General features: G+C 70.4%; 407 protein-coding genes, 7 tRNA genes, 3 rRNA genes, 9 pseudogenes and 3 riboswitches (2 of these 429 running past the window's edge). Of the genes and pseudogenes, 279 read left to right on the top strand and 147 right to left on the bottom strand.

The window, feature by feature from the left end; translation table 11 throughout:
• Positions 1-373: the 5' portion of a pyridoxamine 5'-phosphate oxidase family protein gene (locus PBV52_RS08355; RefSeq protein ID WP_274237648.1), read on the bottom strand. The gene continues 215 nt to the left of window position 1, outside the view; 373 of the gene's 588 nt are visible here — the first part of the coding sequence; its start codon is at positions 371-373; its stop codon lies beyond the left edge, outside the window.
• Positions 374-499: 126 nt separating this feature from the next.
• Positions 500-1360: a hypothetical protein gene (locus tag PBV52_RS08350; RefSeq protein ID WP_274237647.1), complete on the bottom strand. Its 861-nt coding sequence runs from the start codon at positions 1358-1360 to the stop codon at positions 500-502.
• A 264-nt stretch (positions 1361-1624) separates the two neighbouring features.
• Between PBV52_RS08350 and argH the strand changes: the two genes are divergently transcribed.
• The 4 genes from argH (at position 1625) to PBV52_RS08330 (ending at position 6377) form a co-directional block, all read left to right on the top strand.
• A complete protein-coding gene (argH, locus tag PBV52_RS08345; RefSeq protein WP_274237646.1) occupies positions 1625-3055 on the top strand; it encodes an argininosuccinate lyase in 1431 nt (476 codons plus the stop codon).
• 186 nt (positions 3056-3241) lie between these two features.
• Positions 3242-4213: an aldo/keto reductase gene (locus PBV52_RS08340; protein WP_274237645.1), complete on the top strand. Its 972-nt coding sequence runs from the start codon at positions 3242-3244 to the stop codon at positions 4211-4213.
• A 92-nt stretch (positions 4214-4305) separates the two neighbouring features.
• Complete coding sequence (locus PBV52_RS08335; RefSeq protein WP_274237644.1) at positions 4306-4857, top strand: TetR/AcrR family transcriptional regulator; 552 nt, start codon at positions 4306-4308, stop codon at positions 4855-4857.
• Positions 4854-6377, top strand: a complete 1524-nt coding sequence (locus tag PBV52_RS08330) for an MFS transporter (RefSeq protein ID WP_274237643.1) — start codon at positions 4854-4856, stop codon at positions 6375-6377. The genes PBV52_RS08335 and PBV52_RS08330 overlap by 4 nt, the downstream gene beginning before the upstream one ends.
• 104 nt (positions 6378-6481) lie before the next feature.
• On the opposite strand, the gene PBV52_RS08325 is transcribed toward PBV52_RS08330, so the two are convergent.
• Positions 6482-7156 carry a 1-acyl-sn-glycerol-3-phosphate acyltransferase gene (locus PBV52_RS08325; RefSeq protein ID WP_274237642.1) on the bottom strand — a complete coding sequence of 225 codons (675 nt, stop codon included), beginning with the start codon at positions 7154-7156 and terminating at the stop codon, positions 6482-6484.
• 370 nt (positions 7157-7526) lie between these two features.
• On the opposite strand from PBV52_RS08325, the gene PBV52_RS08320 reads away from it, so the two are divergent.
• The 3 genes from PBV52_RS08320 (at position 7527) to PBV52_RS08310 (ending at position 9826) form a co-directional block, all read left to right on the top strand.
• Positions 7527-8699 (top strand): glycerophosphodiester phosphodiesterase, encoded by a 1173-nt coding sequence (locus tag PBV52_RS08320; RefSeq protein WP_274237641.1) that lies wholly within the window; start codon positions 7527-7529, stop codon positions 8697-8699.
• Between the two features lie 74 nt (positions 8700-8773).
• Positions 8774-9283 carry a sigma-70 family RNA polymerase sigma factor gene (locus tag PBV52_RS08315; RefSeq protein WP_274237640.1) on the top strand — a complete coding sequence of 170 codons (510 nt, stop codon included), beginning with the start codon at positions 8774-8776 and terminating at the stop codon, positions 9281-9283.
• 45 nt (positions 9284-9328) lie between these two features.
• Entirely contained in the window at positions 9329-9826 is a 498-nt protein-coding gene (locus PBV52_RS08310) for a GNAT family N-acetyltransferase (RefSeq protein ID WP_274237639.1), read from the top strand.
• Here PBV52_RS08310 and PBV52_RS08305 read toward each other — a convergent pair.
• Together PBV52_RS08305 and PBV52_RS08300 are read right to left on the bottom strand one after the other, a co-directional pair.
• Positions 9816-10259 carry a hypothetical protein gene (locus PBV52_RS08305; RefSeq protein ID WP_373921839.1) on the bottom strand — a complete coding sequence of 148 codons (444 nt, stop codon included), beginning with the start codon at positions 10257-10259 and terminating at the stop codon, positions 9816-9818. The two genes, PBV52_RS08310 and PBV52_RS08305, sit on opposite strands and share 11 nt — an antisense overlap.
• Complete coding sequence (locus PBV52_RS08300) at positions 10240-10599, bottom strand: hypothetical protein (RefSeq protein WP_274237637.1); 360 nt, start codon at positions 10597-10599, stop codon at positions 10240-10242. Before PBV52_RS08300 ends, PBV52_RS08305 begins: the two co-directional genes overlap by 20 nt.
• Before the next feature lie 168 nt (positions 10600-10767).
• Here PBV52_RS08300 and PBV52_RS08295 point away from each other — a divergent pair, with 168 nt between their 5' ends.
• The 10 genes from PBV52_RS08295 (at position 10768) to PBV52_RS08250 (ending at position 24098) form a co-directional block, all read left to right on the top strand.
• Entirely contained in the window at positions 10768-11415 is a 648-nt protein-coding gene (locus PBV52_RS08295; protein WP_274237636.1) for an HAD-IA family hydrolase, read from the top strand.
• Between the two features lie 383 nt (positions 11416-11798).
• Entirely contained in the window at positions 11799-12857 is a 1059-nt protein-coding gene (locus PBV52_RS08290) for a methionine ABC transporter ATP-binding protein (protein WP_274237635.1), read from the top strand.
• A complete protein-coding gene (locus PBV52_RS08285) occupies positions 12854-13579 on the top strand; it encodes a methionine ABC transporter permease (protein ID WP_274237634.1) in 726 nt (241 codons plus the stop codon). Before PBV52_RS08290 ends, PBV52_RS08285 begins: the two co-directional genes overlap by 4 nt.
• Positions 13580-13654: 75 nt before the next feature.
• On the top strand, positions 13655-14488 hold the full coding sequence (locus PBV52_RS08280; protein WP_274237633.1) for a MetQ/NlpA family ABC transporter substrate-binding protein: 834 nt from the start codon (positions 13655-13657) through the stop codon (positions 14486-14488).
• Positions 14489-14630: 142 nt separating this feature from the next.
• Complete coding sequence (locus tag PBV52_RS08275) at positions 14631-15269, top strand: GNAT family N-acetyltransferase (RefSeq protein WP_274237632.1); 639 nt, start codon at positions 14631-14633, stop codon at positions 15267-15269.
• A 115-nt stretch (positions 15270-15384) separates the two neighbouring features.
• Positions 15385-16596: a precorrin-6y C5,15-methyltransferase (decarboxylating) subunit CbiE gene (gene cbiE / locus PBV52_RS08270; protein WP_274237631.1), complete on the top strand. Its 1212-nt coding sequence runs from the start codon at positions 15385-15387 to the stop codon at positions 16594-16596.
• A gap of 367 nt (positions 16597-16963) precedes the next feature.
• The gene (gene cobT / locus PBV52_RS08265) at positions 16964-21337 is read left to right on the top strand and encodes a nicotinate-nucleotide--dimethylbenzimidazole phosphoribosyltransferase (RefSeq protein ID WP_274237630.1); all 4374 of its coding nucleotides are present in this window, start codon (positions 16964-16966) and stop codon (positions 21335-21337) included.
• Positions 21338-21556: 219 nt separating this feature from the next.
• Positions 21557-22792: a uroporphyrinogen-III C-methyltransferase gene (cobA, locus tag PBV52_RS08260; protein WP_274237629.1), complete on the top strand. Its 1236-nt coding sequence runs from the start codon at positions 21557-21559 to the stop codon at positions 22790-22792.
• Positions 22793-22875: 83 nt separating this feature from the next.
• Positions 22876-23694 (top strand): RNA methyltransferase, encoded by an 819-nt coding sequence (locus PBV52_RS08255; protein ID WP_274237628.1) that lies wholly within the window; start codon positions 22876-22878, stop codon positions 23692-23694.
• A gap of 11 nt (positions 23695-23705) precedes the next feature.
• Positions 23706-24098 carry an NUDIX domain-containing protein gene (locus tag PBV52_RS08250; RefSeq protein ID WP_274237627.1) on the top strand — a complete coding sequence of 131 codons (393 nt, stop codon included), beginning with the start codon at positions 23706-23708 and terminating at the stop codon, positions 24096-24098.
• A gap of 53 nt (positions 24099-24151) precedes the next feature.
• Here PBV52_RS08250 and PBV52_RS08245 read toward each other — a convergent pair whose 3' ends face one another.
• On the bottom strand, positions 24152-25555 hold the full coding sequence (locus PBV52_RS08245) for a serine/threonine-protein kinase (RefSeq protein WP_274249330.1): 1404 nt from the start codon (positions 25553-25555) through the stop codon (positions 24152-24154).
• Between the two features lie 196 nt (positions 25556-25751).
• Between PBV52_RS08245 and PBV52_RS08240 the strand changes: the two genes are divergently transcribed.
• The 4 genes from PBV52_RS08240 (at position 25752) to PBV52_RS08225 (ending at position 28116) form a co-directional block, all read left to right on the top strand.
• Positions 25752-25991, top strand: a complete 240-nt coding sequence (locus tag PBV52_RS08240) for a hypothetical protein (RefSeq protein WP_274237626.1) — start codon at positions 25752-25754, stop codon at positions 25989-25991.
• A gap of 234 nt (positions 25992-26225) precedes the next feature.
• Positions 26226-26423, top strand: a complete 198-nt coding sequence (locus tag PBV52_RS08235; protein ID WP_274237625.1) for a hypothetical protein — start codon at positions 26226-26228, stop codon at positions 26421-26423.
• Between the two features lie 356 nt (positions 26424-26779).
• On the top strand, positions 26780-27745 hold the full coding sequence (locus PBV52_RS08230; protein WP_274237624.1) for a phosphotransferase family protein: 966 nt from the start codon (positions 26780-26782) through the stop codon (positions 27743-27745).
• Positions 27746-27825: 80 nt separating this feature from the next.
• Positions 27826-28116, top strand: coding sequence for a zf-TFIIB domain-containing protein (locus PBV52_RS08225; RefSeq protein WP_274237623.1), 291 nt, complete (start codon positions 27826-27828; stop codon positions 28114-28116).
• 53 nt (positions 28117-28169) lie between these two features.
• On the opposite strand, the gene PBV52_RS08220 is transcribed toward PBV52_RS08225, so the two are convergent.
• The 5 genes from PBV52_RS08220 to PBV52_RS08200 form a co-directional block, all read right to left on the bottom strand.
• A tRNA-Val gene (locus PBV52_RS08220) sits at positions 28170-28241 on the bottom strand.
• Between the two features lie 47 nt (positions 28242-28288).
• Positions 28289-28360 (bottom strand) — tRNA-Val (locus PBV52_RS08215).
• A gap of 19 nt (positions 28361-28379) precedes the next feature.
• Positions 28380-28451, bottom strand: a tRNA-Val gene (locus PBV52_RS08210).
• A 1-nt stretch (position 28452) separates the two neighbouring features.
• Positions 28453-28526: transfer RNA gene (locus tag PBV52_RS08205), tRNA-Cys, on the bottom strand.
• 39 nt (positions 28527-28565) lie between these two features.
• Positions 28566-28638, bottom strand: a tRNA-Gly gene (locus PBV52_RS08200).
• 178 nt (positions 28639-28816) lie between these two features.
• Here PBV52_RS08200 and PBV52_RS08195 point away from each other — a divergent pair.
• From PBV52_RS08195 to PBV52_RS08185, 3 genes are all read left to right on the top strand, one after another.
• On the top strand, positions 28817-29863 hold the full coding sequence (locus PBV52_RS08195) for a chorismate-binding protein (RefSeq protein ID WP_274237622.1): 1047 nt from the start codon (positions 28817-28819) through the stop codon (positions 29861-29863).
• On the top strand, positions 29860-30681 hold the full coding sequence (locus PBV52_RS08190) for an aminotransferase class IV (protein WP_274237621.1): 822 nt from the start codon (positions 29860-29862) through the stop codon (positions 30679-30681). Before PBV52_RS08195 ends, PBV52_RS08190 begins: the two co-directional genes overlap by 4 nt.
• Before the next feature lie 94 nt (positions 30682-30775).
• The gene (locus tag PBV52_RS08185) at positions 30776-31600 is read left to right on the top strand and encodes a GNAT family N-acetyltransferase (protein ID WP_274237620.1); all 825 of its coding nucleotides are present in this window, start codon (positions 30776-30778) and stop codon (positions 31598-31600) included.
• Positions 31601-31655: 55 nt separating this feature from the next.
• On the opposite strand, the gene PBV52_RS08180 is transcribed toward PBV52_RS08185, so the two are convergent.
• A complete protein-coding gene (locus PBV52_RS08180) occupies positions 31656-32180 on the bottom strand; it encodes a DsbA family protein (protein ID WP_274237619.1) in 525 nt (174 codons plus the stop codon).
• A 216-nt stretch (positions 32181-32396) separates the two neighbouring features.
• On the opposite strand from PBV52_RS08180, the gene PBV52_RS08175 reads away from it, so the two are divergent.
• Entirely contained in the window at positions 32397-32843 is a 447-nt protein-coding gene (locus PBV52_RS08175; protein WP_274237617.1) for a hypothetical protein, read from the top strand.
• Positions 32844-32997: 154 nt separating this feature from the next.
• Positions 32998-33150, top strand: a complete 153-nt coding sequence (locus PBV52_RS08170; RefSeq protein WP_004002639.1) for a hypothetical protein — start codon at positions 32998-33000, stop codon at positions 33148-33150.
• Positions 33151-33250: 100 nt separating this feature from the next.
• Here PBV52_RS08170 and PBV52_RS08165 read toward each other — a convergent pair whose 3' ends face one another.
• Both PBV52_RS08165 and PBV52_RS08160 read right to left on the bottom strand, forming a co-directional pair.
• A complete protein-coding gene (locus tag PBV52_RS08165; RefSeq protein ID WP_274237616.1) occupies positions 33251-33811 on the bottom strand; it encodes a CGNR zinc finger domain-containing protein in 561 nt (186 codons plus the stop codon).
• A gap of 338 nt (positions 33812-34149) precedes the next feature.
• Positions 34150-34563: an SsgA family sporulation/cell division regulator gene (locus PBV52_RS08160; RefSeq protein WP_004002642.1), complete on the bottom strand. Its 414-nt coding sequence runs from the start codon at positions 34561-34563 to the stop codon at positions 34150-34152.
• Positions 34564-34754: 191 nt separating this feature from the next.
• Here PBV52_RS08160 and PBV52_RS08155 point away from each other — a divergent pair, with 191 nt between their 5' ends.
• From PBV52_RS08155 to PBV52_RS08115, 9 genes and pseudogenes are all read left to right on the top strand, one after another.
• Positions 34755-35213: a TIGR02611 family protein gene (locus PBV52_RS08155; protein ID WP_274249328.1), complete on the top strand. Its 459-nt coding sequence runs from the start codon at positions 34755-34757 to the stop codon at positions 35211-35213.
• Between the two features lie 88 nt (positions 35214-35301).
• A tRNA-Val gene (locus tag PBV52_RS08150) sits at positions 35302-35373 on the top strand.
• 378 nt (positions 35374-35751) lie between these two features.
• Positions 35752-37038: an ABC transporter substrate-binding protein gene (locus PBV52_RS08145; protein ID WP_274237615.1), complete on the top strand. Its 1287-nt coding sequence runs from the start codon at positions 35752-35754 to the stop codon at positions 37036-37038.
• Between the two features lie 14 nt (positions 37039-37052).
• Positions 37053-38009, top strand: coding sequence for a carbohydrate ABC transporter permease (locus PBV52_RS08140; protein WP_274237614.1), 957 nt, complete (start codon positions 37053-37055; stop codon positions 38007-38009).
• A complete protein-coding gene (locus tag PBV52_RS08135) occupies positions 38006-38878 on the top strand; it encodes a carbohydrate ABC transporter permease (protein ID WP_274237613.1) in 873 nt (290 codons plus the stop codon). The genes PBV52_RS08140 and PBV52_RS08135 overlap by 4 nt, the downstream gene beginning before the upstream one ends.
• Positions 38879-38898: 20 nt before the next feature.
• The gene (locus PBV52_RS08130; RefSeq protein ID WP_274237612.1) at positions 38899-39489 is read left to right on the top strand and encodes a hypothetical protein; all 591 of its coding nucleotides are present in this window, start codon (positions 38899-38901) and stop codon (positions 39487-39489) included.
• 132 nt (positions 39490-39621) lie between these two features.
• The gene (locus PBV52_RS08125; RefSeq protein ID WP_274237611.1) at positions 39622-42360 is read left to right on the top strand and encodes a Tat pathway signal sequence domain protein; all 2739 of its coding nucleotides are present in this window, start codon (positions 39622-39624) and stop codon (positions 42358-42360) included.
• 153 nt (positions 42361-42513) lie between these two features.
• Positions 42514-42948, top strand: a pseudogene (locus tag PBV52_RS08120) (SRPBCC family protein); the annotation flags it as partial.
• 135 nt (positions 42949-43083) lie between these two features.
• Positions 43084-43155: transfer RNA gene (locus PBV52_RS08115), tRNA-Val, on the top strand.
• A 54-nt stretch (positions 43156-43209) separates the two neighbouring features.
• Here the strand turns inward: PBV52_RS08115 and PBV52_RS08110 are convergent.
• Entirely contained in the window at positions 43210-43938 is a 729-nt protein-coding gene (locus PBV52_RS08110) for a 3'-5' exonuclease (RefSeq protein WP_274237610.1), read from the bottom strand.
• A gap of 168 nt (positions 43939-44106) precedes the next feature.
• Between PBV52_RS08110 and PBV52_RS08105 the strand changes: the two genes are divergently transcribed.
• From PBV52_RS08105 to thrS, 3 genes are all read left to right on the top strand, one after another.
• The gene (locus PBV52_RS08105) at positions 44107-44673 is read left to right on the top strand and encodes a DUF4365 domain-containing protein (protein ID WP_274237609.1); all 567 of its coding nucleotides are present in this window, start codon (positions 44107-44109) and stop codon (positions 44671-44673) included.
• Complete coding sequence (locus tag PBV52_RS08100) at positions 44670-45899, top strand: hypothetical protein (protein ID WP_274237608.1); 1230 nt, start codon at positions 44670-44672, stop codon at positions 45897-45899. Before PBV52_RS08105 ends, PBV52_RS08100 begins: the two co-directional genes overlap by 4 nt.
• A gap of 199 nt (positions 45900-46098) precedes the next feature.
• Positions 46099-48075: a threonine--tRNA ligase gene (gene thrS, locus PBV52_RS08095; protein ID WP_274237607.1), complete on the top strand. Its 1977-nt coding sequence runs from the start codon at positions 46099-46101 to the stop codon at positions 48073-48075.
• Between the two features lie 31 nt (positions 48076-48106).
• Here thrS and PBV52_RS08090 read toward each other — a convergent pair whose 3' ends face one another.
• Entirely contained in the window at positions 48107-48766 is a 660-nt protein-coding gene (locus PBV52_RS08090; RefSeq protein WP_274237606.1) for a potassium channel family protein, read from the bottom strand.
• Positions 48767-48844: 78 nt separating this feature from the next.
• Here PBV52_RS08090 and PBV52_RS08085 point away from each other — a divergent pair, with 78 nt between their 5' ends.
• Positions 48845-49393 (top strand): HIT domain-containing protein, encoded by a 549-nt coding sequence (locus PBV52_RS08085; RefSeq protein WP_274237605.1) that lies wholly within the window; start codon positions 48845-48847, stop codon positions 49391-49393.
• Between the two features lie 140 nt (positions 49394-49533).
• Here the strand turns inward: PBV52_RS08085 and PBV52_RS08080 are convergent, their stop codons facing one another.
• Positions 49534-51195 (bottom strand): hypothetical protein, encoded by a 1662-nt coding sequence (locus PBV52_RS08080; RefSeq protein ID WP_274237604.1) that lies wholly within the window; start codon positions 51193-51195, stop codon positions 49534-49536.
• A gap of 179 nt (positions 51196-51374) precedes the next feature.
• On the bottom strand, positions 51375-53573 hold the full coding sequence (locus tag PBV52_RS08075; RefSeq protein WP_274237603.1) for an elongation factor G-like protein EF-G2: 2199 nt from the start codon (positions 53571-53573) through the stop codon (positions 51375-51377).
• 275 nt (positions 53574-53848) lie between these two features.
• Here PBV52_RS08075 and pgsA point away from each other — a divergent pair, with 275 nt between their 5' ends.
• The 7 genes from pgsA to PBV52_RS08040 all read left to right on the top strand — a co-directional run bounded on the left by pgsA (position 53849) and on the right by PBV52_RS08040 (position 59802).
• A complete protein-coding gene (pgsA, locus tag PBV52_RS08070; RefSeq protein WP_274237602.1) occupies positions 53849-54565 on the top strand; it encodes a phosphatidylinositol phosphate synthase in 717 nt (238 codons plus the stop codon).
• Positions 54562-55488: a phosphatidylinositol mannoside acyltransferase gene (locus PBV52_RS08065; protein ID WP_274237601.1), complete on the top strand. Its 927-nt coding sequence runs from the start codon at positions 54562-54564 to the stop codon at positions 55486-55488. Before pgsA ends, PBV52_RS08065 begins: the two co-directional genes overlap by 4 nt.
• Positions 55485-56660 carry a glycosyltransferase family 4 protein gene (locus PBV52_RS08060; protein WP_274237600.1) on the top strand — a complete coding sequence of 392 codons (1176 nt, stop codon included), beginning with the start codon at positions 55485-55487 and terminating at the stop codon, positions 56658-56660. Before PBV52_RS08065 ends, PBV52_RS08060 begins: the two co-directional genes overlap by 4 nt.
• A 132-nt stretch (positions 56661-56792) precedes the next feature.
• A complete protein-coding gene (locus PBV52_RS08055; RefSeq protein WP_274237599.1) occupies positions 56793-57335 on the top strand; it encodes a hypothetical protein in 543 nt (180 codons plus the stop codon).
• 127 nt (positions 57336-57462) lie between these two features.
• A complete protein-coding gene (gene pdxS / locus PBV52_RS08050) occupies positions 57463-58368 on the top strand; it encodes a pyridoxal 5'-phosphate synthase lyase subunit PdxS (RefSeq protein ID WP_128427834.1) in 906 nt (301 codons plus the stop codon).
• A 24-nt stretch (positions 58369-58392) separates the two neighbouring features.
• Positions 58393-59001 (top strand): pyridoxal 5'-phosphate synthase glutaminase subunit PdxT, encoded by a 609-nt coding sequence (gene pdxT / locus PBV52_RS08045; protein WP_274237598.1) that lies wholly within the window; start codon positions 58393-58395, stop codon positions 58999-59001.
• Positions 59002-59049: 48 nt separating this feature from the next.
• Positions 59050-59802 carry a YebC/PmpR family DNA-binding transcriptional regulator gene (locus PBV52_RS08040; RefSeq protein WP_048581096.1) on the top strand — a complete coding sequence of 251 codons (753 nt, stop codon included), beginning with the start codon at positions 59050-59052 and terminating at the stop codon, positions 59800-59802.
• Between the two features lie 104 nt (positions 59803-59906).
• Here the strand turns inward: PBV52_RS08040 and PBV52_RS08035 are convergent, their stop codons facing one another.
• Positions 59907-60212 carry a hypothetical protein gene (locus tag PBV52_RS08035; RefSeq protein ID WP_274237597.1) on the bottom strand — a complete coding sequence of 102 codons (306 nt, stop codon included), beginning with the start codon at positions 60210-60212 and terminating at the stop codon, positions 59907-59909.
• A gap of 317 nt (positions 60213-60529) precedes the next feature.
• Between PBV52_RS08035 and ruvC the strand changes: the two genes are divergently transcribed.
• The 8 genes from ruvC to relA all read left to right on the top strand — a co-directional run bounded on the left by ruvC (position 60530) and on the right by relA (position 70157).
• Positions 60530-61159 carry a crossover junction endodeoxyribonuclease RuvC gene (gene ruvC, locus PBV52_RS08030; RefSeq protein WP_274237596.1) on the top strand — a complete coding sequence of 210 codons (630 nt, stop codon included), beginning with the start codon at positions 60530-60532 and terminating at the stop codon, positions 61157-61159.
• Positions 61156-61761, top strand: coding sequence for a Holliday junction branch migration protein RuvA (gene ruvA / locus PBV52_RS08025; RefSeq protein ID WP_274237595.1), 606 nt, complete (start codon positions 61156-61158; stop codon positions 61759-61761). The genes ruvC and ruvA overlap by 4 nt, the downstream gene beginning before the upstream one ends.
• 122 nt (positions 61762-61883) lie before the next feature.
• Complete coding sequence (ruvB, locus tag PBV52_RS08020; protein ID WP_274237594.1) at positions 61884-62954, top strand: Holliday junction branch migration DNA helicase RuvB; 1071 nt, start codon at positions 61884-61886, stop codon at positions 62952-62954.
• A 175-nt stretch (positions 62955-63129) separates the two neighbouring features.
• Positions 63130-63627: a preprotein translocase subunit YajC gene (yajC, locus tag PBV52_RS08015; protein WP_274237593.1), complete on the top strand. Its 498-nt coding sequence runs from the start codon at positions 63130-63132 to the stop codon at positions 63625-63627.
• A 132-nt stretch (positions 63628-63759) separates the two neighbouring features.
• The gene (gene secD, locus PBV52_RS08010) at positions 63760-65487 is read left to right on the top strand and encodes a protein translocase subunit SecD (protein ID WP_274237592.1); all 1728 of its coding nucleotides are present in this window, start codon (positions 63760-63762) and stop codon (positions 65485-65487) included.
• Position 65488: 1 nt separating this feature from the next.
• Complete coding sequence (gene secF / locus PBV52_RS08005; RefSeq protein ID WP_274237591.1) at positions 65489-66607, top strand: protein translocase subunit SecF; 1119 nt, start codon at positions 65489-65491, stop codon at positions 66605-66607.
• Positions 66604-67143: an adenine phosphoribosyltransferase gene (locus PBV52_RS08000; protein ID WP_274237590.1), complete on the top strand. Its 540-nt coding sequence runs from the start codon at positions 66604-66606 to the stop codon at positions 67141-67143. Before secF ends, PBV52_RS08000 begins: the two co-directional genes overlap by 4 nt.
• A gap of 479 nt (positions 67144-67622) precedes the next feature.
• On the top strand, positions 67623-70157 hold the full coding sequence (relA, locus tag PBV52_RS07995) for a GTP pyrophosphokinase (RefSeq protein ID WP_274237589.1): 2535 nt from the start codon (positions 67623-67625) through the stop codon (positions 70155-70157).
• Positions 70158-70252: 95 nt separating this feature from the next.
• On the opposite strand, the gene PBV52_RS07990 is transcribed toward relA, so the two are convergent.
• Positions 70253-71482 carry a DUF349 domain-containing protein gene (locus PBV52_RS07990; RefSeq protein ID WP_274237588.1) on the bottom strand — a complete coding sequence of 410 codons (1230 nt, stop codon included), beginning with the start codon at positions 71480-71482 and terminating at the stop codon, positions 70253-70255.
• Between the two features lie 135 nt (positions 71483-71617).
• A complete protein-coding gene (locus tag PBV52_RS07985) occupies positions 71618-72433 on the bottom strand; it encodes a peptidylprolyl isomerase (protein ID WP_274237587.1) in 816 nt (271 codons plus the stop codon).
• A gap of 181 nt (positions 72434-72614) precedes the next feature.
• Between PBV52_RS07985 and PBV52_RS07980 the strand changes: the two genes are divergently transcribed.
• From PBV52_RS07980 to nusB, 19 genes are all read left to right on the top strand, one after another.
• Positions 72615-73325, top strand: a complete 711-nt coding sequence (locus tag PBV52_RS07980) for an MBL fold metallo-hydrolase (protein ID WP_274237586.1) — start codon at positions 72615-72617, stop codon at positions 73323-73325.
• A gap of 11 nt (positions 73326-73336) precedes the next feature.
• A complete protein-coding gene (gene hisS, locus PBV52_RS07975; protein WP_274237585.1) occupies positions 73337-74599 on the top strand; it encodes a histidine--tRNA ligase in 1263 nt (420 codons plus the stop codon).
• A 186-nt stretch (positions 74600-74785) separates the two neighbouring features.
• Positions 74786-75442, top strand: coding sequence for a vitamin K epoxide reductase family protein (locus PBV52_RS07970; protein WP_274249325.1), 657 nt, complete (start codon positions 74786-74788; stop codon positions 75440-75442).
• Positions 75443-75487: 45 nt separating this feature from the next.
• The gene (locus PBV52_RS07965) at positions 75488-76843 is read left to right on the top strand and encodes a replication-associated recombination protein A (protein WP_274237584.1); all 1356 of its coding nucleotides are present in this window, start codon (positions 75488-75490) and stop codon (positions 76841-76843) included.
• Positions 76844-77147: 304 nt separating this feature from the next.
• Entirely contained in the window at positions 77148-77762 is a 615-nt protein-coding gene (rpsD, locus tag PBV52_RS07960) for a 30S ribosomal protein S4 (protein WP_030053239.1), read from the top strand.
• A gap of 226 nt (positions 77763-77988) precedes the next feature.
• Complete coding sequence (locus PBV52_RS07955) at positions 77989-78435, top strand: DUF948 domain-containing protein (protein ID WP_128428907.1); 447 nt, start codon at positions 77989-77991, stop codon at positions 78433-78435.
• 8 nt (positions 78436-78443) lie between these two features.
• Positions 78444-78788 carry a hypothetical protein gene (locus tag PBV52_RS07950; RefSeq protein WP_274237583.1) on the top strand — a complete coding sequence of 115 codons (345 nt, stop codon included), beginning with the start codon at positions 78444-78446 and terminating at the stop codon, positions 78786-78788.
• Complete coding sequence (gene alaS, locus PBV52_RS07945; protein ID WP_274237582.1) at positions 78788-81460, top strand: alanine--tRNA ligase; 2673 nt, start codon at positions 78788-78790, stop codon at positions 81458-81460. Before PBV52_RS07950 ends, alaS begins: the two co-directional genes overlap by 1 nt.
• 35 nt (positions 81461-81495) lie before the next feature.
• The gene (gene ruvX / locus PBV52_RS07940) at positions 81496-81960 is read left to right on the top strand and encodes a Holliday junction resolvase RuvX (RefSeq protein ID WP_062707800.1); all 465 of its coding nucleotides are present in this window, start codon (positions 81496-81498) and stop codon (positions 81958-81960) included.
• A 124-nt stretch (positions 81961-82084) separates the two neighbouring features.
• Complete coding sequence (gene mltG / locus PBV52_RS07935) at positions 82085-83782, top strand: endolytic transglycosylase MltG (RefSeq protein ID WP_274237581.1); 1698 nt, start codon at positions 82085-82087, stop codon at positions 83780-83782.
• 41 nt (positions 83783-83823) lie between these two features.
• A complete protein-coding gene (locus PBV52_RS07930; protein ID WP_274237580.1) occupies positions 83824-84663 on the top strand; it encodes a shikimate dehydrogenase in 840 nt (279 codons plus the stop codon).
• Positions 84664-84714: 51 nt separating this feature from the next.
• Positions 84715-85056 (top strand): hypothetical protein, encoded by a 342-nt coding sequence (locus PBV52_RS07925; protein ID WP_274237579.1) that lies wholly within the window; start codon positions 84715-84717, stop codon positions 85054-85056.
• A 182-nt stretch (positions 85057-85238) separates the two neighbouring features.
• On the top strand, positions 85239-86423 hold the full coding sequence (aroC, locus tag PBV52_RS07920) for a chorismate synthase (RefSeq protein ID WP_274237578.1): 1185 nt from the start codon (positions 85239-85241) through the stop codon (positions 86421-86423).
• Positions 86420-86935 (top strand): shikimate kinase, encoded by a 516-nt coding sequence (locus tag PBV52_RS07915; protein WP_274237577.1) that lies wholly within the window; start codon positions 86420-86422, stop codon positions 86933-86935. Before aroC ends, PBV52_RS07915 begins: the two co-directional genes overlap by 4 nt.
• Entirely contained in the window at positions 86932-88023 is a 1092-nt protein-coding gene (gene aroB / locus PBV52_RS07910; protein WP_274237576.1) for a 3-dehydroquinate synthase, read from the top strand. Before PBV52_RS07915 ends, aroB begins: the two co-directional genes overlap by 4 nt.
• Before the next feature lie 199 nt (positions 88024-88222).
• The gene (locus PBV52_RS07905; RefSeq protein ID WP_274237575.1) at positions 88223-89143 is read left to right on the top strand and encodes a Pro-rich N-terminal domain-containing protein; all 921 of its coding nucleotides are present in this window, start codon (positions 88223-88225) and stop codon (positions 89141-89143) included.
• A 219-nt stretch (positions 89144-89362) separates the two neighbouring features.
• Complete coding sequence (locus tag PBV52_RS07900; protein ID WP_274237574.1) at positions 89363-90469, top strand: aminopeptidase P family protein; 1107 nt, start codon at positions 89363-89365, stop codon at positions 90467-90469.
• 51 nt (positions 90470-90520) lie between these two features.
• Positions 90521-91087: an elongation factor P gene (gene efp, locus PBV52_RS07895; protein WP_031486831.1), complete on the top strand. Its 567-nt coding sequence runs from the start codon at positions 90521-90523 to the stop codon at positions 91085-91087.
• A 2-nt stretch (positions 91088-91089) separates the two neighbouring features.
• Positions 91090-91524: a transcription antitermination factor NusB gene (nusB, locus tag PBV52_RS07890; protein ID WP_274237573.1), complete on the top strand. Its 435-nt coding sequence runs from the start codon at positions 91090-91092 to the stop codon at positions 91522-91524.
• 169 nt (positions 91525-91693) lie between these two features.
• Here the strand turns inward: nusB and bldD are convergent, their stop codons facing one another.
• Positions 91694-92197: a transcriptional regulator BldD gene (gene bldD / locus PBV52_RS07885; protein WP_004002691.1), complete on the bottom strand. Its 504-nt coding sequence runs from the start codon at positions 92195-92197 to the stop codon at positions 91694-91696.
• Positions 92198-92451: 254 nt separating this feature from the next.
• On the opposite strand from bldD, the gene pyrR reads away from it, so the two are divergent.
• The 13 genes from pyrR (at position 92452) to metK (ending at position 106833) form a co-directional block, all read left to right on the top strand.
• Complete coding sequence (gene pyrR, locus PBV52_RS07880) at positions 92452-93024, top strand: bifunctional pyr operon transcriptional regulator/uracil phosphoribosyltransferase PyrR (protein WP_274237572.1); 573 nt, start codon at positions 92452-92454, stop codon at positions 93022-93024.
• A 103-nt stretch (positions 93025-93127) separates the two neighbouring features.
• Positions 93128-94108, top strand: coding sequence for an aspartate carbamoyltransferase catalytic subunit (locus PBV52_RS07875; RefSeq protein ID WP_274237571.1), 981 nt, complete (start codon positions 93128-93130; stop codon positions 94106-94108).
• A gap of 5 nt (positions 94109-94113) precedes the next feature.
• Positions 94114-95400 carry a dihydroorotase gene (locus tag PBV52_RS07870; RefSeq protein ID WP_274237570.1) on the top strand — a complete coding sequence of 429 codons (1287 nt, stop codon included), beginning with the start codon at positions 94114-94116 and terminating at the stop codon, positions 95398-95400.
• Complete coding sequence (locus PBV52_RS07865; protein WP_274237569.1) at positions 95397-95984, top strand: hypothetical protein; 588 nt, start codon at positions 95397-95399, stop codon at positions 95982-95984. Before PBV52_RS07870 ends, PBV52_RS07865 begins: the two co-directional genes overlap by 4 nt.
• Positions 95981-97138, top strand: coding sequence for a glutamine-hydrolyzing carbamoyl-phosphate synthase small subunit (carA, locus tag PBV52_RS07860; protein WP_274237568.1), 1158 nt, complete (start codon positions 95981-95983; stop codon positions 97136-97138). The genes PBV52_RS07865 and carA overlap by 4 nt, the downstream gene beginning before the upstream one ends.
• Complete coding sequence (gene carB / locus PBV52_RS07855) at positions 97131-100439, top strand: carbamoyl-phosphate synthase large subunit (RefSeq protein WP_274237567.1); 3309 nt, start codon at positions 97131-97133, stop codon at positions 100437-100439. Before carA ends, carB begins: the two co-directional genes overlap by 8 nt.
• Before the next feature lie 81 nt (positions 100440-100520).
• Positions 100521-101636 (top strand): quinone-dependent dihydroorotate dehydrogenase, encoded by a 1116-nt coding sequence (locus PBV52_RS07850; protein ID WP_274237566.1) that lies wholly within the window; start codon positions 100521-100523, stop codon positions 101634-101636.
• Positions 101633-102478 carry an orotidine-5'-phosphate decarboxylase gene (gene pyrF / locus PBV52_RS07845; RefSeq protein ID WP_274237565.1) on the top strand — a complete coding sequence of 282 codons (846 nt, stop codon included), beginning with the start codon at positions 101633-101635 and terminating at the stop codon, positions 102476-102478. The genes PBV52_RS07850 and pyrF overlap by 4 nt, the downstream gene beginning before the upstream one ends.
• A gap of 288 nt (positions 102479-102766) precedes the next feature.
• Positions 102767-103090: an integration host factor gene (locus tag PBV52_RS07840; RefSeq protein ID WP_003977346.1), complete on the top strand. Its 324-nt coding sequence runs from the start codon at positions 102767-102769 to the stop codon at positions 103088-103090.
• A gap of 59 nt (positions 103091-103149) precedes the next feature.
• Positions 103150-103707 carry a guanylate kinase gene (gene gmk / locus PBV52_RS07835; RefSeq protein WP_062722557.1) on the top strand — a complete coding sequence of 186 codons (558 nt, stop codon included), beginning with the start codon at positions 103150-103152 and terminating at the stop codon, positions 103705-103707.
• Positions 103708-103791: 84 nt separating this feature from the next.
• Positions 103792-104064 (top strand): DNA-directed RNA polymerase subunit omega, encoded by a 273-nt coding sequence (rpoZ, locus tag PBV52_RS07830; protein ID WP_030247008.1) that lies wholly within the window; start codon positions 103792-103794, stop codon positions 104062-104064.
• Between the two features lie 118 nt (positions 104065-104182).
• The gene (gene coaBC / locus PBV52_RS07825) at positions 104183-105385 is read left to right on the top strand and encodes a bifunctional phosphopantothenoylcysteine decarboxylase/phosphopantothenate--cysteine ligase CoaBC (RefSeq protein WP_274237564.1); all 1203 of its coding nucleotides are present in this window, start codon (positions 104183-104185) and stop codon (positions 105383-105385) included.
• A 239-nt stretch (positions 105386-105624) separates the two neighbouring features.
• Complete coding sequence (metK, locus tag PBV52_RS07820; RefSeq protein WP_274237563.1) at positions 105625-106833, top strand: methionine adenosyltransferase; 1209 nt, start codon at positions 105625-105627, stop codon at positions 106831-106833.
• Positions 106834-106906: 73 nt separating this feature from the next.
• Here the strand turns inward: metK and PBV52_RS07815 are convergent, their stop codons facing one another.
• From PBV52_RS07815 to PBV52_RS07800, 4 genes are read right to left on the bottom strand one after another with little or no spacing between them, the layout of a single operon-like run.
• Positions 106907-107983 (bottom strand): hypothetical protein, encoded by a 1077-nt coding sequence (locus PBV52_RS07815; protein WP_274237562.1) that lies wholly within the window; start codon positions 107981-107983, stop codon positions 106907-106909.
• Positions 107980-109941: a hypothetical protein gene (locus tag PBV52_RS07810; protein ID WP_274237561.1), complete on the bottom strand. Its 1962-nt coding sequence runs from the start codon at positions 109939-109941 to the stop codon at positions 107980-107982. The genes PBV52_RS07815 and PBV52_RS07810 overlap by 4 nt, the downstream gene beginning before the upstream one ends.
• Positions 109938-110645: a toll/interleukin-1 receptor domain-containing protein gene (locus tag PBV52_RS07805; protein ID WP_274237560.1), complete on the bottom strand. Its 708-nt coding sequence runs from the start codon at positions 110643-110645 to the stop codon at positions 109938-109940. The genes PBV52_RS07810 and PBV52_RS07805 overlap by 4 nt, the downstream gene beginning before the upstream one ends.
• A 41-nt stretch (positions 110646-110686) precedes the next feature.
• A complete protein-coding gene (locus PBV52_RS07800) occupies positions 110687-111985 on the bottom strand; it encodes a helix-turn-helix domain-containing protein (protein ID WP_274237559.1) in 1299 nt (432 codons plus the stop codon).
• A 329-nt stretch (positions 111986-112314) separates the two neighbouring features.
• On the opposite strand from PBV52_RS07800, the gene PBV52_RS07795 reads away from it, so the two are divergent.
• Positions 112315-114474 carry a primosomal protein N' gene (locus PBV52_RS07795; protein ID WP_274237558.1) on the top strand — a complete coding sequence of 720 codons (2160 nt, stop codon included), beginning with the start codon at positions 112315-112317 and terminating at the stop codon, positions 114472-114474.
• A gap of 197 nt (positions 114475-114671) precedes the next feature.
• Here PBV52_RS07795 and PBV52_RS07790 read toward each other — a convergent pair whose 3' ends face one another.
• Entirely contained in the window at positions 114672-115214 is a 543-nt protein-coding gene (locus PBV52_RS07790) for a hypothetical protein (protein WP_274237557.1), read from the bottom strand.
• A 354-nt stretch (positions 115215-115568) separates the two neighbouring features.
• Here PBV52_RS07790 and fmt point away from each other — a divergent pair, with 354 nt between their 5' ends.
• Positions 115569-116501: a methionyl-tRNA formyltransferase gene (gene fmt, locus PBV52_RS07785; RefSeq protein ID WP_274237556.1), complete on the top strand. Its 933-nt coding sequence runs from the start codon at positions 115569-115571 to the stop codon at positions 116499-116501.
• Between the two features lie 140 nt (positions 116502-116641).
• A complete protein-coding gene (locus tag PBV52_RS07780) occupies positions 116642-118069 on the top strand; it encodes an RsmB/NOP family class I SAM-dependent RNA methyltransferase (RefSeq protein ID WP_274237555.1) in 1428 nt (475 codons plus the stop codon).
• Positions 118070-118282: 213 nt separating this feature from the next.
• Here the strand turns inward: PBV52_RS07780 and PBV52_RS07775 are convergent, their stop codons facing one another.
• Positions 118283-120469 carry an MMPL family transporter gene (locus tag PBV52_RS07775; RefSeq protein ID WP_274237554.1) on the bottom strand — a complete coding sequence of 729 codons (2187 nt, stop codon included), beginning with the start codon at positions 120467-120469 and terminating at the stop codon, positions 118283-118285.
• Positions 120470-120603: 134 nt separating this feature from the next.
• Here PBV52_RS07775 and rpe point away from each other — a divergent pair, with 134 nt between their 5' ends.
• From rpe to PBV52_RS07740, 7 genes are all read left to right on the top strand, one after another.
• Complete coding sequence (gene rpe / locus PBV52_RS07770; protein WP_274237553.1) at positions 120604-121290, top strand: ribulose-phosphate 3-epimerase; 687 nt, start codon at positions 120604-120606, stop codon at positions 121288-121290.
• Between the two features lie 78 nt (positions 121291-121368).
• A complete protein-coding gene (locus PBV52_RS07765; RefSeq protein ID WP_062713987.1) occupies positions 121369-122412 on the top strand; it encodes a sugar-binding transcriptional regulator in 1044 nt (347 codons plus the stop codon).
• 80 nt (positions 122413-122492) lie between these two features.
• The gene (locus tag PBV52_RS07760) at positions 122493-122807 is read left to right on the top strand and encodes a barstar family protein (protein WP_274237552.1); all 315 of its coding nucleotides are present in this window, start codon (positions 122493-122495) and stop codon (positions 122805-122807) included.
• 130 nt (positions 122808-122937) lie between these two features.
• On the top strand, positions 122938-124380 hold the full coding sequence (locus PBV52_RS07755; RefSeq protein ID WP_274237551.1) for a GuaB1 family IMP dehydrogenase-related protein: 1443 nt from the start codon (positions 122938-122940) through the stop codon (positions 124378-124380).
• A gap of 94 nt (positions 124381-124474) precedes the next feature.
• A complete protein-coding gene (locus PBV52_RS07750; RefSeq protein WP_274237550.1) occupies positions 124475-124969 on the top strand; it encodes a GNAT family N-acetyltransferase in 495 nt (164 codons plus the stop codon).
• A gap of 234 nt (positions 124970-125203) precedes the next feature.
• Entirely contained in the window at positions 125204-126673 is a 1470-nt protein-coding gene (locus tag PBV52_RS07745) for an amino acid permease (protein WP_274237549.1), read from the top strand.
• 10 nt (positions 126674-126683) lie between these two features.
• Positions 126684-127136: an Lrp/AsnC family transcriptional regulator gene (locus PBV52_RS07740; RefSeq protein WP_015661832.1), complete on the top strand. Its 453-nt coding sequence runs from the start codon at positions 126684-126686 to the stop codon at positions 127134-127136.
• A gap of 85 nt (positions 127137-127221) precedes the next feature.
• Here PBV52_RS07740 and PBV52_RS07735 read toward each other — a convergent pair whose 3' ends face one another.
• The gene (locus tag PBV52_RS07735; protein WP_274249323.1) at positions 127222-127665 is read right to left on the bottom strand and encodes a hypothetical protein; all 444 of its coding nucleotides are present in this window, start codon (positions 127663-127665) and stop codon (positions 127222-127224) included.
• A gap of 256 nt (positions 127666-127921) precedes the next feature.
• On the opposite strand from PBV52_RS07735, the gene PBV52_RS07730 reads away from it, so the two are divergent.
• Positions 127922-129118, top strand: a complete 1197-nt coding sequence (locus PBV52_RS07730) for an MFS transporter (protein ID WP_274237548.1) — start codon at positions 127922-127924, stop codon at positions 129116-129118.
• Here the strand turns inward: PBV52_RS07730 and PBV52_RS07725 are convergent.
• Positions 129087-129635 carry a Repetin gene (locus tag PBV52_RS07725; RefSeq protein WP_274237547.1) on the bottom strand — a complete coding sequence of 183 codons (549 nt, stop codon included), beginning with the start codon at positions 129633-129635 and terminating at the stop codon, positions 129087-129089. The two genes, PBV52_RS07730 and PBV52_RS07725, sit on opposite strands and share 32 nt — an antisense overlap.
• Before the next feature lie 310 nt (positions 129636-129945).
• Here PBV52_RS07725 and PBV52_RS07720 point away from each other — a divergent pair, with 310 nt between their 5' ends.
• Complete coding sequence (locus PBV52_RS07720) at positions 129946-130734, top strand: carbon-nitrogen hydrolase family protein (protein ID WP_274237545.1); 789 nt, start codon at positions 129946-129948, stop codon at positions 130732-130734.
• Between the two features lie 46 nt (positions 130735-130780).
• Positions 130781-132481 carry an NAD(P)/FAD-dependent oxidoreductase gene (locus PBV52_RS07715; RefSeq protein WP_274237544.1) on the top strand — a complete coding sequence of 567 codons (1701 nt, stop codon included), beginning with the start codon at positions 130781-130783 and terminating at the stop codon, positions 132479-132481.
• A 23-nt stretch (positions 132482-132504) separates the two neighbouring features.
• On the opposite strand, the gene PBV52_RS07710 is transcribed toward PBV52_RS07715, so the two are convergent.
• Both PBV52_RS07710 and PBV52_RS07705 read right to left on the bottom strand, forming a co-directional pair.
• The gene (locus tag PBV52_RS07710) at positions 132505-133434 is read right to left on the bottom strand and encodes an LLM class F420-dependent oxidoreductase (protein ID WP_274237542.1); all 930 of its coding nucleotides are present in this window, start codon (positions 133432-133434) and stop codon (positions 132505-132507) included.
• Positions 133435-133522: 88 nt separating this feature from the next.
• Positions 133523-134209 (bottom strand): DUF5995 family protein, encoded by a 687-nt coding sequence (locus PBV52_RS07705; RefSeq protein WP_274237541.1) that lies wholly within the window; start codon positions 134207-134209, stop codon positions 133523-133525.
• A gap of 173 nt (positions 134210-134382) precedes the next feature.
• On the opposite strand from PBV52_RS07705, the gene PBV52_RS07700 reads away from it, so the two are divergent.
• Positions 134383-135522, top strand: coding sequence for a glycoside hydrolase family 6 protein (locus PBV52_RS07700; protein WP_274249321.1), 1140 nt, complete (start codon positions 134383-134385; stop codon positions 135520-135522).
• Here the strand turns inward: PBV52_RS07700 and PBV52_RS07695 are convergent.
• Positions 135504-136541: a GlxA family transcriptional regulator gene (locus tag PBV52_RS07695; RefSeq protein ID WP_274237540.1), complete on the bottom strand. Its 1038-nt coding sequence runs from the start codon at positions 136539-136541 to the stop codon at positions 135504-135506. The two genes, PBV52_RS07700 and PBV52_RS07695, sit on opposite strands and share 19 nt — an antisense overlap.
• Before the next feature lie 168 nt (positions 136542-136709).
• Here PBV52_RS07695 and PBV52_RS07690 point away from each other — a divergent pair, with 168 nt between their 5' ends.
• From PBV52_RS07690 to PBV52_RS07675, 4 genes are all read left to right on the top strand, one after another.
• Positions 136710-137288, top strand: coding sequence for a cysteine hydrolase family protein (locus tag PBV52_RS07690; RefSeq protein ID WP_274237539.1), 579 nt, complete (start codon positions 136710-136712; stop codon positions 137286-137288).
• Positions 137289-137442: 154 nt separating this feature from the next.
• Positions 137443-138072, top strand: a complete 630-nt coding sequence (locus PBV52_RS07685; protein ID WP_274249319.1) for an isochorismatase family protein — start codon at positions 137443-137445, stop codon at positions 138070-138072.
• Between the two features lie 206 nt (positions 138073-138278).
• A complete protein-coding gene (locus tag PBV52_RS07680; protein ID WP_274237538.1) occupies positions 138279-139454 on the top strand; it encodes a hypothetical protein in 1176 nt (391 codons plus the stop codon).
• A 100-nt stretch (positions 139455-139554) separates the two neighbouring features.
• Positions 139555-140802, top strand: a complete 1248-nt coding sequence (locus tag PBV52_RS07675; protein WP_274237537.1) for an MFS transporter — start codon at positions 139555-139557, stop codon at positions 140800-140802.
• 23 nt (positions 140803-140825) lie between these two features.
• Here PBV52_RS07675 and PBV52_RS07670 read toward each other — a convergent pair whose 3' ends face one another.
• Together PBV52_RS07670 and PBV52_RS07665 are read right to left on the bottom strand one after the other, a co-directional pair.
• Complete coding sequence (locus PBV52_RS07670; protein ID WP_274237536.1) at positions 140826-141416, bottom strand: dihydrofolate reductase family protein; 591 nt, start codon at positions 141414-141416, stop codon at positions 140826-140828.
• Between the two features lie 125 nt (positions 141417-141541).
• Positions 141542-142753 (bottom strand): MFS transporter, encoded by a 1212-nt coding sequence (locus PBV52_RS07665; protein WP_274237535.1) that lies wholly within the window; start codon positions 142751-142753, stop codon positions 141542-141544.
• A gap of 120 nt (positions 142754-142873) precedes the next feature.
• On the opposite strand from PBV52_RS07665, the gene PBV52_RS07660 reads away from it, so the two are divergent.
• Positions 142874-144082, top strand: coding sequence for an ROK family transcriptional regulator (locus PBV52_RS07660; protein WP_274237534.1), 1209 nt, complete (start codon positions 142874-142876; stop codon positions 144080-144082).
• Between the two features lie 138 nt (positions 144083-144220).
• Here the strand turns inward: PBV52_RS07660 and PBV52_RS07655 are convergent, their stop codons facing one another.
• Complete coding sequence (locus PBV52_RS07655) at positions 144221-144958, bottom strand: SDR family oxidoreductase (RefSeq protein WP_274237533.1); 738 nt, start codon at positions 144956-144958, stop codon at positions 144221-144223.
• A gap of 117 nt (positions 144959-145075) precedes the next feature.
• On the bottom strand, positions 145076-145963 hold the full coding sequence (locus tag PBV52_RS07650; protein ID WP_274237532.1) for an RNA polymerase sigma-70 factor: 888 nt from the start codon (positions 145961-145963) through the stop codon (positions 145076-145078).
• Positions 145964-146235: 272 nt separating this feature from the next.
• A riboswitch (FMN riboswitch) is annotated at positions 146236-146366 on the top strand.
• 146 nt (positions 146367-146512) lie between these two features.
• On the opposite strand from PBV52_RS07650, the gene PBV52_RS07645 reads away from it, so the two are divergent.
• From PBV52_RS07645 to PBV52_RS07605, 9 genes are all read left to right on the top strand, one after another.
• A complete protein-coding gene (locus PBV52_RS07645) occupies positions 146513-147130 on the top strand; it encodes a riboflavin synthase (protein WP_274237531.1) in 618 nt (205 codons plus the stop codon).
• The gene (locus PBV52_RS07640; RefSeq protein ID WP_274237530.1) at positions 147127-147768 is read left to right on the top strand and encodes a nicotinamide mononucleotide transporter family protein; all 642 of its coding nucleotides are present in this window, start codon (positions 147127-147129) and stop codon (positions 147766-147768) included. Before PBV52_RS07645 ends, PBV52_RS07640 begins: the two co-directional genes overlap by 4 nt.
• On the top strand, positions 147765-149054 hold the full coding sequence (locus PBV52_RS07635; protein WP_274237529.1) for a bifunctional 3,4-dihydroxy-2-butanone-4-phosphate synthase/GTP cyclohydrolase II: 1290 nt from the start codon (positions 147765-147767) through the stop codon (positions 149052-149054). The genes PBV52_RS07640 and PBV52_RS07635 overlap by 4 nt, the downstream gene beginning before the upstream one ends.
• 22 nt (positions 149055-149076) lie before the next feature.
• The gene (ribH, locus tag PBV52_RS07630) at positions 149077-149562 is read left to right on the top strand and encodes a 6,7-dimethyl-8-ribityllumazine synthase (RefSeq protein WP_274237528.1); all 486 of its coding nucleotides are present in this window, start codon (positions 149077-149079) and stop codon (positions 149560-149562) included.
• 34 nt (positions 149563-149596) lie between these two features.
• Entirely contained in the window at positions 149597-149869 is a 273-nt protein-coding gene (locus PBV52_RS07625; RefSeq protein ID WP_031486114.1) for a phosphoribosyl-ATP diphosphatase, read from the top strand.
• A 53-nt stretch (positions 149870-149922) separates the two neighbouring features.
• Positions 149923-150771: an ATP phosphoribosyltransferase gene (gene hisG, locus PBV52_RS07620; protein WP_274237527.1), complete on the top strand. Its 849-nt coding sequence runs from the start codon at positions 149923-149925 to the stop codon at positions 150769-150771.
• 19 nt (positions 150772-150790) lie between these two features.
• Positions 150791-151249: a PH domain-containing protein gene (locus PBV52_RS07615; protein ID WP_274237526.1), complete on the top strand. Its 459-nt coding sequence runs from the start codon at positions 150791-150793 to the stop codon at positions 151247-151249.
• A gap of 201 nt (positions 151250-151450) precedes the next feature.
• Positions 151451-152776, top strand: a complete 1326-nt coding sequence (locus tag PBV52_RS07610) for a hemolysin family protein (protein ID WP_274237525.1) — start codon at positions 151451-151453, stop codon at positions 152774-152776.
• Complete coding sequence (locus PBV52_RS07605) at positions 152773-153861, top strand: hemolysin family protein (RefSeq protein WP_274237524.1); 1089 nt, start codon at positions 152773-152775, stop codon at positions 153859-153861. Before PBV52_RS07610 ends, PBV52_RS07605 begins: the two co-directional genes overlap by 4 nt.
• A 117-nt stretch (positions 153862-153978) precedes the next feature.
• Here the strand turns inward: PBV52_RS07605 and PBV52_RS07600 are convergent, their stop codons facing one another.
• On the bottom strand, positions 153979-155841 hold the full coding sequence (locus tag PBV52_RS07600) for an AAA family ATPase (RefSeq protein WP_274237523.1): 1863 nt from the start codon (positions 155839-155841) through the stop codon (positions 153979-153981).
• Positions 155842-156266: 425 nt separating this feature from the next.
• On the bottom strand, positions 156267-156887 hold the full coding sequence (locus PBV52_RS07595) for a uridine kinase (RefSeq protein ID WP_274249318.1): 621 nt from the start codon (positions 156885-156887) through the stop codon (positions 156267-156269).
• Between the two features lie 253 nt (positions 156888-157140).
• Here PBV52_RS07595 and PBV52_RS07590 point away from each other — a divergent pair, with 253 nt between their 5' ends.
• The 5 genes from PBV52_RS07590 to PBV52_RS07570 all read left to right on the top strand — a co-directional run bounded on the left by PBV52_RS07590 (position 157141) and on the right by PBV52_RS07570 (position 162369).
• A complete protein-coding gene (locus tag PBV52_RS07590) occupies positions 157141-158094 on the top strand; it encodes a hypothetical protein (protein ID WP_274237522.1) in 954 nt (317 codons plus the stop codon).
• Between the two features lie 37 nt (positions 158095-158131).
• The gene (locus tag PBV52_RS07585) at positions 158132-159673 is read left to right on the top strand and encodes an amino acid permease (protein WP_274237521.1); all 1542 of its coding nucleotides are present in this window, start codon (positions 158132-158134) and stop codon (positions 159671-159673) included.
• A gap of 273 nt (positions 159674-159946) precedes the next feature.
• Positions 159947-161317, top strand: a complete 1371-nt coding sequence (locus PBV52_RS07580; protein WP_274237520.1) for a peptidase C39 family protein — start codon at positions 159947-159949, stop codon at positions 161315-161317.
• Between the two features lie 103 nt (positions 161318-161420).
• Entirely contained in the window at positions 161421-161561 is a 141-nt protein-coding gene (locus tag PBV52_RS07575; RefSeq protein ID WP_128427637.1) for an SCO1431 family membrane protein, read from the top strand.
• Positions 161562-161709: 148 nt separating this feature from the next.
• Positions 161710-162369 carry a TetR/AcrR family transcriptional regulator gene (locus PBV52_RS07570; RefSeq protein ID WP_274237519.1) on the top strand — a complete coding sequence of 220 codons (660 nt, stop codon included), beginning with the start codon at positions 161710-161712 and terminating at the stop codon, positions 162367-162369.
• A 62-nt stretch (positions 162370-162431) separates the two neighbouring features.
• On the opposite strand, the gene PBV52_RS07565 is transcribed toward PBV52_RS07570, so the two are convergent.
• Positions 162432-163682, bottom strand: a complete 1251-nt coding sequence (locus tag PBV52_RS07565; protein WP_274237518.1) for a glycoside hydrolase family 18 protein — start codon at positions 163680-163682, stop codon at positions 162432-162434.
• A 319-nt stretch (positions 163683-164001) separates the two neighbouring features.
• Between PBV52_RS07565 and PBV52_RS07560 the strand changes: the two genes are divergently transcribed.
• From PBV52_RS07560 to PBV52_RS07545, 3 genes are all read left to right on the top strand, one after another.
• The gene (locus PBV52_RS07560; RefSeq protein WP_274237517.1) at positions 164002-165174 is read left to right on the top strand and encodes an acyl-CoA dehydrogenase family protein; all 1173 of its coding nucleotides are present in this window, start codon (positions 164002-164004) and stop codon (positions 165172-165174) included.
• Between the two features lie 413 nt (positions 165175-165587).
• Complete coding sequence (locus tag PBV52_RS07550; protein ID WP_274249316.1) at positions 165588-166634, top strand: hypothetical protein; 1047 nt, start codon at positions 165588-165590, stop codon at positions 166632-166634.
• A gap of 13 nt (positions 166635-166647) precedes the next feature.
• Positions 166648-167784, top strand: a complete 1137-nt coding sequence (locus tag PBV52_RS07545) for a phosphotransferase family protein (RefSeq protein ID WP_274237515.1) — start codon at positions 166648-166650, stop codon at positions 167782-167784.
• Positions 167785-167800: 16 nt separating this feature from the next.
• Here PBV52_RS07545 and PBV52_RS07540 read toward each other — a convergent pair whose 3' ends face one another.
• On the bottom strand, positions 167801-168238 hold the full coding sequence (locus tag PBV52_RS07540; protein ID WP_274237514.1) for a hypothetical protein: 438 nt from the start codon (positions 168236-168238) through the stop codon (positions 167801-167803).
• Positions 168239-168505: 267 nt separating this feature from the next.
• Here PBV52_RS07540 and PBV52_RS07535 point away from each other — a divergent pair, with 267 nt between their 5' ends.
• The 4 genes from PBV52_RS07535 to fxsA all read left to right on the top strand — a co-directional run bounded on the left by PBV52_RS07535 (position 168506) and on the right by fxsA (position 172721).
• Positions 168506-168946, top strand: coding sequence for an Lrp/AsnC family transcriptional regulator (locus tag PBV52_RS07535; protein WP_016434164.1), 441 nt, complete (start codon positions 168506-168508; stop codon positions 168944-168946).
• Positions 168947-169075: 129 nt separating this feature from the next.
• Complete coding sequence (locus PBV52_RS07530) at positions 169076-170680, top strand: amidohydrolase (protein ID WP_274237513.1); 1605 nt, start codon at positions 169076-169078, stop codon at positions 170678-170680.
• Positions 170681-171255: 575 nt separating this feature from the next.
• On the top strand, positions 171256-172080 hold the full coding sequence (locus tag PBV52_RS07525; RefSeq protein ID WP_274237512.1) for a polyprenol monophosphomannose synthase: 825 nt from the start codon (positions 171256-171258) through the stop codon (positions 172078-172080).
• Between the two features lie 86 nt (positions 172081-172166).
• The gene (gene fxsA / locus PBV52_RS07520) at positions 172167-172721 is read left to right on the top strand and encodes an FxsA family membrane protein (protein WP_274237511.1); all 555 of its coding nucleotides are present in this window, start codon (positions 172167-172169) and stop codon (positions 172719-172721) included.
• 209 nt (positions 172722-172930) lie between these two features.
• Here fxsA and PBV52_RS07515 read toward each other — a convergent pair whose 3' ends face one another.
• The 4 genes from PBV52_RS07515 to PBV52_RS07500 all read right to left on the bottom strand — a co-directional run bounded on the left by PBV52_RS07515 (position 172931) and on the right by PBV52_RS07500 (position 176510).
• Complete coding sequence (locus PBV52_RS07515) at positions 172931-173305, bottom strand: RNA polymerase-binding protein RbpA (RefSeq protein WP_003977404.1); 375 nt, start codon at positions 173303-173305, stop codon at positions 172931-172933.
• A 278-nt stretch (positions 173306-173583) separates the two neighbouring features.
• A complete protein-coding gene (locus PBV52_RS07510) occupies positions 173584-174969 on the bottom strand; it encodes an MFS transporter (protein ID WP_274237510.1) in 1386 nt (461 codons plus the stop codon).
• 57 nt (positions 174970-175026) lie between these two features.
• A complete protein-coding gene (locus PBV52_RS07505) occupies positions 175027-175797 on the bottom strand; it encodes a glycerophosphodiester phosphodiesterase (protein WP_274237509.1) in 771 nt (256 codons plus the stop codon).
• Positions 175794-176510: a YitT family protein gene (locus PBV52_RS07500; protein WP_274237508.1), complete on the bottom strand. Its 717-nt coding sequence runs from the start codon at positions 176508-176510 to the stop codon at positions 175794-175796. Before PBV52_RS07500 ends, PBV52_RS07505 begins: the two co-directional genes overlap by 4 nt.
• A gap of 64 nt (positions 176511-176574) precedes the next feature.
• On the opposite strand from PBV52_RS07500, the gene PBV52_RS07495 reads away from it, so the two are divergent.
• Positions 176575-178074, top strand: a complete 1500-nt coding sequence (locus tag PBV52_RS07495) for a PLP-dependent aminotransferase family protein (protein ID WP_274237507.1) — start codon at positions 176575-176577, stop codon at positions 178072-178074.
• 40 nt (positions 178075-178114) lie between these two features.
• Here the strand turns inward: PBV52_RS07495 and PBV52_RS07490 are convergent, their stop codons facing one another.
• Both PBV52_RS07490 and PBV52_RS07485 read right to left on the bottom strand, forming a co-directional pair.
• Entirely contained in the window at positions 178115-179749 is a 1635-nt protein-coding gene (locus tag PBV52_RS07490; protein ID WP_274237506.1) for an ATP-binding protein, read from the bottom strand.
• Positions 179750-179789: 40 nt separating this feature from the next.
• The gene (locus PBV52_RS07485; protein ID WP_004002760.1) at positions 179790-179984 is read right to left on the bottom strand and encodes a hypothetical protein; all 195 of its coding nucleotides are present in this window, start codon (positions 179982-179984) and stop codon (positions 179790-179792) included.
• Between the two features lie 325 nt (positions 179985-180309).
• Here PBV52_RS07485 and PBV52_RS07480 point away from each other — a divergent pair, with 325 nt between their 5' ends.
• The 5 genes and pseudogenes from PBV52_RS07480 to PBV52_RS07460 all read left to right on the top strand — a co-directional run.
• Positions 180310-180702 carry an ankyrin repeat domain-containing protein gene (locus PBV52_RS07480; RefSeq protein WP_274237505.1) on the top strand — a complete coding sequence of 131 codons (393 nt, stop codon included), beginning with the start codon at positions 180310-180312 and terminating at the stop codon, positions 180700-180702.
• Between the two features lie 301 nt (positions 180703-181003).
• Complete coding sequence (locus PBV52_RS07475) at positions 181004-182422, top strand: HEAT repeat domain-containing protein (protein ID WP_274237504.1); 1419 nt, start codon at positions 181004-181006, stop codon at positions 182420-182422.
• 197 nt (positions 182423-182619) lie between these two features.
• The gene (locus PBV52_RS07470) at positions 182620-183750 is read left to right on the top strand and encodes a glycosyltransferase family 1 protein (protein ID WP_274237503.1); all 1131 of its coding nucleotides are present in this window, start codon (positions 182620-182622) and stop codon (positions 183748-183750) included.
• Complete coding sequence (locus PBV52_RS07465; RefSeq protein WP_274237502.1) at positions 183747-184958, top strand: glycosyltransferase; 1212 nt, start codon at positions 183747-183749, stop codon at positions 184956-184958. The genes PBV52_RS07470 and PBV52_RS07465 overlap by 4 nt, the downstream gene beginning before the upstream one ends.
• A pseudogene (locus PBV52_RS07460) lies at positions 184955-185779 on the top strand (SGNH/GDSL hydrolase family protein); the annotation flags it as partial. The gene PBV52_RS07465 and the pseudogene PBV52_RS07460, both read left to right, overlap by 4 nt.
• Positions 185780-186010: 231 nt before the next feature.
• On the opposite strand, the gene PBV52_RS07455 reads toward PBV52_RS07460, so the two are convergent.
• From PBV52_RS07455 to PBV52_RS07435, 5 genes are read right to left on the bottom strand one after another with little or no spacing between them, the layout of a single operon-like run.
• A complete protein-coding gene (locus PBV52_RS07455; protein ID WP_274237501.1) occupies positions 186011-186880 on the bottom strand; it encodes a biotin-dependent carboxyltransferase family protein in 870 nt (289 codons plus the stop codon).
• On the bottom strand, positions 186877-187494 hold the full coding sequence (locus PBV52_RS07450; RefSeq protein WP_274237500.1) for an allophanate hydrolase subunit 1: 618 nt from the start codon (positions 187492-187494) through the stop codon (positions 186877-186879). Before PBV52_RS07450 ends, PBV52_RS07455 begins: the two co-directional genes overlap by 4 nt.
• Entirely contained in the window at positions 187491-188249 is a 759-nt protein-coding gene (locus PBV52_RS07445) for a LamB/YcsF family protein (RefSeq protein WP_274237499.1), read from the bottom strand. The genes PBV52_RS07450 and PBV52_RS07445 overlap by 4 nt, the downstream gene beginning before the upstream one ends.
• Positions 188250-188309: 60 nt before the next feature.
• Positions 188310-189158: a putative hydro-lyase gene (locus tag PBV52_RS07440; protein ID WP_274237498.1), complete on the bottom strand. Its 849-nt coding sequence runs from the start codon at positions 189156-189158 to the stop codon at positions 188310-188312.
• Positions 189155-190453: an MFS transporter gene (locus PBV52_RS07435; RefSeq protein WP_274237497.1), complete on the bottom strand. Its 1299-nt coding sequence runs from the start codon at positions 190451-190453 to the stop codon at positions 189155-189157. Before PBV52_RS07435 ends, PBV52_RS07440 begins: the two co-directional genes overlap by 4 nt.
• Positions 190454-190586: 133 nt before the next feature.
• Here PBV52_RS07435 and PBV52_RS07430 point away from each other — a divergent pair, with 133 nt between their 5' ends.
• From PBV52_RS07430 to PBV52_RS07415, 4 genes are all read left to right on the top strand, one after another.
• Entirely contained in the window at positions 190587-191282 is a 696-nt protein-coding gene (locus PBV52_RS07430; protein WP_274237496.1) for a GntR family transcriptional regulator, read from the top strand.
• A gap of 165 nt (positions 191283-191447) precedes the next feature.
• The gene (locus PBV52_RS07425; RefSeq protein WP_274237495.1) at positions 191448-192974 is read left to right on the top strand and encodes a hypothetical protein; all 1527 of its coding nucleotides are present in this window, start codon (positions 191448-191450) and stop codon (positions 192972-192974) included.
• Between the two features lie 52 nt (positions 192975-193026).
• A complete protein-coding gene (locus tag PBV52_RS07420) occupies positions 193027-193908 on the top strand; it encodes a hypothetical protein (protein WP_274237494.1) in 882 nt (293 codons plus the stop codon).
• 57 nt (positions 193909-193965) lie between these two features.
• A complete protein-coding gene (locus PBV52_RS07415; RefSeq protein WP_274237493.1) occupies positions 193966-198639 on the top strand; it encodes a hypothetical protein in 4674 nt (1557 codons plus the stop codon).
• Between the two features lie 63 nt (positions 198640-198702).
• Here PBV52_RS07415 and PBV52_RS07410 read toward each other — a convergent pair whose 3' ends face one another.
• The 4 genes and pseudogenes from PBV52_RS07410 to PBV52_RS07400 all read right to left on the bottom strand — a co-directional run bounded on the left by PBV52_RS07410 (position 198703) and on the right by PBV52_RS07400 (position 203174).
• Entirely contained in the window at positions 198703-200262 is a 1560-nt protein-coding gene (locus PBV52_RS07410; RefSeq protein WP_274237492.1) for an APC family permease, read from the bottom strand.
• A 618-nt stretch (positions 200263-200880) separates the two neighbouring features.
• On the bottom strand, positions 200881-202035 hold the full coding sequence (solA, locus tag PBV52_RS07405; protein WP_274237491.1) for an N-methyl-L-tryptophan oxidase: 1155 nt from the start codon (positions 202033-202035) through the stop codon (positions 200881-200883).
• 9 nt (positions 202036-202044) lie between these two features.
• A pseudogene (locus PBV52_RS51680) lies at positions 202045-202207 on the bottom strand (glycine cleavage T C-terminal barrel domain-containing protein); the annotation flags it as partial.
• Between the two features lie 319 nt (positions 202208-202526).
• The gene (locus PBV52_RS07400) at positions 202527-203174 is read right to left on the bottom strand and encodes a hypothetical protein (protein WP_274237490.1); all 648 of its coding nucleotides are present in this window, start codon (positions 203172-203174) and stop codon (positions 202527-202529) included.
• A 421-nt stretch (positions 203175-203595) separates the two neighbouring features.
• On the opposite strand from PBV52_RS07400, the gene PBV52_RS07395 reads away from it, so the two are divergent.
• From PBV52_RS07395 to PBV52_RS07375, 5 genes are read left to right on the top strand one after another with little or no spacing between them, the layout of a single operon-like run.
• Positions 203596-206442, top strand: coding sequence for a nitrate- and nitrite sensing domain-containing protein (locus PBV52_RS07395; RefSeq protein ID WP_274237489.1), 2847 nt, complete (start codon positions 203596-203598; stop codon positions 206440-206442).
• Complete coding sequence (locus tag PBV52_RS07390) at positions 206439-206876, top strand: roadblock/LC7 domain-containing protein (protein WP_062704455.1); 438 nt, start codon at positions 206439-206441, stop codon at positions 206874-206876. The genes PBV52_RS07395 and PBV52_RS07390 overlap by 4 nt, the downstream gene beginning before the upstream one ends.
• A gap of 9 nt (positions 206877-206885) precedes the next feature.
• Complete coding sequence (locus PBV52_RS07385) at positions 206886-207281, top strand: DUF742 domain-containing protein (RefSeq protein ID WP_274237488.1); 396 nt, start codon at positions 206886-206888, stop codon at positions 207279-207281.
• Positions 207282-207305: 24 nt separating this feature from the next.
• On the top strand, positions 207306-210947 hold the full coding sequence (locus PBV52_RS07380) for a hydantoinase B/oxoprolinase family protein (RefSeq protein WP_274237487.1): 3642 nt from the start codon (positions 207306-207308) through the stop codon (positions 210945-210947).
• Positions 210928-211533: an ATP/GTP-binding protein gene (locus PBV52_RS07375; RefSeq protein WP_274237486.1), complete on the top strand. Its 606-nt coding sequence runs from the start codon at positions 210928-210930 to the stop codon at positions 211531-211533. Before PBV52_RS07380 ends, PBV52_RS07375 begins: the two co-directional genes overlap by 20 nt.
• Before the next feature lie 127 nt (positions 211534-211660).
• Here PBV52_RS07375 and glpK read toward each other — a convergent pair whose 3' ends face one another.
• From glpK to PBV52_RS07350, 5 genes are all read right to left on the bottom strand, one after another.
• Entirely contained in the window at positions 211661-213172 is a 1512-nt protein-coding gene (gene glpK, locus PBV52_RS07370) for a glycerol kinase GlpK (RefSeq protein WP_274237485.1), read from the bottom strand.
• 22 nt (positions 213173-213194) lie between these two features.
• A complete protein-coding gene (locus tag PBV52_RS07365; protein WP_128427545.1) occupies positions 213195-213920 on the bottom strand; it encodes an MIP/aquaporin family protein in 726 nt (241 codons plus the stop codon).
• Between the two features lie 508 nt (positions 213921-214428).
• Positions 214429-216081 (bottom strand): GGDEF domain-containing protein, encoded by a 1653-nt coding sequence (locus PBV52_RS07360; RefSeq protein WP_274237484.1) that lies wholly within the window; start codon positions 216079-216081, stop codon positions 214429-214431.
• Positions 216082-216248: 167 nt separating this feature from the next.
• Entirely contained in the window at positions 216249-217439 is a 1191-nt protein-coding gene (locus PBV52_RS07355; RefSeq protein WP_274237483.1) for a lipid-transfer protein, read from the bottom strand.
• On the bottom strand, positions 217436-217861 hold the full coding sequence (locus PBV52_RS07350) for a Zn-ribbon domain-containing OB-fold protein (protein ID WP_274249314.1): 426 nt from the start codon (positions 217859-217861) through the stop codon (positions 217436-217438). Before PBV52_RS07350 ends, PBV52_RS07355 begins: the two co-directional genes overlap by 4 nt.
• 157 nt (positions 217862-218018) lie before the next feature.
• On the opposite strand from PBV52_RS07350, the gene PBV52_RS07345 reads away from it, so the two are divergent.
• Both PBV52_RS07345 and PBV52_RS07340 read left to right on the top strand, forming a co-directional pair.
• Positions 218019-218825, top strand: a complete 807-nt coding sequence (locus tag PBV52_RS07345; RefSeq protein ID WP_274237482.1) for a M15 family metallopeptidase — start codon at positions 218019-218021, stop codon at positions 218823-218825.
• Positions 218826-218875: 50 nt separating this feature from the next.
• On the top strand, positions 218876-219412 hold the full coding sequence (locus tag PBV52_RS07340; protein WP_274237481.1) for an NUDIX domain-containing protein: 537 nt from the start codon (positions 218876-218878) through the stop codon (positions 219410-219412).
• Between the two features lie 2 nt (positions 219413-219414).
• Here PBV52_RS07340 and PBV52_RS07335 read toward each other — a convergent pair whose 3' ends face one another.
• Positions 219415-221781, bottom strand: coding sequence for a TIM-barrel domain-containing protein (locus PBV52_RS07335; protein ID WP_274237480.1), 2367 nt, complete (start codon positions 221779-221781; stop codon positions 219415-219417).
• A 211-nt stretch (positions 221782-221992) separates the two neighbouring features.
• On the opposite strand from PBV52_RS07335, the gene PBV52_RS07330 reads away from it, so the two are divergent.
• Positions 221993-223960 carry an acetoacetate--CoA ligase gene (locus PBV52_RS07330; protein ID WP_274237479.1) on the top strand — a complete coding sequence of 656 codons (1968 nt, stop codon included), beginning with the start codon at positions 221993-221995 and terminating at the stop codon, positions 223958-223960.
• 200 nt (positions 223961-224160) lie between these two features.
• A complete protein-coding gene (locus PBV52_RS07325) occupies positions 224161-225054 on the top strand; it encodes a hypothetical protein (protein WP_274237478.1) in 894 nt (297 codons plus the stop codon).
• Positions 225055-225124: 70 nt separating this feature from the next.
• Here PBV52_RS07325 and ptsP read toward each other — a convergent pair whose 3' ends face one another.
• Together ptsP and PBV52_RS07315 are read right to left on the bottom strand one after the other, a co-directional pair.
• Positions 225125-226795: a phosphoenolpyruvate--protein phosphotransferase gene (ptsP, locus tag PBV52_RS07320; protein ID WP_274237477.1), complete on the bottom strand. Its 1671-nt coding sequence runs from the start codon at positions 226793-226795 to the stop codon at positions 225125-225127.
• A gap of 82 nt (positions 226796-226877) precedes the next feature.
• Positions 226878-227327, bottom strand: coding sequence for a PTS glucose transporter subunit IIA (locus PBV52_RS07315; protein ID WP_274237476.1), 450 nt, complete (start codon positions 227325-227327; stop codon positions 226878-226880).
• Between the two features lie 550 nt (positions 227328-227877).
• Between PBV52_RS07315 and PBV52_RS07310 the strand changes: the two genes are divergently transcribed.
• The 13 genes from PBV52_RS07310 (at position 227878) to PBV52_RS07250 (ending at position 243422) form a co-directional block, all read left to right on the top strand.
• Positions 227878-229405: ribosomal RNA gene (locus PBV52_RS07310) — 16S ribosomal RNA — on the top strand.
• Between the two features lie 307 nt (positions 229406-229712).
• Positions 229713-232832 (top strand): 23S ribosomal RNA (locus tag PBV52_RS07305).
• An 89-nt stretch (positions 232833-232921) separates the two neighbouring features.
• Positions 232922-233038, top strand: a 5S ribosomal RNA gene (gene rrf, locus PBV52_RS07300).
• Together the 16S, 23S and 5S rRNA genes form the textbook arrangement of a ribosomal RNA operon.
• A 109-nt stretch (positions 233039-233147) precedes the next feature.
• Positions 233148-233780 (top strand): CDP-alcohol phosphatidyltransferase family protein, encoded by a 633-nt coding sequence (locus PBV52_RS07295; protein ID WP_274237475.1) that lies wholly within the window; start codon positions 233148-233150, stop codon positions 233778-233780.
• A gap of 91 nt (positions 233781-233871) precedes the next feature.
• Positions 233872-236367, top strand: coding sequence for a mannose-1-phosphate guanyltransferase (locus PBV52_RS07290; protein ID WP_274237474.1), 2496 nt, complete (start codon positions 233872-233874; stop codon positions 236365-236367).
• Between the two features lie 95 nt (positions 236368-236462).
• Positions 236463-237374: a DUF881 domain-containing protein gene (locus tag PBV52_RS07285; RefSeq protein WP_274237473.1), complete on the top strand. Its 912-nt coding sequence runs from the start codon at positions 236463-236465 to the stop codon at positions 237372-237374.
• Positions 237371-237703: a small basic family protein gene (locus PBV52_RS07280; protein ID WP_003988855.1), complete on the top strand. Its 333-nt coding sequence runs from the start codon at positions 237371-237373 to the stop codon at positions 237701-237703. The genes PBV52_RS07285 and PBV52_RS07280 overlap by 4 nt, the downstream gene beginning before the upstream one ends.
• Positions 237704-237708: 5 nt before the next feature.
• Positions 237709-238584 (top strand): DUF881 domain-containing protein, encoded by an 876-nt coding sequence (locus tag PBV52_RS07275; RefSeq protein WP_274237472.1) that lies wholly within the window; start codon positions 237709-237711, stop codon positions 238582-238584.
• Positions 238585-238645: 61 nt separating this feature from the next.
• A complete protein-coding gene (locus PBV52_RS07270; protein WP_274237471.1) occupies positions 238646-239551 on the top strand; it encodes an FHA domain-containing protein in 906 nt (301 codons plus the stop codon).
• Positions 239552-239592: 41 nt separating this feature from the next.
• Positions 239593-240330, top strand: a complete 738-nt coding sequence (locus tag PBV52_RS07265) for a MerR family transcriptional regulator (RefSeq protein ID WP_274237470.1) — start codon at positions 239593-239595, stop codon at positions 240328-240330.
• Between the two features lie 85 nt (positions 240331-240415).
• Positions 240416-240889, top strand: a complete 474-nt coding sequence (locus PBV52_RS07260) for a bifunctional nuclease family protein (RefSeq protein WP_004002801.1) — start codon at positions 240416-240418, stop codon at positions 240887-240889.
• 265 nt (positions 240890-241154) lie between these two features.
• Positions 241155-241814 (top strand): MerR family transcriptional regulator, encoded by a 660-nt coding sequence (locus PBV52_RS07255; protein WP_274237469.1) that lies wholly within the window; start codon positions 241155-241157, stop codon positions 241812-241814.
• A 123-nt stretch (positions 241815-241937) separates the two neighbouring features.
• Positions 241938-243422 carry a DNA polymerase IV gene (locus PBV52_RS07250; RefSeq protein WP_274237468.1) on the top strand — a complete coding sequence of 495 codons (1485 nt, stop codon included), beginning with the start codon at positions 241938-241940 and terminating at the stop codon, positions 243420-243422.
• Positions 243423-243979: 557 nt separating this feature from the next.
• Here the strand turns inward: PBV52_RS07250 and PBV52_RS07245 are convergent.
• The gene (locus PBV52_RS07245) at positions 243980-244387 is read right to left on the bottom strand and encodes a PRC-barrel domain-containing protein (RefSeq protein WP_274237467.1); all 408 of its coding nucleotides are present in this window, start codon (positions 244385-244387) and stop codon (positions 243980-243982) included.
• Positions 244388-244500: 113 nt separating this feature from the next.
• Positions 244501-244597, top strand: a riboswitch (glycine riboswitch).
• A 176-nt stretch (positions 244598-244773) separates the two neighbouring features.
• On the opposite strand from PBV52_RS07245, the gene gcvP reads away from it, so the two are divergent.
• Positions 244774-247659, top strand: a complete 2886-nt coding sequence (gene gcvP, locus PBV52_RS07240) for an aminomethyl-transferring glycine dehydrogenase (protein WP_274237466.1) — start codon at positions 244774-244776, stop codon at positions 247657-247659.
• 113 nt (positions 247660-247772) lie between these two features.
• Here the strand turns inward: gcvP and PBV52_RS07235 are convergent, their stop codons facing one another.
• The 3 genes from PBV52_RS07235 to PBV52_RS07225 form a co-directional block, all read right to left on the bottom strand.
• Positions 247773-248192 (bottom strand): molybdopterin-binding protein, encoded by a 420-nt coding sequence (locus PBV52_RS07235; protein ID WP_274237465.1) that lies wholly within the window; start codon positions 248190-248192, stop codon positions 247773-247775.
• 102 nt (positions 248193-248294) lie between these two features.
• Positions 248295-248747, bottom strand: coding sequence for a hypothetical protein (locus PBV52_RS07230; RefSeq protein ID WP_274249312.1), 453 nt, complete (start codon positions 248745-248747; stop codon positions 248295-248297).
• A 176-nt stretch (positions 248748-248923) separates the two neighbouring features.
• Positions 248924-250882 carry an amino acid transporter gene (locus PBV52_RS07225; protein ID WP_274237464.1) on the bottom strand — a complete coding sequence of 653 codons (1959 nt, stop codon included), beginning with the start codon at positions 250880-250882 and terminating at the stop codon, positions 248924-248926.
• 672 nt (positions 250883-251554) lie between these two features.
• On the opposite strand from PBV52_RS07225, the gene PBV52_RS07220 reads away from it, so the two are divergent.
• The 6 genes from PBV52_RS07220 to PBV52_RS07195 all read left to right on the top strand — a co-directional run bounded on the left by PBV52_RS07220 (position 251555) and on the right by PBV52_RS07195 (position 257910).
• Positions 251555-251890, top strand: coding sequence for an SAV_915 family protein (locus PBV52_RS07220; RefSeq protein ID WP_274237463.1), 336 nt, complete (start codon positions 251555-251557; stop codon positions 251888-251890).
• Positions 251891-251902: 12 nt separating this feature from the next.
• Complete coding sequence (gene lysA, locus PBV52_RS07215; protein ID WP_274237462.1) at positions 251903-253237, top strand: diaminopimelate decarboxylase; 1335 nt, start codon at positions 251903-251905, stop codon at positions 253235-253237.
• A gap of 410 nt (positions 253238-253647) precedes the next feature.
• A complete protein-coding gene (locus PBV52_RS07210; RefSeq protein WP_274249310.1) occupies positions 253648-254943 on the top strand; it encodes an extracellular solute-binding protein in 1296 nt (431 codons plus the stop codon).
• A 6-nt stretch (positions 254944-254949) separates the two neighbouring features.
• Entirely contained in the window at positions 254950-255957 is a 1008-nt protein-coding gene (locus tag PBV52_RS07205; RefSeq protein WP_274237461.1) for a carbohydrate ABC transporter permease, read from the top strand.
• A complete protein-coding gene (locus PBV52_RS07200) occupies positions 255954-256784 on the top strand; it encodes a carbohydrate ABC transporter permease (protein ID WP_274237460.1) in 831 nt (276 codons plus the stop codon). The genes PBV52_RS07205 and PBV52_RS07200 overlap by 4 nt, the downstream gene beginning before the upstream one ends.
• Positions 256785-256839: 55 nt before the next feature.
• Positions 256840-257910 carry an endo-1,4-beta-xylanase gene (locus PBV52_RS07195; RefSeq protein WP_274237459.1) on the top strand — a complete coding sequence of 357 codons (1071 nt, stop codon included), beginning with the start codon at positions 256840-256842 and terminating at the stop codon, positions 257908-257910.
• Positions 257911-258055: 145 nt separating this feature from the next.
• On the opposite strand, the gene PBV52_RS07190 is transcribed toward PBV52_RS07195, so the two are convergent.
• Complete coding sequence (locus tag PBV52_RS07190) at positions 258056-258262, bottom strand: DUF5999 family protein (protein ID WP_030053671.1); 207 nt, start codon at positions 258260-258262, stop codon at positions 258056-258058.
• Positions 258263-258703: 441 nt separating this feature from the next.
• Positions 258704-259297, bottom strand: a complete 594-nt coding sequence (locus PBV52_RS07185) for a hypothetical protein (RefSeq protein WP_274237457.1) — start codon at positions 259295-259297, stop codon at positions 258704-258706.
• Between the two features lie 559 nt (positions 259298-259856).
• Between PBV52_RS07185 and PBV52_RS07180 the strand changes: the two genes are divergently transcribed.
• The gene (locus PBV52_RS07180) at positions 259857-261374 is read left to right on the top strand and encodes a glutamate-cysteine ligase family protein (RefSeq protein WP_274237456.1); all 1518 of its coding nucleotides are present in this window, start codon (positions 259857-259859) and stop codon (positions 261372-261374) included.
• A gap of 38 nt (positions 261375-261412) precedes the next feature.
• Here the strand turns inward: PBV52_RS07180 and PBV52_RS07175 are convergent, their stop codons facing one another.
• Positions 261413-263200 carry a substrate-binding and VWA domain-containing protein gene (locus tag PBV52_RS07175; protein ID WP_274237455.1) on the bottom strand — a complete coding sequence of 596 codons (1788 nt, stop codon included), beginning with the start codon at positions 263198-263200 and terminating at the stop codon, positions 261413-261415.
• A gap of 194 nt (positions 263201-263394) precedes the next feature.
• Between PBV52_RS07175 and PBV52_RS07170 the strand changes: the two genes are divergently transcribed.
• Positions 263395-264195: a CPBP family intramembrane glutamic endopeptidase gene (locus tag PBV52_RS07170; RefSeq protein ID WP_274237454.1), complete on the top strand. Its 801-nt coding sequence runs from the start codon at positions 263395-263397 to the stop codon at positions 264193-264195.
• An 83-nt stretch (positions 264196-264278) separates the two neighbouring features.
• On the opposite strand, the gene PBV52_RS07165 is transcribed toward PBV52_RS07170, so the two are convergent.
• From PBV52_RS07165 to PBV52_RS07155, 3 genes are all read right to left on the bottom strand, one after another.
• Positions 264279-265088, bottom strand: a complete 810-nt coding sequence (locus PBV52_RS07165; RefSeq protein ID WP_274237453.1) for a PhzF family phenazine biosynthesis protein — start codon at positions 265086-265088, stop codon at positions 264279-264281.
• Positions 265089-265190: 102 nt separating this feature from the next.
• Entirely contained in the window at positions 265191-265841 is a 651-nt protein-coding gene (locus tag PBV52_RS07160) for an HAD family hydrolase (RefSeq protein WP_274237452.1), read from the bottom strand.
• A gap of 152 nt (positions 265842-265993) precedes the next feature.
• The gene (locus PBV52_RS07155) at positions 265994-266422 is read right to left on the bottom strand and encodes a DUF6188 family protein (protein ID WP_274237451.1); all 429 of its coding nucleotides are present in this window, start codon (positions 266420-266422) and stop codon (positions 265994-265996) included.
• A gap of 142 nt (positions 266423-266564) precedes the next feature.
• Between PBV52_RS07155 and PBV52_RS07150 the strand changes: the two genes are divergently transcribed.
• Positions 266565-267185 carry a PadR family transcriptional regulator gene (locus tag PBV52_RS07150; protein ID WP_274237450.1) on the top strand — a complete coding sequence of 207 codons (621 nt, stop codon included), beginning with the start codon at positions 266565-266567 and terminating at the stop codon, positions 267183-267185.
• A gap of 129 nt (positions 267186-267314) precedes the next feature.
• On the opposite strand, the gene PBV52_RS07145 is transcribed toward PBV52_RS07150, so the two are convergent.
• On the bottom strand, positions 267315-267746 hold the full coding sequence (locus tag PBV52_RS07145; RefSeq protein ID WP_274237449.1) for an SRPBCC family protein: 432 nt from the start codon (positions 267744-267746) through the stop codon (positions 267315-267317).
• A 78-nt stretch (positions 267747-267824) separates the two neighbouring features.
• Positions 267825-268019 carry a hypothetical protein gene (locus PBV52_RS07140; protein WP_274249307.1) on the bottom strand — a complete coding sequence of 65 codons (195 nt, stop codon included), beginning with the start codon at positions 268017-268019 and terminating at the stop codon, positions 267825-267827.
• Positions 268020-268217: 198 nt separating this feature from the next.
• Here PBV52_RS07140 and PBV52_RS07135 point away from each other — a divergent pair, with 198 nt between their 5' ends.
• The 3 genes from PBV52_RS07135 to PBV52_RS07125 all read left to right on the top strand — a co-directional run bounded on the left by PBV52_RS07135 (position 268218) and on the right by PBV52_RS07125 (position 271127).
• Positions 268218-268778, top strand: a complete 561-nt coding sequence (locus tag PBV52_RS07135; RefSeq protein ID WP_274237448.1) for a Clp protease N-terminal domain-containing protein — start codon at positions 268218-268220, stop codon at positions 268776-268778.
• Between the two features lie 171 nt (positions 268779-268949).
• Positions 268950-269942 carry a DMT family transporter gene (locus tag PBV52_RS07130; protein ID WP_373921838.1) on the top strand — a complete coding sequence of 331 codons (993 nt, stop codon included), beginning with the start codon at positions 268950-268952 and terminating at the stop codon, positions 269940-269942.
• Positions 269943-270152: 210 nt separating this feature from the next.
• Positions 270153-271127 (top strand): DMT family transporter, encoded by a 975-nt coding sequence (locus PBV52_RS07125; RefSeq protein ID WP_274237446.1) that lies wholly within the window; start codon positions 270153-270155, stop codon positions 271125-271127.
• 227 nt (positions 271128-271354) lie between these two features.
• Here the strand turns inward: PBV52_RS07125 and PBV52_RS07120 are convergent, their stop codons facing one another.
• Complete coding sequence (locus PBV52_RS07120) at positions 271355-272038, bottom strand: pyridoxamine 5'-phosphate oxidase family protein (RefSeq protein WP_274237445.1); 684 nt, start codon at positions 272036-272038, stop codon at positions 271355-271357.
• Between the two features lie 35 nt (positions 272039-272073).
• On the opposite strand from PBV52_RS07120, the gene PBV52_RS07115 reads away from it, so the two are divergent.
• A complete protein-coding gene (locus PBV52_RS07115) occupies positions 272074-273405 on the top strand; it encodes an aminotransferase class I/II-fold pyridoxal phosphate-dependent enzyme (RefSeq protein ID WP_274237444.1) in 1332 nt (443 codons plus the stop codon).
• Between the two features lie 64 nt (positions 273406-273469).
• On the opposite strand, the gene PBV52_RS07110 is transcribed toward PBV52_RS07115, so the two are convergent.
• A complete protein-coding gene (locus tag PBV52_RS07110; protein WP_274237443.1) occupies positions 273470-274405 on the bottom strand; it encodes a DMT family transporter in 936 nt (311 codons plus the stop codon).
• A gap of 74 nt (positions 274406-274479) precedes the next feature.
• Between PBV52_RS07110 and PBV52_RS07105 the strand changes: the two genes are divergently transcribed.
• Positions 274480-275382, top strand: a complete 903-nt coding sequence (locus PBV52_RS07105) for a LysR family transcriptional regulator (RefSeq protein ID WP_274237442.1) — start codon at positions 274480-274482, stop codon at positions 275380-275382.
• Between the two features lie 6 nt (positions 275383-275388).
• Here the strand turns inward: PBV52_RS07105 and PBV52_RS07100 are convergent, their stop codons facing one another.
• The gene (locus tag PBV52_RS07100; RefSeq protein WP_274237441.1) at positions 275389-275856 is read right to left on the bottom strand and encodes a pyridoxamine 5'-phosphate oxidase family protein; all 468 of its coding nucleotides are present in this window, start codon (positions 275854-275856) and stop codon (positions 275389-275391) included.
• Positions 275857-276016: 160 nt separating this feature from the next.
• On the opposite strand from PBV52_RS07100, the gene PBV52_RS07095 reads away from it, so the two are divergent.
• Positions 276017-276667 (top strand): cysteine hydrolase, encoded by a 651-nt coding sequence (locus tag PBV52_RS07095; RefSeq protein ID WP_274237440.1) that lies wholly within the window; start codon positions 276017-276019, stop codon positions 276665-276667.
• Positions 276668-276688: 21 nt separating this feature from the next.
• On the opposite strand, the gene PBV52_RS07090 is transcribed toward PBV52_RS07095, so the two are convergent.
• Positions 276689-277180 carry a Rieske (2Fe-2S) protein gene (locus PBV52_RS07090; protein ID WP_274237439.1) on the bottom strand — a complete coding sequence of 164 codons (492 nt, stop codon included), beginning with the start codon at positions 277178-277180 and terminating at the stop codon, positions 276689-276691.
• A gap of 220 nt (positions 277181-277400) precedes the next feature.
• Here PBV52_RS07090 and PBV52_RS07085 point away from each other — a divergent pair, with 220 nt between their 5' ends.
• From PBV52_RS07085 to PBV52_RS07055, 7 genes are all read left to right on the top strand, one after another.
• Positions 277401-278156 carry a HipA family kinase gene (locus tag PBV52_RS07085; protein ID WP_274237438.1) on the top strand — a complete coding sequence of 252 codons (756 nt, stop codon included), beginning with the start codon at positions 277401-277403 and terminating at the stop codon, positions 278154-278156.
• Complete coding sequence (locus PBV52_RS07080) at positions 278153-278563, top strand: DUF3037 domain-containing protein (protein WP_274237436.1); 411 nt, start codon at positions 278153-278155, stop codon at positions 278561-278563. Before PBV52_RS07085 ends, PBV52_RS07080 begins: the two co-directional genes overlap by 4 nt.
• A gap of 126 nt (positions 278564-278689) precedes the next feature.
• Positions 278690-279451: a 3-oxoacyl-ACP reductase FabG gene (gene fabG / locus PBV52_RS07075; protein ID WP_274237434.1), complete on the top strand. Its 762-nt coding sequence runs from the start codon at positions 278690-278692 to the stop codon at positions 279449-279451.
• Between the two features lie 20 nt (positions 279452-279471).
• Positions 279472-280233, top strand: a complete 762-nt coding sequence (locus tag PBV52_RS07070; RefSeq protein ID WP_128430592.1) for an SDR family oxidoreductase — start codon at positions 279472-279474, stop codon at positions 280231-280233.
• A gap of 191 nt (positions 280234-280424) precedes the next feature.
• Positions 280425-282005 carry an ABC transporter substrate-binding protein gene (locus PBV52_RS07065; protein WP_274237432.1) on the top strand — a complete coding sequence of 527 codons (1581 nt, stop codon included), beginning with the start codon at positions 280425-280427 and terminating at the stop codon, positions 282003-282005.
• A gap of 118 nt (positions 282006-282123) precedes the next feature.
• Entirely contained in the window at positions 282124-282807 is a 684-nt protein-coding gene (locus tag PBV52_RS07060) for a uracil-DNA glycosylase (RefSeq protein ID WP_274237431.1), read from the top strand.
• 123 nt (positions 282808-282930) lie between these two features.
• On the top strand, positions 282931-283386 hold the full coding sequence (locus tag PBV52_RS07055) for a hypothetical protein (RefSeq protein WP_274237430.1): 456 nt from the start codon (positions 282931-282933) through the stop codon (positions 283384-283386).
• A 102-nt stretch (positions 283387-283488) separates the two neighbouring features.
• On the opposite strand, the gene PBV52_RS07050 is transcribed toward PBV52_RS07055, so the two are convergent.
• From PBV52_RS07050 to PBV52_RS07040, 3 genes are all read right to left on the bottom strand, one after another.
• A complete protein-coding gene (locus tag PBV52_RS07050; RefSeq protein ID WP_274237428.1) occupies positions 283489-284001 on the bottom strand; it encodes a hypothetical protein in 513 nt (170 codons plus the stop codon).
• A gap of 112 nt (positions 284002-284113) precedes the next feature.
• The gene (locus PBV52_RS07045) at positions 284114-284623 is read right to left on the bottom strand and encodes a DinB family protein (protein WP_274237426.1); all 510 of its coding nucleotides are present in this window, start codon (positions 284621-284623) and stop codon (positions 284114-284116) included.
• Positions 284624-284687: 64 nt separating this feature from the next.
• Positions 284688-285278 (bottom strand): TetR/AcrR family transcriptional regulator, encoded by a 591-nt coding sequence (locus tag PBV52_RS07040; protein ID WP_274237425.1) that lies wholly within the window; start codon positions 285276-285278, stop codon positions 284688-284690.
• A gap of 108 nt (positions 285279-285386) precedes the next feature.
• Between PBV52_RS07040 and PBV52_RS07035 the strand changes: the two genes are divergently transcribed.
• Together PBV52_RS07035 and PBV52_RS07030 are read left to right on the top strand one after the other, a co-directional pair.
• On the top strand, positions 285387-286613 hold the full coding sequence (locus tag PBV52_RS07035) for an FAD-dependent monooxygenase (RefSeq protein WP_274237424.1): 1227 nt from the start codon (positions 285387-285389) through the stop codon (positions 286611-286613).
• Positions 286585-287490 carry a Gfo/Idh/MocA family protein gene (locus PBV52_RS07030; protein ID WP_274237422.1) on the top strand — a complete coding sequence of 302 codons (906 nt, stop codon included), beginning with the start codon at positions 286585-286587 and terminating at the stop codon, positions 287488-287490. Before PBV52_RS07035 ends, PBV52_RS07030 begins: the two co-directional genes overlap by 29 nt.
• On the opposite strand, the gene lnt is transcribed toward PBV52_RS07030, so the two are convergent.
• The gene (lnt, locus tag PBV52_RS07025; RefSeq protein ID WP_274237421.1) at positions 287414-288991 is read right to left on the bottom strand and encodes an apolipoprotein N-acyltransferase; all 1578 of its coding nucleotides are present in this window, start codon (positions 288989-288991) and stop codon (positions 287414-287416) included. The two genes, PBV52_RS07030 and lnt, sit on opposite strands and share 77 nt — an antisense overlap.
• Before the next feature lie 71 nt (positions 288992-289062).
• Complete coding sequence (locus PBV52_RS07020) at positions 289063-289548, bottom strand: nuclear transport factor 2 family protein (protein WP_274237420.1); 486 nt, start codon at positions 289546-289548, stop codon at positions 289063-289065.
• 164 nt (positions 289549-289712) lie between these two features.
• Between PBV52_RS07020 and PBV52_RS07015 the strand changes: the two genes are divergently transcribed.
• The gene (locus tag PBV52_RS07015) at positions 289713-290330 is read left to right on the top strand and encodes a DUF4291 domain-containing protein (protein WP_274249305.1); all 618 of its coding nucleotides are present in this window, start codon (positions 289713-289715) and stop codon (positions 290328-290330) included.
• Here the strand turns inward: PBV52_RS07015 and PBV52_RS07010 are convergent.
• The 3 genes from PBV52_RS07010 to PBV52_RS07000 form a co-directional block, all read right to left on the bottom strand.
• Positions 290307-290891: a chloramphenicol phosphotransferase CPT family protein gene (locus tag PBV52_RS07010; RefSeq protein ID WP_274237419.1), complete on the bottom strand. Its 585-nt coding sequence runs from the start codon at positions 290889-290891 to the stop codon at positions 290307-290309. The two genes, PBV52_RS07015 and PBV52_RS07010, sit on opposite strands and share 24 nt — an antisense overlap.
• A gap of 31 nt (positions 290892-290922) precedes the next feature.
• A complete protein-coding gene (locus PBV52_RS07005) occupies positions 290923-291102 on the bottom strand; it encodes a hypothetical protein (protein WP_078504336.1) in 180 nt (59 codons plus the stop codon).
• 169 nt (positions 291103-291271) lie between these two features.
• Positions 291272-292147 carry an undecaprenyl-diphosphate phosphatase gene (locus PBV52_RS07000; protein WP_274237418.1) on the bottom strand — a complete coding sequence of 292 codons (876 nt, stop codon included), beginning with the start codon at positions 292145-292147 and terminating at the stop codon, positions 291272-291274.
• A gap of 281 nt (positions 292148-292428) precedes the next feature.
• Between PBV52_RS07000 and PBV52_RS06995 the strand changes: the two genes are divergently transcribed.
• Both PBV52_RS06995 and PBV52_RS06990 read left to right on the top strand, forming a co-directional pair.
• Positions 292429-293682 (top strand): Gfo/Idh/MocA family protein, encoded by a 1254-nt coding sequence (locus tag PBV52_RS06995; RefSeq protein WP_274237417.1) that lies wholly within the window; start codon positions 292429-292431, stop codon positions 293680-293682.
• Positions 293679-294605 carry a PmoA family protein gene (locus PBV52_RS06990; RefSeq protein ID WP_274237416.1) on the top strand — a complete coding sequence of 309 codons (927 nt, stop codon included), beginning with the start codon at positions 293679-293681 and terminating at the stop codon, positions 294603-294605. Before PBV52_RS06995 ends, PBV52_RS06990 begins: the two co-directional genes overlap by 4 nt.
• Positions 294606-294678: 73 nt before the next feature.
• Here PBV52_RS06990 and PBV52_RS06985 read toward each other — a convergent pair whose 3' ends face one another.
• Complete coding sequence (locus PBV52_RS06985) at positions 294679-295149, bottom strand: helix-turn-helix domain-containing protein (protein WP_274237415.1); 471 nt, start codon at positions 295147-295149, stop codon at positions 294679-294681.
• A 162-nt stretch (positions 295150-295311) separates the two neighbouring features.
• On the opposite strand from PBV52_RS06985, the gene PBV52_RS06980 reads away from it, so the two are divergent.
• Complete coding sequence (locus PBV52_RS06980) at positions 295312-296481, top strand: thiolase family protein (RefSeq protein WP_274237414.1); 1170 nt, start codon at positions 295312-295314, stop codon at positions 296479-296481.
• Between the two features lie 4 nt (positions 296482-296485).
• Here the strand turns inward: PBV52_RS06980 and PBV52_RS06975 are convergent, their stop codons facing one another.
• Positions 296486-297262, bottom strand: coding sequence for a TVP38/TMEM64 family protein (locus PBV52_RS06975; RefSeq protein WP_274237413.1), 777 nt, complete (start codon positions 297260-297262; stop codon positions 296486-296488).
• 49 nt (positions 297263-297311) lie between these two features.
• Here PBV52_RS06975 and PBV52_RS06970 point away from each other — a divergent pair, with 49 nt between their 5' ends.
• The 5 genes from PBV52_RS06970 (at position 297312) to PBV52_RS06950 (ending at position 301064) form a co-directional block, all read left to right on the top strand.
• The gene (locus PBV52_RS06970) at positions 297312-298034 is read left to right on the top strand and encodes a DNA alkylation repair protein (RefSeq protein ID WP_274237412.1); all 723 of its coding nucleotides are present in this window, start codon (positions 297312-297314) and stop codon (positions 298032-298034) included.
• Between the two features lie 53 nt (positions 298035-298087).
• Positions 298088-298213: a hypothetical protein gene (locus PBV52_RS06965; RefSeq protein ID WP_274250019.1), complete on the top strand. Its 126-nt coding sequence runs from the start codon at positions 298088-298090 to the stop codon at positions 298211-298213.
• A gap of 92 nt (positions 298214-298305) precedes the next feature.
• Complete coding sequence (gene tuf / locus PBV52_RS06960; protein WP_274237411.1) at positions 298306-299475, top strand: elongation factor Tu; 1170 nt, start codon at positions 298306-298308, stop codon at positions 299473-299475.
• A gap of 86 nt (positions 299476-299561) precedes the next feature.
• A complete protein-coding gene (locus tag PBV52_RS06955) occupies positions 299562-300407 on the top strand; it encodes a spermidine synthase (RefSeq protein ID WP_274237409.1) in 846 nt (281 codons plus the stop codon).
• Between the two features lie 219 nt (positions 300408-300626).
• The gene (locus PBV52_RS06950; RefSeq protein ID WP_274249304.1) at positions 300627-301064 is read left to right on the top strand and encodes a DUF4442 domain-containing protein; all 438 of its coding nucleotides are present in this window, start codon (positions 300627-300629) and stop codon (positions 301062-301064) included.
• Positions 301065-301163: 99 nt separating this feature from the next.
• Here PBV52_RS06950 and galU read toward each other — a convergent pair whose 3' ends face one another.
• Entirely contained in the window at positions 301164-302132 is a 969-nt protein-coding gene (gene galU / locus PBV52_RS06945; RefSeq protein WP_274237408.1) for a UTP--glucose-1-phosphate uridylyltransferase GalU, read from the bottom strand.
• Positions 302133-302460: 328 nt separating this feature from the next.
• On the opposite strand from galU, the gene PBV52_RS06940 reads away from it, so the two are divergent.
• The 3 genes from PBV52_RS06940 (at position 302461) to PBV52_RS06930 (ending at position 306751) form a co-directional block, all read left to right on the top strand.
• Positions 302461-304335: a ricin-type beta-trefoil lectin domain protein gene (locus tag PBV52_RS06940; protein ID WP_373921837.1), complete on the top strand. Its 1875-nt coding sequence runs from the start codon at positions 302461-302463 to the stop codon at positions 304333-304335.
• Positions 304336-304489: 154 nt separating this feature from the next.
• Positions 304490-306034 carry a carboxylesterase/lipase family protein gene (locus tag PBV52_RS06935; RefSeq protein WP_274237407.1) on the top strand — a complete coding sequence of 515 codons (1545 nt, stop codon included), beginning with the start codon at positions 304490-304492 and terminating at the stop codon, positions 306032-306034.
• Between the two features lie 72 nt (positions 306035-306106).
• Positions 306107-306751: a DedA family protein gene (locus PBV52_RS06930; protein ID WP_274237406.1), complete on the top strand. Its 645-nt coding sequence runs from the start codon at positions 306107-306109 to the stop codon at positions 306749-306751.
• A gap of 28 nt (positions 306752-306779) precedes the next feature.
• Here PBV52_RS06930 and PBV52_RS06925 read toward each other — a convergent pair whose 3' ends face one another.
• Positions 306780-307310: a gamma carbonic anhydrase family protein gene (locus PBV52_RS06925; protein WP_274237405.1), complete on the bottom strand. Its 531-nt coding sequence runs from the start codon at positions 307308-307310 to the stop codon at positions 306780-306782.
• A 110-nt stretch (positions 307311-307420) separates the two neighbouring features.
• Here PBV52_RS06925 and PBV52_RS06920 point away from each other — a divergent pair, with 110 nt between their 5' ends.
• Positions 307421-308218, top strand: coding sequence for an acyltransferase (locus PBV52_RS06920; RefSeq protein ID WP_274237404.1), 798 nt, complete (start codon positions 307421-307423; stop codon positions 308216-308218).
• Position 308219: 1 nt separating this feature from the next.
• Here PBV52_RS06920 and PBV52_RS06915 read toward each other — a convergent pair whose 3' ends face one another.
• A complete protein-coding gene (locus PBV52_RS06915) occupies positions 308220-309077 on the bottom strand; it encodes a DMT family transporter (RefSeq protein ID WP_274237403.1) in 858 nt (285 codons plus the stop codon).
• A 108-nt stretch (positions 309078-309185) separates the two neighbouring features.
• Here PBV52_RS06915 and PBV52_RS06910 point away from each other — a divergent pair, with 108 nt between their 5' ends.
• The gene (locus PBV52_RS06910) at positions 309186-309758 is read left to right on the top strand and encodes a helix-turn-helix domain-containing protein (protein WP_274237402.1); all 573 of its coding nucleotides are present in this window, start codon (positions 309186-309188) and stop codon (positions 309756-309758) included.
• 43 nt (positions 309759-309801) lie between these two features.
• The gene (locus PBV52_RS06905) at positions 309802-310359 is read left to right on the top strand and encodes a YbaK/EbsC family protein (protein WP_274237401.1); all 558 of its coding nucleotides are present in this window, start codon (positions 309802-309804) and stop codon (positions 310357-310359) included.
• A gap of 2 nt (positions 310360-310361) precedes the next feature.
• On the opposite strand, the gene PBV52_RS06900 is transcribed toward PBV52_RS06905, so the two are convergent.
• Complete coding sequence (locus PBV52_RS06900) at positions 310362-311447, bottom strand: cation diffusion facilitator family transporter (protein ID WP_274237400.1); 1086 nt, start codon at positions 311445-311447, stop codon at positions 310362-310364.
• 61 nt (positions 311448-311508) lie between these two features.
• Between PBV52_RS06900 and PBV52_RS06895 the strand changes: the two genes are divergently transcribed.
• Positions 311509-311868, top strand: coding sequence for a metalloregulator ArsR/SmtB family transcription factor (locus PBV52_RS06895; protein ID WP_274237399.1), 360 nt, complete (start codon positions 311509-311511; stop codon positions 311866-311868).
• Positions 311869-311884: 16 nt separating this feature from the next.
• On the opposite strand, the gene PBV52_RS06890 is transcribed toward PBV52_RS06895, so the two are convergent.
• The 3 genes and pseudogenes from PBV52_RS06890 to PBV52_RS06880 all read right to left on the bottom strand — a co-directional run bounded on the left by PBV52_RS06890 (position 311885) and on the right by PBV52_RS06880 (position 314136).
• Entirely contained in the window at positions 311885-313108 is a 1224-nt protein-coding gene (locus tag PBV52_RS06890; RefSeq protein WP_274237398.1) for a 4-hydroxybenzoate 3-monooxygenase, read from the bottom strand.
• A gap of 80 nt (positions 313109-313188) precedes the next feature.
• Positions 313189-313596, bottom strand: coding sequence for a CoA-binding protein (locus tag PBV52_RS06885; RefSeq protein ID WP_274237396.1), 408 nt, complete (start codon positions 313594-313596; stop codon positions 313189-313191).
• A gap of 81 nt (positions 313597-313677) precedes the next feature.
• Positions 313678-314136: pseudogene (locus PBV52_RS06880) on the bottom strand (MarR family winged helix-turn-helix transcriptional regulator).
• A 199-nt stretch (positions 314137-314335) separates the two neighbouring features.
• Between PBV52_RS06880 and PBV52_RS06875 the strand changes: the two are divergent.
• The 9 genes and pseudogenes from PBV52_RS06875 to PBV52_RS06835 all read left to right on the top strand — a co-directional run.
• A pseudogene (locus PBV52_RS06875) lies at positions 314336-315568 on the top strand (amylo-alpha-1,6-glucosidase); the annotation flags it as partial.
• Positions 315569-315684: 116 nt separating this feature from the next.
• Positions 315685-317979, top strand: coding sequence for an FdhF/YdeP family oxidoreductase (locus tag PBV52_RS06870; RefSeq protein ID WP_274237394.1), 2295 nt, complete (start codon positions 315685-315687; stop codon positions 317977-317979).
• Entirely contained in the window at positions 317976-319064 is a 1089-nt protein-coding gene (locus tag PBV52_RS06865; RefSeq protein WP_274237393.1) for a chorismate-binding protein, read from the top strand. Before PBV52_RS06870 ends, PBV52_RS06865 begins: the two co-directional genes overlap by 4 nt.
• 300 nt (positions 319065-319364) lie before the next feature.
• Positions 319365-321122, top strand: a complete 1758-nt coding sequence (locus PBV52_RS06860) for a BCCT family transporter (RefSeq protein WP_274237392.1) — start codon at positions 319365-319367, stop codon at positions 321120-321122.
• Between the two features lie 222 nt (positions 321123-321344).
• Complete coding sequence (locus PBV52_RS06855; RefSeq protein WP_274237391.1) at positions 321345-322430, top strand: S-(hydroxymethyl)mycothiol dehydrogenase; 1086 nt, start codon at positions 321345-321347, stop codon at positions 322428-322430.
• The gene (locus PBV52_RS06850) at positions 322430-323059 is read left to right on the top strand and encodes an MBL fold metallo-hydrolase (RefSeq protein WP_274237390.1); all 630 of its coding nucleotides are present in this window, start codon (positions 322430-322432) and stop codon (positions 323057-323059) included. The genes PBV52_RS06855 and PBV52_RS06850 overlap by 1 nt, the downstream gene beginning before the upstream one ends.
• Positions 323060-323274: 215 nt before the next feature.
• Entirely contained in the window at positions 323275-323637 is a 363-nt protein-coding gene (locus PBV52_RS06845) for a bifunctional 3-phenylpropionate/cinnamic acid dioxygenase ferredoxin subunit (protein ID WP_274237389.1), read from the top strand.
• Positions 323634-324797, top strand: a complete 1164-nt coding sequence (locus PBV52_RS06840) for an NAD(P)/FAD-dependent oxidoreductase (RefSeq protein WP_274237388.1) — start codon at positions 323634-323636, stop codon at positions 324795-324797. Before PBV52_RS06845 ends, PBV52_RS06840 begins: the two co-directional genes overlap by 4 nt.
• Before the next feature lie 148 nt (positions 324798-324945).
• A complete protein-coding gene (locus PBV52_RS06835; protein WP_274237386.1) occupies positions 324946-326076 on the top strand; it encodes an aromatic ring-hydroxylating dioxygenase subunit alpha in 1131 nt (376 codons plus the stop codon).
• A gap of 1 nt (position 326077) precedes the next feature.
• On the opposite strand, the gene PBV52_RS06830 is transcribed toward PBV52_RS06835, so the two are convergent.
• On the bottom strand, positions 326078-326824 hold the full coding sequence (locus PBV52_RS06830; protein WP_274237385.1) for an IclR family transcriptional regulator: 747 nt from the start codon (positions 326822-326824) through the stop codon (positions 326078-326080).
• A 201-nt stretch (positions 326825-327025) separates the two neighbouring features.
• Between PBV52_RS06830 and betA the strand changes: the two genes are divergently transcribed.
• From betA to PBV52_RS06815, 3 genes are read left to right on the top strand one after another with little or no spacing between them, the layout of a single operon-like run.
• Entirely contained in the window at positions 327026-328696 is a 1671-nt protein-coding gene (gene betA / locus PBV52_RS06825) for a choline dehydrogenase (RefSeq protein WP_274237384.1), read from the top strand.
• A 3-nt stretch (positions 328697-328699) separates the two neighbouring features.
• The gene (locus PBV52_RS06820) at positions 328700-329536 is read left to right on the top strand and encodes a 5,10-methylenetetrahydrofolate reductase (RefSeq protein ID WP_274237383.1); all 837 of its coding nucleotides are present in this window, start codon (positions 328700-328702) and stop codon (positions 329534-329536) included.
• A gap of 12 nt (positions 329537-329548) precedes the next feature.
• Complete coding sequence (locus PBV52_RS06815; RefSeq protein WP_274237382.1) at positions 329549-330391, top strand: alpha/beta fold hydrolase; 843 nt, start codon at positions 329549-329551, stop codon at positions 330389-330391.
• A 76-nt stretch (positions 330392-330467) separates the two neighbouring features.
• Here PBV52_RS06815 and purU (PBV52_RS06810) read toward each other — a convergent pair whose 3' ends face one another.
• Entirely contained in the window at positions 330468-331340 is an 873-nt protein-coding gene (purU, locus tag PBV52_RS06810; protein ID WP_274237381.1) for a formyltetrahydrofolate deformylase, read from the bottom strand.
• Between the two features lie 218 nt (positions 331341-331558).
• Here purU (PBV52_RS06810) and PBV52_RS06805 point away from each other — a divergent pair, with 218 nt between their 5' ends.
• The 10 genes from PBV52_RS06805 to folP all read left to right on the top strand — a co-directional run bounded on the left by PBV52_RS06805 (position 331559) and on the right by folP (position 346931).
• Complete coding sequence (locus PBV52_RS06805) at positions 331559-333028, top strand: aldehyde dehydrogenase family protein (RefSeq protein WP_274237380.1); 1470 nt, start codon at positions 331559-331561, stop codon at positions 333026-333028.
• Positions 333029-333048: 20 nt separating this feature from the next.
• Complete coding sequence (locus tag PBV52_RS06800; RefSeq protein ID WP_274237379.1) at positions 333049-334134, top strand: glycine betaine/L-proline ABC transporter ATP-binding protein; 1086 nt, start codon at positions 333049-333051, stop codon at positions 334132-334134.
• Entirely contained in the window at positions 334134-336134 is a 2001-nt protein-coding gene (locus PBV52_RS06795; protein ID WP_274237378.1) for a proline/glycine betaine ABC transporter permease, read from the top strand. The genes PBV52_RS06800 and PBV52_RS06795 overlap by 1 nt, the downstream gene beginning before the upstream one ends.
• A 13-nt stretch (positions 336135-336147) precedes the next feature.
• Positions 336148-337125 carry an ABC transporter substrate-binding protein gene (locus PBV52_RS06790; RefSeq protein ID WP_274237377.1) on the top strand — a complete coding sequence of 326 codons (978 nt, stop codon included), beginning with the start codon at positions 336148-336150 and terminating at the stop codon, positions 337123-337125.
• Between the two features lie 260 nt (positions 337126-337385).
• Positions 337386-339824: an FAD-dependent oxidoreductase gene (locus PBV52_RS06785; RefSeq protein ID WP_274237376.1), complete on the top strand. Its 2439-nt coding sequence runs from the start codon at positions 337386-337388 to the stop codon at positions 339822-339824.
• A gap of 36 nt (positions 339825-339860) precedes the next feature.
• On the top strand, positions 339861-340721 hold the full coding sequence (locus PBV52_RS06780; protein WP_274237375.1) for a bifunctional methylenetetrahydrofolate dehydrogenase/methenyltetrahydrofolate cyclohydrolase: 861 nt from the start codon (positions 339861-339863) through the stop codon (positions 340719-340721).
• A gap of 58 nt (positions 340722-340779) precedes the next feature.
• Complete coding sequence (locus PBV52_RS06775) at positions 340780-342012, top strand: sarcosine oxidase subunit beta family protein (RefSeq protein WP_274237374.1); 1233 nt, start codon at positions 340780-340782, stop codon at positions 342010-342012.
• Between the two features lie 11 nt (positions 342013-342023).
• Entirely contained in the window at positions 342024-345293 is a 3270-nt protein-coding gene (locus PBV52_RS06770) for a sarcosine oxidase subunit delta family protein (protein ID WP_274237373.1), read from the top strand.
• Positions 345286-345888, top strand: a complete 603-nt coding sequence (locus tag PBV52_RS06765; RefSeq protein WP_274237372.1) for a sarcosine oxidase subunit gamma — start codon at positions 345286-345288, stop codon at positions 345886-345888. The genes PBV52_RS06770 and PBV52_RS06765 overlap by 8 nt, the downstream gene beginning before the upstream one ends.
• Before the next feature lie 215 nt (positions 345889-346103).
• Entirely contained in the window at positions 346104-346931 is an 828-nt protein-coding gene (folP, locus tag PBV52_RS06760) for a dihydropteroate synthase (RefSeq protein ID WP_274249300.1), read from the top strand.
• A 16-nt stretch (positions 346932-346947) separates the two neighbouring features.
• On the opposite strand, the gene PBV52_RS06755 is transcribed toward folP, so the two are convergent.
• From PBV52_RS06755 to PBV52_RS06735, 5 genes are all read right to left on the bottom strand, one after another.
• Positions 346948-347745 (bottom strand): IclR family transcriptional regulator, encoded by a 798-nt coding sequence (locus PBV52_RS06755; protein WP_274237371.1) that lies wholly within the window; start codon positions 347743-347745, stop codon positions 346948-346950.
• A 123-nt stretch (positions 347746-347868) separates the two neighbouring features.
• Positions 347869-348741, bottom strand: coding sequence for a formyltetrahydrofolate deformylase (gene purU / locus PBV52_RS06750; RefSeq protein ID WP_274237370.1), 873 nt, complete (start codon positions 348739-348741; stop codon positions 347869-347871).
• A gap of 82 nt (positions 348742-348823) precedes the next feature.
• Positions 348824-349630, bottom strand: coding sequence for an IclR family transcriptional regulator (locus PBV52_RS06745; RefSeq protein ID WP_274237369.1), 807 nt, complete (start codon positions 349628-349630; stop codon positions 348824-348826).
• A gap of 37 nt (positions 349631-349667) precedes the next feature.
• On the bottom strand, positions 349668-349799 hold the full coding sequence (locus PBV52_RS06740) for a cupin domain-containing protein (RefSeq protein ID WP_274237368.1): 132 nt from the start codon (positions 349797-349799) through the stop codon (positions 349668-349670).
• Positions 349796-350029, bottom strand: coding sequence for a hypothetical protein (locus PBV52_RS06735; protein ID WP_274237367.1), 234 nt, complete (start codon positions 350027-350029; stop codon positions 349796-349798). The genes PBV52_RS06740 and PBV52_RS06735 overlap by 4 nt, the downstream gene beginning before the upstream one ends.
• A gap of 281 nt (positions 350030-350310) precedes the next feature.
• Here PBV52_RS06735 and PBV52_RS06730 point away from each other — a divergent pair, with 281 nt between their 5' ends.
• From PBV52_RS06730 to PBV52_RS06630, 20 genes and pseudogenes are all read left to right on the top strand, one after another.
• Complete coding sequence (locus PBV52_RS06730) at positions 350311-351720, top strand: MFS transporter (RefSeq protein ID WP_274237366.1); 1410 nt, start codon at positions 350311-350313, stop codon at positions 351718-351720.
• A gap of 391 nt (positions 351721-352111) precedes the next feature.
• Entirely contained in the window at positions 352112-353197 is a 1086-nt protein-coding gene (locus tag PBV52_RS06725; protein ID WP_274237365.1) for an S-(hydroxymethyl)mycothiol dehydrogenase, read from the top strand.
• Positions 353194-353826, top strand: a complete 633-nt coding sequence (locus tag PBV52_RS06720; protein WP_274237364.1) for an MBL fold metallo-hydrolase — start codon at positions 353194-353196, stop codon at positions 353824-353826. Before PBV52_RS06725 ends, PBV52_RS06720 begins: the two co-directional genes overlap by 4 nt.
• 59 nt (positions 353827-353885) lie before the next feature.
• Positions 353886-356360 carry an FAD-dependent oxidoreductase gene (locus PBV52_RS06715; protein ID WP_274237363.1) on the top strand — a complete coding sequence of 825 codons (2475 nt, stop codon included), beginning with the start codon at positions 353886-353888 and terminating at the stop codon, positions 356358-356360.
• Positions 356361-356419: 59 nt separating this feature from the next.
• A pseudogene (locus PBV52_RS51675) lies at positions 356420-357634 on the top strand (FAD-dependent oxidoreductase).
• A gap of 19 nt (positions 357635-357653) precedes the next feature.
• Positions 357654-358787, top strand: coding sequence for an aromatic ring-hydroxylating dioxygenase subunit alpha (locus tag PBV52_RS06700; protein ID WP_274237362.1), 1134 nt, complete (start codon positions 357654-357656; stop codon positions 358785-358787).
• Positions 358788-358962: 175 nt separating this feature from the next.
• Entirely contained in the window at positions 358963-361644 is a 2682-nt protein-coding gene (locus PBV52_RS06695) for a SpoIIE family protein phosphatase (protein WP_274249299.1), read from the top strand.
• Between the two features lie 173 nt (positions 361645-361817).
• Positions 361818-362999, top strand: a complete 1182-nt coding sequence (locus tag PBV52_RS06690; protein WP_274237361.1) for an NAD(P)/FAD-dependent oxidoreductase — start codon at positions 361818-361820, stop codon at positions 362997-362999.
• The gene (gene gcvH / locus PBV52_RS06685) at positions 362996-363433 is read left to right on the top strand and encodes a glycine cleavage system protein GcvH (protein ID WP_274237360.1); all 438 of its coding nucleotides are present in this window, start codon (positions 362996-362998) and stop codon (positions 363431-363433) included. Before PBV52_RS06690 ends, gcvH begins: the two co-directional genes overlap by 4 nt.
• Positions 363430-364686 (top strand): serine hydroxymethyltransferase, encoded by a 1257-nt coding sequence (gene glyA / locus PBV52_RS06680; protein ID WP_274237359.1) that lies wholly within the window; start codon positions 363430-363432, stop codon positions 364684-364686. The genes gcvH and glyA overlap by 4 nt, the downstream gene beginning before the upstream one ends.
• A gap of 67 nt (positions 364687-364753) precedes the next feature.
• Positions 364754-366136, top strand: coding sequence for an L-serine ammonia-lyase (locus PBV52_RS06675; RefSeq protein WP_274237358.1), 1383 nt, complete (start codon positions 364754-364756; stop codon positions 366134-366136).
• Positions 366137-366205: 69 nt separating this feature from the next.
• Positions 366206-367126: a GTP 3',8-cyclase MoaA gene (locus PBV52_RS06670; protein ID WP_274237357.1), complete on the top strand. Its 921-nt coding sequence runs from the start codon at positions 366206-366208 to the stop codon at positions 367124-367126.
• Positions 367127-367180: 54 nt separating this feature from the next.
• Positions 367181-368041: a formate dehydrogenase accessory sulfurtransferase FdhD gene (fdhD, locus tag PBV52_RS06665; RefSeq protein ID WP_274237356.1), complete on the top strand. Its 861-nt coding sequence runs from the start codon at positions 367181-367183 to the stop codon at positions 368039-368041.
• The gene (gene mshA, locus PBV52_RS06660) at positions 368038-369405 is read left to right on the top strand and encodes a D-inositol-3-phosphate glycosyltransferase (RefSeq protein ID WP_274237355.1); all 1368 of its coding nucleotides are present in this window, start codon (positions 368038-368040) and stop codon (positions 369403-369405) included. Before fdhD ends, mshA begins: the two co-directional genes overlap by 4 nt.
• Before the next feature lie 186 nt (positions 369406-369591).
• Complete coding sequence (locus tag PBV52_RS06655; RefSeq protein ID WP_274237354.1) at positions 369592-370350, top strand: hypothetical protein; 759 nt, start codon at positions 369592-369594, stop codon at positions 370348-370350.
• Positions 370347-370889, top strand: coding sequence for a histidine phosphatase family protein (locus tag PBV52_RS06650; RefSeq protein ID WP_274237353.1), 543 nt, complete (start codon positions 370347-370349; stop codon positions 370887-370889). The genes PBV52_RS06655 and PBV52_RS06650 overlap by 4 nt, the downstream gene beginning before the upstream one ends.
• 47 nt (positions 370890-370936) lie before the next feature.
• Positions 370937-371563: a YigZ family protein gene (locus PBV52_RS06645; protein ID WP_274237352.1), complete on the top strand. Its 627-nt coding sequence runs from the start codon at positions 370937-370939 to the stop codon at positions 371561-371563.
• 434 nt (positions 371564-371997) lie between these two features.
• On the top strand, positions 371998-372585 hold the full coding sequence (locus tag PBV52_RS06640; RefSeq protein ID WP_274237351.1) for an RNA polymerase sigma factor: 588 nt from the start codon (positions 371998-372000) through the stop codon (positions 372583-372585).
• A 275-nt stretch (positions 372586-372860) separates the two neighbouring features.
• Positions 372861-373091, top strand: a complete 231-nt coding sequence (locus PBV52_RS06635; RefSeq protein ID WP_274249295.1) for a hypothetical protein — start codon at positions 372861-372863, stop codon at positions 373089-373091.
• 213 nt (positions 373092-373304) lie between these two features.
• On the top strand, positions 373305-373475 hold the full coding sequence (locus PBV52_RS06630; RefSeq protein WP_274237350.1) for a hypothetical protein: 171 nt from the start codon (positions 373305-373307) through the stop codon (positions 373473-373475).
• Here the strand turns inward: PBV52_RS06630 and PBV52_RS06625 are convergent.
• Complete coding sequence (locus tag PBV52_RS06625; protein WP_274237349.1) at positions 373456-374127, bottom strand: DUF4328 domain-containing protein; 672 nt, start codon at positions 374125-374127, stop codon at positions 373456-373458. The genes PBV52_RS06630 and PBV52_RS06625 overlap by 20 nt on opposite strands.
• Positions 374128-374405: 278 nt before the next feature.
• Here PBV52_RS06625 and PBV52_RS06620 point away from each other — a divergent pair, with 278 nt between their 5' ends.
• Positions 374406-375569 carry an exonuclease SbcCD subunit D gene (locus tag PBV52_RS06620; protein WP_274237348.1) on the top strand — a complete coding sequence of 388 codons (1164 nt, stop codon included), beginning with the start codon at positions 374406-374408 and terminating at the stop codon, positions 375567-375569.
• Positions 375566-378721, top strand: a complete 3156-nt coding sequence (locus tag PBV52_RS06615; RefSeq protein WP_274237347.1) for an SMC family ATPase — start codon at positions 375566-375568, stop codon at positions 378719-378721. The genes PBV52_RS06620 and PBV52_RS06615 overlap by 4 nt, the downstream gene beginning before the upstream one ends.
• A 20-nt stretch (positions 378722-378741) precedes the next feature.
• Here PBV52_RS06615 and PBV52_RS06610 read toward each other — a convergent pair whose 3' ends face one another.
• Positions 378742-379188, bottom strand: coding sequence for an Lrp/AsnC family transcriptional regulator (locus PBV52_RS06610; protein ID WP_274237346.1), 447 nt, complete (start codon positions 379186-379188; stop codon positions 378742-378744).
• Positions 379189-379311: 123 nt separating this feature from the next.
• Between PBV52_RS06610 and PBV52_RS06605 the strand changes: the two genes are divergently transcribed.
• The 3 genes and pseudogenes from PBV52_RS06605 to PBV52_RS06595 all read left to right on the top strand — a co-directional run bounded on the left by PBV52_RS06605 (position 379312) and on the right by PBV52_RS06595 (position 381116).
• Positions 379312-379800, top strand: a complete 489-nt coding sequence (locus tag PBV52_RS06605; protein WP_274237345.1) for a rhodanese-like domain-containing protein — start codon at positions 379312-379314, stop codon at positions 379798-379800.
• A 57-nt stretch (positions 379801-379857) separates the two neighbouring features.
• Complete coding sequence (locus tag PBV52_RS06600) at positions 379858-380373, top strand: immunity 21 family protein (protein WP_274237344.1); 516 nt, start codon at positions 379858-379860, stop codon at positions 380371-380373.
• A 63-nt stretch (positions 380374-380436) separates the two neighbouring features.
• Positions 380437-381116: pseudogene (locus PBV52_RS06595) on the top strand (SDR family oxidoreductase).
• On the opposite strand, the gene PBV52_RS06590 reads toward PBV52_RS06595, so the two are convergent.
• Both PBV52_RS06590 and PBV52_RS06585 read right to left on the bottom strand, forming a co-directional pair.
• A complete protein-coding gene (locus PBV52_RS06590; RefSeq protein WP_274237343.1) occupies positions 381117-382805 on the bottom strand; it encodes a DUF885 domain-containing protein in 1689 nt (562 codons plus the stop codon).
• Between the two features lie 64 nt (positions 382806-382869).
• Positions 382870-383376: an Lrp/AsnC family transcriptional regulator gene (locus PBV52_RS06585; protein WP_274237342.1), complete on the bottom strand. Its 507-nt coding sequence runs from the start codon at positions 383374-383376 to the stop codon at positions 382870-382872.
• Between the two features lie 93 nt (positions 383377-383469).
• Between PBV52_RS06585 and PBV52_RS06580 the strand changes: the two genes are divergently transcribed.
• A complete protein-coding gene (locus PBV52_RS06580; RefSeq protein WP_274249294.1) occupies positions 383470-384672 on the top strand; it encodes a PLP-dependent aspartate aminotransferase family protein in 1203 nt (400 codons plus the stop codon).
• Here PBV52_RS06580 and PBV52_RS06575 read toward each other — a convergent pair.
• The 5 genes from PBV52_RS06575 to PBV52_RS06555 form a co-directional block, all read right to left on the bottom strand.
• A complete protein-coding gene (locus tag PBV52_RS06575) occupies positions 384620-386080 on the bottom strand; it encodes a GNAT family N-acetyltransferase (RefSeq protein WP_274237341.1) in 1461 nt (486 codons plus the stop codon). The genes PBV52_RS06580 and PBV52_RS06575 overlap by 53 nt on opposite strands.
• 142 nt (positions 386081-386222) lie before the next feature.
• Positions 386223-388862 (bottom strand): DUF6493 family protein, encoded by a 2640-nt coding sequence (locus PBV52_RS06570; RefSeq protein WP_274237340.1) that lies wholly within the window; start codon positions 388860-388862, stop codon positions 386223-386225.
• Complete coding sequence (locus PBV52_RS06565; RefSeq protein WP_274237339.1) at positions 388859-390268, bottom strand: SWIM zinc finger family protein; 1410 nt, start codon at positions 390266-390268, stop codon at positions 388859-388861. Before PBV52_RS06565 ends, PBV52_RS06570 begins: the two co-directional genes overlap by 4 nt.
• Before the next feature lie 186 nt (positions 390269-390454).
• A complete protein-coding gene (locus PBV52_RS06560; protein WP_274237338.1) occupies positions 390455-392029 on the bottom strand; it encodes an alkaline phosphatase in 1575 nt (524 codons plus the stop codon).
• 149 nt (positions 392030-392178) lie between these two features.
• Positions 392179-393708 (bottom strand): PLP-dependent aminotransferase family protein, encoded by a 1530-nt coding sequence (locus PBV52_RS06555; protein ID WP_274237337.1) that lies wholly within the window; start codon positions 393706-393708, stop codon positions 392179-392181.
• A gap of 47 nt (positions 393709-393755) precedes the next feature.
• Here PBV52_RS06555 and PBV52_RS06550 point away from each other — a divergent pair.
• Positions 393756-394544: pseudogene (locus tag PBV52_RS06550) on the top strand (EamA family transporter); the annotation flags it as partial.
• A gap of 93 nt (positions 394545-394637) precedes the next feature.
• On the opposite strand, the gene PBV52_RS06545 reads toward PBV52_RS06550, so the two are convergent.
• Positions 394638-395468 carry an alpha/beta fold hydrolase gene (locus PBV52_RS06545; RefSeq protein ID WP_274237336.1) on the bottom strand — a complete coding sequence of 277 codons (831 nt, stop codon included), beginning with the start codon at positions 395466-395468 and terminating at the stop codon, positions 394638-394640.
• A 204-nt stretch (positions 395469-395672) separates the two neighbouring features.
• Between PBV52_RS06545 and PBV52_RS06540 the strand changes: the two genes are divergently transcribed.
• Both PBV52_RS06540 and PBV52_RS06535 read left to right on the top strand, forming a co-directional pair.
• Complete coding sequence (locus tag PBV52_RS06540) at positions 395673-396557, top strand: RNA polymerase sigma-70 factor (RefSeq protein WP_274237335.1); 885 nt, start codon at positions 395673-395675, stop codon at positions 396555-396557.
• A 171-nt stretch (positions 396558-396728) separates the two neighbouring features.
• Positions 396729-397490, top strand: a complete 762-nt coding sequence (locus PBV52_RS06535) for a GntR family transcriptional regulator (protein WP_274237334.1) — start codon at positions 396729-396731, stop codon at positions 397488-397490.
• A 110-nt stretch (positions 397491-397600) separates the two neighbouring features.
• Here PBV52_RS06535 and PBV52_RS06530 read toward each other — a convergent pair whose 3' ends face one another.
• The 3 genes from PBV52_RS06530 to PBV52_RS06520 all read right to left on the bottom strand — a co-directional run bounded on the left by PBV52_RS06530 (position 397601) and on the right by PBV52_RS06520 (position 400760).
• Positions 397601-398758 carry an ROK family transcriptional regulator gene (locus PBV52_RS06530; RefSeq protein WP_274237333.1) on the bottom strand — a complete coding sequence of 386 codons (1158 nt, stop codon included), beginning with the start codon at positions 398756-398758 and terminating at the stop codon, positions 397601-397603.
• A 155-nt stretch (positions 398759-398913) separates the two neighbouring features.
• Entirely contained in the window at positions 398914-399576 is a 663-nt protein-coding gene (locus tag PBV52_RS06525; RefSeq protein WP_274237332.1) for a response regulator transcription factor, read from the bottom strand.
• Between the two features lie 14 nt (positions 399577-399590).
• The gene (locus tag PBV52_RS06520; RefSeq protein ID WP_274237331.1) at positions 399591-400760 is read right to left on the bottom strand and encodes a sensor histidine kinase; all 1170 of its coding nucleotides are present in this window, start codon (positions 400758-400760) and stop codon (positions 399591-399593) included.
• A 108-nt stretch (positions 400761-400868) separates the two neighbouring features.
• On the opposite strand from PBV52_RS06520, the gene PBV52_RS06515 reads away from it, so the two are divergent.
• From PBV52_RS06515 to PBV52_RS06505, 3 genes are read left to right on the top strand one after another with little or no spacing between them, the layout of a single operon-like run.
• Positions 400869-401789 carry an ABC transporter ATP-binding protein gene (locus PBV52_RS06515; protein WP_274237330.1) on the top strand — a complete coding sequence of 307 codons (921 nt, stop codon included), beginning with the start codon at positions 400869-400871 and terminating at the stop codon, positions 401787-401789.
• 2 nt (positions 401790-401791) lie between these two features.
• Positions 401792-402517, top strand: a complete 726-nt coding sequence (locus PBV52_RS06510) for an ABC transporter permease (RefSeq protein WP_274237329.1) — start codon at positions 401792-401794, stop codon at positions 402515-402517.
• A 41-nt stretch (positions 402518-402558) separates the two neighbouring features.
• Positions 402559-402987: a hypothetical protein gene (locus PBV52_RS06505; protein ID WP_274237328.1), complete on the top strand. Its 429-nt coding sequence runs from the start codon at positions 402559-402561 to the stop codon at positions 402985-402987.
• A gap of 4 nt (positions 402988-402991) precedes the next feature.
• Here the strand turns inward: PBV52_RS06505 and mug are convergent, their stop codons facing one another.
• Both mug and purB read right to left on the bottom strand, forming a co-directional pair.
• A complete protein-coding gene (mug, locus tag PBV52_RS06500) occupies positions 402992-403540 on the bottom strand; it encodes a G/U mismatch-specific DNA glycosylase (RefSeq protein ID WP_274249292.1) in 549 nt (182 codons plus the stop codon).
• On the bottom strand, positions 403537-404979 hold the full coding sequence (gene purB, locus PBV52_RS06495) for an adenylosuccinate lyase (protein ID WP_274237327.1): 1443 nt from the start codon (positions 404977-404979) through the stop codon (positions 403537-403539). Before purB ends, mug begins: the two co-directional genes overlap by 4 nt.
• A 578-nt stretch (positions 404980-405557) precedes the next feature.
• On the opposite strand from purB, the gene PBV52_RS06490 reads away from it, so the two are divergent.
• The 10 genes and pseudogenes from PBV52_RS06490 (at position 405558) to PBV52_RS06445 (ending at position 413379) form a co-directional block, all read left to right on the top strand.
• Complete coding sequence (locus tag PBV52_RS06490) at positions 405558-406250, top strand: LPXTG cell wall anchor domain-containing protein (RefSeq protein ID WP_274237325.1); 693 nt, start codon at positions 405558-405560, stop codon at positions 406248-406250.
• Between the two features lie 155 nt (positions 406251-406405).
• The gene (locus tag PBV52_RS06485) at positions 406406-407854 is read left to right on the top strand and encodes a recombinase family protein (protein WP_274237324.1); all 1449 of its coding nucleotides are present in this window, start codon (positions 406406-406408) and stop codon (positions 407852-407854) included.
• A 62-nt stretch (positions 407855-407916) separates the two neighbouring features.
• Complete coding sequence (locus PBV52_RS06480) at positions 407917-408252, top strand: hypothetical protein (protein WP_274237323.1); 336 nt, start codon at positions 407917-407919, stop codon at positions 408250-408252.
• A 109-nt stretch (positions 408253-408361) separates the two neighbouring features.
• A complete protein-coding gene (locus PBV52_RS06475) occupies positions 408362-408586 on the top strand; it encodes a hypothetical protein (RefSeq protein ID WP_274237322.1) in 225 nt (74 codons plus the stop codon).
• A 515-nt stretch (positions 408587-409101) separates the two neighbouring features.
• Positions 409102-410052 (top strand): annotated as a pseudogene (locus tag PBV52_RS06470) (AAA family ATPase); the annotation flags it as partial.
• Positions 410053-410435: 383 nt separating this feature from the next.
• Entirely contained in the window at positions 410436-410825 is a 390-nt protein-coding gene (locus PBV52_RS06465; protein ID WP_274237321.1) for a hypothetical protein, read from the top strand.
• A 5-nt stretch (positions 410826-410830) separates the two neighbouring features.
• Complete coding sequence (locus tag PBV52_RS06460) at positions 410831-411826, top strand: HK97 family phage prohead protease (RefSeq protein WP_274237320.1); 996 nt, start codon at positions 410831-410833, stop codon at positions 411824-411826.
• Positions 411823-412053 (top strand): hypothetical protein, encoded by a 231-nt coding sequence (locus PBV52_RS06455; RefSeq protein WP_274237319.1) that lies wholly within the window; start codon positions 411823-411825, stop codon positions 412051-412053. Before PBV52_RS06460 ends, PBV52_RS06455 begins: the two co-directional genes overlap by 4 nt.
• 2 nt (positions 412054-412055) lie before the next feature.
• Positions 412056-412619, top strand: coding sequence for a hypothetical protein (locus PBV52_RS06450; RefSeq protein ID WP_274237318.1), 564 nt, complete (start codon positions 412056-412058; stop codon positions 412617-412619).
• A 349-nt stretch (positions 412620-412968) separates the two neighbouring features.
• Positions 412969-413379, top strand: a complete 411-nt coding sequence (locus PBV52_RS06445; RefSeq protein ID WP_274237317.1) for a hypothetical protein — start codon at positions 412969-412971, stop codon at positions 413377-413379.
• 1 nt (position 413380) lies between these two features.
• Here the strand turns inward: PBV52_RS06445 and PBV52_RS06440 are convergent, their stop codons facing one another.
• The 10 genes from PBV52_RS06440 to PBV52_RS06390 form a co-directional block, all read right to left on the bottom strand.
• Positions 413381-414148: a hypothetical protein gene (locus PBV52_RS06440; RefSeq protein WP_274237316.1), complete on the bottom strand. Its 768-nt coding sequence runs from the start codon at positions 414146-414148 to the stop codon at positions 413381-413383.
• 181 nt (positions 414149-414329) lie between these two features.
• Positions 414330-415178, bottom strand: coding sequence for a helix-turn-helix transcriptional regulator (locus PBV52_RS06435; protein WP_274237315.1), 849 nt, complete (start codon positions 415176-415178; stop codon positions 414330-414332).
• Between the two features lie 20 nt (positions 415179-415198).
• Positions 415199-415723 (bottom strand): DUF6879 family protein, encoded by a 525-nt coding sequence (locus PBV52_RS06430; RefSeq protein ID WP_274237314.1) that lies wholly within the window; start codon positions 415721-415723, stop codon positions 415199-415201.
• Between the two features lie 2138 nt (positions 415724-417861).
• Complete coding sequence (locus tag PBV52_RS06420; RefSeq protein WP_274237312.1) at positions 417862-418776, bottom strand: SGNH/GDSL hydrolase family protein; 915 nt, start codon at positions 418774-418776, stop codon at positions 417862-417864.
• A 140-nt stretch (positions 418777-418916) separates the two neighbouring features.
• Complete coding sequence (locus PBV52_RS06415) at positions 418917-419930, bottom strand: hemolysin family protein (RefSeq protein WP_274237311.1); 1014 nt, start codon at positions 419928-419930, stop codon at positions 418917-418919.
• Positions 419927-421270: a hemolysin family protein gene (locus PBV52_RS06410; protein WP_274237310.1), complete on the bottom strand. Its 1344-nt coding sequence runs from the start codon at positions 421268-421270 to the stop codon at positions 419927-419929. Before PBV52_RS06410 ends, PBV52_RS06415 begins: the two co-directional genes overlap by 4 nt.
• 199 nt (positions 421271-421469) lie before the next feature.
• Positions 421470-421895: a GNAT family N-acetyltransferase gene (locus tag PBV52_RS06405; RefSeq protein WP_274237309.1), complete on the bottom strand. Its 426-nt coding sequence runs from the start codon at positions 421893-421895 to the stop codon at positions 421470-421472.
• A 56-nt stretch (positions 421896-421951) separates the two neighbouring features.
• A complete protein-coding gene (locus PBV52_RS06400; RefSeq protein ID WP_274237308.1) occupies positions 421952-422857 on the bottom strand; it encodes an LLM class F420-dependent oxidoreductase in 906 nt (301 codons plus the stop codon).
• A 46-nt stretch (positions 422858-422903) separates the two neighbouring features.
• Entirely contained in the window at positions 422904-425477 is a 2574-nt protein-coding gene (locus PBV52_RS06395; RefSeq protein ID WP_274237307.1) for an ABC transporter permease, read from the bottom strand.
• Positions 425478-425481: 4 nt separating this feature from the next.
• Positions 425482-426330 (bottom strand): ABC transporter ATP-binding protein, encoded by an 849-nt coding sequence (locus PBV52_RS06390; protein ID WP_274237306.1) that lies wholly within the window; start codon positions 426328-426330, stop codon positions 425482-425484.
• A gap of 193 nt (positions 426331-426523) precedes the next feature.
• Between PBV52_RS06390 and PBV52_RS06385 the strand changes: the two genes are divergently transcribed.
• Both PBV52_RS06385 and PBV52_RS06380 read left to right on the top strand, forming a co-directional pair.
• On the top strand, positions 426524-426751 hold the full coding sequence (locus tag PBV52_RS06385; protein WP_274237305.1) for a toxin-antitoxin system HicB family antitoxin: 228 nt from the start codon (positions 426524-426526) through the stop codon (positions 426749-426751).
• 4 nt (positions 426752-426755) lie between these two features.
• On the top strand, positions 426756-427130 hold the full coding sequence (locus PBV52_RS06380; protein WP_274237304.1) for a fic family toxin-antitoxin system, toxin component: 375 nt from the start codon (positions 426756-426758) through the stop codon (positions 427128-427130).
• On the opposite strand, the gene PBV52_RS06375 is transcribed toward PBV52_RS06380, so the two are convergent.
• Both PBV52_RS06375 and PBV52_RS06370 read right to left on the bottom strand, forming a co-directional pair.
• The gene (locus tag PBV52_RS06375) at positions 427131-427820 is read right to left on the bottom strand and encodes a class I SAM-dependent methyltransferase (protein WP_274237303.1); all 690 of its coding nucleotides are present in this window, start codon (positions 427818-427820) and stop codon (positions 427131-427133) included.
• A gap of 112 nt (positions 427821-427932) precedes the next feature.
• Entirely contained in the window at positions 427933-428619 is a 687-nt protein-coding gene (locus PBV52_RS06370) for a triacylglycerol lipase (RefSeq protein ID WP_274237302.1), read from the bottom strand.
• 118 nt (positions 428620-428737) lie between these two features.
• Here PBV52_RS06370 and PBV52_RS06365 point away from each other — a divergent pair, with 118 nt between their 5' ends.
• Complete coding sequence (locus PBV52_RS06365; RefSeq protein WP_274249291.1) at positions 428738-431029, top strand: LuxR family transcriptional regulator; 2292 nt, start codon at positions 428738-428740, stop codon at positions 431027-431029.
• 173 nt (positions 431030-431202) lie between these two features.
• On the opposite strand, the gene bioD is transcribed toward PBV52_RS06365, so the two are convergent.
• From bioD to bioB, 3 genes are read right to left on the bottom strand one after another with little or no spacing between them, the layout of a single operon-like run.
• Complete coding sequence (gene bioD, locus PBV52_RS06360; RefSeq protein WP_274237300.1) at positions 431203-431919, bottom strand: dethiobiotin synthase; 717 nt, start codon at positions 431917-431919, stop codon at positions 431203-431205.
• Position 431920: 1 nt separating this feature from the next.
• Positions 431921-433219 carry an adenosylmethionine--8-amino-7-oxononanoate transaminase gene (locus PBV52_RS06355; RefSeq protein WP_274237299.1) on the bottom strand — a complete coding sequence of 433 codons (1299 nt, stop codon included), beginning with the start codon at positions 433217-433219 and terminating at the stop codon, positions 431921-431923.
• Positions 433212-434432 (bottom strand): biotin synthase BioB, encoded by a 1221-nt coding sequence (bioB, locus tag PBV52_RS06350; RefSeq protein WP_274237298.1) that lies wholly within the window; start codon positions 434430-434432, stop codon positions 433212-433214. The genes PBV52_RS06355 and bioB overlap by 8 nt, the downstream gene beginning before the upstream one ends.
• 146 nt (positions 434433-434578) lie before the next feature.
• On the opposite strand from bioB, the gene PBV52_RS06345 reads away from it, so the two are divergent.
• Positions 434579-435706 carry an 8-amino-7-oxononanoate synthase gene (locus tag PBV52_RS06345; protein WP_274237297.1) on the top strand — a complete coding sequence of 376 codons (1128 nt, stop codon included), beginning with the start codon at positions 434579-434581 and terminating at the stop codon, positions 435704-435706.
• A gap of 71 nt (positions 435707-435777) precedes the next feature.
• Here the strand turns inward: PBV52_RS06345 and PBV52_RS06340 are convergent, their stop codons facing one another.
• Together PBV52_RS06340 and PBV52_RS06335 are read right to left on the bottom strand one after the other, a co-directional pair.
• A complete protein-coding gene (locus PBV52_RS06340) occupies positions 435778-436005 on the bottom strand; it encodes a DUF397 domain-containing protein (protein ID WP_274237296.1) in 228 nt (75 codons plus the stop codon).
• A 9-nt stretch (positions 436006-436014) separates the two neighbouring features.
• Positions 436015-436884, bottom strand: a complete 870-nt coding sequence (locus PBV52_RS06335) for a helix-turn-helix transcriptional regulator (protein WP_274237295.1) — start codon at positions 436882-436884, stop codon at positions 436015-436017.
• Between the two features lie 213 nt (positions 436885-437097).
• On the opposite strand from PBV52_RS06335, the gene PBV52_RS06330 reads away from it, so the two are divergent.
• The gene (locus tag PBV52_RS06330; RefSeq protein ID WP_274237294.1) at positions 437098-437556 is read left to right on the top strand and encodes an ATP-binding protein; all 459 of its coding nucleotides are present in this window, start codon (positions 437098-437100) and stop codon (positions 437554-437556) included.
• 3 nt (positions 437557-437559) lie between these two features.
• On the opposite strand, the gene PBV52_RS06325 is transcribed toward PBV52_RS06330, so the two are convergent.
• Positions 437560-438483, bottom strand: a complete 924-nt coding sequence (locus PBV52_RS06325; RefSeq protein ID WP_274237293.1) for a LysR family transcriptional regulator — start codon at positions 438481-438483, stop codon at positions 437560-437562.
• Between the two features lie 111 nt (positions 438484-438594).
• Between PBV52_RS06325 and PBV52_RS06320 the strand changes: the two genes are divergently transcribed.
• On the top strand, positions 438595-439209 hold the full coding sequence (locus PBV52_RS06320; protein ID WP_274237292.1) for a LysE family translocator: 615 nt from the start codon (positions 438595-438597) through the stop codon (positions 439207-439209).
• Between the two features lie 85 nt (positions 439210-439294).
• On the opposite strand, the gene PBV52_RS06315 is transcribed toward PBV52_RS06320, so the two are convergent.
• The 3 genes from PBV52_RS06315 to PBV52_RS06305 form a co-directional block, all read right to left on the bottom strand.
• A complete protein-coding gene (locus PBV52_RS06315) occupies positions 439295-439768 on the bottom strand; it encodes a C40 family peptidase (protein ID WP_274237291.1) in 474 nt (157 codons plus the stop codon).
• Positions 439769-439771: 3 nt separating this feature from the next.
• Positions 439772-439982: riboswitch (cyclic di-AMP (ydaO/yuaA leader) on the bottom strand.
• Between the two features lie 340 nt (positions 439983-440322).
• On the bottom strand, positions 440323-440631 hold the full coding sequence (locus PBV52_RS06310) for a hypothetical protein (RefSeq protein WP_274237290.1): 309 nt from the start codon (positions 440629-440631) through the stop codon (positions 440323-440325).
• A 7-nt stretch (positions 440632-440638) separates the two neighbouring features.
• A complete protein-coding gene (locus PBV52_RS06305; RefSeq protein ID WP_274237289.1) occupies positions 440639-441274 on the bottom strand; it encodes an ATP-dependent Clp protease proteolytic subunit in 636 nt (211 codons plus the stop codon).
• Positions 441275-441342: 68 nt separating this feature from the next.
• Here PBV52_RS06305 and PBV52_RS06300 point away from each other — a divergent pair, with 68 nt between their 5' ends.
• Positions 441343-441630, top strand: coding sequence for a type II toxin-antitoxin system Phd/YefM family antitoxin (locus PBV52_RS06300; protein ID WP_274237288.1), 288 nt, complete (start codon positions 441343-441345; stop codon positions 441628-441630).
• 149 nt (positions 441631-441779) lie between these two features.
• Here PBV52_RS06300 and PBV52_RS06295 read toward each other — a convergent pair whose 3' ends face one another.
• Positions 441780-442796 (bottom strand): ABC transporter permease, encoded by a 1017-nt coding sequence (locus tag PBV52_RS06295; protein ID WP_274237287.1) that lies wholly within the window; start codon positions 442794-442796, stop codon positions 441780-441782.
• Between the two features lie 115 nt (positions 442797-442911).
• Here PBV52_RS06295 and PBV52_RS06290 point away from each other — a divergent pair, with 115 nt between their 5' ends.
• The 7 genes from PBV52_RS06290 to PBV52_RS06260 all read left to right on the top strand — a co-directional run bounded on the left by PBV52_RS06290 (position 442912) and on the right by PBV52_RS06260 (position 448210).
• The gene (locus PBV52_RS06290; protein WP_274237286.1) at positions 442912-443541 is read left to right on the top strand and encodes a TetR/AcrR family transcriptional regulator; all 630 of its coding nucleotides are present in this window, start codon (positions 442912-442914) and stop codon (positions 443539-443541) included.
• 133 nt (positions 443542-443674) lie between these two features.
• Positions 443675-443977: an urease subunit gamma gene (locus PBV52_RS06285; protein ID WP_010355509.1), complete on the top strand. Its 303-nt coding sequence runs from the start codon at positions 443675-443677 to the stop codon at positions 443975-443977.
• Between the two features lie 11 nt (positions 443978-443988).
• Positions 443989-444300, top strand: coding sequence for an urease subunit beta (locus tag PBV52_RS06280; RefSeq protein WP_194048509.1), 312 nt, complete (start codon positions 443989-443991; stop codon positions 444298-444300).
• Positions 444293-446014 carry an urease subunit alpha gene (locus PBV52_RS06275; RefSeq protein WP_274237285.1) on the top strand — a complete coding sequence of 574 codons (1722 nt, stop codon included), beginning with the start codon at positions 444293-444295 and terminating at the stop codon, positions 446012-446014. The genes PBV52_RS06280 and PBV52_RS06275 overlap by 8 nt, the downstream gene beginning before the upstream one ends.
• 14 nt (positions 446015-446028) lie before the next feature.
• Complete coding sequence (locus PBV52_RS06270) at positions 446029-446703, top strand: urease accessory protein UreF (protein ID WP_274237284.1); 675 nt, start codon at positions 446029-446031, stop codon at positions 446701-446703.
• Between the two features lie 62 nt (positions 446704-446765).
• Positions 446766-447443 (top strand): urease accessory protein UreG, encoded by a 678-nt coding sequence (ureG, locus tag PBV52_RS06265; RefSeq protein ID WP_274237283.1) that lies wholly within the window; start codon positions 446766-446768, stop codon positions 447441-447443.
• A complete protein-coding gene (locus PBV52_RS06260) occupies positions 447431-448210 on the top strand; it encodes an urease accessory protein UreD (protein ID WP_274237282.1) in 780 nt (259 codons plus the stop codon). The genes ureG and PBV52_RS06260 overlap by 13 nt, the downstream gene beginning before the upstream one ends.
• A 22-nt stretch (positions 448211-448232) precedes the next feature.
• Here PBV52_RS06260 and PBV52_RS06255 read toward each other — a convergent pair whose 3' ends face one another.
• From PBV52_RS06255 to PBV52_RS06230, 6 genes are all read right to left on the bottom strand, one after another.
• Positions 448233-448958 (bottom strand): 1-acyl-sn-glycerol-3-phosphate acyltransferase, encoded by a 726-nt coding sequence (locus tag PBV52_RS06255; protein ID WP_274237281.1) that lies wholly within the window; start codon positions 448956-448958, stop codon positions 448233-448235.
• 323 nt (positions 448959-449281) lie between these two features.
• A complete protein-coding gene (locus tag PBV52_RS06250) occupies positions 449282-450514 on the bottom strand; it encodes a PP2C family protein-serine/threonine phosphatase (RefSeq protein ID WP_274249289.1) in 1233 nt (410 codons plus the stop codon).
• Between the two features lie 88 nt (positions 450515-450602).
• Positions 450603-453062, bottom strand: a complete 2460-nt coding sequence (locus PBV52_RS06245) for a SpoIIE family protein phosphatase (RefSeq protein WP_274237280.1) — start codon at positions 453060-453062, stop codon at positions 450603-450605.
• Between the two features lie 212 nt (positions 453063-453274).
• Positions 453275-454492, bottom strand: a complete 1218-nt coding sequence (gene rocD / locus PBV52_RS06240; RefSeq protein WP_274237279.1) for an ornithine--oxo-acid transaminase — start codon at positions 454490-454492, stop codon at positions 453275-453277.
• Positions 454492-455301 (bottom strand): dimethylargininase, encoded by an 810-nt coding sequence (gene ddaH / locus PBV52_RS06235; protein WP_274237278.1) that lies wholly within the window; start codon positions 455299-455301, stop codon positions 454492-454494. The genes rocD and ddaH overlap by 1 nt, the downstream gene beginning before the upstream one ends.
• 155 nt (positions 455302-455456) lie before the next feature.
• On the bottom strand, positions 455457-455954 hold the full coding sequence (locus tag PBV52_RS06230) for an Lrp/AsnC family transcriptional regulator (RefSeq protein WP_274237277.1): 498 nt from the start codon (positions 455952-455954) through the stop codon (positions 455457-455459).
• 89 nt (positions 455955-456043) lie between these two features.
• Between PBV52_RS06230 and PBV52_RS06225 the strand changes: the two genes are divergently transcribed.
• Together PBV52_RS06225 and PBV52_RS06220 are read left to right on the top strand one after the other, a co-directional pair.
• Positions 456044-456808: a LytTR family DNA-binding domain-containing protein gene (locus PBV52_RS06225; RefSeq protein ID WP_274237276.1), complete on the top strand. Its 765-nt coding sequence runs from the start codon at positions 456044-456046 to the stop codon at positions 456806-456808.
• A gap of 2 nt (positions 456809-456810) precedes the next feature.
• Positions 456811-457154: the 5' portion of a hypothetical protein gene (locus PBV52_RS06220; protein WP_274237275.1), read on the top strand. 16 nt of this gene lie beyond the right edge of the window; the window shows 344 of its 360 coding nt (coding positions 1-344); it begins with the start codon at positions 456811-456813; its stop codon lies beyond the right edge, outside the window.

The raw sequence follows: 457154 nt of genomic DNA, 5'->3' as shown, positions 1-457154 counted from the left end.
CGCGCAGGCCGTGCAGGGACGGGTCGATGTCGGGAAAGTGCCCGAGCAGATCCTTGAACCGTGGGTCGTCGCGCAGGACGGCCTCACCGCGGCCGTGCACGCGGACGATGTTGGGCGGGCCCTGGAAGGCGCACCACATGAGGGTGATCCGGCCGTTCTCCCGCAGGTGCGCGATGGTCTCGGCGTTGGAGCCGGCGAAGTCGAGGTAGGCCAGGGTGAGTTCGTCGAGGATCGCGAAGGAACCCTTGAGGCCCTTGGGGGAGAGGTTGACCGTGCCGTCGGCGGACAGGGGAGCGGTCGAGGTGAAGAAGAGGGGCTGCTCCTCGATGAAGGTGCGGAGCCTGCCGTCTATGCGCTCATAAGTTTTTCCCACGTTCATCGAGTATGGACGTAGGTCGTTCGCCTGTCTAAGGGATTCGCCTGTCCGCGCGCAGACGACACGGCCGCCCCGGCCGCCCCGGCCGGCGTGCCAACGGGGCGGCCGGGGCGGCCTGTCACGTCACTTGGTGAGCGTGCAGGCGGCCAGGGAGTTCAGTCCCTGCGGCTTGGCCGCCGTGCGGCCGATGGAGATGGCGATGCGGTCGATCGTCGACACCCGCTTGTCCTTGAGGGGGCCGAGGATGGCGTTCTGGACGAAGTTGGGTCCGCCCTGGCCGACCGAGGAAGCGAGTCGCTTGTTGGCCTCCTGGATCTGGGTGTTGAGCAGGGCCAGGTTGCGGTCGACCTCGGCCTTCGCGGACGCGGGGACCGCCGGGAGCTTCGACTTCACGTCCGGGCAGGAGATGCTGCCGGCGGCGTTGGTGTTGCCCGCGTTGCCTGCATTCCCGGTGTTGCCGGTGTTCCCCGTGTTGCCGCCGGCCTGCTTGGTCGGCGTCGCGCTCGGGGTCGCGGCAGCCGCGTTGCCGTTGCCGTTGAGGGTGCACGGTGCCAGCGCGTCCAGGCCCTGCGGCTTGGCGGCCGTGCGGCCGATGGCCGTCGCGATGCGGTTGACCGTCGCCACCCGCTTGTCCTTGAGGGGGCCGAGGATGGCGTTCTGCACGAAGTTGGGCCCACCCTGGCCCACGGTGTCGGCCAGCCGCTTGTTGGCCTCCTGGATCTGGGTGTTGAGCAGCGTGAGGTTGCGGTCGACCTCGGCTTTCGCCGAGGCCGGGACCGCGGGCAGCTTCGACTTCACGTCGGGGCACGTGATGGTGCCGGGTCCGGCCAGCGTGCGGGCGTTCGTGCCGCCGCTCTTCGAAGACGCGGTCGTCTGCCCGGCGAGGGCGAAACCGGCGATCACCGTGCCGGACAGCGCTACCGCGGCAGCGCCGCCGATGAACGCGACGCGACGCTTGTTGTACTTCGGAAGAGCCCTGGACATGCGGATGCCTCACTCGGGTTCGGGGTGTCGTCGTTTACAAACGCGGCGCCTGCGTTCGGCGAGAGATACGGGTAAGCGGTTTCCCGTGTTCAAAGGATCTTCAAATTTCCCGCCGCAGTCGGCCGAGATTGACGAATCATGCGGAGCTCTGCATACTCATGCATGTCCAGTGTGGTGAGCGCGCACTAGCCTGACGACCGCCTCCCCGTTCACGCCACGGGGAGGCGGTGCCACATACGCAGACCCTCCCGAGGAGCGCAGCAAGTGAGCAGCAACAGCGGTGACGTCCGGCTCTGGGGCGGCCGTTTCGCCGACGGTCCCGCCGAGGCCCTGGCCAAGCTGTCCGCGTCCGTCCACTTCGACTGGCGGCTGGCCCCGTACGACATCGCCGGTTCGCGTGCCCACGCGCGCGTGCTGCACAAGGCGGGGCTGCTCACGCAGGACGAGCTGACCCGCATGATCGCCGGGCTCGACCAACTGGAGGCGGACGTCGCCGACGGCTCCTTCGTGGGCACGATCGCCGACGAGGACGTCCACACCGCCCTGGAGCGGGGCCTGCTGGAGCGCCTCGGCCCGGATCTGGGCGGCAAGCTGCGCGCGGGCCGGTCCCGGAACGACCAGGTGGCCACCCTCTTCCGGATGTACCTCCGCGACCACGCCCGCATCATCGGCGGCCTGATCGCCGACCTCCAGGACGCGCTGATCGGCCTCGCCGAGGCCCACCCGGACGTGGCGATGCCCGGCCGCACCCACCTCCAGCACGCCCAGCCGGTGCTCTTCGCCCACCACGTCCTGGCCCACGTCCAGTCCCTCACCCGGGACGCGGAGCGGCTGCGTCAGTGGGACGAGCGGACGGCCGTCTCGCCGTACGGCTCGGGCGCCCTGGCGGGTTCCTCGCTCGGCCTGGACCCGGAGGCGGTGGCGAAGGACCTCGGCTTCGAGCACGGGTCCGCCGCCAACTCGATCGACGGCACGGCGTCCCGTGACTTCGTCGCCGAGTTCGCCTTCATCACCGCGATGATCGGGGTGAACCTCTCCCGGATCGCCGAGGAGGTCATCATCTGGAACACGAAGGAGTTCTCCTTCGTGACCCTGCACGACGCGTTCTCCACGGGCTCGTCGATCATGCCGCAGAAGAAGAACCCGGACATCGCGGAGCTGGCGCGCGGCAAGAGCGGCCGCCTGATCGGCAACCTGACGGGCCTGATGGCCACGCTCAAGGCCCTGCCCCTCGCCTACAACCGCGACCTCCAGGAGGACAAGGAGCCGGTCTTCGACTCCTGCGACCAGCTGGAGGTCCTGCTCCCCGCCTTCACCGGCATGATGGCCACCCTCACCGTCAACCGCGAGCGCATGGAGGAACTGGCCCCGGCCGGCTTCTCCCTCGCCACCGACATCGCCGAGTGGCTGGTCAAGCAGGGCGTCCCGTTCCGGGTCGCGCACGAGGTCGCCGGTGAGTGCGTCAAGGTCGCCGAGTCCGAGGGCAAGGAACTGGATGGCCTGACGGACGAGCAGTTCGCGAAGATCTCGGCCCACCTGACGCCGGAGGTCCGGACGGTCCTCAACGTCCCGGGCGCCCTGGCCTCCCGCAACGGCCGGGGAGGTACGGCCCCGAGCGCGGTGGCGGTCCAGTTGGCCGAGGTGAAGCAGAGCGTGGCAGTCCAGCACGAGTGGGCGACGGCCAAGAACAAGTAGTGCTCGCGCGTTAGCCCCCCAAGGGCCGCAGGCCCTTTGGGGGCGCGGGGAACTGCGCGACAAGCCACAACGTCGCCGCACCCGCCAAACGCACCCCACGAACCGAGCTCTTGCGCGAGAGTCGAAGGTCATCGCGAGGGTACGTTGGTCGAAGCCGTACCGGACCCGACCGAAACGGAGCCCGCGATGCCCTTCGCCCGACTGGCAACAGCGACGACCCCGACCTGCCACATCGGACTCGGCCTCGCCGCCGTCGGCCGCCCCGGCTACATCAACCTCGGCCGAGACGAAGACCTCGGAGACAACCGCAGCGTCGAAGCGCTGCGCACCCGCACCCACGAACTCCTCGACGCCGCCTACGCCCAGGGCGTCCGCTATTTCGACGCGGCCCGCTCCTACGGCCGCTCCGAGGAGTTCCTCGCCGACTGGCTGCACGCCCGCCCCGACATCGACGACATCGTCGTAGGCAGCAAGTGGGGCTACACCTACACCGCCGGCTGGTCCACCGACGCCGAGAAGCACGAGGTCAAGGACCACACCCTCGCGACGTACGAGCGCCAGCGCGCCGAGACCGACGCCCTGCTCGGCGACCGGCTCGACCTCAACCAGATCCACTCGGTGACCCCGGACAGTCCCGCCCTCACCGACAAGGACCTCCACGCCAGGCTGGCCGAAGCCGCCGCCCAGGGCCTCACCATCGGCTTCTCCACCAGCGGCCCCGCCCAGGCCGACGCGATCCGCGCCGCCCTCGCCGTGACGGTCGACGGCGAGCCCCTCTTCCGTACCGTCCAGTCGACGTACAACGCCCTGGAGACCTCGGCCGCCCCCGCCCTCGCCGAGGCTCACGACGCCGGGCTCACGGTGATCGTCAAGGAAGGCATGGCCAACGGGCGGCTCGCGGACCCGTACGCACCGGACGCGCTGAAGGCCGTAGCCGAAGAAACGTCTCTGGGCTGCGACGCGGTCGCCCTCGCCCTGATCCTGCGCGAGCCCTGGGCCGGTGTGGTCCTCTCCGGCGCCGCGACGACCGTACAGCTCGCGTCCAACCTGCACGCCGCCGTGGTCGACCTCGACGAAGGCCAGCTGGAACGGCTCGCCGTGCTGGTCGAGGAGCCGGGCGCGTACTGGGGGCGGCGCGGGCAGCTGCCCTGGCACTGACGCGCGCCACTGATCCGTGGGAGGAGTCATGGGTGTGAGCCACGCATGCCCAGTGTGAGACATCAATGTCTCACATGCGCTATCTTTGTCTCATGGCCGTCGATCGTGACCACGTACTCCGCAGTGCCGCAGCCCTGCTGACCCGCAAATCCACCGCGACCATGGACGAGGTCGCCAAGGCCGCCGGGATCAGCCGGGCCACGCTGCACCGGCACTTCGCCGGGCGCGACGCGCTCGTGCGGGCGCTGGAGGCGCTCGGTATCGCGGAGTGCGAGGCAGCGGTGGACGCGGCGCGGCTGGACGAGGGGGCGGCGAGTGACGCGGTACGACGCCTGGTCCGCGAGATCGAGTCCGCCGCCGGACTCCTCGCCTTCCTCTACACCGAGAACCAACTGTTCGAGGGCGAGGAGCAGCACGAGGGCTGGTCCAGGATCGACGGCCGTATCGCCGCGCTGTTCCGGCGCGGACAGGACAGCGGCGAGTTCCGGATCGACCTCACGCCCGCGTGGCTCACCGAGGCCCTGTTCGGGCTGCTCGCCTCCGGCGCCTGGGTCGTGCAGAGCGGCAAGGTCGCCCCCAACGACTTCCACCACATGATCGTCGAGCTGTTGCTCGGCGGCGCACTCAGAAGAGAGGAATCATGACCAGCACCCTGCAGCCGGCCACCACGACCGAGGCGGTGAAGCGCCCGGGCCGCTGGCTCGCGCTGTCCGTCCTCGTGCTCGCCGTGCTGCTGGTGGCCGTGGACGCGACCGTCCTCGGCCTCGCGACCCCTTACATCAGCGAGGACCTGAAGCCCTCCGGCACCCAGCTGCTGTGGATAGGCGACGTCTACTCGTTCGTCATCGCAGGTCTGCTGGTGTCGATGGGCAGCCTCGGCGACCGCATCGGCCGCAAGCGGATCCTGCTCGTCGGCGCCACGGCGTTCGGTGCGATATCCGTGCTCAACGCGTATGCGACGACGCCTGAACTGATGATCCTGGCCCGGGCGTTGCTCGGTGTCGCGGGCGCCACCCTGATGCCCGCCACGCTCGCCCTGATCCGCAACCTCTTCCACGACCCGCGCGAACGCAGCCTCGCCGTCGGCATCTGGGGCGCGACCGCCTCCGCCGGTACGGCCGTCGGCCCCATCGTCGGTGGCTTCCTGCTCGAACACTTCTGGTGGGGCTCGGTCTTCCTGATCAACCTGCCGGTGATGGTGGTCCTCGTCCTCGTCGGCAGCAAGCTGCTGCCCGAATCGCGCAACCCGAGTTCCGGCCCGTGGGACCTGGTCAGCGTCGCACTGTCCCTCGTCGGCATGGTCGGCATCGTGTACGCCGTCAAGGAGGCCGCCACACACGGCTTCGCGTGGGCCACGCTCGCCGTGGGCCTGCTGGGCGCGGCCGCGCTGTACGGCTTCGTCCGCCGCCAGTTCACCCTGCCGACCCCGCTGCTGGACATGCGGCTGTTCCGCCACCGCGGCTTCAGCGGCGCGGTGCTCGCCGACCTGCTGACCATCCTCGGCCTGTCCGGCCTGGTGTTCTTCCTCTCCCAGTTCCTGCAACTCGTGCAGGGCAGGGGCCCGTTCGAGGCGGGTCTGGCCGAACTGCCCGCCGCGATCGGCGCGGTGGTGGCCGGCCTGCTCGCCGGCCGCGCGGCCCGCCGCTTCTCGGTACGGGTCGTCGTCTCCGGCGGTCTCGCGGCGATCGGCCTCGCCCTGGCCGCGCTCACGGTGATCGACCGCGCGACGGGTTATCCGCTGCTCGGCGCAGCCCTCCTGGTGGTCGGCGTCGGCGCGGGGTTCTCGTTCACCGTGACGTCCGACGTGATCCTCTCCAGCGTGCCGAAGGAGCAGGCGGGGGCGGCGTCGGCGGTATCGGAGACGGCGTACGAGTTGGGCGCCGCTCTGGGTATCGCCGTACTGGGTTCGATCGTGACCGGTGTGTACCGGGACTTCACCGGCCCGGCGGGCACTCCGGCGGAGGCACACGAGTCGCTGGGCGGCGCGGTGGAGGTGGCAGCGGGGCTGCCCGCGCAGACGTCGGAGGCGTTGTTGGACGCGGCCCGGCAGTCCTTCGTGGACGGCCTGGCACTCGCAGCGGGGGTCGGCGCAGCGGTGCTGCTCACTGCGGCGGTCGCGGCGTGGTTCCTCCTCCGCGGCCAACGGCTGGGCAACGCCGCTTAGGGGCGCGGGGCTGTATCGATTTGCGGCTCCGCCGCGTGGGCGCGAGGAACCACAGAGGAACCACACACGACCCGCAGTCGCCGTACTCGAGAACCGAAACGGCGCTACGCCGCCTCTTTGGCCTTGCTCGCGTACATGTCCACGTACTCCTGCCCGGACAGCCGCATGACCTCGGCCATCACCGAGTCGGTGACCGCCCGCAGCACGTAACGGTCCCGGTCCATCCCCTCGTACCGGGAGAACTCCATGGCCTCGCCGAAGCGGACCGTCACCTTGCGAGGCCGGGGCATCCCCGCCCCACCCGGCTGGATCTTGTCGGTGCCGATCATGGCGAACGGCACGACCGGCGCCCCGGTCATCAGCGTCAGCCGCGCGATGCCGGTGCGCCCCCGGTACAGCCGCCCGTCGGGAGACCTCGTGCCCTCGGGGTAGATGCCGAAGACCTTGCCCTCCTCCAGGATGCGGCGCCCGGTCATCAGGGCCGCGACACCGCCCCGGCCGCCGTCGCGGTCGACCGGGATCATGCCGACGCCGGTGAAGAACCAGGCCATCAGGCGGCCCTTGAGGCCCTTGCCGGTGACGTACTCGTCCTTGCCGATGAAGAGGACCTGACGGTCGCAGACCAGTGGCAGGATCATCGAGTCGATGAACGTGAGGTGGTTGCCGGCCAGGATGACCGGACCGTCGCCCGGGATGTGCTCCGCGCCTTCCACCTGTGGGCGGAACATCAGGCGCATGATCGGTCCGAGCACTGCCTTGATGAGCGCGAAGCGGGACAACGGGCCCTCCGGTGTCAAGGGATTCGGTATGAGTATGTGCAGGTGAGGACGATACTCGCGGTTCCCCGGGTCCCGCACATCGGGTGGGCCGACTTCACCGAGGCCTTACGCACTGTTGACGTACGTTTACCTGCGGTGGCGCGTCGTGGGCGGTGCGTAACGCCCCCGCCATGATGTGACGGACATCGCCCCGAGGGCCTACCCGACGCGTTCCCCGCACCGCCGGACCCATTCCGACGTGCCGTCACCTCACCTTTCCCGTACGACATTCAGCGTCACCCGCGAGTTCGGCCGGAGGTCTCCCATCCGTCATGGAGGCGCACCTACGATCGGCGCGCACTGAATGGTCGGAAGGTCAGGGAGGGCCCTCATGGGAACCCAGGAGAACGAGCAGGCGGGCGTAACCGGACGGCGGATGCTTCTCGGCGCGGCCGTGCTCGGCGCGGGCGGAGCGGTCCTCGGGCTGTCCGGTACGGCGAGAGCGGCCGAGGCTCGGCACGGCGGCAGCGGTGGGGGTGGACTGAAGACACTGCCCAAGCCGACGATCATCGGCCACCGCGGCGCCAGCGGTTACCGGCCCGAGCACACCCTCGGCTCCTACCAGCTGGCCCTGGACATGGGCGCCGACATCGTCGAGGCGGGCGACCTGGTCCCCACCAAGGACGGCCACCTCGTCTGCCGGCACGAGCCGGAGATCGGCGGCACGACCGATGTCGCGGACCATCCCGAGTTCGCCGACCGCAAGAAGACCAAGCTCCTCGACGGTGTCTCCACCACCGGCTGGTTCACCGAGGACTTCACGCTCGCCGAGCTGAAGACCCTGCGCGCGACCGAGCGCATCCCGGGCAACCGCCCGCACAACACCCTCTACAACGGCCGCTGGGAGATCCCCACCTTCGAAGAGGTCCTGAAGTGGCAGGACGAGCAGACCCGCAAGCGCGGCAAGCAGGTCTGGATCTACCCCGAGCTCAAGCACCCCACCTACTTCCGCAAGCTGGGCCTCGGCCTGGAGGAACGGGTCGCCAAGGTGCTGCACAAGCACGGCAAGGACCGGCGGAACTCGCCGGTCATCATCCAGTCCTTCGAGCCGACCAGCATCCAGCGCCTGAACAAGCTCGTCGACAACCCGCTGGTGGTCCTGCTCTCCGGCCCGGCCACCCGCCCCTGGGACTTCGTCGAGACGGGCGACCCGCGCACGGTCGCCGACCTGGTCAAGCCCGCCGGCCTGCGCGAGATCGCCTCCTACGCCCAGGGCATCGGCCCCACCCTGGACCTGGTCATCCCGAAGGACGCGAGCGGCAACCTCACCACGCCCACCACGCTGGTGAGCGACGCGCACAAGGTCGGCCTGGTCCTGCACCCGTGGACCATGCGCAACGAGAACCCCTTCCTCCCCGCGAGCTTCCGCAAGGGCACCGACGCGGACGCCTACGGCGACGTCTTCGGCGCCTACAAGGTCTACTTCGCGACCGGCATCGACGGCGTCTTCACCGACAACCCGGACACAGGCGTGCTGGCCCGCGAGGACTTCGTCAACGGCTGAGCCCCACGCCCCGGTTGGGGTGACTGTCGGCCGCCCGGGCAACCCTGTGCCCGGGCGGCCGCGTCGTGCCGCATATGACGGACGACCTGGTTGCCGCCCTGCGCCCGCTGCTCCTCGCGGAGGCCTCCGCCGAGGCACCCGCCTGCGGAACGGATCCGGGCGACCTGGAACAGGCGGTCTGGCTCCGTCTCCTGGAACACCTCGACTCGGACGGCCCACCCGTGGACCCGCAGGGCTGGCTGCGCCGGGCCGTCCGCTCCGAGGCCCGCCGAAGCCGCCGTACGACGCGACGGGAACGGCCGTACGAGAGCGAGCCCGCCGCCGACAGCGAGCGCCACGACCCCGAACACCTTGCCCTCGCTTCCGCCCGCCGCCGGGCCCTGCGTGAAGCGGTACGCCGCCTCCCCGGCCGCTGTCCCCGCCTCATGGAGGCCCTGCTCTCCCCGAACGACCTGACATACCGGGAAATCGCGGGGGAGTTGGGTATCTCACAGGGCAGTCTCGGCCCGGAACGTTCCAGATGCCTGGGATGTCTGCGTCGATTGCTCACATCGGAGGTTGCGGCCCGCGGAGTGCGGGGATAGGAGTGAGGGACGACAGGCGATCAGGTGAGCGGGAGGCGTGCGCACATGGGCATGAGCGTGACCATCTCTGCGGCGACCGAGCAGGACGCGGAGCAGATCTTCAGGCTGCAGTACCTGTGCTTCCAGAGCGAGGCGGCGCTGTACGGCAACTACCGCATCGACCCGCTGGTCCAAAGCCTGGACTCGGTCCGTGCGGAGGTCGCCGGGGACTGTGTCTTCGTGGCGCGGCTCGGCGAGGAGGTCGTCGGCTCGGTCCGCGGCAGCGTCACCGCGGACGGCGCCGCCGCCATCGGCAAGCTCTGTGTCCACCCCCGCCTCCAGGGCCACGGCATCGGCGCCCGCCTGCTCCGCGCGGCCGAGTCCGCCCTGGCGGACGAGCGGGGCGCCACGAAGTTCCGCCTCTTCACGGGCCACCGCAGCGAGGGCAACCTGCGCCTGTACCGCAAGGTGGGCTACGAGGCGGTGGGCACGTCGAAGGGTGCGGACGGCGTCCCGATGATCGTCCTGGAGAAGCCGGCGGGGACGTACGCCACTACTGCTTGACGGTGCGCGCCTTGCGGAGCCAGTACAGGGCCGACAGGGGCAGCAGTACGGGGATGAACAGATACCCCATGCCGTAGTCGGACCAGACGGTCGCATCGGGGAACGCCGAGGGTTCCACCAGGGTCCAGGTGCCGACGATCAGGACGCCCGCGAGTTCGGCGGCGCAGCACACCAGCGCCGCCCTGCGGGCCTTCTCGCCGCCCCTGACGAGCGTGTACGTGATGAACCCGTAGACGAGCCCCGCCACCGCCGACAACGCATAGGCGAGCGGCGCCCGGTCGAACTCGGTCGCGATCTGGTACGCCGATCGCGACACGGCCCCGACGACCATCACGCCGTACAGCCAGACGAGCAGTATCCCGGGCCCGCTGATCAGCCGCGTCCTGGTGGGCTTGTCCTGCGTCACGGCCACCTCAGCCTCCCCAGATGTCATAGAGCCGCACCTCCAGCACGGCCAGCACCACACCGCCGGCGGCGACCGTCACCGAACCCCACTTGGACCGCTCGGCCAGCGACATGAAGCCCGCGGCCGGAATGCACGCGAACGCGCCCAGCAGATACGCCACGAAGATCGTCGTGCCCTGCTCCGGCTTCTCGCCCCGCGCCAGCAGCACGATCCCGACCACCAGCTGCACCAGGGCCAGCACCGTCACCACGGCCATCCCGATGAAGTGCCAGTCCTTCGTCGGCTGGTCTCGGTACGCGGCCCACCCGCACCAGGCGGCGAGCAACAGCGCGGCGACACCGGTCACCAGCGTCAGGGCATCAAGCATGGAGCGACCTTAATACGGCCCAAAAGACCTGATGCGCCCGGCCCCGGCGGTCAGGCGGCCGGTTCGTCGGCGGCGAGTCCGGCGTCCACACACCACTGCCGCAGCAGCGTCCGGGCCACGCCCGAGGCCAGGTCCGCCACACTCCGGTCGCCCCGTAGGGTCTAGACCATGACGATCCATGCACGCGCTCTCCTGTTCGACAACGACGGCACCCTCGTCTCCTCTCTCACATCCGTCGACCGCTGCTGGGCGCGGTGGGCCGAGGAGTACGGCATCACGGAGGAGTTCGGCGAGGTCGAGCTGCATGGGCGTCCGGCCGTCGAGATAGTCGCCGACCTGCTGCCCGCCGACGTCGTACCGCGGGCCCTCGCGCGGATCGAGACCCTGGAGGTGGAGGACGTGCCGAACGGGGGCGTCCACCTGCTGCCCGGCACCAAGGCGTTCCTCGGCGCGCTGCCCGCCGACCGCTGGGCCGTCGTGACCTCCGCCACGCGCCGTCTCGCCGAGGCCCGGCTCGACGCGGTCGGGATCCTGCCCAAGACGATGGTCACCGCCGACGACATCACGCGCGGCAAGCCCGACCCCGAGCCCTACCTCCTCGCCGCCCGCGAACTGGGCGTCGACCCGGCCCACTGCGTCGTCTTCGAGGACGCCCCCGCCGGTCTGGCGGCCGGTCGCGCCGCCGGGATGATCACCGTGGCGTTGACCACAACCCACCGGGCCCACGAGCTCGACGCCGACCTGGTGGTGCAGGATCTGTCGGCCCTGTCCGCCCTGGTCACGGACGCCGGAGTCGAGATCTCCGTCCGCGGCTGACAGCTGTCCGCCGCTGTCCAGTATGCGGACGGCGGCGGCCGGTAAGGACCGTACGTCTGGTTTACTGATCGCATGACCACGACGAGCTGCCGCACCTTTGCGACCGAGGCGACCATGACGCCCGGTGCTCGTTGTATGTGTCGAATGTGCGCCTGCTAGAGGGCCCCTGCACCACCCTGAGCCTCGCGCCCCGAAGCGAGAGCCCGCTCATGTCCGCGCGTACGCCAGACGTACGGGACTGAGCTACGCCCCGCGCACACGATTCTCCTCCCCGGTTCCACCGCGCCTGCGAGAACCGTGCTGCGTTCCGGCTGCCTTCGACCCTGAACGCCATGTGCCCGGCACCCACGAGGTGCCGCGCACTCGACAGTGACGGAAACCCAGTGATCACCACATCGGGCCTGACGAAAATTTACCGGGCTCACGGCTCCCGCGGCCGCGAGGTCACCGCCCTCGACGGCGTCGATCTCCACGTCCGCGAAGGCGAGGTGTACGGCGTCATCGGCCAGTCCGGCGCCGGCAAGTCCTCGCTCATCCGCTGCGTCAACCTGCTGGAGCGCCCCACCGCCGGGACGGTGACCGTCGCCGGGCAGGACCTCACGGCCCTCGCGGGACGCGGTCCCCGGGCCGGCAAGGAACTCCGCCGGGCGCGCAGCCGTATCGGCATGGTCTTCCAGCACTTCAACCTGCTGTCCTCCCGGACGGTCCAGGACAACGTCGAGCTTCCGCTGGAGATCCTCGGCAAGTCGGGCAAGGAGCGCTCGCGCAAGGCGCTCGAACTGCTCGACCTGGTGGGGCTCGCGGACAAGGCCAAGGCCTACCCCGCCCAGCTCTCCGGCGGCCAGAAGCAGCGCGTCGGCATCGCCCGCGCCCTGGCCGGCGACCCCAAGGCGCTGCTCTCCGACGAGGCCACCAGCGCCCTCGACCCGGAGACCACCCGCTCCATCCTCCAGCTGCTGCGCGACCTGAACCGGCAACTGGGCCTGACCGTCCTGCTCATCACCCATGAGATGGACGTCGTGAAGTCGATCTGCGACTCGGCCGCGCTCATGGAGAAGGGGCGCATCGTCGAGTCCGGCACGGTCAGCGAGCTCCTCGCGACCCCCGGCTCCCAACTCGCCTCCGCGCTCTTCCCGGTGGGCGGCGAGGCCCTTGCCGACGACCGCACCGTCGTCGACGTCACCTTCCAGGGCGAGGCCGCCACCCAGCCGGTCATCTCCCAGCTCTCGCGCACCTACAACATCGACATCTCGATCCTCGGCGCCGCCATCGACACCGTCGGCGGCCTCCAGGTCGGCCGGATGCGCATCGAACTGCCCGGCCGCTACGAGGACAACGTCGTGCCGATCGGCTTCCTGCGCGAACAGGGCCTGCAGATCGACGTCGTCGGCCAAGAGGCCCAGGAGTCCGTCTCCGTGCTGGTGAAGGAAGGTGCCAAGTGACCTGGTCCGAGATACAGCCCCTGCTGGAGCAGGCGTGTTGGGACACCCTCTACATGGTCGGCTGGTCCACCCTCATCGCCGTCGTCGGCGGCCTCCCGCTCGGCATCCTCCTCGTCCTCACCGACCGGGGCGGCCTGCTCCAGAACGTCCTCGCCAACAAGGTCATCGGGCAGATCGTGAACGTCGCCCGCTCGATGCCGTTCATCATCCTGATGGTCGCGCTGATGAGCTTCACGCGCTGGGTCACCGGGACGACGATCGGCCGCGAGGCCGCCATCGTGCCGCTCGCGATCGGCGCGATCCCGTTCTTCGCCCGCCTGGTCGAGACGGCTGTCCGCGAAGTGGACGGCGGGCTCGTGGAAGCCGTGCAGTCGATGGGCGGCAACACCTGGACCGTCGTCCGCAAGGTCCTCGTCCCGGAGTCCCTGCCCTCGCTGATCGCCAGCACCACGACCACGATCGTCGCCCTCATCGGCTACTCCGCCATGGCCGGCACGGTCGGCGCGGGCGGCCTCGGCGACATCGCCATCCGCTACGGCTACCAGCGCTTCGAGACCGAGCTGATGTGGCTCACCGTCGCGATCCTCGCCGTCGTCATCTCCCTCATCCAGTTCGCCGGCGACTACGCGGCCCGATCCCTGCACCGCCGGGGCGGACACTCGGGCCCGGGGCCGAAGCTGCGGCTGCTGAAGGCCTCCACGGCCACGAGCAAGACCGTCTGAATCTCGCGGACGGCAACCAGAACTCCCCGAGCACCCATATCGGGGTCGCACCACCCATAAGGAAAGGCACTTTTCGTGCGTAACACCGCCAAGATCACCACTGCTGTCCTCGCCGCCGGAGCCCTCACCCTCGGGCTCACCGCCTGCGGCTCGGACAAGGACTCCGGTTCCGACGCGAGCGCCCCGCTGAAGGTCGCCGCCACGCCCACCCCGCAGGGCGAGATCCTCACCTACATCAAGGACAACCTCGCGAAGAAGGCCGGCCTCGAACTCGAGGTCAAGGAGTTCACCGACTACGTGACGCCGAACACGGCCGTCCAGCAGGGTGAGGTCGACGCCAACTACTTCCAGCACCAGCCGTACCTGGACGACTTCAACAAGAAGAACGGCACCGACATCGTGGCCGTCCCGAACGCCACGGTGCACCTGGAGCCGCTCGGCGTGTACTCCCAGGGCGTCAAGAAGCTCACGGACCTCAAGAAGGGCGCCACGGTCGCCGTCCCGAACGACACCACCAACGAGGCCCGCGCGCTGAAACTGCTCGAAGCAGGCGGCGTGATCAAGCTGAAGGCGGGCGCCGGCTACGCAGCGACCCCCAAGGACATCGCCTCCAACCCCAAGAACCTCCAGTTCAAGGAGCTCGAGGCGGCCCAGCTGCCGCGCTCCCTCGGTGACGTCGACGCCGCGGTCATCAACGGCAACTACGCGCTGGAGGCCGACCTCAGCCCGGCCAAGGACGCCATCGCCGCCGAGTCGCCCAAGGACAACCCGTACGGCAACTTCCTCGCGGTGAAGAAGGGCAACGAGGACGACCCGCGCGTGCAGAAGCTGGCCAAGCTGCTCACCTCGCCCGAGGTGAAGAAGTTCATCGAGGACAAGTACGACGGAGCGGTCGTCGCCGCCTTCTGACGGTGCGTATACGGCGTATCGCCACGCACGGGGTCCACTCCATCACTTGGTGTGGACCCCGTGGTGCATCCGAGTGCTTTCATGCTGCATGCTGGGCAGTTCAGCAGGCCCTGAAGGTTTTCCGAAGGTTACGGAGCGGCGCATGACTAGCACCTTCCCCAACATCTCCATCAGCACGGAGCGGTTGGTGCTGCGGCCCCTCGACGAGGACGACGTGCCCGCACTGGCCGAGATGATGAACGACGAGCAGGTCGGTGCCTGGACCGACGTCCCCCAGCCCTTCACCGAGGACGGCGCCCGCACCTGGATCACCGAGTACGCGCCCACCGAGCGGGAAGCCGGCCGCGGGCTCGACCTCGCCGTCACCGAGTTCCTCACCCAGCGCCTGGTCGGCGTCGTCCAGCTGGCCAAGACGAACTGGCATGTCCGTGCGACCGAGCTGTCGTACATCATCGCCCCCTGGGCCCGCGGCGAGGGCTACGCCTCCGAGGCCACCCTTGCCACCGCCCAATGGCTGTTCAGCGACCAGAAGTTCGAACGCATCGAGCTGCGCACGGCCGCCGACAACACCGCCTCCCAGCAGGTCGCCCAGAAGATCGGCTGTATCAGCGAGGGCGTCCTGCGCAACGCGTGCATAGCGCACGTCCGCGCGGAGGACGGCACCTGGAGCGACGTACGCACCGACTTCATCGTGTGGAGCCTCCTCCCGGAGGACCTCGACGGCGCCGGGGAGCAGTTGGCCGACACCGGCGGCTTCACCTCGTTCGGCGAGTGGAACTGACGGGAAGCGAATCCTCGGGCACCGCGGGAGCCGACCCGCCGAACAGGTACCCTCACGGAGCCTGCCCCTCGGGCTGACCTACGACGACCTGCGCGAACCCAGGAGACTGACGACGATGGCCGACCGCGTCACGGTGATCGGCTGGGACGGCTCGCCGCTGACCGCCGCGGCACGCTCCGCCCTCGGTGCCGCCACGCTCGTGGCCGGTGCCGCCCACCACCTGGCGCTCCCCGAGGTGCCGCCCGCCGCCGAGCGCATCCGCCTCGGCAGCGTCGGCCTCGCCGCCCGCCGGATCGCCGCCCACCGCGGCACCGCGGTGGTGTTCGCCGACGGCGACCCCGGCTTCTTCGGCGTCGTACGGACCCTGCGCGCCCCCGAGTTCGGCCTGGAGGTCGAGGTCGTCCCCGCCGTCTCCTCGGTCGCCGCCGCCTTCGCCCGCGCCGGCATGCCCTGGGACGACGCACAGGTGGTCGTCGCACACCGCCGCACCCTGCGACGCGCGGTGAATGTGTGCCGCGCCCACACCAAGGTCGCCGTCCTCACCTCACCGGGCGCCGGACCCGCCGAACTCGGTCTGCTCCTGGACGGCGTCCACCGCACCTTCGTCATCTGCGAGGAGCTGGGCACCGAACGCGAGCAGGTCACCGTCGTCACCTCCGACAAGGCCCCCGACCACATCTGGCGCGACCCGAACGTCGTCATCGTCATCGGCGGCAAGGTGGCGGCGGCGGACGGCGGCGGGTGGATCGCCGGCCGCGACCCGTCCGCCGCGCCGCGCGGCTGGACCCTGCCCGCCGAGTCCTACGGCGGCCTCATGGGCGAAGGCGAACTGGAACCGCTGCGCGCGGCCCAACTCGCCCGGCTCGGCCCGCGCGTCGGCGACCTCGTGTGGGACATCGGCTGCGGCAGCGGCGCCTTCGCCGTCGAGGCCGCCCGGGCCGGCGCCGCCGTCATCGCCGTCGACCGCGACCCGCAGGCCTGCGCCCGCACCGAGGCCAACGCACGCGGCTTCGGGGTCCAGCTGCAGATCGTCCACGGCACGGCCCCGCACGCTCTGGAGAACCTCGCCGAACCGGACGTCGTACGCGTCGGCGGCGGGGGAGCGGCCGTCGTCTCCGCCGTCGCCGACCGGCGCCCGCAGCGCATCGTCACGCATGCCGCGACCCGTGACGCCGCCGAACTCGTCGGACGCGGCCTCACCGAGCACGGCTACGACGTCGAGTGCGCCCTCTTGCAGTCCGTGGAACTCGACACGCGGGCCTGGACGGAGCGGGAGCGCAGTGTCGCTTTCCTGCTCAGCGGGGTACTGCCCGACCGCACTGCGTGACCGCGTACCCGTCCCCGTGATCCTGTTGTCATACCGCGCGCGGTAGGCTGGCCGATCGTTGTACCGCACTCGGTCGCCCGGCACTTCGTCGGTCAATGTCCGGAAAAACGCGCCCCGTTTGGGGTGGGTGTGGTACGGCGAAACCGGAGGACGCGCAACGTGGCGCAGTCCACAGCGGCCTGTCGCGGATCAGCCTGTCGCGACGGCCGAACGGCCACGACAATGCCACTCAATGGCTTTGTCGCCTTTTTGGGCGGGTCGTTCGTGCCGCTGGGCACACACGCTCGTTCTTCACTGCGGGGGCGGTCGGTGCGCCGTCCCCGGTGAGCTGGTCGTAGAAGCACTAACCGATGGGCGAGGGGTACGCATGACCGACACCGGCCAGGTCCCGGGCGAGGGACTGCCGGAGAGCGCAGGCATGGTGGAGCAGCCAGGCGTCCCCGCGGCGCACGGTGCGTACACCTACCTCTCCGAGACCACCGCCGAGGACGAAGACCTGCTGCTGCCCGGCTCCCAGGGAGCCTGGGGCAACGAGGTCGTCCCGCCCGCGCCGGAGCCGGTCGTCGAGGCCGTGCACGAGCCGGACGCGCACCAGATCTCCGGCCGCGACAGCGGCTCGGTCGACCTCGGCGGCGTCCGCCTCCCGGGCCCGACGGCCCCCACGACGCCGATCCCGCCCATCACGCCCCGCCGCCCCCTGCACCTCGGCCCGCCCATCCCCGACGCCTCCGCCAGCCCGGTCCGCTCCCTCGCCGACCGCGGCGCCGTAGGTGCGCCCACCCGCCAGCCCGGCCCGGCCCCGACCGGCCCCGAATACCTGGACGCACCCCAGCACCACGAGGCAGCGGTCCCGCAGCCGGCGACTCCCTGGGGTGCCCCGGCCCAGGCCGCCGTCCAGGTCCAGGCTCCGGCCCCCGCGCCGGTCGGTATCGAGGTGCCGGCTGCCGAAACGGTTGTCCCGACCGGACAGCCGGGGGGCGAGCCGGTGGGCGCCGCACAGGCGGTGATGGCTCGCGTCGTCACGGAGGCCGGTGCCACGACGGGCGCTGCGCACGATGTGACGAACGCTGCCCAGGGCGCCGAGGTCGGTGTGCCGGTCCCGCAGGAGGGCGTGCACGGCGGTCAGGAACCGTCGGCCGGCGACGCCGCGCCGGTGGCCGATGCGGCGCCTGGCCCCGAAGCCGGTCGGATGCCGGCGGCTGCGCAGGATTATGACGCGGGAGAGGCCACCGGTGTTGGGGCTGCTCCGGGCGCCGAGGTGGCGGCGGGCGCTGCGCCTGTCGTCGAGGCCGAGCAGATGGCGGCAGCTGTGCCTGCTGCGGATGCCGTCGAGGCTGCGACGGGTGCGGCCGACTCCGGTGCCGTCGACGCTGCCACAGGTGCCGCCGACTCCGGTGCCGGCGAGGTCGCCGTGCCTGCGGGTGAGGTCGGCACGGTCGCCGGGGGAGTTCCGGTGAGCGACGCCGACGCGGGTGCCGCTCAGGTGCCTGGCGGTGACGGTGTCGCGGATGCCGTGCAGGCTGCGGGAGTTGGCGACGCTTCGGAGGGCGGCCAGGGCGCTGAGCCCGGGCAGGTTCCGGGGGACTCGGCCGCCGGTGAGGTTGCCGCGGCCGCCGAGTCCGCCGTCGGCTCAGCAGCGCAGGGGACCGAGGTCCCGGCGGTTGAGGCCGGCCCGGTCGCTGTGGACTCCGCGCCGGAAGCTGCTCAGGTTTCCGAGGCGGTCGACGCTGACGCCGGGCAGGTTGCCGTGGCGCCCGACGCCGAGGTCGGCCAGGTTCCTGAGGGCGTCGCCCCTGAGACGGCACAGGTTCCCGACGGTGCCGCCCTTGAGACCGCGCAGCTTCCCGAGGTGCTCGACCCCGAGACCGCGCAGGTCGCCGACGCCTCGGCTCCGGAAGTCGTCCAGGTCCCCGACGCCTCCGCTCCGGAAGCCGCCCAGGTTCTCGACGCGGCCGCGCCCGAGACCCCGGCGCAGGTCTCCGAGCCCCCCGTCCCGGCCGCGCCGGAGGCAACACAGGTCCCCCAGCCCGCGGATGCCGAGCACGTCGTACCGGACTCGCAGCCGGCCGACGCCGTCACCGCACCCGCCGACGGCGCCTCCGCCGTCGTAGTCCCCGAACCGACCCCGCAAACCCCGCAACCCGCGGACGTCGAGCAGGCCGTCGCCGAGCAGCAGAGCGAGCCCCCCGTCCCGGTCGCCCAGCCCGCCGAGGCCCCGGACCCGCAGCAGCCGCAGGCTCCCGAAGCCCTCCCGGCCCCGGACCTCGCGCAGGCCCAGCAGCCGCCGCAGGACGGTGCTCCGACGGACGTAGTCGCCGAAGCGCAGGCTGTGGCCGCGAGCGCCACCGCACCTGAAGCCGAAGCACAGTCCGTTGCCGTGACCCCCACCGCCCCCGACGCGCAACCCCACATCGCGGCCCCCGCGGCCCAGGCGCCGGACGCCCAGCAGACCCCGGACGCCGGCGCCGAGCCGGCCGAGGCCACCCAACCGCCCGCCACGACCGCCGCCTCGGACGACACCGCCGCCCCGGAGTCCACCGACCCGCAGTCGGCCCCCTCGGGCGCCGCACCGGCCGAGGCACCCCAGCCCTTCGTCGCTGAACCCGCCGGCCCGCAGCTCCAGCCCCTGGCAGCCCAGGCCGCGCCTGGCTCCGAGGACCCGGCCCAACCGCCCGTGGAGTCCACGGAGTCAGGCCAGGGCGACGCCACGGCGGTGCTGCCGTCCGGTACGCCCCAGGAGCCCGCGCCCGACCAGCCGTCCGGCCAGTTCGTCGCGGTCGAGGGCTCGGTACCGACCACTCCGCACCTCGCGCCGACCCCGCCGCAGCCGACGGTCCTCCCCGCACAGGAGGCGCCGGCTCCCGTGGCCACGGTCCCCGCACCCCGTGAGGGCGACCCCGAACTCGTACAGCACGCGGAGGACCTGGACACCAGGGCCGCCGACCAGGAAGACCAAGAAGCCCCCGCAGAAGAGAGCACGGCCGTGGAAGAAGTGAGACAGTCCACCGGCCCGGCAGCGCCCGCCTACGACGACGCCGAACGCGAGGCCGTCCTCAAGGTCATGCGTGAGCGCCGCGACATCCGCAACGGCTTCCGCAGCGACCCCATCCCGCACGAGGTGCTGCTCCGCGTCCTGGAGGCCGCCCACACCGCGCCCTCCGTGGGCCATTCGCAGCCCTGGGACTTCGTCGTCATCCGCTCCGCCGAGACCCGGCGGACCATGCACGAACTGGCCATGCGGCAGCGCGAGGCGTACGCCAAGTCCCTCCCCAAGGGCCGGGCGAAGCAGTTCAAGGAACTGAAGATCGAGGCCATCCTCGACACCCCGGTCAACATCGTGGTCACCGCCGACCCGACCCGCGGCGGCCGCCACACCCTGGGCCGCCACACGCAGCCCCAGATGGCGCCCTACTCCGCCGCCCTCGCGGTGGAGAACCTCTGGCTCGCCGCCCGCGCCGAAGGCCTCGGCGTCGGCTGGGTCAGCTTCTTCGACGAGCGCGAGATGGTCCGCGCCCTCGGCCTGCCCGAGCACCTGGAGGTCATCGCCTACCTGTGCGTCGGGTACGTCGACGAGTTCCCGGACGAGCCCGAGCTGATGCAGGCCGGCTGGTCCAAGCGCCGCCCGCTGTCCTGGGTCGTGCACGAGGAGACGTACGGCCGTCGCGCCCTGCCCGGCGAGGAGCCGCACGACCTGCTCGCCGAGACCGTCGCCCAGATCCGCCCGCTGGACGCCAAGGCGCTCGGCGAGGCCTGGGAGCGGCAGAAGCGGATGACCAAGCCGGCCGGCGCGCTCGGCATGCTGGAGATCATCTCCGCGCAGCTGTCCGGCCTGTCCCGCCAGTGCCCGCCGCCGATTCCCGAGCCCGCGGCCGTCGCGATCTTCGCCGGCGACCACGGCGTGCACGCGCAGGGCGTCACCCCCTGGCCGCAGGAGGTGACGGCCCAGATGGTCGCCAACTTCCTCGGCGGCGGCGCGGTCTGCAACGCCTTCGCGGGCCAGGTGGGCGCCGAGGTCTGTGTGGTGGACGTCGGCGTGGCCGCCGACCTCCCGGCCACGCCCGGCCTGCTGCCCCGCAAGGTCCGCGCGGGCACCTCCGACATGACGACCGGCCCCGCGATGACCCGCGAGGAGGCCAAGCAGGCCATCGAGGTCGGCATCGAGACCGCCCGTGACCTGGTGGCGGCCGGTAACAAGGCCCTCCTTACGGGCGAGATGGGCATCGCCAACACGACCGCGTCGGCAGCCCTGATCTCGGTGTTCACGGACACGGACCCGGCCGAGGTGACGGGCCGTGGCACCGGCATCAACGACGAGACCCTCGCCCGCAAGACCGAGGTCGTCCGCCGCGCCATCGAGGTTCACCAGCCCGACCCGGCCGACCCCATCGGCGTCCTGGCGGCGATCGGCGGCTTCGAGCACGCCGCGCTGGTCGGCCTCCTGCTGGGCGGCGCCTCCCTGCGCACGCCGGTGATCCTGGACGGCGTCAGTGCCGGCGCGGCAGCCCTGGTCGCCCGCGCGATCGCCCCCGAGGTCCTCGCGGCCTGCATCGCGGGCCACCGCAGCGCCGAGCCCGGCCATGTGGCCGCCCTCAACAAGCTGGGCCTGCGGCCCCTGGTCGACCTGGACCTGAGGCTGGGCGAGGGCACGGGCGCGCTGCTGGCCCTGCCGTTGGTGCAGAGCACGGCGAGGGCGATGCACGAGGTGGCGACGTTCGACTCGGCGGGGGTAACTGAGAAGTAGGCGCGGGGGCATTCGGTACGACAGCACCGGGCGCCCTGCCGAGTGGTTGTGGTTGTGGGCAGGCGTTCCGCAGGGCGGAACGGGTGGGCACAACCACCCACAGCCGTGCACCCGGCGACGAAGCTCAGCCAACGGACACCTGCCCCACCCTCCCCATCCGCCCCCGTAAAATCCGCACGTCAGGGCCACTGCACCGCCGTACAGAGGAGCCGCACCCTCATGGCCGAAAACCCCGCCTACCCCGTAGGCCTCCGCCTCACCGGCCGCAAAGTGGTCGTCCTCGGCGGCGGCCAGGTCGCCCAGCGCCGCCTCCCGGCACTGATCGCAGCAGGCGCGGACATCCTCCTCGTATCCCCCGAAGCAACCCCCTCGGTCGAGGCCATGGCGGACGCGGGCGAGATCACCTGGGAGCGGCGCGCCTACGCGGACGGCGACCTCGCCGACGCCTGGTACGCCCTGATCGCCACCGGCGACACGGAGGCGAACACCCGCGCCTCGGCCGAAGCGGAGCGCCACCGCGTCTGGTGCGTCCGCTCCGACGACGCCGACGCCGCCACCGCCTGGACCCCGGCCACGGGCCACAGTGAGGGCGTCACGATCGCCGTGCTCACCACCGACGCGCGCGGCCGCGACCCCCGTCACACCGCCGCCATCCGCGACGCGGTCGTCGAGGGCCTGCGCGACGGCACCCTCGTCGCCCCGCACCACCGCACCCGTACGCCCGGAGTCGCCCTGGTCGGCGGCGGCCCCGGCGACCCGGACCTGATCACCGTGCGCGGCCGCCGCCTGCTCGCCGAGGCCGACGTGGTCATCGCCGACCGACTCGGCCCCCGCGACCTGCTCGCCGAACTCCCGCCGCACGTCGAGGTGATCGACGCGGCGAAGATCCCGTACGGCCGTTTCATGGCCCAGGAGGCCATCAACAACGCCCTGATCGAGCACGCCAAGCAAGGCAAGTCGGTCGTACGGCTCAAGGGCGGTGACCCGTACGTCTTCGGCCGCGGTATGGAGGAGCTCCAGGCACTCGCGGAGGCCGGCATCCCCTGCACCGTCGTCCCCGGCATCTCCAGCTCGATCTCGGTGCCGGGCGCGGCGGGCATCCCGGTCACCCATCGCGGCGTCGCCCACGAGTTCACCGTGGTCAGCGGGCACGTGGCCCCCGACGACGAACGCTCCCTCGTCGACTGGCCGTCCCTCGCCAAGCTGACCGGAACCCTCGTGATCCTCATGGGCGTCGACAAGATCGGCAAGATCGCGGAGACCCTCGTGGCGCACGGCAAGTCCCCGGACACGCCCGTCGCCCTGGTCCAGGAGGGCACGACGGCCGCCCAGCGCCGGGTGGACGCGACCCTCGCCACGGCCGGCGAAGCGGTGCTCGCCCACGAGGTGAAGCCCCCGGCGGTCATCGTCATCGGCGAGGTCGTGAACGTCGGACCGAGCCCGTCCGCCACGTAGGACCGAGCCCTTCCGCGTAACCGCGGGTAACCCATCCGTTCCGAGCCGTTGGCACCGCACCCAGGACAAGGCAGTATCACCCTGTGGCCGATCTCATCACCGTCGAGGATCCCGACGACCCGCGCCTGCGCGACTACACGGGCCTGACCGACGTCGACCTGCGCCGCAAGCGCGAGCCGGCCGAGGGCCTGTTCATCGCCGAGGGCGAGAAGGTCATCAGACGGGCGAAGGAAGCCGGCTACGAGATGCGGTCGATGCTGCTCTCGGCCAAGTGGGTCGACGTCATGCGCGACGTCATCGACGAGCTCCCGGCCCCGGTGTACGCCGTCAGCCCGGACCTCGCCGAGCAGGTCACCGGCTACCACGTGCACCGCGGCGCGCTGGCCTCCATGCAGCGCAAGCCGTTGCCCACGGCGGCCGAACTCCTGCAGACCGCCCGCCGGGTCGTGATCATGGAATCCGTGAACGACCACACCAACATCGGCGCCATATTCCGGTCGGCGGCCGCCCTAGGCATGGACGCGGTGCTCCTCTCCCCGGACTGCGCCGACCCCCTCTACCGCCGCAGCGTCAAGGTCTCCATGGGCGCGGTCTTCTCCGTGCCCTACGCCCGTCTGGAGACCTGGCCCAAGGGCCTGGAGTCGGTCCGCGAGGCCGGTTTCACGCTCCTCGCCCTCACCCCCGACGAGAAGGCAAGGTCCCTGGACGAGGCGGCCCCGCACCGGATGGACCGGGTCGCGCTGATGCTGGGCGCCGAGGGCGACGGCCTGTCCACCCAGGCCCTGGTGGCCGCCGACGAATGGGTCCGCATCCCGATGTCCCACGGCGTCGACTCCCTCAACGTCGGCGCGGCGGCCGCGGTCGCCTTCTACGCGGTGGCCACGGGCCGCCCTCAGGTCTAGGCCGTACGGTGATGGCGCAGGGCGAGGCGGTCGTCGCGGTCCTGCTCCGCGCAGGCCGCGTGCTCGCCATCCGCCGCGGCCCCGCGGTGCAGCGCCCCGGCTACTGGCAGCCCCTCAGCGGCAGGATCGAGCCGGGGGAGACCCAGCGTGAAGCCGTCGTGCGGGAGGTCCGCGAGGAGGTCGGCCTGACCGTCGTACCCCTGGCCAAGGTCTGGGAGTCGGAGACGGACGACGGCTCCTTCCGCCTCCACTGGTGGACCGCCCGGGCCGACACCGGCGACGTGGTCCCCGACCCGGGCGAGGTCGGCGAGGCCCGCTGGGTCACGCCGGAGGAGTTCCTGTCGCTGGACCCGGTCTTCGACGGCGACCGTGAGTTCTTCGAACGGATCCTGCCCGACCTGTGATCCGTGCCCGACGCGCCGCCCCGTGGTGCCCGTTCGAGAACCTCTCGCCTCTCCTACTCGGAGATGTCGAAGGTCGACTCGTACCGATCGGACGTCACATCCCCGTCCAGCGGCTCATAGCCCTGCTCCACCTGCTCCCGCGGCTGCCGTACGACGTCGTCCCCGTCGCCGCCGAGCCCGCGCTGCGGACCTTGGCAGCCCTGAGCCGCCGCGATGCCGAGCGCCACGAGCAGCGTCACCACCACGAACACGAAAAGCCGCTGCCGCAGCAGTTGCGGGTTGGCGGGCCGCCGCCCCGTCCCCGTGTTCCGCGGCGCCGGACGGCCGGTGCCACCGCGTGGTGAGGGCCGGCTGCCGTTGCCCGAACGCGGGGCGCTCCGTGCCCCTGGCACCGGACGCGTCCCGGACCTGGACGACGCGGTCCCGTCGTGCGCGGCGCCGCTGCTCCTCGGCGGAGCCCCGTCGCGGGCGGGGCCGGGCACCCGCGAGGCGCCGGTGCCGCGCGCCGGGGGAGTGCCCTGGGGACGTCGCTGGACGCGCTGCGGCTCCGCATAGGTGTCGGCGAGCCGCCCGGTCGGCCGGTCCGCCTCCGCGCTGCGCGGCGCGGGCGGGCGTACGTCGGAAAGTCCCTGGGCCTCCCGGGCCGCGATCTCCTTGAGCCGCAGCGACAGCTGGAGCGTGCTGGGCCGTTCCTCCGGGGCCTTCGCCAGACACGCCCGTACCAGCGGAGCAAGGGCGTCCGGTACGCCGTACAGCTGCGCTTCCTCGTGTACGACGCGGTACAGCATCACCTCGGAACTGCCGTGTCCGAAGGGCGAGTCACCCATGGACGCGTAGGCGAGGGTGGCGCCGAGGGAGAAGACGTCCGTGGCCGGGGTGACGGCGGCGCCGCGCACCTGTTCCGGGGCGAGGAAGCCGGGGGAGCCGACGGCCGTACCGACGTGCGTGAGGGTCGAGGCCCCCGTCGCCCAGGCGATACCGAAGTCGATGATCCGCGGGCCCTTGGGGGAGAGGAGGATGTTGGAGGGCTTGAGATCCCGGTGTACGACACCTGCCTCGTGGACGGCGACCAGCCCCTCGGACAGGGCGGCCCCGACGGCGGCGACCTCCGCCGCGCCGAGCGGGCCCTCGTCGGCGACCTTGTCGTGCAGAGAAGGGCCGGGCACGTACTGCGTGGCGAACCACGGCCGATCCGCTTCGAGGTCGGCGGCCACGAGCCGTGCCGTACAGCCTCCGCGAATCCGCCGTGCTGCCGAGACCTCACGCGCGAACCGCGAGCGGAACTCCTGATCCTCCGCCAGGTCGGGCCGGATCACCTTGAGCGCGACCCGCTGCCCCTTCTTGTCGGAGCCCAGGTAGACGACGCCCATGCCGCCGGCGCCGAGCCTTCTGTGAAGCCTGAACGAGCCGACGACGCGCGGGTCCTCGCGCCTCAGGCGCATCATCGCCATGTTCATCCCCGCTGCCCGGTCCGTGTGACGAGCCACAGCTTACGTTTCCGTGGGCCGCCGTGCGCAGAGGCCGCGCCCTCTCGGGGCGATGGATTGTCAGTGGTGGGTGGGAGACTTGAAGGGTGGTCAGGGGGCTGGTGAACAGGGCGACTTCGGTCCGTTTCGTCCCCCAACCACCCATCACAGAAGGGGGATTGAGCCCGTGAAGGGTGATCGCGTGGAGATAGTCGTGGACGCGGGGGATACGACGCGCACGTACGAGGTGGTGGCGAGCAGGGCGGGCCGCCGGGTGGAGACGGCGGTGCGTCGAGGTGTCGTGGAAGTGAGCGAAGTCACCCGGAACGGCTCCGTGGTGCGTACGGCCCGGTTCATGGCGAACCGGGTCCTGGCGCTGGTCGAGCAGCCGGTGCCGCGTGAGGACGGCTCGGAGAAATCGGGGTAGACCGGGCGTCCCCTCGGGGAAGACCCCGAGACCTAGGACCTCGTCTCCACCCAGGGGAGTACTCCGCAGGTCATGGCTCATCCTCCGGGAGGCCCGGCAATCGGTACGAGGGCATGACGCCCGGGGTGCCCCGGCCGCCTAGATTTGAGGTCAAGCGGCGGGTGCAGCACTCGTCCCCCGAGGTCAGACACCCGCCGCTGCCAACGACAACTGATACAGGTCAGGAGAGGGACCATGGCCCAGACGGCACCGCGGACACTGATCCGCATACAGGAGCGCACGACGCTGCGCCCCCGCCGTCAGGGCCGCCGCCACCCCCTGGTGGCGACGCTCATGGCCCTTCCCCTGGCGGCCCTCCTCCTCGTCGTCTTCGACGGCTGGGAGACGGTGGCCACACAGGCGTCGTCCGTGGGCGTGATGCTGGGGCGCTGAGCGGCGACCCCAGGCCCGGAAGAGCGGTCCGGGCGGGGACATCCACCCATGAAACCCCGTGGGGACGGGGGTGCGGCGGACGGCACAAATGCCGGCGCAGCTGGGGAGCTGCGCCGGCATTGCTTTTGCCCGGTGCCTCCGGGGGCTGCGGGGCCCGCGTAGCTTCGGGCGGTCGTGCCGCTGGGGCGGCGCCCGTCCCACAGAAAGCGGCACCCCGCCGCGCCGGGCCGCGCACCCACTCCGGCCAAGCCCTCACGCCGGGTGCCAGGCAAAGCGGCCCCACCCGGTCGTACGGCCGAGCGTCGCCCCGCCCCACGTAACCTCGGCCCCAAAGCATCCGCACACAAGGGACCCCAGTGACCCCCAACCCCCTCCTGCCCCACCTCACCGCTCAGGCCAAAGCCGCCGCCCACTCACGTACCTCCGCCTGTCCCTGCGGAGCGACCGTCACCCTCGCCGACCGCCCCGACGCCACCGTCGTCCGGCACGCCGACACCGTCGCCAAGGCCCACGCCCCGGACATCACGCCCGGCGACCTGACCCCCCGCCTCACCGCCGCCAACCACCTCCCCGGCCTCCTCCTGCCCCCGCTCGGCCCCACGCCCGTCGACCTGCACGGCAGACTCGTGACCTTCTGGCCGTACGGCATCCCTGTCGACCCGGGAGATCCCGACGCGGCCCCCTGGGAAGCGGCGGCAACCCTTCTCGCGCGGCTCCATCGAACCCCCGCCCCCACGCCACTGCCCCCCATGCGCGGCCCCGCCAAAGCCGCCCTCGCCGTAACCCGCCTCCGCGCAGCCGCGGGCACGGACCTGGCCGCGGGCACAGACCTGACCACCGGCACCACCGCCGTTCTCCGCGCCTGGGACACCCTTTCCGCCTGGGCCCGCGCCGCGGCCCCCCAGCCCGACACCACCACCCTCTGCCACGGCGACCTCCACCTCGGCCAACTCGTCCGTCACCCGGCCCCGGACGGCCCGTGGCTGCTCATCGACGTCGACGACCTCGGGGTAGGCGTGCCGGCCTGGGATCTCGGGCGGCCGGCCGCCTGGTACGCCTGTGGGCTGCTGCCGCCCGACGAATGGGACCGCTTCCTCGGCGCGTACCGCACCGCCGGCGGTCCGGCCGTCCCCGCGCATGGCGACCCCTGGCCCGCGCTGGACGTCCCGGCCCGCGCCCTCACCGTGCAGACCGCTGCCCGGGCGATCACCAAGGCCCTGTCCGAGGGCCGTCTCCTGGACGAGGTCGAGCAGTCCCTCGTCGACGCCTGTGACCGAATGGCTTCGCTCCCCCCTGAGTTGACCCAGGGATACGCAAAGTAGGGTGCAACCGACCGCAGCCGGACAGAGTCTGTCCTGGCGATACGCGAAGCAGGACCGACCGGCGAGGAGTTGAGCCGACCATGCAGTGTCCGAAGTGCCATGCACCGATGCACACGTACAACCGCAACGGCGTTCAGATCGAGCAGTGCAGCGGCTGCCGCGGGATATTTCTCGACTACGGCGAGCTGGAGTCGCTGACCCGCGTGGAGTCCCAGTGGTCGCAGCCGGCCCCGCCGCCTCCGGCCGCCCCGCAGGCCTACCCGGCCGCACCGCAGGCCCCTGCCTGGGGCGCCCCGCACGGCGGGCACCACGGCGGTCACTACGGCCACAAGCGTCACAAGAGCTTCGGCCACATGCTGTTCTCCAGCTGAGCCGCACCAAGCCGCAAAGAAGCCCCCGGTCATCGACCGGGGGCTTCTGAGTGTGGACGATACTGGGATTGAACCAGTGACCTCTTCCGTGTCAGGGAAGCGCTCTCCCGCTGAGCTAATCGTCCTCGGGGACCGTGATCGACGATTCATCCGAAGATCACGGGCTACTGCGTGCGCGATACTGGGATTGAACCAGTGACCTCTTCCGTGTCAGGGAAGCGCTCTCCCGCTGAGCTAATCGCGCGGGGGATCCGAAGATCCAGTGGACGATACTGGGATTGAACCAGTGACCTCTTCCGTGTCAGGGAAGCGCTCTCCCGCTGAGCTAATCGTCCTTGGAGGTGGAGACGGGATTTGAACCCGTGTAGACGGCTTTGCAGGCCGTTGCCTCGCCTCTCGGCCACTCCACCAGGAGTGTAGGGGTTCGGGAAGATCCCCTTCTTCCTTCGAGCGGACGACGAGGCTCGAACTCGCGACCTCAACCTTGGCAAGGTTGCGCTCTACCAACTGAGCTACGTCCGCTTGTCGTTTCGGTCCGCTTCCGCGTCCCGGCGACGTGTTGAACTCTAGCGGATTCCCCGGCCAGCACAAAAACACGTTTGTGCAGCGTGCTGCGCTGCATCTGCTCAGGGATCTGTCGACGCCCCCCGAGGGGACATGGCCAGGTCACCCGCACGACACCGGCCATAGACTCGACGGTGTGCTCGACCTCCCTCCTCTCGCCCGCTTCGGTGACCGCGTCGCCACCGGCCTCATCGACGTCACCAGCGACCCGGCGGCCCTGGACTCCCCTGGTTTCTGGGCCGTCTGCGCCGACTTCGAGGGCGGTCTGACCTGCGCCCGCTTCCGGGACGTACGAAGGGAGCCCGTGCCCGCCCCGGTGCCGGGGGAGTGGCAGGGCCCGGCGGCCGGTGACTGGACGTCTTCCCTGGATCGCGCCGCGTACACGGCGGGCGTACGGCGTATCCGCGAGCACATCGCGGCCGGCGAGGTCTATCAGGCGAACCTCTGCCGTGTCCTGAGCGCGCCGATCGGCCCCGACGCCGACGTGGACGCCCTCACCGCGCTGCTCGCCCGCGGCAACCCGGCGCCGTACGCAGGAACGATCCGGCTGCCGGAGCACGGTGTGGAGATCGCCACCGCCTCCCCCGAGCTGTTCCTGCGCAGGGAGGGGCGGGTCGTGGAGTCCGGGCCGATCAAGGGCACTGGGCGCACCGAGGCGGACCTTCTGGAGAAGGACTTCGCCGAGAACGTGATGATCGTCGACCTCGTGCGCAACGACATCGGCCGGGTGTGTGCCACCGGGACCGTGACCGTCCCCGACCTGTGCGCCGTCGAGAAGCATCCTGGGCTTGTCCATCTGGTGTCGACCGTGCGTGGTGAGCTGCGTGCCGACGCCGGGTGGCCCGAGCTGCTCGACGCCGCCTTCCCGCCCGGCTCGGTCACCGGTGCGCCCAAGTCGAGTGCGCTGCGGATCATCGACGCGTTGGAGACGGCGCCGCGCGGGCCGTACTGCGGTGGCATCGGCTGGGTCGACGCCGACCGGGGCGTCGGTGAGCTGGCCGTCGGGATACGTACCTTCTGGATCGACCGGGCCGCGAGGGCGCTGCGGTTCGGTACCGGTGCCGGGATCACCTGGGGGTCGGACCCGGAGGGGGAATGGCGGGAGACCGAACTGAAGGCGTCCCGGCTGCTCGCGGTAGCGTCGGGAGCGTATGCGGTGAGTGGAGAGGGACTGCAATCGTGAGGATCTGGCTCGACGGCGGGCTGCAGGACATCGAGTCCGCCCGTGTCTCCGTCTTCGACCACGGGCTGACCGTGGGCGACGGCATCTTCGAGACGGTGAAGGCGGTGGACGGCCGTCCGTTCGCGCTGACCCGGCACCTCGACCGGCTGACGCGCTCGGCGCGCGGGCTCGGCCTGCCCGAGCCCGACCACGACGAGGTCCGCCGCGCCTGCGCCGCCGTCATCGAGGCCAACCCGATGCCGCTCGGCCGGCTGCGCATCACCTACACCGGCGGCCACGGCCCCCTCGGCTCCGACCGCGGCGAGCACGGCCCGACCCTCGTCGTCGCCCTCGGCGAGACCACCCGCCGCCCCGACGCCACGGCCGTCATCACCGTCCCCTGGACCCGCAACGAACGCGGCGCGCTCACCGGTCTGAAGACGACCTCGTACGCCGAGAACGTCGTCGCCCTCGCCCGCGCCCGCCAACACGGCGCCTCCGAGGCCCTGTTCGGCAACACGGTCGGGCAACTCTGCGAGGGCACCGGCTCGAACGTCTTCGTCGTCCTGGACGGCGAGATCCACACCCCGCCGCTCGCCTCGGGCTGCCTCGCGGGCATCACGCGCGCGCTCACGATCGAGTGGACCGGCGCCAAGGAGACCGACCTGCCGCTGGAGGTGCTGGAGCGGGCCGAGGAGGTCTTCCTCACCTCCACCCTGCGGGACGTGCAGGGCGTGCACAGGGTCGACGAGCGCGAACTGCCCGGCTCGGCGGGACCGGTGACCGCCAAGGCCGTGCGGATCTTCGACGAGCGGTCCGGGGACGACCTGGATCCGTAACGGGTGCGGATACGACGGACACGCACAACGCCCGCGTCCGACGGACGCGGATATTCGGCTGACCCCGGGCGTTCTGGCGGGTAGAACACCCCTGATGACCACGACCCTGCGGCCGACCGAGCCGCTTCAGCGCAATGACGACGGAACGCGTTCGCGCCGCTATCAGGTGTGTGTGAACGGCCGTCCCGTGGGCGCCCTTCACCTCGGGACGCATCCCGTCTTCGGTGACGCGGTGGCCCGGATATCGGAGCTGCGGATCGAGGAACCGGACCGGCGACGCGGCCGGGGCACCGTGGCGGCGCTCGCCGCGGAGGAGGTGGCGCGCGGCTGGGGGTGTCGGCGCATCGAGGCGACGGTCCCCGGTGACGACGCACCGGCACTGCGTCTCGCCACGGCGCTCGGCTACGTCGTACGCAACCGCGGCATGGAGAAGGCGCTCGGCGCCGCCCCGCCCGATCTGCCGCCGGGCAGCCGGGGTCGACCCCTGACGGAGGCCGAGTACGGATCCTGGCTGGCCGAGAGCCACGAGGGCTACATCCGCAGCTGGGTCGAGCGCGGCGTCCCGGAGGCCGAGGCCCGGGCGAAGTCGGAGCGGGACCACGCCGCACTGCTGCCGGACGGCCTGCGCACCCCGGACACGTTCCTCAGCGTCCTCGAGCACGAAGGAACCCTGGTGGGCACCCTGTGGGTGGCGTCGCGGGAAGGCCGGGCCTACGTCTACGACGTCGAGACCGACGCGGCCCACCGGGGCAGGGGCCACGGGCGCACACTGATGCTGCTGGCCGAGGCCCAGGCGATCGCCGCGGGGTACCGGTCCATCGGCCTCAACGTCTTCGCGGGCAACGCCCCGGCCGAGCGGCTCTACGAGTCACTCGGCTACGAGACGAGGCAGTACGCCGTGTACAAGACGCTGCTGTAGCTGCCGGCGTACAAGGGGTACAGGGCCTTGCGCCAGCCGGTCGGACCGGCGGCGGTCAGCCGCTCTGTTCGGCCAGCAGCCGGTCCGCGATCTCCTCGATGCGCTCGCGCAGGCCCTCCTGGCTCTTGCCGCCGTCGAGTCGCTCGCCGCCGATCACATACGTCGGGGTCCCGGTCACGCCGATCGCCTTGCCCTCGGCCTGGTCGGCGTCGACGATCAGGATGTGCCGGCCGTCGATCAGCGCGGTGTCGAACTCCTCGGCGTCCAGGCCGAGTTCCCGGGCCACCTCGACCAGGAAGGGTTCTCCCTTACGGTCCAGCTCCTCGACCCGGCCCAGCACGGCCTCGACGTACCCCCAGCCCTGCCCCTGCTCCAGCGCCTCCTCGACGGCCTGCGCAGCGGCGAAGGCGTGCTTGTGCTTCTCCAGCGGGAAGTGCCGCAGCCGCAGCTCCAGCCGGTCGCCGTAGCGGGCGCGCAGGGCACGGAGATCGTCCAGGGCGCTGCGGCAGTCGGGGCACTGCAGCTCGCACCAGACGTCGAGAACGGGGGCGGCGGGGCGGTCGGGGGAGGAGTCGCTCATGGGCCCAGTCTCCCAGCCTCGGCCCGGACGACCCAATCCGACCTGGTGCTTCGGTGGCCGTCGGCCCTGGCCGTACGACCGTGACCGGCACCTGCGGAGGAGGTGACCCGGAGATGTCCCTGATGTCGGGCCCAGGCATGGCCGTGCGGGGTTGCCACGGTGCAGGATGGAAGGGGCGAAGTGCCCTTACCCGACCCAGCCTGCCTGGAGGACCGGATGATTGCCGAGACCGTCTGTTCCGCCGTCGCCGCGGCCGGCCTGGGCATCGCGGCGGTCACGGCGTACCGCAAGCGTTTCCTCGCGGCCGCGCGTATGGTCGCGTACTCCCTGGTGCCCCTCGGCCTGGTGATGACCGGGGTCGTCGACTGGCTGGCGGACACCGCGTTCAGCCCGACGGCCTGGGCGGGCTTCGGAGTCCTCGGCCTGTCCTGGCTGCTGTTCGCGAGCACGCGCGCGGTGGAGCGTCGCCGAGGCGGCACCCGCAAGGAGCGCCGCAAGGAGGCCCGTGCCGCGGGACGGAGCGAGGCGGTGGCTCCCACGGCCTCGGCGCCCTCGCTGGGACCGGGCTCCCGTCAGGCGACCCGGCCCGCGACCGCACCCCGAGCCGATGCGGGCGACGACTTCAGCGACATCGAGGCCATCCTCAAGAAACACGGCATATGACGCCCGCATGCCGGACTGAAACGACACAGTGGATCGCCGCCCGGCCGTAAGCGATCACGACTCGAACCGGACATCACGGAATTCGGCGAACTCCCGCTCATTCCGGGCGTGTTGATCGCGCGGCAAGGGGCAACTGCGCCATCATCGCCGAGAGATGCTGGACACGACACAGAGCGAGGCCGCGCCACCTCAGGACGAGCCTCGCGGGTGCCTCTTCGCCCTTTCCCAGCCACCGCTGATGATCTTCCTTGCGGTGATCGGGTGTCTGCTGCTCATGGCTGCGCTGCACGATCTGCTGCTGCTCTGAGCCGTACCCGCGGCCCCCGGCGCCACCCGCCGGGGCCCGCGTCGACAGACGGGTCGTGTCGACAGACGGGTCGTGTCGGTCTGTGGGCAAGCGCCGCCGCTCAGCCGGCCGCTTCCTTGCGGCGCGCCCGGTAGGCGGCCACATGCAGACGGTTTCCGCAGGTACGGCTGTCGCAGTACCGCCGCGAGCGGTTGCGGGAAAGATCCACGAAGGCATGCCGGCAGTCCGGCGCCTCGCAGCGCCGCAGTCGCTCCTGCTCCCCGGCCACCACGAAGAACGCGAGCGCCATGCCGCAGTCGGCCGCCAGGTGGTCGGCGACGGAGGCACCAGGGGCGAAGTAGTGCACATGCCAGTCGTAGCCGTCGTGGTCCGTGAGTCTGGGGGTGGTGCCCGCGGCGGCGACCAGCTCGTTGATCAGGCCGGCCGTGCGCCGGGCGTCCGGCTCCGCGAAGATCGCGGCGAACCGGCCCCGCACCTTGCGCACCGCCGACAGATCGAACTCCGAGAGGACCCCGACATCGCTGATTTCGTGCTTTCGTACGAAATCTCCGAGAGCTGCGACGTCCGGCAGCCTGTCCGGAGCCCCGTCGTCATCCGGTGCGGTGTTCACCAGATCCACCACGGCATCGAGCGCACACCGGGTGTCATGGGTGATCAGCACGTTTCGCTCCCTGGCCTGGGGGGTCGGGCGGGGTGCCCGCCGATGCTGGCCGATGGTAGTGGCTCACAGGGCCTTCACACCGGCCGCGCCCGCACGCGGCTTCGAATACAACGCCACAACGGCGCCGACGGTTCCCGCCGAGCCGAGCCGAGCCGAGCCGAGCCGAGCCAGGCCGGGTGGGGCCGGGCCGGTCTCCCTCCGGTACAGGCCCGATGCCAGGGCACACCAACGCCGTCCCCGCGAAGCGAAGACGGCGCTGCTGTGTACCGTATGCGGTTGTCTTGGCCCGAGCCGTCTCCCCGAGTCGACGGCGCCGGGCGGCTTTGTGGGGCCTCGCCCTAGCTTTCCGCCAGGATGTGCGAGAGCTCCTGGTCGAGATCGAAATGGCGATGCTCCGTGCCGGGAGGCACAGCGGCATCCGTTCGCTTCAGGAAGGACTCCAGAGCCCGTGCCGGGGCCTCGAGCAGCGCCTCGCCCTCCGGAGAGCTCAGGGCGATGCAGACGACGCCCTGGCCGTGACTGCGCGACGGCCAGACACGGACGTCGCCGGTTCCGGTGGGTCGGTGGAGGCCCTCCGCAAGAAGGTCGCGGGCGAACACCCACTCGACGGTTTCCTCGGCTCCGGTGTGGAAGGTGGCGTGCACGGCGTAGGGGTCGGCCGTGTCGTACCGCAGGCCTGCGGGGACAGGCAGGGAGGACTCGCTCGACACAACGAGGCGCAGGTGCAGCTCGCAGCTGACCGTGGTGTTCATAAGCGCCAGGGCCTTTCGCTCAGTGTGCGCTCGGGGATTCGCACGTCGGCGAAATCGACATGCCACCTACGGTGCCGTTGTAAACCCCTCTGAGTGTTTTGCGTGTGTTTACGTAACTCTTCCGGCCGAGAACCCGTTCGCGAGGTACGACCATTCCGGTGACTGGTTTCCGTCCGGTAGGGTTTGGCCGTATGAATACGGGGAGTAACGAGCCTGGCGGGGTTGCCATGGCGGCTGACGAGACCGAAGTGGATGGTGTGAAAGGCGACAGCGAGCAGGGCCTCGGCTCAAGAGCGCCGGAGTTCATCAAGGCGCGCAGGGCGCTGCACCTGAGCTGGCAGGTGGGCGTCTTCGTCATCGGCCTGGCGGTCGTGGTCGCCGGCATCATCATGCTGCCGTTGCCCGGTCCCGGCTGGGTCGTGATCTTCGGCGGCATGGCGATCTGGGCGACCGAGTTCGTCTGGGCCCAGCTGGTGCTGCGCTGGACCAAGCGCAAGGTCACCGAGGCGGCCCAGAAGGCCCTCGACCCGAAGGTGCGCCGCCGCAACATCATCCTGACGTCGATCGGCCTCGTGATCATTGCCGTGCTCGTCGGCATCTACGTGTGGAAGTTCGGCATCGTGATGCCCTGGAAGATCAAGGACCAGTGATCCGCGACGGGGGTGCGGGCGTCGGCCGGTGCGGGTTCGCACTGGTCACGCGCACCCCCTGACATGGGGTAATGTTCTTCCTGCGTCCGGGCGATTAGCTCAGTGGGAGAGCGCTTCGTTCACACCGAAGAGGTCACTGGTTCGAACCCAGTATCGCCCACCCGGATCCGGCGGCCCGCCTGCGACTGTGCAGGCGGGCCGCCGTCGTTCCGCACCGCCGGAGGAACTCGTCCCGCGGTGCCACGTGGGTGACGCCTCGTCAACTCACCGGCGACCTGACGACTTTCGGCCGACCGGTACAGACGTACGGCGGCCCATTCCTCGTTCGATCCACCGATCGCACGCCTCTCACCTGCGACATCGCACCGCCGACCCGACCGGCCGGCCCTCACGAGCCGTCAACTCGCCGAGTAGACCCACAAGAAATTCCTGTCCGAATCATTGACGCACTCCGAGGCCCTCCGTAACTTGTGCCAGCAAGCGCTTACTTGAAACGATTCATGCAGGCGGCGGCGACGCTGCGCGGGGAGGCTCGACGATGAGAACCAGCAGGAATGTTGAGAGGCGTACGATCCTGAAGGTGGCGGGGGCCTCGACGGCCACGCTCGGGCTCGCCGCGACGACCGGATGCGGGGGCGACAGTGGTTCCGGAGACGGGACCGTGACACTCCGTTACGCGTGGTGGGGTGGCGAGCCGCGCACCATCGCCATCAAGAAGACGATCGCGCTCTTCGAGAAGAAGTACCCGAAGATCAAGATCAAGCCCGAATTCACCGACTACGCGGCGTTCTGGGAGAAGTTCCAGACCCAGGCCTCCGGTGGAAATCCGCCGGACGTTTTCCAGAATGCGGTCGGTTTCCTGCGCAAGTACGACAAGCGTGGTGTTCTGTTGGATCTCAAGTCGCAGGCGGACGCCGGAAATCTGAGCCTGGACAACTTCCGCAACGGCGTTCTGGCGAACGGTCAGGTCGACGGCAAGCAGCTCGGCATCCCCGTCGGCGCCAACACCATGGCACTCGTCATCGACCTCAAGGCCTTCAAGAAGGCGGGCGTCGAGGCGAAGATGGGCTGGACCTGGGACGAGTACTTCGACGCGCTGCAGACGATCCAGGACAAGCTGAAGATTGCCGGTGACACCAGCTACTTCAACATCATGTACCTGTACGACCTGTACCTGCGTCAGAACGGCAAGGCCTTCTTCACCGACTCCGATCTCGGCTTCACCGAGGACGATCTGACGCAGTGGTGGGAGGACGGCTACAAGCGCGTGAAGTCCGGGCTCGTCGCCGACCCCAAGAAGATCGAGCAGGTCTACCCGAAGTCGGGTCTGTCGGCCGGGCTCGCCGCGTCCGAGTTCACCTGGGACAACTTCTCCATCCGCTACGAGGGCGAGGGCGAGTCGGACTACGGGCTCGCGCCGATCCCCACCACGGACGGCAAGGACACCGGCCAGTACCTCGGTTCGCTGATGCTCAGCGCCTTCTCGGGGACCAAGCATCCCAAGGAAGTCGCCCAGTTCATCGACTTCATGGTCCATGACCCCGAGGTCGGCAAGATCATGGGCTACGACCGCGGCATCCTCGCCACGACCGAGCAGTACGACGCGTTCACGCCCACCGACGAGAACAACAAGGGCGTCAAGGCGTACGAGGAAGAGGTCGCCAAGGCCGGCGTGCTCGGGAAGATCACCCCGCACCCGTCGGGCGCCGACGTCATCGAGGCGGCGTTCCTGCGCATCGGCGGCGAGGTCGCCCAGGGCAAGAAGAAGCCGGCCGACGCCGCCAAGGCGCTGTTCAGTGAGGCCAAGGCCGCGTTCGCGGGCTGAGGGGACGTACCACCATGACGCTCGTCAAGGAAGCGCCCGCGCGCTCGGCCGTGAAGCGGTCCGCCGCTCCCGTCGCCGGGCGGCGCGGGCGGCGCCGCGAGAACATCGCCGGCTATCTCTTCATGTCGCCGTGGATCGCCGGGTTCCTGGTGCTCACGGCGGGGCCGATGATCGCGTCGCTGTACTACGCGTTCACCCGGTACAACCTGTTCACGCCGCCCGAGTGGGTCGGGTTCGACAACTTCACGACGATGTTCCAGGACCCGCGCTGGCAGAAGTCGGTCGAGGTCACGCTGAAATACGTCGTCGTGGCCACTCCGCTGAAGCTCCTGCTCGCGCTGGGCGTCGCGCTGCTGCTCGCGCAGAAGCGGCGCGGACAGGGCCTGTACCGGGCCGCGTTCTACATGCCCTCGCTCATCGGTGCCAGCGTCTCCGTGGGCTTCGTGTGGCGGGCGCTGTTCTCGGACGACGCGATCGTGGACCGTACGCAGAAGATCTTCGGGCTCGACGTGGGCGGCTGGATCGGCAACCCCGACTACGTCATCTACGCGCTGGTGGCCCTGAGCATCTGGCAGTTCGGCGCGCCGATGGTCATCTTCCTGGCCGGCCTCAAGCAGGTTCCGCGGGAGTTGTACGAGGCCGCGGAGATGGACGGGGCCGGTCCCTTGCGGCGGTTCTGGAACATCACGCTGCCGATGATCTCCCCCGTGCTGTTCTTCAACGTGCTGCTGGAGTCCATCCACGCGTTCCAGGTGTTCGGGTCCGCGTATGTGGTCTCCAACACCCAGTGCGGGCCGGCCGACGCCACCCTCGTCTACACCTGTTACCTCTACCAGAAGGGCTTCAAGGAGGCCCAGATGGGCTTCGCCTCCGCGATGGCCTGGACGCTGGTGGTCGCGGTGGCGCTGGTCACGGCGGTCCTGTTCTGGTCGCAGAAGAAGTGGGTGCACTACGAGGAGGCCGCCAAGTGACCACTGTCAGCACTCCTGTCGCGCGCACCGCCAGTGAGCGGCGGCGCACCGGATCGATCGCCTGGCACGTGGGTGCGCTCGTCGTCCTCGCGGTCGTCCTGTATCCGGTGATCTGGGTGGTCGGTGCCTCGTTCAAGCCGAGCAAGGACATCATCGCCAGCATCGACCTGCTGCCCATCAAGCCGGTCTGGGCGAACTTCTCCGGGCTCGCCGACGGCATCTCCGGCATCTCCATCAGCACCTTCTTCACGAACTCGCTGATGTACGCGGGCCTCGCCGTGGTCGGTGTCGTGCTGTCCAGCTCGCTGACCGCGTACGCCTTCGCCAAGATCCGGTTCGCCGGGCGGAACCTGCTGTTCACGCTGATGATCGGCACACTGCTGCTGCCGTACCACGTCCTGCTCATCCCGCAGTACGTGATGTTCCGCAAGCTGGAACTCGTCGACACGCTGGTGCCGCTCGTAGCAGGCAAATTCCTGGCCACGGAGGCGTTCTTCGTCTTCCTGATGGTGCAGTTCATGCGCGGCCTGCCGCGCGAGCTGGACGAGGCCGCCAAGCTCGACGGCTGCGGGCACCTGAGGACCTACTGGTCCATCGTGCTGCCCTTGTGCCGCCCCGCCCTCATCACCAGCGCCATCTTCACCTTCATCAACGCGTGGAACGACTTCATGGGGCCGTTGATCTACCTCAACACCCCCGAGAAGTACACCGTTTCGCTCGGCCTGATGATGTTCCGCGACCAGGAGGGCATCTCCAACTACGGCAGCATGATCGCGATGTCGCTGGTGGCGCTGATCCCGGTCATCGCCTTCTTCATGGCCTTCCAGCGCTACCTCATCGACGGCATGGCGACGTCCGGACTGAAGTGAGAAGGGCTGAGGCGGTCACCATGGCGCAAGCACGCGTGAAGGCACGTAAGGAGTCCGTGTTCGGCGAGCGCTTCGCGGTCTTCGCCGAGTCTTTGCTCACCGGTGTGTGGATCGCCGTGGCCTGCCTCGGGGTCGTCACCTACCCCGCCGCCTTCGCCGCCGGCGCCCGGCATCTGCGGCGACGTACCCGTCATGAGGGCGGCGGCTGGCGGGAGTTCGTCGCGGACTTCCGGGCGGCCATGCGCGGCGGGTGGGTCGTCGGGCTCGCCGGCTGGGCGGCCGCCGCGGCGGTCTGGGTGGACGTCCAGGCCGCACGGGCCGGGATCCCCGGCGGGCCGTTCGTCGGGGCGGTGGGAATCTTCGCCCTGATCGGACTGGTCGTGGCCCTGCTGCGGGCGGCGGCCGTCTGGACGCCGGGCACCTCCTGGCGGGCGCTGCTCGCGGACGCCGGGCGCCGGACCGTGCTCGATCCCGCCGGGTCCTTTCTGATCGTCGGCGGGCTGGGCGTCGTAGCCCTGTCCGCCGCGTTCATCGCACCGCTGGCGGTCCCCGTCCTCGGGGCCGTCGCGGCGGCCGCCGTCGCCGTGGAGGAGCGGTACCGGCGCCGCTGAGAGGCGGTGCCCGCGCACGATGCGGCACCGCTGACGGGCGGTGTCCGCGCACAAGGTCGGTGCCCCCGGCGCCGCGCCTCTCTCTGTCATGCCCCTGCCCACCCCCTTGCATCCCGCACGGAAGGAAAGGCCATGTCCCCCATCCCCCGCAGGTCCATCCTCAAGGCGGCCGCCGTCGCCGGCGCCGCCGCGCAGTTCAGCTGGGCACTGGGAGCCAAGGACGCGCAGGCCGCGCCGAGAGCCGCCGATGCCGATGCCGACCCCGTGACCCTCGACTGGCTGGAGGACGGCGGCCTGGGTGCCGCGCCCGGCTCCACCGTGGGTGTGCCGTGGCCGAAGGGCACGTACCAGGAGGACCAGGCGTTCGCGGTGACGGACGCGGACGGCAAGTCCGTGCCCGTGCAGTCCTGGCCGATCGCCTACTGGCCGGACGGCTCCCTGAAGTGGACGGCCCACGCGGTGAGCTCGGGCACCGGCAAGCTCACCCTCGCCGCCGGCGAGGCCGCCGTACCGGACAAGAAGGTCACCGTCGACAAGAGCGGCGGCACCATCGACGTCTCCACCGGCGTCATCAGGGCGAAGATCGGCAAGTCCGGCGCCACGATCATCAAGTCGGTCACCCGCGGCTCCACCGAGATCGCCAAGAACGGGCGGCTCGTGCTGATCCGCCAGCCGGAGATCGAGGACGAGGACCAGGGCGCGGTCAAGACCGAGCGGTTCGAGGGGGCCATCTCCGACGTCACCGTCGAGCAGGAGGGCCCGGTCCGCGCGGTCGTCCGCATCGACGGCAAGCACCGCAAGGGCACCCGGAGTTGGCTCCCCTTCTCCATCCGGCTCTACTTCTACGCCGGCGCCGACTCCTTCCGCATGGTGCACACCATCACCTACGACGGCACGCAGGAGCCGGGCAAGGCCGGCGGCGACTTCATCCGCGGCATCGGCGTGCGCTTCACCGTGCCGATGCGCGACGCGTCCTACGACCGCCACATCCGCATCGGCGGCGAGGGCACCGGCATGCTCCGCGAGGCCGTCAAGGGCATCACCGGACTGCGCCGCGACCCGGGGGCGGCCGTACAGGCGGCGCAGTTCGCGGGGCAGAAGCTGCCCGACCCGTCCACCTGGGACCAGCGGGTCACCACCCGGCTGCAGTACATCCCCGAGTGGGGCGACTACACCCTCTCCCAGCTCTCCGCCGACGGCTTCACCCTGCGCAAGAGGACCAAGAAGGGCCACGGCTGGATCGGGGCCGGCGGCGGCAAGCGGGCGTCCGGCTTCGGGTACGTCGGTGGCGTCAGCGGCGGATTCTCCTTCGGGCTGCGCGACTTCTGGGAGAAGTTCCCCGCCCAGCTCGACATCCGCGACGCCCACACCGAGGAGGCCGAGGTCACCATGTGGCTCTGGTCGCCCGAGGCGCAGCCCATGGACCTGCGCTTCTACCATGACGGCATGGGCCAGGACACCTTTGCCGAACAGCTCGAAGGCCTCAACATCACCTACGAGGACTACGAGCCCGAGTTCGGCACGCCGTACGGCATCGCCCGCACCTCCGAACTCCTCTTCTGGGTCAACGAGTCGACGCCCTCACCGGCGACCCTGGCCCAGCAGGTCGAGGCGGTACGGGTGCTGCCGCAGCTCGCCGCCCCGCCCAAGCAGCTCATCAAGGCGAAGGTGTTCGGGCCGGGCCTGTACTCGGAGCCCGACCGCTCGACCCCGGCGAAGGCGAAGATCGAGGACCACCTCGACTTCCTCTTCACCTACTACAAGGACCAGGTGGAGCAACGCCGTTGGTACGGCTTCTGGGACTACGGCGACATCATGCACACCTACGACACCGTCAGGCACCAGTGGCGGTACGACATCGGCGGCTACGCCTGGGACAACTCCGAGCTCTCGCCTGACCTTTGGCTGTGGTTCGCGTACATCCGCAGCGGCCGCGCGGACATCTTCCGGTTCGCCGAGGCGATGACCCGGCACACCGGCGAGGTCGACGTCTACCACCTCGGCAAATGGGCGGGCCTCGGCACCCGGCACGGCGTCCAGCACTACGCCGACAGCGCCAAGCAGCAGCGCATCGCCAACACGACGTATCGCCGCTACTACTACTTCCTCACCGCCGACGAACGCGTCGGCGACCTCATGCACGCCAACGTCGACTCCGACGAGACGTTCCTCGTGCTCGACCCGCTGCGCAAGGTCCGCACCGACCCCTACACCCCCGACCGGCACGCCCTGTCGATCGGCTTCGGTACGGACTGGAGCGGCCTGGTCTCGGCCTGGCTGACGGAGTGGGAGCGCAAGGGCCCGAAGTGGGAGAAGGCCAAGGCGCGCGTGCTGTCGACGATGGAGGGCATCGCCGCCCAGCCCAACGGCTTCGTACAGGGCAGTGGCTTGTACGACCTCGACACGGGCAAGTTCGCGGTCGCCCCGACACCGGTCGTCGGGGTCTCGCACCTGTCCGCCGTCTTCGGCCTCAACGAGCTCTGCGCCGAACTCATCGACCTCGTGGACATGCCGAAGTTCAATGAGGCGTACTTCGACTACTGCCGTTACTTCAACGCCACCAAGGCCGAACAGGCGGCACGCTACGGCTCCAACTTCGGCAGCCTGATCCTCTTCCAGGGCCACTCGCGCCTCGACGCGTACGCCGCCGTCCAGACCGGCGACGCGAAGCTCGCCACGCGCGCGTGGGAGAAGTTCTACAACTCCGACGGCTACAAGGAGTCGGCGCCCTGGAAGACGGAGAAGGTGACCGGCCCGGACGCGCTGGTCCCGGGCAGTGAAGCGGCGTGGGTGTCGACCAACGACACCGCGCTGTACGGCCTGGCGGCCATTGAGAACCTGGCGCTGCTGGGCGACAAGATGCCGTCCTAGCGGGCCGGTTGGGCAGAAGGAGCGCCGCCGCACGGGCGGCGGCGCTCGCATGCCTGGGAGTGTGGTCCACGTCACGTCGTAGGGCAATGAGTACGCGTACTCAGAACGTCCTCAGATGCGGCGGACACCCCCTGGACGCGGCAGACTCGGCCCATGGACTGGAGCCACTACCGCTTCCGCAGCCTGTGGGCCCTGCCCGCACCGCCCGCCACCGTCTACGGCCTGCTGGAACAGGCCGAGGACTACCCCCGCTGGTGGCCCCAGGTGCGGGAGGTGAACCGGATCGACGACACCACCGGCGTGATCACGATCCGCTCCGTCCTGCCGTACGACATGACCTTCACCGCGCGCGAGGAGCGGCGCGACCCGGAAGCGGGGGTGCTGGAGATCGCCATGTCCGGTGACATCGAGGGCTGGGCGCGCTGGACCGTCACGCCTGAGGGCAGCGGAAGCATCGCCCGCTACGACCAGGTCGTCGATGTGAACAAGCCGCTGCTGCGGCGTTTCGCCGTACCCGGGCGGCCCGTCTTCCGCGCCAACCACTGGCTGATGATGCGGGCCGGGCGGCGCGGACTGGTGGCGTACTTGGCCGGTGGTCACCAAGGCGGTCGTCAAGGCGGTCATGAACGTGGTCATGAACGTGATCATGAAGGTGGTCATGACGGCGGTCCTCAAGCGGTTTGAAGGAAACGCGCGGGGACCTGTATTGTTCAGTGCGTTCCCGGGCGATTAGCTCAGTGGGAGAGCGCTTCGTTCACACCGAAGAGGTCACTGGTTCGAACCCAGTATCGCCCACCGGGAAAGGCCGGTCCGCAGCAGCGGACCGGCTTTTTTGTACGCCTCGCGCACCTAGGCGGCTGCCGCCGGCAGGTCCGGCCGCAGTGGCCACGCCGGGTCCACCGCCTCCTCGCTGCCGCTGCGCGCGAACCACGCCTGCAACCCGCGTGCCTGCGCCGCGTGCCACACCGCCTGCAGCGTGTGCAGCTCGGCGGGGGACAGGCGCTCGAGGCGGGCCGCGAAACGGCGTCCCACCGCCCGGACGACCTCGAGCGAGGCCAGCGCGTCGGCCGCCGCGTCGTGCGCGCCGTCCAGCGTGACTTCGTAGTGCGCGCACAGGTCGGTCAGGGTGCGGCGACCCTTGCGATAGCGGTCCAGATGCTTGTCCAGGACGCGCGGATCGAGCACCAACAGGGGCGTCGCCTCGAACCAGTGGTCCAGCGACGAGGCGCGATGGCGGCGCAACTCGCGGTCCAGCAGCGTCAGATCGAACGGCGCGTTCATCACCACGAGCGGCCGGGCCGCCGCGGCCTGTCCGGCCAGTTCCTCGGCTATCTCATGCATCACCGGCGCCGGCCAGCGGCCGTTGCGCTGCAGATGCTCCTCCGTCAGTCCGTGCACCGCCGTCGCCGCCTCCGGCACCGGCACGCCCGGGTTCACCAGCCACCGGGTCACCCGCGGCCGGGTGCCCGGGGCGTCCTGGACGACGACGGCCGCCGAAACGATCCGGTCGGTCTCGACGTCCACGCCTGTCGTCTCCGTGTCGAATGCCGCCAGCGGGCCCTCATACCAGCACGCCATACCTACACAACCCCTCGTTCACCCTTGGCAGCTGACGCACCGCCTTCTGCCCGTTTGGTGATACCCGGGCCGTTTGCGCCGTACGCCGGAAGGACACAACAGGAGTGCGGGTCCATGCAGTTCAGCGGCCCGCCACGGGGATTCACCTGGCGTGGAAGGCTGTTCGTCATGGCGATAGCGCAGCCCGAGCGGGGCGGGCTGCTGCCCGAACGAACGGGCCCTCATCGCGGTTCACTCGCCACTACCGCCTGCATGGAGACACTGCAGGTGGGCTATCTGCACGCCGTGGCGGCGGCCGCCGGGTGCTCCCTGTCGCAGCCGTTTCCGGACAACGGCATCGACTGGCACGTCAGCCACAGCGCGCCCGGCCACACGGTCGACGACGAGGTCACCATAAAGGTCCAGCTCAAGGCCACGTACCAGCTCGCGCCGAACCCGCCCGGCCGCTTCTTCTCTTTCACGCTCGACAACGACCACCTGGCGAAGCTCGCCCGCACCCCGGTCTCGGTGCACAAGATCCTGGTCGTGATGATCGTTCCGCGGTCGCAGGAGCAGTGGCTGCGCGCCGGCCACGACCGGCTCGATCTGCGGCACTGCTGCTACTGGGTCAACCTGGCCGGCCACACGATCACCGGCAGGCGCCGGACCAGCGTGCGGATACCGACCTCACGCATCTTCGACGACCGGGCCCTCTGCGAGATCATGACGCGGGTCGGGACGGGAGGCAGACCATGACGCACCGCCCCCTGGAGGAGCCGATACGGCCAGTCCGGCCGCACCCCGCCGAAGCGACCTGGGACCGTCCCCCCGAGCCCGGCGAGGTCGACCCCGCCGTGCTCAGCGCCCTGCTGCGCCGGCATGGCTGGCAGCGGCGCGGGGGAGCGGCGGGGCGCTACGGCCGCTGGACCCCGCCCGGACCGGGCGGCAACGGCACGAGCCTGCTCGTCCCCGAGTCCCGTGCCTTTCCCGACAGCGACGACCTGCTCGGCGAGGCGCTCCTCGCCCTCTCCCGCAGCGGCATGCCCTCCGCGCGCGAGGTGCTGGTCGGGCTCGCCGTGCCCAGCGACGAGATCCGCTGGTGGCGAGACGCGCCGAGCGGGCCGGCCGGGGCCGCGCCCTGGACCGTCGAGGAGGAACTGCGCACCGCCGCCCGCCAGATGCTCCTCGCCGCGGCGCTCGCCACGCGTGCGCGTGCGGGCTATTACGGCGCCCGGCACCGCCGCTCGGCCGCCTCGATGCTGGAGAGCGTCCTCGTCGGCCCCGCGCCCGGCGGCCGTGGCCTCACCGCCTTCGTGCCGATCGGTACGGGCCGCCCGCTCGCCGTACGCCTCCACCAGGCCCTGTACGCCGCCCGCGAGGCCATCGACTACCAGCGGGCCACCGGCGGTATGGACGCCTTCGACGGCGCCGTCGAGGCGGGCGTCAGCCGCGAGCTCACCGAGGCCCTGATCGCCCTTGTACGCGGCACGGAGGGCGCGCGCATCGCCGTCGAGTGGGCGCCCGCGGCCGGGGTGCCCGAAGACTGCGCGGCCGGCGTCGAACCCGTCGAGTTCTCGCCGGGCGACCTGCCCGTGCTGCGCGAGGCCGGGGCCCGCTATCTGCGCGAGGAGCCGTCCGTGCCGGTGCGGATCACCGGTGCTGTCGTACGGATGCGCAGATCGGGGCCGCGCGGGGAGGGCACCGTACGACTGCGCGTCCTCGCGGGCGCCGAGATTCCGCACGTCCGGCTCACGCTGGACGAGGAGGCGTACCGCATCGCCGGGCACGCACACCTCGTCGGGCTGCCGGTGCGGGTGCACGGGCGACTGGAGAGCCGCGGCGGCTTCCGCAAGGTCACCGGGGCCTGCGGGGTCGTACCGGTCCAGGTGGACGAGGCCGAGCGGGACCGACTGATGAAGTCGCTGCAGGAGGACCTGGACTTCTTCGAGGAGGCGTGCGGCGGGGAGGACGCCGGGGACTGAAGGAGGCGGTGCCTGAGGCGCCGGGCGAGGCCTTGCACCTGGTGTGCCGAATGTCTGGCTCGGGGGAGCCCTGTGCGGGGGCACTGCGCGGGGCGTCCTCGGTGACCGTTTCGCGGTCGGCCGTCCGGGGTCGGTACGATCGCGTAATGCGCGCGCTCCTGGTATGGCGCCGCACCCCACCTTCAGTCAGGAGAGACCGGTGTCAGACGTCCGTGTGATCATCCAACGCGATTCCGAGCGGGAAGAACGCGTGGTGACGACGGGCACTACGGCCGCCGACCTCTTCGCCGGCGAGCGCTCCATCATCGCCGCGCGCGTGGGCGGCGAGCTCAAGGACCTGTCGTACGTGCTCGCCGACGGCGAGGAGGTCGAGGGCGTCGAGATCTCCTCCGAGGACGGTCTGGGCATCCTGCGCCACTCCACCGCGCATGTGATGGCACAGGCCGTGCAGGAGCTCTTCCCCGAGGCCAAGCTGGGCATCGGCCCGCCCGTCAAGGACGGCTTCTACTACGACTTCGATGTCGAGAAGCCGTTCACGCCCGAGGATCTCAAGGCCATCGAGAAGAAGATGCAGGAGATCCAGAAGCGGGGGCAGCGCTTCTCCCGTCGCGTCGTGACCGACGACGCCGCCCGCGAGGAGCTCGCCGCCGAGCCCTACAAGCTGGAGCTGATCGGTCTCAAGGGCTCCGCCTCGTCCGACGACGGCGCGGACGTCGAGGTCGGCGCCGGCGAGCTGACGATCTACGACAACCTGGACGCCAAGACCGGGGACCTGTGCTGGAAGGACCTGTGCCGCGGCCCCCACCTGCCGTCTACCCGCGCGATCCCGGCGTTCAAGCTGATGCGCAACGCGGCCGCCTACTGGCGCGGCAGCGAGAAGAACCCGATGCTCCAGCGCATCTACGGCACCGCCTGGCCGTCCAAGGACGAGCTCAAGGGCTACCTCGACTTCCTCGCCGAGGCCGAGAAGCGCGACCACCGCAAGCTGGGCAACGAGCTCGACCTGTTCTCCATCCCGGAGCAGATCGGTTCCGGCCTCGCCGTCTTCCACCCCAAGGGCGGCATCGTCCGCCGCGTGATGGAGGACTACTCGCGCCGCCGCCACGAGGAAGAGGGCTACGAGTTCGTCTACACCCCGCACGCGACGAAGGGGAAGCTCTTCGAGACGTCGGGTCACCTGGACTGGTACGCCGAGGGCATGTACCCGCCCATGCAGCTCGACGAGGGCGTGGACTACTACCTCAAGCCCATGAACTGCCCGATGCACAACCTGATCTTCGACGCGCGCGGGCGTTCCTACCGTGAACTGCCGCTGCGCCTCTTCGAGTTCGGCACCGTGTACCGGTACGAGAAGTCGGGCGTCGTGCACGGCCTCACGCGCGCGCGTGGCTTCACGCAGGACGACGCGCACATCTACTGCACGCGCGAGCAGATGTCGGAGGAGCTCGACAAGACGCTCACCTTCGTCCTCGGCCTGCTCCGCGACTACGGCCTGACCGACTTCTACCTGGAGCTGTCCACCAAGGACCCGGAGAAGTTCGTCGGCTCCGACGAGGTCTGGGAGGAGGCGACCGAGACGCTGCGCCAGGTCGCCGAGAAGCAGGGCCTGCCGCTGGTTCCGGACCCGGGCGGTGCCGCCTTCTACGGGCCGAAGATCTCCGTCCAGACCAAGGACGCCATCGGCCGCACCTGGCAGATGTCGACCATCCAGCTCGACTTCAACCTGCCGGAGCGCTTCGACCTGGAGTACACCTCCGCGGACGGCTCCAAGCAGCGCCCGGTCATGATCCACCGCGCGCTGTTCGGCTCGATCGAGCGGTTCTTCGCGGTGCTGCTCGAGCACTACGCGGGCGCCTTCCCGGCGTGGCTGGCCCCCGTCCAGGCGATCGGCATCCCGATCGGCGACGGGCACGTGAACTACCTGGAGAAGTTCGCCGTGGCCGCCAAGAAGAAGGGCCTCAGGGTCGAGGTCGACTCCTCCTCCGACCGCATGCAGAAGAAGATCCGCAACGCCCAGAAGCAGAAGGTGCCCTTCATGGTCATCGCGGGCGACGAGGACATGGCCAACAACGCCGTCTCCTTCCGCTACCGCGACGGCTCGCAGGAGAACGGCATCCCGTTCGACGAGGCCATCGCGAAGATCGTGACGGTGGTCGAGGAGCGGGCGCAGGTCTGACGCCCGTACGTGACGAAGGCCCTCGGGGAGTTCAGCCTCCCGGGGGCCTTTCGTCGTCCTCGTGGGAGAAGACCTGCAGCAGCCACGAGGCGAACGTGCCGGTCACGGCCCCGAGCAGCCCCAGCCCTACGGCCATGACCCCGACGGCGATCACCCGCCCGCGCGACGTGACGGGGGTGATGTCGCCGTAGCCGACCGTGGCGAGGGTCGAGCACGTCCACCACACGGCGTCCCCGAAGCTCCGCATCGTCGCGCCCGGCGCCCCGCGCTCCTGCTCGTAGACGGCCAGGGCGCCCGTGAAGCCCAGCAGCAGGGTGGACAGCCCGGCGTACACGATCACGCGCGCGTACAGGGAGAGCCGGGGCCGTCCGTGCCGGCGCTGGACGGCTTCGTACACCTTCACGACCCGCAGCGGCCGCAACAGCGGCAGCACCAGCACCACGGTGTCCAGCAGGTGCGTCCGTACGAAGCCCATGCGCTGCCCGCTGAGCCGCCAGCAGACGGCGTAGTCGACGCCGAACAGGGCCCACGCGGCGAACATCAGCGCGAGGCAGAGGTCGAGCTCGGCCTCCGACAGATGACCATGGCCCAGGACGCGGACCGCGTACGAGGCGAGAAAGATCTGCGACGCCACGAAGAGAGGGATCTCGGTGTGCCTCCGCCAGCGTGCCGTACGACTGTCATCGTCCACCGGCCCAGCTTGGCCCGGGGCAATCGGGTGCGAGCCCCGGCGACACGCCACGAACGGACGAAGCCATATGCTGCACGCATGACGAGTGAGCCGGAGCAGCAGTGGGGAGTGGGGATCCAGGACGCGTTCCAGCGCCTGTGGACGCCCCATCGGATGGCCTACATCCAGGGTGAGAACAAGCCGACCGGCCCCGGAGCCGACGACGGCTGCCCCTTCTGCTCGATCCCGGCCAAGTCCGACGAGGACGGGCTGATCGTCCAGCGCGGGGAGCAGGTGTACGCGGTCCTCAACCTGTACCCGTACAACGGCGGCCACCTGATGGTCGTGCCCTACCGCCATGTCGCCGACTACACCGACCTCACCGAGCCGGAGACCATCGAGCTCGCCGCCCTGACCAAGCAGGCGATGACGGCCCTGCGGACCGCCTCCGGCGCCCACGGCTTCAACATCGGCATGAACCAGGGCTCGGTCGCCGGCGCCGGCATCGCGGCCCACCTCCACCAGCACATTGTCCCGCGCTGGGGCGGCGACACGAACTTCATGCCGGTGGTGGGCCATACGCGGGTGCTGCCGCAGCTGCTGGCGGACACACGCAAGATGCTGGCGGAGGCCTGGCCGACGGCTTGATCCTGCGGCCGACGGTGCCATTGATCAGCCCGTCCGGCGTTTGAGGACGAGGCCTGTTCGGGGACGTAGGGGGGGGGCTGGGGGCGCAGCCCCCAGGGACGGCCACCCAGACCCACCTCACCCGCTCGACCGCCGGAGGCCTACGCGTCGTAGACGTCGGCCTTCCGCGGCGACGCATCCTGCACGGCCGTGCTCAGGAACGCCGAGCGCGTACCGAACTTCTCCGTGTCCACGCCGTTGTCGTCCAGCACCTTGATCGCCGCGGCATGCACCACCCGCAGCACCGGCGTGGCGGCGCGCAGCGCGTCGTCGGCCATGAAGCGGTGCCGCCACGGCTGATCCGCCCACGCATGCCGGAGCCCGAACGGCTCGGGCAGACCTATCGTCCCGCCGAGCCAGTTCAGCAGCGGCGGATACCAGGAGATCGGGGCCCGCACCGCCAGCCGTACCACCTCGTCGGTGTTCACCAGCGGAAGCGTCACCTTGCGGGTCTCCCACGGCTTCAGTGACTTGGTGACCTCCTTCGAGGGCGCCTCCGGCTTCGTGGTGAACAGCCCGTTCACCGGGCCCAGGGCATGCCCGGTCACCTCGATGCGCAACGTCTCGTGCAGCACGGTCACCGTGATCAGCATGGTGATGATCAACTGCCCGTCCCACAGCGTCCACTGGACGCCCAGGTAGTGCCGGTCACCGCTGCCGAACTGCTGCTTGTTGCAGATGTCCTGTATCGCGTGCTGCTTGACCTGGTACGCGTCGACGTCCGTGCCCTCCGGCCGGGACACCGCCTTCGCGCCCTCGGCGATCGGTGTGACGACCCAGTGCCGTATCGAAGGCTTCGGGAAACCACCGGTGTTCAGCGGACCGCGCTCCAGCATGCGCAACTGGTCATGGATCGCGCGGATCACGTCCCAGCTGCGGAAGGGGTGGATCTCCCGGTCGGCGTCGGCCGGAACGAGGTTCTCGGCCAACTGCCAGCTGCCCCACCGGGTTCCCATGCCGAGTATCCCCTTGGGCCCGGCGTAGAACACGGAGTTGGACTGCTGCTCGGCGCTGAGCTTGGCGAGGGACTGGCGCAGCTGCTCGGCCGCGGTCTCACCGGGGCTGCTCGGCACCGCCTCCGGAACCTTCGCGCCGACGCTGCTGCCGGCCAGCAAGCTGTCCCACCGCTCCCGCAGGTCCTTCGCCGTGCGCTCGCAGACCAGCTTGGCCCAGAACCAGCCGACCACGGGCATGACGACCGAGGCCCGCGCGTACCAGGCCCAGAAGCCGGTGAACGGCATACGGAGCAGGAAGAGCACGGCGAGCGCGCCCGCCGCGACGAGCAGCGCCGAGGCCAGCGCACCGCCCCGCTTCGCGTCCCGCTTGGTCATGGTGGTGCGCAGCTGGAAGATCAGCAGCCAGACCAGCAGCCCGGGCAGGAAGAGCACACCGCAGATCACCATGATGGCGCTCAGCAGCCGGTCGCGGTCCTTGCGGATGTTGTTGGCGGCCAGACAGTGGTCGACGACGACCTGCGGCTCGGTACCGAAGGACTGGATGAGGGGCTTGCGGCCGCTGCCGAGCATGCGGTCGACCACGGCCCGCGAGAAGGCCTCACCCAGGTTGGGCCGGAAGATCTTGGCCCACTTGCGGCCTTCCTTGACGTCGGTCTGATGCCATTCGTTGTCGGCCTTCTTGATCTCCTCGAACGGATTGTCCCGATAGGCCGCCGAGGCCAGCGCGAACGTCGCCGTCTGTCCCTCGCCGGCCGTGCGCGGCACCTGCGGACCGAAGATGTCCGCGTAACCGCTCTCAACGGTCATTCCCGCCCCCGATCGCCGCACTGTCGCTTCTGCGGCTTTCCCGACTTCCGTACTCCGCACACCTGTTGATCAATGATCAGCGTATCCCCCGCCACCGACAACCGTCGGCGGACGGCCCAATGCCGCCCGCCGACGCGGAGGGGAGCGTTCCGCAAAAGCCGTTCGGCGCCCGGCGCCAACTACGAGGCGTCGCGCGCCTCTTCACGAATCCTTTCGGCGACCTGCGGCGGCATCGGTTCGTGCCGCGCGTACGAGCGGTTGAAGCGTGCGGTGCCGTGCGACAGCGACCTCAGATCGACGGCGTACCGGCCGATCTCGATCTCGGGCACCTCGGCCTTGATGAGCGTGCGGCCGCCGCTGGTCTGCTCGGTGCCGAGGACGCGGCCGCGCCGGCCGGACAGGTCGCTCATCACGGCGCCGACGTAGTCGTCGCCGACCAGGACGGACACCTCGGCCACCGGCTCCAGCAGATGGATCTTCGTGTCGGCCGCGGCCTCGCGCAGCGCGAGCGCGCCGGCCGTCTGGAACGCGGCGTCGGAGGAGTCCACCGAGTGTGCCTTGCCGTCGAGCAGCGTGATGCGGATGTCGACGAGCGGATGCCCGGCCGCAACTCCCTTGGCAGCCTGGGCCCTGACGCCCTTCTCCACCGACGGGATGAACTGCCGCGGCACCGCGCCGCCGACGACCTTGTCCACGAACTCGATGCCCGAGCCGCCCGGCAGCGGCTCCACCTCGATCTCGCAGATCGCGTACTGCCCGTGGCCACCGGACTGCTTCACATGCCGCCCGCGCCCCGCAGACTTGTCCGCGAACGTCTCCCGTAGGGAGACCTTGTGCGGCACGACGTCGACCTGGACGCCGTAGCGGCTGCGCAGCCGTTCGAGGGCGACGTCCGCATGCGCCTCGCCCAGGCACCACAGCACCACCTGGTGGGTGTTCTGGTTCTGTTCGAGCCGCATCGTCGGATCCTCGGCGACCAGCCGGGACAGCCCCTGCGACAGCTTGTCCTCGTCCGCCTTGCTGTGCGCCTGGATGGCGAGCGGCAGCAGCGGGTCGGGCATCTGCCAGGGCTCCATCAGGAGCGGGTCGTCCTTGGCCGACAGCGTGTCGCCGGTCTCCGCGCGGCTCAGCTTCGCCACACACGCCAGGTCGCCCGCGATGGCGTGCGTGAGGGTGCGCTGCTGCTTGCCGAACGGCGCGGACAGGGCGCCGATCCGCTCGTCGACGTCGTGATCCTCGTGCCCGCGGTCGGCCAGCCCGTGCCCGGAGACATGGACCGTCGCGTCGGGGCGCAGGGTGCCCGAGAAGACGCGCACCATCGACACCCGGCCGACGTACGGGTCCGACGCCGTCTTCACGACCTCCGCGACCAGCGGCCCGTTCGGGTCGCACAGCTTCAGCTCGCGCGGCTTGCCGTCGACCGTGGTGACCCGCGGTGCCTCGCGCTCCAGCGGGGTCGGGAAGCCCCGCGTGATCAGCTCCAGCACCTCGATCGTGCCCAGCCCCTGCCGGGCGCCGTCGGTGGCCGGGGCGGCGGCCAGGACGGGGAAGAACGTGCCGCGCGCGACGGCTCGCTCCAGATCCTCGATCAGCGTCTTGACGTCGACCTGCTCGCCGCCCAGATACCGGTCCATGAGGGTCTCGTCCTCGCTCTCCGCGATGATCCCCTCGATCAGCCGGTTGCGGGCCTCCTCGAGCTGAGGCAACTGGTCCTCGCCCGGCTCGGACCCCTTGCGCTCCCCGGAGGAGTAGTCGAACAGCTGCTGCGACAGCAGCCCGATCAGGCCGGTCACGGGCGCGTGCCCGTCCGGGCCCTGCGGGCCGTGCAGCGGCAGATACAGCGGGAGTACGGCGTCGGGGTCGTCCCCGCCGAAGGCCTCCGCGCAGATCCGCGTCATCTCCTCGTAGTCTGCCCGCGCGGCCTCCAGGTGCGTGACGACGATCGCGCGGGGCATGCCGACGGCCGCGCACTCCTCCCACACCATGCGGGTCGAGCCGTCCACGCCGTCCGAGGCGGAGACGACGAAAAGGGCCGCGTCCGCCGCTCGCAGACCGGCCCTGAGTTCCCCGACGAAGTCGGCGTATCCGGGGGTGTCCAGAAGGTTGACCTTGATGCCGTCCCATTCGACCGGCACCAGGGAGAGCTGCACCGAGCGTTGCTGCCGGTGCTCGATCTCGTCGTAGTCGGAGACGGTGCCGCCGTCCTCCACGCGGCCCGCCCGGTTCACCGCCCCTGCCGTGAGTGCGAGGGCTTCCACCAACGTGGTCTTGCCCGATCCGGAGTGGCCGACCAGCACCACATTCCGTACGGACGCGGGGTGGTCGGCCGCTGTAGCCCTGCCGGCGGCTCCGGGGTGTGCGTTCGCCTTGTCGCCCATGATCCTGCCTCCCGTGCACGGTGAGGTCACTGTGGGCGCGGACATACGGATCCGCGTGCGATGGCGGCTCCGGTGACGCCCGCGGTCCTTCGAGCTTTCCACTCCCGTCACGGTGCGTCCATACGGCGGACGTGATCGCGCCGCCCGGCACCGTGGGACCGGCCGTCCGCCCCGTGTACGAGTGCCCGGCGGCCGCCCGCACGCGCGCGTGGCTACGATGGGCCAGCCGGTGGCCAGCAGGGCCGCACGGCGCCACACCGACCCTCGGGAAGGCCATGCTGAACAAGTACGCGCGTGCATTCTTCACGCGTGTCCTCACACCGTTCGCCGCGTTTCTGATCCGGCGGGGCGTGAGCCCCGACACCGTCACGCTCATCGGCACCGCCGGTGTGGTCGCGGGCGCGCTGGTCTTCTACCCCATGGGCGAGTTCTTCTGGGGCACGGTCGTGATCACACTCTTCGTGTTCTCCGACCTCGTCGACGGAAACATGGCCCGCCAGCTCGGCCGCTCCAGCCGCTGGGGCGCCTTCCTGGACTCCACGCTCGACCGGGTCGCCGACGGCGCGATCTTCGGCGGCTTCATCCTCTGGTACGCCGGCGGGGGCGACGACCTCGTCCTGTGCGCCGTCTCGATCTTCTGCCTGGCCAGCGGCCAGGTGGTGTCGTACACCAAGGCCCGGGGCGAGTCGATCGGCCTGCCGGTCGCGGTCAACGGCCTCGTCGAGCGCGCCGAGCGCCTGGTCATCTCGCTGGTCGCGGCCGGCTTCGCGGGCCTGCACAAGTTCGGGGTACCCGGCATCCAGTACCTGCTGCCCGTCGCCCTGTGGATCGTCGCCGTCGGCAGCCTCGTCACGCTGATCCAGCGGGTCGTCACGGTCCGCCGCGAGTCGGCGGAGGCAGAAGCGGAAGCCGCCGCGGAGGCAGAGGCAGAGGCGAAGGCAGCGCAGGACAAGCCGCAGAGCGCCTCCCAAGGGAGCGAGGCCGCCAAGTGAGTGCCCAGGACCGGCTCACGGACGCGCTGTACGGCCTCGGCTGGGGCACCGTCAAGAAGCTCCCCGAGCCGGTCGCCGTACGGCTCGGCCGCACCATCGCCGACCTCGCCTGGAAACAGCGGGGCAAGGGCGTGCAGCGGCTGGAGAGCAACTACGCGCGCGTGGTGCCCGACGCGAGCCCGGAGCGCCTCGCCGAGCTCTCGCGCGCGGGCATGCGGTCGTACCTGCGCTACTGGATGGAGTCCTTCCGGCTCCCCGCCTGGAGCGCCGAGCGCGTCAAGGGCGGCTTCGACATCAAGGACGTCCACTACCTGACCGACGGCCTGGACGCCGGCAACGGCGTCATACTCGCCCTGCCGCACCTGGCCAACTGGGACCTCGCGGGCGCGTGGGTCACCACGAAGCTCGAGACGCCGTTCACCACGGTCGCCGAACGCCTCAAGCCCGAGACGCTCTACGACCGCTTCGTCGCCTACCGCGAGGGCCTCGGCATGGAGGTCCTGCCGCACAGCGGCGGCACCGCCTTCGGCACGCTGGCCCGCAGGCTGCGCGACGGCGGTCTGGTCTGCCTCGTCGCCGACCGCGACCTGTCGGCGTCCGGCGTCGAGGTCGAGTTCTTCGGCGACACGGCCCGCATGCCCGCCGGACCGGCGTTGCTGGCCCAGCAGACCGGGGCGCTGCTGCTCCCCGTCACGCTCTGGTACGACGACTCACCGGTCATGCAGGGGCGGGTGCATCCTCCGATCGAGGTGCCCGGGACAGGTACCCGGGCCGAGAAGACGTCTGTCATGACACAGGCGCTGGCCGACGCCTTCGCCACGGGGATCGCCGAACATCCGGAGGACTGGCACATGCTCCAGCGCTTGTGGCTCGCCGACCTGGAACCACGACCGGATGACGGCTCGGACGGAGAGCGTCCGTGAGGATCGGCATCGTCTGCCCGTACTCCTGGGACGTGCCGGGCGGCGTCCAGTTCCACATCCGCGACCTCGCCGAGTACTTCATCCGGCTCGGTCACGAGGTGTCCGTCCTGGCCCCGGCCGACGACGACACCCCGCTCCCGCCGTACGTGGTCTCGGCGGGCCGCGCCGTACCGGTGCCGTACAACGGCTCGGTCGCCCGCCTGAACTTCGGCTTCCTCTCGGCGGCCCGTGTCCGCCGCTGGCTGCACGACGGCGAGTTCGACGTGGTCCACATCCACGAGCCGGCCTCACCGTCGCTCGGTCTGCTGACCTGCTGGGCGGCACAGGGCCCGATGGTCGCCACGTTCCACACCTCCAACCCCCGGTCCAAGGCGATGATCGCCGCGTACTCGATCCTCCAGGCGGCCCTGGAGAAGATCAGCGCCCGGATCGCGGTGAGCGAGTACGCCCGCCGCACGCTGGTGGAACACCTGGGCGGCGACGCCGTGGTGATCCCCAACGGCGTCGACGTCGAGTTCTTCGCCAAGGCCGAGCCCAACCCCGAGTGGCAGGGCGACACCATCGGCTTCATCGGCCGCATCGACGAGCCCCGCAAGGGCCTGCCGGTGCTGATGAGGGCCCTGCCCAAGATCCTCGCCGCCCGCCCGCAGACCAGGCTGCTGGTGGCGGGCCGCGGCGACGAGGAGGAGGCGGTCGAATCGCTGCCCAAGGAGCTCCGCTCCCGCGTGGAGTTCCTCGGCATGATCAGCGACGAGGACAAGGCCCGCTTCCTGCGCAGCGTCGACCTGTACGTCGCGCCCAACACCGGCGGCGAGAGCTTCGGGATCATCCTGGTCGAGGCGATGTCGGCCGGTGCCCCGGTCCTCGCCGCGGACCTGGACGCCTTCGCCCAGGTCCTCGACCAGGGCGCGGCGGGCGAGCTCTTCACCAACGAGGACGCGGACGCCCTGGCCGAGGCAGCGGTACGCCTCATGGAGGATCCGGCCCGCCTGGCGGAGCTGCGGGAGCGGGGGAGCGAGCATGTCCGCCGCTTCGACTGGTCCACCGTCGGGGCGGACATCCTGTCGGTGTACGAGACCGTGACGGCGGGCGCGGCAGCGGTGGCCGCGGACGAGCGGACCGGAGGCGGCGGGAGCGGTCTGCGGGCACGGCTGGGGCTGGCGCGGGACTGACGGTCGGCCGGGGTGATCAGGCGGGGTGATCAGCCGGGGTGAGGGGACGGCTGCCGCCGGCGCCTCCCGGCAACGGCCACGCCGACACCCCGCACGACATCCGGCTGCCCCGGCGCGGCTAGTCTGCCGCCCGTGACCGCAACTCTCATCTGGATTCTCGTAGCCCTCGTCGCGATCGGCCTCTACCTGAGCTGGACCGCAGGCCGCCTCGACCGGCTGCACGCCAGAATCGACGCGGCGCGCGCCGCCCTCGACGCGCAGCTGCTGCGCCGCGCCTCGGTCGCCCAGGAACTGGCCACCTCCGGCGTGCTGGATCCGGCCGCGTCGATCGTCCTGTACGAGGCCGCCCACGCTGCCCGGCAGTCCGAGGAGGAGCAGCGGGAGGTCGCCGAGAGCGACCTGAGCCAGGCGCTGCGGGCCGTGTTCGCCGAGACCCAGCAGGTGCAGGCGGTGCGGGAGGCGCCCGGGGGAGAGGAAGCGGCCCGCGAGCTGACCGAGGCGGTCCGCCGGGTACCGATGGCCCGCCGCTTCCACAACGACGCCGTACGGGCGGCCAGGGCGCTGCGCCGGCACCGCAAGGTCCGCTGGTTCCGCCTGGCGGGTCACGCCCCCTTCCCCTTGGCCTTCGAGATGGACGACGAGCCCCCCGTGGCACTGGTCGACAGGGCCGCCTGACCAGCACGTTCGTGCTATCAGGCCGGAAAAGGATCCACCGGCTTCTCATTGGCCCTTGCTGTGGCCTGGTCCACTCCCGTTTCCTCGGTGCTTGCAGTAACCCCTTTTTCACCGAGTGAGGTCACCCGTGTCCACTTCCGCAAACCAGGCTCCCGAGACCGGCACCGCGCGCGTGAAGCGCGGCATGGCCGAGCAGCTCAAGGGCGGCGTGATCATGGACGTCGTCACGCCGGAGCAGGCGAAGATCGCCGAGGACGCGGGCGCCGTCGCCGTCATGGCCCTCGAGCGGGTCCCCGCCGACATCCGCAAGGACGGCGGCGTGGCCCGGATGTCCGACCCGGACATGATCGAGGGCATCATCGACGCCGTCTCCATCCCGGTCATGGCCAAGTCCCGCATCGGCCACTTCGTCGAGGCCCAGGTCCTGCAGTCCCTCGGCGTCGACTACATCGACGAGTCCGAGGTCCTCACCCCGGCCGACGAGGTCAACCACTCCGACAAGTGGGCCTTCACGACCCCCTTCGTCTGTGGCGCCACCAACCTGGGCGAGGCCCTGCGCCGCATCGCCGAGGGCGCGGCCATGATCCGCTCCAAGGGCGAGGCCGGCACGGGCAACGTCGTCGAGGCCGTCCGTCACCTGCGCCAGATCAAGAACGAGATCGCCAAGCTGCGCGGCTTCGACAACAACGAGCTGTACGCCGCCGCCAAGGAGCTGCGCGCCCCGTACGAGCTGGTCAAGGAAGTCTCCGAGCTCGGCAAGCTCCCGGTGGTGCTGTTCTCCGCCGGTGGCGTGGCCACCCCGGCCGACGCCGCGCTGATGCGCCAGCTCGGCGCCGAGGGCGTCTTCGTCGGCTCCGGCATCTTCAAGTCCGGCGACCCGGCCAAGCGCGCCGCCGCCATCGTCAAGGCGACGACCTTCTACGACGACCCGAAGATCATCGCGGACGCGTCCCGCAACCTCGGCGAGGCCATGGTCGGCATCAACTGCGACACCCTCCCCGAGACCGAGCGCTACGCCAACCGCGGCTGGTAAGCACCCCCCAAGGACTGCACGTACATGACTGACGCACCCGTCATAGGCGTCCTGGCCCTCCAGGGCGACGTACGGGAGCACCTCATCGCCCTGGCCGCGGCCGACGCCGTGGCCAGGGCGGTGCGGCGCCCCGAAGAGCTCGCCGAGGTCGACGGCCTCGTCATCCCCGGCGGCGAGTCCACGACCATCTCCAAGCTGGCCATCCTGTTCGAAGTGATGGAGCCGCTACGCGCGCGCGTGCACGGCGGCATGCCCGTCTACGGCACCTGCGCCGGCATGATCATGCTCGCCGACAAGATCCTCGACCCGCGCTCGGGCCAGGAGACCGTCGGCGGCATCGACATGATCGTGCGCCGCAACGCCTTCGGACGGCAGAACGAGTCCTTCGAGGCGACGGTGGACGTCAGGGGTGTGGAGGGCGATCCTGTGGAGGGCGTCTTCATCCGCGCCCCCTGGGTCGAGTCCGTCGGCGCCGAGGCCGAGGTCCTCGCCGAGCACGACGGCCACATCGTCGCGGTCCGCCAGGGCAACGCACTGGCCACGTCGTTCCATCCGGAACTGACCGGCGACCACCGTGTGCACGGCCTGTTTGTCGACATGGTGCGCGCGAACCGGGCAGCGGAGTCCTTGTAGGATCTCTGGCGTTCGTTCATAGACGGGTTACGCGAAGGAGACAGGCAGATGTCCGGCCACTCTAAATGGGCCACGACGAAGCACAAGAAGGCCGTGATCGACGCCAAGCGCGGCAAGCTCTTCGCGAAGCTGATCAAGAACATCGAGGTCGCGGCGCGGATGGGCGGCGTCGACCTCGAGGGCAACCCGACGCTCTACGACGCCGTCCAGAAGGCCAAGAAGCAGTCGGTGCCGAACAAGAACATCGACTCCGCGATCAAGCGCGGCGGCGGTCTCGAGGCCGGTGGCGCCGACTACGAGACGATCATGTACGAGGGCTACGGCCCGAACGGCGTCGCGGTGCTCATCGAGTGCCTCACCGACAACCGCAACCGCGCCGCCTCCGACGTCCGCGTCGCCATGACCCGCAACGGCGGCAACATGGCCGACCCGGGCTCCGTGTCGTACATGTTCAGCCGCAAGGGCGTCGTCATCGTTCCCAAGGGCGAGCTGACCGAGGACGACGTCCTCGGTGCCGTCCTGGACGCGGGCGCCGAGGAGGTCAACGACCTCGGCGAGTCCTTCGAGGTCATCAGCGAGGCCACCGACCTGGTCGCGGTCCGCACCGCCCTCCAGGAGGCCGGCATCGACTACGACTCCGCCGACTCCAGCTTCGTGCCGTCCGTCCAGGTCGAGCTGGACGAGGAGGGCGCCAAGAAGATCTTCAAGCTGATCGACGCGCTCGAGGACAGCGACGACGTCCAGAACGTCTTCGCCAACTTCGACGTCAGCGACGAGATCATGGAGAAGGTCGACGCCTGAGCGCCGGAAGCCGGCAGAGACATCTGAGCTGCGACATGAGAACGGCCCACCGAAGTCCTCTTCGGTGGGCCGTTCTCATGTGTGGTCCTGCGTCAGGCGACCGTTCAGCCGTCGATGCTCTTGACGTCACCGGTGTGCTTCATGCTGCCCTTGCCGTCGGCCTTGACGGTGTCGGCCTTCATGTAGTCGACCTGGCCGTCCTTCCACCAGATGTTGATGGTGGCCTTGTGGTTGCAGATGTTGTGGTAGTAGACGGTGGTGGTCGAAATGCCGTCGCCCCACGAGTAGTTGAAGCAGCCGCTGCGGCCTTCGTGCTTCGCCTTGGTGGCCGCCTGCGCGGGAGTCGCCACGGCCACACCCGCCAGCAGGACGGACGCGGTCACGGCAGCAGCCTTCGCGATGTTGCGCATGGATCCCCGATTCTCTTGTGCAAGTGATCGACGCGAACCTTCAGTTCGCGACAACGCGGACGGTGGTCTGCCGTCCGCGACGCTCCGGAAGCTATAAGCGATCAAGTGTGCGAAGCAATGGAGAATGGCCCCAGCCGCTCCGCTTTCTCATGACGTGTCGGTCATGTCGGGGCACCGGCCCATGATCCTTTGCCTTCCCTTTGATCTTGCTCTGTGACCCGGCCCGCCCGACGCCGCGTTGTCAGTGCCGCCGGATAGCCTGGCTGCGCAGGATGGACAGGGACTGAACACGCAGACGAGGGAAGCGAAGGAGCCAGGTGCGCGTACTCGGTGTTGACCCCGGGCTGACCCGGTGCGGCGTCGGTGTCGTCGAGGGCGTCGCCGGACGTCCGTTGACGATGCGAGGCGTCGGCGTCGTCCGTACGCCCCCGGATGCGGACCTGGGCCACCGCCTCGTCGCCATCGAACAGGGCCTCGAAGCCTGGTTGGACGAGTACCAGCCCGAATTCGTCGCCGTGGAACGCGTGTTCAGCCAGCACAACGTCCGTACGGTGATGGGCACCGCCCAGGCCAGCGCGGTCGCACTCCTCTGCGCCGCCCGCCGTGGCATCCCCGTCGTGCTGCACACGCCCAGCGAGGTCAAGGCCGCCGTCACCGGCAGCGGCCGCGCCGACAAGGCACAGGTGGGCGCCATGGTCACCCGCCTGCTCCGGCTCGACGCACCACCCAAGCCTGCCGACGCCGCCGATGCCCTCGCCCTCGCCATCTGCCACATCTGGCGCGCACCCGCCCAGCAGCGCCTCCAGCAGGCAGTTGCCCAGAACCGGCTGCAACAGGCCGTCGCCCAGCACGCGGCGAAGACCTCCCACACAGCGCAGACCTCCCACGAAGCGAAGGCCGCGCACGCGGCGAACACTTCGCGCGCATCGAAAGGCCGTACCGCATGATCGCCTTTGTCAGCGGCCCGGTCGCCGCCCTCGCCCCCGACTCCGCGGTGGTCGAGGTGGGCGGCATCGGTATCGCCGTCCAGTGCACACCCAACACGCTCTCCGGGCTGCGCATGGGCCAGCAGACCAAGCTGGCCACCTCCCTCGTGGTCCGCGAGGACTCGCTGACCCTGTACGGCTTCGCGGACGACGACGAGCGCCAGGTCTTCGAACTGCTGCAGACCGCGAGCGGGGTCGGCCCGCGCCTGGCCCAGTCGATGCTGGCCGTGCACAGCCCGGACGCCCTGCGCCGCGCCGTCGCCACCAGTGACGAGAAGGCGCTCACCGCGGTCCCCGGCATCGGCAAGAAGGGCGCCCAGAAGCTGCTGCTCGAGCTGAAGGACCGCCTGGGAGAGCCGATCGGAGCGCCCGCTGTCGGCGCACCGGTCACCAGTGGCTGGCGCGACCAACTGCACGCCGCCCTGATCGGCCTCGGCTACGCCACCCGCGAGGCGGACGAGGCCGTCACCGCCGTGGCACCGCAGGCCGAGGCGGCCGAGGGCGCACCCCAGGTGGGCCAGTTGCTGCGGGCAGCCCTGCAGACCCTGAACAGAGCGCGCTGAAACAGCGGGATTCCCGAGAGGTCCGAAACGGCGCCTCGGGAATCCGGCACACGCTCTTCCGACGGCCCCGTCACCTCGTACGACGTACGACCCATCCGACCGCGACCCCCGAGGCACACTCCATGAACTGGGACGACACGACCGACACCTCCGCCGCCGAGCGGCTCGTCGGGGCGTCCGCCGACCGTGAGGACCAGGCCGTCGAGGCCGCCCTGCGCCCCAAGGACCTGGACGAGTTCATCGGTCAGGAGAAGGTCCGCGAGCAGCTCGACCTCGTCCTGCGCGCCGCACGCGCGCGTGGCGCCACCGCCGACCACGTACTGCTCTCCGGCGCCCCGGGCCTCGGCAAGACCACCCTCTCCATGATCATCGCAGCCGAGATGGGCGCCCCCATCCGCATCACGTCCGGTCCCGCCATCCAGCACGCCGGCGACCTCGCCGCGATCCTCTCCTCCCTCCAGGAGGGCGAGGTCCTCTTCCTCGACGAGATCCACCGCATGTCCCGGCCCGCCGAGGAGATGCTCTACATGGCGATGGAGGACTTCCGCGTCGACGTCATCGTCGGCAAGGGCCCCGGCGCCACCGCCATCCCGCTCGAACTCCCGCCGTTCACCCTGGTCGGCGCCACCACGCGCGCGGGTCTGCTGCCGCCCCCGCTGCGCGACCGCTTCGGCTTCACCGCGCACATGGAGTTCTACGAGCCGACCGAGCTGGAGCGCGTCATCCACCGCTCGGCCAACCTGCTCGACGTCGAGATCGAGGCCGACGGCGCCGCCGAGATCGCCGGCCGCTCCCGTGGCACGCCCCGCATCGCCAACCGCCTGCTGCGCCGCGTCCGCGACTACGCCCAGGTCAAGGCCGACGGGATCATCACCAGGGACATCGCAGGGGCCGCCCTTGCCGTCTACGAGGTCGACGCCCGAGGCCTCGACCGGCTCGACCGCGGCGTCCTTCAGGCCCTGCTGAAGCTGTTCGGCGGCGGCCCGGTCGGCCTGTCCACGCTCGCGGTCGCGGTGGGGGAGGAGCGCGAGACCGTCGAGGAGGTCGCCGAGCCCTTCCTCGTACGGGAGGGCCTGCTCGCCCGCACTCCGCGTGGTCGCGTCGCCACCCCCGCGGCATGGGCGCATCTCGGCCTCACGCCGCCCCGTTCACAAGCGGCGGGAAACGGACAACAGGATCTGTTCGGGGCGTGATGGCGCGGTGACGGCGAGGGCATTGGCCGGAGTAGGAACCCCGGTGCCATGCTGAGCGTTGTTCCATGCATGCGGACTCGCTTAGACTCCGCCGATGCCGCCTTTGTCGACGGCATACATACCCCCAACCATCAGGCCGCTCACCATCGCGGTCGTGTGAAGGAAGTACCGACCCGTGAGTCTCGTGACCCTCCTCCCGTTCATCGTGCTCATCGGGGCCATGTTCCTGATGACCCGGTCGGCCAAGAAGAAGCAGCAGCAGGCGGCCGACATGCGGAACCAAATGCAGCCCGGCAGCGGCGTCCGCACCATCGGGGGCATGTACGCGACTGTCAAGGAGGCCAATGAGGACACGGTCCTCCTCGACGCCGGCCCGGGCGTGGAGCTCCTCTTCGCCAAGAACGCGATCGGTGCCGTCCTCTCCGACGACGAGTACAACCGCATCGTGCACGGCATCGAGCACGACCTGAAGTCCGACGTCGTCCCGGACGACGCCTCCTCCCTCACCGAGACCGACGAGCCCGCCGCCGACGCTGCCGCCGCCTCCGACGACAAGCCTGTCGACCTCGGCAAGAAGGACGAGGCCGACGAGGCGTCCGACGACACCGCGGCCGCCGAGGCGAAGACGGACGTTGAGTCGAAGAAGACCGACGGCGAGTCCGACGCGAAGTAGCCATGTCCCGGGGGCGCGCGGGCCATGCCTGCGCGCCCCGGAACATGCCGATCTCGCATGGGATCCCGATACCAGTCATGGCCGCTTGCCCGCTGACCTGGCGCGATGCGGCCCGAGAGGGAGTACGAGAAGGTGGCAGCACCTAAGAAGGGCCGGAGCGCGAGCGCCCAGAGCAAGCCAGGGCGCTCGCTGGCCCTCATCCTGATCGCCATCGTGGGCCTCACCGGGGGGATGTTCGCCACGGGGCAGACCACCCCGCGTCTTGGCATCGACCTGGCCGGCGGCACGAGCATCACGCTGCGCGCGGTCACCGAGCCGGGCCAGGAATCCGCGATCAACAAGACCAACATGGACACCGCGGTCGAGATCATGAACCGCCGTGTCAATGGTCTTGGCGTCTCGGAGACCGAGGTTCAGACCCAGGGCACGAAGAACATCATCGTCAACATCCCCAAGGGCACCAACGCCAAGGAGGCCCGGGCCCAGGTCGGCACCACCGCGAAGCTGTACTTCCGCCCGGTGCTCACCACCGAGGTCTCCGGCGCCGCCGCGACGCCCAGCCCGTCGCCGAGCACCTCCGCGAGCCCCTCGGGCGGGGCGACCGACAAGGCGACCTCCTCGTCCTCCCCCTCGGCGACCTCCACCACGCAGGGCCGTGCGGTCACCGACGCCCTGAAGGCGGACGCGACGCCGTCCACGAGTGCCTCCACCAGCGCCTCCCCGTCCGCGAGCAGCGGCTCCGACGCGGCCACGAGCAAACTCCAAGCGCAGTACGCCGCGCTCAACTGCGTGAGCGAGAAAGCCCGCGCCGACGCCGGCAGGGGCGCCAAGCCCACCGATCCCACGGTGGCCTGCGGCAAGAACTCGTCCGACCAGTGGCAGAAGTACATCCTCGGCCCGGCCGAGGTCGACGGCACCGACGTCAAGAAGGCCAAGGCCGTCCTCAACACGCAGACCGGCGCCGGCTGGACCGTGACCATGGACTTCACGTCCGACGGCCGCAAGAAGTTCGGCGACATCACCGGCAAGCTGGCCAAGAACCAGCCGCCGCAGAACCAGTTCGCCATCGTCCTGGACGGCGACGTCGTCTCCGACCCGTCCGTCAACCAGGCCCTGACCGGCGGCAACGCGGAGATCTCCGGCAACTTCACCCAGGAGTCCGCCCAGAGCCTCGCCAACATGCTGTCGTACGGCGCCCTGCCGCTGACCTTCAAGGAGGACAGCGTCACCACGGTGACCGCCGCGCTCGGCGGTGAGCAGCTGCAGGCCGGTCTGATCGCCGGCGCGATCGGTCTCGCCCTGGTCGTCCTCTACCTGGTCCTCTACTACCGGGGTCTCGCGCTCGTCGCCGTCGCCTCGCTGCTGGTCTCGGCCGCCCTCACCTACGTGATCATGGCCCTGCTCGGCCCGGCCATCGGCTTCGCGCTGAACCTCCCGGCCGTCTGTGGTGCCATCGTCGCCATCGGCATCACAGCGGACTCGTTCATCGTGTACTTCGAACGCGTCCGCGACGAGATCCGCGAGGGCCGCTCGCTGCGCCCGGCCGTCGAGCGGGCCTGGCCGCGCGCCCGGCGCACCATCCTGGTCTCCGACTTCGTGTCGTTCCTGGCCGCCGCGGTGCTGTTCGTCGTCACCGTCGGCAAGGTCCAGGGCTTCGCGTTCACGCTCGGCCTGACCACCCTGCTCGACGTGGTCGTGGTGTTCCTGTTCACCAAGCCGCTGCTGACGATCCTGGCCCGCAGCAAGTTCTTCGGCAGCGGCCACAGCTGGTCCGGCCTCGATCCCAAGCGACTCGGTGCCCGGCCGCCGTTGCGCCGTACCCGCCGTCCCTCCGCCCCCGTCGAGACGAAGGAGGCGTGAGATGTCGAAGCTCGGCAACCTCGGCGCCCGACTGCACCGTGGCGAAGTCGGCTACGACTTCGTCGGCAACCGCAAGATCTGGTACGGCATCTCCATCCTGATCACCATCACGGCCATCGTCGGCCTGGCGGTGCGCGGCCTGAACATGGGCATCGAGTTCCAGGGCGGAGCGGTCTTCACCACCCCGGCGAAGACCGCCGCCTCGGTCTCCCAGGCGGAGAAGTACGCGGAAGAGGCGTCCGGCCACGACGCCATCGTCCAGAAGCTCGGCAACGGCAGCCTGCGCATCCAGGTCGCGGGCATCGACACCAACCAGGCCGACCGGGTCTCGACGGAGCTGGCCAAGGACCTGGGCGTCGCCGAGAAGGACGTCACCGGCGAGCTGGTCGGTCCCAGCTGGGGTGAGCAGATCGCCAACAAGGCCTGGCAGGGCCTCGCGATCTTCCTGGTCCTGGTGGTGATCTATCTGGCGATCGCGTTCGAGTGGCGCATGGCACTGGCCGCGTTCGTCGCCCTGATCCACGACATCACCATCACGGTCGGCATCTACGCCCTGGTCGGCTTCGAGGTCACACCGGGCACGGTGATCGGTCTGCTGACGATCCTCGGTTACTCGCTCTATGACACGGTCGTCGTCTTCGACAGCCTCAAGGAGCAGACGAAGGACATCACCAAGCAGACCCGGTGGACCTACAGCGACATCGCCAACCGCTCGATCAACAGCACCCTGGTCCGCTCCGTCAACACCACGGTGGTCGCGCTGCTGCCGGTGGCGGGCCTGCTGTTCATCGGTGGCGGTGTCCTCGGCGCCGGCATGCTCAACGACATCTCGCTGTCGCTGTTCGTCGGCCTCGCGGCCGGTGCGTACTCCTCGATCTTCATCGCCACGCCGCTCGTCGCCGACCTCAAGGAGCGCGAGCCGCAGATGAAGGCCCTGAAGAAGCGTGTGCTCGCCAAGCGGGCCCAGGCCGCCGCACAGGGCGAGGCCCCGAACGCCTCGGCCGCCGACGAGCCGCTCGACGACGACCGCGAGGACGCCGCCCCCGCGGTCGTCGGCCCGCGCGACCAGCCCGTGTCCCGTAGCCGGGGCCGCGGCCGACCGTCGGGGAAGCGTCGATGACCGACATCAAGGAGCTGCTGCTCAGCCGCATCCGTGACGTGGCGGACTACCCGGAACCGGGCGTGATGTTCAAGGACATCACCCCGCTCCTGGCGGACCCGGCGGCGTTCACGGCGCTCACCGACGCGCTGGCCGAGATCGCCGCGAACACCGACGCCACGAAGATCGTCGGCCTCGAGGCCCGAGGCTTCATCCTCGGCGCCCCCGTGGCCGTGCGCGCGGGCATCGGCTTCATCCCGGTACGCAAGGCGGGCAAGCTCCCCGGGGCGACGCTCAGCCAGGCGTACGACCTGGAGTACGGCTCCGCCGAGATCGAGGTGCACGCCGAGGACCTGACCGCGGGCGACCGCGTCCTGGTCATCGACGACGTCCTGGCGACGGGCGGCACCGCGGAGGCCTCGATCCAGCTGATCCGCAGGGCCGGCGCCGACGTGGCCGGCCTGGCCGTGCTGATGGAACTGGGCTTCCTCGGCGGCCGAGCCCGCCTGGACCCGGCCCTGGCCGGGGCCCCGCTGGAGTCGCTGCTCCTGGTCTGAGTCAGGTGCTCGCGCGAAAGCCGTGAGCACGCATCGCCGAACATGCCGCGCGCCTGTGTACAAGGCGCGCGGCATGCGTGTGTCGAGGGGCTTCCGCTCGCGACGGGCATTGCCGGTGGCGGCCGGGGGCAGCGAAGCCCTGTGGCGAAGCCACAGACGCGGGCCGCATGGCCCCGTGTGAGTGGGGCGTACGTCGGGCGTGCGGAAGGGGCCGTACGCCGGGCGGCGACGATGCGCGCACGCCCTTCGCCAGGCAGCTCGCAAGAGGCATACGAGAGCCGTGTGACAGGCGTACGAAAGGCGGGCGTCACCCGCCGGACACCGGGGCGAGGCCTCCGGGGGAATCCTGCGGCAGCCCCTCGTGTTTCTCCGGTAGACGGCCCTCACATCGGGCTGAAGGCGATCCTGGGGCGCAGGATCGCTACCATGGGGTCTCCGGAGCCTGACCGGGGGACCCGGATCGCGCACGAGGAGCCCTCTTGCCAGACGAGGCCCAGCACCTGACCGCCGCCAAGCCCGAGTCCGCCTCGGCGCCCGCGGCGAAGCCCGCGCCCAACGCGTCGCACGCGAAGAACGACACCCGCGGGACGGTCGAGCATGCCCAGTCCGCGCCCGTCGACAAGTCGGCCGACCAGTCGCGACCCAAGCCCGCTCCACCCGAGCGCCCCGCACCGGCCGTCCGCCCGAACACCGGACAGCCCGCCCGCACCGGCTCCTCCAATCGCGTCCGTGCCCGCCTCGCCCGCCTCGGCGTCCAGCGCTCCAACCCGTACAACCCGGTGCTGGAGCCGCTGCTGCGGATAGTGCGCAGCAACGACCCGAAGATCGAGACGGCCACGCTCCGGCAGATCGAGAAGGCCTACCAGGTCGCCGAGCGCTGGCACCGCGGCCAGAAGCGCAAGAGCGGCGACCCGTACATCACGCACCCGCTCGCGGTCACCACCATCCTCGCCGAGCTGGGTATGGATCCGGCCACCCTGATGGCGGGCCTGCTGCACGACACCGTCGAGGACACCGAGTACGGCCTCGACCAGCTGCGCCGCGACTTCGGCGACTCCGTCGCCCTGCTCGTCGACGGCGTCACCAAGCTCGACAAGGTCAAGTTCGGTGAGGCCGCGCAGGCCGAGACCGTGCGCAAGATGGTCGTCGCCATGGCCAAGGACCCGCGCGTCCTGGTCATCAAGCTCGCCGACCGCCTGCACAACATGCGCACCATGCGCTACCTCAAGCGCGAGAAGCAGGAAAAGAAGGCGCGCGAGACCCTCGAGATCTACGCGCCGCTCGCCCACCGCCTCGGCATGAACACCATCAAGTGGGAACTGGAGGACCTCGCCTTCGCGATCCTCTACCCCAAGATGTACGACGAGATCGTACGGCTGGTGGCCGAGCGGGCACCGAAGCGTGACGAATACCTGGCCATAGTGACCGACGAGGTCCAGCAGGACCTGCGCGCCGCCCGCATCAAGGCGACCGTCACCGGCCGCCCGAAGCACTACTACAGCGTCTACCAGAAGATGATCGTCCGCGGTCGCGACTTCGCGGAGATCTACGACCTGGTGGGTATTCGTGTACTTGTCGACACGGTCCGCGACTGTTACGCCGCCCTCGGCACCGTGCACGCGCGATGGAACCCGGTCCCCGGCCGGTTCAAGGACTACATCGCGATGCCCAAGTTCAACATGTACCAGTCGCTGCACACGACGGTCATCGGCCCCAACGGCAAGCCCGTCGAGCTGCAGATCCGCACCTTCGACATGCACCGCCGCGCCGAGTACGGCATCGCCGCGCACTGGAAGTACAAGCAGGAGGCCGTCGCCGGCGCCTCCAAGGTCCGCTCCGACGCGCCCAAGTCGTCCGGGAAGGGCAAGGACGACCACCTCAACGACATGGCGTGGCTGCGCCAGCTGCTGGACTGGCAGAAGGAGACCGAGGACCCGGGGGAGTTCCTGGAGTCCCTGCGCTTCGACCTGTCCCGCAACGAGGTCTTCGTCTTCACCCCGAAGGGCGACGTCATAGCGCTCCCGGCCGGGGCGACTCCTGTCGACTTCGCGTACGCCGTGCACACCGAGGTCGGCCACCGCACCATAGGAGCGCGGGTCAACGGCAGGCTCGTACCCCTCGAATCCACCCTGGACAACGGCGACTTGGTGGAGGTCTTCACCTCCAAGGCAGCCGGCGCGGGTCCCTCCCGCGACTGGCTCGGCTTCGTCAAGTCGCCGCGCGCCCGCAACAAGATCCGCGCCTGGTTCTCCAAGGAGCGCCGCGACGAGGCGATCGAGCAGGGCAAGGACGCCATCGTCCGCGCGATGCGCAAGCAGAACCTGCCGATCCAGCGCATCCTGACCGGCGACTCGCTGGTCACGCTCGCGCACGAGATGCGCTACCCGGACATCTCCGCGCTGTACGCGGCGATCGGCGAGGGACATGTCTCCGCGCAGAACGTCGTACAGAAGCTCGTCCAGGCGCTCGGCGGCGAGGAGGCCGCCACCGAGGAGATCGACGAGTCGGTTCCGCCGGCCCGCGGTCGCAGCCGCAAGCGCCGCTCCAGCGCCGACCCCGGCGTCATCGTCAAGGGCGTCGAGGACGTGTGGGTCAAGCTGGCCCGCTGCTGTACGCCCGTACCCGGCGACCCGATCATCGGCTTCGTCACACGCGGTAGTGGTGTATCGGTTCACCGCAGCGACTGTGTGAACGTGGAGTCACTGTCCCGTGAGCCCGAGCGCATCCTCGAGGTCGAGTGGGCGCCCACCCAGTCCTCGGTCTTCCTGGTCGCCATCCAGGTCGAGGCCCTGGACCGCTCCCGGCTCCTCTCGGACGTCACGCGCGTGCTCTCCGACCAGCACGTCAACATCCTCTCCGCGGCCGTCCAGACCTCCCGCGACCGCGTCGCCACCTCCCGCTTCACCTTCGAGATGGGCGACCCGAAGCACCTCGGGCACGTCCTGAAGGCGGTCAGGGGCGTCGAGGGCGTGTACGACGTGTACCGCGTGACGTCGGCGCGCAACCGGACGTAGGACACGGCGAGCTCGTAGGCATACGACGAGAAGGGCCCCGTACATCGCGTACGGGGCCCTTCTCGTCGTAAAAGGCTTTCGCCGGCTGCCTTCCCTCAGCCGCCGAACTCCTGCAGGCCCTTCAGCGCCTGGTCCAGAAGCGCCTGGCGGCCCTCCAGCTCCCGCTCGAGCTTGTCGGCCTTGGCGTTGTTGCCCTGGGCGCGCGCCTGCTCGATCTGGCCGCTCAGCTTGTCCACGGCGGCCTGGAGCTGACCGGTCAGACCCTCGGCACGCGCGCGTGCCTCCGGGTTGGTCCGGCGCCACTCGGTTTCCTCGGCCTCCTGGATGGCCCGCTCGACGGCGTGCATCCGGCCCTCGACCTTGGGGCGGGCGTCGCGCGGCACATGGCCGATGGCCTCCCAGCGCTCGTTGATCGAGCGGAAGGCGGCACGCGTGCCCTTCAGGTCGCCGATCGGCAGGAGCTTCTCGGCCTCCTCGGCCAGCTCCTCCTTCAGCTTCAGGTTCTCGGCCTGCTCGGCGTCACGCTCGGCGAACACCGAGCTGCGGGCCGCGAAGAAGATGTCCTGGGCGCCGCGGAAGCGGTTCCACAGGTCGTCCTCGTGCTCGCGCTGGGCGCGCCCGGCGGCCTTCCACTCCGACATCAGCTCGCGGTAACGGGCAGCCGTCGGGCCCCAGTCGGTCGAACCGGACAGCGACTCGGCCTCGGCGACCAGTCGCTCCTTGGTCCTGCGCGCCTCCTCGCGCTGCGCGTCCAGCTGCGCGAAGTGCGCCTTGCGGCGCTTGGAGAACGCCGACCGGGCGTGCGAGAAGCGGTGCCACAACTCGTCGTCCGACTTGCGGTCGAGCCGCGGCAGACCCTTCCAGGTGTCCACCAGGGCCCGCAGCCGCTCGCCCGCGGCCCGCCACTGGTCGGACTGGGCCAGCTCCTCCGCCTCGGTGACCAGCGCCTCCTTGGCGTGGCGGGCTTCGTCGGACTGCTTCGCGCGCTGCTGCTTGCGCTCCTCGCGGCGCTTGCCGACGGTCTCGACCAGCTTGTCCAGGCGGGTCCGCAGGGCGTCCAGATCGCCGACCGCGTGGTGCGCGTCGACCTGCTCACGGATGTGGTCGATCGCGGTCTGCGCGTCCTTCGTCGACAGGTCGGTGGTCTTCACTCGCTTCTCGAGGAGGCCGATCTCGACAACCAGGCCCTCGTACTTGCGCTCGAAGTAGGCCAGCGCCTCCTCAGGGGAGCCGGCCTGCCAGGATCCGACGACCTGCTCGCCGTCGGCCGTACGCACGTACACGGTCCCCGTCTCGTCGACGCGGCCCCACGGGTCGCTGCTCACAGCGCCTCCTCCACATGATGCCTGCGAGGGGCTTGTGTTCCCCCGAGCATCGTCCACAGTTTCGTCACGGCCAACATAGGCGACCGGCGGGTTGCCTGTCCGCATCCCGCGCGACCGAAATTACGCAGTTGGCGGTCAGGATTTGGTGACCGTCGCCTTGTTGATGACAACCGTCGCGACCGGTGCCCCGTCACCCGCGCCGCTGCTCTCACCGGCGGCGGCAATCTTCTTGAGTACCTTCATGCCGGATTCGGAAACGGTACCGAACGGTGTGTAGTTGGGCGGAAGCTGACTGTCCTGGTAGACGAGGAAGAACTGGCTGCCGCCGGAGTGCTTCTGACCGGTGTTCGCCATCGCGATGGTGCCCGCCGGGTAGATGTTGTTCTTGAGGCTTTTGTCCTTCAGGTTCTCGTCCGGGATCGTGTACCCGGGTCCGCCCGTGCCGGTGCCCGTCGGGTCGCCGCACTGCAGCACGTAGATGCCGCTGCTGGTGAGCCGGTGGCACTTGGAGTGGTCGAAGTAGCCCTTGCCGGCGAGGAAGTCGAACGAGTTCACGGTGTGCGGCGCGGCCGAGGCCTTCAGCGCGACGTCTATGTCACCGCACGTCGTCGCGAGCTTCATCGTGTACTTCGCCGACTTGTCGATGGTCAGCTCCGGCTCCTTCTTCCAGGTCGCCGTCTTGACCTTGCCCTCGGCGGGCTTCTCGCACGGGTCGGTGGCCTTGGCGGAGGCGCTCGGCGTGACTTCCGCGCTCGCGTTCTCCTTGCTGTCGTCGCCCTTGAGGACCCCGGTCGTGTACAGCGCGAGACTGCCGATGATCACCACCCCGAGCGCCGACGCGATCACCGAGTTGCGCATGCGCGCCTTGCGCCGGGCGGACGTGCGCCGCTGCTGCTGCCGCAAGAACTTCTCCCGGGCGAGCTGACGCCGCCGCTGTTCCTGGCTGACCACCGGGTTCTCTCCTCATGCGTCGTGTGTGTCGACCGGTACGCGTGCGTCCATTGAGCCGATCGCCCGCGTGTGCCCCGTACCGTATATGGGTTCGCTGAGGAATCGGCAGCGCCGGTAGGCTCTGACGACAGGCGGAGCCCGCCGACAAACCACCTGTGTCGACACAAACGTAAGGACGATCGTGCTCATTGCCGGGTTCCCCGCCGGGGCCTGGGGGACGAACTGTTATCTCGTCGCCCCCGCCGCCGGTGAGGAGTGCGTGATCATCGACCCGGGCCACGAAGCGGCCCCCGGAGTCGAGGAAGCGCTGAAGAAGCATCGGCTCAAGCCCGTCGCCGTCGTCCTCACCCACGGCCACCTCGATCACGTGGCCTCGGTCGTCCCGGTGTGCGGCGCACACGACGTACCGGCCTGGATCCACCCCGAGGACCGGTACATGATGAGCGACCCCGAGAAGGCGCTCGGCCGCTCCATCGGCATGCAGCTGATGGGCGAGCTGACCATCGGGGAGCCGGACGACGTCAAGGAGCTGACCGACGGCGCCAAGCTGGAGTTGGCCGGCCTGGAGCTGACCGTCGCGCACGCGCCGGGCCATACCAAGGGGTCGGTGACCTTCGGCCTGCCCGAGGCGGCGGACATCCCGCCGATCTTCTTCTCGGGCGACCTGCTGTTCGCCGGCTCCATCGGACGCACCGACCTGCCCGGCGGTGACATGGCCGAGATCCTCGACTCGCTGGCCCGCGTGTGCCTGCCGCTCGACGACTCGACCGTGGTGCTGTCCGGCCACGGCCCCCAGACGACCATCGGCCAGGAGCGCGCCACCAACCCGTATCTGCGGCAGGTGGCCGCCGGCCTGGGAGCGAATGTCGACGCTCCCCGACGAGGAATGTGACGAGACCTTCCGTGAGCACCTTCAAGGCCCCCAAGGGCACGTACGACCTGATCCCGCCGGACTCCGCCACGTACCTGGCGGTCCGTGAGGCGATCGCGGCTCCCCTGCGCAACTCCGGCTACGGCTACATCGAGACGCCCGGCTTCGAGAGCGTCGAGCTGTTCGCGCGCGGTGTCGGCGAGTCCACCGACATCGTGACCAAGGAGATGTACGCCTTCGAGACCAAGGGCGGCGACAAGCTGGCCCTGCGCCCCGAGGGCACGGCATCGGTCCTGCGCGCGGCCCTGGAGGCCAACCTGCACAAGGCGGGCAACCTCCCGGTCAAGCTCTGGTACTCGGGCTCCTACTACCGCTACGAGCGTCCCCAGAAGGGCCGTTACAGGCACTTCTCCCAGGTCGGTGCCGAGGCGATCGGTGCCGAGGACCCGGCGCTGGACGCCGAGCTGATCATCCTGGCCGACCAGGCCTACCGCTCGCTCGGCCTCAGCAACTTCCGGATCCTGCTCAACAGCCTGGGCGACAAGGAGTGCCGCCCGGTGTACCGAGCGGCGCTGCAGGACTTCCTGCGCGGCCTGGACCTGGACGAGGACACCCTGCGCCGCGCGGAGATCAACCCGCTGCGCGTCCTCGACGACAAGCGCGAGTCGGTCCAGAAGCAGCTCGGGGACGCCCCGCTCCTGCGCGACTACCTCTGCGACGCCTGCAAGGCGTACCACGAGGAGGTCCGTGAGCTGATCACCGCCGCGGGCGTCTCCTTCGAGGACGACCCGAAGCTGGTGCGCGGCCTGGACTACTACACGCGTACGACCTTCGAGTTCGTCCACGACGGTCTGGGCTCCCAGTCCGCGGTGGGCGGCGGCGGCCGCTACGACGGCCTGTCCGAGATGATCGGCGGCCCCGCGCTGCCGTCCGTCGGCTGGGCCCTGGGCGTCGACCGCACGGTGCTCGCCCTGGAGGCCGAGGGCGTGGAGCTCCAACTCCCCTCGTCCACCAGCGTGTTCGCGGTGCCGCTCGGCGAGGAGGCGCGCCGCATCCTGTTCGCCAAGGTCACCGAGCTGCGCAAGGTCGGCATCGCGGCGGACTTCTCCTACGGCGCCAAGGGCCTCAAGGGCGCCATGAAGAACGCCAACCGCAGTGGCGCCCGCTACACGATCGTCGCCGGCGAACGCGACCTCGCCGAGGGCGTCGTACAGCTCAAGGACATGGAGTCCGGTGAGCAGGCGGCGATCGGCGTCAACGAGATCGTCGCGGAGTTGGAAGCCCGACTGGGCTGAATTCCGAAAGGGCGGGGACCGGTTCGGGTCCCCGCCCTTTGCCGTCCCACCGGTGTCCTGAACCGAACGCCTCTACCCGATCGCGCGCCTTTCCTTATGCCCAGCGAACGGTGGGCACGCGTGCGTGTGCGGCACAATGTGCCGTGTCCGGAGAAACTCCAAGTCTCAAGTGACGGAATCGGCGTGATGAGCAAGACGACAGTCAAAGACGTCTCTACCGAGCCCGAGTCGGAGCGTGCCGAGGCACCGCCGCAGTCGCTGGGCAGCAGCCGTGCGTTCGCCTTGATGCTGGTGATCACCGGCGCGGCGGGGTTGATTGCGGCGTGGATCATCACGATTGACAAGTTCAAGATCCTCGAGGCCAAGGTCGAGGGGAAGACCTACACTCCCGGCTGCAGCCTCAACCCGATCATCTCCTGCGGCAGCATCATGGAGAGCAAGCAGGCATCCGCCTTCGGGTTCCCCAACCCCATGCTCGGCCTTGTCTGCTACGGGATCGTCATCTGCGTCGGCATGAGCCTGCTCGCCCGCGCCCGCTTCCCGCGCTGGTACTGGCTGACCCTCAACTTCGGCACGCTCTTCGGTGTCGCCTTCTGCACCTGGTTGCAGTTCCAGTCGCTCTACCGCATCAACGCGCTGTGCCTGTGGTGCTCGCTCGCCTGGGCCGCGACGATCACCATGTTCTGGTACGTGACCTCCTTCAACATCCGCAACGGATTCCTGCGTGCCCCACGCCCGCTGAAGAACTTCCTCGCCGAATTCACCTGGGTGCTGCCGGTGACGCACTGCGGCATCATCGTCATGCTGATCTTCACCCGCTGGGGCAGCCACCTCTGGGCCTGACCCGCTCCGACGTCGATGTCAGTGCGGTGAATTAGGGTTTCCAGCGTGGAACCCGACCTGTTCACCGCCGCCGCAGAAGAACGCCAGGAGAAGGACCCAGCCGGCAGTCCCCTGGCCGTGCGCATGCGCCCGCGCACCCTGGACGAGGTGGTGGGCCAGCAGCACCTGCTGAAGCCGGGCTCGCCCCTGCGCAGACTCGTCGGCGAATCAGGCGGCGGCCCCGCCGGGCCCTCCTCGGTGATCCTCTGGGGCCCGCCCGGCACCGGCAAGACCACCCTGGCGTACGTCGTCTCCAAGGCCACCAACAAGCGCTTCGTCGAGCTCTCCGCCATCACCGCCGGGGTGAAGGAGGTCCGTGCGGTCATCGACGGCGCCCGCCGCGCCACCGGCGGCTTCGGCAAGGAGACCGTCCTCTTCCTCGACGAGATCCACCGCTTCAGCAAGGCCCAGCAGGACTCCCTCCTCCCGGCCGTCGAGAACCGCTGGGTGACCCTCATCGCGGCGACCACCGAGAACCCGTACTTCTCGGTCATCTCCCCCCTGCTGTCCCGCTCCCTCCTCCTCACCCTCGAACCCCTCACCGACGACGACCTGCGCGGCCTCCTGCACCGCGCCCTCACCGACGAGCGCGGCCTCAAGGAGGCCGTCACCCTCCCCGAGGACACCGAGGCCCACCTCCTGCGCATCGCCGGCGGTGACGCCCGCCGCGCCCTCACCGCGCTGGAGGCCGCCGCCGGAGCCGCCCTCGACAAGGGCGAGACGGAGATCGCCCTCACCACGCTGGAGGAGACGGTCGACCGGGCCGCCGTGAAGTACGACCGCGACGGCGACCAGCACTACGACGTGGCCAGCGCCCTGATCAAGTCCATCCGGGGATCGGATGTCGACGCGGCGCTCCACTACCTGGCCCGCATGATCGAGGCCGGCGAGGACCCCCGCTTCATCGCCCGCCGCCTGATGATCTCCGCCAGCGAGGACATCGGCCTCGCCGACCCGAACGCCCTGCCGATCGCGGTCGCCGCCGCCCAGGCCGTCGCCATGATCGGCTTCCCCGAGGCCGCCCTCACCCTCAGCCACGCCACCATCGCGCTCGCCCTCGCCCCCAAGTCCAACTCCGCGACCACCGCGATCGGCGCTGCCCTGGACGACGTACGCAAGGGACTGGCCGGCCCGGTCCCGCCCCATCTGCGCGACGGGCACTACAAGGGCGCCGCCAAGCTCGGGCACGCGCAGGGGTACGTGTATCCGCACGACCTGACCGAGGGCATCGCCGCCCAGCAGTACGCCCCGGACGCCATCAAGGACCGCGAGTACTACGAGCCCACCCGGCACGGTGCCGAGGCGCGGTACGCCGATGCCGTGGAGTGGACCAGGAAGCACCTCGGTCGCAGACGGTCCTGAGCAGCCTGTAGACTCGCTCGAAGTGCTGAGTCCCGTGTCCGGCTCCGGTCGGCGCCTCAGGCGGGACAACCAGCCGGATCTGTTGATCCAGGAGCGTCGCGCACCGTCGTAGGTGTCGCGGGCAGCCCACCACCACCCGGAGTTCCGGGACCGGTCGGTGGGCCGTTCGTGTGCTGCACGTATGTGCCCAGACCAGGGGAACGGCTGCCTGGCAAGTCCCTCGTGGACCTGTCGGGAATTCCCCCGGCTGCGGATTGCGACCTCCCGTAACTCTGAGGCAGCCGAAACAGGAAAAGGAAAAGAAGTGGCGAACCAGTCCCGCCCCAAGGTCAAGAAGTCGCGTGCCCTCGGCATCGCGCTGACCCCGAAGGCCGTCAAGTACTTCGAGGCCCGTCCCTACCCGCCGGGTGAGCACGGCCGTGGCCGCAAGCAGAACTCGGACTACAAGGTCCGTCTGCTGGAGAAGCAGCGTCTGCGTGCGCAGTACGACGTGTCCGAGCGTCAGCTCGTTCGCGCCTACGAGCGTGCCTCCAAGGTTCAGGGCAAGACCGGTGAGGCCCTGATCATCGAGCTCGAGCGCCGTCTCGACGCCCTGGTCCTGCGTTCGGGCATCGCCCGCACCATCTACCAGGCCCGTCAGATGGTCGTTCACGGCCACATCGAGGTCAACGGCGGCAAGGTCGACAAGCCGTCGTTCCGCGTCCGTCCCGACGACGTCGTGATGGTCCGCGAGCGCAGCCGCGAGAAGACCCTCTTCTCCATCGCCCGTGAGGGCGGCTTCGCCCCCGAGGGCGAGACCCCGCGCTACCTCCAGGTGAACCTCAAGGCCCTGGCGTTCCGCCTGGACCGTGAGCCGAACCGCAAGGAGATCCCGGTGATCTGCGACGAGCAGCTCGTCGTCGAGTACTACGCCCGTTGATCCTTCAGCGGTCGTAGGACTTCTGCGCCTGAGCCCGCCGTCTCCCCGCCCTTCCGGACGGGCGAGGCGGCGGGCTTGCGCATATTCACGGTCCGACTTCCGGCAACTCGGCTCCACGCGGGCGGTAATCCGGTGCGGAGCGGCACCCCCGGCGCGATAGGCTCGGTGCACGACTTTTTCGATGTAGACCGATGTAGAGGCACGTTTCAGGGAGCGGGTGCACACAGTGTCCGGTGGAGAGGTTGCCGGGATCCTGGTGGCCGTGTTCTGGGCGATCCTGGTCTCCTTCCTCGCCGTCGCGCTGGCGAGGCTGGCCCAGACGCTCAAGGCGACCACCAAGCTCGTCGCGGACGTGACCGACCAGGCCGTCCCGCTCCTGGCAGAGGCCTCCACGGCGGTGCGCTCGGCGCAGACCCAGATCGACCGGGTCGACGCGATCGCCTCCGACGTCCAGGAGGTCACGTCGAACGCCTCCGCGCTGTCGACCACCGTCGCCTCCACCTTCGGCGGCCCCCTGGTCAAGGTCGCGGCCTTCGGCTACGGCGTGCGCCGGGCCCTCGGCGGCCGCAAGGACGACGCGCCCGCCAAGGCGCCCCGACGCACCGTGATCGTGGGCCGCACGGTCCCGGGCGCGCGGCGGGAGAAGCGAAACCTCCGCGGAAAGAGGGACTGAGACCCAGCATGTTCCGCCGTACGTTCTGGTTCAGCACGGGCGTCGCCGCCGGTGTGTGGGCCACCACCAAGGTCAACCGGAAGCTGAAGCAGCTGACCCCCGAGAGCCTCGCCGCGACCGCGGCGAACAAGGCGCTCGAGGCCGGCCACCGGCTCAAGGACCGCGCGGTGGGCTTCGCGCTCGACGTCCGCGACAACATGGCCCAGCGGGAGGAAGAGCTGGGGGAGGCCCTGGGCATCAACACCGACCCCGAGCTCCCCGCACCCCGGCGGTACGCCGCCATCGAGAACCGCACCAACCCGAAGTACGTCGACAGGACGACGTACTCGAACAACCGGAATGAGGACCACTGATGGAGTCGGCCGAGATTCGCCGCCGCTGGCTGAGCTTCTTCGAGGAGCGCGGGCACACCGTCGTCCCTTCGGCGTCGCTCATCGCGGACGACCCGACTCTGCTCCTCGTCCCGGCCGGCATGGTGCCCTTCAAGCCCTACTTCCTGGGTGAGGTCAAGCCGCCCTTCGCGCGCGCCACCAGCGTGCAGAAGTGCGTGCGCACGCCGGACATCGAAGAGGTCGGCAAGACCACCCGCCACGGCACGTTCTTCCAGATGTGCGGCAACTTCTCCTTCGGCGACTACTTCAAGGAAGGCGCCATCAAGCACGCCTGGGAGCTGCTCACCAGCCCCCAGGACAAGGGCGGTTACGGCCTGGAGCCGGAGAAGCTCTGGATCACCGTCTACAAGGACGACGACGAGGCCGAGCGCATCTGGCACGAGGTCGTTGGGGTGCCCAAGGAGCGCATCCAGCGCCTCGGCATGAAGGACAACTACTGGTCCATGGGCGTCCCCGGCCCCTGCGGCCCCTGTTCCGAGATCAACTACGACCGCGGCCCCGAGTTCGGCGTCGAGGGCGGCCCCGCCGTCAACGACGAGCGGTACGTGGAGATCTGGAACCTCGTCTTCATGCAGTACGAGCGCGGCCAGGGCACCGGCAAGGACAACTTCGAGATCCTCGGCGAACTGCCCAGCAAGAACATCGACACCGGCCTGGGCCTCGAGCGTCTCGCCATGATTCTGCAGGGCGTGCAGAACATGTACGAGATCGACACCTCCATGGCCGTCATCAACAAGGCCACCGAGCTGACCGGTGTCGCGTACGGCGACGCCCACGGCTCGGACGTCTCCCTGCGCGTGGTCACCGACCACATGCGTACGTCGGTGATGCTCATCGGCGACGGCGTCACCCCCGGCAACGAGGGCCGCGGCTACGTGCTGCGCCGCATCATGCGCCGCGCCATCCGCAACATGCGCCTGCTCGGCGCCACCGGTCCGGTCGTCAAGGACCTGATCGACGTCGTCATCGGCATGATGGGCCAGCAGTACCCCGAACTCGTCACCGACCGCGAGCGCATCGAGAAGGTCGCCCTCGCCGAGGAGAACGCCTTCCTCAAGACGCTGAAGGCCGGCACCAACATCCTCGACACCGCCGTCACCGAGACCAAGGCCGCGGGCTCCACCGTGCTGGCCGGCGACAAGGCGTTCCTGCTCCACGACACCTGGGGCTTCCCGATCGACCTCACCCTGGAGATGGCCGCCGAACAGGGCCTTTCCGTGGACGAGGACGGTTTCCGCCGCCTGATGAAGGAGCAGCGGGAGCGCGCCAAGGCCGACGCCCAGGCCAAGAAGACCGGCCACGCCGGTGCCGGCGCCTACCGGGAGATCGCCGACAAGGTCGGTGAGACGGACTTCATCGGTTACAGCGACACCGAGGGTGAGTCCACGATCGTCGGCATCCTCGTCGACGGCGCCTCCTCCCCGGCCGCCACCGAGGGCGACGAGGTCGAGATCGTCCTCGACCGCACCCCGTTCTACGCCGAGGGCGGCGGCCAGATCGGCGACACCGGCCGCATCAAGGTCGACACCGGTGCCGTCATCGAGATCCGCGACTGCCAGAAGCCGGTGCCGGGCGTGTACGTCCACAAGGGCGTCGTCCAGGTCGGCGAGGTGACGGTCGGTGCCAAGGCCCACGCCTCCATCGACTCGCTCCGCCGCAGGGCCATCGCCCGCGCCCACTCGGCCACCCACCTCACCCACCAGGCCCTGCGCGACGCCCTCGGCCCGACGGCCGCCCAGGCGGGTTCCGAGAACCAGCCCGGCCGCTTCCGCTTCGACTTCGGTTCGCCGTCCGCCGTGCCGACGGCCGTGATGACCGACGTAGAGCAGAAGATCAACGAGGTGCTCGCCCGCGACCTCGACGTGCACGCCGAGGTCATGGGCATCGACGACGCGAAGAAGCAGGGCGCCATCGCCGAGTTCGGCGAGAAGTACGGCGAGCGCGTCCGCGTCGTGACCATCGGCGACTTCTCCAAGGAGCTGTGCGGCGGCACGCACGTGCACAACACCGCCCAGCTGGGCCTGGTGAAGCTGCTCGGCGAGTCGTCGATCGGTTCCGGTGTGCGCCGTATCGAGGCGCTCGTCGGCGTCGACGCCTACAACTTCCTCGCCCGTGAGCACACGGTCGTCGCCCAGCTCCAGGAGCTGATCAAGGGCCGTCCGGAGGAGCTCCCGGAGAAGGTCTCCGCCATGCTCGGCAAGCTGAAGGACGCCGAGAAGGAGATCGAGAAGTTCCGCGCCGAGAAGGTCCTGCAGGCCGCGGCCGGTCTCGCCGAGTCCGCCAAGGACGTCCGCGGGATCGCCGTCGTCACCGGTCAGGTGCCGGACGGCACCACGCCGGACGACCTGCGCAGGCTGGTCCTCGACGTACGCGGCCGCATCCAGGGCGGACGCGCCGCCGTGGTCGCCCTGTTCACGGTGAACAACGGCAAGCCCCTCACGGTCATCGCCACCAACGAGCCCGCCCGCGAGCGTGGCCTCAAGGCCGGCGAACTGGTCCGTACGGCCGCCAAGACCCTCGGCGGCGGCGGTGGCGGCAAGCCGGACGTCGCCCAGGGCGGCGGCCAGAACCCGGCCGCCGTCGGCGATGCCGTCGACGCTGTCGAACGCCTCGTGGCGGAAACGGCCAAGTGAGCGCCGAGACACAGGCGAGCGGCGACGGCCGGGGCATGCGCCGCGGCCGTCGCTTGGCGATCGACGTCGGGGACGCCCGCATCGGGGTCGCCTCGTGCGACCCCGACGGGATCCTCGCCACCCCGGTGGAGACGGTCCCGGGCCGGGACATCCCGGCAGCCCACCGCCGGCTCAAGCAACTCGTCGAGGAGTACGAGCCGATCGAGGTCGTCGTCGGTCTCCCTCGCTCCCTCAAGGGGGGCGAGGGCCCGGCCGCAGTCAAGGTCAGGGGCTTCGCCCAGGAACTGGCACGCATGATCGCGCCCGTACCGGTCAGGCTCGTGGACGAGCGGATGACGACCGTGACGGCCAGTCAGGGACTGCGCGCCTCGGGCGTGAAATCGAAGAAGGGCCGGTCGGTGATCGACCAGGCAGCCGCTGTGATCATCTTGCAGCAGGCGCTCGAATCCGAACGGGTGTCAGGTAAAGCTCCCGGAGAGGGCGTCGAAGTGGTCATCTGATCGCGATACGGTAACGTTCCGCGCGATGCACCGGTTTTCGAACAGCCGGGGTACAGAGAGAGGCGGGACGGGAGCCGGAGCTACACCAGCCGCGTGACCGCCGCCTCGCGGCTCTAGGGGATCGATGACTGAGTATGGCCGGGGCCCAGGCTCCGAACCGTGGCATCCCGAGGACCCGTTGTTCGGGGACGGCGGATGGGAAGGGCAGCAGGCCCACACGGGCCAGCAGGCTGCCTACGGCGGCCAGCCGCAGCACTATCCGCAGCAGCCGCAGCACTACGGCGACTGGGGCAACGGCCAGCAGGCCGCATACGGTCATGCGCAGCAGTACCAGCAGCAGGGTCAGCAGTACCCGGAGCAGGGCCAGCAGTACCCGCATCAGTACGAACAGCAGCAGTACGCGAGCCAGGGGCAGCAGCCGTACGACAACAACAACGGCTGGGCCGACGGCACACACGCGCACGCCCAGTACCCCGACCCGTCGGACCCCTACGGGCAGCAGGCCGCGGCGTACGGCGGTGAGCAGCAGGACTACTACGGCACACCCGACGCGTACCCGCCGCCGGCGCCGCCGAGCCGGCGGCAGGCCGAGCCGGAGCCGCCCCAGACCGACTGGGATCCCGGGCCTGACCAGGGCGAACACGCCTTCTTCGCCGGTGGCGACGATGACGACGACTCCGACGACGAGGCGGAAGACGGCCGGGGGCGTGGTGATCGCCGGGGCCGGGGCGGCAAGCCCAAGAAACGGCGCAGCGGGATGGCCTGTCTGGTGGTCGTTCTGATCTTCAGCGGAGGCGTGGCCGGAGTCGGATATTTCGGGTACCAGTTCTACCAGGATCGTTTCGGCGACGTGCCGGACTACGCCGGGGACGGCAACGGCGAGCAGGTCACCGTCGTCATCCCCAAGGGCGCGGTCGGTTCGGTGATCGGGCAGAAACTGAAGGAAGCGGGCGTCGTCCAGAGCGTCGACGCCTTCATTTCCGCCCAGAACGCGAACGCCAACGGCAAATCGATCCAGGACGGCGTCTACACGCTGGAGAAGCAGATGTCGGCCGCGAGTGCGGTCGAACTGATGCTCAGTCCGGAGAGCCGCGACAACCTGATCATCGCCGAGGGCTCGCGCAACACCGCGGTCTACGCACTGATCGACAAGCGCCTCGGAGTGCCGGACGGCACCACGGCGAGCGTCGCGAAGAAGAAGTACAAGGACCTCGGCCTGCCCGACTGGGCGCTGAACCACGCCGATCTGAAGGACCCGCTGGAAGGGTTCCTCTACCCCTCCAGCTACGCGGCCAGCAAGGGACAGAAGCCGGAAACCGTCCTGAAGGAGATGGTCACCCGGGCCACGGAGAAGTACGAGGCGCTGGGCCTGGAGCAGAAGGCCGAGAGTCTGGGACTCGACGACCCCTGGCAGCTGCTCACGGTGGCGAGCCTGGCGCAGGCCGAAGGCACGAGCCACGACGACTTCCGCAAGATGGCCGAGGTCGTCTACAACCGCCTCAAGCCCGGGAATCCCGAGACCTACGGCTCTCTGGAGTTCGACTCCACGTACAACTACGTAAAGGACCAAAGCAAGATCGACCTGTCCATCGCCGAGCTGAGGCAGTACAACAACCCGTACAACACGTACTACGTCAAGGGGCTGCCGCCCGGTCCCATCGACAACCCCGGTGAACAGGCGCTCAAGGGCGCGCTGAATCCGACGAAGCAAGGCTGGTACTACTTCATCTCGCTGGACGGAAAGACCAGCAAGTTCACGAAGACGCTCGCGGAGCACGACAAGCTGGTCCAGCAGTTCAACGCGTCGAGGAACAAGGACTGACGTCGGACAGCGAAGTCTCCACAGGTTCAAGGACAGGTTCCATGACAGCACGGGCAACTGACGCCCGCCGGGCCGCCGTGCTCGGTTCGCCCATCGCCCACTCCCTCTCCCCGGTGCTGCACCGGGCCGCGTACCGGGAACTGGGGCTCGTGGACTGGTCCTACGACCGGTTCGAGATCGACGAGGCAGCGCTGCCCAAGTTCTTCGCGGAACTCGGGCCGGAGTGGGCCGGGCTGTCGCTGACCATGCCGCTCAAGCGGGCCGTCCTTCCGCTGCTCGACGAGATCAGCGAGACGGCGGCCTCGGTCGAGGCGGTCAACACGGTCGTCTTCACCGAGGACGGCCGCCGCGTCGGCGACAACACCGACATCCCCGGCATGGTCGCCGCGCTGCGGGAGCGCGGCATCGAACAGGTCGACTCGGCGGCCATCCTCGGCGCCGGCGCCACCGCCTCCTCCGCGCTGGCCGCGCTCGCGCGCATCTGCACCGGTGAGGTCGTGGCGTACGTACGAAGTGAGGCCCGCGCCGCCGAGATGCGGCAGTGGGGCGAGCGGCTCGACGTCGAACTCCGTACGGCGGACTGGGCCGACGCGGACCGGGCGCTGCGCGCGCCGCTGGTGATCGCGACCACCCCGGCCGGGACGACCGACGCACTCGCCGCCGCCGTACCGGAGCGCCCCGCCACCCTGTTCGACGTGCTCTACGACCCCTGGCCGACCGCTCTCGCGGCCCGCTGGTCCATGTACGGCGGAGCCGTCGTCAGCGGGCTCGACCTGCTGGTCCACCAGGCGGTGCTCCAGGTGGAGCAGATGACCGGGCGTGTTCCGGCACCCCTGGAGGCCATGCGAAAAGCGGGCGAGCGCGCTCTCGCGGGGCGCTAGGATCCGCTGAGTTCCGCAGGGGGCGGAGCGGTCCGAGGGGGAGTACGAGCCATGTCCACTGGTGTGCCGTTGGCGTCCGGCAAGGGCGAGATATTCGAGATCGTCCTGCGGTTCATGCCGGACTGGGTGCAGATCCCTGTGCTTGTCCTGATCGTGCTCCTCGTCGTCGGGTCGTGGGTCTTCAAGCTGAAGCGCACGATCGACCGGCGGCGTGCGATGCGTGAGGGACAGGCCGTTCACGCGGCGGCGCAGCACGGCCAGGGGAGGGGCGCCGACTACCTCGGGCCGTACGCTCCCCAGCAGTCGGTGCGGCAGCCGTCGCAGGAACCGAGCGGTGCCGACTTCCTCGGCTCGTACGCTCCGCAACAGCGCCAGGGCAACGGCTCGGCGTGACCCTCCGGCGTCCGACGACGTCCATCTGCCGTCCGCTTGGTGGACCGGCGGCCGGGCACCGGGCCCGGACGTGGGAGGATCGAAGGTGGCGGGCCAGGGCCGCGCACCTGGTCGCGCCGTCGACGTATGCGAGGACGCGCGTACGCAGGGCAGTACCAGGGCGCGAGCACTGAGGAGCACCGTTGAGCAGGTTGCGCTGGCTGACCGCGGGGGAGTCCCACGGTCCCGCACTCGTGGCGACGCTGGAGGGCCTTCCCGCCGGCGTGCCGATCACCACGGAGATGGTGGCGGACCACCTGGCCCGGCGCCGGCTCGGTTATGGACGCGGTGCGCGCATGAAGTTCGAGCGTGACGAGGTCACCTTCCTCGGCGGCGTCCGGCACGGCCTGACCCTCGGTTCCCCGGTCGCGATCATGGTGGGCAACACCGAGTGGCCGAAGTGGGAGCAGGTCATGGCGGCCGACCCCATCGACCCGGAGATCCTCGCGGGCCTCGCCCGCAACGCGCCGCTGACCCGCCCGCGTCCCGGCCACGCCGACCTCGCGGGCATGCAGAAGTACGGCTTCGACGAGGCCCGGCCGATCCTGGAGCGTGCCTCGGCGCGGGAGACGGCGGCCCGTGTGGCGCTGGGCGCGGTCGCCCGGTCGTACATCAAGGAGACGGCCGGCATCGAGATCGTCAGCCACGTTGTGGAGTTGGCCTCCGCGAAGGCGCCGCAGGGCGTCTACCCGACGCCGGCCGACGTCGAGAAGCTGGACGCCGACCCCGTGCGCTGCCTGGACGCGGACGCGTCGAAGGCGATGGTCGCCGAGATCGACCAGGCCCACAAGGACGGCGACACCCTCGGTGGCGTGGTCGAGATCCTGGCCTACGGCGTCCCCGTCGGTCTGGGCTCGCATGTGCACTGGGACCGCAAGCTGGACGCCCGCCTCGCCGGGGCGCTCATGGGCATTCAGGCGATCAAGGGTGTCGAGATCGGTGACGGCTTCGAGCTGGCACGCGTCCCCGGCTCCAAGGCCCACGACGAGATCGTGAACACGCCCGAGGGCATCCGCCGCGTCTCCGGCCGTTCCGGTGGCACCGAGGGCGGCCTCACCACCGGTGAGCTGCTGCGGGTCCGCGCCGCGATGAAGCCGATCGCGACCGTGCCGCGCGCCCTGCAGACGGTGGACGTCACCACCGGCGAGGCGACGCAGGCGCACCACCAGCGCTCCGACGTCTCCGCCGTCCCGGCCGCCGGCATCGTCGCCGAGGCCATGGTGGCCCTCGTGCTCGCGGACGCGGTGGCGGAGAAGTTCGGCGGCGACTCGGTCGCCGAGACCCGCCGCAACGTGACCTCGTACCTCGACAACCTCGCCATCCGATGAGCGGGCCGCTGGTCGTCCTGGTCGGCCCGATGGGGGTGGGCAAGTCCACCGTCGGGCAGCTGCTGGCCGAGCGGCTGGGGGTCACCTACCGGGACACCGACGACGACATCGTGGCCGAGCAGGGCCGGACCATCGCCGAGATCTTCGTCGACGAGGGTGAGTCCGCCTTCCGTGCCGTCGAGAAGGCGGCCGTGCACCGGGCGCTGGCCGGGCACGACGGTGTGCTCGCTCTTGGCGGCGGTTCGATCCTGGACGCGGACACGCGCGCGTTGCTCGCCGGCCAGCGGGTCGTGTACCTGTCGATGGACGTCGAGGAGGCGGTCAAGCGGACCGGGCTGAACGCGGCCCGCCCGCTGTTGGCGGTCAACCCGCGCAAGCAGTGGCGCGAGCTGATGGAGGCCCGTCGGCACCTGTACGAGGAGGTCGCCACGGCCGTCGTCGCGACCGATGGCCGTACGCCCGAAGAGGTCACCGAAATCGCCCTGGACGCACTGGAGTTGAAGGAAGCATGAGCGAGGCAGTCACCCGGATCCAGGTCGGCGGTACCTCGGGGACCGACCCCTACGAGGTCCTGGTGGGCCGTCAACTCCTGGGCGAGCTCGGCGGGTTGATCGGCAGCAAGGCCAAGCGGGTGGCCGTCGTCCACCCGGAGGCGCTGGCCGAGACCGGTGAGGCGCTGCGGGCCGACCTGGCCGGGCAGGGCTATGAGGCGGTCGCGATCCAGGTGCCGAACGCGGAGGAGGCCAAGACCGCCGAGGTGGCCGCCTACTGCTGGAAGGCGCTGGGCCAGTCCGGCTTCACCCGCTCCGACGTCATCGTGGGCGTCGGTGGCGGTGCGACCACCGACCTCGCCGGGTTCGTGGCCGCGACCTGGCTGCGCGGGGTGCGCTGGATCGCCGTCCCGACCACCGTGCTCGCCATGGTCGACGCGGCCGTCGGCGGCAAGACCGGCATCAACACCGCAGAGGGCAAGAACCTCGTCGGCGCCTTCCACCCGCCGACCGGCGTGCTGTGCGACCTGGCCGCGCTGGAGTCCCTCCCGGTCAACGACTACGTGTCCGGTCTCGCGGAGATCATCAAGGCCGGCTTCATCGCCGACCCGGCGATCCTGGAGCTGATCGAGGCCGACCCGCAGGCCGCGCGGACCCCCGCCGGCCCGCACACCGCCGAGCTGATCGAGCGCTCCATCCGGGTCAAGGCCGAGGTCGTCTCGTCGGACCTGAAGGAGTCGGGCCTGCGGGAGATCCTCAACTACGGCCACACGCTCGGCCATGCCATCGAGAAGAACGAGCGCTACAAGTGGCGGCACGGCGCGGCGGTCTCCGTCGGTATGCACTTCGCCGCCGAACTCGGCCGTCTCGCCGGGCGGTTGGACGACGTGACGGCCGACCGCCACCGCACGATCCTCGAATCGGTAGGCCTGCCGCTGTTCTACCGCCACGACCAGTGGCCCAAGCTGCTGGAGAACATGAAGGTCGACAAGAAGTCCCGCGGCGACCTGCTCCGCTTCATCGTGCTGGACGGCCTGGCCAAGCCGACCGTCCTGGAGGGGCCGGACCCGGCCGTCCTGCTCGCCGCGTACGGCGAAGTCGGCCAGTAAGTCCGCCGAACCACCCTTCCGTCCGATTCGCCTGTGGCGATGGGCACTTCAGACCGCCCCCGGCCGTTCACCAAACGGCGGCCGGGGGCGGTACCGTTCGGATGGGGTCCCCCACGCCTTCCGGGTAGTGGGGGAGAGCGGGGTCCGTGCCCTGCTGCCAGCGCCAATGGCCATGGAAGACGAGACGGAGTGGCACCGGATGCAGCACGCAGTGGGTTCTCCGCTGCCGCCGCCCCACCAGCCGGGGCACGGCTGGTCGCCGGCCGCACAGCACCCGGGTCAGCACCACCCGGGTGCGCCCCAGGGACCTGCCCCGCACCAAGGACCCGCCCCGTACCAGGGACCCGCTTCGCACCAGGGCTCCGCCCCCCACCAGGGATCGGCCCCCGTGCCCCCGCCGCCCCCGGCGCCGGGCTTCACACCCCCCGGACCGGTCCCGCCCGCGTCCCAGCACGTCCAGGCCCCGCCGACGCCCGACACCACGGGCCACGTACCACTGCCGCCCGGCGGCCCCGTCGCCATGCCGAGCACCCCGCCCGCGACGGCGGCACCCGACCCGTCGGCCACGACTCTCGCGGTACTGCTCATCGGGCCCGCCGGAGCAGGCAAGACGAGCGTCGCCAAATACTGGGCGGACCACCGCCGGGTCCCCACGGCCCACATCAGCCTCGACGACGTACGCGAATGGGTCCGCTCGGGCTTCGCCGACCCGCAGTCCGGGTGGAACGACAACTCCGAGGCCCAGTACCGCCTCGCCCGCCGCACCTGCGGCTTCGCCGCGCGCAACTACCTGGCCAACGGCATCTCCTGCATCCTCGACGACGCGGTCTTCCCCGACCGGCCGGTGGTGGGCCTCGGCGGCTGGAAGCGCCATGTGGGTCCGGGGCTGTTGCCGGTGGTCCTGTTGCCGGGCCTGGAGATCGTCCTCGAGCGCAACGCCGAGCGCACAGGCAACCGCCGCCTCACCGACGAGGAGGTCGCCCGCATCCACGGCCGCATGGCGGGCTGGTACGGCTCGGGCCTGCCGATCATCGACAACTCCCAGCTCGACGTCCCACAGACGGCCCAGGTCCTGGACGACGTACTGGCCCGCTCGATCGCCAGCCCTCCGAACTGGTAGGCGCCGGGGACTGAGCCGACCTCAAGGGGCGCGGGGCTGTATCGACATGCGGCTCCGCCGCGTGGGCGCGACAAGCCCCCACGAACCCCCAGACGGCACACAACCTCAAGCCGCACCCCCGCCCCCGAACGTCACCCCACCAACCCGCCCATTTCCAGACACCGCCCACTCAGACGCCCTCAACCGGCGCCAACCCCGCGGAGCTCTTACGCTCGGGTCATGTCAGAGGTGTACGCCACCCGCCGATCCCGGCTGAGGGACCGCTGCCAGGCCAGCGGCAGCGCCACAGCGCTGATCTCCCGCCCCGCCAACGTCCGCTACCTCGCGGGCGCCGCCCCACAGGGCTCCGTGCTGCTCCTCGGCAAGACCGAAGACCTGCTCGTGTGCACCGAACCGCCCGACGACCGCCCCACCGAGGGCCGTCCCGACGAGGCGCTGCGGATCCACACCCTCCCCGGGGCCGGAGGCGACCCCGCCGTCGCCGCGGCCGACCTCGCGGCATCGCAGGGCGGGGTCTGCCTCGCCGTGGAGGAACACCACCTCACCGTGGCCCGCCACAGGGCCATCCGCTCGGTCGTCCCGCGACTGCGCCTCGCCGACCTCGGCGGAGCCGTGGAGCAGCTCCGGGTGGTCAAGGACGAGGAGGAGATCTCGTGCCTGAGGATCGGTGCCGAGATCGCCGACCAGGCACTCGGGGAGCTGCTCGAATCCATCCTCGTCGGCCGTACCGAACGTCACCTCGCCCTGGAACTCGAACGGCGCCTGGTCGATCACGGCGCCGACGGCCCCGCCTTCCCGACCTCCGTCGCCACCGGCCCGAACGCCGGCCGGCGTGCCCATCGGCCCACGGACCGCCGCGTCGAGGAGGGCGACTTCCTCTCCGTCTGCCTGGGGGCCACGTACCGCGGCTACCGGTGCGAGATCGGCCGTACCTTCGTCATCGGTACGTCCCCCGCCGACTGGCAGATCGAGCTGTACGACCTCGTCTTCGCTGCCCAGCGAGCCGGACGGGAGTCGCTGGCCCCCGGCGCCGCGTACCGCGATGTTGACCGCGCCGCACGTCAGGTGCTGGACTCGGCGGGGTACGCCCAGGGCCTTCCGGCGCTGACGGGGCACGGCGTGGGACTCGAAATCGACGAGGACCCGCAGTTGGGTCCCGCGGCCATGGGTAAACTGGACGCTTGCGTGCCGGTCACCGTCGAACCGGGAGTCCACCTCCCGGGCCGGGGCGGCGTCCGGATCGATGACACGCTCGTCGTCCGCCCTGAGGCGGACGGCGGACCCGAGCTACTCACCATCACGACCAAGGAGCTGCTCGCCCTCTAGGCAGTGGCGTGCGCCGGGGTCGTCCACGTCAGTCCAGGAGATTCCGCAACCGTGGCTTCCACGAACGACCTCAAGAACGGCATGGTGCTCAAGCTCGAAGGCGGCCAGCTCTGGTCCGTCGTCGAGTTCCAGCACGTCAAGCCCGGCAAGGGCCCGGCCTTCGTGCGCACCAAGCTCAAGAACGTGCTCTCCGGGAAGGTCGTCGACAAGACCTTCAACGCCGGCGTGAAGGTCGAGACGGCCACCGTCGACAAGCGCGACATGCAGTTCTCCTACATGGACGGCGAGTACTTCGTCTTCATGGACATGGAGACCTACGACCAGCTCATGGTCGACCGCAAGGCCGTCGGCGACGCCGCCAACTTCCTGATCGAGGGCTTCACCGCCACCGTCGCGCAGCACGAGGGCGAGGTGCTCTTCGTCGAGCTGCCGGCCGCCGTCGAGCTCGTCGTCCAGGAGACCGAGCCGGGCGTCCAGGGCGACCGCTCCACCGGCGGCACCAAGCCCGCCACCCTGGAGACCGGTCACCAGATCCAGGTCCCGCTCTTCATCACCACCGGTGAGAAGATCAAGGTCGACACCCGCACCAGCGACTACCTCGGCCGGGTGAACAGCTAACCGTGGCTGCCCGCAACACGGCCCGCAAGCGCGCCTTCCAGATCCTCTTCGAGGGCGACCAGCGCGGGGCCGACGTCCTGACGGTCCTCGCGGACTGGATCCGGCTCTCCCGGGCCGACACCCGGCAGCCGCCGGTGAGCGAGTACACGATGCAGCTGATCGAGGGCTACGCGCAGCACGCGAAGCGCATCGACGAGCTGATCGCGCAGTACTCGGTCGGCTGGACGCTCGACCGGATGCCGGTCGTGGACCGCAACATCCTGCGCCTTGGCGCCTACGAGCTGATCTGGGTCGACGAGACGCCGGACGCGGTCGTACTCGACGAGATGGTGCAGCTGGCCAAGGAGTTCTCGACGGACGAGTCGCCCTCGTTCGTCAACGGGCTGCTCGGCCGGCTCAAGGACCTGAAGCCCTCGCTGCGCCGGGACGAGGCGTAAGCAGGGAAAACGCCGGAGGGCCCGCAGCGGTGACGCTGCGGGCCCTCCGGCGTTCCCGTACGACTACGCCCCACAAGGCCCGCAGAACGCCGCCGGGGTGGCCGGAACCGCAAAGTTCCGGCCACCCCGGCGGCACGTTTCTGCTGACTGGGTCGAACCCGTGGAACGCTCAGCTCTCCTCGGCGTGGGAGACCGCACGACGCGCGTCCGCGTCCAGCACACCCCAGCTGATCAGCTGCTCGGTGAGAACCGAGGGGGACTGGTCGTAGATGACGGCAAGTGTGCGCAGGTCGTCCTGCCGGATCGAGAGCACCTTGCCGTTGTAGTCACCGCGCTGCGACTGGATGGTCGCCGCATAGCGCTGCAAGGGACCCGCCTTCTCGGCCGGCACGTGGGCCAGCCGCTCCAGGTCCAGGACCAGCTTCGGCGGCGGCTCGGCGGCGCCGCCAGGCGTGGTGCCCGGCAGCAGCTCCTGCACCGGAACGCCGTAGAAATCCGCCAGCTCCGCGAGGCGCTGCACGGTCACGGCGCGGTCGCCGCGCTCGTACGAACCGACCACGACGGCCTTCCAGCGTCCCTGGGACTTTTCCTCGACACCGTGGAGGGAAAGGCCCTGCTGGGTGCGGATGGCCCGGAGCTTGGCCCCGAGCTGTTTGGCGTATTCGCTGGACATATAGCTCCCCGGACACTGTGTCGACGCGACTGGCTTGGGTTCCATGCCGCGCAGTTGGTAACTCACTGTGAGGTTACGCAGCGTTACTCTGGCGCGTCAAGCCGAATGGTCCACACCGACGCTTCCGTGCTATCGGTGGCCGATTGGGCCAAGTGGGTGAACGGAGGTGCTTCCCCCGCCTGCTAAGGTGGATGGCGCAAACCAGACGTCCTTTAAGGTCCGTCCCGTGAGGCGGAGAAGGAGGTCCTTTTCGTATGGACAAGCAGCAGGACACGCAAGCGTCCGATGCGCGGCCCGTCCTCGAAGGCCCTGACATCGCGCGGGTCTTGACCCGCATCGCCCACGAGATCGTCGAGCGCGCCAAGGGCGCCGACGACGTGGTGCTCCTCGGCATTCCGACCCGCGGCGTCTTCCTCGCCCAGCGGCTCGCCGCCAAGCTCGAGCAGATCACCGAGCGCAAGATCCCGGTCGGCTCGCTCGACATCACCATGTACCGCGACGACCTGCGCATGCACCCGCCGCGTGCGCTGGCCCGCACCGAGATCCCCGGTGACGGTCTCGACGGCCGCCTCGTCGTGCTGGTCGACGACGTCCTTTTCTCCGGCCGCACCATCCGCGCCGCCCTCGACGCCCTGAACGACATCGGCCGTCCGCGCGCGGTCCAGCTCGCGGTCCTCGTGGACCGTGGCCACCGCGAACTGCCCATCCGCGCCGACTACGTCGGCAAGAACCTCCCCACGTCGCTGCGGGAGACGGTCAAGGTCCAGCTCGCCGAGGAGGACGGTCGCGACACCGTGCTGCTCGGCGCGAAGCAGACCTCCCAGTAGCGCCCACGGCGTACGCCGTTGTCGTACGCCCGCTCAGCGCGCCCACGCGCGCACCCGTCTGCCCCGAATTCTCCTGAATTAACTGCCTTACGGAGCCTGACAGATGCAGCGTCATCTCATCTCGGCCGCCGACCTCACCCGCGACGACGCCGTCCTGATCCTCGACACCGCCGAGGAGATGGCCCGGGTCGCCGACCGGCCGATCAAGAAGCTGCCGACCCTGCGCGGCCGCACCGTCGTCAACCTCTTCTTCGAGGACTCCACGCGCACGCGTATCTCCTTCGAGGCCGCCGAGAAGCGGTTGTCGGCGGACGTCATCAACTTCTCGGCCAAGGGGTCGAGCGTGTCCAAGGGCGAGTCCCTGAAGGACACCGCCCAGACCCTGGAGGCCATGGGCGTCGACGCCGTCGTCATCCGGCACGGCGCCTCCGGAGCGCCGTACCGCCTCGCCAACTCCGGCTGGATCGACGCGGCCGTCATCAACGCCGGCGACGGCACCCACCAGCACCCCACCCAGGCCCTGTTGGACGCCTTCACCATGCGTCGCCGCCTGGTCGGCCGGGACGCCGGGCTCGGCCAGGACCTCGCCGGCAAGCGCATCACGATCGTCGGCGACATCCTGCACGGGCGGGTCGCCCGCTCCAACGTCGACCTGCTGCACACCCTCGGCGCGGAGGTCACCCTCGTCGCCCCGCCGACCCTGGTGCCGGTCGGCGTCGAGACCTGGCCCTGCGAGGTGTCGTACGACCTCGACAGCACGCTGCCCAAGTCCGATGCGGTGATGATGCTGCGCGTGCAGCGCGAGCGCATGAACGCCGCGTTCTTCCCGACCGAGCGCGAGTACTCGCGGCGCTACGGCCTCGACGGCGACCGCATGGCCAAGATGCCCGAGCACGCCATCGTGATGCACCCCGGCCCGATGGTCCGCGGCATGGAGATCACCGCCGAGGTCGCCGACTCGGAGCGCTGCACCGCCATCGAGCAGGTCGCAAACGGAGTGTCCATCCGGATGGCCGTTCTGTATCTGCTGCTCGGGGGCAACGAACCCGCCCTCACCCACGCCCGTACCACCGAGGAGAAGTAAGACAGATGAGCAAGATCCTGATCCGTGGTGCGAAGGTGCTCGGCGGCGAGCCGCAGGACGTGCTGATCGACGGCGGGACCATCGCAGAGGTGGGCGCCGGTCTGAGCGCCGAGGGCGCCCAGGTCGTCGAGGCGGCGGGCAAGGTGCTGCTGCCGGGCCTGGTCGACCTGCACACCCATCTGCGTGAGCCCGGGCGCGAGGACTCCGAGACCGTGCTGACCGGCACGCGCGCGGCGGCCGGCGGCGGCTACACGTCCGTGTTCGCCATGGCCAACACCTTCCCCGTCGCCGACACGGCCGGTGTCGTCGAGCAGGTCTACCGGCTCGGCCAGGAGCACGGTTACTGCGATGTGCAGCCCATCGGTGCCGTGACCGTCGGCCTGGAGGGCAAGAAGCTCGCCGAGCTGGGCGCCATGTACGAGTCGGCCGCCGGGGTCACCGTCTTCTCCGACGACGGCAAGTGCGTCGACGACGCGGTGATGATGCGGCGGGCGCTGGAGTACGTGAAGGCCTTCGGTGGCGTGGTCGCCCAGCACGCGCAGGAGCCGCGGCTGACCGAGGGCGCCCAGATGAACGAGGGCGTCGTCTCCGCCGAGCTGGGGCTCGGTGGCTGGCCCGCGGTGGCCGAAGAATCGATCATCGCCCGGGATGTCCTGCTGGCCGAGCACGTCGGCTCCCGCGTGCACATCTGTCACCTGTCGACCGCAGGCTCCGTCGAGATCGTGCGCTGGGCCAAGTCCCGGGGCATCGACGTCACCGCCGAGGTCACCCCGCACCACCTCCTCCTCACCGACGAGCTGGTGCGGACGTACAACCCGGTCTACAAGGTGAACCCGCCGCTGCGTACCGAGCGCGACGTGCTGGCCCTGCGCGAGGCGCTCGCCGACGGCACGATCGACATCGTGGCCACCGACCACGCCCCGCACCCGCACGAGGACAAGGACTGCGAGTGGGCCGCGGCCGCCATGGGCATGGTCGGCCTGGAGACCGCGTTGTCAGTGGTGCAGGAGACCATGGTGGACACCGGGCTCCTCACCTGGGCCGGGGTCGCCGAGCGCATGTCCTTCAAGCCCGCCGAGATCGGGCAGGCGAAGGGGCACGGCCGTCCCGTCTCGGCTGGTGAGCCCGCCAACCTCACGCTCGTCGACACGGAATACCGTGGGTCCGTGGACCCCGCGGGCTTCGCCTCGCGCAGCCGCAACACTCCGTACCAGGGGCGTGAGCTGCCGGGCCGTGTCACGCACACGTGGCTCCGGGGCAAGGCCACGCTCGTCGACGGGAAGCTCACGTGACACCTGCAACACTGCTCGCAGCCGGAACCGGGCTCGCGGCCGAACAGAAGTCGGCCGAAGTGACCGACTGGGCCGCCCGCGTCGGCTGGGTCGTCGGACTCGCCCTCTTCGTCGCGCTCGTCTACTGGCTGATGCGCGAGGGCTGGAAGTGGCGCGGCACGCTCCAGGGCGACCTGCCCGAGCTGCCCAGCGCGCAGGACGACCCCGGCCCGGCCAGACTGAGCATGAGCGGCCGCTACCACGGCTCGACCACCGCCGGTCAGTGGCTGGACCGCATCGTGGCGCACGGCCTGGGCACCCGCAGCCGGGTCGAGCTCACGCTGACGGACGCGGGACTGGACGTCGTACGCCCCGGGGCGCCCGACTTCTTCGTCCCGGCCGCACAGCTGCGTGAGGCCCGGCTCGACAAGGGCATCGCGGGCAAGGTCCTGACCGAGGGTGGTCTGCTGGTCGTGACGTGGGCGCACGGCGATCGGCTGATCGACTCCGGGTTCCGTTCGGACCACGCGGCCGAGCACAACGAGTGGGTCGACCTCATTAACTCCATGATCAACACCAACAGCACGGAAGGCGCCGAACGATGACGACCTCCATCCAGGGGACCGCCTCGCCGAGGCACAAGGCGGCTCCCGCCGTACTCGTCCTGGAGGACGGCCGGATCTTCCGCGGCCGCGCCTACGGGGCCGCGGGGGTGACCTTCGGCGAGGCCGTGTTCTCCACCGGCATGACCGGCTACCAGGAGACCCTCACCGACCCGTCGTACCACCGCCAGGTCGTCGTGATGACCGCCCCGCACGTCGGCAACACCGGCGTCAACGACGAGGACCCGGAGTCCAAGCAGATCTGGGTCGCCGGGTACGTCGTGCGCGACCCCGCGCGCGTGCCGTCCAACTGGCGCTCCCGGCGCTCGCTGGACGACGAGCTGCGCCACCAGGGCGTCGTCGGGATCTCCGGCATCGACACCCGCGCGCTCACCCGCCACCTGCGCGAGCGCGGCGCCATGCGCGTCGGCATCTTCTCCGGCAACGCGCTGCCCGACGAGGGCACCATGCTCGCCGAGGTGCGCCAGGCCCCCGAGATGAAGGGCGCCGACCTCTCCGCCGAGGTGGCCACCAAGGAGACGTACGTCGTCCCCGCGATCGGCGAGAAGAAGTTCACCGTCGCCGCCGTCGACCTCGGCATCAAGGGCATGACCCCGCACCGGATGGCCGAGCGCGGCATCGAGGTGCACGTGCTGCCGGCCACGGCGACCGCCGAGGACGTCTACGCCGTGAACCCCGACGGCGTGTTCTTCTCCAACGGCCCGGGCGACCCGGCCACCGCCGACCACCCGGTCTCCGTCATGCAGGCGGTCCTGGAGCGCGGCACCCCGCTCTTCGGCATCTGCTTCGGCAACCAGATCCTGGGCCGTGCGCTGGGCTTCGGCACCTACAAGCTGAAGTACGGCCACCGCGGCATCAACCAGCCGGTGCAGGACCGCACGACCGGCAAGGTCGAGGTCACCGCACACAACCACGGCTTCGCCGTGGACGCCCCGCTCGACAAGGTGTCCGACACCCCCTACGGCCGCGCCGAGGTCTCCCACGTCTGCCTCAACGACAACGTGGTGGAGGGCCTCCAGCTGCTCGACCAGCCGGCCTTCAGCGTCCAGTACCACCCCGAAGCGGCAGCGGGCCCGCACGACGCCGCCTACCTGTTCGACCGCTTCGTATCCCTGATGGAGGGCCAGCGTGCCTAAGCGCACCGATATCCAGTCCGTCCTGGTCATCGGCTCCGGCCCGATCGTCATCGGCCAGGCCGCCGAGTTCGACTACTCCGGCACCCAGGCGTGCCGCATCCTGCGCGCCGAGGGACTGCGGGTCGTCCTCGTGAACTCCAACCCGGCGACGATCATGACCGACCCGGAGATCGCCGACGCCACCTACGTCGAGCCGATCACCCCGGAGTTCGTCGAGAAGATCATCGCCAAGGAGCGCCCGGACGCGCTCCTGCCGACCCTCGGCGGTCAGACGGCCCTCAACACGGCCATCTCGCTGCACGAGGCGGGCACCCTCGAGAAGTACGGCGTCGAGCTGATCGGCGCCAACGTCGAGGCCATCAACAAGGGCGAGGACCGCGACCTCTTCAAGGAGGTCGTCGAGGCCGTCCGCGGCAAGATCGGGCACGGCGAGTCCGCCCGCTCGGTCATCTGCCACTCCATGGAGGACGTCCTCGCGGGCGTCGAGACGCTCGGCGGCTACCCGGTCGTCGTCCGCCCCTCCTTCACCATGGGCGGCGCCGGCTCCGGCTTCGCGCACGACGAGGAGGAGCTGCGTCGCATCGCCGGCCAGGGCCTGACCCTGTCTCCCACCACCGAGGTGCTCCTGGAGGAGTCCATCCTCGGCTGGAAGGAGTACGAGCTGGAGCTGATGCGCGACAAGCACGACAACGTCGTGGTCGTCTGCTCCATCGAGAACTTCGACCCGATGGGCGTGCACACCGGTGACTCGATCACCGTCGCGCCCGCGATGACGCTCACCGACCGCGAGTACCAGGTCCTGCGCGACATCGGTATCGCCGTGATCCGCGAGGTCGGCGTCGACACCGGTGGCTGCAACATCCAGTTCGCGGTGAACCCCGAGGACGGTCGCGTGATCGTCATCGAGATGAACCCGCGCGTGTCGCGTTCCTCGGCGCTCGCCTCCAAGGCGACCGGCTTCCCGATCGCCAAGATCGCCGCCAAGCTGGCCGTCGGCTACACGCTGGACGAGATCCCGAACGACATCACGCAGGAGACGCCGGCTTCCTTCGAGCCGACGCTCGACTACGTGGTCGTGAAGGCGCCGCGCTTCGCCTTCGAGAAGTTCCCGAGCGCCGATTCCACCCTCACGACCACCATGAAGTCGGTCGGCGAGGCCATGGCCATCGGCCGCAACTTCACCGAGGCCTTCCAGAAGGCGCTGCGCTCGCTGGAGAAGAAGGGCAGCCAGTTCACGTTCGTCGGCGAGCCCGGCGACAAGACCGAGCTGCTGCGCGAGGCCGTACGGCCCACCGACGGCCGGATCAACGCCGTCATGCAGGCCATCCGCGCGGGCGCCACGCCCGAGGAGGTCTTCGAGTACACGAAGATCGACCCCTGGTTCGTCGACCAGCTCTTCCTCATCAAGGAGATCGCCGACGAGCTCGCCGAGGCGCCGGAGCTCACCCCCGAACTGCTCGCCGAGGCCAAGCGGCACGGCTTCTCCGACCAGCAGATCGGCGAGATCCGCGGGCTGCGCGAGGACGTCGTGCGCGAGGTGCGGCACGCGCTGGGCATCCGCCCGGTCTACAAGACGGTCGACACCTGCGCCGCCGAGTTCGCCGCCAAGACGCCGTACTTCTACTCCTCGTACGACGAGGAGACGGAGGTCGCCCCGCGGGAGAAGCCGGCCGTCATCATCCTGGGCTCCGGTCCCAACCGCATCGGCCAGGGCATCGAGTTCGACTACTCCTGCGTCCACGCCTCCTTCGCGCTGAGCGACGCCGGGTACGAGACCGTGATGGTCAACTGCAACCCGGAGACCGTCTCCACGGACTACGACACCTCCGACCGCCTGTACTTCGAGCCGCTGACGCTGGAAGACGTGCTGGAGATCGTCCATGCGGAGCAGCAGGCAGGGCCGGTCGCGGGTGTGATCGTGCAGCTCGGTGGCCAGACCCCGCTGGGTCTTTCGCAGGCGCTGAAGGACAACGGCGTGCCGATCGTCGGTACGTCCCCGGAGGCCATCCACGCCGCCGAGGACCGCGGCGCCTTCGGCCGCGTCCTCGCCGAGGCGGGCCTGCCGGCCCCCAAGCACGGCACCGCGACCACCTTCGCCGGCGCCAAGGCCATCGCCGACGAGATCGGCTTCCCGGTCCTGGTGCGGCCGTCGTACGTCCTCGGCGGGCGCGGCATGGAGATCGTGTACGACGAGACCCGGCTGGAGTCCTACATCGCCGAGTCGACCGAGATCAGCCCCTCGCGGCCGGTGCTCGTCGACCGGTTCCTGGACGACGCGATCGAGATCGACGTCGACGCCCTCTACGACGGCGAGGAGCTCTACCTCGGCGGCGTCATGGAGCACATCGAGGAGGCCGGCATCCACTCCGGCGACTCCGCGTGCGCATTGCCGCCGATCACGCTGGGCGGCTTCGACATCAAGCGCCTGCGCGCCTCGACCGAGGCCATCGCCAAGGGCGTCGGGGTCCGCGGCCTGATCAACATCCAGTTCGCGATGGCCGGCGACATCCTGTACGTCCTGGAGGCCAACCCGCGCGCGTCCCGTACGGTCCCCTTCACCTCGAAGGCGACCGCGGTGCCGCTGGCGAAGGCCGCCGCCCGGATCTCGCTGGGCGCGACCATCGCCGAGCTGCGGGCGGAAGGGCTGCTGCCGACGACCGGCGACGGCGGTGAACTGCCGCTCGACGCGCCGATCTCCGTCAAGGAGGCCGTCATGCCGTGGTCGCGCTTCCGCGACATCCACGGCCGCGGCGTCGACACGGTCCTCGGCCCGGAGATGCGCTCCACCGGCGAGGTCATGGGCATCGACTCCGTCTTCGGCACGGCGTACGCCAAGTCGCAGGCGGGCGCCTACGGGCCGCTGCCGACCAAGGGCCGCGCCTTCATCTCGGTCGCCAACCGCGACAAGCGCTCGATGATCTTCCCGGCGCGTGAACTGGTCGCCCACGGCTTCGAGTTGCTCGCCACGTCCGGCACGGCCGAGGTCCTCCGGCGCAACGGCATCAACGCCACGGTCGTGCGCAAGCAGTCCGAGGGCACCGGCCCGAACGGTGAGAAGACCATCGTCCAGCTCATCCACGACGGCGAGGTCGACCTCATCGTCAACACCCCGTACGGCACGGGCGGCCGCCTCGACGGCTACGACATCCGTACGGCGGCCGTGGCGCGCTCGGTGCCCTGCCTGACGACGGTTCAGGCACTCGCCGCCGCCGTCCAGGGCATCGACGCCCTCAACCACGGTGATGTGGGCGTCCGTTCGCTCCAGGAACACGCGGAACACCTGACCGCGGCCCGCGACTAGCAGCCCTGAGGGGGACACCGGAAACGGTGTCCCCCTCTTCATGAGGACCCGGTCTTCATGAGGAACCCGAGGACTTCTGAGATGTACAAGCTTTTCTTCCGTCTGGTCTTCAAACGGATGGACCCGGAGCAGGCCCACTACCTGGCCTTCCGCTGGATCCGACTCGCCGTCAGGATCCCCGTGCTGCGTACGTTCGTCGCCGCCGCTCTCGCGCCCCGGTACGAGGAACTGCGGACCGAGGCCTTCGGGCTGCGCATGCACGGCCCCTTCGGGCTCGCCGCCGGCTTCGACAAGAACGCCGTCGCCATCGACGGGATGTCGATGCTGGGCTTCGACCACGTCGAGATCGGCACGGTGACGGGGGAGGCGCAGCCGGGCAACCCCAAGCAGCGGCTGTTCCGGCTCGTGAAGGACCGGGCGCTGATCAACCGCATGGGCTTCAACAACGAGGGTTCGCTGGCCGTCGCGGCCCGTCTGGCCTCCCGTAGGCCCGTCTTCAGGACCGTCGTGGGCGTCAACATCGGCAAGACCAAGGTCGTCCCGGAGGCGGAGGCCGTCGGCGACTACGTGAAGTCGACGGAGCGGCTGGCGCCGTACGCCGACTACCTGGTGGTCAATGTCTCCTCGCCGAACACGCCCGGCCTGCGCAACCTGCAGGCCACCGAGGCGCTGCGCCCGCTGCTGACCGCCGTTCGCGAGGCCGCCGACCGTACGGTCGCGAACCGCCGTGTCCCGCTCCTGGTGAAGATCGCGCCCGACCTCGCCGACGAGGACGTCGACGCGGTCGCCGACCTGGCCGTCGAGCTGGGTCTGGACGGGATCATCGCCACGAACACCACCATCGCGCGCGAGGGGCTCGGTTTGAAATCCGAATCCTCTCTGGTGAAGGAGACCGGCGGTCTCTCCGGCGCGCCCCTGAAGGCACGCTCCCTGGAGGTGCTGCGGCGCCTGTACGCGCGCGTGGGCGACCGGATCACCCTGGTGGGCGTCGGTGGCGTCGAGAACGCCGAGGACGCCTGGCAGCGGATCCTGGCGGGCGCCACGCTGGTCCAGGGATACAGCGCCTTCATCTACGAAGGGCCCTTCTGGGGCCGCGCCATCCACAAGGGGCTGGCCGCACGCCTCCGTACCAGCCCGTACGCCACCCTCGCCGACGCGGTCGGCGCCGACGTCAGGAAGGCCGAGGAAGCCGCATGACTGCTCTGGAACCCTTCGGTGCACGCCTTCGCCGCGCGATGGACGAGCGTGGCCCGCTGTGCGTCGGAATCGACCCGCACGCGTCCCTGCTCGCCGAGTGGGGCCTGAACGACGACGTGGCCGGCCTGGAGCGGTTCAGCCGCACGGTCGTCGAGGCGATGGCCGACCGGGTCGCCGTGCTCAAGCCGCAGAGCGCGTTCTTCGAGCGCTTCGGGTCCCGCGGTGTCGCGGTGCTGGAGAAGTCGGTCGAGGAGGCGCGGGCGGCCGGTGCGCTGGTCGTCATGGACGCCAAGCGCGGCGACATCGGCTCGACCATGGCCGCGTACGCCGAGTCCTTCCTGCGGAAGGACTCCCCGCTGTTCTCGGACGCGCTGACGGTCTCGCCGTACCTCGGCTACGGGTCGCTGTCGCCGGCGATCGCGCTGGCGCGCGAGAGCGGCACCGGCCTGTTCGTGCTCGCGCTGACCTCGAACCCGGAAGGCGGCGAGGTCCAGCACGCGATCCGCGCGGACGGCCGTACCGTCGGCGCGACGATGCTGGGGCACCTGGCTGTCGAAAACTCGGGGGAGGAGCCCCTGGGGTCCTTCGGGGCCGTCGTCGGAGCCACGCTCGGCGACCTGTCGACGTACGACCTCGACATCAACGGTCCGCTCCTCGCGCCCGGCATCGGAGCGCAGGGAGCCACGCCGGCCGATCTTCCCCGGGTCTTCGGCGCGGCGGTGCGCAACGTCGTCCCGAACGTCAGCCGGGGTGTGCTGCGGCACGGGCCCGACGTCGTCGCGCTGCGTGACGCGGCGTCACGCTTCGCTGACGAGATCCGGGCGGCTGTGTCGGTCGACTGACCGTCGTCAGAGGCGTTCGAGTCGCTCGCGCGAGACCTCCGATGAGTGGCTCGGGGGCGACTTGAGTCTGAATACATCCTCAAATCCGGGGCATTATGTCCTAAATGTCTGGCCTGACGGAGGCTGACCAGGACTTTTCCGCTGTTCTCGCTGACTCTGGCGGACTTGGCCGCTAGTCTCCGACGAGAGTGAACGGGCAAGCGTGTTGCTCGTAGCTCCCCAGGTGTGGGGCGACTAGGTTCCTCACCGGTCCGTATCCGACAGTTCAACATCCGAGGTGACGTAGGCGTGGCTCTTCCGCCCCTTACCCCTGAACAGCGCGCAGCCGCGCTCGAAAAGGCCGCCGCGGCTCGCCGGGAGCGGGCCGAGGTCAAGAATCGACTCAAGCACTCCGGCGCCTCTCTTCACGAGGTCATCAAGCAGGGCCAGGAGAACGACGTCATCGGCAAGATGAAGGTCTCCGCGCTGCTCGAGTCCCTGCCGGGCGTGGGCAAGGTCCGCGCCAAGCAGATCATGGAGCGACTCGGCATCTCCGAGAGCCGCCGCGTGCGTGGCCTCGGTTCGAACCAGATCGCTTCCCTGGAGCGTGAGTTCGGCAGCACCGGCTCCTGAGTCCGGGTACTCCGGACTGGGAGTCCCGGGCACTCCGGGATTGCTGGAATAATCGCTGCATGAGTGAACGTCCGCGACTGACCGTGCTCTCCGGCCCCTCCGGGGTCGGCAAGAGCACGGTCGTCGCCCATATGCGCAAGGAACACCCCGAGGTCTGGCTCTCGGTGTCGGCGACGACCCGCAAGCCCCGTCCCGGCGAGCGGCACGGAGTCCACTACTTCTTCGTCACGGACGACGAGATGGACAAGCTGATCGCCAACGGCGAGCTGCTGGAGTGGGCCGAGTTCGCCGGCAACCGCTACGGCACGCCGCGTGCGGCTGTGCTGGAGCGGCTGGAGGCGGGTGAGCCGGTGCTCCTGGAGATCGACCTCCAGGGCGCCCGGCAGGTCCGCGAGTCCATGGCCGAGGCTCAGCTGGTGTTCCTGGCTCCTCCCTCCTGGGAGGAGCTCGTGCGCAGACTCACCGGACGTGGCACCGAGCCGCCCGAGGTGATCGAGCGCCGCCTGGACGCGGCGAAGGTCGAGCTGGCGGCCGAGCCGGAGTTCGACGTGACCTTGGTCAACACCTCCGTCGAGGACGTAGCGCGCGAGCTGCTAGCCTTGATGGACGTTGTGTGATCGTGATTGATCGTTGAAGCTTGGTCGTTTCGGTCAGGCTTGATCATTCGCACTGAATCTTTCCCATCCATCGGAAGGTAGAGCGTGTCCTCTTCCATCTCCGCGCCCGAGGGCATCATCAACCCGCCGATCGACGAGCTCCTCGAGGCCACCGACTCGAAGTACAGCCTCGTGATCTACGCGGCCAAGCGGGCCCGCCAGATCAACGCGTACTACTCGCAGCTCGGCGAGGGCCTCCTCGAGTACGTCGGTCCGCTCGTCGACACCCACGTCCACGAGAAGCCGCTCTCGATCTCCCTGCGCGAGATCAACGCGGGTCTGCTGACGTCCGAGGCCGTCGAAGGCCCGGCGCAGTAAGTAGTATTTTCAGCTTTGAGCTGGCTTTTCCACAGGCCCGGCAGCGTGACTGTCGGGCCTGTGGTGTGTCATGGAGTCGTCGGTTCGAGTCGTCGGTTCAACGAGTGGGAGGCCCGCGGTGGACAAGCCCAAGGTCGTTCTGGGGGTCAGTGGTGGCATCGCCGCGTACAAGGCCTGTGAGCTGCTGCGCAGACTCACGGAGTCCGGGCATGACGTCCGGGTCGTGCCCACCGCCTCCGCGCTGCACTTCGTCGGCGCCGCCACCTGGTCCGCCCTGTCCGGCCATCCCGTCTCGACGGAGGTCTGGGACGACGTCCACGAGGTTCCGCACGTCCGCATCGGCCAGCAGGCCGACCTGGTGGTCGTCGCCCCGGCCACGGCCGACATGCTCGCCAAGGCCGCGCACGGCCTCGCCGACGACCTGCTGACCAACACGCTGCTCACCGCCCGCTGCCCGGTCGTCTTCGCGCCCGCCATGCACACCGAGATGTGGGAGCACCCGGCCACGCAGGAGAACGTGGCGACGCTGCGCCGCCGCGGCGCGGTCGTCATCGAGCCCGCCGTCGGCCGGCTCACCGGCGTCGACACGGGCAAGGGCCGACTGCCCGACCCCGCGGAGATCTTCGAGGTCTGTCGCCGGGTCCTGGCCCGGGGCGTCACCGAGCCGGACCTCAAGGGCCGGCACGTCGTCGTGAGCGCCGGCGGCACCCGCGAGCCCCTCGACCCGGTCCGCTTCCTCGGCAACCGCTCCTCCGGCAAGCAGGGCTACGCCCTCGCCCGCACCGCCGCCGCCCGGGGCGCCCGCGTCACGCTGCTCGCGGCGAACACCGGGTTGCCCGACCCGGCGGGCGTGGACGTCGTGCAGGTCGGCACGGCCGTACAGCTGAGGGAAGCGGTCCTCAAGGCCGTCGCGGACGCTGACGCGGTGGTGATGGCGGCCGCCGTCGCGGACTTCCGCCCGGAGACGTACGCCGCCGGAAAGATCAAGAAGAAGGACGGCCAGGACCCGGACCCCATCGTCCTGGTGCGGAATCCGGACATCCTCGCGGAGATCTCGACCGACCGCGCCCGCCCCGGCCAGGTCATCGTCGGCTTCGCCGCCGAGACGGACGACGTCATGGCCAACGGCCGCAAGAAGCTGGAACGCAAGGGGTGCGACCTGCTGGTGGTGAACGAGGTGGGCGAGCGCAAGACCTTCGGCTCGGAGGAGAACGAGGCGGTCGTCCTGGGCGCCGACGGCAGCGAGACCCCCGTACCGCACGGGCCCAAGGAAGCCCTGGCCGAAACTGTGTGGGACCTGGTGGCGCGACGACTGGGGTGACTGTTTGATGCGCTGCGGGCTTCGGCCGAGCCTTGCCCGATTCGGGTGTGGCGCCCCTGGCCAAGGGCATGTGGCATTGGGCAGAATGCCCGTGCCGCAGGTCACAGCGCTCCCGAGAGGCGAGACAGGGGCCCCGCGGCCGAGCGCGACAGATAAACTGTCCTCGGACGACGCCGGGCGCAGCCCCCGTCCCGTCCGCCAATGATCAGCCAGCAGCCGCTGCAACCACAGGGAGCGTTGTGTCCCGTCGCCTGTTCACCTCGGAGTCCGTGACCGAGGGTCACCCCGACAAGATCGCTGACCAGATCAGCGACACCATTCTCGACGCGCTTCTGCGCGAGGACCCGACCTCTCGGGTCGCCGTCGAGACCCTGATCACGACCGGCCTGGTGCATGTGGCCGGAGAGGTCACGACCAAGACGTACGCGGACATCGCGACGCTGGTCCGCAACAAGATCCTCGAGATCGGCTACGACTCCTCGAAGAAGGGCTTCGACGGCGCCTCCTGCGGTGTCTCCGTCTCGATCGGCGCGCAGTCGCCGGACATCGCGCAGGGCGTGGACACGGCGTACGAGTCCCGGGTCGAGGGCGACGAAGACGAGCTGGACCGCCAGGGTGCCGGTGACCAGGGCCTGATGTTCGGCTACGCGACGGACGAGACGCCGACGCTGATGCCGCTGCCGATCTTCCTGGCGCACCGCCTGTCCAAGCGCCTGTCCGAGGTCCGCAAGAACGGCACGATCCCCTACCTGCGCCCGGACGGCAAGACGCAGGTCACCATCGAGTACGACGGCGACAAGGCGGTCCGCCTGGACACGGTCGTGGTCTCCTCGCAGCACGCGAGCGACATCGACCTGGACTCGCTCCTCGCCCCCGACATCCGGGAGTTCGTGGTCGAGCCGGAGCTCAAGGCTCTCCTCGACGACGGCATCAAGCTGGACACCGAGAACTACCGTCTCCTGGTCAACCCCACCGGCCGCTTCGAGATCGGCGGCCCGATGGGTGACGCGGGCCTGACCGGTCGGAAGATCATCATCGACACGTACGGCGGCATGGCCCGCCACGGCGGTGGTGCCTTCTCGGGCAAGGACCCGTCCAAGGTGGACCGCTCGGCCGCGTACGCGATGCGCTGGGTCGCCAAGAACATCGTCGCCGCGGGCCTTGCCGCGCGCTGCGAGGTGCAGGTGGCGTACGCGATCGGCAAGGCCGAGCCCGTCGGTCTGTTCGTCGAGACCTTCGGTACGGCCAAGATCGACACCGAGAAGATCGAGAAGGCCATCGACGAGGTCTTCGACCTGCGCCCGGCCGCGATCATCCGCGACCTGGACCTGCTGCGCCCGATCTACGCCCAGACCGCGGCCTACGGCCACTTCGGCCGTGAGCTGCCGGAGTTCACCTGGGAGCGGACGGACCGGGTGGAGGCGCTGCGGAAGGCTGTGGGGCTGTAGGCCTGATCCCAGGCTTGTGCGAGGCCCGGTTCCTGCGGGAACCGGGCCTCGTTCGTGTTTCCCGGGCGCGGGCCTACTCCTCGGTGACAGGCCCGATGCCCGTCGAAGGGGCGTCCGGATCGTCTCCGCCGCCGTCGTCATCCCCGTCCCGGCCCTGGTCTTCGCTCTCGTTGGGTGGGGCGAACCGGTTGCGGATCTCCTCGGCCGCCTCCGCGTCCTTTTCCTTTATGGCCATGGCCACCTGATCGGCGACCATCATGCAGTCGTCGGCGCCGGGCTTGAAGCCCAGCCCCTGCATGAAGTCGGTGAACAGGTCGGCCGGACCGCGTGGCGTCTTTGCCGCAGGCGTCTCGGGGAAGGCGTCCGGCACGAGATGCCGGAAGGGCTCGGCGACCTGTTCGTTGTTGGCGGCCGAGGTGAGCCGGGCGAGCAGCCCGATGTCCTCGACGGTCTTCTCCACCTGGTCGTCGTTCTTGGCCAGCCACCAGACCACGGCACGTCCCGTGTCACGCAGGACGTCGTCGCCCAGATAGGCGCGACGGCTCTTCTCCCATTTGCGTTCGTGCTCCCACAGCTCCTCGTCCTTGCGGATGGCGGCGAGTCGGTCCAGCCGGTTCTGGTCCTCCTCGGAGAGCCGGAGTACGACGTCCAGGGCCATCGCCCGGATGTGCCCGCTGCGGTCGGGGTACATCTCGGCCAGCGCTCCGCTCAGTTCGTGTTGAACGAGGGAGCTGCGGAAGGGATCGCAGGCAGCGGTGATGGTCCGGGCGCGGGCGAGGATGGCTTCCACCGCCAACCCTCCGTGGTGGATCCCGGTCTCCTGCGCGTAGGGCTTCTCGGGACACCAGCGGATGGTCGCGGACAGGAGGAAGTCGTAGTCCTCCAGCGCACTCGGCAGTGCGACGTCCTTCACGGACAGCTCGCGACGCTCCACCTCCGGCACCGGCGGTGCCGTCACGGTGTCGGGGAACAGCTTCCCCCGGTTCACTCGCGACGCCGCGGTCGTGGCCCCTGCCCAGGACGCTCCCAGGAGAACGACGGCGACGGGCCAGGCCCAGATCGGCCAGGACACGTACAGACCGAGGATCAGCACGAGCATCGAGCTGATCAGCATGAGAAAGACGGAGACGGTCTTCTGACCGGAACTCATGACTGTGGACCCTCCTGTGACTTGGACCGCGGTGACAGGCCTGCGCGCTGAGCCTCATGGATCCTGGACAGGAGCAGGCGGGCCTCTTCGGCGGAGAGCGAGGCGCGGGCCGTGGCGTAGACCTGGCGGAGAGCGCGATAGCTGCCGGCCGCGGCGTCGACCAGCACGCTCAGGGCGTGGTGGACGAGCGCCGGGTCGTCGGAGCTGTTCGCGGCCCTGATCCACTGCTTGACACACGGCGGCCAGATCACGCTGTCGGTGTGCCGGAACACGGCCGTCCAGCACCCCGCGAGCCAGTCCCGGGTCACGGGGTTGCGGAGGAAGGAGTGCGCGGGCCAGGTCGGTACGGCGACGAGATCGAGGAACAGGCGGGCGTCGAACTCCTTGTGCCTGGGGTTGGTGGGGGAGAAGAGAAACAGACGGTAGAGGAGGTAGAGCTGGAGCCGTAGGTCCTGTGCGACGAATTCCAGCAGGACGCCACGAGCCCTGGGTTCGCGGGGCGGTTCTCGGCGGGCCAGGTGGTGCAGTCGGACGACGGCCTGTTCCGGGTAGTGGACCGACATGACCCCGGCGCACACCGCGATCAGGACATGGCGCAGTCCGGCCGTGATCGAGTTCTTCGACCATGAGTAGATCGTCGTGCGGAAGAGCTGGCTGGTCTCCTCGTTCTCGACACCCCAGCGGAGCAACTCCGCGGCGGCACGCAGGTACGTCACGGTCGCCCTGCTGCCTCGTTTCCCCGCCCAGGCCGAGGCGGTACGGAACAGCTCGTCCTGGTCCGTGGCCAGGCACAGCTCCGCGAACCGCACGACGAGCCGCCTGTGGTCGATGTCGGGGAGCTGCGGCAGCTCGAGCACCTGGTCCACCCACTGGCGCAGCGGGTCGCGAAGGTCCGGCATGTTCAGCCAGAAGTGGCGGCGCACGGCATGGTCGTAGCGGAGCTTCTCGAAGTGCACACAGGTCGTGTCGTCGCGGGTCGCGCCGACCTTGTGCAGGCGCTCGGTGAGCCCCTTGTGTTCGAGGAGCGGGCGGTCGTCCTGCGGGATGCCGAGGAGTTCCTGGAGGAGTGCCGTGGCCCGATGGACGATATCGGCGGGTGCCCCGTGCAGCATGGCCACGGTTAGCAGCAGGGCCCGCTGAGGACCCTTCCGCAGTCCCGGGACGAAGGAGTCGACCTCCTCGGCCCGGGCGGTCTGAGCCGTGATCGCCAGGTCGCACCAGTCCGTGAAGGTGCTGTCCGGACGCAGCGCCTTGCGCGCCTCCAGGATGAGATCGGCCAGCCGTGCCAGCTCACGCATGGGTGGGTGGATGCCCAGATACTCGCGCAGCGCGGGCGGAGCCGGCCGGGGACGGCCGACGGTGACACCGTCCGCGCGCAGACGGGAGGCCACCACATCCAACTCGTCGGGACGGTTGACCGGCCTGCGGTAGCCGGTGAAGTCCGGACTCAACTGGTCCGCGTACTGATGCGGGAGCACGACGGCCAGGTACGCCCGCTTGTCCGCGAGGATCTTGTGAAAGCCGAGGAGTCTGTCGTGGTACTGCTTCCAGAGGTCTTCGCCCACCGCCGACAGGTCCAGCAGCATGCGGTCCTCCTCCCCGACGAGGCCGGGGGAGAGGATCTCCGGTGATCTTCCCTCCAGAACGGTGGCGATCTCGTGGTAGATCCCCGTGCCGCGCGGCAGTTCACGCAGGAGGACGCGGGCCGCCGAGGTCCTGCCGTTTCCCGGGGCGCCGTCGAGGAAGACGATGTTGTGCTCTTCCAGGGTGTCGTAGGCGTCGTTGAGGTTGCCGGGACGGGCGAACCGCCGTTGGAGGTGGCGCAGTTGCTGTTCGGCCACCTGTCGGGGCGAGGCGGGCGTCGGCGAGGGGGCCTGTCCGAAGAGGATGTGGTAGTTGTTCGTCGTTCCCGGCTGGGTCGGTTCGTCGCCCGGTGGGCCGGGGACATCGGTCGTCACTCGCCGTCCTCGGCCGGCGGGGTGGCGCCGAAGCTCTGGCGGATGCCGCCGTGGTTGTCTCCCGCCACATAGTTGGCGCCGGTTCCGTTCTGGTGGACGGTGTGGTGGCTGTGGCGCGATTCGTCGGGGCCGATATGGATGGCGCCGCCCGTGACCTGACCCGTGTGCACCACCCATGAGTTGTTCAGATCGCCCGTGCTGTTGCCGGTCGCCGCGGGCGCGTCCGGCTCTTGGACCGTGCGGTCGGCGGCGGCGAGTGAGGGGACGAGGTCCGCGAGTGCGTCGCCGATGTGCTTCAGGTCGCGTTCGTCGGTCTGGTGGTCGTAGCGGAGGGTCTGGCAGTCGGTGAGCCACAGAAGACTGTCGGGCAGGTCGCGCTTGGCCGGCCGTTCGGTGCGTCGGCCGATGAGCACGGGGATGACCCGGATGTCGTGGCGGAAGGCTTCCAGGATCTCCTTGGTGACCCAGTCCTCGTCGGTGCCGAGCGTGGGCTTGTCCAGCCAGCGGTCGCCGATGAGGGCGAGGAGGACGGAGCTGTTGCGCACGTTGGTGATCAGGTCGCTGTCGAACAGGTCACCGGGCGCGATCGAGCGGCTGGCCCGATAGACGTGGTCGTCGCCGAAGCGGGTGCGCAGCGCGTTGTCGAGGGTCGCCGCGACCTGTTCGCCGTCGCCGGTGCGGTAGTTGATGAAGATTTCGGGCATGGCGGAATGGCCTCTCTGCCTGAGGGACGGGAGTGCGCCGGTCAGAGCTCCGGCGGGGTGAGGGAAGCGGTGAGCGGGGCCGCGACGGCCTGGCAGGCGGGACGGTGCGGGTGCCGGGCCAGGACGCGGGCAAGGCGGCGCAGGTCGGTCGCGACGGTCTCGGAGCCCACGCAGGCCGTGTTCCGCAGCAGGTGACCGGTCAGCTCACAGGCGTGATCGATCTCGCCGGACAGGGCGTGTGCGAGGGCGCGCCGGGCGCCGTAGCGGGCGTGGTTCCGCAGGGCGTGCGCGGGGATGCGGGCACATTCGACGTCGAGGATGTCGGCCGCCTGCCGAGGCCGGCCGAGATCCACCAGGCACCAGCCCGTCACCAGGGAAACCGGGTCGCTCAGGTGTGCCGTGCCGAGAACGGGGGCGTCGGGCTCGGAAGTCTCGGCGGCGGCCAGGTCGAAGAGGTCGCGGGCTCGGTCGAGATGGCGCATGCAGGCGTCGTGGTCGCCGCCCAGGGCATGTCCCTGGCCCACGCGTTGTGCCGCCAGGGCGCGGATGCGGGGCGGCAGAGCGCCGCTCAGGGCCCCTTCGGCCAGGTCGACGGTGTCAGCGGCCTCTCCCCGGTAGTAGGTGATCAGCGCGTGACGGACCAGGGAGTACGACGCCAGCTGGCGGTCGCCCGCCGATCCGGCGAGGTCCACGGCATGGCTGGTCCAGCGCGCGGCCGCTGCTTCGTCGCCCGCCTCCTGCGCCATCCACCCGGTGTACTCCGCGAAGCGTGCCGCCAGGTTCAGCAGGCGAGGGCCGCTGCGGCCGCCCGTGCGTGCGGCCAACGCACGCAGCGCGCTCGTCTGTTCGGCCAGCGTCGGCAGCAGGGCTCTCGGTGACGACAGCTGGCCGATGCGCCGGTACTGGTCGAAGAGGGTGCGGTAAGCGTCCAGCAGAGGCTGGTCGGAGGGGTCGGGGTGAGGGGGCGCGGCTCCGATGCCGAACACGGACATGGCCCCGGCTGCCATGAGCTGCCGGCGGGAAGGGGGCGGCCAAGGAGTGTCGCCGGGCCGTTCGGGCGGTGTCTCTCGCATGGCTCCTGCCTGGTCGGGGACGGGGAGCTGTCCGGTACGACGGCGGCGGGCACGCGTGGGGGCGAGGGCCTCGAGCGTGCCGCCGGTGTCGAGTGCCACGTCGCACAGACGGGCGAATTCGGGCGTCGCTCGCTGCTGCCCCGTCTCGATCTTGCTGATCTGCCCCTTGCTGTAGTGCACCGAGGCAGCGAACTGCGCCAGTGTGAGCCCGGCGGCCATCCGCAAGCGGCGCAGTTCGGCACCGAACACAGGTGGCTGCTCCAGCATGTGATCCCCCCTCATGCCGACGCAGCGGATGCGCTGGGCCGTCCGTCGTCGCGATTCAGCGTCCGCCGGGCGAGCGGTCCGGGCAAGGCTGCCGGCGGAGTTTCCCGTTTCCAGTTCTGATACCGGCGGAGGTCGGACTCAAGCCTTGATGATCGGTTCGGGCCGAATCGCAGATCGGAAATGGCCGACAGCGCGGGCTTGCGGGTTCGTACGCTCGTGATCTTGGGTCAGGCGACGCCGGCGCGGGGCGATGCGCGCGTACGTGATCCGGGACCGGGCTGATCTCGGTCGGGCGTCGGTTGTCAGTGGTGTTTGGTAAGAATGCAAGCGTGAGCAGCGAGAACGGGCAGACGGGTGGTGGGGCCGAGGGGGCGCCGCCCGAGCAGCTTGCGCTCATTCGGGAGAGTGTGCGCAAGGCCAGGGTGCCCAAGGCCAAGCCGCGGACGTGGCGGGGGGCCGCGCTGGCCAAGGAGTTGCCCGTGGCGCGGGTGCTGGTCGACAAGGGTGTGCTGCACCTTGATCGGTACTTCGACTATGCCGTGCCGGAGGAGCTCGATGCCGAAGCGCAGCCCGGGGTGCGGGTGCGGGTGCGGTTCGGGGCCGGGCGGCATCGGGTGCGGGAGGGGCGGCGCGAGGGCGGGGGGCTCATTGACGGGTTCCTGGTCGAGCGGGTTGCCGAGTCCGACTACTCCGGGCCCCTTGCGGCGCTCGCGCAGGTCGTTTCGCCCGAGCGGGTGCTGAGCGAGGAGTTGCTGGGGCTCGCGCGGGCGGTTGCCGATCGGTATGCCGGAGGGCTGGCCGATGTGTTGCAGCTGGCCGTGCCGCCGCGCAGTGCGCGGGCCGAGCAGCGGCCTTCGCCGGAGCCGCTTCCGGCTCCCGCTAGGCCCGAGGTGGGGTCCTGGGGGCGGTATGAGCGGGGGGCCGTCTTTTTGGAGGCGCTGGCCTCCGGGGGTGCGCCGCGGGCCGTGTGGAATGCGCTGCCCGGGCCCGAGTGGAGTGAGGAGCTGGCCCGGGCCGTCGTCGCGACGCTGGCTTCCGGGCGCGGAGCGCTGGTCGTCCTGCCGGACGGTCGGGCCGTCGCGCGGGTCGATGCCGCCCTGACCGCGCTGCTGGGGGCGGGGCGGCATGCGGTGCTGACCGCCGATGCCGGGCCCGAGAAGCGGTACCGGGAGTGGCTCGCGGTGCGGCGGGGGGCCGTGCGGGCGGTCGTGGGGACTCGGGCCGCCATGTTCGCTCCGGTGCAGGACCTCGGGCTGGTCGCGCTGTGGGACGACGGTGACGACAGCCATAGCGAGCAGCATGCCCCGCAGCCTCATGCGCGTGAAGTGCTGCTGCTTCGGGCCGCGCAGGACAAGTGTGGCTTTCTGCTGGGGAGTTGGAGCTGCACCGTCGAGGCCGCCCAGCTTGTGGAGAGCGGCTGGGCCCGGCCGCTCGTCGCCGGGCGGGAGCGGGTGCGGGGCGCGGCTCCGCTCGTACGGACCGTGGGGGACGCAGATCTGGCGCGGGACGAGGCCGCTCGGGCCGCTCGGCTGCCGACCCTCGCCTGGCAGGTGGTGAGGGAGGGACTGCGGCAGGGTCCGGTCCTGGTCCAGGTGCCTCGGCGCGGGTACGTGCCGCGGATGGCCTGTGCCAACTGCCGGGCGCCGGCTCGGTGCCGGCACTGTTCCGGGCCGCTGGAGGCGCGGGGCTCGGGGGCCGATCTGCGGTGTGGGTGGTGCGGGCGTGCGGAGGAGGGGGGCTGGCACTGTCCTGAGTGCGGGGGGTTCCGGTTGCGGGCTCAGGTGGTGGGGGCGCGGCGGACCGCCGAGGAGCTGGGGCGGGCCTTTCCCGCCGTTCCGGTGCGGACCTCCGGGCGTGACCATGTGCTGGACACCGTGCCGGACACGCCCTCGCTGGTCGTGAGCACACCGGGGGCCGAGCCGGTCGCCGAGGGCGGGTATGCGGCGGCCCTGCTGCTGGACGGCTGGGCCATGCTCGGGCGGCCCGATCTGCGGGCGGGGGAGGACGCGCTGCGTCGCTGGATCGCGGCTGCCTCGCTGGTACGGCCGCAGAGTGCCGGGGGGACGGTGGTCGTCGTCGCCGAGCCCACGCTGCGGCCTGTGCAGGCGCTGGTGCGGTGGGATCCCGTCGGGCACGCGGTGCGGGAGCTTGCCGAGCGGACCGAGCTGGGGTTTCCGCCGGTGTCCCGGATGGCTGCCGTGGCCGGGCCGGGCGAGACGGTCGCCGAGTTCCTCGGTACGGCCGAACTGCCGCCGGAGGCCGAGGTGTTGGGGCCCGTGCCGCTGCCCGTCACGGCGGTGGCCTCGCCGCGGCGTGCGGGGGCGCCGCCGCCCGGGGAGCACTGGGACCGGGCGTTGATCCGGGTCCCGCCTGGGAGCGGGGCCGCGTTGGCGTCCGCGTTGAAGGCCGCGCAGGCGGCGCGGATGGCGCGGGGAGGTGGGGACGTGCCCGCGGTGCGGGTTCGGATTGATCCGCCTGATATCGGGTGATCCTGCTGGTGGCTGGTGGCTGGTGGCTGGTGGCTGGTGGCTGGTGGCTGGTGGCTGCTGCCTGCTGCCTGCTGGCTCGCGGTTGTCCTGGCTTGCGGTCCTCCTGCCCCTGAGGTCGGCTTCCGTCGTCCCGGCATGCCGCTGCCCTCCCGGTGCGTTCCAGGAGGGCAGAGTCGGGAGGGCAGAGTGAGGAGGCGTCAGCCGTTGCGCGGGCCGGGGAACGCCGTGGGGCGGGCCTCGTCGCGGAGGGCGGGGCTGCCGGCCGTCGGCTGTGTCGGCATGGAGCGGGCCGCGGGGACCGTCGGCACCGTGGGGAGGGCGGTGGCGACGTTGACCGTCCGGGATCCCGAAGGCTCGGTCGCTCGCTCGTTCTCCGCCGCCGACTGGGCGGCGGCGCGGCGGGCGCCGTAGCGGCGGTGGACCGCCTGCTTGGTGACGCCGAGGGCGGAACCCACCGCGTCCCAGGAGAAGCCGAGTGAGCGGTCGAAGTCCACGGCTGCCGTGACCAGGGTTTCGACGCTGTCCCGCAACTCCTGGGCGAGACGGACCGTCGGGGCGGGGGCGCGTCCGTAGACGACGAAGCCCGTGGAGGGACCGGAGCGGCGCGGGCGGTAGACGTTGCCCAGCTGGGCGGTGAGCGTGCGCAGTGCGTCCACCTGCCGGCGGACCCGCTCGATGTCCCGCACCAGCAAGTGCAGGCTGGCCCGAGCCTGGGCGTCGTGGGTTGCGTGGTCGGCCATGAACAAGCCTCTCGAACCGGCGTGAAAAGGAGAGGGCCGCGAATTCGGCGCGTGCGGCCCGTTGTGGTCAACTCTTTCTTGACCAACGCCGGAGCGCTCCGCGGGTCACGCAGTGGGGGCGTGTGGGCATATGCCTACGCCCCCGGGCGGGGGTGGTGCGCCTCGGCCGTCGGACTCGGATGCATGCCTGACCTCGCACCACACGTTTCCAGTTGGCCAAGCTGCTGGACTCTCCCGAGGGGCTCGTAGGGGGCGCATTCGTTCCTGGTGCTGCCGACGTGAGCCCCTGCGCCCCGCCCCCATAGACTTGTGCGTTGCCCCAACCAACCCCGCCCGAGAGGCCCGTACCCACCCATGAAGCTTGTCTTCGCCGGTACCCCCGAGGTCGCCGTACCCGCTCTGGACGCTCTGATCGCCTCCGGGCGGCACGAGGTGGCCGCCGTCGTCACGCGGCCCGACGCGCCGGCCGGACGCGGGCGCAGGCTGGTGGCGAGTCCGGTGGCCGAGCGGGCCGTGGAGGCCGGGATCGAGGTGCTCAAGCCCGCCAAGCCGCGCGACCCCGAGTTCCTGGAGCGGCTCAGGGAGATCGCGCCCGACTGCTGTCCGGTCGTCGCCTACGGCGCCCTGCTGCCGCGCGTCGCCCTCGACATCCCGGCCCACGGCTGGGTCAACCTGCACTTCTCGCTGCTGCCCGCCTGGCGTGGGGCCGCGCCCGTGCAGCACGCCATCATGGCGGGCGACGAGATCACCGGGGCCTCGACCTTCCTCATCGAGGAAGGGCTCGACTCCGGACCCGTCTACGGCACCGTTACCGAGGAGGTCCGGGCCACCGACACCAGCGGCGATCTGCTGACCCGCCTCGCCTTCGCGGGCGCCGGTCTGCTCGCCGCGACCATGGACGGGATCGAGGACGGCACGCTGAAGGCCGTACCGCAGCCGTCCGAGGGGGTCACTCTCGCACCCAAGGTCAATGTCGAGGACGCCCACATCGACTGGAGCGCTCCCTCCCTGCGCGTCGACCGTGTCGTGCGCGGGTGCACCCCCGCCCCGGGGGCCTGGACCGTCTTCCGTGGCGAGCGGCTCAAGCTCATCCAGGTGCAGCCGGTGCCCGGGCGGGACGATCTCGCCCCCGGTGCGCTCTCCGTCGGGAAGAACAACGTGTACGTCGGGACCGGGTCGTACGCCGTCGAGTTGCTGTGGGTGCAGGCTCAGGGCAAGAAGCCGATGCGGGCGGCGGACTGGGCGCGGGGCGTGCGGATCGGGGACGGGGAGAGCCTCGGGGCCTGACCATCGGGGCATGCCCTCGGGGCCTGACCTCGGGGCCTGACCGACGGGATGGCCTCGGGGCGTAACCAGCCGTACGCCGGGCCGATGGTGCGACGTAGGCTGGTCGTACATCTCATCCAGCAATCCGGAGCACCTTTTTCGTGAGCGACACCTCCCGTCGGCCCAGCAAACCCGGCAAGCCCTACCGACGGCCCAAGAAGGACCCCGTCCGCGTACTCGCCTTCGAGGCGCTGCGTGCCGTGGACGAGCGGGACGCGTATGCCAACCTCGTGCTGCCGCCGTTGCTGCGCAAGGCGCGGGAGAAGGGCGACTTCGACGGTCGGGACGCCGCGCTCGCCACCGAGCTCGTGTACGGGACGCTGCGCCGGCAGGGGACGTACGACGCGGTCATCTCCGCGTGTGTGGACCGGCCGTTGCGTGAGGTCGACCCGCCGGTGCTCGATGTGCTCAGCCTGGGTGTGCATCAGCTGCTCGGGACGCGGATTCCGCCGCATGCCGCCGTGTCCGCGTCCGTGGAACTCGCGCGTGTCGTTCTCGGCGACGGGCGGGCCAAGTTTGTCAACGCCGTGCTGCGGAAAGTCGCGCAGGACGATCTCGACGGGTGGATCCAGCGGGTCGCTCCGCCTTACGACGACGATCCCGAGGACCATCTCTCCGTCGTGCACTCGCATCCGCGCTGGGTCGTCTCGGCGCTGTGGGACTCGCTCGGTGGCGGGCGGGCCGGAATCGAGCGGTTGCTGGAGGCCGACAACGAGCGGCCCGAGGTGACGCTGGTCGCGCGGCCCGGGCGGGCCACGACCGAAGAGCTGCTCGGTGCGGAGGCAGCTGTTCCGGGGCGTTGGTCGCCGTATGCCGTGCGGCTGGCCGAGGGCGGGGAGCCCGGTGCGATCGAGGCCGTACGGGAAGGGCGGGCGGGGGTGCAGGACGAGGGGAGTCAGCTGGTTGCCCTGGCCCTTGCCAACGCTCCCCTCGACGGGCCCGATGAGCGGTGGCTCGACGGGTGTGCCGGGCCCGGCGGCAAGGCAGCGCTGCTCGGGGCGTTGGCCGCCGAGCGGGGGGCCATGCTGCTCGCCTCCGAGAAGCAGCCGCATCGGGCGGGGCTCGTGGCCAAGGCGCTGGAGGGCAACCCGGGGCCGTACCAGGTCATCGCTGCGGATGGGACGCGGCCTGCGTGGCGGGACGGGAGTTTTGACCGGGTGCTGATGGATGTTCCGTGCACCGGGCTGGGGGCGTTGCGGCGGCGGCCGGAGGCGCGGTGGCGGCGGCGGCCGGAGGACCTGGAGGGGTTTGCGCCTCTGCAGCGGGGGTTGTTGCAGACCGCTCTTGATTCCGTGCGGGTCGGTGGAGTTGTCGGGTACGCCACGTGTTCGCCGCATCTTGCCGAGACGCGGGCGGTTGTCGATGACGTGTTGAAGCAGCGGGCTGATGGTGAGCTGATCGATGCTCGGGCCTTGTTCGCCGGGGTGCCGGAGTTGGGGGAGGGGCCTGATGTGCAGTTGTGGCCTCATCTGCATGGGACGGATGCGATGTACTTGGCGCTGATTCGGAAGGTGGGCCCGGTGGGCTGAGGGTTTCGCCCCCGCCGCCCCTACCCGTCCCATCCCCAGGGGCGCTGCCCCTTCGACCCCGCCAGGGGTTCTGCCCCTGGACCCCGCTGGGGGCTGCCGCCCCAGACCCCGCTTCGGACCTTGAGCCCCAGACCCCGCTTCGGACCTTGAGCCCCAGACCCCGCTTCGGCCTTTGAGCCCCAGACCCGCTTCGGCCCTTGAGGGGCCTCGTCCTCAAACGCCGGACGGGCTGGATGGTGCCGTCCCCTCCTCCGCCTTCGGAACTGCCGCCGTCCCCCCGTCCTCCCGCGCCAGCCGATGCGGCCACCACACCTTCGGGCCCACGTCCAGGAACAGGGACGTCACCAGGACCGAGCGCACGATGAAGGTGTCCAGGAGGACGCCCAGCGCCACCGCGAAGCCGATTTCGGCGAAGGCGACCATGGGGAGGGTGCCCAGGGCGGCGAAGGTGCCGGCGAGGACCAGGCCGGCCGAGGTGATGACGGCGCCGGTGGCGGCGAGGCCGGTGACGACGCCGGGGCGGGTGCCCTGGTGGGTCGCCTCCTCGCGGATGCGGGTCGTGAGGAAGATGTTGTAGTCGATGCCCAGCGCCACCAGGAAGACGAAGACGAACAGCGGGAAGTCGGTCGACTCGCCCGCGTAGTCGAAGAGGTGGCGGAAGGCCAGGGCGCTGATGCCCAGCGCGGCGGCGAACGACAGGATGACCGTGCCGATCAGCAGGAGTGGGGCGATCAGTGCGCGGAGCAGGGCGCAGAGGATCAGCAGGACCACGACCAGGACCAGCGGGATGATCAGTATGTTGTCGTGGGTCGTTGCTTTGTCCATGTCCAGCAGGGCTGCCGTGCCGCCGCCCACCTGAGCGTCCGCGTCCGGCACCGCGTGGACGGCGTCGCGGACCCGTTCGACGGTCTGTTTCGCGGCCTCGCTGTCGGCGGGGTCCGTCATGGTCGCCTCGAAGAGCACCTTGCCGTCGTACGACGGTTTCGTGCCCGGGGGGAGGCCCAGCGAGTCGGGGACGACGCCCCGTGTCCCGGCCACCGCGCGGCCCACCTGCACGGCCTGTGCCTGGTTGCTGACGATGACCAGGGGGTCGCCGCTGCCGGCCGGGAAGTACTGCTCGGAGACCTCCTGGCCGGTGATCGAGTCGGGTTTCTCGGTGAACGCGTCGGCATTGCTCAGCCCCTCGGCGCGCAGTTGGATCAGGCCGAGGGAGCAGATCGCCAGGGCGATGGCCGTGACGGCCCAGACCATGCGCGGGCGGTGGGCGATACGTCGGCCCATGCGGGCCCAGACGCCTCGCTCGTCCGGGTTCTCCGTACCCAGGTGCGGGATCACCGGCCAGAAGATCCAGCGGCCGCAGATGACGAGGAGGGCGGGGAACAGGGTCAGCATGGCCAGGAGGCCCACCGCTACGCCGATCGCGGCCACCGGGCCAAGGCCTCTCGTCGAGTTCATCTCGGCTGTCAGCAGCACCAGCATGCTCAGGACGACGGTCGCGCCGGAGGCGATCACCGCCGGGCCCGCGCGGTGCAGGGCCAGGGCCATCGCCTCGTGGCGGTCCTCGTGGCGGCGCAGTTCCTCCCGGTAGCGGGCGACGAGCAGGAGGGCGTAGTCCGTGCCTGCCCCGAAGACCAGCACCGTGAGGATGCCGGCGCTCTGGCCGTTGACCGTCAGGCCCCCGTGTTCCGCCAGGAGATAGATGAGGGCCTGTGCGGTGAACAGGGCGACGATCACGGCGATGAGGGGGACCAGGAGCAGGGTCGGGCTGCGGTAGGTGATCAGGAGCATGACGATGACGACAGCCATCGCCGACACCAGCAGCGTGGAGTCGATGCCCTCGAAGGCCTCCGCGAAGTCCGCGGACGTGCCGCCCGGACCCGTGATGTGCACGGTCAGCGCGCCGCCGCCCTCGCCGACGACGTCCCGGATGGAGTCGACGGCGGGCGCGATGCGCTCCCAGCCCTGCTCGTCCATGGTGATCGGGACCTGGACCTGGGCCGCGCGCGGGTCCACCTCGCGGTCGAAGACCGGCCCCCGGGTCTCGGCGCCCCGTATGCCGTGGTCGGTGAGCTGCTTCAGCTCGGCCACGTCCGCGGTGATCGCCGCCCGGTCCTGTGCCGTCAGGCCGCCGTCACGGGCGTAGACGACGACCGCGGGGATCTGCTCCGGCCTGAAGTTCTCGGAGATCTCCAGGACTTGAGTGGATTCCGCCGATCCCGGCAGCCAGGAGGCCGCGTCGTTGTCCTGCGCGTCGGTCAGCTTCTGGGCGAACGGCGCCGTCAGGAACAGCACCGCCAGCCACAGGACGAGCACCACCCACTTGGCGCGTCGCCCGCAGACCAGATGCGCGATGCCCCGCTGTCCCGACGGCGTCCGCCGGTGCTCCTGGGTCTCCGTCATGGCCACCCCCGCAGCCGTATGTGGAGCCGGTCGGCCGCCCAGCATGGCATGCGCGAACCGGACACAACATCCGATGAACGTCTCAGGTCTGTACCGGCGCGAACATTCGTGCTCCGGCATGGCAGTCTTGGGTCATGGCCCCGCAGATCAGCCCCAGCATCCTGTCCGCCGACTTCGCCCGCCTCGCGGACGAGGCCAAGGCGGTCGAGGGAGCCGACTGGCTCCACGTCGACGTCATGGACAACCATTTCGTCCCGAACCTCACGCTCGGCGTACCGGTCGTAGAGTCACTGGCCCGTGCGACGGACACCCCGCTGGACTGCCATCTGATGATCGAGGCCCCCGATCGGTGGGCGCCCCAGTACGTGGAAGCAGGGGCCTCTTCCGTCACCTTCCATGTCGAGGCCGCCGCGGCACCCGTGCGGCTGGCCCGGGAGATCCGGGCGAAGGGCGCGCGTGCCTCCATGGCCCTCAAGCCCGCGACGCCCATCGAGCCGTACGAGGATCTGCTCCCCGAGCTCGACATGCTGCTGATCATGACGGTCGAGCCGGGCTTCGGTGGTCAGGCGTTTCTCGACATCATGCTTCCGAAGATTCGCCGCACCCGCGAGTTGATCAGCAAGCACGGCCTTCAGCTGTGGCTCCAGGTGGACGGCGGTGTCTCCGCCTCGACCATCGAGCGGTGCGCCGAGGCGGGCGCCGATGTCTTCGTCGCCGGTTCGGCGGTGTACGGGGCCGAGGACCCGGCCGAGGCGGTGCGGGCGCTGCGTGCTCAGGCGGAGGCGGTCACGAAGACCGCAGTCTGGGCATGCGACCACTGAGCCAAGACAACGTGAACGGCGCCCATCAGGGCGGATCAAGAGCGCCGGATCTGCAAGGATGAACGGCGAATCCAGAGTGTGAACAGCAGTGAGGAGATCGCCGTGTCGGGTATGTCGGCGGGCCGGTCAGCCATGCGGATGGGACCCGCTGAGCTGGTGCAGGCGGCGGCCATGGCCCGCCGCTTCTACCTCGAGGGCAAGTCCAAGATCCAGATCGCGGAGGAGTTCGGCGTCAGCCGCTTCAAGGTGGCCCGGGTCCTGGAGACCGCTCTCGAACGGGATCTGGTGCGCATCGAGATCCGTGTGCCGGCCGAACTGGACGCCGAGCGCTCGGACGCGCTCCGTGCCCGGTACGGCCTCAGGCATGCAGTCGTGGTCGAGTCCCCGGCCGAGGCCGAGGAGTCGCCCGACCCGGAGAACCTGGGAGAGGTGGCCGCCGACCTGCTCGGCGAGCTGGTGAACGAGGGGGATGTGCTGGGCCTGGCCTGGGGCCGGTCCACCATCCACATGGCGGCCGCCCTCGACCGGCTGCCGCCCTGCACGGTGGTGCAGCTGACCGGTGTGTACGACGCCGGGACCGCGGAGCGCGGTTCGGTCGAGGCGGTGCGCCGTGCCGCGCAGGTATCCGGCGGCGACGCACACCCCATCTACGCGCCGATGCTGCTGCCGGACGCGGCCACCGCGGCGGCGCTGCGCCACCAGACCGGGATCGCCCGGGCCTTCGAGTACTTCGACAAGGTCACGGTCGCCTGTGTCTCCATCGGCTCCTGGGAGCCCGGCATCTCGACGGTGCACGACATGCTCAGCGACGAGGAGCGGGCGCACTACGCCTCCCTCGGCGTCGCCGCCGAGATGTCCGCGCACCTCTTCGACGCGGAGGGACGCCGGGTCGGACGGGACCTGGGGGAGCGGTGCATCACGGTCAAGGCCGACCAGCTCCGCCGAATCCCCGAGGTCGTCGCGATCGCGGGCGGGCAGCGCAAGGCGTCCGCGATCGACGCGGTGCTGCGGTCGGGGCTCGTCACCAGCCTGGTGACGGACACGGCGGCGGCGGACGTGCTGATGACGGCGGGGCAGACGCCGAAGCCCGCGCTCAACCGGGCCGACCCGGACGGACACTGACGGGACGTCAGCACAGGGGCGGCCCGGCTGGGGCCGCCCCTTCGTTCATCGACGATCACTACGACCTTGGCGGTACTGAGATGACGGAGCTCGTGGTCACGCTGGACCTCGACGGGGTCACGGACAAGGCGGGCCTGATGGACCGCTGCGCCCGCGCCCTGGACCTGCCCGACTGGTTCGGCCGCAACTGGGACGCCCTCGCCGACTCCCTCCGCGACCACACCGTCTGGCCCGAGGGCGCCGTCGAGCAGGGGCTGCTGATCGTCGTACGGAACTGGCGGCCGTACGCGAAGGCGCGGCCCGAGGAGTGGCAGACCGCTCAGGAGGTCTTCTCCGAGGCGGTGGACCGGACGCCGGCACTCTCGGTGACGGTTACTCTCGGAGGATCCTCCTAGGCCCCTCTGACCTGCTCGTATGAAGCGACCGTGCATCGCATTCCGGTCAGCATGGGACAATGAAGTACGTGCTCTTCCCCCTGGCTGACCTGTCCGGGGGCCACCTCTGATCGACTGGGATGTGCAGCACGTGCGTTTCCTCAATGACATCCAGCCCGCGTACGACCTGACGTACGACGACGTCTTCATGGTCCCGAGCCGCAGTGCGGTCGGCTCGCGGCAGGGCGTGGACCTCAGCTCCCCGGACGGCACGGGCACCACCATCCCGCTGGTCGTCGCCAACATGACCGCCATCGCCGGCCGCCGTATGGCCGAGACGATGGCCCGGCGCGGCGGCCTGGTGGTCATCCCGCAGGACATCCCGATCGACGTCGTCACCGAGGTCGTCTCCTGGGTGAAGAGCCGCCACCACGTCCTCGACACCCCGATCGTGCTGGCCCCGCACCAGACCGTCGCCGACGCGCTGGCCCTGCTGCCCAAGCGTGCGCACAACGCCGGTGTGGTCGTCGACGACGACTTCAAGCCGGTCGGCGTGGTCACCGACTCCGACCTGTCCGGCGTGGACCGCTTCACCCAGCTCGAAGTGGTCATGTCCCGGGACCTGCTGCTCCTCGACGCGGACCAGGACCCGCGCGAGGCCTTCAACACCCTCGACCACCACAACCGGCGCTACGCCCCCGCCGTCGACGCAGACGGCCGCCTCGCCGGCATCCTCACCCGCAAGGGCGCCCTGCGCGCCACCCTGTACTCGCCGGCCGTCGACGCCAGCGGCAAGCTGCGCATAGCGGCCGCCGTCGGCATCAACGGCGACGTGGCGGGCAAGGCCAAGCAGCTGCTCGACGCGGGTGTCGACACGCTGGTCATCGACACGGCACACGGCCACCAGGAGTCGATGATCGCCGCGATCAGGACCGTGCGGGCGCTCGACCCGCAGGTGCCGATCGTCGCGGGCAACATCGTCGCCGCGGAGGGTGTCCGGGACCTCATCGAGGCCGGTGCCGACATCATCAAGGTCGGTGTCGGTCCGGGCGCCATGTGCACCACCCGCATGATGACCGGCGTCGGCCGGCCGCAGTTCTCCGCCGTGCTGGAGTGCGCCGCCGAGGCGAAGAAGTACGGCAAGCACGTGTGGGCCGACGGCGGTGTCCGGCACCCGCGCGACGTCGCCATGGCGCTCGCGGCCGGTGCGTCCAACGTGATGGTCGGCTCGTGGTTCGCGGGCACCTACGAGTCGCCGGGCGACCTCCAGCAGGACTCCAGCGGGCGGCTGTACAAGGAGTCCTTCGGCATGGCGTCCGCCCGGGCCGTGGCCAACCGTACGTCGGAAGAGTCGGCGTACGACCGCGCCCGCAAGGCCCTGTTCGAGGAGGGCATCTCCACCTCCCGCATGTTCCTCGACCCGGACCGTCCGGGTGTGGAGGACCTGATCGACTCGATCATCGCGGGCGTGCGGTCGTCGTGCACCTACGCCGGTGCGCGCTCCCTGGAGGAGTTCACCGAGAAGGCGGTCGTCGGCATCCAGAGCGCCGCCGGCTACGCGGAGGGCAAGCCGCTGCACGCCAGCTGGAGCTGACGCCGCATCAACGCCCTGTGAAACGGCCCCTGTTGTCCCGCTCGCCCGGGAAAATCGGGGGCCGTTTCGCATGCCCGGCCCCTACCGTCGGCGTATGGAGATAGCCGCTTGCAGGGCCGAGGACATCGAGGTGCTGGACCGCTTCATGCCGTCGTACAGCGTCGACGGCAATCACGTCGCCCGCTTCGGACGGCAGGAGGCGGGGGACAGCACCTATCTGATCCCGTGGCTGGACGGCAGGCCCGTGGGGCACGCGGAGGTGCGCTGGACCGGGTGCGCGGCGCCGGAGGTGCGGGCCGCGCGGCCGGGCTGCCCGGAGATCAACGGCCTCTTCGTCTGGCCCGAGTCCCTCCGTTCCCAGGGCATCGGCGCCGCCCTGGTGAGTGCCGCCGAGCGGCTGGCGCGGGAGCGCGGCGTCGGCGCCATGGGGCTCGGCGTCGGCGACCACAACCCGCGCGCGGCGGCGCTCTACGCACGGCTCGGATACCTGCCCGCCGTGGCCTACGTCGACCGCTGGACCCACCTGGACTCCGACGGCGTACGGCATGAGCGGGCCGATGCCTGCGTGTTCCTCGTCAAGGCCCTCTGAAAGCCGCCTGCGCAACGGTCGAAAGCCACCGCGCAACGAACACCCACCCAACCCCCAGGAACGCAATGATCTTGCGGGCATGCGCAAGGTTGCTGCATTACAACGGCAACGCCGCTCCTCATAGGCTGTCGCCTCGTACGTGGCGTGGCAGGGACCCCGCTCGGTGGGTTCCTGCTGTCGCAGGGTGCCGCCGGTCCCCGCCGCCCTGAGAGGCAGCGACGAAGGAGTCAGCGCGTGCTCGATCAAGGCGCACCCCCGCAGAACCGCACCCAGTCAGGCCCGCCGTCCCCGGGTGTCGGCGCGCGCCTGTTGCGTCGCAAGCCCGTGGAACACCTGGTCGAAGAGGGTGGCCAGGGCGAGGGAGGGTCCCTGCGGCGCTCCCTGGGCCTGTGGCAGCTCACCATGATCAGCATCGGTGCCACCCTCGGCACCGGCATCTTCGTCGTCCTCGGCGACGCCGTCCCGGAGGCCGGCCCCGCGGTCACCCTGGCCTTCGTGATCGCCGGTCTCACGGCGCTGTTCTCGGCCCTGTCGTACGCCGAGCTGGCGGGCAGCATCCCGGTCGCCGGCTCCTCGTACTCGTATGCGTACGCAACGATGGGTGAGCTGGTCGCCTGGGTCTGCGGCTGGTGTCTGGTGCTGGAGTACGGCGTGTCGGTGGCCGCCGTCGCCGTCGGCTGGGGCGAGTACCTCAACGAGCTGCTCGACGGGACCATAGGCGTCACCATCCCGGCCGTGCTGTCCTCGGCGCCCGGTGAGGGCGGGATCATCAACCTGCCCGCGCTGATCGTCGTGCTGCTGGCGATGGTCTTCCTGCTCGGCGGCGTGCGCGAGTCCGCCCGCGCCAACACGATCATGGTCGCCGTCAAGATCGCCGCGCTGGTGCTGTTCTGCGCGGTCGGCTTCATGGGCTTCAAGTCCGGTAACTACGCCGACTTCATGCCGCTCGGCATGGCGGGCGTGAGTGCCGCGGGTGCCACGCTCTTCTTCTCCTACATCGGTTTCGACGCCGCCTCCACCGCCGGTGAGGAGGCGAAGGACCCCAAGCGGGACCTGCCGCGGGCGATCATGCTCTCGCTGATCATCGTCACCGCGCTGTACGTGCTCGTCGCGGGCGTCGCCGTCGGCGCCTGGAACTGGACCAAGTTCGAGGGCTCGGAAGCCTCCCTCGCCGCGATCATGAAGGACGTCAGCGGCCAGTCCTTCTGGGGCACCCTGCTCGCCCTCGGCGCGGTCATCTCCATCGCGAGCGTCGTGCTCACCGTGCTCTACGGCCAGACCCGCATCCTCTTCGCGATGTCCCGCGACGGCCTGGTGCCCAAGGCGCTCGGCAAGGTCCACCGCAAGACCGGTGCGCCCCGCCTCAACACGGTCATCGTGTCCCTGTTCTGCGGTGCGCTCGCCGCCCTCATCCCGCTGGGCAAGCTCGTCGACGCCACCAGCATCGGCACGCTGTTCGCCTTCGGGCTGGTCAACATCGCGGTGATCGTCCTGCGTTACCGGCGGCCGGAGCTCGAGCGCACGTTCAGGGTGCCGTTCGGGCCGGTGCTGCCGGTGCTGGGCTTCCTGTTCTGCGCGTACAACATGTTCAGCCTGGACACCGTGACCTGGGTCGTCTTCGGGTGCTGGATGGCCGCGGGTCTCGTGTTCTACTTCCTCTACGGCTATCGCCGTTCCCGTCTTGCCGCACCAGAAGTGAAGTGAACCACCCGCAGTGCTGAACGATCTCGACGAACGCATCGTGCACGCCCTCGCCGAGGACGCCCGCCGCTCCTACGCGGACATCGGGCAGCTCGTCGGCCTGTCCGCGCCCGCCGTGAAACGGCGCGTGGACCGGCTGCGCGCCACCGGAGCGATCACCGGATTCACCGTCCGGGTCGACCCGGCGGCGCTCGGCTGGGAGACCGAGGGGTTCGTCGAGATCTACTGCCGGCGCAACACCTCGCCGGAGACGATTCAGCGGGGGCTGGAGCGCTATCAGGAGGTCGTGGCCGCCTCCACCGTCACCGGTGAGGCGGACGCGGTCGTGCAGGTCTTCGCCTCCGACATGCGGCACTTCGAGCGGGTCCTGGAGCGGATCGCGGGGGAACCGTTCGTGGAGCGGACCAAGTCGGTGCTGGTGTTGTCGCCGTTGCTGCGGAGGTTTTCTTCCGGGTCGCCGACGTAGCGCTCCGCTGGGAGTGCCGCGTGGTGCCGTCGGTTGTCTGCGGCGTCATCGTGGCTGGTCGCGCCCACGCGGCGGAGCCGCACATCTATGCAGCCCCGCGCCCCTTTGGGGCGCGTTCGCGTACGGTCGTCAGCATGCGCCGTACGGCCACCGCGTGCCCGCGCGTTTCGATCACCAGCAGCCGGTAGAGGCGCCCGGCCGGGCCCGGGAACGCGGCGCGGGTCTCGGCACGCAGCCGGGTGCGCCCCGCGCCGGCCTCCTCCAGGCGGAAGATCAGGGCGTACGTCGAGAAGCGGTGGCTGCCGGCGAGCGCCAGCTCCTTCCCCGGCACCGCGGTGACCACATGGAACCCGGGGATCGGCGAGCGGTCGGCGCAGCCGAGCAGGCGCGCCACGGCCGCGGTGCGCCGGCCCGCGAAGTGGTGGTCCACGGTGTCGGCGAGGGCCCGCCAGACGGCGTCCGGCTGCGCCGCGACGACCGACGTGTGCGCGTCGACGAACGGCAGGTCGTGGATCTCGGTGACGTCCATGTCGGCAGTCTCGCGCGCGGCCTCGCGCACCGGCGTCCTCCCACGGGCCGACGTTCCTCGCCGCTCGGCGGAGGCGCGTGGCGCCGGACTCCTCCTGGCGGAGGGGGCCCCGGCGGAATTGTCGCTGCGCCCCCGCCCCCGGCCCGCCTACCATCGATGCCATGACCTGGCGACATTGATCCACCAGCCGTGCCTCCCGAGGGCCGCCTCGGACGCCGTACCCCCGGTGTCCGAACAGTCCCTGCGGGAAGGCCTCATGACACTCTCACCTGCGCGTGTGCCCGCCACCGGTGTCCGGCGGCTCACGGCCACGCTGTACGGCTACTCGTTCCTGGACGACTTCGTCCTGCTCTACCCGGTGTACGCGCTGCTGTTCGCCGACACCGGCCTGTCGCTCTGGCAGATCTCCTCCCTGTTCGCCCTGTGGTCGACCACCGGCGTCCTGCTGGAGGTCCCCTCCGGTGCCTGGGCCGATGCCGTCTCGCGGCGGCTGCTGCTGTGGCTCGGCCCGCTGCTCACGGCCGTCGGCTTCGGGCTGTGGGTGCTGCTCCCGTCGTACTGGGCCTTCGCGCTCGGCTTCGTCCTGTGGGGGGCCGGCGGAGCGCTCGGCTCCGGTGCGCTGGAGGCGCTGTTGTACGACGAACTGGACCGGCTGGGTGCCGCCGACCGGTATGCGCGGGTCATGGGCCGGGCCCGGGCCGCGCGACTGGTGGGGACGATGACCTCCGCCGGACTCGCGGGACCCGTCCTCGCGCTGGGCGGCTATCCGGCCCTCGGCGCGGCGAGCATCCTGGCCTGTCTGCTGACCGCCGCCACGGCGAGCCGCTTCCCGGAGCACCGGGTGCGGCCGGAGACCGGGGGCGACAGCTGGGCGACGACCCTGCGGACCGGACTCGCCGAGGTCCGCGGGGACCGTTCCGTGCGCGGAGCGCTGCTGCTGATCCCCGCTGTCGCCGCCGTATGGGGGGCGCTCGACGAGTACACCCCGCTGCTGGTCCGGGACATCGGCGTCGCCGAGGCGGCCGTCCCCTGGCTGATCCTGCTGATCTGGGCGGGCGTCACCGCCGGAAGCCTCCTGGCCGGACCGGCCGAACGCCTCGGCACGAGAGGGCTCGCGGCGCTGCTCGCGGGCGCCGCGCTCGCCCTGGCCGTGGGAGCCGCGGCCGGCACAACGGCCGGCATCGCCCTAATCGGCCTCGCCTTCGGCGGGTTCCAGCTGGCGGAGGTGCTCGCCGACGTCCGCCTCCAGCACCGTATCGAAGAGTCCCGCCGGGCCACCCTCACCTCCGTCGCGAGCCTGGGCACCGAGCTGGCCACGGTCGCCACGTTCGGCGTGTACGCGCTGCTCGGCACGAGGGCGGCGCACAGCACGGTGTTCGCGGTGCTCGCGGTTCCGTACCTGGTGACGGCGCTGGCCCTGGCTAGAACCCGGGCTGCCACGGCACGACCGTGAAATCGCCGGTGCCCTTCCTGACCTTCTCGAAGGGCGCCGAGCTCACGCACTTGGGCAGGTCCTTCGGGCCCAAGTCCTCGGTCGTCGCCCAGCTGTAGCCGAGCCGGTCGCGGCGGCCGAGGTCGTGCACCGTGATGCCGACGCGCTTGCCCTTCTCGCCCGGCAGGTCCGTGTCGGTGACCACGCCGGAGACGACGGCCACCTTGCCCCCGGTGACGAGGCAGTCGACCTTCGCCTTCGCCCAGGCCCCCTCGCCGTTCAGATAGTGGCTCCACTCGAAGGTGCCGGTCGCCTTCATCGGGTCGGCCTGGTCCGCGCCGGCGAGGTGCGCGTCGAACGAGAACGTGATGTCGTCCCCGGCCGAGCGGTACAGCTTGGCGGTGCCGGTGAGCGCGGCGGCCTCCCGCTGCCCCGGCGCGTCCGACGCGGTGGCGGTGGCGCCGGTCGCGGCGGTGGCCGCTCCAGCGGTGAGCAGCAGTGCGGAGCCGAGCACGACGATCTTCGTACGGCGCTTCATCGCGGTCCTTTCTGCAGGTCAAGTGGACAGTCCCCACTCTCCCGGCGCCGCGCTCGCACCACATCGCGCCGGAGACGGGACCCCGTCTCAGCCGTCCGGTGGGGGAGACCGGTCGGGTGTGCGCTTCGAGGAGGACCGGGGCTACGGCCGAGGTCGCGCAACGAATCGCCGTCGACGCCCTGGTGCACGCAACGAACCGCTCACCGGCGCGCAACGGCTCCTTCTTGTCCGCCCTGCTCAGCCGCCCGTACCGTCTACGTGGCCCCTACACGGCCCCCTGCCCCCCCCTTCCGCCCGGTGAGGAACACGCATGCGCACCGCCCTGCTCCAGAGCTCCGGCCGCCCCGGCTCCACCGTCGAGAACCTCAAGGTCCTCGACGAGGCCGCGGGCCGGGCCGCCGCCGCGGGCGCCGGGCTGCTGGTCGCGCCGGAGATGTTCCTGACCGGGTACGCGATCGGCGACGACATCGCCCGCCTCGCCGAGCCCGCCGACGGCGACTGCGCGGACGCGATCGCCGAGACCGCGACGAGGCACGGCCTGGCGATCGCCTACGGCTACCCCGAGCGGTCCGGCGACGCCGTCTTCAACTCCGCCCAGCTGATCTCCGCCGACGGCACCCGGCTCGCCAATTACCGCAAGACCCACCTCTTCGGCTGCTTCGAGCGCGACCACTTCACGCCGGGGGACCAGCCGGTCGTCCAGGCCGAGCTCGACGGCCTCCGCGTCGGCATCCTGATCTGCTACGACGTCGAGTTCCCGGAGAACGTCCGCGCCCACGCCCTCGCCGGCACCGACCTGCTCGTCGTGCCGACCGCGCAGATGCACCCGTTCCAGTTCGTCGCCGAGTCGATGATCCCGGTGCGGGCCTTCGAGAACCAGATGTACGTCGCGTACGTCAACCGGGTCGGCCAGGAAGGGGAGTTCGAGTTCGTCGGCCTCTCCACCCTCGCCGGTCCCGACGGGGTCGCGCGCACCCGCGCCGGCCGCCGTGAGGAGCTCGTGCTCGCCGACGTCGACCCCGCCTTCCTCGCCGCCTCCCGCGAGGCGAACCCGTACCTGAAGGACCGCCGCCCCGGCCTCTACGGGTCCCTGATCTGAGCCTCTGCCCCCCGCAGTCCCTGTTTGCGCAAGGAGTCCGTACCCCATGACGTCCACGGTGCCCAACGCCGTCCAGCACGCCGACGAGCAGCAGCCGCCGATCACCATGTTCGGCCCGGACTTCCCGTACGCGTACGACGACTTCCTCGCCCACCCCGCGGGGCTCGGCCAGATACCCGCGACCGAGCACGGCACCGAGGTCGCGGTCATCGGCGGCGGGCTCTCCGGCATCGTGGCCGCGTACGAGCTGATGAAGATGGGCCTCAAGCCGGTCGTGTACGAGGCCGACCAGATCGGCGGGCGACTGCGGACCGTGGGCTTCGACGGCCCGGGCACCGAGGGCCTGACCGCCGAGATGGGCGCGATGCGGTTCCCGCCGTCCTCCACGGCGCTCCAGCACTACATCGACCTGGCCGGTCTGGAGACCCGTCCCTTCCCCAACCCCCTTGCGGAGACGACCCCTTCGACGGTCGTCGACCTCAAGGGCGAGTCGCACTACGCCGAGACGATCGAGGACCTCCCCCAGGTCTACCGGGACGTCGCCGCCGCCTGGAACAAGTGCCTCGACGAGGGCGCCGACTTCTCCGACATGAACCAGGCGATGCGCGAGCGGGACGTGCCGCGCATCCGCGAGATCTGGGCGAAGCTCGTCGAGAAGCTCGACAACCAGACCTTCTACGGCTTCCTCTGCGACTCCGAGGCCTTCAAGTCCTTCCGCCACCGCGAGATCTTCGGCCAGGTCGGCTTCGGCACCGGCGGCTGGGACACCGACTTCCCGAACTCCATCCTGGAGATCCTGCGCGTCGTCTACACCGAGGCCGACGACCACCACCGCGGCATCGTCGGCGGCTCTCAGCAGCTGCCGCTGCGCCTGTGGGAGCGCGAGCCGGAGAAGATCGTCCACTGGGCCTACGGGACGTCGCTGGCGAAGCTGCACGAGAACGGCGCGCCCCGCCCGGCCGTGACCCGGCTGCACCGCACCGCGGGCAACCGCATCACCGTGACCGACGCGAACGGCGACATCCGTACCTACCAGGCGGCCGTCTTCACCGCCCAGTCCTGGATGCTGCTGTCGAAGATCGCCTGCGACGACTCGCTCTTCCCGATCGACCACTGGACGGCCATCGAGCGGACCCACTACATGGAGTCCAGCAAGCTCTTCGTGCCCGTCGACCGGCCGTTCTGGCTGGACAAGGATGAGCAGACGGGCCGGGACGTCATGTCGATGACGCTCACCGACCGGATGACCCGCGGGACCTACCTGCTGGACGACGGTCCGGACAAGCCGGCCGTCATCTGCCTGTCTTACACCTGGTGCGACGACAGCCTGAAGTGGCTGCCGCTGTCCGCGAACGAGCGGATGGAGGTCATGCTGAAGTCGCTCGGCGAGATCTACCCGAAGGTCGACATCCGGAAGCACATCATCGGCAACCCGGTGACGGTGTCGTGGGAGAACGAGCCGTACTTCATGGGCGCGTTCAAGGCCAACCTGCCCGGCCACTACCGCTACCAGCGGCGCCTGTTCACGCACTTCATGCAGGACCGGCTGGCCGAGGACAAGCGGGGCATCTTCCTCGCCGGTGACGACATCTCCTGGACGGCCGGCTGGGCCGAGGGCGCGATCCAGACCGCGCTGAACGCGGTCTGGGGCGTCATGCACCACTTCGGCGGGGCGACCGACCCGAGCAACCCGGGGCCCGGCGACGTGTACGACGAGATCGCGCCGGTCGAGCTGCCCGAGGACTGAGCGGCCGAGCCCGCAGGCGAGGATCAGATCCCGGCTGCCCGCGCCTTCTCGTACACCTCCGCGGCGACGTCCTTGAGTTCCTGGGCGTCGCGCACGGTGCTCTGGAGGTCGACGAAGATCTCGTCCAGGCCGACCTCGGCGTACGCGGCCAGGTCCTCGACGATCTGGTCCACGCTGCCGTGGAAGGGCTGGCGGTCGGAGCCCTCGTATCCCTGGGCGGAATAGCGCGCGTTGGTGCGCACGACTGTCTGGATCGGTTCCGTGCGTCCCCGCTCGGCGGCCAGGTCCTGCAGCTCCTGCCACTGCGTGGCCAGCGACTCGGCGCTCATGGCGACGGGCATCCATCCGTCGGCGTGGTCCACGAGCCGGCGCTGCGCCTTGCGGGTGGCGGCGGCGAGCAGGATCGGCAGGGGCCGGGCGGGCTTGGGGCCGACCACGGCGGGGGCGATCTTCGTGATCCGGCCGTCGTACGACACCGGGTCCGGCCCCCACACCGCGCGGCAGACCTCGATCACCTCGTCGAGGACCTGGCCGCGCTCCTCGAAGGGACGGACGGAGGCGGCCGCGTACTCGTCGTGCGACCAGCCGGTGCCGAGGCCCGCGACGACCCGGCCGCCGCTGGCCGCGTCCAGAGTGGCGAGCGACTTGGCCAGCTGGAAGGGCACGTGCAGCGGGGCCACCAGCACGCTGGTGCCGAGCCGGGCCCGCTCGGTGGCCGAGGCTGCAAGCGTCAGCGTGACCAGCGGGTCGGCGACCCCGCGGTAGTCGTCCGGCCAGGGCAGGCCCTCGATGCCGTACAGGCCCTGGGTGGCGGGCTCGGGGAACAGGGCCCGCTCGTACACCCACAGACTCTCGTAGCCGACCGCCTCGGCGGCCCGTGCCACGTCCGGCACGTCCCTGCCGAGGTCGTACTGCCTGTTCTGGGGGAGTGCGAGTCCGAGCCGAGTCGCCATGCCTGTGCTCCTTTGCAAAAGGTCCAGTCATGTCGAACGTACAACGTTCATCTACGAGTTGAGGCCCCTCGGCACAGGAGTGGCCGGATCAGTCCGGCAGTGGCGTGAGCAGCATGCGTCCCGCGAACCCCACCGCCCCGTCCAGCCGCTCGGTGAACTCCTCGGCGACGTCCGGCAGTCGGCGCAGGGCCCACAGGGCACGGGCCGCCGACCAGGTGGCGTCCCGGGCCCGCTCCAGGCTCCAGGAGCCGAGCAGATGGGTGAGCGGGTCGGCGATCTGGAGCAGGTCGGGACCCGGCATCAGATCTTCGCGGATGCGCTCCTCCAGCGAGACGAGGAGATCACCCACGCGATCGAACTCGTCCTCCAGCTCGGCGGGTGCGCAGTCGAGGCTACGACAGGCGTCCACCACGGCGAGCGCCAGGTCGTGCCCGATGTGCGCGTTGATGCCCGCGAGCGCGAACTGCAGCGGTCGTACGCCGGGATGGCGGCGCATCTGGAACAGGGGCCGCCAGCAGGCGGGTGGGCGCCCCTCGTCCTCGGCCGTGCGCACCGCCGCGAGATACCGCTGCGCGAACCGCACGTCCAGCGTGATCACGGCCCGCGCGTCCGGGAACCGGCCGCCGTCGATGTGCCGGTCGACCGCCTGCGTGACGCTGAGGTAGACGCGGTTGAAGACCGCGACTCCGTCGGCTTGGGGCAGGGTCGCATCGAGGGCGCGCATACGGGAGATGACCGCGTCCACGGCTGTGGTGAATTGTTCGCATTGCGCCATGGGGGCAGAGTCCCAGCTTTAGGCTGGCGGAAGTGTCGGCGGGCCCGGCGCTTCCCCAGAACGGGGGAACGCGCTCGCTGTGGGGGAGGGGGAGCGGGACGGTGCCAGGCTTACGTGCCCAGCGACTGGCCGCACGCAGGTCCGAGCGCAGGAGGGCGGCCCGGCGCCATGCCATGGTCGTGGCCGCCTCCGTCGTGGTCGCCGTCGGTACCGCGACCGGCATGATCTCCGCGCTCGACGGCAGTCGGGGCTCCGACGAGGCCGGGCCGCCCGAGACGACGCGCTCACCGAGCCTTCAGTCCCTGCCGCTCGTGCCCTCGCCCTCCCCGTCGGCCACCAAGTCCCCTTCGCCGACGCCTGCTTCACCGACTCCGCGGGTGAAGGCCGGCCCTACGAGCCCCACGCCCTCGCCGACCAGGACCGAGCGGAAGCAGCAGCCGGCCGTGGTGTCCGCCCGCCTCTACCGGCACCCCGACTCCCAGGTCCTCGAGTGGGTCCGCGACAACGCCGGCGACCCGCGCCACGCCGTCATAGAGTCCCGCATCGCCGCCCAGCCGGCCGCGGTGTGGTTCGCCGACTTCGCGCCGGACACCGTCACCGCCCGGGTCCGCGCGGTCACTTCGGGCGGGTCGGCGCTGGGGCGGGTGCCGGTGGTCGTGCCGTATGCGATACCGGACCGCGACTGCGGCGGCTACTCCGAGGGCGGGGCGCCCGACCTCGACGCCTACGACGCCTGGATCGACAGGTTCGCCGCGGGGCTGGGCTCCGGCGACGTCATCGTGATCCTGGAGCCCGACTCCATCGCCCAGTCCGAGTGCCTCTCCGCCGGGGAACGCGCCGACCGCTTCGCCTCGTTGGCCCGCGCGGGCCGCGCCTTCAAGGCCGCGAACCCGAAGGCACGCGTCTACTACGACGCCGGGCACTCCGGCTGGAACGCGCCCGCGAAGCAGGCGGAGCGGCTGAAGCAGGCCGGCGCCGCCTCGGCCGCGTCCTCCGACGGCATCTTCAGCAACGTCTCCAACTTCCACGCCACGACCGACGAGATCGCCTACGACCGGCAGGTCCTCGACGCCCTCGGCGGCCCGGCGAGCCTGGGCGTCGTCATCGACACCAGCCGCAACGGCGCCGGGGCCCCGGCCGACGGGGAGTGGTGCGATCCGGCGGGCCGCAAGCTGGGCCGGGCGCCGACGCTCAGCACCGGCGAGGCGCGGATCGACGCCTACCTGTGGGTGAAGCTGCCGGGGGAATCGGACGGGTGCAAGGGGAGCCCGGGGACCTTCACGGCGTCGTACGCCTACGACTTGGCGCGCTGACAGAGCGCGATCTGCGGCGTGTGCCGGACCGGGCCGGCGCGGAACCGGGCCCGGTACTCGCTCGGAGTCGTGGCGAGGCGGCGGCGGAAGGCCCGGATGAGGGTGTCGACGGTGCCGAACCCGCAGCGGGAGGCGACCCGTTCGAGGGTGTCGTCGGTGGTCTCCAGCAGGTTGCCGGCCAGCTCGACCCGGACCGACTCGATGTAGGCGTGCGGGGTCGTGCCGAGTTCGGTCTTGAAGATCCGGGTGAGCTGCCGGTCGCTGACATGCGCGTACGCGGCCAGGTCCGGGACGGTGAGGCGCCGGCCGATGTGGTTCAGGATGTGGTGCCGGAGGTCTTCGATCCGCCGCGTCGTGGACACCTGCTCCAACGGCACGCTGAACTGGGACTGCCCGCCGGGTCGCTTCAGGTACATCACGAGTTGGCGGGCGACGCGCAGCGCGACGGGCTCGCCGAAGTCCTCCGCGACCAGCGCGAGGGACAGGTCCAGGCAGGCGCTGATCCCCGCGCCGGTCCAGACCTCGCCCTCCTCGCGGATGAAGATCGGATCCGGGTCGACCCGCACCGCCGGATGGTCGGCGGCGAGCCGCTGCGCGGTGGACCAGTGCGTGGTGGCGCGCTTGCCGTCGAGGAGCCCCGCGGCGGCGAGGATGTGCGCGCCGACGCACACCGAGGCCACGCGCCGACTGCGGGTGGCCAACGCCTTCACCCGGGCCACCGTGCCGGGCTCGATGACGGGGTGGACGCGGCGCTCGGCGTCGACCTCGACCGAGCCGGGAACCAGCAGTGTGTCGATCGCCCGTGCGCCGACTTCGTCGAACGTGGTGTCGGGCAGGATGCACACGCCGGCCGCCGTCGTCACCGGATCCGGTGTCTCGGCGGCCAGCACGACCTCGTAGCCCACTCGCTCCGTCGTCTCGCGCGGGACGAGGGAGAACACCTCCGGTGGGCCGGTGACGTCGAGGAGGTCGACGCCTTCGAACAGCACGATCACGATCAACCGGTTCACGGTCCCCACCCTGTAGTCCCCGTTTCGCTCACGGACACGGGCGTCGGTTTCTGCAAATAGCGCGTCATTGCCGACACCCCGGTTCACGCCATAGCGTCGCATGTGTGTTCAACAGTCTGTTGAACGACTCTGTTGAACAACTTACTCAAGTCCCCGGAAAAACCCTGGAGAAGACCTGTGGCAAGCAAGACGCTGCGCGAACTCGGTGGCGCCGACACCACCCCCGCGGCCCTCGCGTCCTCGACGCTCATCCTCGTCGACTACCAGAACACCTACACCCGCGGTGCGATGGAACTCGACGGCTGGAAGCCCGCCCTGGAAGCGGCGTCGGACCTGCTGTCCCGTGCCCGCCGGGCCGGTGCCCAGGTCATCCACATCCAGCACGACGGCGGCGAGGGTTCGCCGTACGACATCCGCGCGGAGATCGGCGCGATCCACCCCGGCGTGGCGCCGATCGACGGCGAGGCCGTGGTCGTCAAGCAGGCCCCGGACGCCTTCCACGGGACCGAACTCGGCAAGCTCGTGGACGAGGCCGGGAACGAGACCGTGATCGTCGCCGGGTTCATGACCCACATGTGCATCGCGTACACGTCGGCGTCGGCGGCCCTGCGCGGCAACAAGCCCACCGTGCCGGCGGACGCGTGCGCCACCCGGTCGATCGTGGACGTGTCCGCCGACGAACTGCACCGCAGCGCGCTGGCGGCCATCGCCGACGCGTACGGCGTGGTCGTCGCCTCCGGCAAAGAGCTGGCCTGACATGACGGAGGAAGAGCGCGAGCGGGAGCGGCGGGAGGAGGGGCGACGGGAGGAGGAGCGGCCGGAGGAGCAGAGCCGCGGGCCCCGTCGTGGGTTCCTGAAGGCCGCCGGTGCGGCTGTCGTCGGCGGCGCCGGGGTGTTCGGCGCCACCCGGCTGGGCGCCACCCCCGCGCAGGCGGCGGACGCGGACACGTCGGGCACGACCACGCTGCGCGGGCTCAACGGCCTGGCCGACAAGCCGGCTTCGCTCGCCTCCGCCACTTTGATCATGGTCGACTACCAGAACACCTACACCCGGGGTGTGATGGAACTGACCGGCTGGCAGGCGGCCCTGGACGCCGCGGCGGAGCTGCTGAGCGCGGCCCGCGAGGCGGGCGGGAAGGTCATCCACATCGTCAACGACGGCGGGGAGGGCACCCCGTACGACATCCGCCGGCCGATCGGCGCGATCCACGACAAGGTCAGGCCCGCGAAGGGCGAGCAGACCGTGGTGAAGAAGGCCCCCAACGCCTTCGTGAACACCGACCTCGGCAGGCTCGTCGACCGGGCGGGGAACGAGAACCTGGTCATCGCCGGGTTCATGACGCACATGTGCGTGACGTTCACCGCCGAGGGCGCGTTCCTGCGCGGGAACAAGCCCACTGTGGTCGCCGACGCCTGCGCCACGCGGCCGCTGCCGTCGGTCGGGGGCGGGCTGTCCGCCGAGCAGATCCACCACAGCGCGCTGGCGACGATCGCCGACCTGTACGGCGTCGTCGTTCCCTCCCACACCGCGCTGACGTAACACCTCGCAGTTCTCCCTCTCCGGCGTCCCGCAGCCCCACGCTGTCGGAGAGGGAACTTCCCTTCCTTTCCCTTCACTTCCCTTCCCCTCCTTGCATTGCTCCCCGCGTCCCGGCCCTTCGTGGCTCCCGGCGGGTCAGTTCCCCCCACGCCACCGCTCCCCACGGCGGGAACACCTGACGACCGATTCGTTACGGAGAGCAAGTCATGGCAACACGACGGAAATTCATCGGTGGCGCGGGCGGCATCGGCGCCGCGACGCTCCTGGGCTATACGGCTGCGCAGCCGAACGCGGCATCCGTTCTCGACGCCGCCCCTGCCGCGGACGCGGTGGACGCGGTGGACGCGGTGGACGCCGCGGCCACCCGGACCGCCGCCCGGGACTCCATCCGTGCGGTGAACGCGGCGATGCGCACCAACTACGCGGCGCTGAAGGCCGACCTGGTCAAGAATCTCGGGCCCGTCATCGTGGTGCAGAACGACGCGAAGGGCGGCACGTTCACCCTCATCCACAAGGGCAAGCAGTACGTCGAGCACCCGGTGGCGGAGGAGTTCGAGCTGGCGAAGTCCATCGCCCACGTCCCGCTGGGCATCTACTCCACGCTCGCGGAGTACCTGTCGAACAAGGTCCCGGGCGTCTCCAACGCCGACCGGATCGACGCCCACGACCTCGACATGGTGGCGATGAAGGGTCCCGTCACCGACGCCTGGACGACGCCGCTGCAGGCGTTCGCGGACAAGCTGACCACCGCGAAGAACAACCTTGCCGCGGCGAACCTGCCGCAGGAACTGCACGACTCCTGCGCGAAGATCCTCGACGAGGCGCTGACCTTCATCGCCGACTCCCTGCGCGCCCGCGCCTTCGACATCGCCTCGTTCCAGGTCTTCGCGGGGCGCGTCTACCCGTCGATCCGGGTCAACATGCAGCACGCCGCCGCGGCGCAGATCTCCGGCGTGCAGGGCCTGTGCAGGAAGTGGCGGGCGCAGATCGGTGAGGCCGCCTGGGCGGACCTGTACACCGTGGTGCTGTCGATCTGGACGACGTCGGTGCTGAACCAGGCCGAGATCATCATCAAGCCGATGATGAACCAGAAGAAGGTGGACACCCACCTGATCGACATCCCCACGGCGCAGCTGCCGTCGGACCCCATCGGGGTGGCCCTGGACAACCTGGCGCGGATCGTTCAGGACAACATCGCCGCGGAGTTGGTGTTCGTCTCCGACCTCAAGGTCGCCGACGCCCTGAAGGGCAAGGAGGACCTGCTGTCCGACGAGATCCTGAGGGAACTGGGCACGCCCGTCTCCGGCGGGGCTGCCGGTGCGGCGGCGTTCCGTACGGCGGGCAGGGCGAAGTGTCCGGTCAACCACAGCGTGAGTGTCTGACCGCAACGCATGTCGCAAGCCCGGCGGCCCTCTCCCGGGACCGAGGAGAGGGCCGCCGTCACGTTCATGGGGGAACGCACGTGCATGGGGGGAAACACACGTGAAAACCAGGCTGTGGCTCATCGCCGGCCTGATTCTGCTGACCATCAATCTCCGCGCGGCGATCACGGGGACGACGCCGCTCATCGGGAACGTGCAGGAGGCACTCACCCTTTCCGACACCCAGGTCAGCGTGCTGGCGACGTTGCCGGTCCTGTGCCTGGGCGTCTTCGCCTGGCTCGCACCCCGCCTGGCCCGCCGGTTCGGAACGCACGCCGCCGTGGGCGCCGCCGTCGGGGTTCTGGCGCTCGGCGCCGCTGTGCGGGCGCTTCCGTGGCCGACGGCGCTCTTCGCCGGCACGGTGCTGTCCGGGGCCGGTATCGCCGTCGGGAACGTACTGATGCCCGCGGTCATCAAGGACCACTTCGCCCGGCGGATCGGCCTGTTCACCGGCCTCGCCATGACCCTCATGGCCGTCTCCGGCGCACTCGCTGCCGCGGTCGCGGTGCCGCTGTGCACCGCAGCCGGGTGGCAGCCGGCGCTCGCGGTGTGGGCGCTGCCCGCTGTGCCGGCCGCGGCGGTGTGGTGGCTGCTGGCCGCCCCCGGAGCGCGCGGCAGGCATCGCGGGTCGCAGCCGCCTCCCGCGCCGAGGACGCAAGGGGGATCCGGCGGATCATTGCTGCGCTGCGCGCTGGCCTGGTGGGTGTCGGCGTTCCTCGGGCTGGTGTCGCTGATGTTCTACGTGCTGGTGGCGTGGCTGCCGCAGATCATGCACGCGAGCGGCTACACACGCGGCCAGGCCGGGCTGATGATGTCGGTGATGCTGGCCATCGGCGTCCCGCTGGGGTTCGTCGTCCCCGTCGCCGCCGCCCGCATGCGCGGCCAAAGGCCCCTCGTGGTGGCCGTGATCGTGGCGAAGCTGATCTCGCTCGCGGGCCTGCTGCTGGCCCCCGCTCTCGGCTGGGTGTGGGTGTGCCTGCTCGGCGCGGCGACCGGCGGCGCCTTCCCCCTGGCCATCACGCTGCTCGGGCTGCGCACGGACGGCCCGCGGGCCGCCGCCGACCTCTCGGGGATGGCGCAGACCATCGGCTACCTGCTGGCCGGCCTCGGCCCGCTGGCCATGGGGGTGCTCCACACCGCCACCGGCGGCTGGCGGGTGCCCCTTGCCGCCCTGATCGCTCTGGTGGTGCCGGAGGCGGTCGCCGGACTCCTCGCCGCCCGCCCCGGCCACATACGCCCCGGCGGTCGCGAGGACAACCCACCGAAGCACACCGCTTCGCGCGCCGACGGTCAGCTCGTGCGGCTGTAGCCGAGCCAGGTGCGCGCGGTACTTCAGAAGCGGTACTTCAGGTGGGTGGCGAGGGGCGTGTCGACCACCCTGACCGGTTCGAGGTTCCGGCGCACCGCGCCCGGTCCCTCGAACAGCCGCAGCCCCGCTCCGAGGAGCGCGGGGACCACGTGGAGCTGCAGCTCGTCGATGAGCCCCTCCGCGAGGTACTGCCGCACGGTGCTCGCCCCGCCCGCGATGTCGACGTTCCGGCCCCCGGCGGCAGCCTTCGCCCGGTCGAGGGCGCTGTGGATGCCGTCGGTGACGAAGGTGAAGGTGGTGCCGCCCTCCTTCACCAGGGTCGGCCGGGGGCGGTGGGTGAGGACGAAGACCGGGGTCCGGAACGGCGGGTTGTCGCCCCAGAACTCCTCACCCGTGTCGTACATCATCCGGCCCATGACCACCGCTCCGGTGGCCTCGAACCACTCGCGCATCAGCTCGGAGTCACGGTTCTCCTCCCCGCCGGTCATGCCCTGGCGCTCCCGCCAGCTCGCCAGGTTGTGGATCCACTCGAAGAGCGGCTCGGCGCCGTGGCCTGCCGGGTTGTCGATGGTGACGTCGGTGCCGGCGACGTAGCCGTCGAGGGAGATGGCCATATCCGCGGTTACGGTCCGATGGGGTGCTCCTGAAGTCCTGGGATGTGCTGCCTTCACCCTCACGTCGATCGGGAACCGGCGCATTCGACATCAGGCCTCCGATCGGGCGCCCGCAGTCGCGGCCCTCAGGAGCGCGGCTCGGGAACCGCAGCGTCCGGGCGGCTGACCTTCGGGCGGTCGCGGTCGCCGGCGCGCAGGACGCCCGCGAACACGGCGAGGCCGGACGCCAGGACGGTGACCACGCAGAACGACACCATCAGACTGGTCGCCTGGGCGAGCCCGCCGATCGCGCCGGGGGCGACGAGACCCGAGGTGTACGTGATGGTCGCGACGCCCGCGATGGCCTGAGAGGGGTTGGGGCCGCTGCGGCCCGCCGCCGCGAAGCACAGCGGGACGACCACCGCGATGCCCAGGCCCAGCAGTGCGAACCCGGCCATCGCCACGGCCGGCTGGGCCGACCCGACGACTAGCAGGCCGCCGAGCGTGGCGAGGACGCCGCCGGACCGGACCGTGCGCACGGCTCCGTAGCGGTCCACCACCTTGTCGCCGGCGATCCGGGCCAGCGCCATCGTGAGTGTGAAGCCGGTCGTGCACGCCGCCGCGAGACCGGCCGAGGTCTCCAGCTGGTCCCGCAGATAGACCGCCGACCAGTCCAGACTCGCGCCCTCCGCGAAGACCGCGCAGAACCCGACCGCGCCGATGAGCAGCGCCGACCGTGGCGGCAGGGCGAACCGGGGCGGCGGTTCCTCGTCCTCGGCGGGCTGAAGGTCGAGCACCCACCGGCAGGCCAGGACGCCGAGGAAGGTGAGGGTGGCCGCGGCGAACGCGTGGTGCAGCCGGGCGTCGGTGCCCAGGTGCGCCGCGAGCGTGCCGGCCGCCGAGCCGATCAGGGCGCCCGCGCTCCACATGCCGTGCAGCCCCGACATGATCGACCGGTCCAGGCGGTTCTCGACCTCGACGCCGAGCGCGTTCATCGCCACGTCCGCCATGCCCGCCGTGGCACCGAAGGTGAACAGGGCCAGGCACAGGGTCAGCAGGTTGGGGGCGAGGGAAGGCAGCGCGAGGGCGAGCGTCCACAGGGCGATCAGGCCGCGCAGGGCGTTCCGGGCGCCGAAGCGGTGGCTGATGCTGCCCGCCAGCGGCATCGCCACGGAGGCGCCGAGTGCGGGGAAGGCGAGCGCGAGCCCCAGCTGGCCGGCGCTGACCCCGGCGTGGTCCTGGATCCACGGCACCCGTGTCGCGAACGAGCCGGTGACAGCGCCGTGCACGGCGAAGACGGCGGCCACGGCGTACCGGGCGCGCTTCACCTCGCGCTGTTCGTCGACCACTGCGCTCATTCTGCGGCCCCTCCCTGGTTTTCGGCCCACTGTCGGTTCCGGGCCCTGCGGTCGCCGCGTAAACTATCAGGGACCCTGCCTGATAGATAGCGGATAAACCAGCCGTGGGAGGATCCCGGCATGCCCGCATCCCCGAGCACCGCCCGGGCCATCAACGACCGGCTCGCCCTGCGCCTGCTCCAGCAGGAGGGCCCGTTGACGGCAGGGCAGTTGAAGCAGCTGACCGGCCTGTCCCGGCCGACCGTCGCCGACCTCGTCGAACGCCTCACCGCCGCCGGCCTGATCGCGGTGGTCGGCGAGGCGGGGGAACAGCGGCGCGGGCCGAACGCCAAGCTGTACGGCATCGTCGCCGACCGCGCCCATCTGGCGGCGCTGGACGTCCGTACCGAGGGCGTCTCGGTGGTCGTGTCCGACCTGGTCGGGGCCGTGCTCGCCGAGGCGTCGGTGCCGATCGACGGCGACACGGGGACCGGGCCCGCCGTGGAACAGGCGGTGGCGCTGGTGGAGCGGGTGGTGAAGGAGGCGGGGGCGGACCGGCTCCATACGGTGGGCATCGGCGCCCCGGGCCTGATCGACCCGGCCAGCGGTGAGCTGCGCGACTCCACGGGCCTGCCCGCATGGCACCGCCGGCTGGTCGCGGCACTCCAGGAAAGGTTCCCCGAGGCCCGCTTCAACGTCGAGAACGAGACCAACCTCGCCGCCCTCGCGGAACAGCGCGACGGGGCCGCCCGGGACCGGGACACCTTCGTCCTGCTGTGGCTGGGCCACGGCACCGGCGCGGCCGTGGTCCTCGACGGCGCCCTGCGCCGCGGGGCCTCCGGCGGAACCGGCGAGATCGGCTTCCTGCCGGTGCCGGGGACGCCGGGGCTGCCGTCGGCGGTGGACTGCGAGGGGGGATTCCACTCGCTGGCGGGGTCGACGGCGGTGGCGGAGCTTGCGGGCTCGTACGGCTTGAGCCTCGGGGGCTTCGCTGCACACGAGCCACTGGCGGCGGGGGTTGTCAGAGAAGCCGTGGCATTGGTCGCCGGTACCGACACGCCCGCTGCGTCCGCCGACCGTTTCCTCGATGCCCTCGCCGACCGTCTCGCCATCGGTGTCGCCTCCGTCGTCGCGATCCTCGACCCCGGTTGCGTGGTCCTCGGCGGAGAGGTCGGGCAGGCCGGCGGGGACGTGCTGGCCCGGCGGGTGGAGGAGCGGACGCGGCGGATGTCGCCGTTGGTGACGGTGGTGCGGCCCAGCGGTCTGGGCGGCGGGGCCGTGCTACGCGGAGCGCTGCTCACCGCGCGGGACGCCGCACAGGACGAGCTGTTCGCACCGCCGGACCGGTGACCCGCCCAACCGCCCTTGAGCGGCGGTCCGGGAGCCGACAGGAACTGACCGGCGGGTTCCACGGGCGGCCGCGCCCCGCCGCTTGCCGCCTCCCCGGACCGCGGGAAGGACCCCCACTCAGCCCCCCCACTCGCCCCGTCAGCCCCGCCGCCCCAAATACTCCTCGAACGTCCCCTTGCCCACCGCCCGCGCCGGCGTCAGATGGCCGCCCGAGCGGAACCCCCGGTACGCCTTGCCCCACAGCGGCACGTTCACCACGGCCCGCTTGCGTCCCGTCGCCTTGAGGTACGCGCGGGCCAGTGAGTCGATGGTCCGCACCGCGGGGCCGCCCATGTCCTCGACCCGCCCCGCCGGGGCCGCGAGGGCCAGTTCGGCGAGGCGGTCCGCGACCTCCGCCACCTCCACGGGCTGGTCCTGCACGCCGGCCGGGAGCAGCATGACGGGCGGCTTGGAGAGGATCGCGAACATCCGTACCAGCAGGTCGTGGAACTGCGTCGCCCGCAGCACGGTCCAGCCGAGCCCCGATTCCTCGATCAGCCTCTCCACGGCGAGCTTGGTCCGGTAGTAGCCGAGCGGCACCCGGTCGATGCCGACGATCGAGATGTACACCAGGTGCCCTACGCCCGCCTTGCCCGCCGCCGCGATCAGATGCGCCGCCGCCTCCTGGTCACCCCCGCCCGGCGAGGTCGCGCAGTGCACGATCGTGTCCACGCCCTCCACCGCCGCGTCCAGGCCGGGGCCGCCCTTGCGCAGATCGACGGCGTACGGCTGGGCGTGCCGGCTCAGCACCCGCACCTCGTGCCCGTCCGCGCGCAGCCGCTCGGTGACGAGCCGGCCGAGCGTTCCGGTACCGCCGGTCACCAGGATCGTGGTCATGCTGTTCAGCCCCTTCGGACGCCGGGCGCTCCCGGACGGAGCGCCCCTCGTCAGCTGGGACCGAGTACCCGCGAGAAATGTGACAGCCCGGCGCCCGTACGGCCCTGCGGCGCCCCGCTAGGCCGGTGCCAGCTGCCGGCGTACGAACTCCAGCTTGTCCGGGTTCACCATGGCCCAGGCATGCGCGACCACGCCGTCCCGCAGCTCGAACGCCACCACCGAGAGCAGCGTGTCGCCCGCCCACGAGGCCAGCGCGGTCGAACCGTTGATCTCGATCACCGTGAAGTCCAGGCCGGCCAGGAACGTTCGCGTCGCGCCCACCAGGAAGCGGAACACCTTCTCCCGGCCCTCGATCGGCCGCCGCGCCGCCGAGACCTTGCCGCCGCCGTCGCTCGACCAGACGACGTCGGCCGCCAGCAGCTTCTCGAGCCCGCTGAGGTCGCCGTCGCGGGCCGCCGCGACGAAGGACGTGACGAGCTCCTCGTGCCGCTCGGAAGACGACTCGAACCGCGAGCGTGCCTCACTCACCCGCTGGACCGCCCGCCGGTACAGCTGGCGGCAGTTGGCCTCGGTCAGGTCCAGCACTCCGGCGATCTCCCGGTGGCCGTACGCGAACGCCTCCCGCAGCACATACACGGCCCGCTCGGTCGGCGTGAGCCGCTCCAGCAGCACCAGCATCGCCATGGACACCGCATCGCGCTGCTCGGCGGACTCCAGCGGTCCGAGCGTGCCGTCCGAGGTGACCACGGGCTCCGGCAGCCAGGGTCCGACGTACTGCTCGCGCCGGGCCCTGGCCGAAGTCAGCCGGGTGAGGCAGAGGTTGGTGACGACCTTGGCGAGCCAGGCCGCCGGGTGTTCGATCCGCGCACGGTCGGCGGCACTGAAACGCAGATACGCGTCCTGGACGGTGTCCTCGGCCTCCTCGGCGGAGCCCAGCATCCGATAGGCCAGGCCGAACAGCCGGGGCCGGTGGGTCTCGAACTCGTCGGCGGTCGCGGTCGTCATGCCGTTCACCCTGCCAGAACCGCCGGAAGCGGGACTTGGGAGACCCGGCGGCGGGCAAGGGCCGTCGTCACCGCCGCCGGGCCGTCTGTCGTTCCTGTCCGCGGAAGTTGCGCCGACACTAGAGAGGACTAGACCAGTGAGTCAATAGGTATGGACCAATTCCGAATCGAAGTAGTGTCGAAGAAATCCAGCCACGCACCCTGTGAGGCACCCCACAGCATTCGCCCGCATGGACGCGGATCGGGCGTGGCACACTGGCCCTGTACCAGAAGCAGCGCACTCCGGGGTCGGTGAAAGTCCGAACCGGCGGTTACAGTCCGCGACCCGGTCGCCTCCAGCGGCCGGTTGACCAGGTGAAATTCCTGGACCGACGGTTAAAGTCCGGATGGGAGGCAGTGCGCGGCGGGCGGGCATTCGTGCGCGTCGCCGTACCGGTTCGTCGTTGAGGCGAGCCCTGTCCGGCGTCGCCCCCGGTGTCCCTGCTCGTACATTCTGTCGTCATCGACAGCCCCGGAGTCCGTGCCCCAATGAGGCAGGAGGACCCGGGAAGTGTTCACCGGAATCGTCGAAGAGCTGGGCCAGGTCACGGCCGTCGAGACCCTCGACGACGCCTGTCGCTTCCGACTGCGCGGCCCCGTCGTCACCGACGGCGCGAAGCACGGCGACTCCATCGCCGTCAACGGCGTCTGCCTCACAGTCGTCGACCACGAGGGCGACGAGTTCACCGCGGACGTCATGGCCGAGACCCTGAACCGGTCCAGCCTGGGCGTTCTCACCGTCGGCTCCCGCGTCAACCTCGAGCGGCCCACCGCCGTCGGCGCGCGCCTCGGCGGGCACATCGTGCAGGGGCACGTCGACGGCACCGGACAGGTGCTGGAGCGCAAGCCCTCCGAGAACTGGGAGATCGTCAAGATCTCGCTCCCCGCGGACCTCTCCCGGTACGTCGTCGAGAAGGGCTCCATCACCGTCGACGGCATCAGCCTCACCGTCGTCGACGCCGGACCCGACTACTTCACCGTCAGCCTCATCCCGACCACCCTCGACCTGACCACGCTCGGCCTGAAGCAGCCCGGCGACCCGGTCAACCTCGAGGTCGACGTCATCGCCAAGTACGTCGAGCGGATGCTGGGCGACCGGTTCTCCTCCGAAGGGGCGACGGCCAAGTGAACTCGCTGAACTCCGAGGCGTTCGTCCTGTTCGGCCAGCACATCCTCTGGTCGGACATGATCGGCAACCTCTTCGGCCTGGCCGCCCTCGCCCTCGGCTGGCGCCGGTCCATATGGACCTGGCCCGTGCAGTTCCTGGCCGGCCTGATCCTCTTCGGCGCCTTCTTCGGCCACCTCACCGGCAGCGCGGGCAAGCAGGCGGTCGTCATGGTCGTCGCCCTGTACGGCTGGTGGCAGTGGCAGCGCGGCAAGGGCCGGACGGCGGACGGCCACATCGCCGTACGCTTCGCCACCTGGCGCGAGCGCGGTGCGATGGTCGCGGCGGCGGCCGCCGGCACCGTCGCGGTGGCGCTGCTCTTCAAGGCGTACCCGACCCTGTCCTGGGACCCCTGGCCCGACGCCTACATATTCGTCGGCACCATCGTCGCCATGTACGCCCAGGCACGCGGCATGGTCGAGTTCTGGTTCGCCTGGCTGCTCGTCGACCTGGTCGGCGTGCCCCTGAACTTCGCCAACGGCTACGCCTTCTCCGGCTTCGTCTACGTCATCTACGGCGCACTCGTCCTGTGGGGCATGCGCGACTGGTGGCTGCGCTCCCGCGAGGACGCGCGGCCCGTCCTGGAAGGAGCGCCGGCATGACCACGGCACCGATCCTGTACAGCACCGACGGTTTCGAGGACCTCACCCTCGACCCGATCGAGCGGGCCATCGCCGACATCGCCGCGGGCCGCCCGGTCGTGGTCGTCGACGACGAGGACCGGGAGAACGAAGGCGACCTCGTGGTCGCCGCCGAGCACGCGACCCCCGAGATCGTCGCCTTCATGATGAGCGAGTGCCGCGGCCTGATCTGCGCGCCCATGGAGCCCGAGGAACTGGACCGGCTGGGACTCCAGCAGATGGTCGACGACAACACCGAGTCGATGAAGACCGCGTTCACGGTGTCCGTGGACGCCTCCGCCGCGCACGGTGTGACCACGGGCATCTCGGCCTCCGACCGGGCGACCACGCTTCAGCTCCTGGCGAGCGGCAGCGCGGAGCCGTCGGACCTCGTCCGCCCCGGCCACATCTTCCCGCTGCGCGCCAGGTCCGGCGGCGTCCTCGTGCGCAACGGCCACACCGAGGCGGCTGTCGACCTCGCCCGGCTCGCGGGGCTGCGCCCGGCCGGTGCCATCGTCGAGATCGCCGGCGAGGACGGCGAGATGCTGCGGCTGCCCGAGCTGATCCCGTTCGCCCGCAAGCACGGCCTGACGATCATCTCCATCGAGGACCTGATCGCCTACCGCCGCTCCGCCGAGCCCACCGTCCGCCGTGAGGCCGAGACCCGGCTCCCCACCGCCCACGGCACCTTCACGGCGTACGGCTACCGCTCCACCGTCGACGGCGTCGAGCACGTGGCCCTCGTGCACGGCGAGATCGGCGACGGCGAGGATGTCCTGGTCCGCGTCCACTCCGAGTGCCTCACCGGCGATGTGTTCAGCTCCCTGCGCTGCGACTGCGGCCCCCAGCTGGACGCCTCCCTGCAGCGCATCCAGGCCGAGGGCAGGGGAGTGGTGGTCTACCTGCGCGGACACGAGGGACGCGGCATCGGCCTGCTGTCCAAGCTGCGGGCGTACGAACTCCAGGAGCGCGGCCGCGACACCCTCGACGCCAACCTCGAACTCGGCCTGCCCGCCGACGCCCGCGACTACGGCGCAGGCGCGCAGATCCTGGCGGACCTGTCCATCACCAGCGTCCGCCTGATGACCAACAACCCCGACAAGAGCGACGCCCTCGTCCGGCACGGCATCAAGGTCACCGACCGCGAGCCGATGCCTGTACAGGCGGGCGAGCACAACCTCCGCTACCTGCGCACCAAGCGGGACCGGATGGGACACGACCTGCCCTGGCTGGACACGGCCCCCGTGTCCACCTGCAGCAACCAGTAGCACACCGAGGAGACACAAGAACGTGAGCGGCAAGGGCGCACCGGAGCTGTCCGTACGCAATGTGGGCGACCTTCGGGTCGCGGTCATCGCGGCGCAGTGGCACGAGAAGGTGATGGACGGTCTGGTCAACGGCGCGCTGCGCGCCCTGCACGACCTGGGGATCGACGAGCCGACCCTCCTGCGGGTCCCCGGCAGCTGGGAACTCCCGGTCGTCGCCAAGGTCCTCGCGGGCCGTGGCTACGACGCGATCGTGGCTCTCGGCGTCGTGATCCGCGGCGGCACCCCCCACTTCGAGTTCGTCTGCCAGGGCGTGACCCAGGGCCTGACCCAGGTCTCGGTCGAGACCGGCGTCCCCGTCGGCTTCGGCGTGCTGACCTGCGACACCGAGGAACAGGCCCTGGACCGGGCGGGCATCGAGGGCTCCAACGAGGACAAGGGGCACGAGGCGGTGACGGCGGCCGTGGCCACGGCCGCCACGCTCCGCTCAGTATCTGAACCATGGCGCTGACGCATCCCGGGTGTGGCATAGGCTGAGCGTCACCATGTCCAAGAAGACGTTCGAGGAGCTCTTCACCGAGCTCCAGCACAAGGCCGCAAACGGCGACCCCGCCACTTCCCGCACCGCCGAACTGGTCGGCAAGGGCGTCCATGCCATCGGCAAGAAGGTCGTCGAGGAGGCCGCCGAGGTCTGGATGGCCGCCGAGTACGAGGGCAAGGAGGCGGCAGCCGAGGAGATCTCGCAGCTGCTGTACCACGTCCAGGTGATGATGGTCGCCCGCGGGATCTCCCTGGACGACGTCTACGCCCACCTCTGAGCCGACCCCCGCACACACCGCCGTACGACAACAGAGCAAAGGAAGCCGACCTCATGCTGCGCATCGCCGTCCCCAACAAGGGTTCCCTGTCCGGCCCTGCGGCGGAGATGCTGCATGAGGCCGGTTACCAGCAGCGCCGGGAGTCCAAGGAACTGCGGATCGTCGACCCGGTGAACGAGGTGGAGTTCTTCTACCTCCGCCCCCGGGACATCGCGATCTACGTCTCCTCGGGCCGCCTCGACATCGGCATCACCGGACGCGACCTGCTGATCGACTCCGGCGCCAACGCCGAGGAGATCCTGCCGCTCGGCTTCGCCCGCTCCACCTTCCGCTTCGCCTCCAAGCCGGGCGCGGCGAGGGGCGTCGAGGACCTGACGGGCAAGACGGTCGCCACCTCCTACGAGGGCATCGTCGCCAAGCACCTCGCCGACAGCGGCATCGACGCCGCCGTCGTCCACCTCGACGGTGCCGTCGAGACCGCCATCGAGCTGGGCGTGGCCGAGGTCATCGCGGACGTCGTGGAGACCGGCACCAGCCTGCGCAACGCGGGCCTGGAGGTCTTCGGCGAGCCGATCATGAAGTCCGAGGCCGTCGTCATCCGCCGCACCGGCGCGGACGGCGAGGAGCCCAAGGTGCAGCAGTTCCTGCGCCGCCTCCAGGGCGTCCTGGTCGCCCGGACGTACGTGATGATGGACTACGACTGCCGCGTCGAGCAGCTGGAGAAGGCCGTCGCCCTCACCCCGGGCCTGGAGTCCCCGACCGTCTCCCCGCTGCACAACGAGGGCTGGGTCGCGGTCCGGGCCATGGTTCCGGCCAAGGAGGCCCAGCGCATCATGGACGACCTGTACGACATCGGCGCCCGGGCCATCCTGACCACGGCCATCCACGCCTGCCGCCTCTGACCCGAGGGGCCTTACACCGATGTCCTCCGAACTGCCCACCCTGCCCGTCACGTTCCGGCCGGGCCGCACCCGGGCCGTCCTGCTCACCGCCGGCATCGCGATCTTCGTCGTCATCACGGCGGTCGCGCTGCTGCTGGAGAAGCTCGGCCCGGGCGAACGCCTCAGCTTCATCCTCACCGGCGCGCTCATGTTCGGCGTGCTGGCCAGGCTGGCGCGCGTCAAGGTCGTCGCCGAGGAGACCGGCGTCACTGTGGTGAACATCGCCGGCAGACGCCGTCTGGAGTGGGCCGAGATCGTCCAGGTGAACCTCCGCCCGGGTGATCCCTGGGTCTTCCTCAACCTCAGCGACGGCACCAGCCTGCCCGCGCTCGGCATCCAGCCGGGCATCGCCAAGCAGCGTGCCATCGCCGACGCGCGCGCTCTGCGGGCGCTCGCCGAGGCCCGCGCGATCAAGGACCCCGAGGACCATCAGGGCTGACTCCGGGACGTTCACCCTGCCGTAAATCCCCATGTCTTGATTAATCTGTTGGCGGAGGCGTTTTCTGGCGCCTCCGTCTCTGATGTTCCATCCGGACTTCAGAGGCCCCCTGCTACCCGAGGAGTGATTCCCTCCAGCGATGGACGGATCGTCCTGTAGTACCTGCGCCGCCCCCTCCCGACATACCGGGGCGGCGGCATCATGAGCGTCCCCTTGCTGCTTCTGGCAGCCGCGTTCCTCCTGATCCTTGCCAACGGCTTCTTCGTGGCCGCCGAGTTCGGCCTGGTCACGGTCGAGGCCACGGACGCCGAGAAGGCCGCGGCCGAGGGCGACCGACGGGCCCACCGGGTCGTCGAGTCGCTGAAGGAGCTGTCCTTCCAGCTCTCCGGCACCCAGCTCGGCATCACCATCACCTCCCTCGTCGTCGGCATGCTCGCCGAACCGGCGCTCGCGGAGCTGCTGGGCGGCCCCTTCACCGCGATCGGCATCCCCGAGGGCGCGGTGTCCGGGGTGGCCGTGGTCGTCGGCATGCTGCTGACCTCGGCCGTGCAGATGGTGATCGGCGAGCTCGTGCCCAAGAACTGGGCGGTGTCCCGGCCGATGCAGGTCGCGCGCTTCGTCGCCGGCCCGCAGCACGTCTTCGCGCGCCTGTTCCGGCCGGTGATCGCCGGGCTGAACTCCGTCGCCAACCGGCTCGTGCGCGCACTGGGCATCGAGCCCACCGCGGAGCTGGCCTCCGCCCGCACCCCTGGTGAACTCGTCTCCCTGGCTCGCCACTCCGCCCAGGCCGGCGCGCTGGAACAGGACACCGCGGATCTCTTCGTACGGACCCTGTCCCTCGGCGAGCTCACCGCGCAGCACGTGATGACGCCGCGCGTGAAGGTCAGCGCGCTGCAGTCGTCGGCGACCGCCGAGGACGTGGTGAACCTGACCCGCGCCACGGGCCTGTCCCGCTTCCCGGTCTACCGGGAGAAGATCGACGAGATCGTCGGCATGGTCCATCTGAAGGACGCGCTGGCGGTCCGTTCGAGTGATCGTCTGCGCACCCCGGTCGGCCGCATCGCCCGCCCGGCGCTGCTCGTCCCCGAGACCCTGCCGGTCCAGCCCCTCCTCGCCCAGCTGCGCAGCGAGCAGCCCATCGCGGTCGTCGTCGACGAGTACGGCGGCACGGCCGGCGTGGTCACGCTGGAGGACATCGTCGAGGAGATCGTCGGCGAGGTCCGCGACGAACACGACGGCCAGGACCTGCCCGAACTGGCCGCCGCCCCGCCGGAGGACGGCCGCCCCGCCTGGGACGCGGACGGCAGCTGCCGCGTCGACATCCTCCAGCGCATAGGACTCGACGTGCCCGAGGGGCCGTACGAGACCGTCGCCGGACTCGTCGCCGATCTGCTCGGGCGCATCCCGGCCGTCGGCGACAAGGCGGAACTGCCGGGCTGGCGGCTGTCGGTGCGCCGGGTCGGCCACTACCGGGCCGAACGGGTCCGGCTGGTCAGGACCGGCGCCGTGGTGGAGGTCGCCCGATGAGCGTGCTCCAGCTCCTCTTCGCCGCGCTGCTCGTGCTCGCCAACGGGTTCTTCGTCGGCGCCGAGTTCGCCCTCGTCTCGGTCCGCCGCAGCCAGATCGAACCGCTGGGCACGGCGCGCGCCCGCCAGGTGCTGTACGGCCTGGAGCGGCTGCCGCAGATGATGGCGGCGGCCCAGTTCGGCATCACGGTCTGCTCGCTGACGCTAGGCGCGGTCGCCGAGCCGACGGTGGCTCATCTGCTTGAACCGGTGTTCGAGTGGGTCCATATGCCGCACGGCCTGATCCATCCGCTGACCTATGTCATCGCGCTCGCCGCGGTGGTCTTCTTCCATCTGGTCATCGGCGAGATGCTGCCGAAGAACCTGGCGATGGCGGCGCCGGAGAAGGTCGCGCTGTGGCTCAGCCCGGGCCTGGTCTGGTTCGCCCGCTTCTGCAGGCCGATCACCGTGGCCCTCGGCGCGGTCGCCCAGGCCATCCTGCGGCTCTTCCGGGTCGAGCCGAAGGACGAGGTCGAGGCGGTGTTCACCAGCGAACAGCTCAACCGCCTCGTCGAGGACTCCGGCCAGGCCGGCCTGCTCGACCCCGAGGAGCAGGAACGTTTGGAGGACGCGCTGGAACTGGGCTCCCGCCCCGTGACGGACGTGCTCCTCAAGCGCGAGTCCCTCGTCACGGTCAGCCCGTCGGTCACCCCCGGGCAGATCGTCGCGCTCACCGCCCGCACGGGGTACTCCCGTTTCCCGGTGGCGGCGGAGACCGGCGCCTTCATGGGCTATCTGCACGTGAAGGACGTACTGGATCTGGAGCAGTCGGAACGGGCGGTGCCGCAGCACGTGTGGCGCCCGATGACGACACTGCGCTCGGAACTGCCGCTGGACGACGCCCTGACGGTGATGCGCCGCGCCGCGACCCATCTGGCCCAGGTGGCCGACGCGTCCGGCAAGGTGCTCGGCCTCGTCGCGCTGGAGGACGTACTGGAGCTGCTGGTCGGCGAGGTACGGGATCCGGCACACCGGGAGCTGCCGGAGGTACGGGTCACGGGACCGCGGGTGAGCAGCGGGGAGCCGGAGGAGGCCCTGGCGGGCTGAGCGCGCCGCCGCGCCTGCGGGCAGTCGTGCCGCCGGGGTAGCACCCACCCGGCGGCATGTGCGCGCCACGCAATCCGCGGGCACCGCCCAACGGCACCGGGCACTGCCCGACGTCCGTCACATCGCCGACGGATCCTGCGGCCCCCGCCCCGACAGCACTTCCCCGTACGCCTGCATCAGATCCGGCAACCGGAGCGTCGACAGGTCGTCCCTCGTCAGCGCCCCCGGATAAGTCGTCAACCGCAGATCCCGGTACGCACAGCTCTTCTCGTACAGCGTCCGCAGGAACCGCCCGTTGCCCAACTCGTCGATCCAGCCCTGGTCGACCACGTGCCCGGCGATGGACCGCAGCTCGTCCAGCGCCTCCTCGTCCCACACGTCCCCGTTGTCCCCGGCGAGCACCTCGCCGATCGAGGTGAGTTCGAGGGGCCGGTAGGACGGGAAGTCGACGCGGGTCGTGAAACGGGACGACAGGCCCGGATTGGCGGCCAGCAGACGGTCCATGCCCTCCGGATAGCCTGCCAGGATCACCACCAGGTGGTCCCGGTTGTCCTCGGCCCGCTTCAGCAGCACCTGGAGGGCCTCGTCGCCGTAGGCGTCGCCCTTGCCGTAGCCGGAGTTGGAGAGGGAGTACGCCTCGTCCACGAACAGGACACCGCCGAGCGCGGAGTCGATGAGCTCGTTGGCCTTCACGGCCGTCTGGCCCAGATACTCGCCGACCAGATCGGCTCGCTGGGCCTCCACCAGATGGTCGCCGCCGAGGAGGCCGAGCGCGTAGAAGACGCGGCCGAGGATGCGGGCGACCGTGGTCTTGCCGGTGCCGGAGGGGCCGGAGAAGACGAAGTGCCGTTTGGGCGGCTGCACCGGCAGGCCCTGCCCGGTGCGCAGCCGGGCCATGTTCAGCTGCGCGGACAGCGCCTTGACCTGGCGTTTGACGGGCTCCAGCCCCACCATGCGCTCGAGCTCGGCGAGCGCCTCCTCGAGTAACCCGGGGTCGGTGGGCCCGGCGGGCAGTGACTGCTGCGGAACGGCCGTCTTCTCGCGCACCGCCGGATCGACCACCGACGGCAGCGGAGCGGGCGGCAGGTCGGGGTCCGGCAGCCTCAGGTCCCGTCCCTCGATGCCGAAGAGCGGGTCGAGCCCATCGGGACCGTCGGCCACGTCCTGGCCCACCCCGGTGAGCGTGATCGCCGCGAGGTCGGCGGTGTCGTCGTAGCCGTCGCCCTCGGCGATCGCCGCGAGCCGGGCCGAGGTGTCCATGAAGGCGGGGTCGACGCGGTGCACGGCACGGTAGAGCGGGAGGGCGGCCGCGGACCGGCCCGTGCCCTCATGCGCCCGGGCCAGCCAGTACCGCAGCTCCTTGCGCTGCGGCTGCTCGCTGCGGCAGCGCATCAGCGCGGCCGACAACAGCGGCTCGGCCTGCCCGTACGTCTCCAGCCGTACCCGCGCCATCCCGCCGAACAGGCCGGCCTCGATGCCGAGCAGCTGGTCGTCGAGCAGCGGGTCGGTGTGCCGGACGAGCTGCTCCCAGTCCTTGACGAGGTAGGCGCGGCAGGCGTGCAGGAAGCGGACCTGGTGGTCGGTGTCCACGGGCGGGAGCCCGGCCAGCGCGCGGTCCAGCTCAGGGACGTGCCGGCCGTCCAGCCAGTGCGAGGCGTGGGCCAGCAGCAGGTCGCGCGGGCTCTCCAGCACCGGCTGCACCCACCAGCCCAGCCAGTACCAGGAGTTGAGCGTCCGCCGGTGCCGGGTGCGCTGTTCCCCGAAGCGCTCCCGGTGCCGGAACATGCGCAGCAGCGCGGTCGTCGTGTCGACGCGCAGCGCGTGCAGCCCGAGCCAGCCGTCGGCCATCCCGGGATCGATCCGCACCGCGGTACGGAACTCCTCCTCCGCCTGCGGATACGCCCCCATCGTGTAGGCGTCCACGCCTCGCAGCCAAGCGAGGTCGGCCGGGGCCTCGGGGCCCTGCGTGCCGAAGTCCATCACGTCCCCCCACAAACCGTGCCCCCGTCGGTTGGCGACCGGTCGCGCGTCGACCGCCTTGATCGAACCGCCGTACCGCGGACCGGAGTTGCAACGGTGCGCAGAGCAGCCGTAGGGCGCACCGAGGGCATCGTACCTGCGAGGGTGTGGCCCGCCCCAGGGTGCCGCACGGGCCGTTTGGCGAGGTGGGAGCAGATCGGGCCCACCGCGCTCGGTGACCGAGGGTGAGCGAATCGCGCCTCTCGGCGCCCGGGAAAGGGAGTGAGGGCAGAACGAAGCCCCCGATCACGGGGGAACAACCGGGGGCTTCGCGTGTGTGGGCGGCTTCGAATAGCCGCACATTGAGAACGTAAGACCTGTACGGGCCCCGGGTCAAGCCGAGTTGAAGCACTCCGAGAACTTCTCCCGCAAGGCTCTTCACAAGTTCAGCACATTGCCGATGGCCCGTCACCGTGCGTGACGGCCTGGTCCGGTCCAACGGTCCCGGCAGGCCCAGGAACCACTTCATATCCCTTGCTGCACTGCCGAACCAGAAGATCGGCGAACGGCCGGGACGGGTCGTCTGCGAAGTGCTCGCGCTCCGCCCTGACCCACCCGTCCCAGAACTCCCGCTGCTCCTCCCCGTCCCGCGAGCGCCCCCGCGTCCACGATTCCTCGTGCGTCAGCTCCATCCACAGCAGCCGGGCGAGATGCGGGCGCAGGGCGCGCCGGCCGGCGCCGACCCCCTCGATGACGATCACCGGGGCGGGCGGCAGGGCGAGGGGCGCTGCGAAGCGGCGGGCCCGCCAGTCGTACGGGGCGTAGTGGGCGGTCTCGGCGTGTGCGAGCGGTTCGATCACCTGGGTCAGCAGGCGCTCGGTCCACTCGAACAGCTCGTCGTGGCTGGCGATGTCGTCGAGATGCAGCACCGGGGCTTCGCCCAGCGCGCGGGCCAACTGCCCGGCGAACGTGGACTTTCCGGAGCCGGCGTGCCCGTCCACGCCGATGAGGCGGACCGGGCCGCAGGACGGGGGGAGGCGGCGGAGCCGCGTGGCGAGGTCTTGAATCGTTTTTCCCGGAGTGCGGCGAGGGTGGGCATATTTCGTTGGAACATTCTAGTAGGGGTGAAAGCGGGTGGTGGGGCGGGATGTGGGGCCGGATTAGAAAAGGTGTCGCTTTGAACTAGATGTCGGACGCCCGCAATGCCGCCGAAAAACCCCGGCCGCCACAGCGAAATGTGCGTTCCGGTTGAGTCCCGTGCTGAGTAAGGTGCCTGGTGTGCAACTGTGAGGTGCCGTAACGGGGGATGGGCTGGGACAGATGGCCGCGGGGTTATTCGAAGGGCAGTATGTGTGGCATCCGGCAGCCGACGACCGCTTGCTTGCGAGCGTATGCGTCGATGTGCGCGCCGGCCGTTATCTGAGCGCCCGTGACGCGCTGGCGGAAACCCATGGCGACTTCGGTCTGCGCGCCCACCGCTCTCTCGTGCTCGCCTCCGAGGCCGCCGACTCCGACCTCGTCGAGCGCTGGCTGGCCGAGGAGCCCGGTCCCGAGGCGGCGCTGCTGTGGGCGCGGGTGGCCGTGCTGCGGGCGCTGCGCGCGGCCGACGCGCGTGACTCCCGGGCCGAGGCGCTGGAGCGGATAGCGCTGGCCGCCTGCGAGCGGGCCGCGACGGCGGACCCCGCCGATCCCACGCCCTGGGTGGCCAAGCTGGCGATGGCCCGGCTGCACCGGCTGCGCGACCAGGCGCCGCACGGGCTGCTCACGGCACCGCCCGGGCCCTGGCGCCTGTTCGCCCACGTCCTCTCGCTCGACCCCTGGCACCGCGAGGCCCACCACCGCTTCCTGGCCTGCTTCTTCACCCGGCACGGCGGCTCCGTGACCGCCGCCTGGGACGTCGCCGCCTTCCTCGGCCAGCGCGCGCCCGCCGACTCGCCGCTGCGCCTGCTCCCACTGGTCGCTCTCGTGGCGAGCTACGACCCGACCCAACTGCTCGCCGACCGCGTCTGGGAGCAGCCGCAGTGGCGCTCGACCGCGCTGGCGATCCACCAGAACTGGCTTCCGACGGTGGCCGAATACCGCTTCACGCCGGTCCTCGACCTGGCCTACCTCGCCCACGCACTGGTCATGGCCCGGCGTGCGGAGGAGGCCCGCGCCGTCTTCGCGGCGATGGGGCCGTACGCCTCCCGGATGCCCTGGTCCGTCTTCGGCGACCCGGCCGGGCAGCTCTCCCGGGCGCGCCGCGCCTGCGGTCTGCCCGTGCCGGGTGCCTGACGGACCGCAACCCCCCACCAAGAGAAAGGTCCGACCCGTGTCAGAAGGGATATCGCCGCCGCGTGCCAAAGCGCGCGGGGGAGCGGTTCCGATCGCGCTCGACGACGACGCGACGCTGCATGCGATGGGTTATCCGAGAAAACTCACGCGGCGCTTTCAGGCGTTCGACAATTTCGCCATCTCGTTCACCATCATCAATATCATCTCGGGTATCTTCTCGGGGTTCGGATTCGGTCTGAACGCGGGTGGTCCGAGCATTCTCGTCTTCGGCTGGATCGGCGTCTCCGTCATGGTGCTCTTCGTGGGAGCAGCGATGGCGGAAGTCGCCTCGGCCTATCCGACGAGCGGCGCGCTGTATTTCTCCGCCGGAAAGCTCGCCAAACGGCACAAGGGCGCGTGGTCCTGGTACACGGGCTGGCTGAACTTCGTGGGCCAGGTCGGCGGCACGGCCGCCACCGGGTACGCCGCCGCCACCTTCCTCCAGGCCTTCATCGCCCTGCAGTGGCCCTCGTACGAGCCGACGCCGCACCGGACGCTGCTGATCACGGCCCTGATCATCGTGCTCCAGGGGCTCGCCAACACCTACACCGTGCACCTGGTGGCCGTACTGAACCGGATCTCCGTGTGGTGGCTGCTGAGCGGACTCGTGGTTATCGTGACCGCCCTGATCGTCATGCCCGAACATCATCAGTCGGCCTCGTTCGTCACGCATTTCGCGAACAACACCGGTTTCACGAGCGGGCTTTACGGCGGGATGCTCGGTCTGCTGGTCACCAGCTGGACCTTCACCGGCTTCGACGGCAGCTTCCACATGTCCGAGGAAACGGTCCGGGCGACGGTCAACGCGCCGAAGGGGATCACGCGGGCGATCGGATACTCCGCGATCGCGGGACTGCTGCTGATGCTCGCATTGGTCTATAGCATTCGTGACTACGACCGTGTGGCGAGCGCCGACGCGCCTCCCGTGCAGATCCTGATCGACGGGCTCGGAGCGGGGACCGCCAAGGTGGTGCTGCTGATCGTCATCGGCGCGATGCTCTTCTGCGGGCTCGCCAACCTCACCAGCAACACCCGGCAGATCTTCGCCTTCTCCCGGGACGGCGCGATGCCCGGCTCCCGCTGGTGGCACTCGGTCTCGCCGCGCACGCGCACCCCCGTCAAGGCGGTGTGGCTGGCGGTGGCCTGCTCGCTGGCGCTGGTGCTGCCCGGCTGGTGGTCGCACACGGCGTTCACCGCCATCGTCAGCGTCAACGTCGTCGGGCTCTTCCTCGCGTACGCCGTCCCGATCCTGCTCCGGCTGCGCCTGGGTGACGAGTTCCAGCCAGGGCCCTGGCACCTGGGCCGGTGGGGACGGCCGGTCGGGGTCGTCGCGGTGACCTGGATCCTGTTCAGCAGTGTCCTGTTCATGCTGCCGCAGGCCTCGCCGCTGACCGCCCACTCCTTCAACTACGCGCCGATCGCACTGGGCGTGGTCCTGGCCGTGGCCGCGGTGTGGTGGTTCGCCGCCGCCCGCCGCCGCTTCCACGGCCCGGTCAGTTACGGCCGCCCGGATGAGGTCGCGGCCATGGACCTCGTCTGACGAGGCGTCACCGGGAGGGCCGTCATGGTCTCGGCGTACACCGTCGCGGCGGCGTACGCCGAGACCCCGGCTCGCTCATCCCCCCTCGTTCGTACGGTGGTTGGGCGGCATCGGGGCTCGGGCGGCCGCCCCAGGCCATGCCAGTGGTCGACACCAATATTCGTAGGCGCGCCAAGGACGCAAGTGCTGGCAGACGCTGCCGCCCGCGGCCATAGTGGGCGGACAGCCGTGCACTGGACCCGCCCGACTCGGACACCTGGGGGTCTTCCGCCCATGAGCAGAGCCGAACAGCCGTCCCGCAGAACCGTCCTGGTCGCCGCGGTCGCCGCAGCCGTCGCCGGCGGCGGCAGCGCGGGCCCGGCGGTCGCCGCCGACACCAGCGCCGAGGGCGCGGACACCGTGCAGGCCCCGGCCCGCACAGTCGACAACCGTGCCTGGATCACGTACGCCGACTGGCGCGGCGGCGCCGCCCAGGGCACGCGTGCCGTCGCGGGCGCCCGCCCCGGCATCGTGATCGCCACGCCCGCCGGCACCACCGACTACACCGACCCGCACACCGGCAGGAGCGCCCGCTGGGAGTACGCGACCTGGACCTCGCCCGCCCACCAGCTCTCCGTCCCCGCCACCGAGGCGATCGCCTCCTGGAACGCGCACACCCCCGCCGGCACCTGGCTCCAGATCGAGCTGCAGGGGACGTACTCCGACGGCACCGCGACCCCCTGGTACGTGCTGGGCCGCTGGGCCGCCGGTGACCAGGACATCCGCCGGACCTCGGTGGACGACCAGAGCGACGGCAAGAGCAGCGTCTGGACGGACACGTTCGCCATCGACGACCCGGCCACGGGGCTGCGCCTCACCTCGTACCGGCTGCGGCTGACCCTCTACCGCAAGCCCGGCACGAAGCTCACGCCCACCGTCTGGCGGGTCGGCGCGATGGGCTCCGACGTCCCCGACCGCTTCGCCGTCCCGGCCTCCGCCCCCGGCCTCGCCCACGAGCTGACCGTCCCGCGCTACTCGCAGGAGATCCATGTCGGCCAGTACCCGGAGTACGACAACGGCGGCGAGGCCTGGTGCAGCCCCACCTCCTCGCAGATGATCGTCGAGTACTGGGGCGGCCGGCTCACCGCGGAGCAGCTGGCCTGGGTCGACCCGGCGTACGCCGACCCGCAGGTCTGCCACGCGGCCCGGTTCACCTTCGACTACCAGTACGACGGCTGCGGGAACTGGCCGTTCAACGCCGCCTACGCGGCCACGTTCAAGGGCCTCCAGGGCGTGGTCACCCGGCTCGGCTCGCTCACCGACCTGGCGACGCTGATCGCGGCCGGCATCCCGGCCATCACGTCCCAGTCCTTCCTGGAGGGGGAGCTGACCGGGGCGGGGTACGGCACCGCCGGGCATCTGATGACCGTCATCGGCTTCACCGCCGACGGCGACGTGATCGCCAACGACCCGAACTCAGCGAGCAACGAGGCGGTGCGGCGCGTCTACAAGCGGCGCGAATGGGAGAACATCTGGCTGCGGACCAAGCGCTACGACGCCAGCGGCAAGGTGGTCTCCGGCACGGGTGGCGTCTGTTACCTCTACTTCCCGGCGTCTGCGACCCAGCGCCAGCGCGCCGCGCTCGCGGCGGTGGGCGTGCGCTGAGCCGCCGGGCGCAGACGCACGGAAGGGCCCTGGGAAACCGGGGCCTTTGCCGTGTGAGCAACGTCTCTGCCGCAAAAGCCGTCGCCGGTGGCAAGGTGGGCATATGACCGCGCACTCAGCCACCGCCGCCCGCGTCCGCACCGGCGGCCCCAAGGGAGACGGGCCGAAGCTCGTCGAGCACATCATGGGCTGGACCCTCGTGGTGGTCGTCGCGATGCTCGTCACCCAGCTCGGCCTGCTGTGACCTGACGCACACTGGGCGCTTTGATCGGACATATGCCGACCCCGCTGTCGAGCGGTTCCATCAAAGTCGATCAGACTCGAACGAGCAGCTGATGTGCGTCTGCCATACTGCCGATGTCCCGCCGCCCGTTGGAAATCCAGGGTCTAAATTGAATATTAGTCAACAGCGCGATGCGGCCCGTCCCCGGGCCCGCGGCACCGAGCGCTCGATGGCGCGCCGTGCCGAACTCATCAGCATCGGGCGGAAGCTGTTCGCCGACACGTCGTACGACGCGCTCTCCATGGACGACATCGCCCGGCAGGCCCATGTCGCCAAGGGGCTCATCTACTACTACTTCCAGTCCAAGCGCGGGTACTACCTGGCGATCATCCAGGACTCCGTCGCGGACCTGGTCACCTTCGCCGCGAGCGGGCTCGAGATGCAGCCGGTGGACCGGGTCCACCGCACCATCGACAGCTATCTCCGCTACGCCGAGCACAACCAGGCCGCCTACCGCACCATCGTCAGCGGCGGCGTCGGCTTCGACACCGAGGTGCACGCCATCCGGGACGGTGTGCGCGCGGCGATCGTGGCGACCCTCGCCGAGGGGGCGTACGGACGAACCGACATCGCCCCGCTGGCCCGTATGGGCCTGCTCGCCTGGGTGTGCAGCGTCGAGGGTGCCACCCTCGACTGGATAGACCGGCCCGAACTGAACCGCGACACCATGCGTGAGCTGCTGGTGAAGACGCTGGGCGGCGCCATGCGCGCCATCGAGGAGATGGACCCCTCCTACCCGGCCCCGGATCCCGCGCGCCGGGAGGACTGAGGACTGACGCGGCAAGGGGCGGAGGCTCGTGGTCCTCCGCCCCAAGTCCCCCGTGGGTCCCGCTACTGGATGGACTTGATCAGCTCACCGTTCGCGGTGTCCCCGCTCAGCTCCCAGAAGAAGGTCCCGCCCAGCCTCTGTCGGTCCTTGTACTTCATCTTGGTCGCGATGGTCGCCGGGGTGTCGTAACTCCACCAGTCGTCCCCGCACTTGGCGTACGCGGTGCCGCCCACGGTTCCTGTCGCCGGGCAGGTCCGCTTGAGCACCTTGTAGTCCTCGAAGCCGTCCTCGTAGGTGCCCTTCGCCGGACCGGTGGCCGTGCCGCCGGGCGCCGCCTGGGTGACGCCGGTCCAGCCGCGGCCGTAGAAGCCGATGCCCAGCAGCAGCTTCGAGGACGGGATGCCCAGGCCCTTGAGCTTGGCGATGGTCGCGGCCGTGTTGTAGCCCTCCTCGGGGATGCCGGGGTAGGAGTGCAGCGCGGAGTGCGGTGCGGTGGGGCCGGTGGCGGCCCAGGCGCCGAAGTAGTCGTACGTCATCGGGTTGTACCAGTCGACGTACCGGGCCGCGCCCGCGTAGTCCGCCGCGTCGATCCGGCCGCCCTCGCTCGCGTCGGCCGTGATCGCCGCGGTGACCAGGTTCCGCTTGCCGAACTTGGCGCGCAGCGCCTTCATCAGCTCCTCGAATGCCTCCCGGCCGCTGGTGTCGCAGGTCAGGCCGCAGGCGTTCGGGTACTCCCAGTCGATGTCGATGCCGTCGAAGACGTCCGCCCACTTGGAGTTCTCGACCAGGTCGTAGCAGGACCGGGCGAAGGCCGCCGGGTCCTTGGCCGCCTCGCCGAAGCCGCCGGACCAGCTCCAGCCGCCGAACGACCAGACGACCTTGAGGTTCGGGTGGAGCTTCTTCAGCTTGCGCAGCTGGTTGAAGTTGCCGCTCAGTGGCTGGTCGGCAGTGTCCGCGGCGCCGTCCACGGACTCCTCGGCGGTGAACGGCTTGTCGGTGTCCGCCCAGGTGTCGCCGATCGCGCACTTGCCGTCGACGACGTTGCCGAACGCGTAGTTGATGTGCGTGAGCTTCTTCGCCGAGCCGGACGTCTCGATGTTCTTGACGAAGTACTGGCGGTCGTAGATGCCCCAGTCGGTGAAGTAGCCGACCACCTTCGAGCCGGCCGCCTTGCGGTCGCCGTCCTGGTCGGGGCCGTTCTGGCCGGCGGTCGCCTGACCGGCGCCGGCGAGCAGGGTGGCACCGAGGGCGGCGGAACACGCGGCGGCCAGCAGCGCGCGGCCGCGAGCACGGGAGGGGAGCGGGGTGTGCATCGGGTGTCTCCTCGCGGGGGACAGAGGGGATCGCACGCCGATTGGCATGAACGCGGGAAGCGTTGGACCGAAACGGTAGGAGGACTAGACCATTTGGTCAATGGTTCGGACCAATTTCGAAGGGGTGAAAGTTTCTTGGAGTAAGCGGTCGTTAACTGGTGACTCGATGTCCCCGATCGGGCATACTCACCGCAGAGCCGCTGGTCAGCAGCTTCCGCGATCCGGGAGTGGAGCATCGGCCGGTACCCGAGAGACCAGGCGGAGCCGCCCCACCCAAGGTGTGCGACCGCCGATTCCCGAAAGGGAGGAGAGCGTCGCCATGCCCGACCGCGCCCCGCAGCCGGTGGATCGTCAACTGCCCACGGACGAGGCCCGGGATCTGATCTCGCTCGTCCGCGACATCGCGCAGCGCGAGATCGCCCCGAAGGCGGCCGAGGAGGAGGACGCCGGACGCTTCCCGCGCGAGGTCTTCACCCTGCTCTCCCAGTCAGGGCTGCTCGGCCTCCCGTACGACTCCGAGTACGGCGGCGGCGACCAGCCGTACGAGGTCTACCTCCAGGTCCTCGAAGAGCTCGCCGCGGTCCGCCTCACCGTCGGCCTCGGCGTCAGCGTGCACACCCTGTCCTCCTACGCCCTGGCCGCCTACGGCAGCAAGCAGCAGCAGGTCGAGCACCTGCCTGCGATGCTCGGCGGCGGGCTGCTCGGCGCGTACTGCCTCTCCGAGCCGTCGTCGGGGTCGGACGCGGCGTCGCTGCGCACCAAGGCCGTACGGGACGGCGACGACTGGGTGATCACCGGCACCAAGGCCTGGATCACCCACGGCGGCATCGCCGACTTCTACACCGTCATGGCGCGCACCGGCGAGGAAGGGCCGCGTGGGATCACCGCGTTCCTGGTGCCCGGTGACGCGGCGGGGCTGAGCGCGGCGGCGCCCGAGAAGAAGATGGGCATGAAGGGCTCGCCCACGGCTCAGGTCCACTTCGACGGAGTCCGGGTCTGCGACGAGCGGCGCATCGGGGACGAGGGCCAGGGCTTCGCCATCGCCCTGTCCTCGCTCGACTCCGGCCGGCTCGGCATCGCGGCCTGCGCGATCGGCGTGGCGCAGGCCGCGCTGGACGAGGCGGTGGCGTACGCGACCGAGCGACGGCAGTTCGGCAAGCCCATCGCCGACTTCCAGGGCCTGCGCTTCATGCTCGCCGACATGGCGACCCAGATCGAGGCGGGCCGGGCGCTGTATCTGGCGGCGGCACGGCTGCGCGACGCGGGCCGGCCGTTCGCCAAGCAGGCGGCGATGGCCAAGCTGCACTGCACCGACGCGGCGATGAAGGTCACCACCGACGCCGTGCAGATCCTCGGCGGGTACGGCTACACCGCGGACTTCCCGGCCGAGCGCTTCATGCGCGAGGCCAAGGTCCTGCAGATCGTCGAGGGCACGAACCAGATTCAGCGGATGGTCATCGCCCGTCACCTAGCAGGTCCCGAGGGACGCTGAACTGGCCGTGCTTGACCTGCGGCGCCGCGAGCCGGATCCACTCCGGGTCGTGGCGTCCGGGCAGGGTGCGGCCACGGTCGGCCCAGGTGCGCATCAGCTCGCGGTAGATGGGCGGATCCGGTTGCTGCGCAGGCGCCGGCGGAAGCGTCCCTGCGGGCCGCGGAACGAAGATGCGGCGCTGAGGCCCGGTCGCCGAATAGGTGGGGGGCATACCAGGGCAACGCGGAGGCGGGGGGACAAGTCACCGCCCGCCCGAATCGGGCGTGAGTTCACGGACGTCCGGCTCCCTCTCTGGTCAGGTCGCGCTACCTGACGTACCGTCAGGCCACCCGCATTCAGGGAGGCTTGCCGTGGCCGACGACGACCGCCCGGTACCGCTCGACGAGTACCCGGTGCACCAGGTGCCCCTGTCCATGAAGTACGTCGCGACCAGCGATCGGAACGCCTACGACCGCTGCATCTTCCACGTCCTCGACCACCAGGGGCGTGCCCTGCTGATCGTCGGCCTCGGGATCTACCCGAACGTCGGGGTGATCGACGCCTACGCGACCCTGCGGGTGGGAGACACCTTGCACGCGGTCCGGGCGTCGAACGCGCTCGGCGAGGACCGGATGCGGCTCGCCGTCGGGCCGCTGCGCATCGAGGTCGAGGAGCCGCTGCGGCGGCTGCGTCTGACGTGCGACGACGAGGAGTTGTCGTACGACATCACCTGGACCGCCGACTTCCCCGCTCTCTGGGAACCCCACCACCTGCAGCGACGCGGTGACCGGCTCAGCCTCGAAGGGCGTCGCTTCGTGCAGGCCGGTGGCGTGGCGGGCCTCGTGCGCGCGGGCGGTGCGGAGTTCCGCGTGACCCCTGCCGAGTGGACCGGCACCCGCGACCGCAGCTGGGGCGTGCGACCCATACCGGGGGAGGAGGGCGGGCGGTTCGCCGAGGAGCATCCGACCGAGGGCTTCCACTGGATCTGGAGCCCGGTGCGCTTCGAGGACCGGTTCCTGATGGTGATCGTCCAGGAGGACGCGGACGGATACCGCTCGCTCAGCGAGGCGGCGATGGTCCGCCCCGGCCACCGCGACCGCCAACTCGGATGGCCCCAGGCCGAGATCGCCTACCGCCCGGGCACCCGCCACCCCGAACGCGCCCTCGTCCATCTCGGCGACGTACGCAAGCCGCAGGAGCTGGAGGTGGAGATCCTGACCTCGTCCCCCCTCGCCATCGGCGCCGGCTACCCGCCCGCCGACGACTGGCAGCACGGCACCTGGCGGGGGCGCGGCTGGACCGACCGCCGTACCTACGACCTCTCCGACCCCACTGCCCATCCCCGCGCCGCGTACGGAGTCACCGACCACGCCGCGCGCTTTTGGCTGGACGGCCGGGTCGGCCACGGCATCTTCGAGCACGGCTCGTTCGGGCGGCACGACCCGAGCGGGTTCACCGGCTTCGACTCGGTCGCTCCGTAAGGGAGTTGACGCCATGACCGAGGCACCCCGCCCCCGCACGACGACACGCGATCCGGGCGAACTCGCCCACCGCCTCACCGCCTGGCTCGGCGTACGGCTGCCCGGCGCCAGGGCGGTCGACATCACCGTTCCCGCGTCGAACGGCATGTCCAGCGAGACCCTGCTCTTCGGCATCGAGCAGCCGGAAGGCGCTGCCGGCCCGGGTGCCGGGCACCTCGAACCGCCCGTCCACGCGTGCGCGTTGCGGCTCGCGGCGGACCCGGCGGCGTACACGGTGTTCCCGGTGTACGACATGGCCCGCCAGTACCGCACGATGCGACTGGTCGCCGGCCGGTCCGACCTCCCCGTACCGAAGGTGCTGTGGCTGGAGGAGGATTCCGGCCCGCTGGGGGCGCCCTTCTTCGTCATGGAGCGAGTCGCCGGGCGGGTGCCGCCGGACGTCATGCCGTACACCTACGAGGGCAACTGGCTGCACGCGGCGAGCGACGAGGAGCGCGAGCGCCTCGAGGCCGCGACGATCGGGCTGCTGGCCCGGCTGCACGATCAAGTACCGGTCGGCGAAGCCCAGTTCCTCGCCCTTCCAGGTGAAGGTGACGCACTGCGTCGTCATGTCACGGCGCAACGCGCATACTACGAATGGGTGGTTGACGGACTAGCCCGCTCCCCGCTCATCGAGGACACGTTCGACCGTCTGGAGGAGCTCTGGCCCCACGATCCGGGCACGCCGGTGCTCACCTGGGGCGACGCGCGCATCGGGAACGTCATCTACGACGGTTTCGAACCCGCGGCCGTCCTCGACTGGGAGATGGCGGCACTCGCCCCACGCGAGGTCGACCTCGGCTGGACCGTCTATCTGCACCGCTTCTTCCAGGACCTGACGGTCGCCTTCGGGCAGCGCGGGCTGCCGGACTTCCTGCGCCGGGACCGGGTCGAGGCCCGCTATGCCGATCTCACCGGTCACACCCCGCGTGACATGGACTTCTACACGCTCTACGCCGCGCTGAGGCACGCCGTCGTCATGCTGCGCATCGCCTACCGCCAGGCCTACTTCGGTGAAGTCGCCGTACCGGCGGACCCGGACACACTGATCCTGCACCACGGCAGCCTGCGAGCCATGGTGCAGGGCAGCTACTGGGATCGAGCGATGTGACGCCGACGCTGTGCGCTCAGGCGGCCTGCCGCCGCATGACCGGGACCCTTAGGGGGCGCGAGCCCGGGCCGCCGACGTGCGAGAAGGGCTGGGTCCGCCAGTCGAGCCCCTGAGGGAGCGTCAACAGAAGGGCGGTGTCCTGCTCCTGAGGCTCCGCCGACTCGTCGGCCGAGCGGGCCTCGGTGGCCAGGCGACCCGTACCGGCACAGACCGTGAGGCCGAACGGGTTCCACGGCGAGGCGCACAGCGCATGCTCCGGCAGGACCTCCTCGTCCGCCAGCAGGGCGATGGGCTGCGCGCAGTCCGGACAGATCACCCGGTACATCTCGAAGGTGTCGTACGCGTCGAGCTCTTCCTCGTCGAAGGCGTCGGGTTCGACGCCCTCCGGAGCGGGCTCGACGACCGGCTGGAGCCGCTTGGGTGCGGTACGACCAGGGCGCTTAAGACTCTGCATGGATTTCTCCCCCTCGGGCTGGGCCGTGAAGGCGCTGCGGCCTCGACCACAGCAAGCACTTCCCGCCCGGTCTCGGCGGTAATCACGAGAACATCACGGAGCCTGTTCGGGGCCTGTGGCGTTCGTCACATGCCGCCCGCAGGTGCCCGGCGCGGCCGGTTTGTCCCTCAGTCGGCGCACAGGCACCTCTCGGCCACATCACAAACCGGGCATGACCTGGGCTGCTCAGGTATCCGAGGAGATCAACCGCACTGTAGGTTCTGCGTCATGGAGGAGCTGGACCGACAAATCGTGCAGCTGCTCGTCAAGGACGGGCGGATGAGTTACACCGATCTGGGCAAGGCCACGGGTCTGTCCACGTCGGCCGTGCACCAGCGGGTGCGCCGACTGGAACAGCGTGGTGTCATCCGTGGCTACGCCGCGGTCGTCGACCCCGAGGCCGTGGGGCTGCCCATGACCGCGTTCATCTCGGTGAAGCCGTTCGATCCCAGTGCCCCGGACGACATCGCGGACCGGTTGGCCGGCGTGCCCGAGATCGAGGCCTGCCACAGTGTCGCGGGCGACGAGAACTACATCCTCAAGGTGCGGGTGGCCACGCCGCACGAACTGGAGGAACTTCTCGCTCGGCTGCGTTCGCTGGCGGGGGTGTCGACTCGGACGACGGTGGTGCTGTCCACGCCGTATGAGGCGCGGCCGCCGCGGGTCTGATCGACGCGGATCCCCGGCTGGTCGCGCCCACGCGGCGGAGCCGCACATGGATACAGCCCCGCGCCCCTTCAGGGCGTTGAGGAGGCCCCGTGTCCGGAGCGGCTGGAGTGAGGCGCGAGACTGGTCTCCATGAGTGAGCGCAGCGCCCAGCCGAAGACCGTCCTTCTCCGTCGCGGAGAAGTCCACAGCCCCGCCGACCCCTTCGCCACCGCGATGGTCGTGGAGCGTGGGCAGGTTGCCTGGGTCGGGTCCGAGGGGGCCGCCGATGCCTTCGCGGACGGTGTGGACGAGGTCGTCGATCTGGACGGTGCCCTGGTCACGCCGGCGTTCACCGACGCCCATGTGCACACCACCGCCACGGGTCTCGCCCTGACCGGCCTCGACCTGTCCGAGGCCCCCTCCCTGGAGGCGGCTCTCACTCTCGTACGGGACTTCGCCGCCGCCCGCCCGCACGATCGCGTCCTCCTCGGCCACGGCTGGGACGCCTCCCGCTGGCCCGGCGGCCGCCCGCCGACGCGCGCCGAACTCGACGAAGCCACCGGCGGCCGCCCGCTCTACCTCTCCCGCATCGACGTCCACTCGGCGGTCGTCACCACGGCTCTGCTGGACATGACGCCGGGGGACCTCGACGCAGGGGACGCCCCGCTCGTCGCCGACGCCCACCACGCCGTACGCGCCACTGCACTGAGCGCGATCACCCCCGCCCAGCGCACCGAGGCCCAGCGCGCCGCCCTGGCCCACGCCGCCTCCCTCGGCATCGGCACCGTCCACGAGTGCGGCGGGCCCGACATCTCCTCCGAGGACGACTTCACCGGCCTGCTGCGGCTCGCCGCCGAGGAGGCCGGACCCCGGGTCGTCGGCTACTGGGCGGAGCAGGATGTGGTCAAGGTGCGGGAGCTGGGCGCGATCGGCGCGGCCGGCGACCTCTTCGTCGACGGCGCCCTCGGCTCGCACACCGCCTGCCTGCACCAGCCGTACGCCGACGCCGCCCACACCGGCACCGCCTACCTGGACGCGGCCGCCGTCGCTGCCCATGTCACCGCCTGCACCGAGGCCGGCCTCCAGGCGGGCTTCCACGCGATCGGCGACGCCGCCGTGACCGCCGTCGTGGAGGGCGTGCGCGCCGCCGCCGAGAAGCTCGGCCTCGCCCGCGTCCGCGGCGCCCGCCACCGCGTGGAGCACGCCGAGATGCTCACGCCGGACACCGTCGCCGCGTTCGCCGAGCTGGGCCTGACCGCCTCGGTCCAGCCCGCCTTCGACGCACTGTGGGGCGGCGCGGACGGCATGTACGTCCAGCGCCTGGGTGCCGAACGCGCCCGTTCCCTCAACCCCTTCGCGGCCCTGCTGCGCGCCGGCGTCCCGCTCGCCTTCGGCTCGGACAGCCCCGTCACGCCCCTCGACCCCTGGGGGACGGTCCGCGCCGCGGCCTTCCATCACACGCCGGAGCACCGCGTGTCCGTGCGCGCCGCGTTCACGGCCCACACGCGGGGCGGATGGCGGGCGGTCGGGCGGGACGACGCGGGCGTCCTGGTGCCCGGCGCGCCCGCCGACTACGCGGTGTGGCGCACCGAGGAACTGGTGGTCCAGGCCCCCGACGACCGGGTCGCGCGCTGGTCCACCGACCCCCGCTCCGGCACCCCCGGCCTGCCCGACCTGACCCCGGGCCGCGCGCTCCCGGTCTGCCTGCGCACGGTGGTGGGCGGACGAACGGTCTTCGTACGGCCGGGCGAGTGATCTCCCGGGGTGGCGCGAACCCGATCGGTCCGCACCACCCCGTCGTGCGACCTGCGCATCCTCTGCGCTGACCAGGGGATTGAGCGAATAACCGCAGGTCAAACGGCTGTTGACAGGCGGAGGCCCGGGGCCGATAGGTTCGGCCGAGTCCACCACCGGACGCCCGACCGGGGAACCGCGGAACTTCCCCGAACCCGTCGCAAAGCCGCTGGGTCAGGGACGGTGTGCCGCACCGGGGCACCGCCACTGGGAGCCAGGCTCAGCGCTCGCGCGGCGACGACGGAACGTTCCGGCCGGTCGGGGAGGTGTGACCCGGGTGGGGCCCGGGCGCTCAGTAGACAACGGCTTTCGGTCGACCCGCAGCCAGCGGGTCCCAGGTCGGCCCGAAGGGCGCCGGGCCCCCATCCGCAGCAGAAGGCGCGCGTCGGCGCACAGTCACACGAGGCACAGGCACACGAAATCCTGTACTTACCCCGCTCTTGTGGAATCGACACCACGATTCGAACGTGCTGTCACGTCAGCGCAGGCCGCGACGACTATGGTGGACGTCTGCGTACGGACATGAAGGGGCAGCAGTGAACGACGGCGACGGGACCCGCGCGGCACAGGACCGGGGGAGGCAGTTCGGGCCGCTCGGCACGGCGTTGGTGATCATTCCGACCTACAACGAGGCGGAGAACATCAAGAGCATCGTCGGCCGGGTCCGCAAGGCGGTCCCGGAGGCGCACGTGCTCGTGGCCGACGACAACAGCCCCGACGGCACCGGCAAGCTCGCCGACGAACTGGCCGTCGGGGACGACCACGTCCAGGTCCTGCACCGCAAAGGCAAGGAGGGCCTCGGCGCCGCCTACCTCGCGGGCTTCCGCTGGGGCATCGAGCAGGGCTACGGCGTCCTGGTCGAGATGGACGCCGATGGCTCCCACCAGCCCGAGGAGCTGCCCCGCCTGCTGACCGCCCTCAAGGGCGCCGACCTGGTCCTCGGCTCCCGCTGGGTACCCGGCGGCCGGGTCGTGAACTGGCCGAAGTCCCGCGAGTTCATCTCCCGCGGCGGCAGCCTCTACTCACGTCTCGCCCTGGATCTCCCGCTGCGCGACATCACCGGCGGCTACCGCGCCTTCCGCCGCGAGACCCTCGAGGGTCTCGGCCTGGACGATGTCGCCTCCCAGGGCTACTGCTTCCAGGTCGACCTCGCCCGCCGCGCGGTCAAGGCCGGGTTCCATGTCGTCGAGGTGCCGATCACCTTCGTCGAGCGCGAGCTCGGTGACTCGAAGATGAGCCGCGACATCCTGGTCGAGGCGCTGTGGCGGGTCACGTCGTGGGGAGCGCGAGAGCGGGTCGGCAAGCTGATGGCCCGCACGAAGCCGTCGCCCTCGTCGCCATCGCGGCCGCCCCGGTCGTAACCTGCGGCGCAGCCACCTACGACCGCACAGGCTGCGTCGGACGTCCCCTTATCCCGCTCTGAGCCGGGCCCAGGCACACTGGACGCATGACGACTGGCGCACCGACCCCCACCTATCCCGCCCGGCCCCGGCGCTCCCGGCTGCGGACTTTTCTGCCGCTGGGCATCGCGGCATGGCTGGTGCTGGAGATCTGGCTGCTGACCGTGGTCGCGGAAGCGGCGAGCGGGCTTTTGGTGTTCCTGCTGCTGCTCGCCGGCCTCGTGCTCGGCTCGGTGGTCATCAAGCGGGCGGGCCGACGTGCCTTCCAGGCCCTGAACGAGGCGCTGCAACGCGGCGGTGCCCCAGCGAGCGGCGGCGGCAACGGCCTGATGATGCTGGGCGGGCTGTTGATCATGCTGCCTGGCCTGATCTCGGACGCGGTGGGCCTGCTCCTGCTGATCCCGCCGGTCCAGAAGGCCCTGAGCGGCTATGCGGAGCGGACGTTCGACCGGAAGCTGCGTGAGGCGACCCCGGGTTCGTTCGGCGATGCCTACCAGCAGGCTCGTATGCACCGTCCCGACGGCAAGGTCGTGCAGGGTGAGGTCATCAGGGACGAGCCGGGGGATGCGCCGCAGGACCCGCGCCCGCCGCTGACCCGCTGACCCGCTGGCTCACATGGAAGGAAGCCCGGCGCTCACCGAGCGCCGGGCTTCCTTTTTGGGCACACCAGTTTTTTTGGCACACCAAACCGCAGGCGTTCTTGGGCACACCAAACCGCGGGCGCCATACGTCGGCTTCACGTACGGCGCCCGCGGTTACAGGCGTTGCCTGGTCCAACCCCGCCCGAGCCCCGCAGGGGACTCGCAGGGGGTTACGCCGACTTGCGGCTGTCCCGGGGATGAACTGCGATGTTCATCGCCCCGGAGCGCAGAACAGCAAGGCGCTCCTCGAGGACCTCTTCGAGTTCCTCACGGGTACGCCGCTCCATCAGCATGTCCCAGTGCGTGCGCGCGGGCTTGGCCTTCTTCTCCTCTGGACCGTCGCCATCCACGAGGAGTGCCTGGGCCCCGCAGACCTTGCACTCCCACTCCGGCGGGATCTCCGCCTCGACCGAGAAGGGCATCTCGAACCGGTGCCCCTTCTCGCATGCGTACTCCACGGCCTGGCGCGGGGCCAGGTCGATGCCGCGGTCCGTCTCGTAGCTGGTCACCACGAGGCGCGTGCCGCGAAGAGCTCGCTCACTCATGAATCGTGCCTCCCGGGCTTGTCGCCCACAGGACAGGTGTCGCTGTCGTCGTCATCCGGTCAACGTCCGGTCGGCGGTAAAGATTCCCGATCGGTGTCCCGTTCCGGGTGATGCGTCGCCGTCGTAGCCGCAGCCTTGCTGACCAATGTCGTACCCACCGGCGCCCGGTTTGTCACATCTGCTAGCAGATGTAACCCAGCGTTTCGGCATCTTTGACGCGCAGTAACGGTACGCCTGGCAGGCCAAACGCGTACACTACCGCCCTTTCACTCGGAACGCTAAATCGTTGTCGGCACCGGATTGCCCGCGTCGCTGATCGCCCGGCGTACCGGAACCCTCGCGAGCAGGGCGAATCCGATGATGAAGAAGGCCACCAGGGAGATGATCGCGTCCCGATAACTTCCGGTCAGCTGGTAGATGAGCCCGAACAGAAGCGGGCCGAGCCAGCTCATGCCGCGGTCGCTCATCTCGTAAGCCGAGAAGTATTCGGCCTCCTTGCCCGGCGGGACGAGATGGGAGAACAGGGACCGGGACAGGGCCTGGCTGCCGCCGAGGACCAGCCCGATGCCGGCCGCCAGCACGAAGAACCACACCGGCGCCCCGGCCGGCAGGAAGTACCCGGCCGCCAGCGTCACCGTCCACGCGACCAGCGAGCCGAGGATCGTCCGCTTCGCGCCGTAGATCCGGGCCAGCCGCCCCATCGCCAGCGCGCCCACCACGGCCAGCACCTGGACCAGCAGGACGGCGCCGATGAGCGTCGACTGCTCCAGGCCCAGTTCCTCGGAGCCGTAGATCGACGCCTGGGAGATCACGGTCTGGATGCCGTCGTTGTAGATGAGGTAGGCGAGGAGGAAGGCGAGGGTCAGTGGGTGGCGGCGCATGTCGCGGACGGTCGCCGCGAGTTGCCGGAAGCCGGGGGCCGTCGGCTTCTTGGCCGCCTCCTCGTCCGTACCGCTCGCCTTGGTTGTGTCCTTTGTGGCCCTGCGGTCGCGCAGCCGTCGTAGCGGGATGAGCGCGAAGGCACCCCACCACAGGCCGGCCGACGCCAGACAGATGCGGACCGCCATGCTCTCGGAGACGCCGAAGGAGTCGTGGGCCAGATACAGGACCAGGTTCACGATCAGCATCAGCGAGCCCGACGCGTAGCCGAAGGCCCAGCCCCGCGAGGAGACCGCGTCGCGTTCCTCGGGCGGGGCGATCTGCGGGAGGTAGGAGTTGTAGAGCATCATCGCGACCGACTGCGCCGCGTTCGCGACGACCAGCAGGACGCCGCCGAGCAGATAGCGGTCGCCGCCCAGGAAGAACATGGCCGTGGTGGCCGTGGCTCCCACATAGGCGGCGGCCCCGAGGAGGGGCTTCTTGCGGCCGGTGCGGTCCGCTGCCGCGCCCACCAAGGGCATCACCAGGACAGCCACGATCACCGACAGGGACACCGAGTAGGCGAAGAAGGATCCCGCGCGCACCGGGATGCCCAAGGGGTGGACGAACCCGTCCGCGTCCGCCGCCTCCTCGGCGACCGACGTCAGATAGGGGCCCAGGAACACGGTGAGGACGCTCGTCGAGTAGACGGAGCACGCCCAGTCGTAGAAGTACCAGCCGCGCTGCTCGCGCCGGCGCCCGGCGGCCTCGTCGGCCGCTTCCGTCCGCACGGTTCCGGTGCCCACCCCGCGCCCTCGCTTCCCCGTGAAGATCCCGCGCGCGGGTGGGGACGGGGACGAGGGTCAGACCCAGACGCCGCGGTCCTCCATGACCTTGCGCAATGTGTCGATGTGATCGGTCATGATGCCATCGACTCCCAGATCCAGGAGCCGGTGCATCGCATCGGGATCGTTGATGGTCCACACGTGCACCTGGAGCCCGCGCGCGTGGGCGGCCCGTACGAAGCGGTGGTCCACCACCTGGATCCCGGACTGGACCTCGGGCACCTGGGCGGCGACCGCCGAGCGGCGCAGCGTGGCCGGCACGCCCCAGGAGCGCAGCCGCAGATTGAGGACGCCCCGGGTGCCGTACGACGTCGCCAGGCGGGGCCCGGCCAGGCGCTGGGCGCGGATCACACGGGCCTCGGAGAAGGAGCCGACGCAAAGGCGGTCCCAGGCGTTGGTGCGCTCGATCAGGTCCAGGAAGGGGGGGAGCGCCAGCTCGGCCTTGAGGTCGACGTTCCAGCGCACTTCGGGGAAGGTCTCCAGGAGCTCTTCGAAGAGGGGCACCGGCTCCTTGCCGCCCACGCGCGCGTGCCGTACGTCGTCCCAGGGCAGGTCCGCGATCCGGCCCGCCCCGTCCGTGACGCGGTCCAGCGTCGAGTCGTGGAAGGCGACGAGCTTGCCGTCGCGCGTGGTGTGGACGTCGGTCTCGATGTACCGGTAGCCCAGTTCGACCGCGCGCCGGAACTGCAGCACGGTGTTCTCCAGGCCGTCCGCCGCCCCGCCCCGGTGGGCGAAGGGGATCGGGCCGGGGTGGTCGAGGTAGGGGTGGCGTATCCGCGTGGTGCTCACGGACGCAGTATCGCGCGCCGGGGTTGCCCGGTGGCAACGACCGTGCTGCCGTCCGATGCCGAGGGGACGGCGAACACCCGCAGGAAGAGCTGGGCGAGCGGGCCGATGGACACCGCGTAGAGGACGGTGCCCACGCCGACCGTGCCGCCCAGGGCGAAGCCGGTCACGACGACCGCGATCTCGACGGCTGTGCGCATCAGGCGGATCGAGCGGCCGGTGCGCCGGTGCAGGCCGGTCATGAGGCCGTCCCGGGGGCCGGGGCCGAAGCGGGCTGCGATGTAGAGGCCGGTGGCCACGCCGTTGAGTACGATGCCGGCCAGGAGGAGGGGGATCCGTACGGCCAGGGTGTGGGCCTCGGGCAGCAGGGCGAGCGTGCCGTCCATGGCGATGCCGACCACGAAGACGTTGGAGACGGTGCCGAGACCCGGGCGCTGACGCAGCGGGATCCACAGGAGGAGCACCGCCGCGCCGACGAAGATCGACACGACGCCGATCGTCAGGCCGGTGAGCTCGGCGAGGCCCTGGTGCAGCACGTTCCAGGGCTCCAGGCCCAGGCCCGCCTCGACGAGCAGCGCCGAGCTCGCGCCGTACAGCGCGAGCCCGACGTAGAGCTGTGACAGCCGCCGTATGAGATGCCCTTGTGTGAGCCGCTTGGTGGGATGCCCCTGCGTGGACAAGACGTGCCCCCCTGTGGTGGTAGTGGACTGATGCATGACACCCTGTGGCTTGGGAAGCAACGCCCTCCATGGCCAATTCTGGGAAGGTGGACTGGAAATCATGGCGCAGTGGACTTCTGCGGTGGGTGCCGCACAGCTCGCCCGGCTCCTCACCTCCCAGCAGGACCGCCCCGCCGGCCCCGGCAGCAAGCGCCCGCCCGCGTACCGGGCGCTGGCCGACGGCATCCGGCTGCTGGTCCTGGAGGGCCGCGTCCCGGTCGCCGCGCGGCTGCCCGCCGAACGTGAACTGGCCCTCGCGCTCTCCGTGAGCCGTACGACCGTGGCCGCCGCGTACGAGGCGCTGCGCACCGAGGGGTTCCTGGAGTCGCGGCGCGGGGCCGGGAGCTGGACCGCCGTACCGGCCGGGAACCCGCTGCCCGCCCGTGGCCTGGAGCCCCTGCCGCCCGAGGCGCTCGGCTCGATGATCGATCTGGGCACCGCGGCGCTGCCCGCGCCCGAGCCGTGGCTCACCCGTGCCGTCCAGGGCGCCCTGGAGGAGCTGCCCCCGTACGCCCACACCCACGGCGACTATCCGGCCGGGCTGCCCGCGCTGCGCGCGATGATCGCCGACCGGTACACGGCGCGCGGGATTCCGACCATGCCCGAGCAGATCATGGTGACGACCGGGGCGATGGGCGCCATGGACGCGATCTGTCATCTGTTCGCGGGGCGCGGTGAGCGGATCGCGGTCGAGTCGCCGTCGTACGCCAACATCCTCCAGCTGATGCGGGAGGCGGGCGCCCGGCTCGTGCCCGTGGCCATGGCCGAAGGGCTGGCCGGCTGGGACGTGGACCGCTGGCGGCAGGTGCTGCGCGAGGCCGCGCCCCGGCTCGCCTATGTAGTCGCCGACTTCCACAACCCGACCGGGGCGCTGGCCGACGAGGACCAGCGGCGCCGGCTGGTGGACGCGGCACGGTCGGCGGGGACGGTGCTCGTCGCCGACGAGACGATGAGCGAGCTGTGGCTCGACGACGATCTCGAGATGCCGCGACCGGTGTGCGCCTTCGACCCCGCCGGGTCGACCGTCATCACCGTCGGGTCGGCCAGCAAGGCCTTCTGGGCCGGGATGCGGATCGGCTGGGTGCGGGCGGCTCCGGATGTGATCCGCTCCCTCGTGGTCGCGCGCGCGTACGCCGATCTGGGGACGCCGGTGCTGGAGCAGCTGGCCGTGAACTGGCTGTTCGGCACGGGGGGTTGGGAGCAGGCTGTGGAGCTGCGGCGGGGGCAGGCCCGGGAGAACCGGGACGCCCTTGTAGCGGCCGTACGGCGGGAGCTGCCCGAGTGGGAGTTCGAGGTGCCGAGGGGCGGGCTCACGCTGTGGGTGCGGACGGGGGGCCTGTCGGGGTCGCGGCTCGCCGAAGTGGGGGAGCGGGTGGGGGTCCGGGTGCCGTCCGGGCCTCGGTTCGGGGTGGACGGGGCCTTCGAGGGGTATGTGCGGCTGCCGTTCACCGTCGGGGGTGCGGTGGCGGAGGAGGCCGCGGCACGGTTGGGGGCGGCGGCGCGGTTGGTGGAGAGCGGGGTGTCGGGGGCGGGCGAGTCTGTACGGCCGTTCGTCGCGTGACGGCGCCCGGCGGCACGACTGCCCGCAGGCTGCGCCGACCTTACGAAGTCTCGGCCACCACAGCCTCCGCCGGCACCGGTTCCGGCTCCTGTTCCGTCTTTTCCAGCCTTCCCAGCGATTCCGCCTCCACCGGCGTCGTCCGCGCCGGCAACAGGTCCAGTACCGCCTGCCGGTGGGCCTCGCTGGTGGCGTCGTCGTACGGGTCCGGGGTGGCCGGGACCTGGAGGCGGTGGACCGGGCCCGTGCCCAGGCGGGCGTAGCCGCGGCCGGGTGGGACGTCGGCGACCGGGGTGGTGTGCGGGGGAGCGCCCAGGACCGTCTCCAGTTGCTGCGCCGTCGCGGGGCCGAGCACGACACGCGCGCGTGTGTGCTGCCGTACGGCATCGCTGAGCGCGTCCATGGTGTCCCACTGGTCGGCCACGACCACCGTGACGCCCGCTGCGCGGCCGTGCCGCAGGGGCACCTGGAGCAGGGACTGCGGGTCCTTGCGGTCGTCCGCGGCGGCGAGGTGGGAGAACGCGGTCGGGCGGTCAAGGAGGATCCACAGCGGGCGCTTGGTGTCCTGCGGCGGAGGGTTGCCCATCTGGCGGGCCCGGTTCGTGGCGATCAGGCGTCGCTCCGTCTCGGTGGCCGCCCACTCCAGGCTCGCCAGCACCCCGGCCAGCCCGCACTCGACGGCCAGGACGCCGTCCCGTCCGATCAGGCAGGCGTACTCGCCGGTGCTGCCGCCCTCGACGATGACGACGTCGCCGTACTGCAGGGCCTGCAGGGCGATCGAGCGCAGCAGGGTCGAGGTACCGCTGCCGGGCTGGCCGATGACCAGCAGGTGGGGCTCGGTGGAGCGGACGCCGGTGCGCCAGACGACCGGCGGTACGTCGCGCTGCTGGTCGCCGTAGGTGAGCGGGAGCGTGCGCTGGACCTGGGTGGGGTCGGTGAAGCCCAGGACCGTTTCGCCGGGGGCCGTCACGAAGCGCTGGGCGGCGACGCCGGTGGGCAGCGGGGCGAGGACGGTGACCGTGAGCTCGTTGCCCTCCTCGTCCCAGGCGAAGTGGTACTCGCGGCCGCGGCCGGACTTCGTGGTCAGCAGATGCTCGATCCGCGCACGGGCCTGGGCCTCGCCGTCGGTGAAGTAGGCCGGGTAGCGGATCAGGAGACTGCTGACGCGTCCCGTGCCGTCGAACTCGTACTCCGGGAAGGCCTTCTCCCACTCGCCGCCGTGGGCGTAGAGCGGGGCCGGGTCCTCGGCGGCGGAGAAGTACGGGACCAGCGCCTCGTACAGCGACTTCAGCCGCTCCGTCTGCGACTCGTCGGGCCCGTCCGGTGTCGACGGCCCCCGGTCGCGGCCCTGCCAGGCTGCCGCCGCCATCAGGGTGATGGCGGCGAGCAGCGGCCCGTACGGCACCAGTGCCACGACCAGGATCACCGAAGCCACCAGGAACAGCAGCGGTCCGCGCCGGTCCTTGGGGGTGTCGGCCCACCTGCGCCGCCCGGCCGAGGCCAGCCGGCGCAGTCCGCGGGTGATCGTGATCAACGGGTGGAGGACATCGGAGGCGCTGTCGGCCGCCGTCCGGGCCAGCTCCCGGCTTCGGGCGATCTGCGCCCGGGCCAGCTCCCGGTTCCGGGCGATCTGCGCGCTGCCTGTGCTCAGGATGCGGGGGAGGGGGCGGCGGGCCACTGCTGTCTCCTGGTGGTGCGTACGGGCGGGAGGGGCGGCGTCAGAACTGGATGCCGCCCAAGAGGCTTGCCAGGCTCTCGCCGCCGGCCTTGATGCTCGGGGCGATGGCCGTGCTGGCCAGATAGAAGCCGAACAGGGCCGAGATCAGGGCGTGCGACGCCTTCAGTCCGTCCTTGCGGAAGAAGATGAAGACGACGATGCCGAGCAGAACGACGCCTGAGATGGAGAGGATCATGTGAGCGCTCCTGGTTGGTGGGGACAGTCACCATGAGTACTTCCAGGCTCACAGGATGTATCCATACGATAAAAGGTGCAACTGGGTGAAATTCGGCAGATTTCCTTCTTGTGGCGGAGTGTCGCGGATCGGATGAGCGCGGCTGTTGCGTCCGGCCGTGTCTGCGATGATCTTTGCCTCGGTCGCATCGGGTCATGTGCCGCGCGAGCCAGTACCCTGGCGAATCACTCGTACGGCCGACACCGCTCGCCGGCCGTACCCGTGCTCCCCGCAGTTCCCGTAGTTCCCGCAGTCCCCGTGTGTGTAGTGAGAGGCGGTCCGGCCGATGACTGAAGCCCCCGACCCCGAGGTCGTGGAGCTGGCGACCAAGATCTTCGATCTGGCCCGGCAGGGGCAGACCGAGGCGCTCGTGGCGTATGTCGACGCGGGTGTTCCTGCCAACCTCACCAATGACCGTGGCGACTCCCTCGTGATGCTCGCCGCCTACCACGGCCACGCCGACGCGGTGCGCGCCCTGCTCGCCCGGGGCGCGGAGGCCGGCCGGGTCAACGACCTGGGCCAGACGCCACTCGCCGGTGCCGTCTTCAAGGGCGAGAGTGAAGTGATCAAGGCGCTGCTGGAGGCCGGTGCCGACCCGGCCGCGGGCACTCCGTCAGCCGTTGACACGGCCCGTATGTTCGGCAAGACGGAACTGCTCGAACTGTTCGGCGTGCACTGAGCCGAGCTTTCTGACCAGCTAAAACACGGAAAACGGGGGAGGCGGTACAGGGCCGCCGAAATTTCGGTCGCGGTAGATGGAACTGCCGAGTCATCATGACGTCGTGATTCACGGACGCGATGGCTGGGCAGGTGTTGCCGCACCGCGCGGGCCGTGATGCGGTCCGCATGGGCCACCGACGAGAGGCAGAGGAAGATGGTCTACAGCAAGCAGGAAACGGCGGGCGCCCCGACGTGTTGTCACGCGGCCAGGTGAAGCAAGATCCCCGGTTGCGTCGACGCTTGATGTGAGGCTGTTTCCCATGTTCGAACCGGTCATAGCGCCCAGCGGTACGCTGCTCGGCCTGCTCCAGCGGGGCCGCGGCGACGGCACACTGCACGCGCTCACCGCCCCGCGCGCCGAGGCGCTCGCGGCCCTGAACCACTGTGTGCTGCGGGACCCCCGCCACGACTGGCAGGTGGAGAACCGCTCCCTGTACTACGCCCGTCTCTACCTCGACCTGAACGGCGAGCTGGACGAGATCGAGGCGCACCTCTTCGACGTCGAGGACGCCCTCGACACCGAGGAGTCACGCACGGGCCTGGCCCTGGCCGTCCTCGGCCACCTCGCCTCCTACGGCAGGCGGGACGCCCTCGCACTGCTGCGCAGGTACGCCGCCACGGGCTCCAACTGGGCCTGGGCCCTGGACGAGCTGGCGCTCAGGGACGACGACGCGGGGCTGCGTGCCCTCGCCGCGCCCGTCCTGGCCCGTTTCCCGGCCGATCCCGAGGGCGAGGCCGAGCTGGCCGTCGTCGTACGCGATGCTTTTGAGCCACGGCCGTGGCGGCTGTGGGCCGAGGATTCGCGTGAATCGATCGCCACGCGTGTGCGTGCCGCTCAGGAGGCCGGCTGTTTCGACCGCTGGCAACGGCAGATGCGACCTACCGGGCCCCGTCCGGGGTGGAGCGTGCAGGCTGTCTTCGAGTGGGCCCAGCAGGGCATCGAGCGCGGAGCCGCGCTCCATGTGCCCGCCGCTCGGTGCCTCACAGCCGTCGCGGGCCCCGAGGACCGGCCCGAGATCGTCGCCGCCGCCAAGGACGGCACCGACGGAGCCCGCTGCACCGCCCTGCGCTACCTCGCCGACAGCAACGATCGCGACGCCCTCGAGCTGATCGAGGCGGCCGTGATCACCGGATCGGCGGCCGTCGTGGAGGCCGCCCTCGACGCCTTCGAGCGGATGCGCAGCGTCGCCGCCGTCGACCGCGCACGTGGCTGGGCCCGACGGCCCGACCCGCTCGGCGCCGCCGCCGGACGCATGCTCGCCTGCCGGGGCGGAGCCGAGGACAAGGACCTCGTCCTCGCGGCGCTCCGAGAGGCCGTACGGGGCGAGGGCCCCGACGCGCCGACCCTGTGGACCCTCGTCGACGGCACCGGACGGCTCGGCATCGCCTGCGCCGCCCCCGTACTGCGCCACATCTACCGCGAGACCGCCTCCTCGCATCTGCGCGGCCGCACCGCTCGTGCCCTGGCCGCCACCGACCCCTCCTTCGCCTCCGGATTCGCCGTCGAGTGCCTCTGGGACTGCGAGGAGTCCACCCGCGAGATCGCCGCCCGGCACGCCGAGACCGGTGACACGCGCGTGGTCGAGCGACTGCGCCGGCTCGCCGCCGACCCGGCCGAGGAGGACGAGGTCCAGACGGCCGTACGCAGCCGGATCGGACCGGACGCGACCGCCGGCTGATCATCGGGCGGGCATGTGTCCGCGCTGTGAATGTCGCGGAGTTCTGCCCGCCGGGTGAACTCCGGGTGACCTGCGGGTCAGGTGCGCATGGACGTGACCTGACCCGCTCGGGGGCGCAGCGGAACGCTCATGGGACGTTTGTCGTTCGGAAAGATCCACTTTGACGCGGCCACGTCCGGTGCGGCGACAACACCGGTATGCGTGTCGTCATCGTGACCGAATCCTTTCCCCCCGATGTGAACGGCGTGGCCCACTGCGCGCTCCAGACCGCCCGACACCTCGTCGATCGCGGTCACACCCCCATCGTCGTCGCCCCGGCCCCCGCTCCCGGGAACAAGGCGGCCGCCTCTCTGGCGCCCTGCCCCGTCGTCCACGTCCCCTCCCTCCCGCTCCCCGGCTATCCCCAGGTCAGGGTCGCGCTCCCCAGCCGGCGCCTCGCCGCAGCGCTGATCCAGCACCAGCCCGACATCGTGCACCTGGCCAGCCCCTTCGTCCTCGGCGTCCGCGGCATGGCCGCCGCCGCACGGCTCGGCACCCCCGCCGTCGCCGTCTACCAGACCGACCTGGCCGGATACGCCCGCACCTACATGGGCGCCGGCGAGGCCGCGGCCTGGCGGCGCATACGGTCCGTCCACTCCGCCGCCGACCTCACCCTCGTCCCGTCCAGCGCGTCCATGCGCGATCTCGAGACCCACGGCGTGCCCCGGCTCAAGCTGTGGGCACGCGGCGTGGACACCGCCCGCTTCCGCCCCGAACTCCGGGACGAGGCGCTGCGCCGCGAACTCGCCCCGAACGGTGAGATCATCGTCGGCTATGTCGGGCGGCTCGCCCCGGAGAAGCACATCGACCTGCTCTCCGGCGTGTGCGGCCTGCCGGGCGTGAAGGTCGTGATCGTCGGTGACGGGCCGAGCCAGCCCGCCCTCGCCGAGGCGCTGCCCGGCGCGGTCTTCCTGGGGCGCCGCGGCGGAGACGACCTCGCCCGGATCTTCGCCTCGTTCGACGTCTTCGCCCACACAGGCCCGTTCGAGACCTTCTGCCAGACCGTGCAGGAGGCCATGGCGAGCGGCGTGCCCGTCGTCGCGCCCGCCGCCGGCGGCCCGCTGGACCTGGTCGACCACGGCCGCACCGGGTTCCTGGTGCCGCCGCGCGACGCCGACGCCGTACGGGACGCCGTACGGGCCCTGGCCGCCGACCCCGCGCTGCGGGCCGCGTACGGGTCCGCCGCACGCGCCACGGTCGAGGGCCGCACCTGGGCCGCCATCGGCGACCAGCTCATCACCCACTACGAGGCCGTGCTCAAGGCACGGAGGCCGGCGGTGACCGTATGAACACCTCGCCGCACAACGGCATGAACGCCGCACCTCGGACCGGTAGGAACACCTCGCTGCGCATCGTCCGGCTGGCGAACTTCGTCGCCCCCGCTTCCGGAGGGCTGCGTACCGCGCTGCGCGAGCTGGGCAAGGGCTTCAAGCTGGCGGGCCACGACCCCGTCCTCGTCGTGCCGGGCGAGAAGTACAGCGACTGCGAGACCGAGCAGGGCCGCGTGATCACCCTGCCCGGCCCGATGCTGCCCGGCACCGGCGGCTACCGCGTGCTCGTCGACAAGCGGCGGGTCGCGGCCCTCCTGGAGGAGCTCGCCCCCGACCGCCTGGAGGTCTCCGACCGTACGACGCTGCGCTGGACCGGCAGGTGGGCCCGCCGCGCCCGGGTGCCCGCCGTGATGGTCTCCCACGAGACCGCCGACGGCGTGCTGCGCACCTGGGGCCTGTCGGAGAACCTGTCCCGGCGCGCCGCCGACGCCCTCAACGTCCGTACTGCCCACACGTACTCGAAGGTCGTGTGCACCACCGAGTTCGCCGAGCGGGAGTTCGTGCGGATCGGCGCCCGCAACGTCGTACGGGCTCCGCTGGGCGTCGACCTGATGAACCGGCGTCCCACCCTGCGCGACGCGGCGCTGCGCGAGACACACGCGCGTGCCGACGAGAAGCTGCTCGTGATGTGCTCCCGGCTCTCGGTGGAGAAGCGGCCCGGCACCGCGCTGGACGCCCTGGAGTCGCTGCGCGGGCGCGGTGTGCGGGCGGTGCTCGTGGTGGCCGGAAACGGCCCCCTGCGGGCGCGGCTCGAACAGCGGGCGCAGGAGCGCGACCTGCCGGTGACCTTCCTCGGGCATGTCGCCGACCGCAGCCTGCTCGGCGCCCTCCAGGCCTCCGCCGACATCTGCCTGGCCCCCGGGCCCGCCGAGACCTTCGGGCTCGCCGCGCTGGAGGCCATGGCCTGCGGCACGCCCGTCGTGGCGAGCGCGTCCTCCGCGCTGCCGGAGGTGATCGGCTCCGCCGGGGCCACCGCGGCGGACAACGGGGACGCCTTCGCGGACGCCGTGGAGATGCTGCTCGACCGTCCCGAGCGCGAGCGCCGGGAGGCGGCACGCGCGCGTGCGGAGTGCTTCGGCTGGGGCACGGCGGTGGACGCCTTCCTCACCGCGCACGACGCGGCGGTGCCGGTGCGTCCCTTCGCGCGTGCGGAGGGGGCGGCATGAGACCGCTCCGCTACGTCGCCCTCGGTGACTCACTGACCGAGGGGGTGGGCGATCCCGTGGGGAACGGGTGGCGCGGCTGGGCCGCGCTGCTCGCCGGCGGGCTGTCCGAGCCGGCCGCCGAGTTCACCAACCTCGCCGTCAGCGGGGCACAGACCCGGGACGTGCTGGAGACCCAGCTGCCCGCCGCACTGGCCCTGCGCCCGGACGTCGCCTCCGTCCTCGTCGGCGTCAACGACACCCTGCGCCGCACGTTCGACATCCACCACATCGCCGAACGCCTCGACAAGGTCTACGCCGCCTTCACCCGGCAGGGCACCGCCGTGCTCACCGCGTGCCTGCCCGACCCCGGCTCGATGCTCGGGTTGCCCGGAGTGCTGGGCAACCCGCTCGCCCGGCGGCAGCGGGCGGTCAACACCGTGGTGCACGCGCTCTCCGAGCGGTACGGCGCCCTGCACCTGCACGCGGCCGAGGGCGACTGGGTCGACGACCGGGCGATGTGGAGCGCGGACCGGCTGCACCCCGGGGAGCGGGGGCACCGGCAGCTGGCCATACGGTTCCACGGGCTGCTGGCCGACACCGGCATGGCGTGGGGGACCGAGCCCGCCGCCGAGCCCGAGTTCCCGCCGCCCACCAAGTCGGCGAGCCTGCTGTGGCTGGCCACCGCGGGTACCGCCTGGGTGGTCCGACGGTGCAACGACCTGCTGCCCCAGCTGCTGCGTCTCGCCGCCACGGAGATGAGGCACCGCGCGAAGGGCACCTGCGGCTGGCTCGACCTGCGTGCGGCACAGTCGGTGTCCATGGCGTTGGCCTCGCTGCCGGTGCCGGTGCCGGTGCCGGTGCCGTTGCCGGAGCAGCGGTCGGTGTTGGAGCGGCCTGTGCCCGAGTATCGGTCGGTGCTTGAGCGGCCCGTGCTTGAGCGTCCCGTGCCGGAGACTCGGCCCATGGCGGGCCAGTGGCCCCTGCCGGAGGGGCTGTCGGTGCCCGGACAGCGCTCGGTTCCGGGGCAACAGCCCGCACCGGAGGCGGCGTAGCGCACGCAGGGGTGGCGGGGGTCAGCGACGGCGCACGGCCACGAAGCGGACCGGGGTGCCCGGCACCGCCTGGGCGGCGGCCGGGAGGTCGGCCGCGCGGACGACGGCGATCACCGGGTAGCCGCCCGTCGTCGGGTGGTCGGCGAGGAACACGACCGGCCGGCCGTCGGGCGGTACCTGGACCGCGCCCAGGACGACGCCCTCGCTGGGGAGTTCGCTGGTCAGGGCCCGTTCCAGGGCAGGGCCCTCGGTGCGCAGCCCGATGCGGTTGCTCGCGGGGGAGACGCTGTACACGCGGGCGGTGAAGGCACGCACGGCCTCAGGGGTGAACCAGTCGTCGCGCGGGCCCAGCGTCACGCGCAGAACCAGTTCGGCGGGGGGCGCCGGCTGCGGGGCGACGTCCACGCGTGCGTGAAGCCCCGTCGGTCGGCCCAGGGGCAGCACCGCGCCGTCCGTGAGGGGCGGCGGGCCGAGGCCGGACAGGAGGTCCGTGGAGCGGCTGCCGAGGACCGGATCGACGGAGATCCCGCCGGAGACGGCCACATAGCTGCGTACGCCGGACATGGCCGCGCCGACGTCCAGGAGCGCACCGGCAGGCACCCGCACCGGAGCGCCCCAGGCGACCGGGCGTCCGTCCACCGCGACGCGGCACGGCGCGCCGCCGACCGCGACGGTCACCGTCGAACGAGGCCGCACCGCACAGCCGCTCAGTGTGGTCTCCAGCACGGCCGCTTCGGGGGTGTTGCCGACCAGGCGGTTGACGAGCCCCGCCGCGGGCCCGTCCAGCGCTCCCGAGCGGGGCACGCCGAGGTGGGCGTGCCCGGGGCGGCCGAGGTCCTGCACGGTGGTGAGCGCCCCGGCGCGTACGACGGACAGCGCGCGGTCGCTCATGCGCTTCCCACCGGAACGAAGCGCACGCGCGTGCCCGGTGACAGCAGCGCGGCCGGCACACGCGTGTGGTCCCACAGCACCGTGTCCGTGGTGCCGATCAGCTGCCAGCCACCCGGCGACGAACGCGGGTAGACGCCCGTGTACGGGCCTGCCAGTGCCACCGCACCTGCCGGTACGGCCGTGCGCGGAGTGGCCCGGCGAGGGACGTCGTAGCGGGGCGGCAGGCCGGTCAGATAGCCGAATCCGGGGGCGAAACCGCAGAAGGCAACGCTGAATTCGGTGCCCGCGTGGAGGCGGGCCACCTCGCGTGCGGTGACGCCCCAGTGCGCGGCGACCTCGGCCAGGTCCGGGCCGTCGTAGCGCACCGGGAGTTCGACGACGTCACGCGCGTGTGGGGGAGCGGGCGGCACTTCGGCCGTGGTCAGTTCGCAGGCCAGGCGGACCGGGTCGGCGAGGCCGTCGAGCAGGACCGTGCGGGCGGCGGGGACGATCTCGCGGACCGACAGCGAGCCCTCCGTACGGCGCCGGAGGAACTCCGCGTGCAGTGCCTGGGCCTCCTCGCCCGAGGACACCTGGACGAGCAGGGCGTCGTCCCCGACCGGCAGCGCCCTCATACGAACGCCTCCACCCGGACACCCGACTCCTCCAGCCGTGCCCGCACCCGGCGGGCCAGCTCGACGGCGCCGGGCGTGTCCCCGTGCAGGCACAGGGAACGCGCGCGTACCTCGACGGCAACCCCTGAGTGCGAGGCGACCACGCCCGAGCGGGCCAGGCCCACCGAGCGCTCCACGACGGCCTCCGGGTCGGTGACCACGGCGCCGTCCTGGCCGCGTGGCACGAGCGTGCCCCGCTCGGTGTACGCGCGGTCCGCGAACGCCTCCGTGACGGCCGGGAGTCCGGCCTTGGCGGCCAGATCCAGCACCCGCGAGCCGGGCAGGCCGAGCACGGGCAGCGTGGCGTCCGCGAGGAGCACCCCGTCGACGACCGCGCCGGCCTGCTCCTCGTCGTGCACGACGCGGTTGTAGAGCGCGCCGTGCGGCTTGACGTACGACACGCGCGTGCCCGCCGCTCGCGCGAAAACCTCCAGGGCGCCGATCTGGTAGGCCACTTCCGCCGCCAGCTCGGCGGGCGGCACGTCCATCGCGCGCCGCCCGAACCCCGCGAGGTCCCGGTAGGAGACCTGGGCGCCGATCCGTACCCCGCGCTCGGCCGCCTGCTCGCACACCCGCCGCATGGTGGCCGCGTCCCCGGCGTGGAAGCCGCAGGCCACGTTGGCGCTGGTGACGACGGACAGCAGCCGTTCGTCGTCGGTGAGCTGCCAGCGGCCGAAGCCTTCGCCGAGGTCGGCGTTGAGATCGATCGAGGTCATGGATCCTTCCGTGTCTCGTGTCAGGCACTTTGAGGTGATTTCAGGTATCTTCGGGCGCTTTCAGGTGATGCGGTATTGCTCGTCGCGCGCATCGGTGAGGAACATCTGGCCCGGTGCGTGAGTGATGGCGAACGGCGGGCGCGAGGCCATCACGGCGGCCTGCGGGGTCACTCCGCAGGCCCAGAACATCGGGATGTCGTCCGGTTCGGCGTCCACCGGATCGCCGAAGTCGGGGCGGCCGAGATCGGTGATGCCCAGGGCCGAGGGATCGCCGCAGTGCACGGGGCTGCCGTGCACTGCCGGGAGGAGACCGGTCTCCCTCAGCGCCGCCGCCACGTGGACCGGCGGCACGGGACGCATCGACACCACCATCGGGCCGTGCAGTCGCCCCGCCGGCCGGCACTGGCGGCTGGTCACGTACATCGGGACGTTGCGGCCCTGCTCGATGTGGCGGATCGGGACGCCCGCCTCGGTCAGCGCCCACTCGAACGTGAAGCTGCAGCCGATCAGGAACGACACCAGGTCGTCGCGCCAGTGCGCTCGCACGTCCGTCGGTTCGTCCACCAACTCGCCGTCCCGCCACACCCGGTAGCGCGGCAGGTCGGTGCGCAGGTCGGCGCCGTCGGCGAGGACGGTGGTCCAGGAACCGGCGTCCGTGACGTCGAGGACCGGGCAGGGCTTGGGGTTGCGCTGGCAGAACAGCAGCATGTCGTACGCCCAGTCGGCGGGCACCGAGATCAGGTTGACCTGGGTGTGGCCCGCCGAGACCCCGGCCGTGGGGCCCGTGAGGCCCTCCCGGAAGCGGGCGCGTGCGGTTTTCGGGCTCCACGCGTGCGCGTGCTCTTCGACAAGGGTGAGCGGGCGGTCTTCGGTCACGAGGGCGGGCGCGCGGTTCTCCGTACGGTTCACACCAGCTCCTTCCCGCGCGTCTCCGGCAGCCCGAGCAGGGCCAGCGCCGCGATGCCGTAGCCGATCGCGCCGAAGACCAGCGCGCCGCCCACGCCCCAGCTGTCGGCCAGGAAGCCGACCGTGGTGGGGAAGACGGCGCCCACCGCGCGGCCGGTGTTGTACGTGAAGCCCTGTCCCGTGCCGCGCACCGCCGTCGGGTACAGCTCGCTCAGGTAGGACCCGAAGCCGCTGAAGATCGCCGACATGCAGAACCCGAGCGGGAAACCGAGCACCAGGAGCAGGGCGTTGGCGCCGTCCGGGATGTTCGCGTACGCGAGGATGCAGGCCGCGGACAGCAGCGCGAAGAGCCAGATGTTGCGTCGGCGGCCCAGCCGGTCGGTGAGGTATCCGCCGGTCAGGTAGCCGATGAAGGCGCCCGAGATCAGGAACGTCAGATAGCCGCCGGTGCCGACGACTGACAGGTCGCGCTCGGTCTTGAGATAGGTCGGCACCCAGGTGGCGAGGGTGTAGTAGCCGCCCTGGACGCCGGTGGAGAGCAGCCCCGCGAAGATCGTCGTACGCAGCAGGCCGGGCTTGAAGATGGCCGCGAACGAACCCTTCTGCGTGCTCTGTTCACGTACGGCCACCGCCTCCGGGGCATCGTGCACCCGGCGTCGCATCCAGATGACGAGCAGCGCGGGCAGGGCGCCGGTCCAGAACATCACGCGCCAGGCCAGGTCGTCGCCGGCGAGCGAGAAGACCAGGGTGTACATGATCGCGGCCAGTGCCCAGCCGACGGCCCACGAGCTCTGGATCGCGCCGAGCGTGCGGCCCCGGTGCTTGGCGCTCGCGTACTCGGCGACCAGGATCGCGCCGACCGCCCACTCGCCGCCGAAGCCGAGGCCCTGGAGGGCGCGGAAGACCAGCAGCGTCTCGTAGTTGGGCGCGAAGCCGCAGGCGACGGTGAAGACCGCGTAGGTGATGACCGTGATCATCAGCGCCCTGACCCGGCCGATCCGGTCGGCCAGCACGCCCGCGACGGCGCCGCCGATCGCGGAGACCACGAGCGTGACGGTGGTGAACAGGCCGGTCTGGCCGCTGTCCAGACCGAAGTACGCGGCCAGCGCCACCATGCTCAGCGGCAGGGTGAAGTAGTCGTACGAATCCAGGGCATAGCCACCGAAAGCGCCCGCGAAGGCGCGACGGCCACGCGGTCCCAGGGCGCGCAGCCATGCGAACGCGCCGTCGTCGGCGGCGCGTTCGTCAGTGGTGGGGTGAGCGTCGGTCAGGGCCTGCGGTGGAGGGGTCGTGCTCATGGGCACCTCGCAGAGGGGGGGGGACGGAGGGTGCGGAGCTGAGCTGAACAGTGAGCAGTAAGGTAGAGGATCGTTGAACGATCCTTCAATACCCGTGTTGTTTCGTTCTCGTGTCTGCGGTTGAATTCCGGGCATGGCAGAGCAGCTGGCCGGACTGGCCGACGACCGCGCCCTCCTGGGCCGCACGAGCACGGCGGAGCGGGTCTCGGACATCCTCAGAAGCCGCATCGCCGAGGGCTACTTCCCGCCCGGCACCCGGCTGTCGGAGGACAGCATCGGAGGGGCGCTCGGTGTGTCCCGCAACACACTGCGCGAGGCGTTCCGGCTGCTCACCCACGAACGGCTGCTCGTCCACGAGCTGAACCGGGGCGTGTTCGTGCGGGTTCTGACGGTGGAGGACGTCGAGGACATCTACCGCACCCGACGCCTCGTCGAGTGCGCCGTCGTACGGGGGCTTGGTGAGCCGCCGCACGGCCTGGACCGGCTCGCCGAAGCCGTCGAGGAGGGGCAGCGGGCGGCGCGTGAAGGTGACTGGAAAGCTCTGGGTACCGCCAACATCCACTTCCACCGCGAGCTGGTCTCCCTCGCCGGGAGCGCCCGCACGGACGAGCTGATGCGCAGCGTCTTCGCGGAGCTGCGGCTCGCCTTCCATGTGGTGGACGACCCGAAGCGGCTGCACGAACCGTATCTCGCGCGCAACCGGCAGATCCTCCAAGCACTGGAGGCGGGGGACAGGGCCGAGGCCGAGAAGCTGCTCGCCGTGTATCTCGACGACTCACTGGAGCGGGTCGTGGAGGTCTACCGACGCCGGGTGACGAGCACGCCCTAGGGGCGCGGGGCTGTATCGGTATGCGGCTCCGCCGCGTGGCCGCGAGCATCCACGGGCGACCCGCAGCGACAACCCGCAGCGACAAGATGACCTGCGGTTCCCGGCTCTCCCGGCGGAGCGCCGACGTTTGGGTCGTTGTCAGACCGAGGACCTAGTCTGTGCACCGTGACTTCGCCTGCATCGACGGACCGTGTTCCGCCCCAGCTCAGCGCGGGGCCGCGCCCGGCTCCGGGCCCGGCCGCCGACGAGGGGCTGGCGCGGCGGCTGCGCGCGCTCGCCTGCACCGCGCCGCTGCACGACCTCGACGTGCGCAAGGCCAACCTGGCGGGCGAGTACTCGGTGTACGGCATGGCGGAGGTGGCGCTCGCCGCCATCGACCTGGTCACGCTGAACATGGACTTCGACACGGGCGCCGACCACGACCAGATCGTCGCCCGCCTCATCCCGCGCATCGCCGCCCAGGCCCCGCAGCGCCCCGTCGCCGAGCACGAGCGGGTGGCCCGCTGGGTCCTGGAGAACCTGATCAACGTCGGCAGCGTGGACCGCGGCTTCCGGGCCGTGTACGGCACGTTCGCGCCGGACGGCAGCTATGTCCGCCGTGACTACGACTTCAAGCTGATCGAGGAGGTGCCCGGGCCGGGCGGCACCGTGTACCTCCGTACGACCGACGAGGCGGTCAACGTCCTGGTCGGCGCCCTCGACACGGACGTCACCAGCGCGCAGATCGCCGCGGAGGTCAAGCTGGAGGTGCTGATCAACCGCGGTCGGCTCGCCGACGCGCAGCTGGCCGCCGAGCAGGCCCGCTACCGGACCGTGCAGTACTCGGAAACGCTCCGCAGGGCCCTGGACGCGACCCGTCGCAACGTCCGCGCGGTCGACTGGCTGAACGCCGTACCGGACATGATCGCCGAGGCGCTCGACCACGTCGCCGACCGGTACCGCCATGAGAACGCGATCCTCACCAACATCCGCAAAGCGCGCGACGAGACCGAGGACCCGGAGCACAAGCGCCGCGCCGCCGAGCTCGTCGACATCGTCAAGGACTGCATCCGACGGCACACACAGCTGCAGTCCCGGCTGCTGGAGGCGGGGCCGCTGTTCCGCGCCGAGCAGGACCGGCAGGCCTTCGCGACGCCCATGACGACGTCGGGTACAGACCTGTACGGGCACCTCCTGGCCCCTGTCCTGCCGTTGCCGCTGGAGCAGTCCGTCCGGGTCACGGACGCCTTCTTCGCGCGCGGGACGGGGATGCGTACGCCGGTGTCCGTGCGGGTCGCCGATCTCGTCGACATATTGCTGACGCCGCCCGTGGAGCGGGAGCACCTGGGCGCCGAGATGCCCGAGCCCGACCTCATCGCGACGCCGGACGACAGCCGGTTCAGCGAGGAGCAGCTCGCCGCCGCGATGGAGTTGCTGGATCTGCCGGCGGATGCTCCGCGGCGGCTGTCCGGGCTGTTGGCCCAGGCGCGGCGCCAGGACCCTGATCTGCCGTACCTGGTGGCCTTGTTGGCAGTTCATGCGGCCAGCCCGCCGGTGGGCACGGCTTATCGGCAGGGCGAGGAGAAGCTGCTGTTCGCCGTGGACGACGGGACTGAGCTGGACGATCCCGAGTTCGGAGGGGCCGACCTGATCGTGGGGACGGCTCTGCTGGATGCGGCGGGGATGGCCGCCGACAGAACGGAAGCAGCATGAGCCGCGCCGAGAACCGTACGTACGAGCAACACCCCAGCAAGGAGCCGAAACCGTGACCGAGCACGTCGATCGGAGTGAGCCGGAGGCCGCCGCCCCGTCGGTGTCCGCCGCCGTCACGCCCGCCGACGCCGCCGACGCGGCTCGGCTGGTCGCCTTCGGGCTGCAGCCGAAGTTGCAGCCCGCGCGGGATCAGGAGTACACGGAGCTGCTGCGGCGCTACCGGGAGGACCCCCCGTTCGCGCGGCTCGCCGACGCCGTGGCCGCAGGGCTGGGGCTGGTCGTGCTGGAGGTGTCCCCGCGCGCGGGGATGGCCGTGACGGCCGCCGAGGACTCCGTGTTCGCCGTCCGTATGGGCGACTACTCGCGTCGAACGTCCGCCGACGGCAGCGACCGCTTTCTGCACGGGCTGGCCCATCTCGCCGTCGCCGCCATGGCGTTCCCCCGGCCCGAGGACCTGGCCGACGACGGCTACATCGGGCGCGTGACGGTCAACGGCGTCGACGCCTTCGTACGCCAGGCCTGCCGACGCCTGGAGGAGCGTGCCGAGGAGCAGGGCGAGAACACCGATCCGGCGACGGACGCGCCCGGGCTGGAGGCGGCCTGGCGGATCTGGGTGAGACGCAGCGCGACCGGTGCCACCAAGGACGCGCGCAGACTCGCCGGTTCGACCACCGGCATCGTCGGCAAGGCGGCTGCCTTCCTCACCGACTCCGGGTTCCTGCAGCGCACCGGCGACGACAACGGCGGCACCTACCGCACCACGGCTCGCTACCAGCTCCAGGTGCGTGACATGGCGGGCACCGCCGCCATGGCCGAGCTGCTGGAGCTGGGCGTGGTCCCGGTCACCGACGGCACGCCGAGCCTGCTGCCTGCCGAGGACACGGACGACCTGGAGCTGGTGGCCGACGCCGGGCTGCCGTTCCACTCCGCCTGAAGCCCCGAACATCCCTGATCTGACAAAGACTCAGACGAAGACTTACGAGAGTCCGCCATGTACGAGCTGTCCCGGGTCCGCCTCTACTCCATCGGACCGGCCGGTGCGCGTTACGCCGACACCGTGCTGGACCTGCGCGGTGTCGGCGAGCCCGTGCCCGACCCCGCACCGACGCAGGCGGAGTTCTTCGAGGAGGAGCCCGTCGGCCCGCCGCGCCGGCCCGCACCCGCCGGGGTGCTCTTCCTGGAGAACGGCGGCGGCAAGTCGGTCCTGCTCAAGCTGATCTTCTCTGTGATGCTGCCGGGCCACCGCAACACCCTCGGTGGCGCCAGCTCCGGTGTGCTGCGGAAGTTCCTGCTCGCCGACGACTGCGGGCATGTCGCGCTGGAGTGGCAGCACACGCTCACCGGTGAGTGCGTCGTGGTCGGCAAGGTCAGCGAGTGGCGCGGGCGCCAGGTCTCCAACGACCCGCGGAAGTTCGCCGAGGCCTGGTACTCCTTCCGCCCGGGGCCCGGGCTGAGCCTGGACAATCTGCCCGTCGCCGAGTCCACCGCCGTACGGCGGCCCGTCGAGGGCCAGTCGGGCGCGCAGGGGCGCCGCCGCACCATGAAGGGCTTCCGGGACGCCATCACGGAGGCGGGCAAGGCGTATCCGCATCTGGAGGTGCACTGGGAGGAGATCCACGACCGGTGGATCGAGCACCTCGGCGACCTCGGCCTCGACCCCGAACTCTTCCGCTACCAGCGCGAGATGAACGCCGACGAGGGCGAGGCGGCCGGCCTCTTCGCGGTCAAGAAGGACTCCGACTTCACCGACCTGCTGCTGCGGGCCGTGACGGACACGCGGGACACCGACGGCCTCGCCGACCTGGTCAGCGGCTTCGGCAACAAGCTGGGCCGACGCGCCGAGCTGATCGCCGAACGGGACTTCACCGCCGGGTCCGTCGACCTGCTCGGGCGGATCGTGGAAGCCGCCGAGGCACGCTCACGCGCGCGGGACATCCACGCCGGTGCCGAGCGGCGGACCCGGACCCTGGCCCGGCGGCTCTCCGCGCGGGGAGTCCAGGAGCGCGTCCGGGCGGCCGACCTCGCCCAGCGGGTCACCGCCGCCGCGTACGCCGTGACCCACTCCGAGGCGGCGCGGGAGCGCAGCGCGCTGATCGCCGCCGAACTCGCCTACCGCCACGCCTCGCTGGCGCTCGCCGCGGCCGAGAAGTCGGCGGCCGCCCAGAAGCGCGAGCTCGCCGAAGCGCGCACGCTGCACTCCGCCTGGCAGGCCGCCGAGACCGCCCTGCGGCACCGCGCCGCCGCCGACCGCGTCGCACGCGTGGCCGCCGCCATCCAGGAGGCGGAGCGCGACGCGGCCCCCGCGCTGGCCGCCCGCGCCAAGGCCGCCGTCGATCTCGTACGGGCCCTGCACGCGGCCGCGGAGAGCGCAGAGACCCTCGCCAACGAGGGGGAGGAGCGGTCCGCAGCGCTCCAGGAGGTCAGCGAGTCCGCGTACCGGGACTCCACCGCCGCCGCCACCGAGGCACAGCGGGCCCGCAGTGAGGTCGGGCATCTGCGGCAGCGGCTGTCGGAGGTCGAGCAGGAGACCGCCGAGGCCGTACGCGCGGGCTGGCTCGACGACAGCGCGCCCGACGCCGACCCGGCGCGCGCGGCCCTCGCCGCGAGCGACGCCGAGAAGACGGCCGTCGCCGCCTGGGACACCGCCCGCGAGGCCTCCCGGCGAGCCTCCGAGCACGCGCGCGAGGCGGCATCGGCCGAATCCCGCGCGGAACTGACGGCGGCTCGCGCGGCGGATGCGGCCACGGCGGCGGAACGGTCGTACGAGGCGGAACATCGCCTGGCCGAGGCGCTGGCGGGGGAGGAGCGGCTGGCCGAGCTGCTGAGCCTGACCGGCGGGTCCGGCGTGAAGCGCGGGTCCGTGCCCGGCCCCCGCACGGGTGACGACGAGAAGGCGCCCACGACCGCGCGCGCCGGCCAGGAGGACGTCGCTTCGAACGTCCCCGCCGACGGTGCCCTCACCCCGGAGGAGCTGGACCGGTTCGCCGACGAACTGCGTGAGCTTCTCGACGACGCCGTCTCCGCAGCCGAGCGCCAGCTCTTCGAACTGCGTACGGCCGCCGCCGACGACTCCCGGATCCTGGGCGCGCTCGGTGACGGCGGGCTGCTGCCGCCCGGTCCGGACGTGCTGGCCACCGTGGAGTTCCTCGGCGAGCAGGGCATCCCGGCCCTGCCGGGCTGGCGCTACCTCGCCCAGGCCGTCGACCCCACCGACCACGCGCGCGTGCTGGCCGCCCGGCCGGAGCTCGTCGACGGCGTGATCATCACCGACCCCGACACGCACGCGCGTGCCCGCGAGGCGCTCGGCGACGCGGCCCTGCTGCCACGGTCGGCCGTAGCCGTGGGCACGGCGGCCGCCCTGCTCGCCCCGACCCCGGCCGCCGATGCGCAGAGCGGCGACGTATTCCTCGTACCGCCGAACCCCGCCATGCACGACGAGCACGCCGCCGACGAGGAGCGGCAGGCGCTGCGCGCCCGGGCGACCGAGCGGGACGAGGAGATCCGCACCCTCGCCGCGCGGCTCGGCAAGGACCGGGAGCTTGCGGCGCGGCTCGCCTCGTGGCGGACCGGCTGTCCGGCCGGGCGGCTGGTCGAGTTGGCGCAGGCGGCCCGGGACGCGCGCGCGTTCGCCGAGGAGTCCGAGGCCGAGCTGGCCGAGGCACGGACCGTACGGGCCGAGGCCGACGAAGCCGCCGCCGAGGCCGCCCAGGTCCGCGACGAGCGGCAGGAGGCCGCACAGAAGGCGCGGCGCGCCGCCGACGCCCTGGCCGGGCTGGCCTTCCGGCTGCGCGAGCGGGCCGGCTGGCAGGTCAAGCTGCGCGAACTCGCCGACGAGGCCACCGAGTCCGAGGCCCGCGCCCAGACCTGCCTGGAGCGCGCTCGCGCCGCCGACGAGGACCGCCGTGCCGCTCAGCGCGCCGCCGACGACGCGCGCCGCACCGCGCGTGCCCTGCGCGCCGAGCGCTCGGAGATCGCGGGCGCCCCCGACGACGTACCGGACACCGACGCGGACGCCCCGAGGGCGTCCCTGCCCGCGCTCCGTGAGGCGTACCGGGCAGCTTCCCAGGTGTACGAGAAGGTCGGGGTCGGCGCCGATCTGCGGGCCGAGCAGGCCCGCGCGGAGAGCGACGAGAGCGCGGCGCGCGCGGAGCTGGACCGGCTGAGCAACAAGGTCCGTACCCGGGCCGAACAGCTCCTTCAGTCACCTGACGGCTCCGACGGGCCCTCCCGGCAAGCGGCCGCCGCGCGCGCGGAGGAGCTGGTCCAGCTCCTGGAGACCCGGATGTCCAGCGCGAGCGAGCAACTCGGCCGGCTGCGCGGCGAGGCCGAGCGGCACGCGCCCGAGGACGGCGAGGCGCACACCGAGCTGTCCGAGGAACTCCAGCCGCGCGACGCCGAGCACGCACAGACGCTGCTGCGCACGGCGTCCGCCGAACTCGCCTCCCGCACCGAGGCGTTGGCGCAGGCCCGCGAGGCGCACGCGGAACTCCTCGAAGCGCACCGCGCCGCCGAGGACGCGGCGGGCGGCTTCGACGAGATCGCCGCGATGCTGCGCGACCTGCTGCGCGAGCACACCTCGGAGGAGGAGCAGGAGGAGCCCGAGCCGTACCCCGGCAATCTTGAGGAGGCTCGGCAGTCCGCCGCAGAGGCCCGCCGTTCGCTGCGCGGCTGCGCCGCCGACCTCTCCGCCGCCGAGGCCGCCGTGCGCGAGGCGAGCGACGTGCTCGTCCGGCACGCCAACTCCACGCGCTACGAGCAGGTCCGCACCCCTGCTCGCCAGCAGATCCGCGAGCTGCCCGCCTCGGCGCTGCCCGAGCACGCGCAGAAGTGGGCGGACGCCTTCGCACCCCGACTCCGCGTACTCACCGACGAGTTGGCGCAGCTGGAGCGGAACCGGGACTCGATCGTGGACCGGCTCCGGGGCCTGGTCGAGTCGGCACTGGCCACGCTGAGGTCCGCCCAGCGGCTCTCCCGGCTGCCGGAGGGGCTCGGCGAGTGGTCCGGGCAGGAGTTCCTGCGCATCCGCTTCGAGGAACCCGACCAGGCCACCCTCACCGAACGACTGGGCGAGGTGATCGACGAGGCGACGCGGGCGGCGGTGAAGAAGAACTCGGACCTGAGGCGGGACGGCATGTCCCTGCTGCTGCGCGGCGTCGCTGCGGCGCTCCAGCCCAAGGGGGTCGCAGTCGAGATCCTCAAGCCGGATGCCGTACTGCGTGCGGAGCGGGTGCCCGTCGGCCAGATGGGCGATGTGTTCTCCGGTGGTCAGCTGCTGACGGCGGCCATCGCGCTGTACTGCACGATGGCGGCGCTGCGGTCGAACGACCGGGGGCGGGACAAGCACCGGCACGCCGGGACACTGTTCCTGGACAACCCGATCGGGCGCGCCAACGCGACGTATCTGCTGGAGCTCCAGCGAGCCGTATCGGATGCGCTCGGCGTCCAGCTCCTCTACACCACGGGCCTGTTCGACACGACAGCGCTGGCAGAGTTCCCGCTGGTCATCCGGCTGCGCAACGACGCCGACCTCAGGGCCGGCCTGAAGTACATCAGGGTCGAGGAACACCTCCGCCCGGGACTGCCGCAGCAGCCCCAGGCGGAGGAAGCGGTGCACAGCGAGATCACGGCGACACGGATGTTCAAACGGCCCGCACCGACGACATGACCGAGCTGTCCGCGTCCCTCTTCACGGTGCAGGACGGGCGGTAGGGCTTGAATTCGTCGAAACTCACGGCGAGTTGACCTCCTTGGTCGGCGCGGCCGCGCCCTCCAGGCTGTGCTCGGCGAGGACGCCCGTCCGGTGCCGCTGGACGAACCAGTAGTAGGCGAAGCCGCCGCCCGCTATGACGGCGACGAATAGCACCGCGCCCCACTGCAGATACCAGTGGTACGGAGCCGTCGCGTTGTAGACCGAGGCGCGCGGCCAGATCAGGTTGAGCGTCATGCCCGCGCCCCACACCACGGCGACGATGTTGACCAGCAGCCCCCACCGGCCGAGGGAGAACTTGCCGTCGCCCGCCGGCTGCCACCTGCCGCGCAGCCGGGCCACCAGCATCGGGGCGGTGACACCGAGGTAGGCGAGGTAGATCATGATGATGCCGATGCTCGTGACGACGGTGAAGATCTGCGGCTGACGGATGTTGACCACCAGGATGGCGAGTGCGAGGAGCCCGATGATCACGGTCGGCAGCACCGGCGTCTGGAAGCGGGGGCTGACCCGTGCCAGCAGTGAGGACGCCGGCAAGTTGTTGTCCCGGGCCATCGCGAACGCCAGCCGGATCGCCGCCGTGTGGACCGCCAGTGCGCACACCGTGACGGCGATCAGCACACACCACAGCATCGCCTTGCCGGCCGTGGGGCCGAGGACGTTGAGCACGACGTACTGCAGTCCGTCCGTGGACAGCTTCTCGCCCTTCAGGCTGGAGACGCTCATCAGGGCGAGCAGCAGGATCAGGCCGCCCAGGACGAAGGAGGCCACGATGGCGCGGATGATGGCGCGCGGCGCGTTGCGGGACGGGTCCAGGCACTCCTCACCCAGGGAGGAGGCCGTGTCGAAGCCGTACATGACGTATGCGGACGCCAGCGACGCCACAAGGAAGGCACCCAGGTATCCGGCGCCATAGCCCGCGCCGGTGCCGTTCGTCTCCATGACCACCTGCGGGCCACGGGTGATGTGGACGGCGAACAGGACGATCAATACGACTGTGGCGATCAACTCGATGAACACGCCCGCCGTGTTGATTCTCGCCATCAACTTGACGCCGAAGGCGTTCACCAAGGTGGTGAAGAGGATCAACACCGCGGCCAGGATGACCGCGTTGGTCGCCACGTCGTACTTGCCGGTGCCGTCCCCCACGATCTGGAAGGCCGACGAGATCTGGGGGAGCGTCAACTGGTAGGCCAGCGCCACCGCCGATATGGACACTATGGACGCGATCAACATCATCCAGCCGGCGAGCCAGCCCAGATGCGGGTTGCCTATCTTCTTCGACCAGTTGTAGACCGAGCCCGCAACGGGATAGCGGGCGGCCAGCTCCGCGAAGCAGAGGGCGACCATGAACTGGCCGACGAACACCATCGGCCACGACCACCAGTAGGCGGGGCCGCCGCTGCCGTAGCCGAAGTAGAACAGTTGGAACGTGCCGGTCAGGATCGAGATGTAGCTGATCCCGGCGGCGAAGGTGTGGAAGTTGCCGAGTGTGCGCTTGAGTTCGGGTTTGTAGCCGAACTCGGCGAGTTCGGCGTCGTCGTGACCGCGCGGACTCGTTGGTTGCTCCGTTGTCGACATGAGCGGACTCCTCGTGGGCCGGGGAAGGGGAGCGGGCGACTCGGGCGGGTGCCGGGATCAATGAGAGGGCTGGTGAGCGTGCTGCTACCCGGGAGTCAGGTCAACCACCCCTGCGGTGCGGGATTGGTGTGGCACCAGATGTGTTTGGTCTCGTGGTACCCCGGCGAGCCCCGAGCGCCCGAGTTCGCAACACGATGCCGATGCCGATGCCGATGCCGATGTCGACGTCGATGTCGTGCTCGCTCTCGACGAGCCGCTTACCCGGGTCCAGGGACTGGGCGCCCCGCGCAAACGCATCCTTCTCCCGTACGAGGGAGCCCGGCGATCCGCAGCCGCAGGTCACCGCGTACGGCCGGCGACGTCCCGGGCCAAGGGCCCTCGGTGATGGTGCGGCGGCCGACGCCGATCGCCTCCACCGTGAGTTTGCCCCCCACCCCACCCCACCCCGCCCGCCCCGTCCGCGACCCTGACCAGCGACCCGTCGGCCGGGACATCGGATCCACCCCCGAGCCTCTCGATCAGCCACACGCCTCGAGTCCTACACGTTCGCGCGGTGGACAACTCGACGGACTTGGCCACATCCGCCCGCGTGCTCCGCAGGCGGGACGTGCCTGTCGTTCAGGCGGGCGTGGCGGCGAGGCGGGCGGGGTCGAACAGGCCGATGGGGTGCTCGGTGGTGCCGGTCAGGGCGAGGTCGGCGAGTATCTCGCCGACGACGGGCACGAACTTGAAGCCGTGCCCGGAGAACCCGCAGGCCACGGTGACCGACTCCGGGTGCGCGGGGTGGCGGGCGATGACGAAGTGCTCGTCGGGGGTGATGGAGTACATGCAGGTGGCGGCCTTGAGGAAGGTGCCGGGCAGGTCCGGGATGCAGCCGGATATGTGGTCCGCCATGGCCCGGATCTCCTCCTCATGAACCGTCCGGTCGATGGTCTCCGGGGTGGTGACCTCGCCCTTGCGGAAGAAGGCGACCTTGGCACCGAGATCGGGGCCGTCGATGGCCGGGAACCCGTAGACCTGGACGCCGTCCGCGTCGTCCCAGATGTAGATGGGTTGGTTCTCGGGGCGGAACGGATCAATACCGTGCTTCGGCTGGAACCAGTACATGACCTGCCGCTCAATGGTGAACGGCACCCCGAGATCGGTCAGCAGCTGCGGCGCCCATGCGCCCGGGCAGATCACCAACTGGCCGGCGGTGTAGGTGTTCTCGGCCGTGTGGACGCGGACTCCGTCCCGGTACGGCTCCCAGCGGGTCATCGGCTCTTCGAAGTGCAGGTCGGCGCCCTGCTGGGTGGCCAGCTGGACATGAGCGGCGACCGTGTTCTCCGGCCGCAGGAGACCGGCCTTCCTCTCGTACAGCGCCACCTCGTCGTCCTTCGGCGCGAGCGTCGGGAAGCGGCGGCGGATCTCCTTCGCATCCAGCATCTCGTGCGGCAGGTCCCACTGTTGGGCCGAGCGCAGCGAGCCGGAGACGGCCGGCGTGTCGGGGCGTCCGATCATGACGCCGCCGCAGAGGGTGGCGATGTCCCTGCCGGTGGACCGCTCCAGGTCGTCGTACAGCTCGTAGGCGCGTAGCAGCAGCGGGACGTACGCCGGGTCCTCGAAGTACGACTGCCGGGTGATGCGTGAACCGCCGTGGCTGGAGCCGCGGTTGTGCACCGGGCCGAACTTCTCCAGACCGAGCACGCGGGCGCCACGCGAGGAGAGGTGGTGGGCGGCGGCGCTGCCCATGCCGCCGAGACCGATGACGATCACGTCGTAAGTGGGGGACACCGGAGTCTCCTATCGGCGGATGCGGGTCATCTTTGGGGGTCGAAGAGCGGCAATTCGGCGACCGTGGCCAGCCTGTCTCGCCGAAGTATTTGATGTGCACGGCGGTGCCGGTGACCAGGGTAGGCAGCCAGGCGTACGCGACGCAGCGGCCCAGTGTGTAGCCGTACGAGGACCGCTGTGCTCTCCGTGGACCGCCCACGAGCGTTCATGCGGGCGTGGCGCAACATGGTCCGCGGGACGCCCCAGGCACGGTCTGTCTCGGTCTGACTCGGTCCGGGGCAGCAGGCTCGAGATGGTCTCGCGCTCGGCCGGCCGCGGCGGAACCGCTCAACGGACCCCGGCAGCCCGGCCCGGCCCAGGACCGGCACTTGGCCCGGATCCGGCATTCGGTCCGGCTCCCGGCTCGGCTCGTGCTCGTGCCCGCGCTTGGCTCGGCAGGGCCGCTGGGAGCCATTCCTCAGCCCCTGACGCTGGGTCGTTCAACCGTGCACTCAGGAGTGCGACAACTGACCGGCCCCGCCCCGTCGGCGTATTCGCTCCTGAGCGCGCTCGGCCTCCCGTGTCTGCCGTCGTGCCCGGCGCCGCTCGCGTCGCAGGATGCGCGCCGTGCTGCTCGGCGTGGAGACGACGCCATTGCGCTGGTTCCACACCTGGCGGGTCACCCAGACGTCGAGGGCGCCCCAGGTCGCCACCACCGTGCTGACCACACTGCTGATCACCATCGGGAACGCCAGCCATGACCCCGCCAGCGTGCACAGGAAGGCCACCATCGCCTGTATCAGCGTCACCGCGATGATCAGCACCGCTCGCACCGACGCCGTCCGCACCGGATCCGGCATCCGGCGCCGCCGGGCGGGCTCCTCGACCCACAACGGCCGGTATCCCGACCACTCCTGGGCCGCTCTGCCGCCGGCGGCTCTGGCCACACTCTTGTCTGCCGCCGCCTTCCTACCGGAGCCGGCCGAAACGTCGTGCCGGTCCGTCGTCACCGCACCCGCGGCCACCGGAGCATCGCGGCTGCCCATCGCCTGGCGTCCGTCCGCCGGAATGTCGTGATCCAGCGCTTCGGGGCCGCGCCGCGCCGACACATGCGCCACCGTCCCGCCCTCGGGCGCCTCGCGCCGCTCCGCCGTGCCCATCACCGAGTCACTCCCCACCGCCAGCAGACCGCTTGCCCCGTGTCCGAAGACGCGGCTCCCCAGCGGCTGCCCGGCTTGCGCTGTTTTACGCCGCCCGGGGACTGGATGCGGCTCCTGTGGCCCATTCCGCCCCCATCTCCCATAGAGAAGGACGATCGACGCGTGCCGAAGATTCCCGAGGAAGATAAATTTCTGGCCAACTGGCCCGAGAGACCGGCCGGATCCGTCCTCGGCGGCGCCACGGGATCACGGGAGGCAATCTCCCGCAATGGCCGGACAACTCCCCATGTCTCGTCGCCGGTGCGGAAGTTCAGGTTCCGGATGGCTCTTCGAGTTACTTGTGCGTCGGTAGTAGGCTCGCGCCAATTGTTGACGCACATGTGTGCCCCCTGACCAATGGGGGTTTGAGCTGGGGGAGGCCATGCGCTTTCGCGGGAAGTCGATCCGCCGGAAGATGGTGGCGCTGCTTCTCGTGCCGCTGGTGTCCCTGACCGCGATCTGGGGCTTCGCCACGGTACTCACGGGGCGAGGCGTGACCCAGCTGTTCACGGTGTCGTCCCTCGTCGAGAAGATCGGTTACTCCACCGAGGACGCCGTCCGCGTCCTGCAGCAGGAACGCCGCCAGGCCCTCGTCTATCTCGCCGACCGCCGGGCCTCGGACGCACTGTCCGCGCTGCGGGAAACCCGGAGTGCCACCGACGCCGCCGTCGCCGAGATCCGCAAGAATGCCAAGGATCCCGACGTCCGTGACGGGATGGACGAGGGGGACGCCGAACGCCTCACCGCCGTCCTGGACGCCTTCGACGGCATCAACCCCCTGCGCCGCAGCGTCGAGGACGGAACGGTGACCCGCTCCCAGGCCCTCGGCCTCTACAACCGGCTCGTCGACCCCTGCTACGCCCTGCTGGGCTCCCTCGACGGGATCGACAGCGTGGCGATGGACAAGCAGGCCCGCGCCCTTCTCAACGTGACCCGCGCCCGCGAACTCCTCTCCCGCGAGGACGCGTTGCTGAGTTCCGCCCTGGTCGTCGGGAAGCTGTCCCGCGAAGAGATACGCGACGTCTCCGACCTGGTGGCCCAGCGCACCCTCATGTACGACATCAGCCTGTCGGACCTGCCCTCGTCCGAGCGTGAACGCTACAGGCGCTTCTGGGACAACGCCTCCACTGCTCCACTGCGCGTCGCCGAACAGGCCGTCATCCTGTCCCAGGCAGGCAGGCCCAGCAGGGTGGACGCCAAGAGCTGGGACACCGCCGCCGGCAGCGTCCTCGACGAGCTCAGCAAGCTCAACGACGAGGCGGGCGCCCGCTATCAGGACCGCGTGAGCCCGGTCGCGATGGGCGTCATCCTGAAGGCGGCCTTCGCCGGTGTCCTCGGGCTGCTCGCCCTGCTGTTCTCGCTCTTCCTGTCCGTGCGCATCGGCCGCGGCCTCATCCGCGATCTGCGGCAGCTGCGGCTGGAGGCCCACGAGGCCTCCGGCGTACGCCTGCCCAGTGTGATGCGCCGCCTCTCCTCCGGCGAACAGGTCGACGTGGAGACCGAGGTCCCCCGCCTGGAGTACGACAAGAACGAGATCGGCGAGGTCGGCCAGGCCCTCAACACCCTGCAGCGGGCCGCCGTCGAGGCCGCGGTCAAGCAGGCGGAACTGCGCGCCGGCGTGGCCGAGGTCTTCGTCAACCTCGCCCGCCGAAGCCAAGTCCTCCTCCACAAGCAGCTCACGCTCCTCGACACCATGGAACGCCGGACCGAGGACACCGACGAACTCGCCGACCTGTTCCGCCTCGACCACCTGACCACCCGTATGCGTCGGCACGCCGAGGGGCTCGTGATCCTCTCCGGCGCCGCCCCCTCCCGGCAGTGGCGCAAGCCCGTCCAGCTCATGGACGTCGTACGCGCCGCCGTCGCCGAGGTCGAGGACTACGAGCGCATCGAGGTCCGACGTCTGCCCCGCGTCGCCGTCACCGGACCGGCCGTCGCGGACCTCACGCACCTCGTGGCCGAACTCCTGGAGAACGCCACGGTGTTCTCCCCGCCGCACACCGCAGTCCAGGTCCTGGGCGAGCGGGTCGCCAACGGCTTCACCCTGGAGATCCACGACCGCGGCCTGGGCATGGCGGCCGACGCCCTGCTGGACGCCAACCTCCGGCTCGCCGAGACGCCCGAGTTCGAGCTGTCCGACACCGACCGGCTCGGCCTGTTCGTGGTCAGCCGGCTCGCCCAGCGGCAGAACGTCCGGGTCTCGCTGCAGCCGTCGCCGTACGGCGGCACCACCGCCGTCGTCTTCATCCCCGACGCGCTGCTCACCGACGACGTCCCGGACACCAACGGCATCGGGTTCCGTCTCGACCGGCCCACGCCGTCGAAGGAGGCCGAGCTGGAGGAGGCGCGCCGCGCCGCCCTCGCCCATGTGCCGGCCCGCGTGCCCGGCCTGCCCGCCTCGCTCCTGGACGGACCGGTCGAGCTGGAGGCCCCCGTCGACCTGGACGCGCTCAGCGACTTCCCGGACGCGCTCGACGACGAGGACAGCGAGCGCGGCGGACTCTTCCGCCCGCGCCGCGCTCTGGCCCATGTGGAGGACGAGGCGTCTGGGTCGCTCGGCGAACACCCGGTCTCCGGCATCCATGGCGGACCGGACCGGCCCGACACGGATGACGATGTGAGCGCCCCGGTCCCGCTGCCCCGCCGCCGGACGCCCAAGCTGGTCAGTTCGCACGGACGCCCGGTCACCGAGCAGCGTTCCCGGCGAGAGGAGGCGGACACGGCCCCTTCCGCAGGCCCGAGCCGCCCGGAGCCGAACGGTCTCGCTCCGCTGCCGACCCGCCGACGCGACACAGGACCCCGCGGCGAGCTGACCAGCGCGCAGGACCGAATCGGCGACCGTGCCGCCACGCCGCCCAGCGCCGGACACGACCGAGGTGAGCCGCCGGAGCCCGCAGCCCATCCAAGGCGCACGCGGCGTGCGGCGATCGCATCGAGCGGCCCCGACCCTGCCGCTCCGAGCACGCCCGCCGCGCAGCGGGAGAGCGGCTCAGGTTCGGGTCCGCTGCCCCGGCGCGTACGACAGGCCAGCCTGGCGCCGCAGCTCAAGCAGGGCCCCGCTCGCCGCGCCGAGGAGAGCGCGGAACTCGTCGAGCGGGACGCGGACGAGGTACGCAGCCGAATGGCATCGCTCCAGCGCGGCTGGCAGCGCGGCCGCCAGGAGAACGCCGCGGGCGACGACGCCCACAGCGGCACAGCACAAGGAACGACTAAGGGGGACGGTCGATGACCGCACCGAAGGCGACCGGCCACACCGCGACCAACCAGTCCGGCGAGCTCAACTGGCTCCTCGACGACCTGGTGGACCGCGTTGCCAGCATCCGTAAGGCCCTCGTGCTCTCCGGCGACGGCCTGCCGACGGGGGTGTCCAAGGATCTGACCCGCGAGGACAGCGAGCACCTGGCCGCCGTCGCGTCCGGGTTCCACAGCCTGGCCAAGGGCGTGGGCCGCCACTTCGAGGCGGGCAACGTCCGGCAGACGGTCGTCGAGCTCGATGACGCCTTCCTGTTCGTGACGGCCGCAGGCGACGGCAGCTGCCTCGCCGTGCTCTCGGATGCCGATTCGGACGTCGGCCTGGTCGCGTACGAGATGACGCTCCTCGTCAAGCGGGTCGGAGTGCATCTGGGTACCGCTCCGCGCACCGATCTGCCCGCGGGCGGGTAGTGGGATGGCATGAGCGCTGACGGTCAGGGAAGAAGTCACTGGTTCGACGACGAGGCCGGACCGGTCGTCCGTCCGTACGCCATGACGCGCGGCCGCACCACCAGTGCGGCCCAGCACCGCCTCGACCTGATCGCGGTGGTCGTCGCGGAACCGCACGCGGACGACCCGGAAGCGGACTCGATGCTGTCCCCGGAGCACGTGGACATCGTCGAACTGTGCCGTGACGCCCCGCAGTCCGTTGCCGAACTCTCCGCCGAGCTCGACCTGCCCATCGGAGTCGTACGGGTCCTCGTCGGGGATCTCGTGGACGCGGAATTCGTCCATGTGAACCGGCCCGTACCGCCTGCCGAGCTGGTGGACGAGAGTATTCTGCGCGACGTGATCAACGGCCTGCGGGCGCTGTGAGCGGCGTGGAAGCGGGGTAGCGACATGACAGGCTGGCAGTTCTGGGTCGACCGTGGCGGCACCTTCACGGACATCGTCGCGCGACGCCCGGACGGCCGTCTGCTGACCCACAAACTCCTGTCGGAGAACCCGGCGCGATACTCCGACGCGGCTGTCGCGGGCGTACGTGATCTGCTGGACGGCTCCCAGGACCAGCCCATCGAGGCCGTCCGGATGGGCACGACGGTCGCCACGAACGCCCTCCTCGAGCGCAAGGGCGAGCGGACCCTGCTGGTCATCACCCGCGGCTTCCGCGACGCCCTGCGCATCGCCTACCAGAACCGGCCCCGCATCTTCGCCCGCCGCATCGAACTCCCCGAGCTGCTCTACGAACGGGTCGTCGAGGTCGACGAACGCATCGCCGCCGACGGCACCGTCCTGCGCGCCCCCGACCTGGAAGCCCTCACCGGCCCCCTCCAGGAGGCGTACGACGACGGGATCCGAGCCGTCGCCGTGGTCTGCATGCACAGCCACCTCCACCCCGTCCACGAACAGGCCGTCGGCGAGCTCGCCGCCCGCGTCGGCTTCCCGCAGATCTCGCTGTCGAGCGAGGTCAGCCCTCTGATGAAACTCGTCCCGCGTGGGGACACCGCTGTCGTCGACGCCTACCTCTCGCCCGTGCTGCGCCGCTACGTCCAGCACGTCGCCGACGAGCTCGCAGGCGTACGGCTGATGTTCATGCAGTCCAACGGCGGTCTCGCCGAAGCCGGGCAGTTCCGCGGCAAGGACGCCATCCTGTCCGGCCCCGCCGGAGGCATCGTCGGCATGGCACGCATGTCGCAGCTCGCCGGCTTCGACCGCGTCATCGGGTTCGACATGGGCGGCACCTCCACCGATGTCTCGCACTTCGCCGGCGAGTACGAACGGGTCTTCACCACACAGATCTCTGGCGTCCGCCTGCGCGCCCCCATGCTGGACATCCACACCGTCGCGGCAGGCGGCGGCTCGGTCCTCCACTTCGACGGCTCCCGCTATCGCGTAGGGCCGGACTCGGCGGGCGCGGACCCGGGACCCGCCTGCTACCGGGGCGGCGGCCCGCTCGCGGTCACGGACGCCAATGTCATGCTCGGCCGCATCCAACCCGGCCATTTTCCCCAGGTGTTCGGCCCTGAAGGCGACCAGCCTCTTGACGACGTCCTCGTCCGTGAGCGCTTCACCGCCCTCGCGCGCGACATCCGTGAGCAGACCGGCGACGACCGCACCCCTGAGCAGGTCGCCGAGGGCTACCTGCAGATCGCGGTCGCCAACATCGCCAACGCCGTGAAACGGATCTCCGTCCAGAAGGGCCACGACGTCACCCGCTACGCGCTCACCACCTTCGGTGGTGCGGGTGGCCAGCACGCGTGCATGGTCGCCGACTCGCTCGGTATCCGCACCGTTCTCGTGCCCCCCATGGCCGGTGTCCTCTCCGCGCTCGGCATCGGCCTCGCCGACACCACGGCCATGCGCGAACAGTCCGCCGAGGCACCCCTGGAGGCCACCTCCATGCCCGGCGTCCTGAAGACCGCGGACGACCTCGAATCCGCTGCCCGCAGCGAACTCCTCGACGAGGACGTCCCCGAGGACCGCATCAAGGTCACTCGACGCGCCCAACTCCGCTACGACGGCACCGACACCACCCTTACCGTCGAACTCACCGACCCCGACACCATGCGGCGCGCCTTCGAAGATCGTCATCGCGCCACGTACTCCTTCACCCTCGACCGCCCGATCGTCGTCGAAGCCCTCTCCGTCGAAGCCACCGGCCTCACCGAACCCCCCGATCTCTCTGCTCTCGCTCCCTACGAAGCCACCCCTGAAGGCAGCCCGGCCACCCCGCGGTCCGTCCGCCTTCACACGGGCGGCACCTGGCGCGACGCACCCCTCCACCGCCGCGAGGACCTGCCTCCCGGCCAGACCGTCACCGGCCCGGCGATCATCACCGAGGCCAGCGCGACGACCGTCGTCGACGACGGCTGGCAAGCCGTGACGACCGACGGCGGGCATCTGGTCATGGAACGCACGGCGGTTACGCAGAGTTCCGAGCTCAACACAGAAGCCGACCCGGTTCTCCTCGAGGTCTTCAACAACCTCTTCATGTCCATCGCCGAACAGATGGGCGCCCGCCTCGAGTCCACCGCCCAGTCCGTCAACATCAAGGAACGCCTGGACTTCTCCTGCGCGCTCTTCGACCCGGATGGAAACCTGGTGGCCAACGCCCCGCACATCCCCGTCCATCTGGGCTCGATGGGCACCAGCGTCAAGGAGGTCATCCGGCGCCGCGGCTCCCGGATGCGTCCCGGCGACACCTACGCCGTCAACGACCCTTACCACGGTGGCACCCACCTGCCCGACGTCACCGTGATCACCCCGGTCTTCGACACCGCAAGCACGGAGGGTGACCGGATCCTCTTCTACGTCGCCTCACGCGGCCACCACGCCGAGATCGGCGGCATCGCCCCCGGCTCCATGCCCGCCAACAGCCGCACCATCGAGGAGGAGGGCATCCTCTTCGACAACTGGCTACTCGCCGACAACGGCCGCTTCCGCGAGGAGGAGACCCGCCGCCTGCTCACCGAGGCGCCCTACCCCTCCCGCAACCCGAAGACCAACCTCGCCGATCTGCGCGCCCAGATCGCGGCCAACCAGAAGGGCGTCGACGAAGTCGCGCGCATGATCGAGCACTTCGGCCTCGACGTCGTCCAGGCGTACATGAAGCACGTCCAGGACAACGCGGAGGAAGCGGTACGCGGCGTCATCGACGCCCTGGACGACGGCGAATACGCCTACGAGACCGACTCCGGCGCCGTCATCCGTGTACGCGTGCGCGTGGACCGTGAGAACCGCTCCGCCACGGTCGACTTCACCGGCACCTCCCCGCAGCTGGCCACGAACTTCAACGCCCCCTTCTCGGTCGTCAACGCGGCGGTCCTGTACGTCTTTCGCACCCTCGTGGCCGACGACATCCCGCTCAACGACGGCTGCCTGCGCCCCCTCGAGATCATCGTGCCGCCCGGTTCCATGCTCGCTCCCGAACCCCCGGCGGCGGTGGTCGCGGGCAACGTGGAGACGTCCCAGGCGATCACCGGCGCCCTCTACGCCGCACTGGGCGTCCAGGCCGAGGGCTCCGGCACCATGAACAACGTCACCTTCGGCAACGAACGCCACCAGTACTACGAGACCGTGGCCTCAGGATCCGGCGCGGGCGACGGGTTCGCCGGCGCGCCCGTCGTCCAGACCCACATGACCAACTCACGGCTCACCGATCCCGAAGTGCTGGAGTGGCGACTGCCCGTACAGCTCGAGGAGTTCGCCCTACGGCACGGCAGCGGCGGCGCCGGGCAGTGGCACGGCGGGGACGGCGCTGTGCGCCGTATCCGGTTCCACGAGCCCATGACCGTCTCCACGCTGTCCCAGCACCGCAGGGTCCCGCCGTACGGCATGGCGGGCGGCGAACCCGGCGCGCTGGGAGCCAACCGCGTCGAACGTGCGGACGGCACGGCCACTGCACTCGCCGGAAGCGACTCGGCCGACGTCGGCCCCGGCGACGTACTCGTCATCGAAACCCCCGGCGGCGGAGGCTACGGCCCACCGTCGCACGACCCCCATCAAGCAGGAGAAGAGATCGATGATCTTCGGGCGTTCTGAGCGCGGGAAGCCTCCGGTCGAACCCGTCACGCTCAAGATCCTGGTGGCCGGCGGCTTCGGCGTGGGCAAGACCACCCTCGTCGGCGCGGTCAGCGAGATCAGGCCGCTGCGCACCGAGGAACTGCTCACCGAGGCCGGGCGCCCGGTCGACGACACGAGCGGTGTCGAGGGCAAGCGCACCACCACCGTCGCCATGGACTTCGGCCGCATCACGCTGCGCGAGGACCTGGTGCTGTACCTCTTCGGCACGCCCGGCCAGGAGCGGTTCTGGTTCATGTGGGACGAGCTCTCGGAGGGCGCGCTCGGCGCCGTCGTCCTCGCCGACACGCGCCGCCTCGAGGACTGCTTCGCGGCCGTGGACTACTTCGAACGGCGTTCCATACCTTTCGTCGTCGGCGTCAACTGCTTCGAGGGAGCCGCGCGTTACCCGGAGGAGGACATCCGGCAGGCCCTCGACCTCGACGACGGCGTACCGCTGCTGCTGTGCGACGCCCGTGACCGGGAGTCCGTCAAGGAGACCCTCATCGGCGTCGTCCAGCACGCGATGGCCTACCAGGCGGACCGCCGTCAGACGGTGAGCACCTGAAGCCCGACGCAGGGGTGCGGCCCGTACCCCCGCCGACCGGGGTACGAGCCGCGGCTCATGGGCACGCGAGCGTGGCTCGAGCGGAGCGCACGCACGCGTGCACCGATCACGCCTCTCGCCGTCTCCCTCAGTTGTCGCCGTCCTCCTGCCAGCCGAAGCTCTTCTCCACCGCCTTGCGCCAGTTGTGGTACTCGCGGTCACGCACGGCGGCAGTCATGGAGGGCGTCCACTCGGCGTCCTTCGCCCAGTGCGCCTTGAGCTCGTCCAGGTCGTTCCATACGCCCGTGGCCAGTCCTGCCGCGTAGGCGGCACCCAGACACGTCGTCTCGGAGACCTTGGGCCGGATCACGGGCACGTCGAGCACATCCGCCTGGTGTTGCATGAGCAGGTTGTTCTTCGTCATGCCGCCGTCGACCTTCAGGGTCGTGATCTGCACCCCGGAGTCCTGGTACATGGCGTCCACGACCTCGCGCGTCTGCCAGCTCGTCGCCTCCAGCACCGCGCGCGCGAGGTGCGCCTTGGTGACGTACCGCGTCAGTCCGGTGATGACACCGCGCGCGTCGGAGCGCCAATACGGGGCGAACAGGCCGGAGAAGGCGGGCACGATGTACGCGCCTCCGTTGTCCTCGACGCTTGCCGCCAGGGACTCGATCTCGTCGGCGGTGCGGATGATGCCGAGCTGGTCCCGGAACCATTGGACCAGCGCGCCCGTTATCGCTATCGACCCCTCCAGGCAGTACACGGGCGCCTCGCTGCCGATCTTGTAGCCCATGGTCGTCAGCAGCCCGTTCTTCGACGGCACCGGCCGGTTGCCCGTGTTGAGCAGCAGGAAGCTACCCGTGCCGTACGTGTTCTTCGCCGTGCCCACGTCGTAGCAGGCCTGCCCGAACACGGCCGCTTGCTGGTCGCCAAGCGCAGACGCGACGGGCACGCCGGACAGCTGTCCGACTGCGGTTCCATACACCTCGGCGGAGGACTTGATCTCCGGCAGGACGGCCTCGGGCACGTTCATGGCGGACAGGATCGAGGAGTCCCACTGCAGGCTCTCCAGGTTCATCAGCATGGTGCGCCCGGCGTTCGTCACGTCGGTGACGTGGTGCCCGCCGTCCGTGCCGCCGGTGAGGTTCCAGATCAGCCAGGAGTCGATGGTGCCGAAGGCGATCTCGCCATGCTCGGCGCGAGCCCTGAGGCCGGGCACGTTGTCCAGCAGCCAGGCCGCTTTGGGGCCGGAGAAGTAGCTGGCGAGCGGTAGCCCGGTCTGCTCGCGGAAACGATCCTGCCCATCCGAACCACCGAGTTGGTTGCACAGCGCCGCAGTACGCGTGTCCTGCCACACGATCGCGTTGTGCACCGGCTTGCCCGTCGCGCGGTCCCACAGGACCGTCGTCTCGCGCTGGTTGGTGATGCCCAGGGCGCTGAGCTGGTCGGCGCGCAGCCCCGCCTTGGCGATCGCCCCGGCGACCACGGCCTGCACCTTGGACCAGATCTCCGTGGCGTCGTGCTCCACCCAGCCGGGCTTGGGGAAGATCTGGCGGTGCTCGCGCTGGTCGACGGCCACGATGGCGCCGTCCTGGTTGAAGATGATGCAGCGGCTGGAGGTCGTGCCCTGGTCGATAGCGGCGACGAACTTGTCCGTCATGACGTCCCCTTCGTCGGTTCCTTCAGAAGGCTGCGTTGAAGATGAGCCCGGACAGCACCCCGCCGATCAGCGGTCCCACCACCGGGATCCACGCGTAACCCCAGTCCGACGTACCCTTGTTGGGAATCGGGAGCAGGGCGTGGACGATGCGGGGGCCCAGGTCACGGGCCGGATTGATGGCGTATCCGGTGGGACCACCGAGCGACAGACCGATGCCGACCACCAGGAACGAGACGATCAGAATCGCGGTGCCGGACACGCCGAGCCCCTTGGTCAGACCGAAGGCGAGGATCGGCAGCACCAGTGCGATCGTCGCGATGATCTCGGTGATGAGGTTGGCCACGACATTGCGGATCGCGGGGGCGGTGGAGAAGATCCCGAGGGTCGGCTGGGCGATGTCCTCGTCGGCGTTGGCCTGGAACTGCGCGAAGTAGACCAGCCAGCACAGCACCGCACCGAGGATCGCGCCGACCATCTGGCCTGCGATGTAGATGTGGACCTTGTCCCATTCCCCGGTGTCGATGGCGATACCGATCGTCACGGCCGGGTTGAGCTGTCCGCCGGACAGCGGTGCGGCGGTGTACGCGCCGGCCATCACGCCGAATCCCCAGCCGAACGCGATGACGACCCACCCCGCGTCCTTCGCCTTCGAGTAGTTGAGTACGACGGCGGCGACGACTCCGGCCCCAAAGAGGATCAGGATCGCGGTTCCGATGACCTCACCGAGAAATATGTCTCCGTTGCTCATGGCGGCTCCTAGGCCCTGGCCGGGACGATCGGCCCCGGTTCTCCGTGCGGGGTGCTGCGGGGTGCGTTTCCCACGGCGTGCGTTTCCCACGGCGACTTCAGCCGAAGGCAGGGAGGTCCCGCGCCCCGCCCGGCGTCCGTGACGAGCGTGCCGTCGCAGCCGACTCGCCCGTGGGGGAAGGGAGCCATGGTCCAGGCGGAACCGCGCGGCGCAGTGCGTGGATACGCCGAGAATGTACGGCGATGTCGACCGACACCGGGAAGTGTTCACCGGTGTCCAGGGGGCGTCAAGGTCGCCGACGCCAACGGTTGGGGGCGCACCGACGAGTCACGGACCGTAGCCCACGCGGCTCATGACACGCCCGTTGGGAGGTGGGACGGACGCCGAGACCCTGCTGAGGCCGGCAGGCAGGCCAATTCCTACTGAACCCGGCAGGGGTCGAAGACCATGGGGGTGCTGAGGCCGTCAGATGCCCTTAGGCCTCCGCCGACCTCGTGGGGAAAGCGTCTCACCCCCTGCTCGGGTCCGCCACCGCCCACTCGGCCGGGGCCGTCTCCGCCGCCACGCCGCGGAGGATCTCGTGCCCGGACAGCCCCGGACGGCCCAGCACCCAGCTCGCCCCGCTCAGTGACTTCGCGGCCTTCTTCAGCGGCGCCAGACAGGAGGCCGCCTGCCGATGGTCCGCCACACTCCCGGGCTCGCACAGGACCGTGGCCAGGGACAGCGTGACGGGACGTCCGCCCGCGGACCAGGGTGCGTCCAGCACGGAGGCGGCCAACGGACTGAGCCCCTCCGGATCTGCGAGCACCAGGAAGTCGTCCCCGCCGATGTGCCCCACGCGGGTGCTGTCGGACGCCGCATACTGCAGCGCCCGTCCGATCGACCGGATCAGCTCGTCGCCAGCCGCGAATCCGGCCCCGTCGTTGACCTGCTTGAAGTGGTCCACGTCCAGCCAACTCAGCGCGAACGTCCGCCCGTCCGCGATGCGCCGGTCCACCTCACCGGTGATCGCGTCCGAACCGGGCAGACGCGTCAGCGGATTGAGCCCCGCGGCCTCCTCGACCCGGGTCTCGGCGAGCGCCCGTACGAGGTCCGCGAGCCGTACGACGCCCACGCACCGGCCGTACCTGTCGACCACGGCCACATCGTCCGACGTACGGTCCCGGTCGCCGACCGCCACCACGTCCAGCACCTCCCACGCGGTGGCGTCGACGCCCACGGTGCGCGGCGGATCTCCGAGCTTGGCCGCCGGCCGGTCGGCGTACAGGGCATGGCCGTACCGCCCCGACATCGACAGCAGGAACCGGGAGCGGTGCACGGACCGCACCGGGACCCCGTTCGCGTCCACCAGCAGCACTCCGGACACGTCCGGCGATCCGGTCAGCAGGGCCCGCACCTGGCCTGCGGACGCGGTGGCGGGCAGGAGTGCGGCCGGCCGCACGAACTCCCGCACCGACGGCCCCGAGCGTGGCGTCACCGTCAGCCCGGGCGAACGCGGCGGAACGTATACCTCCGCTGCCGGCAGCCGAGCCGGGGGAGCGAACAGCTCCCCCTGAGCCAGCTGTGCACCGGCCGACCGTGCGGACGCGCACTGCAGCTCCGTCTCCACGCCCTCGACGCACAGGAGCGCTCCCAACTGCTCGCACAGCGTCCGCATCGCCCGTACCGCCGCCGGCCGCGACAGCAGGGACGCGTCGAGTTTCACCAGGTCCGGCGCAATGTCGGTGAGCAACCGCAGCGGTACGTCCCCGTCGCCGATGCCGTCCGCGCTGATCCGGAAACCCTGGTCCCGCAGCGCGCCGATCGCCTCCAGGAAGGCGTGCTGGGGCACGTGCGTGTACGGCGGACCGACGTCGATCGTCACCTCCCACGGCAGTCGCCCCGCCGCGCGCACGGCGTCGTGCAGCGGTGTCAGTCCGCCCAGGTCGGCGAGGGTTCCGGCGAAAACGTTGACGTGCAGCGGCAGTAAGGTCTCCTTGCGAGCCGCCGTACGGAACGCCAACACGGCGAGCCGGCCGTCGAGTTCGGGATCGCGGCGGGCCTCGGCCAGGACGTCGCCGGTCTCCGGGCGGGCGAGTATCTCCAGCCCTGCGACTCCTCCGGTCGTCAGATTGACCACCGGCTGGAAAGCGAAGCGGAGAGTATCCGTCCAGGAGGGCACGGGAGCATGATGTCGCCGCCGGCAGGCGCCTGAGCCCAGTTCATGAGACGTTCACGCAGGATTCCGGGTTGGTCACACAGCGTAGACATGGCTCGGCTTCCTTGGCCGTACGACGGTGCCATCAGGCTCGTACAGCCGAACGCTCGTGTCCGTCGCACCGCTGCGCATCACCGCACCGCTATCACCGCCGAGCCGTGCCCGAACAGCCCTTGATTCGCCGCGATCCCCACACGTGCCCCGGAGACCTGCCGGTCACCGGCATCGCCCCTCAACTGCCAGGTGAGTTCGCAGACTTGGGCTATTGCCTGGGCCGGAACCGCCTCCCCGAAAGAGGCCAACCCGCCGCTCATGTTCACGGGTATGCGCCCCCGCAGCGCCGTCGCGCCTTCCCGTAACAGCTTCGCGGCCTCTCCCTCGCCGCACAGCCTCAGATCCTCGTACCACTGCAACTCCAGGGCGGTGGACAGGTCGTAGACCTCCGCGAAGGAGAGTTCTTCGGGGCCGATGCACGCTTCCTCGTAGGCCGCGTGCGCGATCGACTCCCGGAAGGTCTCCGCTGCCGGTTGTACCGCTGCCGCGGAGTCCGTCGCCATGTCGGGCAGATCCAGGACCGTGCTGGGGTAGCGGGGCGTCACGGTGGACACCGCGCGGATCCGTACCGGGTCCCGGGCTCCGTGCCGACGCGCGTACTCCATCCCGGCCAGCACGAGCGCCGCCCCTCCGTCCGAGGTCGCGCAGATGTCGAGCAGCCGCAGGGGATCGGCGACCACGGCGGAGGCGGCGACCTCCTCGGCGGTGACCTGCTTGCGGTAGCGCGCATACGGATTGAGCGCGCCCAGGGCGGAGTTCTTCACCTTGACCTGCGCGAAGTCCTCGGGTGTGTCGCCGTGCACGGCCATCCGGCGGCGCGCGTACAGCCCGAAGTACGCCGGATTGGTCGCACCGAGAACGCGGAAGCGCAGCCAGTCCGGATCGTCGGGGCGGTCGCCGCCCGCCGGCCGGAAGAAGCCCTTGGGAGCCGCATCTGCGCCCACCACGAGCACCACGTCCGCGAGCCCCGAAAGTATCTGTGCCCGAGCGGTGTTGACGGCCTGTGCCCCGGACGCGCACGCCGCGTACACGCTCGTGACCCGGGCGCCCTGCCAGCCGAGCGCCTTGGCGAACGTGGCCCCGGCCACATATCCCGGGTAGCCGCCCCGCACGGTGTCCGCACCGACGATCGACCCGATGTCCCGCCACTCCAGTCCCGCATCCGCGAGCGCCGCGCGGGCCGCCGCCGTCCCGTACTCGACGAAGCTGCGCCCCCACTTGCCCCAGGGATGCATTCCCACGCCGAGCACTGCCACCTCCTCCGTCATGCCGTCACTCCCCTCGGCCGCCACTGCCAGGTCGTCCAGATCGTCTCCGTGTCCTCATGGAGTACGCCGGGAACGGCCTCCACCTCCATGCCCACCGCCAGATCGGCGACGGTGACCCCGGGAACCGCCTGTCCCAGCACCACGAGGCGCTCGGACTCCAGCTCCACAGCGATCAACGCGTACGGCTCCCATGGAAGTTCCGGATCGGTCACATAGGGTGACGGAGGTCGATACCGGCTGTCCGTGTACGACCAGACGCGCCCGCGCCGCGAGAGCGGGACCTCCTCCAGATCGCCGCCCGGGCAGCCTGGGTTGCGGCAGTGGGCGTCCTCGCGCGGGAAGAAGACCGAGGTGCAGTTCGAGCAACGGGTGCCGAGGAGCCGGAAGTCGTCCCCGTCACCGGCGAACCACCCGGCGACCACAGGCGTGCGCGTGCGTGGCATAACCCCTCCTGGCAATAGATCTGACGGAACGTCAGAAGTGTGCCACGGGCAACCGGAAACCGGCAGGGCGGCCTTGCGGGTGGACTGCATCCGATCGCTTCCCCGGCGGAGCGCGTTCCTGATAGATGCAGGAGGCATGACACGACTCTCGACCGCGGTACGAGGACTGGTCGCCACGTTCGCCACCGTGCTGGCCGTGACCGCCGCCCCCAACGCCGCCCAGGCGAAGACCGAGCCCAAAGCGCCGAAGGACTTCGTGGCGCTGAGAACCGTGGACCCCACCATCGTTCAGGAGATGCGGTACTTCACCCCGCACAACTTCGTGGGTGAGCGCATCGACGGCTACCGACAACCCCTCTGCATCCTCACCCGACCTGCCGCCGAAGCGCTCCACAAGGCTCAGAAGCAGCTGTTGCGCAAGGGCTACACACTCAAGGTGTACGACTGCTACCGGCCGCAGCGCGCTGTCGACCATTTCGTGCGCTGGGCCGAGGACCTCGACGACCAGGCCATGAAGGACGAGTTCTACCCGAACGTCGACAAGACCCGTCTGTTCGTGGACGGTTACATCGCCGAGAAATCCGGCCACAGCCGCGGCTCGACCATGGACCTGACGATCGTCCGGCTGCCGGCAAAGCCCACCAGGCCGTACGTGCCAGGAGAGCCCCTCATGCCCTGCTACGCAACCCAGGGCGAGCGCTTCCCCGACAACTCCGTCGACATGGGCACCGGCTTCGACTGCTTCGACACCCTTTCCCACACGCTCGACCCGCGCATCCAGGGCGAACAGCGCGCCAACCGTCTGCTGCTCAAGAGCACCCTCGAAGCCCTCGGTTTCGTGAATCTCGCCGAAGAGTGGTGGCACTACACGTACAAGCCGGAGCCCTATCCGGACACCTACTTCGACTTCCCGGTCTCCAGGAAATCCCTCACCAGGCAGTAGTGACCGGCCCCCGGAAGACGCCCTTCCACTGATCGGATACAGTCCGCCGCGTGTCCGAAACTCAGCACTCCGCCCCCAACTCCGCAGCAGACTCCCATTGTTCGAGCTGCGGCGCGCCCTACGGAGAGGGCGTCTCCGGCTGGCCCCGCACCTGCCCGACGTGCGCAACCGTGGCCTACCGCAATCCGCTGCCGGTAGCGATCGCACTCCAGCCCGTGTACGACACGAAGGGCACCGCCCTGGTTGTCATCACCCGAACCGTCGCCCCCGCGCGCGGAGGCATCGCCCTACCCGGCGGCTACATCGACGACCGGGAGGACTGGCGGCAGGCCGTCGTACGCGAACTCAAGGAAGAGACCGGCATCGACGCGGCCGGCCGCGACGTACGTCTCGTCGACGCGATGAGCTCTCCCGACGGCCACCTGCTGCTGTTCGGTCTCCTGCCGGAACGGCCCGCCGATCGCCTGCCGACGTCGGCCGCCACGGACGAGACCGAAGGCTGGCACCTCCTACGCAGGCCGGAGGAGCTCGCCTTCCCGCTGCACACGCTGGCCGTACGGGCGTTCTTCGAGGGCCGCTACCTCTGAGCTCAACACTCGCCGAGCCCTCGTATGCGCACCGGATGAGGCGACGGGATCACCCCGTCCTCAAGCTCCCGCTCGACGACCAGCTTTCGGCCATCCCAGCGGCTGACGTAACGCTCGATCTCCGGTTCGTCCCAGCCGTCACCCGCATCCGGCACCACCAGCCCGCCCCCGGTACGTCCCCGGGCGGGCGCCCACACCTCCAGTTCCAGCCCGCCGTCGTCCCCACGGACGGGGACGACGGCGCCCGAGCGCGCTAGCACGGGGATCCGAGACAGGGGCGCCTCGACGAGAACCTGCCCAGGACCCTCGTACACCCGCTCCGTCACCGTGTCGTACCAGCGTCCCCGCGGCAGCTGCACCGCACGCCGGTCGGCGCCCGGATCCAGCACGGGCGCTACCAGAAGGCAGTCGCCCAGCAGAAACGCATCCTGGCAGTCGCGCAGCGCGCGGTCGTCGGGCGCCGACCACCACAGCGGACGTACATAAGGGGCCCCTGTGCGCCGGGCCAGATGCGCCAGCGTCACGAAGTACGGCAGCAGCCGTTGACGCTCGACGAGCGCCACGCGCGCGTGCTCCAGCACCTCGGAACCGAACTCCCACGGTTCCCTGCGCCCTGCGCGCAGACTCGCGTGCGTACGGAACAGCGGCAGATACGCGGCCAACTGGAACCACCGCAGATACAGCTCCGGCGACGGACTCCCGTCGAAGCCGCCGACGTCCGGCCCCGAGTACGGCACCCCGCACAGCCCGAGCCCCATGACCAGCGACAGCGACGCCCGCAGCCCGGGCCAGCCCGTGGCCACGTCCCCGGACCATGTCCCCCCGTAGCGCTGCATACCGGCCCATCCGGAGCGGGAGAAGACGAAGGGCCGCTCCTCTGGTGCCAGCTCGCGCAGCCCCTCGTAGCCCGCTCTGGCCATGCACAGGCCGTAGACGTTGTGCGCCTCCTGATGGTCCCCGACGCGCCCCTCCAGGGAGTGCCGGGCCGAACGGGGCAGCGTCGACTCCCCGAAGGCGGCGAACGAGGTCGGCTCGTTCATGTCATGCCAGAAGCCCGAGAAACCCTGTGCCAGCCGCTCCTCGTAAAGGCCACCCCACCACTCACGCACACGCGCGTGCGTGAAGTCCGGGAAGACCGCCTCACCGGGCCAGACCACTCCCCGTACGAGCTGTCCCGAGGCGTCCCGCACGAACGCGTCCTCGACTGTCCCGCTGTCGTACACGGCATTGCCCGGCGCGGCCTTGACCGCCGGGTCGACGATCGACACCAGGCGGATGCCGTCCCGCCGCAACTCCTCGGCGAGCTGCGGCAGCTTGGGGAAGCCCTCTTGGTCGACCGTGAACACCTGGTGCTCGTCGTAGTGGTCGATATCCAGATGGACCGCGTCCAGCGGCAGGTCCCGCTCCTGGTAGCCCGAAACGATCCGCCGCACCTCCTGCTCGCTGCCGAAGCCCCACCGCGCGTGATGGTGCCCCAGCGCCCACGCGGGCGGCAGCGCCGCCGCACCGGTGAGAGAGGCCCAGACGAGCAGCACGCGCGCGGGAGTGCCCACCATCACCCAGCAGCGCAGCGGACCACCGTCCATCCGCAGTTCGCTGGTCCCCACCCGGTCATGCCCTGAACCGGCACCCTCCTCGCCCTCCCGCAGCGTCACCGTGCCGTCCCACGAGGTGTCGTGGAACACCAGGTGAGTGCCCGCATCGGCCACCACCAACTGCACCGGCATGGTGATGTACAGCGGGTCGTCGCCAGGGCCGAAGGCGCGGCCTGGGTCGGTGTTCCACAGCCGGTACGTTCCGTCTCCCAGACGAGGCCCCGACGCCCTCCCCCCGAGCCCGAAGAAGCGCGAGTCTGCAGCCACCTCCGACCGCTGCATCCACCGTGCCGACCCCCCGTCGACAGGCTCCCACCAACGCGGCGGCAGATCGCGGCGGAGCGTCACCCCACCGGGCGTCTGCACCTCCACGGCACCGTGCCGAGAGATGACGACGGTCACCCGCTCGGCCACGACCCGCCAGCCACCGTCCTTGTCGGGCTCCAGCATCGCCCGGGGATCCGGCTCCGGACAGCGGCCCGCGAGCGCGTACGACGGCTCGGGAGCGGCCCCGTCCCAGCCCCAGAAGACGGCGCCGTTCACGGCGACGGTGATGCGCAGCTCGGATCGGCTGAACTGGATGACACCGCCGCCCGGACCGGGCCGCACATCCTGCACCGGCCCGGGCACCCGAGCGCGCTCGGCACCCCGGGGCGGCAACCCCGCGGCGTCGGCACGCCTCCTACGCCACGCCGCCCGTACGGTACGCAACCCCTGGGCCGCTCCCACAGAACCGACCACCTTTATCGAACGCACCAGGTCACGACCGTCCATGCTGCTCAGCCTGCCATTGACCGCCCCACACGCGTGTGCCGTTCAACTGCCGTTCACCCGTGCCGGGACCACATCTTCACGACACGGACTATGTGGGGCGCACCCTGGTGCAGAAGTCGATCACATGGCATCGTCCGTGTCATCCGCGTCACGCGCACACCCCGCCGTGCGCGGAGGACGCACACGACGCGCACAGTCCGGGAGCCGCCCCATGTCGACCGTGAACCCCCAGCCGCTCTGGCAGCCAGATCCGGAACGCATCGCCCAGGCTCGGGTCACCAAGTTCCAGGCCTGGGCCGCCGAAAACCACGGCGCGCCCGCCGAGGGCGGCTACGCGGCCCTGCACCGCTGGTCGGTCGCCGAACTGGACACTTTCTGGAAAGCCGTCACGGAGTGGTTCGACGTACGCTTCTCCACCCCCTACGCGCGCGTGCTCGGCGATCACTCGATGCCCGGCGCCGAGTGGTTCCCTGGCGCCACCCTGAACTACGCCGAGCACGCCCTGCGTGCCGCCGAGACCCGCGCCGACGAACCCGCCCTCCTGTACGTCGACGAATTCCACCAGCCCCGCCCCGTGACATGGTCCGAGCTGCGCCGCCAGGTCGGCTCCCTCGCCGCCGAGCTGCGCGCCCTCGGCGTACGCCCCGGAGACCGCGTCAGCGGCTACCTCCCGAACATCCCGCAGGCCGTCGTCGCCCTGCTCGCCACCGCCGCCGTCGGAGGCGTCTGGACCTCCTGCGCCCCCGACTTCGGCGCCCGCAGCGTCCTCGACCGCTTCCAGCAGGTCGAACCGGTCGTCCTGTTCACCGTGGACGGCTACCGCTACGGCGGCAAGCAGCACGACCGACGCGACACCGTCGCCGAACTCCGCCGCGAACTGCCCACCCTGCGCGCAGTAGTCCACATCCCCCTCCTCGGCACCGAGGCCCCCGCAGGCGCACTGGAGTGGTCGGCCCTCACCACCGCCGACGAGGAAACCGTCTTCGAGCAGGTGCCCTTTGACCACCCCCTCTGGGTGCTCTACTCCTCCGGCACGACCGGCCTCCCCAAAGCCATCGTCCAGTCCCAGGGCGGCATCCTCGTCGAGCACCTCAAACAACTCGGCCTGCACTGCGACCTGGGCCCCGAGGACCGCTTCTTCTGGTACACGTCGACGGGCTGGATGATGTGGAACTTCCTCGTCTCCGGCCTCCTCACCGGCACCACGATCGTCCTCTACGACGGCAGCCCGGGCTATCCCGACACAGGCGCCCAATGGCGAGTCGCCGAACGCACGGAAGCCACCCTCTACGGCACCTCGGCCGCGTACGTCATGGCCTGCCGCAAGGCCGACGTGCACCCCGCACGCGACTTCGACCTCGCCAAGGTGCAGTGCGTCGCCACCACCGGATCACCCTTGCCGCCCGACGGGTTCCGCTGGCTGCACGACGAGGTCCGCGACGACCTGTGGATCGCCTCCGTCAGCGGTGGCACGGACGTGTGCTCCTGCTTCGCGGGAGCCGTGCCCACGCTGCCCGTGTACGTTGGCGAGCTCCAGGCCCCCAGCCTGGGCACCGACCTGCAGTCCTGGGACCCATGCGGCAAACCCCTCGTCGACGAGGTGGGCGAGCTCGTGGTCACCAACCCCATGCCGTCCATGCCGATCCACTTCTGGAACGACCCCGACGGCAGCCGGTACCACGACAGCTACTTCGACACGTATCCCGGCGTGTGGCGCCACGGCGACTGGATCACCCTCACCTCACGTGGTTCCGTCGTCATCCACGGACGCTCCGACTCGACACTCAACCGCCAAGGCGTGCGCATGGGTTCGGCCGACATCTACGAAGCCGTGGAGCGCCTCCCCGAGATCAAGGAATCCCTCGTCATCGGCATCGAGCAGCCCGATGGCGGCTACTGGATGCCCTTGTTCGTGCACCTGGCCCCCGGAGCCGTGCTTGACGAGGCCCTCCTGAGCCGCATCAAGCAGACCATCCGCGAACAGCTCTCACCACGTCACGTCCCGGACGAGATCATCGAGGTCCCGGGCGTCCCACACACCCTCACCGGAAAGCGCATCGAGGTCCCGGTCAAGCGCCTTCTCCAAGGCACACCGCTGGAAAAGGCGGTCAACCCGGGCTCCATCGACAACCTCGACCTCCTGCACTTCTATGAGGAGCTCGCCCGCAAACGAGCCTGACCGAAGCGCGTCCGCCTCGGATTCACCGAACCCCGACTCCACCGAACCGCGACGAATTCCGAGGCCGGCCGCCGCGGACACCACACCTCCGACCTGCACGAATACGCGCCTCCTGTCCCGCAGGCACCTCACCCCGACGCCGTTGTCAGTGCCGCCGGTTACTGTGAGTGAGCATTGATCGACTGCGTACAGGGGGAAACATGGTGCACACCGACCACCAGACGATGCGACGCGTCCTGCGCCGCGAGATCGCCGGCACGATCGGCCTGCTGACCGACGAGCACGATTTCAGTGCCATGCGGCGCTACCGCAGCTTCACCTTCGACGACCACAAGATCTATCTGCAACAGATGGAGGCCCTCCTCAGGACCCGGGCCTCCCAGGGCAGCCATACGACGATCGCGCTATTCGACCCGGAGGAGTACGCCGAGTTCTGTGCGGACACGGGCCTCGACCCTGACATGCCGTCGAGCCGCACCCGCTTCACGGCCGAACTCGCGACCACCGGACCCACCGTTACCTACGAGGGCCAGTCCCTGACAGACCTCGTCCCGGCCCTCGTCGACGAAGCCGTCCGACAAGCCACGTGGGAGTACGCGTCCACACTCCTGGCACGGCTCGGCGCCTGCGCCACCTGCGGCGAGAACATCGGGCGCGCGGCCTTCACCCGCGCCTCGAACCTCCTCGTCCGCATCCTGGATACGGCCCAGCCGGGCAACCGACACCTGGTCTGCAGCGTCACGGGAACCCCAGAGTCACTTGTTGCCGTCCTGCACGCCGACGCAGACGCCCAGGGCGCCACCCACCTCGACGAGGCCGAAGCCCTGGAGTTCACCACTGTCCTCGCCCTCGGCATCGCCACCCAGAGCCCCGGTGGACTCGTGATGCGGACCAGCGCCCCCGACACTTCCGACCGCATCTACGGATGGCGCCTGCGCGGCGACGGGCTGGAACCCCTCACCGCAGGCGAGGTCTTCGACGCCTACTGCACCGACATCGAATCCGGAGACCTCATCTCCCCCGAATCAGGAGTCGACTACTGCGTGCCGCCGGATCTCGGAAGTGAGGAAGCACCTCCGGGACACCACCACTGAACGCGAGAGGGGCGCCCCACCCATAGGTGGAGCGCCCCAGCGCGAACGGCGTGCAGCCGTCCCGCTCCGGCTACTCGCCGGACAGCACTGCCTGCGCGGCGTTGCGCGCCTCCTCGGCGCTGTCCGCCGCCCGTGCGGCCGCAGCGGCACGCTCACACTGCGCCAGCGTGTACTTCGCCAGCGTCGCCCGGACGTAAGGAATCGACGCCGACCCCATGGACAGGGAGGTCACCCCCAGACCGGTCAGCACACACGCCAGCAGCGGATCCGACGCCGCCTCGCCACAGACGCCACAGCTCTTGCCCTCGGCCTTCGCCGCCTCGGCGGACAGCGCGACCAGGTCGAGCAGCGCGGGCTGCCACGGGTCCTGCAGCCGGGAGACCGCACCCACCTGACGGTCTGCGGCGAAGGTGTACTGCGCGAGGTCGTTCGTCCCCAGCGACAGAAACTCGACCTCCTGCAGGATCGAACGCGCCCGCAGCGCGGCCGACGGAATCTCCACCATCGCACCGAACTTCGCCTGGAGCCCGGCCGCACGGCACGCGTCAGCGAACGCCTTCGCATCGGTACGGTCCGCCACCATCGGGGCCATGACTTCGAGGTAGACGGGCAGCCCCTCCGCCGCCTTCGCGAGCGCCGTCAGCTGGGTGCGCAGCACCTCGGGGTGGTCCAACAGCGTCCGCAGCCCGCGCACGCCCAGCGCCGGGTTCGGCTCATCGGCCGGCGTCAGGAAGTCCAGCGGCTTGTCCGCGCCCGCGTCCAGCACACGTACGACGACACGGCCCTCGGGGAAGGCCTCGAGAACCTGCCGGTAGGCCTCGACCTGCTTCTCCTCCGACGGTGCCTTCTTACTGTCGTCGAGGAAGAGGAACTCGGTACGGAACAGACCGACACCCTCAGCGCCCGCCTCGACAGCGGCAGGGACGTCAGAAGGACCTCCGACGTTGGCCAGCAGCGGCACCTTGTGGCCGTCGGCCGTGGCACCCGGACCCGTCGACGCCGCGAGCGCAGCCTTGCGCGCGGCTGCAGCCGCCTCCAGCTCCGCCTTCTTCTCCTCGCTCGGGTTCACGAAGATGTCTCCGGTGCTGCCGTCCACGGCGATGACCGTGCCCTCGGCGAGCTCACCGGCACCAGGGAGCGCGACCACGGCCGGCACACCGAGTGCCCTCGCCAGAATCGCGCTGTGACTGGTCGGCCCGCCCTCCTCAGTGACAAAGCCGAGAACGAGGGTCGGGTCCAGCAGCGCGGTATCCGCCGGGGCGAGGTCGCGCGCCACAAGGACATAGGGCTCGTCGCTGTCCGGGACACCCGGCATCGGGACCCCGAGCAGACGAGCGACGATACGATTCCGCACGTCGTCGAGGTCGGCCACGCGACCGGCAAGATACTCCCCGGCACCCGCCAGCAGCTCGCGGTACGCGGCGAAAGCGTCGTACACGGCACGCTCGGCCGTGCTGCCGACGGCGATACGCCGGTCCACATCCGCCATCAGCTCGGGGTCCTGGGCCATCATGGCCTGCGCCTCGAGCACCGCCTGGGCTTCGCCCCCCGCCAGGTTGCCGCGCGCCATCAGGTCGGCTGCCACAGCCTCGACGGCCTTGCGGGCGCGCCCCTGTTCACGCTCCGCATCCTCGGCCGGAATCTGCTTGGCAGGCGGCTCGAGGACCGCCGTTCCCATGTGCCGAACCTCGCCGATGGCCACACCGTGGCTCACGCCGACGCCTCGCAGCGTTGTCTCCATCTCACCCGTCTCCGATAGTGCGGCAGGTCCCGCCGCCGCGGTGGTTGTCGTCCCTACTTGCCGCCATACGACGGCGCTGACGTCACTTCCAGACGAAGAGACTGTCGCCGGCCTTCACATCACCGTCGTCACGCAGATCGGAGAGGGCCTCGGACGTGGCCTCGAGGGCCACGATCGGGCACACCGGAGACTTACCGGCTGCCTCGACTGCCGTCGGGTTCCAGCGCACGATGCCCTGGCCGCGCGTCACGGTGTCACCCTTGCTCACGAGGAGCTCGAAACCCTCGCCGTTGAGCTGCACGGTGTCGATACCGAGGTGAGTGAGCACACCGTGCCCCTGCTCGTCGACGACGACAAAGGCGTGCGGGTGGAGAGAAACGATGACTCCGTCCACGGGCGACACGGCCTCGGAGGGCTCACGCACGGGGTCGATCGCGGTGCCCGGGCCGACCATGGCCCCGGAGAAGACCGGATCCGGCACGGATGCCAGTCCGACGGCGCGTCCTGCCAGTGGGGACGTCACGGTGGTCATGGGAAGCCTCCCAGGGGTGGAGATCGATATGGGCCGTCGTTGCCTGTGCGGACGGCACACTGTTGAGCAGGGTATGTCACATGAAGTGCAGGTTCCGCGCGAGCACTTCGAAGTGGTCTAGACCATACCTCATGTCGATTTGCACCCGCTCCGCGGCCGCATGTACAGTCGTACTCCTGCTTGGGACTGAGTGACGCGGTTACGTGTCCTGACCTGGCAGCACCAAATTTGTCAGATCCTATCTCGGGGTCGCCTTCTGCATGCCTGCAGGATGGTGGTCAGGGAGCCGGAAAAACACTGATAGAGTTTGGAACACCGAAGGGAAGCGCCCGGAGGAAAGCCCGAGAGGGTGAGTACAAAGGAAGCGTCCGTTCCTTGAGAACTCAACAGCGTGCCAAAAATCAACGCCAGATATGTTGATACCCCGTCTCCGGCCATCAGGCTGGGGCGAGGTTCCTTTGAAAAAACACAGCGAGGACGCTGTGAACGGCCGGGCTTATTCCGCCTGGCTGTTCCGCTCTCGTGGTGTCGTCCCGATTACGGGAAAACATTCACGGAGAGTTTGATCCTGGCTCAGGACGAACGCTGGCGGCGTGCTTAACACATGCAAGTCGAACGATGAACCACTTCGGTGGGGATTAGTGGCGAACGGGTGAGTAACACGTGGGCAATCTGCCCTGCACTCTGGGACAAGCCCTGGAAACGGGGTCTAATACCGGATATCACTACCGCAGGCATCTGTGGTGGTTGAAAGCTCCGGCGGTGCAGGATGAGCCCGCGGCCTATCAGCTTGTTGGTGAGGTAATGGCTCACCAAGGCGACGACGGGTAGCCGGCCTGAGAGGGCGACCGGCCACACTGGGACTGAGACACGGCCCAGACTCCTACGGGAGGCAGCAGTGGGGAATATTGCACAATGGGCGAAAGCCTGATGCAGCGACGCCGCGTGAGGGATGACGGCCTTCGGGTTGTAAACCTCTTTCAGCAGGGAAGAAGCGAAAGTGACGGTACCTGCAGAAGAAGCGCCGGCTAACTACGTGCCAGCAGCCGCGGTAATACGTAGGGCGCAAGCGTTGTCCGGAATTATTGGGCGTAAAGAGCTCGTAGGCGGCTTGTCACGTCGGGTGTGAAAGCCCGGGGCTTAACCCCGGGTCTGCATTCGATACGGGCTAGCTAGAGTGTGGTAGGGGAGATCGGAATTCCTGGTGTAGCGGTGAAATGCGCAGATATCAGGAGGAACACCGGTGGCGAAGGCGGATCTCTGGGCCATTACTGACGCTGAGGAGCGAAAGCGTGGGGAGCGAACAGGATTAGATACCCTGGTAGTCCACGCCGTAAACGGTGGGAACTAGGTGTTGGCGACATTCCACGTCGTCGGTGCCGCAGCTAACGCATTAAGTTCCCCGCCTGGGGAGTACGGCCGCAAGGCTAAAACTCAAAGGAATTGACGGGGGCCCGCACAAGCAGCGGAGCATGTGGCTTAATTCGACGCAACGCGAAGAACCTTACCAAGGCTTGACATACACCGGAAACGGCCAGAGATGGTCGCCCCCTTGTGGTCGGTGTACAGGTGGTGCATGGCTGTCGTCAGCTCGTGTCGTGAGATGTTGGGTTAAGTCCCGCAACGAGCGCAACCCTTGTCCTGTGTTGCCAGCATGCCCTTCGGGGTGATGGGGACTCACAGGAGACCGCCGGGGTCAACTCGGAGGAAGGTGGGGACGACGTCAAGTCATCATGCCCCTTATGTCTTGGGCTGCACACGTGCTACAATGGCAGGTACAATGAGCTGCGATACCGTGAGGTGGAGCGAATCTCAAAAAGCCTGTCTCAGTTCGGATTGGGGTCTGCAACTCGACCCCATGAAGTCGGAGTTGCTAGTAATCGCAGATCAGCATTGCTGCGGTGAATACGTTCCCGGGCCTTGTACACACCGCCCGTCACGTCACGAAAGTCGGTAACACCCGAAGCCGGTGGCCCAACCCCCTTGTGGGGAGGGAGCTGTCGAAGGTGGGACTGGCGATTGGGACGAAGTCGTAACAAGGTAGCCGTACCGGAAGGTGCGGCTGGATCACCTCCTTTCTAAGGAGCACTTCTTACCGATCCCTTCGGGGTGAGGTCAGAGGCCAGTACATCAGCGAATGTCTGATGCTGGTTGCTCATGGGTGGAACGTTGATTATTCGGCACCGTCAGTCATCTCGGGCTGTTAGTACTGCTCTTCGGAGTGTGGAACGCTGATCACGAGTGGCGAGGGTGTCGGGCACGCTGTTGGGTATCTGAGGGAATGAACCCCCTCGTGATGCCGACCCCAGTGAACTTGCCTCAAGGGGCAGGGTGATGGGTGGTTGGTCGTTGTTTGAGAACTGCACAGTGGACGCGAGCATCTGTGGCCAAGTTTTTAAGGGCGCACGGTGGATGCCTTGGCACCAGGAACCGATGAAGGACGTGGGAGGCCACGATAGTCCCCGGGGAGTCGTCAACCAGGCTTTGATCCGGGGGTTTCCGAATGGGGAAACCCGGCAGTCGTCATGGGCTGTCACCCATACCTGAACACATAGGGTATGTGGAGGGAACGCGGGGAAGTGAAACATCTCAGTACCCGCAGGAAGAGAAAACAACCGTGATTCCGGGAGTAGTGGCGAGCGAAACTGGATGAGGCTAAACCGTATACGTGTGAGACCCGGCAGGGGTTGCGTATGCGGGGTTGTGGGATCTCTCTTTCACGGTCTGCCGGCCGTGAGACGAGTCAGAAACCGTTGATGTAGGCGAAGGACATGCGAAAGGTCCGGCGTAGAGGGTAAGACCCCCGTAGTCGAAACGTCAGCGGCTCGTTTGAGAGACACCCAAGTAGCACGGGGCCCGAGAAATCCCGTGTGAATCTGGCGGGACCACCCGCTAAGCCTAAATATTCCCTGGTGACCGATAGCGGATAGTACCGTGAGGGAATGGTGAAAAGTACCCCGGGAGGGGAGTGAAATAGTACCTGAAACCGTGTGCCTACAAGCCGTGGGAGCGTCGGAATGTGCTTGCACATTCTCGTGACTGCGTGCCTTTTGAAGAATGAGCCTGCGAGTTTGCGGTGTGTTGCGAGGTTAACCCGTGTGGGGAAGCCGTAGCGAAAGCGAGTCCGAATAGGGCGGTATAGTAGCGCGCTCAAGACCCGAAGCGGAGTGATCTAGCCATGGGCAGGTTGAAGCGGAGGTAAGACTTCGTGGAGGACCGAACCCACCAGGGTTGAAAACCTGGGGGATGACCTGTGGTTAGGGGTGAAAGGCCAATCAAACTCCGTGATAGCTGGTTCTCCCCGAAATGCATTTAGGTGCAGCGTCGTGTGTTTCTTGCCGGAGGTAGAGCACTGGATAGGCGATGGGCCCTACCGGGTTACTGACCTTAGCCAAACTCCGAATGCCGGTAAGTGAGAGCGCGGCAGTGAGACTGTGGGGGATAAGCTCCATGGTCGAGAGGGAAACAGCCCAGAGCATCGACTAAGGCCCCTAAGCGTACGCTAAGTGGGAAAGGATGTGGAGTCGCAGAGACAACCAGGAGGTTGGCTTAGAAGCAGCCACCCTTGAAAGAGTGCGTAATAGCTCACTGGTCTAGTGATTCCGCGCCGACAATGTAGCGGGGCTCAAGCGTACCGCCGAAGTCGTGTCATTGCGATATGTACCCCCACGGGGGATCGTGATGGGTAGGGGAGCGTCGTGTGCCGGGTGAAGCAGCACCGGAAGGTAGTTGTGGACGGTTCACGAGTGAGAATGCAGGCATGAGTAGCGATTCACACGTGAGAAACGTGTGCGCCGATTGACTAAGGGTTCCTGGGTCAAGCTGATCTGCCCAGGGTAAGTCGGGACCTAAGGCGAGGCCGACAGGCGTAGTCGATGGATAACCGGTTGATATTCCGGTACCCGCTGTGAAGCGTCAAACATCGAACCGGGCGATGCTAAGTCCGTGAAGCCGCCCCGGAGCCTTCGGGCAAAGGGGAGTGGTGGAGCCGACGAACCAGACCTGTAGTAGGTGAGTGATGGGGTGACGCAGGAAGGTAGTCCATCCCGGGCGGTGGTTGTCCCGGGGTAAGGGTGTAGGCCGAGTGGTAGGTAAATCCGCTGCTCATCAAGGCTGAGACCTGATGCCGAGCCGATTGTGGTGAAGTGGATGATCCTATGCTGTCGAGAAAAGCCTCTAGCGAGTTTCATGGCGGCCCGTACCCTAAACCGACTCAGGTGGTCAGGTAGAGAATACCGAGGCGTTCGGGTGAACTATGGTTAAGGAACTCGGCAAAATGCCCCCGTAACTTCGGGAGAAGGGGGGCCACGCTTGGTGAGAGGACTTGCTCCTCGAGCTGGGGGTGGCCGCAGAGACCAGCGAGAAGCGACTGTTTACTAAAAACACAGGTCCGTGCGAAGCCGTAAGGCGATGTATACGGACTGACGCCTGCCCGGTGCTGGAACGTTAAGGGGACCGGTTAGTGCGCTTTCGGGCGTGCGAAGCTGAGAACTTAAGCGCCAGTAAACGGCGGTGGTAACTATAACCATCCTAAGGTAGCGAAATTCCTTGTCGGGTAAGTTCCGACCTGCACGAATGGCGTAACGACTTCTCGACTGTCTCAACCATAGGCCCGGTGAAATTGCACTACGAGTAAAGATGCTCGTTTCGCGCAGCAGGACGGAAAGACCCCGGGACCTTTACTACAGTTTGATATTGGTGTTCGGTTCGGCTTGTGTAGGATAGGTGGGAGACTTTGAAGCGGGCACGCCAGTGTTCGTGGAGTCGTCGTTGAAATACCACTCTGGTCGTGCTGGATGTCTAACCTGGGTCCGTGATCCGGATCAGGGACAGTGTCTGATGGGTAGTTTAACTGGGGCGGTTGCCTCCTAAAGAGTAACGGAGGCGCCCAAAGGTTCCCTCAGCCTGGTTGGCAATCAGGTGTTGAGTGTAAGTGCACAAGGGAGCTTGACTGTGAGACCGACGGGTCGAGCAGGGACGAAAGTCGGGACTAGTGATCCGGCGGTGGCTTGTGGAAGCGCCGTCGCTCAACGGATAAAAGGTACCCCGGGGATAACAGGCTGATCTTCCCCAAGAGTCCATATCGACGGGATGGTTTGGCACCTCGATGTCGGCTCGTCGCATCCTGGGGCTGGAGTCGGTCCCAAGGGTTGGGCTGTTCGCCCATTAAAGCGGTACGCGAGCTGGGTTTAGAACGTCGTGAGACAGTTCGGTCCCTATCCGCTGTGCGCGTAGGAGTCTTGAGAAGGGCTGTCCCTAGTACGAGAGGACCGGGACGGACGAACCTCTGGTGTGCCAGTTGTTCTGCCAAGGGCATGGCTGGTTGGCTACGTTCGGGAGGGATAACCGCTGAAAGCATCTAAGCGGGAAGCCTGCTTCGAGATGAGGACTCCCACCCACTTGATGGGGTAAGGCTCCCAGTAGACGACTGGGTTGATAGGCCGGATCTGGAAGCACGGTAACGTGTGGAGGTGACCGGTACTAATAGGCCGAGGGCTTGTCCTCAGTTGCTCGCGTCCACTGTGTTGGTTCTGAAACCACGAACAGCCCCATGCCAGGTCACGGTGTGGTGCGGCTGGATAGTTTCATAGTGTTTCGGTGGTTATAGCGTGAGGGAAACGCCCGGTTACATTCCGAACCCGGAAGCTAAGCCTTACAGCGCCGATGGTACTGCAGGGGGGACCCTGTGGGAGAGTAGGACGCCGCCGAACTCCTTTTAGAGCTCTGGCTCTTGGGCTGCATGCCCAAGAGCCAGAGCTTTTTTGCGTTGAGGTAAGGTCAGGGGGCATCGTAGGTACGTTTCCCGCAGGAGGCCCCCGGGTGGAGGTCCAGGAGACCCGTGTTCAGACGAACCGGGTCCTCACCATCCCCAACATCCTCAGCATGGCGAGGCTCGTTGGGGTGCCACTGTTCCTGTGGCTGATTCTCAGGCCTGAGTTCGGTGGGCCGAAGAGTGACAACTGGGCACTTCTGGTGCTGGCTCTGAGCGGCGTCAGTGACTACCTGGACGGCAAGCTCGCGCGGCGTTGGAACCAGATCAGCAGCCTCGGCCGGCTTCTCGATCCCGCGGCCGATCGGCTCTACATTCTCTCGACTTTGGTCGGTCTCACCTGGCGTGAGATTCTGCCAGTCTGGTTGACCGCTGTACTTTTGGCGCGGGAACTGGTTCTCCTGGTGATGGTGGGCATCCTCAGACGTCATGGCTATCCGCCGCCGCAGGTGAACTTCCTTGGGAAGGCAGCTACGTTCAACCTGATGTATGCCTTCCCGTTGTTGCTGCTCAGTGACGGAAGTGGCTGGATCCCGTCACTCGCTGCTATTTTCGGATGGGCGTTCGCTGGATGGGGTACAACGCTGTACTGGTGGGCAGGAGTCCTCTACGTGGTACAGGTCCGCCGCCTGGTCCGTGCGGACGCCATGGCCGATGGAACTCGCCGATTGAAGCGGGCGTAGCGGCTCGATGGCCCGCGGTGGAAAAGTGCGGGACAATCTGAACGGGTGAAGTCGGCTAGACCGTCGTCTCTTAGAGGAGGACGCTTCCGACATGAAGGCCGTCGTGATGGCCGGAGGCGAAGGCACACGCCTTCGCCCCATGACCTCAAGCATGCCCAAGCCGCTCCTGCCGGTCGTCAACCGGCCGATCATGGAGCACGTTCTGCGGCTGCTCAAAAGGCATGGGCTGAGTGAGACCGTCGTAACTGTTCAGTTCTTGGCCTCCCTGGTCAAGAACTACTTCGGTGACGGTGAAGAGCTCGGAATGGAGCTCAGCTATGCCAACGAGGAGAAGCCACTCGGTACCGCCGGAAGCGTCAAGAACGCCGAAGAGGCGTTGAAGGACGATGCTTTCCTCGTCATCTCCGGTGATGCCCTGACCGACTTCGACCTCACTGAGCTGATCAATTTCCACAAGGAAAAGGGCGCACTGGTCACCGTCTGCCTGACGCGTGTGCCCAATCCGTTGGAATTCGGCATCACCATTGTCGACGAGGAGGGCCGCGTCGAGCGCTTCCTCGAGAAGCCGACCTGGGGGCAGGTCTTCTCGGACACGGTGAACACTGGCATCTATGTCATGGAGCCCGAGGTCTTCGACTATGTCGAGGCCGACGTGCCCGTGGACTGGTCCGGCGATGTCTTCCCGCAGCTGATGAAGGAGGGCAAGCCGATCTATGGGTATGTCGCAGAGGGGTATTGGGAGGACGTCGGTACTCACGAGAGCTATGTGAAGGCGCAGGCCGACGTCCTGGAGGGCAAGGTCGACGTCGAGATCGACGGCTTCGAGATCTCGCCGGGTGTGTGGGTGGCGGAAGGCGCTGAGGTGCATGCCGACGCCGTTCTGCGAGGGCCCTTGTACATCGGGGACTACGCCAAGGTCGAGGCCGGTGCGGAAATCCGGGAGCACACCGTCGTCGGCTCGAACGTCGTCGTGAAGAGCGGCGCCTTTCTGCACAGGGCTGTCGTGCACGACAACGTGTATGTCGGGCAACACAGCAATCTGCGCGGTTGCGTGGTCGGGAAGAACACCGACATCATGCGTGCCGCCCGGATCGAGGACGGCGCGGTCATCGGTGACGAGTGTCTGATCGGTGAAGAATCGATCGTCCAGGGCAATGTGCGCGTCTATCCGTTCAAGACCATCGAGGCCGGCGCCTTCGTCAACACCTCGGTGATCTGGGAGTCGAGGGGCCAGGCGCACCTCTTCGGTGCCCGGGGCGTCTCCGGAATCCTAAATGTGGAGATCACGCCCGAGCTCGCCGTTCGCCTCGCCGGTGCCTATGCGACGACCCTGAAGAAGGGGTCCACCGTCACCACGGCCCGCGACCACTCCCGTGGCGCCCGGGCGCTGAAGCGGGCGGTCATCTCAGCGCTGCAGGCCAGCGCCATCGACGTACGAGATCTGGAGAACGTACCGCTGCCCGTGGCGCGGCAGCAGACTGCGCGGGGCAGTGCCGGCGGGATCATGATCCGGACGACGCCCGGGGTGCCGGATTCCGTGGACATCATGTTCTTCGACGGACAGGGTGCCGACCTGTCGCAGGGCAGTCAGCGGAAGCTGGACCGGGTCTTCGCGCGGCAGGAATACCGGCGTGCGTTCCCGGGCGAGATCGGGGACCTGTATTTCCCGGCCAGCGTCTTCGACTCCTACACCGGGTCGTTGCTGCGGAACGTCGATACGACCGGGATTTCGGAGTCGGGGCTGAAGGTCGTCGTGGACGCGTCGAACGGCAGCGCGGGGCTTGTGCTGCCCAGCCTGCTAGGGAAGCTCGGGGTGGACTCGCTGACCATCAACCCCGGGCTCGACGAGTCCAGGCCCACGGAGTCCGCGGATGCCCGGCGGTCGGGGTTGGTGCGGTTGGGCGAGATCGTGGCTTCCGCGCGTGCGGCGTTCGGGGTGCGGTTCGACCCCGTCGGTGAGCGGCTGTCGCTGGTCGACGAGAAGGGGCGGATCGTCGAGGACGACCGGGCCCTGCTCGTCATGCTCGACCTCGTGGCCGCGGAGCGGCGCAGCGGGCGGGTCGCGTTGCCGGTGACCACCACGCGGATCGCCGAGCAGGTGGCGGCGTATCACGGGACGCAGGTGGAGTGGACGACCACCTCGCCGGACGATCTGACCCGGGTCGGGCGTGATGACACGACGATCTTCGGCGGTGACGGCAGGGGCGGATTCATCGTCCCTGAGTTCAGCAGTGTCTTCGACGGTACGGCGGCCTTCGTACGGCTGATCGGGCTGGTGGCGCGGACGCAGCTCACGCTCAGCCAGATCGACGCGCGGATTCCGCGGGCGCATGTCATCAAGCGGGATCTTGCGACTCCCTGGGCTGTCAAGGGCCTGGTCATGCGGCGGGTCGTAGAGGCGGCCGGAGATCGCTTTGTCGACACGACCGACGGCGTTCGGGTCGTGGAGACCGACGGGCGTTGGGTGATGGTACTGCCCGACCCGGCCGAGGCGGTCACCCATCTGTGGGCCGAGGGGCCGGACGACGCGTCTGCGCAGGCCTTGCTCGACGAGTGGGCGGCGGTCGTGGACAGCGCCGGCCGCTGAGGCATCCAGTACGCGCGCGTGCCGGACAGGCGCCCCAGGGGCCCGTCCGGCACGCCGGTGGGGCCATTCGGAGGTATCGGCCGCGACGTGCGACGATGTGCGGCATGCCGCAGCCCCCCGTTCGGAGCACACCTACGCGCCCCTCGCGCCCGGACGCGTCCATGTCGTTGCTCACCAACGTCATGGATCACAGCCTCGACGACGGATACGCCGAGGCCGCCGAACGGAAGAAGGCCGCGGGTGACGGGGGCCTGCCCAAGACTCTGAGGGCGAAGCTCGGCCTCGCCGCCGGTCTGGTGCTCGCGGCGCTCGTGGTGACCGTGGGGGCGGCGCAGGCGCGGGTCGCGGCGCCCGTCATGGCCAAGGAGCGCGAGGAACTGATCGACCGCATCGACCGTGAGACCGCGGCGGCGGACAAGCTGGAGGAGACCGTCGACAAGCTGCGCGACGATGTGAGCGCGCGGCAGCGCGAGGCGCTGAAGACGACCGGCGACAGCGACCAGGCGGAGCTCGTGGGCATCCTGGCGGGCGCTGTCGAGGTGCACGGGCCCGGTGTGAAGCTGGTCGTGAACGACGCCAAGGAAGCCTCCACGGGCGCCGACGGCGGCCCGCGCGGGACATCCGGGTTCTCCGACACCGGGCGGGTGCGCGACCGTGACATGCAGCGTGTGGTCAACGGGCTGTGGGAGTCGGGCGCCGAGGCGATCTCCATCAACGGGCAGCGGTTGACGGCCCTGTCGGCGATCAGGGCCGCGGGTGACGCGATACTGGTCGACAACAAGCCGCTGGTTCCGCCGTACACGGTGCTCGCGGTGGGCGACGGGGAGCGGCTCAGCGCCAGGTTCCAGGACAGCGCCGACGGGCTGTATCTGCACGCCCTGCAGGAGAACTTCGGGGTCAGGACCGGCATTTCCGTGCAGGACGACCTCCGGCTGCCCGCCGCACCGAGTGTGATCGTACGTACAGCACAGCCGAACACCGAGAAAACCGAGAAGGGCACATCGTGATCGCCGTACTGGGCCTCGTCGTGGGAGTCGTGGCCGGCCTGTTGGTCCGGCCTGAGGTTCCGGCGGTCGTCGAGCCTTACTTGCCGATCGCCGTCGTGGCGGCTCTCGACGCCGTCTTCGGAGGGCTGCGGGCCATGCTCGACGGGATCTTCGACGACAAGGTCTTCGTCGTGTCGTTCCTGTCCAATGTGGTCGTGGCCGCGCTGATCGTGTTCCTGGGCGACAAGTTGGGCGTGGGGGCCCAGCTGTCCACCGGTGTCGTCGTCGTGCTCGGCATCCGTATCTTCTCGAACGCCGCGGCCATTCGCCGGCACGTGTTCCGGGCGTGAGGCCGATGAGCAACCACGACGAGACGCCCGAGAACAGGTTGCGCAAGGAACTGCCGGAGGAAATGCCGGCCGCCGGCGCATCCGAGGCCGTGAAAGCCCCCGAGGCCATGGGCGCCGCTCCTGAGGCCGTGAACGGCCCCGAGGAGCAGCGGAGCGAGCTGACCGGACGGCAGCGGCTGGCGAAGGGGCTGTGGCCGCCGCGCGTGACCCGGGCCCAACTCATCGTCGCCCTGCTGCTGTTCGGCCTCGGCTTCGGTCTGGCCGTCCAGGTCGCCTCGAACAGTGACGGTGACAGCGCTCTGCGTGGCGCACGTCAGGAAGATCTCGTTCGCATCCTCGATGAACTGGACGACCGTACTCAGCGTCTTGATGACGAGAAGCAAGGTCTCGAGAAGCAGCGGGACGAACTGGAGAACAGTTCGAACCAGGCCGAGGAGGCCCGCAAGCAGACGGTCGAGAAGGAGAGGCAACTCGGCATTCTGGCGGGCACGGTGGCCGCGCAGGGACCTGGCATCACGATGACCATCGACGACACGAAGGGGACGGTCGAGGCGGACATGCTGCTCGACGCGATCCAGGAGCTGCGCGCGGCCGGCGCGGAGGCGATCCAGGTGAACGGCGTACGCGTTGTCGCAGGCACCTATCTGACGGATTCCGGCAACAGCGTGAGCGTCGACGGGAACAAGATCAACGCGCCCTATCGTTTCAAGGTCATCGGCAAACCGCAGGACCTCGAGCCGGCGCTCAACATCCCTGGAGGCGTGGTGCAGACTCTCGAGAAGGAGCAGGCCACCGTGACCATCGAGCGGTCGGACAAGATCGTCGTGGACGCCTTGCGAGCGGCGAAGCGGCCTGACTACGCTCGGTCGTCCTCCCAGTGAACCGGGGGTGCATGGGGGACATCCGGCGAGGGCATGAGGTTGCGGGGGGTCGGCGCACCGAATGGGTGGTGCGTGGTGGAAACTGTCTGGTGGAGACGGACGTTGTGAGGGTGTCCGGGTCGTTCGGAGAGTGCAGTCAGGGTTCGTCCTGCCCCACGGGCGGGTCTGTTTCGGTCAAGGGGAATCGCCCGTGAAGTTGTTTGCGAAGTTGTTCGGCAAGAGCGCGCGAGAAGGCAGCGACAACGCCACCGCTCGTCATCGCGCACAGGGGGACGAGGAAGGCCAGCGCCCGCTGTTCAGGGACCAGGTGCCTGGGCCGGGCGGTGACATTCCCGGAGGTCAGGGCGCGCCGTCAGTTGACCCTGCCCAGTCCGGAGGCATAGGTTTCGGGCAACCGTCAACCTCAAGTACGGGTGGAGGGTTTTCCCCGATGTCGGCCCTGGTGTGTACGAGGTGCGGTAACCGCAACGCGGAAAGCAGCCGCTTCTGTTCCAACTGCGGTGCGCCGCTGCGCGCGGGTGCGGCGCCCGAGCGTCCTTCCGAGACGACCTCCACGATCTCCATTTCGGGCCTCGAGGCCTACGATGCCGAGGCCACCGGCCAGACGCCGATTCCGGCGCTGTCGCCCGAGGCCCAGGCGGCCGTCGACGCGCTGCCGCTGGGTTCCGCGTTGCTGGTGGTGCGCCGGGGGCCGAACTCGGGCAGCCGCTTCCTGCTGGACGGCGATCTGACCACTGCCGGGCGGCACCCGCAGAGCGACATCTTCCTGGACGACGTGACGGTCTCGCGTCGGCACGTGGAATTCCGTCGCAGCCCGGACGGCTCGTTCACGGTGGCCGACGTCGGCAGTCTGAACGGTACGTACGTCAACCGCGAGCGGATCGACCAGGTCGCTCTGAACAACGGCGACGAGGTCCAGATCGGCAAGTACCGTCTGGTGTTCTACGCGAGCCAGCGGGGCTACTGACCCTCCCCCGGAGCCCGTCCGGGGAGACCCAGGGAAGGTCCATGCTGAATTCACCGAGCGGCGGTGCCGGGCACGGCATCGCCGCCACGGACAGTCGGCTGATGAGCATCGGTACGGTGCTGAACGCGCTGCGCGAGGAATTCCCTGACATCACCATCTCCAAGATCCGCTTTCTGGAGTCGGAGGGCCTCGTCGAGCCTCAGCGGACCCCCTCGGGGTACCGCAAGTTCAGCGCGCGGGACGTCGAGCGGCTCGGACACGTACTGAGGATGCAGCGGGACCACTATCTGCCGCTCAAGGTGATCCGTGAGCACTTGGACGCCATGGAGCGCGGGGAGGCCGCACCGCTGCCGACCGTGTGCCGTCAGCGGGACGGCGAATCCGTCCTGGAGCCGGCCGAGAGGCGTACGGCGGCCCGGATCGGGCGGGCCCAACTGCTTGCCGCCGCCGAGATCGGTGAGCAGGAGCTCGAGGAGTGGGAGTCGTACGGGCTGATCACGCCGTTGCCGGACGGGGCGTACGAGGCGGAGGCAGTCACCGTGGCTTCGCTCGTCGCCGAGCTGGGGCGCTTTGGGATCGAGCCAAGGCATCTGCGGGTGATGAAGGGCGCCGCCGACCGTGAGGCCGGGCTCGTGGACCAGGTCGTGGCCCCGCTGAGGCGGCACCGCAATCCGCAGACCAGGGCGCACGCGGAGGCTCGCGCCAAGGAGCTGGCGGGGCTGACGGTGAAGCTGCACGCCGCGCTGGTGCAGACCGCTCTCGGGGTACGGCTGCCCTGAGCGGGGCATGCACAGGAAGGGCGGATCGGCCACCCGTTCCCGGCCCGACTACCCAAACGTCCCGAGCACGGCCTAGGGTTGCTGTGTGAACGAGCTCGATGTCGTAGGTGTCCGGGTCGAAATGCCCTCCAACCAACCGATCGTGCTCCTGCGCGAAGTGGGAGGCGACCGCTACCTCCCCATCTGGATCGGGCCGGGGGAGGCAACGGCGATCGCTTTCGCCCAGCAGGGCATGGCCCCCGCGCGACCGCTGACCCACGACCTGTTCAAGGACGTGCTGGAGGCCGTCGGCCAGGAGCTCACCGAAGTACGCATCACGGATCTGCGTGAGGGTGTCTTCTACGCCGAGCTGGTCTTCGCCAGCGGCGTCGAGGTGAGCGCCCGCCCGTCCGATGCCATAGCGCTGGCCCTGCGCACCGGAACGCCGATCTACGGCAGCGACGGGGTGCTCGACGACGCGGGCATCGCGATCCCGGACGAGCAGGAGGACGAGGTGGAGAAGTTCCGCGAGTTCCTCGACCAGATCTCGCCCGAGGACTTCGGCACCAGCAGTCAGTGAGGCGGCGCGGGCGGCGGCCCGACGGACTCGCGTCCGTGGTGGTGCGGCCCACAGTCGGTTACAGCTCAAATGCCGGTATTTGCCAGCGGCGAGCGCGAGCGTCCTACGCCCTGCTCCGAGCGCATTCGGCTAGCCTTTCCCCGCGGTGGGGTACGGGAAACCACTCCTAGGGTGATTATCACTCGGCGTGCCGAGTGTGGCGATCGTTGACGCACCCCTGGTGACTGCCTACCGTCGAGAAGGCAGGTCAAGGACGGAGGTCGGCGTGAGAAGCAGCGGCGACGGTACGGCTGGGGGTGCCCCCGGACGCAGTTTCGGGGCGAGCGGCCCGTACCCGCTTCAGAGCCCGCTTCAGGGCAGCGCGGCCGATCACGCTACGCAGCGACCGACGGCCGTGCCGAGCAGCGGCGGAGGGGCGGCGTCCATGGAGACCGAGCAGATCGGCTACCGCGGTCCGACGGCGTGTGCGGCCGCCGGCATCACGTACCGGCAACTGGACTACTGGGCGCGCACCGGCCTCGTCGAGCCGAGCGTGCGGCCCGCGTACGGGTCGGGAACCCAGCGGCTCTACAGCTTCCGGGACGTCGTCGTCCTGAAGATCGTCAAGCGGTTCCTCGACACCGGTGTGTCGTTGCAGAACATCCGTACCGCCGTGCAGCATCTGCGGGAGCGGGGCTTTCGTGATCTGGAGCGCATGACGCTGATGAGCGACGGTGCGACGGTCTACGAGTGCACCTCGCCGGACGAGGTCCATGCGCTGCTCCAGGGTGGGCAGGGGATCTTCGGGATCGCCGTGGGTGTGGTGTGGCGGGACGTCGAGAGCGCGTTGTCGCAGCTGCACGGGGAGCGGATCGACACCGGGGAGACTCTGGTCGGGCACAATCCGGCGGACGAGCTGGCCCGGCGGCGCAACCGGGCGGTCTGAGCGGTCTTTGCCGCTTTTGCCGAGGTGCCTCGCAGTGGTCGGGCGGGTAGGGCGAGGTCCGGCGGTCACGGGCCAGACGGTCGTAGCAGGGCATTGTCAGTGGCGTGAGGCAGCATCGGAGATGTGAGGAACGCGCCTACGATCCTGCATCTCGACATGGATGCCTTCTACGCCTCGGTGGAGCAGGCATCCAAGCCGAGCCTGCGCGGGAAGGCCGTGATCGTGGGCGGGCTCGGGCCGCGGGGCGTCGTCGCCACCGCGTCCTATGAGGCTCGGGTCTTCGGGGTTCACTCGGCGATGCCCATGGCCCAGGCGCGCCGGCTGGCGCCGAATGCCGCGTATCTCGTGCCGCGCTTCGGGATCTACCGTGACATCAGCGAGCAGGTGATGGCGCTGCTGCGGGAGCTGTCGCCGCTGGTGGAGCCGCTGAGCCTGGACGAGGCCTTCGTGGATCTGGAGGCCGGGGGAGCGGCCTGGGACGAGGGGTCCGCGCGGCTGGTGGGGGCGAAGCTGCGCGCTGACATACGTGCGGTCACCGGGCTCGCGGGGTCGGTGGGCCTGGCCGCGTCCAAGATGCTGGCGAAGATCGCCTCGGAGCAGGCCAAGCCCGACGGGCTGGTGGTGATCGAGCCCGGGACCGGGCGGGCGTTGCTCGGGCCGATGTCCGTGCGGACGTTGCCGGGGGTGGGACCGGCGACGGGGGACCATCTGCGGCGTGCCGGGATCAACACGGTCGAGGAGATCGCCGAGGCGGGTGAGGACGAGCTGGTTCGGCTGCTGGGCAAGGCGCATGGGCATGCCCTGTACGCCATGGCGCTGGCGCACGACGAGCGGCCGGTGGTGGCCGAGCGGGAGGCCAAGTCCGTGTCGGTGGAGGACACCTATGACGTGGACATTCACGACCGGATTCGGGTGGGCCTGGAAGTGCAGCGGCTTGCCGATCGTTGCGTGCGGCGGCTGCGTGGGGCGGGGTTGTCCGGGCGGACCATTGTGCTGAAGGTGCGGCGGTACGACTTCTCGACCTTGACCCGTTCCGAGACGTTGCGTGGGCCCACGGATGATCCGGGAGTGGTGCGGGAGGCTGCGGCGCGGCTGCTGGAGTCCGTGGACACGACGGGTGGTGTGCGGCTGCTGGGGGTCGGGGTCAGTGGGCTGGCCGACTACACGCAGGAGGATCTGTTCGCGCAGGCGGCGGGGGAGCAGGTCGAGCACTCCGAGGAGGAGGGCGACCACGAGGAGCCTGCGGAGGAGCGGCAGGCGGTGCCTGTCGAGCGGCGGTGGCCTGCGGGGCACGATGTGTGGCATGTCGAGTATGGGCACGGGTGGGTGCAGGGGAGTGGGCTTGGGCGCGTGACTGTGCGGTTTGAGACGCCTGAGTCGTCGGAGCCGGGGCGGGTGCGGACGTTTCGGGTTGACGATCCGGGGTTGGAGGGGGCGGATCCGTTGCCGTTGGTGCGGGCCAGACCCGGAGGGGCTGGGGGACGTGGGGGGCCTGGTGGATCTGGGGCTGGTGGGGCATTAGGGGTGGGGGAGGCCGGATCGGTCGAGGCCGGATCGGTTGAGGAGAACGGTGGGGGAGTCGGGGAGATGCCTGTGGCGCGTGGGTAGGGGGCGGGCGGGGGTGGGAGCTGCCGTGCGTCGCTGCTTGGCCGGCGTGGTGGTGCCCGTGGAGGTGGGGTCGCTTGCCCGCGCTGGCGGGGTGCCGCTGCGCCCACCCGTGCCGCCCCAGCGGCACGACTGCCCGCAGCTACGTGTGCTGGGGCCGGACCGTCCTGGGACCGTGTCCGCAGGCGTGGCTGTTGGGGTGGCCCGTCGGGCGGTGGTGTCGGCAGTTGTGCCTGCTGGGGTGGCTGTCGTGGGGTGGTGTCCGCGGATATGGCTGTTGGGGTGGCCCGTCGGGCCGTGGTGCCGGTAGCTGTGCGTGCTGGGGTGTGTCGGTCCGCGGATATGGCTGCGGGAGGCCGTCGGGTGGTGGTGCCAGCGGCTGCGCTGGCTGGGCGCCCTGTCTGTAGGCGTGTCCGCGTGCTTGGTTTCGCGGGCGGCTCGTCCTGCAGTGGCGTTCGCAGCTGTGTGGGTGGAGAGGGCTGTTCTGTGGCTGCGGCTGCGGCTGCGGGCGCGGTGCGGTGCGGTTGGGGGAAGTAGGGGCCTGGCGTGGCTGGTCGCGGTCAGGGGTGTGGGTGTGTTGGCCGGGGGCCGTTGTCTTCTGGTGTTTCCCTGCCTGCCAGGTTGCCGAAGTCTCGGTCCGGGGGCGGGGAGGGAGGGGCCACGTCGAGGCCGTAGTGGTGGTAGAGCTGGAGTTCCTGTTCGGGGGAGAGGTGGCGGCCTACGCCGAAGTCGGGGGCGTCCTTGATCAGGGCGCGGTCGAAGGGGACGTGGAGGGTGCCCTCGACCAGTTCGCTGGGCTCCAGGGGGACGAAGGCGTCCCGGGAGAACAGGCCGGTGCGTATCGCCGCCCATTCCGGAACTCCGGTCGCGTCGTCGAGGTAGACCTCGTCGATGGTGCCGATCTTGGTGCCGCTGCGGTCGAAGGCCTTGCGGCCGATCAGGTTGCGCGGATCGATGTCGGTCTGCACGGGGCCTCCACTGGTCGCAACTCATCCGTAAGCACTACGAAAAGGCACATTGGGGAGCGCGGCCACTCGAAAGTCAGTGCGTTGACCCCGCTGGTAGGCTGGCTAGCGGCTGCTGACCCCGTGCGGGAGAGTCCTCCGGACACCATCCGGAGGCGCCGAAGGAGCAAATCCTCCCCGGAATCTCTCAGGCACACGTACCGCACGGACGAGGTCACTCTGGAAAGCAGGGCGGGTGTCGACGGCTTCCGCTCTCACCGACGGTGAAAGCCGGGCGCCCTTGGGTGACCCGGTGAAGCTCTCAGGTTGAGATGACAGAGGGGGAGGCCGTCCGGGCACCCGCGCCGTGGTGCCCCTCGAAGGTCGTGTCAGACCAGGAGGCCTCCGCAATGACCGCCCATCGCATTCCGCTCGCCGAGCTCGAGCAGGGGATCCCTTTCGAGCAGCGTCATATTGGTCCTGATCATGAGGCCAGGGCCAAGATGCTTGCCCATGTCGGGTACGGCTCGCTCGACGAGCTCACCGCCGCCGCGGTGCCGGATGTGATCAAGAACGCCGATTCCCTTGATCTGCCGGGGGCGCGTACCGAGGCCGAGGTGCTCGCCGAGCTGCGGTCGCTCGCCGACCGCAACCAGGTGCTGGACTCGATGATCGGGCTCGGGTACTACGGGACCTTCACACCGCCGGTCATCCTGCGCAATGTCATGGAGAATCCGGCTTGGTACACCGCTTACACGCCGTATCAGCCCGAGATCTCGCAGGGGCGGCTCGAAGCCCTGCTGAACTTCCAGACCATGGTCGCCGACCTCACCGGACTGCCGACCTCCGGTGCCTCGCTGCTCGACGAGGGGACGGCGGCGGCGGAGGCCATGGCCCTGTCCCGGCGTATGGGCAAGAACAAGAAGGGGCTGTTCCTGGTCGACGCGGATGTGCTGCCGCAGACCATCGCCGTGATCGAGACCCGCGCCGAGCCGACCGGTGTGGAGGTGGTCGTCGCCGATCTCAGCGACGGCATCCCGGCCGAGATCGCCTCGCGTGAGATCAATGGCGTGCTCGTGCAGTACCCCGGCGCCTCCGGTGTCGTACGGGACATCAAGCCCGTCATCGAGCAGGCCCATGAGCTCGGTGCCCTCGTCACCGTCGCCGCCGATCTGCTCGCGCTCGCGCTGCTGAGGTCGCCCGGTGAGCTCGGGGCGGACATCGCGATCGGGACGACGCAGCGGTTCGGTGTGCCGATGGGCTTCGGCGGGCCGCACGCCGGCTACATGGCCGTGCACGAGAAGTTCGCGCGCAGCCTGCCGGGGCGGCTCGTGGGTGTGTCCGTGGACGCGGACGGGAACAAGGCGTACCGGCTGGCCCTGCAGACGCGTGAGCAGCACATCCGGCGCGAGAAGGCGACCAGCAACATCTGCACCGCGCAGGTGCTGCTCGCCGTGATGGCCGGGATGTACGCCGTGTACCACGGGCCCGAGGGGCTGAAGGGCATCGCCCGGCGGACGCATCGGTACGCCTCCATCCTCGCCGCGGGCCTCACGGCAGGTGGGGTGGAGGTCGTGCACGGCTCCTACTTCGACACGCTGACCGTGCGTGTGCCTGCGAAGGCCGCCGAGATCGTCGCCGCCGCCCGGCAGAACGGCGTCAACCTTCACCTCGTCGACGCCGACCACGTGTCCGTCGCCTGCGACGAGACCACCGCGCGGGCCCAACTGGGTGCCGTATGGACGGCGTTCGGGGTCGAGGGCGACATCGAGGCGCTGGACGCGGTGACCGAGGACGCCGTTCCGGGCGCGCTGCTGCGCACCGACGATTACCTCACGCACCCTGTCTTCCACCAGCACCGTTCCGAGACCGCGATGCTGCGCTACCTGCGCAGGCTCGCCGACCGCGACTACGCGCTGGACCGGGGCATGATCCCGCTCGGGTCCTGCACGATGAAGCTCAACGCGACGACCGAGATGGAGCCGGTCACCTGGCCGGAGTTCGGGCAGCTGCACCCCTTCGCGCCGGCCGAGCAGGCGCAGGGCTATCTGACCCTCATCCGCGAGCTGGAGGAACGTCTCGCCGAGGTCACCGGCTACGACAAGGTGTCGTTGCAGCCCAACGCCGGGTCGCAGGGTGAGCTGGCCGGGCTGCTCGCCGTACGCGGATACCACCGGGCCAACGGGGACGAGCAGCGGACCGTGTGTCTGATTCCGTCTTCCGCTCACGGGACCAATGCCGCCAGCGCCGTCATGGCCGGCATGAAGGTCGTCGTCGTGAAGACCGCCGAGGACGGTGAGATCGACGTCGCGGATCTGCGGGCGAAGATCGAGCAGTACCGTGACGAGCTGTCGGTGCTGATGATCACGTACCCGTCGACGCACGGCGTGTTCGAGGAGCATGTCGCCGACATCTGCGCGCAGGTGCACGAGGCGGGCGGGCAGGTGTACGTCGACGGCGCCAACCTCAACGCCCTTGTGGGGCTGGCCAAGCCGGGGCACTTCGGTGGCGATGTCTCGCATCTGAACCTGCACAAGACCTTCTGCATCCCGCACGGTGGCGGTGGCCCCGGGGTCGGTCCGGTGGGTGTGCGTGCTCATCTGGCGCCGTACCTGCCGAACCATCCGATGCAGCCGGCGGCCGGACCGGAGACCGGTGTCGGGCCGATCTCGGCCGCGCCGTGGGGTTCTGCCGGGATCCTGCCGATCTCCTGGGCGTACGTCCGGCTCATGGGTGGCGAGGGGCTCAAGCGGGCCACGCAGGTGGCCGTGCTGTCCGCCAACTACATCGCCAAGCGGCTGGAGCCGCACTACCCGGTGCTCTACACCGGGCCCGGCGGACTCGTCGCGCACGAGTGCATCATCGACCTACGGCCGCTGACCAAGGCGACGGGGGTGAGCGTCGACGACGTGGCCAAGCGGCTCATCGACTACGGCTTCCACGCGCCGACCATGTCGTTCCCGGTGGCCGGGACGCTGATGATCGAGCCCACCGAGTCCGAGGATCTGACCGAACTCGACCGGTTCTGCGAGGCGATGATCGCCATCCGTGCGGAGATCGAGAAGGTCGGGTCGGGTGAGTGGCCCGCCGAGGACAACCCGCTGCGGAATGCTCCGCACACCGCCGGGGCGCTGGGCGGGGAGTGGGAGCACGCCTACAGCCGTGAGGAGGCCTTGTTCCCGGCCGGGGTCACGGTCGCTGACAAGTACTGGCCGCCGGTGCGCCGGATCGACCAGGCCTTCGGTGACCGGAACCTCGTGTGCTCCTGCCCGCCGCTGGACGCGTACGAGGACTGACGTACCGAGGTACTGACCTACAGACGGACTGACGTACCGAGGGCCTCACGTTCAGACGTAGGCGAATGAAGGGCTCCGCCCTGGCCTTCCCGGCCGGGCGGGGCCCTTCTGTGTCACGCCGTCGACAGGGCGACCTCCGTCGCCTTGACCAGCGCGACGACCGGGGCTCCGGGGGAGAGGACGAGGTCGGTGGTGGCGTCCCTGGTGATGGCCGCGGTCAGGGCGCCGCCCTCCACGGCGATCTTGACCGACGCCATCGCGCCGCCGGTGGCGATGCCGGTGATCGTGCCGGGAAGCTGGTTGCGGATGGACAGGCCCTCGACGGGGGCCGTGGCGAGGGAGATCTCCGTCGCTTTCACGAGGGCCTTCACGGCGGTGCCTTCGGCCAGGCCCAGATCCTCGACGGCCTCCAGGGTGATCGCCGCGGTGAGGTCCTGGCCGCCGTTGAGGCGGAGCTTGACCGTTGCCATGACCTCGCCGGGGGTGATGGCGGTGATCGTGCCGGGGAGTTGGTTGCGGATGCTCAGGGTCATGGGGAAGCGCCTCGCTGACGGTGGGGGCGGGTGGGGGCGGGGGTATGTGGGGGATTGTCGTAAGTTGTCGCCTGTACGGCGGTCCCTACCGTAGTGCGGAGTTCAGGAGAACCCCGACGCTTTGAGCACCGCTCGCGCCGTCGCGTCGTCGATCTCATGCCCCAGCCGCTCCAGCACGTCCACACCTTCGCGCAGCGTCCCGCGTTGGCGTGAGCGGCGTACCCCGGTGTCGAGCTCGTGCCACAGCAGCGGGTTGGCGACGAGGATCCGTGGGTCCAGTTCCAGGCGGTGGCCGTCCGTGTCGCACAGGGTCAGGTGCGCGCAGATGTCGCCGTACTGCCGTACCGTCACCAGCGCGTCCGTGCGCACCGCCTGCCGTCGTACGAGGCCGCGCACCGCCAGCCAGCCCGGGCCCGCGGTCACGCGCTGCGGAAGCAGGATCGTGAAGACCACGGCCGTCAGCACCAGCCACAGCAGGGCCCGGGGCGGGGTCAGGGTCTCCGCGTCGTAGTCGACGAGCAGGGCCATCGCGAGGAAGGCGAGAGCGCAGCCCATGGCGAATCGGGCGCTGTCACGCCAGTGGCGGTCGCCGGTCGGGGCCGGACGCGCTCTGCTTCCTCCGGACGGCACAGTGCAGACGGTAGGGGCCCCGGCGCCGGAACGGCCCCGGCTGACGGCGCTCTGACGCCTTACGGTTCAACCTTGACGCGATCCTGATGGCCGCGGCCGTTTCAGCCGGTGTGCACCCGTGGCCTGCGGTCCCGGTCGGGCTCGGCCTCGCGCAGCACCTCGCGGGTGACCGGGGCGACCTCGCCCTGGCCGAAGAGGAAGAAGCGCAGGAAGTTGTGGAAGGGGTTGCCCTCGGTCCACTCGAAGTAGATGTGCGGGATGCAGCCGGTCGTGTCGCGGACGTGCAGGAGCAGTGCGGCCAGGGCGTTGGGGATGGAGGACGACTCCAGGGTGAGGACGCGGTAGCGGCCGTGCATGACGTCGCCGCGCACGGTCAAGCCGGCCTCGAACTCGGAAGGGTCCGTCACCGTCACCTCGACGAAGACGAAGTCCTCCTGCTCGGGCATGTCGTTGTCGTTGCGGATCTGCTCGATCTTGTCGCGGTACTCGGCCTTGTCCCGGCGGTCCGGCTCGTTGGCGATGAACCGGATCCTGCGGCTGGCTATGTCCCTGACGAATCGTTCCGCCATGTCGTCCAGCGTCACGCTGGTCACGCGGAGCTCGAAGGCGCGCAGCAGCCGGGAGAGCAGGGAGATGAGGATGATGCCGGCGATGAAGCAGGCGCCGATCTTCACGCCGTCGGGGCGCTCGATGACGTTCATGACGGTGGTGTAGAGGAACACCGCGGAGATGACCGCGAAGGCGATGGTCCAGTGCCGCTGCCCGGCCTTGCGGGCCGCGATGGTCACGGCGATGGCCGCGGAGCTGATCAGTACCAGGACGCCGGTGGCGTACGCGCCGCCCTGGGCGTCGACGTCGGCGTCGAAGATCCAGGTGACCAGGAAGGCGACCAGCGTGAAGACGATGACCATCGGACGCACCGCGCGTGCCCAGTGCGGGGCCATGCCGTAGCGAGGCAGGTAGCGGGGCATCAGGTTGAGCAGGCCGGCCATGGCGGAGGCGCCGGCGAACCACAGGATGGCGATCGTCGAGACGTCGTAGACCGTGCCGAAGGCGCCGCCGAGGTACTCGTGGGCGAGGAACGCCAGCGCGCGGCCGTTGGCCTCGCCGCCCGACTCGAACTCCTTCTCCGGGATCAGCAGCGTGGTGATGAAGCTCGTCGCGATCAGGAAGCAGCTCATGATCAGGGCGGCGGTGGTGAGCAGCTTCTTCGTGTCCCGGATCCGGCCCGCCGGCTGCTTCTCGGTGTCGCCGGGGTCGCCCTTGACGTGCGGCATCACGGCGACGCCGGTCTCGAAACCGGAGAGGCCGAGGGCGAGCTTGGGGAAGACGATCAGGGCGACGCCGATCATGACGAAGACGTTGCCGTGCTCGGCCGTGAGGGCGTTGGACCAGTCGGTGACCACGTGCTCCTCGGTGAGGACGTGGTAGAGGCCGACGGCCACGACGACGGCGTTGAGCACGAGGTAGACGCCGACCAGGGCGACGGCGACGCCGATCGCCTCCAGGAAGCCCTTGAGGAACACCGCGCCGAGCAGCGCCACGAGGATGAGGGTGATCAGGAGCTGCTTGTCGTGCAGAGCGCTGTTCAGGTGCGGGTTCTCGACCAGGTGGGTCGAGGCGTCGGCCGCCGACAGCGTGATGGTGATCAGGAAGTCCGTGGCGGCGAAGCCGAGCAGGGTCAGGACGAACAGCTTGCCCTTCCAGAAGGACAGCAGCCGCTCCAGCATCGAGATGGAGCCCTCGCCGTGCGGGCTCTCCTCGGCCACCCGACGGTAGACGGGCAGGGCGCCGGCGAGGGTGACGATCACGAGCACGATGGTCGCGACCGGGGAGAGCAGGCCGGCCGCGAGGGCGGCGATGCCCGGCTGGTAGCCGAGGGTCGAGAAGTAGTCGACGCCGGTGAGGCACATGACGCGGTACCAGGGCTGGCCCTTGGGGGCGGGCTCCGGCTCGGCGTGCGCGTCCTGGGGACCGTGGCCCTTGCCCATGTCGGACAGCCCCTGCAGCATCCAGGCGCGCAGGCGACTGGGCGGCGGGTGTTCGGTCGTGGCGGCCATCGGCGTGCTCCTGATGTGCGGATCTGCGTAGTGTTCCGGCCATCCCGCGGACGGCGGCACCAGCGTAAGCAGAGAGTGACGCACGGGCCCACGGATAGGGGGCCCGGCGGCGTCAAGCTTCCGTTAAGACTGGCCGTGTCGGCGCTGGCTGCACATCAACAATCGAGCTCGGGGCCTTGCGGGTGTCCTGTCGGGCTGTACGGGGGACGTGCGGATGCCTTGCGGTGGGTGGATACCCAGCGTGATGGTGCGAGCGGGTTCCGTGTCGCAAATGCGTGTTGAGTCCGGAGCGGGAGAGGGGAGGGGGTGCCCGCTGCGGTGGCTTCGTAGCGGCACGGTTGCCGGGCAGGTGGGGTGGGTCCAGCAGAGCAGTAACGGGGCGCAGGGCGGCAGCCGTTGGTGGTCGGCCAGGCCTCGTGTCAGCATCCCGTCAGCGTCCGGGCGATCGCCGTCAGAGTGCCGTTATGAACCGTCCGGAACCCCGGACGCCGGGCATAGCGTCAGTGGCAAGCCCCGGTCCGCCTCCCCGCGTCCGGGGCTGTCGAAACCACTCGCCCGATCTACCGCGCACCCACCTCGGCCCCCCCGCGCACCTACCTCGGACCCCCCGCGCATCCACCTCGCACCCCCCGCACCCCCCGCACCCACCTCGGACCCACCCGGAGGCATCCCATGGCAGACACCCTGTCCGACGACGACCCGGAGCCCTCCGATCGGTTCCCGGCCGGTCCGCTGTACGTTCCGGTCCGGCCGGGACCATCGGGGTGCGTGACGCGCCTCTTCCGCACACCTCTCGGCGACCGTACGGCCGTCGGCTTCACCTCCGAACGGCAGTTGATCGCCACGCTCGGCCCACAGCAGGCGTGGATCGGGCTCGCCGAGCCCGCGCTGCGCGCGCTGACGGCACCTCTCGGTGTCACCACCCTCACGCTGGATCCCCAGTTCGCGGCACCGCCTCCCACGCCGGTCGAGCCCGTCGCCCCTGTTCCCGCACTGCGGATCGGCTGAGGGGACCCCACCATGACCACCCTTCACGAACCTGCGGTGACCGCCGGCGCCGACGCCCTGTCCGTGTGGCCCGTCTCCACCGCCGAGCCCCGCCCGGGTGCCCTCTGCGTCGGCGGCGTGCCCCTGGCCGAGGTCGCCGATCGCTTCGGCACCCCCGTCTACGTCCTGGACGAGGCCGAGGTGCGCGCACGCTGCCGCACCTACCGGCACGCCTTCCCCGACGCCGAAGTCCTGTACGCGGCCAAGGCGTTCCTGTGCCGGGCGATGGTCCACTGGATGGACGAGGAGGGACTCGGACTCGACGTGTGCTCGGCCGGCGAACTCGAACTCGCGGTCACCACCGGATTCCCGCCGGACAGGATCGTGCTGCACGGCAACGCCAAGTCCCCGCGCGACCTGGAGACCGCCCTGCGCCTCGGAGTCGGCCGTATCGTCATCGACAGCCCGTCGGAGATCGCCCGGCTGGCCGCGGCGGTCGGGCCGGGCGGACACCAGAAGGTGATGGTCCGCGTCGTGCCCGGCATCAGCGCCGGCGGGCACGAGAAGATCCGCACCGGCACCGAGGACCAGAAGTTCGGACTCTCCATCTCCGACGGGTACGCGCAGCACGCCATCGCCCGCATACTCGATCAGCCGCAGCTCCAACTGACCGGTCTGCACTGCCACTTGGGCTCACAGATCACCAGTGTCAAGCCCTATCTGTCCGCCGTACGGCGCCTGGTCGGCCTCATGGCCCGGCTGTACGAACAGCACGGTCTGGTCCTGCCCGAACTCGACCTGGGAGGTGGCCACGGCATCGCCTACCGGCCCGGTGAACCGGCCCTGGACCTGACTCTGCTGGCCTGCAAGGTGCGTGCGGAGCTGATCGAGGCGTGCACGGCAGCGGGGCTCGCCGTGCCCCGCCTCATCATCGAACCCGGGCGGGCGATAGCGGGCCCGGCGGGGATCGCGCTCTACCGCGTCCTCGCCGTCAAGCACACCGGCGCGCACCGTTACGTCGCCGTCGACGGCGGCATGAGCGACAACCCCCGGCCCGCCCTGTACGGGGTCCGGTACGCGCCCCGCCTGGTGGGCCGGCGCAGCACCGCCGCCCCGACTCCGGTGACCGTGGTGGGCCGGCACTGCGAGGCGGGCGACGTCGTCGCCGCCGACGCCGAACTCCCCGACGACATCCGCCCCGGAGACCTGCTCGCCGTGCCGGTCGCCGGCGCCTACCACCTGTCCATGGCGTCCGGCTACAACCTGGTCGGCCGCCCACCGGTGGTCGCCGTGGACGACGGTCACGCCCGGCTGCTGATCCGCCGCGAGTCCTTGGAGGACATCCGCAGCCGCGACGTCGGCCTGTAGCCGACGCGGCCTCCCCGACCCACCTCCGGACGAGAGGCGGCCTGGCCCGGCCCTCGTCCGGAGGTGCCGTGCACCCCTGTAATCCGCCCCGTAATGTTCGTCATACGGGCCGAATGTTTCGGCGCTTTCTGCTTCAGCTTCCGAGTACTTCCCCGGCGCCCGCACATCATGGAGTGGGTGGACGGTCGACCGAAGGTCGGCCCCCCGTGCGGGGGCGGCACGCGGCGCCGGCGGCCGGCGTCCCGCCGCTGCCGTGACGGTTGGCGGCAGATTCACCGCGTACAAGGGGTTGCCACCGTTTGGCAGCTGTCTCTAGGGTGCGGCAACAACGCAGCTTTCTGGATCAATTCCGAAACTTTCGATCCAGTGGACGGCCATGAACGGGCCGTCCCGTACCCAAGGAGCGCATGATGGGCGACCCGGGACTGTCCCGCCGCGGCTTCCTCGCGACCTCTGCCGCAGCCGGTCTGGGCATGACGGCACTGAGCGGTTGCGGCGGCGACTCGGGCGGAGGGTCGTCGGACGGGACGACCACCATCGAGTGGTGGAACATCTCCACCACCGAGCCGGCGAAGGGCGTCTGGGCGGCGCTGGCCAAGAAGTTCGAGGCCCAGAACCCCAAGGTGAAGATAAAGATCGTCCAGATGGAGAACGACGCCTACAAGTCCAAGATGACGGCGCTGACCGCCTCCGGGAAGCTGCCCGACATCTTCCACACCTGGGGCGGCGGGGTCCTCAAGCAGCAGGTCGACGCAGGCCTCGTCGAGGACCTGACGGACCGGACCAAGGACTTCGCCGACGGCCTGCTGGAGGTCGCGAAGGAGGCGTACATCCTCGACGAGAAGGTGTACGGCATCCCGTTCGACATGGGCATGATCGGCTTCTGGTACAACAAGGCGCTCTTCAAGGACGCGGGCATCACCGAGCCGCCGACCACCTGGAGCGGCTTCCTCGACGCCGTGCGCGACCTGAAGGCGAAGGGCACCACCCCGCTGGCCCTGGCCGGCAAGGAGAAGTGGCCCGGCATGTACTACTGGGCCTACCTCGCGATGCGCACCGCCGGCGCCGCCGCCCTGCAGAAGGCCTATGACGACAAGGACTTCACCGGCGACGCCTTCGTCCAGGCCGGTCAGCACCTCCAGGAGCTCGTCGACCTGCAGCCCTTCCAGAAGGGGTTCCTCGGCGCCGCCTACTCCACCCCCACCGGTCAGGCCGCGGCCGTCGGCAACGGCAAGGCGGCGATGGAGCTCATGGGGCAGTGGGCCCCGGTCGTGCAGGCGGACGCCGGCAAGGGACTCGGCGACGACCTCGGCTTCTTCCCGTTCCCCGCGGTCGCGGGCGGCAAGGGCGCGATCACCGAGGTGTTCGGCGGAGGCGGTGGACACGCCCTGCGCAGCGGGGCTCCGCAGGCCGCCGTCGACTTCCTGAAGTTCTTCGCCTCTCAGGCGACGGACGTGGAGCTGGTGAAGAAGACCGGCGTCCTCCCGGTGGTGCCGGGGGCCGAGAGTGCCATCACCGACCCGAACATCAAGGCCGTACAGGCACAGTTGAACGGCGCCACCGGCTTCCAGCTCTATCTCGACCAGGCGTACGCGCCCGCCGTGGGCCAGGAGGTCAACGACAGCGTGGCCGCGCTCATCGCCGGGTCCAAGTCTCCCCAGCAGGTCACCGAGTCCATCACGCAGACCGCGAAGGAAGAGCAGTAGCCGGCGATGACCTCCACGTTCCTGCCGGACAAGCGGACCGGCCCCGACGGCCCCGATGCCGACGTTTCGCCCCCGTCCACCGGCGCGGCCCGGGGGCGGGCCCGGCGGCGCGCGCTGCACTGGCTCACCGCGGTCGCCTTCCAGGTGCCCGCCCTGGTGCTCTTCCTCGTCCTGGTGCTGCTGCCGATCCTGTTCGCGCTGTACGCGGCCTTCTTCCGCTGGGGCGGCTTCGGCATGCCGTCCGACTACATCGGCACCGACAACTTCACCCGGCTCTTCGAGGACCCCGTCTTCCTCGGGGACCTGTGGCGCTGCCTGGTCCTGGTCGTGCTGTCGGTCGCCGTCCAGCTGCCGTTCGCGCTCGCCATGGCCGTACTGCTCAACCAGAGGCTGCGCGGCCGGGCCGTGTACCGGATGCTGTTCTTCGCGCCGTACGTGCTGTCGGAGGCCATCACGGGCGTGCTGTTCAGCATGATCTTCGCCCCCGACGACGGGCTCGCCGACCACGTCCTGGGCTACGTCGGGCTGGACGGGCTGGGCGGGGAGTGGTTCGCCGACCCGTCCATGGTGATGGCGACGCTCTTCCTGGTCATGACATGGAAGTACTTCGGCTTCCACATGATGCTCTACCTGGCCGGACTCCAGTCCATCCCCAAGGAGTTGACCGAGGCCGCGCTGATCGACGGCGCGGACGCCTGGCAGCGCTTCCGCAGCGTCACCCTGCCGCTGCTCGCGCCCACCCTGCGCATCAGCGTCTTCCTGTCCGTCATCGGGGCGATCCAGCTCTTCGACCTGGTCTGGGTCACCACCGCGGGCGGGCCCGACCACCACTCCGAGACCATGGCCGTGACCATGTTCCAGTACGGCTTCAAGCGCTACCAGGTCGGCTACGCCAGCGCGATCAGCGTGGTCATGTTCGGCATCAGCCTCGTCTTCGCCCTCGCCTACCAGCGGTTCGTGCTCCGCCGCGACCTCCAAGGAGCCACCACGACGATGAGGGGAGACGCCAAGTGACGGCCAAGTCCGGCAGGAAGAGCCTGCCCCTGCACCTGATCCTCGTCGTGGTCGGCGCCTTGATGGGCCTGCCCCTGCTGTACGCCGCCCTGTCCGGCTTCAAGTCCACCGACCAGCTCTCCCGCAACCCCGTGGGACTGCCCGGCCCTTGGGTGTTCTCCAACTACCGCGACATCCTCGGCTCGGGGGACTTCTGGCGGCTGGTCGGCAACAGCACGCTGATCGCGGTGGCGACGACCGTGCTGGTGGTCGCCGTGTCCGCGCTGGCCGCGTTCTCCTTCGCCCGATTCGCCTTCCGCGGCCGGGAGCTGCTGTTCACCCTGTTCACGATGGGGCTGATGTTCCCCTTCGCGGTGGCGGCCCTGCCCCTGTTCCTGTTGCTGCGTTCCATGGGGCTGCTCGACAACCCCCTCGGCGTGATCCTTCCGCAGGCCGCGTTCGGGCTGCCGATGACGATCATCATCCTGCGCGGCTTCTTCCGGGAGATCCCCGGCGAGTTGGAGGAGGCGGCCACGCTGGACGGATGCGGACCGCTCGGGTTCTTCTGGCGGGTCCTGCTGCCCATGGCACGGCCCGCGCTGGGCACGGTCTCGGTCCTCGCCGTCGTCACCAGCTGGAACAACTTCTTCCTGCCGCTGCTGGTCTTCACCGACTCGACCTGGTGGACCCTGCCGATCGGCGTCCAGCAGTACCAGGGCCAGTACTCCGCGGACTACGCCCGCGTGTTCGCCTACCTCGTGCTGGCCATGGTCCCCGCCCTCGCCTTCTACTCGGTCGCCGAGCGCCAGCTCGTCGGCGGCCTCACCGCCGGCGCCACCAAGGGATGACGCGCGCAGGCGGACGTACGGCTCGACACACCACCGATCCGTGAGGAGTCGCACCATGCGCAGTACGACCACCCGCTCCCGCACCCGGCTCAGACTCGCCGGGGCCCTGGCCGCCGTGCTGGTCGCGGCCGGCGTGGCCACCGGCCCGGCGGCGCAGGCGGACGAACGGCACGGCAAGCAGCCCACCCTCGCCGAACTGGCCCAGCGCCACGGCCGCTACTTCGGCAGCGCCACCGACAACCCCGAGCTCGTCGACGAGCCGTACAAGGCGCTCCTCGGCAGCGAGTTCGACCAGATCACGCCGGGCAACGGCATGAAGTGGTACGCCACCGAGCCCCAGCAGGGCGTGTTCGACTTCGCCAAGGGCGACGAGATCGTCGACCTCGCCCGCGCCCACCACCAGAAGGTGCGCGGGCACACCCTCGTCTGGCACAGCCAGCTGCCCGACTGGCTGACCGGCCGCGAGTGGACGGCGGCCGAGCTGCGGGCCGTCCTGAAGAAGCACATCCAGACGGAGGTACGGCACTACCGGGGCAAGGTCTTCGCCTGGGACGTCGTCAACGAGGCGTTCAACGAGGACGGCACGTACCGCGAGACGGTCTTCTACAAGACGCTCGGCCCCGGCTACATCGCCGACGCGCTGCGCTGGGCCCGCCAGGCCGACCCGAAGGTGAAGCTCTACCTGAACGACTACAACATCGAGGCGATCGGCCCGAAGAGCGACGCCTACTACCACCTCGCCAAGGAGCTGAAGGCCGAGGGCGTTCCACTCGACGGCATCGGCCTCCAGGCCCATCTGGCGCTCCAGTACGGCTATCCGAGCACGCTGGAGGACAACCTCCGGCGCTTCGCCAGGCTCGGACTCGACACCTCGCTCACCGAGGTGGACATCCGGATGATCCTCCCCGCGACGCAGGAGAAGCTGGCCGAGCAGGCCGACTGGTACGCGGACCTGACCGACGCCTGCCTCGCGGTGCGACGGTGCGTGGGGATCACGATCTGGGACTACACCGACAAGTACTCCTGGATCCCGGCGTTCTTCGAGGGGCAGGGCGCGGCCCTGCCGTGGGACGAGCAACTGCGCCCGAAGCCGGCGTACTTCGCGCTGCGGGAAGCACTGAAGTAGCTCCCGGCTACGGTGAGTGACCGCCCCCGGACACACGTCGGGGCCGGCTCGCAGTCAGGTCTGCGACCGGCCCCTGGAGGTACGCCGGGCGTCCGTCGCGCCGCCCGGTGGTGCGGGCCTGTTCGGCGTGGTTCGCCGGCAGGCGTTACGCGGCGGTCATCACCTTGCCGGTGCCCAGTGGACGGTGCGGGGCGATGATCTGGCCGTCCGGCAGGAGCTCACCGGTGTCCTCGAAGAGCAGAACACCGTTGCACAGCAGACTCCATCCCTGCTCCGGGTGGTGCGCCACGAGACGGGCGGATTCCCGGTCGGCGGAGTCGGCTGACGGGCACGGTGGCTGGTGCTGGCACATGGATGCGATCTTTCGCTCTGTCGTGAAGGGTGAAGTGGCTGTGGTGTCTGTATCGCGGCGTGAAGCTTCGTTCATGGCCGCCCCCCGTTGGTGATTGGTCGGTCGGAACCCAGTGTTGCCCCACGGGCGTGAATCCGCAGGGATTTCGCAGCACCGCTTCTCACAGGTTGAGGACGCGTCACCCGCGCGGACGGTTCATCCCAACTCCACTGTCATTTCGGATGGTTCGAAGTGGTCGGATGGGGCTAGTCCGCGAGAGCCGGGGGCTAGCGGGCTCATTCGAGCGCATTCTCGCTCGTACGAGTTCTTTACATTTACGCGTGTGTTTTCTGTTGTCCGATACGAGCCTAGTCCCACCGCCCCGATTCCACCGCAAACAGCGGCGTACCCCGCCACCCGGAATCGGGCAGCAGGGTACGGGGCCGTTCGCGCGGTGTGCTGTCAGGCGGGTGAGCCGAGCAGGGGAGGCAGCGGAGCCGGGGTCGCCCGATGCGTGAGTATCGGGAGCAGTTCGGCGACCCGGTGCGGCACGTGGGCCGCGATGCCGGGCGGCGCCGGGGCCAGCGGCACGAGGATGTCCGTGCCGTCGGGGTGCCCGGTGGTGCCGTCCGCGGTGCAGTCGCCGTGCAGCCAGAGGGTCAGCATGTAGAGGCCGGGGAACGACAGCAGGCGCGGCTGGTAGGACTGCGTGATCGTCTCGGCCTGGCGCAGCGCCCGCTCCGTGGAGGCGATGTAGGGACCCTCGAAGAAGTGCGAGAAGGCCCAGCCGTCGGGCGTCAGCCGGGTCTCGGCCGCGGCCACCGCGCGGTCGCCGCAGCGGATCAGGAAACGCCAGCCGGCCAGCCGGGTCGCGGACACACCCGCCGGGGTGATCTCGTCCACGACATGGACGGGCAGCGGGAGTTCGGGTGTCGCGGGCCCCTGAGCGGCACGCAGGGAGGGAGTTCGGGCCTCGAGGACCGCGGTGGGCGAGCTGAGCGCGGTCAGGACGGAGCGAAGTGCGGGCGCGGGAGCCGGGGGGACATGCAGTGGCATGGTGGGTCGCCTCTCTCGTTCGACAGGCACGGTGGCGCGAGGGCGTGGCGGGGGCGGACGGCGCTGTCAGCTCACGAAGGTCAGAGAGGCGGGGGCCGGGGTCTGGGAGCGAGAGACGTGGGTGAGGCCTGCCGTACGTCACGTGGACGGCAGGTCCTGGACCGCGGGCGCCAACCCTCTGCCTTGATTGCGGAGTTTATACGACGAGTGTTCAGACGGTGTTTCGTCTAACCGCTTTTGGTGCACCCGGCAAGGGTCCATTCGGTCAGCGGTATGCGGGAATCATCCCGATTCCCGGCCGGTCGTGCGGCGATGACCTCGAAAAATGCCCCGGGTGCGGTCGGCCAATTCTCGTCGGCGTTTTTCACGAGTTCGTGAGCCGACCGAAACTGCACAGTGGTCCATGCCTGGTGAATGTGCCGCCGGTCACCTCCGACAGCCTAGCGGGCGTCGGCCTCGCGTGGGACGTTATCGATCGCTTCGGCTGGGCATCATCCCACCTGACCCGGGAGACCGGCGGCCCGATCTTCGGTCCGCCCATCCGAGGAGGGAAGCTTCGATGGGGGAGAAGGTCGTGGCAGGTCGGTTCGATCTGTCCGATCGCCAGCGCTACCGCCGGAAGCTGCGGAAGTGTCTGACGGGCCTGGAGCGGCTGCTGGAGGCGAAGCGGTTCGACCGCCCCAAGAACCTCATGGGGCTGGAGATCGAGTTGAATCTCACCGGTGCCGACGGCATGCCGAAAATGTTGAATGGGCAGGTACTCGAACGGATCGCGAGCCGCGACTTCCAAACAGAACTCGCCATGTTCAATCTGGAAGTCAACATAGCCCCACATCGATTGCAGGGGCGGGTATTCGACCGGCTCGCCGAGGAACTCCGTACCTCGCTGGCATATGCCGACCGAAAAGCGGGTGAGCTCGACGCGGGAATCGTGATGATCGGCATTCTGCCGACCCTCGACCGCGACGACCTGGTCTCCTCGAACCTCTCCGACGTCGACCGCTACGCCCTCCTCAACGACCAGATCGTGGCTGCCCGTGGCGAGGACTTCACGCTCGACATCGACGGCGTGGAGCATCTGACGTGCACGTCGAAGTCGATCGCACCCGAGGCCGCCTGCACCTCCGTGCAACTGCATCTCCAGGTCACCCCGGGGCGCTTCGCCGACGTGTGGAACGCGGCCCAGGTGGTCGCCGCGGCCCAGGTCGCCGTGGGCGCCAACTCGCCCTTCCTCTTCGGGCGGGAGCTGTGGCGCGAATCCCGCCCACCGCTGTTCCAGCAGTCCACCGACACCCGTCCGCCCGAACTCCAGGCCCAGGGCGTGCGGCCGCGCACCTGGTTCGGCGAGCGGTGGATCTCCTCGGCGTACGACCTCTTCGAGGAGAACCTGCGCTTCTTCCCGGCCCTGCTGCCGATCTGCGACGACGAGGACCCGCTCGAGGTGCTCGACGCCGGCGGCGTGCCCAAGCTCGCCGAGCTCGTCCTGCACAACGGCACCGTGTACCGCTGGAACCGCCCGGTCTACGGCATCGCCGACGGCGTCCCGCATCTGCGCGTGGAGAACCGCGTGCTGCCCGCCGGGCCCACCGTCACGGATGTCATCGCCAACGCGGCCTTCTACTACGGCGTCATCCGCGCCCTCGCCGAGGAGTCACGGCCGGTGTGGACCCGGATGCCGTTCGAGGCGGCGGCCGCCAACTTCGACGCGGCGTGCAAGCACGGCATCGACGCGCGGCTGCGCTGGCCCCGGCGGGGGAGGTACGGCGGGACGACCGAGGTCGACGCGGTGAGCCTCGTACGCGACGAACTGCTGCCGTTGGCCGAGGTCGGCCTGGAGGCGTGGGGAGTCGAGTCGGCCGACCGGGATCTCTACCTCGGGGTCATCGAGGAGCGGTGCCGCAGGCGCATGAACGGCGCGTCCTGGCAGTCGGCGACCTTCCACCGGGCACTGGAGTCGGGGCTGAGCCGGGAGGCGGCGCTGGCGGCGACGACCCGCCGGTACCGCGAGCTGATGCACCGCGGGGATCCGGTGCACACCTGGCCGGTCGGGTTGCTGGAGCCGGTGCCGCTGGGGTGACCGCCGAGGCGGTTGCCGAGAGAGGTCCTGTCAGCCCGTCAGCCCTGCCTGCCCGGTGTCCCCGCCTCCACGATCGCCTTCAGGATCACCGAGTGGATCTGGGACGGGTCGGTCACCTCGTGGCCCGAGCCTCCCGTCGCCTCGGCGATGCGGTCGGCCTCCTCGCGGTCGGCGTCGGGGCCGACGGCGATCATGATGAGGGGGACCGGGCGCTCGGGGCTGGTGAGCCGCTCCAGCCGGGCGATCAGGTCGGTGCGCGAGATGCTGCCCGGGTCCTCGTTGACGCCGTCGGTGAGGACCACCAGCGCGTTGAACTTGCCCTTGGTGTAGGAGGCGGTCGCCGCCTTGTACGCGGCGAGCGTGGTGTCGTACAGACCGGTCGCGCCGTTCGGTACCGGCGCCAGGTCGCCGAAGGCCGCGGAGAGCCGGTCGCGCTGTGTGCCGTCGCCCTTCCGGGCGCCCAACCGCTCGGTCGGCACGCGGACGCGGTAGTCCTTGTCGCCGTCCAGCGCGGTGGAGAAGTCCCACAGACCGATCTCGTCGTCGGTCGTGAACGTGGCGAGAGCCTGCAGCAACGACGCCTTGGTGACGTCCATCCGCGACCGCCCCGTGCCCGGCACCGGCTCGGACATGGACGCGGAGGCGTCCACGACCGTGGTGATCCGCGCGCTCTGCACGGTGATCGTCCACACCCCGAGCGCCTCCTGGACCGCGACCTCCGAGGCCGGCCGGCCCGGCGGCTGCGCGTACGGCTGCGGGCTGCTGCCGCCGGCCCGGGTGACCAGCGTGTCCGGCACCTCGTCGTCGGAGGTCCTGAAGCCGTACCGCTCCAGCAGCCGCTGCTGCCGGGGATCGCGGAGGTAGCTCATGAACCGGATCGCGGCCCGGCTCTCGTCGGTCGTCAGCCCCGTCTGGTCGAGGAGGGCGTACGGGTAGTCGAGCCGGGGCGAGCCGTCCTCGGGATAGAAGAGGTCCAGGCTTCCCCCGCCGTCCGCCCCGGAGTTGTACGTGTACGCCGCCTGCTCGCTGACGACCAGCGCCTGGTTCCGCTTCGGATTGGCCCGCTCGGTGCCCGAGGAGTCGCGCGGCAGCGTGTCCAGGACCTGGCCGTCACTGTCGCAGACGCGCCGCGACAGCGCCTTCATCAGCGCCGCGGCCTGCGTTTTCCCGCCGTCGACCCCGGCGGCGGCCGCGCTCAGCCGGGTGAGGGCGAGCAGCCCCGTCGCGCTGCGCGCGGGATCGGCCGCGCCGAGCCGGAGGGAGTCGTCGCGCAGGGTGGCGCCGGCCAGCTCCAGCCAGCCGTACGTCTTCTTCGGCCACCCCAGCGTCTTCGCGGCCGCGGGCACCATCGCCACCCCGACCGGCGTGGAGGCCACTTGGCCCACCGTGGAGACCTCGGTCGTGCCGCCCTCCGCCGTGAGCCGCCGCACCCACACCTCCGAGTCCGGCACCCACACCTCGGCGCCCGGGTCCTCGCCCGCCAGGAGCGCGTCCGCGACCTTGTACGACTCCCGCGCGCTCACCGTCACGGCGACGCACCGCCCGTCGGAGGTGAGGTCGGCCTCCCGCGCCTGCTGCGCCGCCGCTTCGAGGGCGGGAGCCAGGTCGGGGGACGCGGCCAGGGCCAGGCGTACCGGGTCGTCCTGGCAGGAGGAGCCGAAGGAGAGCAGCCCGCCCTTGACCGCGGCGGCCGTACCGCCTGCGACGGCCAGGACGAGGGCCGCCGCGACGGCCACCGTACGGCGGCGTGCGCGTCGGCGGGGGTCGCCTCGGCGGGGGTCGCTGCCGCCCGCCCCATACTGATCGGGCAAGCTGTGACGTCCCATGACGGTGGTGCCCCTCCCTGTTGCCCTGCTGAACCTCGTGCCGGAGTCCGGCCGTATGGCAGGCAAAGGGGCGGTACGCCCCGTACGGCGCCCGTCCCCCCAACGGCCTGTCGCGCACGGTCTTCGTAACTGCTTTCGAGACCCTAGCGGCGTGGCGATGAGGATGCGGCGGGATTACTCAACTGGAGGCAGGTGTGCAGGGCGAGGCAGGCCCCGTGGCCGATTCTTTTCCGCATGAGCGGCCCTCGCGACGGATTCTCCGTGATGAGACGCTGCTCGTTCTGGGGCTTTCGCTCGGTGCGAGCGGTGTGTCCGCCCTGATCAGTTTTGTCGGATCGGTCACCAAACCGGGCGGTCTCAAGGACCAGGCCGCCACCCTCAATGCCTCGGCCGCGCCGGGCCGTCCCTGGCTGGATCTCGCCTGGCAGCTCTTCGGGATCACCACCGCGCTGGTGCCCGTCGCCCTCGTCGCGCACTTCCTGCTGCGTGAGGGAGCGAGCCTGCGCACGCTCGGCTTCGACCGCACCCGCCCCGGGCCGGACCTCGGTCGTGGAGCGGCGATCGCGGCGGTGATCGGCAGCACCGGAATCGCCTTCTACCTGGCCGCCCGTGGGCTCGGCTTCAACCTCACGGTGGTGCCCGAGGCGCTGCCCGGCGTGTGGTGGAAGTACCCGGTGCTGATCCTGTCCGCCCTGCAGAACGCGATCCTCGAAGAGGTCATCGTCGTCGGCTATCTGCTGCGCCGACTGGGCCAGTTGGGCTGGACGCCCGGCACCGCGCTGGTGGCCAGTTCCGTACTGCGCGGCTCCTACCACCTCTACCAGGGCATCGGCGGCTTCCTGGGCAACATGGCGATGGGCGTGGTGTTCGTCTACCTGTACCGGCGCTGGGGTCGGGTGGGCCCGCTGGTCGTGGCGCATTCCCTGCTCGACATAGGGGCGTTCGTGGGCTATGCACTGCTGGCCGGGAAGGTGGGGTGGCTGCCGACGGCGTGAGCCGTTCCGAGGGGGCGTACGACGGTTTCGTACGCCCCCTCCGGCGTTCCCCCGGCCGGACCGGAGCCAGGCCCTGCCTGGGCCTAGGCGATCAGCTCCCCCTCGATGACGGTCACCGCGCAGCCGCTCAGCAGGGTGCGGTCGCCGCGCAGCTCGGTGCGGACGCGGCCGGAGCGCGGGGAGGCCTGCAGGCCGGTGAGTTCGGCCCGGCCGAGGCGCTCGGACCAGAAGGGGGCGAGGGCTGTGTGGGCGCTGCCGGTGACCGGGTCCTCGTCGATGCCGATGTTCGGGAAGAAGCAGCGGGAGACGAAGTCGTAGCCCCGGGTGGGGTCTTCGGCGGGTGCGGTGGCGATGATGCCGCGCTCGGAGTAGGCGCCGAGGGCCTTGTGGTCGGGGGTCAGGGCGCGGACCGTCTTCTCGTCGGCGAGTTCGATGAGCAGGTCGCCGACGTTCGGGCCGGTGTCGAAGGCGACGAGCGGCTCGGCGCCGAGGGCCTGCGCGACTCCGTCCGGGACCTCGACCGGCGTGAGCGGAGCGGTCGGGAAGTCGAGCGTGAGGGAGCCGTCCTCGCGGGGCGTGGCGACGAGGACGCCACTGCGGGTGGCGAACCGCACGGGCCCTTCGTGGGCGCCGGTGCTGTGCAGCACGTGGGCCGTGGCCAGCGTGGCGTGCCCGCACATCGCCACCTCGGCGACCGGAGTGAACCAGCGCAGCGCCCAGTCGGCCTCTCCGCCTTCGTTCAGTCGGTGCGCGAACGCCGTCTCGGCGTGATTGACCTCCATGGCCACCTTCTGGAGCCAGTCGTCCTCCGGGAAGGCGTCGAGCAGCAGGACCCCGGCCGGGTTGCCGGCAAAGGGGCGGTCGGTGAAGGCATCGACGATTCGAATCCGCATGACGCCGACGCTAAGGGGTGCGGCAAGGGGGCGGCCAAGGCCAATTCGGGGGTGCTGGACCGATTTCGGGGAGGAAGGGCCGCGGTCGGGGGCACCGGCGCCCTATGGCCGCGTACCGATGGCGTGGTCGATCGCGGAGGCGACGTCGTGAGCCGTGTGGGTGGGCTCGTAGGAGCCCTGCGTCCAGGGCCGACCGTCCGTCACCCACACGCTGCGAAGGCCGAGCGCGTCGGCGCCTGCGATGTCGGCGTGCGGTGAATCGCCGATGACCCACGCGCCGGGGAGGGCGACGCCGACGGCCGCGGCTGCCGCCTGGAAGATCTCCGGCTCGGGCTTCTTGTGGCCGACGGCTTCGGAGACGACCCAGCCCTGGACGAGTTGGGCGAGTCCGGTGTTGCGGATCTTCGTTTCCTGCGGGGCGGTGCGGCCGTTGGTGACGATGACGCAGGTCCAGCCGTCGGCCTGTGCGTTCACCAGCGCCCGGCGGGAGGAGTGCGCCAGGCGGACGCGGTCGGCGGCGCCGGTGTCGAGAAGGGCCCGGACGGCGGGAGCCGGTACGCCGTCCCCGTATCGGTCGGCCATGGCTTCGGCCAGCTCGTCGCGGGCGGTATAGCCGCCGGCGTCCGCGGCCATGAGCCACGTGAGGTCCGAGGCGGGCAGGCCGTGCTGGGCAAGGAAGTCGGCGGCGGCGTGCCGGAAGGCCGCATCGCGGTCGACCAGCGTGTTGTCGAGGTCGAGCAGCAGTAACGGCATGGACGGCAGTAGATCACGGGCTCCTGTCCTGTCTCATCGAAGTTGGTCGTCCGGGCGCCGCCGACCTGTGTGGACTGGATTGAGTACGACGCGTGGGCTCGGTTCGTTGAGACAGACCGGCACTCTCGTGCCTGCCGCATTGCGTGGCGAGGCTAGGACTCGCTCGTTCCTGAGCCGGACCGGACGGCCAGGTCGCCTCCGGGCAACGATACGAAGCGCCATCCTGGTGGGCCCGTGACCTGCCAGGCTTCGAAGGACGGATCTGACGAGCAGGTCAGGTGGTGGCCTGTGTCGAAGACGAGACGCAGCGTGCCGGATCTGAACGCGATCGCCGACAGCACCTTCGCTCCGAAGAGTGCGAGGGCCGCTGCGACGTCCTGCGATTCCGGTTCCAGGAGCACGGACGGGTTGGCGTGGACTGTCCCGTCCGCGAGGTTGACGGGTGCTTCCAGCGCGATTTCCCAGTCCGAGTCGAGGGCCAGCACGAGCCGGCAGTCCACGCTGATCTTGGTGACGCGCATCCCGCGAAGGTTCAGGGTCCACCGGTCCTCGTGCTCGACGGGACTCTCTTCAGTGCTCACTACGGCACTTTGGCTGATTCGACAGTCGAGAGCCATGGGATTTCCGGGACAACTCCGAAACCTCGGCATCCTTGCCAGGCGAGCTATTCCGATATATCGTTGAAGCATCGCGACAGATCAACGATGGAATGGAGTGATTGCGATGCGTTCCCATGGATTCGAGCGTGGACACGGTGGGCACGGTCACCACGGCCGGGGCGGTTTCGAGGGGCTTCGCGGCGCCTTCGGGCCGTTCGGGCCGGGGGGTGGCCCCGGCTTCGGTGGGCCTGGATTCGGGCCCGGCCCCTGGGGGCCGAGGGGTGGTCGCGGCGGGCCGCGAGGGAGGGCGCGGCGCGGTGATGTGCGCGCCTCGATCCTCGCCCTGCTGAAGGACCGCCCCATGCACGGCTACGAGATGATCCAGGAGATCGCCGAGCGCAGCGGCGGGGCGTGGAAGCCCAGCCCCGGCTCGGTGTACCCCACCCTCCAGCTGCTGGAGGACGAGGGCCTGATCGCCAGTGAGACCGAGGGCGGCAAGAAGCTGTTCTCGCTCACCGAGTCGGGCCGCGAGGCGGCCGAAGGAGGGCCCGAGGCGCCCTGGGAGGAAGCCTCCCGCGGTGTCGACTGGGAGGCCCTCGGCGAGATCCGTCAGGCCGGCTTCGGTCTGATGGAGGCCTTCGGGCAGGTCTGGAAGACGGGCAACAAGGAGCAGCGCGAGAAGGCGCTCGCCGTCATCAACGAGTCCCGCAAGAAGCTGTACCTGATCCTCGCCGACGAGGACTGAGGTGCGGAGTGAGAAGAGTCGGCGGTCTCCCCGCCGTGGGTGAGGCCGCCCGTGAGCGAAGGCGCCCCGTGGAGTGATCCGCGGGGCGCCTTCGTGGGTGCCGGCACCGCCTGGTCGGTGCGGGTGTGTTCAGGTCACCAACCCCGCCAGCTTGCGCAGCGACTCGTTCAGTGCGGCCGTCGCCGAGTCCTTCAGCTTGCCCGCCATCAACGACACCGCCGCACCCGTGAACTCCCCGTCGATCCGCACGGCCGTGGCGCCGTCGCCGTCCGGGGTCAGCGTGTAGCGCGTGGCCACGGTCACCGCCATCGGGCCCTTGCCGCGAATGGCGAGCAGCCGCGCCGGTTCCAGTTGCTCGATGGTCCACTCGACCTCGGCCGGGAACCCCATGAGCTTCATGTTCTCCTGGAAGGTCCCGCCCACTTCGAGGGCCGTCGGACCGCCGCCCGGGAAGCTGGTGTGGGTGGCGTTCCACTGTCCGTACGCCGACCAGTCCGTCAGCTGCGCCCAGACCTTTTCGGCCGGTGCCTCGATGCGTGCCTCCGCGCTGACTTCGGCCATGCGACCACCCCTTCGTCTCGGGCTACGGTGTCGCGGAACGTAGCCGCGGGGCGTGGAACATTCAATACTGATGAACCGTCAGAAAATGTGGAGACGTCGGATCACCGCCGCGTCGAACAGATCCCACGCGCGCGGGTACGCGCTCTCCTCGTGGCAGTGCCACGCCGCCCAGAACAGGTCGGCGAGCAGGGCGTCCTCCGGCGCGTAGACCCGGTAGACGTACTGCCTGCCGTCGACGGCAGGCAACGCCACCAGCCAGCACCCGCGCTCCATGTCCCTGTGGGACGTGCGGCGGAGCGCCATGGTTGCGTACGGAGCGCAGGGCAAGGCGGCGCGCGCCCCTCGGGGTCGTGCGGCGTGATCTCATCCGTAAGGAGGAGATCACGGCCGACGGAGTCCACTCTGTGTGGGACGCGAAAATGCTTCCTCTCGGGGATGACCTGGCTCGAAGTGGTTGATGGGGTAGGGGATGTGCAACCCCGTATCCCCCGGCAGTCGGCTCAGGAGCAGGACTGTCGGCGCCCGGACGCCGCGGCGGACGATGCCAGGCTCAGCGACGAGCTGGCAGCGGTGATCTCCGGTGCCCGCCGTCGGGCGGTCAGGGACGGGGACCGGCAGATCGACACGGCTCATCTGCTGCACTCGCTCCTGGAGCGCGACCCTGACGTGTACGCCGTCTTCGGCGACGGACCCCAGATCGCCCGCCTGCTCGGCTACCTCGTGCAGCGCAGCATCGGCTACGGCCTGCGCTGGCAGGGCACCGTCGAGGACTCCGGCGCCGTCCCCGTGGTGCTGGACGGCGAGGGCTTCTCCCCGCTGGCGGCGAGCGCCATGGAGCACGCCTGCCGACGCGCCGCCCGGCGTGGCGACCCGCAGGCCCGCGGCGTCGACCTGCTCGCGGCGATCGTGACGGACCCGCAGGCACGCGCCGTGGAGGTGCTCGCCCGCGCCGGCATCGACGCGAACGCGGTACGCGCCCGCATCGACGAACGCCGGGACGAGTACGCCGCCGACGGCGAAACGACCCGCTAGGTCGACGCCCCCGCCGCTCCCCACCCTGCCGTGGGCCGTCTGCCTCCAGGCCGCGTTCGTCTCCCCGCCCCACCCCGCCCCGCCCGCCCCCAACACCCCAGTCCACTCGGCGAGACAGGTGTCATCGGGGATGACGCTCATGTCATCGCCTGTCATCATGTGCCCGTGCGTATGTCTGAGAGCAGTCAGGTCGGCCGTGGCAAGGGCGTCGGGCTCGGTCTGGCGATCGGGTCCGCGGTCGCCTTCGGAGGATCGGGTGTGGCGGCCAAGCCGCTGATCGAGGCGGGGCTCGACCCGCTCCATGTGGTGTGGCTGCGCGTGGCCGGCGCCGCCCTGGTGATGCTGCCGCTCGCCGTGCGCCACCGCGCCCTGCTGCGCAGCCGTCCCGCGCTGCTCGCCGGGTTCGGCCTGCTCGGCGTGGCCGGTGTGCAGGCGTTCTACTTCGCCTCGATCTCCCGCATACCGGTCGGGGTCGCGCTGCTCGTCGAGTACTTCGCCCCCGCCCTCGTGCTCGGCTGGGTGCGGTTCGTGCAGCGTCGGCCGGTGACACGTGCCGCCGCGCTCGGCGTGGTCCTCGCGGTCGGTGGCCTCGCCTGCGTCGTCGAGGTCTGGTCGGGCCTGAGCTTCGACGCCCTCGGCCTGTTCCTCGCGCTCGGCGCGGCGTGCTGCCAGGTCGGCTACTTCGTCCTGTCCGACCAGGGCGGCGACTCCGGCGAGGCAGCGCCCGACCCGCTCGGCGTCATCGCGTACGGCCTGCTCGTCGGCGCCGCCGTCCTCAGCGTCGTCGCCCGCCCCTGGAACATGGACTGGTCGGTCCTCGCCGACACCGCCCACATGAACGGCACCCCGGTCGCCGCCGCCCTGCTGCTGGCCTGGATCGTGCTCGTCGCCACGGTCGTCGCCTACGTCACCGGTGTGCTCTCCGTGCGACGGCTCTCGCCGCAGGTCGCGGGCGTGGTGGCGTGCCTGGAGGCCGTCATCGCGACCGTTCTCGCCTGGTTCCTGCTCGGCGAGCACCTCTCCGCGCCGCAGATCGTCGGTGGCGCGGTCGTCCTGGCCGGCGCGTTCATCGCGCAGTCGTCCGCACCCGCCAAGAGCCCCGCCGAGCCGGTGGCGAGTGGCGGCCCGGAAAGGGAATTGTCCGCCCGCGGAAACGTTGCCTAAGCTGCGTGACCATGCCTTCGACACTCGTTCTTCCGCCTCCGGCCGCCTGAGGCGGGCCCTCCGGAAGCCGCGCCCCGATGCCTGACGGGAACTGAACCCCGCGCATCGCCGGGCGGAACGGTGCTGCCCGCAGAAGAAGTCCACGGACCCCGCTGACCCGGGGCTCCCTCCCGAACTTCCGCGCACTCGCGCATCTGCGGAGAACAACTCGTGTCGAACCATGCCTCCGGCCTGCCCATCGGGCGAGGCCTCCTCTATCTGATCGTCGCCGGTGCCGCCTGGGGCACCGCGGGCGCCGCCGCCTCCCTGGTCTACCGGACCAGTGACATGGGGCCGATCGCCCTCTCCTTCTGGCGCTGCGCGGGCGGCTTCGTGCTGCTCCTCGCCGTCCGCCTCCTGCGGCCTCGCGCCCGGACCGCGCAGCTGACCGCAGCCGTATCCGAACCCCTCGGCCGCAAGGCGCTGCGGGCCGGGGTCACGGGTGTCGGGCTCGCGGTGTTCCAGACCGCCTACTTCGCGGCCGTGCAGGCCACCGGACTCGCCGTGGGCACCGTCGTCACCCTCGGCGCCGGCCCCGTGTTCATCGCGCTCGGCGCCCGGCTGACCCTGGGGGAGCGGCTCGGCCGCGGGGGTGTCGCGGCGGTGGCGGGTGCGCTCACCGGGCTCGCCGTGCTCGCGCTCGGCGGCGAGGGCGCGACCGTACGACCGTGGGGCGTGCTCCTCGCGCTGGTGTCCGCGGCCGGGTACTGCGCGACGACCCTGCTGACACGCAAGTGGGGCCGTTACGGCGGGGCCGACGCCGCCGGTACGACCGTCTGGGCCTTCGCGGTCACCAGCCTGTGCCTGCTGCCGCTCGCCCTCGCCGAGGGACTGCTGCCGCACACGGCCGACCTCGCCCGGCTCGGCTGGCTCCTGGCGTACATCGCGGCCGTGCCCACCGCTCTCGCGTACGCCCTCTACTTCGCGGGCGCGGCCGCCGTACGGTCGGCCACCGTGTCCGTGATCATGCTGCTCGAGCCGGTCAGCGCGGCGGTGCTCGCCGTCGTCCTGCTCGGCGAACACCTGACAACCCCGACCCTCGCCGGCACCCTGCTGATGCTCGGGTCGGTCGCGGGTCTCGCGGTGACGGAGACGCGCGGGGCGCGGCGGGAGCAGGAGCGGGAGCGGGATCCGCTCCCGGCATGACGCCGAGGGGCCCCGCACCGCACGGGTGAGGGGCCCTTCGCCGTAGCCTCCGCCGTCAGGCCGTCCGGCGGCGCAGCATGTGCTCGCGCGCTGGCCCGGCACCGGAGTTGGACCGCCGCGCAGAAGCTGGTCGGCTCACCGTGCTCGTACGGTGCCGAAGTCGTGGACGTCCAGCCACCGCTGCCACTCCCCGTCGTCGCGGGGCGCGTCCCAGGGGTGGACCGGCATCACAGGGCTCCGAGGTAGCCGGGGAGTTCGGTGCCCGGGGCCAGGTCGGGGTCCCCGACGGGCGCGTCGTAGCCCTTGCGCAGCGGGACGACGCCGGCCCAGTGGGGGAGGGCGAGGTCCTCGGGCTCGTCGTTCACGCCGCCGGTGCGGAGCTTGGCGGAGACCTCGTTCAGGTCGAGGCGGATCACGGCGGTGGCGGCCAGCTCCTTCTTGTTGGCGGGCCGGGAGTCGGCCGACCGGCCCGGCACCACGTGGTCGACCAGGGCATCGAGTGCGACCCGCTTCTCCTCGGGGTCCGTCACGTCGTACGCGAGGCCGTGCACGACCACGGACCGGTAGTTGATCGAGTGGTGGAAGGCCGAGCGGGCCAGGATCAGCGCGTCGACATGCGTGACCGTCAGGCACACCGGCAGCCCCGGGTCGGCCTGTCCGGTCATCCGCAGCGGGCGCGAGCCCGTCGAGCCGTGGACGTAGAGCGTCTCGCCGACCCGGCCGAACAGCGTGGGCAGCACGACCGGCGCGCCGTCACGCACGAAGCCGAGATGGCAGACGTAGGCCTCGTCGAGGACCGCATGCACCAGCTCCCTGTCGTACGAGGCCCGGTCCGGGGAGCGGGTGGGGACGGTGCGGTCGGTCGGCGTGTAGGCGGCGGTCGGCGACGTCGGCTGCGGGGTCCCCTGCATTGCGCTCTCCATTGCACTAGTGCATAATGTGGTTTGTGCTAGGAGGATATCGGATCGAAGGGCGACGCGCAGCCGAGATTGCGGCGAGCGTCGAGCGCGCGGTGGGGTCGGGGGAGCTTGAGCCCGGTCAACTACTGCCGCCCATGCGGGAGTTGGCAGTCGAGCTGGGCGTGAATCCCAATACCGTCGCGGCCGCCTACCGGATCCTGCGGGAGCGCGGGGTCATCGAGACGGCGGGGCGTCGGGGCAGCCGAGTGCGGCCCAAGCCGGCCACGACCGGGCGCGAGTCCATCCGGGTGGACGTACCAGAGGGCGTACGGGACGCGGCGAGCGGCAACCCGGACCCGGGGCTGCTGCCGCCCCTGGCCAAGGCGTTCGCGGCGGCCGCCGAGCACAACGACCGGGAGCCGGTCATGTACGGGGACGCGGCCGTGGAGCCGGAGCTGGTGCACAGGGCGCGGGCCGCGTTCGACGCCGACGGCGTTCCGGACGGACCGATCGGCGTCGCCTCCGGGTCGCTCGACGTGATCGAGCGGGTCCTCGCGGCCCACCTCAAGCCCGGCGACACCGTCGCCGTCGAGGATCCCGGATGGGGCAGCCTGCTCGACCTCGTCCCGGCCGTCGGGCTGCGGACGGCCCCCGTCGGCGTGGACGACGAGGGCCCGCTCCCGGACGACGTGCGCCGGGCCTTGGAAGCGGGGGCGCGCGCCCTGATCGTCACCGACCGGGCGCAGAACCCGACGGGGGCGGTCGTGAGTGCCGCACGCGCGCGTGCCATCCGATCCGTGCTGAAGGATCACCCGGACGTCCTGCTCATCGAGGACGATCACGGCCACGGCATCGTCGACCTGCCCTTGCACGCCCTGGCCGGCGTCACCCGCCACTGGGCGTTCGTACGCTCGGCCGCCAAGGCCTACGGCCCCGACCTACGGCTCGCCGTGTTCACCGGCGACACCGTCACCGTCGACCGGGTGCGCGGCCGCCAGCGCCTGGGACCCGGCTGGATCAGCCGCATCGGTCAGAGGGCCCTGGTGCGGCTGTGGGTCGACGGCGCCGTCGACCCGAAGGCGGTGGCGGCGGCGTACGCCGAACGCCGGGACGCGCTGATCGCCGCGCTGGCGGAGCGGGGGATCGCGGCGCACGGACGCAGCGGGCTGAACGTGTGGGTTCCGGTGCCCGACGAGACGGGGGCCGTGGCCCGGCTGCTGCACGCCGGCTGGGCCGTCGCGCCGGGCGCGCGCTTCCGCATGAGCGCGCCCCCCGGGATCCGGATCACCATCGCGACGCTCGCTGCCGACGAAGTCGGTCTGCTGGCGGAGGCGGTGGCGACGGCGGTGGGCCCAGCACCGGCAAGGGGCTACGTCTAGACAGGGGGTGCGGTCAACCGTCTTCAGGGGCGCGGGGCTGCATCGATATGCGGCTGCGCCCCCATTAGGCGCCCCGCTTCACCTGAGTGAGCGCCGCCCCCACAAGAACGATCACCGCACCCACCGGCGTGGTCCAGCGCAGCGACTCCCCGAGGACGGCGACCCCGGCAGCCGTCGCGATGACCGGAATGAAGTACGTGACCATCTGAGCCGTGGTCGGCCCGACCTCGGCGACCAGCCCGTACTGAAGCAGAACCGCGAGCCCGGTACCCAGCGCGCCGAGCGCCACCACCGCAAGCAGAGGCAGCACCGGAAGGCGCGTCGGCAAGGAGGTGAACAGCGGCGTCACAACGCCGAGTTGCACCGTGGCCAGCAACAACTGCGCACCGGTCAGCGACAGATGCGAGTGGCTGGAGCCGGCCAGCGTGCGCCGGACGTAGATCCAGCCGACCGGGTAGCTGAGCGAGGCCAGCAACGCCATCGCCATGCCCCCGGCATCCAGCCCGGCGAATCCCTGCCAGGCCCCGAGCACCGTCAGCACACCGAGGAAGCCGATGCCGAGACCCGCGACCCTGACCCGCGTCGGCCGGTCCTCCGAGAGGGCGATCAGGGACAGGGCCATGCCCCACAGCGGCGAGGTCGCGTTGCAGATTCCCGCCAGCGTGGAGGGGATCGTCAGCTCGGAGTACGCGAACAACGAGAACGGCAGCGCGTTGAGCAGGAACGCGGCGACCGCCAGATGCCCCCACGTGCGGGCCCCGCGCGGCAGCCGCTCGCGCTTCACCGCCATCGCGGCCGCCAGTACCGCCGTACCGAACACCAGCCGCCCGAGCGTGACTTGGAAGGGGGCGTAGCCATCGGTGCCCACCTTGATGAGCAGGAAGCTGAAGCCCCAGATCAGGGTGAGGGCGGTGAAGCGCAGGCGCCAGTCGAGGCGGGCGCGGGGGAAGGGGCGGGCGGCGGCTTCGGCCGGGTTGCGGGAGGCGATGGCGGTGGTCATGGCAGCAACGATGCTGCAGTCGATCTCGTAGCACAATCGAGATTTCGCACGCGATATCTCGTAGCATTGCTTACATGTTGAATCTGGAGCGCCTACGCACCCTCGACGCCCTCGCCCGGCACGGCTCGGTCAGTGGCGCGGCCGAGGGGCTGCACATCACGACGTCGGCCGTGTCGCAGCAGATGTCGAAGCTGGAGCGGGAGGTCGGCCAGCAGCTCCTCGCCAAGAACGGCCGGGGGGTGCGGCTCACCGACGCGGGCCGGCTGCTCGCCGAGCACGCGGCGCGCATCCTGTCGCAGGTCGAGCTGGCCCAGTCCGACCTGGAGGCGCAGCGCGGAAAGGTCGTCGGCGAGCTGAGACTGGCGGCGTTCCCGACGGGCGCCCGCGGGCTGTTCCCGGCCGCGCTCTCCGCCCTGCGCACGGCACACCCCGCGCTGCGTGTGCGCTCGTGCGAGCTGGAGCCGGAGAGCGGCATCGCCGGAGTGATCCGCGGCGACCTCGACCTGGCCGTCGTGCTCGACTGGTACAACAAGCCGATGGCGCTGCCCGAGGGCCTGGTCAAGGCGCACATTCTGAACGATCCGGCCGATGTGGCGATGCCCGCGGGGCACCGCTTCGCCGACCGGGACGAGGTGGACCTCGCCGAGTTCGCCGAGGACGAGTGGATCACCTGGGGCGAGGGCGAGTTCTGTCACGAGTGGCTGATGTTCACGCTGCGCTCGAAGGGCATCGAGCCACTTCTCGGCCACCGCGCCCCCGAGACGCACACCCAGCTCGCGCTGGTCGCGGCGGGACTCGGGGTGTGCATCGCGCCGCTGCTGGGGCGTCATCCGATGCCCGCGGGGGTGGTGACCGTGCCGTTGAAGCAGCGGGTGCGGCGCCATGTGTACGTCGTCTGGCGCGCCGACGCCGACCGCCGTCCGTCGATCCGGGCAGCGGTGCGGGCGCTGCAAGAGGCGGGGGAGAACGTCTGCTGACGCCGCCTACACCGTTCCCAGCTTGCGGAAGTCCCAGGACACGATCTTCTCGGGCGTCAGCCGCACCCATGCGTGCCGGCCGTCGTGCGGCATCTCGTCGAGGCCGAAGTTCTTGCGCGCGAACAGCGTCTCGGGCACGTCGAGTTCGGCACGCAGCTCGCCGACCCGAGGGCTCTCGCCCACGAACTCGACGGTGCCGGACAGCTCGACGCCGCGCAGCTGCTCGTACTCCTCACCCGTGTCGATCACGACGGCGACCCGCGGATCGCGGCGCATCTCGGCCCACCGCTTGCTGCGGACGACCGAGTACAGCCACAGCGAGGTGCCGTCCCAGGCGAACCACAGTGCGCTGACATGCGGGAAGCCGTCGGCGGACACCGTGGCGACCCGGCAGGTGCGCTGGGCGGTGAGGAACTCGTCCAGCTCGCCGGGCGACATCATGATCTTCCGGCCCCGGCGCTGAGTGACGGTCATGCGGCCCCCTCTTCTCTCACGTCGTGTCAGAGGAGAGATCCTCTGACATCACGTCAGAAAAGGATGAGTCGTCTTCCGTCCCCACGCAATGGTGGTTCCGTCCTCTCCCGAAGGTCGCTACGCTCGCCGGCCCACGCCGCAGTCGGTCACAGGGGGAACCATGCCGTCGTCCGCACAGCTCAGCGAACTCCTCGACCCCGCGACCACCGTCCTGCTCACCGTCGAGTGCCAGCAGGGCGTCGTCGGACCGGACAGCGCGCTGCCCGAACTCGCCAAGGAGGCCCGCTCCTCGGGAGCCCTCGTCAACGTCGCCCGGCTGGTCGCGGCCGCCCACGAGAGCGGCGTCCAGGTGATGCACGCGATCGCCGAACGCCGCCCCGACGGCCGCGGCGCCAGTCGCAACGCCCGCCTCTTCCGCGCCGCCGAACGGCTCCCCGTCCAGCAGCTGTCCGGCACGACCGCCGTACGCGTGGCGCCGCCGATCGAGGTCGCCGAGGAGGACTTCGTCGTACGACGGCTGCACGGCCTGTCCCCGATCCAGGGCACCGACGTCGACGCCCTGTTGCGCAACCTCGGCTGCCGCACGCTGATCGTCACCGGCGTCTCGGCCAACGTGGCGATCCCGGCCGCCGTCTTCGACGCCGTGAACCGGGGTTACACCGTGGTCGTGGCCCGGGACGCCATCGCGGGGGTGCCCTCCGACTACACCCCCGCGATGATCCGCCACACCCTCGCATTGGTCGCCACGGTCGCGACCACGGACGAGATACTGGGCGTCTTCAAACGTCCACGCCGTACGGGTCGGGCGTGAGCCCTGCCCTGCGCCGCCGGGTCAGGCGAGCGTGATCGAGTCGCCTGCCACGCTGATCTGCTTGGCCTCCAGCGGCTCGGTGGCGGGCCCCTTCTTCACGCTGCCGTCGAGGACGGAGAACTGGCTCTTGTGACAGGCGCAGGTGATCGTGTCGCCCTGCAGGTCCGTCATCGGACATTTCTGATGGGTGCAGATCGTCGAGAAGGCTTTGTAATCGCCCGCCGTCGGCTGCGACACCACCACCTTCTCGTCGCTGAAGACCTTGCCACTGCCCTCCGGGATGTCGGTGGTCTTCGCGAGCGCCGCACCGCCGGCACCGGCCTCGCCGGACGAGCCGCCGCCCGCTTCGGTGGTCGCGCCACCGCCGGCGGCGCCCTGTTCGGTGGACGAGCCGGACGCGTCGTCGTCCGACCCGCACGCGGTCAGCGCAACGGCGAGCCCCGCCGCGCCGACCGCCGCCACGACGGTACGGCGACTCGGGCCCGACACCGGCTGAACTGATTCGCTGGTCATGCTGACGTTCCTTCCGCGGATTCCTGATCTGGCGAGAGGTACGGTCCTTTGGGACCGGTTGTTCAGACGCAGTCGAAATCCTGACCCGGTCCGGTGAAGAGGTGGGTAAAGCGGAGCTGTCGGTTCACTGTCCCGGGCTGTCGATTTGCTGTCGGCGCAAACCCGCCACCGCCCGCCCGGGCCGTCCCGTGCCCCGCCCCCACGCCAGTAACCTGGGGCGATGCTCAAGGAAGTCATCGCGACCCGCTTCATCACGCCCTTGCGTGAGGGTGGCTCGCTGCCGGGGCTCGTCGAAGCAGACGATCTCGGGACGTACGTCATGAAGTTCACCGGCGCCGGACAGGGCCGCAAGACGCTGGTCGCCGAGGTGGTCTGCGGTGAACTCGCCCGCAGGCTGGGCCTCAGGGTGCCCCGCCTCGTGACGGTGGAGCTCGACCCGGTCCTGGGGCTCGGCGAACCCGACCAGGAGGTGCAGGGGCTGCTCAAGTCCAGCGGCGGCACCAACCTCGGCATGGACTTCCTCTCCGGCGCGCTCGGCTTCGACCCCCTCGCCTTCGAGGTGAGCCCCGAGGACGCCGGCCGGATCGTCTGGTTCGACGCCCTGGTGAACAACGTCGACCGCTCCTGGCGCAACCCCAACCTGCTGATGTGGCAGGGCGAGTGGTGGCTCATCGACCACGGCGCGACCATGATCTGGCAGCACAACTGGCCCGGGGCCCAGGCTTCGGCGGCGCGCCCGTACGACGCCTCCGACCATGCCCTCGCCTCCTTCGCGCCGGATGTGCGGGCAGCCGCGGCCGAGTTGGCGCCGCTGGTCACCGAGGAACTGCTCGCCGAGGTGACCGCCGAGATCCCCGGCGTGTGGCTGGCGGACGAGCCGGGGTTCGAGTCGGCGGACGCACTGAGGAAGGCGTACGCGCAGCCACTGCTCGCACGGGCCGCCGTCATCCACGAACGCATCGAGGGGATCAAGTGAGCGAGCGCACCCTGGGGACCCGTTCCCGCACGCAGGACGTCTTCGAGTACGCGCTGCTGCGGGTCGTCCCGCGCATCGAACGCGGAGAGTGCCTCAACGCGGGCGTGCTCGTGTACTGCCGCGCCCGGTCCTTCGTCGCCGCCCGGACCCACCTGGACGAGAGCAGACTGCGGGCGCTGGATCCCGCTGCCGACGTCGCCGGGGCGCGGGCCGCACTCCGCGCCGTCGAGGGCGTCTGCGCGGGCGGCGACGCGGCGGGGCAGGCCGGGGCCGACGATGCCGGGCGGCGCTTTCGCTGGCTGATCGCGCCGCGCTCGACGGTCGTCCAGCCGGGGCCCGTGCACACCGGGCTCACGTCCGATCCGGCGGCCGAGGCGGAGCGGCTGCTCGATCTGTTGGTGAAGTGACGGATCGGGTTACGGATCAGGTAATGGATCACATGCGCGCGGTGGCCGTTGACACCGCGTGCCAGGACTTCTAGCGTCACGTCCATCGAAGGTACTAAGCGGTCGCTCACCCGAGGAGAGTCATTCATGTCCACCACTGAGCAGCGGGTCGCCGTAGTCACCGGCGGAGCGCGCGGCATCGGCGCCGCCACCGCCGTACGACTGGCCGCCGAAGGCCGCGCGGTCGCCGTGATCGACCTCGACGAGGGCGCCTGCAAGGACACCGTGGAGAAGATCACCGCGGCCGGCGGCAAGGCCATCGCGGTCGGCTGCGACGTCTCCGACGAGGCGCAGGTCGAGGCGGCCATCGCGCGGATCGCCGAGGAGCTCGGCGCCCCGACGATCCTGGTCAACAACGCGGGCGTGCTGCGCGACAACCTGCTGTTCAAGATGAGCGTCGCCGACTGGGACACCGTCATGAACGTGCACCTGCGCGGCGCCTTCCTGATGTCCAAGGCCTGTCAGAAGCACATGGTGGACGCGGGCTTCGGCCGCATCGTCAACCTCTCCTCGTCCTCCGCTCTCGGCAACCGCGGCCAGGTCAACTACTCCGCCGCCAAGGCCGGCCTCCAGGGCTTCACCAAGACCCTCGCCAAGGAGCTCGGCAAGTTCGGCGTCACCGCCAACGCCGTCGCCCCCGGCTTCATCGCCACCGAGATGACCAAGGCCACCGCCGACCGCGTCGGCATGGGCTTCGAGGACTTCAAGGCCGCCGCCGCCACTCAGATCCCCGTCGCGCGGGTCGGCGAGCCGGACGACATCGCCAACGCGATCGCCTTCTTCACGGGCGAGGCGGCCGGCTTCGTCTCCGGCCAGGTGCTGTACGTCGCCGGCGGACCGCTCGACTAGGGAACTGGGGACACACGGACATGACTGCACTGCCTGAACTCTCCGGCAAGGTCGCCCTCATCACGGGCGCCAGCCGCGGCATCGGCTACGGCGTCGCCGAGGCGCTCGTCGCCCGCGGCGACCGCGTCGTCATCACCGGCCGGGGCGAGGACGCCCTCAAGGAGGCCGTCGAGCAGCTCGGCGCCGAGCGCGCGATCTACGTGGCCGGCAAGGCGCACGACGAGGCCCACCAGGCCGCCGCCGTCGAGCGCGCCATGGAGGCCTTCGGCCGGGTCGACTACCTGGTCAACAATGCCGGCACGAACCCCGTGTTCGGGCCGCTCGCCGACCTCGACCTGGGCGTCGCGCGCAAGGTCTTCGAGACCAACGTGATCTCGGCGCTGGGCTTCGCCCAGAAGACCTGGCACGCCTGGCAGAAGGACAACGGCGGCGCGATCGTCAACATCGCCTCCGTCGCGGGCATCGCGCCCTCGCCGTTCATCGCCGCCTACGGCGTCAGCAAGGCCGCGATGATCAACCTCACCCAGCAGATGGCGCACGAGTTCGCGCCCAAGGTGCGGGTCAACGCGATCGCCCCGGCCGTGGTGAAGACCAAGTTCGCCCAGGCCCTGTACGAGGGCCGCGAGGCCGAGGCCGCCGCTGCCTACCCGCTGGGCCGGCTCGGCGTGCCCTCCGACATCGGCGGCGCCGCCGCGTTCCTCACCTCGGACCAGTCCGACTGGGTCACGGGCCAGACGCTCGTCGTCGACGGCGGCATCTTCCTCAACGCCGGCGTCGGCTGACGCACGGGACTCAAGACGCGGGCGCCGCTGGACACCAGCGGCGCCCGCGTCTACGTATCGGGAGATCAACAGCCGTTGACAACGTAGTCACCGCGGAGGTGAGCAAGTGCTCCTGAGACTGGAGGTCCACCGGCCGGAACACTGCGGTATGTTTTGCCGACCCTTGGCATGGCAGATCGAGGAGCGTGCGCGTGTTCAACCGGATCCGACGCCTGCGGCAGGTGGCGGCCATCGCGTCCATATCGTCCCTGGTGGCAGGGTGCGGTGTCCTCTCGTCCGATTCGACGGAGGACGAGGGGGCGATCGTGGTGGGGACGACCGCCGCCCCCAGCACCCTTGATCCCGCCGCGGCCTGGGACAGCTCCTGGGAGCTGTTCCGCAACATTTACCAGACGCTGCTCAGCTATCCCTCCGGGGCGAGCGCGCCCGAGCCCGACGCCGCCAAGAGTTGCCAGTTCACCGACAACTCGAACATGAAGTACAAGTGCGAGCTGCGCGAGGGCCTGAAGTTCTCCGACGGGCACACCCTCGACGCGCAGGCGGTCAAGTACTCCATCGACCGCATCCGGACGATCAACGTCAACGGCGGCCCCGCCGGTCTGCTGGGCAGCCTCGAACGGGTCCAGGTGCTCAACGACCGAGAGGTCGTCTTCCACCTGAACAAGGCCGACGCGACCTTCCCGTTCGTGCTCGCCACGCCCGCCATGTCGATCGTCGACCCCGAGGACTACCCGGCCGACAAGCTGCGCGAGGACGACACCGTCGTCGGTTCCGGGCCGTACATCCTCGACTCCTACGAAGAGGGCCAGCAGGCCGAGCTCGTCAAGTACGACGGCTACCAGGGGTACGCGGAGCGCAAGAACGATGCGGTGACCATCCGCTACTTCCAGGACTCGCCCACCATGGTCGCCGCGCTGCGCGACAAGGAGCTCGACGTCGCCTTCCGCGGCCTCGCCGCCGACGACATCGTCGACATCCAGGCCGATGACGACGACCATCTCCAGCTGATCGAGGGCTCCGGCACGGAGATCAACTACCTGGTCTTCAACCCGAAGGACCCGATGGCGGGCAAGTCCGCCGTCCGTAAGGCCATCGCCCAGGTCATCGACCGTCCGGCGATCGCCCACAAGGTCTACAAGGACACCGTCGAGCCGCTGTACTCCATGGTCCCCAAGGGCCTGACCGGACACACCACGGGCTTCTTCGACGACTTCGGCGAGCCCAGCAAGGCCAAGGCCGGCAAGATCCTCACCCAGGCGGGCATCACGACCCCCGTCCCGCTTGAGCTCTGGTACACCAGCGACCGCTACGGCTCCGCCACCAAGGCGGAGTTCCAGGAGCTGAAGAGCCAGCTCGAGGCGTCCGGTCTCTTCGAGGTCACCCTCAAGAGCCGCCCCTGGAAGTCGTACGTCACGGGCTACCAGAACGGCGAGTACCCCGTGTTCGGACGCGGCTGGTTCCCCGACTTCCCGGACGCGGACAACTTCATCGCGCCGTTCGTCGGCAAGCAGAACGCGCTCGGTACGCCGTACGTGACGCCCAAGATCACCGAGACCCTGCTGCCCAACTCCCGCGCCCAGAGCGACCGTGCCAACGTGGTCAAGGACTTCGAGGAGGCCCAGCGGATCCTCGTCCAGGACGCGCGACTGCTGCCGCTGTGGCAGGGCCGGCAGTACGTGGCCGCGAGCGCGGAGATCTCGGGCGCCGAGCGGGCCCTCGACCCGTCGACGATCATGATGGTGGGGGAGCTGTACCGCAAGACCAGCTGGTAGCGGCGGGATGTGCGGTGGGCGGGGCGATTGTCAGTGGCCGCCTGTAGGTTCGGAGGCCTGGAAGTGACCGCGGGGCGGTCACCTCTCACCGTTCGCCGCACATCGTAAGGAAGTCGACGTGACCGACATCGCCATGCTGCCCGAGTCCTGGCGCGGGGTTCTGGGTGACGAGCTTCAGCAGCCCTACTTCAAGGAGCTGACGGAGTTCGTCGAGGAGGAGCGGGCGAAGGGCCCCGTCCACCCGCCGCGCGAGGAGGTCTTCGCCGCGCTGGATGCCACGCCGTACGAGCAGGTGAAGGTCCTGATCCTCGGTCAGGACCCGTATCACGGCGAGGGCCAGGGACACGGCCTGTGCTTCTCGGTCCGCCCCGGAGTCAAGACGCCGCCGTCGCTGCGCAACATCTACAAGGAGATGAAGGAGGAGCTCGGCCTCCCCGTCCCCGACAACGGCTATCTGATGCCCTGGGCCCAGCAGGGCGTCCTGCTGCTCAACGCCGTGCTCACTGTGCGCGGCGGTGAGGCGAACTCGCACAAGGGCAAGGGCTGGGAGAAGTTCACCGACGCGGTGATCCGTGCCGTGGCCCACCGGCCCGACCCGGCGGTGTTCGTGCTGTGGGGCAACTACGCGCAGAAGAAGCTCCCGCTCATCGACGAGACGCGGCATGTCGTGGTCAAGGGAGCGCACCCCTCGCCGCTGTCGGCGAAGAAGTTCTTCGGGTCCCACCCGTTCACGCAGATCAACGAGGCGGTGGCCCGGCAGGGGCACGAGCCGATCGACTGGCGGATCCCTGACCTGGGCTGACCCACCCGCCGGGCCGGTCCTTCGCCGGACCGGCCCGGTGCCGTACGGAGCCGCCTGACCGGGATTGCCGGTGCGGCCCGTTAGCGTCGGGAGGGACCAGCCGACGAGGGCCCGGAGGACGCGGTGGCGGAGCAACAGGAGCAGGCGGCGCCGGACGCCGTGCTGACGCGGATCGGGCAGGTCGTCATTCTGCATCACGCGGGGGACCGCGAAGAGGCCCGGCGCCGGTTGCTGGACCTGTGGACGGAGCTCGGCGAGGACGGCGACCCCCTGCACCGCTGCACGCTGGCGCACTACCTGGCGGACACACAGGACGACCCGTCGGACGAACTGGCCTGGGATCTACGGGCGTTGACGGAGGCCGAGGGTGCCGGCGGCGCGCTTGCCGTGCGGGCCCTGTACCCCTCGCTGCATCTGAATCTGGCCGCCGACTATGTGAAGCTCGACCGCGCGGAGGCCGCCCGTGTGCATGTGCGCCGGGCGCGGGGAGCCGCGGGGGCGTTGCGGGACGACAGCTACGGGGACGGGGTGCGGGCGGAGCTTCGGCGGTTGGAGGCGTGGCTGGGGGAGGGGCCGTAGCGGCCGAGCGGGACCGGAGAGGCGGAGCGGGGGTTTCCCCGCCCGCCCGTGCGGGGTGGTGTTCCGGCTACGCGGGCGACCGACCGGCGTCGGCCCCGCACCTCAACGGCCGTACGTTTGCTCGCAGATCCGCGACTCCGGGCTGTCCGCCCTCCAGCCGCCGTACTTCTTGCCCAGCGCGCAAAGGTCCGAGTTTCCTCGCGGGACCTCGGTGCGGACCGACTCCGACACGTCGGGGATCTCGATGTGCGGCCGTTTCGGGGTGTCGACGGCGGGGCGGTGGGATTCCCGGTGCTGGGGGCGGGGATGGGGATGGGGATGGGGGTGCGAGCGAGGGGCCGCCGGTGTGTGCGCCGGTGAGGTGGTGGGGGACGCGGAGTGTGCGGCGGACGTCGTGCGGGCCGGGCTGGGGGACGGGCCGGTGAGCGCCAGGGCCTCGCGAGCCGGTGCCTGCACGACCCGCGGGTCCTCCTGCCCGCCCGGCCGGGGCGCCGGCGGCTGGGACGGTACCGGGGGCGGTCCGGGCGCCGGAGAGCGCGGGACCGTCACACAGCCCGAGAGGGCCGAGACGGCCACGGTGACCAGGAGCGTTGCGGTGGTCGTCGTTCGATGCACCCGCGCAACTCTGCTGGGTCCGGCGGCTGTTGGGGCAGCGGACAAGCAGAGGTTGCTCCGCACGGGTGATCTCTGTCCCCGTACGGGCGGCGCGGGCTCTTCGCGGCTGACGTCAGTCGCCGGTGGCGCCGTCGAGGCGCTCGCGGATCAGGTCGGCGTGGCCGTTGTGGCGGGCGTACTCCTCGATCATGTGGGTGATGATCCAGCGCAGGTTGAACTGTTCCCCCCTCCGGCTCCGGCCCTTGGAGAGGTCGTCCAGGCCGAAGGCGGCCGCGTTGCGACGGGCGTTGTCGATCTCGGTCTGCCAGGTGGTGTGCGCCTCTTCCCAGGTGTCGGCCTCGGTGAAGTGGAAGTCGCCGTCCCGGTCCTCTTCGCTGCAGTAGAGCACCCCGAGGTCGTCGTCCAGAAGGATCTCGTGGAACCAGAACCGCTCCACCTCCGCCATGTGCCGCACCAGCCCCAGCAGGGTCAGTTCGGACGGCTCCACGGAGGCGGCTTTGAGCTGGGTGTCGGTCAGGCCTTCGCACTTCCAGGCGAGGGTCTGCCGGTGGTAGTCCAGCCAGCCCTCCAGCATGGTGCGCTCGTCGGCGGTGGTGGCGGGCTCATTGCGTTCGATGGTCATGCCCGAATCCTGGCTCAACTCCCCTGAGCCCACCAGGAGTTTTACGATGCCGCACGCGCCGGCGTCACCGGCCGAGCATTCCCGCCAGCAGCTCGCGCAGCCCCGCCCGTAGCTCCGCCGGGCTCGGCGTCTCGGTGCTGAAGGATCCGGCCACGCAGCTGAACATCAGCCCGTCCGCCCAGGCGACCAGGGACAGCACGTGCCGGGCCGGGTCCGTCGACCCCGCCGCGGTCACCAGGGCGGTGAGCTGGTCGCGGAAGCGGGCACCCGTGGCGTCGAAGTAGGCGCGCAGCTCGGGGCGGCGCGTCGCTTCGAGGGCCAGTTCGTAGCGGGCCAGCGTCAGTTCGCGGTTGCGGGTCAGGGAGCGGTGGGCCGCCAGGGCCAGGCCGTCGACCAGCGAGTCGAGGCCGCCCCGCGGGTCCGGCATCTCCTCCAGTGCGAGCACGCGTGCCTCGCGCTCGGCGAGCCGCCGCACCGTCAGCTCCAGCAGCGCCTGTCGGGTGCGGGCGAGGTTGGACGTGGAGCCCTGCGGCAGCCCGGCCGCCTCGTCGACGGCCCGGTGCGTGAGTCCGCGCATACCGCGCTCGGCGAGCAGCGCGAGGGCGGTGTCGGCGACGAGGTCGGCGCGTGCGGCGCCCGGGGTGCGTACGGACATGGAGATCAACCTACCTGTGTAACTACGTCTGTAGTACAGTCGCGGCATGCCCTCACTACGTCTGTAGTGACCGCGTGGTGTTCGAGCATCCGGTACGAGGAGGAGCCCATGGCACAGTCACCCCGCGCCATCGTGATCGGCGGCGGCATCGGAGGCCTGACCGCGGCGGCCGCACTGCACCGAGGCGGCTGGGACGTCACCGTGCTGGAGCGGGCGCCGTCCCTGGAGCCGGTCGGCGCGGCCATATCCCTCGCGCCCAACTCCCTGCGCGCGCTGGACGTCATCGGGCTCGGCGACGAGATCCGCGACCTGGCCGCCTGGCAGGGCGACGGGGGACTGCGCACCCCGTCCGGGCGCTGGCTCTCCCGCGCGGACGCAGACGCCGTGGCCGAACGCTTCGGCGGCCCCCTCGTCCTCCTCCATCGGGCCACCCTCATCAACAGCCTCGCCTCGCGACTGCCCTCCGGGGCCGTCCGTACCGGCGTCGCCGCGACCCTCGCCGACCCGGGCGACGCCGACCGTCCGGCGCGGGTGAGCACGCCGGACGGCGACCTGGAGGCCGACCTCGTGGTGGCCGCAGACGGCATCAAGTCCGCCGTACGCCGGGCTCTGTTCCCCGGACACTCAGGGACCGTCTACTCCGGCTTCACCACATGGCGGGTCGTCATCCCCCTGCCCGGCGTGGAGTTCGCCTCGCACGAGACCTGGGGCCGGGGCCGCATCTGGGGCTCGCACCCGCTCAAGGACGGCCGGGTCTACGCGTACGCCGCGGCGATCACGCCCGCCGCGGAGCGCGCGCCCGACGGCGAGAAGGCCGAACTGCTGCGCCGCTACGGCGACTGGCACGACCCGATCCCCGCGATCCTCGCCGCCGCCCGCCCCGAGGACGTCCTGCGTCACGACGTCCACCACATCGCCGAGCCGCTGCCCGCCTACCACCACGGCCGGGTAGCCCTGGTCGGTGACGCCGCGCACGCCATGCCGCCGACGCTGGGGCAGGGCGGCAACCAGGCCATCGAGGACGCGGTGGTCCTCGCGTACCACTCCAAGGGCCTCGCCGCCTACACGGCGGCCCGCCTGCCGCGTACGACCGCCATCGCCCGCAAGGCCGTGAAGGCCGCCCGCCTCAACCTGGCGACCGGCCGCGCCGGGATCGCCGTACGGAACACGGTGATCGCCACGCTGTCCAAGGCCGCGCCCCTGCTGTTCCTGAAGGGCTTCGAGGCCATCGCCGACTGGCGGCCGCCGCAGGCGCCGTATGCTGCCGGGAAGACCCCGGCAGGCAATCACCAGAGGAGAACACCCCGTGAAGGTCGGCTGCATCGGACTCGGTGACATCGCGCAGAAGGCCTATCTGCCGGTGCTCGGCGTCCAGCCCGGGGTCGAACTGCATCTGCAGACCCGTACGCCCGCGACGCTCGCCCGGGTCGCCGACAGCCTCCACCTGCCGGCGGAGCAGCGGCACGCGGACCTCGACTCGCTCCTCGCCCAGGACCTCGACGCCGCCTTCGTGCACGCGGCGACCGTCGCGCACCCGGAGATCGTGACCCGGCTGCTGGAGGCGGGCGTGCCGACGTACGTCGACAAGCCGCTCGCCTACCAACTCGCCGACTCCGAGCGGCTGGTGGCGCTCGCCGAGCGGCGGAGCGTGAGCCTCGCCGTCGGCTTCAACCGGCGTTACGCCCCCGGCTACACGCAGTGCGCCGACCATCCGCGCGAGCTGATCCTGATGCAGAAGAACCGGATCGGGCTGCCGGAAGAGCCGCGCTCGATGATCCTGGACGACTTCATCCACGTCGTGGACACCCTGCGCTTCCTGGTGCCGGGCCCGATCGACGACGTGACCGTGCGCGCCCGCGTCGAGAGCGGTCTGCTGCACCACGTCGTGCTGCAGCTCGCCGGAGACGGCTTCACCGCGCTCGGCGTGATGAACCGGCTCAGCGGTTCGGCCGAGGAGGTCCTGGAGGTCTCCGGGCAGGACACCAAGCGCCAGGTCCTCAACCTCGCCGAGGTCGTCGACCACAAGGGCCAGCCGACCGTGCGGCGACGTGGGGACTGGGTGCCGGTGGCCCGGCAGCGCGGCATCGAGCAGGCGGTGCTGGCCTTCCTCGACGCCGTGCGCGCGGGCAAGGTGCTCAGCGCCCGGGACGCGCTGGCGACCCATGAGCTGTGCGAGCGGGTTGTACGTGCGGTTCAGGAACGGGCCGCCTGAGCCGCGGCCGCAGGGTCCGTATGCCCTCGCTCGCGCCCCAGGCGGCGATGATCAGCAGCGCCGCCCGCACCGGCCAATCGCCGAAGCGGACGTACGGCGTCACACCGCCGGCCAGCGGCACCTCGTAGACCGCACTCGCGCTCGCGTCCGTGCCGAGCCAGGAACCGATGCGCTGCCCGCTGGGGCCGTACACGGCGGAGACGCCGGTCAGGGTCGCGTGCACCATCGGCCGGCCGGTCTCGGCGGCGCGCAGCGCGGCGAGCGAGGCGTGCTGCTCGGGGGCCCAGCTCTGCTGGAACGTCGAGGTCGCCGACTGGGCGATCAGCACCTGCGCGCCGTCGTCGGTGAGGTTGCGGCTCATGTCGGAGAACGCGGACTCGAAGCAGACCATCGGGCCGATCCGCAGCCCGTGCCCACCATCCATCACGACCTGCTCGGTGCCGCGCCTGCGATCCTCGGCCGCCGCCTTGCCCACGGAGGTGGCCCAGCCCAGCATCGAGCGGAGCGGTATGTACTCCCCGAAGGGGACCAGCCGCATCTTGTCGTAGCGGGCGCCGGTCGGGCCGTCCGGGCCCACGAGGATCGAGCTCTTGTAGATGCCGGGCTTGTCGGAGCGTCGCGCGTCCACGTTGACCAGGATGTTCGCCCCCGTCTCGCGTGACAGCGCGGCGAGCCGGCGGGCGAAGTCGGGCCGGTCGCCGAGGTCGTAGCCGACGCTGCTCTCGCCCCAGACGACCAGGTCGACGTCCTGGCCGGCCAGCTCGCGGGTGAGTTGCTCCTCCCGGTCGAAACGCCGGTCGGGGCCGCCCGCGCCCTGGATGACGCCCGGCTGCACGACGGCGATCCGGACCCGGTCCGAGACATCGGGGCGCGGGGACCACACCCAGGCGGCCGAGGTGGCGACGGCCGTGGCGAGGAGCCCGGCCACCGCGGGCACCCGGCACCTGCGCACCGCCACCAGCACGGCGACCGCGACATTGACGGCCACCGCCAGGAAGCTGATCAGCCACACCCCGCCCACCGAGGCCAGCCGCAGCGCGGGCTCCACCTCCCACTGACTGGAGCCCAGCACGCCCCACGGCCCGCCGAGCCCCTGCCAGGAACGGACGAGCTCGATCAGCAGCCAGCCCGACGGCAGGACGGCAAGAGCAGCGGCGACCCGGCCCGGGGGCGGTTTCCCGGCCAGGAAACGGCGCACCAGCCAGCCCCACGGGGCCCACAGCGCGCCGAGCAGGGCGGCGATGACGAACGTGAACACATGCAGGCTCGGCAGCAGCCAGTGGTGCATCGCCAGCATGAAGCCGAACCCGCCCCACCAGCCGTCGTACAGCGCCCGCCTTCCGGTCGGCGCGCAGCGCAGCAGCGCGATCCACGGGACCAGGGCGACATACGCCAACCACCACAGCGACGGCTCGGGATAGGCGAGCACGGGCAGCGCACCGGCCAGCACGGCGGCGGCCGAGCGCCGCCACGGCGAAGCGAGCCAGTGGCTGATCGTCATGCGGCGCCTCCCTGCCCCGGTGGTCCTTCCAGTGTGCTCGCAGGCACTGACAGCGGACAGTGGGCCCCCGCTCAGTCGATCACGGCCGGCGCGGTCCGGTCGGGCAGGCGGCGCCACTTCTCCTGCACGACCACCTCGCGCAAACGCCAGCCGTCGTACGTCCGCAGCAGCTCGAAGGCGTACCGGCCGCCGCACACGAAATCGGGGGCGCCGAAGCCGTCGCCGTTCTCGGCGAACCGCATCGGATTGACGTAGTCGGCCTGGACCCGGGCCGTGTCACCGGCGTCCTGCTCGAGGACTCCGAAGCGCACCCGGCGGTTGACGATGAGATGCTGGCGCATCGAGAAGACCCGCATGCTCTCCGCGAGCCAGGCGGCGACCTGCCCGGCGTCCCCCTCGATGCCGCCGGCCGAGCGGTAGTCCGCGCGTCCGTCGGGGACGAACAGGCTCCGGTACGTCGTCCAGTCGCCGTCGTCCACGGCCACCGCGTAGTCGGTGATCAGTTCCTCGACCGCGAGCCGGTCCCTCAGGGTCGCGAGCTCCACACGCTGCGTCATCGGCTCAGTGTTGGGCATGAGGTGCACGGAGCCAAGAGGGCGTGCGGCGATATTCGGTGGATGTCGGCGGGGTCGGGGGCGAGGCTGTTCCCGTGAACGACCTGAATGACCTGAACGATCCAAACGAGAACGGCCCGAACGGCCCGAACCAGAACGACCGGCCCGTGCAGCCGGCCCGGCAGGAGCCCAAGTTCCGCGTACGCGCACGCCACACCGAGTCCACGGTGACCGTCTACCAGGCCTACCGACCTCAGATCGGCAGGGCCGCCGCCCGCGACGGACGTTTTCCGTCCTCCTGGAGCCGCGAGCGCATGACGTGGATCAAGCCGTCGTTCCTGTGGATGATGTACCGCTGCGGCTGGGCCACGAAGGAGGGCCAGGAGACGGTCCTCGCCGTCGAGATCAGCCGGGAGGGCTTCGCATGGGCACTGCGCCACGCGTGCCTCTCGCACTACGTCCCCGCCCTGCACGGCGACCAGAGCGCCTGGAAGCGGCAGTTGAGGACGGCACCCGCGCGCGTGCAGTGGGATCCGGAGCGCGATCTGCACCTCAACCCCTTGCCGTACCGGTCCCTGCAACTGGGGCTCGCCGGCGAAGCGGCCGCCCGGTACGCGGACGAGTGGATCGTCGGCATCGAGGACGTGACGCCGCTCGCCGCGGAGGTACACGCGCGCGTGCGGGCGGGTGAACTGGAGCGTGCGGCCGAGCTGTTGCCACAGGAGCGGCCGTATCCGGTGGAGGACGAGGTCCTCGCGCATCTACGAGCCCAGAGTGACCGCTGATCGTCGCAGCTGTTCGAAGGCGGTGGGGCTGGGCCTGCGGGGCAGGAACTCCTTGATGTGGCGGGCGCACTCCTGCGGTGTGCTGCGGCTGGTGTCGCACTCCATGTCGTAGAGACCATGAGCGTGCACCCGCTCCAGCTGAGCGGCGGCGAGGCCGGGCGGCCGGTCGCCGCGCTCGTGCTCCCGGCGCTCCAACTCCTGCGGACTGCAGTGCACTTTGACGAGGACGACGTCCTGTGGCACGAAGAGCGACAGACAGTCCCTGAGCCGCCACTCGGCGCTCAGCACATGGTCGACGACGACGTTGTTGCCAGCGGCGGCCATGCCCGCGACAGCGCGGTGGAAGCCCTGCCAGGTGCGGTGGAGGACGGTGGCGATCCGGTCCTGCGGGACGTGGACCTGGGAGCGCATCGCGTGGAAGGAATCGACAGGCATGTGGAAGTACGGCTCGTCGAGGATCCGCAGTAGTTCGGCCGCGATGCTCGACTTGCCCGAACTGGACGTGCCATTGAGGAAGATGATCAGGCCGCGACGCGGCGGCACGTCGTCCAGATGCTCCATGGAGTGGATCTTAGGCATGGATCCGGGGGCCTCAGGCCGCCTCGATGACCTCACCGCGGATGGCGGCCGCCCACTCGACCACCAACAGCTCGTACTCCGCGCGCTCCTGAGCCGACAGGGAGCCGCCTGCACGCAGCCACAGGGCGCGTATCTCCTCGTTCACCTCGGCAGCAGACCGCACGGAACCAGGGCCTAAGGAATGGGGGGACATGCCGACAAGCCTAGGGGCAAGGACTGACAGTGCGCTACCGGACGGCTACGCACAACGTATGTCATTGGTCACGGGTTTCGCGGTGGGCGCTGTCACGGCCTGAACGGTCGGTCGATCCGGCGCGTCGCGGCGGCGCCGTGCGACCCTCCAGTTCCGCCGGCCGGACCGGTCAGCCCGCCGACTCCGCCGCGTGCGGGCTGAGGGCGCCCGTTGCCACGAGGGCGATGATGACGATGCCGAGCGCGATGCGGTACCAGACGAACGGCATGAAGCTCTTGGTCGAGATGAACTTCATGAACCAGGCGATGACCGCGTAGCCGGATGCGAAGGCGATCACCGTCGCGAAGATCGTCGGGCCCCAGGAGACGTGGTCGCTCTCCAACGCGTCCTTGAGCTCGAAGAGGCCGGAGGCGAGGACCGCCGGGATCGCGAGGAGGAAGGAGTAGCGGGCCGCGGACTCGCGTGTGTACCCCATGAACAGGCCGCCGCTGATGGTGGCGCCGGAGCGGGAGACTCCGGGGATGAGCGCCGCGGACTGGCACAGGCCGAAGATCAGGCCGTCCTTGACGTTCAGGTCCTCGAGGCCCTTGCGCTGCTTGGCGGCGCGGTGCCGGCCGCCCGACTCGTCCCGTGCGGCCAGCCGGTCGGCGACGCCGATGATGATGCCGACCACGATCAGCATCGTCGCCGTGATGCGCAGGTCGCGGAAGGGACCCTCGATCTGGTCCTTGAGCGTCAGGCCGAGCACACCGATCGGGATCGAGCCGACGATCACCAGCCAGCCCATCTGCGCGTCGTGATCCTGCCGCATCTCCTTGTTGGTCAGCGAGCGCGCCCACGCCGAGATGATCCGCCCGATGTCCTTGCGGAAGTAGATCAGCACCGCGGTCTCCGTGCCGATCTGAGTGATCGCCGTGAAGGCCGCACCGGGGTCCTCCCAGCCCGAGAACGCCGCGGTCAGCCGCAGGTGCGCGCTGGAGGAGACGGGGAGGAACTCGGTCAGCCCCTGGACGAGTCCGAGGATGAGCGATTCAAACCAAGACATGAAGTTACGGAGTCCAAGCGCTGATCGTGGCAAGGGATGACGGGGACACCGCGTCGGCGGCGCAGAGATCGCGAGTGTCGAGGGGCAGCGTAGCGTCCCGCGATGACAGCTCCGGCACAGGGGGCTGGGCGGGCGCTCGGCGACCCCGGGCATACCGGTGTTGACCTGCTGCGGGGCCGCCGCTTACGTTGCAGCGAGCGGAAAGCGCTTGCTGCATCCGCCGCCCGTCCCTGCGACGCCCGTCGGCGTCACCCGTAGTCCCGGAGGAGTCCGATCCACCCATGGCCACATCCGAGACCGCTCCCGGGACGAACCACCGCCACGCCCAGTCCCACCTGCCCCCGCTGCCGGGCCGCCGCATCAGGGTCGCCGTGATCGGCACCGGTGCCATCGCCCGCGACTCCCATCTGCCCGCGCTCGCCAGGCTCGCCGAGGAAGGGGAGACGGAGATCGTCGCCGCCGTCGACATTGCTGCGGAGTCGGCCGAGGACTTTTGCGCGATCGCGGCTGAGGTCGGGGTTGAGGCAGGGGCTGGGGCCGCGGCTGGGGCCGGGGCGCCCCGTGCCTACACCGATCTCGACCTGATGCTCCAGGAGCAGCGGCCCGACCTGGTCATCATCTGCACGCCGCCGACCCTGCACCGCGACCAGACCGTCGCCGCGCTGCGTGCCGGCGCCTGGGTGTGGTGCGAGAAGCCGCCGATGCCGAGCCTCGCCGACTTCGACGCCGTCGAGGCGGAGGAGGGCAAGGACGGGGGACCGTACGCCTCGATCGTCTTCCAGCACCGTTTCGGCTCGGGCACCCGGCACGTACGACGGCTGCTCGCCGCGCGGGCCATGGGGCGCCCGCTCGTCGCGCACTGCCAGACCACCTGGTACCGCGACACCGCCTACTACGCCGTGCCCTGGCGCGGCCGCTGGCAGACCGAGGGCGGCGGCCCGGCGATGGGGCACGGGATCCATCAGATGGATCTGCTGCTCGACCTGCTCGGACCGTGGAGCGAGGTGCGGGCCATGGCCGGGCGTCTGGTGCACGAGGTGGAGACGGAGGACGTCTCGACCGCGCTCGTGCGGTTCGCGAACGGCGCGATGGCGACCGTCGTGAACAGCGTGCTGAGCCCCGATGAGGTCAGCCGCATCCGCATCGACTGCGAGCGCGCCACCGTCGAACTCACCCACCTGTACGGCCACCGCAACGACAACTGGGCCATCACCCCGGCCCGGGACGTGCTGGGCGCCGAGGCCGCGGCGTGGCAGGACTTCGGCGCGGACGTGCCCAGTTCGCATCTGGAGCAGCTGCGGGAACTGGTCGCGAGCATGCGCGCGGGGGAGCGGCCGCGCAGCAGCGGTGCGGACGGGCGTACGAGCCTGGAGCTGATCGCCGCGCTGTACAAGTCGGCGTTCACGGACACGACGGTGAAGGCGGGGGAGATCGGCCCCGGCGACCCGTTCTATACGGCGATGCACGGGGGCGCGCCCGGCTGGGCGCCGGTCGTGGGGGAGCGGGCCACTCCCGGCGTGGAGGTCGCCGCGTGACCGGGCTGCGTGTCGTCCATGCGCACGGCGACCGCATCACGGTGACCGAGCCGGATACCGGGGTCGAACTGCTCGCCTATGTCTACGGCCCGGAAGCCGCCTGGGAGGCCCCGAAGCCGTACGTCCACCCGCTGCGGACCCTCGCCGGTGACGTCGTCACCGACTACCGGCCCCACGACCACCGGTGGCACAAGGGCCTGTCGCTGACGGCCTCGCATCTGTCGGGGGCGAACCTGTGGGGCGGCAACACCTACGTCCACGGGCAGGGCTATCTCGAACTGCCCGAGCGCGTCGGGTCGATGGCGCACGTCGGGTTCGACGAGGTCTCCGCGGACGGTGACCGTGTCGTCATCGCCGAGCGGCTGACCTGGCATCCCCACAGCGGTGAGGTGTGGGCCGACGAGCGGCGCCGGGTCGAGGTGCACGACATCGAGCCGGAGTCGGGGTCGTGGGCCCTGACCTGGACGAGTGCCGTGACGAACCGGCGTGACGAGCCGCTGCGATTCGGCAGCCCCACCACCGCCGGGCGTGAAATGGCCGGTTACACGGGCCTGTTCTGGCGCGGCCCGCGCGCCTTCCAGGGCGGCCGGATCATCGCCCCGGACGCCGAGGGCCCCGGCCTGATGGGCGAACAGGCGCCCTGGCTGGCCTACGTCGGCGAGCACGACGGCACCGACGGCCACGCGACCCTCGTCTTCGCGCACGCCCCCGAGAACGACCACGCCGGCGAGCGAGGCGCCCACCCCGCCCACTGGTTCGTTCGCAACGAGCCCTTCGCGGGCGTGGCCCCGTCCTGGGCGTTCCACGACGAGCTGGAGCTCGCCCCCGGTGACACCCTCACCCGCCGCTACCGGGTCGTCATGGCCGACGGGGCCTGGGGCCGGGAAGAGATCGCCAAGTATCTGCAGACGCACCCCTGGTAGACGCGGGGTCGGGAGACGCGGGGTCGGTTGGGGCGGGGTGGCGTTCGGCTTCGGACGTGACTGTCCAACCGGATCAGGCCGCCGACGGCCCCGCCACCGTCCATCCCGGTGCCTGGGGGTGGGCCGTGAGGTCCTCGTGGTGCACCGGGTCGCCGCACGCCCGGCAGGTCACGACCGGGACCAGTTCGTTGCCGCAGATGTGCTCGATCACCATGGGGCGGTCGTCGTCCTTGCGGAGATGGCGGTCGCCCCACGCCATGAGGGTCATCAAAACCGGTTCCAGTTCGAGCCCGGCCTGCGTGGGCCGGTACTCGTACCGCTGCGGGCGCTCGCTGTAGGCGCGCTTGGTCAGGATGCCGGCGTCGACGAGGCGGCGCAGCCGGGTGGCCAGGATGTCGCGCGGGGCGCCGATGTTGCGCACGAGCTGGTCGAAGCGGCCGTTGCCGAGGCACACCTCGCGCAGGACGAGCAGGGAGTACTTCTCGCCGACGAGTGCCAGGGCGTCGGCGATGGAACACGGGCGCGGGTCTTTGGTGGCGGCCATGGCGCTCAGTCTAGGGGAGGGTTCGGCTTTCCAACTGAATGGGTTTGATTTTCCAACCCTGCGGGCTATGGTGAGTTTGGATTTCCTACTCACCGGTAATCGCGTCGGCCCTCGCACAGGCCGCGCTCCGGTCCTCGCCCGGCGGCCAAGGAGGCCTGCACCATGCGTGACGCAGTCATCGTCGAAGCCGTACGCACCCCGATAGGCAAGGGCAAGCCGAACGGCTCCCTCGCGCACGTCCACCCCGTCGAACTCCTCGCCCACACCCTGCGCACCCTCGTCGAACGCTCCGGCGTCGACCCGGCCCTCATCGACGACGTCATCGGCGGCACCGTCGACCAGGTCGGCGAGCAGGCCATGAACACCACCCGCTACGCCGCCCTGTCGGCGGGCTTCCCGGAGGCGGTCCCGGCGACCACCGTGGACCGCCAGTGCGGCTCTTCCCAGCAGGCCGTGCACTTTGCCGCCCAGGGCGTCATCTCGGGCGCGTACGACCTGGTCGTCGCCTGTGGCGTCGAGTCGATGAGCCGGGTGCCGATGTGGTCGAACGTGCCGCCCGGCAAGGACCCCTTCGGCCCCGGCATCGCCGAGCGCTACCCGGAGGGCCTCGTCCCGCAGGGCATCAGCGCCGAGCTCATCGCCGCCAAGTGGTCGATCACCCGCGAGCAGATGGACGCCTTCGCCGTCTCCTCGCACCGCAAGGCGGCCGAGGCCTGGGACAAGGGCCTCTTCGACACCGAGGTCGCGCCCCTGGACGGCGTCGCGCGCGACGAGTGCGTACGGCCGTCCAGCACCACCGAGATCCTCGCCGGCCTCAAGCCCTCCTACTACGACCCGACCTTCGCCGAGCGGTTCCCGCAGATCGAGTGGAACGTCACCCCGGGCAACGCCAGCCCCATCAACGACGGTGCCTCCGCCGTGCTCATCACCTCCAGCGAGACCGCCGCCCGCCTCGGCCTGCGCCCGCTCGCCCGGCTGCACAGCTTCGCCGTCACCGGCTCAGACCCGCTGCTGATGCTCACCGGCGTCATTCCGGCGACGGAGAAGGTCCTGCGCAGGGCGGGCCTGCGCCTCGACGACATCGACCTCTTCGAGGTCAACGAGGCCTTCTCCAGCGTCGTCCTGGCCTGGCAGCAGGAGACCGGCGCCGACCTCGCCAAGGTCAACGTGCACGGCGGCGCGATCGCGATCGGCCATCCGCTGGGCGCCAGTGGCACCCGGCTGACGACGACCCTGGTCCACGCGATGCGCGAGCGCGGCGCCCGCTACGCGCTGCAGACCATGTGCGAGGCGGGCGGCCTCGCCAACGCGATGGTGCTGGAAGCGGCCTGAGCGATCACTTGAGGCGCAGGTGGTGGCGCTTGCGCCAGGCCACCACCACGCCCGCCAGCGCCGGCAGGGCGATGCAGGCCAGCGCGATCAGGAAGGCCGGCGACGTCGGCGCGGAGGCGCGGGCGCCGGCGACGACGTACGCGGCGGTGTTGGGGATCGACCCGAGCGCCGTCGCGAGCAGGAACGGGACGTAGCCCATGCGGGAGACGGAGGCGGCGTAGTTCGCGGCCCAGAACGGCACACCGGGGAACAGCCGCACCGCCAGCATCGAGCGGAAACCGTGCCGGCTGAACTGGCCGTCGGCGGCCTTCAGCCACCGGCCCCGCAGCAGCGGGCGCAGCGCGTCCTGGCCGAGCAGCCGGCCCAGCGCGAAGGCGACGCCGGCACCCAGCACCGTGCCCGCCAGGGACGCGCCGATGCCCCACTCGGAACCGAAGAGCGCGCCCGCCGCGAGGTTCAGCAGCGGCCGCGGCACGAACGCCACCGTGACCAGCCCGTACGCCACGGCGAACAGCACCACCGCGGCCCCGCCCTCGACGTGCGGCGGCCAGCCGTTCGCCAGGAGCTTCTGCGGTTCGAAGAGCAGCACGGAGGACGCGGCCGCCGCGAGCAGCACCACGAGCAGGGACAGCCGCGACCACGGCGACAGCAGCGCTCTCGAACAGCGCGTGGCGAAGCCTGCGGGGACGGGCGCCGGCAGGGGCGCGGGGACGAGCTCCGTGGCGGCGGCCCGGGGAGGGGCCGTTGCGGTGCCCCCAGAGCGGGTGGTGGCATCGAGCATTCGGCGACAGTAACCGACAAAGATGTGTGATCGCCGTATGGTTCGTCTCATGCGCGTCACAGGTGCGGGAACGTTGGAAGTTCCCCGCAGCGTTCTCGCCGACACGGTCCTGGAGCGGCTCACCGCCGCGTACGCCGCCGCGGCGGATCCGAAGCGGGCCGCCACCGCCCGGGCGTACATGAAGGACGTGGCCCCGTTCCTCGGCATCCCCACACCCGAGCGCCGCGCCCTGTCCCGCACCGTCCTCGAGGGCACACCGCGCCCCGACGAGACCGACTGCACCGCCGTGGCGCTGCGCTGCTGGCAGCTGCCCGAGCGCGAGTACCACTACTTCGCCGTCGACTATCTGCGCCGCCACGTGGGGCGCTGCTCCTCCGGCTTCCTGCCGGTGGCCCGGCACCTCGTCACCACCGTCTCCTGGTGGGACACCGTCGACGCGCTCGCCGCGCACGTCGTCGGCGGGCTCGTCGCGGCCGATCCGTTGCTCACGGCGGACATGGACGCCTGGATCGTCGACGACGACCTGTGGGTGGCGCGCACCGTCCTGCTCCACCAGCTGCGCTACAAGGAACGCACCGACACCCCACGTCTCTTCGCCTACTGCCTGCGCCAGTCCGGGCACCCCGACTTCTTCATCCGCAAGGCGATCGGCTGGTGCCTGCGCGAGTACGCCAAGACCGACCCGGAGGCCGTACGGGCCTTTCTGGCGCGGGAGCGGGGGCGGTTCGCACCGCTGTCGGTGCGCGAGGCGCTGAAGAACATCGGGGCGTAGGCCCCGAACCCGGCCCGAACTCCCCATCCGCGAAAAACCATTCGACGCCGGGCATGGCGTCGACGATGATCGACCTCATGTTCCGGCACGCCTTCGTCCTCGCAGCATCCGCAGTCGCGGATGCTCCGAAGGCTGCCGTTCCGGTCTTCCTGGCCGCAGTCGACGGCGCCCGAAGCTGACCCTCTCCGGATAGTCCGGCGGACCCCGCAGGGGGAGGGTCGGCAAGTCCTTGGGGTCCCCCTCTCCTACGAAGAGACTTCGAGGTACAGCCATGTCCAAGACGGCATACGTGCGCACCAAACCGCATCTGAACATCGGCACGATGGGCCATGTCGACCACGGCAAGACCACCTTGACCGCCGCCATCACCAAGGTCCTCGCCGAGCGCGGATCTTCCGCGTACGTCCCCTTCGACCGCATCGACCGGGCGCCGGAGGAGGCCGCGCGCGGCATCACCATCAACATCGCGCACGTCGAGTACGAGACCGACACCCGCCACTACGCGCACGTCGACATGCCGGGCCACGCCGACTACGTCAAGAACATGGTCACCGGGGCCGCGCAGCTCGACGGGGCGATCCTCGTCGTCTCCGCGCTCGACGGGATCATGCCGCAGACCGCCGAACACGTGCTGCTCGCCCGGCAGGTGGGCGTCGACCACATCGTCGTCGCCCTCAACAAGGCCGACGCGGGTGACGAGGAGCTCACCGACCTCGTCGAGCTGGAGGTCCGCGACCTGCTCAGCGAGCACGGTTACGGCGGCGACGCCGCGCCCGTCGTACGGGTCTCGGGGCTGAAGGCCCTGGAGGGGGACCCGAAGTGGACGGCGTCGATCGAGGCACTGCTCGACGCGGTGGACACCTACGTCCCGATGCCGGAGCGATATGTGGACGCGCCGTTCCTGCTGCCCGTCGAGAACGTGCTCACCATCACCGGCCGGGGGACGGTGGTGACCGGGGCCGTCGAGCGGGGCACCGTGCGGGTGGGTGACCGGGTCGAAGTGCTCGGCGCCGGGCTGGAGAGCGTGGTCACCGGCCTGGAGACCTTCGGCAAGCCGATGGACGACGCGCAGGCCGGGGACAACGTGGCGTTGCTGCTGCGCGGCGTTCCCCGGGACGCAGTCCGGCGCGGGCATGTCGTCGCGGCGCCGGGCAGTGTGGAGCCGAGTCGCCACTTCACCGCGCAGGTGTATGTGCTGTCCGCGCGTGAGGGCGGTCGTACGACGCCGGTCGCCACCGGGTATCGGCCGCAGTTCTACATCCGCACGGCGGATGTGGTGGGTGACATCGACCTCGGTGAGGTGGCTGTGGCGCGGCCCGGGGAGACGGTCACGATGACAGTCGAGCTGGGGCGCGAGGTGCCTCTGGAGCCGGGGCTCGGGTTCGCCATCCGTGAGGGCGGGCGGACTGTCGGGGCGGGGACCGTGACCGCCGTCGTGTGAGGGTGGTGCGGTTCGTCGGGGGGACTGCGGGGCCGTCGTGGCTGGTCGCGCAGTCCCCCAGGCGCTACCCCGGGCACAATGAGAAGGTGAACGAGCCCATACCCGTGACCCGGCCTGTCGACCACGGCATCGCCAAGCTGATGCCCGACGTCGATCGGGAGCGGGCGTGGCTGCTGACCGTCGACGGGGCTCCGCAGTCGTACGTCGATCTCGACGAGCCCTCGTATCTGGAGTTCGAGTACGCCCAGCGGCTCGGGCATGTGCTCGACACCGTCGCCGAGGCGGGGCGGGCACTGGACGTGCTGCACCTCGGGGGTGGGGCGCTCACCCTGCCCCGCTATCTGGCCGTGACCCGGCCCGGCTCGCGGCAGGACGTCGTCGAGGCCGACCGTGGGCTGATGGAGCTGGTCGCCGAGCATCTGCCGATTCCCGACGGGGCCGGCATCCGGCTGCACGCCGGAGACGCCCGTGCCTGGCTGGAGGCGGCCCCGGACGACTCCGCCGACGTGCTCGTCGCCGACGTCTTCGGTGGGTCACGGGTGCCGGCCCATCTGACGTCGGTGTCGTACGTCCGTCAGGCCCAGCGGGTGCTGCGGGCGAGCGGCGTCTATCTGGCCAACCTCGCCGATGCCGCGCCCTTCGCCTTCCTGCGCTCCCAACTCGCCACCTACGCCACGCAGTTCGAGGAGCTGGTCCTGATCGCCGAGCCGGGTGTGCTGCGGGGCCGCCGCTTCGGAAACGCGGTGCTCGTCGCCGCGCACCGGCCTCTCGACACGGCCGCCCTGGCCCGGCTCACCGCCTCCGACGCCTTCCCGGCCCGCGTCGAACACGGGCCCGCCCTGCGGCAGTTCATCGGCGGCGCGCGGCCGGTGCGGGACGAGGACGCCGTACCGTCACCCGAGCCCCCCGACGGGGCTTTCAGCATCGGCTGAGCCGAGCTGGGTTGCCGGTGGCCATGTGCTTGCTACGACGCCGTAGGTTCCGTAGGCCCGGTACACACAGCACGGTCATGAACAGGCACGTCACGGGCCGGACGCGCCACTCGGCTCGCGGGTGGTCCGGCTTCGATCGGTAGTGATACGACGCTCGTCACACAGGTCTGTTCCCGGACCCTACTCGTGGGTAACATGACCGCCATGAGCGCAGACCAGATGTCGATCGGCGAGATGCTCGCCGCCACCGTGCCGATGGCCCGGACCCTGAACCTCGAATTCCTGGAGACCACGCCGGAGAAGGCCGTGGTGGCTCTGCCGGACCAGGGCGAGTACCACAACCACGTGGGCGGGCCGCACGCCGGCGCGATGTTCACGCTCGGCGAGTCCGCCAGTGGCGCGATCGTGCTGGCCGCGTTCGGTGACCAGCTCTCGCGCGCCGTGCCGCTCGCGGTGCGGGCCGAGATCTCCTACAAGAAGCTCGCCATGGGCGCCGTCACCGCCACCGCGACGCTGGGCCGCCCGGCCGCCGAGGTCGTCGCGGAGCTGGACGCGGGGGAGCGGCCCGAGTTCCCCGTGGCGATCGAGATCCAGCGCGGTGACGGGGCTGTGACCGGGGAGATGACCGTCGTCTGGACCCTGCGGCCGAACGGCTGAGCCGGCCGAACGGCGGACGGCTGTACGGCAGAGGGCTGTAGTACGGCAGTAAGAAGGGGCCCCGTGTGGGGCCCCTGTGCCCCTTCGTGCCGCGAACGCTCAAGCAGCGAGCCCGTTCCGGTCCTGCCCGCCGCCCTCCTCCAGCCCTGCCGTGAACTCCTTCAGCCAGGCCATGAACTCCGGCCCCAGGTCCGCCCGGCCGCACGCCAGCCGTACCACCGTGCGCAGGTAGTCCGCCTTGTCGCCGGTGTCGTAGCGCAGCCCGGCGAACACGACTCCGTGGACCGTGCCGCCCGTCGCCAGCTCCTGGAGGGCGTCGGTGAGCTGGATCTCGCCGCCACGGCCGGGCGGGGTGCGCTCCAGGACGCCGAAGACGGCCGGGTCGAGGACGTAGCGGCCGATGACCGCGTAGCGGCTCGGCGCGTGCTCGCGCGACGGCTTCTCCACCAGGCCGGTCACGCGGACCACGCCGTCCTCGCCGGACGGTTCGACGGCCGCGCAGCCGTAGAGGTGGATCTGCTCCGGCGGGACCTCCATGAGGGCGACCACGCTGCCCTCGTAGCGGTCGCGGACGTCCAGCATCCGGCTGAGCAGGGTCTCGCGCGGGTCGATGAGGTCGTCGCCGAGGAGGACGGCGAACGGCTGGTCGCCGACGTGGTGACGCGCGCACAGCACCGCGTGGCCGAGGCCGAGCGGGTCGCCCTGGCGGATGTGGTGGATGTCGGCGAGCCGGGCCGGATCGCGCACCGCGTCCAGCCGTACGGTGTCACCCTTGGCGGCGAGCGCCTGCTCCAGCTCGAAGGCGTTGTCGAAGTGGTCCTCGATGGCCCGCTTGTGCCGACCGGTGATCATCAGCACGTCGTCGAGCCCGGCCGCGGCGGCCTCCTCGACGACGTACTGGATGGCCGGCTTGTCGACGACCGGCAGCATCTCCTTGGGCGTCGCCTTCGTCGCGGGCAGGAACCGTGTGCCGAGGCCGGCGGCCGGGACGACCGCCTTGCGGACCGCGCGGGGGGTACGGGCCGTAGCGTCCGCATCCGGGGTGGGTGTCGTGTGGGGGACGATCATGCCGCTCATGCTGGTACACGGGGATGAGAGCACGCCGAGAGAAACCTCGGAGCTTGCTGTGCAACAAGTGGAGTTGAAGATTCCGTGGACCAACGGTCTTCGGCTGCACACAACTTGGCGCGAGGTTTGCCGGCGACGTCGAAAGTCGGTGCGGATACCGCCGGTAACTTTTCTGAATTCCCTTCCTTTTGAACGTTGGTCACTCGAACTTCTTGTTTCCTGTCCGTTGCTTGTGCGAAAGTGAGCGACCGAATAGCCGGTCCACAGGTGACGCGGCCTAGGTATGCACCAATCAGGCACCTGCTTTTCCGACGGACGTGCATTTCGCATGCCGTCCTGCGGCTGGGAAGGAAATGGTTCAGTGCAATCCCCTCACCCCCCACGACCGCCGTACCCCCCACGACCCGGGGTGAGCCCCGGAGAGTCCGACCGCGATCTCCTCGCGGGCCTGGGGCAGACCGGCACGGATCCCCATGCCGTCGCCCTGCTGATGGCCAGGCACTGGCGCGCCACGCACGACTACGCGTCCATCTGCCTGGCGTCCACGGCGAGTTCGGCCTCCATGGTGGCCGCCGCCGCCTTCCATCGTGTGCTCGGCGGACCGGACGCCGGCGCGCTGCGTCCCCAACTCCTCGCCGCCGTACGGGAACTGGTGAAGGAGTGGGCCGCCGACGAAGGTATTTCCGCCCTCTTGCCGGAACTCGGCAAACCGACCGGAGGGCGCGGGCTGCGCGCCGCACGGTCCGTGACGCCCGAAAGGCGGCAAATCGCCGAGCGTGCATTCCAGGCTCTGTCGGGGGCCTCGCAATGCCTCCTCTGGCACATCGAGGTCGAGGCGGAACCGATAACCATACCCGCTGGTCTGCTGGGGGTGGATGCGGGCACCGCGTCGGCGGCGCTGGAGGGAGTGCGTGAGCAATTCCGGCGGGGTTGCGTCCGTGCTCACCGCGAACACGCGCCCACCCGGGAATGCCGCTACTACAACCGTCTCCTCGACGTCCCCATTCGCCGGGGCGGCGCCCTGTTGCCCGATGTCCAGCAGCATCTGATGGAGTGCCGCTACTGCCGTCACACCGCGGAGCAGCTCAGCCATTTCGAGGGCGGCCTCGAAGTGCTCCTCGCCGAAACCGTGCTCGGCTGGGGCGCCCGGCGCTATCTCGACTCCCGGCCCGGGCGAGGCGGCTCCGGATCGGCGCCGGACGCCCGCCCGCGCCGCGGAGGACGGCACCGCCCGGCGCCGCTCGCCTCGCCGCGTGGACGCGCGAAGGCCGTAGCGGTGGGCGTCGGTGTGACCTCCCTCGTCCTGCTCGTGACCGTGCTCACCGTCAAGGGCTGGTCCGAGGAGAACGGCGCCCCCGCCCCGGGGGCCACCTGGGGCGCGCCCAGCGGCCAGTCCGTCCACCCCGGCACGGTGTCCCCGCCCTCGTCCTCGTCCGGTGGATCACCGTCGGCCGCCTTGGCCGAGGAACCCGTCGCGATCGCCCAGGGCAGGCTCCGCAACCTGGACCGCGGCCTGTGCCTGGACCTCCGCGACGGCGAGGTCCGCAGCGGTTCCCGAGCCGAGCTGGCGGAGTGCTCGTCCGCCGCGTCGCAGCAGTGGTCGTACCAGGACAACGGTCTGCTGCGCAGCGCCGCCGTCCCCACCCTCTGCCTCGACTCCGACCCCGGCGCGGGCACGGTCGTCCTGGCCAACTGCCTCGCCCCCGCCGGCGAGGTGAGCTACGACCTCACCGTCCACGGGGAGCTTCTGCTGCGCCGGTCCGAGGGGCTGGCGGTCGCGGGCGGCAAGGGCGAGAGCGTGGTCGTCACCGAACGGGACGGTTCCGAGGCGCAGCGCTGGCTGCTCGACGGCGGCCTCGCGGACGTACGCAAGGCCGAGCCCGGGGAGAAGGAGGAGAAGCGGGACGAGAAGGGGGAAGGTGGCACGCCCGTAGAGTCCGAGTCCGAGCCCGAGCCCTTGTCCCCGGACGCCGACGCCCCCGAGCCGCCCGAGGCCGACTCCCCCCAGGAGGATCCGGAGCCGCATTACGAGACGCGCTACGTCCAGGACGATTCCGGCTCCGATTCCGGCTCTCACTCCGGTGGCCAGGCCGAGTCCGCCACCCCGGTCGACGCCGTCGTGACCCTTCCGGCCGTGGCGCCGGCCACTGGGTCCGCCGTCGTCGGCGCCGCTAGGACGGTGGTCGATTCCGCCCTCCCCTAGTCAAGGAGCTCAGGGGTCACTCCGCCCGGGTGGCCCCTCCTTCGACTCTTGGCGCCATTCAGCCGTTTCTCGTTCACTTCATTGACACGAGTCACTGACGCCCATAGCTTTCCCGCCGCATGCAGCAGCTGGAGGTGGACCGGTGATACGTCGTATGTCCGTTGCGCTGATGGCCCTCGCGGCCGCGCTCATCACTCCCGTACCCGCGCAGGCCGCCGACCCCCCTGTCGTCCGTACCGAATCGGGCTGGGTGAGAGGCGAAACCACCGCCGAGGGACGGCAGTTCCTCGGCATCCCCTACGCCGAGCCGCCCGTCGGAGAACTTCGTTGGAAGCAGCCGCGGCCGGTTCGGCCCTGGCAAGGCGTACGTACGGCAGGGGACTTCGGCAACAAGTGTGTGCAGGGCGCGAGTTGGGACCCCGGCTATGAGCAGCCCAGCCACACCGAGGACTGTCTCGACCTCAATGTGTACGTCCCCGAAGGCGCCGCTCGCCGGGCCGTACTGGTCTGGTTCCACGGCGGAGGCCTCACCGCCGGGGCCGGTCAGGACGTCGTCCCGGACGCGTTCGCACGGCAGACCGGCACCGTCGTCGTGACCGTCAACTACCGCCTCGGGGCGATGGGCTTCCTCGCCACGGCGGGCCTCGACGGCGAGGCGCGCGACGGGGTCTCCGGCAACTTCGGCATGCTCGACCAGCAGGCCGCCCTGCACTGGGTGCGCGCCAACATCGGCCGCTTCGGCGGCGATCCGGGCCGCGTGACCATCGCGGGCGAGTCGGCGGGCGGCCGCTCGGTCTGCACCCAGCTGGCCTCGCCGAAGGCGAAGGGGTTGTTCCGGGCGGGGATCATCCAGAGCGGGGCGTACGGCGACTGCGGTGCGCGTGCGCACGAGACGGCCGTGGCGCAGGGCGCCGCCTTCGCGCAGAAGCTCGGCTGTGCCGACCTGGCCTGTCTGCGCGCCAAGCCGGCCGCCGAGATCCTCGCCGCCCAGAGCGGCTTCGACTGGGGGCCGGTGGCCGGCGGCGCCTTCCTGCCGAGCCAGCCGGAGGACGCGTTCGCGCAGGGGGCCGCAGCCGGCGTGCCGGTCATGAACGGGGCCAACCAGGACGAAGGGCGGTTGTTCGCCTTCGCCCGGTTCGACCTGAACGGCACCCCGCTCACCGCCGACCAGTACCCGACCGTCATGCGCACGGACTACGGCGACGAGGCGCTCGCGCGCTACCCCCTGTCGTCGTACCCCTCCCCGACCATCGCGTACGCCACCGCCCAGGGCGACCAGCTCTTCGCCTGCCCGGCGCTCCGCCTCGACGGCACGCTCGCCGGACGCGGCAAGGTCTACGCGTACGAGTTCGCCGACCGCACCTCCCCGCCCTTCGCCTCCCTGCGCGACCTCGGCACGGACTTCGACTTCGGCGCGACCCACGTCAACGAGGTGCAGTACCTCTTCAAGCACTTCGGCCTCCAGTCACCGCTGAACGCCGAGCAGCGGACGCTGGCGCGGCAGATGATCCAGTACTGGGGCTCCTTCGTCCGCGACGGGGTGCCGCGGGCCGCCGGCCAGCCCGCGATGCCGACCCGGCCCGGGGCGGTGCTGACGCTGCGCACCACGTCCGCGGGCGGGAACGTGCCGAGCACCACAGTCCACCGTGAGCACCAGTGCAACCTCTGGGACTCCGAGACCGTCACACAGAACGGGTAGGCTGCCCCGGCGCACGCTCACAGCTGAGCGTGCGCCGGGAACACAGGGTCCAGTACATGGGAGGAAGCGGCGTTGCACGTCCAGGAATGGCTCGAAACGGTGCCCCCGCTCGCCATCTATCTGCTGGTCGGCGTGGTCATCGGTCTGGAGAGCCTGGGCATCCCGCTGCCCGGCGAGATCATCCTGGTCTCCTCGGCGCTGCTCGCCTCACAGCACGGTGAGATCAACCCCTTCGTGCTCGGCGCCTGCGCGAGCGCGGGCGCGATCATCGGCGACTCCATCGGCTACGCCATCGGCCGCAAGGGCGGCCGCCCGCTGCTTGCCTGGCTGGGCACGAAATTCCCCAAGCACTTCAGCGAGGGCCACATCGCCACCGCCGAGCGCTCCTTCCAGAAGTGGGGCATGTGGGCCGTCTTCTTCGGCCGCTTCGTCGCCCTCCTGCGCATCTTCGCCGGCCCCCTCGCGGGCGTCCTGCGGATGCCGTACTGGAAGTTCCTGATCGCCAACGTCTTCGGCGGCATCCTCTGGGCGGGCGGCACGACCGCGGTCATCTACTACGTCGGAGTGGTCGCCGAGTCCTGGCTGAAGCGCTTCTCGTGGCTGGGCCTGGTGGCAGCGGTCCTGATCGGCCTGACATCGATGCTGATCATCAAGCGCAAGGCGAAGAAGGCCCAGACGGCACAGCCGGAGCCGGAACCCGTAGGCGCCGGGGACTGAGGCGCCCCTTCAGGGGCACGTACGACCTCTAGCCCCCGTGCTCTTCCCGGTGGGCCTGGGCCAGCGCGGCGTACATCGTTCCGTTGAGCGTCACACCCTGACGCTCTTCCTCAGTCAGCTCCCGCCTGACCTTCGCCGGCACCCCCGCCACAAGCGACCCAGGCGGCACCTGCATCCCCTGCGGCACCAACGCCTGCGCAGCGACCAAGGACCCCGCCCCGATCACCGCACCGTTCAACACAGTCGCCCCCATCCCGATGAGGCAGTCGTCCCCGACAGTCGCCCCATGCACGACGGCGTTATGACCGACCGACACCCTCTCCCCGATAGTCACCGGGAACCCGGGGTCGGCATGCAGCGTGCAGTTGTCCTGGATATTGGACTGAGCCCCGACGGAGATCCGCTCCACGTCACCCCGCACCACCGCGCCGTACCAGACGCTGGCCCCCGCCTGGAGCGTCACGTCCCCGATCACCGACGACGTCGGCGCCACAAACGCAGCCTCGTCGATCTTCGGTTCCCTGCCCCCGATACCCATGACCAGCGCCTTGTGCGTCATCGCCCTCTCCTTGCCGCCGACGTCGTAGACGAACCGTACGACACCCGGTGGGGCGAAGATCACAGGCCCTCGACCGCATGAGGGAGCCGAACGCTCAGTACGGTAAGCGGGTGCTCAAGCGCAAGAACACGTTCTCGTCCTGGCGGCGCAGCCTCACGCAGCGCGCCGTCCACGCGGGCTGGGCCTGGGCGCAGCGCACGGGTTCGGTGACCGCCGAGAACCCCGGCCGATTCCACTTCGGTTCGATCGGCGAAGCCACCCGCCTCGCCTTCCCGCTCGGCACGGTCTTCGGCGAACCCTGGATCCACCTCGGCTCCCACTGCATCGTCGGCGAGCAGGTGACGCTGACCGCCGGTCTGATGCCCGACCTCGACCTCGGCCCGGAGCCGATCCTGCGCATCGGGGACGGTGTCGTGCTGGGCCGCGGCAGCCATGTCATCGCCGACACGACGGTCACCATCGGCAGCGACTGCTACTTCGGGCCGTACGTCTACGTCACGTCCACGAACCACTCGTACGACGATCCCCACGAGCCCATCGGCAGGCAGTGGCCGCGCATGGAGCCGGTCGAGATCGGCCCGGGGTGCTGGATCGGCACCGGGGCCGTGATCCTGCCCGGCGCGCGGATCGGGCGGAACGTGGTGGTCGCGGCCGGTGCCGTGGTCCGGGGCGTCGTGCCCGATCATGCCGTCGTGGCAGGGGCGCCCGCCCGTGTCGTACGGCGCTGGACGCCCGACGACGGCTGGCAGCCGCCGCTGCGGACGCCGGCGCCGGTTCCGATCCCCGACGGCGTCACCCCCGAGCAGCTGCAGGCGCTGGCCGAGCTGGACGAGGAGACGGCGGCGAAACTGGCCGCGTTGGACGAGGAAGAGGCTGCTCGACTGGCCCAGGTGGACGCGGAGTCCTGAGTCAGCCGGTCGCCAGCAGCAGTGTGCCCACCAGTGCGAGCCCCGCACCCGCGGCCTGCACCGCCTGCAACCGCTCCCTGAGGATGCCGCGTGCGGCCAGGGCGGTCACCACCGGGTAGAGCGAGGCGAGTACGGCGGCCACGGTGACCGGGCCGTGGTGGGCGGCGACCACATAGGTGCCGTTCGCCGCGACATCGGCGAGGCCGACGAAGGCGAGCGCCGGCAGCGAGCGCCAGGGGAAACCGCCGTCCGGGAGGGCGGTGCCGCCCCGCCGCACGGAGACGTAGAGCGCGAGGCCGCCCGCCGCGACGTTGACCACGCGCTGGACGAAGAGCGCCAGGAACAGGCCGGTGATGGTGGTCGAGGCCTCCGCGATCAGCGCGAACACCGTGCCGAAGCCGAAGGCCGCGACCAGCGTGAGCAGGATGGCCTGCCGCTGCACCGGCGCGCCCCGCAGCTGCGGTCCGCCCGCGAGGACGACACCCAGCACGGCGACCGCGATGCCCGCGCCCTGCATCAGGCCGGGCCGCTCACCGACGAAGAGGCCCACACCGACCGGGACCGCCACTCCCACGGTGCCGAGCGGGGAGACCACGCCCATCGGGCCCAGTGCGAGCGCCTTGTAGAAGCAGAGCAGGGCGACCGGGCCCACCACGCCGGCGGCGACCGCGAACCACAGCTGGTCACCGGCCTCGCTCCAGCCGCCGGTGGCCACCACGATCACGCCGAGCACGACCGCGGCGATCGCCTGCGAGACGACCACCACCGTGAGCGCCGGGGTGCGTCGGGTCAGCAGTCCGCCGCCGAAGTCGGCCAGCCCCCACAGCAGGCTGGTGGCCAGGGCGAAGAGTGCTGTCACGGGTGCCTCGCAGTACAGTTCGGTGCACGATGGGGTGCATCCCACCGTAGTGCAGTGAACTGAACCCTGTCATCCAGAATATTTGACTCCGGAACTGATGGACGGAATGTGGCGGACCTCGACCTGCTGACCCAGTCCCTGGCGCGCAACGTCAAGCACTGGCGGGCGGTGCGCGGCTTCACCCTGGACGTGCTCGCGGCCAGGGCCGGCGTCAGCCGCGGCATGCTCATCCAGATCGAGCAGGCGCGCACCAACCCGAGCCTCGGCACGGTGATCAAGATCGGCGACGCGCTCGGAATCAGCATCACCACCCTGCTGGACTATGAGCAGGGCCCGAAGGTGCGCGTCGTCTCGGCCGACCAGGTGGTACGGCTGTGGCACACCGACGCGGGCAGCTACAGCAGGCTCCTCGCGGGCACCGAGGCGCCGGGCCCGCTGGAGATGTGGGAGTGGCGGCTGATGCCGGGCGAGAGTAGCAGCTCGGACCCGCACCCCGTCGGCACCTTCGAGATCGTCCACGTCACGGCGGGCGAGCTGACCCTCACCGTCGAGGACACGGAGCACCGCGTCCCGGCCGGCGCGAGCGCCACCTTCGAGGCCAACGCCCCCCACACGTACGGCAATCAGGGCGACGTACCGACGGAGTGGGTGCTCGCGGTGTCGGTGCCGCCCGTCCGCTGAGACACCCGGCCGACGGCCGATCCGGTGCTGTTAGCGTGCGCTCATGGACGCACCCATCGGACGCTTCGACAACGCCACCCCCGCCCCCGACTGCCTCGACGACCTCACCCGCCCGGTCGCCGACGCCGTACGCCACTGGAGCGGCAGCGTCCCCGCCGACCAGATCGTCTACGTCGAGACCGACCCGCAGTGGGCCGACACCGCCGTGTTCGTGGAGCACTACGGGCAGGAACTGCTGGAGCAGTCCGCGAACTGCGTGGTCGTCGCGGGCAAGCGCGGCGGCGAGACGACGCTGGCCGCGTGCGTGGTGCTGTCCACCACCCGGGTCGACGTGAACGGCGTCGTACGCCGTCAACTCGGCGCCCGCAAGGCGTCGTTCGCCTCGATGGACACGGCGACCGGCGAGACCGGCATGGAGTACGGCGGCATCACCCCGATCGGACTGCCCGAGGGCTGGCCGGTGCTGGTGGACTCGGCCGTCGTCGACCTGCCGTACGTCCTGGTCGGCAGCGGGCGTCGGCGCGGCAAGCTGCTGGTGCCGGGCAAGGCGTTCGCCCAGCTGCCGGGGGCGGTCGTACTGGAGGGGCTCGGCGTCGCCTGAGCTCAGGCCGCGGTGTGGTGCGCGAGGGCGAGATGCGGATCCGCCTCGCCCGGCACCGGTGCCGGGTCGGCGTGCACCAGGGCCGCGGTGAGCCGGGGCACGGCGTGCAGCAGGGCGTGTTCGGCGTCGACGGCGATGGCGTGCGCCTGCCGTACCGTTGCCTCCCCGTCCACGACGACCGCCACCTCGGCGCGCAGCCGGTGCCCGATCCAGCGCAACCGCAGCTCGCCCACCTCGCGCACGCCCGCGACCTCCCGCAGCGCCTGCTCGGCCCGGTCCACCAGCGCCGGGTCCACGGCGTCCATCACCCGCCGGAACACCTCGCGCGCCGCGTCCCGCAGCACCAGCACGATCGCGGCCGTGATCGCCAACCCCACGATCGGGTCCGCGAGTTGCCACCCCAGCGCCGCGCCACCCGCGCTCAACAGGACGGCCAGTGAGGTGAATCCGTCGGTGCGGGCATGCAGTCCGTCCGCGACGAGCGCGGCCGAGCCGATCGCGCGGCCGACCCGGATCCGGTAGCGGGCCACCCACTCGTTGCCCGCGAACCCGACGAGCGCGGCCACGGCGACGGCCGGTATCTGTGCCATGGGGCGCGGATCGAGGAGGCGGTCGACGGCCGTCCACGCCGCGAAGGCCGCGGACGCGGCGATCGTCAGCACGATGGCGATGCCCGCGAGGTCCTCGGCCCGCCCGTAGCCGTAGGTGAAGCGACGCGTCGCCGCGCGCCGGCCCAGTACGAAGGCGATCCCGAGCGGTACGGCGGTCAGCGCGTCCGCGGTGTTGTGCACCGTGTCGCCGAGCAGCGCCACCGAACCGGAGGCGACCACCACGACCGCCTGAGCCAGCGCCGTCACGCCGAGCACGGCCAGCGAGACCCACAGCGCGCGCATGCCGCGGGCCGAGGACCCCAGGGCGGAGTCGAGCTTGTCCGCGGTCTCGTGGGAGTGGGGTTTGAGGAGGTGGGCGATGCGGTGGCGGAGGCCGGTGGGGGAGTGCGGGTGCGGATGGGGGTGGGGGTCGGGGTTGGGATGGTCGTGGGCGTGACGGTGCCCGTGCCCGTGCTGGTGCTCGTGCCGGTCGCTCACGGTGGTCCCCTTCCGGTGCGCGGGAGTGGACGTCTGCCGCCCACGACGCCATTATGTGCGTATGAGCGCACGCATGCACCTTTCATCTGCGCACGATGCGCACCCGCGCACCCCGGGCGAGGAACAGTTCGCGCTCGCCGCCGAACTCCTCGCCCTGCTCGGCGACCGCACCCGGCTCACGCTGCTGCATGCCCTCACGGCGGGAGAGGCCGACGTCACGACGCTCACGGAGGCGTGCGGCGCGGCCCGGCCCGCGGTCAGCCAGCATCTGGCCCGACTGCGCCTCGCGGGCCTGGTGACCACCCGCAAGGAGGGCCGCCGGGTGGTCTACTCCCTCCGCGACGGCCATCTGCGCCGCCTCGTCGACGAGGCGATGAACGTGGCGGACCATCGACTCAGCGACCGGCCGCTGCACGACTGACGGCAGACGTGGTCGGTCAGTAGTCGGCGTTCTTGCCCAGGTACTGCTCCGCGAACGCCCTGGCCGCCGTCGAGGAGCCGAAGATGCGGCGGAGACGGGCCAGGGTGGTGCCCGCGCGGTAGGGATCGCCCGACGACGTGCCGTGGTAGACCTCGGAGAGCCAGTGGGAGAACTCCTGGTAGTCCCACACCCGGCCGAGACATGCCTCGGAGTAGCCGTCCAGGCCGGTGCCGTCGCCCTTCGTGAGGTGGGCGACGAGGCCGTCGCCGAGCAGTAAGGCGTCGTGCAGGGCGAGGTTCATGCCCTTGGCGGCGATGGGGGCGGTCAGATGGGCGGCGTCGCCGGCCAGGAAGAGGCGGCCGAACACCATGGGCTCGACCACGTAGTTGTGCATGTCGAGGACGCGCTTCTCGATCAGCCGGCCCTCCGTCAGCGGCGGCGCGCCGTTCGCCCCGAGCCGCTGCTGCAGCTCCGTCCAGACCCTGTCGTGCGACCAGTTCTCCGGGTCGTCGCCGGGCGGGCACTCGAGGTAGTAGCGGGTCACCTCGGCGCTGCGCGGCATGTGCCCGGCGAACCCGTTCGGATGCATGCCGAACAGGACACAGTCGGAGGACGGCGGCGCCTCGGCGAGCAGCGCCAGCCAGCCGATGCCGTAGTCACTGCGGGAGATGTGGGCCCGGTCGGCCGGCAGCGCGGCGCGCGTCACCCCGCGCGCCCCGTCGCAACCCGCCACGAAGTCACAGTGCACGACCTCCCGTCGACCCGTCTGCGGGCAGGTGTACGACACCGAGGGGCGGTCGGTGTCGAGGTCGTGCAGCTCCACGTCCCGCACGCCGAAGCGTATGGCGCCGCCACGCACGTCCGCGTACTCGCGCACCAGGTCCGTCACCAGCAACTGCTGGGGGTAGACCCAGTGATGAACCCCGGTGAGCTCCGCGTACTCGAACCGGTAGCGCTCCCCGGCGAACCGGAACTCGCACTCGGTGTGCCGCTGCGCCCGCTCCAGCAGGGTGTCCGCGAGGCCCCGCTGCTGGAGTCCGCGTACGGCCCACTCCTCGAGGACCCCGGCCCGCGGCCGCTGCTCGATGAACGGTCGTGTCTCGATCTCCAGGACCAGACAGTCGACGGACGCCGCCCGCAGGATGTTGCCGAGGGTGAGGCCGGCCGGTCCGGCGCCGACGATGACGACCGGGAAGCGTTGCGGGGCACCGGAGTTGGTGTGGGGGGAGGGGGAAGTCACCCGAGCATTATGGGGCGGCTGACGTGGGGAAGGGAGGGCTCCGGGGTGGCGCGGTGCGGCGGCGGCATATCGCCCTCCGGCTAGCCCAGGCGCGGGATCTCGATCGCGGGGCAGCGGTCCATGACCATGTCGAGGCCGGCGGTGCGGGTGCGGTCGTAGGCGGCCTCGTCGATGACGCCGAGCTGGAACCAGACGGCCTTGGCGCCGATGGCCGCGGCTTCGTCGGCGACGGCCCCGGCGAGGTCGCTGTTGACGAACACGTCGACGACATCGACTTCGAAGGGGATCGCTTCCAGTGAGGGATATCCCTGCTCCCCGTGGACCGTCTCCGCCTTCGGGTGCACGGGCACGATGCGCTTTCCGAAGCGCTGGAGGACGTCGGCGACCCCGTATGCCGCACGCCGCTCGTTCGTCGACAGGCCCACGACGGCCCAGGTGTCACCGAGCTCGGTGAGGATCTTGCGGACTGTCGCCGGGTCGCCGTACACGCTGGGCCTCCTTGGGGTTCGTGCCGGGGCTGCCGTTCCCGACAACAGCGGGCCGGGTGCCGTGATTCCCGCCGGAACGCCTCAGGGCAGGCGGGGCAGTTCGTCCCGGGCCGAGTGGCTGAGGATGCGCAGGTTCTGGACGAACCGCTCGCGGTCCTCGGGCGGCAGAGGCGCCAGGAAGTAGCGGCGGTGTTCTCCACGCGCAGCCGGGACGCGCGCACGGTGGTCTCCTCACCCGACGGGGTCAGGCGCACCAGCCGGCCGCGCGGTCGCCGGGATCCTCGGTGCGCCCGACCAGTCCGGCCGCCTCCATGCGCTCCACCAGGCGTGTCACGCCGTCCGTGGTCAGCGCCTGCTCCTGGGCGATGGCCCGCATCGACCCCCGGTTCACCGGTCCGCCCGAGGATCAGCAGCACCTCGAACATGAGATGGCTGATGCCCCTCCCGCTCCAGGGCCCGGCCCAGGATGTACTCCAGCCTGTTCGCTGCTCCCTGCAACCGCCCGAAGGCCAGCACCAGCGCGTTGGTCGCCGCCTCCATCGGTGAGCCGATCTCCGCCTGCCGCCTGCGGCGTTCACCTCATCGCGCCTCCCGCGGGTAGGGCGCGACCGTGATCCGGTCGATCAGCGGTGCGTGGTGGGAGCGGAGCAGTACGCCGGGGGTGGAAGCTGTGCGGGAAGCCGACTCGCCGTGTCCCGCCGCCGTTGACGGTGAACGCCGCCGTGTTGTCGTTGCCCGGGTCGCCGTCGACGCGGACGGTTCCTGGGAGATCGCGGTCGAGGAGACTGACACCGCCCGCCCTACGCGGCGGCGGCCGGCTTCGGCAAGATCGTCGAGGCTGCGCGGCACGCCTTCGCGGACTTCGTCGACACCGTGGCCCCCCGGCGCCCGTCCGCCATTCCGGCCGCCGAACTCGCCGCGTACGTCGTGTGGTCCGCGACCTTACGTCCTGCCTAGCTGGTCACCCGGTCCGCCGTCCTCATGTCCAAGCACTGGATGGACAAGGTCTGGAGCTGGGACCACTGCTTCAACGCCCTGGCGCTGGCCCCCGGTTGCCCCGAACTGGCCTGGGACCAGTACCACCTGCCCTTCGACCACCAGGACGAGACCGGGGCGCTGCCCGACTCGGTCACCCACTGCGAGGTCCTGCGCAACTTCGTCAAACCGCCCGTCCACGGCTGGGCGTTCGGTCATCTGCGCCGTCGCCTGACCACACCGCCGGGCCGGGCGGAACTGGCCGCGACGTACGACAGGCTGGAGCGCTGGACGGACTTCTGGCTCACCGCACGGCGCGTCCCCGGCGCCGCGCTGCCCCACTACCAGCACGGCAACGACAGCGGCTGGGACAACGCGACCACCTTCGATCCCGAACGCGTCGTCGTCACCGCGGACCTGGCCGCCTTCCTCGTCCTCCAGCTACACGAACTCGCCGATCTGGCAACACGGTTGGGCAGACCGGATGACGCCGACCGGTGGTCGCGGACCGCCGAGGAGACCCAGGCCGCGATGCTCGACCAGCTCTGGACCGGTGACCGGTTCGTCGCCCGGGGCGTCGACAGCGGCGACACCTGGCACAGCGCCGGCCTCCTCGACCTGATGCCCATCGTGCTGGGCGAGCGGTTGCCGGACGAGATCAGCGGCCTGCCGGCCGCCCGTATCGAGGCACACCTGACCCCCGTACAGACTGGCCACCGAACTGACCACCTCGCCGCACTACCTCTCCGACGGCTACTGGCGCGGCCCCATCTGGGCACCCGTCACGGTCCTTGTCGAGGACGGCCTGCGCCGCGCCGGACACCACCGGCCGGCGGACAACATCATCGCCCGCTTCCGCGGCCTGTGCGAGGCCCACGGCTTCGCCGAGAACTTCGACGCCCTGACCGGAACGGGCCTGCGCGACCGCGCCTACACCTGGACCGCCGCGAGCTACCTGCTTCTCGCCGAGGCACACGCGAGGCGCTGCGGGTCTTGACAGGGGGTCGGTGGTCGGGCTTCCCTAAGCGTGTTGCGTATCACGGTACAGTTTACTAATGCGCAACCGACGATGGCATGGCTCTGGTTCCTCTACATCGCGGAGTAGCGCTACAGATGACTCGCAAGCCACCTGCTGAAGACCCCGGCGACGCCCGACTGCGGGTCGGCCCCCCGAAGGAGTACGCCGCCGGCCTCCCCGCGGTCACCTCCTCGCTGCGCCACGCCGGCGAGCAGATGGGGGCCCGGCGCAGCCTGCTCACTCTGCTCCGGGTCAATCAGAAGGAGGGCTTCGACTGTCCGGGCTGCGCCTGGCCCGAGCCCGACCACCGGCACAAAGCGGAGTTCTGCGAGAACGGCGCCAAGGCCGTCGCCGAGGAGGCCACCGTACGCCGGGTGACCCCGGACTTCTTCGCCGAGCACACCCTGGAGGACCTGCTTCCACGCAGCGACTACTGGCTCGGGCAGCAGGGACGCCTCACCCACCCCATGTACCGCCCGGCCGGCGCCGACCGCTACCGGCCGATCTCCTGGGACGACGCGTTCGCCGTGATCGCCCGCGAGCTCAACGCGCTCGACCCCCCGGACCAGGCCGCCTTCTACACCTCCGGACGAGCGAGCAACGAGGCCGCGTTCCTCTATCAGCTCTTCGTCCGCGCCTTCGGCACCAACAACCTGCCGGACTGCTCCAACATGTGCCACGAGTCCAGCGGCTCGGCCCTGGTGGAGACCATCGGCATCGGCAAGGGCAGCGTCAGCCTGGAGGACCTCTACGAGGCCGATCTCATCCTCGTCGTCGGCCAGAACCCCGGCACCAACCACCCCCGGATGCTCTCCGCGCTGGAGAGGGCCAAGCAGCAGGGTGCCCGCGTCATCGCGGTGAACCCGCTGCCCGAGGCGGGGCTGCTCCGGTTCAAGAACCCCCAGAAGCCCTCCGGCGTCGTCGGCGGCGGAACCAGGCTGGCGGACCAGTTCCTCCAGATCAGGCTGGGCGGGGACCAGGCACTCTTCCAGGCGTTCAACCGCATGCTGCTGGAGGCGGAGGACGAGGCACCCGGCACCCTGGACACCTCCTTCATCGAGCGGTACACGCATGGCTTCGAGGAGTTCGCCGAGCACGCCCGCAAGGCGTCGTGGGACGAGATCCTTGAGGCCACCGGACTGCCCGAGGAGGAGATCCGGGAGGCGTTCCGCCAGGTGCTGGCCGCCGAGAAGATCGTCGTCTGCTGGGCGATGGGACTCACCCAGCACAGGCACTCCGTGCCCACCATCCGCGACGTCGTCAACTTCCTTCTGCTGCGCGGCAACATCGGCCGCCCCGGAGCCGGCCTCTGCCCGGTGCGCGGCCACTCCAACGTGCAGGGCGACCGCACGATGGGCATCTACGAGAAGCCGGACGCCGCCTTCCTGGACCGGCTCGGCGCCGAGTTCGCCTTCACACCCCCGCGCCACCACGGCCACGACGCCGTCGACAGCATCCGTGCCATGCGCGACGGCGACGTACGGGTCTTCGTCGCGCTGGGCGGCAACTTCGTCGCCGCGGCCCCCGACACCGACCTGACCGAGCAGGCGCTGCGCAGGTGCCGGCTCACCGTGCAGATCTCCACCAAGCTCAACCGCTCGCATGTCATCGCCGGGGAGCAGGCCCTCATCCTGCCGTGCCTGGGCCGCACCGAGGTCGACCTGCGGCCGGGCGGGCCCCAGCTGGTCACGGTCGAGGACTCCATGGGGATGGTGCACCTGTCGCGAGGGCGGCTCACGCCCGCGTCCGAGCACCTGCTCAGCGAGGTCGCGATCATCTGCCGGACGGCACGGGCCACCCTCGGCGAAGCCGAACCGCAGGTGCCGTGGGAGGAGTTCGAGTCGGACTACGACCGCATCCGTGACCGCGTCGAACGCGTCATCCCCGGCTTCGAGGACTTCAACACCCGGGTACGCCGGCCGGGCGGCTTCGCCCTGCCCCACCCGCCCCGCGACGAGCGCCGGTTCACCACCGCCACCGGCCTGGCCAACTTCACCGCCAACCCGCTGGAGAGCCCCAAGGTCCCGCCGGGCCGGCTGCTGCTCCAGACGCTGCGCTCCCACGATCAGTACAACACCACCGTCTACGGCCTCGACGACCGTTACCGCGGCATCCACCAGGGCCGCCGCGTCCTCTTCCTGCACCCCGACGACCTCGCCGAACGAGGGCTGGCCGACGGGGACATGGTCGACATCGTCAGCGAGTACGGCGACGGCGTGGAGCGCAGGGCGCCCTCCTTCCGGACCGTGTCCTACCCGACGCCCCGAGGCTGCTGCGCCGCCTACTTCCCCGAGACCAACGTCCTCGTACCCCTGGACTCCACGGCGGCCATCAGCAACACCCCCACGTCGAAGTCCGTCGTCGTCCGGCTGGAACCGGCGCCCGCGTGAGTGGAACCCCGTACGACCTCGCCCCGCTTGCCCGCTTCGGCGATCTCCTCGCCACCGATCTCCGGGACGTGACCAGCGATCCCGCGGCCCTGGACTCCACCGGTTTCTGGGCCGTGGTCGCCGACTTCGAGGGGCGCCTGGTGTGCGCGCGCTTCGGGGACGTACGCCGTGTGCCCGTGCCCGTGCCCGCCGCCCGGCCCGGGGCGTGGCGCGGACCGGACCCGGACGCCTGGACGTCCTCCCTGGACCGGGCCGCCTACACCGCCGGGGTCCGGCGCATCCGGGAGCACATCGCGGCCGGCGAGGTGTACCAGGCGAACCTGTGCCGGGTCCTGTCCGCGCCGCTGCCCGACCCGGAGCACGCGGACGTCGACGCCCTCACCGCCTTGCTGGCCCGGGGCAACCCGGCGCCGTACGCCGGCACGGTGCGCCTCCCCGCGCACGGTGTGGAGATCGCCACGGCCTCGCCCGAGCTCTACCTGCGCCGTGCCGGCCGCATGGTGGAGTCCGGCCCCATCAAGGGCACCGGCCGCACCGCAGCGGACCTCCTCGACAAGGACCACGCCGAGAACGTCATGATCGTCGACCTGGTCCGCAACGACCTGGGACGCGTCTGCGCCACCGGCTCCGTGACCGTCCCCGAGCTGTGCGCCGTCGAGGCACACCCCGGCCTGGTGCACCTGGTGTCCACCGTGCGCGGCGAACTGGCCGAACACGCCGGATGGCCGGAGCTGCTCGCCGGGACCTTCCCGCCCGGGTCCGTCACGGGCGCCCCCAAGACCAGCGCGCTGCGCATCATCGCGGCGTTGGAGACCGCGCCCCGCGGCCCGTACTGCGGTGGTGTCGGCTGGGTCGACGCCGACCGCGGCGCGGCTCAACTCGCCGTCGGTATCCGCACGTTCTGGATCGACCGCACCGCTCCCGGCGGTCCGTCACTGTGCTTCGGGACCGGGGCAGGGATCACCTGGGGTTCCGCCCCCGAGCGCGAGTGGGCCGAGACCCGGCTGAAGGCGCGGCGGTTGCTGACGGTGGCGTCGGGTGCGTACCGCCGCGGTCCCCGGACGTCCTCGCACGCGGGCCGCTGACGGTTCTTCCGCCGTGAGTCCCGTCGTGCTGCCGTTCGCGGTGACCGGTCGGTTGCGGTAGGGCAACTCCGCACGTCCGACCCCTTGACAGCCCTACCCAGGGCCCAGATGGTTGTTGCCCATAGTGAATGACGATGCATTATTCGCAACGACGCACGTAGGCGGCCGCTCCGCCTCCCCTTCTCTCGTCGATCTCCCATCCGCACCGGCGTCTTGGTCGGTCAGGCGGAATCACCGACGAGTTCCTCTGTCGTCGTCCGCGACAAAGACTCCACTGCCGTCTGTGGAAAGGACGAGCTGATGAACAACACCCGCGAAAGGGACGGGAGTCGAAGCCATCCCGTCGACGCGGATCTGCCGGGCAGCCCCCCGACATCCGCCGGCCCCCGGACCGACCTGGTCGTCTTCGGTGTCGCCGCAGCCCTCACCCTCGCCTTCGTCGTGTGGGGAGCCACCGCGACCGACACGCTGGAGAGCGTGTCCGGGAAGCTCCTTGACGGGACCATCCGCAACGGCGGCTGGGCCTTCGTCCTCGCCGCCTCGGGCTTCGTGGTCTTCGCCCTGTGGCTGGCGATGAGCCGTTACGGCCGGATCACCCTCGGCAAGGAGGGTGAGCAGCCCGAGTTCCGCACGGTCTCGTGGATAGCCATGATGTTCAGCGCGGGCATGGGCATCGGCCTGATGTTCTACGGCGTGAGCGAACCGCTGTCGCACTTCGTCACGCCACCGCCGGGCACCGACCCCGCGGATGCCAACGAGGCCATGGAGACCGCCATGGCCACCACCCTCTTCCACTGGACGCTCCACCCGTGGGCGATGTACGCGGTCGTGGGCCTGGCCATCGCCTACAGCACCTTCCGGCGCGGCCGCCGGCAGCTGATCAGCGCCGTGTTCACCCCGCTGATCGGTGAGCGCCGGGCCAACGGCTGGGGCGGCCGGGTCATCGACATCCTCGCCATCTTCGCCACCCTCTTCGGCTCCGCGGCCTCCCTGGGGCTCGGCGCCCTCCAGATCGGCAGCGGCTTCACCGGACTGGGCTGGCTGGGATCCGTCGGTACCGGCCTGCTGGTCGTCGTGATCGCGGTGCTGACCGTGGCGTTCGTCGCCTCGGCGGTGTCCGGGATCGAGAAGGGCATCCAGTGGCTGTCCAACATCAACATGGTGCTGGCGGTGACCCTGGCGGTCTTCGTGTTCCTCGTCGGACCGACCATCTTCATCCTCGACCTGCTGCCCACCTCCATCGGCGCCTTCCTCGGCGACCTGACCCAGATGGCCGGGCGTACCGAGGCGTCGAGCGGTGAGGGCGTCGCCGACTGGCTGGCCGGCTGGACGGTCTTCTACTGGGCCTGGTGGATCTCCTGGACGCCCTTCGTCGGCATGTTCATCGCGCGCATCAGCCGTGGCCGGACCATCCGGCAGTTCGTGGGCGGCGTCATCCTGGTGCCCAGCACCGTCAGCCTGCTGTGGTTCGCCATCTTCGGCGGCTCGGCGATGCACCTCCAGGACGAGAAGAAGCTCAGCGACGCCTCGACCGCCCAGGGGCAGCTCTTCGACGTGCTCCAGCAGTACCCGATCGCCACGGTGACGAGCGTGGTGGTGATGATCCTCGTCGGCATCTTCTTCGTCTCCGGCGCCGACGCCGCCTCCATCGTGATGGGCACGCTCTCGCAGCGCGGATCCCTGGAACCGACCCGGGGTGTCGTCATCTTCTGGGGCGTGCTGACCGGAGCGGTCGCCGCGATCATGCTGCTCATCGGCGGCGGCAAGGGCGACGCGCTCACCGGCCTCCAGAACCTCACCATTCTCGCGGCGGCCCCCTTCACCTTGGTGATGGTCGGCCTGTGTATCGCGCTCACCCGCGATCTGCGCCAGGACCCGCTCATCATCCGCGGGCTCAAGGGCAAGGAGGCCATCGAAACGGCCGTCATGGCCGGCGACGAGAAGTACGACGGCGACTTCGAGATCCGCATCGGTCCCTGTACGTCCACCGACGGCGCCGAGTCCGCGCCGTCGGAGCAGTCCGCACAACCCACGGAGTCAACCTCCTCCGCTCACTGAGAGCGGCGTGACCCGCGCCCGGCGGGGTCGTGACACCGACATGGTCGGCCACGGCCCCGCCGGGCGTTCGTGCTGCTCCGACCGCGATCCCGCCCGGCCGACGGAACCTCGTCGCGCTGCTTGACCCCCGGTCGGCACTCAACGATGCTGTGTTGCGACACGTGAGATGTGTGCCGTAATGAGCAACATCTGATTCAAGTCTCGACCAGCCGAGGAGTGGCCATGACGCACCAGGTCCGTGCTGTCGTCGCGCGGGGCAAGGGCGCCCCCGTCAGCCTGGAAACGATCATCGTGCCTGACCCGGGCCCGGGTGAGGCGCTGGTGAAGATCGAGGCATGCGGGGTCTGCCACACCGATCTGCACTATCGCGAGGGCGGCATCAACGACGACTTCCCCTTCCTGTTGGGCCATGAGGCCGCGGGTGTCGTGGAGTCGGTGGGGGAGGGGGTCACCGACGTCGCGCCGGGCGACTTCGTGATCCTCAACTGGCGTGCGGTGTGCGGTCAGTGCCGTGCCTGCCGGCGGGGGGAGTCGTGGTACTGCTTCAACACCCACAACGCCAAGCAGAAGATGACCTTGCTCGACGGCACCGAGTTGTCGCCGGCGCTCGGCATCGGTGCCTTCGCGGAGAAGACGCTGGTCGCGGCCGGGCAGTGCACCAAGGTCGACCCGACCGCGTCGGCGGCCGCCGCCGGTCTGCTGGGGTGCGGCGTGATGGCGGGCATCGGCGCGGCCATCAACACCGGCAAGGTCGGCCGGGGCGACTCGGTCGCCGTCATCGGCTGCGGCGGTGTCGGGGCCGCGGCGGTCGCCGGGGCGAACCTGGCGGGCGCGGCGAAGGTCATCGCGGTCGACATCGACGACCGCAAGCTGGAGACCGCCGAGAAGCTGGGTGCGACCCACACCGTCAACTCCAAGTCCGTCGACGCGGTGGAGGCGATCCGGGAGCTGACCGGCGGCCACGGCGCCGACGTCGTCATCGAGGCGGTCGGCCGCCCGGAGACGTACAAGCAGGCGTTCTACGCCCGTGACCTCGCCGGCACGGTCGTCCTGGTCGGCGTGCCCACCCCGGAGATGAAGCTGGAACTGCCGCTGCTGGACGTCTTCGGCCGCGGCGGCTCCCTGAAGTCCTCCTGGTACGGCGACTGCCTGCCGAGCCGCGACTTCCCGATGCTCATCGACCTCTATCTCCAGGGCCGGCTCGACCTGGACGCATTCGTCACGGAGACCATCTCGCTGGACGAGGTGGAGAAGGCGTTCGAGCGGATGCACCACGGTGACGTGCTGCGCTCTGTGGTGGTCCTCTGATGGCCGCCCGCATCGAGCACCTCGTCACCTCGGGGACGTTCTCGCTGGACGGCGGCACCTGGGACGTCGACAACAACGTGTGGATCGTCGGCGACGACCACGAGGCGATCGTCATCGACGCCGCGCACGACGCCGACGCCATCGCCGCGGCCGTCGGCGACCGGCGCCTCATCGCGATCGTGTGCACCCACGCGCACAACGACCACATCGACGCCGCGCCCGAACTCGCGGCGCGCACCGGCGCCCCGGTCCTTCTCCACCCGGACGACCTGCCGCTGTGGAAGCAGACCCACCCCGACCGGGCGCCGGACGCCGAACTGACCGACGGCCAGGGCATCTCGGTGGCCGGTGTCGAGCTGACCGTGCTGCACACACCGGGTCACGCCCCCGGGGCGGTCTGCCTGCACGCCCCGGCCCTCGCGGCGCTCTTCAGCGGCGACACGCTGTTCGCCGGCGGGCCAGGGGCGACGGGACGGTCGTACAGCCACTTCCCGACCATCGTCGAGTCGATCCGGGACCGGCTGCTGACGCTGCCTGCAGAGACCGTCGTGCACACCGGACACGGGGACACGACCAGCATCGCCGCGGAGGCCCCGCACCTCCAGGAGTGGATCGACCGCGGCTTCTGACGCCTCCCGGCGACCCCTCAAGCGCCCGCCCTCGGCTCGCGGCCCCCGCGAGCCGATATGGCGGGCTGCTGTTGTTCTATGTGAGTCGAGTTTTTCATGACGCAACGAAATCGACGGCCCAGAGTGCCCTCTGAATGCCTTGACAAGGGTTCAGGGCGACCTCAGACTGATGTTGCGCTTACCGCAATCCGTTTCGTTATACGCACCGAGGTGTCATGATGATTCCCGCGTGCCGTCTTGAGGATCTCCCTCAAGGCGAGGCCCACCGGCTCAACATCGATCCGCCGGTATCGGTGTTCCACACCGACGACGGCGAACTCTTCGCCATCGACGACACCTGCACCCACCAGGACGCGTCGCTCGCCGACGGCTGGCTGGAGGGCTGCGAGGTGGAATGCCCGCTGCATGCTTCCAAGTTCGACCTGAGGACCGGCGCTGTCGATGCCCCGCCGGCCAAGCTCCCGGTCCGGACGCACGAGGTCGTCGTCGAGGACGGCATGATCTACGTCCGTCTGTCCACCGACGCGCCCAACCTGCCGCCCTGCATCTCGGCCCGGCTCGCCGGGGGTCCCGCGTGAGGACGGTTGCCGTGGTCGGCGCCTCGCTGGCCGGACTGTCGGCGGTGCGCTCACTGCGCAAGCGGGGCTACGACGGCCGGCTGGTCGTCGTCGGGGACGAGCTCCACCGCCCGTACGACAGGCCCCCGCTGTCCAAGGAGTTCCTGGCCGGCACCGTCGGCGAGGCCGAACTCGCCCTGGAGACCGACGACGAGGACCTCCGGGCGGAGTGGCTCCTCGGCGTCCGCGCCACCGGGCTCGACCACGCGGCCCGCACCCTGCGGCTTTCCGGCGGGCGGGAGGTGCAGGCCGACGGCGTCGTCATCGCGACGGGTGCCGCGGCACGCACGCTGCCCGGCTCCGAGGGCCTGGCCGGAGTGCACACGCTGCGCACCCTGGACGACGCCCGCGCCCTGCGGGACGAACTGTCCCGCGGCGGACGGCTGGTGGTGATCGGCGGAGGCTTCATCGGGGCCGAGGTCGCCTCCACCGCGTACGCCCTCGGGCTCGACGTGACCGTCGTCGAGGCCGCCCCGACACCGCTCGCCGGAGCGCTCGGCGAGACCATGGGCGCCATCGTCTCCGCCCTGCACACCGACCACGGTGTGCGGCTGGAGTGCGGTGTCGGCGTCAAGGGGCTGAGCGGGGAGGCCCGCGTCGACGCCGTCCTGCTGGAGGACGGCCGCGGCATCCCCGCCGACATCGTCGTCGTGGGTGTGGGCGCACGCCCGAACGTCGAGTGGCTGGAAGCCTCCGGCATCGCTCTCGACAACGGCGTCAAGTGCGGCGCCGACGGCCGCACCAGCCTGGCCGGCGTGGTCGCGGTCGGTGACTGCGCCAACTGGTACGACCCGCGCGCGGGCTTCCATCGCCGCGTCGAGCACTGGACCGGCGCGCGGGAACGGCCCGACGCCGCGATCGCCGCACTGCTGGCGGGCGGTGCGGTGGAACCGGGCGTGCCCCGGCCGCCGTACTTCTGGTCCGACCAGTACGGCGTGAAGATCCAGTTCGCCGGTCACGCGGCCGGCGCGGACAGCGTCACCATCGAGGCCGGCGCCGCGGACGACCGCGACGTCCTGGCCGTCTACCGGCGGGCCGGGGACCCGGTCGCCGTGCTCGGGATGAACCAGCCGCGGCTGTTCACGCGCTGGCGCAAGCAGCTCGCCGCCACCGCATCCTGACGCCGCCCGCATCTTGACACCGCCCCAGCGGCATCCCATGCTGCGGTTGCACATAGCACGCAGCGTTGCTCCATACACAACGCCGTCCGGAGTCGCTCTTCCCGGCGCGTGAATGACCCCTCCACGACGTTCTCCCGAGGAGTGCACCGTGACCTCGACCAGTCTGCCGGACAGCCTGATCGCCACTCTCCCCGGCTCCTCCTACACGGACCCGGAGTTCTTCGCCCAGGAGCAGGAACACATATTCGAGACCATGTGGTTCTGCGTCGCGCGGGCCTCCGAGCTGGCCAAGCCCGGCGCGTTCCGCACCGTCGACGTGGGCCGCGAGAGCATCCTCGTCACCCGGGCGAGGGACAACAGCATCCGCGCGTACTTCAATGTGTGCCGGCACCGCGGAGCCAAGCTCTGCACCGAGGAGACCGGCGAGGTCAAGCGCGCCTTCCAGTGCCCGTACCACGCCTGGACGTACGACCTGAACGGCAAGCTCGTCGCGGCGCCCAACCTCACCAAGATGCCCGACGTGGGCCGTACCGAGTACGGCCTGGTGAGCGTGGCCGTGCGCGAATGGCTCGGCTATGTCTGGGTCTGCCTCGCGGAGAACCCGCCCTCCTTCGAGGAGGACGTCATCGGTGAGATCGTCGCCCGTCTCGGCGACGTCGAGTCGATCGAGCGCTACGACATCGACAACCTCTCCGTCGGCAAGCGGATCACGTACGACGTGAAGTCCAACTGGAAGCTCATCATCGAGAACTTCATGGAGTGCTACCACTGCGCCACGATCCACCCCGAACTCACCGAGGTGCTCCCGGAGTTCGCGGATGGTTACGCCGCCCAGTACTACGTGGGCCACGGCGCGGAGTTCGGCGACGAGGTCCAGGGCTTCACCGTCGACGGCTCGGAGGGTCTGGACCGCATTCCCGGGGTCGCCGACGACCAGGACCGCCGCTACTACGCGATCACCGTCAAGCCCCAGGTGTTCATCAATCTCGTGCCCGACCATGTGATCTTCCACCGGATGTACCCGGTGTCCGTGGACCGCACGATCGTCGAGTGCGACTGGCTGTACCTCCCGCACGTCGTCGAGAGCGGCAAGGACGTCAGCCGGTCCGTGGAACTCTTCCACCGGGTCAACCAGCAGGACTTCGACGCCTGCGAGCGTACGCAGCCCGGAATGAGCTCCCGGCTGTATGCCAAGGGTGGCGTGCTGGTGCCCAGCGAGCACCACATCGGCGCGTTCCACGACTGGGTGAACGAGCGCCTGGGCATCTCTCAGGCGTGACTCAGCCCAGGTAGCCCATCCGGTGGCTGATCTCCTCGGCGCCCTTGAGCAGGATCGGGGAGAGCTCGTGCAGGCGCTCCTCGGTCAGGCGGTACCCGGGGCCGGAGGCGCTCAGTGCCGCGATGACGTCGCCGTCCCGGTTGCGGACCGGGGCGGCCATGGCGTGCAGTCCGACCTCCAGTTCCTCCAGGGTGATCGAGTAGCCCCGCTCCCGCGCCTCGGTGAGGTTCTTCTCAAGCTTCGTCTTGGCGGTGATGGTGCGCGGGGTGACCTTTTTCATGCCGGCCGAGGACAGCAGCGCGGCGCGCTCCTTGGTGGGGAGATGCGCCAGCAGGATCTTGCCGCTGGAGGTGGCATGCAGGGGAGTCAGCTGCCCGACCCAGTTGTGCGCGGTGATGGCTCCCGGGCCGCGCACCTGGTACAGGTTGATCGCGTAGTGCTCCTGCATGACGGCGATGTTGACCGTCTCGCCGAGTTCCTCCGCGAGGCGTTCGCAGATCGGTCGGCCCTGCTGGGTGATGTCGATACGGCCCGTGACCGCGCCGGCCAGGCGCACGATGCCGAAGCCGAGCCGGTACTTGCCGCGCTCGCCGGCCTGTTCCACCAGACCGCGCGCCTCCAGCGCGCCGAGCAGCCGGAAGGCGGTCGACTTGTGCACCTCGATCTCGCCCGCCACCTCGCTCACGCCCGCCTCGCCGCGCTGCGCGAGAATCTCCAGGACGCTGATGGCGCGGTCTACCGACTGCACGCCGCCGGCATGTGAATTGGACGTTTCTGTGTCTGGGCTGTAGTTGCTCACAGTGAAACTATACGCGTAGTAAACAACGTCACTGCAAGTAACGCCGTCGAAATCAAGATCTTGAAGTTGCGCTCTTCGCAACCTGGTGCGTATGACGCGACCGGGTCTAGCATGCCTCGCATATCTACGGCGCGAGCGAGACGAGGCACCATGGCTCCTGTGCAGTACGACTTCGTCATCGTCGGTGGCGGTTCGGCCGGCAGTGCGCTGGCGAACAGGCTCTCCGCGGACCCGGCCAACCGGGTACTGGTCCTGGAGGCGGGCCGGTCGGACTTTCCGTGGGATGTCTTCATCCATATGCCCGCGGCGCTGACCTACCCCATCGGCAGTCGGTTCTACGACTGGAAGTACGAGTCCGAGCCCGAGCCCCACATGGGCGGCCGGCGCGTCTACCACGCGCGCGGCAAGGTGCTGGGCGGCTCCAGCAGTATCAACGGCATGATCTTCCAGCGCGGCAACCCCATGGACTACGAGCGCTGGGCCGCCGATGCGGGCATGGAGACCTGGGACTACGCGCACTGTCTGCCGTACTTCCGGCGTATGGAGAACTGTCTGGCGGCCGACCCGGACGACGAGTTCCGCGGCCACGACGGCCCCCTCGTCCTCGAACGCGGCCCGGCGTCCAACCCCCTCTTCGGTGCCTTCCTCAAAGCCACGGAGGAAGCGGGATACGCGCCCACGGACGACGTCAACGGCTACCGGCAGGAAGGTTTCGCCAAGTTCGACCGGAATGTCCATCGCGGACGGCGGCTCTCGGCGTCGAAGGCGTACCTCAAGCCCGTGATGCAGCGGCCGAACCTCACCGTCAGGACCCGTGCCCTCGTCACCCGCGTCCTGTTCGAAGGCAAGCGCGCCGTGGGTGTCGAATACCAGCGCGGCCGGGGAGCGCTTCAGCAGGTCCGCGCCAAAGAGGTCATCCTGTGCGGCGGTGCCATCAACTCCCCGCAGCTGCTTCAGCTCTCGGGCGTCGGCAACGCCGAGGAACTGCGGGCGCTGGGCATCGACGTCGTGCACGACCTCCCCGGCGTCGGCGAGAACATGCAGGACCACCTGGAGGTGTACATCCAGTACGCCTGCAAGCAGCCCGTGTCCATGCAGCCGTACCTGGCGAAGTGGCGGGCCCCCTTCATCGGCCTCCAGTGGCTGTTCCGGAAGGGTCCGGCCGCGACCAACCACTTCGAGGCCGGCGGCTTCGCCCGCAGCAACGAGGACGTGGACTACCCCAACCTGATGTTCCACTTCCTGCCCATCGCGGTCCGCTACGACGGCTCCGTGCCCGCCGGCGGCCACGGCTACCAGGTGCACGTGGGGCCCATGTACTCCGACGCCATCGGCTCGGTGAAGATCAAGAGCAAGGACCCGCGCGAGCATCCGGCGCTGCGCTTCAACTACCTCTCCACCGAGCAGGACCGCCGCGAATGGGTCGAGGCGATCCGGGTGGCCCGGGGGCTCCTCAACCAGCCCGCGCTCGCCCCCTACAACGACGGGGAGGTCTCGCCCGGACCGTCCGTCGAGACCGACGAGGAGATCCTCGCCTGGGTCGCCAAGGACGGCGAGACCGCTCTGCACCCGTCCTGCACCTGCAAGATGGGCACCGACGAGATGTCCGTCGTCGACCCCACCAGCATGCGGGTGCACGGCGTGGAGGGCCTGCGCGTCGTCGACGCGTCGGTGATGCCGTACGTCACCAACGGCAACATCTACGCCCCGGTGATGATGGTCGCGGAGAAGGCCGCCGACCTGATCCTCGGCAAGGAGCCGCTGGCGCCGTCGAAAGCCGCGTACTACCGCCACCGTGACGTCCAGAAGCAGGCGGAGTAGGAGTTGGGCGCCGCAGGGCTCCGGGCGCTGCTGAACAGCGTTCGCTACGAAGTGCTGCCCGCGAAGGCGACCGAGGACAAGGTCCTCGCCCATGTACCGCGCGACGTCGTCGTCACCGTGACGGCGTCGCCGGTCAAGGGCCTGGAGCCGACCCTCGACCTCGCCGGCCGGCTCGCGGCACACGGCTACCGGGTCGTCCCGCACGTGCCGGCGCGACTGCTGCGGGACGACGTACACCTGAAGGAGGTCACGGGCCGGCTCCGCGAGGCCGGCGTGGACGACGTCTTCGTCCCGGCCGGTGACTCCGACCCGCCGGCCGGGGTCTACGACGGGGCCCTGCCGGTGCTGCGCAGGCTGAGCGAGCTGGGCAGACCCTTCGCCCGCGTCGGCGTCACCGGCTACCCCGAGAGCCATCCGCTCATCCACGACGACATCACCGTCCAGGCGATGTGGGACAAGCGCGAGCACGCCACGTACATCGTGAGCAACCTGTGCTTCGACCCGCGGGTGCTGGGGGAGTGGCTCGTTCGTATACGACGTCGGGACGTCGCCCTGCCGGTCCATGTGGGTGTCGCCGGTCCCGTGCAGCGGGCGAAACTGCTGGCGATGGCAACGAAGATCGGGGTGGGGGAGTCGACGCGCTTCCTGACGAAGCACGCCTCGTGGTTCGTGCGTTTCGCGGCCCCAGGCGGGTATGCACCCGAGCGGCTGCTGTCCCGCGCGGAGGAGGCTCTCACCGCGCCCTCCGCGGGGGTGGCCGGCCTGCATCTGTTCACGTTCAACCAGATCGCCGAAACGGAGCGGTGGCGCCGCGCGCTGCTGGACCGGTTGGGCGGCTGAACCGGGAGAAGGATGACAACGGACACCGACTGGCAGCTGACCCGAACCTTCCCCAGCGCATCGGGTGGCGTCCGCTGGGACCGGCTGGGTCAGCCCGGCCGGCCGCCGGTCGTCCTGCTGCACGGCACGCCCTTCTCGTCGTACGTCTGGCGTGCCGTGGCCCGTTCGCTCGCCCGTGACCATCAGGTGTTCGTATGGGACATGCCCGGCTACGGAACCTCCGAGAAGGCGGCGGGGCAGGATGTGTCCCTGGCCGCCCAGGGCCAGGTCTTCACCGAACTCCTGAGCCACTGGGACCTGATGGAACCCCTCGTGATCGCCCACGACTTCGGCGGCGCCGTCGCCCTGCGGGCCCATCTGCTGCACGGCGCCCGCTACCGGGCTCTCGCCCTGGTGGATCCGGTCGCGCTGGCGCCGTGGGGGTCCCCGTTCTTCCGGCTCGTCGGCGAGCACGCCGATGTGTTCGAGCGGTTGCCGCCCGCGCTGCACGGCGCCCTGGTGCGCGAGTACGTCGGTTCCGCCAGCAGCCCCGGCCTGCATCCCGCGGTCCTCGACCGGCTCATCGAGCCCTGGCTGGACGGCCCCGGCCAAGCGGCCTTCTACCGGCAGATCGCCCAGGCCGACCAACGCTTCACCGACGAGATCCAGGGCCGGTACGGCGAAATCGGCATCCCCACGCTCGTCTGCTGGGGCGAGGACGACACCTGGATCCCGGTGGCGAAGGGGCGTGAGCTCGCCGCTCTCGTCCCCGGCGCGCGCTTCGAACCGATCAGCGGTGCCGGCCACCTCGTCCAGGAGGACGCCCCTGCGGAACTCACGGCCGCGCTCATCGCCTTCCTCCAGCAGTCGCCGTGACGGGAGGCGGCGCGTCCGGCGTCGTATACGACAAGGGTGGGACCGGAATCCGGTCCCGCCCCACTGTGGCCCCCGCTCAGCGGAAGACCACCGTGCGGTTGCCGTCCACCATCACGCGGCTCTCGCTGTGCCACTTCACCGCGTGCGCGAGCACCTGCGCCTCGACGTCCCGCCCGACCGTGACCAGGTCGCCGGGGTCGAGCGAGTGGTCCACCCGGATCACGTCCTGCTCGATGATCTGCCCCTCGTCCAGGTCCGGCGTCACATAGTGCGCCGTCGCGCCGACGAGCTTCACACCTCGGGTGTAGGCCTGGTCGTAGGGGCGTGCGCCCTTGAAACTGGGGAGGAAGGAGTGGTGGATGTTGATGGCGCGGCCCTCCAGCTGCTTGCACAGGTCGTCGGAGAGGACCTGCATGTAGCGGGCCAGCACCACCAGGTCGACGTCCAGCTCACGCACGAGCTCCAGCAGCCGCGCCTCGGCCTCGGGCTTGGTGTCCTTGGTCACCGGGACGTGGTGGAAGGGGACGCCGTACGTCTCCGCGAGCTTCTCGAAGTCCCGGTGGTTGGAGACGATCGCCGGGATCTCGATGTTGAGCGCGCCGGTGCGCCGACGGAACAGCAGGTCGTTCAGGCAGTGGCCGAACTTCGACACCATGATCAGTGTCCGGGTCGGCGTGGCCGCTTCGTTCAGGGCCCAGGAGATGCCGTACGCCTGGGCCACGGGGCCGAACCGGTAACGCAGATTTTCCACCTTGACGTTCGGATCGGAAACGTCGAAGTGGACCCGCATGAAGAAACGACCCTGAAGTCGGTCGTCGAACTGCTGGCTTTCCAGGATGTTGCCGGAGTTCCTGACGAGAAAGCCGCTCACGGCGTGGACCAGTCCCGCGCTGTCGGGACAGGAGAGGGTGAGGACGTACTCACGGCCAGGTTGCGGGCGAGGGGACATGTGCGGCCTCCGTCGGTGCGTATTGCACAACAAGGTGAGCGATACGCAACATGGTCGGCTCGGTGTCGCCTGTGGTCAAGGGCAGGCAAGTAAAGGTGTGCATGGTGAAATCGTCATCAGCCAACCTCTTGACGCCGGTCTGTCCATTCGCCACTGTGTTCCACCACAAGCAATACGGTGCACGATGCGCAACGCATTTCCATTGAAAGGCTCGTCGCGTGGCAGACCTGTATGTGGATGGCGAATGGCGGGATCCGGTCGCCGGTGGGCACCGGGACATCCGATGTCCCGCTGACGGCACGCTCGCGGCGACCGTATCGGAGGCGACGCGCCCCGACACCGAGGCGGCGATCTCCGCGGCCCGCCGCGCCTTCGACGCGGGGCACTGGCCGGACATGCCCGAGCGCGAGCGCGGCGCGCTGCTGCTGCGCACCGCCGACATCATCGAGCGCGACGCCAAGGCGTTCGCCCGCGCCGAGTCACTGGACACCGGCAAGCGGCTGGTGGAGAGCGAGTACGACATCGCCGACGTCGTCTCCTGCTTCCGCTACTACGGCGGCCTCGCGGGCACCGACGCCGGCCGCGTGATCGACACCGGCCGCGACGACGCCGTGAGCCGCGTCGTCTACGAGCCGGTAGGTGTGTGCGGGCTCATCACCCCCTGGAACTACCCTCTGCTGCAGGCCAGTTGGAAGGTCGCCCCGGCGCTGCTCGCCGGCAACACGATCGTCCTCAAGCCCAGCGAGCTCACCCCCTCCAGCTCGATCCTGCTGGTGAAGGCGCTGGAGGAGGCCGGGCTCCCCGCCGGCGTCGCCAACCTCGTCCTCGGCACCGGTCCCGAGGTGGGCGCACCGCTCTCCGAGGACCCGGCCGTGGACATGGTCTCCTTCACCGGGGGCCTGGAGACCGGCAAGCGGATCATGGCCACCGCCGCCGCGACCGTGAAGAAGGTCGCACTGGAGCTCGGCGGCAAGAACCCCAATGTCGTCTTCGCCGACGCCGACTTCGAGACGGCCGTCGACTTCGCCCTCACGGCGGTGTTCCTGCACTCGGGGCAGGTCTGCTCGGCCGGGGCGCGGCTGATCGTCGAGGACTCCCTGCACGACCGGTTCGTCGACGAGGTCGTCCGCCGGGCCCGGCGGATCCGGCTCGGCGGCCCCTTCGACGCCGACGCCGAGACCGGAGCGCTGATCTCCGCACAGCACCTGGCGAAGGTCGAGGCGTACGTGGCCGCGGGGATCGCCGAGGGCGCCGTACTGCGCTGCGGCGGTGCACGGCCGGACGATCCCGCGCTGGCCGACGGTCACTACTATCCGCCGACCGTGCTCGACGAGTGCACACAGGACATGCGTGTGGTGCACGAGGAGTCCTTCGGACCCGTGCTGACCATCGAGCGCTTCACCGACGAGGACGATGCCGTCCGCATCGCCAACGACACCGAGTACGGACTCGCCGGAGCCGTCTGGACGCAGAACGCGGGCAGGGCCCAGCGGGTCGCCCGGCGGCTGCGCCACGGCACGGTGTGGATCAACGACTACCACCCCTATGTGCCGCAAGCGGAATGGGGTGGCTTCGGGCACTCGGGCGTGGGCCGGGAGCTGGGACCGACCGGCCTGAACGAGTACCGAGAGCCCAAACACATCTGGCAGAACATCCATCCCCGGCCGCAGCGCTGGTTCAGCGGCTGAACGCCGAAAGAAGGTCGAACGTGACCACACAGACCGAGGTGCCGCAGCGGCGCGGCACGCCCCAGGACTCGGGCTCCACCCCGGTCATCTCCGTGCGCAGGCTGTGGAAGGTGTTCGGGCCGAAGGCCGACCAGGTGCCGGACTCCGAGGAGCTGTGCGGCCTCACCCGCCGTGAGCTCATGGACCGCACCGGATGCACCGCCGCCGTACGAGACGTCCACTTCGACGTCTCGCCCGGCGAGGTCTTCGTCGTGATGGGCCTGTCCGGCTCCGGCAAGTCCACGCTGGTGCGATGTCTGACCCGGCTGATAGAACCCACCGCCGGTGAGGTCGTCTTCGAGGGCGAGGACATCCGCCAGGCAGACCACAAACGCCTGCGCGACCTGCGCCGCCGCAAGTTCTCCATGGTCTTCCAGCACTTCGGTCTGCTGCCCCACCGCCGCGTCGTGGAGAACGTGGCGTTCGGTCTGGAGATCCGGGGCATGGGCAGGGCCGAGCGCACCAAGCGGGCCCAGGAGGTCGTCGAGCTGGTCGGCCTCGCGGGGTACGAGAACTCCTACCCCGACCAGCTGTCCGGCGGAATGCAGCAGCGTGTGGGCCTCGCCCGGGCGCTGGCCGGCGACCCGGACGTGCTCTTCTTCGACGAGCCGTTCTCGGCGCTCGACCCGCTGATCCGCCGTGACATGCAGAACGAGGTCATCCGCCTGCACCACGAGGTCGGCAAGACGATGGTGTTCATCACCCACGACCTCTCCGAGGCCCTCAAGCTGGGCGACCGCATCCTGATCATGCGGGACGGCAAGATGGTCCAGTGCGGCACCGGCGACGAGCTCGTCGGCGCCCCGGCGGACGACTACGTCCGCGAGTTCGTCAAGGACGTGCCGCGCGGCGACGTGCTCACCCTGCGCTGGATCATGCGCCCGCCGGCCGACGGCGACGCCCTGGACGGTCCCGAGCTCGGCCCGGACGTCGTGGTGAAGGAGGCCACCCGGGCGGTGCTCGCGGCCGACAAGCCGGTCAAGGTCGTCGAGAACGGCAAGCTGCTCGGCATCGTCGGCGACGAGGAGATCCTCGCGGTGGTCGCCGGGCAGGAAGGCGGCGCGTGATGACCGTCGCCGTGGAGAAACCCGACAAGACGCAGCCGGCCGAGCCGGCCGCGCCCGTCAAAGGGGTACGCAAGGTCAGCCGGTCCATGGTGGTGGCGGCGATCCTCGCCGTCTGGCTGGTGTTGTTCCTGGCCCTGCGCGGTAAGCAGACCCTCGCCCTGGGGGCGGCGGACCTGACCGATCTGCACCGGTGGTTCAACGACGTCAACGACTCGATCGGCGCGAACCGCAACTCCAACCCGCTCTTCCTGTACTTCTTCAACGAGATCCGCCTGGTCATCGACTCCCTGGTGACCTTCGTCCAGGAGCTGATCTCACAGCCGTCCGTCGACCGGCCCGTCCCGCAGATCGGCTGGCTCGGTGTCGTCGGCATCGCCGGCTACGCCTCCTGGGCCCTGGGCAACTGGCGGGTCGCGCTGCTGACCGTGGCCGGCTTCACCTTCCTGGGCCTGCAGGGCCTGTGGCAGGAGAGTATGGACACCCTGGCGCTCACCGTCTCCGCGGTCTTCGTGGCGCTGCTGTTCGCGATCCCGCTGGGTGTGTGGGCGGGGCTGTCCGACCGGTTCAACCGGATCATGACGCCTTTCCTGGACTTCATGCAGACGATGCCGACCTTCGTCTATCTGGCCCCGCTGACGCTGTTCTTCCAGATCGGCCCGGCCTCCGCCACCATCGCCACGCTGATCTACGCTGCGCCGCCCTCGATCCGCATCACCGCGCACGCCATCCGCTCGGTCCCGAAGACCACGGTCGAGGCGGCCGACTCGCTCGGCGCCACACGAAGGCAGTCCCTGACGAAGGTACTGCTGCCGATGTCGAAGCGGACCGTGGTGATGGGCGTCAACCAGACCATCATGGCCGCCCTGGCCATGGTGACCATCGCCGCCCTGATCGACGCGCCCGGCCTCGGCAAGACCGTCGTCCAGGCCCTCCAGTCGCTCGACGTCGGCACGGCCTTCAACGCGGGTCTGGCCATCGTCGTCATGGCGATCGTGCTGGACCGGGTCACCACCGCGGCGGCCGGACGGGAGGAGACGGCACGGCGTTCGAAGAACCGTTTCCTGACCTGGCGGCGTCCCCTGCTGGGCGCGGGCGCGGTCGGCACGGTGGTGCTGATCTACCTGTCGCACACCTACATGTGGGCGGCGGAGTTCCCCGGCGAGGGCGGCACGGGCACCGCCATCCGCAGCACGGCCGACACCGTGACCACCTGGGCGCAGGACAACCTGTCGGGCCTCACCAACGCCTTCCGCGACGCCATCACCAACGGGCTGCTCAACCCGTTCCAGACGGTGCTCACCGACTCCCCGTGGTGGCTCGTCGGCGCGGTCCTGATCGCGCTCGGCGTCGTCCTCGGCGGCTGGCGGGCCGGCATCACCACGGCGGTGTGCGTGGGTCTGCTGGTCGGCACCGGGGTGTGGTCGGACAGCATGACGACGCTGGCGTCGACCGTCGTCGCCACGGTGCTCGTGATGCTGCTCGGCATCGCCTTCGGCGTGTGGATGGGGCGCAACGCCCTCGTCGACCGGCTGGTCAGGCCCAGCCTGGACGCGGCCCAGGTCATGCCGCCGTTCGTCTATCTCGTGCCGTTCCTCGCGCTGTTCGGTGCGACCCGCTTCACGGCGATCGTCGCCGCCGTCGTCTACGCCGCGCCCGTCGCCATGAAGATCATCGCGGACGGGGTGCGGAACGTGCCCGCGACCACCGTGGAAGCGGCCACCTCCGCCGGGTGCAACACCTGGCAGATCATCACCAAGGTCCAGCTGCCGATGGCACGCAGCGCCCTGACCCTCGCGACCAACCAGGGCCTGATCTACGTGCTGTCGATGGTTGTGGTGGGCGGCCTGGTAGGCGCGGGCGCCCTCGGCTACGACGTCGTGGCCGGCTTCTCTCAGGGGCAGCTGTACGGGAAGGGGCTTGCCGCGGGGCTCGCCATCGTCCTTCTCGGAGTCATGTTCGACCGGATCACTCAGGCAGCGGCGCGGCGTACCAGCGCGTAAGGAGCAACTGACCATGGCAAGGCAAGCAAGACACTGGAGGGTCGGCGCGGCCGGCATAGCGGTCCTCGGCCTCACCCTCACCGCCTGCGGCGGTGCGAAGGTCGGTGACAGCTCCTCGGACGCCGGCGGCTCGGGCAGCTCCGGCAAGTGCGGCACCTTCAACCTCGCGGTCAATCCGTGGGTGGGCTACGAGGCCAACGCGGCGGTCATCGCGTACGTCGCGGAGAACGACCTCGGCTGCAAGGTCACCCAGAAGGACCTGAAGGAGGAGATCGCCTGGCAGGGGTTCGGGACGGGTGAGGTCGACGCCGTCGTCGAGAACTGGGGTCACGACGACCTGAAGAAGAAGTACATCACCGACCAGAAGACGGCCGTCGAGGCCGGGGCGACCGGCAACGAAGGCCTCATCGGCTGGTACGTGCCGCCGTGGCTGGCCAAGGCGCACCCGGACATCCTCGACTGGAACAACCTCGACAAGTACGCGGCCGAGTTCAAGACGTCCGAGTCCGGCGGCAAGGGCCAGCTCCTCGACGGCGACCCGTCGTTCGTCACCAACGACGAGGCGCTGGTGAAGAACCTGAAGCTGGACTACAAGGTCGTGTACGCGGGCAGTGAGACCGCCCTCATCCAGGCCTTCCGCAAGGCGGAGAAGGACAAGGAATGGGTGATCGGCTACTTCTACGAGCCGCAGTGGTTCATGTCCGAGGTGCCGCTGGAGAAGGTCAAGCTGCCCGAGTACAAGGAGGGCTGCGACGCCGACGCGGAGAAGGTGAACTGCGACTACCCCGTGTACAAGCTGGACAAGATCGTCAGCGCGAAGTTCGCCAAGTCGGGCAGCCCCGCCTATGACCTGGTGAAGAACTTCACCTGGACGAACGACGACCAGAACGTCGTGGCGAAGTACATCGCGGTGGACAAGATGACTCCCGAGGCCGCGGCCAAGAAGTGGGTCGACGCCAACCGCGACAAGGTCGACGCCTGGATCAAGTAGCGGCGGAAGCCGGGAGCAGGGAACCGGTCGGAACATGCCCGGCGGGCGGTGCGCACCCCATGCGCACCGCCCGCCGGGCATCGCCGTGTTCGGCCTGTGCCCGGGCCTGTGCCAGGGCCCGTGTTCCGGCCCGTTTTCGGAGGTCCCGCAACCCTTGACACCCACCTGCGCGGAAGGCACATTGAGTTGCGCAACCTGAATCACGTTGCGTAGACAGCAACTCGATCGGCTCGACTGGTTAACAAACCGGAGGTGCGGCGATGGCGGGACCGCGTGTGGTCATCATCGGAGCGGGAGTCGTTGGCGCGGCTCTCGCGGACGAGATCTCGGCGCGGGGCTGGACCGAGGTGACCGTGGTCGACCAGGGGCCGCTCCCGGCCACCGGAGGCTCGACCTCGCACGCCCCCGGCCTGGTCTTCCAGACGAACTCCTCGAAGACCATGACGGAGCTGGCCCGCTACACCGTCGAGAAGTTCTGCTCCCTCGACGTCGACGGCAAGCCCTGCTTCCTCCAGGTCGGCGGCCTCGAAGTGGCGACCACGCCGGAGCGCCTCGCGGAACTGCACCGCCGCCACGGCTGGATCACCGCCTGGGGCATCGAGTCCCGGATCCTGACCGCCGACGAGTGCGTCGAGAAGCACCCGCTGGTCGACCGCGACAAGGTCCTCGGCGGCCTCCTCGTCCCGACCGACGGCCTCGCCAAGGCCGTCCTCGCCGTCGAGGCCCAGATCCGCCGGGCCACCGAGCGCGGCGTGCGCTTCCTGGCCCGCCACGAGGTCCTCGACGTCCTGAAGGCCGACGGCGAGGTGACCGGCGTCCTGACCGACCAGGGCGAGATCCCCGCCGACATCGTCGTGTGCTGCGCCGGCATCTGGGGCCCGAAGATCGCCCGCATGGCCGGCATGAACCTGCCGCTGACCCCGCTGGCCCACCAGCTCGCCTGGACCGGCCCGATACCGGCCCTCGCCGGCCAGACGCAGGAGGCGGTCCGCCCGATCCTGCGCCACCAGGACGCCGACCTCTACTACCGCGACCGCTTCGACGGCATCGGCATCGGCTACTACGGCCACCGCCCCATGCCCATCTCGGCCGACGACATCCTCTCCGTGGATGAGGCCAAGGACATGCCGTCGGTCCTGAAGTTCACCGAGGAGGACTTCGAGCCAGCCTGGAGCGAGACCCAGTCCCTCTTGCCCGCCACCAAGGAGGCGAAGGTCGAGGAGGGCATCAACGGCCTGTTCTCCTTCACCACCGACAACTTCCCGCTGCTCGGCGAGTCCCAGGACGTCAAGGGCTTCTGGGTCGCCGAAGCGGTCTGGGTCACCCACTCCGCGGGCGTCGGCCGGGCCATGGCCGAGTGGCTGGTCGACGGGCACTGCTCGTCCTTCGACCTGCACGAGTGCGACGTCAACCGCTTCGAGCCGCACCAGCTGTCCCCGGAGTACGTCTTGGCCCGCGACTGCCAGAACTTCGTCGAGGTCTACGACATCCTCCACCCCCTCCAGCCGACGGGTGACCCGCGCCCGATCCGCAAGAGCCCCTTCTACGCCCGCCAGGAGGAGCACGGCGCCTTCTTCCTGGAGGCGAATGGCTGGGAGCGCCCGCACTGGTACGAGGCCAACGCGGGCCTCGCCGACGGCCGCTCCATCCCGACCCCCAACGACTGGGCGGCACAGTTCTGGTCGCCGATCGTCGGCGCAGAGGCGCAGGCCACCCGTGAGACCGTCGCGATGTACGACATGACGGCCCTCAAGCGCCTGGAGGTGACCGGCCAGGGTGCCGCCGACTTCCTGGAGAGCCTGACCACCGGCAAGGTGGCCAAGTCGGTCGGCGCGGTGACGTACACCCTGCTCCTGAACCACGACGGCGGCATCCGCAGCGACATCACCGTCGCCCGCCTCGCCCGCGACCGCTTCCAGATCGGCGCCAACGGCAACGTGGACCTCGACTGGTTCACCCGCCACCTCCCCGCCGACGGCACCGTCCAGGTCCGTGACATCACCCCCGGCACCTGCTGCATCGGCCTGTGGGGGCCGTTGGCCCGCAAGGTCCTCCAGCCCCTGACGGACGAGGACTTCTCCAACGACGGCCTGAAGTACTTCCGCGCCAAGCAGGCCTACATCGGCTCGGTGCCGGTCACCGCGTGGCGGCTGTCGTACGTCGGCGAACTCGGCTGGGAGATCTACACCACCGCCGACCAGGGCCAGAAGCTGTGGGACATCCTCTGGCAGGCGGCGAAGCCTCTGGGCGGTGTCATCGCCGGCCGCGGCGCCTTCAACAGCCTCCGCCTGGAGAAGGGCTACCGCTCCTTCGGCACCGACATGACCTACGAGCACGACCCCTACGAGGCCGGCGTCGGCTTCGCCGTCAAGCTCGACAAGGGCGACTTCATCGGCAAGGCCGCACTGGAGCGCCGCAAGGACGACGTGCGGCGCAAGCTGACCTGCCTCACCATCGACGACCCCCAGTCGGTCGTCCTCGGCAAGGAGCCGGTGTACGACGGCGACCGCCCGGTCGGCTACGTCACCAGTGCCGCCTACGGCTACACCATCGGCAAGGGCATCGTCTACGCATGGCTCCCGGCCGAGCTCACCACTCCCGGCACGCCCGTACAGATCGGCTACTTCGACCAGCGCATCGAGGCGGTCGTCGCCGAGGAGCCCCTGTTCGACCCCACCATGTCCCGCCTGCGTGGCTGACATCCCGCGTCGACTCCGATGGAAGGAACACCGCCGGTGAACGCACAGCTGCTCGACGGCAAGGCGACCGCCGCCGACATCCGCCGCGAACTCGCGGAGCGCGTGGCCAAGTTGACGGCCACGAACGGCCGCCCGCCGGGCCTCGGCACGGTCCTGGTCGGCGACGACCCGGGCAGCCGTGCCTACGTCGGCGGAAAGCACCGCGACTGCGCCCAGGTCGGCATCGCCTCCATCCGCCGGGACCTGCCCGCCGATGCCTCGCAGCAGCAGGTCGAGGAGACGATCGACGAGCTCAACGCCGATCCGGCCTGCACCGGCTACATCGTCCAGCTCCCGCTGCCGCGCCACCTGGACGCCAACGCCGTACTGGAGCGCATGGACCCGGCCAAGGACGCCGACGGCCTGCACCCCGTCAACCTCGGCCGGCTCACCCTGGGCGTCGAGGCCCCGCTGCCGTGCACCCCGCGCGGCATAGTCGAACTGCTCCGCCGCCACGACGTACCGCTCGCCGGAGCGCGCGTCTGCGTGATCGGCCGGGGCATCACGGTAGGACGCCCGATCGGCCTCCTCCTCACCCGCCGCTCCGAGAACGCCACCGTCACCCTCTGCCACACCGGCACCAAGGGCCTCGCCTGGCACGTACGCGAGGCGGACATCGTCATCGCCGCCGCCGGCTCGCCCGGACTGGTCACCAAGGACATGCTGCGCCCCGGCGCCGCGGTCCTGGACGTCGGCATCACCCGCACCGACGAGGGCCTGGTCGGCGACATCCACCCGGAGGCCGCCCAGGTCGCCGGCTGGGTCGCGCCCATGCCCGGCGGGGTGGGCCCCATGACCCGAGCGATGTTGCTGGCCAACGTCGTCGAGGCCGCCGAGAGGAACGCCACCGCCGTATGAACGCGCACGTCCCCAAGTACCCGCAGTATCCGCACCTTTCAGAAGACGGAGACGTCCGATGAGCCCCCGCACCCCCGGCGCCGACCTCCCCGACCACCCCGACTGGCTGTGGCGTAATCCCGAGCCCAAGCGGTCGTACGACGTGGTGATCGTCGGAGGTGGCGGACACGGCCTGGCCACCGCGCACTACCTCGCCAAGAACCACGGCATCACCAATGTCGCGGTGCTGGAGAAGGGCTGGCTCGCGGGCGGCAACATGGCCCGCAACACCACGATCATCCGCTCCAACTACCTGTGGGACGAGAGCGCGGGCATCTACGAGCACGCCCTCAAGCTCTGGGAGGGCCTGGCGGACGAGCTCGACTACCCGATCCTCTTCTCCCAGCGCGGCGTGCTGAACCTGGCGCACAGCCTCCAGGACGTCCGCGACAGTGTGCGCCGCGTCGAGGCGAACCGCCTCAACGGCGTGGACGCGGAGTGGCTCGACGCGGACGGCGTCAAGGAAGTCTGCCCGATCGTCAACATCTCGCAGGACGTGCGCTACCCGGTGCTCGGCGCCACCTACCAGCCGCGCGCGGGCATCGCCAAGCACGACTACGTCGCCTGGGGCTTGGCCCGCTCGGCCGACGCCGCCGGCATCGACATCATCCAGAACTGCGAGGTCACCGGCCTCGACGTGGTCGGCAACCGCGTCGTCGGAGTCCAGACCAACCTCGGCCCCATCGCGGCCGGCAAGGTCGCGCTCTGCTCGGCGGGCCACACCTCGGTCCTCGCGGCGATGGCGGGCATCGAACTCCCCATACAGAGCCACCCGTTGCAGGCCCTGGTCTCCGAGCTCCTGGAGCCGGTGCACCCCACGGTCGTCATGTCCAACGCCGTCCATGTGTACGTCAGCCAGGCGCACAAGGGCGAGCTGGTGATGGGCGCGGGCATCGACGCGTACAACTCGTACACCCAGCGTGGCGCCTTCCACATCATCGAAGAGCAGATGGCGGCGGCCCTGGAGCTGTTCCCGGTCTTCGCCCGCGCCCACGTGCTGCGCACCTGGGGCGGCATCGTCGACACCAGCCCCGACGCCTCACCGATCATCGGGCTCAGCCCCGTCGACAACCTCTATCTCAACTGCGGCTGGGGAACGGGCGGCTTCAAGGCCACCCCGGGCGTCGGCTGGGTCTACGCCCACACCATCGCCAACGACATCCCGCACGCCCTCAACGCCCCCTTCTCGCTCGACCGTTTCACCACCGGCGCGCTCGTCGACGAGCACGGCGCTGCCGCGGTGGCCCACTAGGGAGCCGAACCATGCTGCTCATCCCCTGCCCGTGGTGCGGGCCCCGCGACGAGGCCGAGTTCCACTACGGCGGCCAGGCCCACGTGCCCTACCCGGAGAACCCGGCGTCCCTCTCCGACGAGGACTGGGCCCGCTACCTCTTCTTCCGCGACAACCCCAAGGGCCCCTTCGCCGAGCGCTGGAGCCACGCGGCGGGCTGCCGCCGCTGGTTCAACGCGGTGCGGGACACATCGACGAACGAGATCCTGACGGTGTACAGGACGGGTGAGGAACGCCCGGCACCTGTTGAGCCGAGGCCAGTGATTTCAGCCTGTCCGGCGTTTGAGGACGAGGCCCGTTCAGGGCCGATGGGGGTCCAGGGGGCGCAGCCCCCTGGCGGGGTCGAAGGGGCGGAGCCCCTTCAGGATGGGACGGGTAGGGGCGGCGGGGGCGCTGCACCCATCAACGGCTCCGCCGCGGGCCAGCCGTTCCGCCACACCACGCGCGGCCGAGTGGACCGCGACACCCCCCTCACCTTCACCTTCGACGGCACCGAATACCAGGGCTACCGAGGCGACACCCTCGCCTCCGCCCTCCTCGCCAACGGCGTCATCCAGGCCGGCACCAGCATCAAGCTCGGCCGCCCCCGAGGCATCTTCTCCGCCGGCGTCGAAGAACCCAACGCCGTCATCCAGATCGAGGAACCCTTCCCGGAGCCGATGCTCCCCGCGACGACCGTCGAGCTCTACGACGGCTTGGTCGCGACCAGCCTCCCCGGCCAGGGTCGCCTCGCGACCGACCCGGACCCCGCCCGCTACGACGCCGTACACGCCCACTGCGACCTGCTTATCGTCGGCGCCGGCCCGGCCGGCCTCGCGGCAGCGGCGGCCGCAGCGAGAAGCGGCGCCCGCGTCATCATCGCCGACGACCAGCCGGAACTCGGCGGCAGCCTCCTCGGCACGGCCGAGCACCTCGACTGGGTACGGGACGTGACGGAGCAGCTCGACGCCGCCCCCGAGGTCCGCGTTCTGCCCCGCACCACCGTCTTCGGCTACTACGACGACAACCATCTCCTCGCCGTCGAGCGCCGTACCAACCACCTCGGCGCCGGCGCGCCCGAGAACGTCTCCCGCGAACGCGTCTGGCGCATCCGCGCCCGCCGGGTCGTCCTCGCCACCGGCGCCCACGAGCGCTCGCTGGCCTTCGCGAACAACGACCGCCCCGGCGTGATGCTGGCCTCCTCGGCCCGCACCCACGTCAACCGCCAGGGCGTCCTGCCCGGCCGCCACGCGGTCGTCTTCACGACCAACGACAGCGCGTACGCGGCGGCTCTGGACCTCGCCTCGGCGGGCCTCGCCATCGCGGCGATCGTCGACACCCGCCCCGAACCGGGGGAGTGGGCCGAGCGCGCGAGGGCGGCCGGTATCGAAGTCCTGCCCGGCCACGCCGTCACCGGCACGGAAGGCGGCGAGGCACGCCTCACCGCCGTGACGGTCGCGCCGTACGGAGAGTCCGCGGGACAGCGGGAGTTCGCCGCCGACCTGCTGCTGGTCTCCGGCGGCTGGAACCCGGTGGCGCATCTGTTCAGCCAGTCCGGCGGCAAGCTGCGCCACGACGAGACGCTGGGCTCCTTCGTCCCCGACACCTGCCGCCAGGCCGTCGAGGTCGCGGGCAGCGCGAGCGGCGTCCTCGACCCGGCCGCGGTCCTGGCACAGGGCGCGGCCGCCGGTGCCCGCGCCGTCGAGGGCGAGGGCTACACGCCCGAGACGCCCCGCCTCCCGGAGGTGCCCGCGCAGCCACGGCCGACGGCGCCGATGCACGTGTACGTCGTCCCGGGTGACGCGGAGGGTCCGCGTTTCGTCGACCTCCAGCGCGACGTCACCGTCGACGACCTGCTCCGAGCGACCGGCGCCGGTCTGCGCTCGGTCGAGCACACCAAGCGCTACACCACGGCCGGCACCGCCAACGACCAGGGCAAGACCTCCGGCGTCCTGGCCAGCGGCGTCGTCGCCGAACTGCTCGGCGTGGACATCTCGGCGCTCGGCACGACCACGTTCCGCCCGCCGTACACGCCGGTCTCCTTCGCCGCCCTCGCGGGCCGCGACCGGGGTGTGCTGAGCGACCCGGTCCGCACGACCGCCATCCAAGAGTGGCATGTCGCGCACGGCGCCCTGTTCGAGAACGTCGGCCAGTGGAAGCGCCCCTGGTACTACCCGCAGGACGGCGAGGACATGGAAGCCGCCGTACTGCGCGAATGCCGGGCCACCCGCGAGAGCGTCGGCTTCATGGACGCCTCCACGCTCGGCAAGATCGATGTGCAGGGCCCGGACGCCGGTATCCTCCTCGACCGGCTCTACACCAACATGATGAGCACCCTGAAGGTCGGCATGATCCGCTACGGCGTCATGTGCCGCCCGGACGGCATGGTCTTCGACGACGGCACGGTCATCCGCGTCGCCCCCGAGCGTTTCCTTGTCACCACGACGACGGGCAACGCCGCCGCCGTACTCGACTGGATGGAGGAGTGGCACCAGACGGAGTGGCCCGAGCTGAAGGTGCACTGCACCTCCGTGACCGAGCAGTGGTCGACGGTCGCGCTCGTCGGTCCGAGGTCCCGTGAGGTCCTCGCCTCGCTCGCGCCCCAACTCGCCGTGGCCAACGAGGACTTCCCGTTCATGGCCTGGCGGGAGACCACCGTCGCGGGCATCGAGGCCCGGGTCTGCCGGATCAGCTTCTCCGGCGAACTCGCCTTCGAGATCAACGTGTCCCCGTGGCAGGGCCTCGCCCTGTGGGAGGCCGTGTACGAGGCCGGCGCCCCGTACGGCATCACCCCGTACGGCACGGAGACCATGCACGTCCTGCGGGCCGAGAAGGGCTACCCGATCATCGGCCAGGACACCGACGGCACGGTCACCCCGCAGGACCTCGGCATGAGCTGGGTGGTGTCGAAGAAGAAGCCGGACTTCGTCGGCAAGCGGTCCTACGCCCGTGCCGACACCACTCGCCCCGACCGCAAGCACCTGGTCGGCCTGCTCCCCGAGGACCCGGGCACCTTCCTCCCGGAGGGCACCCACCTGATCGCCGACGGTGTGCTGCCGACCCCGCCCGTCCCCATGCTCGGCCATGTCACCTCCAGCTATCGCAGCGCCGCCCTCGGCCGGACGTTCGCGCTCGCCCTGATCAAGGGCGGCCGGGACCGCATCGGCGAGCGGCTGTACGCCCCCGTCGGCGGCCAACTGGTGCCGGTGACCGTCGCCGGCCCTGTCCTCTACGACCCCGAGGGAGCTCGCCGCGATGGCTGACACCGCCCTTACCGCCCCGCTCCGCAGCCCGCTGTCGCATGTCGCCGACCGTCTGGCCACCGCGACACACGCGTCCGGGGGTGCGATCCGGCTGGCCGAACTCCCCTTCCTGGCCCAGCTCAACGTGCGTCTCGACGGCAAGGGAGCGGCGGCGGAAGCCGTCGGGCTCGCACTGGACCTGCAACTGCCGCTCCAGCCGAACACCGTCGTACGCGCGGGGGAGTTGACCGCGCTGTGGCTCGGTCCGGACGAGTGGCTGCTGGTGGGACCGCCGGGGAGCGAGCGGGACCTGGAGAGCCGGATCCGGGAGGCCGCGGGGGACGAGACCGTCTCGGTCACCGACGTCTCCGCGCAGCGCACCACACTCCTCGTCACGGGCCCCCGCGCCCACGACCTGCTGGCCCACGGCTGTCCGCTGGACCTGCACCCGCGGGCCTTCGGCGCCGGCCGCTGCGCCCAGACGACACTGGGCCGCACCCAGGTCGTCCTGGTCGCCCGGGACGAACCCAGGGCCGGATTCTGGGTCCTGGTGCGCTCGACGTTCGCCGGCTATCTGGCGGACTGGCTGCTCGACGCGGCGACCGAGTACCTCTGAGAAAACCCGACGGGCCCGCACCCCGTCGGCCCCTGTGGGAGCTCCGCTCAGGAGCTCCCACAGGGCTTTGTGCAGCATCTCTCGTCATACGCATCGAAAGTCGGACGCCTGTGACCGCCACCGCGACCACCACCGCCCACGCCACCACTTCACCCCGCCCGGGAACACCGGTACTCCACCCCCACGGCCTGCCACGCCCCGGCCGGACCCTGGTCATGGGCATCGTGAACGTGACGCCGGACTCGTTCTCCGACGGCGGGCTGTCGTTCGCCGCCGACGCGGCCGTCGCACACGGGCTCGCGCTGCTCGAACAGGGCGCTGACATCGTGGACGTGGGCGGCGAGTCGACCCGCCCCGGCGCGGCACGCCCGCCGGTCGAGGAGGAGCTGCGACGCGTCCTGCCCGTCGTCCGGGAACTCACCGCGGCGGGCGCGATCGTGAGCGTCGACACCATGCGGGCCGAGGTCGCCGCACGCGCGCTGGACGCGGGTGCGCGGCTGGTCAACGACGTCTCAGGGGGCCTCGCCGATCCCGAGATGCTGCCGCTGATGGCCCGGGCAGGCACGCCGTACGTGCTGATGCACTGGCGTGGACACTCCGCCGACATGCAGGCGAACGCGGTCTACGACGACGTCGTCACCGATGTGCTCGACGAGCTGCGGCTGAGGATCGACGCCGCGCTGGAGGCGGGGATAGCGCCCGACTGCCTGGTCGTCGACCCTGGGCTGGGCTTCGCCAAGACGCCCGACCACAACTGGGAGCTGCTGGGCCGCCTCGGGGACGTCATGGCCCTGGGACATCCCGTCCTCGTGGGCGCGTCACGCAAGTCGTTCCTCGGCAGTCTGCTGGCGGACCGGACGACGGGACAGCCCCGTCCCGCGCGGCTGCGCGATGCCGCGACCACCGCCGTGTCCGTGCTCGCCGCCGCACAGGGCGTCTGGTGTCTGCGCGTGCACGACGTCGCGTCGACGGCGGACGCGGTGCGCGTGACGGCCCGCTGGGGCGTCGAGGCGGCGACGTCGGTACGGTCGCCACTGGGCTGAGAGCCTCTGTGGACCCTCAGCCCAGATAGCCCATCCGGCGGCTGATCTCGTCCGCGCCGCTGATCAGCACGGGTGCGATTTCGTGGATACGTTCCTCGGTGAAGCGGTACGCGGGGCCGGAGGCGCTGAGTGCGGCGATGACATCGCCGTCGCGGGAGCGGATCGGGGCCGCCAGGGCCTGGAGTCCGATCTCAAGCTCCTCCAGCGTCACGGCGTACCCGCGCTCCCGTGCCTCGGCGAGGTTCTTCTCCAGCTTCGTCCTGGCCGTCAGGGTGTGCGGCGTCAGCTTCTGCACCGTGGACGCCCCGAGCACGGCGTCGCGCTCCGTCGCCGACAGATGGGCCAGCAGGATCTTGCCGCTCGACGTGGCGTACACCGGGGTGAGCTGGCCGACCCAGTTGTGCGTGCCGACGGCGCCCGGACCGCGTACCTGATACAGGTTGACCGCGAAGTGCTCCTGAAGGACGGCGATGTTGACGGTCTCGCCGATCTCCTCGCTGAGGCGCTCGCACACCGGCCGGCCCTGCTGGGTGATGTCGAGGCGGCCCGTGACCGCGCCGGCCAGGCGTACGATCCCGAAGCCCAGCCGGTACTTGCCCCGCTCGGCCGTCTGCTCGACGAGGCCGCGCGCCTCCAGTGCCCCGAGCAGCCGGAACGCGGTCGACTTGTGGACGTCGATCTCGGCGGCCACCTCGCTGACGCCCGCCTCGCCGCGCTGGGCGAGGATCTCCAGGACGCTGACGGCGCGGTCGACGGACTGCACCCCGTTCACCGCGGGAGCCGCTGTTTCGCTATCTGCGGTGTAGTTGCTCATGGCGCAACTATACGCATGGGTCTCCGTGGGTCTCCAAGGGGCGCGACGGGTCCCGCGGGGGCCGTGGAAGACGGGCAGGGATGGCCGGATCCGGCCGCCCGCATGGTCGCACGGCCCACCCGGTCAGCGGAAGACCACGGTGCAGTGTCCGTTCACCAGCACCCGGCTCTCGCTGTGCCACTCGACGGCGCGGGCGAGCACCTGGGCCTCGACGTCACGGCCCATGGTGACCAGATCGTCGGGGTCGCGCGAGTGGTCCACGCGGACGACTTCCTGCTCGATGATCGGGCCCTCGTCGAGGTCGGACGTGACGTAGTGCGCCGTGGCCCCGACGAGCTTCACGCCGCGCTGGTGTGCCTGGACGTACGGCTTGGCGCCCTTGAAGCTCGGCAGGAACGAGTGGTGGATGTTGATGGCCCGGCCGTCGAGCTGCTTGCACAGGTCGTCGGAGAGGATCTGCATATAGCGGGCCAGCACCACCAGGTCGGCCTCCAGCTCGTGCACCAGCTCCAGCAGCCGCGCCTCGGCCTGGGCCTTGGTGTCCTTGGTCACCGGGATGTGGTGGAAGGGGATGCCGTAGCTCTCCGCCAGCGGTTCGAAGTCCCGGTGGTTGGAGACGATCGCCGGGATCTCGATGTTGAGTGCGCCCGTGGACTTGCGGAACAGCAGGTCGTTCAGGCAGTGGCCGAACTTCGACACCATGATCAGCGTGCGCGTCGGGGTCGAGGCGTCGTGCAGCTGCCAGGTGATCCCGTACGCCTGGCTCACCGGGCCGAAGCCGGTGCGCAGGTCCTCCAGGGAGATGCCGGGGTCCGAGACGTCGAAGTGCACCCGCATGAAGAAGCGGTCCTGCAATCGGTCGTCGAACTGCTGGCTCTCCAGGATGTTGCCCGAGTGGCTCACGAGAAAGGTGGTCACGCCGTGGACGAGACCGGCCTGGTCGGGGCAGGAAAGGGTGAGGACGAACTCACGGCCGGGCCGCGGTCGAGGAGACATGCCTTCCTCCGTCGTCGGGTGGTGCGAATTACGCAACACGATGAGCGATACGCAACATAATCGAATGGCGGTGACCGCGTGGTCAAGGGGTGGTCCGGCGGAAGTGGCCCAGACGCTCCGAGATCTCCTCGGCGGCCGACCGCACCATGGCGGAGACCTCCGGCAGTCGCTGCTCGGTCAGCCGGAAGGACGGCCCCGAGGCGCTGAGTGCCGCCAGCATCTCCCCGTTGAAGGTGAAGACCGGTGCGGCCACCGCGTTCAGCCCCTTCTCGAACTCCTCGGCGCTGTAGGCGCAGCCGTTCGCGCGGGCGCGCTTCAGCTGGGCCCGGAGGGTCTCGGGGTCGGTGACGGTGCGCGGTGTGAAGCGCTCCAGGGGCGTTGTGAGTCTGCTCGCGAGCTCGGACTCGGGCAGATGGGCCAGTAGTATCTTGCCGCTGGACGTCGCGTGCAGCGGCGTGCGCCGGCCGAGCCAGTTGTGGGTGGTGATGGCCGAGGGGCCGAGCACCTGGTCGATGTTGATGGCGGCGCCGTGGTCGAGGATGGCCAGGTTGATGGTCTCGGCGACCTGGTCCGCCAGCTGCTCGCACACCCGGCGGCTCTGCTGGGAGAGATCGACTCGGACCGTGGCGGCACCGGCCAGACGGATCAGGCCGAGGCCGAGGCGGTACTTGCCCCGCTCCTCCGTCTGCTCGATGAGTCCGCGCACCTCCAGGGCGGTGGCCAGCCGGGACGCGGTGGACTTGTGCACCCCGAGTGCGGCGGCCATGTCCGTGACGCCCGCCTCTTCGTGGCGGCCCAGGAATTCGAGAATGCCCACGGCCCGGTCGACCGACTGCACCGGGGACTCCGGCTGGTGTGAGTGCTCCGGCTGGTGCAAGGCGTCTGTCATCGCGTGACCTCACGCATGGCGGTCCCCCTGTGGACGTCTACTTGTAGATGACGAAGACCTTGCGCAGCGTCTCGTGGATCGTCCACGTGCCCTGCCGGCCCGTGGGGAACACCACGGTGGTGCCCGGGCCGACCTTGGTCGTCGTGCCGACCTTCTCCTCGCAGGTCATGCGTCCGGACAGCACGTGGATGACCCCCCGCGGTCGGCGAAGTCCCATGCGGACTCCCCGGGTTCGCACTCCCGGGTGCCGCTGACGATCCTGTCGTCGTCCGAGGCGAAGATCCGCCGGCTGCGGGTCGGCACGGGGTCGCCCAGCGGTGTGGCCGTCGGCGGTGCGGGGTCCTTCCGGCCCTCCAGTTCGTCGGAGGGCAGTGAGCCGCCGTTCAAGCTGATCGTCATGGTGCCAAGTCCGATCTTCCTGGGTTTGCGACAGGGCATTGTTTCTCTATGCAGAACAGGCATCGCAATGTGCAACATCATGCGGACGAGGTGAGGCATCGTCAAGGGCCCGGGGGTGCCTGCGCGGTGAGGGTGCGGGGCTGCATCCGTGGGAGTCGTAAGAGGTTCAGTGCCCCGTCTTGACTCCGACACGCTATCGATGTTCGGTTGCGTATGAAGAAACGCGTTTTCTGAGTCGCAACGTCGCTCAGGGTCCCCCGTCCCCCATTCCGGGAGTTCAGATGTCCATCCGTGCCGTCGACGAGGCACCCCTGAACAAGTTCCACCGAAAACTCACCTGGGCCTGTGCCGGCGGCCCGTTCCTGGACGGCTATCTGCTCAGCATCATCGGCGTCGCGCTCATCGGCATGAGCAACGAGCTGAACCTGAGTACCGGGGACGAGAGCCTCATCGGTGCCGCCGCCCTGGTCGGCATCTTCGTGGGAGGTCTGTTCTTCGGCCCCGTCACCGACAGGCTCGGCCGCGAGGCGATGTACACCATCGACCTGGCGGTGCTCGTCGGCGGCTCGTTGCTGTCGGTGTTCGCCACCGAGACCTGGCAGTTCGTCGTGCTGCGCTTCGTGCTCGGCATGGCCATCGGGGCCGACTACCCGATCGCGACGTCGCTGCTGGCCGAATGGGTGCCGAACAAACACCGGGGCCGACTGCTCGGCATCCTCATCCTGGCCTGGTACGTCGGTGCGGCGGCCGCCTATGTGGTCGGCTATGTGATGGCCGAGATCGCGGGCAACGGCTCCTGGCGGTGGATGCTCGCCTCGGGTGCCGTACTGAGCGCCCTGATCCTGCTGATGCGGATCGGTACGCCGGAGTCGCCACTGTGGCTGGTGAACAAGGGCCGTACCGCCGACGCCCAGAAGGCGATCAGGAAAGCCCTCGATCGCACCGTACCGGTCGAGGAACTGCTCGCGGCGTCGGCGGCCGAGCAGTCGGTGGAACAGAGCGGGTTCCGTGACCTGTTCCAGGGCACTTATCTGCGGCGAACGCTGTTCTGCGGGTTGTTCTACATGTGTCAGATCACGCCGATGTTCGCCCTGTACACCTTCGGCCCCTCCGTCCTGGGCTCCTTCGGGCTCGGGGAGGGCAACGAGAGCAACCTGGGCTCGGCGCTGATCAGCGTCGTGTTCGTGCTGGGCTGTATCCCCGCGCTGCGGCTGGTGGACCGGGTGGGGCGCCGCCCCGTCATCGTGTGGTCGTTCGCCCTGATGGTGGTGCCGCTCGCGGTGCTCGGCGGCGGCAACGCGCTCCCCATCGCGGTGGTCATCGTGTGCTTCTGCGCCTACGCCCTCCTGTCGGGCGGCCCCACGGTGCTGGAGTGGACGTATCCCAACGAGCTGTTCCCCACCGGTATCCGGGCCACTGCGGGAGGCGTGGCGACCTCGATCAGCCGGATCGGCGCCGCCGCCGGTACGTATCTGCTGCCGATCTCCCTGGATCGGCTGGGCATCGGTACGACCATGCTGATCGGCGCCGGGATCACCGCGGTGGGCTGGCTGGTGTCCTTCGCGTGGGCCGAGGAGACACGGGGGCGCACCCTTGCGGAGACCAGTGCCGTGCCCGGCTCCGCGCCGCCCGCGGCGGCCGACGAGGGGCGTCGCGACAGCCTGCGCGAAAGCGGGCTCGGACGCTCCTGACCGGGTAGTTCACCGCACCCGACGGCATGCGGCCGGCCGGCCTCCGAGGAGGTCGGCCGGCCGCATGACTGTGCGCGACAGGCACCCTGTCCGCGGGTGTCCGGCGTCCGTTTTCCGACGGGATGGCAACTTCGCTCGGCCAACCCCTTGACAGTGGGTGTCCACAGGGAGACAGTTTGGTCCGGCCGTTGCTTATAGCGATGAATGTTGCGCAATGTGCAACATGAGCGGCGGCTCGGCCACCGGGTTCCCCCCCCGGGCCTCCGGAGAAGTTCTCTCCCTCCCCGCGTCGACCGCTCCAGGGGGAGATCGACGCCCTCCCGCCATCCAGAACATCAGGCCGAAGATCCCGGAGATCGCATTCGGCCGTCCCTCGACGAGGAGATCGACCGTGACACACGAGGTACGCGCCGTCGTCGCCCGGCAGAAGGGCGCACCGGTCTCGGTGGAGACCATCCTGGTGCCGGACCCCGGCCCCGGTGAGGCCCTGGTGCGGGTGCAGGCGTGCGGCGTCTGCCACACCGACCTGCACTACCGGGAGGGCGGGATCAACGACGAGTTCCCCTTTCTGCTCGGCCACGAGGCCGCGGGTGTCGTCGAGTCGGTCGGCGAGGGCGTCACCGACGTCGCGCCCGGCGACTTCGTCGTCCTCAACTGGCGTGCGGTCTGCGGCACTTGTCGGGCATGCAGCAAGGGCAAGCCGTGGTACTGCTTCGCCACCCACAACGCCGGCCGGCCGATGACCCTGGCCGACGACACCCCGCTGTCCCCGGCCCTCGGCATCGGCGCCTTCGCCGAGAAGACCCTGGTCGCCGCCGGCCAATGCACCAAGGTCGACTCGACCGCCTCGCCCGCCGCGGCCGGTCTGCTCGGCTGCGGGGTGATGGCCGGGTTCGGTGCGGCGGTCAACACCGGCGGCGTGGGCCGCGGCGACTCCGTCGCGGTGATCGGCTGCGGCGGCGTGGGCATGGCCGCGATCGCCGGCGCCAAGGTGGCCGGCGCCTCCCGCATCATCGCCGTCGATGTCGACGAACGGAAGCTGAAGTGGGCCGAGCAGTTCGGCGCCACCGACACCGTCGACTCCTCCCGGACCGACGCCGTCGAGGCGATCCGTGAGCTCACCGGCGGCTTCGGCGCCGACGTCGTCGTCGACGCGGTCGGCCGCCCCGAGACCTTCAAGCAGGCTTTCTACGCCCGCGACCTGGCCGGCACCGCCGTCCTGGTCGGCGTCCCCACCCCCGAGCTGACCCTCGACCTGCCCCTGCTGGACGTCTTCGGCCGCGGCGGGGCACTGAAGTCCTCCTGGTACGGCGACTGCCTGCCCTCCCGGGACTTCCCCGCCCTGATCGACCTCTACCTCCAGGGCCGCTTCGACCTCGGCGACTTCGTCACCGAGACGATCGGTCTGGACGACGTGGAGGCCGCGTTCGCCAAGATGCACCACGGCGACGTCCTGCGCTCGGTGGTCCTCCTGTGACCGCCCACGTCGAACGCCTCGTCACCTCCGGCACCTTCGAACTGGACGGCGGCAGCTGGGAGGTCGACAACAACGTCTGGCTGATCGGCAACGACGACGAGGTCCTCGTCATCGACGCCGCGCACGATGCCGACGTGATCGCCGCCGCCGTAGGCGACCGGCGTCTGGTCGCCGTCGTGTGCACCCACTCCCACAACGACCACGTCAACGCCGCTCCGGCCCTGGCCGCCCGCTACGGCGCGCCCATCCTGCTGCACCCGGCCGACGCGGTGCTGTGGAAGACCGTGCACGGCATGCGGGTGCCCGACTTCTGGGAGCTGATCGACGGCGAGGACCTGACCGTCGCCGGCATCGAGCTCCAGGTGCTGCACACCCCCGGCCACTCTCCCGGCTCCGTCTGCCTGTACGCGCCGGAACTGGGCGCCCTGTTCTCCGGCGACACCCTCTTCCAGGGCGGCCCCGGAGCCACCGGCCGCTCCTTCTCCGACTTCGACACGATCATCGCCTCCATCCGCGACCGACTGCTCACGCTCCCCGCCGACACCACCGTCCACACCGGCCACGGCCCCACCACAACGATCGCGGCCGAGGCGCCCCACCTCGACGACTGGATCGCCCGGGACCACTGACCCCGCCCGTCACCTCAACACCAAGGCCCGTCACCGCACTACGAACCTGGAGGAAGAACATGGCGGCACAGCCGAAGGTGGTCATCATCGGCGCCGGCATCGTCGGGTGCGCCCTCAGCGACGAACTGACCGCACGCGGCTGGACGGACGTCACCGTTCTGGAGCAGGGCCCGCTCTTCGCCACGGGCGGCTCCACCTCGCACGCCCCCGGTCTGGTGTTCCAGACCAACGGGTCCAAGACGATGACCGAGTTCGCCCGGTACACGGTGGAGAAGTACAGCGCGCTGACCCTGGACGGGCAGTGGTGCTTCAACCAGGTCGGCGGCCTGGAGGTGGCCACCAGCCCGGAGCGCCTCGCGGAGATCCAGCGCCGGCACGGCTGGCTGAGCTCCTGGGGTGTCGACAGCCGTGTGCTCACGCCGGAGGAGTCCGCCGCACTGCACCCCCTGCTGGACCCCGAGCGCGTCCTCGGCGGCCTCCACATCCCCAGCGACGGACTGGCCAAGGCGCTGCGGGCGGGCGAGGCCCAGGCCCGCCTGGCCACGGCCCGCGGCGCCCGCTTCCACCCCCACCACACAGTCACCGGCATCGAGACGACCGGCGACCGGGTCAGCGCGGTCGTCACCGACCAGGGCACCTTCCCGGCCGACATCGTGGTCTCCTGCGCCGGGTTCTGGGGCCCCAGGATCGGTCGGATGGTCGGGCAGCCGGTGCCACTGGTACCCATGGCCCACCAGTACGCCCGCACCACCGAACTCCCGCTGCTCGCCGGCCGGAACGACGAGCGCACCGAGGCGTCCCTGCCGATCCTGCGCAACCAGGACGCCGGCCTGTACTACCGCGAACTCGTCGACCGGATCGGCATCGGCTCCTACGCCCACCGCCCCATGCCGGTCTCCCTGGACGACGTGGCACACCCGCGGGACGCCGTGATGCCGTCCTCCCTGGAGTTCACCGAGGCGGACTTCGAGGGCGCCTGGGCCGACTCCCTCGCCCTGCTCCCGTCCCTGGCCGACACAAAGATCGAGGAGGGCTTCAACGGCATCTTCTCCTTCACCTCCGACGGCATGCCGCTGATGGGCGAGTCGCCCAAGGTCCAGGGCTTCTGGCTCGCCGAGGCCGTCTGGGTCACCCACTCGGCCGGCGTGGCCAGGGCCATGGCCGAGTGGCTGGTCGACGGCCGGCCCGGCACCGACGTCCACGAATGCGACGTCAACCGCTTCGAGGAAGTCCAGCTGGCGCCGTCGTACGTGAACGAGCGCAGCTGCCAGAACTTCGCCGAGGTGTACGACATCCTGCACCCGCTCCAGCCGGCGGAGCGCCCGCGCCCGCTGCGGACCAGCCCCTTCCACTCCCGTCAGCAGGCCCTCGGCGCGGTCCTCCTGGAGGACGGCGGCTGGGAACGCCCACACTGGTACGAGGCCAACGCCGACCTGCCCGAGGTCGCCCGCGTCCCCGGCCGTAACGACTGGGCGTCCCGCTACTGGTCGCCGATCGCCGGTGCCGAGGCCCTCGTCACCCGTGAGCGCGTCGCCCTGTACGACATGACCCCGCTGAAGCGGCTGGAGGTCACGGGCCCCGAAGCGCTCGCCTTCCTCCAGAGGCTGACCACGAATCAGCTCGACAAGCCGGTCGGGTCGGTCACCTACACCCTGCTGCTCGACGCCGCCGGCGGTGTCCGCAGCGACCTGACCATCGCCCGCCTGGAGACCGAGCGCTTCCAGATCGGCGCCAACGGCAACCTCGACCTGGACTGGCTGCGCCGGCGCCTGCCCGAATGGGGGCACCTCCCAGCGGTAGCTGGGGGAGGCTCCGTGCAGGTACGGGACATCACCGCCGGCACCTGCTGTCTCGGCGTATGGGGGCCGCGCGCCCGCGACCTCGTCCAGCCGCTGACCGACACCGACTTCTCGCACAAGGGCTTCGGCTACTTCAAGGCCAAGCACGCCTACCTCGGCGACGTCCCGGTCACCGCGATGCGGCTGAGCTACGTCGGCGAACTGGGATGGGAGATCTACACCAGCGCCGACCTCGGCGCCAGGCTGTGGGACACCCTGTGGGAGGCCGGGCAGGAACTGGGGATCATCGCCGCCGGCCGCAGCGCCTTCAACAGCCTGCGCCTGGAGAAGGGTTACCGCTCGTGGGGCCATGACATGACCACCGAGCACAGCCCATACGAGGCCGGTCTCGGCTTCGCCGTCCGCCGCAACAAGGAGCACTTCACCGGCAAGGCCGCGCTGGAGGGCGTCAGCGACGAGACGGTCACCCGCCGGCTCACCCCGCTGGTCGTCCAGGACGGGCAGTCCGTGGTGATGGGGCACGAACCGGTGTACGTGGACGGCCGCCCGGTCGGCTACGTGACCAGCGCCGCATACGGCTACACCATCGGCGCCCCCATCGCGTACGCCTGGCTGCCCGCCGAACACTCCGCCCCCGGAACCCCGGTGGAGATCGAGTACTTCGGCGTCAAGGTCCCGGCCGTCACCGCCGTCGAGCCTCTGTTCGACGCCGAGATGTCCCGCATCCGCCGCTGAACCGGCCCGTGCGCCGGCAGCACCAACCCTCATCGGCAAGGTTTCCAGGAGATGGACACATGGCCACTTCGTACGATGTGATCGTCGTCGGCCTGGGCGGGATGGGCAGCGCAGCCGCCCATCCCCTCACCGCCCGCGGTCAGCGCGTACTCGGCCTGGCCCACGACCTCGGCTCCAGCCACGGCACATCCCGCATTACCGCCAGGCATACTTCGAGGACCCGGCCTACCTACCGCTCGTGGTGTCAGGGCATGACCACCGAGCACAACCGTTCCTTTGGACTGAGCAGGAGCGAGTCCGCTCAGCCGCACGCCCCGAACGGTCTTGGGCGCACTGGATCCCCGGCGTACTCAGCCCCGGGTCGGCGACACGGATCCTGTCCGTGGTCCGGGCCCAGGAGGCCGGTTCCCTGTGCGACCTGGCCAATGGGTACGGCCAGAGGTAACGGGGAGGCCCCGAACCATCACTCCGGTGGAGCGGGGGCCCCGCACGCTGGCGCCGTACCCGGCGTCCCAGATCGCTCGATCACCGTAGCCCGAACAGCCCACAACGCCGCAAGTCCGGCAGTCGATCATCACGCGATCGAGCTAATGTACGTTCCTCGACGAGCAGTTCTCCACTTCGCGGAACTCGTCCTCGGCTGGGAGGCCGACGGCCCGGGCGGCAGAGCCTGGGTGGTCACCGACCGCGGCGCCTACACCGCCGACCGGCTGGTCATCGCCCCCGGGGCCTGGGCGCCCAGGCTCCTGACCGACCTCGGTGTGCGCGTGACGGTGGAGCGTCAGGTCATGTACTGGTTCCAACCGGAGGGCGGAACCCGCCCGTTCACCGCCGACCGGCACCCCGTGTACATCTGGGAGGACCCGGACGGCACCCAGATCTACGGCTTCCCCTCGCTCGACGGCCCCGACGGCCCCGACGGCGGCGCCAAGGTCGCCTTCTTCCGCAAGGGCGATTCCTGCGACCCCGACCACCTCGACCGCCGGAGCCACCCGGACGAGATCGCGGCCATGGCCGCGTACCTGCGCCCGCGCATCCCCACCCTGCCCGGCCGCTACCTCAAGGCCGCGGCCTGCATGTACGCCAACACCCCGGACGAGCACTTCGTCCTGGCACGGCACCCCGAGCATCCGCAGGTGACGGTGGCCTGCGGATTCTCCGGCCACGGGTTCAAGTTCGTCCCCGTCATCGGCGAGATCCTCGCCGATCTGGCCACCGAAGGCACCACCGAGCACCCCATCGCCCTGTTCGACCCTCGCCGCGTGCGCGTCTGACATTTCCGAAGGTGACGAGATGACCATTACGAAGCTGCCGCCCAGCCTGATCCCCACGCTGTCCGGTGAGTACTACACCGATACCGAGGTCTTCGCCCAGGAGCAGGAGCGGGTCTTCGAGGCCATGTGGTTCTGTGTGGCTCGCGCCGCCGAGCTGGACAAGCCCGGTGCCTTCCGCACCTACCAGGTGGGCCGCGAGAGCGTACTGATCTCCCGCTCGCGGGACGGCTCGATCAAGGGCTTCCTCAACATCTGTCGGCACCGCGGCGCCAAGCTCTGCACCGAGGAGTCCGGCGAGGTCAAGCGGGCCTTCCAGTGTCCGTACCACGCCTGGACCTACGGCCTGGACGGCAAGCTGGTCGCCGCGCCCAACCTGACGTCGATGCCGGACATCGACCGGACCGAGTACGGCCTGATCAACGTCCATGTGCGGGAGTGGCTCGGCTATGTGTGGGTGTGCCTCGCCGACGAGCCGCCGTCCTTCGAGGCCGACGTGCAGGGCGCGATCGTCGAGCGGCTCGGCGACCTGGAGTCGATCGAGCGGTACGGCATAGACGACCTGAAGCTGGGCCGCCGCATCACCTACGACGTGAAGGCCAACTGGAAGCTCGTCATCGAGAACTTCATGGAGTGCTACCACTGCGCCACCATCCACCCCGAACTCACCGAGGTGCTCCCCGAGTTCGCGGACGGCTACGCCGCCCAGTACTACGTGGGCCACGGCGCCGAGTTCGGTGAGGACGTCCAGGGCTTCACCGTCGACGGCTCCGAGGGCCTGGACCGCATCCCCGGCGTCGCCGACGACCAGGACCGCCGCTACTACGCGATCACCGTCCGGCCGCAGGTCTTCATCAACCTCGTGCCCGACCACGTGATCTTCCACCGGATGTACCCGATGGCGCCCGACCGCACGGTCGTCGAGTGCGACTGGCTGTACCTGCCGCACGTCGTGGAGAGCGGCAAGGACGTGGACCGTTCGGTGGAGCTGTTCCACCGGGTCAACCAGCAGGACTTCGACGCCTGTGAGCGCACCCAGCCGGCGATGAGCTCGAAGGCGTACGCCAAGGGCGGCGTGCTGGTGCCCAGCGAGCACCACATCGGCGAGTTCCACACCTGGCTCCAGAACAAGCTGAAGGTGCGTCCCACGCACTGATCCCACCCCCGGTACCGCCCGCCCACCTGCTGTTGCGGCCCCTCCGGCAGGTGGGCGGGCCATTGGTCTGTCGTGCGGAGTTCCGGCAGGGCAGGGGGGCGACGGAACATTGACGGCCAATACTTGAAGCATGGACAGGTCCAGATCGCGGCGACCCTCGGTACGTCTGCCCTCCATGCTGAGCGTGCACAGCGTCGCGGGCCAGGTGTTCATCCTCCAGGTGGCCGTCGTCCTGCTGCTGGTGATCGCCGCGCTGACGGCCCTTGTGCTCCAGGCCCGGAACGCGAGCCTCCGGGAGGCGAACGAGCGCTCGCTCGTCGGCGCCGAGACCTTCGCGCATGCCCCGGGGACGCTGGCCGCCATGAAGTCCCCCGACCCCAGCGCCCTGCTCCAGCCACAGGCGGAAGCGGCCCGGAAGGACTCCGGGGTGGCCTACATCATCGCGTTCGACACGAAGGGCATCCGCTGGACCCACCCCGACCCGAACCTCATCGGCAAGCACGTCGTCGGCTCCTACGCCGAGGCGCTCGCCGGCCGTGTGCACCAGGAGACCTATGACACGCCCGGCATCGGCCGTGCCGCGGACTCGATGGTTCCGGTCTTCGACACCGACGGCAAGGTCGTCGGGCTGGTGTCCGTCGGCATCACGCTCAGCAGCATCAACGAGCAGGTGACGGACCAGCTGCCGCTGCTGATCGGCTCCGCCGTCGGCGGGCTGGCGCTGGTCACGGGCGGAACGGCGCTGGTGAGCCGGCGGCTGCGGCGGCAGACCCATGGTCTGGATCCGGCCGAGATGACACGGATGTACGAGCACCACGACGCGGTCCTGCACTCGGTACGCGAGGGCGTGGTCGTCGTCAGCGGCGAGGGGCGCCTGCTGCTGGCCAACGACGAGGCGCGCCGACTGCTGGACCTCCCCGAGGACGGGGAAGGCCGACGGGTCACCGACATCGGGCTGGCCCCGCGTGCCACCGCCCTGCTGACCTCGGACCGCGTGGCCACCGACGAGGTGATCCTGGCCGGGGAGCGGCTCCTGGCCGTCAACCTGCGGCCGACCGCCCCGAGCGGGAGCGTGGCCACCCTGCGGGACACCACCGAACTGCGCGCCCTGGCGGGCCGTGCCGAGGTGGCCCGCGAACGCCTACAGCTGCTCTACGACGCCGGGGTGCGCATCGGCACCACGCTGGACGTGGTGCGCACCGCCGAGGAACTGGCCGAGACCGCGGTTCCCCGGTTCGCCGACTACGTCACCGTCGAGCTGCTGGACGCGGTCCGGCAGGGCGAGGAACCGAACGGCGACGCGAGCCCCACCATGGACCGCATCGCCGTACGCGGCGTCCGGGACGATCACCCGCTGATCCCGGCGGGGGAGCGGATCACCTTCGTGCCGACCATGCCGCAGGTGCAGGGCCTGCACACCGGTCACGCCGTGCTGCTGCCCGATCTGAGCGACGCGCCGGGCTGGCACGCGCAGGATCCGGAGCGGGCACGGCGCGTGCTGGACTTCGGTATCCACTCCCTGATCACGGTGCCGTTGCAGGCCCGCGACACGGTGCTCGGCATGGTGGACTTCTGGCGCTCGGACCGCGAGCCGTTCACGCGGGACGATCTCGCCTTCGCCGAGGAGCTGGCCGCGCGTGCCGCGGTCGCCGTCGACAACGCCCGCCGCTTCACCCGCGAGCACACCATGGCGGTCACCCTGCAACGCAGCCTGCTGCCGCGCGGTCTGCCCGAGCAGTCGGGCCTGGAGGCGGCCTACCGATATCTGCCCGCCCAGGCCGGGGTCGGCGGGGACTGGTTCGACGTCATTCCGCTGCCCGGCGCCCGCGTCGCCCTCGTCGTCGGCGACGTCGTCGGCCATGGTCTGCACGCGGCCGCGACCATGGGCCGCCTGCGCACCGCGGTCCACAACTTCTGTGCTCTCGACCTCTCCCCGGACGAGCTCCTGAGCCACCTGGACGAGCTGGTGGTGCGCATCGACGAGAGGGAGACCAGCGACGGGGAGAGCGAGGCCATCACCGGGGCCACCTGCCTGTTCGCGATCTACGACCCGGTCTCCGGCCACTGCACGGTCGCCCGGGCCGGCCACCCCGGGCCCGCCCTGGTCCACCCCGACGGCTCCGTCTCGTTCCCCGACGTCCCGGTCTCACCACCGCTCGGCCTGGGCGCCGGCCTGCCGGTCGAGACCGCCGAACTCCAGCTGCCCGACGGCTCCCGGCTCGCCCTGTACACCGACGGGCTCGTCGAGGACCGCGACCGGGACATGGGCGTCGGCCTCGAACTCCTCAGGCAGGCCCTGGCGCACCCCGACCGGACCCCGGAACAGGACTGTCAGGCGGTGTTCGACGCCCTGCTGCCCGACCGCCCCCGTGACGACATCGCCCTCCTGGTGGCCCGCACCGAACGGCTCGACCCGGACCGGGTCGCCGACTGGGACGTACCCTCCGACCCCGCCGTCCTCGGCCCCATCCGTGCCGCCTGCGCCCGCCGGCTCCGGGAGTGGGGCCTGGACGAGATCGCCTTCACCACCGAGCTCATCCTCAGCGAACTGGTCACCAACGCCATCCGCTACGGCGGCGATCCCATCTGCCTGCGGCTGTTGTACGACCGGGACAGCCTGATCTGCGAGGTCGCCGACGGCAGCAGCACGTCCCCGCATCTGCGCCGCGCGGCCACCACCGACGAGGGCGGCCGAGGGCTGTTCCTCGTCGCCCAGTTCGCCCGGCGCTGGGGTACCCGGTACACCGATCGCGGCAAGGTCATCTGGAGCGAGCAGTGCCTGGACGCCGCCGAGACCGAGCTCGACGAAGCCATGGGCGACCTGCTCTTGGACCAGTGGGACGAGCCGACGCCGTAACCGTGAACTCTCGGATTCTCCGTCCCGCGTAGGTTGCGAATCGCGCAACGTGAAGCATCATCAGGAATTGATATGTGACGCCTCCCTTGACAACGCCCGCACCGCGCGGAAAGCATGTTGCGTATAGCGAATGTCGTTGTGTTATGTGAGACAACTCCCCGTCTGGAGCCGGCATGAGGAGCATCACCGTCGTCGGAGCGTCGCTGGCAGGACTGAGCACGGTCCGCGCGCTGCGCGCAGAGGGCTATGACGGCGAGATCGTCGTCGTGGGGGAGGAGCGCCACACCCCCTACGACCGACCCCCGCTGTCCAAGGACTTCCTCAAGGGGGACATCGACGCCGAGGGGCTCGCGCTCGGCGACGCGGACGAGTACGAGATCCTGGACGCGCAGTGGCTGCTCGGCGAGCGCGCCGTGCGGCTCGACTCCGTCGCCCGCACCGTCACCCTGGCCGGCGGACGCCATGTGCGCACCGACGGTGTCGTCATCGCGACCGGCGCCACCCCCCGCACTCTCCCCGGCACCGACGGTCTGGCGGGCGTCCACACCCTGCGCACCCTGGACGACGCCCAGGCCCTGCGCGCCGAACTGCTCGACGGCCTGCCCCGGGTCGTCGTCATCGGCGCCGGGTTCATCGGTGCCGAGGTGGCCTCCACCGCACACCGGCTCGGGCTCCACGTCACCGTCGTCGAGGCGCTCCCCGTACCCCTGGAGCGCCAACTCGGGCGTGAGATGGGGCTGGTGGTCTCCTCGCTCCACAGTGATCACGGGGTTCAGCTGCTGTGCGGAACCGGTGTGGCCGAACTGATCGGCGAGGGCCGGGTCACGGGCGTACGGCTGGCGGACGGGCGGGTGCTGCCCGCCGACATCGTCGTGGCCGGTGTGGGAGTGCGGCCCAACACCGACTGGTTGGCCGGCTCCGGGGTGCAGGTGGACGACGGCGTCGTGTGCGACTCCGGCTGTTCCACCGGCATCCCAGGCGTGGTCGCCGTCGGTGACGTCGCCCGCTGCCCCAACCCGTTCACCGGACGGCACGCCCGCATCGAGCACTGGAGCAACGCCACCGAGCAGGCGAAGACCGCCGCCCGCACACTGCTGACCGGTGTGCCGGCCGCCGCCCCGCTCAGCGCGCCGTACTTCTGGTCCGACCAGTACCAAAGCCGCATCCAGGTCGCCGGATACGTCGTCCCCGGTGCCGAGCCCGAGGTCGTCGAGGGCGACATCGACAGCCGCACCTTCACGGCCGTCTACCGGCGCGAGGGCACCCCCGTCGCCGTGCTCTCCCTCAACCAGCCGAAGTTCTTCAACCGGCTCCGCCGCACCCTCGTCCCCGCCGCCGCGGCCGTCGTGTCATGACCTCCGCGCCCCAACTCTCCCGGGGATCCGCAGGGGAGACCGACACGAGCATTCCGCGACACCTGCGTTACACCTGGGACCACGAGTGGCTCGTCGTGGACGAGGGCAACGCCACCGTCGGCATCACCGCGTTCGCGGCGAAGGCCCTCGGTGATGTGGTCGACCTCCGTCTGCCCGCGGTCGGTTCCTGGGTCGAGGCGGGGGAGAGCTGCGGGCGGATCGAGTCACTGACCGCCGTCAGCGGCCTGTACGCCCCCGCCTCGGGCCGGGTCCTGGAAGTCAACACCGCGCTGGCCGACGACCCCGGCGTCGTCAACGCCGCCCCCTACACCGGCGGCTGGCTGTTCCGGCTGCGCGTCGAGAACATCGCCGGCGCGCTGACCCCCGATGCCTACGCCGCCCACTGTGCCCACACCCAAGGAGACCGCCGATGACCCTGTTCAACCAGCCCCTGCACGAGCTGGACCCGGCCATCGCCGCCGCGCTCGACGCCGAGCTGGAGCGCCAGCAGTCCACCCTGGAGATGATCGCCTCCGAGAACTTCGCGCCGGTCGCGGTCATGGAGGCGCAGGGCTCGGTCGCCACCAACAAGTACGCCGAGGGCTACCCGGGCCGGCGCTACTACGGCGGATGTGAGCACGTCGACGTCGCCGAGCAGATCGCCATCGACCGGGTCAAGGAGCTGTTCGGCGCCGAGTACGCCAACGTCCAGCCCCACTCCGGCGCCTCCGCCAACCAGGCCGCCCTGTTCGCCCTCGCCCAGCCCGGCGACACCATCCTCGGACTGGACCTGGCGCACGGCGGTCACCTCACCCACGGGATGCGGCTGAACTTCTCCGGCAAGCAGTTCAACGTGGTCCCGTACCACGTGGACGACTCCGGTCTCGTGGACATGGCCGAGGTCGAGCGGCTCGCCAAGGAGCACCGGCCGAAGGTGATCATCGCCGGCTGGTCGGCGTATCCGCGGCAGCTGGACTTCGCCGAGTTCCGCCGGATCGCCGACGAGGTCGAGGCGTACCTGTGGGTCGACATGGCGCACTTCGCCGGTCTGGTCGCGGCGGGCCTGCACCCCAACCCGGTCGAGTACGCGGACGTCGTCACCTCCACCACCCACAAGACCCTGGGCGGCCCGCGCGGCGGCATCATCCTCGCCAAGCAGGCCTTCGCGAAGAAGCTGAACTCGTCCGTCTTCCCGGGCTTCCAGGGCGGCCCCCTGGAGCACGTGATCGCGGCCAAGGCGGTCTCCTTCAAGGTCGCCGCGAGCGAGGAGTTCAAGGAGCGCCAGCGCCGCACGGTCGACGGCGCCCGCATCCTCGCCGAGCGCCTGACGGCCGCCGACGCCCGTGAGGCCGGCGTGAACGTGCTGTCCGGCGGCACGGACGTGCACCTGATCCTGGTCGACCTGCGCGAGTCCGAGCTGGACGGCCAGCAGGCCGAGGACCGTCTCCACGAGGTCGGCATCACGGTCAACCGCAACGCCGTCCCGAACGACCCGCGCCCGCCGATGGTGACCTCGGGCCTGCGCATCGGCACCCCGGCCCTGGCCACCCGTGGCTTCCAGGCCGAGGACTTCGCCGAGGTCGCGGACGTCATCGCCGCGGCACTGAAGCCGGCGTACGACGCCGAAGCGCTCAAGGCCCGGGTCAAGGCGCTGGCGGACAAGCACCCGCTGTACCCCGGCCTGTAACCGACCCCCTCCCGCAGGGGCGTGCCGTGACCGCTCGGCACGCCCCGCCAATCTCACGGAGTATGGCGTGGCAATCAGCGTCTTCGACCTGTTCTCCATAGGCATCGGCCCGTCCAGTTCGCACACCGTCGGACCGATGCGCGCCGCCGGGATGTTCGTCGCCCGGCTGAAGCAGGACGGCGTGCTCGCCCAGACCGCCGCGGTGCGGGCGGAGTTGTTCGGCTCCCTCGGCGCCACCGGCCACGGCCACGGCACGCCCAAGGCGGTGCTGCTGGGCCTGGAGGGCTACGAGCCGCACACGGTCGACGTCGCCCGGGCCGAACTGGACGTCGAGCGGATCCGCGGCACCGGACGCATTCGCCTCCTCGGTGCCGAGATCGGCCCGGCCCACGAGATCGACTTCGACGCCTCGACCCAGCTGGTCCTGCACCGCCGGCGATCGCTGCCGTACCACGCCAACGGCATGATCCTCTTCGCGTACGACGGCGACGGCGTACCGCTGCTGGAGAAGACGTACTACTCCGTGGGCGGGGGCTTCGTCGTCGACGAGGACGCGGTCGGCGCGGACCGCATCAAGCCCGACGACACGGTGCCGGCCCACCCGTTCAGCACCGGCGACGACCTGCTGCGCCTCACGAAGGAGACCGGCCTGTCGATCTCCGCGCTGATGCTGGAGAACGAGAAGGCATGGCGCACCGAGGAGGAGATCCGTGCGGGCCTGCTGGAGATCTGGCGGGTCATGGAGGCATGTGTCGCACGCGGACTCGGCCGTGAGGGCATCCTCCCCGGCGGTCTGAAGGTCCGTCGGCGGGCCGCGTCGGCGGCCCGGGCGCTGCGCAGCGAGGGTGACCCGGCGGGCCGCGCCATGGAATGGGTGACCCTCTACGCGATGGCCGTGAACGAGGAGAACGCCGCGGGCGGCCGGGTCGTGACCGCCCCGACCAACGGCGCGGCCGGCATCATCCCCGCCGTCCTTCAGTACTTCCTCGCCTTCGTGCCGGGCGCCGACGAGGAAGGCATCGTGCGCTTCCTCCTCGCGGCGGGCGCCATCGGCCTGCTGTTCAAGGAGAACGCGTCCATCTCCGGCGCCGAGGTCGGCTGCCAGGGCGAGGTCGGCTCGGCCTGCTCGATGGCCGCCGGTGGTCTCGCCGAGGTCCTCGGCGGCAGCCCCGAACAGGTCGAGAACGCCGCCGAGATCGGCATGGAGCACAACCTCGGCCTCACCTGCGACCCGGTCGGCGGCCTCGTCCAGATCCCCTGCATCGAGCGCAACGGCATGGCCGCGGTCAAGGCCGTCACCGCCGCCCGCATGGCGCTGCGCGGCGACGGCCGCCACCACGTCTCCCTCGACAAGGTCATCAAGACCATGAAGGAGACCGGCGCCGACATGAAGGTCAAGTACAAGGAGACCGCCCGCGGCGGCCTCGCCGTCAACGTCATCGAGTGCTGAGGAGACGGACGCGGCGGGGGAAGGCCGAAGCAGGAGAAGGACCGAGCGGGAGAGAAAGGGCCGCAGCCAATGCCCATCGACACCTACGGCCGAGTCGCCACCGACCTGCGGGTCTCGCTCACCGACGTGGGGGTCCCCCCGCTCGAGCGAAGCCGAGAGTGGGGGAGCAACCTGCGCTGCACGTACTGCATGCCGGAACAGGGCCTGCGCCGGCTGGCCAACCCCGACCTGCTCACGGACGACGAGGTCGTACGGCTCGTCCGGATCGCGGTCACCGAACTCGGCGTGGACGAGGTCCGGTTCACCGGCGGCGAGCCGCTGCTGCGCCCCGGCCTCGTCGGGATCGTCGAGCGGTGCGCCGCCCTCGCACCGCGCCCCCGGCTGTCGCTGACCATCAACGGCATCGGCCTGGAGCGCACCGCCGAAGCCCTGGGGCACGCCGGCCTGGACCGGGTCAACGTCTCGCTGGACACGCTGCGCCCCGCCGTCTTCAAGGCCCTGACCCGGCGGGACCGCCACCACGACGTGCTGCGGGGCTTGGCCGCGGCCCAGGCCGCCGGGCTCACCCCGGTGAAGGTCAACGCCGTCCTGATGCCCGGACTCAACGACGACGAGGCACCCGAACTGCTCGCGTGGGCCATGGAGAACGACTACGAACTCCGGTTCGTCGAGCAGGTGCCGCTCGACGCCCAGCACGGCCGGCAGCGCGACGGCATGATCACCGCCGGGGACGTACTGGAGAGCCTGCGCACCCGTTTCACGCTCACCCCCGAGCCGGATGAGGCGCGCGGCTCCGCGCCCGCCGAGCGCTGGATCGTCGACGGCGGCCCGGCCCGGGTCGCTGTCATCGCCTCACTGCGCTCCGGGGTGCCGGACGAGGAGATCGCGGGGCTGTGGAAGCGCGCGATGTGGGGGAAGAAGGCCGGCTCCGGACTCGACGAGCCGTCCTTCCGGCAGCCCGACCGGCCGATGTCGGCCATCGGGGGCTGACGGCCGAGCCCGTAGGGGGGAACGACGTCCACCGACAGAACTGGGAGTGAGGCCATGGGACGGGTCACCGAGCGACGGCGCGTCGTGCGCATCCGGGACGGCGCGCTGAGCGTACGTCCGGACACACTGGTGGCGGAGGAGCCACTGGAGATCCGGCTCGGCGGCAAGCCGCTGGCGATCACCATGCGCACGCCCGGGGACGACTTCGCGCTCGCCGCCGGCTTCCTGGTGAGCGAGGGCGTCGTGAGCCGGGCCGAGGACGTCGCGAACATCGTGTACTGCGCGGGCGCCACGCAGGACGGCTCGAACACGTACAACGTCGTCGACGTGCAACTCGCCCCCGGCGTACCGCTCCCCGACATCACGCTCGAACGCAACGTGTACACCACGTCGTCCTGCGGCCTGTGCGGCAAGGCCAGCCTGGACGCCGTACGCACCACGGCACGATGGCCGATCGCCGACACACCCCCGGTCCGGGTCACCCCGGAGCTGCTGGCAGCTCTGCCCGATCAACTCCGGGCAGCGCAGCGGGTGTTCGACCGCACGGGCGGTCTGCACGCCGCCGCGCTGTTCTCGCCCGAGGGTGGCCTTCTCGACCTGCGCGAGGACGTGGGACGGCACAACGCCGTCGACAAGCTGATCGGCCGCGCACTGCGCAATGGCGAACTGCCGCTGGCCCGCACCATCCTGCTCGTGTCCGGGCGGGCCTCCTTCGAGCTGGCGCAGAAGGCGGTCATGGCGGGCATCCCGGTGCTGGCGGCGGTCTCGGCGCCGTCCTCCCTCGCCGTGGATCTGGCGGCGGAGACGGGGCTCACCCTCGTCGGCTTCCTGCGCGGCAGCTCCATGAACGTGTACGCGGGCGAGCAGCGCCTCGACCTGCGTGCCGGGGCCATGGCGGGAGAGTCGGCGAGGTGAGCCGGTACACCCTCGTGGGCCCGCCCCGGACGCGGACACCCGGCGCCCACGGCCGCCCCCGCCGCGTCGCCATGCTCAGCGTGCACACCTCACCGCTGCACCAGCCCGGCACCGGCGACGCGGGCGGCATGAACGTCTACATCGTCGAGCTGGCCAAGCGCCTCGCCGCCCTCGACATCGAGGTGGAGATCTTCACCCGGGCCACCTCCGCCGCACTTCCGCCCACCGTCGAACTCGCGCCCGGCGTCCTGGTACGGCACGTGGCCGCCGGACCCTACGAAGGTCTGGCCAAGGAGGACCTGCCCGCCCAGCTGTGCGCCTTCGCGCACGGCGTGACGCAGGCCTGGGCAGGCCACCACCCCGGCCACTACGACGTGGTCCACTCCCACTACTGGCTCTCCGGCCACGTCGGCCGGCTCGCCGCCGAGCGGTGGGGCGTCCCGCTCGTCCACGCCATGCACACCATGGCCAAGGTCAAGAACGCCAACCTGGCCGACGGCGACAACCCCGAGCCCGCCGCCCGGGTGCTCGGCGAGACCGAAGTCGTACACGCCGCCGACCGGTTGATAGCCAACACCGAGAAGGAAGCGGACGAACTGCTCCGCCACTACGACGCCGACAGCGGCCGGGTCGCCGTCGTCCACCCCGGAGTCGACCTGGAGCGCTTCCGCCCCGACGCCCGGGGTGTCGAGGCCGGACGCGCCGCGGCCCGGTCCCGCCTCGGCCTCCCGCAGGACGCGCTGATGCCCTTGTTCGTAGGCCGCATACAGCCGCTGAAGGCGCCTGATGTCCTGCTGCGCGCGGTGGCCCGGCTGTTGGAGGAGCGGCCGTGGCTGCGTGAGCGGATCGTGGTGCCGGTCGTGGGCGGGCCCAGCGGCAGCGGCCTGGCCAGGCCGGAAGGCCTGCAGAAGCTGGCGGCCCGCCTCGGCATCTCGGACGTCGTGCTGTTCCGGCCGCCGGTCGGCCAGGACCGGCTCGCCGACTGGTACCGGGCGTCCTCCGTCCTGGTCATGCCTTCCCACAGCGAGTCCTTCGGTCTGGTGGCCGTCGAGGCACAGGCGTGTGGCACCCCGGTGATCGCCGCGGAGGTCGGTGGCCTGCCGGTGGCCGTACGAGACGGGGTGAGCGGCGTTCTCGTACCCGGGCACGATCCGGCGGACTACGCGCGGGCGCTGTACGGCTTCGCCGACGACCCGGCGCGCTCCGCCCGGATGAGCGAGGCCGCGGTCCGGCATGCCCGGTCCTTCGGCTGGGCCACGGCCGCGGCGGCGACGGCGGACGTGTACACGGCTGCCCTGCTCCGTCGCGGCTGCGGCGCTCGCGTACGCGGCTCTGGCGCAGGCGGCGAGGGGCAACTCCAGTAGCCCCGGTCCGCACTCCTGTCCGGGCGGGCCCGGGCGCAGTACCGTTCGGGCAATCCGCACGGCAGGGGGTGGCGATGCCCGGGTACGACAGACGCGTCGCGCGCGTGAACGGACCGTACGGCCATGGATGACCAGCGAACTCCCGACAGACCCGACGTGCGCCACGCTGACCGGAAAGCGGGCCGGATGGCTGCGGACGACCGCGCGGCCGCCTACGCTCGCTCCGTGCTGCGCATCATCGACGCCCGAACCGGCGAGCCCGTCGACGCCGCGCCCGCCCGCCGGGGCCTGACCCGCATCGAGGCGCATACGGACGGCTTCGACGTCACCGCCCTGCGCGTCCTGCTGGTCGCCGACCTGCTCGTCCGTGCCCTGGAGCTCGGCGGTACGCCGGTCTGGGCACTGCTCGACGACGACCGGCAGCAGGCGGAGCTGCGGGCCGGCGCCGCGGCGCTGGGCATCCGGCCCTTCGAGGAAGGCCGGGACGCCGCATCGGGCCTGGGCGAGGCGCAGGTCATCCACGTCGTCCGCGAGGGCGGCGCGGAACCCGACGGCGTACGGGTCGCCGTCGCGCCCGTGCACTCGGAGGCGCCCCCCGGGGAGGCCGACCCCGCCGCCCTGCGCCTCGCGCTGCTCTCCCGGCGCAGGAGCGTGCCCGAACGGCTCGACGCGACCGCCCTCGGCGAAGCCCACGACACCCTCCTGCGCTGGCGCCGTGCCGTCGCCGCGTGGGCGCGGCAGCCGTCGCGGCCCATCCCCGACGAGGTGCGGACAGAGCTCCGTACCGCCTGGGAGGACGACCTCGACGTCCCCGGGGTGCTTGCGGTCCTGCGCCGGGTGGAGACCGCACCGGACCTGTCGGACGGCGCCCGCTTCGAGACGTACGCCTACGCCGACCGCCTCCTCGGCCTCGACCTCACCCGCGACCTGGGAACCCCGGCATGACCGCGCGTATCGGAGCGGGCCCGCTGCGCCGCCTGGTCGTCCTGCGGCACGCCAAGTCCGCCTGGCCGGACGGCGTCGCCGACCACGAACGCCCACTGGCCCCGCGCGGCCACCGGGACGCCCCGGCCGCGGGCCGGATGCTGGCCGAAGCCGACTGTCTGCCGGACCTCGCCCTGTGCTCGACCGCCGTACGCGCGCGTGAAACCTGGGAACTGGCCGCCGCCCAGTGGGGCACGCCGCCGCCGGTGCGCCACGAGCCGCGGCTGTACGCGGCGGACGTACCCGACCTGCTGGCGGTCGTGCACGAGGTGCCCTCCGAGGTCGAGACGCTGCTGTTGGTCGGGCACAACCCCGGCCTGGAGGAGCTCGTCCTCGAACTCGCCGGGGACGGCCTGGACGACGCGCTGGACCAGGTCCGTACGAAGTTCCCGACATCGGCGATCGCCGTACTGGCCTGGCACGGCCCCACCTGGCGGGCCCTCGCGCCCGGCACGGCCCTGCTGACGGGCGTGATGGTGGCCCGGGGCAAGAAGAAGTGAGCGCCTCCCGCGCGGGCGGCCGCGGGCGCTGCGCATAGGCTGGCCGGATGCAGGACGAATACCGCACAGTCGCCCACGCGGGCGTGCACGAGACCGAGGTCAACCGCTCACGCTTCATCTGTGCGCTCGCCCCGGCGGCCACCGAACAGGAGGCCCAGGACTTCCTCGCCGCCATCCGCAAGGAGCACGCCGCCGCCACCCACAACTGCTGGGCCTACGTCATCGGCGCCGACGCCGCGATCCAGAAGGCGAGCGACGACGGCGAACCGGGCGGCACGGCCGGCGTCCCCATGCTCCAGATGCTGCTGCGCCGCGACATGCGGTACGTCGTCGCCGTCGTCACCCGCTACTACGGCGGCGTCAAGCTCGGTGCCGGCGGGCTGATCCGGGCGTACGGCGGAGCGGTCGGCGAGGCGCTGGACACCCTCGGCACCCTCACGCGGCGCCGCTTCCGGCTGGCCACGGTGACCGTCGACCACCAGCGCGCGGGCAAGGTGCAGAACGACCTGAGGTCGACCGGGCGCGAGGTACGGGACGTGCAGTACGGAGAGGCGGTCACGATCGAGATCGGTCTGCCGGACGCCGATGTGGAGGCGTTCCGGGCGTGGCTCGCGGATGCGACGGCGGGGACGGCGGGGTTCGAGCTCGGGGAAGAGGCGTACGGGGACGCTTGAGGGGGACGGCACCGCGGCAGCACACCGATGAGTCCGGCACCGCATCGCCCGTAAGGGAGTCGAGACCGCACACGTGAGATGACGTCTAAGGGTTTTTCCCTCCCGGCGCGACCTGGTGGCATGAGAATGAGCAAGGCTGCTGTGCCGGCGGCCGGGGTGATGGTGGTATCAGGTCACGGGAGCTGGCCGTTTCTGGTCTCACTGGGGGTGATGGGAGTCGCTGTGATGATCTATCACCTGTGTGCGGAGCGGTCCCGGCGCAAGACCTTGGTGGCCGTGTTCCGTACGGCCCCCACCGACAGCATCGTGGTGCAGGGACGAGGCCCAGGCTGTCCGGAACTGTGGGTGAGAGTCGGAAGCAGTTCACACCCCGATCCGCTCCCTGCCCGCCACGACAGGGACGAGCACGGCACTCAGTGGCCCGGGGGTGCGGGGTGACGGAACCGCCTCCGCAGCCGATTCCCCGCGAATGGTGTGCGGAGCTCGAACGTTGCCACCGCGATCACGCCCAGCGGCTGTTCGGCCACGTCTTCCTGCTCACCAAGCGGGACAAGCAGACCACCGAGGATGTTGTACAGGACACCTTCCGGGCCGCCGCTGGAAATTGGGGTCGGTTACGCCGCTTGGGAGCCGAATCCCTTGCAGGGTGGCTGTTCGGTGCTGCGTCGAACATCGCCATCGACTATTTCCGTAGAAACGAACGGGCCCGGCGATACCAGGCCGAGGTATGGGACCGGCTCTACCAGGCGTCTCCACAGGACACCTGCCATCTCGCACTTACCGAGGCGGCGTTGGAGCACTGCTGGAAGGTGATCGAGCGAATGCCTCCCCGACAGCACGCGGCCGCGCTCCTGCGGTGGCGATGCGGGTACACCTACCGCGAAATCTCAAGCATCCTGGGTATGACGGAAAAGACCGTCAGCGCCCACCTGTCCACCGCGCGCCGCACGCTGATCGACGAGGTGGGCCCATACCTGCCGTTCGACCTGGACAAGCCGCAGAAGGGAGGCTCACAGTCATGACGGACGAGGATCGTACGGACGACAGGACGGAGTCTGTGCTCCGCGGCATCTACGGTGCACTGTCCCACGAGGCGGACCGGCAGGCGGAAGAGGCGTTCGACCCAGAGGCCGGCCTGGCGCGATTCTCCAAGTGGCTGAACCAGCACTCGGCCCCGTCCTCATCGGAATCCGGAGCAGAAGAAGCGGTGACGCGGGCGCACCGGCACACTGCCGTCGGACAGAGGCGCGTGCGTATCGGCGGCACTGAGAAGGGCGTCGGTCCCCTGTCTCCTGAGGTGGAACCAGACGGCCAACTCCAGCTCTACGCGGCGGTCGCGGTCCCGCTGAAGGAAGCACACGCAAGGGTGCGCGCACTGCAAGTCCCGGAGGGCGTACGGATGGCGCTGACCCGCAAGCTGCTGGTCATCACGGCAGCGGCCAAGCACGATCTCGCCGACGCGGCAAGGCGTCTGGAGCGGTTCATGGCGGACCTCGACGAGGGACGAATCCCCGACGAGGAGCGCTGAACAGCACGAGCCGGGCTGCATTCCACCGATGTGTGTGCGCTGATCCACCTGCTCAGGCGATGCAGTACGGCGTGCCCTCAAGGGGTGGTGTCGGGACCACCCCTCTTTCGGTGTTCAGGCCCAGCGACGACGACCACCGCGAGCGGCAGGATTCACACCGTCGGTAAACGAACCGACGCGCATCCACCACACGCACCAACCCGGGGGACACCCATGACGGAAACCTTCGCGCGGCGCCTGACCGGCGTCGCGGGCATCGCCCTGATGGGGGCGATCCTCAGTTACTGGCTGCTGGCCCTGGGCATCTCCACCTACCGCAGCGGCACGCGGCCCGTTCCGGCCCGAGGTGGACCCTGTCGATGCCTCAGGCCGACGCGCCCTTGACGACCACAGACAGGTACGGCCCCTCAACCGCCTTGAGCCGCTGCATGGCGGTCAGCCGGACGGCGAAGTACACGGCGGCAGCGGCGGCGACGATGTGCACCACGTCGGCGGCCATGTACTGCACCACCCCGTCCCTGATCTCCGTCAACGTCTCGGCGTCCTTGTATTTCGTCCCGGCGTACCGATTGAACAGGACGCTGAAGACGAACAGAGCCCACCACAGGTTCACCGGCCAGGTCCGCGCCCGGTACCGCTCGCCCTCGGCTGGTAGGGGAGTAGCGGCCCCCCACATGTCGAGGGCGATGCGGTACGGCATCCAGAGGTTCACCAGCGGAATGAGCCAGGCTCCAATGGCCCAACCGGGGCCCCGGCCGAACTGGTCCGGCGCCAGAAGCCCGGTGTTGCGGCGCATACGGAAAAACCAGACGACGAACACGATCGCGGCGGGCAAGTACACGATGACCTGGTACCGCCCGGCCGTCTCGTACAGCGAGGAAGCGGCTTCCAGTTCCTGCTGCGCAGCCGTGACGAAGCCCCCGTCTCCGTCGATCGCCGCCCGGAGCCGAAAACCGGCGAACAGGCTGAACAGGTCACACAGGGCAATCAGAGCGAGCCCTGCGACGGCTGCGACCAGGAGACCGAGAGACGACACGGGCGCACCTGCGGGCAGCAGGGGACCTGGACGTGGATCACTGGATGCGGACATGGCGATGGGCCCCCACGGACGAGAAAGGAAACGGTCCGCGGAACAGCGTGCGGCCGAGGCACGATACGTCGATCGCGCCGGTCCGTCCATGACAATGTTGCGGCGCGCAAGACGCCCTGAGTGCGGCATGCGTTAGCGTGGCGGGTGTTGACGGCGAGCCCTGTGCTGGTTCGTGCTGGTTTCAGAGGTGCAGTAGGGGCAAACGTGCGGTTCAGAGCGATTTCATGAGAATTCTGCACACCTCCGACTGGCATCTCGGCCGGGCGTTCCACCGGGTGAACATGCTCGGGGCCCAGGCCGAGTTCATCGGCCATCTCGTCACGACCGTGCGCGAGCGCGGCGTGGACGCGGTGGTCGTCTCGGGAGACGTGTACGACCGGGCGGTGCCGCCGCTCGCCGCGGTCGAGCTGTTCGACGATGCCCTGCACCGGCTCGCCGACCTCGGTGTGCCGACGGTGATGATCTCCGGGAACCACGACTCGGCGCGCCGGCTCGGTGTGGGCGCGGGGCTGATCGGGCGGGCCGGCATCCATCTGCGGACCGAGCCCGCGGCGTGCGGCACACCGGTCGTGCTTCGGGACGACTTCGGCGACGTGGCCTTCTACGGCCTGCCCTATCTCGAACCCGCCCTGGTGAAGGACGAGTTCGGCGTCGACAAGCCCGGGCACGAGGCCGTGCTCGCCGCCGCTATGGACCGGGTACGGGCCGACCTCGCCGCACGTGCGCGTGGCACGCGGTCGGTCGTCCTCGCGCACGCCTTCGTCACCGGGGGCGAGGCCAGCGACAGCGAGCGGGACATCACCGTGGGCGGGGTGGCCGCGGTACCTGCCGGGGTCTTCGACGGCGTGGACTACGCGGCACTGGGCCATCTGCACGGCAGCCAGACCATCACCGAGCGCGTCCGCTACTCGGGCTCGCCGCTGCCGTACTCCTTCTCGGAGGCCGACCACCGCAAGAGCATGTGGCTCGTCGACCTGGACGCCGACGGCGCGGTCGCCGCTGAGCGCGTCGAGTGCCCGGTGCCGCGTGCGCTGGCCCGGATCCGGGGGACGTTGGAGGAACTGCTCGCCGATCCCGGGCTCGCGCGGCACGAGGAGGCGTGGGTCGAGGCGACGCTCACGGACGCCGTGCGCCCGGCGGACCCCATGGCCCGTCTCGCCGAGCGCTTCCCGCACACGCTCATCCTGGTCTTCGCCCCCGAGCGGGCGCCGGACGATCCCGACGTGTCCTATGCGAAGCGGCTCGCGGACCGGAGCGACCAGGAGATCGCGGAGGACTTCGTGGCGCATGTGCGGGGCGCCGGGCCCGACGAGCGCGAACAGGGCGTGCTGCGGGACGCCTTCGACGCGGTGCGGGCCGACGAGGCCGTGCGGGAGGTGGCGCGATGAGGCTCCACCGCCTCGACGTGACGGCGTTCGGGCCCTTCGGTGGCTCCCAGAGCGTCGACTTCGACGCGCTGTCGACGGCCGGGCTCTTCCTGCTGCACGGACCGACCGGCGCCGGGAAGACCTCCGTCCTGGACGCCGTCTGCTACGCGCTCTACGGCTCCGTGCCGGGCGCCCGGCAGAGCGGCCAGGGTGGCATGAACCTGCGCAGCGACCACGCCGCGGTCGGCGCCCGCACGGAAGTCCGCCTCGAACTCACCGTCGCCGGACGCCGGTTGGAGATCACCCGGCAACCGCCCTGGGAGCGCCCCAAGAAGCGCGGCACCGGCACGACGCTCGACAAGGCGCAGAGCTGGCTGCGCGAGTACGACGCGCAGGCCGGGACCTGGAAGGACCTCAGCCGCTCGCACCAGGAGATCGGCGAGGAGGTCACCCAGCTGCTCGGCATGAGCCGCGAGCAGTTCTGCCAGGTCGTGCTGCTGCCCCAGGGCGACTTCGCCCGCTTCCTGCGCGCCGACGCCGAGGCCCGCGGCAAGCTGCTGGGCCGCCTCTTCGACACCCACCGCTTCGCCGAGGTCGAGAAGCGCCTCGCCGAGCGCCGACGGTCGGCCGAGACCCAGGTGCGCGACGGCGACGCCGCGCTGCTGGCCGACGCCCATCGCATGCAGCAGGCGGCGGGTGACGCCATGCGGTTGCCCGACCTGGCACCGGGCGAGCCGGGCCTGGCCGACGCCATCCTCGGTGCCGCCGCCATCGCCCGCAGCATCGCCCGCGAGCAGCTGACCGTCGCCCACTGCCGCCTCCTGGCCGCCGAGTCCGCCCAGGCGGCCGCCGACCACGCCCTGGCCGGCGTACGCGAAGTGGCCCGGCTGCAGCGGCGGTTCGCCGAGGCGCGGGAGCGGGCCCGGCTGCTTCAGGAGAGGGCCGACGCGCACCGGGAGGCGCAGGCAAGCATGGAGCGGGCCCGCAAGGCCGAGGCCGTGGCACCGGCGCTGGAGCTGCGGGAGGCCACCGACGCCGAACACCGGCGGGCGGCCGTGGCAGAGGCACGCGCGCGTGCGCTGCTGCGAGGTGCCTTCGGTGAGGGAGGCGCGGGTGTGGGGGCGGATCGTGGCACGGGGGACGGACCTGGCGGCCGCCCCGGAGCCGGGCACATGGTTTTCCGGCCGGAGGACGTCTCTGTCGACGGGCACGGCGAGGCCCTTGGGGCGCACGCGTCTGCCCGGACGCCGGACGACTTCGCCGACGCCGGTGCCGCGGGGCTCGCCGCCGCCGCGCGTCGGGTCGCCGAGGAGCTGGGCGGGCTGGAGTCGGCCCGTCGCGGCGAGCAGCGGTTGGCCGAACTCGTCGCGGAGCGCGCGGATCTGGATGGCCAGGAGCGGGCGGACGACGACGTCCGGCTGGAGGCGGAGGCCTGGCTCGCCGGGTGGGAGGAGGCCCGGGCCGCACTGCAGGCCCGTATCGAGTCCGCACAGGAGTCCGCGAGCCGCGCCGACCAGCTGGCCGTGCAGCGCGAGCCCGCCCGGCAGCGGCTCGCCGCCGCTCGGATGCGCGACCAGCTGGCCGGCGACACGGAAACGGCCGCCCGACAGGCTTCCGACGCCCAGGAGTCGGCGCTGAAGGCCAAGGCGCACTGGCTGGACGTCAAGGAACAGCGCCTCAACGGCATCGCCGCCGAACTCGCCGCACAGCTCGAGGACGGCGAACCCTGCGCTGTCTGCGGCGCCACCGACCACCCCGCACCCGCCCGCAAGGACGCTGGACACGTCGACCGGGAAGCCGAGGAGCGGGCGCTGGCCGCATACCAGCGGGCCGAGGAACGGCACGCCGAGCACGAACGGCGCCTGGGCGTCGTACGGGAAGCCCTGGCCGCCGCGAGCGCCGAGGCCGGCGACCTGCCGACCAGCCAACTCGCGGAAGCCGCCGACAAGTTGGAGCGGCTGTTCACGCAGGCCCGCAGGGACGCCTCCACGCTGCACTCCGGCCACGAGGAGCTGCGACGGGCCGAGGCGGAGCACGAGCAGCGCACCTCCGCTCAGCAGCAGGCGGCCGTCCGAGCCGCCGCCCGGGTCGGCCACCGCGAGCGGCTGGACCGCGAGAAGGGCGCCCTGGAAGCGGAGTTGGCACAGGCCCGTGGCGCCGCCGCCAGCGTGGCCGCGCGGGCCGCGCAGCTGGAGCGGCAGGTCGCGCTGCTCACCGACGCCGCCGACACCGCGCGCGCCGCCGAGGACACCGCCCAGCGGCTCAAGGACGCCGACGCCCGCCTGGCCGACGCCGCCTTCCGCGCGGGCTTCGACACCCCGCAGGCCGCGGCCGCCGCGCTCCTCGACGACGCCGCCCACCGCGAGCTCCAACGACGGCTGGACGCCTGGCAGTCCGAGGAGGCAGCCGTACGCGCCGTCCTCGCCGAGACCGACACCGCGGCCGCCGGCCGGCAGCCGCCCGCCGACCTCGGTTCCGCGGAGCGTGCCGCTGCCGCCGCGGCACAGCGCGTCCGCGACGCCGCCTCCGCGCGCGACGCGGCCGCCCGCCGCTGCACCGAGCTCGACCGGCTGTCCGCCCGCGCGGCCACCGCCGTACGCCAACTCGCCCCGCTGCGCGAGCAGTACGACCGCGTGGCCCGCCTCGCCGCTCTGACGGCCGGCACCTCGGCGGACAACGAACGCAAGATGCGCCTGGAGTCGTACGTGCTGGCGGCCCGCCTCGAACAGGTCGCCGCCGCCGCGACCGCACGGCTGCAGCGCATGTCGTCGGGCCGCTACACCCTCGTCCACTCCGACGACCGGGCCGGCCGCGGCCGCAGCGGGCTGGGGCTGCACGTCGTCGACGCCTGGACCGGGCGCGAGCGGGACACGGCGACGCTGTCGGGCGGCGAGACGTTCTTCGCCTCCCTCGCCCTCGCCCTCGGCCTCGCGGACGTCGTCACCGACGAGGCCGGCGGGGTCCGCCTCGACACCCTCTTCATCGACGAGGGCTTCGGCAGCCTCGACGACCAGACCCTCGACGAGGTGCTCGACGTCCTCGACTCCCTGCGTGAGCGCGACCGCAGCGTCGGGATCGTCAGCCATGTCGCCGATCTGCGGCGGCGGATCCATGCCCAGCTGGAGGTCGTGAAGGGGAGATCGGGGTCGGCGCTGCGGCAGCGGGGCCACTGAGCGGGGGACGTCGGGCGACGTCAGTGGCCCAGCGGGCGGCGGGGCAGCGGGGATGAGTAGACGACGCTCGTCGTCACCGAGCCCAGCGTGCCGATCTTGCCGGACACCTCCTCCAAGTGCCGCATCGACCGCGCGGCGACCTTGATGACGAAGCAGTCGTCGCCCGTCACGTGGTGCGCCTCCAGGATCTCCGGCGTCGCGGCGACCAGGTCGTGAAACGGCTTGTAGTTGCCGTTCGGATACCGAAGACGCACGAAGGCCAGGATCGGCATGCCCAGCGCCTCGGGGTCGACGACCGCTGCGTACCCCTGGATGACGCCGGCCTCCTCCAGCCGCCGCACCCGTTCCGTGACCGCGCTCGCGGACATGGAGACGGCACGGGCCAACTCGGCGAAGCTGGCGCGCCCTTCGCGCTGGAGGACATCGAGGATGCGCCAGTCAGTGGCGTCCGGGGAATACGCGGTCATGTCCGAGGAATAGCAGGGGAATCCCCGGCAGATCAAGGCCCACACCGTGGAACGGCTCTTCAGGAAGAAGATCACCGGCCGTAGATTTCTGATCATCGAGATCCGCCAGGGAGGGACCAGATCATGACCGCCATCACGACCACCACCACCGTGAACCCCGTACTGCGCGACGCGCCCGCCGCACCGGCCGAGGCCGCCGCCTACTTCCGGGCGAGCCTCGTCTTCCACGCCGACGTGTCCGACGTCGCCGCCGCGCTCGCGGCCGACGGCGACCCCGGATTCGTGGTGCTGGACTCCCGTTCCACCGAGTCCTGGGACCAGGGCCACATCCCCGGCGCGATCCACCTCCCGCACGCCCTCATCCCCGAGCAGGCCGCGCAGCTCCTCGACAAGTCCGTGCCCGTCGTGACGTACTGCTGGGGCCCCGGCTGCAACGGCGCGACCCGCGCCGCCCTCGCCCTCGCCGAACTCGGCTACCAGGTCAAGGAGATGCTCGGCGGCTTCGAGTACTGGGCACGCGAGGGCTTCGAGTTCGAGACCTGGCAGGGTCGCGAGCGTCGTGAGGCCGACCCGCTGACGGTGCCCGTGGACGCGGAGAACTGCGGCTGCTGAGGCGGGAGTCGGACACGGCGACCGGGTGAGGCCGCGGTGCGTGTAGGTTCTGCTGCCATGGTGCGATACGCGGAACCGGGCACGGTGCAGTGGGTGGAGTCGGGCGGCGGCCCCCTGATAGCCGTACCCGAGACGGTGCTGCCGTTCTGGGCGGGCGCCGACGGCGACGAGACGGCCTCGGACTACGACCGGGCCTGCGAGGTCGACGGGTCCGTCGGACTCCTGCCCGTGGGCGACAGCGCGGCGCTGGTGTTCGGCGACGAGCCCGCCTCGACCTCCTATCTGCCCGACCACGGCATCTTCGTACGCTGGTGCGCGGCCGACTCCGAGGAGGAACTCCTGGCCGGGGTCCCGGCTGCCCTCGCCGCGGCGGTCTGGGAACGCGAGGTGCGCTGGAACGTGCCGGGAACGGTGGTCCTGTTCGACTCGGCCTGGCCAGGACCGGAGACGGAACGGACCGAGCACCTGCGGGTGGCCCTGGAGCCGGGGGCGTACGCGGTCCGTGCCGCCCAGGTGCAGCCCGGCCCGGAAACCTGGCTGGGGCTCGTCCAGCTCCGACGACTGCCGAACTGACCCGGCGGGCCCGCGCGAACAACCGGGTGCGCCGCACCCGGCCGTTCCCCCTCATGGACTGCCATGCCCCGACTCCCGCACCCCGCCCCCGAGGCCCTGCGCCGCGATCCCCTGCCCCTGCGCGGCCGGACCGCCCTGGTCACCGGGGCCGGCAGACGCGCCAGCATCGGTCACGCCGTGGCCCGGCGGCTCGCCGCGTACGGGGCGAGCGTCCATCTGCACCACCATGGGCCGCACGACGCCGCCATGCCGTGGGGAGCCGACCGCCCCGAGCACGTCGTCGCCTCCGTGCGCCAAGCGCTCGGCGACCCGGATGCCCAGGTCCTCGCAGGGCCCGCCGATCTCACCGACCCGGCCGCGCCCGCCGAACCGGTCGCCACGGCCGCCGCGGCACTCGGCGGGCAGCTCGACATCCTGATCGCCAACCACGCGCGGAGCGGCTCCGACGGCACCCTCGACGAGATCGACGCCGCGATGCTCGACGCGCACTGGGCGGTCGACACCCGCTCGGTGCTGCTCCTCGTCCAGGCACACGCCCGGCTGAGGCCGGCCGGCCCCGGCGGCCGCGTCGTGATGATGACCTCCGGCCAGGACAGGCGTACAAGGCCGTGGCGGCCCGCTTCCCCGCCGGCCGGTGGGGCATGCCCGACGACCCGGCCCGCCTCATCGCCTGGCCGGCGACGGACGAGGCGGGCTGGATCACCGGTCAGGTCATCGACTCCGAGGGCGGGTTCCGGCGCTGATCACAGGGCGGCCAGTTCGTCCACCAGGTCGTCCAGGCCCAGCGACCCCTGGGACAGGGCCGCCATGTGCCAGGCCTTGAGGTCGAAGGCGTCGCCGTGCCGCTCGCGCGCCTTGTCGCGGCCGAGCAGCCATGCGCGCTCGCCGAGCTTGTAGCCGATGGCCTGCCCCGGGATCGTCAGATACCGGGTCAGCTCGCTCTCCACGAAGTCCGCGGGACGGCTGCTGTGCGAGCCGAAGAACTCCTGGGCCAGCTCCGGAGTCCAGCGCTCGCCCGGGTGGAACGGGGAGTCGGCCGGGATCTCCAGCTCCAGGTGCATGCCGATGTCGACGATGACACGGGCGGCCCGCATCATCTGCGCGTCGAGGTAACCGAGCCGGTGCTCCGGGTCCGTGAGGAAGCCGAGCTCGTCCATGAGCCGCTCCGCGTACAGCGCCCAGCCCTCGGCGTTGGCGCTGACCCCGCCGATGGTGGCCTGGTAACGGGAGAGGTTCCCGGCGACGTACGCCCACTGCGCGAGCTGGAGGTGGTGGCCGGGGACGCCCTCGTGGTACCAGGTCGAGACCAGGTCGTAGACCGGGAAGCGGGTCTGGCCCATCGTCGGCAGCCAGGTGCGGCCCGGACGCGAGAAGTCCTCCGACGGGGGCGTGTAGTACGGCGCCGCCGCACCGCCGGGCGGGGCGATGCACGACTCCACCTTGCGTACCGGCTCGGCGAGTTCGAAGTGCGTGCCGTCGAGCTTCTCGATCGCCTCGTCCATCAGGCCCTGGAGCCACTCGCGGACCTCGTCGACGCCCTCGATGTGCTTGCCGTGCTCGTCCAGGTGGGCCAGCGCCACCCACGGCGTCGCGGCGCCCGGAAGGATCTTCTCGGCCTCCTTCTTCATCTCGCCGAGCAGCCGGTGGAACTCGGACCAGCCGTACGCGTACGCCTCGTCCAGGTCGAGGTCGATGCCGTTGAAGTAACGGGCCCAGCGGAGGTAACGGTCGCGGCCCGCCGTGTTCGGCGCGCCCTCGATCGCCGGCACGTACACGTCGCGCATCCAGTCCCGCAGCTCCACCACGGCGGCCGTCGCCCCGCGGGCGGCCTCGTCCAGCTCCGCGCGCAGCGACTCGGGACCGGCCGAGGCGAAGTCCTCGAACCAGCCGCGTCCCTCGCCCGAGTCGGACCACTCGGTGAGCTGTTCGACGAAGGTGGTGGTCGGGCGCGGAGCCGCGTACAGCTTGCGCTCCAGGCCCAGGGCGAGGGACTCGCGGTAGCCCGCGTACGCGGCCGGCACCGCGCGCAGCCGTTCGGCGATCGCCGCCCAGTCCTCGTCGGACTGGTTCGGCGTGACGGTGAAGACCTCGCGCACCGAGTGCGCGGGGGTGGCCATGTTGCCGACCGAGCGCAGGCCCTCGTCGGCCTCGTGCACAGCGAGTTCCGCGGTCAGCCGCTCGCGCAGCAGGCGCGCACACCGGCGCTCGATGTCACTGTCCGCGCCGGGCCGGCGCTCGGCCTCGTCGAGCCGCGCGAGCGTGGCCCGCCCGAGGTCCGCGAGCGCCTCCTGGCCCGCGGGCGAGAGGTCGGGGAGCTTGCTCGAACTCTCCTTCACGCCGAGATACGTACCGGTGACCGGGTCGAGGGCGATGAGCTCGTCGACGTAGGCGTCGGCGACCTCACGGGGCAGCGGGCTGTTGGTCTCTGACATGCGGTCCATCCTCATACGGCGACCGCTGCCGCGTCAGCCTGGTTTCACTCGCCCCTGCCCCGAGTCAGGCCGATTTCGCTGAGGGCGTGTTTCCCGGCGCGTCGGGTGGCAGCAGCGGCCCGCAGTCCCACTGCTGGAAGATCAACCGCGTCTCCACCCGCGCCACTTCACGCCGGGACGTGAACTCGTCCAGCACCAGCCGCTGGAGATCCGCCATGTCCGCGACCGCGACATGGACGAGATAGTCGTCCGGCCCGGTGAGATGGAAGACGGTCCGCGACTCCGCCAGCGCCCGGATCCGATCCACGAACGGCCCCACCAGCTCCCGCCGATGCGGCCTGACCTGCACCGACAGCATCGCCTGAAGCCCTCGGCCGAGCTTGCCCGGGTCCAGCCGGAGCTGATGGCCGAGGATCACGCCCGCACGGCGCAGCCGCGTCACCCGGTCCAGACAGGTCGACGGCGCGACCCCGACCTGCGCGGCGAGATCGCGGTAGGTGGTCCGGGCGTCGTTCTGCAGAAGCCGCAGCAGATGCAGGTCGACCGGATCCAGTACGACAGATTCAGCCATGGCCCGAACGTAACACGGGGTTTCGTCGCCGCCACCCGGCCGGTGTTCAGTCTTCCGCCCATGGACTCAGCGAGCAGAGAGGCATACGACGGTATGCACGGGTACGACGACGTACGCACCGCACCGAGAGCCCTTGCCACGGAGGCCGTGCACGCCGGCCGCGACGACCTCGCGCGGCAGGGACTGCACGCCCCGCCGATCGACCTGTCGACCACCTACCCCTCCTACGACAGCCGTGGCGAGGCCGCCCGCATCGACGCGTTCGCCACGACCGGCGCGGAGCCGGACGGCCCGCCCGTCTACGGCCGCCTCGGCAATCCGACCGTCGCCCGCTTCGAGACCGCCCTGGCCCGCCTCGAGGGCACCGAGGCGGCGGTCGCCTTCGCCAGCGGGATGGCGGCGCTGAGCGCGGTTCTTCTCGTACGGGCCTCGATGGGCCTGCGCCACGTCGTCGCCGTACGCCCGCTGTACGGCTGCAGCGATCACCTGCTGACCGCCGGACTGCTGGGCTCGGAGGTGACCTGGACCGACCCCGCGGGGATCGCGGAGGCAGTGCGTCCGGACACCGGCCTGGTGATGGTCGAGTCCCCGGCGAACCCCACGCTGGCCGAGGTGGACCTGCGGGCGGTGGCCCATGCCTGCGGCTCGGTCCCGCTGCTCGCGGACAACACCTTCGCCACGCCCGTGCTGCAGCGCCCCGCCGAACAGGGCGCACGGCTGGTGCTGCACAGTGCCACCAAGTACCTCGGCGGGCACGGGGACGTGATGGCGGGCGTGGTGGCCTGCGACGAGGAGTTCGCCGGACGATTGCGGCAGATACGGTTCGCCACGGGCGGCGTCCTGCACCCGCTGGCCGGCTACTTGCTGCTGCGCGGCCTGGCGACCCTTCCCGTCCGGGTACGGGCCGCCTCCGCGACCGCCGCCGAACTCGCCGGCCGCCTCGCCGCCGACCCGCGCGTCGCCCGCGTCCACTACCCGCGCATCGGCGGCGCCATGATCGCCTTCGAGGTCCACGACGACCCGCACGACGTCATCGCCGGCGTCCGCCTGATCACCCCCGCCGTCAGCCTCGGCAGCGTCGACACCCTCATCCAGCACCCGGCGTCCATCAGCCACCGCATCGTGGACGAGGACGACCGCCGGGGTGCCGGGGTGAGCGACCGGCTGCTGCGGATGTCGGTGGGTCTGGAGGACGTGGAGGACCTGTGGGCGGACCTCAACGGAGCGCTGGAAGCGGCGGCCCCTACGGTGCTTCGGCCCTCCACAACTCACCCGCACTCGACAGTCGCCCCGTAACCCCCACGCTGCCCTCCGGCTCAACCAGCGGAGCGTTCAGCCGGGCCGTGATGACCAGGGTCCCCTCCTCGATCTGATAGTCGAGGGGGAGGCCCAGGCCACGCATCGCGGCGACCATGCCGGTGTTGGACGACTGCGTCACGGCGTACACACTCTCGCAGCCCGCCTCGACCGCCATCGCCACCAACCTGCCGAGCAACTCACCGCCGATGCCGCGCCGCTGCCATTCGTCCTCGACGAGCAGCGCGACCTCCGTCTCGTCACCGTCCCACAGCAGATGACCGAGCCCGACGATGCGCCCCGACGCGGTCTGCACGGCGAGCGTCCGCCCGAAACGCGGACTGAGCAGATGGTTGAGATAGCGGTCGGCATCGCCGACCGGCCCGTGGTACCGCATCCCGAGCGTTCGCGCCGAGCACCGCTCGTGCATCTCCCTGGCGGCCCGATGGTCACCGGTGTCCGCCCGCCGCACGGTGATGTCGTTGCCCTCCGGCAGCGTCAGCACGTCCTGGCTGCGCGGCACGCGCGGGCCGAGCCGCGCGTCCAGCTCCACCAGCGCCCGCGCCCGCGCGAACTCGGTCGGCGTGAACGGCAGATACGGCCGCTCCACAGTGATCACTCCACCTTCCGGCGCCCGCAGCCGCATCACGGTGTCGTCCAGAGCCCCTTCCACCGGTACCGGCTCCGGCCCCCGGCCGCCCCCGGCCGGCACGGCGGGCAGCGACCGGATGGTGCAGCGGCCCAGCAACTGCCGCAGTGCCAGCGGAAGTTCGGCCGCGTCCAGGGCGGTACGGGTGGCGAGGCCGAGCACCCGGGTCGGCGCGTCCACCAGGTCGTGGGCGTCGGCCCGCTCGATCCAGGTCCCGGCACCGCCGGCCATCGAGACCGCTCGGGTGATCTCGGCCGCCGCGAGCCCGCCGGGCGCACGCAACAGGAACTCGTCCACCGTGCCCTCGGCCAGCGGATGCGTCTGCAGGCTCAGGATGTCCACCCGCAGCTCGGCGAGCGCCGTGCACAGCGCGGCCAGCGATCCCGGTTCGTCCTTCACCGTCGTCCGCATCCGCCACAGCGCACTCTCTCCGGGCACCGTCGCGGCCGCGTCCTCCGACTGGTCCGGCTGTCCGGCGTCCGACCGCCCGGCCCGCTCCTCGGAGCGCGGCCGGGCACCGGTATCGCCTGTCGGCGGTGCGTGACCGTGGCGGCGTGCCCACCATGTGTGGAACCCCGCCGTGGCGGCCAGCACGGCCGCCGAGACCAGCAGCACCGCCGGCCCGTCGGGCCCGTGCCCGATCAGGTTCGCCACCGCGTCGGCCACCGCCACCGCCGTGAAGAGCGCGGCGAGTTCGATGACGTCCCGCCGCCAGTGGTGTACAGGACGTCCGTGCTTTGCGCGCGTCACATCAGACATGTCTCGACTCATGCACCCACTGTGAAGGAACGGTGTTGCGTGATCACGAACGCTTTGTGACCGGGCGGTAAAGAACCCTTATGCCTGGTTTGTGAATTTTTCAATCAGGTTGCGGGACCGACAGGGGCGGTGCCATGCCGCGTCAGGCGGCCACCGGCTCCGCCAGCGCGCTGCGCAGCCGCCGGGCCTGGGTCACGAGCCGGGAGGAGCCACGGCGGTCCGCCGTCCGCGCCAGGTGCGGCAGTTCCTCGCGTGCCCCCGTTCGCTCGGCGCATTCCGCGGCCACGGCCAGGAGATCCGCGAGTCCCCGTGCCGGCGCGGCCGCCCCTGCGGTCGCGAGATCGGCGAGCAGGACGGGCAGGGTGTGCCGGAGCATCCCCCATATGGTCGCGTTCGCCCCCGTGGCCGCCGCCGTCCGCGCCGACTCCACGAGCCGCGACGTCTTCACGGCCCCGCGCCGCACCAACTGCCCGAGATCCGCGCCCAGCCGGGCCGCGTCCAGTTGCCCGCGCGCAGCCAGCACCAGCAGGGCGTCCACGGCGGCGAGCCGGTCCTCCGGATGCCGTGCACCGAGCCCGTACGCCACGGCCAGGTGTACGGCCTCACCGGCCTCGCCGCCGGACTCGGCGAGGAGCGGGAGGATCGCGGCGGCACCCCGGGTTTCGTCCACGGCGACCGTGGACAGGTCGCGCAGCAGCCTGGCCGCGACGAGTTCACGCCGCTCGGGCAGGAGGGCGAGCCAGTGCTGACGTATGGAGTCCTCCCAGTGGTAGCAGTGCCAGCGCTCCCGGTAGACGCTCACCGGTCGGCCGAGAGGCCGGAACTCCGCCGGGAAGTCCTCCTGCAGCTCCAGGAGCTCACCGAACTCCAGCAGGATGCGCGGACCGGCCGTCCGCCGTCTCTCGGCGGGCAGAGCCGGGGACTGGGCGGTGAGCCACCTCGCGAGCCGTGCCCCTTCGACGGTGCCGAGCGCCGCCGCGCGGGACGCTGCCGACGCGGCCGCCGTACGGTCCTCGCGCCGCACCCGCAGCAGCGCCTGAGCGAAGTCGGCCGCCGAGACCTGCGCGTCACGGCGCCGGTACTCGGCGAGGCGACTCACGAGCTCGTCCGGTTCCAGCAGGCCCGTGCCCCAGGTGGGGGTGGAGAGCAGGAACGGCAGCGGTTCCGTACGGATCCGGTACGCCACCTCCCAGATACGGGCGTTGAAGGCACGAGCGAGCGCGCCGTGGACGCACTCGGACCCCGACGTCCCGTGCTGGACCGCGGCGTGCAGAGCGGCGGTGGGAACCTTGTCGAGCAGCGTCGCGAGCAGGAGCTCCAGGCTGTGCGGCCGGTTGCCGAAGTACTCGCTCGGCCGGATCTGCGGGGACTCCGCGGTGACCCACCACAGGCGCGCCACGACGGGGCCGAGTGCCTCCACCAAAGCGGCCCTGTCCTGGTGCGCATGGCGCACCAAACCGTCCAACGTGCGCTCGAACGTCGCCACGTCCGCGCCCGACGCCAGCAATGCACCGACCTCTTCGGCGAGTTCGGTCACCGACTCCGGTGCGGGTGCGACCCGCACCGGCTCGGGTGCGGGCGGCAGCACCTCCTCGTACGGCACCGGCTCCAGGGACGCCGGAGCCACTCCCAGGCTCCGGACCGCCCGCGCTCGCAGCACCGGGATCAACTGCTCGGCAGCCGACGCGAGTTCGTTCTGCGCGTCCTCGCCCTGGACCTTGCCGACATGCCGCTCCACCAGCTTGAGCGCCCGCTCCTGCACGTCCGAGTCCTCGTGCCCGAAGGCCTGTGCGGCGGCGGGCAGCAGCTCCCCGGCGGCGAGCGGGTCGCGGGCGATCACCTTGCCCAGCAGCACGAGCTGGGCGCGTACGAGCTTCTTCTCGGTGCGGAAGAGGACGGCGCCCGACATCTCGACCAGCTGGTGGGTGGTCAGTTCACCGTCCAGGGCCAGTGACGCGAGCACCGACTGGGCGTGCGCGGCCACGACGGAGGCGGCGTCGCAGGCCAGTGCCAGCCAGTCGGCCGTGTGCTCCCGCTCCTCGTCCCGGGTGAGCGCGAATGCCTGCAGCATGCGCAGGAACACCCGGTGGTCGGCCGCCGGACCGCCCCGCAGCAGCCGGGCCAGGCATGCGTCGACCGTCGCCTTCCGGTCCAGGACTCCCTCGGCGGTGAGCCGCGCGAGCGCCTCGGTCCAGCTGTTCGGACCCTCGGTCGGGGCCCATGCCAGACGGCTGCCGATGTCGTTCGTCTCGAAGAGCGCGGCCGCGAGCTGCGCGAGGTGCGGGTCCTTGCGCAGCCGGTCCAGGACCGTGTCGCCGCGCTGCCAGACGTGGCTGATGTGCTCCACCCACCCGTGGACGTAGGCCTCGGTCGTCGGCACCGGGCAGCCGGAAAGCCGCACCAGGCCCGCCATCAGCTCATACGGCACCTGCGCAGCGACCGGCCGCTCGGCGATCCGGTGCGCCACATCGGCGAGCCAGCCGGGTGCCCGGTCACCCAGGACGTCGATCAGCACTCCCGGTGACGCGGGCCACCAGCGCATGTCGGAGGCCGCCAGCCAACTCGCCACGCCCGCCGCACCGGTCTGGCACGCGGCCCCCGCCGCATGCAGGGTCGGATAGGCGCGGCGGGACTGCATCGTCCACTGATCCGCCCGCAGCTCCTTGCGCAATGCCCTCAACTCGGGGAAGAGCACCCGCCGTTCGGCGTCCGTCATCCCGTCCAGCAGACTCACCGCGTCGGCCGTCCGCCCGGCCCGTACCGCGTCCATCAGTGAACTCATCGCGCACCCCCGTCGACCCGTGCCATGTCCGCCTGCGCCGAAGCGATGCCTCGCCGCACCATCCGCAGCGCCAGCGCGTGCTTGCACGGCCCGCGCCCACCCCGGTACTTCGCCCACCACAGACAGCTGCAGCTGAGCACCCCCGCCGCGTCGCGCACCCGGTGCACATGGCCGTCCTCGGCCGTCACCGTCCCCACGGCGCCGTCCAGCGCGACCGCGCCCGCCGACACCAGCGCGCGGGCCGAGCGCAACCGTGGATTGTGGCGCTCCACGCGCTCGGCGTCGTACGGCAGCTCCCGGTGGAAGTAGGCCGCCTCCGCCGTGTCGTAGCCGACCCGCCCCGACGTGCCCAGACGGATCAGAGCCGACCGGACCCGCTCGGGCGTGAGGCCCGACGCTGCCGCCAGGTCGGCGACGTCGATGCGGGGCTCCCAGGCCAGCAGCACCGCGACCAGCTCCGCGTCCTCGGCGGCCTCGTCGGTGGCGAGCGCGTCGAGGACGCCGCCCTCACCGGAGAAGCCGCGCGAGGCGTCCGGCGACAGTGTCAAGGTCAGCCGCATACCGGGCAGGACCGCCTCCCAGGCACTGGCTGTCGCGGCGCCCCCGCCGGTCACCGCGGGGCCGTACACCCGCAGGGCCGTGGCATGGCGCAGCACCCGCTGGAGCGCGATCAGTCGCTCGGGGCCGGGCAGGCACACCGCACCGGGCACCGCGCGCGTGGTCGGCCGCAGCCCGCTCCCCGAGGGCACCACCCACCGCGCGCCCACCGAAGCGCCGCGCGCCCCACCGCGCGGCAGCGCACGCAGGAACCGCACGGCCTCGGCGGCCGGCAGCTCGGCCCGCAGGTCGAAGCCGGCCGCTGTCACCTGAGCCTGCGCGAAGCCCCGCAGCCAGCGGTCCGGGAGCGGCACCTTCTTCTCCACGACCGGACCGTCCAGCGTGGTCACGGCCAACTCCTGCGGGCCCACCCGCAGATGCAGCGGATCGTCCGCGCCGATCCTGGACAGGGCCTCGCGCAGGGGGTTGTTGACGTCGACGTTCGTCGTGCCGTGGCCCACCTCGCCGCCGTCGAGGCCCGCCTCCAGCACGTCCAGGCGGGCGTACACCCCGCAGCAGCCCGAGAAGGACTCGAAGCGCAGCCGGTCGCCGTTGCCCGTCACCACCGGGTCGAGGGAGGCGCGCAGCTGCCGCTGGTAGTAGCGCGCGGCCGCCACGTCGGCCACCGCGAGCAGCCCGGCCGAGGCCACCTGAGGAGACGTCAGGAAGCCTGCGAAGAACCGCGGATGGTCCTCGACGCCCGAAGGCGTCGCACCCCGTGAGGTCTCGAGCCCCAAGCGCTGTCCGTCCACTGCGGACTCCAGCACGGAGGGTCGGCGATAGGCCACGGCCTGTAGAGATCGCGTCATGGAAAAACCGTAGAGGTGACCACTGACAATCGGTCCTGACCTGCGAAAACCCGGTGTGGGAGGGGGAGTTCGGCAGGAGTCCCCCACGGCCAGGACGACCGTGCCGCACACCACCGTGCCGCACACCGGGGGATGACACCGGTGCGCGGCACGGGTTTCAGGCTACGGGAGATCAGGCTACGGGAATCACTGACCGACCCGGCCCGGCTGCAGCACCTGCGTGAACAGCACGGTGCCGTCCGACTCGCGCAGGCGCACCGTCAGCTCGCCGCTGCCGCCGTCGATGTCGACCTCGCCGAAGAACTGGTAGCCCCCGGCGGGCGAGACGTTCGCGGTCGTCGGCGCCTTGATGAACACCCGCTCCGGGCCGAAGGTGTTGTCCAGGGTGTTCGCCGGGAACGCGCCCGCGTTGAGCGGGCCGGAGACGAACTCCCAGAACGGCGCGAAGTCGGTGAAGGCCGCCCGCGACGGCTGGTAGTGCTGGGCCGAGGTGTAGTGCACATCCGCGGTCAGCCACACCGTGCCCGTGATCCCGCGGTGCTTGATGAACCGCAGCAGCTCGGCGATCTGCAGCTCACGCCCCAGCGGAGCCCCCGGGTCGCCCTGAGCGACGGCCTCGATGTTCGGCTTGCCGTCGCCGGTGTCCGGTACCACCAGGCCGAGCGGCATGTCGGAGGCGATCACCTTCCACACCGCACGGGAGCGGGACAGTTCACGCTTGAGCCAGTCCAGCTGCTCGGCGCCCAGGATGCCCTGAGCGTCGGTGGCCTGGTCGTCCGTCGAGTTGGCGTTGCGGTAGGTCCGCATGTCCAGCACGAACACGTCCAGCAGCGGACCCTGATGGATCACCCGGTACACGCGGCCGTCGGGGCGGCGCAGGGTCGAGATCGGGAAGTACTCCGAGAACGCCTGCCGGGCGCGAGCGGCCAGGACGTCGACGTTCTTCTCCGTGTAGCGGGCGTCGCCGAGGATCTCACCCGGGTACCAGTTGTTGGTCACCTCGTGGTCGTCCCACTGGATGATGGACGGGACCTGCGCGTTGAACCGCTTGAGGTTCTCGTCCAGCAGGTTGTAGCGGAAGTTGCCGCGGAACTCGGCCAGCGTCTCGGCGACCTTGGACTTCTCCTCGGTGGTGATGTTCCGCCAGGTGCTCCCGTCGGGCAGGGTGACGGCGGCCGAGATCGGTCCGTCGGCGTAGATGTTGTCGCCGCTGCAGATGAAGAAGTCCGGGTCCAGCGCGGCCATCGCGTCGTAGATCCGGTAGCCGCCGAAGTCCGGGTTGATGCCCCAGCCCTGCCCGGCCAGATCGCCCGACCACACGAAGCGCACGCCGTCACGCCGCCGCGCGGAGGGCGTACGGAAGGTGCCGGTGACCGGCTCCCCGGTGCGGCGCGGGTCGTCCGGGTCGGCGAGCAGCACGCGGTAGTGGATCTGCTCGCCGGACGGCAGGCCGCGCAGCCGGGTCGTGCCGGTGAAGTCCGTGTCGGCGCCGAGCAGCGGGCCCTGCCATCTGCGCGGGTTGCGGAACGACTCGGTCGCGGACGTCTCGACGATCATCCGGGCCGGACGGTCCGACCGCACCCACACCAGCCCCGAGTCGCAGGTCACGTCTCCCGCCTGAACGCCCCAGCCCGCCTTGGGGCGACCCGACAGGGCGAACGCCGGTGCCGAGCCGAGCGCCGGGGGCAGGGTGAGCGCCGCCGAGGCGGCGAGCGAGCCGCGCAGGACGCTGCGACGACCCGGGAACGGACGGTGTGACATGGAGGCCTCCAGGGGCGGGATCCGGCCAGTGTGCAGTGCCACAACTACTGGTGCGCCGCAGCGCACACGGAAACCACAAGTGAACAACTGACCGCATCGGCAAGGAACCCGGGGAGTCATGCGGGAGACAGGCAGACGTACGGTTCCGGTCACCTACCGGCAGCTGCGGCGCCCCGGCCGGCGACCGCCTCGGCCATCAGCCGTACGCCCGCCCGGATCCGGGCGGGCGACAGGTGCGCGTATCCCAGGACCAGCCGCACGTTTGGCCGGCCGCTGTCACCGGCACGCGCGTGTGCGTAGTCCGTCAGGGGGCGCACCGCGACACCGGCCGCGGCCACGCGCGCGAGGAACCGCTCCTGGGGTCCGTACCGTTCCGGCAGTGCGGCGATGACGTGCAGCCCCGCGGCGATCCCGGTCACCTGCGCGCCCGGAAAGTGCTCCTCCAGAGCGGCGACGAGGGTGTCGCGACGCTCCCGGTAGGCGCGTTGGCAGCGGCGCAACTGGCGGTCGTAGTCACCACGCTCCAGGAACCGGGCGAACAGCGCCTGATCCAGGGTCGGGTAACCGAGATCCATGGTGCGTTTGCGCTCGACGACCTCGTCGGCCAGTAACTCCGGCACGAGCAGCCAGCCCAGCCGCAGGCCCGGAGCGAGGGACTTGCTGACCGACCCCGCATACGCGACGCGTTCCGGGTCGAGTCCCTGGAGTGCCCCGACGGGGGCGCGGTCGTACCGGAAGTCGCCGTCGTAGTCGTCCTCGAGGACGAAGCCCTCGACGGACCGCGCCCAGTCGAGCAGCTCGGTGCGACGACGGGCGGAGTAGGCGATGCCGGTGGGGAACTGGTGGGCCGGTGTCGTGACGACGGACCGTACGCCCGACTCCCGCAGTGGCCCCATGGCGAGCCCCTCGTCATCCAGCGGCAGCGGCAGGGTGGTGACGCCGGCGGCGGCATAGAGGGCGTCGTGCTGCGGGCTCCCCGGGTCCTCGACGCCGACTTCGCGCATCCCGCGCGCGTACAGCACGAGGCCGAGCAGCGTCGTCGCCTGCGCCACGCCGGAGACGACCACGATGCGCTCGGGGTCCGCGACGACACCTCGCCGGCGAGCGAGCAGTTCGGCGAGTGCCGTACGCAGCCGGGGCAGCCCGCGCGGGTCGGGATAGCCGAGCTCGTGGTGCGGCAGCTCGGCCAGCACCCCGCGCTGGGCCGCCGCCCACGCGGCACGCGGGAACAGCGACACGTCCGGCGTCCCGGGTACGAAGTCGGCCCTGGCGTCGGTGGAGCGCGGAGCGAGGTCACGCGCGCGTGGCCGGGCGGCCCGTACGGCGTCGCCCACCCAGGTCCCGGCACCCCGGCCGCTGCGCAGATAGCCCTCCGCCGTCAACTGTTCGTACGCCTCGGTGACCAGCCCGCGCGACACACCGAGGTCGGCGGCGAGATCCCGGCTCGACGGCAGCCGCGTACCTGGCGTGAGCCGCCCCGACCGCACCGCCTCACGCAACGCCGCCTGCAGCGAACGCCCTCGCGCGCGTGCAGGCGCCGACGCTGCCGGCAGGAGCAACTCCCAGGCGGGGGAGGGCACATGACGCTCCGCGTCGCCTGCGGAGGGTGCCGTAGAGGGCGTTGTGCGCTCGGTCTGCCCGGCCGGCCCCCCGGCGGAATTGGTCTCCGATGGAGTCATGAAAGTGGACCTTAATCCGGACCGCGGCGGTTCCTAGCGTCGCTGCCATGAACGCCACCACCACGCGCGGTGCCCTGCTCGCCGCGCTCGCCTGTGTCCTTGTCGGAGGGTCCTTCACCGCCAACAGCCTCCTCGGCGACTACCCGTACGCAGGCGGCCAGTCCCTGCGCTACGGCCTCGCCTGTCTCCTGCTCGTCCCGCTGGCGGGGCGCGACGCCACGGCCCGGCTGCGGGTACTCGCCGCCGGTCAGTGGGCCCGCCTCGCGGTGCTGGCGGCCGTCGGCATGGTCGGCTTCAACCTCGCCGTCATCGCCGCCGAGCGCACGGCCGAACCGGCGGTGCCCGGTGTCTTCGTCGGCTGTGCGCCCGTGGTCGTGGCCGTCGTCGTCCCTCTGCTGGACGGACGCCGCCCCCAACGCACCGTCCTGTACGGGGCGTTGATCGTGGCTGCGGGCGCGTTCGCGGTGCAGGGCTGGGGCCGTACGGACGGCACGGGTATCGCCTTCTCCGCGTGCGCGCTCGTGGGCGAGGTCGGCTTCGCGGTCCTCGCCGTGCCCGTGCTGCGGCCCCTGGGACCGCGGCTGCTGTCCGCCACCGTGTGCGGGATCGCCGCCGTGGAGTCCGCGGCGGCAGGGCTGCTGCTGGACGGCACCGCGTGGCTGCGGCGCCCCGACGCCACGGAGACCGTCGCGCTGCTGTGGCAGGCGGTGGTCGTGACCGTCGTCGGCTTCGTGTGCTGGTACATCGGCATGCAACGGATCGGCGCCGAGCGCGCCACGCTCTTCTCCGGCCTCATCCCGGTGGCCGCCGCCTGCACCGCCCCGCTCGTCGGAACCGGCTCCTACGGCGCCGTCCAAGCCCTGGGCAGCGCGCTCGTCGGCGCCGGAGTCGCCCTGGGCTCCGGCGCGTTGACGCGTGCCCCGCGCGGGTCAGCGGCTGCCGTCGAGGATGACGCGCGCGACCAGGGCCGGGTCGTCGTTCATCGGGCAGTGGCCGCAGCCGGGCAGCCTGACGAGACGCGCCCGGGGAATGATCTGCTTGGCGCGCACCCCTTGCCGGCGCACGAGCAGCCGGTCCCTGCTGCCCCACGCCACGGTGACCGGGATCCCGGGGATGTCGTCGGCGAACTGGACGGTCCGGCCGGCCCGGAGGGTCTGATCGAAGCCCGTGGCCCGCGCCAGCGCGAGGGTCTCGGCGACCACGGCCTCGGGTGAACGGCGGCCCGGGCGGGCGTAGATCGAGCTCGTCAGGGCCGTACGACCGGCCGCCGACCGGGACAGCCGCTCCACCAGCGGCACCGGCAGCCGCCGGGAGATGTGCCGCATCGCGAGCAGCACGCCGAAGGCATAGCGTCGCTCGGCCTCGGACCAGAACCCGGCCGGGGACAGCGCGGTGACGGACCGCACGAGCTTCTCGCGGCCGAGCTCCAGCGCGATGAGTCCGCCCAGGGAGTTGCCCACGACATGCGGCCGGTCGAGTTCCACGGCCTCGCAGAAGGCCGCGAAGACGGCCGTCGTCGTGGCCAGGTCGTAGCTGAGGCTGTCCGGCAGGCCGGGAGACGCGCCGAACCCGGGCAGGTCCACGGAGATCACGTCACGCTCGGCCGCCAGGATGTCCACCACCGGGTCCCAGACTTGCCGGTGGTGACCGATGCCGTGCAGCAGGAGCAGTGGTTCACCGTGCCCCACGCGCGCGTAGTCGACGGTCACGCTCTGCGGGCCGCGGGGAGAGGGGACCTCGAAGGAGACGGTGGCGGACATGGGGTGCTCCTCGTCTGGGACATGCTGACGGACGGCTTAGACAGCTTGTCAGCAATTGCTACCGACGGGTAGCCCCTGGTGGCCGCCGACCTGGAAGACGGATGGCCCCTCAACGCGTCCCGCGCCCCACGGGATTGAATCCTTCATGCCCGGCGGCGCCGATTTCGCCTGGACACGGCCGGACGCGTCGGCTGGGATGGTGAGGTGACCACCGACACCGAGACCGACGTCTTCGAAGAGCACCGCCCCGTTCTCCTGGGGGTCGCCTACCGCATGCTCGGCCGCGTGGCCGACGCCGAGGACGTGGTGCAGGAGGCATGGTTGCGCTGGTCCGGCGCCGACCGGTCACAGGTGCGCGAACCGCGCGGTTACCTGGTGCGCATCACCGCACGCCTCGCCATCGACCGGCTGCGCCAGGTCAAGGCGCGGGGTGAGACCTATATCGGCCCCTGGCTGCCGGAGCCGTACGTCACCGACTTCGGGCACACCGTCCCGGACAGTGCGGAGCGGGCCGTCCTCGTCGACTCCGTCTCCCTCGCCGTCCTCGTCGTCCTGGAGTCGCTGTCACCGCTGGAGCGGGCGGTGTTCGTCCTCAGGGAGGCCTTCGGCTATCCGTACGCCGAGATCGCCACCATGCTCGACCGCGGCGAGGCGGCGGTGCGGCAGCTGGCCGGGCGGGCCCGCAAGCACGTCGACGAGCGGCGGCCGCGCTACGAGGTGGACCCCACCCAGCGACGCGATCTGACCGAACGATTCCTGGCCGCGGCCGCGGGCGGCGACCTGGAGGGGCTCATGTCCCTGCTGGCCCCGGACGTCCGCCTCGTGGGCGACAGCGGAGGGAAGGCCAAGGCGCCGCTGCGGGTCCTGGAGACGGCCGACAAGGTGGGCCGCTTCATCGTAGGCGCCGCGCGCAAGGGCGCTGCCGATCTGTCCTGGCGCTTCCTGGAGATCAACGGCGGACCCGCGGTGCTGGCCCTGTCCGGGGGCAAGCCCGATGCGGTCTTCCAGCTGGACGTGCTGGACGGGCGCGTCCAGGCCGTTTACATCATTCGCAACCCCGACAAACTGACGTCGCTGGCGACGGAGTAGATCCCGCCGCCGCGTCACGGACGCGGCGGCGCGCGCCGCCGCCGTGAACGTTCCCGGCTATTGGTCTTGACCAACCCTCAGGGCCGCCCTATGGTCGCAGAGAAGTGAAACAACCTTTAATAAACAAGGGCGCTAAAACGCCGATGGGCCACGGCGATTGCGGAGGACAGGGTGGGGACCACGCAGCTGGAATCGGTGCCGGAACCGAAGTACTGGCACCTGAGGACCGTGCTCACTGAGGCACTGGAATCCGAGTTCTCCGTGGGCGAGATCCTGCCCAACGAGCGCGACCTGGCCGCCCGCTTCGGCGTCGCCCGGGCCACACTCCGCCAGGCACTGGAACAGCTCGAACTGGAAGGCAGGCTGCAGCGCCGCCGCGGTGTCGGTACGACCGTCGCGCCGCCGCGCGTGGGAGTCGCCGTCGGCACCGAGCAGCACGCCTGGCCGGGTGCGGCCGACGACGTCTGGCAGCCCGTGGACTGCGCACTGGCGGCTCCGCCCGCGTCCGTCGCCGACGCCCTGGAGAGCGGCCGGGACGAGCCCGTGCACATCGTGCGCCGCTCCCGCGTGACGCACGGGCAGCCCGTCGCCGCCGAGCTGCTGTACATCCCGCAGTCGTCGGTGCCCGACCTCTCCGCCATCGACACCCCGTCCGGAGCGGCACGCGCGCGTGCCGTGCTGCGCGAGCTGCAGCGCCGGGAACTGGAGGGCCAGGAGAACGCCGTCGAGCTGGGCTCGGCCCGCGCCGACGACGCCAAGGAGCTGGACCGTCTGCCGGGGGCGCCCGTCCTCGTCGTGACCACCCGCTACATCGCCGAGGGCCGCACCGCGGCGCTCTCCGTCGCCACCTACCGCGCGGACACGTGCCGGCTGACCTTCGGTGACTCCGGCGGCGTGGAGATCCACCAGGACCCGGAACGCCGGGCGTCCTGACCGCCGTACCGGCACATGCCTCGCACCCCGGAGCCACTCCGGGGCGCGACGCGTTCACCAGCACACCTGGCACTGCACCGGGGCGGTCCGGCGGCTGACCTCCGAGCGCGTCAGCGCCGCGCCGTCACCGTCCCCTCCACCGCGAACAGCTGCTCCTCCACATGGTCGAGAGCCAGCCGCAGCGCGCCCGTCGCCACCGCCGCCTCGCCGAGCAGGGACAGGGCGACCTTCGGCGGGCGCAGGCAGTAGCGGGCCAGCTCGCGCCGCAGGGGCTCCAGTACACCGTCCAGCCCGGCCGCCCAGCCGCCGACGACGACCAGCTCGGGGTCGAGGGCGAGGACGAGGGCGGCCACGTCGTGGACGAGACGCTGGATGAAGCGGTCGACGGCCGCGCGGGCCCCCTGGTCGCCCTCTCGGGCCTGCGCGAAGACCTCCGCGACGGCGTGCTCGTCGAGGGGCCGCAGCGGCTCGTCCGTGGTGGACAGCAGGGTCTCCGGAGTCGCCTCACGACCCAGCAGATGCAACGCGCCGATCTCGCCGGCCGCCCCGCCGAAGCCCCGGTGCAGTTGCCCGCCGATCAGCGACCCGGCGCCCGGGCTCAGCCCGGCCAGCACGAACACGACATCGTCGGACTCGGTGGCCGATCCCTTCCAGTGCTCGGCCACCGCCGCCGCGTTGGCGTCGTTCTCCACCAGCACCGGGCACTTGAAGGACCGGCTCAGCCGCTCGCCCAGCCGCAACCCCGTCCACTCGGGCAGCGCGGCGCCGAGCCGCACGGTGCCGTCCGCCTCGACGATGCCCGGCGTCGCGACGCCCACGGCCCGCAGCGAGCTGCGTGCGACACCGGCCCGGCGCAGCAGTTCGGCGACCGCGGTACGCAGCCGTTCGAGCCGCTCGTCGGCCGGAGCCGTCTCGTCGACGTCCTTCGCGATGGAGCCGAGCACCCGGCCGTCCAGGTCGGCGAGGAGCGCCGCGACCCGATGCGACCCGATGTCCACGCCCAGCAGATGACCGGCCTCGGCCCGGAACCGGAACCGTCGCGCGGGCCGCCCCTGGCGCCGTACGACACTCTCGTCGGCGGCCTTCTCGACGACGTAACCCGCCTCGATGAGGCCCTCGACGACGCCCTCGACCGTCGGGCGGGACAGCCCGGTGACCCGGGTGATCTCCGTCAGTGTCGCGGCGTCCGTGGCACGCAGCGCGTGCAGCACCACCGCGGAATTGATCCTTCGCAGCAGCGAGGGATCCCCGCCGGTCAGCTGCCCCAACGTCCGTCCTCCCAGCTCGTGCGCATGTTGGGCGGATGCTACTCGCCGGGGCGGGCGCGGGCGAGGGGTGGGCACCCTCCCGCCTACTGACCGGTCCGTTCACCGGCACCGCCGAACCGGCCGTCGGGCCACGCCGCTCGCCCCGCCGGCCCGGATCACCCCGGCGCCACGAACCCCGACTCGTACGCCGTGATCACCGCTTGCGTGCGATCCCGCGCCCCGAGTTTGGCCAGGACGGCACTCACATGCGACTTCACCGTCTCCGTGCCGACGACCAGCCGGGCGGCGATCTCCGCGTTCGACAGGCCGCGCGCCATCAGCCGCAGCACCTCGGCCTCCCGCTCGGTCAGCCGGGCCCGCTCCAGTACGGCGCGCGCCGCCCGGTTCCCGCCGTCGTCGCCGTACTGTGCGGCGAGCTGCCGCACCGAGGCGGGGAACAGCAGCGACTCGCCCTCGGCCACCAGCCGCACCGCGTGCACGATCTCGGCCGGCCGGGCCCGCTTCAGCAGGAAGCCGTCGGCGCCGGCCCGCAGCGCCTCGTACACGTACTCGTCGTTCTCGAAGGTCGTGATGACGACGATCTTCGGCGGCTCGTCGACCGTCCGCAGCACCGCGCGCGTGGCCTCGATCCCGTCCAGCAGCGGCATCCGTACGTCCATGGCGACCACGTCCGGCCGCAGCTGCCGCACCAGCGGAATCACCGCCGCCCCGTCGGCCGCCTCCCCGACGACCTCGATGTCGGGCTGCGCCTCCAACACCGCCCGCAGACCGGCGCGTACGAGGGGTTCGTCGTCGACGAGGAGAACGGTGACCGGCATCCGGTCAGCGTAGATCAACCGAGGGGCAGCTCCACATGTACCTGCCAGTCACCTTCGGCGGGACCGGTCCGCGCGCGTCCGCCCAGCAGGGCCGCGCGCTCGCGTATCCCGCGCAAGCCGCTGCCTCTGCCGGGCCCGGGTATGTCGGCGGTGAGCGGATTGCGGACCTCCAGGCCGAGGGTGCCGTCCGTGACCTCGATGCGGATCCGCACCGGGACGGCGCCCGCGTGCCGCAGCACATTGGTCAGCGACTCCTGGAGGATGCGGTAGCCCTCGCGGGAGACCGGGCCCGGCACCGTGTCCAACGGCCCGGTCAGGTCGACGTCGACCTTCGCGCCGGAGGCACGCGCGGACTCCAGCAGACGGTCGGCGTCCGTGAGCGTCGGCCTGCTGCTGACCGGGCGCTCGGACTCGCGCAGGATGCCGAGGACACGCTCCAGGTCCTCCAGCGCGGCCCGGCCGGTCTCCTCGATGGCGTCCAACGCCCGGTCGGTGAAGGCGGGGTCGCCCGCCGCCCGCGCGGCACCCGCCTGCACCACGGCCACGGTCAGGGCATGGCCGATGGAGTCGTGGAGTTCGCGGGCGATGCGGGTGCGCTCCAGAAGCTGCTCGGTGCGCTCCTCCAGGGCGGCCAGGCGCTCGGCGGGGGAGGGGCCCAGGAGCCGGTGGGCGAGAGCGGTGATGAGCCGGCCCGAGCCGACCACGGTCAGCGCCAGCGCGACCAGCGCCACGGGCGCGAGCAGGACGTGCCACCAGTGGTGGCCGTCGAGGTGGAGCAGCACGCTTCCCTCGGCGCCGCGGCCGAGCCCCGACAACACCAAGTCCACCGAGGCGATCAGCAGTTGGACGGTGAACATCGAGGTCGCGCAGCCGAGCAGGAGCCGCGCCTCCAGCCACACGACAAGCCGCCCGCGGTCACTCCAGGAGGCGGACGGCGCGACGACGATGTCGGTGCTCGCACTGTCGTGCCGGTGACCGGTCAGCAGCAGCCTTGCCTGCAGCCCCTCCACGGTGCGCATCGCGGGCACCAGCCCGGCGGGGGCGAGCAGCACGGCCGCCAACACCCAGGTCCACCACGCTTCCTGGATGAACAGCAACATCGACGGCCACACGATGGCGATGAACAGATGCAGCAATCGTGTGTACGTCACCGCCCGGCCGAACGGGCGCAGCAAGCGGACCATTTCGTCATCGTGCCAGCCACCACTGACAACGGACCTCCCCCGCACGGGGGAGACGATCTCCTCGGGCGGGGGAGTCCCTGACCCGTCACGAACGGCCAGGCTGCTGCCATGACCAGCATCGACGTCCAAGACCTCACCAAGGAGTACGGCGCCCGCCGGGCCGTGGACCACCTCACCTTCCACGTCGAGCCCGGCCGCGTCACCGGCTTTCTCGGCCCCAACGGCGCCGGGAAGTCCACCACCATGCGGCTCGTGCTCGGCCTGGACCGGCCGACCTCCGGAACCGCCACGATCGGCGGCCGCGCCTACGCGACGCTCCACGAACCCCTGCGCCATGTGGGCGCGTTGCTCGACGCCCAGGCCGCGCACGGCTCCCGCACCGCTCGTGACCATCTGCGTGTCCTGGCCGCGAGCAACCGCATCCCGAACCGCAGGGTCGACGAGGTGCTGGAGGAGACGGGCCTCGCGTCGGTCGCGCGTCGGCGGGTGAAGACGTACTCCCTGGGCATGCGCCAGCGGCTCGGCATCGCCGCCGCCCTCCTCGGCGACCCTGAGGTGGTCATGCTCGACGAGCCGTCCAACGGCCTCGACCCCGAAGGCATCATCTGGATACGCCAGTTGCTGCGTCGCCTCGCGGGGGAGGGGCGCACGGTCCTGGTCTCCAGCCACCTCATGAACGAGACCGCGTCCTTCGCCGACCGCCTCGTGGTCCTCGGCCGGGGTCGCCTGCTGGCCGACACCCCGATGCGGGAGTTCATCCACGCGCGCGTGGAACCCCGCGTCCGCATCCGCACCACGGACGCCACCGCCCTCAAGACCGCCCTCGCCCGACACGGCCACGATGCCGTCCAGCACGAGGACGGGCACTGGAGCGTGCACCACGCGCGCGTGGACGACATCGGCCGCCTGATCTCCCAGGCAGGCGTCCCCGTCCTCGAACTCGCGGCGGAAGAAGGCACGTTGGAGCAGGCCTATCTGGACCTGACCGCGACCGAGGCCGAGTTCACCGCACCGTCGCAGGAGGCCTGACCATGGCATTCGCACCCGTGCTCCACACGGAGTGGCTCAAGATCCGTACGCTGCGATCGCTCCCGGGAGCGCTGCTGGCACTGTTCGCCGTGACCACAGCGTTCTCCGCCATGGCCGGTGTCTCCGAGGACTCCGACCCGGAGTTCGACGCTCTCTTCATGGCGCTGTCCGGTGTCCTGCCGGGCCAGATCGCGGCCATCTCCTTCGGCGCGATGGCTGTGTCGGCGGAGTACCACGGCGGTGCGCTCCGGCTCTCGCTCGCCGCGGTCCCGCAGCGTGGACGGTGGTTCGCCGCCAAGGTGACGGCCATCGCCGTGCCGACCCTGCTCGTCGGACTGGTCACCGCCTTCACCGCGCTCGTCGTGGCACGGGCGGGACTCGGCTCCGCCGCGAGCGGGCTCACCGTGGCCGAGCAGGTGCGCGGGGTGGTGGGCTGCGGCATCTATCTCATGCTGATGGCCTTGTTCGCGGCCGGCCTCACCGCCCTGCTGCGCAGCGGTGTCGCCACGCTGTCCATTCTGATCCCGTTCATCCTCGTGGTGTCGTTCGTGATCGGCGACGCCGCGGGCACCGTCGCGGACTTCCTGCCGGACAGGGCGGGGCAGATCGTCCTTCACCAGACCTACGACGGCACCCTCGGGCCGTGGTCGGGACTGACGGTGACCGCTCTGTGGACGGGGGCCGCGTTGCTGGCGGGGGCGTGGAGCGTGCGGCGACGGGACGCCTGACGGCACGCCAATTGTCAGTGGGGCCGGGTTTACTGGACCACATGGACATCGCACGGCACATCGCCCTCGTCGACGAGCTGTGCTTCCGCCCGTTCGCGGCGGAGCACACCTCGTGTGACGGAGGCGGGAGCGGACCCGGCTACCACGTCGTGGTGTTGGAGAGCAGTCAGGGTGACTGTGGGACGCGTGCGGCGACGGTGGAGCAGTGCGAGAAGTACCGCGACGCCCTGTACGAGCAGTTCGCGCCCCGCTGGGGAGAGACGCATCCCTACAACCTGCAGACCATAGTGCTGCGCACCGCACAGGAGGAGATACCCGAGCCCTGGGCCTCGCTCAGCGCCCGCGCCCGCTTGGCCTACCTCTGGGAAGCACAGGGAACAGGTCGTTGGGTCGCAGTCGTTGTCGCCGACCGGGACGAGGCCGATGACGTGAAGCTCATGGCCGTAGTCACGGCAGTCGACCCACCGTGACTCGTCAGCCCTCTTCCGCCGCCACCCGCAACCGCGCGAACTCCTCCGCCATCGTCGCCGCCGTCCAATGCGCGTTCAGCCCGCTGGGATTCGGCAGCACCCACACGTGCGTGTCCCCGATCGCCCGCTCCTGCGGGCCGACCTGAGCCTTGCGGTCGTCGAAGGCGGCCCGATACGCGGTGACGCCCACCACGGCCAGCCACCGCGGCCGTAGCCGCGTCACCTTCGCCGCCAGCAGCCGCCCGCCCTCGCGGTACTCCTCGGCGCTCAGCTCGTCGGCCCGCGCGGTCGCCCGCGCGACGACGTTCGTGATGCCGAGCCCGTAGGACGGCAACTCACCCTGTTCCGACGGCTTCATGAGCCTCGGCGTGAAACCGGACAGGTGCAGGACCGGCCAGAAACGGTTGCCGGGGCGGGCGAAGTGATGGCCGGTCGCGGCCGTCATCAGACCGGGGTTGATGCCACAGAACAGCACGTGGAGGCCGTTCGCGACGACGTCCGGCACCAGACGGTCGCGAGCGGCCTCCAACTCCTTTGCGGTGAAACGCGTCAGAGGATCGCCCCGGGCGTGTACCCCGCGGCCTCGGGGCGCTGCTTCACGATCTCCTCGATGCGGCCCACGACGACGCCGACCTGGTCGGCCGCGGCGCCCGTGAAGGACAGCTTGTCGGCCATCAGCGCGTCCAGCTGGTCGCGGTCGAGCGGGATGCGCTCGTCGGCGGCGAGCTTGTCGAGCAGTTCGTTGCGCTCGGCGCCCTGCTCGCGCATCGCCAGCGCGGAGGCGACGGCGTTCTCCTTGATCGCCTCGTGCGCCAGCTCACGGCCCACGCCCGCGCGCACCGCGCCCATCAGCACCTTGGTGGTGGCGAGGAACGGCAGGTAACGGTCCAGTTCACGCGCCACGACCGCCGGGAACGCACCGAACTCGTCGAGCACCGTCAGGAACGTCTCCAGCAGACCGTCCAGCGCGAAGAACGCGTCCGGCAGCGCGACCCGGCGCACCACCGAGCAGGACACGTCGCCCTCGTTCCACTGGTCGCCGGCCAGTTCACCGGTCATCGAGGCGTAGCCGCGCAGGATCACCATCAGGCCGTTGACGCGCTCGCAGGAGCGGGTGTTCATCTTGTGCGGCATCGCGGAGGAGCCGACCTGGCCCGGCTTGAAGCCCTCGGTCACCAGCTCGTGCCCGGCCATCAGCCGGATCGTCTTCGCCAGCGACGACGGCGCCGCCGCCAGCTGCACCAGCGCGGTCACGACCTCGTAGTCGAGCGAGCGCGGGTAGACCTGGCCGACCGAGGTGAACGCCTGCGAGAAGCCCAGGTGCCCGGCGATCCGGCCCTCCAGGTCCGCCAGCTTCGACGCGTCCCCGCCGAGCAGGTCCAGCATGTCCTGAGCCGTGCCCACCGGGCCCTTGATGCCGCGCAGCGGGTAGCGGCCGAGCAGCTCCTCGACCCGGCCGTACGCGACGAGCAGCTCGTCGGCGGCGGTCGCGAAGCGCTTGCCCAGCGTCGTGGCCTGCGCGGCGACGTTGTGCGAGCGGCCGGCCATGACCAGCTCGCCGTACTCACCGGCCAGCTTGCCGAGGCGCGCCAGGACGGCCACCGTACGGTCGCGCACCAGCTCCAGCGAGAGCCGGATCTGCAGCTGCTCGACGTTCTCGGTGAGGTCGCGGGACGTCATGCCCTTGTGCACGTGCTCGTGCCCGGCGAGGTCGTTGAACTCCTCGATCCGCGCCTTCACGTCGTGCCGCGTGACCTTCTCGCGCTCGGCGATGGAGGCCAGGTCGACGGTGTCGAGAACGCGCTCGTAGTCGGCGATCGCCTCGTCCGGCACCTCGATCCCGAGGTCCTTCTGGGCCCGCAGCACGGCGAGCCAGAGCTGCCGCTCGAGCTTCACCTTCTGCTCGGGGGACCAGAGCGTGGCGAGCTCGGTGGAGGCGTAGCGTCCGGCGAGGACGTTCGGGATGCGGGGCTTGGCGGGCGCAGAAGTCACGTGTACGGAGTTTACCCGCCGCCCAGAGGGGCCCGGATCGTCCCTACGGTCCAGAGCGGCCCAGGTCAGCAGCGCTCTGGACAGCGTTCCTGTGCCGGTCCACGAGACGGATATGAGACGGACGCCGCTTTCGCTGTCGGAGTGAGGACGTCGGCCGCATACGGGCGATCGGGTGAATTCCCTGGCCGTCGACGCGTCCTCGTTTCCGGGGCCTCCCCATCTCGTTCATAGTCTGCAGGTCGTGGCGAGTGTGAACGTGCGGCATCACGGCTCCTGCGATGACCTCGTAAATCCCGGCAATCGACAAGATCGCGTCAATGACCGACGTCGGCTTCCCCATTCCGCCTGAGAGAAAGACAACGAGAATGCGACAGGCCCTGACCAGGGGGTTGATCGTGGCCGCTGCCGCGACAAGCGCCCTGTCTCTATCCGGCACGTGGGCGTCCGCTGCCCCAGGCATGCAGGGGACCGTGGTGAACTCCGCCGCTGCTCTGTCGGGCCGTACGGATCCATGGGAGCCGGACGGGTTGGACGGGCTGGATGAAAAATTCGGCCAGATGCAGGAAAAGTTCGGCGCGATGCAGGACAAATTCTATGAGCTGAATGACAGATTCACCGCGCCGGATTTCCCGGAGCCCGCCTCCGAACACGACACCTCCGGATATGGCAACTCCGGCTACGGCGCCGAGAAGCCGAGCAGCCACGGCTACGGCTACGGCGACGAGAAGCCGAAGGACCACGGCTACGGCAAGGAGGAGCCGAAGGATCACGGCTACGGCAAGGAGGAGCCGAAGGGCCACGGCTACGGCAAGGAGGAGCCGAAGGGCCACGGCTACGGCAAGGAGGAGTCGAGCGGCTACGGCTACGGCGACGAGAAGCCGAAGGACCACGGGTACGGCAAGGAGGAGTCGAGCGGCTACGGCTACGGCGAGGAGGAGTCGGGCGGCTACGGCGACGACGAGTCGGGCGGCTACGGGTACGGCAAGGAGGAGTCGGGCGGCTACGGCTACGGCGAGGAGGAGCCGGACGGCTACGGCTACGGCGAAGAGGAACCGCACACACCCGACCCCACGCCCAGCGAGCCCAACACGCCACCGCCTCCCCACAAGCCCACCCCGCCCAAGGCACCACCCGCGAAGCCGGATCACCCCCAGATGCCCGAGACCGGCACCAACACCGGAGCCATCGTCGGAGGCATTGCCGGCAGTGGGGCGCTGCTGGTCGGCGGAGCCTTCCTGTACCGGCGAAGCCGGGCCGCGCGCCAGCAGTAGCGCACACCTGTGACAGCGCCCGGTGCCCCGCCAGGGAGCACCGGGCGCGTCGCGTTCCGCGTCCCTACGCCGCCGGGCCCTCGTACGGCAGCAGTTCCGGCCGCTTCGGCGGCAGCCCGTCCCCGGACGGCGTACCCTTGGTGTTAACTGGACATATGAGCACCATACGGGCGCGAGAATACCGCCGCCTGAGCAAGGATCAGGGCGGTAGCAGCATCGAGGAGCAGGCCCAGGACAATGCCCAGGCCGCCTCCGTGAACGGCTGGGAGCTGGGCGAGTCCTATGAAGACGCCGACCGCTCCGCCAGCCGCTACAAGACTCGGGAACGCGACGATTTCACCCGGTTGGTATCGGACCTCCGCACCGGCCGCTTCGCAGCCCAGGTCTTGATCTTGTGGGAGTCCTCCCGTGGCTCCCGCGACGTTGGTGAGTGGGACGCCTTGATCAAGAGCTGCGAGAAGCGCCGCGTCCTGATACACGTCACCTCCCATCACCGCACCTACGATCCGAGGAACCACCGCGACCGGCGCACGCTGCTGGAAGACGCCGTGGACTCCGCATACGAGTCCGACAAGACCTCCGTCCGTATCCGGCACACCACCGCCAACCAGGCAGCCAAGGGGCGTCCCCACGGTCTCGCCCCGTACGGGCTGAAGCCGGTGTACGACCCGGAGACCCGCGCCCTTCAGACCTGGGCCGAAGACACGGAGCGGTCGTTCGTGCCGAAGGAGCTGTTCCGGCTGCTGGAGGCCGGTCACACCCTCACCGGGGTCGCCCGCACCTTCACTGAGCGTGGCTGGGTCAACCTCAACACAGGCAGGCCGTTCACCCGCCACCATCTGAGGAACATGGCCATCAGGGCCGCCTACGCCGGTATCCGTGTCCACACCGACCCGGAGACTGGCCAGACCAGCTCGACGCCCGGCACGTGGGAGGCGATCGTGCCGCCCGAGCGTTTCTGGGCGGTGCAGCGCATCCTGTGCGACCCGTCCCGCAGGACCGCCCGCAATGGTGCCGCCAAGTACGAACTGTCGATGACGCTCAAGTGCAACGTGTGCTCCGGCCCGCTGACCGTCACCCGAGCCCACCTCACGTCGGGACGGGAGAGCTACATCTGCCGCAAGAGCCACGTGTTCGTCTGCAAGGCTGACGTGGACGCGCTGGTGATCCCGAGGATTCTCGGATACCTGGCCAGGCCGGAGATCCATGCCGAACTGGCCGCTCCCGACGGCGACGAGCGGGTTGCGAAGGTGCGGGCCGATCTCGCCGAGACGCGTGCCGCCTTGACCGAGATGGAGGCGCAGGTTCCCGAGAGCGCCGCGCACGCGCGCGTGCTGGCGCGGGGCGTCTCGGCACTGGAGGCGAAGATCTCCAGCCTGGAGGACGAGGAGCGCAGGTTGACGATCTCCCCCGTCATGGCCGATGCGCTGGCCGCCGACAACGTCGTGGACTGGTGGCTGGACGCGCCCGTATCGGCCCGTCGTGAGGTCGCGAGGATCGTCCTGTCGCCCGGGCTGCTGGGTGAGGTGCGGGTAACGCGTACGTCCAGCGCGGGGCACACGCCGGACGTGGCGGAACGACTGGTTTGGATCAGGGGAGCATGATCACCCTGTCGGCTCAACTGGCCGCCTGGCTGTCGGGCGCGGATTGAATGGGAGGTGGCGGCATGACCCGTCTCTGGGCCGTGTACCGGGCAGCCGTCGAGCGTCAGCGCCAATTGCGCGGGATCACCGGCGCACGTGGCCTCCCTCGGGGCAAGCCGCTGGTCCGCATTCGCTGCGGGCAGTGCAGCAAGCGCATCGCGACGGTCGAGGAGGACACGGTTGGCGAGATCGTCACCTACTCGGCGGCTCGCGACCGTAGGTTCCCCGGAGTGGTGCCCCGTTCCCTGGACTGCCCTGAACACGGTGGCCTGCCCGTCGACGGGCCAGCGTTGAAGGCGAAGCTTCGAATGGCGCGGCAGTCGGGGCGTGCCCAGACGCTCGTGCTGTACACAGCGTGAGCTTGTAACCTAAGCTTCGAGGTCAAGCCCGTCCGGGTGGTACGCCTCCCCGGACACATCAGCGCAAGGGGGCACTTGCGACAACTCCGTTCATCGGAGGTATGTCGTGGTGCCCTTTCCCACGTCTGCACCCACCCCCCAGACACTCAAGCGCCAGCTCGGTGGTTACGTCCGTCGCGGCAACGACGAGGCCGCTGAGAAGACCCGCCGTGAGCTGAAGGCCGCCGTTCTCGCCCGGCACATCCAGGAGTTCGTCTCCACCGCACCGCTTCCCACCTCCGATCAGCTCGCACGGCTCCGTGCGCTCCTTGGCGGTGGTCGCGATGCCGCATAGCAGCGACGGGGCCGCCTCCGGCAACAAAGGCGGCCCCGACAACAACCGGAACACGGCCAGTGTACAACCGTCCACTGAAGCGGCCCGGTCGCCGTTCCGTCGGCCGACGTCTACCGGCGACCTTGTCGATAACCGTGCGCCGAACTCCTTGCCGACGGCGTCGATCGAGGCACTTGCAGGGGCCTACCTCCGGGCAGACGACCGGTTCGACCGGGTGGGACTGAGCACGCTGGTCCCCGCCCATCAGCGAGTGATGTTCGACGAGCTGGTCGAGATCTTCCGCAAGGACCCGGACCGGCGTCACCGCCACCTGGTCCAGGATGAGAAGCAGATTCTTCGCATCCGCGAGACGGCCAGGTCTGAGTACCTTGCCGAGAGGCGACGCGCCGCAGAGTCCGACGAGACGAGTGATGCCGACGAACAGGCGCTCGCCATCATGGCCGCCGACACCTACACCAGCGAGCGCTTGGACGAGCTGGCAGAGCCCGAGTGGTTGATCGAGGGGGTTCTCCCCAAGGGCAAGCTCATCCGGACCAACGGCCCCCCCGAAGTCACTGAAGAGCTTCGTCACCCTCGACATGGCCGCGTCGGTGGGGACCGGCTGTCAGTGGCACGGTCACGCGGTGACTCAGGCCAGGGTGCTGTACGTGGTGGCCGAGGGCGCGTCCGGCACGAGGCAGCGGGTACGGGCGTGGGAGGAACTGCACGGCTGTCCGATGACGGGCGTGGACTTCTATCCCCGGCCCGTGCAGCTCGGCGACGACCCTCAGCTCCGCCTGTTGCGGCTGTACGTCCAGCGGGGCGGCTACGGCCTCGTCGTCTTCGACACACAGGCCCGTTGCACCGTCGGCGTCAAGGAGAACGACGCGGCCGAGATGGGCGTGATCATCGGCCGGCTGGGGCTCCTCCAGGAACGGACCGGCGCCTCGTGTTGGCTCGTCCACCACACGCCTGTCGGCGATGACGAGCGCGGCCGGGGCTCGTCGGCGGTACTCGGGGCGGTCGACACCGAGTTCGCGGTGAAGCGCAACCGGACGGCTGGCACGGTGACGATCAAGAACACCGCCCAGAAGGACGCGGAGGAGATGGCTCCCGTCGCGTTCGATGTCGTGGCGTGCGGCGCTTCGATAGCGCTCAGGGTCGGCGGCGGCGGTGCGGCGGCGGCACTGCCTGTGGTGACAGGCAGCCAACTCCCTTACCTGCGTGCGCTGAGCGACTTCGAGGACGTAGGTGCGACGGCCGCTGAACTGCGGACGGAGCTTGGGATGCCGTCCAAGGACCGGAACAAGGTCGGCAAAGCCCTGGCGTCACTGGTCAAGAAGGGCGTCGTCCAACGTGCCGGAAGCCGCTACTCAGTGACGGCGACGGGCCGTGCGGTGATCGCGCAGCACCGGATGGACGACTACGACCAGGAGGTGACATTCCATGATCAAGTCGCCCTGGATGTCACCCTCCCTCGAAGGTGACCGTCACCTTTAGTCACCTTCTCCTGTCACCTCCCTGACCTGCGATGTCACCTTTGGTCACCCGCGACAAGTCACCCCCGACGCACTTCGGCGTCACCCTCCCGCTCTCTGTCTTGGAAAGACAGAGGGAGGTGACCGTGCCGGGTGACGGCCAGAAGGTGACGAGTACTGGGCGAATGATCACGACACCGATCCCGAAAGGAAAGATCAATGATCCCCGTACCTATCCATTGCGGCGGAAGGCACGCCCTGGTCGTCCAAGACCCCATGGACCGTTTTTGTGCCGCCGTGCGCGACCGTGCGGTCACCGGCCGACTACTGGTCGTCGCAATGATGCCATCGCGCCGCTGTGCGCCCGCGTGCGGGACGAATAGGAGGCAGTCATGGTGATGGGCCCTCAACTGACTCCCGGGACGCCCAGGGCGGCTGCTATCCGCCGCGTGCTCGTGGTCGGCCTCACCAGGGGCGAGGGATTCATTCGCGAATATGAGAAGGCACAGGCGCTCGAAGTCATCGGCGAACTGGACGGAACTCGATGCCCCTCGTGTTCACAAGGGAAATCGGAGCCGAACGGAACATCGGAAGTTCCGGAGGGGGAAAACGGAGACGATGTGTGTGTGGCGGCCGACGCTGCCCGGATCCTGGGTGTCTCGGACTCCTATATTCGCCGTATCGCGGAGGGCAAACTCGGCGGGCGCAAGGTTAAGGGAAAGTGGCAGCTTTCGGGACTGCTGGTCATGGAGGAGAAGAAAAGGAAGAGGGAGGAGGACTAACGGACATGCAGCGGAAGACATACGAGCCAGCTGCCGTCGAGATTAAATCAACCGGCAAGGGTGAAGTAGTAGCGGCGTTCAGTATTTTCAATGAAATTGACAGTGACCTCGACGTCGTGCTGCCGGAGGCTATCCCGCACGGCATTGAAGTGCCGATGTCAGCTTTTAACCATAAGAGCTGGGAAGACCAACTTCCCGTCGGAAAGGGCGTTGTTAGCGTCGACGGCCGACGGGCGACGTTCACCGCGAAGTTCTTCGACACTACGGGTGGGCGGGATACGCACGAGGCGCTGAAGCAGCTCGGCCCTTTGGCTCGTTGGTCGTGGGGCTTCGACGTGATCGAAAGCGAACGCGGAACGTTCAACGGCCAGCGCGTCAGGTTCATTAAGAAGGTGCGGCTTTTTGAGGTCAGTCCCGTTCTACGCGGCGCGAACGATAATACGAGGACGCTGGCCATCAAGAGCGCGGATGCCACTCGCGCCGATCTGCTGCGAATCCGGGACAACCTTTACCGCGACATCCTCGCGGAGTCGAAGGCACGACTGGACGACGAGTGCCGCCGCGAGGCACTTCGCACTGAAGTGGAACGTCTGTATGGCAACTACATAAAGGCGGTGGGAGTCGGTTACAGCTACGACCGGGAATCGATCGTGCCGGAGACGGTCCGCGACGCCGCTCGTGCAGCTGTCGGGGTTTACGCCCCCGAGTTGGGGCTCGACCGCGATCAGATCCGAATCAAGTGGTTTTCGGCGGAAGATGACGCCGGGGCAGCGGTGAAGGGCGAGTTCGTCGACTTTTGGTCGGAGGTTCCGCTCCTCGGCCGATGCCTTCCGAAGGCGGCACCCCGCGTCATCGAGTTGAACTCCAGCCTTACGCTGGATGACTGCTGGAATGTGGTTTCCCATGAGATGCGCCACTTGGCCTTCCCCGACGAGTCAGAGGAAGACGTTCGGCTCTACGAAAACGCCCAAAAACTACGAAGGATGGGGTACGAAGCATGACCGACGAGGCCAAGGAAAACAGGCGGCGGAGTCCGTCGAATACGGAACTCGCCCAACAGGCCCTGCGCGAGGCGCTGTACTTGTCCGAGGACCTCGGGGAGCTGGAGGACTCCAACGCCCGAGCCCTGATCCGTGGCGTACTTCTGCGCCGTGACATTCCGGAAACGACCTACATCCTGGACGCCGTCGAGCGTGCGAAGCGAATCGCCCGCGCCGAGGGGGAGTGACGATGGCTTCACGTCGAACAACCTCGAAATCGGCGGCAGTTGCCAACGCCGGCACCCCTGCTGTCTGCGGCTACTGCAACGGCGCGACCAGCGAATACGGATGCCGCGAAGTAACCTCGGGGTCCTACTGTGTCAACGGTGGCGCCCTGTGGAAAATCCGCACGCGACCCCGGACGCCGGATCCCATTATCAAGGCCGAGCAAGAGGTCATCGATGAGTGGGCGCCCCGTATCGCCGAGGCTCAGAAGGTGGAGGCCGAGGCGGAAGAGGAGTACGAGGCCAAGTCGAAGGCGTGGGCCGATGCCGAACTCTCCGTGCGGGCCGCTGTCAATGAAGACGCCGAGGCGCAGTATGCGGCCGCTTACAGTGGGCGGCGACCGAAACCGCACCCCCGCCTTGATCGGCTTCGAGGCGAACTCACCCAGCGACGGGAGGAGTTGGACGAGGCGGAGCGGTTGCTGAGGAAGGCCCGGGTGAAAGCCGGTCAGGCCGTGCGTCACTCGGAACAGGCGAGGCGTATCGCCCGGGACCGGGCGAGCTGGCCAGAGGCGTGCGACAACGGCTGAAGGGCGTCCAGCCCCGGCTGCCTCTCGGGGGCGGGCAGGGGGGTGGTGGGGTCCCCCTCCCCCTCCCCTCCATCCACCCACTCACGTATGCCTCTTCGCACGTTCTTCAATGTTAAATCAACAATCAAATTCAAAATTATCAAATTGAAAAACAATTAAAGAAAAAAGAGATTTGATTCGTTCGCGAGGTCAAAGGCATCCCTTAAGGCTAGGGGGTGCGGCGGGTTTCGGAATGGGGGGGGTCGGCTTAGTTCAAGCCGCTCCGCTCCGACCCCACCTCGACCAGCTTCTTTTTCGCGTGACGGGCTAAAAAGCCAGCGTGACGCACCCACGAAAGGACGCGTGACGAATGACCAACGATTCCGACGCCCTCCGCGCCCGGCGCTACCGAGCCCACAGCCGCGGCGAGCATCACCTGTGCTCGCCAGACCGCTGCTGGGGAGCGCGCACCTTGGATGGTGACGACGACGAGGCCCCGGCCACTATCACCGCCGCCGTCCACGCATTCATCGGCGCTCTGCCGGAGGGTGTCGATGACGGCGCCCGAGCGGTGTTGGCGCAGGTCGCTGAGCGGCTCGCTGAGGCGATGGATCATGGTCGCCCCGGTCCAGGGCTCGGCGTGCTCTCGCGTGAACTCAGGAGCGTCATCGGCGCCCTCGGCGAGGCCGAACAGTCGGACTCCTATGCCGTCCTGGACGACCTGAAGGCGAAGCGCGCCCAGCGCCGTGTGTCGCTGCTACTGGACGCGTTCCCGAATTGAATCAGCCACTCTTTGCCTCTTCTTGAATTTTGAGACACTCTTCACTGTTCAGTGTTTCAATTTCTAGTGGGCCAACTTTACATTCATACGCCCGCTGGCCCAGTTTTTCACTTATCCATTGGTCGATAGGTTCTTGATACCCTGTCAGAGTCAAGGTGAAAAAGATTGCGCCTCCAATGATGGCGCCCGTGGCCATATTCCCGTACTGCTGCCACCAGCTTTCCATGTTGGAGTTATTGCTCTGCTTGGTCTTTGTTTCGACAATGTGGGCGTTTTCGCAGGTGACGTCTTCGTTGTCCCCGTCGACCAGAATGGAGAATCGAATTACCTGAGAACTCTTAATTAGACCCTTGTGAACATAGAGCTTGGTGCCGTCCACTCGCGTCGTGGGCGTTGGGGCGGTTCCGGGTTCCACTTGCGTGGACATGACTTGAACGATCGGCGCATGGAAGTCGAAACAGAGCGAGTCGTTGTCACTGGCAAAGTCCGATTGCACAATGTCTCGCCGCCCGCCGTTCTTCAGCCCAAGTTGAACGACTCTTGGATTAGTCAGAACTGCTGTACCGGTTGATACATGCACGGAACTGCTTGCTGAAGTATCGCTTAGCAGTGGCGCGTTCAGAGCTTCCACCCAGAGCAACCGACGTTTTGGTTTTGCAACGTAGAGGGCGCCCCACAAGGCGGCCAAGCCCATCATGACCGCAATGAGTGCGCTGATGAGTGCGCTCCACATCTCGTTGGAGCCGATGAAGCTTTCGGCGATGATCACCGTATCCCCCGAACCCTCTCCCTGCTGACCGTGGAGCGCCACTTTAAGGCCGAGGGGACCGCGCGGGCCAACTCGGGCCGCTCTCAAGAGGTTTACACGGTTCCAGCGGCCTGGGCCGCTGCCTGTCGAGCGGCGTCACGTTGTCTGCGGTTTGCTGTCGGACTGTCCGGCAGCGGAGCCTTCATCCCAGGGAGTCAAGGGCTCTGGCGATGCACACGCGCGCGTCTCCACCGTGCACTGCGATCCGGGACAGTTGGGTGAACGCCGTGAGGTATGTACGGATCTCGCCGGGCGCAGTGATGTTGACCTCCGCCGTGAGCGTCTCGACAGCCACCTGGGCGTCGTCGAAGGCGTAGAAGGCTTCCAGCGGCCACACGGTGCGACGGGCCGTGAAGGGGATGATCCCGAGAGACACGTTCGGCCGCGACATGATTTCCAGCAGGTACCGGAGCTGTCCGACCATCGCCGCGTCGTCACAGACCTGGTAGTACAGAACCGCCTCTTCCAGTAGCAGGGCGAACAGGTGGTTGCCCTCATGGACCACACGCGAGCGGTTCAGTCGTGCTTGTACGGCGTCAGCCACGTCGTCGGGGGTGCCCTGGAAGTCCGTGATGGACCGCAGAAGCCCCGTTGCATAGTCGCCGGTCTGGAGCATGCCGGGCACTAGGTTCGAGGCGTAGACGCGGAAGTGAGTGGTGCGCTCGTACAGCGGGACCGTCTTCTCATGGACGCGCCGCATGCCGTCGCGGTGGATCTGTCTCCACTGGACGTACATGAACTCGGCCGTGCGGGAGGCTGCGATCAGGTCTGCTGCCTGATCCTCGGCGCCGCAGGCCCGGCACCAAGCCCGGATGTCCTCGTCGGACGGGGCGGTCTTGGCCCGTGAGATGCGGGACGCCTTCGACTTGTGCCAGCCGCACCGCGTCGCCAGTTCAAGCCCACTGAGCCCGGCGTCCCTCCTTATGTCGTCCAGGCGGGCGGCAATGGCGGCGCGGGCAGCCTGCGCGGTGGACAGCGGGGAAGTGGACATGAACTGGCGTACCGGGCTTCTCAGATGGAGTACTTCTCGTGCGGGATGGCCCGCTCCCAGACAGCGTCGAACGCGGTCGAGCACAACCGGGCAACGGCCGGCTCATCGGTCTCGTCGGTGTGCACCCAACGGCCGTCGCCGTCAAAGACGTTGAACTGAACCACGCGGCCATCGAAGATCCAGAAGTCGTTCCCTGGAAGCGTGAGATCCGATGCATGCCGCCTCGGCAGCCAGCGGACCTCCTCGCCCGCGGCGATGTTGGTGAAGGTGAACGAGTGCTCGTAGCGGATGTACTCGCTCACCGGCTCGGAGACGATGCGGGCGCGGCGCATGACGACGCCCTTGGCTGTGACCTCTTGAACCAGGTCGAGCCACGGCCGCCACCACGACGCACGGTCGTCGGGGTCGAGCCGGTGGCCCCGCTTCCACGCCGCGAAGCCCTCGTCCTCGTTCGCGACGGCGTACACGTCCCGTGTCTCAAGATGGACGGCGGAGTGCTGCACGGACCGGATCAAGTCCGCAAAGCTACTGAGGCTTTGCGCCATCAAGTGCCTCCCTCACGAGCGGGATCATCCGCTGCGGTAGCCGGATCACGCCCTCATGGTCCGGGAGCGGGCTGTCCTGGACGGTTCGGGCCCGTGTCTCTGCATCGGCCTTCACACCCTGGATGACGAGATCCTGCGTCTCCTCGTCCACCCATACGGCCGGGCAACCGTGATCTCCGGACTCCGGATCTTTGCCGACGAACCGTAGCTGCATTGCCTCTCCCTGCGTCGAGTCGGTTGCTGCTGGTTGCAGAGTGAGCCTCACCTGGGTGGAAGGCGGGGTCAAGGGCGAACGTACCCGTCGTGCAACCGCGTGCAACTTCGTGGACCGGCCAACTCCCCGCTTCCTACGGTCGTATCTGGAGTCACACGAGTCGGGGAGACGCGATGGCAGTCACGAAGCACAAGACGACACAGGAACGGCCCGTAGTACTGCCGATCGGCCTGACCGCCTGGCTCCTCGATTGCGCCCCCGTGAGGGACTGTGAGACGTGCCAGTCAGAGTGGCAGCGCCTCCGCGCTGCGAAGGACCGGGGCAACATCACGCAGGCGAGCAAGCACGCGAGCAGGGTCCGCGACCACGCCGGGGGCGGGCACTCGTGACGATGGACGTGGACACGCATCGCGCTGGGCACAGGGAGGCCACAAAGGCGGCGGAGGCGATCCGGGCTGCTTTGGCCGCTCTCGGGCTGCCTGAACGTGTCTGGGGCTCGGTGCGCCCGATGGTGACCCACAGCGGCAAGCCGTACGTGCACCTGGGCATGGTCCGTGCGGACGTGGCCGAGAAGATGGCGGATGCGATGGGGGGCCGCCCCGACTGAGGTCGTCGATTAGTCCAATCGTGCAGCCTGCCTCCGGTCGCCCAAGAGGGCCATGGGCGCTGGCGGGGTCATTGGCCTCTGATGTCACTCGGATCCCGTAGCGAACAGGGCGTGAAGTCGCCCGCTCCCATACCGTCTGATCATGGCGAACGATCAGCTGACTTGGCCCCCTCCAGGTTCGAGCAAGCTTCGTCACAAGGTCGCCAGGGGATTCTGGAGATGGTGGAGACGTCCGCTCTTCATTTGGTTCAGAAGGCGAGGTGTGTGGGGCTACCTCATCGTGGCGATCTTGTACTTGGGTGCGAGTTGGGCCCTCGCCTCCTTCGCGTGTGCGGCTCAGTTCATGATCGGGTATTTGAATCCCTTCAACCCTCCGTACCCTCTGCGATCTGGTGAGCAAGCCTGGGCGATCACAGTCCGTATCGCCGGTTGGATCATGGTCCCGGCGGTGGTGGGTTCGTCGGCCGGTCTGGTGCTTGCGGAACAGATGCGACGGCTCTTCAACCGAGACCCGCTCCAGGTGAGAAGGAAGGGCCTGGTCTGGCGCATCTTTCGTGGGCAGCACCGAGGAGGGCGACGTCGTCAGTGAGTGAACTTTTTGAGAACTGGGGTCTCCCGAACGAAGCCCTCATCTGCAAGTTGTTCGTCGAGATCCATGACGGGAATGAATCGAGGGCTAGGAGACATTTTCGAAAGATCTTCGAAGACCGATGGATGTCTCCGCCTGTCTACCAGGCGGCTGATCGTGAGTACGTATGTCGATCCGAAACGCTCAGTTTCATCGACAGGACGATCTTCGGTCGCTCGCGGGGAGCATGTCCGTTCTGTGGGTGAGCGTCGGATCGAGAGAGGTATGGTGAGGGCATGGCGCTACTTAAGCGTGAACGTCAGCGACTCTCGACCGAGGAAGAAGAGAAGGTCGACGAGTTGCTTCATGACGCTCGGACGCTGAAACTCTTCAGGCGCGCCCTTCCAGGAGCCTCCGATCAGGAGATCAAGGAAGCAGTCGGAGACTTCGTTCGGGATGTCCGGAGCCGCCTTGCGGATTCTCCCGCCAGGCCACCGAAAGCTAGCATCGACAGCTAGGTGACTAGGCCGATTGCTGCACAGGTCGCTGGTGTGCCGCGTTGCCATGCGCCTACAGGACCCACGGCGCAGGCTGCTGGACACACCCAGGACACCGGGCAACGAAAAGGAACCGGAACCGACCGCAACTCATGAGAGGCCGTTGTCCCTGCTCAGCAGCCTTTTGTGAACATCACCGCTGGTCAAGGCACTGCCCCGATTGGTACTGGTCGTACTGCTGCCCCGTCACCCCTATGGGGTCGGCATGGCGCACACGACGCACGGCTCCGAGGGGCTGACCGCCTTGTGCGTATGCGGGGCCACTGCGGGTGGACCGTCCGGCCAAAGGTCGTCCCAGGTCCAGTAGCAGCCGACCTCACGGCAGTGCATACCGCACACGGGATCATCCCAGAACGGGACTGACAACGGCGAAATATCGTCCCCGGACGACCGTCCCGTGAGCCGCCGCCCGATCCACGGCAGCAGATACTGCCGGGCGAACCGCGCGTCGGCGACCCGCCGGGCGGCCCACCCCGGCGGCAGGGTGGCCGGCATCGGGGTACGCCAGTCGGTGTCCTCGGGGTCGTAGCCGAGCGTCTGCCACACCGCTTCCGCGACCCGGCGATGCCCCTCGGCCGTCAGATGCAGCCGGTCCACGTCCCACAGGCGGGGGTCGCCGAGCGACCGAGCCCCGTACAGGTCGACGACGACCGCGCCGTGCCGCTCGGCCAGCGCGTCGACGCAGGCGAACAGCTCCTCCATGCGCGGCCGGAACCGCTCCAGGACCGGCCCCTGCCGCCCCGGGCTGCGCATCAGCACCAGCTGCCGGCACGCCGGGGCGAGCTTCTCCACGGCCTCCTCCAGGAGTCCGCGCACCCGGCCCATGTCGCACTTGGGCCGCAGCGTGTCGTTGAGCCCGCCGACCAGTGTGATCACATCGGCGCCCATCGCGGCCGCCACGTCGACCTGCTCTTCGACTATCTGCCCGATCAGCTTCCCGCGCACCGCGAGGTTGGCGTACCGGAAGTCGGGCGTGTGGGCGGCCATCCGCCCGGCGAGGAGGTCGGCCCAGCCCCGGTAGGAGCCGTCCGGGAGCAGGTCCGACATGCCCTCGGTGAAGGAGTCGCCGACCGCGACCAGGCTGGTGTGAGTGGGGTTCGTCTGCATGGCGACAGAGATGGTATCCCGGCTCCATACCCATCGGTCGGTCGGCCCGGGCGCCACCTGAACCCGGTCCCCCCCCGGAACCCGGGCGCCACCCGAACCCGGCCGTCAGGCAGAACCCGCCCTCGGGCAGAACCCGACCGTCAGGCCCGCTGTCCGAACAGCTCCCGCAGCACGTCCTCCATGGTCACGAGCCCCGCCAGCCGGCCGTCTCCGCCGAGCACGGCCGCCAGATGCGTACGGCTGCCCCGCATCGCCGTGAGCACGTCGTCCAGCGGCGTGCTCTCCCGCACGCGCGCGATGGGCCGCATGTCCCGCACCTGGAACGGCACGTCCCGCGGGGAGGCGTCCAGGGCGTCCTTCACATGCAGATAGCCCACGATGCGGCGGCCCTCGTCGACGACCGGGAACCGGGAGAATCCCGACTCGGCCGACAGCCGCTCCAGCTGCTCCGGCGTGACGCCCACGCGCGCGTAGACGACGCGTTCCAGCGGAAGCACCACGTCACGCACCGGACGGCGGCCCAGTTCCAGGGCGTCGTGCAGTCGCTCCCGTGCGCGCTCGTCGATGAGGCCGGCCTCGCCGGAGTCGCGGACCAGGCGGGCCAGTTCCGCGTCCGAGAAGGTCGCGGTGACCTCGTCCTTGGTCTCGACGCGCAGCAGCTTCAGCAACGTGTTGGCGAAGGCGTTGATGGTGAAGATCACCGGCCGCAGCGCCCGGGCCAGCGCCACCAGCGGCGGACCGAGCAGCAGGGCGCTGCGCACCGGCTCGGCCAGCGCGATGTTCTTCGGCACCATCTCGCCGAGCAGCATGTGCAGATACGTGGCCAGCGCCAGCGCGATCACGAAGGACACCACGTGCCCGGCGCTCTCCGGCACGCCCACCGCGTGGAACACCGGCTCCAGCAGGTGCTCGATGGCGGGTTCCGCGACCACACCGAGCACCAGCGTGCACAGCGTGATGCCGAGCTGTGCGGCCGCCATCAGCGCGGACACGTGCTGCAGGCCCCACAGCACGCTCTTGGCGCGCCGGTCGCCCTGGTCGGCGTACGGCTCGATCTGTGAGCGCCGCACCGAGATCAGCGCGAACTCGGCGCCCACGAAGAAGGCGTTGACCACCAGCGTCGCGAAACCGATGAGCAGCTGTACGGCGGTCATCGCCCGCCCTCCTTCTCGTGGTCCGTCGCCTCGTCGTCGAGCGGCGCGTGCAGCAGCACCCGGGCGGCCCTGCGGCCCGCGGCGTCCACCACGTCGAGCTGCCAGCCGGCGGCCTCGATACGGTCACCGACCTCGGGAATGCGCCCGAGCTCGGTCGCGACGAGACCGGCCAGCGTCTCGTACGGCCCCTCGGGCGCCCTCAGTCCGACGCGCGCGAGCTGGTCCAGCCGCGCCGAGCCGTCGGCCGAGTACAGCGCCCGGCCCTCGTCGTCGCTGCCCGCGTGGGCGAGGTCGGGCGTCTCGTGCGGGTCGTGCTCGTCGCGCACCTCGCCGACGACCTCCTCGACGATGTCCTCCAGCGTGGCCACGCCCGCCGTACCGCCGTACTCGTCGATGACCACGGCCATGGTGCGCTTGCCGGACAGCCGGTCGAGGAGCCGGTCGACGGTGAGCGTCTCGGGGACGAGGAGCGGCTCACGCATCAGCTCGGCGACGGAGACGCGCGGTCGGCTCTCGGCGGGCACCGCCAGGATGTCCTTGATGTGCGCGGTGCCCACGACCGCGTCGAGGCTGCCGCGGTAGACGGGGAACCGGGACAGCCCGGTCGCCCGCGTGGCGTTCGCCACGTCCTCGCAGGTCGCCTGGGCGTCCAGGGCGATGACCTGGACGCGGGGGGTCATGACGTTCTCCGCGGTCAGATCGGCCAGGTTCAGGGTCCGTACGAAGAGCTCGGCGGTGTCCGCCTCCAGGGCGCCCTCCCGGGCGGAGTGCCGGGCGAGGGCGGCCAGCTCCTGGGGTCCGCGCGCGGCGGCCAGCTCCTCGGTGGGTTCCACGCCGAAGCGGCGCACTATACGGTTCGCCGTGTTGTTGAGGTGGGTGATGAAGGGGCGGAAGATCGCGCTGAACCAGCGCTGCGCGTTCCCGACCGTCTTGGCCACGGCCAGGGGTGAGGAGATCGCCCAGTTCTTGGGCACCAGCTCGCCGACCACCATCAGCACGATGGTGGACAGGGCCGTACCGATCACCAGCGCGATCGAGCTCGCCGTCGAGCGGGAGATGCCGATCGACTCCAGCGGGCCCGCGAGCAGCGTGGCGATCGACGGCTCGGCGAGCATGCCGACGACCAGGTTGGTGACCGTGATGCCGAGCTGGGCGCCGGAGAGCTGGAACGTCAGATTCCGTACGGCCTTCAGGGCACCGGAAGCGCCCCGCTCGCCGCGCTCCACGGCCCGCTCCAGCTCGCTGCGCTCGACCGTGGTCAGCGAGAACTCGGCCGCGACGAAGGCACCGCAGGCGAGCGACAGCAGGATCGCCACCAGCAGGAGGATCACTTCGGTCATCGGGTCACCTCCGTCCCATGGTCGGACAGGGTGAGGAGGAACGCGCGATGTCGGGGACTGGGAGGCTCGCCCATGGGCGGACGCTCACACCTTTCGTTGGAGGACCGAAGTGGTCCCCCAATAGTAAAGGATGGGCAAAGTGCTCCAGTCGGTGATCGGCCGGTGATCAGTCGGTCATCAGCCGGCGATCACCGGGCGATCAGTCCGTGAGGTGCTTCACCCACCGCCGCCACTGTTCCTCGGGCGTGTACCCGGCCGCGCGCCAGGCATGGTGGGCGGTCTCGTTGCGCTCCAGGACCATCGCGTCGCCGCGGCGCCCGCCGAGCCGTACGAACCTCTCCTTCGCGGCGGCCAGCAGTGCCGAGCCGATGCCCCGGCGGCGACGCTCGGGGTGCACCGCCAGCCGGTACAGATGACAGCGCCAGCCGTCGAAGCCCGCGATCACCGTGCCGACCAGCTCGCCGTCCAGCTCCGCCAGGATCAGCGCCTCGGCATCGCGGGCGACCAGCCGCTCCACGCCGTCCCTGTCGTCGCTGATGCTCGTGCCCTCGGCGGCCGTCTTCCAGAAGGCCAGCACGGCGTCGAGGTCGTCGGCCGTCGCGGCCCGTATCCGCAGATCAGTCATGCCGTGATCCCATCACGGGTGACAAAGTGGGACGCGGAATTCCAGTATCCGGACGGCTATTTGCCGCGCAGCCGCTCCATCACCGGCGCGAACGCCTCCATGTGCGGCTCCAGGACGGTCAGATACGAGAACCCGTACCGCTCCCGCTGGGCCAGCACCTGCTCGACGATCCGTTCCAAGGTGCCGACCAGGAGGATCGGCAGCTCCAGGACCTGCTCCAGGGTCAGCTCCGGAACGCGGTCGAGGAGGGGCTGGACCAAGCCCGCGCGGTCCTGCGTGACGGCCACCATCTGCAGCAGCAGGTCCAGCTCCGCCGGTTCCTCCCGGCCCGCCGCGAGCTTCCGGTAGCGGGCCACCCGTTCGTCGAGCTGCTCGGCAGTGACGGGGACGAGCCGGCCGGTCGTGCTCTCCGGGTCCGCGTACGCCCCTCCGAACGCCGCGATGTCGGCGTGCTCGGCGGTCAGGCGCAGGACGCGGTCGCCGTTTCCGCCGATCAGCAGCGGTACGCGCGGCTTCTGTGCCGGCTGCGGCTGGTGCTCCCGCGAGCCCAGCAGCCGCTCCAGCTCCTCGACCGTGCGCCGCAGATGGTCCACGCGCTCGCCTGGACTGCCGAAGGGCAGACCCGCCGTGTCGTGCTCCGCCTGTAAGTGGCCCGCGCCGAGCCCCAGTTCGAGCCGCCCGCCCGTCAGGGCGTCGGTCGTCGCCACCTCCCGGGCGAGCAGGGCCGGGTTCCAGAAGCCCGCGTTGAGCACGAGCGTGCCCAGCCGCGGCCGCTCGGTCGCCTCGGCCGCCGCGACCAGGGCCGGAAAGGGAGCCGGCATGCCCAGATGGTCGGGGACCAGGATCACGTCGTAGCCGAGTTCCTCGGCCCGGCGGCACTTGGCCCGCCACGCGTCGGCCGGGGCGGGTGTCATCAGGTCGATGCCGAAGCGGAACGGACGCGGGCTCACCGGTCGCGACATGAACTCTCCTCATCCTCAAGGGACTTGAGCAATCGCCGCGGTTCCATCACTCGTGCGCGATGGCCGCCAGCACATTCATGCGTGAGGCACGCAACGCGGGCAGCAGCGCCGCCACGATGCCCACGACCGCCGAGCCGATCACCACCGCCACGATCGTGCCCCAGGGGATCGCCAGCGCCGTCATGCCCTGCAGCGCCAGCACCTGCTGGGTGCACACGCCCCACACCAGCCCCAGCGCGAGGCCCAGGACCGCGCCGAACACGGCGATCACCACCGACTCCAGCCGGATCATCCGGCGCAACTGCCGCCGGGCCAGCCCGATGGCCCTCAGCAGCCCGATCTCCCGGGTGCGCTCGACGACCGACAGGGCGAGGGTGTTCACCACGCCGAGCACCGCGATGACGATCGCGAGGCCGAGAAGGGCGTACACGAGGTAGAGCAGCACGGCGATCTGGTCGTGCACCAGCTGCTTGTAGTCGGCGATGTCCCGGACCTGCACCTGGGGATACGGATCCAGCGTCTCCTCCAGGTTGCCGCGCAGGTCGTCCGCGCTCGTGCCGGACGCGGCGTTGACGTACACGGCCGCGTCCTGCCCGCCCGGCGCGTACTTCTCCAGCGTGCCCAGGCCGAAGTAGATCCCGCCCTGCGCGCCGAACCCCTCGGCGGACTCCTGGTCGGTCAGGGCACCCACCGTCAGCTCGGCCCGCCGGCCGCCCTGGAACTCGACGGGGAGGGCGCTGCCGACGCGTACGCCGTGGTCCTCGGCGAAGTCCTTGTCCATGGCGAGGCGCCCGGCCGCGAGCGCGGCCGCGCTGTCGCCCTGCGCGTAGGTGATGTGGGCGACCTCGTCGAGCTCGGGTTCGTAGCCCGCGGCGGTCGTCTTCACGCGGTCGCCGTCCGGGAGGCTTACGGCGATCGTCGTGAACTGCGAGCGTACGACGAGCCCCGCGCCCGCGGTGTCGCGGATCTTGTCGGTGATCTCCCGTGGGAACGGCACGAAGTTGCTGTTCTGCACCACGAAGTCGGCGCCCAGCGTCTTGTCGATCTGCTGGTCGAACGACTTGGTCATCGAGGCGCTCGCCACCGACATCCCGCCGACCAGTGCGAGGCCCACCATCAGGGCGGCCGCCGTGGCCCCGGTACGGCGCGGATTGCGCAGGGCGTTGCGCTGGCTCATCCGGCCGATGGAGCCGAACAGGGCGGGGAAGGCCCCGCCGAGGACCCGGATCACGGGCCGTACCAGCAGCGGTCCCGCGATCACGGTCGCGATGAGGGTCAGCAGGACACCGAGACCCAGCAGGGACGCCGCCGACGACGTCCTGGACGACACGGCACAGCCCACCAGCGCCGCCGCACCGGCCGCCCCGACCACCGAGCCCAGCACCGCGCGCAGCCGCAGCGGCCGCCCGATCTCGGCGATCTCGGCGTCCGCGAGGGCCGCCATCGGCGAGACACCCGATGCCCGCCGGGCCGGGAGGTAGGCCGCGACGAAGGTGACGCCCAGGCCTACGACGTACGCGGTCACCGGCGTCCCCCAGCCGATGACCATCTCGGTCGTCCTGATGTTCATGCCCATCAGACCCATCAGCTCGATGAGTCCGACGGCCAGCCCGACCCCGGCCGCGAGGCCCGCCGTCGAGCCGACGAGCCCGAGCAGCAGCGCCTCGGTGAGGACCGAGCGCCGCACCTGACGCCGGTCCGCGCCGAGCGCCCGCAGCAGGCCCAGCTCGCGGGTGCGCTGGGCGATCAGCATCGAGAACGTGTTGACGATCAGGAACACGCCCACGAGTACGGCGACCCCGGCGAAGCCGAGCATGACGTACTTGATGATGTCGAGGAACCCGCCCAGCTGTTCGACGTCCGACTCGGCCTGCTCCTCGGCGGTGCGCAGCTCGTAGGTGCCGGCGTCGGTGCCGAGCGCGTCGGCCACGCGCCGCTTGAGCTCCGTGTCGCTGACGCCCTCGGCCGCGTCGACCGAGATGCCGGTGGCCGCCTTCGGGTCGCCCAGCAGCTTCGTCTGTGCGGTCGCGGGGTCGAAGAAGACCAGTGCGGCACCGGGGTTGGTGGTGGTGAAGGTGACGATGCCGACGACCTCGACCGGGAGGGAGCCCTCCTGCCCGATGACCGTGAGGCGGTCGCCGATCCGTACGTCCTTGCTGTCGGCGGTGTCCGCGTCGATCAGCACCTGCGAGTCGCCCTCGGGGGCGTGGCCGGAGGTGAGCTCCACGGGGCTGCGCTCGGTCGGGTTCCAGGCCGTGCCGATGGTGGGGGCGCCGGTGGTCGGGCCCACCGACTCGCGGTTCTCGTCGGCGACGGTGAGGCCCTGCACGTCCACTTCCGCGCGGGCCGCGGCGGCGCCCTGGACCCGGGCGAGACGGTCGGCGAGCGAGGCCGGCAGGGTCAGGGTCTGCCCCGAGGGCACGGTCTCGTCGAGGGTCTCCTTCGGGGTGACGGTGACGTCGGCGGCGGTCGAGGCGAAGAGCCGGTCGAACGTGCGGCTGACGGTGTCCGAGAAGATCAGGCTGCCCGCCACGAACGCCACGGACAGGATCACCGCCAGGGCGGAGAGCAGCAGCCGCCCCTTGTGGGCGAGGAAGCTGCGGAGGGTCGCCTTGAGCACGGCGTCAGCGCTCCTCGGGGGACGTGGGCTCGCCGTCCCCGAACTGGCTGCGGATCACGTCGAAACCGGGGGTCTGGGGGTTTCCCCCAGTAAAGAGGCGCATGCGTTCCAGTACGGCCTCCGCCGTCGGCCGCTCCATCTCGTCCACGATCCGGCCGTCCCCCAGGAAGAGCACCAGGTTGGAGTGGGCGGCGGCGCCCGGGTCGTGGGTGACCATGACGACGGTCTGCCCCAGCTGGTCGACGGCCTCGCGCAGGAAGCCGAGCACTTCCAGTCCGGCCCGCGAGTCGAGATTGCCGGTCGGCTCGTCCGCGAAGATCAGCTCGGGCCGGGAGGCCAGCGCACGGGCGCAGGCGACGCGCTGCTGCTGGCCGCCGGAGAGCTGCGAGGGCCGGTGCTTGAGGCGGTCCCGCAGTCCCAGCGTGTCGATGACCTGGTCCAGCCACTTCTCGTCGGGCTTCTTGCCCGCGATGTCCATGGGCAGGGTGATGTTCTCGGCCGCGTTCAGGGTCGGGATGAGGTTGAACGACTGGAACATGAATCCGATCCGGTCCCGCCGCAGCCGGGTCAGCTCGCGGTCCTTCAGGCCGGTGATCTCGGTGTCGCCCAGCCATACCTGTCCCGCCGAGACGTTGTCGAGGCCCGCCAGGCAGTGCATCAGCGTGGACTTCCCGGAACCCGAGGGCCCCATGACCGCCGTGAAGCGGCCGCGTGCGATGGCCACGTCCACCGCATCGAGGGCCAGCACCGTCGTCTCACCCGAGCCGTACGCCTTGGTCAGACCGCGGGCGCGGGCCGCGATCCCGTCGGCCGACCCGGGGCTCGGGGCGTGCTCCGCAGCTGCTGTGGACAAGGCCGCCTCCTCACGGACATCACGGACTCCTCGCCCGCCGAGCCTAATGTGATCCACCGCACACCGGGTATCCCCCCAAGGTCCCGGTCGCTCTCCGCCCCAGGTCGGGCCCCTGATATCGATGTAAGGGGCACCCTTTACCTGTGAGGTGGCCCCCTTGCCCGTGCTAGCACCTCGGCGCTAGCTTCGAGGTATGGCGAAGACCCAGCTGAACGTGAGAGTGGACGAGGGCACCGCCCGCGCCGCCCGCGAACGTGCCCTGGCCCAAGGCGTGAGCGTCAACCGCTACATCGAGGAGCTGGTCAGAAAGGACACCGGGGAGGTCGGCCATACGTTCGTCGACGCCGCCGCCGACTTCATGAAGCAGTACGAGTCCGTCTTCGCCGAGGAGTTCGGCACGGAGCGCGAAGGTCGCCGCTGATCCGTTGAGCAATCTGAACATCGACCTTGCCTGGCTGCTGATGCTCGCCGAGAAGCGGACGCCCGGGGACCCCCAGGTCACCGACTGGGGAGCCCTCGTCGCCGCCGTCGCCCGCCATCAGGCCGAGATATTCGACGTCCCCGTCTACGACAGTCCGCAGGCCCGCGCCGCAGCCCTGCTCCAACTGCTCATCCACGTACCGGCGTTGGAGCGCTCCAACGCACTGTTCGCCTCCGCGGTGGCCTACGCCTATCTGGTCGCCAGCGGTCTCAAGGTCGTCACCTCACCGGAGCAGGTGCGCGACCTGGCCCGCCTGGTCAAGAGCGGTGAGGCCTCGGTCGAGGACATCGCGCGCGAACTGCGCCAGTGGAGTCTGTGATCAGACGGGCTGCTCCGTCGGCCGCCACGCCGTCCCCAGCGCGCAGTACGACGAGGGGAGCACCGGCCCCCGCTCCGGCATCATCACCTGCCGGTAGGGGCCGAGTTCGAACCCGGCCGCCCGCAGCGCCGCGACCGGGTCGCGCGAGACATGGCAGCCGCCGCTCACCAGCGGCCACACCGTCCGGTCCAGCGCCCGCTGCGTGAGGAGCATCGCGCGCCCGCCGCCCCGCCCGTGCTCGAAGAACCGCACCACACCGCCGGGCCGCAGCACCCGCCGTACCTCACCGAGCGCCCGCGGCACGTCCCGCACGCTGCACAGCACCAGTGAGAGCACCACCGCGTCGAAGGCCTCGCTCTTGACCGGCAGCGCCTCCGCCGCGCCCGGCACCACGTCCACCGGCACCCCGGCGCGCAGCGCGGACTCCACCGCCAACTTCCGCAGCAGGCGCTCCGGTTCGATGGCGACGACCTCCGAGACCGCACTCGGATAGTGGGCGAAGTTCAGACCGTTGCCCGCGCCGATCTCGATCACCCGGCCGGACAGGCCGGTCAGCAGCCGGTCGCGGACGCCGCCCATGCCCATCCGGGTCTCGGCGTTGACGCTGATCCGGGCGTAGCAGCGGGCGAACAGCGGGTGGTGCACGGCATCCCGTGACACCTTGCCGGAGCCGGCGGACCGTAGGGCCATGGGGGACCTCCCTTGCGGGACGGGACTCACTCCCCGATTCTCCCCCGTACGGGACCGGCGCACCCCCCCGCTGTCGCAGTGGTTGTCGTTCAGGCGGACTCGGCCCGCGACCTCAGCCGATGAAGTCCCTGACCTGCTCGTACACGCCGTGGTCGTTGTTCATGTCGGTGTGCGAGACGCACCCGACCTCGACGTTCGTCGCGCCGCTGAGGATCGCGGTGGTGTCGGGGGTGAGCGCGTCGTCGCAGTTCGACCAGTAGCTGGCGTACGACACGCTGCCCGGGGTCTCGTCGCCGGAATTCAGGGCGGTCAGGAAGGAGCTGCCGGTGTTCATCTCCGAGCAGGACGTGTACAGCCACGCACACCACGAGGCGGTGGAGGTGCCGTGGTTCACCCCGGCCGTCGAGACGAAGTCGTCCACGTACGACGTCCCGCCGAGGTTCTTGAGGTAGTAGCGGGAGCTGAGCGCGCCCATGGAGTGGACGACGATGTCCACCTTCGAGGCGCCGGTCCGGGCGAGCACGTTTCTGATCTCGGTCGAGAGTTGCTGGGCGGTGGTGGCGTTCGACTGGGCCCAGTCGTACGACCAGGCGTCGAGCTCGGCGGAGGTGTAGCCGTCGGCCTTGAAGTAGCCGACCCAGTCGTTCCAGCTGCTCGCCGAGCTGCTCAGGCCGTGCACGAAGACGACGGGGTCGTGGGTGGCGGCGTGCGCGGGTGTGGGGGAGAGGGACAGTGACAGAAGGAGCGAAGAGGCCAAGGCCGTCAGGGCCGTGGCGATGCGACGCTTGCGGCGCTGCATGATGCCTCCTGAAACGTGTGGGGTTGTCAGGAGTGTCGAGCCGGGTCTACGCGCGCCGCATCGGCGAAATCGCCGGTCTTTACGGTTCAATTAACTCGCCAGTAACGTCATTTGTGTGGTGACTCCGGTGAACCCCCCGCCCCTTGACCGCACTTCGCCACCGCGGCTCACGGACCAGTGGCGACAGCCGCACGCCGCCCTCCCCGAGGGCGTCCGCGTGCGGGTGCTGCGCGCTGTGTACGGCGATGTGCGCGCCGCCGCCGAACTGGTCCCGCGCCTGACCGACCGCCAGGCTGCGGGCGTCGACCCGCTCCCGACGCAACCGGCGGAGCTGGCCCCGACCTTGCTGCGCGAACGCCGGGCGGAGACAAGGGCGTTGCCGGACGACACACGCCTCCTGCTGCTCCTCGCCGCGGCCGACCAGTACCCGGTTCCCACCGACGCCTTCCTGCGCGCCGTCATGGCCGCCCGCCTCGACACCCGGCCCCTGGACGCCGCCGAGGCGGCCGGCGTCGCGCACGCCGGAGCGGGCGGGGTGGTCTTCCGCGACGCGTGGACACGGATCGCGGCCTACGAGACGGGCTCCCCGGCCGACCGCCGCGACGTCCACCGCCTGCTGGCCCGGGTGCTGAGCGGCGAGGGGGAGACGCCGTGGCGGTCCTGGCACCGGGGTGCGGGGGCGCTCGGCCCCAGCGGGCGGCTGGCGGCGGAACTCGGCGCCGCCGCGGGCAGGGCGGGTGAGGCGGGCCGGCTGTCCTTGGCACGTGCGCTGGCCGAGCGGGCGGCCGAGCTGTGCCCCGACCCGTCCGAGCAGGTCCGCCTGGTCGCCCGGGCTGCCGCCTACGCCTGGCAGTCGGGCGACGGGGACCGGGCCCGCAGGTTGGCGGCCACCACCTCCGACGACGCTCTGACCGGGGTGCTCGCCCTTCGGGCGGGGAACGCGTCGGAGGCGTTCGACGCGTTGCTGACGGCGGTGGCCTTCCCACCCCCGGTGCGCACGGTTCCCGGGCCCGCGACGCCGGCGGTCGGCAAGGTTCCCGTACCGTCAACCGACCTCGCCGCCCCAGCCTCGGTGCGGTCGTCCGCCGCCTCCGCCCCCGCCGCCCACCTCCTCGCCCGAGCCACCGAAGCCGCCATCTACACCGGAGACATACGACGCCTGCGAGAGGCTGCCCGCGTCGCCGATCGGCTCGGCGTCGTGCCGCCGGGCACGCTGAGCGGGCTGGTGGCCGCCTTCGACGGGCGGTACGAGGATGCGCGCGACCTGCTGAGGGGGGCGGCCGGGCGGTGCGGGCCGGGGGGTGACCCCACTGTCCTCATCCACGCCGGCATCGCCGAGCTGCTCCTCGGCGATCACACCCGCGCGGCCACGGCGACCGTCCGCGCGGCCGCCTCCGCCCGGGCTCGGGGCACGCCGGTGACCGTGCCGCAGGCGATGGAGTTCCGCGCGTACGCCGACTTCTGGGCCGGGCGCCCCAGGGCCGGCGAGGCCGCTGCGACGGACGCGCTGTGGCAGGCCCACGCCACAGGTCAGGACAACGGTGCCTGCCATCTGCAGGCCGCCCTCGCCATGTTCGCCGCGCTCACGGGAGATGCGGACGTCTGCCGCGAACGTGCCGCGACCGCACGGTCGTACGCCCTCGCCCGCGGCCTGGGCCTGCCCGCCGCCCTCGCCCAGTGGGCGCTCGCCTTCCTCGACCTGAGCACCGGCAACTTCGCCGCCGCGGCCGCCCGCCTGCGTGCCCTGGCCGGATTCGGCCCCGGGCACGGCCACCGGGCCATCCGCCACCTGGCCACCCCGCACTACGTCGAGGCCGCCGTCCGCACCGGCGACACCCGGGTCGCCCGCGTCGCGCACGCCGACTACCACCGCTGGGCGAGCATCGTGCGCAGCCCCGACGACCTGGCCCTCAGCGCCCGCTGCCGCGCGCTGCTCGCGCCCGGGGAGGAAGCGGTGGACCACTACCGCACGGCACTCGGCCTGCACTCCCACGGCACCCGCGACTTCGAACGCGCGCGCACGGAGCTGCTGTTCGGCAGTGCCCTGCGCCGACTGCGCCGCCGTACGGAAGCACGCGACCGCTTGCACAGCGCCCTGGAGGCGTTCGACTCCTTCGGCGCGCCGCACTGCGCGGACCAGGCTCGCACCGAGCTCCGTGCCCTCGGCGCACCCGCCTCACCGACGCCCCACGCAACGGGACACCCCACGACCCGCCTCACGGCCCAGCAACTCCTGGTCGCCCGGATGGCCGCCGACGGCGCCACCAACCGCGAGATCGCCGCCCGCCTCGCCCTCAGCCCACGCACGATCGACCACCACCTGCGAGGCGTCTTCACCCGCCTGGGCATCCGCTCCCGCATCGAACTGGTGCGACTCATCGCCGAGGGCGACGAAGGCGAGCCCGGCTAGGCGGAGCCAGGCTAGGCGCCGGAGAACGCGCGGGCGAACCCGGTCAGACTCCGCGGGCAGGCCCAGATCTCCGCTTCACGGGCCGTGTCACCGTCGGCCGCCACGCTCGCCTCGAGATTCCTCGCGCAATTCACGCAGACATGGCAGGCAGACATGGCACGCAGAGTCACGGCTCAGGGCGCCGCCCGCCCCCGAAACCCGTCCGCGTCCCACGTCCCGAACAACCTCGGCGCCAGCCAACCCGGCGCCGCGTCACGGAAGTCGGCAGGTGCGAGCGACCCCGCCCCGGCCGGCACCGCGCCCAGCAGCGGCGCCGCCGCCACGTCCGGCAGATCCGCGACATTGCAACGCGACGCCAGATCCGGTGCCTCGGGCCAGCTGCCGATCACCACGCCCAGCAGGTCCAGCCCCCGACCGCGCAGTTCACGTGCCGTCAGCTCCGTCGTGTTCAGCGTGCCCAGACCTGCCGATGCCACCACCAGGACCGGCGCCGACATCAGCTCGGCCGCGTCCGCCAGCGTGCCGCCTGCCTCGTCGAAACGGACGAGCAGCCCGCCCGCGCCTTCCACCAGCACCAGGTCGTGCTCGGCGGCCAGCTTGGCGGCGGCCTCGGCGATCTCGTGCGGACGGACCGGCGGGCGGCCGGCCCGGCGCGCCGCCGTCGCCGGGGCCAACGGCTCGGGATAGCGGGCGACTTCCGCGATCGTCACCGTGCCCGCGAGCCGCGCGACCTCCGCCGCGTCGCCCCGTTCGTCCGCCGTCACGCCCGTCTGCGCGGCCTTCAACACCGCCACCGACCGGCCCGCGGTCACCGCCGCCGCGGCGACCGCGGCCGTCGTGACCGTCTTGCCGACCTCCGTGCCCGTGCCCGTGATCACCAGTACCGGCATGTCAGCTCTCCCGCGCTGCCGCGCACACCGCGCGGGCGATCCGTGCCACGTCCGCGTCCCCCGTGACGTACGGCGGCATCGTGTAGATGAGATCGCGGAACGGCCGCAGCCACACGCCCTCGCGCACAGCGGCCGCGGTCGCCGCTTCCATGTCCACCGGGTGATCCAGCTGGACGACTCCGATGGCACCGAGCACACGTACGTCCCGCACACCGGGGAGCTCCAGGGCCGGGGCCAGCCCGTCCCGCAGCCCCGCCTCGATCCGCTTGACCTCGGCCAACCAGTCCTGGCCGAGCAGCAGCTCGATCGAGGCGCAGGCGACCGCGGCCGCCAGCGGATTGCCCATGAAGGTCGGCCCGTGAGCCAGCACCGGCACCTCGCCCCGCGAGATCCCGTCGGCCACCCGCGCCGTGCACAAGGTGGCGGCCATCGTCAGATAGCCGCCCGTCAGCGCCTTGCCCACGCACATCACATCCGGCGTCACCGCCGCGTGCTCCGCCGCGAACAGCGCGCCCGTGCGACCGAACCCGGTCGCGATCTCGTCGAACACCAGCAGCACGTCGTGCGCGTCGCACGCCTCGCGCAGCACCCGCAGATACGCGGGGGAGTGGAACCGCATCCCGCCCGCGCCCTGCACGACCGGCTCGACGATCACGGCCGCCAGTTCGTCGGCGTGCCGCTCGATCAGCGAACGCAGCTGGTCGGCGTACGACTCCTCGTACTCCGTCGGCGGCGGATCCGCGAACACCTGGCGCTGCAGTACGCCGGTCCACAGCTCGTGCATCCCGCCCTCGGGGTCGCACACCGACATCGGCTGCCAGGTGTCGCCGTGGTAGCCGCCGCGCCAGGTCAGCAGCCGCTGCTTGCCGGGGCGGCCCAGCGAACGCCAGTACTGCAGGCACATCTTGACCGCGACCTCGACCGACACCGACCCGGAGTCGGCGAGGAACACATGCTCCAGGCCCTCGGGTGACATGTCGACAAGGAGCTTCGCCAGCCGTACGGCGGGCTCGTGCGTGAGCCCGCCGAACATCACATGGCTCATGCGCGACAGCTGCTCGCGCGCGGCCTCGTTGAGCACCGGGTGGTTGTAGCCGTGGATCGCCGACCACCAGGACGACATCCCGTCGACCAGCTCACCCGAGCCGTCCGCCAACTTCAGCCGCACCCCGCAGGCCGACTCCACGACCAGCGGCTCGATGCGGCCGGGCATGGGGCCGTACGGATGCCAGACGTGCCGCCGGTCGAGCTCCAGCAGCTCGGGCACGGTCAGGTCGGGCACGAGGTGCGGGTCAGGCATTGGGCGCGAGGTCCGTTCCGGCGCCCCGGCGGCGTACGGCGACCAGGTCGGTGCGCGGTTCGGTCGAGACGGGCGCGGCAGCGGCCGTACCGCACACACCGCCCCCCTCGTGCGACCCGCACCCGGCGCTGTCGTGCCCACCGCACCCGGCGCTCTCCTGGGACCCGCAGCCCGCGCTCTCGTGCGAGCCGCAGCCGCCCTGGGCCGTCGCCCGGTGCTCCGGCAGGGTCACCTGGTCGGCGCCCTCCACCTCGAACCCGGCGTCCGCGATCATCTCCAGGTCGGCCTTGCCCGCCTGGCCCTCGCTGGTGAGGTAGTCGCCGAGGAAGATCGAGTTGGCCAGGTGCAGGGCGAGCGGCTGCATCGAGCGCAGATGCACCTCGCGGCCGCCGGCGATGCGCACCTCGACGTCCGGGCACACGAACCGGACCATCGCCAGGATCCGCAGACACCGCTGCGGGGTGAGGTTCCACTCCTTGGCCAGCGGGGTGCCCTCGAACGGGATCAGGAAGTTGACCGGCACAGAGTCCGGGTCCAGCTCGCGCAGTGAGTAGACGACGTCGACCAGGTCCTCGTCGCTCTCGCCCATGCCGGCGATGAGGCCGGAGCAGGCGGACAGGCCGGCCGCGTGCGCCTTCTGCACGGTGTCGACGCGGTCGGCGTAGGTGTGCGTGGTCGTGATGTCCGCGTATGTGCCCTCGGAGGTGTTGAGGTTGTGGTTGTAGGCGTCCGCACCCGCCTCGCGCAGCCGCTCCGCCTGGCCGTCGGACAGCAGGCCGAGACAGGCGCACACCTCGACGCCCTCGTTCTGGTCCTTGATCGCCTTGATGGTGTCGGAGACCCGGTCCACATCACGGTCGGTCGGGCCGCGCCCGGACGCCACCAGACAGACCCGCTTGGCGCCACCCGCCAAACCGGCGGCGGCGGCCTGCGATGCCTCGTCCGGCTTGAGCCAGGTGTACTTGAGGATGCCGGCGGTGGAGCCGAGCCGCTGGGAACAGTAGGAGCAGTCCTCCGGGCACAGGCCCGACTTGAGGTTGACGAGATAGTTGAGTTTCACCCGTCGGCCGAACCACTGCCGGCGTACCTTGCCGGCCGCGGCCACCACATCGAGCAGGTCGTCGTCGGAAGTGGCGAGGACGGCCAAGGCTTCCTCGCGGGTCGGCAGCTCGCGCCGAAGCCCCTTGTCCACCAGCGTGTTCAGCAGGTCCATGGGAGCTGATCCTTACGTACGGAGGGCCTCCGAGCCAAGGAGAGTTTGCACAACCCTGTCACTTCGATGTGTGGGTATTGCCACACCGTGGGTGGTCGGCCGTGCGACTAGTGTCTGTGCACTGCCTACAAAAGCCCGGAGGAGCCATGGCGTTCGGCTGGATCGACGAGCAGGCGGAGCTGCGCCGCCGTGCCGGACTCGTACGGACCCTGCGCCCCCGCCCCGCCGACTCGCCGCTCCTCGACCTCGCGAGCAACGACTACCTGGGCCTGGCCCATCACCCGGAGGTCACCGAGGGCGCGGCGCGGGCCGCCCGGACGTGGGGCGGCGGCGCGACCGGTTCCCGGCTCGTCACGGGCACGACGGAGCTGCACGCCGAGCTGGAGCGCGAGCTGGCCGACTTCTGCGGCTTCGAGGCGGCACTCGTCTTCTCCTCCGGCTACGCGGCCAACCTCGCGGCGGTCACGGCGCTGGCGCCGCACGGCTCGCTGATCGTCTCGGACGCGGGCAACCACGCCTCGCTGATCGACGGCTGCCGGCTCGCGCGGGGCACCACACAGGTCGTCGCGCACTGCGAACCGGACGCCGTGCGCAAGGCGCTCCAGACGCACGACGGACCCGCCGTCGTCGTGTCCGACACCGTCTTCTCGGTCGACGGCGACGCCGCCCCGCTCGGCGGGCTCGCCGAGGCGAGCCGGGAACACGGTGCCGGGCTGGTCGTCGACGACGCCCACGGCCTCGGTGTGCTCGGCGACGGCGGCCGCGGCGCCCCGTACGCGGCGGGGCTCGCGGGCGCCGACGACGTCGTCGTGACGGTCACGCTGTCCAAGTCGCTCGGCAGTCAGGGCGGAGCCGTCCTCGGCCCCGCCCGGGTGATCGACCATCTGGTCAACGCGGCCCGGACGTTCATCTTCGACACGGGCCTCGCCCCCGCGGCGGCGGGCGCGGCCCTGGCGGCGCTGAGACTGCTGCGCCGCGAGCCGGAGCGTGCGGCGCGGGCGCGCACGGTGGCGAACGAACTGCACACCCGGCTGACGGCCACGGGACTGCAAGCCGTTCGACCGGACGCCGCGGTCGTCTCCGTGCGCGCGCCGTCCCCCGAAGAAGCCGTGCTCTGGGCGGCCGAGTGCCGTACGGCCGGCCTCGCCGTGGGCTGCTTCCGTCCCCCTTCCGTCCCCGACGGCATCTCACGGCTGAGGCTGACCGCCCGCGCGGACCTCTCCGAGGGGCAGATCGAACGCGCTGTACGGGTCATCGGCGAGACACGACCATGAGTCGGCGTGACACGGCCCTGCCGCCGCACCTGGCGTAAATGATCAGAGTTGGTCAGAACTGATCGGAACGGTCAGGACTGGAACGCGGCCGTGAAACCCGCCCAGCTCTCGGGGGAGAAGAGCAGCGCGGGTCCGGCCGGGTCCTTGGAGTCGCGCACGGCGAGCAGTCCGATCCAGGGACCGGAGTGCGGCCGTGCGGTCTCGACGCAGTTGTTCGCTCCGGTGCTGTAGCTGCTGCGCAGCCATCGCGCACCGAGCAGATCGGTACTTGAAGTCACGTTCCGAGGCAGTGCGGTCATGGTGCCTCCTTACGCGCCGCCAGCCAGCGCGGCGATGTAATCCAACGATTCCTCGGGCGAAAGGGCGTGGATCCGAAGGGTGTTGAAGGCCTCCGTGTAGGCCTGGAGGTCTTCTTTCCGTTCGAGGTAGAGGCTACTCGTCAAGTGGTCGAGAACAACCACATCCAGATCAGAAGTGCGCGAAAATGAGAAGATAACGAAAGGCCCGGTGATGCCGACATGCTCGCCGGCCGCGAACGGCAGGACCTGCAGCCTGACTTGGGGCAGTCGCGCCGCCTCCATCAGCCGCCTCAGCTGCCGCGCCATCACCTCGGGCCCGCCGATCTCCCGGCGCAACACCGCCTCGTCGAGCACCGCGCTCAGGTGCAACGGCGGATCGGCGTGCAGCACGTCCTGCCTGGCCAGACGGACCGCGACCAGCGCGTCGAGCCGTTCGTCGGCGGCGTCGTCGAGCCCGCCCACCGCGGCCCGCGTCACCGCCCGGGCGTACTCGGGCGTCTGGAGCAACCCGGGCACCACGGAGGTCTCCAGCGTGCGCATCGCGCTCGCCTGGGACTCCAGGCTGATGAAGTCCCGGTACGTCGGCGGCAGCACTCCGCGGTACGCGTGCCACCAGTGATGCCGCCCGCCCCCCTCGTCGGATCCCGCCAACACCACGAGCAATTCGCGCAGTTGGGAATCCTGTACGCCGTACGCGTCCAGCAGTAACCGCACATCGGCCGGTTTCACCCCACTGGCGCCGGTCTCGATCCGGCTCACCTTGGACTGGTGCCAGCCCACCAGCCGGGCCGCCTCACCACTGGTGAGCCCGGCACCGGTGCGCAACGCACGCAGTTCCGCGCCCAGTTTCCGGCGGCGCACCGCGGGACCGTGCTGCATGGGCAACTCCTTACTCCAACCGAGCCGCCCAAATACGGTCTGCCGTCGCAGAGTTCACCGCTTCGAGCGACAGATATATGCATATCTTGGTGGATCGGCACCCTGACGGCCCTGGTAATGGCAGTCTGGCGACGAAGCACCAGTCCGGGACCGTACTCGAACCATCCGCTCCGTGTCGGACTGCGGTCCCGTTGGGAAAGGGACGACGTCGCCATGGCAGATCACCTGGAAGCATCCGTCACTCTGCCGAGCGATCCAGCCTCGGTCTCCGCGGCCCGGGCCTACGTGGTCACCACCCTCGCGGAGTGGGGACTGCCACCGGACACGGAGGCGGCCGACACCATCCGGCTGATCGTCTCCGAACTCACCACCAACGCCGTACAGCACACCCTCGGGCAGTCACCCACCTTCACGGTGGACCTCGAGCTCGACCGTGACGAACACCTGCGCATCGGGGTCACCGACAGCCACCCGCGCTTCCCCAAGCGGCTGCCGGCCGCCGTCCAGCAGGACAACGGCCGTGGCCTGGTCATCATCCGCTGGCTGACCGCGGAGTGCGGCGGCAAGCTGAGGGTGCGGCCCACCCGCGAGGGCGGCAAGACCGTCTCCATCGAACTGCCGTGGACTGCGGCCGCGGAGCCGGTGCCGGCTGCGGGACAGCAGGAACCATGACGCTCAGGGCTGCTGTGGCTGCCCTGCTCGTCCGTACGTGCCGCGCAACAGCGCCCGGAAGGCGTCCGCCGCGGGAGCTGCCTCGTCGCTGCGGAAAGCGACCGAGATCGTACGGCGCAGATCGCCGCCCTCCAGCGCCCGCACCCCGACCGGCGTGACCGACGTGCGCGCCACCATCTCCGGTACGACCGCCACCCCGAGCCCCGCACTGGCCAGTGCGCACACCAGGAGGTACCCCGGCGTCGGGACCCGCACCGAGGGCGTGGCACCGGCCTCGGCCAGCACCGCCTCGACCGCCCGCCGGGCTGGAGCGTCCGGTGCCATGCTGATCAGCGGCTGCCCCGTGAGCTCGGCCAGCGGCAGTCGTGCGGCACCGCTGGTGAGGACGTGGCCCGGAGCGGACACCAGGACCAGTTCCTCGACCAGGATCGGCTCGACGGCGACGGAGGACGGCAGCGGGACCGGATCGCCGGGTGTGTAGGCGTGGGTCAGCGCCAGATCGATCTCCCCGGCCGCCACGGCGGCGACACCGGCCGACGGTTCGTAGTCGGCGACCGTCAGCCCCACATCCGGATGTGCCCGGCGGAAGGCGCTGAGGGCCGGGGGCAGCAGATGGATGCCCGCGGTCTGGAAGGTGCCGAGCCGGAGGGTCCCGCCCGTCAGGCCGGTCAGCCGGGCCAGTTCATGCCGTGCCTGGTCGAGTTCGTCGAGCACCCGCCGCGCCCGGGCCACCAGCAGCTCGCCCGCACCCGTCAGCCGCGCCCCGCGGTGGTGCCGTACCAGAAGGGCGGTGCCCGCCTCGCGCTCCAGTTTGGCCAGCTGCTGGGAGAGCGCGGGCGTGGTGTAGCCGAGCCGCTCGGCGGCCCGGGTGATCGAACCCGCCTCGGCGACCGCCACCAAGGCGGCGAGGCGGGTCGGGTCGTACATGGTGGGTGTCCCTTCGCGCGCGGCGCCGAGCAGCAGGCTAAAGCATTGCTTAAGGACTACCCAGAATATTCGACATACCTGCTGAAGGCTTCGGCGCGGCAGGCTGGCCGTATGGACGCTCAGCTCATCGCCTTCACCGGGGTCTCCGCCGGCCTGGTCGCCATGCCCGGGGCCGACTTCACCGTCGTCGTACGCAATGCCCTCGTCTCCCGCCGGGCCGGGATCGTCTGCGCGCTGGGGATCGGGGCCGGGCTGCTGGTCCATGTGACGCTGGCGGTGGTGGGAGTCGCCGCGGTCCTGGCCGCCGTACCGGCGCTGTTCCGCGCGCTCCAGGTGGCGGGCGGCGTCTATGTGCTCTATCTGGCCGTCCAGACGCTGCGGCAGCGGCACACCGATGGGGAGAACGCGCAGGAGGATTCCACCGCGCGACCGCTGCGGCAGGGCTTCGTCACCAACGCCCTCAATCCGAAGGCGTCCCTCACGTTCCTCAGCGTGCTGCCGCAGTTCCTGCCCGCGGGGGCTCCGGCGCTGCCCCGGACGCTGCTGCTCGCGCTGATCGTGGTCGCGATCGCGCTCGTCTGGTTCCAGGTGGTCGCCCTGCTGGTGGACCGGCTCGGCAGGTGGCTGCGCCGGCCGCGCACCGCACGGGCGGTCACGACCGTCACCGGCGCCGCGCTGACGGCCTTCGGCGTGGCACTCCTCGCCGGGCCGCTGCGGGCCGTCTGACAGCCTTTGCCGGCGCCCGGCCTTCAGTCCGGGGCCCCGGGGGCGCTGACGGCGCGTCAGGCAGCCGTCAGCGCCCCCGGGGAGGTCACTTGACCCGGCCGTACCAGACGCTCCTGGTCCAGATCTTCTGCAGCCTCACGACGTCCCCGCTCTTGGGGGAGTGCCAGATCTTTCCCTTCCCGGCGTAGATGCCGACGTGGTAGACGTTCGACCCCGAGTGGAAGAACACCAGGTCCCCGGCCTTGCGGTTGCCGGCAGAGATGTGGCGGGTCTTGTTGTACTGCTGGGCCGCGGTACGGGGCAGCTTCTTGCCGGCCTTCTTGTACGAGTACAGCGTGAGCCCGGAGCAGTCGAACCTGTGCGGACCTGTGGCGCCCCACTTGTACGGGGAGCCCTTCTTGGAGGCCGCGATCTGAAGTGCCTTCGTCGCCGGCGTGGCGGCTTCGGCCTCGGAGGCGAAGCCGGGCGCCACGATCGAGCCGCCCACTGCGGCGATGGTGAGAGCCGAGGCCGTACCGGCCCGGACCATGAGCGACGGGACACGATTGAGCGCAGTCATGCGCAACCCTTCGTCAGCCGCCTGTGAAGGATGACCTGTCGGATTCGGGCTGGCGAAGTTGCCCGGTCGCGTTGCCGCGACTTCACCCCAAGGGTTGCTCGGATCGAACGAACGTCCGCTCCGGCGACCCGTCTTGCTCGGGTCCTCCACTCCTGCCGATCCACTCCTGTCGACCGGTCATCCGGGCGGCGGCAGGACTCGGCGTCCGCCCGGATCGCCCCGCCGCTGTGGCGGGGGCTTGTCGTCAGACAGGGATCTTGACGCACGGATGAACGAAAAACCCAACGGAACCGGGGATTTGTGGCGTTACTCACCACTCACCCGTTCGGGTGGACACCCCCGTGTTCGACCGGGTGTCCAGGTATCCGACGAGCCCCGGACCAGCGATGGAGCGTCCCATTCCGCCTTGGGGTCATGCCTGTTGCGCAACTTGAGGGGTGCGTAAAAGGGAAGGTTTCTACGCCGAAAGGGGGTACGCCTTTTGGTCCGTTTCAGCTCCCGTCCGGACGCCTCGGCCGTGGGGCGAGGCGTCCAGAACCTGTCTGAACGAGTCGTCAACTGTCGGAGCGCGACGGCATCGTGACGCGAGCCGTGCGGCGTTCACCGTCCAGCACGCGCAGCGCACGCGCCAGCGTGGGGGAGTGCAGCTCGGTCTCGCCCCGCTGGTGCATCAGCGCCAGCGCGTCCCGCAGCTCGGCCGCCCTGCCGACGAGCGCCTGGGCGGCGCGCAGTCCGCGGTAGGTGTCGCCGTGCCGCGTCGGGTTGATCCGGCCGAGCAGGTCCACCACATCGAGATAACGGTCTATCAACTCCCCCTCGGCACGCGTCAGCGCGGGCAGGGGCGGCAACTCGGGTGGAAGCACCGGCCGATCACCGCCCTGTGGGCGGCGCGAGAGTGGCCTTGCGGCTGGGGATGATCCGGTCCACCAGCCCGTACTCCAGCGCCTCCTGGGCGCTGAGGATCTTGTCCCGCTCGATGTCCTGGCTCACCTGCTCGCGGCTGCGCCCGGTGTGCCGGGCGAGCATCTCCTCCAGGCGGGTTCGAACGCGCGTCAGTTCGTCGGCCTGGATGGCGAGATCGCTCGCCTGCCCCTCGATCGGCTCGGGGAGCCCCGGCTGATGGATCACCATGCGGGCCCCGGGCAGCGCGAATCGCTTCCCCGGAGTCCCCGCGGCCAGCAGTGCCGCGCCGGATGCCCCGGCCTGGCCCAGGCAGATCGTCTCCACGTCACAGGTGACGAACTGCATCGTGTCGTAGATCGCCGTCATGGCGCTGAACGAGCCGCCGGGCGAGTTGATGTACAGCGAGATGTCCTGGCCGGGCTCCTTGTGCTCCAGGTACATGAACTGGGCCATCACGTCGTTCGCCGAGATGTCGTCGATCTGTGTGCCGAGAAAGACGATCCGCTCCTCCAGCAGCTTCGAGTACGGGTCCTGCGTCCTGGTGCCGGAACTCGTGCGCTCGGTGAACTCGGGCAGTACGTGGCGGGCGGTCGGTCGGGTCATGGTTCACGCTCCCTTGTCGGGGTGCCTGTAAAAAATGTACAGGACGTACATGACGTAATGTGGGGAGCATGGCCTACGAGATTCCGGTGACGCAAGCCAGGGCTGAGCTCGCCGAACTGATCAATCGCGTGGTGTACGGCGGTGAGCGCGTCGTCGTCACGCGCCACGGAAAGCCCCTTGTCGCCCTTGTCTCCGCCTCTGACCTCGAACGACTGGAGAAGCTCGGGGAGCCGGCGGAACTCGCCGAGGAGCAGGTCGTCAGCGCTGTCTCCAGCGTCCGTGAGGTGGCGTCCGCTCCCCGCGAACGGCAGCGGTTCGGAATTGCGGCCGAGCATCGGGGGGCGAGCCCCTCATAGGGCTGGCCTCATAGGGCTGGCCTTGTAGGGGCGGCCTTGCAGAGCTGCCTTCGGAGTTCCGGAAACGACAGGACCGTGCACCCCCGTCCGCTACAGCGGGGGTGCACGGTCGGTTCGGTGTGTCCGGGTGGCCGGCCGACGAGCGCGGGTCAGCCGATGGTGGCCAGTTCCCTCTCGGGCGCGGGCTCGCCGGTCTTCGTGCGTGCCTTGAGCGCGTTGCCGAGCAGTACGGCTCCCAGGCCCAGCGCCGCCCACCAGGTCAGCGTCAGGGCCGGGCCTGTCGCCGCCGCGCCGTCGAAGTACGACACGGAGCGCAGTAGAGTGGCGCCCGCGCCCGGCGGCAGCCACTGGCCGATCGCGCCCGCCGGCTCGGGCAGCAGCTGCGGCGCCGACGAGGCGCCGGAGAAGGGGTTGCCGAACAGCATCACCACGGCTGCCACGATGCCGCTCCCGGCGGGGCCGATGAGGGCGGCAAGGCCCGCCACCCCACCGCTCACGGCCAGTGTCGCCAGGCCCAGTGCCCCTGCCTCGGCCCACCAGTCGCCGGTGAGGATCCCCAGCCAGCTGTGCGCGATCGCGGCCGCGGCCAGGCCGACCAGGGCGGCGGCGCCGATCAGGGCGGTCACGGCGCGCAGGCCGCGCAGTCCGAGCAGGGTCACCAGCATGCCCGCCGCGATACCGGCGAGCGCCAGCGGCAGCACGCTCGAGGTCAGGGCCGCGCCACGCGGGTCCTTCTCGGGGGCGGGTACCACGTCGACCGTCTTGGCCTGGGTGCCGGTGGCCGCCGCCTGCTCCGTCACCGCCCGCTGGAGGGTCTGGGCGACGACCGGGCTCGCCGCCGACGCGGTCAGCAGTTCGGGGCCCTGGGCGGTGACGACGATCGCGCCGTATACGGTCCGGTCCTCGATGGCGTCCCGGGCGGCGGCCTCGTCGGCGTAGCGATGGAGCTCGAACGCGCCCTCGTGGCGGTTCAGCTGCTTCTCCACCTGGGCCGTGGCGGCGGCCGGTCCGGCCACGCCGAGCGGCAGGTCGCGCGGTGCGGTGCGGGTGGCCGGCCAGGCGAAGGCCCACAGGGCGAGGGCGGCGAGGACGGGGACGAGGACGACGACCGCGATCAGGCGCCGGGGTGCGGCGTTCCTGGGCGGTGTAGCGGAGGGGGTGGGCATGGGGTCTCCAAGGGTCCGGCTCTAAAAAGAAGGATCGTTCGTTTTTCTTGTGCCATCACCGTGCTCCGGGCGCCGTTCGCTTGTCAAGAAGGAATGTTCGTTTTAGTTTTTGGCCATGGCCCGCGTATCCCAGGAGCACCTCGACGCCCGCCGCCGGCAGATCCTCGACGGCGCCGCCCGCCTCTTCGCCAGCAACGGCTTCCACGCCACGTCGATGCAGGACGTGCTGAAGGAGGTCGACCTGTCGGCCGGAGCGGTGTACCGCTACTTCAGCGGCAAGGACGAGCTGATCGCCGCGATCGTGAAAGAGGTGCTCGGCGAGATCCGAGTGGCCTTCGCGGACGTCACCCGGCAGAGCCCGCCGCCACCGCCCGACCTCCTGGTCGGTCTGGTCCTCGGCCGGACGCTCCGCGTCTGGTCGTCCCTGAACGCCGCCGGGGAGTCGCCCTTCCCGCGGCTGATCATGCAGGTCTGGGCGGAGACCGTGCGCAACGAGGAGCTGGCGGTCCTCCTGACGGAGGTGTACACGGAGCTGCGCGAGAACTGGGCGCGGGCCGTCGAGGCCTACCAGGACGCCGGGATGCTGCCGTCGAACGTCCCCGCGGACCATGTGGCGCGCACCATGATCGCCACCGTGCAGGGGTTCATCGTCCAGCAGGCCCTGTTCGGACCGGCGCCCGTCGAGGTCCTGCAGGACGGTCTACGTGCGTTGATGAGCGTGTCGGCCACGCAGCCGGACGGCTGAGCGGATCACAGTCCGGTTAACTTGCTTGAAACTCGGTCCAACTAGCCTGCCGATCTACGCCACCAGGGACTTTGCCCGGTGGCCGAGGCAACCGGGCCCCGCACGGTCCGGAGCGAGGACTGTGAGGTGGGACGTGCAACTGACCCCGCACGAGCAAGAGAGGCTGCTCATCCACGTGGCGGCCGACGTGGCCGAGAAGCGCCGGGCCCGCGGGCTCAAGCTGAACCACCCCGAGGCCGTCGCGCTCATCACGTCGCACATCCTCGAAGGTGCCCGTGACGGCCGTACGGTCGCCGAGCTCATGGCCTCCGGACGCAAGCTGCTGACGCGCGACGACGTCATGGAGGGCATCCCCGAGATGATCCACGACGTCCAGGTCGAGGCGACCTTCCCGGACGGCACCAAGCTCGTCACCGTCCACGACCCGATCGTCTGAAGGGGGCCTCGATGATTCCCGGAGAGATCCTGTTCGCCGACGGCCCGATTGCCTACAACGAAGGCCGTGAGGTCACCCGGCTGACCGTCCTCAACGCCGCCGACCGGCCCGTCCAGGTCGGCTCCCACTACCACTTCGCCGAGGCCAACCCCGGTCTGGACTTCGACCGCGCCGCAGCCCGCGGCAAGCGGCTGAACATCGCCGCCGGCACCGCCGTGCGCTTCGAGCCCGGGATCCCCGTCGACGTCGAACTCGTCCCCCTCACCGGTGCCCGCGTGGTGCCCGGACTGCGCGGGGAGACCGGAGGTGCCCTCGATGCCTGAGATCTCCCGTGCCGCGTACGCCGACCTGTTCGGCCCGACCACCGGCGACCGCATCCGGCTCGCCGACACCGACCTGCTGGTCGAGATCGAGGAGGACCGTTCCGGCGGTCCCGGACTCGCCGGTGACGAGGCCGTGTTCGGCGGCGGCAAGGTCATCCGCGAATCCATGGGCCAGTCGCGTGCTACGCGCGCAGACGGCACCCCCGACACCGTGATCACGGGCGTCGTGATCATCGACCACTGGGGCATCGTCAAGGCCGACGTCGGCATCCGCGACGGCCGGATCACCGGCATCGGCAAGGCGGGCAACCCCGACACGATGGACGGGGTGCACCCGAACCTCGTCATCGGCCCCGAGACCGAGATCATCGCCGGCAACGGGCGGATCCTCACGGCCGGTGCCATCGACGCGCACGTCCACTTCATCTGCCCCCAGATCGCCGACGAGGCGCTCGCCTCGGGCACCACCACGCTGATCGGCGGCGGCACCGGACCCGCCGAGGGCTCGAAGGCGACCACGGTCACGCCCGGTCCCTGGCATCTGGCCCGGATGCTGGAGGCGATGGAGGGACACCCCGTCAACTTCGGCCTGCTGGGCAAGGGCAACACCGTCTCCCACGAGGCGATGCTGTCCCAGATCCGCGGCGGCGCGCTCGGCCTCAAGCTGCACGAGGACTGGGGCTCCACCCCGGCCGTCATCGACGCCTCGCTGACCGTCGCCGACCAGACCGGCATCCAGATCGCGATCCACACGGACACGCTGAACGAGGCCGGTTTCGTGGGCGACACGCTCGCGGCGATCGCCGGACGCGGCATCCACGCGTACCACACCGAGGGTGCGGGCGGCGGGCACGCGCCGGACATCATGACCGTCGTCTCCGAGCCGCACGTGCTGCCCAGCTCGACCAACCCGACGCGGCCGTTCACCGTCAACACCGCCGAGGAACACCTCGACATGCTGATGGTGTGCCACCACCTCAACCCGGCGGTGCCCGAGGACCTCGCCTTCGCCGAGTCCCGCATCCGCCCGTCGACGATCGGCGCGGAGGACATCCTCCACGACCTCGGCGCGATCTCGATCATCTCGTCCGACGCCCAGGCCATGGGCCGCGTCGGCGAGGTCGTCATGCGGACCTGGCAGACCGCCCATGTCATGAAGCGGCGGCGGGGCGCGCTGCCGGGGGACGGGCGCGCGGACAATCACCGGGTGCGGCGGTACGTCGCCAAGTACACGATCAACCCGGCGGTCGCCCAGGGGCTTTCCCACGAGGTCGGCTCCGTCGAGAGCGGCAAGCTCGCCGACCTGGTGCTGTGGGAGCCGGCGTTCTTCGGCGTCAAGCCGCACCTCGTCATCAAGGGCGGGCAGATCGCGTACGCGCAGATGGGCGACGCCAACGCGTCCATCCCGACGCCGCAGCCGATCCTGCCCCGGCCGATGTTCGGCGCGATCGGACGGGCGCCGGCCTCGAACTCGGTCAACTTCGTGGCGCCGCTCGCGATCGAGGACGGGCTTGCGGAGCGGCTCCAGCTCGGGAAGCGGTTCGTGGCCATCGAGTCGACGCGTGGGGTGACCAAGGCCGACATGCGGCAGAACGACGCGCGGCCCGACGTACGGGTCGATCCCGACAGCTTCGCCGTGCACATCGACGGGGAGCTGGTGGAGGCCACGCCCGCCGCCGAACTGCCCATGGCCCAGCGCTACTTCCTGTTCTGAGGGCTGGGTTGTCGATGTCACGGGCAGCACTTCTCGTCCTGGCCGACGGACGCTTTCCCGCCGGGGGGCATGCGCACTCCGGCGGGGCGGAGGCGGCCGTCAAGGCGGGGCGGATCACCGGGGCCGCGAGCCTGGAGGACTTCTGCCGGGGGCGGCTGCACACGACCGGCCTTGTCGCGGCCTCGCTCGCCGCGGCTGCCGCGCTCGGGGTCGACGCGGTGGCCTTGGACGAGGCCGCCGACGCCCGTACGCCGTCGCCCGCGTTGCGGCTTGCCGCGCGGAAGTTGGGGCGGCAGTTGATGCGGGCCGCCCGGGCGACCTGGCCGTCTCAGGAGCTGGACGACCTTGCTCGTCGGTTTCCCAAGGGGGCCCATCAGCCCGTCGTGCTGGGCGTCGTGGCCCGGGCGGCGGGGTTGGGGGCCGTCGAGGCGGCTTACTGTGCGGCGTACGAGAGTGTGAGCGGGCCGGCGTCTGCGACGGTGCGGTTGCTGAGTCTCGATCCCTTCGACGCCACGGCGGTGCTGGCCCGGTTGGCGCCGGAGCTGGACCGGGTGGTGGACCGGGCGGTGGAGGCCGGCCGGCGGGTGGTCGGCCATGGGGTCGACGAGCTGCCCGCGGCTTCCGCTCCGTTGCTGGAGATCGGGGCGGAGGTGCATGCGGCTTGGGCGGTACGTCTGTTCGCCTCCTAGAAAGCCGCCCACCACTCGACTGAGCCAGCCCCCAGCACATCTCGTACCGAAGGAGCCGCCCCATGCACCTCGACCACTCCCACGACGGCCCCTCCGCCGTCAGCGCCGACGCCCGCCGTCCCGACGGATCACGCCGTGCGCTGCGTATCGGACTCGGCGGGCCCGTCGGGTCCGGTAAGACCGCGACCGTCGCCGCGCTCTGCCGTGCCCTGCGTGACGAGCTCTCCCTCGCCGTCGTCACGAACGACATCTACACGCGTGAGGACGCCGAGTTCCTGCTGCGCGAGGCCGTGTTGCCGCCCGAGCGGATCACGGCCGTGGAGACGGGGGCCTGTCCGCACACCGCGATCCGGGACGACATCTCCGCGAACCTCGAAGCCGTCGAGGATCTGGAGGACGAGGTCGGCCCCCTCGACCTCATCCTCGTCGAGTCCGGTGGGGACAACCTCACCGCCACCTTCTCCAAGGGGCTCGTCGACGCGCAGATCTTCGTGATCGACGTCGCCGGTGGGGACGACATTCCACGCAAGGGCGGGCCGGGGGTGACCACCGCCGACCTGCTCGTCGTCAACAAGACCGACCTCGCGCCGTACGTCGGCTCCGACCTGGCGCGGATGGCGGCCGACGCCAAGGCACAGCGGGCCGAGCTGCCGGTCGTCCTCCAGTCGCTCCGGAGCGAGCCCGGCGTGCGCGACGTCGCCGACTGGGTGCGGGCGCGGCTCGCGGCGTGGACGGTGTGACCGTGGCAGGTGGCGTACGGGCTCTCGCGCGGATCGTCGCCCGGGACGACGGGCGGGGCGGCACCTCGCTGCCCGTGCTCGAGGGCGACGGACCGCTGGCGCTCCGGCGGACCCGGGGGAGCGGCGCGCAGGCGCGGGTCATGCTCGTCGGCGCGATGAGCGGGCCTCTCGGCGGCGACCACTTCACCGTGGAGGCCGATGTGGAGACCGGCGCCCGGCTGCGCGTCGGGTCGGCGGCCGCCACCATCGCGCTGCCGGGACAGAGCAAGAGCGAGGCCCTTTACGACGTACGGCTCCGCGTCGCCGACGGGGGCGAACTGCACTGGCTGCCCGAGCAGTTGATCTCCGCGCGGGGCAGTGATCTGCATGTCACGACCCGCGTCGACGTCGGCGCGGCGGGGCGGCTGGTGCTGCGTGAGGAGCAGGTGCTCGGGCGGGTGGGGGAGGAGCCGGGGCGGCTCGGCAGCCGGATCCGGGTGAGTGTCGCGGGTCGGGTCGTTCTCGATCAGGAGCTTGCCTGTGGGCCCGGTGCGCCGGGTGGCTGGGACGGGCCCGCCGGGCTCGGCGGGCATCGGGCCGTCGGTCAACTCGTCGTCGTACAGCCCGAGTTCGCCGAGGCTCCGGTGGCGGCTCGGGTGCTGGGGGAGAACGCCGCCGTCGTGCCGCTCGCCGGCCCCGCCGCTCTGGTGAGCGCCGTGGCGGCGGACGCGCTGCGGCTGCGCAGGCTGCTCGACGAGGCGCTCGAGGCGCTCGAGTCCCTCGACTGAGCGCCCCACTCGCAAGGCCGCGTCAACTGATGGGCAACCGAGGGAACTTGCGCTCCTTCTCCACCTTGGCGGCGGCCTCCTCGGCCTTGGCGACAGCCGCGTACTGGTCGACGTACTCCTGCTCGGAGAGCGAGAGGATCGCGTACATGATCTCGTCGGTCACGGCGCGCAGGATCGCCTTCTCGTTCTCCATACCGGCGTAGCGGGAGAAGTCGAGGGGCTTGCCGAAGCGGATCGTCACCGGGTGGAGGTTCGGGATGACCTTGCCGGGCGGCTGGGCCTCGAACGTGCCGATCATCGCGCAGGGAATGACCGGGACCTGAGCCTTGAGCGCCATCACCGCGACCCCGACCTTGCCCTTGTAGAGCCGGCCGTCGTGCGAGCGGGTGCCCTCCGGGTAGATGCCGAGGAGCTCGTCCTTGCTCAGGACCCCGAGCCCCTCGCGGATCGCGGCCTGGCCCGCCTCCTTGCCGGTGCGGTCGACCGGGATCTGCCCGGCGCTGCGGAAGAAGGCCGCGGTCAGGCGTCCCTTGATGCCGGGGCCGGTGAAGTACTCCTTCTTCGCGAGGAAGGTGATGCGCCGCTTGAGCATCGCCGGCATCAGGAAGTGGTCGGAGAACGACAGGTGGTTGCCGGCGACGATGGCCGCGCCTGTGGCCGGCACGTGCTCAAGGCCTTCTATTCGAGGCCGGAAGACCAGTCTCAGCAGAGGTCCCAACAACACGTATTTGAGTACGTAGTAGAACAAAGGGGTCGCTCCTCACTCCGGCGGATCAGTTCCTACCGCCGCGTTCTGGCAGGTCAACCGGCGTGCCGTGGGGCTGCCAGTGTAGGCGCAGGGGTGACAGGCCGGAACCGGGTCGGGTCGGACGGATGCCGCCCCATGCCGAATGTCCTGACTGGAGGTCAGGAATGTGGCGGGCGGCGTCACTTGCGGGTGGGGAGGACCGCCGGACCAGCCTGGTGTCAGGGGCAGGTGTGCGGCAACCTGACGGCGGGGTTTGGCGTGATCACGGTTACCGGGTGGCAGGCCGCCTGCCCTTGCGGGGAGCCGCCTCGTCTGCTCGTTCATCACAGCCGCACGATGATCAGCGCCGCGTCGTCCGTCACGCCGCCCGGCGGCAGCAGCTCCAGCAGGACGGCGTCGGCGAGGGACTCGGGGTCGGCCGTGCGGTGGCGTACGAGGGCGTCGGCGAGGCGGGTCAGGCCGCAGTCGATGTCCTCGCGGCGGCGTTCGATCAGGCCGTCGGTGTACAGCGCCAGCGTGGCGCCGCTGGTGAAGGTGGTGACGGCCTGCGGTCTCGGGATCGGGTCGGGGCGGGCGTCCAGGGGCGGGTCGGTGGCCAGGTCGAGGAACTCCACGCGGCCGTCGGCGTGGACCAGCACCGGCGGTGGATGGCCCGCGCTGCTGTAGGTGACGGTGTGGGCGTCGAAGTCGACGAACGTCGTGACCGCGGTGGCCGATTCGGCGCCGTCGACGACATGGGCGTACCGCCCCAGCACGTCGAGGGCCTGCGCCGGGCCGTCGGCGACGCGGGAGGTGGCGCTGAGCGCGCTGCGCAGCTGACCCATGACACCGGCCGCCTCCAGGCCGTGGCCGACCACGTCGCCCACGGAGACGCCGATACGGTTGCCGCCCACCAGATCGACCACGTCGTACCAGTCGCCGCACACGTTCAGCGCGCCGACCGCGGGCCGGTAGCGCACGGCGGCCCGGTGGTTGCCCACCTGCCGGCCGGCGGGCAGCATCGCCTCCTGCAGGGCGAGGGCCACCTCGCGCTCGCGGGCGTGAGCCTGCCGCAGCCGTTCGTTGAGCTCCTGCAGCTCGCGGGCGCGCGTGTACAGCTCGGCCTCCAGGACCCGCGCCCGGCTGTCGCCGCCCTGCCGGCCGCGGAGGCGGATGAGCTCGGTGACCTCCTCGACCCGGTGCACGATGAGCGCCACCCGCCCGTCGGGGCCGAAGACGGGCGCGTTGACCGGGCTCCAGTAGCGCTCCACCCACTCGCCGGGGCGGGTGGGATCCTCGACGTCATAGCGCTGCAGCGCCATGGTGTCGCGCTCGCCGGTGGCCACCACGCGCAGCATCGACGCCTGGACGTCGCGCATGCCGGTGGCGGTGGGGTCGTTGGGGTTGTCGGGGAAGACGTCGAAGATGTACCGGCCCACCAGCTGTGCGCGGGAGCGCCCGGACAGGCGCTGGAAGTCCTCGTTGGCGTCGGCGTAGACCAGCTCCGGTGACAGCAGCGCCACCATTCCGGGCAGGCCCTGGAACACCGCCTCGTAGTCGATCGCCTTCTCGTTCATGACTCCCGCCTCACCACCGGGGTCGGACCAGTTTCCCACGCTGTGTAGCTTATGTACCGATGTACTACATCTGTGCGACTGCGGCAGATCAGGGCGACGGATCCGTCAGGGACTGTTCGGCCCAGATGATCTTCCCCTCGGGGACGAAACGGGTGCCCCACCGCTGGGTGAACTGCGAGACCAGCAGCAGCCCGCGCCCGCCCTCGTCGGTGGTGCGGGGGTGGCGCAGGTGCGGGGCGGTGGCGCCGCCGTCGAAGACCTCGCAGATCAGCGCGCGCTCCCTGATCAGGCGCAGCCGGATGGGGCCGGTGGCGTACCGGATCGCGTTGGTGACCAGCTCGCTGACGACCAGTTCCGTCGTGAAGGCGAACTCCTCCAGGCCCCACTCCGACAGCTGCCGGGCGGCCGTCTTGCGGGCGTCGGCCACGGCCGCCGGGTCGGCCGGCAGGTCCCAGTCTGCGACCTGCTCGGCTCCGAGGAGGCGGGTACGGGCCATCAGCAGCGCCACGTCGTCGTGCGGGCGGGCCGGGACCAGCGCGTCGACCACAGTCCGGCAGCGCAGTTCCAGCGAGGCGGCGCGCCGCTCCAGGGCCGCTCGCAGCCGGTCCCGGTCGGCGTCGATGGCCCAGTCGTCCCCGTGCGCCAGCAGTCCGTCGGTGTGCAGGGCGAGCGTGCTGTCCGCCGCCAGGGCCAGCTCGACCGACTCGAACGGGGGGCCTCCCACCCCGAGCGGCGCTCCCTGCGGAAGGTCGACGAAGGTGACGCCGCCGTCGGGCCGCACGACCGCGGGCGCCGGATGGCCCGCTGCCGCCATGGTGCACTGCCCGTCGACCGGGTCGTAGATGACATACACGCACCCGGACCCCACGGACTGGGTGATGGCGGCCTCCTCCACGCCCATCTGAACGGCCTCCTCGCGGGCCGACCGCGCGACCAGGTCGTCGAGATGGGCCAGCACCTCCTCGGGCGGCAGATCCAGCAGGGCGAGGGTCCGTACGGCGGTCCGCAGCCGCCCCATCGCCGCGGCGGCGTCGATGCCGTGCCCGGGCACCTCGCCCACCACCAGGGCGACGCGGGCGCCCGACAGCGGGATGACGTCGTACCAGTCGCCGCCGAGGCCGGTCAGCTCGTCGGCCGGCCGGTAGCAGGCGGACACCTCCACCGCGTCCTGCTCGGGCAGCTGGTGCGGCAGCAGGCTGCGCTGCAGAACCAGCGCCGCGTCGCGCTCGCGGGTGTAGCGCCGGGCGTTGTCCACACAGACGGCCGCCCGTGAGACGAGGTCCTCGGCCAGGTTCAGGTCGTCCTCCTCGAAGGGCTCCTGGCGGTGGCGCCGGAAGAACGTCGTGAGGCCCAGGGTGACGCCCCGCGCGCGGATCGGCACGATCATCACGCTGTGCAGACCCAGTTCGAGGAAGATGGCGGCCCGCCCGCCGCGCGCGTGCTCGGTCCATGCCTCGCCGAGCGGGTCGAGCCGCTCCGCGCGCCAGGACCTGGCCGTCCTCAGACAGCGGATCGGAGGCGAGCCCGCCGGATAGGTGACGACCTCGCCGATGCCGACGACTGCCTCCGGCACCCGCTCGGTGCCCGACCGGTGCCCCGCGCGCCGCAGCGGCACCGGACCCGTGTCGCTCAGCGGCCCGGCCGCGGGCTCCCCACCCCCGAGCACCGACTCCAGCAGGTCCACGGTGACCAGGTCGGCGAGCCCCGGTACGGCCACGTCGGCCAGCTCCTGGGCGGTGCGGGTGATGTCCAGGGAGCGGCCGATGTGCTGGCCGGCCCGGTCGAGCAGGGCCAGGCGCCGGCGGGTGCGGTGCCGGTCGGTGATGTCCTCGACCGTGTAGTACACGCCCATGGGGTGGCCGTGGCCGTCGTCGAGCCGGGTGAACGACATCATGTGCGCGGTCTCGCGCAGCGGTGCGGAGCGGGCGTGGCCCACGTGCTCGTAGCCGACGATCGGTTCGCCGGTCGTCAGCACGCGGCGCATCTGCGCCTCGATGGACTCGGCGTCCAGACCGGGCTGGATGTCCGCGAGCCGCAGACCGAGCCGACGGGTCGGCGGACCGCCGCCGTACTGGGCGAGGGCGCTGTTCGACCAGACGTACCGCAGGTCCGTGTCGACGATGGCTATGCCGACGGGGGAGCGGGCGACCATCTGCTCCAGCACGGCCCGGCTCATGTCCCAGCCGGGCGCCTCGTCGAGCTCCGACAGCAGCGCGAGCCACCGTGAGGGGCCCCGGGTGTCCTGGGCCGCGGCGATCCGCACCATGAGCCTGACCCGCGACCCGTCCCTGCGCAGGGCTGTCAGCAGCCCCACCCAGCCGCCGTCCACGCGGCACCGCTCGATCAGCTCCGGCACCCGCCCCGCGTCCTCGGCGCTCAGCAGCTCGGCGACGCTCCTGCCCACCGCCTCGGAGGCCGCGTACGCCAGCAGCCGCTGGGCGTCCCTGGTCCACCCCGTCACCCGACCCTGCGCGTCAAGCAGCACAGGCACGGCGTCCGCCACGTCGAACCCGTGCCGGGCAACGCCCCGCTCCTCGTGTGTGCCCACGGCCGACCTCTCTGTCGCTGAGAGCGGTCTACCACCTCTTGACCCCATCTTCACCCTTCCGGTCAACGCCGCCTCTTTGCGGGGGCCGGGCGTGTGCGGCGAGGAGAGGGCTGGGAGCGGCCGAAGGTGGGGCGAGGAGGGCGCCGGCGCCGACGGCAGGCCGACAGAGGCACGAGGCGAAGCGCCTGCCCTCCTCCCCCAGAGCGGGGCGTCTACGCCAGTACCTTCTCCAGCGCCCCCAGCGCCCCCGTCAGCTCCTCCGCGGTGATCGTCAGTGGGGGTGCCAGGCGGATCGTGGAGCCGTGAGTGTCCTTTACCAGGACGCCCTCGCGCAGGAGCCGTTCGCCGATCTCGCGGCCCGTGCCGGCCGTCGGGTCGATGTCGACGCCCGCCCACAGGCCCCGTGCGCGGAAGCCGACGACGCCCTTGCCGAGCAGGGCCGCGAGGCCGCCCCGCAGGACCACGCCCAGCTCGGCGGCCCGGCGCTGGAACTCGCCGGTTTCGAGAAGCTCGACCACCGCCGTGCCGACCGCGGCGGCCAGGGGGTTGCCGCCGAACGTCGAGCCGTGCTCGCCCGGGCGCAGCACGCCGAGTACGTCACGGCGGGCCACCACCGCCGACACCGGCACGATGCCGCCGCCCAGCGCCTTGCCCAGCAGCAGCACGTCCGGGACGACCGCCTCGTGCTCGACGGCGAGCGTGCGGCCCGTGCGGCCGAGGCCCGACTGGATCTCGTCCGCGATGAACAGACAGCCCTTGCGGCGGGTCAGTTCGCGCACCCCGGTGAGGTAGCCCTCGTCCGGGATGAGGACGCCCGCCTCGCCCTGGATCGGCTCCAGCAGCACCGCCGCCGTCGTCTCGTCGATCGCCGCCTCCAGCGCCGCCAGGTCGTTGTACGGCACGATCCGGAAACCCGGCGTGAAGGGGCCGAAGCCCTGCCGCGCCGTCTCGTCCGTGGAGAACGACACGATCGTCGTCGTACGGCCGTGGAAGTTCTCCGCCGCCACCACGATCGTCGCCTGGTCGGCCGGGACGCCCTTCACCTCGTACGCCCACTTGCGGGCCACCTTGATGCCGGACTCGACCGCTTCGGCGCCCGTGTTCATGGGCAGCACCATGTCCAGCCCCGTCAGCCGGGCGAGCCGCTCCGCGAATTCGGCCAGCTTGTCGTTGTGGAAGGCGCGGGAGGTGAGGGTCAGGCGGTCGAGCTGGCGATGCGCCGCCTCGATCAGCACCGGGTTGCGGTGGCCGAAGTTCAGGGCCGAGTAACCGGCCAGCATGTCGAGGTAGCGGCGGCCCTCCACGTCCTGCACCCACGTGCCCTCGGCGCGCGCGACGACCACGGGCAGCGGGTGGTAGTTGTGCGCCAGGACCGGCTCCTCGGCGCGGATCAGGTCGGCGGACGAGCGGGTGGTCACGGGAGCGGTCATCAGCGGATCTCCTGGGTGCAGCACTTGATGCCGCCGCCGGCCTTGCGGAACTCCGACAGGTCGACGGGGACGGGGACATAGCCGCGGTCGGCGAGGGCGCAGGTGAGCGCCTCGGCCTGGGGCGCGATGAAGACGTTGCGGCCGTCGGACACGGAGTTCAGCCCGAACGCCATCGCGTCCTCGCGGGTGGCGAGCACCGCGTCCGGGTACAGCCGCGCGAGCACCTCACGGCTGCCCGGCGAGAACGCCTCCGGGTAGTACGCGATGTTGTCGTCGTCGAGGACGAACAGCGCCGTGTCCAGGTGGTAGAAGCGCGGGTCCACCAGCGTCAGGCTGATCACCGGATGGCCGAAGAACTCCTGCACCTCGCGATGGGCCTCGCGGGTCGTACGGAATCCGGTGCCGGCCAGCACGTACCGGCCCGTCCAGACCAGGTCGCCCTCGCCCTCGCAGACGGACTCCGGGCGGTACACGTCGTAGCCCGCCATTTTGAACCAGGTGTCGTAGTGCGTGGACTCGGGGCGCCGCTCCGGCGCGTGGAAGAGGGAGCCGAAGACACGGCCGCCCACGACGACCGCCGAGTTCGCGGCGAAGACCATGTCCGGCAGGTCGGGGGCGGGCTCCACCGTGTCGACGGTGTGGCCGTGGGTCCGGTAGGCGCTGATCAGCGCCTGCCACTGGGCCTGGGCGAGATCGACGTCGACAGGGGCGTCGGGTCGCATCCAGGGGTTGATCGCGTACTGCACGGCGAAGTGTCTGGGTTCGCAGACGAGATACCGCCGCCGGCGCGGCACACGGGATTCGGGCACCGAGGGGTTCCTCCGCTTCCTGGGAGTGTCGACTGAGGGTTGACACCAAGGTAGGAAGTGCCCGATACGAGCGACAAGGAAGAAATATTGCGTGTCGGCGCAGGAATCCTGCGTAGTTTCTTCGGCAGACGCAGTCTTGCTGCGCCTCGCGAGGTTTAACGCGATGTCTGCTCGGGCGCCGGCTGGCTCGCGCCCGCCTCGGGGCTCTCGGGGAGCAGATGGGACAGCACCATCACGCTGATCGTCTTGCGGATGAACGGCTCGACGCGGATCCGCTCCAGCACCTCCTCGAAGTGCTCCACGTCCCGCGCCCGCACATGCAGCAACGCGTCCGCGCCGCCCGTCACCGTCATCGCCGCGGTGATCTCCGGATGGTTGCGGACCACCTCCGCGAGCCGCCGCGGCGGGGCCGCGCCCTCGCAGTACACCTCGACGTACGCCTCCGTACGCCAGCCCAGCGCCGACGGCTTGACCGTGGCCGTGAACCCGGTGATCACGCCGGTGTCGCGCAACCGGTCCACGCGCCGCTTCACCGCCGTCGCGGACAGCCCGATGTTCATGCCGATCTCGGCGAAGCTCGTCCTGGCGTTCGCCATGAGGGCAGTGGTGATCTTCCGGTCGAGTTCGTCGAAGGACGCCGCGCCGCTGTTCATGAGGGCACTGTAAGCGGCGCGATACGCAGCGCGAACGTCCACCTGGAGCACATGTCCAAGCGTGCGAATTACTCCTAGACTCCGGGTTCATGCTGCGCGCCCTCGCTGTCGACGACGAACGCCCCTCGCTGGAGGAGCTGCTCTACCTCCTGAACGCCGACCCCCGCATCGGCAGCGCGGAGGGCGCGAGCGACGCGACCGAGGCGCTGCGCCGGATCAACCGCGCCCTGGAGTCGGGGCCGGGCGGACCCGAGGCGATCGACGTCGTCTTCCTCGACATCAACATGCCCGGCCTGGACGGACTGGACCTGGCCCGGCTGCTGACCGGGTTCGCCAAGCCGCCGCTGGTCGTTTTCGTCACCGCCCACGAGGACTTCGCCGTCCAGGCCTTCGACCTCAAGGCCGTCGACTACGTCCTCAAGCCCGTCCGCAAGGAGCGCCTGGCGGAAGCGGTCCGTCGCGCCGTCGAACTGCGCGCCGCCGAGCCCCGCGACACCGCCCCCCGCATACCCGTGAGCGAGCCCGACCCCGACCACATACCCGTCGAGCTCGGCGGCGTGACCCGTTTCGTCTCCGTCGACGACATCACCCACGTCGAGGCCCAGGGCGACTACGCCCGGCTGCACACCGACAAGGGCAGCCACCTCGTCCGCATCCCCCTGTCGACCCTGGAGGAACGCTGGCGCTCCCGCGGCTTCGTCCGCATCCACCGCCGCCATCTCGTCGCCCTGCGCCACATCGGCGAACTCCGCCTGGACGCCGGCACCGTCAGCGTCATGGTCGGCTCCGAGGAACTCCAGGTCAGCCGGCGGCACGCGCGCGAGCTGCGGGACCTGCTCATGAGGAGGTCGTGACGATGCCAGGCAACCCCACCGACCGTCGTGTCGTCGTCACCGGCCCGCCCCGGCGGGCCCGCCGCGTCTCCGGCTACTACCGCCCGCGCACCGAGATCGACGAGCAGACCACCCTCGGCCACACCTACGTCCGCTCCCTGATGCGCACCCAGTTGCGCACCGCCCTCGCCGTGCTCGCCGTCCTCGGCCTGCTCGTCGGCCCCCTGCCCCTGCTGTTCGCCGCGATGCCGGCCTCCCGCCACCTGGAATGGGCGGTCCTCGGCTTCGGCCTCTACGCACCGCTGGTCCTGCTGGCCCGCTGGTTCGTGCGCCGCGCGGAGCGCAACGAACGGGACTTCGTCCGGCT

Source organism: Streptomyces sp. T12, from assembly GCF_028736035.1.
Classification (GTDB): domain Bacteria; phylum Actinomycetota; class Actinomycetes; order Streptomycetales; family Streptomycetaceae; genus Streptomyces.
The sequence above is the reverse complement of the archived record's forward strand: the minus strand, read 5'-3'. Positions and strand labels throughout refer to the sequence as shown.

What these genes read in the sequence shown, in the direction of transcription:
- PBV52_RS08350 (WP_274237647.1), bottom strand. Translation starts at nt 1,360, where the DNA reads ATGTCCAGGGCTCTTCCGAAGTACAACAAGCGTCGCGTCGCGTTCATC.
- PBV52_RS08340 (WP_274237645.1), top strand. Translation starts at nt 3,242, where the DNA reads ATGCCCTTCGCCCGACTGGCAACAGCGACGACCCCGACCTGCCACATC.
- PBV52_RS08335 (WP_274237644.1), top strand. Translation starts at nt 4,306, where the DNA reads ATGGCCGTCGATCGTGACCACGTACTCCGCAGTGCCGCAGCCCTGCTG.
- PBV52_RS08330 (WP_274237643.1), top strand. Translation starts at nt 4,854, where the DNA reads ATGACCAGCACCCTGCAGCCGGCCACCACGACCGAGGCGGTGAAGCGC.
- PBV52_RS08320 (WP_274237641.1), top strand. Translation starts at nt 7,527, where the DNA reads ATGGGAACCCAGGAGAACGAGCAGGCGGGCGTAACCGGACGGCGGATG.
- PBV52_RS08315 (WP_274237640.1), top strand. Translation starts at nt 8,774, where the DNA reads ATGACGGACGACCTGGTTGCCGCCCTGCGCCCGCTGCTCCTCGCGGAG.
- PBV52_RS08310 (WP_274237639.1), top strand. Translation starts at nt 9,329, where the DNA reads ATGGGCATGAGCGTGACCATCTCTGCGGCGACCGAGCAGGACGCGGAG.
- PBV52_RS08305 (WP_373921839.1), bottom strand. Translation starts at nt 10,259, where the DNA reads ATGACATCTGGGGAGGCTGAGGTGGCCGTGACGCAGGACAAGCCCACC.
- PBV52_RS08300 (WP_274237637.1), bottom strand. Translation starts at nt 10,599, where the DNA reads ATGCTTGATGCCCTGACGCTGGTGACCGGTGTCGCCGCGCTGTTGCTC.
- PBV52_RS08295 (WP_274237636.1), top strand. Translation starts at nt 10,768, where the DNA reads ATGACGATCCATGCACGCGCTCTCCTGTTCGACAACGACGGCACCCTC.
- PBV52_RS08275 (WP_274237632.1), top strand. Translation starts at nt 14,631, where the DNA reads ATGACTAGCACCTTCCCCAACATCTCCATCAGCACGGAGCGGTTGGTG.
- cbiE (WP_274237631.1), top strand. Translation starts at nt 15,385, where the DNA reads ATGGCCGACCGCGTCACGGTGATCGGCTGGGACGGCTCGCCGCTGACC.
- cobT (WP_274237630.1), top strand. Translation starts at nt 16,964, where the DNA reads ATGACCGACACCGGCCAGGTCCCGGGCGAGGGACTGCCGGAGAGCGCA.
- cobA (WP_274237629.1), top strand. Translation starts at nt 21,557, where the DNA reads ATGGCCGAAAACCCCGCCTACCCCGTAGGCCTCCGCCTCACCGGCCGC.
- PBV52_RS08250 (WP_274237627.1), top strand. Translation starts at nt 23,706, where the DNA reads ATGGCGCAGGGCGAGGCGGTCGTCGCGGTCCTGCTCCGCGCAGGCCGC.
- PBV52_RS08245 (WP_274249330.1), bottom strand. Translation starts at nt 25,555, where the DNA reads ATGAACATGGCGATGATGCGCCTGAGGCGCGAGGACCCGCGCGTCGTC.
- PBV52_RS08235 (WP_274237625.1), top strand. Translation starts at nt 26,226, where the DNA reads ATGGCCCAGACGGCACCGCGGACACTGATCCGCATACAGGAGCGCACG.
- PBV52_RS08225 (WP_274237623.1), top strand. Translation starts at nt 27,826, where the DNA reads ATGCAGTGTCCGAAGTGCCATGCACCGATGCACACGTACAACCGCAAC.
- PBV52_RS08185 (WP_274237620.1), top strand. Translation starts at nt 30,776, where the DNA reads ATGACCACGACCCTGCGGCCGACCGAGCCGCTTCAGCGCAATGACGAC.
- PBV52_RS08180 (WP_274237619.1), bottom strand. Translation starts at nt 32,180, where the DNA reads ATGAGCGACTCCTCCCCCGACCGCCCCGCCGCCCCCGTTCTCGACGTC.
- PBV52_RS08175 (WP_274237617.1), top strand. Translation starts at nt 32,397, where the DNA reads ATGATTGCCGAGACCGTCTGTTCCGCCGTCGCCGCGGCCGGCCTGGGC.
- PBV52_RS08170 (WP_004002639.1), top strand. Translation starts at nt 32,998, where the DNA reads ATGCTGGACACGACACAGAGCGAGGCCGCGCCACCTCAGGACGAGCCT.
- PBV52_RS08160 (WP_004002642.1), bottom strand. Translation starts at nt 34,563, where the DNA reads ATGAACACCACGGTCAGCTGCGAGCTGCACCTGCGCCTCGTTGTGTCG.
- PBV52_RS08155 (WP_274249328.1), top strand. Translation starts at nt 34,755, where the DNA reads ATGAATACGGGGAGTAACGAGCCTGGCGGGGTTGCCATGGCGGCTGAC.
- PBV52_RS08145 (WP_274237615.1), top strand. Translation starts at nt 35,752, where the DNA reads ATGAGAACCAGCAGGAATGTTGAGAGGCGTACGATCCTGAAGGTGGCG.
- PBV52_RS08140 (WP_274237614.1), top strand. Translation starts at nt 37,053, where the DNA reads ATGACGCTCGTCAAGGAAGCGCCCGCGCGCTCGGCCGTGAAGCGGTCC.
- PBV52_RS08130 (WP_274237612.1), top strand. Translation starts at nt 38,899, where the DNA reads ATGGCGCAAGCACGCGTGAAGGCACGTAAGGAGTCCGTGTTCGGCGAG.
- PBV52_RS08125 (WP_274237611.1), top strand. Translation starts at nt 39,622, where the DNA reads ATGTCCCCCATCCCCCGCAGGTCCATCCTCAAGGCGGCCGCCGTCGCC.
- PBV52_RS08110 (WP_274237610.1), bottom strand. Translation starts at nt 43,938, where the DNA reads ATGGCGTGCTGGTATGAGGGCCCGCTGGCGGCATTCGACACGGAGACG.
- PBV52_RS08105 (WP_274237609.1), top strand. Translation starts at nt 44,107, where the DNA reads ATGGCGATAGCGCAGCCCGAGCGGGGCGGGCTGCTGCCCGAACGAACG.
- PBV52_RS08100 (WP_274237608.1), top strand. Translation starts at nt 44,670, where the DNA reads ATGACGCACCGCCCCCTGGAGGAGCCGATACGGCCAGTCCGGCCGCAC.
- PBV52_RS08085 (WP_274237605.1), top strand. Translation starts at nt 48,845, where the DNA reads ATGACGAGTGAGCCGGAGCAGCAGTGGGGAGTGGGGATCCAGGACGCG.
- PBV52_RS08080 (WP_274237604.1), bottom strand. Translation starts at nt 51,195, where the DNA reads ATGACCGTTGAGAGCGGTTACGCGGACATCTTCGGTCCGCAGGTGCCG.
- PBV52_RS08075 (WP_274237603.1), bottom strand. Translation starts at nt 53,573, where the DNA reads ATGGGCGACAAGGCGAACGCACACCCCGGAGCCGCCGGCAGGGCTACA.
- pgsA (WP_274237602.1), top strand. Translation starts at nt 53,849, where the DNA reads ATGCTGAACAAGTACGCGCGTGCATTCTTCACGCGTGTCCTCACACCG.
- pdxT (WP_274237598.1), top strand. Translation starts at nt 58,393, where the DNA reads ATGACTGACGCACCCGTCATAGGCGTCCTGGCCCTCCAGGGCGACGTA.
- PBV52_RS08040 (WP_048581096.1), top strand. Translation starts at nt 59,050, where the DNA reads ATGTCCGGCCACTCTAAATGGGCCACGACGAAGCACAAGAAGGCCGTG.
- PBV52_RS08035 (WP_274237597.1), bottom strand. Translation starts at nt 60,212, where the DNA reads ATGCGCAACATCGCGAAGGCTGCTGCCGTGACCGCGTCCGTCCTGCTG.
- ruvA (WP_274237595.1), top strand. Translation starts at nt 61,156, where the DNA reads ATGATCGCCTTTGTCAGCGGCCCGGTCGCCGCCCTCGCCCCCGACTCC.
- ruvB (WP_274237594.1), top strand. Translation starts at nt 61,884, where the DNA reads ATGAACTGGGACGACACGACCGACACCTCCGCCGCCGAGCGGCTCGTC.
- secF (WP_274237591.1), top strand. Translation starts at nt 65,489, where the DNA reads ATGTCGAAGCTCGGCAACCTCGGCGCCCGACTGCACCGTGGCGAAGTC.
- PBV52_RS08000 (WP_274237590.1), top strand. Translation starts at nt 66,604, where the DNA reads ATGACCGACATCAAGGAGCTGCTGCTCAGCCGCATCCGTGACGTGGCG.
- PBV52_RS07970 (WP_274249325.1), top strand. Translation starts at nt 74,786, where the DNA reads ATGAGCAAGACGACAGTCAAAGACGTCTCTACCGAGCCCGAGTCGGAG.
- PBV52_RS07950 (WP_274237583.1), top strand. Translation starts at nt 78,444, where the DNA reads ATGTTCCGCCGTACGTTCTGGTTCAGCACGGGCGTCGCCGCCGGTGTG.
- alaS (WP_274237582.1), top strand. Translation starts at nt 78,788, where the DNA reads ATGGAGTCGGCCGAGATTCGCCGCCGCTGGCTGAGCTTCTTCGAGGAG.
- ruvX (WP_062707800.1), top strand. Translation starts at nt 81,496, where the DNA reads ATGCGCCGCGGCCGTCGCTTGGCGATCGACGTCGGGGACGCCCGCATC.
- mltG (WP_274237581.1), top strand. Translation starts at nt 82,085, where the DNA reads ATGACTGAGTATGGCCGGGGCCCAGGCTCCGAACCGTGGCATCCCGAG.
- PBV52_RS07930 (WP_274237580.1), top strand. Translation starts at nt 83,824, where the DNA reads ATGACAGCACGGGCAACTGACGCCCGCCGGGCCGCCGTGCTCGGTTCG.
- PBV52_RS07925 (WP_274237579.1), top strand. Translation starts at nt 84,715, where the DNA reads ATGTCCACTGGTGTGCCGTTGGCGTCCGGCAAGGGCGAGATATTCGAG.
- PBV52_RS07915 (WP_274237577.1), top strand. Translation starts at nt 86,420, where the DNA reads ATGAGCGGGCCGCTGGTCGTCCTGGTCGGCCCGATGGGGGTGGGCAAG.
- aroB (WP_274237576.1), top strand. Translation starts at nt 86,932, where the DNA reads ATGAGCGAGGCAGTCACCCGGATCCAGGTCGGCGGTACCTCGGGGACC.
- PBV52_RS07905 (WP_274237575.1), top strand. Translation starts at nt 88,223, where the DNA reads ATGCAGCACGCAGTGGGTTCTCCGCTGCCGCCGCCCCACCAGCCGGGG.
- PBV52_RS07900 (WP_274237574.1), top strand. Translation starts at nt 89,363, where the DNA reads ATGTCAGAGGTGTACGCCACCCGCCGATCCCGGCTGAGGGACCGCTGC.
- bldD (WP_004002691.1), bottom strand. Translation starts at nt 92,197, where the DNA reads ATGTCCAGCGAATACGCCAAACAGCTCGGGGCCAAGCTCCGGGCCATC.
- pyrR (WP_274237572.1), top strand. Translation starts at nt 92,452, where the DNA reads ATGGACAAGCAGCAGGACACGCAAGCGTCCGATGCGCGGCCCGTCCTC.
- PBV52_RS07875 (WP_274237571.1), top strand. Translation starts at nt 93,128, where the DNA reads ATGCAGCGTCATCTCATCTCGGCCGCCGACCTCACCCGCGACGACGCC.
- PBV52_RS07870 (WP_274237570.1), top strand. Translation starts at nt 94,114, where the DNA reads ATGAGCAAGATCCTGATCCGTGGTGCGAAGGTGCTCGGCGGCGAGCCG.
- carA (WP_274237568.1), top strand. Translation starts at nt 95,981, where the DNA reads ATGACGACCTCCATCCAGGGGACCGCCTCGCCGAGGCACAAGGCGGCT.
- PBV52_RS07850 (WP_274237566.1), top strand. Translation starts at nt 100,521, where the DNA reads ATGTACAAGCTTTTCTTCCGTCTGGTCTTCAAACGGATGGACCCGGAG.
- pyrF (WP_274237565.1), top strand. Translation starts at nt 101,633, where the DNA reads ATGACTGCTCTGGAACCCTTCGGTGCACGCCTTCGCCGCGCGATGGAC.
- gmk (WP_062722557.1), top strand. Translation starts at nt 103,150, where the DNA reads ATGAGTGAACGTCCGCGACTGACCGTGCTCTCCGGCCCCTCCGGGGTC.
- PBV52_RS07815 (WP_274237562.1), bottom strand. Translation starts at nt 107,983, where the DNA reads ATGAGTTCCGGTCAGAAGACCGTCTCCGTCTTTCTCATGCTGATCAGC.
- PBV52_RS07805 (WP_274237560.1), bottom strand. Translation starts at nt 110,645, where the DNA reads ATGCCCGAAATCTTCATCAACTACCGCACCGGCGACGGCGAACAGGTC.
- PBV52_RS07800 (WP_274237559.1), bottom strand. Translation starts at nt 111,985, where the DNA reads ATGCTGGAGCAGCCACCTGTGTTCGGTGCCGAACTGCGCCGCTTGCGG.
- PBV52_RS07790 (WP_274237557.1), bottom strand. Translation starts at nt 115,214, where the DNA reads ATGGCCGACCACGCAACCCACGACGCCCAGGCTCGGGCCAGCCTGCAC.
- fmt (WP_274237556.1), top strand. Translation starts at nt 115,569, where the DNA reads ATGAAGCTTGTCTTCGCCGGTACCCCCGAGGTCGCCGTACCCGCTCTG.
- PBV52_RS07775 (WP_274237554.1), bottom strand. Translation starts at nt 120,469, where the DNA reads ATGACGGAGACCCAGGAGCACCGGCGGACGCCGTCGGGACAGCGGGGC.
- rpe (WP_274237553.1), top strand. Translation starts at nt 120,604, where the DNA reads ATGGCCCCGCAGATCAGCCCCAGCATCCTGTCCGCCGACTTCGCCCGC.
- PBV52_RS07760 (WP_274237552.1), top strand. Translation starts at nt 122,493, where the DNA reads ATGACGGAGCTCGTGGTCACGCTGGACCTCGACGGGGTCACGGACAAG.
- PBV52_RS07750 (WP_274237550.1), top strand. Translation starts at nt 124,475, where the DNA reads ATGGAGATAGCCGCTTGCAGGGCCGAGGACATCGAGGTGCTGGACCGC.
- PBV52_RS07735 (WP_274249323.1), bottom strand. Translation starts at nt 127,665, where the DNA reads ATGGACGTCACCGAGATCCACGACCTGCCGTTCGTCGACGCGCACACG.
- PBV52_RS07730 (WP_274237548.1), top strand. Translation starts at nt 127,922, where the DNA reads ATGACACTCTCACCTGCGCGTGTGCCCGCCACCGGTGTCCGGCGGCTC.
- PBV52_RS07725 (WP_274237547.1), bottom strand. Translation starts at nt 129,635, where the DNA reads ATGAAGCGCCGTACGAAGATCGTCGTGCTCGGCTCCGCACTGCTGCTC.
- PBV52_RS07720 (WP_274237545.1), top strand. Translation starts at nt 129,946, where the DNA reads ATGCGCACCGCCCTGCTCCAGAGCTCCGGCCGCCCCGGCTCCACCGTC.
- PBV52_RS07715 (WP_274237544.1), top strand. Translation starts at nt 130,781, where the DNA reads ATGACGTCCACGGTGCCCAACGCCGTCCAGCACGCCGACGAGCAGCAG.
- PBV52_RS07710 (WP_274237542.1), bottom strand. Translation starts at nt 133,434, where the DNA reads ATGGCGACTCGGCTCGGACTCGCACTCCCCCAGAACAGGCAGTACGAC.
- PBV52_RS07705 (WP_274237541.1), bottom strand. Translation starts at nt 134,209, where the DNA reads ATGGCGCAATGCGAACAATTCACCACAGCCGTGGACGCGGTCATCTCC.
- PBV52_RS07700 (WP_274249321.1), top strand. Translation starts at nt 134,383, where the DNA reads ATGGTCGTGGCCGCCTCCGTCGTGGTCGCCGTCGGTACCGCGACCGGC.
- PBV52_RS07680 (WP_274237538.1), top strand. Translation starts at nt 138,279, where the DNA reads ATGGCAACACGACGGAAATTCATCGGTGGCGCGGGCGGCATCGGCGCC.
- PBV52_RS07670 (WP_274237536.1), bottom strand. Translation starts at nt 141,416, where the DNA reads ATGGCCATCTCCCTCGACGGCTACGTCGCCGGCACCGACGTCACCATC.
- PBV52_RS07665 (WP_274237535.1), bottom strand. Translation starts at nt 142,753, where the DNA reads ATGAGCGCAGTGGTCGACGAACAGCGCGAGGTGAAGCGCGCCCGGTAC.
- PBV52_RS07660 (WP_274237534.1), top strand. Translation starts at nt 142,874, where the DNA reads ATGCCCGCATCCCCGAGCACCGCCCGGGCCATCAACGACCGGCTCGCC.
- PBV52_RS07655 (WP_274237533.1), bottom strand. Translation starts at nt 144,958, where the DNA reads ATGACCACGATCCTGGTGACCGGCGGTACCGGAACGCTCGGCCGGCTC.
- PBV52_RS07650 (WP_274237532.1), bottom strand. Translation starts at nt 145,963, where the DNA reads ATGACGACCGCGACCGCCGACGAGTTCGAGACCCACCGGCCCCGGCTG.
- PBV52_RS07635 (WP_274237529.1), top strand. Translation starts at nt 147,765, where the DNA reads ATGACCACGGCACCGATCCTGTACAGCACCGACGGTTTCGAGGACCTC.
- PBV52_RS07625 (WP_031486114.1), top strand. Translation starts at nt 149,597, where the DNA reads ATGTCCAAGAAGACGTTCGAGGAGCTCTTCACCGAGCTCCAGCACAAG.
- hisG (WP_274237527.1), top strand. Translation starts at nt 149,923, where the DNA reads ATGCTGCGCATCGCCGTCCCCAACAAGGGTTCCCTGTCCGGCCCTGCG.
- PBV52_RS07615 (WP_274237526.1), top strand. Translation starts at nt 150,791, where the DNA reads ATGTCCTCCGAACTGCCCACCCTGCCCGTCACGTTCCGGCCGGGCCGC.
- PBV52_RS07610 (WP_274237525.1), top strand. Translation starts at nt 151,451, where the DNA reads ATGAGCGTCCCCTTGCTGCTTCTGGCAGCCGCGTTCCTCCTGATCCTT.
- PBV52_RS07605 (WP_274237524.1), top strand. Translation starts at nt 152,773, where the DNA reads ATGAGCGTGCTCCAGCTCCTCTTCGCCGCGCTGCTCGTGCTCGCCAAC.
- PBV52_RS07600 (WP_274237523.1), bottom strand. Translation starts at nt 155,841, where the DNA reads ATGGACTTCGGCACGCAGGGCCCCGAGGCCCCGGCCGACCTCGCTTGG.
- PBV52_RS07590 (WP_274237522.1), top strand. Translation starts at nt 157,141, where the DNA reads ATGGCCGCGGGGTTATTCGAAGGGCAGTATGTGTGGCATCCGGCAGCC.
- PBV52_RS07580 (WP_274237520.1), top strand. Translation starts at nt 159,947, where the DNA reads ATGAGCAGAGCCGAACAGCCGTCCCGCAGAACCGTCCTGGTCGCCGCG.
- PBV52_RS07575 (WP_128427637.1), top strand. Translation starts at nt 161,421, where the DNA reads ATGACCGCGCACTCAGCCACCGCCGCCCGCGTCCGCACCGGCGGCCCC.
- PBV52_RS07565 (WP_274237518.1), bottom strand. Translation starts at nt 163,682, where the DNA reads ATGCACACCCCGCTCCCCTCCCGTGCTCGCGGCCGCGCGCTGCTGGCC.
- PBV52_RS07560 (WP_274237517.1), top strand. Translation starts at nt 164,002, where the DNA reads ATGCCCGACCGCGCCCCGCAGCCGGTGGATCGTCAACTGCCCACGGAC.
- PBV52_RS07550 (WP_274249316.1), top strand. Translation starts at nt 165,588, where the DNA reads ATGAAGTACGTCGCGACCAGCGATCGGAACGCCTACGACCGCTGCATC.
- PBV52_RS07545 (WP_274237515.1), top strand. Translation starts at nt 166,648, where the DNA reads ATGACCGAGGCACCCCGCCCCCGCACGACGACACGCGATCCGGGCGAA.
- PBV52_RS07540 (WP_274237514.1), bottom strand. Translation starts at nt 168,238, where the DNA reads ATGCAGAGTCTTAAGCGCCCTGGTCGTACCGCACCCAAGCGGCTCCAG.
- PBV52_RS07535 (WP_016434164.1), top strand. Translation starts at nt 168,506, where the DNA reads ATGGAGGAGCTGGACCGACAAATCGTGCAGCTGCTCGTCAAGGACGGG.
- PBV52_RS07530 (WP_274237513.1), top strand. Translation starts at nt 169,076, where the DNA reads ATGAGTGAGCGCAGCGCCCAGCCGAAGACCGTCCTTCTCCGTCGCGGA.
- fxsA (WP_274237511.1), top strand. Translation starts at nt 172,167, where the DNA reads ATGACGACTGGCGCACCGACCCCCACCTATCCCGCCCGGCCCCGGCGC.
- PBV52_RS07515 (WP_003977404.1), bottom strand. Translation starts at nt 173,305, where the DNA reads ATGAGTGAGCGAGCTCTTCGCGGCACGCGCCTCGTGGTGACCAGCTAC.
- PBV52_RS07500 (WP_274237508.1), bottom strand. Translation starts at nt 176,510, where the DNA reads ATGCATCAGTCCACTACCACCACAGGGGGGCACGTCTTGTCCACGCAG.
- PBV52_RS07495 (WP_274237507.1), top strand. Translation starts at nt 176,575, where the DNA reads ATGGCGCAGTGGACTTCTGCGGTGGGTGCCGCACAGCTCGCCCGGCTC.
- PBV52_RS07485 (WP_004002760.1), bottom strand. Translation starts at nt 179,984, where the DNA reads ATGATCCTCTCCATCTCAGGCGTCGTTCTGCTCGGCATCGTCGTCTTC.
- PBV52_RS07480 (WP_274237505.1), top strand. Translation starts at nt 180,310, where the DNA reads ATGACTGAAGCCCCCGACCCCGAGGTCGTGGAGCTGGCGACCAAGATC.
- PBV52_RS07475 (WP_274237504.1), top strand. Translation starts at nt 181,004, where the DNA reads ATGTTCGAACCGGTCATAGCGCCCAGCGGTACGCTGCTCGGCCTGCTC.
- PBV52_RS07470 (WP_274237503.1), top strand. Translation starts at nt 182,620, where the DNA reads ATGCGTGTCGTCATCGTGACCGAATCCTTTCCCCCCGATGTGAACGGC.
- PBV52_RS07465 (WP_274237502.1), top strand. Translation starts at nt 183,747, where the DNA reads ATGAACACCTCGCCGCACAACGGCATGAACGCCGCACCTCGGACCGGT.
- PBV52_RS07455 (WP_274237501.1), bottom strand. Translation starts at nt 186,880, where the DNA reads ATGAGCGACCGCGCGCTGTCCGTCGTACGCGCCGGGGCGCTCACCACC.
- PBV52_RS07450 (WP_274237500.1), bottom strand. Translation starts at nt 187,494, where the DNA reads ATGAGGGCGCTGCCGGTCGGGGACGACGCCCTGCTCGTCCAGGTGTCC.
- PBV52_RS07445 (WP_274237499.1), bottom strand. Translation starts at nt 188,249, where the DNA reads ATGACCTCGATCGATCTCAACGCCGACCTCGGCGAAGGCTTCGGCCGC.
- PBV52_RS07435 (WP_274237497.1), bottom strand. Translation starts at nt 190,453, where the DNA reads ATGAGCACGACCCCTCCACCGCAGGCCCTGACCGACGCTCACCCCACC.
- PBV52_RS07430 (WP_274237496.1), top strand. Translation starts at nt 190,587, where the DNA reads ATGGCAGAGCAGCTGGCCGGACTGGCCGACGACCGCGCCCTCCTGGGC.
- PBV52_RS07415 (WP_274237493.1), top strand. Translation starts at nt 193,966, where the DNA reads ATGTACGAGCTGTCCCGGGTCCGCCTCTACTCCATCGGACCGGCCGGT.
- PBV52_RS07410 (WP_274237492.1), bottom strand. Translation starts at nt 200,262, where the DNA reads ATGTCGACAACGGAGCAACCAACGAGTCCGCGCGGTCACGACGACGCC.
- PBV52_RS07400 (WP_274237490.1), bottom strand. Translation starts at nt 203,174, where the DNA reads ATGGGCACGGCGGAGCGGCGCGAGGCGCCCGAGGGCGGGACGGTGGCG.
- PBV52_RS07395 (WP_274237489.1), top strand. Translation starts at nt 203,596, where the DNA reads ATGCGCTTTCGCGGGAAGTCGATCCGCCGGAAGATGGTGGCGCTGCTT.
- PBV52_RS07390 (WP_062704455.1), top strand. Translation starts at nt 206,439, where the DNA reads ATGACCGCACCGAAGGCGACCGGCCACACCGCGACCAACCAGTCCGGC.
- PBV52_RS07385 (WP_274237488.1), top strand. Translation starts at nt 206,886, where the DNA reads ATGAGCGCTGACGGTCAGGGAAGAAGTCACTGGTTCGACGACGAGGCC.
- PBV52_RS07380 (WP_274237487.1), top strand. Translation starts at nt 207,306, where the DNA reads ATGACAGGCTGGCAGTTCTGGGTCGACCGTGGCGGCACCTTCACGGAC.
- PBV52_RS07375 (WP_274237486.1), top strand. Translation starts at nt 210,928, where the DNA reads ATGATCTTCGGGCGTTCTGAGCGCGGGAAGCCTCCGGTCGAACCCGTC.
- glpK (WP_274237485.1), bottom strand. Translation starts at nt 213,172, where the DNA reads ATGACGGACAAGTTCGTCGCCGCTATCGACCAGGGCACGACCTCCAGC.
- PBV52_RS07365 (WP_128427545.1), bottom strand. Translation starts at nt 213,920, where the DNA reads ATGAGCAACGGAGACATATTTCTCGGTGAGGTCATCGGAACCGCGATC.
- PBV52_RS07355 (WP_274237483.1), bottom strand. Translation starts at nt 217,439, where the DNA reads ATGACGGAGGAGGTGGCAGTGCTCGGCGTGGGAATGCATCCCTGGGGC.
- PBV52_RS07345 (WP_274237482.1), top strand. Translation starts at nt 218,019, where the DNA reads ATGACACGACTCTCGACCGCGGTACGAGGACTGGTCGCCACGTTCGCC.
- PBV52_RS07335 (WP_274237480.1), bottom strand. Translation starts at nt 221,781, where the DNA reads ATGGACGGTCGTGACCTGGTGCGTTCGATAAAGGTGGTCGGTTCTGTG.
- PBV52_RS07330 (WP_274237479.1), top strand. Translation starts at nt 221,993, where the DNA reads ATGTCGACCGTGAACCCCCAGCCGCTCTGGCAGCCAGATCCGGAACGC.
- PBV52_RS07325 (WP_274237478.1), top strand. Translation starts at nt 224,161, where the DNA reads ATGGTGCACACCGACCACCAGACGATGCGACGCGTCCTGCGCCGCGAG.
- ptsP (WP_274237477.1), bottom strand. Translation starts at nt 226,795, where the DNA reads ATGGAGACAACGCTGCGAGGCGTCGGCGTGAGCCACGGTGTGGCCATC.
- PBV52_RS07315 (WP_274237476.1), bottom strand. Translation starts at nt 227,327, where the DNA reads ATGACCACCGTGACGTCCCCACTGGCAGGACGCGCCGTCGGACTGGCA.
- PBV52_RS07290 (WP_274237474.1), top strand. Translation starts at nt 233,872, where the DNA reads ATGAAGGCCGTCGTGATGGCCGGAGGCGAAGGCACACGCCTTCGCCCC.
- PBV52_RS07285 (WP_274237473.1), top strand. Translation starts at nt 236,463, where the DNA reads ATGTGCGGCATGCCGCAGCCCCCCGTTCGGAGCACACCTACGCGCCCC.
- PBV52_RS07275 (WP_274237472.1), top strand. Translation starts at nt 237,709, where the DNA reads ATGAGCAACCACGACGAGACGCCCGAGAACAGGTTGCGCAAGGAACTG.
- PBV52_RS07270 (WP_274237471.1), top strand. Translation starts at nt 238,646, where the DNA reads ATGGGTGGTGCGTGGTGGAAACTGTCTGGTGGAGACGGACGTTGTGAG.
- PBV52_RS07265 (WP_274237470.1), top strand. Translation starts at nt 239,593, where the DNA reads ATGCTGAATTCACCGAGCGGCGGTGCCGGGCACGGCATCGCCGCCACG.
- gcvP (WP_274237466.1), top strand. Translation starts at nt 244,774, where the DNA reads ATGACCGCCCATCGCATTCCGCTCGCCGAGCTCGAGCAGGGGATCCCT.
- PBV52_RS07235 (WP_274237465.1), bottom strand. Translation starts at nt 248,192, where the DNA reads ATGACCCTGAGCATCCGCAACCAACTCCCCGGCACGATCACCGCCATC.
- PBV52_RS07230 (WP_274249312.1), bottom strand. Translation starts at nt 248,747, where the DNA reads ATGGGCTGCGCTCTCGCCTTCCTCGCGATGGCCCTGCTCGTCGACTAC.
- PBV52_RS07225 (WP_274237464.1), bottom strand. Translation starts at nt 250,882, where the DNA reads ATGGCCGCCACGACCGAACACCCGCCGCCCAGTCGCCTGCGCGCCTGG.
- PBV52_RS07220 (WP_274237463.1), top strand. Translation starts at nt 251,555, where the DNA reads ATGGCAGACACCCTGTCCGACGACGACCCGGAGCCCTCCGATCGGTTC.
- lysA (WP_274237462.1), top strand. Translation starts at nt 251,903, where the DNA reads ATGACCACCCTTCACGAACCTGCGGTGACCGCCGGCGCCGACGCCCTG.
- PBV52_RS07210 (WP_274249310.1), top strand. Translation starts at nt 253,648, where the DNA reads ATGGGCGACCCGGGACTGTCCCGCCGCGGCTTCCTCGCGACCTCTGCC.
- PBV52_RS07205 (WP_274237461.1), top strand. Translation starts at nt 254,950, where the DNA reads ATGACCTCCACGTTCCTGCCGGACAAGCGGACCGGCCCCGACGGCCCC.
- PBV52_RS07195 (WP_274237459.1), top strand. Translation starts at nt 256,840, where the DNA reads ATGCGCAGTACGACCACCCGCTCCCGCACCCGGCTCAGACTCGCCGGG.
- PBV52_RS07190 (WP_030053671.1), bottom strand. Translation starts at nt 258,262, where the DNA reads ATGTGCCAGCACCAGCCACCGTGCCCGTCAGCCGACTCCGCCGACCGG.
- PBV52_RS07185 (WP_274237457.1), bottom strand. Translation starts at nt 259,297, where the DNA reads ATGCCACTGCATGTCCCCCCGGCTCCCGCGCCCGCACTTCGCTCCGTC.
- PBV52_RS07180 (WP_274237456.1), top strand. Translation starts at nt 259,857, where the DNA reads ATGGGGGAGAAGGTCGTGGCAGGTCGGTTCGATCTGTCCGATCGCCAG.
- PBV52_RS07175 (WP_274237455.1), bottom strand. Translation starts at nt 263,200, where the DNA reads ATGGGACGTCACAGCTTGCCCGATCAGTATGGGGCGGGCGGCAGCGAC.
- PBV52_RS07165 (WP_274237453.1), bottom strand. Translation starts at nt 265,088, where the DNA reads ATGCGGATTCGAATCGTCGATGCCTTCACCGACCGCCCCTTTGCCGGC.
- PBV52_RS07160 (WP_274237452.1), bottom strand. Translation starts at nt 265,841, where the DNA reads ATGCCGTTACTGCTGCTCGACCTCGACAACACGCTGGTCGACCGCGAT.
- PBV52_RS07150 (WP_274237450.1), top strand. Translation starts at nt 266,565, where the DNA reads ATGCGTTCCCATGGATTCGAGCGTGGACACGGTGGGCACGGTCACCAC.
- PBV52_RS07145 (WP_274237449.1), bottom strand. Translation starts at nt 267,746, where the DNA reads ATGGCCGAAGTCAGCGCGGAGGCACGCATCGAGGCACCGGCCGAAAAG.
- PBV52_RS07140 (WP_274249307.1), bottom strand. Translation starts at nt 268,019, where the DNA reads ATGGAGCGCGGGTGCTGGCTGGTGGCGTTGCCTGCCGTCGACGGCAGG.
- PBV52_RS07130 (WP_373921838.1), top strand. Translation starts at nt 268,950, where the DNA reads ATGTCTGAGAGCAGTCAGGTCGGCCGTGGCAAGGGCGTCGGGCTCGGT.
- PBV52_RS07120 (WP_274237445.1), bottom strand. Translation starts at nt 272,038, where the DNA reads ATGCAGGGGACCCCGCAGCCGACGTCGCCGACCGCCGCCTACACGCCG.
- PBV52_RS07110 (WP_274237443.1), bottom strand. Translation starts at nt 274,405, where the DNA reads ATGACCACCGCCATCGCCTCCCGCAACCCGGCCGAAGCCGCCGCCCGC.
- PBV52_RS07105 (WP_274237442.1), top strand. Translation starts at nt 274,480, where the DNA reads ATGTTGAATCTGGAGCGCCTACGCACCCTCGACGCCCTCGCCCGGCAC.
- PBV52_RS07100 (WP_274237441.1), bottom strand. Translation starts at nt 275,856, where the DNA reads ATGACCGTCACTCAGCGCCGGGGCCGGAAGATCATGATGTCGCCCGGC.
- PBV52_RS07095 (WP_274237440.1), top strand. Translation starts at nt 276,017, where the DNA reads ATGCCGTCGTCCGCACAGCTCAGCGAACTCCTCGACCCCGCGACCACC.
- PBV52_RS07090 (WP_274237439.1), bottom strand. Translation starts at nt 277,180, where the DNA reads ATGACCAGCGAATCAGTTCAGCCGGTGTCGGGCCCGAGTCGCCGTACC.
- PBV52_RS07085 (WP_274237438.1), top strand. Translation starts at nt 277,401, where the DNA reads ATGCTCAAGGAAGTCATCGCGACCCGCTTCATCACGCCCTTGCGTGAG.
- fabG (WP_274237434.1), top strand. Translation starts at nt 278,690, where the DNA reads ATGTCCACCACTGAGCAGCGGGTCGCCGTAGTCACCGGCGGAGCGCGC.
- PBV52_RS07070 (WP_128430592.1), top strand. Translation starts at nt 279,472, where the DNA reads ATGACTGCACTGCCTGAACTCTCCGGCAAGGTCGCCCTCATCACGGGC.
- PBV52_RS07045 (WP_274237426.1), bottom strand. Translation starts at nt 284,623, where the DNA reads ATGACCATCGAACGCAATGAGCCCGCCACCACCGCCGACGAGCGCACC.
- PBV52_RS07040 (WP_274237425.1), bottom strand. Translation starts at nt 285,278, where the DNA reads ATGTCCGTACGCACCCCGGGCGCCGCACGCGCCGACCTCGTCGCCGAC.
- PBV52_RS07035 (WP_274237424.1), top strand. Translation starts at nt 285,387, where the DNA reads ATGGCACAGTCACCCCGCGCCATCGTGATCGGCGGCGGCATCGGAGGC.
- lnt (WP_274237421.1), bottom strand. Translation starts at nt 288,991, where the DNA reads ATGACGATCAGCCACTGGCTCGCTTCGCCGTGGCGGCGCTCGGCCGCC.
- PBV52_RS07020 (WP_274237420.1), bottom strand. Translation starts at nt 289,548, where the DNA reads ATGACGCAGCGTGTGGAGCTCGCGACCCTGAGGGACCGGCTCGCGGTC.
- PBV52_RS07010 (WP_274237419.1), bottom strand. Translation starts at nt 290,891, where the DNA reads ATGGAGCATCTGGACGACGTGCCGCCGCGTCGCGGCCTGATCATCTTC.
- PBV52_RS07005 (WP_078504336.1), bottom strand. Translation starts at nt 291,102, where the DNA reads ATGTCCCCCCATTCCTTAGGCCCTGGTTCCGTGCGGTCTGCTGCCGAG.
- PBV52_RS07000 (WP_274237418.1), bottom strand. Translation starts at nt 292,147, where the DNA reads ATGTCTTGGTTTGAATCGCTCATCCTCGGACTCGTCCAGGGGCTGACC.
- PBV52_RS06995 (WP_274237417.1), top strand. Translation starts at nt 292,429, where the DNA reads ATGGCCACATCCGAGACCGCTCCCGGGACGAACCACCGCCACGCCCAG.
- PBV52_RS06985 (WP_274237415.1), bottom strand. Translation starts at nt 295,149, where the DNA reads ATGGCCGCCACCAAAGACCCGCGCCCGTGTTCCATCGCCGACGCCCTG.
- PBV52_RS06980 (WP_274237414.1), top strand. Translation starts at nt 295,312, where the DNA reads ATGCGTGACGCAGTCATCGTCGAAGCCGTACGCACCCCGATAGGCAAG.
- PBV52_RS06975 (WP_274237413.1), bottom strand. Translation starts at nt 297,262, where the DNA reads ATGCTCGATGCCACCACCCGCTCTGGGGGCACCGCAACGGCCCCTCCC.
- PBV52_RS06970 (WP_274237412.1), top strand. Translation starts at nt 297,312, where the DNA reads ATGCGCGTCACAGGTGCGGGAACGTTGGAAGTTCCCCGCAGCGTTCTC.
- PBV52_RS06965 (WP_274250019.1), top strand. Translation starts at nt 298,088, where the DNA reads ATGGCGTCGACGATGATCGACCTCATGTTCCGGCACGCCTTCGTCCTC.
- tuf (WP_274237411.1), top strand. Translation starts at nt 298,306, where the DNA reads ATGTCCAAGACGGCATACGTGCGCACCAAACCGCATCTGAACATCGGC.
- PBV52_RS06950 (WP_274249304.1), top strand. Translation starts at nt 300,627, where the DNA reads ATGTCGATCGGCGAGATGCTCGCCGCCACCGTGCCGATGGCCCGGACC.
- galU (WP_274237408.1), bottom strand. Translation starts at nt 302,132, where the DNA reads ATGATCGTCCCCCACACGACACCCACCCCGGATGCGGACGCTACGGCC.
- PBV52_RS06940 (WP_373921837.1), top strand. Translation starts at nt 302,461, where the DNA reads ATGCCGTCCTGCGGCTGGGAAGGAAATGGTTCAGTGCAATCCCCTCAC.
- PBV52_RS06935 (WP_274237407.1), top strand. Translation starts at nt 304,490, where the DNA reads ATGTCCGTTGCGCTGATGGCCCTCGCGGCCGCGCTCATCACTCCCGTA.
- PBV52_RS06925 (WP_274237405.1), bottom strand. Translation starts at nt 307,310, where the DNA reads ATGACGCACAAGGCGCTGGTCATGGGTATCGGGGGCAGGGAACCGAAG.
- PBV52_RS06905 (WP_274237401.1), top strand. Translation starts at nt 309,802, where the DNA reads ATGGACGCACCCATCGGACGCTTCGACAACGCCACCCCCGCCCCCGAC.
- PBV52_RS06895 (WP_274237399.1), top strand. Translation starts at nt 311,509, where the DNA reads ATGAGCGCACGCATGCACCTTTCATCTGCGCACGATGCGCACCCGCGC.
- PBV52_RS06870 (WP_274237394.1), top strand. Translation starts at nt 315,685, where the DNA reads ATGACTCGCAAGCCACCTGCTGAAGACCCCGGCGACGCCCGACTGCGG.
- PBV52_RS06860 (WP_274237392.1), top strand. Translation starts at nt 319,365, where the DNA reads ATGAACAACACCCGCGAAAGGGACGGGAGTCGAAGCCATCCCGTCGAC.
- PBV52_RS06855 (WP_274237391.1), top strand. Translation starts at nt 321,345, where the DNA reads ATGACGCACCAGGTCCGTGCTGTCGTCGCGCGGGGCAAGGGCGCCCCC.
- PBV52_RS06850 (WP_274237390.1), top strand. Translation starts at nt 322,430, where the DNA reads ATGGCCGCCCGCATCGAGCACCTCGTCACCTCGGGGACGTTCTCGCTG.
- PBV52_RS06845 (WP_274237389.1), top strand. Translation starts at nt 323,275, where the DNA reads ATGATGATTCCCGCGTGCCGTCTTGAGGATCTCCCTCAAGGCGAGGCC.
- betA (WP_274237384.1), top strand. Translation starts at nt 327,026, where the DNA reads ATGGCTCCTGTGCAGTACGACTTCGTCATCGTCGGTGGCGGTTCGGCC.
- PBV52_RS06815 (WP_274237382.1), top strand. Translation starts at nt 329,549, where the DNA reads ATGACAACGGACACCGACTGGCAGCTGACCCGAACCTTCCCCAGCGCA.
- purU (WP_274237381.1), bottom strand. Translation starts at nt 331,340, where the DNA reads ATGTCCCCTCGCCCGCAACCTGGCCGTGAGTACGTCCTCACCCTCTCC.
- PBV52_RS06795 (WP_274237378.1), top strand. Translation starts at nt 334,134, where the DNA reads ATGACCGTCGCCGTGGAGAAACCCGACAAGACGCAGCCGGCCGAGCCG.
- PBV52_RS06790 (WP_274237377.1), top strand. Translation starts at nt 336,148, where the DNA reads ATGGCAAGGCAAGCAAGACACTGGAGGGTCGGCGCGGCCGGCATAGCG.
- PBV52_RS06785 (WP_274237376.1), top strand. Translation starts at nt 337,386, where the DNA reads ATGGCGGGACCGCGTGTGGTCATCATCGGAGCGGGAGTCGTTGGCGCG.
- PBV52_RS06775 (WP_274237374.1), top strand. Translation starts at nt 340,780, where the DNA reads ATGAGCCCCCGCACCCCCGGCGCCGACCTCCCCGACCACCCCGACTGG.
- PBV52_RS06770 (WP_274237373.1), top strand. Translation starts at nt 342,024, where the DNA reads ATGCTGCTCATCCCCTGCCCGTGGTGCGGGCCCCGCGACGAGGCCGAG.
- PBV52_RS06765 (WP_274237372.1), top strand. Translation starts at nt 345,286, where the DNA reads ATGGCTGACACCGCCCTTACCGCCCCGCTCCGCAGCCCGCTGTCGCAT.
- folP (WP_274249300.1), top strand. Translation starts at nt 346,104, where the DNA reads ATGGGCATCGTGAACGTGACGCCGGACTCGTTCTCCGACGGCGGGCTG.
- PBV52_RS06755 (WP_274237371.1), bottom strand. Translation starts at nt 347,745, where the DNA reads ATGAGCAACTACACCGCAGATAGCGAAACAGCGGCTCCCGCGGTGAAC.
- purU (WP_274237370.1), bottom strand. Translation starts at nt 348,741, where the DNA reads ATGTCTCCTCGACCGCGGCCCGGCCGTGAGTTCGTCCTCACCCTTTCC.
- PBV52_RS06745 (WP_274237369.1), bottom strand. Translation starts at nt 349,630, where the DNA reads ATGACAGACGCCTTGCACCAGCCGGAGCACTCACACCAGCCGGAGTCC.
- PBV52_RS06740 (WP_274237368.1), bottom strand. Translation starts at nt 349,799, where the DNA reads ATGACCTGCGAGGAGAAGGTCGGCACGACGACCAAGGTCGGCCCGGGC.
- PBV52_RS06735 (WP_274237367.1), bottom strand. Translation starts at nt 350,029, where the DNA reads ATGACGATCAGCTTGAACGGCGGCTCACTGCCCTCCGACGAACTGGAG.
- PBV52_RS06730 (WP_274237366.1), top strand. Translation starts at nt 350,311, where the DNA reads ATGTCCATCCGTGCCGTCGACGAGGCACCCCTGAACAAGTTCCACCGA.
- PBV52_RS06715 (WP_274237363.1), top strand. Translation starts at nt 353,886, where the DNA reads ATGGCGGCACAGCCGAAGGTGGTCATCATCGGCGCCGGCATCGTCGGG.
- PBV52_RS06700 (WP_274237362.1), top strand. Translation starts at nt 357,654, where the DNA reads ATGACCATTACGAAGCTGCCGCCCAGCCTGATCCCCACGCTGTCCGGT.
- PBV52_RS06695 (WP_274249299.1), top strand. Translation starts at nt 358,963, where the DNA reads ATGCTGAGCGTGCACAGCGTCGCGGGCCAGGTGTTCATCCTCCAGGTG.
- PBV52_RS06690 (WP_274237361.1), top strand. Translation starts at nt 361,818, where the DNA reads ATGAGGAGCATCACCGTCGTCGGAGCGTCGCTGGCAGGACTGAGCACG.
- gcvH (WP_274237360.1), top strand. Translation starts at nt 362,996, where the DNA reads ATGACCTCCGCGCCCCAACTCTCCCGGGGATCCGCAGGGGAGACCGAC.
- glyA (WP_274237359.1), top strand. Translation starts at nt 363,430, where the DNA reads ATGACCCTGTTCAACCAGCCCCTGCACGAGCTGGACCCGGCCATCGCC.
- PBV52_RS06670 (WP_274237357.1), top strand. Translation starts at nt 366,206, where the DNA reads ATGCCCATCGACACCTACGGCCGAGTCGCCACCGACCTGCGGGTCTCG.
- fdhD (WP_274237356.1), top strand. Translation starts at nt 367,181, where the DNA reads ATGGGACGGGTCACCGAGCGACGGCGCGTCGTGCGCATCCGGGACGGC.
- PBV52_RS06655 (WP_274237354.1), top strand. Translation starts at nt 369,592, where the DNA reads ATGGCTGCGGACGACCGCGCGGCCGCCTACGCTCGCTCCGTGCTGCGC.
- PBV52_RS06650 (WP_274237353.1), top strand. Translation starts at nt 370,347, where the DNA reads ATGACCGCGCGTATCGGAGCGGGCCCGCTGCGCCGCCTGGTCGTCCTG.
- PBV52_RS06645 (WP_274237352.1), top strand. Translation starts at nt 370,937, where the DNA reads ATGCAGGACGAATACCGCACAGTCGCCCACGCGGGCGTGCACGAGACC.
- PBV52_RS06630 (WP_274237350.1), top strand. Translation starts at nt 373,305, where the DNA reads ATGACGGAAACCTTCGCGCGGCGCCTGACCGGCGTCGCGGGCATCGCC.
- PBV52_RS06620 (WP_274237348.1), top strand. Translation starts at nt 374,406, where the DNA reads ATGAGAATTCTGCACACCTCCGACTGGCATCTCGGCCGGGCGTTCCAC.
- PBV52_RS06615 (WP_274237347.1), top strand. Translation starts at nt 375,566, where the DNA reads ATGAGGCTCCACCGCCTCGACGTGACGGCGTTCGGGCCCTTCGGTGGC.
- PBV52_RS06610 (WP_274237346.1), bottom strand. Translation starts at nt 379,188, where the DNA reads ATGACCGCGTATTCCCCGGACGCCACTGACTGGCGCATCCTCGATGTC.
- PBV52_RS06605 (WP_274237345.1), top strand. Translation starts at nt 379,312, where the DNA reads ATGACCGCCATCACGACCACCACCACCGTGAACCCCGTACTGCGCGAC.
- PBV52_RS06600 (WP_274237344.1), top strand. Translation starts at nt 379,858, where the DNA reads ATGGTGCGATACGCGGAACCGGGCACGGTGCAGTGGGTGGAGTCGGGC.
- PBV52_RS06590 (WP_274237343.1), bottom strand. Translation starts at nt 382,805, where the DNA reads ATGTCAGAGACCAACAGCCCGCTGCCCCGTGAGGTCGCCGACGCCTAC.
- PBV52_RS06585 (WP_274237342.1), bottom strand. Translation starts at nt 383,376, where the DNA reads ATGGCTGAATCTGTCGTACTGGATCCGGTCGACCTGCATCTGCTGCGG.
- PBV52_RS06580 (WP_274249294.1), top strand. Translation starts at nt 383,470, where the DNA reads ATGCACGGGTACGACGACGTACGCACCGCACCGAGAGCCCTTGCCACG.
- PBV52_RS06575 (WP_274237341.1), bottom strand. Translation starts at nt 386,080, where the DNA reads ATGTCTGATGTGACGCGCGCAAAGCACGGACGTCCTGTACACCACTGG.
- PBV52_RS06570 (WP_274237340.1), bottom strand. Translation starts at nt 388,862, where the DNA reads ATGAGTTCACTGATGGACGCGGTACGGGCCGGGCGGACGGCCGACGCG.
- PBV52_RS06565 (WP_274237339.1), bottom strand. Translation starts at nt 390,268, where the DNA reads ATGACGCGATCTCTACAGGCCGTGGCCTATCGCCGACCCTCCGTGCTG.
- PBV52_RS06560 (WP_274237338.1), bottom strand. Translation starts at nt 392,029, where the DNA reads ATGTCACACCGTCCGTTCCCGGGTCGTCGCAGCGTCCTGCGCGGCTCG.
- PBV52_RS06555 (WP_274237337.1), bottom strand. Translation starts at nt 393,708, where the DNA reads ATGACTCCATCGGAGACCAATTCCGCCGGGGGGCCGGCCGGGCAGACC.
- PBV52_RS06545 (WP_274237336.1), bottom strand. Translation starts at nt 395,468, where the DNA reads ATGTCCGCCACCGTCTCCTTCGAGGTCCCCTCTCCCCGCGGCCCGCAG.
- PBV52_RS06525 (WP_274237332.1), bottom strand. Translation starts at nt 399,576, where the DNA reads ATGCCGGTCACCGTTCTCCTCGTCGACGACGAACCCCTCGTACGCGCC.
- PBV52_RS06520 (WP_274237331.1), bottom strand. Translation starts at nt 400,760, where the DNA reads ATGGTCCGCTTGCTGCGCCCGTTCGGCCGGGCGGTGACGTACACACGA.
- PBV52_RS06515 (WP_274237330.1), top strand. Translation starts at nt 400,869, where the DNA reads ATGACCAGCATCGACGTCCAAGACCTCACCAAGGAGTACGGCGCCCGC.
- PBV52_RS06510 (WP_274237329.1), top strand. Translation starts at nt 401,792, where the DNA reads ATGGCATTCGCACCCGTGCTCCACACGGAGTGGCTCAAGATCCGTACG.
- PBV52_RS06505 (WP_274237328.1), top strand. Translation starts at nt 402,559, where the DNA reads ATGGACATCGCACGGCACATCGCCCTCGTCGACGAGCTGTGCTTCCGC.
- PBV52_RS06490 (WP_274237325.1), top strand. Translation starts at nt 405,558, where the DNA reads ATGCAGGACAAATTCTATGAGCTGAATGACAGATTCACCGCGCCGGAT.
- PBV52_RS06485 (WP_274237324.1), top strand. Translation starts at nt 406,406, where the DNA reads ATGAGCACCATACGGGCGCGAGAATACCGCCGCCTGAGCAAGGATCAG.
- PBV52_RS06480 (WP_274237323.1), top strand. Translation starts at nt 407,917, where the DNA reads ATGACCCGTCTCTGGGCCGTGTACCGGGCAGCCGTCGAGCGTCAGCGC.
- PBV52_RS06465 (WP_274237321.1), top strand. Translation starts at nt 410,436, where the DNA reads ATGGTGATGGGCCCTCAACTGACTCCCGGGACGCCCAGGGCGGCTGCT.
- PBV52_RS06460 (WP_274237320.1), top strand. Translation starts at nt 410,831, where the DNA reads ATGCAGCGGAAGACATACGAGCCAGCTGCCGTCGAGATTAAATCAACC.
- PBV52_RS06455 (WP_274237319.1), top strand. Translation starts at nt 411,823, where the DNA reads ATGACCGACGAGGCCAAGGAAAACAGGCGGCGGAGTCCGTCGAATACG.
- PBV52_RS06450 (WP_274237318.1), top strand. Translation starts at nt 412,056, where the DNA reads ATGGCTTCACGTCGAACAACCTCGAAATCGGCGGCAGTTGCCAACGCC.
- PBV52_RS06445 (WP_274237317.1), top strand. Translation starts at nt 412,969, where the DNA reads ATGACCAACGATTCCGACGCCCTCCGCGCCCGGCGCTACCGAGCCCAC.
- PBV52_RS06435 (WP_274237315.1), bottom strand. Translation starts at nt 415,178, where the DNA reads ATGTCCACTTCCCCGCTGTCCACCGCGCAGGCTGCCCGCGCCGCCATT.
- PBV52_RS06430 (WP_274237314.1), bottom strand. Translation starts at nt 415,723, where the DNA reads ATGGCGCAAAGCCTCAGTAGCTTTGCGGACTTGATCCGGTCCGTGCAG.
- PBV52_RS06420 (WP_274237312.1), bottom strand. Translation starts at nt 418,776, where the DNA reads ATGCAGACGAACCCCACTCACACCAGCCTGGTCGCGGTCGGCGACTCC.
- PBV52_RS06415 (WP_274237311.1), bottom strand. Translation starts at nt 419,930, where the DNA reads ATGACCGCCGTACAGCTGCTCATCGGTTTCGCGACGCTGGTGGTCAAC.
- PBV52_RS06410 (WP_274237310.1), bottom strand. Translation starts at nt 421,270, where the DNA reads ATGACCGAAGTGATCCTCCTGCTGGTGGCGATCCTGCTGTCGCTCGCC.
- PBV52_RS06405 (WP_274237309.1), bottom strand. Translation starts at nt 421,895, where the DNA reads ATGACTGATCTGCGGATACGGGCCGCGACGGCCGACGACCTCGACGCC.
- PBV52_RS06400 (WP_274237308.1), bottom strand. Translation starts at nt 422,857, where the DNA reads ATGTCGCGACCGGTGAGCCCGCGTCCGTTCCGCTTCGGCATCGACCTG.
- PBV52_RS06385 (WP_274237305.1), top strand. Translation starts at nt 426,524, where the DNA reads ATGGCGAAGACCCAGCTGAACGTGAGAGTGGACGAGGGCACCGCCCGC.
- PBV52_RS06375 (WP_274237303.1), bottom strand. Translation starts at nt 427,820, where the DNA reads ATGGCCCTACGGTCCGCCGGCTCCGGCAAGGTGTCACGGGATGCCGTG.
- PBV52_RS06370 (WP_274237302.1), bottom strand. Translation starts at nt 428,619, where the DNA reads ATGCAGCGCCGCAAGCGTCGCATCGCCACGGCCCTGACGGCCTTGGCC.
- bioD (WP_274237300.1), bottom strand. Translation starts at nt 431,919, where the DNA reads ATGCCGGTACTGGTGATCACGGGCACGGGCACGGAGGTCGGCAAGACG.
- PBV52_RS06355 (WP_274237299.1), bottom strand. Translation starts at nt 433,219, where the DNA reads ATGCCTGACCCGCACCTCGTGCCCGACCTGACCGTGCCCGAGCTGCTG.
- bioB (WP_274237298.1), bottom strand. Translation starts at nt 434,432, where the DNA reads ATGGACCTGCTGAACACGCTGGTGGACAAGGGGCTTCGGCGCGAGCTG.
- PBV52_RS06345 (WP_274237297.1), top strand. Translation starts at nt 434,579, where the DNA reads ATGGCGTTCGGCTGGATCGACGAGCAGGCGGAGCTGCGCCGCCGTGCC.
- PBV52_RS06340 (WP_274237296.1), bottom strand. Translation starts at nt 436,005, where the DNA reads ATGACCGCACTGCCTCGGAACGTGACTTCAAGTACCGATCTGCTCGGT.
- PBV52_RS06335 (WP_274237295.1), bottom strand. Translation starts at nt 436,884, where the DNA reads ATGCAGCACGGTCCCGCGGTGCGCCGCCGGAAACTGGGCGCGGAACTG.
- PBV52_RS06330 (WP_274237294.1), top strand. Translation starts at nt 437,098, where the DNA reads ATGGCAGATCACCTGGAAGCATCCGTCACTCTGCCGAGCGATCCAGCC.
- PBV52_RS06325 (WP_274237293.1), bottom strand. Translation starts at nt 438,483, where the DNA reads ATGTACGACCCGACCCGCCTCGCCGCCTTGGTGGCGGTCGCCGAGGCG.
- PBV52_RS06320 (WP_274237292.1), top strand. Translation starts at nt 438,595, where the DNA reads ATGGACGCTCAGCTCATCGCCTTCACCGGGGTCTCCGCCGGCCTGGTC.
- PBV52_RS06315 (WP_274237291.1), bottom strand. Translation starts at nt 439,768, where the DNA reads ATGACTGCGCTCAATCGTGTCCCGTCGCTCATGGTCCGGGCCGGTACG.
- PBV52_RS06305 (WP_274237289.1), bottom strand. Translation starts at nt 441,274, where the DNA reads ATGACCCGACCGACCGCCCGCCACGTACTGCCCGAGTTCACCGAGCGC.
- PBV52_RS06300 (WP_274237288.1), top strand. Translation starts at nt 441,343, where the DNA reads ATGGCCTACGAGATTCCGGTGACGCAAGCCAGGGCTGAGCTCGCCGAA.
- PBV52_RS06295 (WP_274237287.1), bottom strand. Translation starts at nt 442,796, where the DNA reads ATGCCCACCCCCTCCGCTACACCGCCCAGGAACGCCGCACCCCGGCGC.
- PBV52_RS06290 (WP_274237286.1), top strand. Translation starts at nt 442,912, where the DNA reads ATGGCCCGCGTATCCCAGGAGCACCTCGACGCCCGCCGCCGGCAGATC.
- PBV52_RS06280 (WP_194048509.1), top strand. Translation starts at nt 443,989, where the DNA reads ATGATTCCCGGAGAGATCCTGTTCGCCGACGGCCCGATTGCCTACAAC.
- PBV52_RS06275 (WP_274237285.1), top strand. Translation starts at nt 444,293, where the DNA reads ATGCCTGAGATCTCCCGTGCCGCGTACGCCGACCTGTTCGGCCCGACC.
- PBV52_RS06270 (WP_274237284.1), top strand. Translation starts at nt 446,029, where the DNA reads ATGTCACGGGCAGCACTTCTCGTCCTGGCCGACGGACGCTTTCCCGCC.
- ureG (WP_274237283.1), top strand. Translation starts at nt 446,766, where the DNA reads ATGCACCTCGACCACTCCCACGACGGCCCCTCCGCCGTCAGCGCCGAC.
- PBV52_RS06250 (WP_274249289.1), bottom strand. Translation starts at nt 450,514, where the DNA reads ATGAACGAGAAGGCGATCGACTACGAGGCGGTGTTCCAGGGCCTGCCC.
- rocD (WP_274237279.1), bottom strand. Translation starts at nt 454,492, where the DNA reads ATGACCGCTCCCGTGACCACCCGCTCGTCCGCCGACCTGATCCGCGCC.
- PBV52_RS06230 (WP_274237277.1), bottom strand. Translation starts at nt 455,954, where the DNA reads ATGAACAGCGGCGCGGCGTCCTTCGACGAACTCGACCGGAAGATCACC.
- PBV52_RS06225 (WP_274237276.1), top strand. Translation starts at nt 456,044, where the DNA reads ATGCTGCGCGCCCTCGCTGTCGACGACGAACGCCCCTCGCTGGAGGAG.